Origin of the sequence: Bremerella cremea, from assembly GCF_039541315.1 — a bacterium.
GTDB classification, from domain to species: domain Bacteria; phylum Planctomycetota; class Planctomycetia; order Pirellulales; family Pirellulaceae; genus Bremerella; species Bremerella cremea.
On sequence record NZ_BAABFZ010000003.1, the window covers coordinates 2,419,522 to 2,880,894 of the forward strand.

Sequence of the window (461,373 nt, forward strand, 5' to 3'; positions counted from 1 at the left end):
CAGCCACGAGCATCGGACGACGATTCTCGACCGCTCGGAACCGGGCACACGCCAGGTGCAGATCGAGGATGCTGGAACCCCAGAACCAGCCATCGTTGGTCAGCGTGACCAGGGCATCGACCGGGATTCCGGCTTGGTCCATCTGCCGGACCTGATCTGCCACCAGGTGGGGGACCGTGTTCTCGAAACAGATACAAGGCACCAGGTTTACTCCATCGACATCGATGGCGACCGGTCCTTTTCCTGGTGTCAGCCCACCGCCAATCGGTAATAGGTCGTAAACCCAAGGCACATAGTCTCCTCCAGGGACATACTCGCCAAACATGACCGGATGGACCTTTTCGTACCGGGCGTCGATCGTTCCCCTTGGGCCGACATGGATGGCGGCGTTGGCGTGTTCGATCCGCTTGTGGCCGTAACGCATCACCGACGTGCCCAGCAGCAAGGGAGCCTTCCAACGATTGACCGATAGGTCGTGCACAAACCCTGCGAACTTGTCGCCAACCTTGGGTACCTGTTCGCGATAGGCGTCGGTCTGGTCTGCCTTGTCATCTGGAAGTGCGAAATCGTCACCGATTTCGTGCAGGATGTAGTCTCCCATCGTGGTCTCTGGCCAGACGATCAAATCGAGGTTGCGGTGGTTCTGCACCAGGTGATCGGTCAGGGCGGTGTACTGCTCGAACGTCCGTTCCGATTGCGTCGGGTCGCCGAAGACCGTATCGATCGATCCTTGTACCAGGCCCACCTTCACCGGTTGGACCGGGTCGCGCTGGCCTCCCCGTGAATAGCCCCATTCAAGTTGGCCACTGAAATCCAGCAGTAGCCAGCCTCCCACGAAATAACCAACACCGACCATCACCGCCAAAGCCACCAAACCACCCCGGGTAAGCCCCAACGGAACCCTGCGGGTAAGTGGATGTCGCCGAGCCCCAGGCAAGGCAGTGGCTACCAACGCCAAGACCAGCATCATCACGAAGCTGACCCCATAAGCGCCGATGAATTCCGAGACCTGAATCAGCGGCAAGACCGAGACCTGGGTATGCCCCAGCTGGGCGATCGAGAAGCCGGTGGCGAAGTGGGCACGCACATATTCCAAAGCGGTCCAGACAATCGGTGCGGTAAGCGGAAGGGGCACCCGCGCGCCATGGACCATAATTCGCGACAGACCGACAAACAGCGGCAGGTAGACCGCCAGATAAGCACACAGCGCCGGCCAGCCGAGTAGCCGGGTGGCCCAGTGGGCATTGCCGACGCCATACAGGACGGTCATCCAGAACAGAAAGCCGCTGAAGTAAATCCACCAATAGCTGCGTCTGGGAAGCGTATCGACCCGAATCAACATCAGCCAGCCAATCGGAGCGACCCAGCCCAGTGGCCAGAGATTTAAAGGGGGAAAGGCGGCCGCCAGCAGCAAAGCACTGGCGCAGCTTAAAAAGGCGACGCAGCGCCAGCTGAAGGAGAAAGAAGTCGGCTGGTCGCCGTCTGATGCAACTTGGGAATCAGGTGGGTGCACAAGGAGTCTCGATCGGTACCGCAGGGAAGAGTGACGCCCTAATCTACGAGTTTTTCGGCAACCTGTCAGTGCGGATTAGCTGTCCGAGGGATCTTCGAAACTCTTGTGTCTTGGCTTGGTAGCCCCCACCAGGATCTGGAGCATCCGCCCCTGATTCCAGCAGTCCCACCCTTCGGCCAGTTTGTTGTGCTCGTCGACCCGAAACCAGGTCATTCCGCGCAGCGTAACGCGGGAATTCGTGGGAGTGAATCCGAAGCCAGTGCCGGTATGCGTTCCGGTCAAAAACCAGCGGACCACGACGTGTGGCGGCTGTTCGATACTGTCTTCCACATCGATGCGTACATCGGGCATCGCTTGCAGCACGTTGTCGCGAAACTCTTTGAAGGTTTCCATGCTGAAATAGCGAACGTCCGACTCGGCATACCCCACGGCGTTCTCCGCAGAGAGATCGAAGATGGCGTTGTCGTTACGTTGGTTCCAAACCTCTTCGAACCAGGTTTCGGCAAGCTGGGTGAGTTGGCTCACTTTCTGTTCCGACTATGAATGCCCCACGGATGCCGGCGGTACTCCCTGCGCTGAGTCCCCCGACTGCTCGGAGGAGTGTAACCCACCAGCAGTAAATGACCAACGCCCTAAAAGAAGTAGTTAGACCATCACTGCAGAGATAAATTGGCCAGCTTCATACTGGCTATTGGCGTCGAAACAGGCCAGTGCGTTGGCCTTAGCCAATGTTGCCAGGTCGGCCGAGCCCTTCCAGTTGAGTGGCGCGATTGTCGCACCGGCGCCTTCTTTTCGACATGCGTACGCCGGAAAGAAGACCGGGCGGTCACCAGGGTTGGCAAAGTCGCGCGTCAGCAGGAAGCCCGGAACGAACGGAGAAACAGCGGTTCGGCCCATCATGGCATTCAATGCCGAACGCACAAACAAGTGAAAACAAACGAGGCTGCTCACCGGATTGCCAGGCAGGCCAAACACGAGCGTCGGCGTGCCACTTCCTTCGCGCTTGCCGAACCAGAGCGGCTTGCCCGGCTTGAGATTGACTTTGTGGAACACCTTCTCGACGCCATGTTCGGCCAGAATGCCAGGCCCTAAATCTTTGACGCCGACCGACATTCCACCAGAAATTAACAGAATGTCTGCTTCCAAACCTTCCTGGATCGCGGCGTAAAGGTGTTCGCGGTTGTCGCGGACGATGCCCAGGCGCTTCGCTTCAGCTCCGGCTTCGGTGACCATGGCAGCCAACATCGGACCGTTGGTATTGCGGATTTGGCCCGGGCCAGGCTCTTCGTGGGCTTCGACCAGTTCGTCGCCGGTGGAAATGATGGCGACCGTCGGCTTGCGCCGGACGGTGACGCGTCCGCCTGCCAGGTCGGCCAGAATACCGACTTCGATTGGGCGAATGATCGACCCGGCCGACAGAACGACCTGACCTTTCTCGAGCAAGCCACCACGTTTCAAGACGTGGCTGCCGGTTGGAACTTCATCCAGGATCTGCACGCGGTCGACGTTTTCGGAATCGATCTGGGTGTGTTCGACCATCACCACCGAGTCGGCACCCTTGGGCATGGGGGCGCCAGTCATGATCCGGGCGGCCATTCCTTCCTGGATCGATTCGCTGGCCGTGTTGCCGGCGGTGATCTCTTCGACGATTTCCAGATTGGCCGAGCCACCGCAGGTGTCGGCCGAACGCAGAGCGAAGCCATCCATCATGGCTTTGTCGAACGCGGGCGATTCGACGGGACTTACAAGATCTTCCGCGAGTGCTGCGCCAAGTGCATCAAAAGCACTGCACTCGTGGGTTGAAAGCGGGTAGGAATGTTGCGATACCTGTTCGAGTGCCTGATTGACGGACAGCATGGTTAGACTCCTCTAGGAACTCGGGGCTGGCTGAATCTCCAGAAAACGACGCAACATGTCGGTCCCCGTTTCGCTCAGGAAACTCTCAGGATGGAATTGCAGTCCCATCAGAGGCAGCGTCTTGTGGCGGATCGACATGATCTCTTTCTCGCCATTTGGCATGATACTCCAAGCCGCAACTTCGAAATCTTCTGGGAGCGTGTCTGGTTTGATGACCAGGCTGTGATATCGAGTGGCGATAAACGGATTGGGCATTCCCTCGAACAGACCACGATTGTCGTGATAAATCTCGTCGGTCTTGCCGTGCATCAGACGTTCGGCGCGCACAATCGTTCCGCCGAAGGCCTGCCCCATCGATTGATGGCCCAGGCAAACGCCCAGGATCGGCAGCTTGTCGGCGAAATACTTGATGGCTTCGACCGAGATGCCCGCTTCATTCGGCGTGCAAGGACCGGGCGATACGATCAGATGGGTGGGGGCCATCTTTTCAATCGTCGCACAGTCGATCTGGTCGTTGCGATAGACCTGCAGATCGAGCGTAGGATCGATCTCACCTAGCCGTTGGACCAGGTTGTAAGTGAACGAGTCGTAGTTGTCGATCAGCAGAATCATGCGTCTTTTCGGCGGGGAATACTTCGGTTGAAGGGGTAAATCTATTCTTTATCAATCCGCCGGATGGGACAACATCGGTCCCGTCGCAGTTCGCCCACGCCGGAAGAATTTCTGGGGCGATTATTCAGACGAACGATCCTCAGAAGAGGGAGCGTCTGGATCGGCCTGATCAGGCTTCTTCTTCTGGCCGCGCGCCATCGCCAGAATGTCCGCCGTACTTGGCTTCTTAGGGGCAGGCGATTGATCCGCTTCGCTCGGCTCGGAAGGCTCGGCTTTCTTCTCGCCTCGCAGCAAGGCCAGCTTTTCCGCGGTGGTCAACTCTATAGATGGGGAAGTAGAACCCGCATCCTTTTTTTCTTCAGCGGCCTTCTTTCCTCGCGCCATCGCCAAAATATCAGCGGTGGTCGGCTTCGCCTTGGCAGGTGCTGGATTGTCTTCTGCCGGCTTGGCTTCAGGCTTTTTCTCGCCACGCAGCATGGCCAGCTTGTCGGCAGTGGAAAGAGCCTTGGTATCCGTCTTCTTGCCCTCGGCAGGCTTGTCGTCGGCCGCTTTCCCTTTGCCGCGTGCCATCGCCAGAATATCGGAGGTGCTGGGCTTCTTCTTCTCTGTAGGCTCTCCGTCAGCCTCTTTCTTTTTGCCTCGCGCTGCCGCCAAGATATCGGCGGTGCTTTGCTTGGCAGGCTTATCGGCCGTCGGCTTCTTTGCCCGGGCCATCGCCAGGATATCGGCCGTGCTGGAACCAGTCTTCGCCCCGCCCTTCTTCTCTGCGGCGGGCTTGGCTGCCGGCTTTTCCGCCGGGGTAGCAGATCGGGCAGGCTTCTTTTCTGGTTCCGGCTCAGGGGGTTTCTCGACGATCTTCAGGAAGTCGATGTCGATGTCGTACCAAGAGATGTCGCTGGTTCCGAGGAACTCGACCAGGGCCCGGCCGCTCATGTTGACGGTGCGGACGATCCCGGTTCGGCCTTCGAATCGCTTCAATTCCGGCACCATCCGCGCGATGGCGACGTACTTGTCGGTGAATTCCCGTTTGAGCTTTTCGATGTGTTCGAAGACCATTAGCGGCTCGCGCAGTGCGGCTTTTCCAGGCAGATCGAAGGGTGAACCAGCGTAGCACCCTTCAACTCATCATAAAGAATGGCCCGTGCCTCGGGAAGTGAACGCCGCTTCCGGTCTCGTTTAGCGAGAAACCGGACCACTGCCCAGCGTTTGCTGGATCTTCTTCGACGAAGCTGTGTAGGCGGCGCTCTTTTCCGAGTCGCCCATCTCGCGGTACATCTCGGCCAGGTTGTCGAGCGGAACGATCAGCTTCGGCTGCAAGCCGGCGTCCTGTGCGATTGCCGACTCGATCAGGCCTTTGCCCTTCTCGGTCAGCGAGATCCCTTGCTCGCGACGTCCAATCGACCAGTACGAAACGCCCATACTCACCAGCGATTCGCCGCGACGATCGAGCATGATGTTGTTCACCGAAGGATCGGTCAGGTGGCTCATTGCCAGATCGTACCACTGCACGGCGCTATCATGCTTCTGTTTCTGCACGGCACAGATCGCACCGGCACGGAAGTAAAGGTTGCCCAGCAGCAAGTGATCGGCAATGGTGATCTCGCGACCGACCTGGCCACCCTTCAAGAAAGTTTGGGCCTGTTCGGCCAGCTTTAAGGCTTCGTCATGTTGCTGACGAGCATGCTGGATGAAGACTGCCTGCGAAAGGGCCTGCCCCGTTTCCCATTCCAACGCTCGGTGGAAGAAGGGATCGTCGGTCTGGCTGACCATCTCGCGGTATTGTCCCAAGATCTGGTCGACCGAATCGCCTGGATCGAACGGTGCACCATAGAAGCTGTGGGCCATCAGCGACTTGGTTAGCCAGGCCATGCGAAGTTCGCCGGTGCCATCTTCGTTGCTGACCATGTCGTCGATGTAGACCTTCGACCGCTGTAGCCATTGGTTGACGACTTCTTCTTTCCGTTCCCAGTCGCCGGTTGCGATGTCGATCGCCAGTGACAAGTGGGCATCGACCAGAACACGCTTGGCGGCGCGACGGGTCTGCTGGTTGGTATCGTTCACCAGGGGCGAGGCCAGTTCGATCGCTTTGACGTGATGCTGAACCGCTTCACGATTCTTTTGCGGGCCAGCCAACTGCAGGAAGTCGCCCCATTGGCAATGTGCCTTGGCACGAATCTGCGGGTCGACGGTCGAGTCTTCAGCAATCTGCTGCGTGCTATGAATCCCGCTGGCCAGCTTGCCTTGGGCTGCCGACAGCAAGGTGCGGTACAAACGATACTCAGGCAGCGAACCGACGCCGGCAGTTGCCTTGCGGGCCGCCTCGAAGGCTTCCTGTTCGCGGCCAAGACGATGCAAGATCGTCGACATCTGGTACCAGGCATCCGCGTAGTGCGGTTCCTGATCGATCGCCAACTGGCAATCGGCCAGACGATCTCGGAAGGCAAGCGGCGAACGGCCATGGGCTCGCAGCATGAAGGCTTCCGCCGAGGGAGCTTGAATGATGATCCGCTCGACCTGGATGGTGTCGGCTGACATCGGCAGCATCACACCTTTTTCCGGGTAGATAATCCCAAGGCGGCGTCCACTGGTGTCTTGTACCTGAGCCGGATCGAGATCGACCAGGGCCAGTCGTTGTTCGAGCGAAGTACGCGGCATCGGCTTTTCGAGGATCATGTAGACCGAGATGATCTCATCCCCTTCGATGGCGATTTCAACCTTGGCACATTCATCGCGCTGATCGTATTGGCGGACGCGTTTGTCCTCGTCGATGCGACGCTGCTGTGAAGGTTCGCCCCAGGCCGCATTGATCTGGGCCAGGGTCGTTTGCCGCGGAATGATTTCCCAGGCGGTCAATGGTTTGGGGGTAGCAACCGGCTGCGGTTCTGGCTCAGGGGTCTGAACCGGCGTTATCGGAGCGGCAGGTTCTTCTTTCGGAACGGGGCTTGGCTGCGGTGCCAACTGCACCGCAGGCTTCGATCCAGGAGTCGGGACGACGCGTGGTCGAGCGTAACGATAGTTCGGGAACGGTCCCGCTGGGTTGTCGGTCGTGGCGGTGGATGGCTCGGCCGAAGGAGTCTCTGGCTGCGTCGCTTCCGCTGGGGCTGGCTTGGTTTCCTGCGCTGGAGCGACCGGCGCAGACTGTTCCGAGTAGACCGAGGTTCCGCTAGGGGCGGCTGGGTTTTGAATGGGTTCTTCGTGGATGCGGAAGATGCGTAGCGGTCCGTCGCTTTCCGGCAGAACGACTTTGGCACCATCCGGAGTGCGCACCGAGACATCGGTACCATCTTGCGGCTGCGGTGGCATCTCGGCCGAGACTTGGCGCACCGAAGGGATCTCAGGCGGTTCGCCATCGGCGGTCAACGACAGCGAGAACGGCCGATAAGGGACCGGCTGTGCAGTTTCGGTGTAAGGAAATTGGGACGGGACCTGGTGCTGAATCGGCTGATCCGACTCGCTCAGGTTCAAGCGGATCGGTTCCGCACTGATCTGTCCGACGGCGATCCAACAGCAGGTAGCGACAACAATCGATTGCAGAATGGTGGAATAACGCATGGTTTCCTCGGCCAAGCTTTTCTGTCCCCTTTGTGCATCCGTGCTTCGATAGAGACAGCCCGCAGGCGGGCGAGAGTATAGCGATACCCTCGCTTGGACCAAGACCAATTTTCGCTAGCAAGCGTGAAGATGTCGCGAGTTATGTCACGAGGGCGGCATCTTCTTGCCGTAAGATCTCGAGCAACCGGCGCTGCGGCGGGGTCGAGGTGCGATGACGATTCCAGGCCGCGGCAATCGTTCGGAACGGCTGAATCTTGCGAATCGGCCGATAAACGCACGACGTATCGTCAGGATCGATCGCCATTTCTGGCAGCAGCGAGATCCCCACCCCCAAGCGAATCATTTCCTGGATCGTCGAGATCTGGGCACTTTCACACACGACGTGTGGCTGAAACTCTTGCTGCCGACAGAATCCCAGGATCTGCTCTCCAAGACAATGGATTTCGTGCAGCAGCACAAACGGTTCCTGGCGAACCTGGCTGAACGAGACCGCCGGCTTGTCTGCTAGCGGATGGTCTGGGGGCATCGCCACCATCAGCGGTTCGCGGAAGAGTGGCTCGACTTGCAGCCGGGCATCTTCGATCGGCAGGGCCAGGATCGCCACGTCCAGCGTCCCCTTCAGCAGGCGATCGAGAAGATGATCGGTGTAGTCTTCGACCAGGGTTAGCGAGACCTTCGGCATCTCTTGGCGGAAGTGCTGCACGATGGTCGGAAGCTTGAATGGAGCGATCGTCGGCAATGCCCCGACCCGCAAGCTGACCACTTCCGGCCCCTCAGGCTGCTTGAACCAACCTTCGGCGGCGTCGACTTCTTTCAAGATGCGACGTGCCCGGGGGAGTAGTTCTTTGCCGGAATCGGTCAGAACGACCGTGCGTCCCAAGCGATCCAACAGCCGCGTATCGAGCTCGCGCTCGAGTTTGGCGATCTGCTGGCTCAAGGAAGGCTGCGTTACGTGGCACTGCTCGGCGGCTCGGGTAAAGTTCTCGAGCTCGGCGACCGCCACGAAGTAGCGTAGCTGGTGAATTTCCATAGGTAGCACTTATCGTTCAGATAGGAATAACGTATTTCCGTTATAACTCGGCGATGGCTATTCTGGAAGCGAGAGCGAAAAGCTTTCTTCACTGGAAAGACGCGACGGTCGGTAATGTCGATGTGTGGGAACGGTGACTTTGCGTCGGCCGTCGCGTTTTTCTGCTTCTTTGAAATCCCCAGCGGACGGAAGCTATTTGCGGTCGAGCATCCAGACGGGATGGTCCGAGGCGACTTGCCGTGGATTTTGCAGCAAGGTCAGGGCTCGGTCTCGCAGGCACTTCGTCGGCCCGTCGAAATGGAATTCCTTCTCACGTGTGATCAAATCGAGCGTGTTGAGTGCTTCCAGGAAGTTACGCTGCGTGAACTGCTGATAGGCAGCTTCGTACAGCGATTGAAGCTGAGGCCAGTTGGAAGAAGGATTCGCGGCGATCTCGTGCACGCGGATCGGCTTGGGAATGTTGATTGCCCGGATCGAGCCCAGGTAACGCGAAGGCAACTCGTACATCAACGCGACGCGGGTCGCTTCGGTAATCAGAATGGTCGGCGGAGTGAACCTGGCCGGGGTGTCGTCGTCGATCGGCTTGGGGCTGAACTGCTTGGTGGCGCCTTGAACGCGACTGGCGATATTCACCGTCGGTCCCAGCGGCCCCCACATATATTTGAAGTCGGTCCCCTTCCGGCCCACCACGCAGTCGCCGGTGTTGATCCCGATGGTCAGCCCGAACGGCAACATCTCGGCCGGAATCCGATCGGCCCAGCTTTCATTCAAGGCTTCGAGTTTGGCGACCATTTGAACGGCTGCCTGGCAAGCAAGATCGGCGTGGTTTCGCTGCTCATCCGGGGCACCCCACATGGCAACAAGCTCGTCGCCGACGTACTCGAGAAGAACGCCATCGTTGCGGATGACACATTCCGAGAGCTCGCCCAGAACTTCGCGCAGCCACTTCATCGTCTGCAGAGCGCCGAGCTCGGAACTGATGGCACTGAATCCGCGGATATCGCAGAACAAGACCGAGATGTTCTCTTCTCGAGTTTCCAGCAATGCCGGGTCGTTCAGAATGCGATCGGCAATTCCCGGCGGAAAGAACTGGGCCAGGCAAATCTGTTGCTTGGCAACCTCGCGTTCCTTTCGCAGTCGTTCGAGCCCGACCGCTAAACAATCGCGGATCACTTCGACAAACTTCACTTCGCAGTCGACCAGCATCTGATCGCTGACCGGCTGGCGTTTCTTCGAGGCGTACAACGCCCCGACAACGCTGTCGCGCGACAGGACCGGGGTGACCACCACGTGATGGTCGTCGGTGTGTTCTTCCAGACTGGTTGGCGTCGACCAGGTCTGGCGATTGTTCCAGATGAAGTCGAGTGCCTTACTGTCGAAGCGTGGCGTCACTTCCGCTTCGTGATGGGGTGCCGGCCAGGTCACTTCGCACTGCCACTGGTTGGCCATCTGATCGAGCCCCAAGTACGAGCACGAATCGAAGTTGCCGAGCTTGCAGACATTCTCGGCGGCCGAACTGTAGAAGTCAGGCGAGTTGGCCGCTTTCTCCAAAACGGCGCTCACGGCATTCAAGATCCGCTGGACATCGTCGGTCGATGGGCTGTCGGGCGCCGGTGCGCCTTCACTGGCCCGGCTTTGACTCAACATCCGGGTGACGTCGGCGACGCTTTGCGAAAGCATCCCTTGAGCTGGCTCGTTGAATTCGGCTTCGGGGTTCGAGCGACTGGTGCTCAACTGCAGGGCGATGTTCGACCCCACCATCAAGCGAATCGGTTGCTGGGTCAGGTTCTGCGTGACGAACGTCTTGACCTGCTTATGGGCGATCCGGCCTTCCGTGGCGGGCGAGACCGGAACCTCATGGTTGCCGATGTTCCCTACGCGGAGGTAAGCACCCCCACGGTCTGGAGCCACTTCCAGCAACTGTCGAGAGACCTCGCGCTGGTGGTAGGAAGTGATGATCAGCTTGCGGCGGTCGGTGAAGCTGATCGTACGAAAGGGGCCCGGTTCGCCTTTGGCGACATCCTGGCGACCAATCACGAAGCGATCACGAACCTTGATTTCGTGGACTTCTTTGCCAAGCTGGTCGTCGAAGATCGGTTGTCGCTGCCCATGCACGTAGATGCTTAACAGAATCTCGGGAGGGTTCTGCGAGTCATAGGATCTGGGATGAGAATCGTGCATAAGAGGCTGACAGAGCTAGGCAAAGTGTCAAACGAAGAATCCGCCGTGAAGATTCGTTGGCCTTGGTCCCTTGCGGGATTGCCCCATACAGACGTTATCGACGAAAAACTGGGCCCGAGTTCGTCAAGAATACCTGAAAGGTGGACAATATAGCAACGTCCTAAGCGGTTATGTTGCTACGGAAAACCTCATTCAGAACGGAACTTCTCAGAGCGATTTCGATTGGTTCTGCCGTTGCCAGGCGATAGAATAGACGGCGGATCTCCATCGCACCGCATCGAACCAACTCTCTCGCGGTATGTGTTATGGACTTACTTAAGTACATCTTCGGGCCATCCAAACGCGACCAGTTCGCTCAGCGACTTCTCCAAAAGGTGAAGGACGCCGGAGAGCAACGAGAGATCCGATACGAGCCAGACGCTTACCAGTTCTGCTTTTACGATCAGGGCGAACTCGCAGGCGTAGCCAATCTGGGCAACATCTTCAGCGAATACAGCCGCCTGCCAGCCGATCGCCGCGACGACTACATCGGCCAGATCACACGGGCCATTCTATCGCATCACAAGTCGATTCCCGAGGCCTTCGAGGACGCCGAGCCCGATATCTTGCCGATGGTTCGCAGCCGAGCCTACCTTGAAATCACCTCGCTCGAATATCGACTGACCGGCAAAGAAAATTTGGGTGTTACTTACGTACCAATCGGAAGTCACTTATTGGCGATGCCGATTTTCGACCTGCCTGAAGCGATGCGTAGTATCGACGTCGATCGGATGCAGCAGTGGAATCGATCGCTCTACGAACTGATGGAAGTTGCGCTCGACAACCTTGCCGGAATGGGGGCCACGGTCACGACGCTTGATGACCGGGTCTTTCTATTTCGCAACCAAGATCATTACGACGCTTCGCGGATGTTGTTGCACGATCGGATCCGCCAGTTGGAAGTACTTGGCTTGCCGGTGGCCATGGCACCGACGCGCGACTGCTTGATTGTAACCGGCGACGAAGACGAAGTCGGTCTGGGCTTGATGAGCGAGTTGGCCTGGCAGAAGAAGGACGACCCGCGACCTTTAAGTATGACGCCATGCCGTCTGACCTCGGACGGATGGGAGACATGGCTCCCACCGGACAACCATCCACAGCAGGAAGCCTTGCTGGAATTGCATCTGCATGGACTCGCGCAAGAATATCGCGATCAACGAGAGGCGATTGAGTTGGGATTTTCCCAATCGGGGCAAGAAGGTTTTGTAGCGAACTATTACCTGATTCGCGATTTGAAGACCCGTCAGTTGCAATCTTATTGCGTGTGGCCTGAGTGCGATCACGCACTTCTGCCGCAAACCGACGTGGTGGTTTTTATGGATTCGACGCACATGAAACCGTTGGCCAGTGGTACCTGGGAGACGGTGCGATCGGTCCTTGGTTCTCAGTTGGAAGACCTGGAAACATACCCGGCGCGCTACCGGGCCCTCGGTTTTCCGCAAGCGGACGAGTTGAGGCAAATCGGTTCTATTCCTCGCTTTCACCAGTGATTTAGCGGAAAACCCGCTCCCGATTGCGCTTTGATTTTCGGCGTTATGCCGATTCGCGTACTAGGCTTTAACTGCCTTTCGCGCCCGGCTCGGATAGCTCGTCTCTTCTGAATCTCTGACCGAATAAGCCATCAACCTGATAGCCTGATCCATGAATGCGCATTGTGATCTCGGGAACTTGTCGGCTGAAGAACTTCGCGAACTGTATCACGTTACCGCGGAGGATATTGAACTCATCCTCGAATACGCCAAGATCGTAACGCCTCGGATGGACGACTTCATCCGCGAATTTTACGACTGGCTGAAAACGCAACCCGACTACGAGATGTACTTCTCGGACCCGGCGACGTTGCAGCGGGTGAAGATGCTTCAGGTCCGCTATTGGCAAGATTTCTTCTCAGCAGAAATCACCGATGTCTATGTTCAAAAACGTAAATCGGTCGGCGCGAATCATGCCCGTATCGGTTTGCCATTGCCGGTCTACGTGTCGGGCATGTATCGCTCGCTACGAATCTGGACCGATGTACTGTACGACCGCAGCCTGGCCGACGATCGTTACGCCAAGGCAATCAAAGCCGTGACCAAGCTGATCATGCTCGACACGGCCATCGTGGTCGATACCTTCATGCGGCAGACCAACTGCATCATTGCCGAGCAGCACGACTCGTTGATGCAGATGTCGACGCCGGTGACGGAAGTGTGGAACGACGTGTTGATGTTACCGATCGTTGGGATCATCGATTCTAAACGAGCCCAAGACATCATGACGGCCGTGCTGCACAAGATTGCCGACACCCACTCGCGAACGCTCATCCTCGACATCAGCGGGGTGGCGGTCGTCGATACGGCGGTCGCCAATCACTTGATCAAAATCACGAAGGCGACGCGGCTAATGGGATGCACGTGCACCATCAGCGGCGTGTCGCCAGCGATCGCGCAGACGATTGTCGAACTTGGTATCAACGTCGGCGACATCCGCACGACGGCGACCTTGAAAGACGCGCTGCGTGGCACTTTTGAAGCGATGAAACTTGTCTTGCGGGAAGATGGGACACGCACATGAACCATGACTCCGCGCATGTTCCGCGGATTCCAATGCAACTCACGGGCGGCTGCCTGGTGGCATCGATCCAGATTGACTTGAACGATTCGGTCCTGTTTCGTTTTAAACGCGATCTGCTCGAAAAGATCCAACAGACACAAACCCGCGTGGTGTTGTTGGACGTATCGGGCGTCGACGTGATCGATTGCGTCGAGTTCGAGTCGATTCGCGAGATCATGCGGATGTCGCGATTGATGGGCGCGCGTTCGATGCTGGTTGGGGTGAAGCCTGAGATCGCTTGTTCGTTAATGGACTACGATCTCGACTTCAGCGGCTTGGAAACCGCGTTGACCTTGGACCAGGCATTCGACCTGCTTCAACCGCAGATGGGCAGCCAAGGGAGGTGCGACGGGGCAATCGGATGAACCTGCCGGAACTGAGGATCTGGGTTAGTACCGAGGCCAGCCTGGCCCGGTCCATCATGGCAACTCGCAAGATGGCCCAGTCCGTTGGCATGCAGGGAACCCAGGTCGCACTCGTCGCGACGGCAGTATCCGAGTTGGCGCGCAACATCCTGAAGTATGCCGACCACGGAGAGATCATCCTGCGGCAGATCACGTGGGGAACAAAGCAAGGGATCGAGGTGGTTGCCTGGGACCATGGGCCCGGGATCGAATCGATCGAGGCAGCCATGCAAGATCATCACAGCACCGGTGGCACGCTGGGCCTGGGTTTGCCAGGCGTCAAGCGATTGATGGACGAGTTTGCGATTCAATCGAACGTGGGCGAAGGGACCAGGATAACGGTGAGGAAATGGAAGTGATGACAACCACCCAACTGCAAACCGGTCGCTTTGTTCGTAACGCGGTCGGCCATTGCGTCGGTGGTGACCTGGCGATTGTCGAGATCGAACCAGAGTTTGTCTTTCTGGCTTTGGTCGATGTGCTTGGTCACGGCCCGCAAGCGTATTCCACCGCGATCGAAATCGAAGAAGCGATTCGCGGCTGGACCCCGAAATGGGATCTGCTGTCGCTGATGCGATACTTGCAAGAGCATCAAGCGAAAGGGCGCGGCGCCGTCGTCGGGCTGGTGACGATCGAGCCTTCCACGGGCGCCGTTCGTTACGTCGGGATCGGCAACACCGTCTGTCGTACGCTCGGCACCCATCCACGTCATATGCTGACCCGCGAAGGCGTGGTCGGACAGACCATGCGCACCCCTTCCCTCGAAACGCAAACGCTGCAGGAAGATGAATTGCTGTTACTGCACAGCGATGGCGTGTCAGGTCGATTTGAACTCGATCAGTGCCCCCAACTTCGATGCGATACCAGTCAACGAGCAGCCCAGAGAGTCGTCGAAACGTTCGGGCAGCCGCACGACGACGCCTCTTGCATCGTGGCGAGGTTCCAATGAAAACCCAACTCGGAGATATCCGCCTGTTCGACGAGTCGGCGATTGTCGAAGTGCGTCGCAAGATTCTAGGACTCGGTGCGGCATTCGGATTCAGTTCGGCCATGGCGACGCGCATGGCGACGTCGTTGTCCGATCTTGTCCGGCAATTGCTCACACACCCGGTGCCTGGCTGCTTGTTCGTGCATGTCGAAGAAGCCCACGCCGACTTGGTTCTAGGCCTGCAGTTCTTAACGTCGAAGCATACGCGTCTGTCGACCGCGCTATACGAGATCTTCGATGAAGTGCATCAGTACGCCAGTGGCGAGGAAGCGCAAGAGATTGTCTTTCGTAAGCAGGTGACCAATTTCAGCGGTTCGTTATCGAGTCAATTTCTCGACCGCCAGCGTGAAGCAATCAACATGCGATCGCGGGCCGCGCTACTGGAAGAACTTCGGGAGAAGAACCAGCAGCTCGAACGTTATAACGCTCACCTCGAAGAGCTTGTTCGCGAACGTACCCAAGAGCTGGAACGCACCAACGAGCGAATGCAACGCGATCTCGACGCAGGTGCTGACTACGTGGCAAGATTGATCCCGGAGCCAGCGTCGGGGCCGATTGCGATCGACTGGCGGTATGTTCCGTCGGAAGACCTCGGCGGCGATGCGATGGGTTATCACTGGATCGACGACGATCACATGGCGATCTATCTGCTCGACGTGACCGGTCACGGGATCGATTCCGCTTTGCTTGCGGTCAGTATCGTGAACGTGGTTCGTGGTGCCTCGCTGCCTGGCGCAGACTTCCGCAACCCAAGCGAAGTGCTGCAAGGTTTGAACGAATCGTTCACCATGGACCGGCACGGCAACAAGCTGTTCACCATGTGGTATGGCGTCTTTCATCGACCGACGCAAACATTGCACTGGGGTGGCGGTGGTCATCCGTCAGTGCTGCTTTACGAAAGCGATTCGTGCAAGCCGATTCGCCTGGCGTCGGATGGGCCGCTGATGGGGATGATCGATTGGCCTCATTTCGAGACCCACTGCATCGAGGTTCCCTCCCCTTCCCGGCTGTTTCTATTTAGCGATGGGGTGTTCGAGATCCACAAGAAAGATGGAGAAGAATGGACGTTCGACGAGTTCGTGACCTTCATGAACCAGCCGGTCGAACCTGGGCGATCGAAGATGGACGAACTTTATCGGCACGTGCGGCATCTGACCGGCAGCAACAAACTTGCCGATGACTTCTCGATCCTTGAGGTCCGCTTCGATTTGCCGAAGGTGATGGCCAACGCCGGCGACGATGTTCGCTGGACTACTTGAGCAAGTGGTCGAGATACGCCCTGATCAGGAGGTCTTCTTCCTGGATGCCAAGTCGCTGCATCAGGTCGTTCGCGACGGCGGTCCCTTCCTCCTCGGTCTGATCGTCGTTGAGCACGACTTCGAGTTCCAGATAGCTTCCGAGGATCTCGACTTCGTCCAGATGAATTCGCGTCTGACCGACCAGGTACAACGTTCGCTCTTTCACGACGGTACCCAGCGGGGTCAGAATGTCGCCAAGCAGTGCCGTGAGGTCTTCGGGATGAATGATCGGCACCCGGCGATAGCTCGACGTCTTCGGACCAGCCGAGTCGGATCGATGGTATGAGATCAGCTCGGCATGTTCGCCATTGATTTGCCGCAGTTTCAATCGCCCGTCTGGCACGCGAAAGAAGTGGTCGACTTGATGCAACGTGATTGGACCTGAGTCGATCAGCGGTATCAGTCGGTCTTCCACTTCCGCACGATTGGCGAGACGAGCCTTGATTTCGATGTTCCGCGGCACGGTGGTCTCCGTGAGAGTTAGACCATTTCGTCAGCGATGTAGCTCTCGAACGTCTGACGACGACGGATCGTTCGGGCTTCGCCGTTTTCGATCAGCACTTCGGCAGCCATTGGCTTCGAGTTGTAGTTCGAGCTCATGCAGTAACCGTAGGCACCGGCACACTCGATCACCAGCAAGTCACCAACGGTGGCGGGTGGAAGCTTCCGGGCACTTACGAAGCCACCTTCTTCCTGGGTGAAGATATCGCCCGATTCGCAGAGCGGACCACCGACGATCACGTCGTGCTCGGCTCCGATCTGCTGACCATCGAGGCGAGCGACCGAAATCGGATGATAGGCGCCGTACATGATCGGACGAGCCAGGTTATTGAAGCCAGCATCGGCGACGTAGAAGAGGTTGTCACCCATTTGCTTGACGGCACGGATCTCGGTGATCAGGTAGCCTGCTTCGGCCGACAGGTAACGACCTGGTTCGATTTCAAGCGAGATCTTGTGATCGAACGCCTTCTCAAGGTTCTTACGCGTGGCGTCCCACAGTTCGAAGTACTTGTCCAGATCGACGTACGACTGCGAGCTGTTGTAAGGAACCGGCAGACCACCACCAGCGCTGATGGTCTTGATGCTGCGGCCCACTTCCAGAGCGGCCTTCTCCATCGAATCGCAAACTTGCGACAAGTGTTCCAGGTCGGTGCCGCTGCCGATGTGCATGTGCAGGCCGGTGATCTGCAAACCGTTGGCATCGGCCAACAGCAAGCAGTCGTTCAGCTGTTCGTGCCAGATACCATGCTTCGACTGCTGACCGCCGGTGTTCGTCTTTTGGCTGTGACCATGACCGAAGCCAGGATTGATTCGGAGGGTGATCTCGCGACCCGGGGCCATTTCGCCGAGTTGGCGAATCATATCAGGCGAGCCGCAGTTGACGTGCAGGCCATGCTCGATGCACAGCTCGAGGGCTTCGCGATCGAAGATGTCGGCGGTGTAGACGATCGGGGCTGGTTCGCCATGGGTACCGTAACCAGCGGCCAGGGCCCGGCGAATTTCCCAGGCGCTCACGGCGTCGACCATCACGTTGTTGTCGCGAACCAGCTTCAGGATCGCCAGGTTCGAGCAGGCCTTCTGGGCGTAACGCACCACGTCAAACGAAGCCAGGTCCTTCACGCGCTCGATAATTTTAGCGGCGTCGTAGACATAGGTCGGGGTGCCGAACTGCTGGGCCAACTGCTTGACGGAAACTCCGGCGATTTCCTGGCGCGACGTCGAGAACGTGGGGACTTGTGGCATGTCGTTTACCAAACCGTGAAAGAGGGCATGAGATCAGAACTTTATTGTAGTGAGACACGCGTTTTCGCCCACCCGGCGCAAAAAAAGAGACCTTTCCAGGAAAGGTCTCTTTCAGGTTGATTTAACGGCTGATCCGTCGACCTTAGAAGGCCGGGGCGTCGTCTTCGAAGTCACCACCGGCTGGGCCAGCAGCGTTGGCAGCGGCAACGCCGGCGCCAATCGCCTTGATCAGGCCTTCCTGCATCATGATACGGATGCGGACGACGCGATCGGTGATGTCACCCGAGACGATGAACTTATCGTTGCCACCCGAGAGGGCTTCGATTGCTTCGTCGATGCCTGGCATTGGCCGTGGGCTGTTTTCCTTCGTGATTTTCAGGATTGGCAGAGCGGCCAGGTGCATGGCGAAGATCGACGACTTGGCGTCGGTTGCGGCCATCGAATCATCGATACCCTTCTTGATGCGAGCCATGGCGTCGTAGCCACCGACGATGTAAACGCTCTTTTCGCCAACACCCAGAACGACTTCTGGAGCATCGCCGAGGATCTTCTTGGCTTCTGGTGGAGCGTCGTCCATTGGAACCTTCAGCACGTGCAGACGAACGGTCTGGTGCGTGCCGGCGTTCCACTCAACCGGTGGCAGGCCATCTTCAGCAGCCAACTTGACCAGTTCCTTGAAGCCGTCTTCCACACGCTGGCCATCGGCAACGTGAGCGGCAGCCAGGAAGACACCCTTGCCGTCGGCCAGATCGACCGACATCACGCCGTCGATGCGACCCGTCTTGGCGGTTTCGATCAGGGTATCGATCGCGAGGTCGATCACCTTCTTGGCCGATTCCAGGTCTTCGCCATCCAGTTCGCCATCGGCAACCAATTGGCGGACAGCCTGATCTCGCAGATCGTTCATCTGCTTACCAACACGCTGCATGTCAGCTTCGGTCAGCTTTTCGGTGACCTGGAAGCTGAAAGCGGAAGCAGGGTTGGTGAACCCGGCGAACTCTGTGGCGAGGTCGCTGTTCAGAGCAAGCGACTTGGCGAATTCGCTGCCTTCACCGGCGGTGTAAGCGATGTCGAAGTAAGTACCCTGCTGGGTCGCGTCGACGTTCCAGCCAACGGTGATGTCTTCCAGTTCGGTGAAGATTCGATCGATGTCGGCCAACTGGTTGTTCAACTGCTCCTTACGAGCGGCGAACTCTTCGTCGGTTTCATCTGGTTCCTGTTGCAGCGACAGTTCGATACCGGTCTTCAACTGTTCGATGAAAACGGTGCGGTACAGTTCTGGAATGTTGCCTGGGAAAATCTTCAGAGCCAGATCGTAGTCGGCTGGCAAGGTCATCAGCAGTGCGGTTGGGTCCGCCAGCGGGTTGGCCAGCTTTTCCTGATCCATCGCAACTACGGCCCACTGACCGATCTGCTTGACGAAGACCGGCATTTGGCCCGGGGTGAACATCTTAACCCCTTCACCAACATCGGTTGGTGGACCGATTTGTTCGGTTCCGGTGGCAACCAGCTTGTCGAAGTCTTCGACAGGCAGGTAAGCGGTCGGAGCGAAGTCTTGACCGTTGGTCATCACCACCACGGCGACTGGTCGCGACTTGTCGATGCCGCCTGTGAAGGGAGCGGCCATGAAGGCTGCCATGCGACCGGCATCGGTCTGCTGAGCAGCGTCGGCCAGATACTGAACGTCGCCAAGAATCTTCTTCAGTGGAGCGACCGATACGACCGCTACGGGCTTCGATTCGGCGTCCTGGGCATGAAGGGCGACCATCGGCATGGCGGCAAGCAACAAGCCTGCGATAGCCATGCGACAATGTTGGATCAATTTGCTCACTGCATCCGTCTCCTGAGAGGGGTTGATTAATAAGATTGGCCTTCCCCCATCAAAAGCGCGGGAAGGGAAGTCGGCTGGTAGCCCAACCTCCGGGGGAATCTGTCCAAATGTACCGCAGACCGAGCGGCCGTTAAAGCCAAGGAGCCGAGGCCCAAAGAAGTTCGGCGCGTACATTTCCAGCAAGCTTACCACCGTTTTTCCGCGGAAGTTTCAACGGTGGGGCAAGATTCTTGGCGCAACGGGAAGTTGCGTCGCCGGAAATGGCTGGATGGACCCTCTGCCGTGGTAAGGCAGGTAATTTTCCCCAGAAAACCAAGGGTGCTACCGGAACAGACCCAGCCCTCGGGCAGGATTCGAGGGGAATCAAGCGAGAGTACAGAAGCTTCTCGCCGGGCGAGCTATTAACGCTCTCGGAAGACGATGCGTCCCTTGGTCATGTCGTAGGGAGACAGTTCGACGCGAACACGGTCGCCAGGAACGATACGGATGAAATGCTTGCGCATTTTGCCGGCAACGTGCGCCATGACCGTCGGACCGACGTCCAACTGGACACGAAAGCGGGTGTTGGCCAGTGCCTGGGTCACCGTGCCTTCGACTTCAAGAGCCTCTTCTTTCTTAGACATAACACTCCTTGGGGTTACTACTTAATGGACGATGCGCGGGAACAATGACAATCATTCCATCCTTAGTATATCGGGAAGCGTTGGGAAAGCAAACGCAGATCGCGTACCGGGAGCGTCCCCGCGGCACGCGATGTCAGACGAAAACCATGTTTTCGAGGCCGATTATTCGGACGTTTTCTCGGCTGGGGCGTAGTCGTACATGCGATAAGTCTTCGACTTTTTCGCCCCGCCCCGCTCCAAGGAAGCACGCGAGAGGTGGTTGCTTTCCAGCACCCACGAAAATTCGACTTCCTTCACGCCCCATTTTTTGATGTCCGGAACGAGTCGCTCCAGGATCACCAGGCCAATCCCCCAACGCTGATACTCGGGGACCACATTGGTCGAAATCAGACGCATGTTCTTGATCGCCTGCTTGTTCCATAGCAGCCGCATGAAGCCGAAGGGAAACAGCTTACCGTTGATCTTCTTAATACGCGGGTTGTAGTCGAGCATGCCGAACATCGAACCGATTACCTGGCCGTCGACTTCGCAGACCGAAGTCAGTTCGGGGACCAGCAGGTGTTTGAGGTCGGCCGCCATCTTATCGACTTCCGACTTATCGATAGGCACAAACCCCCACGTTCCGACCAACGATCGGTTGTAGATGTCGAGAAACGTGTAAACGTCTTCTTTGAAACGCTTCCGATCCATCCGCCGCAGCTTCAAGTTGAAGCGGCTTTTGGCTTCGTCGACAATGAACTGCAATTTGGGGTCGAGCCCCTCCAGCATGTCGATATGACCCCAAAACGCATACATGTCCTGTGTTTTGGTATAGCCGTAGTCTTCGATCAGGCGTTCGTAGTAGGGTGGGTTGTAGGTCATCATGAACGCGGGCGACGTATCGAACCCTTCGACTAGGGTCCCGACCTCGTGATTGAGCGAAGGGTTTGCGGGTCCCCGCATCTTGGAGATCCCTTTCTCCGCGAACCAGGCTTTCACCGCATCGAAAAGGGCACCACTGACTTCGGTATCGTCAACCGATTCCAAGAAGCCCCAGAAGCCTCGCTTCTCTTTGTAACGTTCATTGTGACCAACATTTAAAATCGCGGCGATTCGGCCGACGACTTCCCCGTCGCGACGGGCCAGAAAGCACTGGATTTCGTTCTGGTTATAGAACGGATGGGGAGCAAAGTTGACCAACTCTTTGAGGTTCTGACGCAGGGGCGGAATCCAAAGTGGATCGTCTTGGTACAGCTTCCACGGAAACTCTACGAACTCGCTTTGCTGCCGTTTCGTAGTAACTGGCTCAGTGCTGATTACTGACATTCGTCTCCGCTTTACGGAAGATGGTTCGGCGGTGATCACCGACCACAGTTGAGGGGGGCGTCTGAAATGGTTGTCCGCCAGCATCCCAAGCTGGCTTTCCGGTAGTGCCACGATACTTGCTGGGGCTACCTGTCGCAAACCCAGTCTGTAGCTGGCTATCGCTTAGTCCGATAGGGATTTTGTGTGGACGTTGAACCGCAAAAAACTGTGAATTTTGAAAGAACGTGCTGTTTACGTTCTCGAATTCTGCAATAATCTGAAGTTCGTGAGAACGACTAGGAACCAAGAAGTAATTACGCAATCATTCCTGGACTCTTTTTAAAAGGGTGTAGAATGATGCGTATCACATAGACGTACACTTTGAGATGAAGCTGAGGGCGCTCGCGTCCTTAGCATCGGCCCCACAGGCTCTGCCCCGTCTGTGGGGTTTTTTATGCGCCTTCTTCTGGGGCACCAACTTGCACTGGCGTAATGGCTGCTCCGACGGTCAGCGATGCTTCGGGCGAAATCAAAACATGCTCGCCAGGTTCGATTCCTTCGAGGACTTCGACTTCCAGATCATTCATCAGGCCGAGTTGCAGATCGCGACGTTCCAGCCGACCCGCTTTCGCGACGAATGCCTGCCAACTTCCCGACACATTACGGAAGATGGCAGATCGGGGAATGACGAGTGCTTGAGGCTTCTCGTCGGTGTAGATCCGGGTTTGAACGCGGTAGTCGACGCCCAGCCCCTGTTGCTCCAGTGCTTCGACGGTGATGCCTGAATCAAACCGCAAGATCACCAGCACGCGCTGCTGTTCGACCCCCAACGAGCTGACTTTGGTGAACCCAGCCGGGTAGACCCGTTCGACTTTCATGGCGATTCCCTCGCCCGCTTTTTTGCCAAGCGAAGGGCCATAAATCTCTGCCCGATCGCCTGCCTTGATATGGGTAGCATCCTGACTCAATACTTCCGCTTCGACTTCCAGTTGGTCTAACTGTCCAATCTCAAGCAACTTTGTTCCCCCGGCAACTTGCTGCTCGCTTGTGAGGTCTTTGGCCAGGATCACACCGTCGACTGGACTGGTCATCGTCGATCGTTCCAGGCGAAGCTGAGCCGTACGCAGCCGGGCTTCTGCTTCCGCTTTTTGTTGCTGTAGCACAGCGACCGAGAGGTCTTTGCGATCGATGTACTGCCCTACCATGCTAGGAAGTAGTCGCGTGGCGGCGTCGATGGAAAGGATCGCCTGGTAAGTGAGAACGTCGGTCTGGTATTCCGTTTCACTTTCCACCTTCTGTAGGTTCGCTCGATCGAGATCGTCTTCGGTCTTGGCCCCCTTTTCGATGAGCCGTTGAACCCGTCCGAGAAAGGTGCTGGCGTACTCGTAGCGAGAACGACTGGCGGTCATCTGTGTCTTGGCGGCTTCGACGGTGTTGACCATCGACTGCACGAAGTACTCGGCCTGTTGACGGGTCGTCTCTTCGACCGACTTGTCACCCGTTTCGCGGATCGAAGCTGCCAAACGCTCGACGGCCGCTTTCGCTTCGGCGAACTCTGCTTCGACGTCCTCTTGCACGATGCGTGCGACTTGCTGACCTTGGGCGACATGGTCTCCCTCTTCCAAAGAGATCTCGCCGATTCGGGCATCGAACGGCATCGAGATCACGTAGGTTCGCGGCAGCCGGGTCTTGCCTTGTTCGTCGATGTACTCTTCGATTGGCCGATGGGCCGCGACGACAACATCGACCGGCGGTCCGCCTGACTGGGTCAGGTACCAGACGCCGCCGACAACCAGCAGCAGGCCGACGACAATTGCAATCGTTTTGAACATGGTCTTTTCTCTCTTTGCGAAAACGTGCCGGTGGAAGGCACTCACTCGCGAACTTTCAACGACTCAAGCCAATTCATGCCCTGAATCCGCCATTGAACGACTCCATGGGCCAGCAGTGTGAAGGCCAACGCCGTGATCAGCGCACTGATCCAAATCCAATGGGCCATCACGATCGGAAAACGCACCAGATCTTGATCAATCATCTGCGTCATCAAACCAATCAACACATATCCCAGCGGCAACCCAAACAGGGCTCCGATTAAGTTCAGCACCAGGCTTTCTCGCAGAAACAGCAGCCCGATCTCCCAAAGGGTGTAACCCATCGCTCCCATCGTGGCGACTTCGCGCTGGCGTTCAGATAGGTTCACCAGCGAGGCGTTCAGCACGTTGCCGAAGAAGATCGTTCCGGCAAACAGAACGATCATGCCAATCGCCACGTTTTGATTCTGCACGATCGTCTCGCGCATGTTCTTGATTAGTTCCAATCGCGAGTTGATCGCTTCCATCGCCGGCATCTGCTTAAGCGAACGATACAGTTCGCGCTGAACGCTCTCGGCTGGATTGATCTTCAACTGGGCACCACTCATTGCGAACGACTCGCCCCGCAAGCGGCAGAGGTACTCGAGATCGGCATACACATTCAAGCCAAACTGGCTATCACTGATGGCGGTCAGTGGGATCGAAAGAGGATCGCGACGCCCTGCCTTTGGGTTCACTTCGACCAGGTCGCCCACCTTCAAATGCAGATGTTCGGCCAGCCGGCGTTCCATCACCAGGCCGACGCTCGGGATCAATATCCGTCGATCGTTTTGGTCGGTCGGCACGGTCAATTGAGCATCGCGCAAGATCCCCTGGATCGCTCCTTGACGCTGGTACGGACCATGCACAAAGTCGCAAGCGACGTTGAACAACGGTTCAGCGCGATCGACGCCGTGCAGGTGCGATAGGTCGTACCAGGCCTGCCGGTCCAAGGCATCCTTGAAGGTCAGATCGATGTCGCTGCGATTGCGACGCTCGAATTCGTCGCGGATGAAATACTCGGTGGCTTCCATCATCATCAAACCACTGACGAGGATCCCTGCCCCGACAGTTCCAGCGAACAGAGCAATCGCAGAGCGCGTTCGATGACGGACCATCGACCGCAGCGTCACACGCCAGCCCGGCGAAAGTTGATCCCAGAAGAGCGTGAACCGCTCGAGCAGAATGCGACCACCTTTGGCAGGCGGCTCGGGACGCATCGCTTCCGCCGGCCGCAACAGCAGCATCTGCCGGGCACCATGCACACTGCCAAGCATCGCGCAGACCACGCTCACGCTCCAACCGATCAGATGCGTCTGCGGATAGAAATCGTTTCGCAGGTCAGGGAACTGAAAGAAGTTCTGATACTGGGCCAGCATCCCCATCGTTACCAACGTTCCCAGCAAACTCGCCAACAGCCCGGCGATCAGCCCGACCGCCGCTCCAAACTGCAGAAAGTGCAGAAAGATCGTCGCATCGCTGTAGCCAAGTGCCTTCAGCGTACCGACGGTGGTTCGCTGCTGTTTAGCAAGTCGCGTCATCAGCACATTTAAAATCAATGCCGCCACAATCAAGAACATTGTGGGCATGAACGCCGACATGCTGCTGAGCTGGTTGATTTCGTTGCTGACGAAGTAATTCGAGGTGAAGTCTTTCAGCAGCGTCGAACTAATGAAGCCAGATGATTCGAGTCTCCGCTTGGCGAGTTCCATCGCTTCATCGGCCTGCCTGCCGATTTGCGGAGTGAAGTGGCCGACGACCTGGTTCGCGGCTCCTTCAAAGTCGAACAGCTCTTCCATCTGCTTCTGCGGCAAATAGAAGACGCCGAAATTCTCTGGGTCGGGCGTCAGGCTGCCGGGACCGATCAGGTACGTGAACTCGGCACTGATCGCGGTCCCCACAATCAGGAACTGCTCGCGGCGATTGTTCAGCAGCAGATGCAGCTTCTGTCCTGGATGGAGACGGTTCGCCTCGGCGAACTTGTCGTTGACAATGACTTCGGGTTCCCCCTTGTCGGTGAAGTAGTCGCCTCGAACCAGCACGATGTCGTTGGTGACTGCTCGTCTTTGGTTCGGCATCGAGATCACCGTGCCGTTCAGCGGACGAACGCGGTCCTCTAAATCGACGGTCACGGGAAACTGGATGCGAGGTTCCCAGTTCCGAATGCCATCGATCGAGTTCAAAACATCGAGTTCGGCCAGGGGGGCTTTCTTCAGGTCGATCCAGAAGTCGGCCATCTTGCAGTGGCGATAATAGCGATCCTTCGCGGCACGCATGTTGTAGAACGTCGACTGCATGCCGATCAGCAAGGCGGAGCCAAGCATCATGATGCTGATGATCGCGATCAACAAACCGCGGGCAGCGAGCAGGTCGCGGAGCAGTTTCCGATTCAGGATGCTCACCAGACCACCTCGGACGGTGGCAGAGGTTGAGCGTTCTCATCGATCTTCACGATCTCGCCACTGCGCAAATGAATCACGCGGCTGGCGACATCGGCCAGTGCGGTGTTATGCGTGATGATCAGTACCGTGGTTCCCAGGTCACGATTGAACTCGAGCAGCAGTTCCAAGGCACTGATGCCGGTTTCGAAATCGAGGGCACCGGTTGGTTCGTCGCATAGAAGAAGCTTGGGATTCTTGACCACGGCCCGAGCGATCGCGACGCGTTGTTGTTCCCCACCCGAAAGCTGCGAAGGAAAGTGGTCCATGCGATCTTTCAAGCCAACCTTTGCCAACATCTCTTCGGCATCGAGAGGATGGTCGGCCAGTTCCGCGGCGGAAAGAACGTTCTCGAGTGCGGTGAGGTTCGGCACGAGGTTATAGAACTGAAAGACGAATCCGACATGCTTCCGCCGGTAACGCGTCAGGGCTCGCGACGAGACCTTCGCCAGATCGATGTCGTCGAAGAGGACGCTGCCATGGTTGGGCTGATCGAGTCCGCCGATCAGGTTCAAGATGGTCGACTTGCCAGAACCACTGGGGCCGACCATCGCCAGGACTTCGCCGTCGTAAACATCGAACGATAAGTCCTTGAGCACCTCGACCTTCACCTCGCCCATGGTGAAGGTGCGCTCGACGTTGCGGACCGTCAGCAGAGACGGTCGAGACGGAGGTTCCTCTTCGACAGGATTATCGCTCATTCCACCATGTGGGGCTGTGGATGCGTTGCGTGTTCGCTTGCCCAGATTCGCGGGGCAATGCCTACCTTCCTTAAGGATATTCCATAACGAAGGAGGGTTCATCCAGAAATTGCCCGCCGCGAAAGATTAACCTTTGTTCAGGCTAAATCGGGTGTTTCTGGTGCAAATCGATCCGAAAAAGACGCAATCGCTGCGGTTTGCCAGGTCCGGTTCAGCCGAGCGGTGGTTCATCCTCCGGCGGCTGTATCGGAGGAGAACTCCAATTCGGGAACGGCACAAAAGAGCTTCCCAGGCAGCGCAGGAAGTAGTCGAGTGAGTAAACGGTCGCTCCAAATACAAGGGCGAAGCCAGGGCCGAGAGTCAACGCGGATAGGGCTCCGATCGCAAGGCTTAGGCCCGTCGAAAGGAACAGGGCACAAGCAAATATCAGCGGCCACATGCCCCAGGTATGCCCATATTTGCGATACAGAAGCGGGAGCGTGACCGTCAGGCAGATGCCGCTCATAAAAACAATTCGAGCCAACGGCACCGCAGGCGTGAAGGGCTTATCCACCGCCAAGCTCCAGGCAACGCCCGCCACGATGATGCCGATGGCAAGCAAGAGCCAGTGGGCGGTCGACATGCGGACCGTGTAGCGCGAGCGTGACGTTTGCAGCGACAAGAACAAGTCGGCAGTCAATGTCATGATGAAGGCAATCATCACGCTTGCTGCGAAGGAGTCTACTTCGGTCTGATGCAGTCCTCTGGTCTGGTAGGCGGCGAAGTAGATATACGGGACCAACGCAGAACTGAAGAGCAATCGCTGCCCGAGGGGCGCGTTGCCGCAGCCAAGCCAGACGCCAAAGACAATCGCTTGGATCATCAAGACATCGCGCAGCAGCGCCGCTGATAGGGTCAGCGCCAAGAGGGAAAAGATCACGGCCGCCAACAAAAACACCGACGAGAGAACCCCCGGCGGCGAATTGATCTGCCCTGGCGGAGGCGGCGGCAGAAGCTCAGGCCCAACACGAACGGTCGAGGAACCGGAGTTCGACCCCTCGACCGTCGCTGGAGATGCAAAAGGATTCGGTTCGTTCATGCGAAGTACCATAGAAGATATGGAAGTACTTCGATAAGTGTAGTCGAACGTTACCGACGCGGTTCTACCCCGTGCAGCTTTCGCACAAAGAAATCGCGCGTTCGACGCATGCCGTAAGCACTGCTGCCGCTGCCATGGCCACCGCCAGGAACGACCAACAGGTCGAAGTCCTTATCAGCTTTGACCAGGGCGTCGACCACTTGCATGGTGCTGGCCGGATCGACGTTGGTATCCATCTCGCCAACGATCAGGAACAAGTCCCCTTTCAGCTTATGGGCATTGACCACGTTCGAGCTTTCTTCGTACGACTTGTCGATGGGCCAACCCATCCACTGTTCGTTCCACCAGATCTTGTCCATGCGGTTGTCATGGCAACCACAGTCCGAGACCGCGGCATCGTAGAAGTCGCCATGGAACAGCACGGCGGCCGTGGCATTCTGACCACCGGCCGAACCACCGTAGATGCCGACCTTATCGAGATCCATGCTGGGGAACTTCTTCGCGGCGGCTTGCATCCACAGAATGCGGTCGGGGAAACCAGCGTCCTTCAAATTCTTGAAGCAAACGTCGTGGAACGCCTTGCTGCGATAGTTGGTTCCCATGCCGTCGATCTGCACGACGATGAAGCCCAGCTCGGCCATCTCGCGTAGTTGGCTGCCGGTGCTGAACTGCTTCGGCACAAATGCCCCTTGCGGCCCAGCATAGATGTACTCGATCACCGGATACTTCTTAGCCGGATCGTGGTTGGTGGGGAAGTAGATGACACCATAAATATCGGTCTCGCCATCGCGAGCTTTCGCCACGAATCGTTCGGTTGGCTTCCAGCCGGTTTCGATCAGCTTCGAGCAATCCCCCTTTTCCAGTTCGCACACCAGCGAGCCATCGTCCGCTTTACGCAGCGTGTGGACCGCGGGCATGTCGACCCGCGAGTACTCGTCGATCAGGTAGCGTCCGTCAGGCGAGTACTGGATTCGGTGGGTTCCGTCCCCTTCGGTCAGCATCGTGAGCTCGGTACCGTCGAAATTGACGCGGCAATGGTGGATGTAGTAAGGGTCCTGGCCTGGCACGATGCCGCCTGCCTTGAAGAAGATCTGACGTTTCTCGGGATCGACCTTCTCGACTTCGCGCACAACCCAATCCCCTTCGGTGATCGGGTTCTTCACCTCGCCCGACTTGGCGTCGACCAGGTAAAGATGGTTCCAGCCGCTGCGTTCCGACATCCAAATCAGTTCGTTCGACTCTGGCAGTTCTTCCAGGAAGACCTTGTTCGTCCAGTCGATGAAGGTTGGTGACGTTTCGTCGATCAGCGTCCGAACCGTGCCGTCCGCTTGAATCGCCAGGTAACGCATCACCTGGTGACCGCGTTGGTTGTACAGCAGGCGGATTTCGCTGCTGTCCTCTTCCCATTTCACACGATCGATGGCCCAGGGATTATCCATCAAGCTGTTGTCGACGGCGATCTCTTCCATCTTTTCGATGTCGAACAAACGTGGCCGACGAAGTCGGATGGCATCGCCTGGCTTGGCGTACGACAGCGTATGAACCTTCGGTTGAAGTTGATCTTTCGGAGAGGACTCGACGATGGTGATCTCGCGCTGATCGCCCGGCGTGGTTTCCATCACCAAAAGTCGCTTCGAGTCAGGCGACCAGTAGGCGTTGCCTTCGATGAACTTCTTATCGGTGCCACCCTCGGTCAGTTGCACGCGTTCGCTGCCACCCTGCTTTTGCAGCACGAGGTTGTGGTCTTCGATCGCGACGTTCCACTCGCGATTGGGCGAGAGGCGACGCGAACCTTCGCCCGAGGGGCGACCACGGCGGCGGCGTGGCATGTCCCACGCATTCTTGCCGTCGAGGACCAACTGATTGTCGCCGTCGGTTGCTTCATAGATCGAAAGGGCCTGGCCTTTGGCATTCAAAACCATCCAGACATGCCCTAGAAACGTGCGCTGAGTGAACTCGCCGCCTGCTTTCAAATCGTCGTAAAGCTGCGGGCGACCTTCGCGATTGATCCAGAACACTTTGATCGGTTCAGCCGAGGAGTTGACGATCTTCATGCTGACTTCGCCACCCTTATCGACCGAAGGGTAAGGACGAGTCTGCGACGGTCCGGCCGGCTTGGCGGCATCTTTGTCGGAAGGATCGACCGTGCTCAGTGTGTTGCTTTCCAGTTCAAAGCGGTATAGGGTCTTCTCGACGTAGAAGAGGATCGACTGTTGATCTTCCGCGAAGGTGATCGTGCGGAACGGAAGCTTCAGCGGTTCGATCTCTTTGCCCAGCTTTTCGCCCAATTGCTGAGCGAGCTTGGCCGAATCGAAGGCCGCTTTCCGTGTAGAGGTTGTGGCGTCGACCAGGATGAACTCGTTCTGGTTGTCACCCAGATCGACGCGATACCAGAAGCGATCGCCGTCGGGCAGCCAATGTGGTTCGACCCGCGTCTGGGTTACTTTGCCCTGAGCGGCCCGGTAAAGACCTGCCATCCGCTCGTAATCGGCAGCGGTACCTTGAGCAAAAACAGTCGTCGAAAAAACAAGCAGACAAACACCAGCCAGCAGGCTGCGAGAAGGTGCGAACATCGGAAACCATCGTGTTGAAGGATACGGTGGGGGCCGTCCGGGGTTGTTTTCATCATAGATCGATTCAGAGCAACCACAACAGAAAACAGCGCTCCCGAAACACCCTTTACGGCGACTACGCACAATTTGCACTGACGACTGGAATTTGCGCATAGCATCGTGCAAGCTATGGACGGGACGAATGGTTCCCGATGGCACTTACCCTGGAAGTTTCAATGGCCGACGACCAGCAAGACGATTGGCAGATGGAAGAAGCGGCGCCTCAGCCGGTCAAGCGGGAAGAGGACGACCGGGCGAGAATCACCCTGATCGACATCATGGCCTGCGTGACGATCGGAGCGGTGAATGCTGCCTTGTGGCTGCAAGACTTCGCCGACAGCAACCTCCCATCACTCTATGTTGTTGTGGAGTGCTGCTTGTTCATCAGCTTCACGCTGGGGGTCACCGGGTTGTTCTTGTTCGCTCGGCGCTGGTTCCAGGGAAAGAAGACCGACTTTCAGCCAGGGCATTGGATTTTGTGCCTGGTAGGTAGCGCACTTGTACTCCAGACGGTGATGTCGCTGATTCGACGGGTGTTTCGGGAAGCTTTAGAATTCGACATCGACGGAGTGAATACGCTGCTGCTCTTGATTCTGGCGGTGCAAGTTATGGTCGAGGTGTTGTTGTCGATCGGGGTAGGGATTCTATTGCCGGTGCGGAGGCATTGGCGGTGGTGGCTTGTGTTCGTGGTGCTTGCCGGGTGCATACAAGTGCTAGTTCTGTTTTCGTACATCCTCCAACTTTACAACTACAGCCCTATTTTCAGCAGCCTGTCGTTTGCCAATACGATCGTTGCGATTGGCGTGCTGGTGGGGCTGGCGATCTGGGATTACGCGACGAAGGAAGGTCCGCGTAACGAACTGCACTGGGTCGGCATATTCGTCGGCATAATCGACATGGTGCCGACGATCCTGATCTATTTCATGAACATGATGTAAGTCGCTGGCGGTCGCTACGGCACCAGTTCCGCTGCCATCCGGGCTGTGCTGTTGGGATGGTCGTTCAAGAGAACGGCGCTGGCTTTCCGCGTTTGCTCGGCCCATGCGTTGTATTGATCGGCATTGGCAGGAACGCGTTTCGCCAGTTGCTTCAGGTTACTGACCGCCATCGCGTTGCCACTCGGCAACGCCCCATCGGTGAACAGCTTGCCGCGGACGATCAAGTCCGAGTGATCGTCCGGCGTGAAGTAATAACCGCCCCCGGTTTCGTCCCAGTAGTGGGCTTGTTGAGTCGCTTGCAGCTTGACGGCTTCGTCCAGCCAACGCTGTTCTTCGGTGGCTTTATGCAAAGCAAGTAGCCCGTCGATCAGCATGGCATAGTCATCAAGATAAGCGGTCGGTTGATTCCCCTTCGTTTCCGGCGTGCGCCGCAGTCGGCCATCGTTGTTGGTGGCAGTCTTCAGCAAATGATCGGCTGCCTTGGCGGCGGCTGCGGTGTAGCGCGGTTCGTTTAGAATTCGGCCGGCATCGGCGAGGCCGCGGATCATTTGCCCGTTCCAACTGGTGATCACCTTCTGATCGAGAAACGGTTTCTCACGCTGGTTGCGAAGTTCGAGCAGCCGTTCTTTCAATGCGACTAGCTTGTCCGCTTCCGGAGCACCATGGAACTGCGGCACGAAGTACTTCTGCTCGAAGTTGGGTTTGCCCGTCATGCCAAACGCTTGTTCCGCCAAACGTAGCTGATCGGCCGAGAGATCTTGCTGCAACTGCTGCGGCGTGAAGCGATAGAAGGCGCCTTCTTCTCCTTCCGAGTCGGCGTCCATGGCGCTATAGAACGTCCCTTCAGGGCTGGTCATCTCGGCCAAGACGAAGTCGGCGATGCCGCGTGCGGTGTTGGCGAACTGCGGTTCCTCGAGCGTTTCCGAAGCAGCGGCATAAATCGAAAGGAGTTGTGCGTTGTCGTACAGCATCTTCTCGAAGTGTGGAATCTTCCAGTGGCGATCGGTGCTGTAACGATGGAAGCCTCCGCCGACCTGATCGTAGATTCCCCCTGCCGCCATTCGCGTGAGCGTTAAGCGAAGCATATTGGCCGAGGTAGCGTGCCCGGCCTCGGCTCGCTTTAGCAAGTAATAGAGGTACGAAGGCTGCGGAAACTTCGGTAGCTTGTCGTTCGCTTCGTCAAACTCGAATCCACCAAAGCGAGGATCGAATTCCTTCTCCAGGGTTCGATCGAAGGTCCGTACAATCGCGTCCGACTCGGCGAGGTCTGGCGGAAGGAGCGGACGGCCGAGCACCTGCTTCAGTGCCCGGGTCACGTTGTCCCCCACTTCGCGAAGTTGATCAGGCTGTTCGATCCAAACCAGTGCAACCCGTTTGAGCAATGTCGAAAAGCCTGGCTGCACGGCGACTGCCTGGCCGTCGGCAACGGGGACTTCGCGATCGTTGGGTGGCAGATAGGTTGTGCCGATAAACGGTTTGCCTTCCGGCGTCAGAAACACATTCAGCGGCCAGCCGCCTCCGCCTGACATGATCTGTGTGGCCAGCATGTAAACGGCGTCGACGTCGGGACGTTCTTCGCGATCGACTTTGATGCAAACGAAATGCTTGTTGAGCAACTCGGCGATCTCTTGGTCCGAGAAGCTTTCTTTCTCCATCACATGGCACCAGTGGCAACTGGCATAGCCAATCGACAGGAAGATCGGTTTGTTCTCTTGTTTGGCCTTGGCCAGCGCTTCGTCTCCCCAGGGATACCAGTCGACCGGATTCTCGGCGTGCATCTGCAGATAGGCACTCGTTTCCAGTCGCAGACGATTCCCCTTGGCAGGCTCTTCGGCGTAAGTGAATTGTGCGAAGACTATCGCCAAGAATGGAGCCGCAAGAACGAAGTATCTCATGAGAGGTGGCCTTAAGGTGGGGAGCCAATCGGAAGCATTTCCCCCGAGGATAGGCGATCCGAACCAGGAAAGCGAGCGATGAGAGAGGTGATTTGCCACGATTGCGATGTCGCGATGTCGAAAGGCTTTATGCCAGAACATGTCACAGGACTGCTCCAGCAGCAAACGCGCTGGTATGACGGCGAGCCGACCGCAAGGCGAATGGGGACGGCGATCTTCAGCAACCAGGGAGTTTATCTGTTGACGACGTACCGCTGTCGCGATTGCGGGCAGTTGAAGTCGTACGCCGACCCGGAAGAATAACTCGCGTTGTGGTGAAACGAGAGGCCATGCTATGTTGCCAATCTAGCTCGACTGGTCTTCTGTTATCTGGAGAACGCGATGCGACGTTTTGGATGGTTCGCCCTTTTGATGATTGGCTTTGCAACGACGACCGCAGCTGCCGAGCCGCCAACCGAAGGTGTGCCGGTCTTTGTTCGCGGAAGTCATGGTCCGGAAGTTCAATACATCTCCGGGACCGCGCGACGTGCGTTGCCACTGTACTGCCGGATGATCAACGGATCTCTCCCTCTATGGGAGCTTCGCGCTGGCCGACCACTTGGTGTGCCGCTGCGCAGCGTCTCGGTCTCGCCCATGATTGTGGAAGAAGAAAACCTACTCGGCTTTGCCCCGTAAGCTCTCGATGACGATCGATTGTGGTGCGATTGACGCGGTATCGCAGCCAGCATGCGATTCATCGCGGTCTTTTAAAATTCGCGTTGCCCTGATTCTTAATCTGGTGCTACCTTTCCCCTTCACCATGATTGCAGCACGTATCTCAGAAGGTTGAAAGAATGGCAAAACTGAAGAATCTGCTAGCAGGCTGTGTCTTTTGTGCACTGGCTTCCACCGGCTTCGCAGAAGAAAAGTCGAAGGTCGCAACGCCTAGTCAGGATACTTTGTCAATGTATCACAAGGCCCTGACGGATCGACATTATCACACGGCCGAATTGCTAGCTCGGGGTGTGCTCGACAAGTATGGTGAGGAGAATGAGTTTGGACAGGCGATGCTTTCCGAACTCGACGCTTACCGCGAAGTGACCGAAGGACCACGGATAATGTCCACGTATGTTCGCACGATCGAGGCCTATGACTTGTCCTCGTACGAAGGCTTCGCCACGACCGATCAGCGTGTCTTCAAGACTAACCTAAAGACGTTGGTCGAAGCGATCCGCCAGGAAGTCGGTCCCCGTTGGGATCTGTTCGAAGTTCAGGCTGACCCATTTACTACGAATTTGAGCGTACTCGTTTCAGCACCGCAGTTTGTGCACGAAGCGTTCGCCAAGCATCTGGCTGAAATGCGGTCCGCTCGGCAAGAGGAAGTGGCGAACTAACCGGTTCGCTTCCAAGAATCAAGTTCCGTGGCAAGCGGCCTGAGTTTCCTCTGGCCGCTTCTTTTTTGCCGCGGCTGAATTAGTAAGCGTCGCCTGGAACGACTTCGCCGCCGGAACGTGTGGCCAAGGCCTGGTAGACGTTCAGGTCGATCGTTTCGGTGATCAGGTGAGCCGAACCGTCCGCAAAGACAAAGTTGGTCCCGGCTGGGTGACGGCTGCCGAAGTCGTCGAGGTGGTGATGTTCTTCGCCATGGTCGTGGTCGTCATGCTCTTCTTCGTACTGGCTGTTGGGAGCATGGTCGGCGATGCCGAGAATTCGAGCCATCGCTTCTTCGCCGCCACTGACCGAACCGACCCACGTGCTGAACAATGGTTCGGAACCACCGCTGATCGAGGTCGCACGTTCGCCGACCATCATCGTGTGGCTGGTACCGTCGGTGATGTCTGCCATGCGGCGCTTGGCATTGTGGCCGAGCATACCGTTGCCATCGCAGCGCTGACCGGAAGCCAGGCCTTCGCAGGCATCGAGTTCGGTCGTACCGAAGCAGCCAATGTAGTTGGCCGAGGCGAGGTCGGTTAGATGGCTTTCACTTTCGTCGTGCAGCTCGAACACTTCCGGCGAACGATCGCTCGGGCAGGCATAGGCCATGATGATCGTTTCGCGAGCGGCCTGGTTGCTTGGGTCGGTGATGTTCAAGTTGTAGTTGATCAGGCTGTCGGCGATGTTGCCTTGTTCCATCTGCGGCAGAATCAGCGAAGCCCAGCCCCAGCCTGGTTGGCCTTCGGCGAGCGGCGTTTTGTGATCGCTATCGGTCGCGATGTAACCGCTGGGGAAGGTCAGGAAGGTGTCGTGATAGTTGTGCATTGCCAGGCCCAACTGCTTCAAGTTGTTGAAGCACGAGGTACGACGGGCAGCTTCGCGGGCTTGTTGTACGGCCGGCAGAAGCAAGGCAATTAAAACACCAATGATGGCGATCACGACCAGCAGTTCGACGAGCGTGAAACCTTTGCGTTCGGACATATCTCGAATTCTCTTTGTATGGGCAACCGAAGATGCCATGGCGGCATCCCGGGATATTGTTGGGACAGATATGGATAGCGTCGCGCGGCAACCCGCCTGGTAGTCAGGGCAAGTCGGCACACTGATTGGCAATTGGGTGAACCGATGCCTATGCGGAATCAAGGTTTCCCAAGAATCACGATCGAGCAGGAGACCTGTTCGATCGTTAGACACGCGCATGTAGACGCGTGGCGCGAAGAACTACGCTACCGGCGGAGCCCGGGGAGAATTCGGACCGAGCCACTTCTGCGTGGCGATCCGCTGCGAGTAAGGAACCAACTGATCGAGAACAACGGCCTGAACGACCGTATCTGAAGAGGCCGGAGCAATTTGCCCCAGGGCCAAGTGTTGGCAAAGCAAACAGCCATCGACCACAATGCCATGCTGGTGGTCGGTATCGTTCCAGCCAGGACCGGCCGGAGCTTCCGACGAGTCCGCATTGTGATGGTGGTGATGATGCGAATGATCGTGCGTGTGGTCGTCGTGATCGACTGCGGCGACCGAGTGAAAATGCCCCGGCAGGTGCGCGTGCTCACAGCCCGACCAGGCATGGATTACCTGACCGAAAAGCTGCACCACCATATAGGTGGCAATCAGAGCGTAACTACCGAAACGTCGCATCAGACCTCGAATCAATTCGTAGAGTGACGGGCGAGCCGTCCACAGCGAGAGTCTATTCTAACTACGAAACCCCGTAGAACTCAACGCATTCACGAACACTTCATGGCGAGTTTGCGGAATATACCCACCAACTCAGGTGGGTGGAAATTGCTTGACACCCCTGGGGATTGCGGTACGCTGCCAGCTTTCCCACCCCGAGAATCTCTGCACAAGGGCATGAAGCAATGCAAGCACACCTGAGGACACTTTGGCGAGGATTGGCCGTTGTCGCCCTGCTAGCCACCGGCATTCCGGTCCAGGCCCAAGACACCGGGCAGAAGGCTCCGGCGATCGAATCGGTCGATCAGGCGGTTGCCAAGCTGGTCGAGGAAGACGTCGTTTCCGGGGCGGTGATTCTCGTTTCTGAAGATGGCAAAGTGGTTCATTTGAGCGCCATCGGTGATGCCAACATCGACGCCCACAAGCCGATGACGCCCGACACGATGTTCGCGATTGCCTCGATGACCAAACCGATCACTGCGACGGCGCTGATGACGCTGGTTGAAGAAGGGAAGGTGAACCTCGACGATCCGGTCTCGAAGTACATCCCTGAGTTCGCCAACGTCAAGCTCGATGGCAAGCCGCTCGACAAGCCAATCACCCTTCGCCAGGTCCTTACGCATACGTCGGGGCTGGGTGGCGATCAACGCGTGGTTAAGTCGCTGGAAAACACCGGCAAGGTTCTCGCCGAACGACCGCTGCGAAGCGTCCCGGGAACCAAGTGGGAATACAGCCCAGGTTTGAACGTGGCAGGTCGCGTGATCGAAGTCGCTTCGGGCAAGCCGTACGCCGAGTACCTGCAAGAGACGATCTTCACCCCGTTGAAGATGAATGACACCACCTTTAAACCGACCGACGAGCAAAAGCCACGCATCGCCACCTTGTACGCCAAAGACAAAGATAGTGGCGAGCTGAAGGAAAACAGCAGTTGGATCGGCAACGTCGAAACCGATCCCTATCCGAACCCAAGTGCCGGACTGTATTCGACGGCCCGTGACCTGCAACGGTTCTACCAGATGATGCTCAACGGTGGCTTTCTGGGGGACGCCAAGATCTTGTCGCGAGACTCGGTCAAAGAGCTGACCCGTCTGCAAACCGGCGATATCGTGACCGGCTTCACCCCAGGCAATGGCTGGGGACTTGGCTACTGCATCGTGCAGCAGCCCCAAGGCGTGACCGCGGCACTCAGCCCCGGCAGTTTCGGCCATGGTGGCGCGTTCGGAACACAAAGCTGGGCCGACCCAGTTAAGGGCCGCATCTTCCTGCTCCTCGTTCAGCGATCGAACCTGGGTAATAGCGATGGCAGCGATCTACGCAAGGAATTCCAGAACGCCGCTGCCGCCGCGTTGAACGAATAAGGTGCAGAACGCATCTTCCATCTGAACTAAACTAGACATGCCATCGTTGGCCCTGCCGGCGGTGGCATGCTGTTTTTTCCGAGAGTTGCTTGCCGAAAGGCGGGATCCAAAATAGTCATGTTTCGCGATCGATTTGCCTTTCTGCTGTTGCTGCTGGCATTGCTGCCGGCCGGTGCGATCCTGGCACAGGCCGAGCCTGATCCACCGCTGGTCGACCCATTTCGCGAGTGGCGAGATGTCGAAAAAAATTCTCTGACAAAATCACGATTCGCGTACGTCGACGGCGATCAGGCCTGTTTGTGGCCGGAAACTGGGCAAAGGATGCTTATTCCGGTGGCACGGTTATCCGAAGAAGATCGCGAGTGGATCGCTGATCATCCGCTGCGGATTCTGCGGGGAAAAGTGGTTTTCGTGGCGGATGGCGACACGATCGGTGTGCTCGACGCCGACAACCAGCAGCGGCGTGTGCGGCTGGAAGGAATCGACGCACCCGAGAGCAACCAGGCCTTCGGCAACAAGTCGAAGCGAATTCTTTCCGACGCCTGTCACGGCAAAGAGGTTCTAGTGGTTTACACCTCGGAAGATCAGTACGGACGGATCCTTGGGCAGATTTACGTCGATGATCGCTGGTTGAATCACGACCAAATTGAATCGGGCATGGCCTGGCACTACCGCCATTTCAGCGGCGACGCTCACCTGGCGGAGCTTCAAAAACAGAGCCAGAAGGCCCAGAAGGGTATCTGGAGCGATCCGAATCCGCAGCAACCTTGGCGGTTTCGGCTCGACGAAAGACGACGTCGAGAAGCGGAAGAAGAGAAAGCCAAGGCGGCCGAGATGACGGCTCCGACCGGGTTCTGGCTGAATAGTTCGAGCGGCGTTCGGCACAACGCCCAGTGCGACCACTACGGTAAAACAAGCCGTGGTCGCTACTGCACGGCGGAAGAGGGAAAGCCGTGCGGTATCTGCGGCGGGTGATTAATCTCACCAACGCCGTTTCTAATTCGCCTCGCTAATCTTAGGTAGCGGGCGTTGCTTTCTTGTTCTGCTGGTTGTTCCAGAATCGCGTCCAAAGACCAATTCGGCGAACCATTGGCAGGATGGTGGCGGCAATTTGATCTGGGCGAATGGTCTCTTCGTGATGAAGGAACAGTGCCCGAGCGAGCTGTGGAATGTGCTCGCCCTTCTTGGCCTTGGTCATCCGACGATGCCATGGACCGAGAAGATCGTTCTTGTATTCCGATGGATTCCAAAGGTCGATATCGGTCAGTCGGCCGACTTCAGTCGGACGCTTGGCGATCACGGTACCGAGAAACATAAACCCTTTCGGGAGTGGGCTTTCGGCGTTGTGAATGGCCTCGATCGGCGTAGGTTCCAGGAAGTTAAGATTCGGTAGCGATTCTGGTTGAAGTGCATCGGCGACTTCTCGCAGAAGATACGCTCCGCCAGCCATTTGTTCGTCTAAAGAGACGACAACAACGGCTTTGTGGCCCATTGTTTGGGTTCCTGATTCATAAGAGTGTTTAGGAGAGTTACTCATAATTAACGCTTAAATTGGCCCTTCTCCGCAAGGTGAGATGGTGGAAGTTTTTCGCTTCTTTACCATTCCCTCGGAAATTCTTTCGAAGCCGCTTTCGCGTCATCCTCGGCGAGGCCGGGTATGCAGACTAGTTAGGGTGCAAACGGCGTGCCTCTTAACTGTTAATATTGCTAGCCGTTATGCTGTCAAACACACTTCGCCCATCTCCTATTTTTGACGTCGGCAATCGTCGAATGGGAGAAACAGCAAAAACCAATAAATAAAACTTTCTATTGCTCGGGTCCCGCGATAAGATGGCCAGCTCCTGCCAAAGATCTTCAGCGTTATTGAGCTGAATGACTCTTATCCATCTCTCCCTCTCCTTGCTTCGCCCCGGAGGTCCCCATGGCCCGTGCAAAAGGGTTTACCCTCGTTGAGTTATTGGTTGTGATTGCCATTATTGGCGTCCTGATCGCCTTATTGCTTCCTGCTGTCCAGCAGGCGCGCGAAGCGGCTCGACGTATGCAATGCTCGAACAATCTCAAGCAGATTGGCCTGGCCATCCACAACTATCACGACACCTACGGCAAGTTCCCCAGTGCGATGATGCTCGACAAGGCTCGCCTGGACGTGAGTAGCTGTCCGGAAGGGAAGTGTGGAACCTGGGCCTGGACGGCGTTCCTGCTTCCACAAGTCGAACAAAGCAACCTGTACGATCTGCTGCAGGTCGGCAAGCTTCCGGGCGAGGTCTCGCTGAACGATGCCACTCGCCTGGCGGCTGCCAAAGAAGGCTTCGACGGCTACCGATGTCCTTCCTCGGCCAGTCCCGATCTGAACACGGCTCGCAAGGTGCCGGCGGGTAGTGGCGACGGAAGTGCCGACTGCACCGGAAGCGGCTGCGTCGAGATTGCCTTAGCCAACTATATCGGGGCGAACGACAGCAACACGCTCGATCGCGATACCTGGAATGGGTTCATGGCGAAAGACACCAACGGCATCGTCTTCAAGTTCGCCGACTTCACCGACGGAACGAGCAACACCATTGCCATCGGCGAACGAACCTGGCGACTGGCCGATCGTAACTTGCGAGCTGCCACACAGCTTGTGGCCAACGGCGACACGGCCAACCATAGCCTGCAAGGCAATTCGTATGTCGTGGGGGGCGGACGCTGGCCGTTGAACTGCACCAACTCGCAAGATTGCGATCGTGGTTTCAGCAGTAATCATCCGGGCGGCGCTCAGTTCTTGTTCCTCGATGGTTCGACCCACTTCCTGGCGGAAACGATCGATCACGACACCGACTCGGCCGTCGACAGCGTTTACGAATACCTCATCTGCCGCAATGACGGAAATCCGATCGGCGAGTACTAATCGCCAGTCACAGTTTTCCTTCTTCTCGCTACGGCATCGAAAGTTGAGGTCGCTATGGTACTGCGTTCATTCGCATTGGTTTTGCTTGGTTTCATGTTGGCGGGTTGTGGTTCTTCGGGACCGCAACTGGGGACGGTCGATGGCACGGTCACACTGGACGGCAGCCCCCTGCCCCAGGCCGTCGTCGCGCTGGTTCCGGTCGAAGGTGGCCGGACAGCGGAAGGGATCACCGACGACTCAGGTCACTTTGTGATCGAGTTCGCCGCCGGCTCGAAGGGAGCATTGCTGGGGGATCACGAGGTCCGCGTGACGACGTTTCGCGAGAAAGTGATCGGCGACAATGGCCGAGTCGAAGATCCTGGCGTGCCTGAAAAGGTGCCGGCGAAATTCAATCGCGAATCGGAGCTGATCCGCACGGTGGAAGCTGGCTCGAATCATTTCGACCTCGAACTGACCAGCAAATAGCAGGCGTTTGCATTTGCCGACAGAGCGGGTTATTTTCAGCCAAGAGCATTTGCACTATTCCCTGCCCCATTTCCTCCTCGAGATACTGCATCCCATGAAAGTTCTGTCGTTCTCTTTAGCCTTGGTGTTGGTTTCGTTGGTGCTGCCTCTTTCGGCCGCCGAACCGGTCGCTCTCGATCTTTGGCCCGAGGGCAAAGTTCCTGGCCTCGCTGCTGGCGAAAAGGAAGAGATCGTCGAAGAGATGGACGAACGCATCGGCAGCCGCGTCACCAAGGTGACCAAGCCGAAGATCACCGTCTACAAGCCTGATCCGAGCATCGATACCGGCGCCGCCATCGTGATCTGTCCTGGCGGTGGTTACAACATTTTGGCCTACGATCTGGAAGGGGTCGAAGTGGCGAAGTGGTTGAATGAGATCGGCGTGACCGGTGTCGTCTTGCACTATCGTGTTCCTCGGGCAAAAGATGGCGAAGCCTACGTCAATCCATTGAAGGACGCCCAGCGAGCCATTCGCGTGACGCGTGCTCATGCCGAAGAGTGGAAGATTGATCCGAACAAGATTGGGATCCTCGGTTTCTCGGCGGGCGGCAATCTGGCTGCCGTCGCTTCCAACGCCGACGAGAAGACCTACGAAGCAGTCGATGAAGCGGACCAGTTGAACGCTCGTCCTAACTTCAGCGTGCTGATCTACCCGGCCTATTTGAATCCGAAAGACAAAGACACCGAGCTAACCGAAGAAGTCGCCGTGGATGAATCGACGCCGCCCGCCTTCATGATTCATACCAGCGACGACCGCATCAGCTCGACCGGCAGCATTGCCTATTACCTGGGCCTGAAGCGTCTGGGTATTCCGGCGGAACTGCACATCTTCCCGCAAGGTGGACATGGCTATGGCCTGCGTCCAACCGACAAGCGAGTTACCGGCTGGCCAGAACTGGCGACCGGTTGGTTGAAGACTGAGATCCTGGCCGAAGGCAAATAACCGTTCGGTTTACAGGCTTCGCAGAAAGCTGAGCAGGTCATTCAGTTGTTGGTCGGTCAAATCGCTCGACAACTGATGGCCGTGGATCTCGAAGACATCTCGCAACGACGTCGCCCGGGCATCGTGGAAGAACGTATCACGATGTCCGATCCCCCGGAGCGACGGTGGATTGAACTCGCGGTTCCCTTCTTTGTCGTGCATGCCGACGTCGTACGATTCTCGCGAAGTATACAGTGGCGGGGCGTGGCACTTGATGCAGTTGTTCTGCAGGAAGATCTGCCGGCCATGGGCTACGGCCGCTTCGTCCCGGGTTTGCTGCAATTGATCGATCGGTGGTGGCAGCGGAAGGCTGTTCACATAGGCTGCCAGGGCCGAAGTCTCTTCGTCGGAGAGCGTCCGGCCATGCATCGTGTTCTTCACCGACTTATGGATCTGAGCCTCCATCGTGTCGCTGACTGCCAGCCAGCCGAATGGCGCCGTGTCGGCCTTGCCCAGCAGCGAGAGTATCCGCTTCGGGGCGCCGTACGAATTGTCGCCGAGGTTGTCGCTGCTCAGCCCGTTGGTATGACCATCGGTATGGCAGCTATGACAAGACATCCAGCCTTCCATCGACAGCCGAGCATTGTGAAAGAGCTGTTCACCTTGATCGACCAGCTCTGGCTTTCGCGTCGCCCCGAGCGAGATCTTGCCGATCGTCTCGGCCTTCTCGACATCGACCAGCGAGATGGTATCGTCGAAGCCATTAGTCACGTATGCCAGGTCTTTCTCAGGGGAAACAACGACCGAGGTCGGATGCTGCCCGACCGATACGCGAAACAAACCAAACGCTTCGTACTTGCCGATGCCAACTTGGCTGGTACCGCCCATGGTGACGATCGCTTGAAGGTCGTCGATCACGGCGATGTCAGTTGGGTCGCCGCCACCTCGGCCGGGCTCGCCGATCGGGTGCATGAAACCGTTACCGTAGAAGTCCCCTTCCGGGTCGAGCACCATGTCCAACGGCACCCACCGCAGCTCGTTGCTCATCAGCAAGCCCCAGTGGATGTCGTTCTCGTTGGTAACCGCCAGGCTGTTAAGAAGCTGGTGTGCCAGGAGCAATTTCGTGCCATCGGGCGAAAGGGTCATCGCGCGGATGTTGTGCGCAGGGAACTCGCGAATGTATCGGACTTCGAGTGTCTGCGGATCGACGTTGGCCAGCTTGCCGCCGAAGTTGTCGCCGAGCAGAACCGTTTGGCCATCCGGCACGAACAACACGACCCGGGGAGCAAACGGCAGGACGCGCTCTTGGGCAACGACCAGTTGGTCGCTTGCCACATTCAGCGAAACCAGTTTGCGAGGCCAAAGGCAACTGACCACAATCTGCTGCCCGTCTGGGCTGACATCGGCTTTGACTGGGGAGTGTGGGAGCTTGGCCTTCGACTGAATCGCCAACTGCCCGTCGACGTGCGACAGCAGAATGGCTTCGTGCGATTGGCCATCGAGTGCGACGTAGCGGTTGTTCGGCAAAGGCTGCAGTTCCACGATCGATTGGCCCACTTGCCATTCGCCAAGCAGTTTCCGCTCGGCCCGGTCGACGATCGAAACCGTTCCGGTGCCACGGTTGGCGGTCAAAAGAAACTGTCCATCATGGCTAAGGACCAAAGCCTCAGGCTTTCGTAGCGCCGGCTGCGACGGATCGATGACCTGGGCAGGTGCGGCCTGGCAAAGGCTCGCAAGCAATAGCGTGGCCGAGAATGCAGCGAATCGAATCATGAGCCCAGTCGTGCGGGAAGGATCGGCGGGTGGGAATCGTTTAATTTTCCCATAGCAGCCGATCTGGGACAAGACAAAACAAGCCGCTTCACCTTGGGTGAGATGCGTGCTTTGTCCCAAAGGGGGAAGTACAATAGATCGTTCCTACCCCAAATCTGGAGATTCACCCAATGCTAACTCGACGTACAACGCTGGCTTTTCTGACGCTTGCGGCGGCTGCGCTGGTCCCTCAGGGCCTGTTTGCCCAGCAACATTCCAAGGTAATCGACCTGACCAAGCCCAATGCCCCGCTGCTGCGGTTCTACATTGGGACTTACACCAAAGGGGATAGCAAAGGGATTTACGCCAGTGATTTGAATCTGCACGATGGGACCCTGTTGCCCCCTCGCCTGGTGGCCGAGATCGAGAACCCCTCGTTCCTGGTAACGACCCCCGATCGCAAGAATCTGTACGCGGTTGGCGAGATCTCGAACTTCGCCGATCTAGACACGGGTGCCGTTTCGGCCTTCGCGATCGAGGAAGATGGTTCGCTGAGGTTGATCAACCAGGAAGCGTCCGGCGGTCGTGGCCCTTGCCATGTCTCGCTGCCACGCAGTAAGAACTTCCTGATGGTCTCAAATTACGGTGGCGGCTCGTTCGCGACGCTACCTCTGGGGGAAGAAGGGCAGCTTGCTCCGGCAACGTCGCTCTTCCTGCATGAAGGATCGAGCATCAACGAAGGTCGCCAGAAGGGACCGCATGGCCATGGCATGTACCTGGTGCCGGGCTCGCTGTTGGCACTTTCGGTTGATCTTGGTCTCGACAAGGTGATGATTTACCGCGTCGTCGATCCTAAGACGGGCGAAATGAAGCTGAACGATCCTCCGTTCATCCCTGTGAAGCCCGGCTCGGGCCCGCGTCACTTGGCGATGAATGATTTGGGAACGCGTGTCTATCTGCTGAATGAAATCGACTCGACGCTGGACGTTTATGCATTCGATCCGTCGACAGGTGCCAGCGAACACCTGCAACGTGTCGCGACGCTGCCGGAAGACTTTGTAGGAAACAACACCACAGCGGAAGTTTACATTCACCCCCGCGGCCAATGGTTGTACTGTTCGAACCGTGGCGACGACAGTATCGTGACCTTCCGGATCGATCACGAAACCGGCCTGGTGCTACCGATCGATCGGACGAGCACCTTCGGCAAGACTCCGCGTCATTTCCAGATCACTCCCGATGGTCGCTACTTGTTGGTGGCGAACCAAGACACCAGCAACATTGTCGTGCTGGAGATCGATCAGAAGATTGGTACCCTGAAGCCAACCGGCAATCAGATTCTGGTTCCCAACCCTTGCTGTATCGAGTTCCTGCCGTAAAGAAGTTGCCGTCCGCTAGGACGCCGCATAGAGACAGTAAAGGATCACCGTTGCGTAATCTGGCGATAGGCGACGTGCATGGTTGCCTGACCGCACTCGAAACCGTTTTGACGATCGTCCAGCCTCATAAGGACGATCGTCTTTTCTTTCTCGGCGACTATGTCGATCGGGGCCCCGACTCTCGTGGAGTGATCGATCGAATCTTGCAGCTTCGTGAGCAGCACGAGGTGACCTGCCTGATCGGCAATCACGAGATCATGATGCTGACCGCTCGCGAAGACCAAGGGATGTATCTTTCGTGGCTAGGCTATGGCGGCGAAGAAACACTTGCATCCTATGTCGAAGACGACGCCGCGGATGGGAGCCTCGACCTTGTCCCCGAGCGGCATTGGCAGTTCCTGAAATCGATTTGCCAGCCTTACTTCGAAACCGACGACACCATCTTCGTGCATGCGAACGTCTTGCCCGAGGTCCCGCTCGATCGCCAGGACGAGACGACTTTGTTCTGGAACCGCTTCACCAACCGCGGGCCGCATCGAAGTGGCAAGAAGGTGATTTGTGGGCATACCTCGCAGAAATCAGGCCTGCCGCTAGATGTTGGCCACTCGATCGTGATCGATACGTGGGTCTACGGCGACGGTTGGCTGACCTGCCTGGATGTCGACAGTGGTCATTTCTGCCAGGGGAATCAGGAAGGGAAGCATCGACTGGGAGTGCTAGCATAGGGAGTGATTTATCCACTTTCTGTGTGGCAAAACCGCGATATCAGCGAGTGTTCAGCCTTACTTATCTGAACCCCGTCGGTTCCTGCGGCTTGACCTTGACCCTTAATGCCAATCCTCCTATCGTTTTCGCTGACCGTGCCGGCACAAATAGGCAGGAAGCCACCTAAGTGCCGCGTGGACCACGATTGAATAATTCAAGGATGTCAGGGATGACGACAGCAAAGAATGGCATGGACGCGACCGGTGTTTCTCAGGTTCCACTGCTCGATATCAGTCGTGGCAATGCACCGCTGAAAGAAGAATTCATGGCGGCCTTTGAGTCGGTTCTCGACTCAGGTCGATTTCTGTTTGGCCCGGATGTCTTCCAGTTGGAAGAAACCTGTGCGGCCGCTTCGCAAGCCAAGTTCGGTATTGGCTGCGCTTCGGGTAGCGATGCCCTGTTGTTGACGATGATGGCGTTGGACATCGGTCCTGGCGATGAAGTCCTCGTTCCGAGCTTCACGTTCTTCGCCACCGCCAGTTGCGTTTGGCGACTGGGCGCTAAGCCAGTGTTCGTCGACATCGAACCAACCTCGTTCAACATCGATCCTGCCCGGATCCAGGAACAAATCACGCCGAACACCAAGGCGATTATTCCGGTTCACTTGTTCGGCCAATGTGCCAACATGACCGAGATCAACAAGATCGCCGCGATGCATGGCATTCCGGTCATCGAAGACGCTGCTCAGGCCATCCTGGCGGAACACAACGGTCAGCGAGCCGGCAGCATGAGCCTGGCTGGCTGCATCAGCTTCTACCCGACCAAGAACCTTGGCGGGATGGGTGACGGCGGCATGCTGGTCACCAGTGACGAAGATTTCGCTGCCAAGCTGAAGCTGCTGCGAGGTCACGGCATGGAACCTCGTTACTATCATCAAGTGGTTGGCATCAACAGCCGCCTCGATACGCTTCAGGCGGCTGCCTTGAACGTGAAGATGAAGCACATGGTCAAGTGGACCGACATGCGTCGCGAGAACGCTCAGCGTTATCACGAACTGTTCAGCCAGTGTGGTCTCGACCTGGTGTTGAAGCTTCCGACCGAAGAAGCAGGCAACACGCACGTCTGGAATCAGTACACCATTCGCGTACCACGCGGCGGACGCGATTCGCTTCGCAAGCATCTGGCCGATCTGAAGATCGGTAGTGAAATCTACTACCCGGTTCCACTGCATCAGCAGCAGTGCTTTGCCGGCCTGAAAGAAGAACTGTCACCGCTGCCAGAGACCGAAAAGGCTGCCGAAGAAGTGTTGGCGCTGCCGATCTTCCCGGAACTGACCGCTGTCGAACAGCGCCACGTGGTTTCGTCGATCGCGCGATTCTACGGCATCGAAGCGAGCCTCGAGACAACCGCTCGTCGCAAGTCGGCCTAGGCCACAACCGCACAGGTTTAACGAAAAGGCGACGCTTGCAAGAGTGTCGCCTTTTTTGTTTTCGAATGGCAATGCTACTTAGTATTCGCCGACGATCAGGCCATCGTCACGCAGTAGCAAGTTCAGAAACGTTCCGAGCTCGACCCCTTCGGTCAACGACTGGCCGGAACCATCGCACAAGGCAATATTCACAATGCCTGGATGGAAGCTGTAAGGCTGGCTCTTGTTCGTGTGGCCAATGAACTTGTAGATGCCCGGCTGCTCGTCGATGGTCGCTTCCCAGGCCGCTTCGGCGCTTGGGTCGTACGCATTGGTCGGCGTCGATGGATTCGACTCGGTGCCGATGCCACGGTTCGTGCTGCTGGTGCTCGCGGTCAAGTTGTCGTCGCGATAGGCTCGCATCTTCACGCCATCGCCACCGCCGGCCCAGGCCTGATTGATACCGGTATCGGCGACCACTTTTCCTTTGACCCAAAGCTGCGGGGCTCCACCACATTCATAGAACATCAACGTGTTGCTGAAGCCGTCGGTGATCTCGCCTGCTTTGGCACCCTTGTTCCGAGGATCGGTGTTACGCGAGCCGGCTGGGGTCATGGCCGTGTTCATGTTCATCTGCGGCTGGCCCGGCTGATAATACAGCGGGTGCCCAATCGGACGCATCGAAGGAATCCGAGGCGTCGTGTAATCGGTCGCTTGAACCGGGAAGTCACCAGCACTGTCGCTGGCGATGATCGTTCGATCGCCTGGCGAGCTAGGGCACTGAAAGACCGACAGCGCCGTGTTGAACAAGGCCTTCGCTTCGGGCGGCCAACCGGCACCGAGGCTGCCGTTGTACCCGTAAGGCTGACCTGGGTAGACCAATGCATTGAGCTCGTCCGCCAGGCGAGGCTGTTCGACGTACGCCAAGATGCGCCACAGCGAACCCGTTCGGGAATAGGGATAGTAGCCGTAGGTGTGCTCGAAGTTGGTCATCCCGAGCGAGATCTGACGGAGATTGTTTTTGCACTGCATCCGCCGAGCAGCTTCGCGTGCCTGCTGGACGGCCGGCAGCAGCAAGGCAATCAGAATGCCGATGATGGCGATGACGACAAGCAGCTCGACCAAAGTGAACGCGCGCAGTCGTCCCTGGGACCGACTCATTTTTCGGAGCATAGTTGAAGTCTCACTCTTCTAAGTTCGTGGGGTTTGAGTCGAGACGGCCGAGGTGGGGTTTTGGCTCGTCTATGTGAGACTGGCTGCCGACAGATACTCGATCTCAATAACGGGTTGGCGGACGCAATCCTAGCCCAATCAAGGCATCCCACAAGAGGCGAATCGCGCAATGCAGAACGATTTCTTGCAAATCGTAAGTGCCGTTATGCCAACGAGTAATATCTATAGAAAGAACATTGTGGCTCCCATAGAGTTTCTCTTGGGATCATGCCATGGAGCTGTTGGCGTGTAGCCTGAAAAAGTGGTGTCGTTTCAGGCGAGAAGCTTAACGAAACGGCTTCCAGAGTGGCTTTTTAAACAGGCCAGGGCGTTCGGTCTGTTGGGCATCGTCGGCGGCTTCTTCCGGTTTGGAAGCGGTCCGTGGATTCGGAAGCGGTGCGGATGCCGGGGTCCAGCGAGCCGAGTCTTTGCCTCGCAGATCGATCTGGATGTTTTTCTTCTCTTGCAGCACTTCGCCCCGATCGTTGGTGTACCGAACGTGGAGCTGCAGCGATTCGTGCTCTGGCTTCCCTTCTGACCACGGAATCTTCAGATGAATCCCTTTGCCCAGCAGCGTTCGTTTGAGGTACTTGGCCGAGTCGGTGGTGTCGTAGTCCCAGCGCCCGACGAAGGCTTCTTCGCCCGAGTAAGCCGGATCCAGCAGCACAACCGAAACCGGGCCTGGCGAATCGACGTACTGGCCTGCCTCGTTTTGCGGTTCGATGACCACCATCACCCCTTCATCCCCAGGCACGCCGTCGACATCGTAGCCGCCGGTCAGCTTCGGGTTGAGTACCATCTGGGTGATCACGCGGTCGGTAACGACTTCTTCGTTGGGATCAAACTGTTGTAGCACCGGGCCATCGAGGAACTCTGGCCCTGGGGCGACCCCTTCTAGGTCTGGCAGGTCGCTTGATTCTCCCAGTTCGATGACTGGGCCTGAAAGATCGTCGACCCCCGGACGAGACGAACTCGAACGTCGATTGAACGATGGAGATGGCAGCGAGTCGGTCGCGGCACTGGCCGTTCCTTGCGGAAGGCCCAACTGGCGACGGAGGGTTTCGTTTTCGCGGCGGACCGATTCGATCTGCGATTCCTTTTGCTGCACCACATCCTGCAAGGCATAAACCTTGTCTTCCAGATAGCGCAGCTCCGACTCGAGAAGCTGCACCGACGAATCGGTCGTGCGGCAGCCACCAAACATGGCAATCGCGGCGAGGGCAACCAGTGCGAGTCGAATTGGGGTGAAACGTGATAGCACGTCGACGAAACTTTCCCAGGAATTTGGCCGGTTGAGGTGTGGAAAAATTAAAGTTCCGGCCACGCGTGCGGCATAGGTACGAAATATCAGAATCCAGGTCAAACCCAATGCGCCAGTTTGGTTCCCATGATGTCGATGGAATTTGTTTGACTTGGCATCCCGACCGGATAGCCTGATAAGCGAATCCCTCCTTGGCAGGGACATCGCTAGCATCTTGTCCGAGGTCTCTTCTTATGTCGACGCGTACCTTTGTTCTCTCGGTTCCCTCGCTCGATCCGATCCGCGAAGCGATTGCTTCCGGCGATCAGCAACTAGTCGACGCCTTGGTCGAGGTCACGCGTCTGGAATTGGAAGAAGAGTATGGCGAGGAGCCGGACGAAGACGAGCAGGAAGAGATCGACGAGCAACTTGAAGAAGCCCGCGAATCGCTGCAGGAAATGATCCTTTGCGAAACGCCACCCGACAAAGAACCAGGCGAATGGAATTACCTGGTAACCGCGATGATCGATCACCTGAAGTTGGAGAAATTCTGGAAGTACCCGATCAACGAAGACTGGAAGCACTATTACATTTGGGACCCCTACCGAGCCGAAGTCGAAGAGCAGATCGCAGACGATGCCCAGAAACTGCTGCAGTACCTGGACGAAGGCCGCCCGCTGCGTGGCAAAGCGATCGAGCACGATGGCTGCGTGTTCGCGTGGTTGTCGCTAGCCGAGGTCGAGACATTGCTGGCCGCACTCGAGCCGGTCGATCCGTCGAAGTTCAGTGATGAATTCTTTCCTGACTTTCACGAGCAACTGCTCGGAACGCTACGAGGGATCTCGAAGCGGAAGCACGAGCTGTTTCTGAAAGCTCACTAGTCGCTCTAGCAATTGAGAAGAGTCTATCGTGAATGCGCTGCTAGCCTTGCAGTGCATCGTGGGCGAATGCAGGAAGGAAGCCCTTTGTTTTGCTGGGTTCTCTTTCGCCAGCACAACAATGATTGAAACCAGCGTTTCGCCACGCCGATTCTATACTGCATCCCCACTGAGAATTCGTTCAGTTGAAGGAATTATGAAACTAGCGAGTTTCAGATGAAAATGCATAGGTCTCTCCAGTGGCTAACGACGCTGGCTATCCTTGTCGTTACGCAGCCACTTTTCGGGCAGGATATTGTGCCCGATTCCGATGTCGAATTGCGCTTGTCGCAACTCGAAGCGGAAATACAAATGCTTCGCAACCAAGTGAACACCCCTTCCACCGGCACTGTCCCGGCGCAAGAGGCAGGCTGGGTCGTAAACGCCGACAATATTCTGGTCCCTTGTGTCGACTGCGCACCGGCCGACAAAAAGAAGTATCCAACCGTCCAGCTGACCGGCTTCTTCCATCTCGACTCGGTCTGGTTCGGGCAAAGCGGCAACAACCTGGCAACGGTTGGCGACCTGCAAGATGGTTGGGACTTTCGCCGCGCTCGTTTGGCGGGCAAAGGCAATCTGGCCGAAGACTGGTCGTACATCATGGAGTTCGACTTCGCTGCCAGCCAGGCAACGTTTGTCGATTTGTGGGTCACTTACTCGAACGCTCCCCTGCTCCAGAACATCCGCATCGGTCGTTGGCGTCAGCCTTATGGCATGGATGAATTGACGAGTATCCGCGAAATTCCTTTCCTCGAACGCTCGTCGAGCTTCTCGATGGCGCCGTTCCGGCAAACGGGCATCGGGTTCTTTGGGAACAACGAAGCCGAGTCGGTGACCTGGGCGAGCTCGGTGTTCCGGTACCCGAGCGATGGCTTCGGCGACAATGCCGGCGACGATGGTGGTTATGCCGGCGCTGGTCGTATTACGGCATTGCCGTTCTATGCGTGCGAAGGGGAACAACTGATTCACGTCGGTGCCGACTACTACTATGCGAACCCCTCGCGAAACTCGGTTCGGTTTGCTTCGCAGCCTGAAATCCAGGTAGTCGATACCGCCCCGAATCCAAACATCAGCGTGCCACCATTTGTCGATACCGGCAACGTGCCGGTCGATTACGTCGACTCGTTCAACGTTGAGCTTGCCGCCAAGTATGGTCGCCTTGTGATGCAGTCGGAAGCGCGCTGGACGACGCTCAATCAGCGTGGTGGCGGACCGACGCAAACGATCGAAGGTGCCTATGCCCAAGTTCGCTATAGCCTGACTGGTGAAAGCCTGCAGTACAACAAGAAGAGTGCCGTGTTTGGTCGCGTCGTACCTTTCCACGACTTCGATCCTTACTGCGGCTACTGGGGTGCCTGGGAACTGGCGGCACGCTATTCGTTTGTCGACTTCAACGGCGATTGGCTTTCGGCCAACACGCCACCTAGCCCAGGGCCAGGTCGTCAGATGAACGACGCTACGCTGGGCTTGAACTGGTATGTGAACGCGCACACCAAGTTCCAGTTCAACTACATCAACTCACGTTTGAATGATCCGACGCTCGGCGTCAGCTCGGCCGATATTTACGCCATGCGTTGCCAGATCGACTTCTAATCCGCGAGGATGGAACGCACGCTTACCGACATCAGGTCGCCACTTGGGGCGGCCTGATTTTGTTTCGAGGCGGCTGTTAAGCAACACCTCTCATGGATGGTAGTTTGGCGAATTCGTTTGACACGCCCTCGGAAAAGGGTATTTTCGGGACAACCCCCATGTGGATGTTCTGCCCCCTTTCTAAAGCGTGGACATGTCAACGCGAACCGAACTTATCTCTTTGCCTTCGATACAACCGCTTAAGGTGGCCGTCGCCTCGGGCGATGAAGATCTGGCCGATCACCTGACGCGGCTCATCCAGGACGATCTTGCTGCGCTCTATGGCGAAGACGATGTCGACGCCGAAGAACACGACGAGTTTCAGGCGATGGTTCAAGAGATGATCTTGAGCAAGTCACCACCTACCGAAGAGCCAGGCACCTGGCAGGCACTCATTCGGCGGCTGGCAGTGCTCTGGAAGCTGGACGTTAAATCCGACTACTCGTTCAACCAACGTGGCTGGCATCATTACGGTTGCTGGGGACCGTATCGCAAGATGCTGACCGGCTGTATCACGGTCGATTCGTTAAAGTTGCTCGAGTACCTCGACCTGGGGCGGCCACTCCGGGGCAATACGGTAGAAGACGATGGATGCCTGTTCGCGTGGCTCGATCCAGACGAAGTGATTCGCCTCGAGGAAGAGCTTTCGAGCCTGGAGGAATCGGCGATCGTGATGGAAGAACTGCAAGACTTTCACGAGTTGCTGACCGAGTGCTTGGATGAAGTCGCCCAGCAGCAGCACGCTTTGCTGCTCTTGGCAAACTAAACGAACCGGAACGAGAGATTTACATGGCCTCCGAGTTTCAACGTGTCGCCAGCTTTGGCAACCCAGCGGAAGCACATCAATTGAAGGCTGTGCTCGAGGAGCAAGGGATCCGCGCCTTTGTGGAAGGAGACGAAATCAAAACAGCTCTCAGCTACATTGGTGCCATTGGTGATGTCAATGTGATCGTCTCTTCGGCCGACATTACCGCTGCGGCGGAAGTACTGGAGCAACTGCGACAGGAAGCGGACCATCCTCCTGGAGAAGCCTGGTTTTGCGGCGAATGCCAAGAGGTCGTCGACGCTGGGTTCGATGTGTGTTGGAAGTGTGGCGAGAGTCGCGATGAAGTCGAAGCAGAGATGCCAGTGACCGCCGGCCATCACGTCGCTTCCGACGGTAGCGAATTAGACCAAAACGTTCCCCGGCCTGGTTTCTCGGCGAGCATCGACGCGGCCAATCCGTTTGCTTCGCCGCGAGAGAACAATCGGGGAGCCTTGATGCCCGGCAAGCTCGACGAGGTCCAAGACGAAGCAGAAGCAATGTTGAAGCGAGCCTGGCGGGCTTCGATTTTCGGACTGTGTGGTCTGCCGATATTCGCCAATCTGTATTCGATGTATCTGCTAGTTCTCGCACTTCAGCAGACGCAGCAATTCACGCCGGAAGGGAACACCCGCTTCTATCGAGCGTTTGCATTGAATATCGTGGGAGGAGCGTTCTGGGGCGTGATTCTCATGGTTCTGTTCTTACGATGGTGACAACCGCCTGGCGAAGCATGTCGCGATGCAAACCTTTTTACCATCCCGTTGCCTGCGCCCGTTCATTCGGCACTATTGGCTGAGCCATAACAGTCCGGCGACGACGCATTGCATTCTGCCAGATGGTTCGATCGACCTCGTGGTTCAGTGGAACGGAAACGAAGTCGCGAGTTGGTTGTTTGGTACCTCGACCGAAGCGACCGACATCTCGCTGGGGACTGGTAACCATTATTTGGGCATTCGCTTTCGCCCAGGACAGGCTCGGCACTTCATCGACATCGGAGCCCAGGCACTGACCGACAACGCGGAAGAGGCCACTCCCCTGCTCCGCTTTTCCCTGGAACCATTATGGGACGCGCTCGACGACGGCTCGCATGGGAAGCTGCTCGATGGCATGTTGCAGCAACACCTACATCACAGCTCGCCGGTTGAGAAGCCAATTGACGCCGTGGTCGATTGGATCGAACGCTCGCGAGGGTCGGTCTCGATCGCCGAGGCCGCAGGCATGTATGGCAAGAGTCGTCGCCAGTTGGAGCGTGACTTCCTTGACCTGGTGGGCGTGTCGCCGAAGCTGTTTGCTTCGATCGTGCGGTTCGAGCAGGTCACCCAGCTACTGCGTCAGCCGCAGCTTGCTTTGGCGAGTGTGGCTTTGAACTGCGGCTTCACCGACCAAAGCCACATGACCAACGAGTTTCGCCGCCTGGCAGGCTGCACGCCAAAGCGATACCGCCAGCAGCATGTCGCATTCTTCCAAGACGGTGCTGACGCGTCTGCCCAAAATGACTCCTTTCACCAGTAAGTTGGTTCAGGAGATTCCCAATGAAGCTTTGGTGCGGAGTCGTTACGGAAAAGATCGCCGAATCGAAGGCGTTTTACACACAGCTCTTTGGCTGTGAGATCTTGTTTGATGAAGACTGGTTCGTCCTATTGAAGCTAGGCACGAGTGAGCTTGGCTTTCTGTTGCCGGGCATGGAAGGCCAGCACCCGCTCTTTCAGCGCGCTTATGCCGGCGAAGGGATGTGGATCACCATCGATGTCACCGACGCCCAGGCCGAACTGGCCCGGATTACGTCCCTGGGACAAGCGATCGAGCAATCGCTGCGAGACGAACCGTGGGGTGACCGGCACTTTGTATTGCGAGATCCGAACGGGATTGGAGTCGACATTGTGCAGCGGATTACGAGCCCAACGGAATGACGCCGACGGGCGGTTGTGATACGATTCGGCGAACTGGTTGCGTTTCGCTTTCCTGCTAATGGCTTCTCGATGTCACGCCCCCCTGTCTATCGCCCGATCTCCTGGTTGGGAACGATTCCTCAGATCGTCGTTTACAGCGTCGTCTGCGGAACGGTTTATGCGATCACCGGCAGCGTCGATTGGGCGATCTTGATCGGGATGCCGATCATGTTGATCTATTCGATCACCAGCCGTTACGTGGTGCCGTACCATCACCGCCAAGGCGTTCACCTGATGAGCCAGTTTCAGTTTGAAGAAGCCCTGGTCGAGCATCAGAAGAGCCTCGAGTTTTTCGAGAAGTATCCTTGGATCGACAACTTTCGAGCGGTCGTGCTGATGTCGCCTTCACCGATGAGCTACCGCGAGATGGCCCTGTGCAACCTGGGGAATTGTTACCTCCAGTTGAGCCGTTGGCCTGAAGCGCAGTCGCACTACGAACAGGCCCTGAAGATGGGTCCGAAGAATCGCCTCGCTCAACAAGGCTTGCGATTGGTCGAGAGCCAGATGGACGGCGATGCGGCCGAAGGCGAGCCGGAAGAAACGCCTTAGCGAATGAAAAAAGCCCACACCAAAGTGCGGGCTTTTCTATTCAATTCGCCGAAACGAAAGCAACGCTTACTTGCTTTCCATGTGCTCGACGACCTGATCGATCAAGCCGTAGTCGGCAGCTTCGGCGGCGCTCAGGAAGCGGTCGCGATCGGTGTCGGCTTCGATCTGTTCGATCGGCTTGCCGGTGTGCTTCAGCAAGATCTCGTTCATACGCTGCTTGATGCGCTTGAACTCGGTTGCGTGAATCAGGATGTCTTCGGCGGTACCCTGCATACCGGCCAGCGGCTGGTGGATCATGACGCGGGCATTTGGCAACGCGTAACGCTTGCCGGCGGCACCGGCGGTCAGCAGAACGGCACCCATCGAAGCGGCCTGACCGATGCAGTAGGTCGCCACGTCGCAGGTCACAAACTGCATGGTGTCGTAGATCGCCATACCGGCGCTGACGCTACCACCAGGGCTGTTGATGTACAGGTTGATGTCGGCCTTCGGATCTTCCGACTGCAGGAACAGCATCTGAGCGACGATCAGGTTGGCAACTTCGTCGTTCACGCCGGTTCCCAGAAAGACGATGCGGTCTTTCAGCAGGCGAGAGTAGATATCGAAAACGCGTTCTTCACGACCGCTTTTTTCCACCACGTAAGGGATCAGAGGCATGGTATAGACTCCAGTTTCTGGATGTTGGATTCGGAATATCAGATCAAATCAGGAATGATGTTGGTGTGGGCCTGGGTGCCGTTGGCAGTGGTCCGCTCGCCTGGCTGACGAGAGTACCCGTTCCCATGCCCAGTCGACTTAGTCCTCTTCACCGGCCTGATCTGCAGGCGGCTTGGTGAGGATCTCGTCGACAATCCGATATTCCTTGGCCTCGGTGGCGTTCATGTAGTAGTCGCGATTGACGTCTTTGGCGATCTTGTCGATTGGCTGCGAGCAGTGATCGGCCAGGATCTTGTTCAGCTCTTCACGAGTCTTGATGATCTCGTTGGCTTGAATTTCGATGTCGCTCACCTGGCCACCGACACCGCCGTGTGGCTGGTGAATCATGACCTTGGCGTGTGGCAGGATGAATCGCTTGCCAGCGGCACCGCCGGCCAGCAGGATCGCACCACCACTGGCGGCCAGACCGACGCAGTAGGTTGCCACTGGGCACGACAGCATGTGCATGGTGTCGTAGATGGCCATGGTCGCGGTGACGCTACCGCCAGGGCTGTTGATGTAGAAGTGGATCGGCTTGCGGCGATTCTCACTTTGCAGGTAAAGCAACTGCATGACCAGCTGGTTGGCGTTACCGTCGTAGATCTCTCCTTGCAGGAAGATGATCCGGTTTTCCAACAGCAGATCGTTGATCGTCATCTGACGCTGCCGCTGGTATTCAGAGGCCATCGCCATAGGCTCGGCAGAGGCATGAGGAAAATGAGAAAACATGGTCGTCGATCCTTCCATTACAACGTGCCGTCAAGGACGCCGCGGCACAGGACTAGTCCCCCTGCCTGCCCGGTCCGCTTCGGCGAAGCAAACTACGAGAAGTACCCTGATACACGGTTATTGTCTCTAGTTACCAGGGGAAGACAACCGTAGAAGACACTTGGGGTTGGGGGCGGCGAAATTTTTGTACCTTTGCTAATCGGTATCAGCCGGAATATTTTAACATCGCTAAAGATTCCAGGGCTCCGCCGTGCGATTTGACGGGGCTTTGGCCTCTGCGTGCGGCGACCCGCGATGCCCCTCAAGAAACAAAAAAAGCCCCGATGCTGGCATCGGGGCTTCTGTTTTGATTCGCGTGCCGAACTATTCGGCAGCTTCTTCGGCGGCAGCCGGAGCGGCGTCTTCGCCTTCACCACAGATCAGGATGTTGACGGCAGCGGTGTTGCTCTGCTGCAGGTCGGCATCCGTTTCGGTGTGGGTGGCTTCGCCGTTGATCAGGTCGATGACCTTGCGTTCGATGATCTGGTTCCGCAGAACGTCCATCATGCCGCCCTTTTCCAGTTGGGCACGGATGCGACGTGGCGATTCACCACGCTGCATGGCGATCTGCATGACTTCGATATCGTAGTCTTGCGGCGTGTCTTCGATGTTTTCTTCTTCCGCAATGCGTTCCAGGATGAAGTGTTCCTTCAGGGCCTTGCGGGTCGAAGCCATGCTGTTCTGACGCAGTTCGTTCTCGTGAGCACGAATGTCTTCTTCACCGAAGCCAGCCGAACGGAGTTCCAGGATGGCACGTTCCAGTTCGCGGCGGGCCTGACGCTTCAGCAGTTCTGGTGGCAGTTCCCAGTTGGCGTCCTTGGTCAGCTGCTCGGTGATCTGCTGACGCAGACGCTGCTGCTGGTGGTAAGCCATCTGGCGTTCCATGTCCTGCTTCACGTAGTCACGCAGGTCGCCTTCGCTTTCAAAGCCGCCGATCTGCTTCAGGAACGCTTCGTCCATTTCAGGCAGTTCGGTACGCTTGACTTCGAGGACTTCGATTTCCATTTCGACCTGCTTGCCACGCATTTGTTCGTTGGCAGCTTCGTCCGAGATGGTCAGCGTGACGGTCTTCTTATCGCCAGCCTTGGCACCGGCCATTTCCTTGCCGAAGTCTTCCCACTTGGCGTCCTGGAAGCTCAGCTTTTCACGCAGACGAATGGTTTCTTCTTCGGCGTGTGCCAGCTTCTGACCGTCGTGCTTGAAGGTCAGATTGCAGACCAGGTAGTCGTCGGTTTCGGCGGCACCTTCGTGTGGAACCAGCGAAGCATAACGACCCAGAACCTGTTTCAGGTGCTTGTCGATGTCTTCCTTGCCAAATTCCTTGCTTGGCTTTTCAAGCTGCAGGCCCTTCCACTTCGGCAGATCGAATTCTGGACGAACTTCGATGTCGAATTCAAAGGTCAGCGAGCCTTCTTCAGGCAACTCGATAGCCGAGTAGTTGAAGTCTGGTTCGCTAATGGCCGAGAACGATTGTTCTTCGGTCGCTTGGGTCATGCTGTCCATCAACAGCGTACCTTTGACCTGATCCTTCACTTCACTGCGGAAGCGCTTTTCGACCAGCTTCTTCGGAGCATTGCCCTTACGGAAACCTGGCACGGCCGCGTTGGGGATCATGTCTTCGATGGCTACGTCGAAGTAGCGATCGATATCTTCACGGGAAACAGTCACCGTGACGTGACGCTGGCAGGAGCTCGGAGCATCAACCTTAACGTCCAAGGTCAACTTCTTGGGGGCTTCTGCTTCGGCGACCGCACCTTCGGTGTTTTCGGTTTCAGGCGAACTCATGCAACGATTCCGCAAAATCTGGGGTGAAAAACAAGAAACCCCGCGACTGGCAGGGGTTTGTCAGGCAAATGACTTCATTGCAGAATGGGTGGGCTTCTCCTCACCCACGCCGCGAGACTCGTCATTGCGTCTCAAATGAAACGTGGCGATGTGGCAAAGCGTTTGCCAAGAGCCACATCCACCAGATGTTCTTCTGCGGTAAGCGTCACGATCGATTTGACTCGCCGGACGCTGCAGAAAAAAAGGAAGAGCGGGTGAACGGATTCGAACCGTCGACAACAACGTTGGCAACGTTGTGCTCTACCAACTGAGCTACACCCGCAAACAGGAACCGAAATTCCCAAATCTACATAGGGAACGTCGTTCCCTCATCTAGGAAAGACCCAGTTTACCGAAAAATCGGGACCGGTCTACCCGGGGCAAACAAATTTTTGCTTGCCAGAGAAAGAAGTATGCCCCATGGCCTGGGTGTTGTCAATTTGGGGTAGCTCTTTCTCTGCCAAGATCTTCAGATTTCGGCATTTTGGATCGCTAGCGTTTCGTGGTCAGGCCTTTGGTTTCCGACATGAAACGAACGAAGCCGACCTGCGAGGGTCGGCTTCTGGTGGATCGATGCGGGATGAAGGGTGAGGCCTTACTCCAGGTCCTTAGTCGAGGACATTTGGCTTGGGCCCGGCCGGCTTGGGTGGCGGCTTAGGGGCGTTTGGATCGGGCGGAGGTGGTTCGGGACCGAACTTCACTTTGCCACCCACCCAGGTCGTATAGGTCCATTTGGCATCGACGGGAGTCCAACCTGCCAGGTAACCCATCTCGTCGGTGACGTGACGGGTTTCGACATAGGCTTCGTAACTGTCGGGCAGGACGATGAACTTGAAGTAGAACTTGGTTGGATCGACCTGGCTCAGCAAGCGGCGAAAACGAGAACGCGGGTTTTGAATCTCCGCGATCTTGAAGCCCTGGTCTTCTTTCGGTTCCAGGCGAAGTCGTGGATCACGACCAGCCGCGTACATCGAGATCCGAAAGTAATCGTCGGTCATGGGACGATCGTTGAAGTCTTTCACAAACTTCTCGGCGTCGATCCCCTGCTTCGGATCGGAAACGTACTTTCGCATGCCACGTTCGGCCTGGTACTCGGTTCGTTTGCGAGCGGCGTCACGTAATGGTTCGTCGATAATCGGATAGACCTGGTTACCAACGCACAAGAACGTCGCTTCCTTGATCCCTTCCGGTGCAGGTCGTGGGTCAGGAAGATTTACGATCTTGGCCGGCTTCTGAGCCCGGGGTGGCGTGTCGTCGAGGGTTGCTTCCAGCTTGGCGATCTGATCGATCATGCTGTTCAGCTCGCTCGACAGTTTCTCACGCTGTTCTTTGTTGGCCTCGGCCTTCTTGGCCATTTCCAACGCGTCTTTCTGGGCGATCAAAGCTTTGTCGAGCGCACCTTGTTGCGATTTAAGGATCGCTTCTTTGGCAATCGATTCCGATTGCAGACGCTTGATTAACGCTTCAAGATCTTGTTCGTCCGGGTTCAGTTCCTTGAGGTCGGACTCAACCTTCAGTTTTTCTTTCTGGGCTTCTTCCAGGTCCTTGATCAGTTGTTCCAAGGCCAATGGATCGACCCGCATGCTGTTCGCGATCTGTTTGACCGACTCTTGCATACCTAGCTGCACCACAACCAACACGATGATGAGAATACCCACCACGTTGAACATGGTATCGAGCAGCGAGTCGAGCCCTTCGTCTTCTTCGGCGCCTTTTCGCTTAGCCATGGTCTTCGATTCTGCTTATAGGTTTCCGCTTGGGACTGGCGGCAAGCATCAGTCCCCCTCGGTTACGAGTTCTTGGCTTGTTTGGTGAAGTAGCTCAGGTCGACGCGACCATCACCGATGACCGGCAACTTACCGTTTTTCACTCCCTTGGAGTTGGCAAAGTTGCGAGCCGTGTTGTAAGTGGAAAGGCCGTCGTCGCGAATCAAAAAGACGAGTGTGCCATCTTTCTGATTCTTGACCTTCTCCAGCATCTTGGCAAAGTCCGGATTGGTATTCAATTCAGCCGTACGAACTGGGATCGTCTTGCCATCCTCGTGGATCACAATTCGACCGTCGTCGCATTCGATGAACGAAGGCTTGAATCCGACACCGCTACCGCCAGGCAGAATCGAAACTTCCGACTCCTTCGGGGGCAGCTTGCGTTCGTCAATCTGCTTTTGAAGCTGGGCGATTTTCTCGCGACGGGACTTGGCCTCTTCCTCCATTTTCGAGATCTCTTCGGTCTGGGCCGCCACGTTCACCTTGGGGCCTTCGATCGAGATGTTCTGGAGTTGCGACTCGGTCTTTTCCAGCTTCGCCAGAAGTTCTGCCAGACGCTTCTTGGCGTCTTCCAGTTTCTTCTGTTCGCTCGACTGCTCGCGTTTGAGTTCGGCTTCCTTCTTCTTCAGCTCGTTGCGGAGCTTTTCGAGTTCGGCAGTATCGGTGGCGAGCTGCTCTTCCTTCTTCTGATATTCGATCGCCTGATCGACGGCGTCATTGTCCAACGACTGCACGGCGATTGCGGCGATGATCATCGTCAGCGTGCCGATCACACAAGCCAGCACACTGAGGAAGGGGAAGAGCGAGATGTCTTCCCCGGTGTCCTTGTTGCGCTTGGCCATTTATCGTCTCCCGTTGCGGCGAGTCTTGGCTTTGCTGCCACCACCGAATCCGAACCAACCGCCGCCGCCACCATTGGCACCAGCCGTTTCGACCTGCTGTACGACGACCGTTTCGTTACCCAACTTATTGAGCACTTCGGCCAGACCACTGAGGCCCTGTTCGACGCCGCCGAGATACTTCTCGAGACGATCCGATGTGTCGGTCATTGTTTCGTTGACCTTGATGTGCGAATCGACCGCGGCGCTGGCCAATTGGCCAAGCGTGTTCTGCAACTGAGCGGCCACTTCCTGCATCTGGTTCAACTGATCCTGCATCAGCGTCTGTTGTTCTTCCTGACGCTTCTGCATGTCGACTGTCTTGGCGCTAACCACTTCCATCAGCTTGTTGGTGGTCTCTTCCTGGCTGTTGAGGATTTTGCCGTTGATTTCGTCCCAGCCCTTCGAGGTCTGTTCGGTAATCGTTTGGCCGACTAACTCCAGCTTCTTCACCCAAGACTCAAGCTCGGCTTGTTGGGTGGCCATCGCCTCTTCGACCGCACGGCGGAAGATCTTCGTATCGTAAGGCGAGTTCGGCTTGTCTTCGACCTTTTCACGGCCGTCGACCAGGCGACGCAAGAGGTTTTCGTTGCAGTATTCGTCGACCCAGTTCAGCACCCCTTCTTCGCTCTTCTGCAGCGAGGACATTGGGAACTTGATGATCATGCTCATCACCAGAGCGACCAGCGTGGTGTTAAACGCCGTACCCAGACCGCTGAACATTTCACGCAGCGAGGCGAGCAGTTGTTTAGGATCGTCGCCCGACAAGGCACCGGCAAGCGAGGCCACCGCGAGACTGATACCGAGCACCGTCCCGATAAAACCCATCGTCGGGATGGCCCAGATCAGCACCTTCAATGGCGTGTAGCTCGAGGCCACGTTGTTCGAGTCGATTTCCGACTGCGAAGCCATCATGGTTGCGGTGTCCGAAGCACTTTGACGCACGCGGAAGTGCTGCAAACCTCGCAGCACGCGGTTGATCAAAAAGCTTTCGCCATGTTCGCCTGGCAGGCCGCGGATGTTTTCGACGTAGCGGTCGAGCGTGTCGACGCGGATTTCATTCGAGATATCGGTCGGCAGAACGTCCATCAGCAGATAGTCTCGCTGACGAGCGATCTTGCGATGCTTCTTCCACAGAATGGCGATCGCCCAGAAGAACAGGAACGTACTGAGGGCCTGAATAATCACCCCCTGCATCCCGCCTTCCCAGAAGAGGCCGCCAATGTAGGTCCCTTTGGACGGATACATCAGGCCCATGAAGACCAGCATCGAGACAAAGCCGATCAGGCCGGTGCTCAGCAGGCCGACGTCGCTGGGGTCGGTGAACTCGCCACTTTCGGCCGAGGTATTGCTGGCCGCGGCTTGCTTCTTAGCGGCAGGAGGGGAGGCTGGCTTTTTGCCGGCATTACCCTTTGCTGGGGCGTTACGGGTCGAAATCGATTCGGTCTGCAGATTGCCCAGATCGAGACCACCCAGACCCCCACCCCCACCACTGGAGAGCGGGTCGTTGGCTAGGTCGGGCAGCGAGGGGGAATCAAGCGACGGCAATTCTTCCGGAACATCTTCAACGCGAGGAATATGGACCGTCTTCTTGCAGTAAGGGCAATTTCGCTTCTGACCAGCCAACTCTTGACGGACCTTGAGCGACTGGCCGCACTCAGGACACTTGAACTTGAAATACATCTGGACCTCGAGGGAAACGAAGCGCGACGACAGGTCGCAGGCGAGATTAGGGGGCGGAAATTAGCCAGGGCGATCCCGAGAGAACCTCGATCGATCGTTATCGGTGCGGATAGGAAATGATTCCGGGGTGAGATCGTTTCACGCACTACTGGCCTTTATTCGAGTTCTTATTGTGATAAGCAAATTATTCCCGATTAGGAGGGTTTGGGGAAAAATTTGGTCAAAACTTGAAATCCTTTACTTCGATTATCGATTGTTCCGTGTGTAACGGAGGAAATCCAGCCACACGCATTGGGTAAACGGGGAAACGAGCCGATCGCAAAAAACGGAAAAGAACGCGACTTATTGCTTTTCAGCCCTTTTTTCTAAAACCACACCCCGATGGTGGATCGTCTTACCTGAGACCGAGAGTACGTTCGCGTTGGTTGCCTTCCCCATATCGGAGTTCGCCTATGTTTCGCCTGGCTGCGTTGGTTGCTTTGATTTTGGTTACGCTGACGGTTGGCTGCGATGTCGATTCGATCCAATTTCGGCGGACCTCGCCCGACCTCTACTACCAGAACAATCCGGTGGGTGAAGACTACTTCCGAGAGCATGGAACCTACCCCCGCCAATACACCGCCTCGTTGCGGCATCTGAACTCGGGAGGTGTCCGACTTCCGAATCCTCTTCAGAAAGTCGAACAGCTATCCATCCACCAAATGCCAGGCGATGACGAGTACCTGCTAACGCACTACCTCGGGCGAGAATTCGACGGCGACGATCTTTGCTACGCCGAAGAAGGTCAGCGAAGGACCATCAAAAATGGTGATTGGTTTCCCTATTACGGACACGTCTTCGAGGTCCAGATCGAACGAAACCGTTCGTTCAATATGGTCGACCGGACGACCGATCTGTCGAGCGACTGGCGACCATCGGAAGATTGTCGGACGTTGGTCCGGGGAGAAGTTGCCGAACTGTTCGGCAACGAGGAGTTTTTCCGCCAGCCACGACAGCGACTGGAAACGACTCGTGAGCAGGTCACTTTGCTCTCTATTGCCGCCGATGGATCGGAAGCCCAGATCGGTCGCTGCACACAAACGCTGCGTCGCGACGATAGATTTGTTCCTCAATCGGAAGATGGGCCAACCACGGAATTGACGATCCGCCCAGGCGATCAACTTGACATCCTGGGACACCAAGTCCGAATCAAGCAGATCGTTCCACCTGCCGATGCCGACAGCGACGTGAAAGTAGTCGGCTGGATCGAACTTGAGAAGGTTGGCGGAACGTCCGCTCCGCTGAGTCACCAGGCACGCACCCCATAGGTACGTGCGGAATTGCCAACAGCCTGGCTAGAACAGTCCCAACGCGACCAGGCTGTAGCGGACGACAAAACCAGCGACCACCACGCTGACCATGCTCATCAGCTTGATCAAGATATTCAAGCTTGGTCCGCTGGTGTCTTTGAATGGATCGCCGACGGTGTCACCCACCACCGCGGCTTTGTGGGCGTCGCTCCCCTTCCCTCCGTGATGTCCTGCCTCGATGTACTTCTTCGCGTTGTCCCAGCTTCCACCGCTGTTAGCCATGAAGATCGCCAGGCAGAAGCCAGTCGTCAGTGCTCCGACCAATAGGCCAAGGACACCACCCACGCCCAGGATCCAACCGATCGCCAACGGTGTAATCAATCCTAAGAGAGAAGGCACGATCATTTCGAGCTGGGCGGCTTTCGTGCTGATCTCGACTGGCGCGGCATAGTCGGGCAATTCGGTGTTGTTCATGATGCCAGGCTTCTCGCGGAACTGTCGGCGGACTTCTTCAACCATCCCCTTCGCGGCCCGGCCGACCGCTTTCATCGTCATCGCGCAGAAGACAAACGTTGCCATCGCCCCGACAAAGATCCCCACCAGAACCTTCGGGTTCATCACGTTCGCCTCGTAGTAGGTCGTGAAATCGTTAAGGCTTGCCTGGTGGATATGAACCAGCGAAGCCCCTGTTTCGGCGAACTCCAACTTCGGTTCGGCACCTGGTTCGGCGATACGAACCAGATCGGTGGCCAACGCAGCCGGCTTGCCATCCTCCCCTGCTTTCTTCCAGAGTGCCTGGACTTTCTCGTGCCGTAAATCGCCCGGCATCGTCAGGTATCCGTTCACCACGTCGACGCCATCTTCCTGATGTTTCAACACGACAAAACCAGGGGCAATCTTGGTCGGCAGGTCGTACTCGACTTCCGCCGCCACGCTGTCACCCCAGCGGCGAAAGCCTTCGCGGACCACTTCCACGTAAGCAGCCATCAACGCCAAAGCGGTCAGCGCCGCCGAGCCGATCGCAAAGCCCTTGCCCGTCGCGGCGGTGGTGTTGCCAAGGCTATCGAGCGCGTCGGTTCGTTCTCGCACGACCGGTTCCAGATGCGACATCTCGGCGTTGCCACCAGCGTTGTCGGCGATCGGGCCGTACGCATCGGTCGCGAGGGTGATGCCCAGCGTACTCAGCATTCCGACCGCGGCGATACCGACGCCATACAGACCCAACGAGAACAAATTAGGATCGTCAAAGTGAAAGCCATTCGCGAAACCGAACGATAAGATCGTCGCGATGCTGATCACCAGCACCGGAGGCCAGACACTCAGCATGCCATCGGCGATACCACCAATGATGATCGTGGCAGGGCCGGTTTCGGATTGCTCGGCAAGCTTCTTCGTCGGAGTGAATTCGTCGCTGGTGGCGTACTCGGTCCATTTGCCGATCAACCAGCCAGCGGCAAGACCGACCAGGATGCTGAAGGCGACGCCTGGGATCGTGAGACCCAGCGAATACGAAGCGACCGGAACGGCAGGCATCATCGCGCAGCAAACCAGGATCGAAATGATCGCGACCGCAGCTGTCGCCGCGTTGATCCCGCGCGACAGCGCAGCCAGCAGATTCTTTTGCGTGGCATCTTCGCCAGTCCGAACCAGGTAGACGCCGGCGATGGAAAGCAACATGCCGAACGCCGCGATCACCATCGGTAAGAACAACGCCCGGAGCTGCGCATCGGCGACGTTTTCGTAACCAGCGGCTTCGGCCATGCCAGGCGAAGCGAATGCGGCGACCCCAAGAGCTGCGGTCGCGAGAATACTGCCGCAATAGCTTTCGTAGAGGTCGGCACCCATGCCGGCGACATCGCCGACGTTGTCACCCACGTTGTCGGCAATCGAAGCTGGATTGCGCGGGTCGTCTTCCGGAATACCCTGCTCGACTTTCCCCACCAGGTCCGCGCCGACGTCGGCCGCCTTCGTAAAGATGCCGCCACCGACGCGGGCAAACAATGCCTGGCAGCTTGCTCCCATGCCGAAGCAAAGCATCGTCACGGTGATCTCGAAGAGCGAGAGCTGGAAGATCCAATACAACACGCCGAACCAGATGACCACATCCAACAGCCCCAGCCCGACCACGGTCAGTCCCATCACGGCGCCACTGCGGAAGGCGACCTGCAGGCCTTGATTCAACGAACGCTGTGCCCCAGCGGCTGTGCGGCTGCTGGCCAGCGTAGCGGTTTTCATCCCGATCCACCCCGCCAGGCCTGAGAACAATCCGCCGGTCATGAAGGCGAAGGGAACCCAGTGACTTTGCACCTCGAACACAAATGCCAGGATCGCCAGAACGACCGCGATGGCGACGAAGAAAATCGAGACCACGATGTACTGCTGGGTCAGATAGGCGTTGGCTCCCTGCCGGACGTACCCGGCGATCTCTTGCATGCGTGAGGTCCCGGGATCGGACTTCACCATGCCAAGAAAGAAGAAGTAGGCCTGCACTAAAGAGGTGATCGCGGCCAGCAGAACAAACAACCAGATGCCGAAGTCGAGAAACATGGTGCCACTCCTTTGTAGACCGACGGCAGGTTCCAAGGTGTCGAACTCAAGTGGTGTCCCACAATCGGTCATCCATCGGCAACCGAGTGGAGCTACCGCCATTATCCACATTATCGGGGTGCTTAAAACCGAAAAGCGTGGGATAAGAGGGGGAATTCTCCATTATGAACCGCATTAATGCCCGTTTTGCGGAAGGTGAATTTCCATTAGGATGGCTAATGGTGGGTTCCGATCGAAACGATCGACTTCTGGTTTGAATGGATAAACAGTGCCCCAGGAGCTCGGAGGGGGTGAAATTACCCTGTTTGCCCAGCTTGTGGTGGATTCCCCTATTTCAGGTGGATTTCGAACCCGCGCGCAAAATTGTTGGCTTACTGCCAAACAGCAATTAAGCTTAAGGTGTTGTGTATCCTGCGTATTGGGTAGGAAAAGCATCCACAGTTCCCGGTATCAGACCGGTGGAGCTGATCGGTTCTTGTCTCGAAATCATCTCAAATTGGATTTGTTGATTCGCCGGCGGTCGCCTCAGAGGAGCGAATCATAGGAGCAGTTTTCTCATGAAATGGCACATGGTTGGGCGATTGTTTGGGTGCGTGGCCGTGCTGGGCTGCTTGGCCTCGATGGCTGTGGCGGATGACAGCAAGGCATCGGATTCGGCCAACGAAGTCGAAACGGTTGAACTGTTCCAGGCAATGGATAACGGTGACATCGAGGTGAAGTTCATTCCGATGAACTCGGAAAAGGGAACGATCATCGTTACCAACAAGACCAAGAAGAAAATGCGTGTCGCGATGCCGGCAGCGTTTGCTGGTGTTCCTCTCGCCCAGTTCGGCAACCAAGGTGGCGGCGGCGGTTTTGGTAACCAAGGCGGCGGCGGCTTCGGTAACAACGGCGGCGGCGGCGGTGGTAACCAAGGCTTCGGCGGCGGCGGTGGCGGCGGTGGCTTTGGTAACGGTGGCGGCGGCGGCGGTTTCGGCAACAACGGCGGCGGTGGCGGCGGTGGTTTCTTCAACGTCATGCCAGAGAAGGTCGCTCGCGTGAAGGTCAAAGGCGTTTGCCTGGACCATGGCCTGGAAGATCCAGATCCGCAGATCCCTTACGAACTGAAGCCAATTGAAGCTTACACCACCAAGCCAGGCGTCGCAGACATCTGCCAGATGCTGGGCAGTGGCGAACTGAACCAGCGTAGTGCCCAGGCAGCCGCATGGCACCTGAACAATGGCATGAGCTGGGAAGAACTAGCCAACAAGCAGGTCGAACACCTGATCGGCGGCCCAACCCCTTACTTCAGCCGTGCAGAACTGGAAGTCGCTTACAAGGCAGCCGAAGTTGCCAAGAAGCGTGAAGCAGAACGCACCAAGAATCAGTCGAGCAGCAGCTCGAGTGCTTCGCTCAGCGATAGCTAATCGCGAACGATTCCAAACGAATCAGCACGATTCGGGGGGTGTTCTTGGGAACGCCCCCTTTTTCATGCGCTGGTCGGATGGACGAACCGCTACGCAGCCTTCGAGGCAATCTCGCGGCTTAGCTCTTGGTAGCGATCTTTGAGAATCTCGAGCTTCGCGTCATTCAACGACTCGTATTCCCGACGCAGTTCGGCAAGCTGAGCACGGACGAGCGTTTCGCGATCGGCCAGATCTTTCCGGGCACGTCGCATCTCGGCCTCTTGCTGCTGCGAGTAGTCTTCCAGTTGGACCTGGCTTTCCTGGATCTCGAGCTTCACCAGTTCCAACTGCTGCAGCAAGTTGCGGATCTCACTGCGGGTCGCCTGATTGCGAGCGTAGGTGGCGGTATCGAATCGCTCGACCGCCTTCTCGGTTTGCTGATCGAGTCGGCGTCGCAGGGACGAAGGAATCCGCACACGGATCTCGGCCCATGCCAGTTCCAGTTCGTCGCGAATGACTCGTAGATCTTCGAAGGCCATTTCCAGTTCGTGCTGAACCTTGGCCAGTTCCGATTCGCGATAGACCAGATCGTCGCGCTGCTGGGCAAGCTGGCTTTGTTCTTGATCGAGCCACTGCTGCTGCTGAGTTCGACTCTGTTCGATCTCGCGCTCGAGCTTCTGGGCATAGCCAGCAAACTCTTTCTCGCGAAGCGAATGCAGAGACCGAGCATTTTTCAGCAGCGCCCATTGCTGGGCGAGTTGCGATTCCGCTTCGGAAAGCTTTTCCAGTCGCACGGTGACGCTGTCGGTGACTTCGGCTTCGTCCACTTGCAGCGTCGCGGCCTGGCCTCGCCATTTGCGACGCCACGCGCGGATGGTCTCTTCGATGGTTCGCAGCGGGCTGGAAGATCGCACCGGAGCGGGTTCCGGGGGGGCGGCCGGCTTTGCCATGTGAGGCAACTCTTCCGACATCGCCAGAGCGGCACTGCGCTGCTGACTTTCGAAGTTCGCCATCCGAGCGTTCAGCTCTGCCTCGCGCCGATCGAGCTCCATCTGGCGATCACGCATCAGACGAGCCAGCTGATTGATCTGGCGGCGCTGCCAATCAGGCAGCATATCGAGGTCGCCGGCCGAGAGATCGACGCCATGGTCGTCTTCGTACGACTCGGGCGAATTCGATTCGATGTTAGCAGTGTGCGCACCATCTATTCGCAAATCTGGACCGACGTGCCCAGAGAGCTCGGCGGGTGGATTCGAGATGTTCGAGTTGCGAGTGGTCGGCTTCATGGCGAATAATCGAAAGGAGCGGCGGATCGGTTCTGATACTCAGCCATCCTTTCGCATCGGCATGATGTGCCTGAAAAGTTGAGTTTAACGGCTAGGCTGGTTGAAATGCCGGGACGCTAGCAGCAAAAAAGACGGAGACCAATGGGCCTCCGTCTTCGCTAGCTGGTTTCCGCATCCACATGCTGGACGCTTGGGGCCTGGGCGGCTTCGCCTTAGCCCTTGGCAGCGTCGAGCGCTTGCTGCAAGTTGGCCTTTGGCTGGTTGCCGAGCATCTGATTCACGACTTCGCCATTCTTAAAGATCATGACGGTCGGGATGCTCTGGATACCGAACTTCACGGCCAGGTTAGGATTCTGATCGGTGTCGACCTTACCGACTTTGACCGAACCTTCGTATTCGGTAGCCAGCTGATCGATAACCGGTGCCAACTGACGGCACGGACCGCACCAAGGAGCCCAAAAGTCGACCAGGACTGGCTCGCTCGACTGCAGCACTTCAGCGTCAAAGTTGTCTTCGTTAAATACTTGGGCCATGGTGGCTACTCCCGATCAAATTGGTACGTGTTGGTTTTGTGTCGTCTTGATTGTCTCATGAGATCAAGCAGAGCCCGAAGGTGCCGCAGGCCGGTATCCCGAGCGTAACCCAATAGAATTGCGGATTCCAGGCAGGTTCACAACCCGGGGGGCTTGCTTTTATTATGGAGGGAAGCCGGTCCGGGACAACCTTCCGGATCCCCTCCCTCGGTGCTCTGATACTAGGATGCCGGGGAGGCAGAAGGGTTACCTGTGGGTTGCCCTCGGTTTCCCGAATCTCCTAAAACCTCATTGCCTTGCGGCAGCGATCGGAACTATGACCGTCACCATCTATCACAACCCACGCTGCACCAAGAGCCGAGAGACCTTAGCCCGGCTGAAGGACCAGGGAATCGAGCCGAAGGTCGAACTTTATCTGGATAACCCCCCTGACGAGAAGATCCTGAAGCAACTGCTGAAAAAACTGGGCCTTAAGCCCGAGCAGTTGGTCCGAAAGAAGGACCACAAAGCATTGGGGTTGCCGGTTGCTACCACCGATGCGGAATGGATTGCCCAGATGGTGGCTAATCCTAAGATCATTGAACGGCCGATCGTAGTGGTGGGTAGCCAGGCCCGGCTAGGACGTCCGCCAGAAAGCGTCGACGAAATCCTGCCGTAGCGTTCCCAATTTCAGTGGAGGCCGTTATCAGGTTATACTGCGAAGGTTTCCTTAACCTTTACGGTGCCCCCTGACCCGCGGAAAGCCCGCAACCCAAGGCATCTTCCACGTCGAAACCTTCCCCACTGGGCATCGACGGAATAAAGACTACCAGTATGGCGAAATACATCATTCGCTACGGGGCAATGCGTTTCATCGGCGTGTTCTCGGCCCGTGCCAAGGATGAATATGTCCGCGACGATAAGGTCATCATTCGCACCAAGCGAGGCTTGGAAGTGGGTGAAGTTTTGTGCGAAGCGACCGACGAAGCGGTGGCTCAGCTGAACGATCCTGCCTTTGGCAGCATCATGCGAGCAATGTCTGCCGAAGACGAGAAGCAGATGCTGCACATGCTGGGGGACACCCAGCGCGAGGTCGAAACGGTACGCCGCGTGATTGGTGAGATGAATCTGCCAATGCAGTTGGTCGACGTCGAGCATCTGTTCGGTGGCGAACGCGTCGTGGTGTACTACCTCGCCGAATCACGGGTCGACTTCCGCGATTTAGTCAAAGCACTCGCATCGGAACTGCAAACGCGAATCGAGATGCGTCAGATTGGTGTTCGCGACGAAGCCAAGCTGCTGGCCGATTACGGCGATTGCGGTAAGCCCGTCTGCTGCAACACGCACCTCAGCGAGATGCCCCCCGTTTCGATGCGGATGGCCAAGTTACAGAAGGCAACGCTCGACCCGACTAAGATTTCAGGTCGCTGTGGAAGACTCAAATGTTGCCTGCGGTACGAGTATGATACCTACGAAGAGCTGCAGCGTGATCTGCCTCCGATTGGTAGCGATATCGTGACCGGCAGTGGCCGAGGCCGCGTGCTGAACCACGAGATCCTGGCCGGACAATTGTTGGTGCGGATGGAAGACAACCGCAATATCATGATCGATGCCAGCGAGGTGCTGACAGTCCTCAAGCGAGGCAACGGCAGTACCGGGGGATCGTCGCGACGTGGCAAACGCCGCGATAAGAAAGATGCCCCGGACGAAGGCGGCAACCCAAATCAAAGCAACCCAGAAGCCACCGAGGATTAACCGCATGTCCGAAGACACTTATTCGGCCTTCATGCAACTGCTGAAAGACGACCCGCGCTACCGCATGGAAGCGTACCAGTTCGTGCGCGAAGCCCTTTCTTTCGGACAACGTTTTCACGAAGAGCAGATCGAACTGGACGAGGAAGAGGAAGAAGACCTCGACCTGGAATGCTTCGACGAAGATGAAGACGATTTCGATGAAGAACTCGAAAGCTGGGACGAAGATGAAGACGTCGAACGCCATCTGACCGGCCAGATTCTTTGCCAGGCGATTCGTACCTATGCCCTGCAGCAGTACGGGTTGTTGGCCAAGGTGGTGCTCAACTCGTGGGGACTCCACACGACCGGCGACTTTGGCGAGATCGTGTACAACCTGATCGGTATCGGCATGATGCGAAAGTCGAAATCTGATCGCCGCGAAGACTTCGATGATCAGTACGACTTCGAGGAAGCGTTCGTGAACGACTTCGAGTTTGAAACCTCCGAGGAATCGGGGCAGTCGTAAGAAGCGACCCCCACGCGCGAAAGCAACCAAGCATGGCCGGGAAGAAGAAGCAGGAAACCGCGAAGGAGCCAGCTCCGGCCGCCGTTCCACGCAAAGCCCCGATGTATCTGCCCACGGCGAATCCGCCTCAGCGGAATCGCATCTTTCTGGTGATCATGGCCGTCATCACATTACTGTGGTTTGTCGGGCTGGCGTTTCTCGCCTTACAACAAGCAGGCATCGCTTAACGATCTTTGGCCACGCTCGATGGTGACTGCGTCGGCTTGAGGGAGTGGCTCTCGGCCTCAGGCTGCGTCCCTTCCTTTTCCTCTGCCTCGGTGTTTGCCTTCGGATCGATCTCGCGTGGCGCTGGCACGCGATAGATGAACACGATCCCCACGATCACCAGTACGGCCATCAAGATCAACGCCCAGACCGGAATCGGAAAGAGCAGGATCGAGATCCCCCAGCCCAGCACGACCGTGCCGATCGCCTGCAGTTTGACGATCGGGCGAATCCCTTTGCGAACTTCCCAGTCGTACAAAATTGGACCGAAGTACGGCGTATCGAGCAGCAGGTCGTTCAGCTTCGGGAACGAACGCACCAGGAAGTAGCTGGTCACCAGCAGAAAAGGGGTCGCCGGGACGATGGGCAAAATCATCCCGATAATCGCCAGCGTGAAAAAGAAGATCGCACAGGCAAGGTAGATCAGGCGTTTCGACCAGTTAATCGGTGGGACCGGAGGATGATTCATCGCGTGTCGCCGGTCCCCTTCTCTCGAATGAGCAGCGGACGTTCAGGGAGCTTATTCGCCCAGATCGGAATAGAACGTCAGCAGGTTGCCATCAGGATCGAAGAAGCCAAACTCGCGCGTACCGAAAGCGGTGTCGCGAAGCGTAGTATCGGACGCAAAGATCCCTAGTGGCTGAAATACGCTGTACAAATGCTCGACATCGCAAACAGCAATCCGAATGTTCGGCCGTTCGACGCGATCCCAGCTCGAAGCATCGTGCCAGCGCAGATGGATTTCGACACGATCGCGAATGACCGACGCATAACGTGGATCGTCTGCATCCTGGTACGAAACCGAGAAGCCGAGCTTCTCGACATAGAACTGGATGGCGGCCTTCACATCGCGGGAAGGCAGGACGGGGTTCACGGCTTCAAGCAGGAGGTCGGGCATGGGGGTGGGAGGCCTTGTTAAAGGGAACGCAGGCACGCGAGGCCGTCGTCACGACTGGCGGCGACTTCAATGGGACCCGGTTGATGAATATCGTCTGATATTAGGCTACAAACGAATAGAACTCCCCGCAACTCTCCATGCAGACCACAAGCCACGATTCGGCCTTGAACTTCGCAGACTTCTCGCAACAAGGTTGCCAGCACACGGACGCCCACGCTCGACATAAAGCGAACCTGGCTCAGATCTATTAAGACCCTTTCCAACCGATGGGTTCGGGCGAAGTCGATGACCTGCTCGCGAATACTCAGGCAGATGTTCGCGTCCCGCATATTTTGGACGCGAGGTGTTACGACGTAGATATCGTCGATCGTTTCGAACGTAACCAGGGGAGAATCGGTCTTGGCCTTCATGCCGCCTTGCTCCGCCGAAGAGGTAAATGGTTCCATCTCAGCCGACATCCGAGTGCCTTGATGCCGGCCTGCCGATCGGTTTCGTCTGCTGCCAGTACTAGCTGAAGCTGGCAGTCAGTGCCGATTCGAGAGTGTCTACGGACGAGAACGGCGTTGGATCGTCAGGGTTTTCCGAGATTAATTTGCAGATCTTGAACATTCCGGCCAGCGCGGAAGATAGATTGCAGAAGATCACCTTCTCGTCGGTTTCCGAGAGGGCGCGGCGGAGGTTCAAAAAGGCGAGGATCCCGGTGCTGCTGACGAAGTTTACTTTCTGCATGTCGATCACCACACGGCGATGTTCGATCTGCTGAACGTAGTCGGTCATCTCGTCGCGGATCGAATAGCAGACATCCGTGTCGCGCATTTGATCGACCCTAGGCGTCAGGACAAGAACATCATTGGCGAGGTCGTGCTGCACTAGATCAGAAGTTGCGTCGTTCATGGCTGGACCTATGGAAAAATGCGGAATGCCTCGAAGAGGCTCTCCTGGAATAGAGAGACCAAAATGGGGCGCGCCTCACCGATTTAGCATCTCACTCCCTCTCGTGAAGGTCAACTGTTTATGCTGGAAACGGGGAGGTTTCTTCCCACGCAATCCGGGGTGCGCTCCGGCGGAAATCCGTTAAGATAGAAAGTAGTTGCATCTGAATTGCGCCCTCCGCTTCTCGACGATAGATTGTTGGATAGCGCACACATAATTTTCTGACGAGTTACTTTGCCAAGGAGGGCCGCCGTGGCGACGCCGCTTGAACTACCCGCCACTGGTCTGACTACCGGCGATTGCATTGCCGAGATGAAGAAGCTGCCCGATGGCTGCATCGATCTCGCCTTCGCCGATCCTCCGTTCAACATTGGTTACAAATACGACGTCTACGACGACCGCCGCTCGGTCGACGAATATCTCGATTGGAGCGAGGCCTGGATGGCGGAAGTCCAGCGCGTGCTCAAACCAACCGGGGCTTTCTGGCTGGCAATCGGCGACGAGTTCGCGGCCGAGCTGAAGGTCTTGGCGACGCGGACGCTGGGGCTACATTGCCGTAACTGGGTCGTGTGGTATTACACCTTCGGCGTGCATTGCAAAAGCAAGTTCACCCGCAGCCACGCGCACATCTTCTACTTCACCAAAGACGCCAAAAAATTCACCTTCAACGACGAACCAATCCGCGTACCAAGCGCTCGCATGCTGGTTTATGGTGACAAGCGAGCCAACCCGAAGGGACGCGTGCCGGATGATACGTGGATTCTGCGTCCACAGGATGTGCCGGAGAGCTTCAGCAGCGAAGAAGATACGTGGTACTTCCCTCGCGTCGCTGGGACCTTCAAAGAGCGAGCCGGGTTCCATGGCTGCCAGATGCCAGAGCAACTGCTTGGGCGGATTATCAAAAGCTGCTCGAACGAAGGAGAGATCGTGATGGATCCCTTCGCCGGCAGTGGCTCGACGCTGGTCACGGCCAAGAAGCTGGGACGCCAGTTTCTCGGTTACGAACTGTCGGAAGAGTACTCGCGGCAGATTGGCCAGCGGCTGGAAAAGACAAGCGTTGGTGACGCGCTTGTCGGTGCCGAGAACCCAACGACCAGTGCCCCGAGCACGGCCAAGGGACGCCGCTTGAAACCGAGCACGCCGTCTACCTAGTTGGCTAAGCCGATGGCAACCGATCCCAGATCTCGTAGTGGGTCGGATAGTCGTTCTTCTCGTCGGCCGGAATCTCTTCGGCCGATTCGCACTTCCACTCGTCGAAGTTGAGGATTGGGAAGTGGGTGTCGCCATCGGGAATCGTGGCATGTACCCGGGTCAGATGCAGACGCATGGCCCACGGGAGAAATGCCTGATAGATCTCGGCACCACCGACAACGAACGCCTCTTCGGCACCTTCGCAGGCCGCAATTGCTTCGTTGACGCTATGAGCAATCACGGCACCTTCAACGGCATAGGTTGCGTCGCGTGTGACGATGATCGTCGTTCGCCCTGGCAGCAGTCGACCGATCGATTCGTACGTCTTGCGACCCATGATGATCGAGTGCCCCATCGTGACACTCTTGAATCGCTTCAGGTCGCTCGACAATCGCCAAGGCATGTCGCCATCGCGGCCGATCACCCAATCTTCGCTCGCCGCGACCACCATCGAGAGTCTCATACGGCCACCGGTGCAGAGATATGTGGGTGGGGGTCGTAGTTCACCAGTTCGAAGTCTTCGAACTTGAACGCGAACAGGTCCTTCACCTCGGGATTGATCTTCATCGTCGGCAACGGGCGAAGATCGCGTGAAAGCTGAAGTTTCGTTTGCTCGAGATGGTTCAGGTAAAGGTGCGCGTCGCCAAACGTGTGGACGAAGTCGCCTGGCTGCAGATCGCAGACCTGGGCAATCATCATGGTCATCAGTGCGTACGAAGCGATGTTGAACGGAACACCCAGAAAGACGTCGGCACTACGCTGATACAACTGGCACGAGAGCTTGCCTTCGGCCACGTAGAACTGAAACAGCAGATGGCACGGCGGCAATGCCATGTTCGGGACGTCGGCCACATTCCAGGCCGAAACAATCAAACGCCGCGAGTCGGGATTGGTTTTGATCTGCTCGACCAACTGCGTGATCTGGTCGATCGTTTCGCCGCTGGGGGTCTGCCAGCTCCGCCACTGCTTGCCGTAGACCGGCCCGAGGTTGCCCTCTTCGTCGGCCCACTCGTCCCAGATGCTGACCTTGTTGTCGCGGAGATACTTGATGTTGGTATCTCCCTGGAGGAACCACAGCAGTTCGTGGATGATCGAACGCAGGTGCAGCTTCTTGGTGGTGACCGCCGGAAAGCCTTCCGACAGATCGAACCGCATTTGATGGCCGAAGACGCTCAGCGTTCCGGTCCCGGTGCGGTCGTGCTTTTCGACCCCGTCGTCGAGAATTCGCTGCATCAGGTCGAGATACTGCTTCATGGCTTTCGTGTCCCCACAACGGGTCGTGCTGCAATGGGCGGACTAGATCAGGGCCGCTTCGCATTTGTGCATATAGGCAATGCTGTCTTTGACCAGCGACTCGATGCCAGGTTCGTAATCAAAGACTTCCACCGATACCCAGCCATTGTAGCGAACTTCTTTGAGGGCCTGGAAAATCGGCACGAAGTTCACGTCTCCCATGCCTGGACCCCGCTTGTTGGGGTCGTTGGCGTGGAAGTGGGCGATGTGCGGGGCGGTCTCGCGGATGATCTGCGGGATCGGCTTTTCTTCGGCCGACATCGCCTTCACGTCGAGGTGAATCTTGCAGTTGGGGGAGTCGATCATGTCCATCAGTTCCATCCCCTTCTCGGCCGTGTTCAGGAAGTCCCCTTCGGCAGGTCCGAGTGGTTCCAGCGCCAACGTCACATCGTACTGTTCGAGCGTCGGCATCGCCTTCCGCAGGCAGTCGGCCGCCAGACGCATCGCTTCCGATTCGCTCACGCCGGGAAGCAGGTTCCGCTGCTGAGGACTTCCCAGAACCATGATCTTGCCGCCCAGGTCGTGGCACAGCCGTGCCAGTTCGCAGAAGTAATCGCTCGTCTTCTGACGGACGGCATCGTCGGGCGTAGTAAGGTAAAAGCCTTCGGTCTTCGCCAACAGCCAGTGCAGGCCAATCACTTCCAGTTCGGCGTCTTCGATCTGATTACGGATCTGCCCGCGCTGCTTGGCGTCGAGATCGTACGCGGTTGCCGCCAGGGTGAAAGGCGCGATTTCGATGGCGTCGTAACCTGCTTCCTTGGCGTGGGCCAAAGCGGTTTCCAGCGTCCAGTCCTGGTAAGTTTCGTTGCAGATGGCGTAGCGGAACATGGCTTCTCGTTTCACGCATCCGAGTCGAACGCGAGGTGGGTTGAAGAAGTGGAGCGTCGTTGGCAATCCCAACGAGAACAGTACGTTCTATGCCAATCGGCGCTAAGCAGCAACCGGATAGCTATAACGCTTCGGTGAGAATTTCGAGCAGATCGTCACGCGATGGCGTGCGTGGATTGATGGTCATTAGCCGTGTGATCGCGAACGATTTGTCGGCGAACTCGGGGAGCATCTCTTTCGTGACCCCCAGGGCACTCAGCTTCTCGGGAATGCCGATCAGGCTCTTGAGTTGTTCGACCAGGCGAATGGCCTGCATCGCCCCTTCCATATCGCTTCCGTAGTCGACGATCGGATCCATCAACTGGGCGATCCGCGAGAGCTTGGTTTCTCGCTCGCCCAGGTTGTATCGCATGACGTACGGCAGAAGCAAACCGTTGCCGCCGCCATGGCTACAGTGGACGCGGCCGCCGATCGGGTATTCCAGTGCGTGAACGACTGCCACGCCGCAGTTCGAAAACGCAAGCCCGGCCAGGGTCGCTGCCAGCGACATCTTTTCGCGTGCTTCGCGATTTTTCGGATCATGAACGGCCGCGACGAGATAGCGTCCGACCAGAGCGATCGCTTCTTCGGCGAACAGTTCGCCAATGGGCGTACAGCCACTGTAAGGAACTGGTTCGCCCGGTTCGGCGGGAATCTTGGATGCGTCCTTCGAGAGGTAAGCCTCGATGGCGTGCGTCAGCGCGTCGATGCCACTGTCGGCGGTGACCTGTTTCGGACAGGTATAGGTCAGTTCCGGATCGACAATCGCCAGGGCGGGACGCATGAACTGGCTGAGCATGCTCACCTTCATGCTGGCCGCACGATCGGTCAGCACGGCCGACTGCGAAACTTCGCTGCCGGTTCCTGCTGTGGTCGGCATGGCAATCACCGGGATGATGGGACCCGGCACGTTGTTCCAGCCAAAATAATCCTGAGCTTCGCCGCCATGGGTGGCCAACACCGACGTGATCTTCGCCAGGTCGATGTTGCTTCCGCCACCCAGCCCGATAATCGCATCGGGCTGGAAGGTGGTCGCGGCAAGCGTGGCGTTCTTCGCGATCTCGAGATCAGGCTCGGCGACGCTTCCATCGAACAGTTCGACTTGCAGGCCATGCTGCATCAAGTCGCTGATCAATGGCTGCACCAGGCCGAGTCCTTCGAGCGTGGCATCGGTAACGATCAGCACTTTGCGAAAGCGTCGTCCGGCGGCAAGCTTGCCAAGTTCGTGACGAGATCCGCAACCGAACGTTAGTTGGCCGGCCGAGAAGAAGCTCCAGGAGTGTGCCATGGTCTTATGCTGCCTGAACTAGGCCTGCTTGGCCATGATGCGTTCCAGGTACTTGGCCACCAGGGTGGCGTCGTCCGATTGAACCAGGTGATCGATCTGAGCCTTCGGCACTTCCAGCTTTTCAAGGTGGCCGATGATTCGCTTCCAGACGGTGGCTCGTTTCTTGCCTTCGGCCAGGTAAAGCTCGGTGATGTTCTCCTGCAGCTTTTGCGTGGCGATGGCATCCTTGTTGTCGTAGTACCGCTTGATGATGTTCTGCTGATGTTTTGTGTAGGACTTGGCCATCCGGGGCATCCTTTTTTCAAGCAAGAAAGCAAATAAGACCGCTACGCGGAGCGGCCGAAAGTTCATGGTGACAGAGTCGCCCAAACCTGTAAAGCGATCGGCTTTCCAGGGGCTCGAATTCCAACAAATTTCCCCCATGGTATCAGTGCTGGCACCCCGACTAGCGGGCCCCGCGGCCCGCTAGTGGATTGAATGACGAAGCTATCCACCGAAGTCATCCCTCATTCGGCTTCTTCTGTGCTTTCAGCCTGGCGGACAATCTGTGCAGCCACGGCGCGTTGCTCAGGGGTGTAACGGGCAAGAGGTTCTTCCCAGCCAAATTCTTCGGGCGAAGCCAAGGCCCCCTGAATCTTCTCCAAGGTGTATTGCCGCACCGGTTTGGGAAGTGAGCGGAATAGCTGTGATTCGATCGTATAGCTACATGGATACTTGAACATGCGTGTCTTCAGATCGAACTCGCGCAGTGAATGTCCGTTCGCAGATAAGTTGCCACGCTGCGAGAACTCGTTCGCGAAGTTACTGGTTCCTTGAACTGGATAGGGAAGCTTCGCTTCGGAAAGCAGCAGCAAGTGCTCGACCAGAGCATCCGCTTCCTTCTTCCATTGGGCGGTCACGGCTTCCGACTCGCCTCGATGTAGATCGATTTGGTAGGCGTAGTTGGCCCGGACCATCCAGTTGTGGGCATCCATCTGATGCTCAAAGACCATTAAAGCCACGAGATCGCTATCGGCTGTCAGGTTTTTGCTTAGATCCGTGAACTTGGCCAAGTCGGTCACGTTCGTGCCGGACGTGTTAACCACCTTTTGTCGCGGCCGTTTTTTGTTGGGCAACTGCATATTGCCGAGATGCTCGACTTCGCCATGAGTGCCGGAAACAAACCAGCCTCCCCAGCGTGTCTCCAGGGGCGAGGAATGATCCGTGCGGAAACTGCCGGCAGACAGCACCGGCTCGCCGCTGGGATCGGTGTACATCGATCGGATCTGCAGGCCAGGAATATTCTTGGTTCGTGAAGAAGCATGACAAGTCATACAGCGCGAAACCTGCCGCTGAATTCGCGGGGCTCCATCGTGATCGTCCAGGGTATAGAAAACCATCCCTAGGCGTGGATCGGGTACGATCAGCTCGATGATTCCCCCGGGAACATAGCCGACATAGGCATCATCCCCGAAGTAAAGTGCTCGGGGATTTTGCGGTTCTATCAATGGTCGCTGCAGGCTGCTTTTGAGGAAAGTAAGCATCTGCGATGATTCCGGAACGTCCAAGTACTGGAGCAGTGCTTTCAAGTAACCTTGCTCTCCCTCGGCTGGCAACACATGGTTGCCAGCCTCGATCTCTTTCTGGAGACGTGAAATCACCGTGTCGGGAGTCGCATCGGAATACTGAATGGGCGCTTCTTCGTAGTCGAGCGGCGCCGCGGTTCCCGTGGCGATTGGCGGACAAGCGACTAGCAGCAAGAGAAGAAAAGTTCTCATGGTTTCTCCCCAGACTGGTTCGCTTTCGATGGATTCCGCAGGCAATGCACCACGCTGCCGGTACGAATGACCAGCGATCCGTCGACGGCCGCATAACCATATTGAACCTGCTCGGCGAAGATCAATCCGTCGCGAGTCGTAGGACGTTCCGAGTCCCCCTCTTCACCTCCAGAGGAACCTCCACGGCGACCGGAAGAACCTTCTCCTTCCGAACCAGAACCATGCTGGTGCCGCTGTTCACGACGTTTGATGTCGGCTTCCCCGACTTCGGTGGCTCCATCAAACAATTCGTTTTTGGCCAGTACTTTGAACTCTCGACCAGCGGCGACTACGGTTGTCAGGCCATCTTTCCCAAACAGATAAATGCGATCTCCCAGTCCAAGCGGGGTGGCCCAGCAAGGTTGTCCGGCACGTTTGACGTAAAGCTGTTCGCCCGTCTCGGCATCGAAGCAATAGAGTACGCCCGAAGCAGTAACCCAATAGGCAAGCCCTTGATGAACCATCGGCGAACCGAAAGTTGGCATTGCTTTGTTGGTTCGCCACAGCACCGAAGGCTCGAACTCGCCTTCCTTTTTTTGAATGCTCATAGCGAAGTTCGACTGCTGGGCGTCGTCGAGATGTTCGTCGTGCATGCCCGGCGAGGCACCAATCAGGAAACGGCCATCGGCGAGTGCCAGGGGAGTACATGCCCGGTTGCCTCCGACTTCCTCGTAGGTCCAGAGCATTTCGCCTGTTTCGGGATCGTAGCCATCGATACTGCCGGCCGAACTGCAGACCAACTGCGGCTTGCCTCCAATGGAAAGGATTGTCGGAGAGGCATAGCTCTGACGACTAAAACGCTCGGTCTTCCATTGAGTCTTACCCGACTTCTTGTCGACTGCCAGCAGGTAAGAAGGTCCTTCGTGGTCGACCAAGACGAAGGCCGTTTTGTCATTCTGGGCGAGCGAGGCAGCCAGGCCGATGCGGACTTCAAACTCGCCGTATTCCTCGCTGAGATTACGTGTCCAGAGTTCTTTGCCGTCGTGCGATAGTGCGACGAGCTTGCCGGTTTCAAAAAAAGCAATGACGCTTTCCGCATCCACGATGGGCGTGGGAGCCGATCGGCTTTGGAAATAGTTACTTCGTACCGGTTGAGCGGATGGAGTTTGATAGGTCCAGAGGATCTGACCATCGTCTAACGAAAGGCAGGTGACCAGGCATTCGTTCTTCATCGACCCTTCAATCGAGGTCACGAAGACTTGGTTTCCCCAGATCACCGGACTCGATTGGCCGGTGCCAGTGAGCTTGGTGTGCCAGGCAATGTTGCTGGTCGGGCTCCACTCTAGCGGTAAACTCTCTGGAGAAAGCTGCGTGGCACCTTGGCCTAAAAAAGCGGGCCACTTCGACGGGGCCTCCGTCGACGCGTCGTTGGCCCACACGCTTGTGGCCAGTATTCCGAGCATAAGAATTGCCCAGGCAATTAGCGATCTAGTTAGTATCGGGCTTGGGGTCGGTATGGATGTGTTCATGTGATTCACTTAAATAGACGGCACCCGAAGGTTCTCGTCCCCTTAAGAGGACGGGAACCGGGGGCCGTGAAAATGAAATAAGAAGAGGCGAACCGCTATTAGAAATCGCCGAGGACTTCGCCTCCCCCTTTGGTGCCCAGGGCATGCCATGTGCCCAGGTTGATCGTCTCGGTAACGAATCTCACCGAGCCATCAGCTAAGCCAACTTGAACCCCGCCCGGATGTTGGCTGCGAGGTGCAAACCATCCAAAACCGTTGCGATGAATATCAGGGGCTGAATTATTGGGGGTCATATAGGTATTGAACGAAGTGAGGTGTTCGCGACCCCAAAGCCACGTACTTCGCCCGCGACCATCGATGTTGCCGGCTGCAGAAGCAGCGGTATTCATATCGGGGTTGTGCCCCGGAGCCCCGGTGAACCCTTCACCATTGCCTCCCATGCCGCCACCGCCATAGCGTGCCATTTGACGCTTGGGATCGGTTACTGTTCCAGATGTGTACGACTTATCGCCTAGCAGTGACTCGGAGAGTATCGCCGTATTGGAGGTTCCGTCAGTAATATCGCGGAACTGTGCTTGTGACCCCTGCCAGAACATTCCGTTTGTTTCGGCCCGGGTGTCGTAGTTCGTATCGGTGCCGTCGCCGGTGCAGACCACGTAGTTCGTTCCGGCAAACATAAAGCTGCCGCTATTGCTGGTCTCGAACATCGGATCTTGGCCATCGCTGGGGCAAAGAAAGAGTTCCACAACGGTTTCGGCAACGGGACCGTGGACCGGGTTAATCGTTTGGCTTCCTCCAGAACCTGTCATCAAGGGAACGTCGAAATCGATCAGCTCCTGCAGGTTCCCTTGTTCTACGAAGGGAAGGATTTTGGCCTGCACACTGAAGCCATACTGACTGATAAAAGGAAGCCCGGGGAATTTCCGGAAAGTACTTTCATAGTTATGCATCGCCAGCACCAACTGCTTTTGCTGATTGGTGCATTGCATTCGCCGCGCGGCCTCGCGGGCCTGCTGCACCGCGGGAAGAAGTAACGCGATCAAAATGCCGATGATGGCAATCACCACCAGCAATTCGACCAATGTGAAGCCAGAATAGTTGCGCATTGTATTTTGAAAATTGGTATAGGTAACTGAAAAAGTAGGATAAAAAAGATGCGGAAAGGATTAGGACTTATCCCATCCGATCTGCGGGACATAGAAGACCATCGTGGCCGAATAGGCCGTCTGGTCGTAGTCGTCCCCTTTTTGTTCAGGGGCGCGGTGATGGACAACTGCCATGTAGTAGTTGCCCTCTTGCGGAGTGAATGTGGCTCGGCCATCGGCGTCGGTCAAACGTTCGAAGTTCTCGTCAAAGCCTTCCGCCAAATCTTGGCCCCGGGGAATAAAGGTGATGCGCGCCTCCGGAAGCGGTTTGCCTTCGTACAGCAGTTCGACATCAATCGGCTGTCCAGGGGCGATGCCACCGATGGGATTGGTTTTCAGAACTAATTCCAGCGGGTGCCCCAGAGGCTTGTCGACTGGTTGGCTGAATGAACTCAACTGGTCCAGCGAGTCGATGGCGGCAAAGAAGGTTTTGCTGCTCTTGATGGCACGCGTTGTCTTGTGAAGCGTGTCGAGGGTATGGGCAACAGTGTGAATACCAGATTTCTCAGGTACAAAACGCGCCGACCAAAAGCCTTCTTTCGGGGCACTGCCCAGATCGACCACTTTCGGTTTCAGGTCAGTAATACTGCCGTCGGGGGCAACGACGGTCAATGTGCAAGGATCAAGGCTGATTTTGCTGGCAAGTTTAAAATCGCGATGTTCGTTTCCATGGTTGCCAAGCATCAAGTCAACGTGAGCGACGTCGCCGACACGCAGTACATTGGTATTGGTCTGGACCCAGGTGTCGTGGGCGGAAGCAAGGGATGCAAAGCTTGCTACTAATAGCATTGCGGAAAATATTCGAGTCATGTGATTCACTTATGAATTGAGAGGTTATAGAGCGTTTAGAAACTGCCGACTACTTCGCCGCCACCGCGCGTGGCAATCGCCCGCCAGATGGTGAGGTCGATCGTTTCGGAAGCGAACCGGGCACTGCCATCAGCCATGGCGACCTGAACTCCGCCAGGATGCTGGCTGCGGGCGCTGGTGATGGCGAAGTTGTGATACCCGTTGTGGCAGTCAGGGTTCTTCGAGTTCGGACCGTACCAATGGTTGTACATGGTGTCGGCCAGATGCCCGTTGATCCATTTCGCACCACGTTGCCCGGACCAGGCCGGAGCACCACTGGCTGTGCAGGCCGACTCGGTTGTTTGCGTCGAGGTCGTAAGCTCGATGACGCGGTGGCGATAGTCCGAGTTCGTTGGCGCGGAAGTGTTTCCATCGCCGAGCAAATGCTCGGAGAAGACCACCGTGTTACTCGTTCCATCGGTGATGTCGCGGAAACTGATCTTCGACAGCGAGAAGATCACGCCATCGGCATTGGAGTTGGATCCGTCGTCGGAACTGTCGCCAACTTTGTTGATGCCGCTACCCAGACAAGCCGGATAGCTGATTCCGCCGTACTCGGACCCTGGCACGCTATCCTTGTCGCTCGGACAAAGAAACATCGCGATCTTGGTCTTGGCGGCGTTCTCGTTTTGCAGCGGACCGCCGAACGAAGCCATCGGTGGCTGCGTGAAATCGAGCAGGTCTTGCAGGTTGCCCTGTTCGACGTAGGGAAGCAGTTGTGCTTGCGCCGACCAGACCATCGGATAACCGAGACCTCCTGGCGGAAAGCTACGCAAGGCCGAGTCGTAATTGTGCAGGGCCAGCGTCATTTGCTTGAGGTTATTGGTGCATTGCATGCGTCGTGCAGCTTCGCGAGCTTGTTGCACGGCAGGCAGAAGTAACGCGATCAAAATGCCGATGATGGCAATCACCACCAGCAGTTCGACCAGCGTAAACGCTTGTCGTCTGTTCATAGTTAGGTTGAGTACTTAATAACGTGTTCGTAAGAAGTCCTCGCCATGCCAATGGACGCTCGATACGCACATGCGCAGCGACACCATCCACAAGGCGATGACTGAAAGAATTTCTCGAACGCTACCAGTTCACCACGCGACCAGCGCGCAGCATTCCCTGGAAGAGGTTCAAGAAGGACGAAACACGTTAGACCCGCGGCGGTGGCGGATCGGGAGCAGCCAGGAAAGAATCAGGCCGCAAGATGCCCGGGTTCGACATGGCTTCGTCGTTCAGCACGACTAGTTCGCCATTGCCGAGATCGAGTTCCAGTACCGGGCAATAAACCAGAGTCACGTTGCCAATGGCATGGCAACGCATGTCATTCGAGAGCGAGACCGGGCGAAACGGTGGCGGTTCAGCCGGGTCAGCAGCGGCCACCTCGCACGATCCACCAGAGCACGAGCTTGCTTTCGCAGGCTTCGACTTGAACCCTCGGAGCGAGCAAAGGGCTTCCAGCACGTTCGGTTGCAGTTCCGCAGGCTTGGTGCCGCAGAACTCGGAGGAAGTGTCCGTCTCGCGAGCAACTTCTGCCAGGAAGGTTTCAGGGGGAGCGACGTTCTGTTTCTGGGCCCAGGCGATCTTCTCGCCCCGGCTGAAACAGCAACAGTGATTCCAGCAGTTGCCAGCGTTTCGGCACGAGCAGGCATGATCCTGGCACATGAACGGAACGCTGGTGTCTTTGAAATTCGGCAGAGGTACCGAGATCCCTGAGCCCCAACCCACCATCGTTGCCAACAGAATAAACGTGATAACACGTTTACCGAGCGAGGCTTTCGCATTGGAATGCCGCGGCGTCATCGACTGCGTAGAGCTTTCGGGGGGAATCTCAGGGGGGAGGCTTACCCAACGTATGGGAAGCATCGATTGTAGTGCCCCGGGGCGAGGAGGACAAGTTTCTAACGATCCCTAGCGTTCTCGCCCCCTGACGGTTTACCATAAGATGAAGCAGGATCGGTCGTTGCATGCGGCCGCCGGCGGCTTGGATTTCGTTCCGATCGCGAAAGAATTCAGTCACGTGAAGCAGATCATCGCCATTGTTAAGCCTTACCTGGCCGAGAAAGTGCTCGACACGCTCAGCCGTGCCCCGCTGGAAGCATTGAATGTCCGCGAGGTCAAAGGGTTTGGTCGGCAGAAGAATTACCTGGACGAGTACAGCGAGAGTGAGTACTCGAAGACCTTTCTGCCGAAGATCGAAATCAGCATGTGGCTCGATGACTCGCGCGTGGAAGAAACGGTGCGAAAGATCGTCGCGGTCGCGCGAAGCGGGCGAATGGGTGACGGTAAGATCTTTGTGCTGCCCATGACCTTCCATGCCGATATGATTGACTTCGCCGAATACGAAGCCCGTCAGAACCAAAAAGAAAACTGACCCAGGCCTGACTGCCATCAGGCCTGATTCGCAGAGGAGTCTAAGCAATGCGACACCTGCTGATCGGTCTGATTGCCGGAAGCGTTCTCTTCACCACCGGCATGGCCCCGACCCGTGAAGCTTGCGGGGACGAACCCGCCTACGTACCCAAGCCGACGCTCCCTTACTACATGCGTCGTGATCCTTCGCCACGAACGCGTGTGCTCGATACGCTCTACAATGGTCGCTCGCGGCGAAGTCCGGTCGAGCAACAATTGCTGCGGCAAAACTACGATGTCGCTGGCAAGCTGCCGATTCTTCCGGCGAAGCGTGATGTCCGTGTGCGGGATGCGGCCGACAACGTGTTGCCTTCGGTGAAGCCGATTCGCAACTATTCGACGCCGCTGCTCGGCACTCAAAGAACAACACGAGACCCGCTCGTCCGGAATCGACTCAGCGCGACCGAGCGGACCGAGCAGCAGCTTTATCGCGGGCCATCGCGACCAGGCATGATCGCTCCGAGAGCCCAGCAAGAACGCACCGCACCCTCGGGACGTGAACTCGGACGACGGAATAACTAGCGACGGCTTCGCTGGCAAATGGCCCGTTACAGAATTACGTGGCGCGTGCGCTGCCGAACCGAAGTTCGACAGCGCACCTGCCCCACGTAACCTATTTCTTTTCCAGATCGAAATCGATGACGTTCTCGCCGAGTTCGACGGTGTGTTGCAGTTCCGTCCGCGTGTTGTAGCGCGGCGGCAGCGTTTCTTTGAAGATCTTTCGCTCTTCGCTTGGAGGTGGAACCGTGGTGATCATCACAGTATGATCCCCAGGCAAAGCACCGCGCGTCGTGCGGATGTAGATCAGTTCGTACTTGCCCGATTCGTCGGTAATGCCACGGGAAGGCCTGCCGCCAGCAGTCGGCGTGAACAATACCATCGCGTTGGGATAAGGTTGTCCCTCGTAGGTAACGGTGCCGGTTACCAGCCCCAGGTCCCCGTACGGAGATGGCGTGCAGCCACCTCCGACGAGCACGACCAGCAAGGCAACCGAGAGCCAGGCAAGGCTCGACTTGGCTTGATGCATGGTGCCGGGCTCCTTAGTATTCGCCAACGACGGCACCATCCTGCCGGTCGGCCAGGGCAGTCAGAATCGCGAAGTCGGTCGTTTCCGAGAAGAAGCGAACCGAGCCATCGCCCAGGCCTGTGAGCACACCGCCCGGATGAGCCGACAACAGAGGAATGTTCTCGTGATAGTCAGCTTCATTGCCGGTGCCTCCGGTGGTGGCGATGGCATAACGAATGGTCGTCACGTTGGCTGACCAACCTGGCGTGTCGCTACCACCACACCATGCCGCACCACGATACCGACCACTACGGCGGTTGATCTTGTCGCCACTGGCATTCAGGAAGAAGTCGCTCTGTTCGCTCAGCAGCATTGTGTTGCTCGTGCCATCGGTCACCGAAGCAAAGCTGATCGAACCAGGGCCGCTGTCGCAAGGGACGATCATTCCGTTATGCACCGACTGGCCCCAACCGAAGTCGTTCGACTTGCCAGAGAAGTTGCTGACGGTCGACGTGGTGCCACCTTGCCAATACGAACCACCAATGCCGACGTAGTTGGCAACTTGCAGTTCGACTGGGTCGCTACTGCCGTAAGCTGCCAGTTCGCGAGTGACAGGGAGTGGGCTGGATGGACAGTTTAAGCCTGGCAGCACGAGGCCATCGATGATGTTTTGATTCGGACTCGGACCATCCTGCATGCTCCAATCGCCCGCGAAGACGATCTGATCGTAGACGGCGCGCTGTTCGATGTATGGCCAGATCCGAACGAACCACGAAGGACCACGTTCCAGATCCCCTGCCCCGCCAATCTGTGGCTGCTGATTGTGCGGCAGCTTGTTGTAGGTGTCGTGGTAGTTGTGCAGTGCCAGCGAAAGTTGTTTCTGCTGGTTGGTGCATTGCATCCGGCGGGCAGCTTCACGTGCCTGTTGAACGGCGGGAAGAAGCAAAGCAATCAAGACGCCGATGATTGCGATAACCACCAGCAATTCGACCAGCGTAAAACCGGTCCGGTTGGAATGGGATGACTTCACAGCGCGGGACTCCCAGGGGAAAAGGTGGGAAGCAGAATTAGGAGAGAATTGCGATTGCATATCCGTAGATTCAAATCGCGTTCCATTGTTCTGGGTGGTGAGCTCCAGATCTCCAAAAGCAGCCCAAAATGATATCGCGTTCCATCTGCTACGACGGATTCGAGGATCGATATGGGGCGGTAAAGGAAGAATATTGATTCTTAGAATTATGTGAGCAATCTTTACCTGCCAACCCTAGCTCGGTGGGGATTCCCTCCGATAGGCGGGGCTGCACTGCTAAACGAAGTAGCAGTTGCCGGTAAAATCGCGCAGACATAAAATCGGATGCTGCCTGACAGAGCATTGCGTTAAATGGGCGATTAGCCCTGAGCGGCAGCGGCGAAGATCTGATCGAAGCGTCGACGGGTTTCGCGGGTGAGTTGACGACACTCTTTCAGCAGCGTCGCAGGATCGCTGTAGTCGAGCAGGTAAGCCAGCTTGGCAACTTCAAGCCGTTCTTCCGGCAAGTCGTGCCTTGCGGTTGTGTTCATTAACCGCAAACGTGCTTCCACCATCCGCAGGAATTCGTACGCCTTGTGGAAGAGCTCGTGATCTTCGGTCGAGAGATAGCCCTTCTCGTGCAGCAGTTTAAGGGCGTCGAGCGTGTTGGGGACCAGGATCTCGGGGCTTTGCTCCAGATACTTCATCTGCAACATCTGGACGACAAATTCGATATCGACCGTGCCGCCAGGACCACGCTTGATGTTGTTTCGGGAAGCGCTTTCTTCCAGACGGGCCCGCATCTGGCGGATTTCAACTGCATCCGATGGTTTCCAAGGACGACAGGTGATCGCCTTGCGAATCGTCTTGGTCGCTTCGGCACAGCCTTCTTCCGAACCGAAGATCGGCCGCGCTTTGGTCAGGGCCTGGCGCTCCCAAAGTTCGCCCTGGCCCTTTTCGTGATAGGCCAGAACATCGTCCAGCGTGACCGCCATCGGGCCACTCTTGCCGGTCGGTCGGAGTCGTGGATCGAGTTCGTACAGTCGACCATACGGGCCCAGTTCGTTGACGCTCTTAATGATGCGTTGTCCGAGCTGGCCGAAGAAGTGCTGGTTGGTGGTCGAGCTGGCGCCACGATGGCGAGCGTCGACAACCGTGTTTCCATCTCCTTCGTAAACGAAGATGATGTCGAGATCGCTGTGATAGTTGGGCTCGGCGCCACCGATCTTACCCAGGCCCAGAATGATCAGATCGCAAGGCTTGCCATTGGGTAAACGAGGTTCACCAAAGCGAGCCACCAGCTGGCGATACTCGCGGAAGACGATCTGATGCAAACAAACCTCGGCCACATCCGAAAGCGTTTGCAGTCGGGCGTTCAGGTCTTTGCGTCGCAGAATGTCGAGCACGCCAACCCGCAAGTGCATCAGGTTCTTGAAGCTGTGCAGGATCGGCATGATGTCTTCGGCACCACGGCAGAGCTCGAGCAACATCTGTTCCAGCACGCGGCGGCTGGGAAGTCGATCGAGCATCAACGAGTCCATCAACTCGTCGATCATCCCAGGGTTGCTAATCAAGACGTTCGACAAGTATTGGCTACCGGCACACAGCCGCACGTACAAGTGCAGCGTCGGCAAGTTGGCACTGAACAATTCCCACAGCACTTCTTTGCCGCCGAGCGAATCGCTGACCTGGGAAAGGTTCATCAGCGTCGAGTCAGGATCAGGCGTCTGCGAGATCGCTTCGAGCAACTGCGGAGCGATCGCCGCCAGGAAGTGGCGACAACGACGGGTCGACAAAAAGCGAACTCGTTCGCGCGTCAGCGCCATCAGGTTTTCGTACGCTGCCTTTGGATCGTGAAAGCCAAAGTCGGAAAGGACTTCGTCGATCGCATCGGCTGTTGGTTCAGGGTCCAGCACCAGATCGACTACTGGCGCGGTGACTTCGTCATCCGGGAAAGCGTCGTGCAGCAAGTGATCGAGGATACGACGATTGAGCTCGGTCTTTTCCTGGAAGTCGCTTTCGAACTTGGCGAGTGCTTTGCCTTCGTGATCATCGACATAGCCCATCCGCAGCGCCAGTTTGTTGCGTTCGCGCTGATCGCCTGGCAGCGAGTGCGTTTGCAGGTCGAACATGATCTGCAAACGATGTTCGAGTTTTCGCAGGAAGCTGTAGTGATCTTTCAGGATCGTGCGTTCCTGCAGCGTTAAACAGCCCACTTCTTCCAGGGTGCGAATTCCTTCGAGCGTGTTCTGTGTCCGAATCTGCGGAAGGTCGCCGCCGTTAAGAAGCTGCAGGAACTGAATCACGAACTCGACATCACGAATCCCGCCATGCCCGGTCTTTACGTCGGCATCCGGAGCACCGGCGCCGGTGGCTCGTTTTTCGATCCGTCGCTTGAGTGCCTTGATGCCGGTGATGTCGGCTCGGCTGAGGTAGCGCTGATAGATCCACGGTTCGAGCTTCTGCAGGAAATCTTCCCCCAGGCTCATGTCGCCGGCACATGCACGAGCTTTGACAAAGGCCTGGCGTTCCCAGGTTCGCCCCATGATGTCGTAATAGTGCAACGCCCCTTCCAGATGGTTGATCAGCGGACCCCGACTACCTTCCGGCCGAAGTCGCAGATCGATGCGGTACGGCGTTCCCAGTTCGGTCGGTTCGGTCAGAAGCTTGACCAGACGCTGCCCGACGCGTTCAAAGTATTCTTTGTTGGTGATGCTCCGTTCGCCGTCGGTGTTGCCTTCGCCGTCGTAAAGGAACATCAAATCGATGTCGCTGGAATAATTCAGTTCCGAGCCGCCCAGCTTGCCGAGGGCCAGCACACTGAAGCGTGGCGATGCCGGGCGACCGTTGCGACTCCCTCGTGCCATCGGACTGCCAAACCGCAACGATACCAACGTGCATGCGGCCTGGTAGGCGGCTTCGATCAGGGCGTCGGCCAGAAACGAAATCTGCCGGGTGACGGTCTCGATGTTTTGATTACAGATCAAGTCGCCATAGGCAATGCGAAGTGTCTCGCGGCGTTTGAATCGCCGGAGCGCTTTCATGATGGCTGCTTCTTCGTGCAGCTGAGCGATCTCGGCCACGATCTCGTCGACCAGGTACTGCCGTGCTGCCGGTTGCCCATCGGTGATACGAACCAGTTCGAAGCTTTCCGGATCGGTGATGATTTGATCGGAAAGATTTTGGCTGGAGCTGAAGATGCGGATCAACGTATGCAGTGACGCCGCGTCACGCTCGAACATCGCCGCCAGGCTCAACGGGCTGCGACTGCGGCTGAACAAACGCTCGAGGTTGTTCAACGCCATGTCAGGGTCGCTGCAGGTCGGAAGCGACTCGGCCAACTGTTGGCACAAGAAGGTTTGCAGGTCGATGGGCAGGTTCAAGCGAACGAAGCTATTCAGGTTTTCGCGCCCGCGCGCCGCGTCGACAATCTTCAGTTGCGAAAGCCACTGACTTGCATCCTTCGAATTGTCGGCAAGCTTCGTGAAGTCGGATACGGTCATAGTCGATCGAAAGTGCCGCTCGAGTTAATCACTTGCGGGCTCGTTCGGTGGAGGCTGCCAGGGGCGCGACAGGCAGCGCAACTCCAAGAGAGCACGCGTTATTAGTGGAATTCGTAAACCATTATTCTAAGTCGAAATCGGGCGTTCCGATAGCAAGCAAGCAGGTGCCAGCAACGCAAAAAACTTGACATTCCCGGACCTCGGGATTTCGGTCACACTGATCCATTCCCCAGCCGCACCCGATCGCCGACGACCGCCTCGGGAATGTCCAAAGTCAAGTCCTTGCGAAAAAAAAGGTGCGGTAAATAATCAATTTCAGACACGCCCAAAAACAGTATTCCTCGTAATTTTGTGGCCCGTTTATAATGAAGCTCGCCAAAGCGAACTAAGCTGGATTGAAACCCCGCACCCATTCGCCGCGAGTTGTTTCCGAGATCAGGATGATCTCGCCGTCCTGTTACCGAGAAGGAGTGTTCGTTGCTATCCATCCGTCCCCGCGTTGCCGAGCTGGCCTTCCAGTTGTACACAAGGCCGCTCCACCCAGAGCTGTTCGAGTCGTTTCAAACGCGAACAGTCGAGCGCGGAGGCTATACACTGAAGATGGATATCACCAATTGCGGGCACGTGCTGACCTGGCGTCACGAAGGGCTAACGCTGACCGAAGTGTGTACCTCGGCCCATCAGTCGCTGCCGACCAAACGCCGCATCATGGCGTATCAAATCAAAGGTCGACGGAGTGATCAATTCGAATGCCATGGTGGTATTCGCTATCACACCACCTTCCAGTTGGAAGCGGTTTCTACGAAGCTGTTTCGCATGTGTCAGCGCGAACTGTGCAACGACGAACGCAAAGTCGGCCTCGTGCACGAATTCGATTCGAGCGGCCGCATGACCATGGGCGCGGTCAGCTACATGAATGCCGAGACACGCAATCGAAGTGTCTTCATTCAAGCGTTCCACACCTTCCCCGACGACAACGCGATCGTCAAAACGGAAACCTATTTCCGTTTGCCAGGTTAAGCGGGCAGGCCTTGGCAAAAGGCCAGAATCGCATCACTGGTGGCCGCTGGGTTCTCGACCGGCGGCATATGCCCAGCCGCAGGGATCACCACGAATTGTCCTTCCGGAAGCTGATTGGCGAAGCCTTGCATCTCGGCCACTGGGCTGATGGAATCGGCTTCCCCGCACAACACCAGGACCGGCAAATCGATTTCCGCAAGCCATCCGGTGACATCGGCACGTTGGGCCATGCCACGCTGAGCCGCGGCAACGCCGCGCGGATCTTGCCGCAAGATGATTTCAGTCAGCATGGCGACCACATCGGGACGATGCTCACGCGTCGCCTCGCTGAGCAGCTTGGGTAACATGGCGGCAGGGACACCGCTCATCCCGTTGGCCAACACGCCTTCCGCATTCACGCGACGTGCCCGGGCTTGGATTTCGTCGTCACCAGCGGCCCGTGTATCGAGCAAGATCAAGCGTGCCAGTCGATCAGCGTGTCGCTTCCACATTTGCCAACCGATGTACCCGCCCATGCTCAGTCCGGCGAAAGTGATCGGCTCGGTAATGTCCATCTGGTCGAGGATAGCAATCAAGTCGTCCGCGAAGCGTTCCATCGGAGCGATTTCGCAGAAGCCGCCACTTCCTCCAAAACCTCGTAGGTCTGGGGTAATGACGGTGTGCTGTTGGGCAAGCATCGGAACGACACTGTCCCACATGTGATGGTCCATCGGAAATCCATGCACCAAAACCAGCGGGCTGCCGGCACCATCGGTGTGAACTTGAAACGCCGTGTCGTTGACCTTGATGGTGTGTTGCATCGCTGAAGGATCCGATCCAGGAAGCTAGGAAGTGCATGCATCGATGCATGCAAGGTGAAAAAGAATCTCGAGGCTCGTTAAACGAACTTAGCGCCCCACTGCACCATGACCACGACCGCAATCACGCCCCAATACCAATAGCAAACCACGGTCAGGTTCCAGGGCTTCAGACCACGAGCCAATCGCCAGATCTGGGCGACGCGATAAGGGATCTGAAAAGCAATCATGGCGAACATCAGGATGCCCGCGGGATTGAAGGCCAGCGAAGCACTCAAGTCGCCATCGGCCAGCGAGATAAAGCTGCGCGTCAAACCGCAGCCAGGGCAATCGATGCCTGTTGTACGCTGCATCGCGCATGTCGGGGGAAGTGGAATGTTTAGCCAAGGCAGGACGACATTCGTTGGGCCGTCGATGGTCAGCAGAAACGACGCGGTCGTGATGCTAAGGCCGACGGCCAGCATCATCACATGAAACGTCCACTTCGACCGCTCGTTCGCCTTGGGCAGCGGAACTGCTACCGATGAACTCACAGCTTGCCCTTCTGATCGTATTCCGGGAAATGCGTGTCAGGACTCGGCGGCAATTCGATCGGTTCATAGTCGATGCCGTTCTCTTCGCACTTCTTGGCGAACTCGAGGTACTTGTCGCGAATCATGCCTGAGTGAGGCATCTTGAGCGCTGCCAGTCGTTGGTATTTGACAGCCGAGCCCCAGTCTTTTTTCGCTTCGAAGCAGTGGGCCAAGGTATCGAGATATGCCCCGTTGCCCGGGTCCATTTCGAGCGAAAGCTGGCTTGCCTCAACAGCATGGTCGAAGTCGCCGTACGTATTGCAGACCAGCCACGAGTACTGATTGCAGTACTGAGCCATCTGGGTTCCCTGCGTTCCCATGAAGTCGTCGCCGCGACTGTTCTGCTTGAAGATCTCGTACTGCTTCTGAAACTTCTCGACGAAAGGCTTGTAGAACTCGATCGTGTGATCGATGTGCTCTTTGGCCTTGGCCTTCCACATGTCGTCTTGCTGGCCGATACGATATGCGGCGATCAATACGTCCGCTTCGTCTTCGTAATATTTCAGCGCCTTGTCGATGTCTTTCTTCGCGGCGGCCAGGTCCCCTTTGCGTTCGGCGGCGGTGGCTCGGAACAAGTAACTTCGAGCGAGGAAACGCGAGGCCCGTTCGTCGCGGTCGGCGTCGATCGGATTCTTAGGACCGAACTGTTTTTCCGCTTGTTCCACCCATGGCCACATCACATCTGCGGCGGCCTGAGGATCGCCCAAATCGTTCTCGAGTTCCGCCAATTGCATTCGCGAAAGCATCGAACTGATGTCCATCACATCGAGACGATCGAGCAGCGTGCGATATTCCTTGCGGCTCCAGCGGAACGTTCCGCGATCGGCCAGCGATTGAGCGGTGAGGTAATGGCTGTCGTCCGAGTCCGGGTCAAGCTGCAGCGCGGCGTCGGCGTACTTGTTGGCCAGCTCGATGTTGTCTTGCACCAGCTCCGATTCCGCGAGCAGATAAAGAAGCGAAGCATTGCGGCCGAAGACGCCACCAATCGGAACATCGTCCGCAGCGGCCATGTTCTTCGCATGGAACTGGGCCAGTTCGCCCACCACCGATGGACCTTTGCGATCGAGGAACCAGGTCGTCAGGTCGAGCAGTTCGCTCTCCGAGAATTTGACGCTGATGCGGATCACGTCCTGCATCGCTGCCAAGGCTTCTTCCTGCTTCCCTTGCTGACGCAATTGATCGACTTGCCATCGCACCAGTTCGAGCACAACTTGCTGGCTGGTCAGCGCCGGACGGGTGGTGAAAAGTTCGATCTCGTCCGAGACCTGTTTCTCCCACTGGGCAACCGCTTGCTGAGGATTGGTGAGGCTCAACTGAAAGACCTTCAGCCAGCGTGGCCCGACGCGGGGGCTCTCGCCGACACGTTCGGTGATGATCTCTGAGATTTGCTTCTTCTCGGTGTCGGAAGTGCTTTGAAACTGGATCGAAGCTGCCAGGGCTGCTTCTTTCGATAAGACTTCGGAAACATCGTAGCGGGCAATGCGGCAGAGCGCGCTCAAGGCATCCAGTGAATGGAGTCGGCCCAGCTCGCCGATCCGACTGCGGCGGTTCTCGACATTCAAGGTTCCGTAGCGATTGAGATACGAATTGACCTCGTCCGTGAATTCGGGGCGGGTCCATTCGATTTCGACGCTGCGAATCAAATACTGAGCGCGGCCGGCGATTTCGAGGTCGGGGTCACGCATCGCGCCGAACAACTGGTCAAACGCCGTGATCCCCATGCGAGCAAGTTCCGATTGAGCACGCTCGCGCACGACAAAGTGACGATCGCCCAGTTGCGCGATCAACTCACGCACCTTCTCCGGAGCCGGCGCGTTGGTGGCTTGTGCGTGCGTCTCTTGGGTTGCCCACGGTCCGAAGAGCGACAAACCGAGCGCGACGGTCAAAAGACCCAACCGAAAATTCCAAGGCATTGAATATTCCTCGCCAAGATGAAGGGGACCTTCTTTAGGATACCCCTCCAGGCAAGCGCGAAACAAGGCAAGAGTTCGAACACGCAGCGGATCGACGGTCATTCTGCGCGAATTCATACGCGATGATTGCCACAGAGGACGCCGCCCGTGCGAGGGGGAAGTGACTGATTTGGCCCAGAGGTGTCCAGGGCTCTCGATCGGCCCGGACACGTTGCATTCGGCGAGAAAACCACTGGCAGCGCTTAGCCGCGGCTGTTTTCCATCTGTTCGATGTATTGGCGAAGACGTTCGTTTTCGTTCTCGACATTCTTCAGACGCAGCATGTTTTCGACACGCTTGGTCAGTTCGATCCGATTAACCGGCTTCGACAGGAAGTCGTCGGTCCCAGCGGCCACGGCTCGTTCGATGTCGCCCAGCTCGTTCAATGCCGTAACCATAAGGATCATAATACCTTTGGTCGCGGGGTCAGCCTTCAACTGCTTGCAGACTTCAAAGCCGCTCAGCTTGGGCATCATGACGTCCAGCAGGATCAAATCGGGCTGGAAACTGGCCACTTTGTCGAGCGTATCTTGCCCGTTCACTGCGATTTCCGTATCGCAATCGATATTAGCCAGATAGGCCTCTAGCAGTTCGATGTTCGACTGGTTGTCGTCGGCAATCAAGATTTTGTAGCTGTCCGACATGGCACTCCTCAGCAAGTCCCCAGGGGGCAATTCAATTCCGTGATTATAGAAGGCAATCCGATCGGCGGAAACGGCGTATCGCCAGTTGGTTACGTAATCTGGTTGAGGTTTCCTCGGGCGTAATTAGGCTGGAATGTAGACCTTAGCCCCAGTATTTGAGGATCCCTCGCCGTGGACTACCGCCTTCTGATTCGCATCCCGACTGCCCTGATCGTATTGTCGAAGATGCTGTTCGTATTTTGTATCGTCGCCCAGGCCCAAAGTCCTTCGCCCGTTTCGTCGGCGATCGAGGCGGCCCGGCTGCGGATCAAGCTGTACGAAGGGCAGGAATATCCGCTGGCTCGTCGACTGCTGAACTCGAAGATCACCGTCGCCAAAGCTCAGGCCGATTCGCTGCAGCGTCAACGTGACGAATACGAGCAGTTCACCAAGTTCAAATACTCGGCCCCTCTCTTCGGTCAGCTCGAACATGTGAAAGTGGCACAAGTCGAAGCAGCCGAATCGCTCAAGAATTTGAACGAGGAAAAGGCTCTCCTCGAACGTTTCCATCAGGATCGTATGCGGTTGCTGGAGTTGGAGCTCAAGGTGCTGGAATTGAGCGTGGCCCCTTAGAACGCAGCGATCGCGTTCTAGCTTTCTTCAATCGGTTCCAGCAGAGCGACACTTGCCGTGAAGCCATGCAGGAAATTCTTCCCACCCACCGGGCCGATCTCGCCGGCAGCAAAAAAGCCTGCGTTCGGAATCTGGCCGAAGGCGTTGGACAAGCAGGTCGCGTCATGATGCGGTTCGCTAAACAAACGCGTTCCGCGACCATTGCAGGTAAAGGTCAGCACCGACTTCGGACTCGATCCGCTCTTCTTCATCTCGGCGGAAAGTTGCTTCAATTCGGCCGAGGCGGAAAACTCGTCGCGAACATGGAACTGGACCGTCTGGCCCGGCTTCACGTAGTCGCCAATCATCAGCGAGCCGGTCTCGCGTTCGATGCCAACCACGTTTCGCACGATGAAATCGCCCTGGCTGCGATCGGACTGGTATTCGTCGACGACGCGGCCGATGTGCAGGCCACGGCTGACCAGTTGCTGATCGGTCACGGGCAGTGTTTTGTAGATCGCTTCGAGCTGCTTCAGAGCTGGGTGGCCACCTAGTTCTTCGATCACATTGCGTTCCGCCTTGGTGATTACAAATGGATCGCCAATCGGTCGGCAGCCTTGCGAGACAATCGTGCGGACACGAACGTTGCCATGCAGGTAGACCAGCACGCAGCCACTTTCCAGCACCTTGTCTCCCAGGATCAAACGATTCTCGCCTGGTTGATAGCTGCCACTGGCGATGCCCCCGATCACCGGGACACCTTGTTGGTCCTCGTTGACGCGTTCCAACAGCAGGTCAGCCGGAAAGCTGAATGGTTCCGACAACGCAATTGTCGCGGCATCGGCAGGCCACTGAGCCGGCAGTTCATCCGACCAACCGACAATCGAACCACCATCAGGCGTGCGTTGGAATTCGAGATGCATCGGCAGAATGGTTGTGCCCGGCAAGTGCGCCAGCCACAAGCTGATGGCCGGGGTATCTTCCGCTTCGCGTCCTTCGCCGACGATCGACTCGGCCGTGCAGCCCAGCAGGTTGTTGGTACCCAGCAGTCGCGTCAGTTCTTTGGCGACCGTTTCAATGTGCGGGGCGTGATGGGGCGAAACGAATACGAATGCCAGGTCGACCGGAGCTGCCAATTGGTCGAGGGCCTGACGAACGGCTTCTGCCAAGGCTTCTTCCGTCGTATCGTGGACCGACAAGGCCGCGGCAAACTTGGGTTGCGGCTGCTGCATGATAGATATCTAAGCTCGGTTGGAGTGGGGCGATTACTGGTGGCGAGTGCGGCCGATCACGCCGTCTTCAGGGCTGCTCGCCGAAGCGTACAAGCGGCGTGGAATGCGTCCCGACTGGAACGCCAGGCGACCGGCTTCGGTGGCATGACGCATGGAGTGAGCCATCCGGACTGGATCCTTGGCATGGGCGATGGCGGTGTTCAGCAGCACACCATCGACTCCCAGTTCCATCGCAAACGCAACGTCGCTGGCCGTGCCAACACCGGCGTCGACAATCACCGGGTAGTCGGGGTCTTCCCCTTTGAGGTATTCGAGACAGATGCGAATGTTGTTCGGGTTCAAGATGCCCTGGCCCGAGCCGATCGGACTTCCGGCAGGCATCACGGCGGTGGCGCCGACTTCTTTCAATCGCTTGGCGATCACGGGATCGTCGGTCGTGTAGCAAAGGACCTGAAAACCAAGTTCGACCAACTGCTCGCACGCCAACACGGTTTCAACCGGGTCTGGCAGCAGCGTCTTGGTATCGGCCAGGACTTCCAGCTTCACCCAGTCGGCGCCAGGGTTCTCGAGCCCGAGTAAGATCTCACGGCCAAGCTTGGCGGTTCGGACCGCATCGCGGGCGTTGTAACAGCCGGCCGTGTTGGGCAGCAGCGTGTAGCGATGGAAATCGATGTAATCCAAAAGGTTACGACCGGTCGGATCGTAAAGACGTTCGCGACGAACGGCGACCGTCACGCATTCGCTTCCGGAAGCTTCCAGCGACTGCTGCATCAGCTCCAGCGTGTCGTACTTGCCGGTCCCGACGATCAGCCGGCTGCTAAGCGTGTGGGTACCCAGGACCAAAGGCGCATCGTAGGCATTGGTTTCCGCGAGACTCATTAACCACCTCCTACGAGCGTGACGACTTCCAACTGATCCCCATCGGTAAGTTGATGGCTGGCGTGCTCATCACGTGGGATCAGTTCCAGGTTGACTTCCACGGCGATGAACTTGGGGTTGAGGGACAGCGTTTCGATGACGTCGGCGATGGTCGAACCAGCCGGAACGTCGCGTTCCTCTTCATTAATGCGTATTTTCATGGGGCTCTCAGTCGGGCGATCGGCCTTGCCTGCAAAGAAAACCGACCTTCTCGGGCGGATGGCAAGCCTTTTTTCAGTTTACGACGGGAGGCTTTCTCCCGACAACCGGCTGGCACGTGACGCGATCGGTTTTCCCGCAGGAATTCAGTGGCAAACCCAAAACAAAGGAAGCCCGCTTCGGTGGGGAAGCGGGCTTCTGTGAAGTGCATCGGTCGCGGATCGATCCAACTAGTTACGGATCATCACGTTACGAGCCGTGCCGGTATCCAGCAGAATCAGCGATCCTTGCTGAGCCGAGCCACGAGCGGCCACGCTACGCTGCCATGGCACACCGTAAACCGCGATACGACCGGTAGTTGAGTCGATGACGTACACCACGCAGTCGCCCGGTCTGGTGTTGCCGGCTTGACCTGGGAACGAGGCGGCACCGGTCAGAAGCATGAAGTTTGGCTTCTTAGTGGCGTCGACACCGAGATCGTTCAGGATGTTGTTACGAAACAAGCCCGCGAACTTGGTTGTGCGGCCGTTGAGCACGGCACACTGCAAATCGCCGGTCAGGGTATCCAGCGTAAACAGGCCTTCCATTTCCTCGTCGATTCGGCCAGTCGCGGCACACATGGTTTCGCTCCAGGTGCTGGCGGTGGCGTTGACGGGGATTTCAATGCCAGGGCTTCGCAGCTGAAGGCCCACGGTCAAACCAGCGATAACGAGCGTCGTCATGACGCTTCCCACCGCGAAACTTGCTAGCCAGAAACGAGTTGTCGAATCAAGCTTCATGAATTGAGTCCTCTAAGGGGTCCGGCAAATGGGAGGAAAGGTTGGCCCGAAGTTGGCTTTGCGTCACGATCTGGGAAAGATCGGCAAGCGACGTAACCAAAGCCCAAAATCGCCTAACGCTGGCGTCAGTGCCCTAACTAACCGACATCGTACGTGCTTTCTCCCTAATGTGCCATAGATAAGTTGTCCCTTGTCCGCAGTCGATCGCTGGTCTTGGGGTGAAGAGGGTAGGCAATCGGCAGGCTGGTGTTTGGCGGACTCTTTCGGTCCTTGTGTTTTTGCCGGAAATGCGTAATCTTCTTGAGGTTACGAACGCCCAGTGGCTCCCGGAAACTTCTTGCTTTTCCTGGGAAACTCGACCTCGCTTGGGCTTGGAATCGGGCATTGAATTGGTTGATAATAGTAGCTGCCAATTCAAGCTCGGGCCGAGACTATCCGTTTCGGCCTCGCGACGCGAACCTTAACCTACGTCGATCACCAACCCAATCGCCTAATGCGCGAGATTCTCTTTCAATACGAAAGCGTCAACCCGACGACTTGGGCTTACCTGTCGTCGCTGCTGGTGATCGGCCTATTCTTCAAATTCAACCGCGTCTGGAGCGTTCGCAATCTGGACGTTCTGTTGATTATCGGCCTGGCACCCGGGCTGCTGATGACCTACTTCGGTCAGCAAAGCATCAACCGGGCCACCAGTATTCCGGCTGTCGCCGCGGAAACCGCGCCTTTGATACCGAAGCTCGACGCCGACCCACCTGCCGTAGGACCGGTGGCCGTCGCCGAGCCTGACGAAGAGGATGATGAAAAGCCGTCTCGCCAGGAACTGCTCCAGATCGGAAAGACCCTGGAGAAAGCAGGTTACATCTGGCTCTTCGGTCTCAGTGGACTGATTGTGATCCGGCTGTTTGTCGATCCGACGATGGTCCGGCGACCGATGCTCGAGCCCAATCTGACGATCGGCGGGATGGTGTTCATCACCTGCGCGCTGTTCATCTTCTTGATGACCAATATCATCGTGGGTCGCCCGTCGGATGCCGACATGCGCGGCGTACGCGAGGCATCGAAAAGCAGCCCGAAGGAAGTGGAAGAGTCGCTTCGTCATTTCGGGCCTGGCTATCGCATGCTACTGCTGGTGCCGCGAATTCCGACCTATCAGTTGGCCCAGCAAGGCGAGCCGACCGATTTGGAGACGAACGAGAAAATCACCATCATCGTGACCAAAACGGTGGCGATTCTGGCGAATATGGCCCTGATCGCTGGCATCGTACTGGTGGGCTACCGTCACTTCGACAACATTAAGATGGGTGTCGGGGCGGCGATGTTCTACTTCCTGCTGCCTTACGCCGCGGTCTATACCGGGCGAATCGATCACGTCATGCCGGCGGCGCTGCTGGTGTGGGCGATCTTCTTCTATCGCACGCCGTTGGTCTCTGGGATTTTCATGGGATTGGCGATCGGAACGTTGTATTACCCGCTGTTTCTGCTGCCGCTGTGGTTCAGCTATTATTGGGAACGTGGTCGTGCTCGCTTCCTGATTGGCGTGGTGTCGACGCTGTTGGTGCTGACGTTGTCGCTCGCATTGACGTCATCCGACTTCGATATGTTCCTCAACCAGTTCCGGGCGATGTTCGGTTTGTGGTTGCCACGTGACGAAGGTTACACGGGCTTCTGGAACTATTACTTCAACTCGAATGCCTACCGAATTCCGGTTCTCGCGGCGTTTGGTGTCGTGTCGATTGCCTTTGCAATTTGGCCGGCCCAGAAGAATCTTGGCACGCTGCTAAGCTGCACGGCTGGCTTGATGTTGGCCGCCCAGTTCTGGCATGCCAACGACGGTACGACCTACATCGCCTGGTATATGCCGCTGATGCTGCTAACGATCTTCCGACCGAATCTGGAAGATCGCGTCGCCCTCCGAGTGATTGGCGAAGGTTGGCTGAAGCGGCCAGGTTCCGGCACCGCCGCCGGTGGCGAAGAGAAGCAGGCCGCTTAGTCCCCTGCCCTGATTTCGCCAAGAGTTCCCCTCGAAATGCAAAATGGCCACGTTATTCAACGTGGCCACTTCTGTTGAACGGTTCTGCTTTCGCAACCGCTACTCGAATGCGGTCGGCGTGACGCCTACGTCAACGATGCTGCAGGCCTGAATCGGTGTGATTCCCCGTTCGCGAGCCGCTTGCAGAAGCTCGTTGCTTTCGCTGCCAGGATTGAAAAACACTTCCTTGGCTGGCTTCGAGGCGATATCCGAAACCATCTTCATTCCCACCGCTGGCGGCACATAAATGCTAATACGATCCAACTGCTCGACAGGGATGTCTCTCAAAGACTTGTAAACCTTCAGGCCTTCGATCTCACCACCCTTGGGATTGACGGGGTAAACATCGTACCCGCGCTGCAAGTGCGCCCGTACGGATTTGTTACCGTACTTGGAACGCTCAGAGCTTGCACCCAGGATCGCCACAGTTGGCTTCGAAATCATTTGCGTTCTCCTTAGAGATTGGGGGGAGGAAAGAGAAATGAACCAGAAGCGTCTGGTCAGCGACCGCCCTAGAATTCCATTAATAACGGCAAACCACATGGCGTCAAACGTGATTTTTAGCCTGAATTCCGGGGCCCATTTGTCGGAGAGCAAAACCCCACAAAGAGTTGCGCAGATCGATCAAAGGCTGATCATCATTAAAAGAGTAGACAAAAAAGTGCCAAAGTTTTGGCGCGTGATTTCAGCCGGTCGCGAGGCGTATTGTGCCTGATGTTTTCGAGGCAAACGCATGCCTCCGCTCAATGGAAGGCATGCGGTCTTTACGACGCGATTAGAGGAGCGATTGTTGACCGGACGATTTTTCTCGCTCGTAGTGTTCCGACAGAAATGCTCGGAGGTCTCCCTTTTTCAGGTCGGTCTCGTTGCGAAAGTGCAACCGGACGACTTCTTCGCCACCGCGAGCCTGGTCAACGTCGGGCTCGTGGCCTAATTCGGCAATTCTTCCCTGCGTAGTGGACGCTTGGGCGGTCTTCAATTCCAAGCGAACATGTTCGGGTTTCTTCGTCGAAACTACGGCCCAAGCAGTGCGTTTGCCAGGGATCATCATGTTGATAAGCATCTGGTTGTTCCACAAGATCTCGCCCTGCGGAGCAATGTCTTTCAGAAGTTCGATCACTTCCTCAAGCACGGTCTGATCCCACGCCACCGACTTACCTGGCGGGAAGCCCTTCCGCGACAAGTGCCACTTTTCACCCAGCTTCTTCCAGGGCATATGGCTTTCGACATCCTGACCGACGGTCGCTTCGTACTTCTGGAAGCCGACGATCGCGTCGTCGATAAACTTCCAGAACGAAGGCTTGTTGATCTCGTGCCAGCTATGGGCTCGGACTTCGATCTCTTGGAACGGGCCACGCAGGTTCTTCACCTTCACGCGTGGATCGTTGCTGTAGATCGGCAAGTCGTCCATCTGGTTGAGCGTCGGCAGGTCGAGTTCCTGCGGCAGTTCGTACTTGTTAAAGGTCCCCTTCATCACGCGGAACTTCATCTTCAGCAGCCAGGTCTCGCCGGTGATGGCATGGAAGAACCAGCCGTCTGACTTGCGTTTGGCGGCAATCTCGACGATCGTCCGCGAGTTCCAGTTCGGATCGCTGAACAGATCGGTCGATTGAATCCGTTCGACCACTTCGGCCAGGACTTTGCCTTCCCAGTTGCATGGCTGACCATCGCGACCGACGCGATCTTTGGTGTGCCACTTCTGCCCGTCCAGTTCCCAAGGCATTTGAATCTGGGCACCTACATCGTCGATATCGAGGTCCCCTTCTCGTTCCGCATCGGTCGCGTTGGGATCGTACAGGGGACGCTCTTGTCGCGGGGCGGCTGCCAGAACCGGAGCGAGGGCTTCGCCGGTGTGACTTCGCAGCCAGGTCATGCCGCGGTCGTCGGTCAGCGTCGAGGCCTCGCTCTTCTGCTTCTTGGCAACCTTCTGGAACGATTCAGAGTAAGCGACCACATCTTCCGGCGTGCCGACCGTCACTACCTGGCCGCCAGACTGGCCTGCTTCCGGCCCCATCTCGATCATCCAGTCGGCCTGCTTCAAGATGTCGAGATTGTGTTCGATCACGATCACCGTGTTGCCCATGTCGACCAGACGGTGGAACACGTCGAGCAACTTCTTCAGGTCTTCAAAGTGTAAGCCGGTCGAAGGTTCGTCCAGCAGATACAGGGTGCGTCCGGTGTCGGGGCGAGCCAACTCGCTGGCCAGCTTCACACGCTGGGCTTCACCGCCCGAAAGCGTCGCGGCCGATTGGCCGAGGGTGACGTATTCGAGGCCCACATCGCATAGCGTCTGCAAGATGCGGCGGATTTTAGGAATGTTCTCGAAGAGCTGCACGGCCTGACCACACGACATTTCGAGCACTTCCGAAACCGATCGACCGTGGAACTTGACGGCCAAGGTCTCTTCGTTGTAGCGGCGACCATCGCACGTTTCGCACGTGACCCAAACGTCAGGCAGGAAGTGCATCTCGATACACTTTTGGCCCATGCCTTGGCAGTCTTCGCAGCGTCCCCCTTCGACATTGAAGCTGAAGCGGCGAGCCGTGTAGCCACGCACTTTGGCGTCGGGAAGTTGCGCGAACAGTTCGCGAATCAAGTCGAACACGCCGGTATAAGTTGCCGGGTTCGAGCTCGGACTGTTGCCGATTGGCTGCTGGTCAACGCGGATCACCTTGTTGATGTTTTCGACCCCGCGCAGGGCGTCGTGAGCGCCTGGGATCGTCGATGCACGGTGCAGTCGCCGGGCGAGCGTGTTGTAAAGGATGTCTTGGACGAGTGTGCTCTTACCGCTACCGCTCGGGCCGCCAATCGCCACGAAGGCACCCAGCGGAATCTGTACGTTCACGTCGCGCAGATTACGGTGGTTCGCACCGACGATCTCGAGCCATTCGCCCGAAGGACTGCTGAAGTCGGAGATGACATCTTCGTCGGTGTTGTCCGAGATCGACATCATGCGTCGATTGGTCGGAGCATAGATGGCGGTCTTGCCGGAGATGTAAGGACCGGTGACCGAATTTGCGTTCTTCGCGATCTGCTTCGGGGTTCCTTCGGCGACGACCATACCACCGTTGCGGCCAGCCCGAGGACCGAAGTCGATCAGGCGATCACAGCCTTCAATCACTTCCTGATCGTGTTCGACCACCAGCAGCGTGTTGCCGAGGTCACGGAGGCGGTGCAGTGCCTTGAGCAACCGCAAGTTGTCGCGAGGATGCAGACCGATCGTCGGTTCGTCCAGCACATACAGCACACCGCAGAGGCCGCTACCTAACTGGCTGGCCAGGCGAATACGTTGCGCTTCACCGGCCGACAACGTCGGAGCCGTGCGGCGGAGCGTCAGGTATTCCAGACCAACGTCCAGCAGGAACTGTACGCGACCATCGATCTCGCGAAGGATCTCGCCAGCGATCTTTTGTTCGCGTTTTTTCAGTTTGGCCGAACGAACGAAGTCGAGCAGTTCCGATAGCGGCATGCTGGTGATGTCGCGCATCGACTTCTTGCGGAAGCGAACCGACGAAGCATCGTCACGCAGCCGCGAACCGTCGCATGTCGTGCACTCCACTTCGGCGACCAGCGATTCCAATTGACCACGGAACGCCGGGCTCAAACGCGAGGCATCTTCGAGCGCGGGATAAAGCCCCTTGAACTGGAAGCGGAAGTCGAGCTTCTCTTTCTTCGCGTCCGAGTAGACATCGTACGTCGTGTCGCCGGTGCCATGCAGGATGATACGACGCTGACGGGCACCAAGCTGCTCGAACGGTACGTCGAGCGGAATCTTGTTCTTCTGGCAGATCGCCTCGAGCATCTGCATCGCCATTGGCGATTTCAAATCGGGCCACAGCCGCAAGGCACCTTCGGCCAGGCTTCGCTTCGGATCGCTCAGCAGTGCGGTTGGGTCGGCGCCGGTTTGGGTTCCCAGACCTTCGCAGTCAGGACACCAGCCAAGGTAGCTGTTGAACGAGAAGTTGTGTGGCGAAAGAGGCTCGAAGCTGCGATCGCACTGCTCGCACGAAAGCTTCTGGCTCAAACGCTTGGTCCGCCAATGAGCTTCTGGAACGCCTTCTTCCGCGTAGGCCAACACCAGCACGCCGCCGGATTGGCTGAGCGCGATTTCCACACTGTCAGCGATACGCGGACGAGCGTCCTGGCGAACCGAAATACGGTCGACGACGACTTCGACATCATGTTTGCGGCGGCGGTCGATCTTCGGAGGACGATCGAGCGTGTGGACCACGCCATCAACGCGAATACGTTGATAGCCGGCCGCTTTCAGTTCTTCCCACAGGTCGGAATACTGCTGCCCGGTGTCGAGGGTGCGCGGAGCCAGCAAAAAGAGCTTGGTTCCCTCTTCTTCCTGCAGAACCTTGTCAGTGATCTGTGTCGACGTTTGCGTCTTGATAGGGACATCGCAGTCGGGGCAATGCGGCACTCCCAGACGGCTCATCAGCACACGCAGGTAGTCGTAAATCTCGGTCACCGTACCGACGGTCGAACGTGGAGACTTGCCGAGGTTCTTTTGTTCGATCGCGATTGCTGGCGAAAGGCCTTCGATGTGATCGACCTTCGGCTTCTGCATCTGGCCAACAAACTGCCGAGCGTACGCGCTCAAGCTTTCGACGTAGCGGCGTTGACCTTCGGCGTAGATGGTGTCCATCGCCAGCGAGCTTTTACCGCTACCGCTCGGACCGCAGAAGACCGTCATCTTGTCACGATCGATGCTGACGCTGACGTCCTTCAAGTTGTGCATTTTGGCACCACGGACGTCGATCCGTTTGGCCTGGACCTTGGCGGTCTGCTGCGAAAGCTTGGCGGCACGTTTGATCTCGGCGACGGCTCGGCTGGTCTCGCCCTTGAGAAGCGGCTTGAGCGCCTGGCCGGTGAACGAAGCTTCGACGGCGGCGACATCTTCCGGCGTTCCCTCGGCGACGATTGTCCCCCCGTTCACACCACCATCCGGACCAAGGTCGACAACCCAGTCGGCCGTTTTGATCACGTCCAGATTGTGTTCGACCACCAGCACCGTGTTGCCGGCGTCGGCGAAGTTGTGCAGCACTTTCAGCAGCATCTTGGTATCGGCGAAGTGCAAACCGGTGGTCGGTTCGTCCAGCAGGTAAAGAGTCTTGCCGGTGCTTCGCTTCGAAAGCTCTTTGGCGAGCTTGATACGCTGAGCTTCACCGCCAGACAGGGTCGGTGATGGCTGACCAAGCTTAATGTAATCGAGCCCGACGTCATGCAACGTTTGCAGCTTCTGGGCGATCTTAGGGACGTTTTCAAATGTCTTGAGTGCTTCTTGGACATCCATCTCCAGGATGTCGGCGATCGACTTGTCTTTGAACAAGATCTCGAGCGTTTCGCGATTGAAGCGATGCCCTTCGCACACGGGACAGGTCACCCAGATGTCGGCCAGGAAGTCCATTTCCAGTTTGTTGGCACCGTTCCCTTCGCAAGCACTACAGCGGCCGCCATCCACGTTGAAACTGAAGCGGCCAGGCTTGTAGCCCCGTTTGCGGGACTCGGGCAGTTGCGCGAACAGATCACGAATTTCGTCGAAGACCTTGATGTAGGTCGCCGGGTTACTGCGCGGCGTGCGGCCGATGGGGCTTTGATCGATGGCGATCATCTTGTCGAGATGCTCAATGCCTTCGATCCGTTCATGTTCGCCTGGCTCGCCAAGGCCGCCGTTCAAGTCGCGGCGGAGGGCTTCGACCAGAATGCCATTGATCAGCGAGCTCTTCCCGCTACCGCTCGCCCCGGTGATACAGACGAAGCCACCCAGCGGGATTTCGGCCGTGATGTTCTTCAGGTTGTTCTGGGCGGCGCCGATGATGCGGATCTTCTTCTCGCCGATCTTCCGCCGCGTCTCAGGGATCTCGATCTTTTCTTTGCCGGAGAGGAATCGCCCTGTGACGCTTTCTTCGACGTCTTCCAGTTGTTTGGCGGAACCCTGGGCGACCACATAGCCACCCCGGACCCCTGCTCCGGGACCGAAGTCGATGATATGGTCGGCGACGCGCATGGTGTCTTCGTCGTGTTCGACCACCAGGACGGTGTTCCCCAGGTCGCGAAGATCGTTCAGCGTTGCCAGCAAACGGTCGTTATCGCGCGGATGCAAACCAATCGAAGGTTCGTCCAGAATGTACGTGACGCCAACCAGGCCGCAGCCGATCTGGCCTGCCAGGCGGATACGCTGCGACTCACCACCGCTAAGCGTGGGGGCCGTTCGATCGAGCGTCAGGTACTCGAGACCAACATTCTGCAGGAAGCCGAGGCGTCCGCGAATTTCTTTCGTCGCTTCTTCCGCGATCTTCGCCGACAAAGAATCGAGTTGAAGGGCTTCGAAGAAGTCGGATGCTTCCTGAATCGAAAGCTGGCAGATCTGAGGCAGCGACTTCGAGTTCTCTTTCCCAAAGACTTTGCTGGCCGTCGAAATCTTGACGCTCCGAGCCTGAGGATTCAAGCGATCCCCATGACACTGCGGGCAGATGACGGTAGCCATGTACTTTTCGAGCTGCCGCTGCTGTGGCTTCGAGTTCGTATTGCGATACTTCTCGAGCAGGTCAGGGACAATACCACCGTAGGTGCCGCCGTACATCTGTGGGCTATTACCGCCTCGCCAGGTGAACGTGATGTGCTCGTCGCCGGTGCCCCACAGCAGGTAGTCGTGGTGCTCTTTCTGCATGTCGCGCCAGGCCGTTTCCAGCAAGGCACCTTTGCCCAGGTCGTACTTGCGCTCCATCGTGTCGGCGACACCCTGATAGATGTGTCGCTTCCAGCGGCCGAGCTCTTTCCATTTGCCCAGCAGTTCGATGGCACCCTGCTTGAACGACAGCGTCACGTCCGGAACAAGCAGTTCAGGATCGAACGTGTAGACCTTCCCCAGACCGTCGCAGGTCGGGCACATCCCCTGGGGCGAGTTGAAGCTGAACAATTGCGGCGTGGGGGGAACGTACGAGATGCCACAGTCGACGCACGCATAGTCGACCGAAAACATCATGTCGCCGGCGACGGCCGTCTTGCTCCGTTTGCTTTTGGCTCGCTTCGGCTTGGGGGCTTCCTCAGCACCTTCGGCGGCTTCTTCGTCGCGCGGGGCAATGATCAAGCTGCCTTCGCCCATCTTCAAGGCCAGCTCGACCGCTTCGGCCAGACGGCCGCGGATGTTTTCTTTGATCGTGATACGGTCGATCACCAGCTCGATGTTATGCCGCATCTGGCGATCGAGCTGAAGTTCATCGTTCAGCTGAATCACTTCGCCATCGACACGGGCCCGGACGAACCCCTGCTTTAGCAGGTCGATGAAGAGATCTTTGAACTCACCTTTCTGGCCACGAACCAGCGGAGCCAATACTGAGAACGCCGAACCTTCCGGCTGTTCGAGAATCCGCTCGAGGATCTGTTCGCGGGTTTGGGCGGTCAGCTTCTTACCGCACTCGCTACAGAAGCCTTGGCCAACACGCGAGAAGATCACGCGCAGGTAGTCGTAGATCTCGGTGATCGTGCCGACCGTACTGCGAGGATTGTTGCTCGTGGTCTTCTGCGAAATCGAGATGCTAGGGGTCAAGCCGCCGATGAAGTCGACATCAGGCTTGGGCATCTGCCCCATGAATTGGCGCGCATAGCTAGACAAGCTCTCGACGTAACGCCGCTGCCCTTCCGCATAGATCGTGTCAAACGCGAGCGAGCTCTTTCCACTTCCACTCACGCCTGTCAGGCAGATCAGCTTATTGCGAGGCAGCGTCAGAGTGACGTCACGCAGATTGTGTTCGCGGGCCCCTTTGACTTCGATATCGGAAACCGGCATAGATGCTCGTCCGTGGGTTCACTTCGCGGCTTGGTTCGGTCGAATCCATCGATTTTAGGGGACGTGCCAGTGGCGGAGAAGGGTATACGGCATTGTCGACAAGGGGAAACCTTGCTCTCGAAACGCGACATTTGGTCCCCCTACCAGCCGAAATGACGCCCAGAGCGGTCTTGTCAGAGGGTTCACCCAGCGGATCGAGACCAGTATTATGGGGCTTTTCGCCGCCCCGCGATCCTTCCACGTCAAACCCCCACAAGTACCCAAGATGGCCAAATACCACGTTCTGCTGACTGACTACGCCTGGGAAGAACTCGAAATCGAAAAGAAAGTTCTTGCTGACAACGATGTCGAGTTGATCGTCTCGCCTTCTAAAGACGAGCAAACGCTGGTCGAACTAGCCCAAAAGCACCAGGTCGACGCCATCATGACCAACTGGGCCCTGGTGACCGAAAAGGTAATTTCCGCCTCGCCAAAGGTGAAGATCGTCGCTCGGCTAGGGATCGGCCTGGATAACATCGATATCGATTACTGCACTTCCAAGGGGATCCTGGTCACCAACACGCCGGACTACTGCCTGACCGAAGTCGCCGAGCATACGCTGGCCCTGATGTTCGCTTGTGCTCGTAAAGTGGCGATGTACCACCACGACACGATGTCGGGCAAATACGACCTGACGGCTGGCCCGATCATGCGTCGGATGGAAGGTCAAACACTGGGGATCGTTGGTTTGGGCAACATTGGGATGCTGCTTGCCCAAAAAGCGAAGTGCCTCGGCCTGAACGTTCTGGCCACCAGCCGGAGTGGGAAGAGTATGGACGGCGTCAAAACGGTCGAAATGGACGAGTTGCTGGCTGAGTCTGATTACGTCGCGCTGCTGATTCCAGCGACACCGGACACTAAGAAGTCGATCGGTGCCGAGCAGTTCAAGAAGATGAAGCCGACGGCTTACCTGATCAATACCGCTCGCGGGGCGATCGTCGATCACGATGCCCTGGCCGCCGCCTTGGATGCTGGCGAACTGGCAGGTGCGGCGCTCGACGTCCAAGATCCAGAGCCATGCGACTTGAGCGTGGCCCCTTACAACGATCCCCGCGTGATCATTACGCCTCACGCGGCTTTTGTTAGTGTCGAATCGCTGGAAAACATGCGGAGCCGCGTCTCGCGTCAGGTGGTCGATTGCCTGCATGGCAAGACTCCTGAGAACGTCCGCAACGGTTTGACCGCCGGTTAAAGCTCGACGTTGTCTGGCAGCGGCTTGATGGTCAGACCGCCGCTGCTGCGGATTTCCAGTTCGTACGATTTGCCCGGACGAACTTTCATCCCTTGCGATTCTTCGTTGGCCGCTCGAACACCATACTCGGCGGCCTTGGTGGGATCGTTGGCGATGTCCCAGAAGTTGTTCCAGATCTTCTGTTCGTATTCCGACGGCTCGTCCCGTACGCCATAAACTTCAGGACGCTCGCCGACCTGGTCGATCGCGAAACCATCGATCGGCTTTTGATGCTCGCCGTAGATCTTCTGCAACAGGTAGATCGAAGCGGAACGGAGCGGGTCGTTGGTCTCGACCAGTTCGTCATCGAACTTCACCACTTTGCCGTTCACATAGACCATGTCGCCGTCGATCTTGAATCGCTGCGGCTCGGTGAGCGGCGTGCCATGCTGGTCGACCTCGACGAACTCGATGGTCGATTCAACGCGTTCGGCCCCTTCCGGCTTCTCTTGGCTCACCACTTTCAGACGAGCCACCCGGCGATCGATCTTTAGCAACTTGATCCGGAGCGAGAGTTGGTCGATCGCTTCTTCCAACTCGCCGATCTTCGCGACGTGCTCTTGAAGCTCTTTCTCTTTGGCGGCCAACTGCAGTTCTTTTTCGTTGTAGACCGACCACGCGTAGTACGAAACGCTCGAAAACGCGATCAGCAGCAACAAAATCAGAAGTGTCCGGACCGAGTCGTTGAATCGGTCGATACTTTCACCCACCTTGGGCATACGCTTGCTCCTGGAGCCCGGAAATTCGGGAATTGATGTCTCGTCAATGAATGTCAATAGATTCGGGCCGCCTGATACTATCGTACCTCGTTCCGGGCAGGCGAACCAATCCCAGCTTGGTGGTCCCCATTGGATCGAGGCCGCCAGTTGTCGGGCCGCAACGATTTTCCTGGCAGAAAGGGCTCTGCCGGGCTGTTAAGATAGATGAGACACCTTCCCTCATCGAATCTATCCGTTCCGGAGCCCAACATGGATCGTCGACAGTTTCTTACGACCGCCGCCGCGGTGACCACGATTGCTACGCTGCCTCGCTCGACCTGGGCGGAAGATCTACTCGATATCAAACCGAAGCGGGTTGGGCTGATTGGTTGCGGCTGGTATGGCAAGTGCGACCTGATGCGGCTGATCCAGGTCGCCCCGGTCGAGGTCGTTTCGATCTGCGATGTCGACAGCCAGATGCGAACCGGCGCGGCCGAATTGATCGCTTCTCGCCAGAAATCAGGCCAGCAGCCTCGACAGTTTGGCGACTATCGTAAGATGCTCGCCGAGAAAGATCTCGATATCTGCTTGATTGGCACTCCCGACCATTGGCATGCGTTGACCATGATCGAAGCCTGTCGCGCCGGGGCCGATGTCTACGTGCAAAAGCCGATCAGCCGCGATATCGTCGAAGGTCAGGCGATGCTGGCCGCGGCTCGCAAGTACGACCGCGTTGTGCAAGTTGGTACGCAGCGCCGCAGTACGGCTCACTTGATCGAAGCCCGAGATAAGGTGGTCCGCGAAGGCTTGCTCGGCACGATCGGGCACGCCGAAGTCTGCTGTTACTATGGCATGGGACGCGATCGGAAAGCCGAGAACTGCCCGCCGCCTGAGTATCTCGATTACGAGATGTGGACCGGGCCGGCTCCCAAGCTTCCCTTCAACCCGGTGATGCACCCACGCAGTTGGCGAATGTTCGATGAATTCGGCAACGGCATCATGGGCGACATGTGCATCCACATGCTGGATACGGTCCGCTGGATGCTGAACCTCGGCTGGCCGAACTCCGTCAACAGCCGTGGCGGAACGTACGTCTACCAAGACGCCACTGGCAATGTTCCCGACACCCAGGTCGCGACGTTTGATTTCGACGAACTGGATGTCGTCTGGACGCATCGAACCTACGGAGATGCCCCTGACCGCGACTACCCTTGGGCGTTGTTCCTTTATGGCGACAAGGGAACGCTGAAAGCGAGCGTCAACAAGTACGAGTACTTCCCGAAGGGCACGAGAAAGGCGACCCTAACAGGCAGTCCCAAGACCGAGTGGGACAAGTATCCAGAAGATCAGCACGAGAAAGATCTGGAGCAGCATGTCGCTGCCGCGAACCGGGCCCATCAACGGAACTTCCTGCAAGCGATCGAGAATCGCAGCCGACCTGTGGCCGACATTGAACAGGGACACATCTCGACCGCCAGTTGTATTCTGGCGAACTTGTCGCTCAAGCTCGGGCGAAGCCTGACGTGGGATGCCGAGCAGCAGCAGGTCGCCGGCGACGACGAGGCCAACAAGCTGCTCGCCCGAACCTATCGAGGCGAGTGGACTCATCCGACGCCTGACAATGTCTAACGAAAAAAGCCTGACATCGTACACGACGCCAGGCCTTTCTCGGTTCCGTCTGGAGGCACGCAGGCTATTTACCCTGCGTGCTTAGCTGGATATCGAACACGTTGGATCCGTCGGTGATGGTGACTTCGCCAATCTGTTCGTAATAGTTGCGAGGCAGCTTGTCGAACGGTGTCGGAGCTGGCTTTTCGCCTGGCTTTGGCATCGCTCGGGTAATCTCGCTCGGCAGCAGCTTGATCATGTGCGTACCGGGCAAAATGCCTTTCCGCGTCGCGGTGAACTCAGCAACATAGTTGCCGTCGGCATCGGTTCGAGCATACGAAGGGGATGCTCCTGGGCCGGTTGGCTGAAACTGCAGCGAAAGTCCTTCCGGGGCAGGCTGACCATCGATGGTTACCGCGCCGGTCAACGACGACGAAAGGTTGCCTGGCCCACAACCGACCAGGGCTGCGAGCACTACGGCAAACAAGCTAAGCGAAGAAATCGAAATCTTGGTCACGAGAACTTCTCCGGATCGGTGGGGATTAATATTCGCCAAGGGTCACGCCGTCGTCCGACATGCCTAGCCGCTGATAAACACCAACGGTGTTCTTGTCGAGATTCGAGAACGAAGTGTAGTAGGCTGCCTGACCACCGCTGGTCGTCAGACCTTCGCTCGATTCGATCGTGTCGCTGATGAAGTGCACGCTGCCGTCGGCGAACAGGAAGTTCGCACCGCCTGGGTGCATGCTGGCAAATGCCGAGTAATAACGACCGGTCAGTGGCGTGTTCAACTTGTTCGAAAACGTACGTCCCAAGACCTTCGGAGCCGACCAATAGGTTTCGCTGTACGAATTACCAACGCCAACCCAGTAGCCTGCCTGGTGGAGGTAATCGCGCTCGCCGATGGCAAACGTATTGCTGGTTCCGTCGGTGATGCGAGCCATGTTGATCCCATCTTGAACGTTCATCACGCCGTGCCAGTCTGGGACCTGGGCCGAAGGCGAGCCGTTCCAGTTGTAGGTGTAGTGACCCATGCAAGCGACGTAGTTGCTGATGGCAGGCTTGGTCGATTCTGGACCGCTGGAGTGAATGAAGTCGACGGTCGTGTTGATCTCGCCGTTGCTCGCATCGCTAGGACAAAGGTAGCCACTGATGGGCGTGCGGATGGCGGCCACTTCCAGGGCTGGCCAGTTCGACGAGTTGGTGGTTGGCAACGCTTCGTTGAGTTCTCGCGAAGTCACGCCCAGCGTGTCATGCAGGGCCGACTGTTCGATGAATGGCAACAAGCGAGCGCCCCAGCCCCACTGAGGATTCGTGCCGGCAATCTTTGTCTTGTCGGTGGCCCCATAGCTGGCTGGGAAGTGGCCAAACGTATCGTGGAAGTTGTGTAGCGCAATGCCGATTTGCTTCAGATTGTTATTGCACTGCATGCGACGCGCTGCTTCGCGAGCTTGCTGCACAGCCGGCAGTAACAAAGCGATCAACACACCAATGATGGCAATCACCACCAGCAATTCGACAAGCGTAAAGCCTCGAGCTTTCATCCGGGAACCTCTGGGAACTTAGGCGATAATGAAATAAGAAGACACCTAATATCCCGTGATATTATTCGGGGGTCGTTCCGTCAATGAAGATTTCACGAATTCGCGGGAATCAGGTAGAAACGAGCGTTTTCTGCCGGCAGAATCGCCCAAGAGTGGCTATGGTTCTACATCGATAGCGGGGTGGCATGGACAAGAAATAACCACACCGTTCCCCTTCGCCGAAGCGACTGACAACGGTGTGGAATCTGCCATGAACGAGTTCGTCGGATGCGGTCGAACTTATTTCGACTTGAGGGCAATATCGTGGCGGTTGCTGCCCGACTCGACGACGATGACCTCGATTTCTTCCCAATAGCCGCGTGGAAGGTCGGCCATCGGATTCTTCGGAAGCGGTCCGACCGGGCGACCATCGGGGCCAATCTCGGGCATCGGTGTCTCGACCGAACCTGGGATCAACTTCACGGAGTGTTCTCCGATTTGAATGCCAGGCTTGTTGAACGAGAACTGGGCGACGTAATGACCGCTGTGGTCGGTCTGAGCGTACGAAGGAGAACCGCCGTCGGTCGTGGGAGAGAACTGCAGCGCCACGCCGGCCGGGGCTGGCTTGCCGTCGATGGTCACCACACCGGAGAGCGAAGGAAGACCTCCTCCGCCGCAGCCGGTTACGACCAACAGCACCAACAGAAACAAGCAGCGAGCGAGATTGCCCGCTGCGTTCGTTAAAAATCGCATCGGTTTGATCTCCGCTAGGTTTAGTACTGTCCGACCGACTGGCCATCGTCACGTAAACCGAGCTTCTGATAAACACCGACAGTCGACGTATCGAGATCGCTGTACGAGGTGTACCACGCGGCTGGATTTCCGTCGTTCTTCAGACCTTCCTTCGACTCGATCGTTTCGGCGATAAAGTGGACGCTGCCGTCAGCGAACAGGAAGTTGGCTCCGCCTGGGTGAAGGCTCGAAAAAGCGAGGTAGAACCGTCCGACCAACGGCTGGTTCACCTTCTGGCCGAACGTGCGTCCGATCGCCTTCGGCGAAGACCACGACGATTCTGAATTCACGTTGCCTGGGCCAACCCAGTAAGCCGCATGATGGATCGAGTCCCGTTCGCCGATGGCAAAGGTGTTACTCGTTCCGTCGGTGATGTCGGCCATGCGAGCCCCTTCCTGCGGATTCATCACGCCATGTTGGTTGGGGATGCTGGCCGAAGGAGAAGCGTACCAGTTCGTCGTGTAGTGTCCCATCACACCGGCATAGTTGCTCTTAGCAGGCTTGGTGCTGTCGGGGCCTCCGGTGTGGCAGAAGTCGACCGAGGTATTGATGTCGTCGCCAGGATCGCTGGGGCAAATGAATGCGTCGAGTGGCGTTCGCATCGCAGCGACTTCAACCGCTGGCCAGCTCGAAGAGTTATTGCCTGGCAACGCGTTGTTGAATTCGCGACGTGAAACACCCAACAGGTCGTGCAGGGCAGACTGTTCGAGGAACGGAAGGATCCGCGATCCCCAGCCCCAAGCTTTCACCCAACTGCCGGCGTTGGCCTGGTTGTTGAAGCCGTAGCTCGCCGGAAATCGGCCGTATGTGTCGTGGAAATTATGAAGTCCAAGGCCGATTTGTTTTAGGTTGTTGTTGCATTGCATCCGCCGAGCGGCTTCGCGGGCTTGTTGAACGGCCGGAAGCAGCAGGGCGATCAAAACACCGATAATGGCGATCACCACAAGCAGCTCGACGAGCGTGAAGGCTCGCTTTTTCATGGGAAAATCCTTCCACCGAAATAAGGGATCTAGATGAGACAGGAGGAGGTGGGCTGTGATATATCCCGTGATATATGGCTTTCGCTGGGGTGTCAATTGGAAAAATATACAAAATAAAAAAGTGTGGAGCGTCAGGGGTGCTGTTCCCTTCTGGCTAGGGCAATGCCTGCCCGCAAGACGAAGGGGATCCTGGGAGAAGCTTGCTAACAGATCGCCGTTTCACCGTATACGAGGACGAGTGTATAGCAGGTGCTTACATGGTACTGAGAATGGTTGCGGTGGTTGGAAGGTGGCCGAGTGAAACGCGACAGCGCATCAAAAAGCCTCCATCAGATTGGCTCTGACAGAGGCTTCCGTGTAAATCGAAATACGGAAAGAAGCAGGTTGATTACTCCTCGTCTCCTTCGTCTTCGTCCGCATCGAACAGTTCGTTCTGGGCATCGTCTGAACTGCCCGTCGATGCCGTTTCGGCGGGACGATTGAGCATTTCGGCCAGCATCTCTTCTTCGTCCTTCTGGACAATCAAGACGCCGCCGCCGTAATCGGCTTGAGCCGGGTCGACTGCCTTGCCACTTTCGTCCAAGACCATATCCGCTTCGGCCGTCTTCTTCTTGGCGACCTGAAGCAGTTTTTCGTAGATGTCGTCTTTCTCGACACCGTTGATGTCGCTGACGGCCTGGGCCACTTCGCCGAGGTAACGTCGGAAGATGCTTCGGCGATCGGCCTGCTGCTTCACCTTCATGCGGCGACGCAGGAACATGCCGAGCTTGCGACCGACCGTTTGCAGGGCGAGTCGCATTTCCTTCTGGATCTCGTCGTAGCTGGCAACCGCTTCTTTGGCCTGGTTGGTGAACGGTACCCAGACACTGGCGATGTGAACCATGATCGTGACCGGACCGCTTGGCAAATTGCCACGCGATTGCGACAAGCCATACGACCGCCAGTTGGTGCCGGCGATGGTCTTGGTGATCGCACAGTCGCCATGCTGAAACTGCAGCGGAACGCGGTTGGCATAGCGATAAACGTTCATCGACTGCCCCTCGTTCACGTTCACGTTTTGCATCGCGTCGAAGAGAATGTCGACCTCTTTCGGCTTCATCTTGTTGGGGCTCTTACGCGTGCCCAGCTTCGACGTCTTCAAGATCTTGTCGGCGGCATCGGGCCCCAAGCCATTGAACGTCAGAATCAAAAATTGACGGACCGTTCGGGCATCGGTTTCGTACAGCAACTCTTTCAGCAGATCCTTGGTAATCTTCTGCGTTTCGACATTGCCGCCGTAGGCCAACGCCACTTCGATCTGGAAAGGATTACCGCGATAGACGGCAGGCGGACGCGTGGCAGCCGCATAAAACTCGGCCGGAACGACACTGTGCAGCCCTTTGAGCAACTGCTCCTCCCCGATCGGGACGATGCAATCGGTAGTCGGATTGCTGATCTTGGTATCCTGGATTGCCGAGTACAGTTGTTCGGCATGGTCGCGATCGATTCGCTTCAACCGCATCCGCGTGCTCAGCTTAGCCTTGTCGCAGATCTGCTTCGCGATCGTGGGACTAACGCGCGAGAACGAGTTGGTCAGAAAACCAGAGAGGCTCGACTCGTTGCTCTCTTTGCACATCGAGACCAGTCGACCAAGTTCAACCCCGTAAGGATGCGGCTTGATTTCGGTCGCTTCCGGCGGAAGGATATCGGTCGCCCGGCGATAGGTTCGCTGCACGCCGCTCGGATCGGTGTAGTGTAACGTGACGTGCGGGTTGGCGATTGCCGTTTGTTCGAGGTACTCGTCGACGCTCCCTTTGCCACGCTGATACTTGGCTTCCAGTTCCAGCGAGACGCGGGTGCCGTGGGTCAATGGCTTGGGAGTTTGGTCGGGGGACTCGGGATGGAGATGGGTTTCCCACTCAATGCCGTTTTCTTGAATGTACTTTTCGCCCTTCTCGCCGGGCGGGATGTCTTCGCCGTCCCCCTTACCGTTGAGGATCTCGGGCTTGTTCACCTTGGTATCGATACGAAGTTCGTAGTAGTGAGCCGACTTGGTCTTGCCCGTTTTACTGACGATCTTGATCGGCTTGCCGGTAGTGAGGATGGCATACATGCCGGCGGCACTGATCCCGATACCTTGCTGACCGCGGCTCATGCGCAGACGGTGGAACTTCGAGCCATACAGCAGCTTGCCGAAGATCAACGGAATCTGCTTCTTCAGAATGCCGGGGCCGTTATCCTGGACGGCAGCCTTGTAGCGGCTTTCGCCGGTCTGTTCGACATGCACCCAGATCTCCGGCAGGATGCCCGCTTCTTCACAAGCATCCAGCGAGTTGTCGACCGCTTCCTTGATGGTGGTCAACAACGCCTTCCGCGGATTGTCGAAGCCAAGCATGTGGCGGTTCTTGGCAAAGAACTCGCTAACCGAGATCTCGCGCTGCTTCTTGGCCATCGATTCGGCGGTGGCACGGCGCGGGGCTGACTTCTTGTTTGCGGATCCATTCGCAGTGGTAGTGGCGCCTTCCGACAACGTGAAAACTCCTCAGCAACGGTTGGGCATCATTCGACGCGGGCCAGAACCCCAAAATAGGGAGAGATTCCGGCCGGAAACTGGCTTCCCTTTGCCTCCACCCTATAGCCACTCTTCGACTTGGGCGAGGGGGCAGATGAATGTCGAATCGCCGATTGTAGTAAAGTTTGCCGATTGCGGGGATAGTGGCAGTCTCTGGAACTTAGGGGCGACTGTTACAGTCGGAAGAATAGGGGCTTTTGGAACGATAGGCTCAGAAAGACTCAGAGCTGCGATCGGAATAGCCGATCTAACCAAGGACGGAAGGTCTGGACTTATCTGACCCGCGCAGATTGCCGAAATACCCAAAGGCGGCGGATTGGACCAGGTTCCCATAACAGGTAGAGCCAACCCAAACACTGCCACGGACTCGTGGTTATCCAGTTGCCGTTAAATGGCAGGAGCTATCAATCGGATGAAACGCATCGTTACCACTTGCTTGTTCGCACTGGCTGCGACCGCGGCCGCGCTGACTATTGGCACGCCGGCCCAGGCGAACGAATACGCCAGCCCTTCGGTCGAAGGTGGCATGATGAACCAGTACTACGTTGCCGACCCGTACTACGGATATCCGGCTGCGATGTACACCGCTCCGATCACGACTCCACCGTACGTTCCGCAAACGTACATCACCTATCCGCCGCTGAATCCGCACGAATTCTTGTACAAGCATCACCGCACGTACTACCACTACTACAACGGTGGCCAGGGATTCAACCGCACGAAGGTCCACTGGTACGGCGGTCGTACGCTGCTGAACCCTTACAACCCATTCTTTTAATCGAACCTAATTCGAGCCGGACAGCGTCCCCTCGCTTCACGTAGGAAAACCAGACGATGACCCAGACACGACTGTTTCTCGCTCTCCTCGTCGGCCTGACGTTTGCCGGCAGCGTGCAAACCGCTGAAGCCGGTTGGCTGTGGGGACGTGGATATAGCAACGAAGCCAACGCCCAGCATGCTTCCGAGCTGCCGTGGCACGGTGGCTATGCTTACCAGAACTATCAGACGCCTGTCGCGATGGTTGTTCCGCCGAACGCGAACATGCAGACCAATTACTCGTGGGGCGTGCCGAGCAGCCGCATGACGCCGATCTATCACCAGTTTGGTGTCACGCCAGTCGGTGGAATCACGGGCAGCCCAAGCAGCCTGGGAATCACTCCTTACCACCCAAGCGACACCCGTCAGTTCGGCGTTTACAACGTTCGTGGTCCTTGGACCTGGAATGCCGCCAACCTGAACTATGGCTGGCACATGGGCTTCCACCATCGCCCACACTGGAACGACAAAATCGGTAGCTGCCCGAACGGTAACTGTGGCAACGGTTACTACGGCGGTGGCCAAGGCCACGTCATCACCGAAGAAGGCTACGTTCCTGGTAGCTACAGCGAACAGCCAGTCGCTCCAGCAACCGCTGCTCCGACCCCAGCAGCCAAGCCAGAAGCTTAGTCTTCTCGGCCTCGGCATCTCGAATATCTCGAAGCGAAGCTCTCACCATTGAGGGCTTCGCTTTTTTCATGCGCCTTGCCAGCGGACCAACTTTGACGTTCGCTCCCCTGCTCTGCTACCTTCAGCCTGGCATCGCTGACAGCAGCGAACGTGCTATCGCCGAGGATGCTTCTTCCTACAAAATCGCGTCGCGGCCCTTGCCTGGACATCTCAAGTCGCGAAGGATGTTATCGTCTCGACAACAAGCATGGTCTCCTCCTTCCGGTGCTTGCGTGAGAGCCTGTCGGTTAGGCCCGGTAATGCGGGCATATTTGCCGAATTTCGAGATTCGGAAAGTGTCTCGAATCTTTTGGCACACCGAGTGAATTACTAGGCTCTCAACGAAGCCCACCCCAGGAAAATTTTTCGTAAGAGACCAGACCCATGCTCGAGTTTGAAACCGCTTTGATCTTCTTCGGTGCCTTGACCGCGATCGTCCTCGGCCTGCATGTTTGCCGCCCGATCAAGGCCACCAACCCTTTTGGTGCCTAATGCCTCGAGCTGGGAACATTCGCCCGGCAGAAGGCCAGAGGCTTTATGAAACGAATGGAGCCGTATTAAGGATTCGAGATTTGTTGCATCAATTGCACGAAACGAGATTTCATTTCGGGACCGCCCATATCGGGATAAAGTGTTTGCAGGTAGCGAACCACCTGCTTCGCTTCTTCGGGATCCCCGAGCTTCACATGACACCGGGCAATTTCCAGTTTGGCTTCGTACCAGGCTGGCGACTTTGTCCGGCTCTTGCGACTGATCGTTCGCCAATGCGTCAGCGCTTGCTCTTGGAGCGGCTTCGTCGTTCCTCGCGATAACATCCGAGCCAGGCCAAGCTGAACCTCTTCTTCGTTCGGATGATCGGCCACCAGTTGCTGATAGACCTGAATCGCCTCGTCCAGCTTGCCGCTGGCGGCCAAGGCTTCCGCTTCACGAAGGTGAATCACCATCTGCATTGCGGCATCTAGCTGGCCGAGATTGGGCTTCAACATGCCGATCACGGTCAGCTCGATTTCCGCAATCTGGGGTCGAACCATCGGCGAGGCGGTGCCGGACATCTGCCCCAGCGCCTGCAGGACCTCGAACAAGTGTGTCGGGCTGTCGTCGCGGGCCTGCTGCAGTTTGGCCTTCGCTTCGTTAAGGTTGCCCAGGCCGGCCAACGCAATCACCTGTAACGACTCCAACCGACTTCGCCAACCTTCCGGTGCGTTCGGATTGGCTTGCAGGGCAACATCCAGCAGTGCCTTCGCGCTGCCGTATCCTTGGTTGGTGTAATTCAACCACAACTGGGCCGCGCTCTCGGCGGCCAGTCGCATCGTAGGTGTCCACTCGGGACCCTCGGGCGAACTTTGCAGGATGACTTTCTCGAAGTAGTCGATCACCTTCTTCACATCCATAGGAACCAACTGACCATTGCTGGCCGAAGTTTGGAACCATTTCAAGGATGCCTGACGAACGCCTTCGACCGCCGAGGCGAAGTGCGTCGATGTCGGCGGGATCTGCAGATAGGCCTCGGTCGCTTGTCGCCAATGCCCTTGCGAAAACTCGATCTGAGCCAGCCACATGGCGGCCTGAGCGGCTGGCTCTCCTTCGGGCCAATGGCTGAGGTTCTCGCGCAGCAAGGCGATGTACGGTTCGAGCTGCGGGGGATTGGACTGTCGGGCAATTTGCGACTGGTAATAAGCCGCCGTCAGATGCCGGAGCGACGCATCCTTCTGGGCAGGAAATTCCAACGCCGTTTCTCGCAAACGTCGAACGGCATCGGGCAGATCGTTCGCTTTCAATGCGACGGCAGCGGCCGCCAACCTCATCTCATATTCGCCACTTCCCTGGTTCGAGCGACGAGCGGCCGCGGCTCCCAGGTCATAGTTCTTAAGTGCCTCGGCCCACTGCTGCTGCCGAACGTAACCTTCCGCCGTGCGACGAATCAGATCGAGGTTTTCCGTTCCGCCAGTCGAGGCGGTGCCAGTCAGCTGCTGTTCGGCTCGCCGGGCCCAGTACGAGCCATGCAGTTGATCGAGTTGCTTGACGACCGCGGCCGAGCGATTTTGCCATTTCTGAACGTCCGCCGCGTTCTTTGCTTCTTCGGCTTGTTTCCATAACGCCAGAAAAGTCTCGAAGCAGGCGAAGTCGAACTCAGGCGAAATCTGCCCGTCCAGTTCGCGTCCCTGGTTAATGATCTCCGTCGCGGCTTCCAGGTCGTTGCGAGCCAGTGCCACGCGAATCCGCTCGGCGTTGGCGGCCAGGGCAACTTGAGCCGGGGGTTGCTGCTGCAGGAGGAAGGCGGCCCGAGCGTCCGCTTCATCCAACCGGCCCAGCCAACGCAGCGCACGCATCTCGAGCAGGCGGGAAGGCCACAGCACGCCTGTGTCGGGGCGAAGCTTGGTGAGCGGTTCGACCGTTTGAATGGCCTGGCTCATGCCGCTGGTTCGATCGAGCGAATCGAGCGGATACGACAACCCTTGTTCCTCGAATGCCTCGGCCTGGCTCAGTGTCACGCGGCGGGAAAGAGCCAGCAACTGATCTGGCGTGAAAGGCCCTGGCTGGCGAGCGTTGTGCGAGAGTCGCAACATTTCGTCGACCGACTTTTGCAGTTGTTCGTATTGCTGCACAACTTCTGCGGCGAGTGACTGGGCTTCGGCTAGTTTGGCGTCGTCGTTGAAGACTTCCCCTTCCTGCCGCAGCAGTCGAAGGCGAGCCAACATGCTGTTGGCCGACTGCACCTGAATGATGATCAACGCGGCTGAGTCAGGAAACTGCGTCTGAAATTGGGGCAAGACCGAGGCGGCCGCGTTCCACCAGCGATCGCGTTCGTAAGGCGAGCTGCTCATGGCGTGCAGCGTGTAAGCACGTACCAGTTCCGCTCCCATTTCGGCGCGATCGGTTGGTGAGACCGCATCGGAAACAATTCGTTCGGCGGCGTATCGTTCTGCTAGGACAAATAGCTGACGCTGCAATAAACCGTCGATCATCCGACGATCATCGTCCAAACCAGAGTCCGCCCAGGCCACGGAGAAACCAGCCTGGCAGAAGAGCAGCGCGATGGCGAGACGAATGTACACGCAGGTCCCCTTCCCTATTCCAGCTCGACGGCAAACTGAATCTCTTGGAAGTTCAGCAGCCGGCTAACGTCGTACACGTCGATCACTCGGCCGACAGGAACGAGGTCATCAGGATCGATGATCAGCGGAACGTCACTGCGGATCGACGCGAGCGCGGCCAGCACTTCGCGAACCTCGGCGACCGACTGCGAACGATTGTCGTTCACCACGTAGGTGTACTTGCCGCCGTTTTCAGTAATACGGACGACGATCTGATCGAAGTCCTCGACTTCCAGTTCTTTCTCTGCTTCGGTCCCGACTGCTTGTGGCTGCGACACGCTGCTAGGCAAAGCGTACTCGACGATCTGAAAGCTGGCGGTCCACAGGAAGAAGATCAACAGCAGGAACACGACGTCGATCATCGGCGTCATGGCGACCTGGAGCGTCTGGCGATCGCGATAAGGGCTGGGGCGTTTCATCAGGGGGCATCCTCCGGACGAATGACGGAGAAGGCAATGCTCCAGATACCAGCTTCTGTGGCGGCCAGCATCACGGGCTTCACGTTCGCGTAGGGTGTGGCCCGATCGCAGCGGATGCGGACTTCAATCGAGTCGCCCGATCGTTCTCGTTCGGCGGCGAAACGCTCGACCAGTTGTTCAGCCGGAACGCGACGCCCTGCGAGGATCAGCGTGCCGTCCGCTTCAATATTGATCACGACGCGGGCCATCTGATCGTCGACGATCTCGTGCCCGCTTTCGGCCGCCGGTAGAGGCAGCGGCATCTGCGCTTCCTGCTTCGCCAGATGACTGGAAACCAGGAAGAAGATGATCAATAGGAACACGACGTCGATCATCGGCGTCATGTTGAACTCGGCCTCGCCTCGTTTCAGGTTGGTCGGCACACGCATGACGACTTAGCTCCTGGTGGCCTGAGCGGCTCGCTTGCGACGCTTTAGCGGTGTGAAGACCTGCTGGGCCACGTAAGCGGCTTCGGCGACGAGCTCGTCGACCCAGTTGCGGAAGATCGCGAAGGCACCCAGCGAAGGAATCGCCACCAACAGACCACCGACGGTTGTGACCAGAGCCTGATAAATGCCTTCCGCCAGATCGCCGGCGCCGGCAGCGCCTTGCGTCGCGGCGACTTGCTGGAAGGCGAAGATCATACCGGTGACCGTACCAAGCAGCCCGACCATCGGAGCGATGTTGCCAATCACCGAAAGGTATTCGATCTTGCGGAACAAGCGCGCCGATTGTTCGGCGGTGGCATCTTCCAAGGCTTTTTCAACGGCCGACCAGCCGCCATCCAGCTCGGCAATTCCGCTGAGCAGCACGAACGAAAGGAAGCTCGGACGCTCGCGACAAGTCCGCTCGGCGTCTTGTACCTTGCCAGCCAATAGCAGATCGCGAACCGTATCACCCAGCTCGGCTGGCATGATCTCGGTCTTGCGGATGGTCATCGCATGTTCAAAGACGAGATAAGCCGCCGTCATCGACAACGCCAGCAGGAAGATCAGGATCAAGCCGCCGACGATGCCGCCGCTGAGAATGATCTGCACGATGCCTGTCTTCTGCGGAGGTGCCGCGGCGGCTGCTTCCGGAACTGGATCAGCCGGTCCGGCGTCTTGGGCCGCGGCGACTTGCGGGCCAGCGGCTGGAAACAGCGACGAACCGGAGCCGAGCATTCCGAGAAGCAGCACGATCAGGCATGCGGACCAAATTCCAATTCGAGTCAGATTCGCCAAGGTCGTCTCCTAGTTGCTTCCTGCACCAGCTAGTCGTTTGATAAAGATGTCTGCTTCCTGCCGAGCTGGCTGGTCGCCATATTTTTCGAGTACTTCTCGCAACACGCGAATGGCTTCGCCTTTTTGGCCAGCGCGTTCGAGCGATCGTCCCGCTTGCAGCAAGCTCTCAGCGGCAACCGGGCGATGGGTGGGATAAAGGATCGGCGGCCGCATCAAAGCCAGTGCGGCCTGGGTGTCGTTATCGAGTTGACGCCATGCCTTCCCGACCACCAGGTAAGGTCCCGCAAGCGCGGCTTCGCGAAGGACGCCTGCTTCGAGCTGCTTTTCCCATTGCTTCACGTCGGGCGCGGTGGCAGTCACCACTTTGGTTTGCCACAACTGCGCTTCGGCCAGCATGGCAATTTGCGGCGAAGGATTGCGGCGCAGCGTGTTCAAGACGTTCGTTGCCTGCGAACGATCGGACGTGCTTAGCAGCCAACTCGCTCCGAGCAGTTGTGCTTGAGGGACTGTCGATTGCTGGAGCCATTGCCGCGCGACCCGGTCTCGATCGAAGTCCGGCGCAAGGCTGAACCACGAGAGAGGCATCGCTGCGATCCATTGCGTCTGGGGATCTTCCGCCACGATCTGGAGGTAGGTATTCCCGGCTTCGACAATGCGGCCGGCGTTATGCATCGCAATGGCGGTATCGGCGAGGATCTGCCGTCGAACCCATGCCCGTGTTTCGGTCGTGGCGGCTTGCTGTAGTAGGCGAATTGCTTCGTTCGACTGCCCGGCCACCAGCAGCTTCTTCGCTTCCAGATAATCGGGGCGATAGTCGGTCTCGACGAAGTCAATCTTGTCGCTGGCGATCGAAGTCGGACCGGTCGGTGTCTGCAGCGTGAGCTCTTGGCCGGTGTAATCGAGGACGTTGCCGCGCACCTTGGTGGCAGGCGAACCTGGGCTGGTAGGGCGAAGCGTCACGACATCTTCCCCCGCGCAGATCGAAGGACTCAGCTTGGCGAAGCAAGCTAAGGCCAGAATCAAAAGCGTGGGTCGGATCGCACGACGTCGCAACGGAGGTCCTTGTCAGCAAACGTGGTTCAATAGGAAGGCTTGCGGCCGAGCGTCGATATGTCGACATAGACATGGCTGCCGTCGTTGCCTTCGGCCAATTTTACCAGAAAGTTCCGTCGCCCATCGTAGGGGCCATACCCAAATTCAATGGCATGAATCGAGACCCCTCGATTGAGCTTGCGAATCCGTTCCAGGTCGGCCGGAAACAACTGCGGCTGATCAGCGTCGGTCAGAAAGAAGATCACGTCGGGATTCATCTTCAAGGCCAACGCCAACGCGTCGACGTGCGACGTACTGCCGCTGGCGATCACCCCACGTACGAAACGCTCGGCCAGGTTGATCCCTTGTTCATCGGCGAAGACCAGCTGAGGGCGATCCCCGCGCGGGCTGAAGACTTCAGGGTTCTCGTTATAGAAGATGATCGCGAACTGATGCAGCTTATCGAGGTCGTGCAGACTCTTGATTAACTCTTGTTTGGCCGCGGCAAGTGGTTGTCCGTACATACTGGCACTGCGATCGAAGACGTAAACAAACTTCGACCCTTGTCCTTCGGCACCAAAGACTGATGTCTTGCCCTCTTTGCCGAGACCACCTTTGGAGGGCGCGCCCCCCTGCGTCATCCCGCCGGCCGTGGGGAGCCCGGTCGCATCTTGGCCGGTGAGCGCTTCGTCGCCGCGCGGAAGTAGATCTCCCATCGTGCTGGGAGGAAGGTCGAGTGCTGGCATCGCCTGTTCAACTGCTCGCTGTGCTTGCTCCGAGTCGCTGGTTGCCTGGCCATTGGCAGCCTGGCTCGAATCGCCATCGAAGTATTCGGTCGAATTCTCGGAGCGGTTTGCCAAGGTAATGCTCCCCTGACGAGCGGGCTCTTCCCCGATTCCCTTACTAACGGTTTGAACCGTCAGAATCAAAAGCGTTCCGATCGCCGCATGAACCAGTAGCGACATCAACCATGCTGGCATCGTCCGACGCGACTTCACCCACTCCGTTTGTTCGGCGGGCTGGATCGAATCGGGATGGGAATGGGAAGGCGACATACTTCTTTTATGGCGATAGTTGGAAGAACGAGCGATATGAAATTGGTTTGTAGCCAGCCACACCCGTTGCGACAAGCGTGATTTCGGATCAGCCTGACTCGGAATCAGCCAGCCAGCAGGGGGACTCTTAAAACGTATAAGGGAGCGTTCTTCCCCATTTTACCTGCGTCTTGGGGGCCTGACTTCGATTTGGCTTCGAAATTCGAGCGTTCTCGCTGTTTTGGCACAGGCAATGCATTTTAGGGCCGGGCAGTTGTGAAAGAACGTGGGAGCAAAGATTGGCCTACTAAGGATTTTTCCTCCTTCCGCGGTTGTTTTCGCAACTTTTGTAAGTCTGTGAAAAATTCCAGAAAGCAGGCAAGTGGCCCGTGGTCAGTCGGCTTGGAGACCCCCGATTTCGAGTCGGCCTCCACGGCGCCCTTTTTTTCTCTCTGCATGACCTCTTTGCCAGCAGAAATATCGTCGGAACGCCATCGCAACGGTCGCCGTTGCGAGAAGGCAGAGACGTTTCACCTATCAACCACTAACAGGAACAACCACCATGGCAACCGTATCCGGTTCGTCGTCTGCAACATCTCCGGTCCACTTGGGCATGGGACCGATCCCGCATGAGTCTGGCGTCGCATTTCGTCTTTGGGCACCTCACGCGGACCAAGTCAGTATCGTTGGAACCTTCAACGACTGGGATGCGTCGGCGATGCCGATGCAGCAGGAAGAAAATGGAAATTGGTATATCGATGTCGCCGAAGCCAAGGCCGGCGACGAATACCGCTACGTACTGAAGTGTGGCGATCAGGAAGCGAGCCGCATGGATCCTCGCGCGCGCGAAGTGACCAACTCCGTTGGAAACAGCGTAATCCATCGAACCGATTTCGACTGGGGCGACGACAACTATCAGTTGCCCCCTTGGAATGAAGTCGTCCTGTACGAGATGCACCTTGGGACCTTCAACCGGACCGATGAAGACACCGTCGGCACGTTTCGTGACGCGATCCGTCGACTCGATCACCTTGTGAAAATGGGCGTGAACGTCGTCCAGTTGATGCCGCTGTGCGAGTTCGCCGGCAACATCAGTTGGGGGTATAACCCGGCCCAGATCTTCGCGGTGGAAAGCAGCTACGGCGGGCCACGCGGTTTCAAGCACTTCGTGAAAGCCGCCCACGAACGTGGGATCGGCGTGATCCAAGACGTGGTTTACAACCACTTCGGTCCGAGCGATCTCGATATCTGGCAGTTCGATCTGTGGAACGAGAACGAAAAGGGTGGCATCTATTTCTACAACGACTGGCGGAGCAAGACTCCGTGGGGCGACACGCGGCCTGACTATGGTCGTGGCGAAGTCCGTCAGTTCATCTACGACAACGCCATGATGTGGGTGAACGACTACCATGTCGACGGTTTGCGTTACGACATGACGCTTTACATGCGAAGTGTCGACGGGAGCGACGAACTGCCAGAAGGTTGGAGTTTGACGCAGTGGATCAACAAAGATTTGAGCGAACTAAAGCCAGGCATCATGTTGATCGCCGAAGACCTGCAGACCAACAGCTATCTGACCAAGACGGCTGCGGAAGGTGGGGCAAATTTCTCGAGCCAGTGGGACGCCGAGTTCGTCCATCCGGTCCGAGATGTTGCCATGCAGCCGAGTGACGATGGTCGCGATTTGAACAAATTGATTCGCGCAATCACCTTCCGCTATAACCTCGATGCCTTCGAACGCGTGGTCTATACCGAGTCGCACGACGAAGTTGCCAACGGAAAGCAGCGGTTGCCTTCCGAGATTGCTCCGGAAGATCCAACCGATGGCTATGCCCGGCACCGCTCGACGCTAGCAGCGGGCATTATGCTGACCACGCCTGGCGTTCCGATGCTATTCCAGGGACAAGAAATGCTGCAGGATGGCTGGTTTCAAGATACCGAGCCTCTCGATTGGGATCGTAAGCAAGAGTTCCCCGGGGTTGGCTTGTTGTATCGCGATATGATCCATGCCCGCCGCAATCTGGCAGGCGTCACCCGTGGTTTGCAGGGACAGCATGTATCGGTATTCCATCGCAACGATGAAAAGAAGTTGATTGCGTATCAGCGCTGGGCCGACCATGGCAAGGGTGACGATGTGATCGTCGTGGTGAACTTCTCCAGCGAAGCGATCGAAGAGTACGAGATCGGCTTTCCTTGTGGAGGAAACTGGAAGCTGCGACTCAATTCGGCCGCGTCGGTTTATAACGCGACGTTCGTTTCGTCCACGGTGGCAGAACTGACGCCAGAAGAGAAAGCGTACGACGGCATGACCCACGCCGGTACGCTTTCGATCAGTCCTTATAGCCTGCTGATCTATTCGCAGGATCCTGACTGTTAAGCTTTCCCGACTGCCCTGGACTGCTCGCTGACGGATTGGCGAGCAGTCTGTTCGGGAAACGATCAGACCATCTATACCAGACTTCGACGAATATCTTCATGTCGATGGATAAATAGGGCTGCGAGGTGAAGAACTCGCCTCAATCTTCGAAGAAATCACCATCTCGCACTTTTTTTTCTGCAGTCACGGAAAGCCGGTATGGCAGTTGCGATGTTACTCCTGCAACCCTGAACAAAATTCAGTTTCTATTTGGAGATGATGCAATGTTAGTGACTCGTATTTTAGGACTTTTCCTCGTGCTCGGTCTGGTCGCCCCGGTTGTTGCCGATGACGCCAAGACGGAAGAGAACAAGTCTGAAACTTCGACCACCAAGGTCGAGAAGTCTGGTGATCAGCGTATCGCTGCCAGTCGTGTGATCGGCGCGAGCGTTTACGGATCGAACCAAGAAGATACCATCGGTTCGGTCAACGACATCGTGACCACCAAGGACGGTAAAGTGGTTTACTTGGTGATCGGCAGCGGCGGTCTCGCTGGTGTTGGTGAAACCAACCACGGTGTTCCGGCCAAAGCTGTTGACCTGAAGTGGGTCAAAGATGGCGACGAAAAGACTCTGAAAGTAAGCCTGCCAATGACTGCTGAAGACCTGGAAAACGCTCCAGCTCTGTCGCTCGAGCATGCTGCTGACCTGACCGTTGATTCGTTCCAGGAACGAAACAGCAAGTACTTCAAGGCGCAGAACGCCGAAAAGGTGAAAGCCGACAACATGTTCCTGGTCTCGGAAATGATGGACCTGGACGTGAAGGGTAATGGCGGCGAATCGGTTGGTGCGATTGAAGACATCGTGTTCAATCACAAGGAAGTTTGTGAAGCTGCTTACTTCATCATGGGTTCGGGTGGAACGCTCGGGATCGGTGAAAGCTACACCGCAATTCCAGCTAAGAAGCTGAAGGTCACCAAGACCAAGGACGACCAGTACACCGCGATGATCGACGCCGACAAGAAGGTCATCGGTGCTGCTCCGAAGGTTACCTCGGACAAGTACTACGCCGAACTGGAAAACGAAGAAACTCGCTCGAACGTCGACAAGGCTTTCGCTGAAGCCGGTTCGACTGACAAAGAGTAATTAGGCCGATCGTCGCTACTCGAAATGGCGACGCTTGAGTCCACGCAAACCGCGGAAGCGGGAGGACGCACTCTGCCCTTGGAGTGCGTCCTTTTTTTGTTCGAACTTCGCTAGGCTCCCCGGCCGCTGGAAGTTCGCGTCTTAGGCAGCTTCAGATCGCCTGGCACGACGATATCTTGCTTCGATGCAGTTTCAGGAAGCTCGATTTCCATCTCGTAGTCGGGAAACAACATCTGACCCTTGGGGGAAAGATCACCATCCCCATTGCCATCCAGTCCGACCACGCGGGCAATGTGCGGCCCGCCGACATGCCCTCGCTGTGACGAGGAAGAATCGAACCTGCCGTCGATAATCTCAATCGAAACAGCGGCTCCGCTGTTCCCTTTCTGAGCGTCTGGGATCAAGGTAATCGAGCCGCGTGGAATCGGCTTTTCGCCGTAGCTTGCGGTGCCCGAGATCGGATACGTTTGCAGGCCATTGCCGGAACTACATCCGACGGCCATGCCCATCAAGGCGATGCCGAGAAGGGCGAGGTAACGAAAACGTGGGGAGTTCATCGAATCGTTCCTTTCCCAAAGTTGAAGTGCATGAACGAGCTGAGAAGGATTACTGCGAGCTGATCGCTTCGCCTCCTGCCTTGCTGGCTCCTGCGAGGAACGCGTCGAAATTCATGGTCTCGGCCACGAATGCCACCGAGCCGTCGCCACGCGAGAACATCGCGCCGCCTGGGTGCATGCTGCCAAAGGCAACCGTATTCCACTTATCGCTGTTGCCGCTGTTGATCGGGTACTGAACGTTCTTGGTCAACAAGTACAGCGTGCCACGGGTAGCGTCTTCCAGTTTGGCACGCATCCACCAGCGACGGTAAGGCATCTCGCGCCACGAGTTTTCGCCCAGCAAATAGGTGTTCGACAGGCCGTCGGTGACGTCTCGCATCTTCGAGCCCCACTGCCACAAGATCCCTTCGGTGCACTCGCCGCCGAACTCTTCCGACATGTCTTTGCAGACATAGTTGCCGCCAGTGGCTGGATTGGTGCCGACAGGACCGAGGATCCCGAAGTAATGGGCGACGTACGACTGCTCGCCGTTGTACATCTCGTCGGTACGAGGCGAATAGATATCGGTGCCAGGGGCGCTGGGGCACTGGTAGGCATCGATCTTCACCGGGCCGAACTTCATCCGGCTGGCAATGTTGTGCTTGCCCTCGTTGTAGTTGAGTTGGTCGGCGATCGAGCTTTGTTCCAACTGCGGAAGAATCGACGCAGTCCAACCGATCTCGTTGGCCTTCATACCAGGCAGCGGAAATTGACCATGCACATCGTGATAGTTGTGCATTGCCAAGGCGGTTTGCTTGAGGTTGTTCGAGCACTGCATACGGCGCGCGGCCTCGCGTGCCTGTTGAACGGCAGGCAGCAGCAGGGCAATCAAAACTCCAATGATAGCGATCACCACCAGAAGTTCGACGAGGGTGAATCCGCGCTGAGCGCGGACGATATTGGGCTGCGACATTGGTGTTTCTCTTGCAAAAGAAAGGATGAAAAAAGATCGAAAACCGACCAAGTGAGAAAAACCGCGGTTCGTAACTATATCGCGTGACTAGTAAATCAACTAGATCTCAAAACCGTTGAAAATACGCATTGCGGAAGATACTTCGCCCACGCATTAAAACAGTGGAAGTGAAGCTTCCTTAAGGTAGTCCGTTCGGGCTGGTTGATGGTGTATCGAAGGTGGTGGTGGGCTCGATTTGCTCACTTTGACAAACGCAGTCTTGGTGGTTGGTCACGACTGGTCAGATTGCGGGAGAATCGATTCGATTGGTGGTCGCCCGTTGGCATCGGCCCGGGGACCCAGAAGTCCGCGATCGCATCGCTAGCAGAGGATCATCCGGATTCCCATGAAGAGTCACAGCCCCCCAGGTCGAACCAAAAGAATAAGAACGAACCGGAGATTGCTTATCTGGCACGAGATTGGCAGACACGGTCTCGTCGGCTTGTGGCCGTCGTCAGAGGACAAAAGGCCACAAACTATGTCAATTTGGTTTGGCTTGAAACACAATCAAACTAGAACTACACACCGCTGATTGACGTCTGGGGAGAGATACAGTGTTGGCACTCGTAACTGGGGCAACCGGATTAGTCGGGAATAATGTGACCCGCATGCTGCTAGAACAAGGGCACCAGGTTCGAGTGATGGTGCGTGATCCTCGGGCCGATCGTTCGTTGGCAGGTCTCGATGTCGAGATCGTTCCAGGCGATGTACGGGACGAAGAAACGGTGATGACTGCCGCGCGTGGCGTCGACGCGATCATCCATGCGGCGGCGATGGTTCACATCGGTTGGACCAAGGGCAAGGCCATGCGGCAGGTGAACGTCGAGGGCTCGAAAGCGGTTGGCCGAGCCGCGATTAAGAACGGCGTCCGCATGGTCCATGTTTCGTCGGTCGATGCCCTGGGCGTTGGCAAAGAAGACGAGCCTGCCACGGAAGAGTCGCCGCGCGAAGGAAAGATTCCATGTCCTTACGTGCTGACCAAGCGCGAAGCGGAAGATGAGCTGCGGGGAATGATGTCGGAAGGTCTCGACGTTGTCTTCATGAACCCGGCCTTGATGTTCGGGCCATGGGACTGGAAACCATCGTCCGGTCGGATGCTGGTTTCAGTTGTGCAAAAGCAGCCACCAATGGCACCACGTGGTGGTGGCAGTACTTGCGATGTTCGGGACGTGTCAGCGGCAATCATTCAAGGTATGACCAAGGGAAGGAGTGGTGAGAATTACATTCTCGCCGGCGAGAACCTGCGTTACTTTGAGTTATGGAAGCGAATGGCGAAGATCACCGGTCGACGACCTCCGTGGGGACGACTCGGCCCGGTGATTGCGATGCTCGTCGGACTTGGCGGCGATGCGTATTCGCAAATGGATGGTACGGAATCGGAAGTCAACTCGGCCGCCATCAAGATCGCCAGCCAGTTCCATTACTACCTGAGCGACAAGGCGAAAGCGGAATTGGGCTATCAAAACCGTCCGCTCGATCAGACGCTGGAAGATACCTGGCTCTGGTTCCGCAAATTTGGCTATTTGCCTGAGTAAAGGGAAGACTGCCTGATGGTGGATCGACAATCACGACGAACCTGGCTGCTTCAATCGACTTCGGCTGCGGTTGTGGCATTGCTTGGAAGCAAGATCGCTCGGGCAGACGAGGACGCGGAAGCCATCGTTTCGACGGGGCATAGCCTGAAAGATCCTTCCACGTTTGACGCAGTCATGGAAACGTTCTTTCGCGAGAACCAACCGCTGGGTGCTTCGCTGGCGGTCGGCTATCGCGGCAAGCTGGTCTACGCGAAAGGATTCGGCTACGCCGACCAGGCTCGAACGAAGCCAGTCGAACCCGAGTCTTTATTTCGCATCGCCAGTATCAGCAAATCGATCACCGCCACTGCGGTAATGAAGCTGGTCGATCAACAGAAAGTCACGCTCGATCAACCGATCATGCCGTTGCTAAAAACGCCGTACTTGCCGGACGATGTGAGGCAATGGGTGGACCCGCGTCTGGCAACGGTAACCGTGCGGAATTGTCTCCAGCATACCGCTGGCTTCGATACGCCTGCCTCAGGCGATCCATTCGCCATGAGCCATCAGATCAAGGCGAAACTGGGGAAGTCTTTCCCGTTGTCTCCCGAAGACCTGCTGCAGTTCGCGTTCACACGTCCGCTCGACTTCGCTCCGGGCGAGAAGTTTTCGTACTCTAACGTTGGTTATTTGATGCTGGGGCAGATGATCGAGCAGGTCAGCGGACAACCTTATGACCAGTTCGTGAAGCAAGAAGTATTGCAGCCGCTAGGAGTCGAGGGGATGCGTTTGGCGCGAACGCTGCCTGAGGATCGTGCCTCGGGCGAGGTCGAGTATCGCGACGGCCAAGAGCGGACTGGACGCTATGTTCTCGCCGACGAAGGGCCGGCGAAGGTTCCCTTTCCTTACGGCGCCGAGCGTATCGAGAACCTCGCACCGGTAGGCGGTTGGTTGGCATCCGCCAGCGATCTGGTGCAGTTCACGTCGGGTTTGTTCTTCCCGGCTGAAGAGCCGCTTTTGTCTTCGCAGAGCATGGGGGCGATGTTCGCACCGCCGAAGCTCAACGGGAAGCAGTCGCCACCGACAGCGTACTACGGTTGCGGCTGGATGGTGCGACCGGCGAAAGAGAGTCTGCTGCCATGGACTTGCTGGCACAACGGAAGTCTGTCGGGCGTTTCGACGTTGCTCGTTTCCCGCGCGGATGGCGTGACGTGGGCGGTGCTGTTCAATCAAGACACTGCCCCAGATGGTCAGCCATTGGCTTCGAAGATCGATCCGCTGCTGCACGCTCCGGCCTCCACCGTGAAAGGCTGGCCGGAGGGTGATTTGCGGAGTAGCAAGCCCTAGACGGCTGCTTTCTTCGATTCGATCAACTGCAGCAGGTTCTTCTGTGGATCGGCAAACTTGGCGATCCCTTCTTCCATCAGAACCTTTTCCAGATCGGCGTAGTCGACCTTGGCTTCCAGTTCGTCGAGGACGGCCTGGGATGGCATCTTGTCAATTTCTTTCTCGAATGCCTTACCGCTCTCTTGAACCAGTTCGTTCGTCTTGGGCGGGTTGGTTTCGATGCCGTCGCCAGCGAATGCCGCGACGTACTTCCATGGTGGATCGGAAGGAAGCTTGGTACCGGTCGATGCGAAGATCAACTCTTGCTGCAGCTTCAAACCTTTTGACTTCCAGAAGTCGTCGTTGTCTTTCCAGATGTTCTTCGCATTGACGATCCCCAACTGGCCCTGGGCCTCGTCACTCAGATCAGGGATATGCTTTTCGGTGTAAACGTCGACGCGGGAAACGAAGATCGAGTAGACACTCTTAAAACCGTCGAGCGATTCGCGACGCTGAGCACCACGCCAGACCGCTTCACGGGCCGCATGATACTGACGCATCGTGAAGCAAAGTGTCACGTTCAAGGTGATGCCAGCGGCACACAATTCTTCCAACGCATCAATCCCTGCTGGTGTCGCAGGAACTTTGATCATGCGGTTCTTATGGCCGATGCCCCAGTGCTTGCCGAGCTCGATGTATTTAGCGACTCGTTCTTCGTGCGGCATGTTGCGCTCAGGATCTTCCAGCAGCGGATCGAGCTCGAAGCTGACGTAGCCGTCGTTGCCTTCGGTCTTTTCCCATACCGGCAGAAAGACATCTTGCGCGTTCTGCACAAGTCGATTGGTAATCGACCAGGCAATTTCGCCCGATTCTTTTCCTTGCGAGGTCAGTTCTTCGATCCAGCTGTCGAATTTGCCCGATTTGATCAAATCGGAAACGATAACCGGGTTCGAGGTCGCCCCCGAGACACCGAGCTTGTAATTGCTATCGACCAGCTGCGGATCGATCGAATCGAGCCAAACTTTGGTGCCTGCTTGAATGAGTGTCTCGAGTGGCGTCGTCATCGGAGGCCTCCTTGTCGAGGTTAGTGGTGCAAGAACATGTCGAGTCTGCCGTATTCTACCGGAGTCAATGGAGGGATTCTCGATTTTCTGGGGACCGAAGGTTCAGGAATCGTCCTCAATCACCGTCTGGCGTAATTACGTAAAATGGGGTGACTGCGCCTGCCATAGACTCAAGTTGTAGAAAACTGTAGCTTTAAACGCTTAAGCGCGTGAAATTTAGACCGGATTGAACTGATTTTACGCAGGCAGCTTACGGCAGAAGAACTTTTGATGAAGGGGCTGGCAGCAAGGGCCCTAACATCGATGCCGTACCTACCGTCCGATTCGGTGGGATTCGATTCTTGGTACCAGCAACCAACTAACCCCTAATCGAAGCTGTCCCAGGATTCTCAAAGAGCGGATTTTGATGCAGATGCGTCGACCTACATTCTTCGAGCGATACGCCCTCTTCGTTTTAATGGCGATTTTCTTTCTTGTGCCCTTCGCGCTGCGCGGTGCACGACTGTCGCTAGAACGGATGAAGAATGATGTGAAGGACTGGCTGCCCGACGACTTCGCCGAGACGTCGGAGTTGGATTGGTTCCGCGATCATTTTCTGGGCGAACAATTCGTACTGGTCAGTTGGGACGGATGCACGGCCGAAGACCAGCGACTGGAATTGCTAGCGCGTTTGCTGGTTCCACCACCAGCTGTTGAAGGTGAAGAAGCCAAGGAACCGGTCGACCATCGGATGCCTGACTTCATCGGTGACGAACTAGGACTCTATTATCCTGGTGAAGATCACACCAACTGGGCTGGCGAGAACGAGAAGTGGCTGCTGGGGAATCAATCGACCTGGTACTACATTCTCGAAAACGGCGAGATCTATAAGTGGAACGGCCAGAACACTGTCTTGGGTGCGCTGGGCCGCGCGAGCGAACGCTTGTTCACAGGAGGTAACTCGATCGGTGGCGAGTACGTCAAAAAGGTCGATACCTTCTATTACGAAAAACCAAAACGCCTCCAGGCACGCCTCTTCAAGTCGGTAACCACCGGTCCTGATGTGTTGGCCAGTTTGTCGGCCCCTGGCGGTACTCTGCTGCGATCCGACAATCCGTCTCCGCAAGAATTAGAAGAAGCCCGTAAGAAGGCTCTCGAGCGTTTGACCGGAACGTTGTTCGGACCGGACGGCAAGCAAACCTGTTTGATCGTTACGTTGACCGACGCAGGCAAGGTCGACCTTCGCCGCACGATGGGACATGGCGTCCTGGGACGTCCGCGAGGTCAACTCGAAGAACTGGCCGACCAGGCCGGCATTACAACCGAAGAGCTTCGTCTGGGCGGTCCACCGGTCGATAACGTTTCGATCGACGAAGAAGGCGAACGCACGCTGGCCCGCCTGGTGACCTTCGCGGTGATCATTGGGCTGGGACTTTCGTATCTCTGCTTGCGAAGTATCAAGCTGACGATCATGGTCTTCTTCGTCGGTGGTATCAGCGCCGTGGCGAGTTTGTCGCTGGTATGGTGGACGGCCGGAACGTTCATCTGGTGGCTCGATCCCACGACCGACGCGGTGATGATGTCGATGCCGGCGGTGGTGTACGTGCTCGGTCTTTCGGGCGCGATCCATATCGTGAACTACTATCGCGATGTCGTGCAGGAAACTGGAACGCTCCGCAATGCACCGGAACTGACCGTCGCCCATGGTTGGTATCCATGTACAATCGCCGCCGTGACGACCGCGGTTGGTCTCGGTTCGCTCGCGACCAGTAGCATCATGCCGATTCATAAGTTCGGCATCTTCTCGGCACTGGGTGTGTTGGCAACGTTAGTGTTGCTGTTCACCTACCTACCGGCCGCGCTGCAGATGTGGCCGCCAAGTCCTGCTGGCAAGAAGGGGGAGTTCACGCCGAAAGAACCTTCGCCAACCGGACAATGGATTCGCAATATGGGCGACCGTATTGGCGACTTTATCATCGCCAATAACGTGAAGGTCGCTCTCAGTTGTATGGCGATCTTCCTCTTCTTCGCGTTCGGCCTGCAGTATCTGAAGACTTCGGTCCAGTTGCTGAAGATGTTCGACAACGATGCCCGCATCATCAAAGACTATGCGTGGCTGGAAGGTCACCTCGGCAAGCTAGTTCCGATGGAACTGGTCATCCGTGTCGAGCCAGAAATGCTCTATTACGGCGAGACCGATCCCGACAAGGCCTACAACCCAAAGGCCCTGGAAAGCGAAAAGAAGCTCGACTCGAAGTTCCAGTACAAGTTCCTGGAACGAATGGAAATGGCCCAGCGAGTCGCCGGTGTGGTGGAAGAATACCTCGGCCCAGAGGGGTCGAAGTTGGTCGGTCCGCCAATGTCGGCGTTGACCTTCGCTCCAGAGCTTCCCGATGCCGGTAGCAGCACCGCGTCACTATCGGAACGTTATGCCTACAGCACGCAGTTGGAAGCTTCGTTCAACGAGTTCGTGCGGTCCGACTATTTGCGCGTCGACAAGCAGAACGGCGCCGAGTTGTGGCGCGTCAGTTTGCGACTGGGTGCCCTCGAGAACATCGACTACGGAAACTTCGTCAACGAGCTGAAGCGAGTTACGGAGCCGGTCATGGATGCCTATGCGGCCCGCGACCAGATCTTGAAGGCGATTGATAAAGACCGGGATGGCAACGGTTACGTGAATGCCAAGGTTGCGCTGCTGGGCGTGAATTACGAAACCGCCAAGGCTCGTGAAGAAGCGGGTGAGAAAACGGATCACGACCTCTACGACCATATCGATGCCACCAAGGTCTTCGCGGAAACGCTGCGTGACCTGCTGGTGAATGCCCGTATCAAGGTGCTGGATCACGATCCGGGTGCGCACAGCGAAAAGCGTCTGGAGTACATCCTGAACGACAATCGCGGGCACGCAGAATATGCCGTGCTGATCGAACCGAACGCCGCCTACAACATGTCGGCGATTGGCGAGAACGCGAACATCAAGCAGACGTTCGACATGACGCAGCACGAGTACAACGGGCAGCAGATTGCTCGGATGTACAGCGACGAACGCCCGCCGATTTCGATGGTTTACACTGGGGTGGTTCCAGTCGTTTACAAAGCGGCTCGTACGCTGCTGTCGAACCTGATTGAAAGTACCGTCTGGGCGTTTGTTCTGATCGCCCTGGTGATGTCGCTGGTGCTCAAGAGCTTGCGTGCCGGTTTGATCTCGATGTTGCCAAACGTCTTTCCGATCTGCGTGGTCTTCGGCTTTATGTCTTGGACCGGGATGGAAGTCGATATCGGTACGATGATGACCGCCAGCGTGGCGATGGGGGTGGCTGTGGACGATACGGTCCACTTCCTGACCTGGTTCCGCTGGGGGCTCGATGAAGGATATACCCGCGCTCGCGCGATTAAAGAAGCCTACAGCCGCTGTGCCATGGCCATGTTCCAGACAACCATCATCGGTGGTCTTGGTCTGGCAGTCTTCGGCCTGAGCACCTTCACTCCGACGCAGCGGTTTGGTTACCTGATGGTTTCGCTGCTGGCGGTGGCCCTGGTGGGCGACTTGATCTTCCTGCCGGCGTTGCTGGCAGGTCCGCTGGGGCGCGTGTTCCGCCCGGATCACAAGGCTCGCGAAAAGAAGTCGGACGGCGACGATTCGACGTCCGAAGAGGTCAAGGAAGAGCCCCCTGAGTCGTCGGCTCCTGTCGTCTCGGAAGGGGAAGAAGCGGACGAACCGCGTGTCTACCCGGTTCATGGCCGGAGTCGGCCGGCATAGCGTCGGCCTGTCGACCAGCCCCCAATTCTTCCTATAATGGATCGTTTCGCCGCCTCTTTCTCTCGCAAACAGGGAGGCGGCAAGAGCTGTTGGGGCGCTGGCACTTAGGACCGATACGTTGCAGATTATCCACTTCCCTCACCCGACCCTGCGTTACAAGTCGAAGCCTGTCAAAAAGGTCGATGCCGAACTTCGCGCCATGATTGGCGAGATGTTCGATCTGATGTACCAGGCCCGCGGGATCGGCCTGGCCGCTAATCAGGTGGGTATTCCGCTGCGGTTCTTCATCATGAATCTGGCCGGCGAAAAGGGTGAAGGGGAAGAACTGGTCTTCATCAATCCGACCATCGGTCGCACGACCGGCACCGATGAAGCGGAAGAAGGCTGTCTCAGCCTGCCGGGCGTCTATGGCCCAGTGCTTCGCCCGGCCGAGATTCTGTTTAGTGCCTACATGCTCAACGGCCAGAAGTTCGAGCAGAAGGTCGACGGCATGTTCGCTCGCTGCGTCCAACACGAGACCGACCATCTCGATGGCATCATGTTCACCGATCGCATGGACGACGAATCGCTCTACGAGATTCAACCGCAAGTCGATCAGTTCGAGCTGACCTTCGAACGGCTTCGCAGCGAAGGCAAGCTGCCGACTGACGAAGAGATCGTGAAGTTCCAGAACGAACTCGAAGCGAAATACGCCTAGTCTGCCGCACGCAGCGTGTTGGAAGGATCTGTCATGCGAATCGTAATGATGGGAACCGGGCCGTTCGCGGTCCCAACGTTTCAGGCCCTGATCGAGAGCGACCACGATGTGGTCTGTCTGTTCACGCAGCCGGTTCGCACGGTGCATCGCCGCAAGTCGTCGGTCCCAACGCCGATGCGCGACGTCGCCACCGCGCATGGTTTGCCGATCTACGATCCGGAAAGCATCAACACCGACGAGTCGCGCGTGCTGCTCCAGCAGCTTCAGCCGGAATTGCTGGTGGTATGCGACTACGGTCAGATCTTGTCGCGCGAGACCTTGGCGACGTCGAAGTTCGGCGGAATCAATCTGCATGGCTCGATCTTGCCGAAGTATCGCGGCGCCGCACCGGTCAACTGGGCGATCCTCAGCGGCGACCAAGAGACCGGCATCACGGTCATTCACATGACCCCCAAGCTCGATGGTGGCCCTTGCCTGAAGATCGTTCGGACTCCGATCGGCCCCACTGAAACGGCGGTCGATCTCGAACCTCGTTTGGCTCAGCTTGGCGTGGCCGCGGTGGTCGAGTCGATCGAACTGCTGCTGACGCACGACCCGGAAACGCTCGTGGGTGAGCCTCAAGATCCGGCCCTGGTCTCGAAAGCACCGCGACTGAAGAAGTCGGACGCCGACATTAACTGGAGCGACCCGGCCGAGCTGATCTACAACAAGTTCCGCGCTTACCAGCCCTGGCCTGGCTGTTACACCCACTGGGTACGAGAGGGCAAGCCGCCGATGCGACTGCTGCTGTCGAAGGTGAGCCTGGTTCGTGAGCCAGCCGCAGCCGAGTTTCCGCCCGGGACGATCTGCGTGGCGGAAGGAGACCAACTAAGCTTCGCCGCCGAAGGTGGCCAGATTGTCGTCGAGATGATCCAGCCAGCCGGAAAGAAGCCGATGGCCGTGGCCGAGTTCGTACGCGGAAACCATCCGAGCCCCGGCGATCGGTTGATGTCGGAAGGCGATCTTCCCCAATCTTCCTGAGTTGGACCGGCGACAGCACCCCAGGAGGGGGCCGACGATGCGAAAAGGCTTGTTTTCGGCCTGAATTGCCCAGCTTGCCGTGGAAATCCCTCTCGCCCCGAAAGGGGGTCGTTGTTTAAGATACACCGTTGGTTTTCTGCACGGACGCGGGAATATATGCTGTGAGTCGCTGGGACATCGTTCTATTCGCCGGAGCTTGTTACGTCGCCATCATTGGGTTGGTGCGGCTAATGCGGGTACGTCGTATCCGTCTTGAACGGCAATTCCAAGAGGAATTCCGCAAGCAACGCGAGATCGCCCTGAAGCAACAAGAGGAAGACGATCGCGTCGCCCGCGAGCGTGCTCAACAGCAGCAGTTCGAAGAATTCATCAAGCAGAAACAGAAAGAAGTAGCCTAGTCACCGGGCCATCAGTCGGCTCGATCGTTCGACTCGCTACCTTTGAATCTCTCTTAGCCCAAGTTCGTCCGCATGGAAAAACGTCTCTATATTGAAACCGTCGGTTGTCAGATGAACATGCTCGACAGCGAGCTGGTCGTGGCCACGCTGCGAAAGCAAGGCTACGTGCTGACGAACTCTCCTGAAGACGCCGATACGTTGCTGTTCAATACATGCAGCGTCCGCGAACAGGCCGAGAATAAAACCTACAGCCACTTGGGCGTGCTGCGCGATCTTAAGCAGCAGAACCCAGAGAAGATCATTGGCGTGATGGGCTGCATGGCTCAGAACCATCAGCACAAGATCTTCACGCGTGCACCTTACGTCGACCTGATTGTCGGCCCTGGCCAACTACACCAGATCCCTTCGATGATCAACAAGATCGAAGCAGGCGAAGGGAAGCAGATCGAAGTGAGCCTTGGTCGTCGGGATGGTACCCGTGATCAGATCACCCGCAGCCACGAAAGCTTCGATCCGCTGCGTGATCCCGAGATGCGTCCGACGCCGTTTCAGGCTTACGTTCGGATTCAGATCGGCTGCGACAAGTTCTGCACCTATTGCATCGTGCCGAGCGTTCGTGGGCCAGAACAAGGTCGTTCGCCGGAAGACATCATTCGCGAATGTCGTCACCTGGCCGAGCATGGCACGGTCGAGATCACGCTCGTCGGTCAGACGGTCAACAGCTACAAGGCGACAGACGCCAGCGGCAAGCAGTGGCGACTGGCAGACCTGCTGCTGGAACTTCAAGCGATCGAAGGCTTGCAGCGAATTAAGTTCGTGACCAACTATCCGAAGGACATGACTCGCGAACTGTTGGAAGCGGTTCGTGATCTGAGCAAGGTATCGCCGTACCTGCATGTGCCGCTGCAAAGTGGCTCGGACGAAGTCCTCAAGCGGATGAAGCGTGGCTACACCGTGGCCGACTACCGCGACATGATGGGCCGCATTCGCGAGATCGTTCCTGGTTACGCGGTCAGCAGCGACTTCATCGTCGGCTTCTGCGGCGAGACCGATGAAGACTTCCAGAAGACGGTCGAACTGGTCGAAGAGTGTCGCTTCAAGAACAGCTTCATCTTCAAGTACAGCGAACGCGAAGGTACCCGCGGTGCTGAACTGTTCATCGACGACATCCCGTATCACGTCAAGCAGCAGCGTAACAACGACCTGCTGGCGATCCAGAATCGCATCAGCCTGGAAGACAACCAGAAGATGGTTGGCGACACCGTCCACGTGCTGGTCGAAGGCCCGAGCAAGACGGCGATCAAGAAGGCAGACGAGCCAGACAATCCACATGCGATGCAGTTGATCGGCCGCACGCACTGCGATCGAATTGTCGTGTTCGATGGCAATCCACGTCAGATCGGTCAGATCTTGCCGGTCGTCGTTTACGACTGCCATGCCCATACGCTGTTCGGCGAAGTGGTCACGCAGGAATGCGGACCGGAACTGTTTGCTCTCGGCTAAGCCTTTGTTGCGACCTTCTCCCCGCCCTCTGAGCGGGGATGGCTTTCCGCTGTAGTTTTGCCTGATAGGATGAAAGTCTCTTGGGACTTTCCATTCTACTCGGAGCAATTCAGCCATGAGCCAAACGAAGATTCTCGCCTTTGCCGGTAGCGCCCGTCGCGATTCGTATAACAAGAAGCTAGTCGCGATCGCTGCCAAAGGGGCCGAAGAAGCAGGCGCCGAGGTGACGCTTGTCGACCTGGCCGACTTCCCCATGCCAATCTACGACGGCGACCTGGAAGAATCGCAAGGCATTCCCGAGAACGCGCAGGTGCTGAAGGAACTCTTCCTCGCACACCAAGGGCTGTTGATTGCTTGCCCTGAATACAACAGCTCGATTACACCGCTGCTGAAGAATACGATTGACTGGGTGTCGCGCCCTGCTCCGGGGGAGGGCCCTCTGGCGGCCTATCAAGGAAAAGTGTGCTCGATCATGAGCGCCTCGCCGGGCGGTTTAGGAGGGCTTCGCGGATTAGTATCCGTGCGTATGATTCTGGGGAATATCGGAGTTGTCGTGCTGCCAAAGCAGATGGCTATTTCGCAGGCTAATAATGCGTTCGCTGATGATGGTTCGCTCAAGGATGCGAAACAGCAAGAAACTGTGCTAAGTCTCGGAAAAACATTATCCGAGTTCCTCAATAAGATGCGATAATTTTAATAGTGTCGCGCTAATCCACATTGTGGTTTCGCACAATACTATCCCGATTCGCAACCTAGAAGTTTCAAGCCAACATGGGCGCCGATGGAAGGCTGAGAATGTCGAACGAACGCTTCGACATGGTCGAACACGAGGAGTATCTCGAGTACGCCATCTCGGGGGATCCATCGGAACAGGAATGGATGGATTTGCTAGACCTACAGGTCCTGCATATCCAACAGACCGGTAAGACAAAGATCTACGTCGATGCCTCTGGTCTGACGGCTCCTCCAGTGTCCATGGTGCGTTATCGCATGGGGATTCGTACTGGGGAGCAATTCGGGGTTCACGCCCGCGTGGCGGTGCTTAGGCCCACGTGGGAACACGACAACTTTTGGGAAACTGTCGCGACCAATCGCGGAGCGATTGCAAAATCAGGAAACGATCGCGACGAGTTAATCCAATGGTTGCTAGGGGACAACTGAGCAGAGCAAACGGACTTCTCGACTCTCAAGGGCAGGTGAGACTCATGAATGTTTACGAACATAGTTTGATCGAGGAACTAGAGATCCTCGAATTTGTGATGACGGAAGCGGACCAGGATGAAGAAGGCTGGGATGCCATGCTTCAGGCAATGGCCAACGCGACCCGAAAGACGGGCATCCGTCGTATTCTGTTAGACCGTAGCCGTCTCGGCGAAGAGTGTCCACGCCAACCAATGTTTGCCTATCGAACGGCACTGCGGACCGCGGAAGTCTTTGGAGCCTCCGTGCGAATCGCGGCCCAGGCTACCGGCAACGACGACGACAACTTCTGGGAAACGGTCGCCTCAAACCGAGGAGCGATTGTCAAAGTCGGAACGCAGCGCGCTCCGCTGATCGACTGGCTGATGCAAGAAACCTAAGCCAGCACGAACGATCTGGTTCGTTGCCGAAAGAAAACAACCGAACTGGTTGCTTCGGGTGAAGATGGAAATCGAATGGCCGACCTGAATCAGAAGGTCGCCAGGTTGATTACCACTTCGGGATATGCAGTTTGCGATTCATCAGCACGGCCCAGATGGTCATGCCAATCAAGATGATGCCGGCTGCCATCGGCAGTGCCATATCGAGATAAACGGTCATACCGAGCAGCGCAGCGAATACGACGAGATAGGACATAAATCAGCTTCCACAAAAATGACGAGACTTTGTGGAAGCCTTGGTCGAAAATTGCCTGGTGGCAAGCAGTTGTCGGTGGTGTGGCGGCAAGTTGCCGCGGCTGCCTTATGAAAGCCCCGTAAAACCAGGGTAATCGCCATATCCGGCCAGCCGAGATTCTTGGTATCGTCGCTGCCGCCAATGCGCAACAAAAAAGGCTACGCGGGGGAACTCGCATAGCCTTTTGAGAAATCCAAGCTGGGGATCAGGCAGCTCTAGAACGGGGACGAACCCTCTTCTTTTTCTTCATCCGCAGGACGTTTCGGCTTGGGTGTTTCGCCACTAGGAGCGTTGACCAGGACCTTCAACGACTCGAGGCAGCTGATCATGTCGTCCTGGCTGAACTCGTCCCAGCCGGCGGCTCGATGGCGAATGATCGCCAGTTTGAACGCCTCGAAGGCATCGAGCACGTCGTCGGGCATTGCACCGATTTCCGCGAATGGCTTGATCAGCGATGGTGGCTCGGTCGAGTCCCCCACTTCACCTTCGGCCAGTTGGCTTGCTTCGCGGGCCTGAGCGTTCTGCTCTTCGTCGCCGAAGTCTGGGCCTTCATGCAGGGGACCGGTTGGTCCGTCCATTTCGCCAATGCTGCCATGGACTTCGCCATCTTTGCCTTGCGCAGGGTCGAAGTCTTCGTCGATTTCGCCGGAGATGATGTCTTTCTCGTCGGGACGTTCCGAGTCGAGTTTGCCCATCGTTTCCCAACGCTGGTTCCGCATCGAAGCGACCGACCAGCTATTCTCGGCGGCACCTTCCAGCCACATCTCGGCATCTTCCCACTCGATCGCGGCCTGGAAATGACTCCAGAACAGACCGTTGTAGGTTGGATAGTTGTCGCCGAAACGTTCGAATACGCGACGCAGGCGGCCTACGTGTTGGCCGGTAACACCACCCACGCGGCGAGCCCAGGCTTCGTCGGCATACTCCGACGTCGGAGCGCCCGCTTCCTGTAGCGACGTACGCCACTTGTGGATGATCATCCCCTTGTCCCAGTTGGTCGTGCTGATCAGCTTGTTCCACTGGCCCAGGTAAGGAGCCGAAGCTTCTTCCAACTTGGCCAGCAGTTCGTCGCTCAATGGGAAATCGGACGCGGCCACATCTTCGCGAGTGGCGGTCGGCTCGACGGGGGCCGAAGTTTCGTTGATCGGGGTTGTGTCGTTCGATTCGTTGGCGGCGAGATCGACAGTTGGTTCTTCCATGCGGACTTGGCTTCCTATCCTCTCGAGACGTGATCCAGGGTGAGCCCCAGTCAGGCCGCAGCTCTTCTTGCGGAACGGGGCAACTTCAAAGCGGCACGAATTCTACGCACAGCCCGCGGAGTGGTTCCACCGACTGACAGCACCTGCAGGCAAAATTCCCCCGCCCTGCCCTGGCAACTGAAGCCCAGCCAACGACTTAGCCCTTCACAAATTCTCCACATCCGATGGTTCGAAATGGGGATAACTTGTCGGAGGCATGTCGATGTTAACGAGCGATTTACCCAACGACGTTCCCCGCGGAATTCAGGCTGGAAAGAGATTTGAAATGTGCTGTTTTCCCGGGAAATTTCGCATTCCTGGATTGCGAAAAGTGCGCTATCTCATGTGATTGGCTTATGGCGATATTGTCGAGTTAAGGACGCTCAACCAAACCTTGCGGTGATTCGCTACGAGAATCCGCACCAGGCCGACAAGCCAGTCGTCGGGCGGGGCTAGTGAGGTCTAATGCGGCATAAACCGATATTCAACTAGCTACCCCTAATGGAACCGCACCTTACCAGTGGTATTCGCCGTAGTTGCCACTGCCAACTGCGTGCGGCTGGCGTAAGTGTGCTCGATATCGGGGTTTTTGACGACTTCGTTGAGATGTCTGAATGAATGGTTCAAGCAGACTTGTTGCCCGACCAATAAAACTCCTGGGGGGAGTAACAAGTCAGGTTGAATCGTTTAAATATTATGCAGAAGACATTGCTGGGCTTCGGGATGGTCTTGCTGCTGATGGTGATTTCCAGTGGCGTGGCGTGGAACGGTCTGAGTGGGGCCACGACAGGCTTTCAAGAGTATCACCAGCGATCCCAAGTTCGTCACGCAGTTCCAACAATCGCGAGCAGATCTCGAGCTGTTGCTCGCCGTAGCAGACGAACGGATCTCGGCTCCAGAGCAGCAGGCGTTGGTGAATGACATCCGCCAGTTGGTCGGACAGTACGAAGTAGCCTTCAAGGACATGGGGGTTGCTCGTGACCTTTGGGTGAAGACTCAGCGCGAAGTTCTGGATACCGAAGGCCCGAAGATGGAAAGCAATTTGCTGCAGGTCATGCAAACGACCAAGGCAGACGACAATGTCGAAGCCGCGGCAACAGCTGGCGTCGCCCTGAGCACTGTGATGCAGTTGCGATTGGCCGCCAACAAGTTCCTGCAGAACCCGAACGCCGACAGCCTGCAAGGTACGTTGACCGTTGGTGACAAGCTTGAATCGGAACTCGAGGGCCTGAAGGCAACGCTGGTGATGGTGGCTGCCGTTTGCGTGGTGGCATTAGTTTTGGGCGTTCTGGTCGCGGTCCTGCAGAGTCGGTCCATTGTCTTGCCAATTCGGATGGGGATCTTGGGTGCCGTCTCGACCGGCGGTCTTCGCCAGCGAGATCGGTGGTGTCGTCGAGCTTATTCAAGACATTGCCGAGCAAACCAATCTGCTTGCCTTGAACGCCACCATTGAAGCGGCCCGTGCCGGGGAATCGGGTAAGGGTTTCGCGGTGGTCGCAGAAGAAGTGAAAGAGCTCGCTCGCCAGACCGCCAAGGCCACCGAAGATATCGAGCGCCGTGTGCTGGGGATTCAAGATGCCTCGGGCGAGTCGCTCAGTTCGATCGATGCGATTCGTGAGGTCGTGATGAAAATGAATCATATCTCGCAAGAGGTTGCCGCCGCGATCGAAGAGCAATCGGCAACCACGCAGGAAATCGCCGGTAGTGTGGCCCAAACCAACTCGGCCGTTCGGATGGTGACTCAGTCCGTTTCGGAATCGGCAACCGCCGGCGAAAAGATCGCTCGCTCGGTGACTTCGGTGGACAAGAGTGCCTACGAAGTTTCGCAAGGAGCTGGCCAGACCAAGAACTGCAGCGGAGTCCTTTCCGGAATCTCGAGCGATCTGCAAACGCTGGTGGCACAGTTCCAGATTTAAGCGAATCGTGAAATCGGAAAGCAGGCAGCGCGAAGCTTGCTTTCTTCCGCCATCTACGAACAAGCGGCCTGAGCACCAAGTTGGTCTTCAGGCCGCTCGACGTTCGTGGCAGGTGATTGCGGCGACTGCTGTGGCTGACTAGCCGTTCGTGGCGCGGTCTTCCGAGGCGAAGCCGCAATGCTTGTGCTTGCCGTCGCAGAATGGTTTGTTATCCGATGCACCACAGCGGCACAGGGCGATCGATGGTTTATCGATCGTGTAGGAGTTCCCTTCCGAGTCCTCCAGGGTGACAGGGCCTTCGACGAGAAATGGGCCGTTGTCACGGATGCGAATCTTGGTTTCAGACATCTTCCGATCCTTCACTTCATGGTTGGCTACGCGGACCTTACCCCTTCATTGTAGAGGGGTATCCCAGACAAGTCAGCCCGCCCATTGGGCAACGCCACCTAAAGCTAACGGAAGGGAAATGCAATTAAGAGTCGTCGGAGTTCGTCCGGCGATTGCGATTCCAGAGCAAGGCTCCCCAGAAAAGGAGGAAGCCGCCCATACATGCGATCACCATCAGACCCCGACGGATATCGTACGCACGGGTGCCTTCTCCCATGCCAAGATACGAGCCGATTGCCAGGTAGATGCCCCACACGGCCAAAGCAGCGATAATGCCGCCCAACAGGTAAAGCGTTTGTTTGGAGTGAGTGGCCATGCTTAGTAGTCCGAACTGCCGTAATAAACTTCTGCCGTCAGCCCGGTGCGGTCTCGCACGGTCTGAGCGATCGTGTCGACTTCGGAATCGTCGAGCGGCGCCACAATCGATTCGGCTGGCTTACGGGCCACGGTGTAGACCTGAACCAGTTTAATCTGGCCCCCTTCCGAAACGATAGTATTCAGGCGATCACAGAACGCGGCGATCTCTTCAGCGGTCGGCGATTGGCCCAGCAACCGCAGGAACATCGATTGAATCACAATCGGGCGAACCTGGGCGGCCAGCAGCAGATTGTCCAGCACCCGCTGAAACGGGATCTTGGTTCGTTCGATCGTCCGGTAGTACGACTCGGTCCCGGCGTCGAGTTTGGCCCAGATTTCCCCCTGGTTCGCGTCCAGGATCTCGAGGCCTCGCTGCACGTGCGGACGATGGAACATCGTTGCGTTGGTAATCAGAACCATCTTCACCTGATCGAGACCATGCTTCCGTTTGATCTCGGCACTCCGATCGATCAGCTCGTCGAAGTTACGATAGGTGGTCGGTTCGCCATCGCCGCTGAAGGCAATGTCGTTTACCCGGCGAAGATGTTCCGGCGTTTCGGTGAACTTGGTCGTTTGAAAGATCTCGCCAGACGCACACAGGTCGAGCATTTCTTCCAACTCGGAATAGTAGCGTTCCCCTTCGACAAAGCGGACTTCGCTTTCGGTCCGGCGGTCGACCTGGCAATAGATGCAATCAAAGTTGCAGATTTTGTCTGGGTTCAGATTCACCCCGATCGACAAGCCTTTGCTGCGGCGCGAAAGGACCGGATAGACAAACCGATTCCCTTCGAAGGTTCGCTGATGCTGGGTGTGAAGTCGATGCGTGGTCATCTTCGGTCATCAAACAGGGATAGGCCCGATCGATTTCAAAAATCGATGGGCCCTTATTGGCATGCGAAGCGGACCATTTCCGCTCGGCTGGTCAGAGGCCAGGCGTGTTAGCTATTCGTGGCGGCCTGCGAGGCTCGCTTCTGCCCGATAGGCTCTGCAGGGATATTATGTCCCGGAAGTTCCGAAAGCAAATTGCCCCGAATGGTTGTGAGCGTGGCTTTCACCTTTTGAACTTCTTCCGATTCGAGGCCGCGCAGAGCCTTCGAGCGGACGCTGGCGGCACATGCCACCATTTGTTCCCACATCGGTTCGACCTTTTCGGTCGCCCGGATGATCTTTTTACGGCGATCGGTCGGGTCGGTTTCGCGGACGATCCAGCCGTCGCGTTCCATGCGGTCGATCACCCCCACGAGCGTCGGTGCTTCGATTCGCATCTGGTCGGCCAGCTCGCTCTGGGTGATTTCCCCCATGTACGAAAGCCAGCACAAGACTTCCCATTGGCGATACGTGATCCCCAGTTTCCCAAGTTCATCGTTCATCGCGCGAGTCATCAGATGCGCCACGCTGAACACCCAATAGCCCAAACTGTCTTCGAAGTCGTAGCGGAGCATTCTGTTCTCTTCAGGTTAAAGGCTGCAGGAAAATAGATAAGAAAAAATGACGAGTCAGCCTCTTCTTTCCTCTGGCATCGGTCATCCGCGAACTAAAAGGCCCGCGAATAACCGTATTCAAACAACGTTTCCCATTCGGCACGGGCGATACGTTGCAAAAGTTCCTTATTTGCGCAACGGTTGCGGGCAACCGCTTCGCAAGCATCGACCATCGCATAGGGATCCCACGTGCGATTCGCGAGAAATTGAGTCGCGGAATCAAGCTTCGCTTCGCTCGCCAATTGATTGGCTCGCTCGGCCAAGGCTTCCATCGCTGGGTGGTCCCCCGTTCGGCGGAACCAGTACTTGGCGTTACCGTAGTCTGGTTCTCGACGATGCATGATGCCGTGCCAGTAGCTGCCCGTGGGGCTTGGCAGATCTTGGCTAATGGTGTGGGACTGGTCGAGGTAATTCCAAAGTAGCCATAGTCCACTAATACATGCCCGAGCCATCTCCCGATCTTTCACGGGTTTTTCGCTCAGCGAACTGGAATCGATCGACTGAAGTCGGTCGTAAATGGAACGATCTGGCGAACCTGGCCCAAGTGGGCAAATCGGGGCGGATTGGATAAGATCCGCAATTTCGGAAGGATAAGCGTCGAAATTCATGCGAACAGGGGGTACAGCTCTGTGGAAAGACTATATGGTAATTCAGCCATGGAGAATAGCTTAACAGGTTTTCCCTAGCTAGCGTGCTTACTTCCTAAAATTAGGCTCCCACGGCCGATGGTCGCTTCATTCCCTGTTCATGCTGTTTTTTCGTGGTTAAACTCAGTTACTTCGCCCTCTCACTAACTTGTGTCCTAGAGGGCGCTAATGGTTACACCTCCTTTAGATTTTCTGATTTCTCGTCCGAGGCATTCCCATGTCGACTGATCCGCAGCAGGATCCCGCTTCCGCGGAACCAACCCCTCCAAGTCCAGAAGCTTCGGCCCCTGAATCCTCGGCTGCCGATACCGGCGACGCAAGCCAGAAGAAGGTTCTGATCGGATCGCAGCGCGATGCTCCGGCACCGGCCCCGGCTGCCAAGAAGCCGAAGCCAGCTCCGCAGCGTCCCAAGCCGCCCAAGGCGGAAGCTGACAGCGACGATCCGACCAAGATTCCTGACGACCTGAGCTCGACCCTGGCCGAAGCCTCGGAAGAAGATGGGGAACCAGACTATCGTCTGCCTGTCGAAGGTGGACGTGTTCAGGTCCCTAATCGTCGTCAGCAGATGGACGACATCGAAGCTGAAATTGAAGCCGCGTTTGGCGAGCAGTCGCTCGACGACATGATGAGCGGGCAGACGCCGGCTCCGGCTGCGGTTCGTTTGGATGAAGGCGATCGCGTGACGGCCACCGTCATTCGTATCCATCGCGAAGACGTCTTCTTCGATCTGCCGCAGGGCAATCAAGGGATCGCTTCGATTCGCAACTTCATCGCCGTCCCTTCCGTGGGGGACAAGATGGAAGTTTCGATCGGCAGCTTCCAGTCGAGCCAGCGTTTGTACGAAGTTGGTATCCCCGGTGCTTCGACCAGCGTTCAAGACTGGGGCGACATCAAGGAAGGGATCGTGGTCGACGCCGTGGTCGATGGCGTGAACAAGGGTGGTCTCGAGTGTGCCGTTGGTGCGGCTCGCGGTTTCATCCCGGCCAGCCAGGTTGCCACCTACCATGTGAAAGACCTGGAAGAATTCAAAGGCCGCAAACTGCAATGCCTCGTGACGGAAGCGAATCCAGAAAAGCGTAACCTGGTGCTGAGTGCTCGCGCTGTGGCTGAAAAGCTGCAGGAAGACGGCAAAAAGGAACTGATGGGCAGCTTGACCATCGGTCAGATCCGTGAAGGCACTGTTACCCGCATCCAAGACTTCGGTGCATTCGTCGACCTGGGCGGCGTCGATGGCCTGGTGCATGTCAGCCAGATCAGCTGGGATCGTGTGAGCCATCCTTCCAATGTCCTGGCCGAAGGTCAGGTCGTGAAGGTGAAGGTTACCAAGATGGATCCTGAGACCGGCAAGATCGGCCTCTCGATTCGCGACACCATGGAAAACCCATGGCAGAAGGTTGCCAGCGAGTTCGCGGTCGGCAAGGTGGTTCCTGGTAAGGTCACCAAGCTGATGGACTTCGGTGCGTTCGTCGAGATCGCCCCTGGTATCGAAGGGCTCGTGCATGTCAGCGAAGTGAGCTACAGCCGCATCAGCCGCGTTTCGAGCGTCCTGAAAACGGGCGAAGACGTCGAAGTGAAGGTGCTGAGCATCGATCAGGCCAAGCGTCGCATCAGCTTGTCGATCAAGGCAACCCAGCCGCCACCGGCCGACGCCCGACAAGGTGGTCGCCGCAAGGACGAGCCTGAAGTCGACATCGACCGCGAACTGTCGGTCAAGAAGAAGTCGGATCAGCCGCTCAAGGGTGGTATCTCGAACGACCAGAGCGAAGGCGCCAAGTTCGGTCTGAAATGGTAAGCCCGAGACGGCAATCGAAGACAGAAGAAGCCATCACGAGCAATTCGTGATGGCTTTTTTCATGGGCTCATCTTCTCAGCGGCGGCATCGGCTAGCGCTCGTCTCGCGGCGAAGTAGGATCGCACCAAGGCGTAAAACAGCACCGGAACCGAGAGGATCGGGATCAACACTAGCAAGGCCATGATCATTGGTCCGCCATCGTTATCCCAGCAATAGCAGAGCCGGAAGACGCCGACCGTGCCGAGGACCTGGGCGGCTAAGATAACGCCCACAAGCAATGGGAAGAGAATCTTCGTGGCACTTGTCGAGCCGTACTGAGGGGGCTCGCGATGGATCTGGAGCAGTTCATGGTGGATGCCGTTGGCATACATCACCGCCAGAATGCCCGCGATCAGATGCAACACGACAGCCACGATGACCAGCCATCGCCGCGAGGCAATTCGGTCGGCCTCGGGGCAATTGATTGTCATTTGCGAGACAGCTCGCGGCGATTGAAACGGAGACTCGATCGGACGGCTCCTTCGAGCGATGGACTACGGAGTGGCAGGTTCCTACTTCAAGCCTACCACGTGGCCATCGAGTTCCCACTGATTGTCGATGTCGATTCCCAGGTACGAAAGCAACGTCGGAACCGCATCAACGATATAAACCTGTTGGTCGAACTTGCCTTGCTCGGCGCCGGCTCCGCTGACAATCAGAAAGCTGTGCATGATATCGGGATTGGTGTGACCACCGCCGTGCCCTTTGCCCGCTCCGCCATGATCGCTGGTAACGACGATCAGCCACTCTTCATCGGTTCGCTTTTCGATCGCTTCGAGCACTTTGCCAACGCGCTGATCGACCTTTTCAATCGCCGAGATGTACTCCGGAACGGTCGGATGAAAGCCGAACGTGTGCCCCGATTCGTCGACGATTCCCTGGTACAGCATCAAGGCTGTTGGATGCACATCGTCGAGGAGGCGAATCGCATCGTTCACTCCTTTTTCGTCCGCGATGTCGTACTGATCGACCACCGACTTCTTGTACTCGGTCGTGTCAATCGAGACGTCAGCTGACGAGACGATGTACTTCTTGATCGGTGTCCAGTCGACGATCGAAACGGTCTTGGCTTCTGGCAGAGCCAGCTTCACGTAGTGGAAGAAGTGAGGGTACTTCTCGAAGTTGGGTTTGCCAAAGCCATTGTCGATCACGCCATGCTTGTCGGCCCAGACGCCCGTGTTGATGCTGGACCAGCCAGGTCCGCTGACGGTGTCGCTCTTGCGGTAGCGGTCACCCTGGATCAGCGCCGTTGGCGAATAGATGCCTCGGGAAATCAACTTGTCCAGATTGGGTGTGTTGGCCTTGGTCAGCGCATCGAAGCGACAACCATCGATGCCCAACAGCAGGACATGCTTCGATTTCTCGGCGGCCGACAAGGTGCTTGTCGCGCACAGCGAAAGTAGGGTGACAACGGTCAGCAGAAAACGCATGACAATCAACTCCACGCTGGGTAGCGTCGTGGGTAGGGGAGAAACAAACTTGCGGAGGTTCGATTGTATTTTCCTGGAAGATGTACGTCCACGCGCAGCCCTGCTTTCACCAGACTTTCATACAAAAGTAAGATGCCCGCTCAACGAAACCCGCGAGAATGAGGGGCTTCTAGTCGTACATTGCTGAGATCGCCGCGACGACCGGATCGATCGTTTCCGTCAATTGGCTGGCGGTCGGGTGCTGTGTCAACTCGCTCCACGGCTGTTCGATGACGCGAGTTCCATGCGTGGTGATCAACGTCAGGCGAGCCGCCGGCACCGCCGGAGGAATCGGTCGAGGGAAGTCGTACGGTGTGATTCGCTCGATCCACTGCGTCGCGATATCGAACATGCGATCGACCGCCGCGCGAAGCTCGGCACTCGGGATCGGTTCGACGTAGTACTCATTCGACTCGTCGATCAAGATCGCCATGCCGTTGTCGTAACAAGCCAGCAGGAACATGCAATTGTCGAGCGGAATGTCCCAGATGATGGCCAGGATCTGCTCGTCGGAATCATGCGTCGCTTCTTTCAGCCAGCGAGCCAAATAGATTCGGACGCGAGGATCGATTTGCCGATCGTGCACCTTCGCGACGGCATCTTTACCCAAGGTTTGGAAGTCCGGAGGCTCGGGCCACTGAAACAGGTTTTCGCCTCGGCTCGATATGCGAGCTAGTTCGATATCGTCGCAGAAGGTGAGATTGTAAAGCTGATTTAGTTCTGGAATGTCCGAGGGCTCTTGGTACAACGAGCCGAAGATCTGCATCAGCGTTCCCTTAAGCGTGACCCAGTCGACACCGTTCGCCAGCAGCGGAATCTGATGCTTCGCCATCACGCCGCGTGTCTTATCAATCACGATGAACAGACTCAGCAGCGCCAGAAAAGGAACCAAGCTGCAAATTGCCAGGAAGAAACGCATCGGCGGCGAGTACTCGAGGCGACTGGCCAGCCGAATGACCGCCCACGCGGTGAGACCGGTAATTGCCAGCAGCGCGATCGCCACCGTCGCTCCGAGAAACATCCGCATATCGGGCGCCCAGAGCGAACGATTCCAGATGAAGATCATCGTGACGAACATCATGGTGGCCTGGGCTTGGAAGGCGAGGCCGGCCCAGCCTAGGTACTGGCCCAGATGCCACAGGTGTTCTCCCATGATCGGGCGAACCAGGTCCTGATGATCGTCTTGGGCGTCAGGAGACTGATAAGGAGAAGCGAGATCTGAGCCTGAAGTTTCGATGGTCATCGATCGAAGCGTTCTCCTAGGGTTGCTGTTCCGTCGAGGCCCGCAATTGTTGCCGGACCATCTCTTCGCTCGCACCCATGAAGCCAACTTTGACGTGATGCTCTTTCAGGTAACTGGTCGCCTTGCGGCTGATTAACAACAAGACAATCAGCGAAACGCAGGGCACCAATTGCAGCAGTGTCAGGATGACGGCAATCGTGGTGCCTCCCAGTTGCTTCGCCAGCAGAAACGTCGAAGCCATGCCGAAGACGAGCAGCAGCACTGTGACCACCATTACGCCGATTGAAAGTACCAACAGCATCGCCGGATTGCCCCGCCCTTCCCGCACGGCCGCGGTCATCGGCACCAGGATCGGATTGATGACCGAGATGTTGGCCAGATATAGGCCGATGTAACTCAAGCAGGCCCAATTGATCCAACGCTGAAACTTGGCGACCCGCAAAACGTTGGTCAGCAAGTCGGTCTCAGGCAGGGTTGGCTCCGGGACCGGAGATTGAAACGGAGAGTCGCTCATCGCAGTGCTTTGTTGATTCGATCGCAGGGAAGATATCCAAGCCAGAGCATCGATTATAGCGAGCAGATCTCTGAAGTGGGGTAGGAATTCCCCTCGAGTTTCGCGGCCGGCTCGGCGTCTGCTTTCTGCTTCGTGTTTTGCATGGCCAGATAGACCCCGCCATGTAAAAGGGCCAACACAATCAACGCTCCGATGGCGTTGGCCAGCATCTTGGTTCGTAGTTGGCCTTCGACCTTCTCAGGCGTTCCAGGTCGCAAGCGATTGGCGTACATGCTTCCTTTGGGAGGCATCAATCCACGGCGAGCTTCGTCGTAGATTCCAAACACGACAACCTGAGTCCCTGGTTCGACCAGCTTCTCGACAAGTCGGGGCAGTTCGTGCCCGAGACGTTCTCCGCCGGTCAGTTGCTCGTAGTCGTCCTCGTCTTCATCGTCGTCGAAGTTGTGGTCCGATGTTTCGAGCTCGGCCTGCGACATCAACCGACTTTCGGCATCAGCCGGAATCAACTTGTCGTCTGGGATAGTCGTCAGCCGCATGTTCTTCGTCACGCTGCCATCGTCGTCTGACCAGAGTTCGGTAAACACCGACAAGACCGACACAATCTTCATCCCGCTGCGATCTTCGAATTGGGTAGTAGCCAGAAAGGTGCGTGCGTTCTGCACGGCATCGGAAGTGATGAGCACGTTGTCGCTGATCTCTTCCAACATGGGATAGCCGAGCAGGCGAACCTCGCCGAAAGGGGTTTCAATCTTGCAAGGTGTCATTAGGAAGCCGGCGTAGTCGGAGCCGGTGTTTTCATGCTTGCTGGTCGTGGGGCCTCGCCCGCGAGCGAGATCGTATTCGCAGATCAAACAAGGCTTACCAGAGAAGGGCGCCGTGATCGGCTCGCTAATCGCCTTCAAGCGACCAGCGACGGCTACTTTCGAGCCACCATTGAGTTGCAGACCGAACTGGGCCTTCGAGATCAACGACCAATCGCTGTGGGCCTGCCAGGCATTGGAGAGAGCTCCAATGCAGAAGAACGTGATCAGGCCGGCAATCCCGCCAAAGATCAAGCCTTCCGGGCGAGGAAAGACCTGGTCGAACCCAAACATGTAGCCACCGACCAGCGCTGCCAGAATCAACAGCGAGAGACCGCACCCTTTAAGCATGGAAGGCGTTCCTAGCGAGCCCCAGACGGAAGAACTTTGGCATTTCAAGAGAAATGCAGTTTAGACCGGCCGGTGCCGGAACGCTATCGTCCGACGATCAGCCCCGAAACCTGACCACGGCGGGTGTAACCCAGGATCAGAATCGCTTGTTTGTCGGTCTTCAACGCTTCGCCATGAACGATCGGCAGATCGCAGGTTGGGTCTGGCGTGTCGTAGTTGAGCGTCGCAGGAATCTGGCCATGTTTCAGCGAGAGAACCGCGACCGCGGCATCCAACGCACCACAAGCCGCACCCGTGTGGCCGTAGTAGCTTTTCAGCGCCGTAACCGGAACCCCAGGCAGTGCCGCTTGGATTGCTTGAGCTTCCAAAGTGTCGTCTGAAGGGATGCCAGATCCGTGAGCGAAGACGCACGCCAGGTCTTCTTGGGCGAGGCCAGCATCTTTCAGTGTGTTGGCGATACAGCTTTCGATGGCCGAGACCGAAACAGGAGCATCTTCCGAAGTACGACCAAATGTCGATGCCGCTCCGAGAACTTTTCCAAGAATCTTGGCACCGCGTGCTTCGGCTTTGTCGCGAGGTTCCAGGACGAGTGCAGCCGCCCCTTCGCTGTTGACCATGCCATCGCGATCTTTCTCGAACGGGCGTGAGGCTTTCTCGGGGGCATCGTTGCGGTGCGATAGCAGCGAGTCGCCGCGATAGAGCAGCACATTCAAGTTCAAACGCGAACCGGTTGCGCCGGTGATCATGCAGTCCATCGTGCCACGTCGCAGGTGCGATAGTGCTTCCGAGATTGCATTGAGCGCGCTGGCTTCTTCCAGGCAGATGGTATTGTTGTGACCGCGACCGTCGTAGTAGATGCCGACATGGCAGGCTGGCATGTTGGGCAGATACTTCAGCATCCAGAGGGGATTGGTCTCGCTCATGGCGGAAGGACCCCAGCGATCGTGCTGATACCAACCCTCTTCAATACATTGTTTGTAAGCCGCTCGCAGGTCTTCGAAGTCGCTGTACATCATCTCGCTGCCGTACACGACACCTAGCCGGTCCGGTTCGATGCTGCCAGGTTCGAGTCTCGCTTCTTCCATGGCCAGGGCAGCCGCCGAGAAGCCAGTCTGGATCTCGCGGCACATCACCTTCAAGGCTTTGCGCGGCTTGACGTACTTCTTGCCGTCGAAGCCCTTGAGCTCGCCGCCAAACTCGACAGGGTAGTCGGGCATGGCGAACTCCTGGAGGGGCGCAATGCCAGACTTGCCTTGCATAAGGCTTTCCCAAACGGCCTCATTGCCTACTCCGATGGGGGAAACTACCCCAATTCCGGTAATTACGACTTCGACTAGGGACTGCATCCGTTGGCTTGGCTTTCCTGAAGCATGGGCGAAAGATTGATAAATGTTATATCGGTAGGCCCTTCCGTTCCCTAGATCGGCCTCGCGACTTGGTTCTCGCCAATTGCGAAAATAAGCGGCAATATCGATAATTTAGAAAGAAAATACCGTCTTGGAAGGGTGGGCAAGTATATTTCCGTTGATTACTTTTACCCAATAAGGGTGAAGTTGTTTGGTTGACTTAATCGTCATTTCTTACCCGTCTTCCGCCGGAAAGTTCACTTAGGCTGAACAATTGGCGGAACCCGACTCATCACCACAGCCGATTTTGATGCTTAGGATGTGATCTCAAATCATGGACGGTGTATCCGACATAGCGAACACGGCAAAGACGCGAATAAGCCATGAGCCATACTCCCGCCGATCGAAAGCAGGCCCCCCTGCATTGCAACAAGTCAGATGATTTCTCGATGGCTGAGGCCCGCAAGACCATCGGCGACTTGTTTAAACCCAACCCGTGGATCTATTGGACCGATCTTCTTCTTAGTTTTTCGGTCGCAATCTTCTGCTTTCGAATGGTTCGTCAGTGCGAACTATTCAGTTGGCAGCAGATTGCTTTCTTCGTGGTGAGCAGCCTACTGTTTTATCGGTTGGCGATGTTCATCCATGAATTGGTCCACCTCCGCACTGGAACGTTTACCGCGTTCCGCGTGGCCTGGAACCTGTTGGTTGGCATTCCGTTCCTGATGCCATCGTTTGTGTATTACACGCATCTCGACCATCATCGCCGCAAGCATTACGGCACCGATATGGATGGCGAGTATCTGCCAATCGAATATGAAGGCCGCTGGCAAATCTTCGCTTTCGTGGGTGCGAGCTTTGTCGTCCCATTCCTGGCGGTATTTCGCTTCCTGATCCTGACGCCGCTGACTTGGGTCAGTCCGGCCGTGCGTGACTGGGCGTTCAAACATGCCTCGTCGATGGTGATCGATCCGAAGTACATTCGACCTCTGCCAACCAAGCAGGCCATGCGTCTGATTCGTTTGCAGGAAGGGCTTTGTTTTCTGTGGTGCCTGGGTGTTCTCGTCGGAGCAGTCACGGTGGGAGGTTATCCCTATCCATTCTTGATCCAAGGTTACTGCACTGGGGTGTTTATCTTAACGATCAATTCCCTACGAACGCTGGTCGCTCACCGATGGCACAATCACGAGTCAGAAATGACCTTCCTCGAACAACTGCTCGATTCGGTCAACTTCCCAGAGAACATGTGGATCACGCAGTTGTGGGCTCCTATCGGAACTCGTTTCCACGCGTTGCATCACATGTTCCCTTCCCTTCCCTATCATCAAATGCCCGAGGCACATCGTCGTCTGATGGAAGTGCTGCCGGAAGGTTCGCCCTATCATCAAACGAACGAGTCGACCTTCACACATGCGTTTCTCGACTTGTGGCGTCGCTGTGGGATTCGGAAAGCGGAGCGCAATGCAGAAGCTTTCGAAACCCAATCGGCCGAATCGTCGCAAGTTGGTAACGAAATGGCATAGTCGGCCTAGGTATCTATGACCGATCAGTCGGATCCACGCGTCTTCTTTGCCGCCGAGCGAACCATGCTCGCGTGGCTGCGGACAGGGCTCGCCATTATCGGGGTGGGCTTTCTGGTGGCTCGCTTTGGCTTGTTCTTGCGAATGCTCCGCCATCCTGGCACCGATATCACGCCGCCGCTGGCATCGTCGCTGATTGGAATTGGTTTCGTGCTGCTCGGTGCCACCTTGATTGGACTCTCCGCCTGGCAGCACAAGAGCTTCATCCGGCAGATGACCTTCGACCAGCGGCCGAGCAACTACAGCATGCATCTGGCAACTTGGATTTCTGCCCTGGTGGCCGTGCTCGGACTTTCACTGGCCATCTATCTGCTGGTGAGCGTCTTCATCGCCGATGCTGCCCCGGCGGCTGCGTAACGGCTCTCTGCCCTGATTTCCGCCGTTTCTCCCCCACGGACCGCGGGAAAACGGGGAATTATCTCAGCCGGCTGCGAAATCCCATGGCCCAAACAGGTGCCGCTGGGAAGGGTTTGAACTATAGTGAATACGGACCCTCACCCCATTTCCTGCCAGCCAAATTTTCCCTCGCTATAGGTTTTTCTGGATGACGATCCCCCGCAGATTTATGGCCCTCGCCCTCGGTATGTTGACGCTTGGCCTGGCCGCGGCTCCCCTGACGGCCGCCGATGCTCCTAAGCCCATCAAAGCACTTCTGGTCACCGGCGGTTGTTGCCACGACTACGAGTCGCAAAAGAACATCATCAAGGAAGGCCTCGAAGCTCGAGCCAACATCGAAGTGACCGTGGTTCACGAAGGTGGCTCGACAACCGATACCAAGATTCCGCTCTACCAGAATCCCAACTGGGCCGACGGCTACGACATCGTCTTGCACAATGAATGCTTTGCCGCCGTGAAAGATCCGGCTTGGACCGAGCGCGTGCTGAAGCCGCATCAAGAAGGCTTGCCCGGCGTGGTCATCCACTGCGCGATGCATTGCTACCGCGATGGAACCGACCAGTGGTTCAAGTTCTGCGGTGTGACCTCGCATCGTCATGGTGCCCAGTACCCACACGCGGTATACAACTACGACCCTGAGCATCCGATCATGCAAGACTTCGGTCCTGCGTGGACCAACCCACAAGGCGAGCTCTATCACATCGCCAAGGTGTGGGACACCGCTCACGTGCTGGGTGCTTCCAAAGAAAAGAACGACGGCGTCGAACATGCGTGCGTGTGGACCAACCAGTATGGCAAGACGCGCGTTTTCGGTACGACGCTGGGTCACCACAACGAAACGATGGAAGCGGACGCGTTTCTCAACATGCTGACCCGCGGCACGTTGTGGGCCTGCGACAAGCTGAACGACGATTACCTGAAAGAAGTCGACACCACGACGCCGAAGCTGGTTCCTGTTAACCTGGCCCTCAACAAGCCAGCCACCGCTTCCAGCGAAGAAACCGGCAAAAATAACTTCGCTAAGCTCGCCTTCGATGGCAAAGAGTCGACGCGCTGGTGTGCCAACAGTGCGGACTATCCGCAGTGGTTGCAAGTCGACCTGGGCGAACCGAAGGAACTGCGTGGTGCCCAGATCAATTGGGAATCGGAAGGTGGCGTTTACCAGTACACGATCGAGGGGAGTGCGGACGGCGAGAAGTGGATGACTATCGTCGATCAGTCCGACAAGAAAGATAACAAGCACGACTTTGAATTCGTCGCTGGCGGTTTCCGTTATGTCCGCATCAATGCTTTGAAGAGCAAGCATGGGGGCTGGGCTTCGATTCGTGAAGTCCGTCTGCTCGGCTCGGAACTGGTGGAAGTCGCTCCGGCTCAAGCCAAGGAAGATGCCGACGCCAAACTGTTGGCCGACGTGAAGGTTCCCGAAGGGTTCGATGCGACGCTGTTCGCAGCGCCGCCAGCGGTCAATTACCCGGTCTTTGTGGCGAGCAGTCCGGAAGGGGACGTGTACGTTTCGGTCGATAAGAATGGTTCGCTCGATCGCGAAAAGCGACGTGGTGCCATCCATCGCCTGCGCGACACCAATGGCGACGGTCAGGCCGACGAAGTGAAGCTGTTTGTGCCCGACGTCGACTCGCCACGCGGCATCGTGTGGGATCGTGATCGATTGTACGTGCTACATCCGCCGCACCTCAGCGCCTTCATCGACGACGATGGCGATGGCCGTAGCGATCGCCAAGAGATCTTGATCAAGAACCTCGCGTTCACCTTCAAAGATCGCCCTGCCGACCATACCTCGAACGGCGTCACGCTGGGTGTCGACGGTTGGTTATACCTGGCCATTGGCGACTTTGGTTTCATGGAAGCCGAAGGAGCCGACGGTCGTAAGCTGCAGATGCGTGGCGGTGGTGTGCTGCGGGTTCGTCCTGATGGCTCGCACATGGAAGTCTATAGCAACGGTACGCGTAACATCCTGGAAGTCGCGGTCGATCCGCTGATGAATGCCTTCACTCGCGACAACACCAACGATGGTGGCGGCTGGGACATTCGTCTGCATCACTTCAGCGGGATGGAAGACCACGGCTATCCTCGCTTGTATATGAACTTCGGCGATGAAATCATTCAGCCGCTGGCCGACTACGGTGGTGGATCTGGCTGTGGTGCGTTGTACATGGATGAACCAGGTTTTCCCGAAGGCTACGGCAATGCTTTGTACACGGCCGACTGGGGACGAAGCTGGATCTATCGCCATAACCCGAAACGAACTGGTGCCACGTTCGAGGTCAATCAGGAAGAGTTCCTCGGGATTCCTCGCGTGACCGATCTCGATGTCGACGGCAGCAGCAATATCTACGCAGCGAGTTGGAAAGGTGCCACGTTCACCTACAACGGCGAAGACGTGGGTTACCTCGTTCGCGTGACGCCGAAGGGATACCAGGCCGAAGCAATGCCTGTCCTGGCGAAGGCGACCGAAGCCGAACTCTTCCAGTTGATGAACTCCGACAGTCATCGACGTCGCCTGGCCGCTCAGCGTGAACTGCTGGCTCGGGCCATGGTGAAGAGCGAATCAGGAGAACCGGCTGCGAATTCAATTTTGAAGCAGGCCGGCAATCTGATGATGGGGCAAGAGACCAACGGCAAGCTCCCTTCCACGGAAGCACGCGTTGCTGCGATCTACCTTGGAAATCAGATCATTACCGAACAGGCTCCGAATTGGGAACGCCTTTACGATAGCTGGTTCGACCGATTGAATATGGCCGCCCAGCGTCAGGCCGAGATCGCTCCTTTGGCGATTCGTGCGATGTCGGACCTCGCCTTGTTGAATCAAGACCTGCGGGCTGCTCCCAAGTTCCGTCAAATGATGGAAGTGGCTGCCAACCGCGGACTGGCGAGCGACGATCCACGTTTGCAATTGGAATCGATTATCGCCTTGGGACGTCTGACCAAGACAGGCGTTATGCCTAGCATGGCAGGTGCGAATCCGGAAGGATTGGTCACGTTCCTTGGGAGCGATGATCCAGTGATCCGCCACACGGCTTTCCAGGCCTTGGCGAATCTGGAAGCTTACGAGCCGTTGTTCTTTGTCCTCGACGGTCGCACCGCCAGCGAACGCAAGCGTCAGTTTACCTTGTTCGCCTTGCAGCGGATGCACAAGCCAGAGGTGGTCGAAGGTTTAATTGAACGTCTGCCGAAGGAAGAAAGCCTTTACCGTCGTCAGGGCCTGCTGACTGCCTTGTGCCGTCTGTACTACGTCGACGGCGAGTGGAAGGGGAATAGCTGGGGTACGCGACCTGATACGCGTGGTCCTTACTATCAGCCCGAGAAATGGGAGATGTCCGACAAGATTGGTGGCACGCTTCGTTCGGCGTTGGCTTCGGCTGGCAACGAAGAATCGGCCTTCCTTCTCGAGCAGCTTCAGCGTCACCGAATCGAACTGGACGGCACGCTGCGACTCGCGATGCAGAAAGCGGCCAACGATCCGAAGTTCGTTGCGGCAGCGATCTCGATCATCGCCCAGTCGAACGAACTCCCTGGCGAAGCGATCGGCCTCCTCGAAAAAGCAGCGACTGATTCCGACACCGCTGCGGAAGTGCGAGCCCAGGCCATCACCGCCCTGCTCCGCAGCACGGAAGCCAGCGTGGTCGAAACCGCCCTGGTCGGTCTCGGCAAGTTGTACGCCAGCGAACCAGGGGGTGCCGCTTTCAAGCAGACCCTCAGTGCTTTCCAGAATAAGGATGCCTTGAGCCGTCAGATCGGCGTGATCGATAGCCTTGCCAAGGCGCCGACCTCACCTGCTTCCTTGTGGGCCGAGGCTGGTTTGCTGACGCTGTCGACACAGCAGAAGCTTTCGCCAGAAGTGGCCAGTACGGTGAAGTCGTCGCTGGAAGCAGGCTGGAGCGATCCGGCTCGTCAGCCACAACTGCTGGGGGCGGCCATCATCGTGAACGATCGGAATCTGGAAGATAAGGTTCTGGGCCTCTTGGCCAGTAGCAATGCCGATGTCGCCGCGGCTGCCGGCAAGGTTGCCGATGCCTGGAAGCTGAAGGCGCAGATGAACAAGCCGACCGGTCCGAAGGTTTCAACCATCGATCCGGCAGAGGTCATCAAGCAGGTCGTGGGGATGAAGGGTGACACCTCGCGAGGCGAACAGCTCTTCGCGAAGCTGACCTGTAACAAGTGCCACACGGTCGATCCAAACGAAACGCCTCGTGGTCCTTACCTGCCACAGGTCGCCAAGACCTACAAGCGGGATCAATTGACCGAAGCGATCGTGCTGCCAAGTAAGTCGCTGGCTCAAGGGTTCGTGACCAACATCTTCCAGATGGAAGATGGTCGTGTCTTGTCAGGCTTCATCACGTTTGAAGGTCCGGAAAAGATCGTCATCCGCGATGCCCAAGGCACCGAGATCACCTTGAACCCAGACGAGATCGAAGGTCAAAAGAAAGACACGGTCTCGATCATGCCAGTTGGTTTGGCCAACGATGTGACCGTTCAGGAACTGGCCGACCTGGTTAGCTACCTGGAAAGCCTGGCCTCGAAGGCGGACTCGAAGTAGTCCGACCGGCATCAAGCCGCTGAAGCTTAATCAACTCGATCCCGGCAATGTCACTCAATGGCATCGTCGGGATTTTTTGTGGACCCAGCGGACTTCGCCGAATGCAATGTACTTCGTATGGGGCGCTTCTTTGTCCCGTTTTGTTGAACTCTTTCCCGATCTTCAGTAGCGTAACGTTATGGCGTCGTTTCATACGAGGCAGACAATACGTCTTTTTTCAGCCAGTCGGTGATGGGGCTATGCGAACGCTAACTTGTTTTCTGCTTCTGGGTGTCGTGAACTTTGCCGGCGCCCAAGAGCCAGAACCGAAATTGGATCAGGTCAAGCCGACGCCTCGGCCTGAAGTGCTTGAAAGGGTTTGGCAAAATAAAGCCTCGCTTGAGAGCGTTTTGAAGGCGAAGGTCTCGCTGAATGTGGTCGACAAGCCGTTGAAAGAGGTCGCCCAGCAATTTGCCGACCAGTTGGGCCTACCGGTCCGTGTCGACGAACTCCAATTGGAGCGAGTGGGACTCTCGGGAGAGTTTCCGGTCACTTTCCGTGCAGAACGTTGGCATGCTTATACGGCGTTAAAGTGGGCGTTGCACGATTTGAATCTAACCTTCATCCCAGATGGCGACGGGTTGTTAATCACGGACGGAGATCTTCCGAAACAACAGCGGATCACTCATTACTATCCGATTCCGGACTTGCTAGGCGAGCCTGTCGATTTCAAGCCGATTGAAGATGTGATCAAGTCCATCATCACTCCGGAGCAGTGGATCGGAGAGAAGCAGGCCGAGATGTGGCAGATTGAAGATGGCTTGCTCATATCGCATTCGGTCGAAGGGCATCTGCTGGTGCAGCGGCTGCTGGAATCCCTGCGGGCGATGAGGGACGCCACGAACGATCCGTTCGATACCATGCCTTTGCTCGTCACCGTCTATCCGAAGGAAGAGGCGGAAACGGCACTCACGCTGCACAGTGTCGGGGCTGGCCTGGACGTGGACGAGGTTCCTTTCGAAGAGGTAATCGCCGATCTAAGCAAGGTTTCTCTGCTTCCCTTCCACATCGATAAAAGAGCCTTGGACGACGTAGGTTTGGCGGCCGATTTCCCGATCTCGGTTCGGACGCCGCCGATTCCGGTGGATGAGCTTCTGGATATGATCCTCTTACGGCACGAGTTGGATTGGTTTATCGATGGTCAAGTGGTCGTGATTACCTCGGGCGATGAACGGGAGGCAGAGTCACTGATCCGAGCCTACCCGGCACGCGATCTGTTTTGGCACGGACTTTATAGTGCCGACCCTGACATACGTCTGGCGGCGCTCGACTATCTTCGTGAAGTTGAAGGTATTCCGCCTCCTCCGAAAACGACGGGCTTCGGCGGCTTTGTCGATCCGAAACGGGAAGTCGACTACCGAGGCCTGCGCGACGCCTTAATGCATTCGATTGAGGCAGAAAGCTGGCTGGAAAGCCGGCAAGGAGAGGGCCGGATCTGTCACTTTCCGATGGGGGCAGAGTGTCTGATCGTGGCTCAAACGCATACCGTCCATCGAAAGTTGGAAGTGGCACTGGAAGAGATTCGTCAGCAGCGGAAGCTGCCGGATCGAGATGAAGTGCTGCGGAAAGTTCAGCAGCGGGAAGATGAGAATATCTTTCAGTCGCACTACTTCAGTGCGATTCTGGGACCGGGCAAAACGATTCCGCTGGATGCCGCACAAGACATCGCCGACAAGATCCGCCAGTCGGTCGCCCCGGAAAGTTGGGGCAACGAAGATACGTTCATCAAGGCGGAAGAATCAGGCCTTGTGGTTCGCAATCAGCGGCACGTCCAGCGAAAGGTGGAAGCCTATCTCAAGAAGGTCGGACTGCAAGATCCTGACCGTCAGCTTCGCACCCCAGGCGGCTTCTTCTAGCGAAGCAGCCTCTAGGTTTCGACCGTTTCGTTTTGCATCGGTGGCGGTGGGTTGCCGTCACGCATGTTCGGTCGTGGGCCTTCAGGTCGAGGTCCTCGCCCATCACGCATTCCCGGAGGCCCTCCGGGGCCACGACCGTCAGGACCGCGTTCGCCAGGACCACGATCCCCGGGGCCACCACCTCGTCGCCCCCCTTCACGATCCTCTCCACGACGACCATCACGATCCCAAGGAGGAGGATTGCCGGGACGATTTCCACCGAAGTAACGACCGCTATTTGCCCGCATGTAATCGCCCCGAAGTTCTTTATCAAAGCTCTCGGGTGGTAAGCCAGCCAACTCGGCCTGGCGTCTTTCGGGAAGTTGACGATAGAACTGCTGAAGCTCTTCGTCGCTGACCCGTTCGTGCATGTGCGACATGAAGGCGTTCTTCATCAACGCATTCAACAAGCCCATGCGACGGTCGGAAGGTTCTTTGTTCAAACGGGACTGCGTGTCTTTGTCGAGACGCGTGGCGAGTTCGTTTAGTTCTTCTTCGGTTGGCGTCAGTCGATTGATCCCAGGGGCGTCAGAGCGGAACGACATAGCCCAGATGCCGGAAAGCTTATTGCGATCGGGAGGCAAGTCGGACATCCGCTTCTCGAGCCAGGGGAACTTAGCGTACAGCTTCGGTTCGTTGGCGAGGATCTCTTCCTGATGCTTTACCAGCCATTCGTCGAACCAACTACGGATCGCGGCGAAGTCTTCGGGGCGCGGTTTGATGTCTTGCCAGGCGGCACGGGTCAGTTCGTCGAACCGCTGACGTTCCTGGAAACCGATGATCTTCTTGATTTCGACGATGCGCTGATCGACCGGCATGCCTTGCAGCTTGATGCGGTCGGATTGGTCGACCGTTTTCAGCCAGTCGTAATAGCGGTCCATCACCTCGCGAAGCTGCTCTCCTTCCGGATGCGACTCGAGCGCGTCGTTCAGTTCGATCCGGCGATTGCGTTCGTCGGAAGGAAGCCGCTCGAAGCGTTCCAGTTTCACGCGCAGTTCCGCCTTGTCGGTCGCCGACATCGCGGCGATCCGTTCGGATCGTTCCGAGAGCGTTTCCTGGCTGACGCCAATCAGGGCGGTGACTAGCACGACCGCGATGATGGTGGCAGCCGTGATGAAGCTACGATTCATCGCTGGCTTCTCCGGTGAAGAGACCTTCTTTTCGTAGCGCCTCGAGGAACTCGATGTTGTCGACACGCTCGAATTCGTCGACCCGTTCGATGACCGGCAGGTATTCAACCAGAATTCGGTCGGGGCGGCTCAGGCGATATTGCGTCAGCATATAGCCGATGCCGATCAAGGCGACGATAGCCAAGGCGATGCCCGCCTGGCGAGCGAAGGCGCTTCGCTTTTGCTGTTGCTTGTATTGTTGAATCTCTTGCGAGGCAGCGACCGTGATCATCTCGACTGTCGTGCGGACGAACTTCTCGTCGTCGAGGTCGGCCTTGGGAAGCGCCTCGAGCATGTCCCAGGCGCGATCAAGCTCGTCGAGCCGATTGCGGAACGAGTCGTCCTCGGCCAGGCGCGTTTCGACCAGCGATCTTTCCGTTTCGGAAAGCTCGTTATCGAGATAGGCGGCAAGCAGCTCGTCCACCTCGGTCGTTTCGTCGGGATGTGCGGTCGGATCGGTCATGGCTACGTCGATGGGTAAACGGAGAGTGGTCCGCTTGGTCCGTTAAGGAACGGTTCCTTCCTGGAGGTATGGTTGCAAGGCATCCTTCAAATTCGCGCGTGCTCGTGAGAGCAGCGACTTGATGGCCTGGACCGACATCCCCATCGTTTCGGCGATGTCGTTGTAGCTCATCTCTTCAAACTTGGCGAGCAACACAGCCATTCGCTGCCGCTCGTTCAAGGACTGGACCGCCTGGCGTACGATCGAGCCCATTTCGGACTTATCTAACTGACGGGTCGGCATCAAACCGCTGGCAGCGGTGGCGATGCGTTCCAGCGGATCGGCGGGCTGGCTTCCGGACTGATCGGCTGAATTGGTAACTTGCACTTCCTTGCGTCGGGCCAGGCTTCGTCGGGCATTGCTGGCAACGTTGTTCACAATGGTGAACAACCAGGTCGAGAACCGCGAACCTGGGACATAGGTCTTCCGCGAGCGATAAACGCGCATGAAGACGTCCTGGGCCAGATCCTCGGCGAGGTCCCGCTTGCTGACCAGGTGCTCGAGTACGGTGACCACACGGCGTTGATAGCGGAGCATCAGCTCCTCGAACGCCGAGGCATCATCGTCGCGCACCAACAGCATGAGCCGGACATCCGGATCTTGCAGTTCGTATCTTCGGGCAGTCGATTCCGAAATCGACAAAATAACTTCTCCGCGAGCCGACATGACAAGGAATGAATAGGGCCTGCAGACCCTTGGAATTCAGTCTAGGGACTGTGGTCGGCAAAAACCAGAAGCCATGTCCCGTGAAGACCTCTGGTCGTCGCGTCCGCCATCGAGTTGTCTCGGTCCGACGACAACTTATTGGGGCACATGGTTAAGAACCCCGGACCTAGGCCAAGGTTTCTGCCCGTTTGATGCGCCGCAGCGGCCCGCAGAGTGGGCTCCCCATCAGTGGTGACGCTAGCAGAAGGAAAGATGTCACCAATCTGGTCCCAACGAATGATTTTCGAGGTGATCAGCGGCGATTCAGCGTCAGGAAATTCTTTTGGCACACCTTATGCATATATATCTAGCATCCTAACGGAACTGAGACAGGGTCGGAACAGAGAAGAGGATCCTGGATAACAGGGGCCGGTATTAAGAAGAGGCACACCGGTTTGTGGCCTTAATCCTTTAGAGGCATTGGGTTAAGGTCGTTCCAAAAGGATGATAAGAGGCTTGAGTTGGAGGGATCTCCCCCTTCCATCCCGAATAGAACAGGCGAGTCCGTTTCTTTGAAGCGACTCGCCTGTTTTATTTTGCACGTAGCAAAATCGAACAATGTACAATTCTGATACGCCCCGCATGGGGGTGCATGTGCTGCGAAACGCGATACCAAATAGAAAAATGAAAATTGGCTCCAAAAAACCCACTTTTGGAGATTCGCAATAATCGAAGACCCTGCCGTAGAATAGATTAGTAGGGTTGTCGTCTTTCCGTCGTCTGAAAAAAGTGGCAGAAATCGGGCGGATCCAGGAAAATCGACGAGTACATTCCAAGTACAGGGTCGTTTATCCAGGTGAGTTACGGCATTTTCACAATGTCTCGTCAGGAAAGTAACTCGCAATGGACAACCTAACTCGTGCAATACGAGGGCTTTTCGCCGTCCATTTTTTGTTGCAGAAGAGGTAATCCCCATGTCGCGCTGGCAAATCCTTCCCCTAGCAATCTGCCTAGTGTTTGCGGTCTCGGCCGGATCGCAGGCTGCTGATAAGTCGGATGATTTCGGTATCCCTCAGGTTGCTGAGATCAACGAGAAGATCCGTCTGGGCTGGGAAGATTACGGAATCTCGCCTTCGCCAGAAGAAATCGATACCGTCTGGGCTCGTCGTTTGTTTCTGGACGTGCTGGGTCGCGTTCCTTCGGTGGAAGAGTTGAGCGAATACGCTCGGGACCGCTCGAAGGACAAGCGTAAGAACCTGGTCGACAAGATTCTGTACGACGAACGCTACACCGAAGAGTACGCTCGGAACTGGACCACCATCTGGACCAACATCTTGATTGGCCGCAACGGTGGTACCGACAACAATTCGCAGATCAGCCGCCCTGGCATGCAGAAGTATCTGCGTGACAGCTTTGCCCGCAACAAGCCATATGACCAACTGGTGAAGGAATTGGTCACCGCGACCGGTGCCAATCACCCAGGCATGCCGGAATTCAACGGTGCGGTCAACTTCTATATGGACAAGCTGGACGAAAACGGCGTCCAGGCAACCGCCAAGACGGCTCAGATCTTCCTTGGTATGCAGGTGCAGTGCACCCAGTGCCACAACCATCCGTTCAACGAATGGAAGCAGGAAAAGTTCTGGAACCTGAACGCCTTCTTCCGTCAAACCCGTGCTCGCCGTGGCGAAATGCCAGCTGGTGACGACGGTGCGATGCGAGCCATGGTGCTCAGCGATGGCGACTTCATGGGTGAAGGCCGCAACATCGAGAACGCCGAAATCTATTACGAACTACGTAACGGCCTGTTGAAGGTCGCTTACCCAGAGTTCCTCGATGGTCAGAAGATCCCAACCAGCGGTCGCGTGGCGGAAGTCAATCGCCGCGAAGAACTGGCCAAGTTCATCGTCGATTCGGGCAGCCTGCCAGAAGCAGTCGCCAACCGTTACTGGGGTCACTTCATGGGCTATGGCTTCACCAAGCCTGTCGATGACATGGGACCTCACAACCGTCCAACGCATCCAGAACTGGTCACCTACCTGGGCGAAGAAGTTCGTAAGAACAGCTTCAACCTGAAGGACCTGATTCGTTGGATCACCTTGAGCGAAGCTTACGGGCTCTCCAGTCGCATCACCAAGTCGAATGCCCTGGACGATCCAACCGTCGGCGAGCCACCTAAGTTCAGCCACTTCTACCTGCGTCAGATGCAGGCCGAACAGTTGTACGAATCGCTGTTGGTTGCCACCCAGGCCCACAAGACTCGTGGCAACTACGAAGACCAGGAAAAGAAGAAGAGTGAATGGATGCGTCAGTTCGTCACTGCCTTCGGTACCGACGAAGGTGACGAAGCCACCACGTTCAACGGAACCATCCCACAAGCCTTGATGATGTTCAACGGCGACCTGGTGATGGATGCCGTCAGCACCAAGCCAGGCAGCTTCATCCACACGATGGCTGCGGAAGGTCGCGACGGTAAAGAGGCGATCAACGACCTCTATATGGCAACGATTGCTCGTCGTCCAACTCGCAACGAGTTGCAAGCGGCGAATTACCTGATTGGTGTTCACAAGGGCGATATGGCGAAGGCACTACAAGATGTCTTCTGGGCCCTGCTGAACAGCAACGAATTCATCTTGAATCACTAAACCCTCGACGTACTCCTACCCAGTACTGCACCACTGGCCCGAGTCGTCGGGCATCAAAACAAGGAAACTTTGCTATGACTCAGACTCCAAGCGGGATGACCCGACGTCATTTCATGTCGCACATGGCTGGTGCTTCTGCCATGGTCGCTCCATCGCTGATGATGGGCAACGCGATTCAGGCCAATGCACAAGAGCTGAAGAAGCGTGGCAAGAGCTGCATCATGTTGTGGATGGGTGGTGGTCCGAGCACCATGGACCTGTGGGACCTGAAGCCAGGTACCAACACCGGTGGTCCATTCCAGGCGATCAGCACCAAGGGTGACATGCAGATTTCGGAACATCTTCCGAAGGTCGCCCAGGTCATGGATAACCTCTCGATCGTTCGCTCGATGAGCACCCGCGAAGCGGATCACGGTCGTGGACGTTACTACATGCACACCGGCTACGTTCCAAATCCGAACATCGAACACCCAAGCTACGGTTCGGTGATCGCCCACGAACTGGCCAGCGACCATAACGAACTGGAAATTCCACCGTTCGTTTCGGTTGGCGGCGGTAGCGTCGGTCCAGGCTTCCTCGGCATGTCGTGGGCTCCATTCACCGTCAGCAGCAGCGGCCAGGTTCGTAACCTTGGCATGAAGGGCTGGGGCGATGAAACCCTGCAAAGCCGTTTGAGCATGCTGCAACTGATCGAAGGTGGCTTCGTCAGCCAGAACCGCGGTCCAGCCGCCATGGATCACGCCAAGATCCTGGACAAGACCGTCAAGCTGATGACCAGCGATCAGATGAAGGCCTTCCGCGTCAACGAAGAGCCAGAAGAGATGAAGGAAATGTACGGTAACGATGGCTTCGGCCGTGGTTGCTTGCTGGCTCGCCGTCTGGTCGAAGCTGGCGTTCCATTCGTCGAAGTTGACCTGGGTGGCTGGGACAATCACCAGAACATCTTCAACACGCTGAAGGACAACAAGCTGCCGGTTATGGATCAGGCCATGAGCGCCCTGGTCACCGACCTGAAGCAGCGTGGCCTGCTGGAAAGCACCACGATTGTCTGGATGGGTGAGTTCAGCCGTACGCCTCGTATCAACGGTAACACCGGTCGCGACCACTGGGCTCGTAGCTGGAGCACGGTTGTTGGTGGTGGCGGTATCAAGGGTGGTCTGGCTGTCGGTGCTACCAGCTCCGATGGTACCCGCGTCGAAACCGAACCATACAGCTCGGAAGACCTGATGGCGACCGTTTGCCGTGCGATGGGTATATCGCTCGACACGACCTTCACCAGCAAGAGCGGTCGTCCGATGAAGATCGCCAACGGTGGTAAGGTGATCAAGGAATTGGTCGCCTAAGAAAAAGGCGAAAAAGTTTTCGTGGGCGGGAACAATTTTGATACCTGCCTGCGAATCAACTAGTAACCAAGCATCAAACACCCTGGTAAAGCTTTGCTTCTCTCAGGGTTTGGCCCGGAAAACTAAGACCGGGCCCATAAGAACCAACGAAGCGCGACGGTCGAAAGCCCCTGATTACCTCGTGGTAGTAAAGACTTTCGGCCGTGTTTCGTTTCTTGAGAGAGTCATTCGCAGACTCGATTGTTCACTGCGGAATGATTACGCGGCAAACTATCTTCGCGTGCCATGTTCTTAGATTCTTCTACCCACTTCTGGCATGCGATCAATTTCCCAAACATGTCGCATCTACGTCTGCGGTTTAGCTAGATTCGGGTAACCGCAGAGAGCAATTCCGCACGCTAGGAAGTCGCCTTGCCTTCGAGTGCCGTACGCAAACGCCCCGATTTCCGATCGAGACGCGATTGCCACCAATGTTTCAGACGCAGGATCTGAGCGCGAGGCGCATTCAGCGGATAGTGCGTCATGCGTCCCACGGTCGCGATGCGAGTCATCCAACGGCGTTTCGCTTCAAACGATCCGGGGCCCATGTCGAGCGTTGTGTCGCCGCGATCGAAGCTATCGCGAATCAGCATCGCAGTGAGTAGCGTGCCCAGACCATGCTCACGAGCCTCCGGCGTATCGCCCCTTCGCAGGCCAAAGACCTGACCTTTGAAGGTGTAGTTGTAGCAGAAGCCGATCGGACGTTCCTCGAGATAGAGAATCGCGAGGTCGAGCATGCCCAGCTGCGTTGCCGCCACATGGCAGTCTTTAATGTAACTACGGATGTTGCGGTGCGAGATGGTCGTGCCGGTCGTCGAATGCCCCTGCCAGCTTCGTTCAGCGATCTGAGTGGCAGTGCGGTAGAGATCCCAGCGAGGGTCGCAGTCGTTGGCCTCTTTGCCCAGCGGTCGATAACGCTGCAGTTGAATGCGGCCGGTCGCATCAAACTTCTTCAGCTTGCGTCGCACTTCTGCCCGAAGCTTGGGACTGCGCGAGCGCAGATAGTCTTCCCACGTTCCTTCAAAGTCGATCAGAGCCGTTTCTTTCCACACGCCTGGGTTGGGGCTGAAACCGGCGTCGCTCATCGCGTCGAAAGTGGTGCTGCGTTCTAAATCGTTTTCATCAAGCCAACGCAGGTCCATCAGGTCCCAATTGCGTGGCGTGTTATTGATGTGCTGCAGTGCGCGGCACAGGGTCGCCTTAGGGTCTTCCGCCAGAACGCCGAAATGGGTTCCCCAGTCGGAGAGCGGATAAGTCAGCACACGCACTCGGCCAAGACGCGTGGATTCATGGACGACGACTAAAGGAACGACACCGACCAGGCGATGATCGTCTAAAACCAAAAGAACCCGGAGCTGTTTTCCTTCGCCGAAGTGCTTCCAGTAAATCTGCAGCCACTCCAGCGTTTGGAAGAACGTAGCGCTGGGAGTCGAGTCCCACAATCGCTGCCAATTGCAACGAACATGCGAGAGGTCTTCCAGCTGGTTAATTTCCAAGACGCGAAGCATAGAGAAAGGAGTTCCTGGTAGGGGGCGAATACCGGCGAGCCGGGGAGGGACCGGCAATTCGCGCGACTCACTACAAACCTATGCCGGAAAACCGCGGATACCCGGTCGGGGATGCACTAATCCCCAGTCCGATTATGGATCTAAATCCGGATAATCGTCACAGCCTGCACCAATAAGAAAGGCCTGTCGAACGTTTGCTCGACAGGCCTTCATCTGGGAATGGGTAGTTAGTGCGGGTACTCGTGGCTCGGTTTAGAACTCGCTCCCGATTGGGAACAGAGGAGCTCGTTTGACCGGGGCTTCTTCCTGTGTGCCAGCTTCTGGGGTTCCAGCTTCGGGAGCGGCCGCTTCGGTGACATCGATCTCTTCGGTCGTTTCCTCGGTTGGCATCGGCTGAGGAGTCGTCGCTTCGTCGGTTGCTGGCGATTCAGCCGGCGACGCGTCTTCGGTCAGCTCCGGCTTGCGGACTTCCTGAGCCGTTTCGTCCTCAGAGGCAACTTTGATTGGTCGAGCCGAAGCGTTACTCTTGGCGGCCGCCATCGAGTAGGGCTTGGCCAATTCGTTCTTGGAAAGCTCGACGGCACTACCTGCTTCAGGATTCTCTTGATACAGCGAGATAATCCGGCGGAAGATCTCGCGACCTTCACGCACGTTGCCCGACAGGATCATCTCTTCCGCCTGCAGCACGAAATCGCTGATGGTCGACTTCTGGATGCTGTCGCGAACCCGCAACGATTGCAGCCGAACGATCTCACGCTTGGCAATCAGCTTGTAAGGACGGTTGTCTGGCGACTCGGGCAAATCTTCTACCATCCGGTCATATTGGTACCAGGCCCCCAGATGGTTGCCAGAGTCTTCCAGGCCGCGGGCATTGGCCAGTTGGCGCTCGGCATCGCTGCGGAAATCTCGCGACATCCGCAGACTGTGCACCAGACGAGCTTCGGCACGTTCCATTTGGATCATGTCGAGCCAGTTCTGAGCATCCTCGGCATATTCGCTCTCGGGATAGCGATCGAGCAGCGGCTGCAGATAGTTCGATTCAGCATCACGCCATTTGGTCGTGTCGTCGGTCAGCATCAACGCTTCGGCCCGAGCGTGCAGCTCGGAATCGTTCAGTGGTCGGAGTAGCCAAACCAGGGCCCCCACCACCACAATCAACGCCAGACCCAGGAAGATGCGGCTGTTGAAGAACGAGCCTCGATCCTGGAAGCGTGGTTTGTGCAGCAGCTTTTCTGCTTCGCTGCGATCGATACCGATGTCGATAATGCTCTCGCGACCGTTGTTGCCGACCAGGGCATGCTCGATCGCACTCATACCGCGAGCCACAGCATCTTGCGATTCGCGAAGACCTGAGGCGACCGAGTCGATGTCGGCCGGACGCTTATCCGGCATGATCTCGATCATTCGCATCACAACACGGTCGAGCCAGACTGGGCAATCGAGCACCAGCGAGGCAGGCCGGTCTGGTTGCTTCCACCGTTCGTCACCGCTGGCAAGCGGATCAAACGGCAATTTGCCGGTAATCATCTCGTATAGGACGCATCCCAACGAGAAGATGTCGGTTGCGTCGTCGACGTATTGTGGATCTTCAAACTGCTCTGGCGAGAGATACTGTTGTCGATCTTTCGGGAAGAGCAACAAGGAAGAACGCCGCCAACGCGGATCAGCCCAGAAGCTTGTGATCTGTACTTTCAGCGGTTTGCGAGGGTCTTTCAAACCTTCGCCCGACAGCAGAATATGAGCTGGCCGAACATCAAGGTGATGGATGTTCATGTGGTGAGCAGCGGCCAGGGCGGCACATACCTGGAGGCCGATCTCGACAACCGTTTCCCACGGCAGTGGACCATGCTGGTCGAGGTATTGCTGCAGACTGATCCCGTCGACGAAGTCGAGTGCGAAGAACGGAATCCCCTGATCGATCCCGGCACCATGGTACCGGACGATGTTGGGATGGTTCATCTTCATCAGCTGCCGGCTGCGTTTTTCCAGGCGTCGTCGAGCTCGAGGATTCTCAGCGTATCGTTCGGGCAAGATGCAAACGACCGCTTGGCGTTTTTGTTTCAGATGGAAGCCATGAAATACATGGCTGGACGGGTCGTTCCCGAGGCGGTTCTCCAGGGCAAACGGACCTAACTTGGATAGCTCTATCATCGATCGTTCCCTCAAATCGTTTAGGCATGCGAGGGTTTCGCAATCATTTTCGACGCGCGCGTATGGTAAGGAGTTCGCCTCTTCTGCCAAATAGTTAAACCGAGCAAACTACAAGCCAGATTCGAAGAAAATGCCCCTACGATCGCGTTTCTCGATATAAGCTGTTGCTGTCACTATACTTCTTATCGAAGAATTTTTCATATCAAACTTGACGAATCTATTTGGTGTGCTGTCGATCTGAGACTTTTGTCTCAAAATGAGTCAATATTGTTCAGCTTGGTTTCTGTTGAGGCAAATCGCGAAAACTCGTAGAATCGCCCCGCTCGAGATCCGAGGAGATCCGTCCCGTCTTAGTTACCAATGACCAAGTCAAGGAAGACCGGCGTCATGAGTTCCCCAATTCGACAGCAAGATATTGTCTCTCCCAGGCTGGCCTGGATCGAGCAAGGTCAAGCGACGATTCGCCATGAAGCGGAAGTCATGCTGCGCGTGGCCGACTCGCTCGACGAGCGTTTCGCGGCGGCGGTCGACATGATTCAGAACTGTCAGGGGGACATCATTCTCAGCGGCATCGGCAAAGCGGGGCATGTCGCCACCAAGCTGGCCGCCACCTTCGCGTCGACCGGTACCCGAGCACATTTCCTCCACCCAGCTGAAGCCATTCATGGAGACCTGGGACGTGTCGGCGATCGCGACATCGTGCTGATGCTGTCCCAAAGTGGCGAAACGGAAGAGATCGTGCGGCTATTGCCCATGATTCGTGGCCTGGGCGCAACGATCATCGCGATTACCTCTTCCCCCAGAAACACGCTGGGTAAAGCGGCCTCAATCGTTTTGGAACTGGGCGGCATTGTCGAAGCATGTCCATTGAACCTCGCCCCAACGGCCAGCACTGCTGCGATGTTGGCGATGGGAGATGCCTTGGCGATGACGGTCAGTCAGCATCGTGGTTTCCGCCAGGAAGACTTTGCCCGATATCATCCCGGCGGAAGTCTTGGTCGGAAGCTGGCCTTTGTCGAAGAGAAGATGCGACCGCTGGCCGAATGCCGCGTCGCTTCTGATCAGTTGTCGCTGCGGGAAGTGTTCCGCAAGGTTCGTGTCAGTGGCCGACGCACCGGCGCGGTGATGTTGACCGATGGAGATGGCCGCCTGTCAGGCATCTTCACCGATAGCGATCTGGCGCGGCTGTTTGAACGAGACGAGCCGCTCGACATCGATTGCCCGATCGCTAGCGTGATGACGCGGCACCCCAAGGCAACCTTCGCCGGAACCCGTTTCCAGGCCGCACTGCATCGCCTGGCCGACGACAAGATCAGCGAACTTCCGGTCATCGATGCCGATGGCCGTCCGCTTGGTATGCTGGATGTGACCGATATGGTCGGGCAGTTACCACCAGGGGAACCGGAAGATGACGTGGCCGAACCCCCTGCCCTGACGATTCGATTTCCGAACCAAGACCAGCGAGAAGCGTAGATGAATCTCGAGCAGCGATGCCAATCGATCGAGCTGCTGTTGACCGATGTCGACGGCGTGCTGACCGATGGCGGAGTCATCCTCAACAACGAAGGAGTCGAGTCGAAGCAGTTCCACATTCGGGACGGGCTCGGCTTTCGACTTTGGCGACAAGCCGGTTTTAAATGCGGCTTAATCACCGGCCGCAATTCCCAGGTCGTGCGTCTGCGGGCTCAAGAGCTCAGCATGGATGTCGTCCGTCAGGGGATTCACGACAAAGCGACCGTCGCGGAAGAAGTGCTGAAGCAATACGGCCTTCAGCCAGAACAGTTGGCCTACGTTGGTGACGACTTGATCGACCTCGGCGTTATTCGCCTGGCTGGTCTAGGCATTGCCGTGGCCGACGCGGCGGACGAAGTCAAATCGGCGGCTGATTACGTGACCAAGACACCCGGAGGTCGAGGCGCGATTCGCGAAGTGATCGAGGTGATCCTGAAAGCGAAAAAAGTCTGGAACGACATCATTCAAACCTTCTAAGCTCGGATGCAAACGTTGACGACCGCCAAACAGGAAGTTGCCTGGCGCCCACCCACATTCACCGGACAAGCGGTGCGTGTTGGGGTCGTGTTTGGTGTGATGATCGCCATCACCGTCGCCTACGAGTCGATCGTCATTCCGATGATCGAGCCCACCATCAAAGAGAACGAAAACAAAGCCAGCACGTTCACCTCGGCCGAGTTTCTCGGTCAGCAAAAGCAGAAGTTGGCCCAGTTCTTCCCACCTCGCGGATGGCAACTTGGCCCAACCAAGGTTCTGGAAAGCAACAACGTGATGCTCCTGATGAAGGACTTTCACGAGGTTGAAAACCAAATCGACCCCAGTCAGAAATCAAATCTGCTGAAGCTGAAGCCGCTGACGATCATCGCCTTCGAGAGCGAAGAGGAATCGGAGAAGTGGGATCGCCCGGTCATTATCTTGAACGCCGACGAAGCGTTGCTGCAGTTCTCGGAATTGAACCTGGCGTTCGGCAAGATTGGTGATCTGGTCGGCGGTCAACTGCTGGGCAACGTGACGATCACCCGTAAAAGCTTGAACGGCCAGCACGAGCCACTCGACGTGATCACCTCGGACGTGACACTCGCTTCAGATCGTATCGAAACGAAGAAAGACGTGCAGTTCCTGATGGGCAAACATCAGGGGCAAGGCCGGCATCTGATCGCCCAGTTCGAGGAAGGCCCGAAGCAGGCCCAGAAGAAAGGCCCGAATATCTCGGCCTTGTCGGTGCTCGAACTGGTCGAGGTCGATCGAATCATCCTCTCGACAGAAGGTCGCGGCTTGCTGGGGGATGCGGCCGAAATGCCAGGCGTGCAACACAAACCGAACAACAAAATGTATGCTTCGGCCCCCGTCGAGATCATGTGTCGTGGACCGTTCCAGTTTGACGGCAAGCATCGTGTCGCTACGTTCCGCGATAAAGTCCAGGTTCGCCGCCTGGTAGCCGCGGGCGTGAACGATCAACTCGATGCCGACCTTTTGGAGGTCTATTTCCAACGTGACGAATCGGCGCCGCAAGCCGAGGCTCCCCAAGATCCTGCGGCGGAGCCTGCCGCTGCGAAGCTAAAGATGCAGCGTCTGGTGGCGGTTGGCAATCCCTTCAAGTTAAACGCGACCAGTGTGAACGCCGCGGCGGAAGGGAAGCAGCTGATCTACGACCTGACAAAGAGGCGGATCGAAGTAGTCGGTAATCCGGTCGCCGTGCTTTCCAAAGATCAATACCGCTGCGAATCGCCTCACTTGATGTACGAACTGGCCGAGAAGACCAGCCACCTGGGACGTGTCTGGTCAGCAGGACCAGGCTTCTTCACTGGCCAGATGAACGACAACGATCCCAGCGAAGTCAGCCGCCTCTCTTGGCAAAAGCAGTTTCGCCTCGAGCCGCAGAATAGCGAGTATGCCGTCGCGGTCGAAGGCAACGCCCAGGTTTCAATGAATGGCAAAGGGCAGATCGAAGGGGATCAGCTTTTCGTCTACCTGCAGGATGTCACCCCAGCCGGAACCAATCGTCAGAAACTGTTGCCGAGCCGCCTGCATGGGATTGGTCGGATTTCGATCGATACACCGCAGCTTGTCGGACGAACGAACGAAATCAAAACCTGGTTTGAATTCGACGATCCGCAAGCGGCCCCGGCCAACGAGCCTGGGCGATTCCAGGCCGACGCGACCTCCCCTTCCCTTTCCGGAACGATGGGACCGCCTGCTTCAATGCAGCGGCCAGCCGCGCCGGGGCAAAGCAAACCGAACGAGAATCCTTCGCGCTATCGCCTCGCCGGCGAAGTTATCCAGCTGGTGGTCCGCTTCGACGGAAAGAAGTCGCACCTCGACTCGGCTCAGATCACCGGTCAGGTGCAACTGGCGGAAATGCCGGAAGGGGAAGAACTCATCGATCCATTCATGGTGCGTGGCAATGTCGTTCAGCTGCTACATGCTTCTGACGAGAACGCCGAGATCCACGTCACCGGCGAACCTGCGACGGTCTCAGGCCGCGGGCTGGTGCTGCGTAGCGGCCAACTGCGGGTGAATCAACTGCAAGGTCGTGTCTGGTCGGAAGGCCCTGGCGATCTGGTATTCCCGCTCGATCGCGACTTCCAGGGACGCAAGCTGGCGGTGCCAGAGTACTTCAACGTTCAGTGGCAGGGTGGTCTCGAAGCGGTTCACGACCAAATCACGTTCGACCGAGCCGTGAAGATCCAGGGACGTCAAAGTCACCTGACGACCGCTCGCCTGGCGATCACGCTGAGTCATCCGATTAGCTTCACCGACACTTCCAGGAACAAGACCCTCAGTGCCAAACGGGTCGACTGCACCGGCGGTGTGAAGGTTTACAGCCGGAACGTCGAGGCAGGAATCGTGAAGTCGGTCGACCAGTTTGAAGGCAAGACGCTGACCGTCGATCAGGTCAACGGAAACATCCATGCTCAAGGCCCTGGCACGGCCAAGTCGGTGATGGTGGGCTCGTTCTCAGGGCAAGTTCCTGGGCAGCCAACTCCGATTCAGCCGGCCAACGAAAAGGCTTTGACCTTCCTGCGAGTCGACTTCGTCAGCCACATCAGCGGCAACACCCATCGCAAAGAGGCGACCTTCCACAAAGTCGATCGAGCCTACTATGGCCCGGTCAAATCGTGGGACGAAGAGATCGAAGCAAAGACCCTGGCGAACATGAACCCCAACGACGTGACCCTTCGCTGCGATCAATTGACGGTCGTCCAGCATCCGGATGCTTCCGAACTGGGTGGTGCCGAGATCTTGGCAATGGGCAACAGCGAAGTGCAAGGGAAGATGTTCAGTGCCTGGGCAGATCGCATCAGCTATGCCACTGCTAAGCACTTGCTGACACTCAGTGGCAATGGTCGCAACGCGGCCCAGCTGATTCACCAGCAACGGATCGGCGGATCTCGCCAGACGCTGACTGCCGGTAAGATCCAGTACTGGCCTGAGACACGCAAGTTCCAGATTGACGACGGCAAGTCGATCGATGTTTCAGGCATCAAGCCAAGCGACGCCAACATTCCGAAGATCCCTGGGCTGCGTTAACGACTGGGATTCTCGTACCAGATCACGCCCAGGTTGGCGCGTTCTTCGCACGTCAGCACGTCCAGGTCACCATCCTGGTCGAGATCGACCAGTTGCAGCAGATCGAACTTGATGCCTTCCGTCAGGCCGCTGATATCGCTCAGGCTCCAACGTGCGGTGGCCAGATCTTGTCGGCTTTTGCTGGGTGTCGTCAGCCAGCCGATGCCACGCTTGCCGTTGGCGTTCTCGCAACTGAAAACCAGGTCGGCCTGACCGTCTCCGTCCATGTCGCCAACTTTGACCGACTTGCCGGTCCCACTGCGACCTGGAAGCGGGATCTCGATCGGCTCGAATGCAACGGCATCGCCTGTCCGGTGAAGCAGTAGCAAACCGGCATCATGCGTTGCGGCGACAATGTCGCGGTGCCCATCCTGATCGATGTCGGCGATGTCGAGGAACATCACTTCGTGGTCGGCGCCACCCAGAAGTTGCGGCTTGCCTGGCTGATTGGGATCGGCCATGTCGACCCAATAGATGCCACGTTCTTTCCCTTTGCGATCGCTGTAGACGAGGTCCGGCTTGCCATCGCCTTGAATGTCTTCTGAAACGAGCGACATGATCCACGCGGCCGGCGCAATCGGTTGCCACTTCCAGGCAAGCTCTGGCATTTGTTGCGCAAAGATGCCGACCTCGGCGCCTCGTCCCTTCGATCCAGCGACCAGGTCGACGCCACCGTTGGTGTTGGGCCATGGCAACGTGAACATCCACATCAAACGCTTCGGATTTCCAGGGAATACTTCCGTTCGCCAGGCTTCTGGTTTCAAAAGATCATCAACGTTTGTGGGAGCCCAATGTACGAATAAATTGCGTTCTTTTCCCTCGCATGCCGAGATCACATCGACCGCTCCATCCTGATTTAAGTCAAGAAAGACGGCATCTTCCGGGCTGGACACCTTGCTGATGGTAGCCGCAGGCCATGGCTTGCGGACCTGCGGCTTTCCGGGGTGGAGATAGATCCGCACGATCCCGCCTTCCTCCCAACCAACGCAAAGGTCGAGCAGACCATCCTGGTTGATGTCGTGCAGCCGAACGCCGTCGGCGCCTTGAGATGTGTTGTCGATCGTGTGTCGTCGCCACTGCGCGTTGGCGGTGGGAACGACCACGAGGAGGCATAGTAGCAACTGAGGTAGATAAAGGGTTAAACGCATGGTGGGCCTGGCAGGGAACGAGGAAGGTTCCCTCCGAAGGTATCGCGATTGATAGCCTACCGCCAACGTTTTGTGACCGCGCATGAAAAACCCTGCTGGACAGAGGTCGAGCAGGGTTTTCGATTTTGGAACGAAGCGTTGCTAGGTGGGGAGATTCTGAAGCGGGCCTAGACCAAGCCTTGACGGACAGCCCAGACAGCGGCCTGGGTGCGGTCAGTGACGTCGATCTTGCGAAGGATGTTCTGCACGTGTTCCTTGACCGTTTCGATGCTGATGCTCAGCGAACGACCAATTTCACGATTGCTGAGACCCAGAGCCAGGTGACGCAGAACCTGCATTTCCCGATTAGTAAGCGGGAATTCGCTGTTCTTGGCGTCGTGGCGTTTGGCCATGGTGCCCTTCACGCGGGACATGATGCCCCCTTCAGGCTGCTTGCCGCCGGTGGCTGCATTCTGGATTGCTTCGACGATCAGTTCCCGGGGCGAACCCTTCAGAACGTAATCGACCGCACCCAGGGCAACGCCGCGAGCAACATAGGTCGGGTTGTCATAGGTGCTGAGCATGACGACCGGGGTACCCGGGGCGTCCGACTGCAGCTTTTCGAGCGCTGCCAAGCCGTCCATTTCCGGCATGCGGATATCCATCAGGACGACGTCAGGCTTGTGCTGGAGTGTTTTTTCGACGGCTTCATTTCCGTCGACAGCTTCGCCAACCACTTGGATATCGGTGCCGCGGAACAGGCTTGCTAGACCGCTGCGCACGACTTCGTGGTCGTCGACAACCAACACGTTAATGGACATAGAGACCTCTCAAATCAATCAGGCATGGATGTTGTCAGTGGTCATTCAGGTGCAGTATCCCCCACCCAATCATGAGTACGGCGTACTTTTTAGGAAACGCCGAAAATCTCACTAACTGCCTATCCTTGATGACCTTGCGTCAATAGGTGCCGCTTTAAAGCCATATTAACCCCCTGAGGGACCATTTCCAGTGTGGTAACCCACCAAGGTCCCCGTTTTTGCGATGTTCCGCACCCGCTACTGGTAGTATTTTCCGGGGTTTGGGCCTTCTTTAGGGGGAATTCTGCTGCCCAACCGAAGTTGCGGGTTCCCGTGATTCGGCTGGGTGGGCTCGCGTGAGGGTGTGGACAAAACACCACATTGCGTTGACTTGGGTAAATACGTGACCTAGATAAACCTGTAGATGCGGACAATTAGCCACATCGACGATGCCGTGGGTGGACCGCCCGCGCAAATTGAGAGAACTGTCGCCAAGAATCCCTGGATATCCCAGCCATGAACCAAGCCCAACTGCTACTAATCGACGACGACCGCCACGTACTGGAATCGATGGGAAGTTGGCTGCGAGAAATCGGTTACAACGTCGATCAGGCCGCGAACCTGAATCAGGCCTACGCCCTGCTCGATAGCCGCTCGTACGATCTGGTGTTGGCCGATGTTCGCCTGGGAGATGAAGATGGCTTCGATGTATTGCGTCGCTGCCGTATGAGTCATCCTGGCACCACCGTGATCATGGTCACCGGTTACGCCACGGTCGAGACTGGAATCGAAGCGCTCCGAGCAGGCGCCTTTGATCTGTTGACCAAGCCATTGATCGACGAAGAGCTGGAGATGGCCATAGAACGAGCCCTCTCGCAGCGCAAGGTTATGCAGGAGAATCAGCAATTAAAGCAGCAGCTCGATCTGCGATTCGGCCTGGAAAATATTATTGGCCATGACCATCGCATGTTGCGCATTTTCGACATGGTGGACAGTGTTGCCGACACACGTGCGACCGTTTTGATCACCGGTGAAAGTGGTACTGGTAAGTCACTTCTGGCTCGTGCCATTCATCGTCGCAGCAATCGCCGCGACCAACCCTTTATTGAAGTCGCTTGCGGTGCCCTGCCTGAAAACCTGCTGGAAAGCGAACTATTCGGTCACGTTGCTGGCTCGTTCACCGGTGCCACGGGCAACAAAGCTGGCAAGTTCAAAGCAGCCGATCGCGGCACGATCTTCCTCGACGAAATTGGTACCGCGCCGCTGAGCATGCAAGTCAAACTGCTTCGCGTGCTGCAAGAGCTGCAGTTCGAGCCGGTCGGTGGAACCGAGACCGAAACGGTCGATACCCGTGTGGTGCTTGCCACCAACGAAGACCTGGCCCAGCTGGTCGATCGCGGCGATTTCCGCCAGGACCTGTACTACCGCGTGAATGTGATCAACCTGGAACTGCCTCCGCTGCGTGAACGTATCTCGGACATTCCACGTTTGGCCGATCACTTTTTGGCCGAAGTTTGTCAGGACACTGGTCGTCGCGTGCATGGCTTCTCGACCGAAGCAGTCGCCGCCCTGCAGCGTTATCGCTGGCCTGGCAATGTGCGAGAGCTGCAGAACGTGATCGAACGTGCGGTCCTGCTCAGCAAGAACGATGAGATCACCCCAGACGATCTTCCGACATCGATTGCGTCCGGAGCCCCGGTTTCGGTCAGCCATCGTACCGGCACGACGTTGAAAGAAGCCCTGGAAGGTCCGGAACGTCAGATTATCCGCGAAGTCCTGGAGTCGAATGGTTGGAATCGCAATGAAACCGCCGATCAGCTCGGGATCAATCGCACCACGCTCTATAAAAAGATGAAGCGTCTGGGGCTGGAAGAACTGGCCGGGCAACGAGGCCTCGTTTAAACCAGACGCCCGCCCATAGCCGTGTTGCCAAGAATTTTTGGCGATTTAGGTAAATGGGTTTACGGCTAGACCCCTCATAGGTATGCTGAACCGAAAGGCTGGACGATCATTGTCCAGCTTTTTTTGTGCGCGGCAGTCCCTCCTGATTCACCCATCCCCCATCTCGACCCGAGAAGGTCAGCGCTTGCGCCAGCCCGCCTAGGGAACTGGGCACGCGGCAGGAACAGATTCTATGTCTATCGCTCGCTCGCCACGTGGTTTCACATTGGTGGAACTGTTAGTGGTCATTGCCATCATTGGGGTTTTGATCGCGCTTCTTTTGCCCGCCGTCCAGCAAGCACGCGAAGCGGCCCGTCGCCTGCAGTGTCGTAACAACATCAAGCAGTTGGGCCTGGCGCTGCACAACTATCACGACACGTTCCTTGTGTTTCCATCGGGCAATCTGACGACTGACACGCAGTATCCACCTCGTTCGGCGAACGATCCGGAAGGAACGATGGCGCCGTGGACCGTCTTGGTGCTTCCCTACCTGGAACAAGACAACCTGCACAATCAGTTTGATTTCGAGAGCCCTTTTACTTCGCACATTAGCCAGACGACCCCCAACGCCACGATCCAGCGAACGCCCAACAAGGCATTTCAGTGCCCCAGCTTTCCCCGCAACGGCAACGAAGAGTTGAAGAACAACTACTTCGGCGTGATGGGTGGCGTCGACGTGAACGACGCGCCACCGCGTTGGGAACAGACCGGAAGTGTGAACTATCGGGTCTTCGATAATGGAGTGTTGTTCCAAAACTCTAAGATCAGCTTCCGCGACATCACCGATGGGACGACCAATACCTTTATGATTGGCGAGTCGGTCGATCAGAAGACGGCCTACGGAAGTGGAAGCCCAACGCATCATGGCTGGGCCCAAGGTGCCCGGACGCATAACGGCAACAACGGTTATCTGAACAACGTCGCCGCCACCGAGAACCCCATCAACCGCGCGGCCGACTTACTGGCAGCCGGCTGGCACGATCACGCGGTGTGGCAATCGACCTTTGGCAGTCAGCACCCAGGCGGCGCGCAGTTTCTGTATGCCGATGGCTCGGTGCCGTGGGTGAGTGAAACGATGAACCTTCCGATCTATCAGCAGTGTGGCGTCCGCAATGACGGAGCTCCCCTGGGCGGCTTGAATTAGTAAACGATCGAAAGGAATTCCTCGTGGCTACGAAACGATTGGGGACTGCCATGGTCCTGCTGTTGATTGCCGCAGCCGCCTCTTTGCCGGGCTGTGGTTCGCACGATGCATTCTCGCGCGTCATCGTCGAAGGAAGCGTGCAGTACAACGGACAACCGGTTCCTAAAGGAGCCATCTGGTTCGTGCCGCAGGCCTCGATGGGGATCGAAGCTCCGACCGGCTTTGCCTTGATCCGGGACGGAAAGTACCAGACCGAGCGTCTGAAGGCACCCATTGCCGGCAGCTATTCGATCAAGATCACCGGTTTCGATACGGTGCCTCCGACCGCAGCGGAACAAGCCGAGTGGGGCGATCGCGAGTTCCCAGGGCATCCCCTCTTTCCTGAATACGTGGTCACCGAAACGATCTCGGCGGAGACGACCACGCTCGACTTCGAGGTGCCAGTCAGCAAGAAGTCGAAACGACGCTAGTCCGCCACGACCGACCTATCACCAAGAGGCCGTACACTCGATTGGGGCATGAGGTCGGCACGATTTGCAAACCGCTTAACGAAACGCGAACCAAGTCAGAACGTTCGCGTTTTAGGCGATCTTTGGCTCGATTGGCAAATATCGCGAAGTGCATGCACTTCACCCCGTTTTTCCGAGTGAAATTAGGGTGTCTTCATGCACAAGTGTGACGATTTGGCAATCCCCCTCTGGTTGACCCTCATTTTCTATGAGGCGTATAATCCGGCTTTTCCCGCTCGACGTATGCCATTCCTGTTGGAAGAAGTCGATGAAGATTCATGAGTTCCAAGCGAAGGAAATCCTTCGCCAAGCCGGGGTCAACGTGCCCCGCAGTATCGTTGCCAAGACCCCCGAAGAAGCGAGCGCCGCTTACACGGAATTGGGTGGCAGCATTGCCGTCGTCAAAGCACAAATCCACGCTGGTGGTCGCGGTAAAGGAACCGTGAAAGACAACGCCGATCAGCGCGGTGTCCAATTGGTGAAATCGGCGGACGAAGCCGCTGCGGTTGCCAAGGGATTGCTGGGCAAGGAACTGGTCACCATCCAGACCGGTCCGGAAGGCAAGCAAGTCAACCAGGTGCTGGTCGAAGAAGGCTGCGACATCAAACGCGAACTGTACCTCGGTATCGTTCTCGATCGTGCCGCCAAGCTGCCAGTTCTGATGATGTCGAGCGAAGGTGGTACGGAGATCGAAGAGGTCGCCGCTCACACGCCTGAGAAGATCTTCAAAGAACACTTCAATCCGGCTCTGGGCCCACAAAGCTTCCAGATCCGCAAGCTGTGCAAGAAGCTGGGCATCGATGGCCCGGCCGCTCGCAGTGCCGAGAAGTTCATCAAGGGTCTGTGCAAGGTCTATGTCGACACGGACTGTGCCTTGGCCGAAATCAACCCACTGGTCATCACCGGCGACGGTGGCATGATCGCTCTCGACTGTAAGATGACCTTCGACGAGAACGCCATGTTCCGTCACAAGGATCTGGCCGAGCTGCGTGACCTGTCGGAAGAAGAACCAGCCGAAGTGCGTGCCGGCAACACCGGTCTCAGCTACGTCAAGCTCGACGGCAACATCGGCTGCCTGGTCAACGGTGCTGGTCTGGCCATGAGCACGATGGACATCATCAAGCTGCACGGCGGCGAACCAGCCAACTTCCTGGACGTCGGTGGCGGTGCCAACGTCGACCAGGTGACCGAAGCCTTCAGCATTCTGCTGGACGACAAGAACGTGAAGGCCGTGCTGGTCAACATCTTCGGCGGCATCATGCGATGCACGACGATCGCCGGCGCTTTGCTGGAAGCTTACAAGAAGCTCGACTTCAACGTGCCCCTGGTGGTTCGTCTGGAAGGAACCGAAGTCGAAGAAGGTCGTAAGATGCTGGCCGACTCGGGCATCGACATCATCATTGGTGATGGTCTGACCGACGCCGCCAAGAAGGTTGTCGCTACGGTGGCCTAAGCGGGCCGCTGTTGTTGCGACCGCAATCCATGGCTCTTTGTCCGATATCGGCCAGAGCCATAGGTAACGGATCAAGATTTCAAACTCGCAGGGGCCCAAGACCCAAACACTTTGCCCCTGCCCTAACCTTCGCTCTTTTTACCGGCGAGGGTCAGAGAAGAGAGAACGTCACTGACTTCGCTCTCTTCCTTACTGAACATGGAAATCCGAACACTGAAAATAAAACCATGAGTATCCTCGTCAACAAAGACACCAAAGTCATTTGTCAGGGCATCACCGGCAAGGTCGGCGAGTTCCACACCAAGGGTTGCAAGGAATACGGCACCAAGATGGTCGGCGGTGTTACGCCGGGCAAAGCTGGTCAAACCGTCGAAGGCCTGCCGGTGTTCGACACGGTCGAGGAAGCGGTCAAAGAAACGGGTGCCAACGCCACGATGATCTTCGTGCCGCCACCGTTCACGGCCGATGCCATTCTGGAAGCGGTCGATGCCGGCATCGAAGTGATCTGTGCGATCACCGAAGGTGTGCCAGTTCTCGACATGGTTCCTGTCTACGAAACCGTGAAGAAGAGCAAGTCGGTCCTGATCGGTCCTAACTGCCCTGGCGTGATCACGCCGGAAGAATGCAAGATCGGCATCATGCCGGGCTACATTCACAAGAAGGGTCCTGTCGGCGTGATGAGCCGTAGCGGTACGTTGACCTACGAAGCTGTCTGGCAGCTCACCAACCTCGGCCTCGGCCAGTCGACCTGTGTCGGTCTGGGTGGTGACCCGATCGTGGGTACGTCGTTCATCGATCTGCTGGCCATGTTCCAGGCCGACGACGCAACCGAAGCGATCATGATGATGGGCGAAATCGGTGGTACCGCCGAAGAAGAAGCTGCTGCGTTCATCAAAGAAAACGTGACCAAGCCAGTCGCTGCCTTCATCGCGGGTCGTACGGCCCCTCCTGGCAAGCGAATGGGTCACGCCGGTGCGATCATCAGTGGTGGCAAGGGAACCGCGGACGAAAAGTTTGCCGCCCTCCGAGCCGCTGGTGTCGAAATCGCCGAAAGCCCAGCCGACATGGGCACCGCACTGAAGCGTGCGATCGAGAACCACAAGTAAGCGAACCTTCGCTACAAGTTCAAACGAAGAATGGTCACTGGAAACAGTGGCCATTTTTTTTGCAGTTATGGGCTGCGAATGCTCACACTCAATCTTTGGGGGTGGCTCTCCGCAATGAAACTCAGCACCCCGAAGGAAAGCCGCAGCAGCGACCGGCGCGTTTGCGTAGTACGTTTGTCGGGGCATCCGTCGCAGAGCGTTTGCCGCGGGAAAAATTCGTTCATACCGAATTAAATGCCCGCGCAATCACGCCAATTCGCATGGCCACGCCCCAATGGGATGTGACACAATGTCACACAACTCATATGAGGATGGATGCGTAATAGATAATAGGTACTCGTGCGCGTCTACGGGTTCAGTAGCGGACTGGGCTCCATTATCGACCGTTTAGCTGCGGTGAAGCCGCATCTGAAGGTCTCGACTGCTATAATGCGTAATTAGGCGGACCTTCCCTCGGGCTTTACCAATAGAGAGACCATCGTGTCGGGAATGGAAAAAGGACTAGCAGTATCCCCGGGCATCTCGATCGGGGTGGCGTACTGCATTCTTGAGATCTTCGTGAATCCCGATCGCAAGCGATTGGAGAAGCACGAAGTTCAGAAAGAGCTTGCGCGCTACGAACAAGCCCGCGAACGAACGGCGGTCGATCTTGCTGCGTTGCAGGCCAAGGTCGAAAAGCAGATCGGGAAGAACGAGGCGGCGATCTTCGCCGTCCACCAGGCAATTCTTCGCGACCCTGCGTTCACAAACAAGGTTCGTCACTGGATCGTTCAAGAACACGTCACGGCATCGGCCTCGCTGCATCGCCTGATGGAAGAGTACACCGCGATGTTCGCCAAGATGGGCGACGAATATCTTCAGGAACGGCTGAACGATATTCGCGACGTGGTCGTGCGATTAAGTGCCTACCTTTCCGACGTCCTTAACGATGCCGAAGAGTCCGGGCTGAGTGGTCCGTTGATTGTCGTCGCCGATGAACTGTTGCCATCGCAAGCGGTTGCTCTGGGCGAAGCCGACGTGCGCGGCATCGTCACCCAAGCTGGAAGCCAGACCAGTCACGCGGCGTTGATCGCGCGTAGCCGTGGTATCCCGGCGGTCAGTGGAGTTTCGGGGATCCTTCGCAAAGTGAAGACAGGCGATACGATCGTCGTCAACGGCAGCGAAGGTGTTGTCTCGATCAATCCCGAAGCGGAAGAATTAGCGGCCTATCGCAAGCTCGAGCGCGAGTTCTTCCATCTCAAAGATCAGCTCGCCGCCAATCGCCATCACCCTGCCGTAACCCGCGATGGCACGCCGCTCAAGTTGCTGGCCAACATCAACAACGTGAAAGATGTCGAAGCGGCCGAAGCGATGGGGGCTTGGGGTGTCGGTTTGTACCGCACCGAATACTTGTACCTGACGCACGACAACGTGCCGGACGAAGACGAACAGTTCGACGTCTATCGCGAGATCTTGACCAAGTCGCCCCATCATTACGTCACGATTCGCACGCTTGATATTGGCGGCGATAAGACGGTGGCCTACCTCGGGCACAATCACAATGAAGCGAACCCGTTCATGGGCTGGCGCAGCATTCGATTGTCGTTCGAGCATCCCGAGTTCTTCCTTTCGCAGTTGCGAGCCATCATGCGATGCGCGGCGGAACTGGGCGAGGATGGCGAGGGAGAAGTGAACATGCTTTTCCCGATGGTCACCAACGTCGAGGAAATGCGAAAAGCCAATCACCTGGTTCGCAAGGCCGAGAAGTCGCTCGACCAGCGCGGCGTTCCGCGTGGCAAGGTAAAGATTGGCATGATGCTCGAAGTGCCAGCCGCCGCGGTTTGCATCCATCATCTGCTGGAACTGGTCGACTTCGTTTCGATTGGATCGAACGACCTGGTGCAGTACCTGACCGCTGCCGACCGCGATAACCCGAAGGTCAGCGGATTGTGCCAGCCTCTTTCGCCCGCCGTGGTGATGACGCTGAAGCACGTGATCGAAGCTTGCAACACGGCTAACAAGCCGGTCACGCTCTGCGGCGAGATGGCAGGTCAGCCACGCGCCTTTCTGCTGCTGCTGGGCATGGGGCTGCGATCGTTCAGCATGAGCCCCGCCTTTATCCCCACCATCAAGGAGTTAGCAATTCTAACGACGGTCGAACACGCCGAAAGGGTGGTCGAGAAGGTGATGGAGATGAAGACAACCAACCAGGTGAAGCGTTTCTTACGCATGGAATTGGAAGCTATCTCACCAGACATTGCCCGTTTAGACACCGAATAGGTGGTTTTGGGTGGTTTGGTATCGTGTTTGCTGATTGGGTGGTCTAGCGTGTCTGGCGATTTCTGGGAAATTGCAGAGGACCCACCGGCATAGCGCGATTGTAAAGCTATACTTTCGCGTCCTTCGACAAGATAGCTAGAGATAGAAAGGTTTCAGATGGTTCCTTCCAACCGTAAAAGCATTATCTGCAGCATGGCTATGGTGGCCGCTTTGTGGTTTGGTTTTCAAGCAAATTCGGTCAACGGTATGAACCGTGTCGAGTACCGCACGCAAGTTCGCTCGATGCCGTTGCTCGAACGTCCAAACCGCCCCGGACATTTCTATGGCAATAATGTCCGCCGCGTTCACCACTGGCGCCATGGCCGCTAATCGCGAGCCTACCCAGACTGCTGCCTGAATCAATAAAGAGGGCTCCATGAGACAACATGGAGCCCTCTTATGCGTTCTTGGTTTCTGCTTTGGCTTTAGAACTGGCGAGGATTGCCTCGCACCCGGATCACTTCACCTGGCGAGCTCACCACCGGGGCGGTGACTGATTCGACCGTCGTTCGCGAGTACGACCACGATGGTCGCTCGGGGTGCAGCACCCGCATCGGAATTTGCGGCTGCACCGGAACGGCCGCAAAATCGGGATGACGCCCGAAGTATGGGTCGAGAAGGTCGTATCCGTACAGATCGAGGTAAGCCTGATCGAAGGCGGTCTGCACGTTCCGCCATTCTTGCATGCGTGGATTGCCCTGCTGCCAGTCCGAGGCGGAATTGATCGTGTATTCCACCACCTTATAACGCCGGATCACCGGATCAAACGCATGTTGCAGGGCGTAATAACTCCCCTGCCGTTGGGCGAGCTGCGTAAACTTCTGCGACTCGTTAGCCAGGTCTTTCAGGGCCGCATTGAGTGTTTCCATGTTGGTATCGTGCGAGGCGAGCTTCTTGACCGCATGCTCGAGCGCCAAGGCATCGGCGCTCATGTTACCCCGGCGGATAAACACATTCTGGGCGGAAAGATCGGCCGCAAGCAGCCCAACAACCACAAGGGTGGCGAGTGGTAGAGTAATGTGACGCATTCGATTTCCTTCCGGCAACATGGCCTGCGCTCAAGTTCTTCTTGCATTCTAGGAGCGATTTCAATCGAGTGCCAAGAAAAAAGAAAAGCGTGCGATAGGCGATCGCACGCTTTCCCGTCGAGTACACCCTCGACTATTTCATGGCAGCCTTCAGGATGTGTGCCCAGCCGGGAGCATTGCCTCCGACGTGAACCTGAACTTTGCCGTTCTTCACTCCGAATTGGACCCCCTGCTTAGGCTGGTAGTAGCCTGGGCCGTGACCGTGGTGGCCATGTCCGTGGCCATGACCTGGTGCGACTGGGATCACGCAGTGGTACTGGATGAAGCCGCAGTGGTTTTCGTACAGGTCGAAGTAGACTCGGTCGAACGAACGCTCGACGTCAGCCCATGCACTGAGGATATGATCGTCGCCGTGATGATGGTGGAAGCGGTGCCACAAAGTGCGAAGTTCTCGCTGCACGTGACGCATTTCGTCAGAGACTTCACGGAAGTCTGCTTTCAGGTGGCTCAAGCTGCCATAACGCTGAGCCGTTTCGCAGAAGTGATCGACTTCGCGAAGCAAAGCCTTGGCCTCGAAAGCCAGCGGACCGAACGACCTGTGATGACGTACTTCGCGATACAAGTCTTCGACGTCGTGATGCAGACGTTCGATGTCGTTCACCAGGCGGCCACGATGAACAAAGTGATCCGCCTGAGCGGTCGAAGTCATCGAAACCAAAGCCACCGACAGGACACCGCTCCAAACCAAAGTTTTCAGCAACATCTCTTTCTCCCCCAAAATTCAATTCAATTTAAAAGCTCGTTTGTGTTTCCCGTTGCCACCGTTGATTCGCTGGCAACGCTAGTACTAAAGGCAGCAGGGGTGCCAAAACGAGAGTGAATCGAGGGAATGATAGCGCAAGTGATTGTGAAACAAGAGCTTGCGGAATATTCAGAAAATGCCGCAGAGGTAAGAGATTCGTGTCAGCAGCCCATTTGTTATCACTATGACAACAGGTTGTCTCAAGATCTCAAGCCAGATCTCGCGTGACCCAGCTCAAAAGGCCCCCAACAATCGCTGCCAGGCCAAGGGGAATGCCGAATTCGCCCAGCAGGTCGGATGAAACGACCGGGCGAGAGAGTAGATGGGCGTAGCTTTGCCAAAGCGGGACCGACCGAATGCCAGTCTCGGTCTGAATATAGACCTGAAAGAAGAACAGCAGGCCGACGTATGTCACGCCGAAGCCTGCCCAGAACCAGAGCCAGCGATGGGTTCGCTGGCGTGGCGAACCCTCACTAGGAGAATCGAACGGACTAAAGCCGTCTTTATCCGCCGAGTTGTTCATGGCTCACTCGAACGTCGATCCCCTGATTTACTTGCGGGGCTTCTTCAGCACGATCACCGGGCAGTTGGCCAGGCGAACAACGCGATCGGCAACCGAACCGACCAGCACTCGCATGATCGACGAGCGACCGTGCGACGGAATCAAGATCGCGTTGGCCTTTAGTTCGTCAGCGAAGTGACAGATCTGTTCTCCAGGATCGCCGAAGGCAACCGAGATCTTCAGGGCCTGGTACTTTTCGTCGCCCAGGCTTTTGCGGATCGAGGTCGTCGCGTGATGCGTCCGGGTATTCTCGTCGACGGTGTGCCAGACCTCGCCAGGTTCGGCGGGAGAAAGCTCGCCGAGGACATGAATCAGGTGAACCCCTTCACTGCCACCCAGCATGGAAATTGCCATGTCGACGGCTCCCTTGGCATCTTCCGAGAAGTCGTAAGGAACCACAACGGGAGGTTTCGTAATCCAAGACATTGGCAATCTCCTTTGCTAACTCTCGTCAGGCAGTCTCTTATGGGGCATCGCGTCCTATGTTAGCGAACGACAACTGGGCATAACAGCCAGGGCTATTCTTCGCTCAGTTCCAGCCCGCGACGGACGAACGCTTTCTCTTCTTCCTCGTGCTCCTTCATTGCCGTGACGAACTTGTCAAACTGTTCTTTCCAGTTTTCGCTGATTTTGTCTGCCTCCAGGGTATCGATCAGCGAGTCGATTTGTTGCATCAAGTTTCGATGCGTCGTTTCCATCTTGCGAGTCGCCGGGCACATGTGCGGATGCTGGGCACAGATCTCGTCGAAGCATCCTTCTTCTTCTTCCCGGAAGTGTTTGGTCATCAACTCGTGGAGTTGTACCAGACGCAAGGAAAGTTGAGGTGTGGTCAGCCCCTTGGTTGGGCCGCGAAGGCTTCGTTGCAGATCGTGGATCGCACAATCGAGTCCTTCATGTTCAAAAGCGAAATGCAGGTAGAAGGATTTGTTTCCTCCCGTGAGATACGTATTGTCGGACATCGCACACCTCCTTCCCTTTTCAGGGACGTTCAAGATGGGGTAAGGAATCAGGTGGAGTCAGGCGGCTGCTTGAACGTCAGCACGGGACACTTGGCATGACGTACGATCGATTCCGCCGTACTTCCAATCAACATATGTAGCAGGCCCGTTCGGCCGTGTGTTCCTAGAACAATGAGGTCCACATTCTCTTCCGCTGCCAGACGGCAAATCGCGGTCGAGGGATCGCCAGTGACCAGGCGGTATTCCACCGGAACCTCGGGCGAGCTTGGTTTGATTTCGTGGAGCATGCGTTTCAGATCGTCCGGAGACGGATCGAGCATGCCGTAATACATTTCGCCGGTGCCGTAGACCGTGGGCGGTTCTTCGACGTGGGCGATGATGATCGTTCCGCCACTATCACGTGCCAGTGCGGTTGCTAGGTGCATCGCAGCATCGCCGCAGTGGGAAAAGTCGGTCGGAAAGAGAATTCGTTGAAAGTTCATGGCGCGACTCCTTCTCCATGGGTGTGTCGGTTTGAGCTTCTCTCAAACCTTCAGCTCTCTGTTATTTGTTACGAATTTCACAAGAGCGGAGTTCTCAAGAATCGATGCAAATCGCAGCGGAAATTCGTCTCTATTTAGGCTTACCTTGGGGCGAGAGAGGCGACCCGGATAACCGGAACTGGGAAGAGGCGGAGGGGGTGTCGTCGCACTGCATTCCAAGGCGAAGTGTTAACTTCTATTCTCCACCTTTCGGCCTGCAGGGGCAAACGTTTCTCGACCATTTCGCCGAAGGGCATGCGCGGGAAACGAGTGACAGCATCCTCCCCCGTCCGACTGGGGTTAGGTTTGCAGGAATCGATCCAGCAACACCCCCACTCCAAAGGCAATCGCTGCTGCCGAGCCGCCGGTGATCACCGTTTCAGAAACGGAAGAGGCGATGCCTTCCTGAACGACCTTGGCGCGGAAGATACCAATCAGCACAAACGCGACGCCGGTCAAAAGGGCGCTGGTAAGAAAGATGTGCGTCGGATCGAATCCTAAATGCGCGAATGGTAGAGGGATCAACGGAATCGATCCGGCAAGGACGAATCCGCTGAAGGTCACCAGACCCGACTTCCAGGGCGTTGGTGGTTGGAGACGTAAGCCCCACTCTTCGACCAGCATCGTATCGACCCAGCGATGTTGGTCCTGGCAGATGGTCTCGACAACTTGTTCCAGCAGTTCCCCCTCGAACCCTTTGGCAGCGAAGATCTGGCGGATCTCTTCCCGTTCGCGATCAGGTAGCTTCTGGATGTGAAGGTTCTCGAGCGAACGATACTTCTGAAGCTGCATTTGATCGCTGCGAGCTTTCAGATAATTGCTGATCGCCATGCTGAAACCATCGGCCAGCAAGTTCGCGATTCCCAGAATGATGGCGACCGTCACGCCGAAGTTGGCACCGGCCGTGCCGGCAACAATGGCGAAAGTGGTCACAGCTCCATCGACGCCCCCCAGGACGAAGTCTCCTGCGAAGCCATCCACACCCGGGCCAGCAATGCGTGCGGCAATCGCTTCGTCGGTGTGCTGCTCGGCGAGCTCTTGGAGGGTGGGTTTTATCATCGGACGGCCTGGCGGAAAGGTGTGGCTGGGCAGACCTCAGTATACGATCGATCAGGCCTTCCAGGTTATCGCTTGTTGGCGATCAGCATCCCGCCATGCACGGAAAGGACAGCACCAGCGCTCAAAGCTGCCCAGGCAACCCAGCCGGGTGGCGTGATCGTTTCGCGAACGCCGGTATTCGAGTTCACCATGAAGTGATTGATCGCGCCCTGAGCCGTTTCGGGGCCTGGCCCCACATTGTGAGCCAGAAACTTCGTAGCGGATGGCGTGAGCTGATACGATTCAACGGCATACATTTGACCGCCAGCGAGAAGTAAGATCACGCCAGCGTAAATGAAATGAATCGACCAAGCCTTATGATTCATGAACGACACCTCGAGGATAAAGAGCTAGCAGCATTGCCCTGCTCTATTCATCGAGTCGTTAGTTGTGGTCCGATGAACCGGAGGCTGGTTGTGCCGATTTTGCCGGGCGATGAAGAACTCGCTTGGCATGTTGCTTGGCCAGATCGACCATCGAGCGGAATCGATAGCGGGCCTGAGCTCGGAACTTCGGTGGAACCAGTTCGACGTTGATCATCGCGACTGGCTGGCCACGCCAGTGACTCTTGTAGCCTTCGTCGCCGCGGAGGAAGTCGAAATTGGTGCGGCCTGATTCAATGGCATATCGAATCGCCGCCGTCACGCCGAGCCAACCTGGACGCGCGTGTTCGCAGTCGATGGCCATGCCCGAGCAGTAATGCAGATAATTATCGCCCTCCATCAAGTCGAGTTCCGCCGCGACTGGCTTCCCTTCGAGCTCGATCCACTGCAGACGAAGTTGGCCCGCTTTCAGGTGTTCGACTGCGGCCTGCTTCAAGAAGTCGTGAAACCGCGTCGAGGCAAAGCAGCCGGCCTGACCGAGTTGATTGCGACGGTGCTGATGCAGGTCGACCAGGATCGCGAACCCTTCGTCGAGCGTCGTTTCGTCAGCAACGTGAATTTTGGCGACGCCGGTATCGAACTGATTTCGCCACAGTTGGCGTACGCGGTTGCGTCTCGATTTGGAAAGCTGCGAGAGCCATCCTTCCCACTCGGTGGGTAGTTCCAAACGATACCCTTCCAGGCATTCGCGTTGGCTGACATCGAACTGAAGCGATTGCATGGCCGCGACGAACTGGCGCATCACGGCGTCGTCCGCTTCGATCCCTTCGAGGTAGAATCGGTCGATGCCGAGCATCGCCTCTTCGACGAAGTTGGATACCGCGCGTACGACGGTGGTTTCTTCGCCAGCCTTGGCCAAAATCGAAAGGTAATCGCTACAGACTTCGCCCGAGCCAAGGAACTGGATCTCGTTTCCGCCCCACCAGGTTTGGCGGCGATACCACGGAGCCAGGCCAATCAGCCAGCCATCGGGATCGCGGACGGTGACAATGTGCAATTGATCGCCAGGCTGGCGGAAATGATCCCACCAACTCAGCAGCCAGCGTGGTCCCAGAAACAGGCGCGCTCCGGCAAGGCGTTCCCATTCGATCAGCAGAGATGAAGAGCGATCGATATCGGAAACGACAACGGTATTGGCCAGAGGCTGTCCGCTCGTCAGCGACATCGCGTCGCTCGACGGGCAATCGGTAGACATAGCAATTTCAATCGACTGAAGATGGAGCGCGACCCTCCCGATGTTCCTCCAGGAACATCACCCAGGTTAGATCACGTAACCACGCACTACGAAATTCATCGTAGGTGGGCGTAAGCCCAGACGTGGGAGACAACTCGCTAGAATTGCCACAACATTTGCCAGCCGATTGGTCAAGTTGCCGGATGTAGCGGTTATGCCGGCTTTCGTGCCGCCCAGGTCCAATGACGGTCGGTCGTCTGCTGGACCGTTTCCGGATCGAATCCGAGCGCCGAAACCAGGCCTCGAATTTCGTCCAAAGAGAGGGCTGCGTGAAGCGACTCGGAGAACATCTTCTTGGCCGAATCGGTCTCGCCGCTGCAATAGGTTTCGACCAGGTGGTTCAACTGCTCGTCGGTTTCTGGCCGCAATAGATCGCGGAAGAAAAGCCATCCGCCGGGGACAACCACACGAACGCTCTCGGCGAGGACGGCTTGCGGTTCCGGGATATGGTGCACGATGCTGTTGGACATCACACCGGTGAAGAACTCGTCTTCGTAGTCGATCTGCTTGGCGTCAAGCTTCACCAGTTGCACGCGATCGGTGACGCAGGCAATGTCGATGTTGATCTTCGCCACGTCCAGCATCGCGATCGAGGCATCGGCCCCCATGATTCGGCACTGCGGAATGCGGTCGGCCAGGACGATCGGAATGCGAGCGGTACCGGTCCCCAGATCGAGGATGTCGATCATCTCGGCCGCCTCGGGATCAGGCGTCACTCCCAAGTAAGTCAGCAGATCGGTCACGAACGCTTCGTTGACCGTTTCGTGGTCCATGTCGTCGTAGTCCATGGCCTCTTGTGGCGAGTCCATGTATTCAGGTTCGAGAATGCGCTCGAGCATGGGAGGTGCTTTCCGTGTGGGAAGTAGGTGCGAAGCTCGCAGGATCGCTTAGGCTGATTCGTGTTCCGGATGCTCGGGCGGGCTCGACTCTTTGGCCAAGGCCGCACACACCATCAGAACGACCGCCATGCACAAGTAGGCCCCCATCATATACAGAGGTCCCTGACCGGCGGCGGAAACTGGCATGTCAGGGACATCCCAGCCCAGTACCAGTTTACCACTGGGAAACGGAGAGTGAATGAGCCCGAAGAGGCTGAAGATCGCACACGCGCCCGCAAAGGCTGCCGCCATCATCAATCGGCGATCGATGATGTACGCCAGGATCGCGGCCCACAGCATACCGGTCAGCACGAACCCGCCAGAAAGTGTCCGCAGGGTTTGCATCTTCACGGCAGTTTCGGAGGGATGCGAATGGCCATGTTCGTCGGGAGCCGACTGGATATCGCCTTGGCTGTAGTTGAACAGCTTGTCCGATAACGCCGTCATCTGCTTGGCCCCTTCGTCGTCGAGGTGACCTGCTTCGACCATCGCGGAGATCTGTCCTTTCATCTCGAACGACATGCTGGTGTATTGGCCTTGAAGGTCCCCCATGAAGATCAGCACCATCGCGGCAAGTGCCGGAATACAAGCAATCGAAACCGCCGGGTAATGCCGTCTGGGAGTCGCCAGGAAGCTTTGCGAAGTGATCTCAAGCCCGATGAAAACGAGGATCGGAAAGACGGTCGGCTTGGGGATCGCCCAGTAGAGATACCCGAAGTAGCCAAGCACCCCTGCCCCGCCGACAAAAAAGGCGGTCGCCAGCGTATAGGCGGCCCGGCCACCCATTGCTTTATAAGCGGGATGCCCAATGTAAGGTGTCGTTTGAATCACGCCCCCGCACAAGCCGGCGATCAGCGTCGCGAGTGCTTCGACGCCAACGATGTGATTGGTGTTGTACTCATCGCCAGATGCCGCAGCGCTTTCGACACAGTCGATCCCGCCAATCACGGTACCCAAGGCAAACGGAAGGACGATCGGCAAGTAAGCGGCGGCTTCCATGAAGGAAGTCCAGTTGAGCCATTGGAAGTGAAACGCCGAGAGCCAGCCGGTCGGCATCAAGGCATCTTCCGGACGGAAGTTCATCCCTTCCGGCGTCGCCCCAAGCATGCCCAGGCCATACATCACGTAATAGATGGTTCCGGAAACGGCCAGCGCGGCGAACGCTCCGGGGATGTTCCAGGGCAAATGAATCCGGGCAACCAAGGTCACCAGGATGATCGACAGGGCCGTCATGCCGACCAGCGGAAAGTGCATCGCCTCGACAAACGGGAGGAAGCTAATCAGCACCAACGCAATCGCGGCTAGCGATCCTAGCAAGCCAGCGCGAGGAATGATGCTACGAATGGAGCTCGCGCAGAAAGAACAGCCGACTTTGAAAATTCCGGACAGAACAATGGACCAAATGCCAATGTGCCACGTACGGATAGCAGCCTCTTCTGCTGTCAGTTGTAAATCCTGGATTCCAAACAGGAACGACGGCCCCAAAACGAAAAAGACCATGCCGAATGTGCTCGGGGTATCAAGCCCTAAAGGCATGGCAGTTATGTCGTTACGACGACTTCTCTTAGCCAGGGACAGGGCCATCCAGAAGAATATCAGGTCCCCTACAAGCACGCCTATGGCCGTTCCCGGAACCATGTGTTCAATCGCGAACGTTGTAGGAAAGTTAAAGACTGTTGCTAGCAATCCGATTGTCAGCAATAGGTCGGCGATATTATCTAACATCAAGCCAAAGAAGGCGTTAACGTCGCCTGCAACGGCCCATTTGTATTTGGTGTCACTCATTTGTGGTCCTTCGGCACGGGCGTTGCATAAGGGGTATGACGAGTTTAGGAGCCTGTCATGGGGCTGTCAATTCTCGACCATCTGCCCACGCAAAACTCCGGTTGGGGTTCACGCGTGTTAGAATATGGATCACGGCAATGGTCGAAAGGCACCTTCGCCAAGCCTTTTTCAAGGTTTGCATGAAGATTGCTCCCTTCAGGAAACGGATTTCGAACCATTGCTGGGAACCTTCGTAGAAATGACAACTGCCACACTTGAAATGACGTCAAGTTACTCCGACCCATCGCTAGTTCAACCCAAGTCCGACGAGGACTTGCTGCTGGCGTATCGGGATTCGGGGAACCGGAGTTACTTCCAGAAGTTGGTGCAGCGCTACGAGCGAGAGCTGTACAACTACCTGCGACGCTACCTCGGCGACCCCGAAATGGCGGAGGATGTGTTTCAGGCTGCCTTCCTGCAAGTGCACCTGAAATGCGACACCTTTGAGGTGGGACGTCGTTTCCGTCCTTGGCTATACACGATTGCCACGAATCAGGCGATCGATGCTCAGCGTAAAACCAAGCGCCATAAGATGGTTAGCTTGGATCGCGCTGGCAGCTCGGGCGAGCAGCAAGAGACCGGTTCGCTGGTCGATTTGCTGGTTAGCTCAGAGCCAGGGCCGATGTCGCAGATGGATGATCAGGAACGACAACGTGTTATGCGTGATGCCGTTCAGGACCTTCCGGAGTCGTTGAAGACCGCGATCGTGCTGGTCTACTACCAAGGTTTGAAGTACCGCGAAGCGGCCGACATCTTGGGTATTCCGGTCGGGACGGTCAAAAGTCGCCTGCACACCGCTGTGCAGAAACTTACCGAAGCATGGAACGAAGTTTATACACCCGATGACGATGACGCGTGAGCATTGGTTGGGCTACCTCATGGGTGCCCTGGACGAACACGAGCAAGCCTCGGTCGAACGGCATATCGCCAGCGACCCTCGCGCTGCTGCTGAAATCGAACAACTCCGATCGCATCTCCATCTCATGGCCGATGGTCTCGACGAGGCCGCCCCGCCGGCCGGACTCGCCTCGCGAACATGTGCCTTGCTGGACAACCCAGGACTGTTCGCGGAGATTCTTGATCCCAATGTCCCAAAAAGCCCCACCGCACCAGAACGCCCCAATCGCGCGGCGTTCGAGTCGCTGGGTGGTGGAGGGCGCCCGACATTTACTTTGATGGATATGGTGGTCGCCGTCGGCGCATGTATTGCCGCGGTTGCGATATTCTTCCCGGCTCTGGCCAGTTCAAGAATGCTGGCGGCCCGGCTCCAGTGTGAAAACAACCTTCACCAGGTCGGCATGGCCCTGCACGAGTTCGCCACCGGCAACGCTGAAAAGCGTTATCCGGCCATCGCCGCTAAAGGCCCCCTGTCGATCGCCGGCTCGTACGCACCACGGCTGATCGATAACGGAATCATCCGCCATCCTGAAACGGTCCGCTGTGCCGAGATGAATCGTCCCGGCATCGACCAGGAACTGCCAACCGTCGAGCAGCTCCTCAAAGCTCCGGCCGACGATGTCGAACGTTTGCAGAAACGTTTGGCCGCCGTTTACAGCTATAACCTGGGCAATCTCGAAAATGGCAAGCTTCAAGCACCTCTGATGAAGGGGGACGCTCGCTATCCGGTCGCCTCAGACGTGGTGGTGGTGAAAGATGGCCAGATCACGCCGCAAGCCCACGAAGATGGACGCTTCAACATCTTGTTTGATGACGGCCATGTCGAATTTATCAGTCTCGAAGACTTACCAGGTCCGATGAAGGATTACTTCTTCAACGACAAGGGCGAAGTCGCTGCTGGTCTCGACGAAGACGACGCGGTGATCGCCAATGGCATTGCTCATCCGCTGACCGAAGACAACCTGCATCTGGTTCCCTAGGTTCACCCGCAAGCGTGGTGGCAACCGCTCGAAGCCATTCGATACTCAAGAAAAAAAGTAAGGCGTAATGAAGATTTCATGTCGCCTTTTTAATTCGGGTTTGCTCTACCCTGGCCGAATTGCTATCTTTCGGAGAAGATAAAGCCTTCTCCCCGGAACAGAACTAATTTTCAGGCAGTACGTCGCAAGTGATCGACTCGCGCTCTTCTTCCACCACTGCACCGCAGGATACGGTTAAGCAGGCAGTCCAGCTCGGTTTTTACATCGGCTCGGGACTCGGGTTGGCCACCGGATCGGCCATCGCCACCTTGTTGGGAAGCAACCTGCTCTGGCAAACAGGCGGATTAGTTGCTGGTGCCTTCATGGGCATTTGCTGTGGTGCCGGTATCGTCTGGCTGCAGCGTCGCCTGAAGCCGGTCACCGCCCCGGTCTATCGGCCTACGAGCGGCTAGAAGCTCTCCGCATCCTTCTTGGCCAAGATAGTCGAACCGCCACGTTGCGGCCCACTAAGCACTCGCTCTGCGCTTACTGAGCGTGGCAATGTTGGCAGCGCCCAATCAACGCGAGCATCTGAGGCTGCTTCAGGGTGACCACCGGAGAGTCGGCGTCGTCATGCGAGCCGGCATGATGGCATTGGCTACAGCAATGAGCCGCCGTGAATGCTTCCGTCGGGGCCTCGCTCACCGTGAAGTCGATAGCCGCCAACGAACAAGGAGCCTGGCCGACGGCCAGCTCTGGCAGGTTCGGCACGACCACCGCGTGCGAAGATCCGAAGCGATTGACCGGCGGAACGAAGCCACCTTGGCCAGAAACTTCCCCACGCCAGTTGCTGTCGATCGCCAGGATTAACATCAAGCACAACGCTAGCGCGATCAGCGGTCCAGTAATTGTCGCCAGAATGTCGGTCTTTGGTCGCTCAGGCTGGTCGGCAACGCAGCGGTCGGATTGGATGCTATCAACTGTCAGAAAGGCAGGCAGCGATGATTCTTCTTCGGCTGCGTCTGGCTTGCCTTCGGCTAGCATTTCTGTCGCTGGGCGCAATGCTTCTGCCAGCTCACGACAGCTATGGCAAACGGTCAAATGCCGCTGAACGGGGAAGTCGACTTCGTGCTGGCCGGTTGGAAAAGGACCTTGGGTCAGCACTTCAAACACGTCGTCGCAGGTCGGAAGATGGTGCGATTGAATCATCGGACGTGTTCCTCGGAAAGCTCTTGGCACGTGTTCTGAATGAGTTTGGCTAGTTGCAACAATCCATTGCGAACCCGTGCCTTGGCGGCCGGCAAGCCGATATCCTGAGCGTCGGCGATCTCTTGGAATTTCATCTCACCGAAGAACCGCAAGCGAATGGCTTCCGCTTGGATGGGTGTCAGTTGATCGAGCAGTCGCAAGACTTGATCGCGGCGTTCGCCATCGATCAAACGCGATAGCGCCTGACAAGGAACTTCGGTTTCCAAAATGGACGTCTGCTCGCGATCGTCACTGCCGCCGGTCAGCGTGGTCGTGTTGACCGGCTGTCGCTTCGACTTCTCTCGCAGCCGATGGCATACGTTTAGAAGGATTCGCCACAGCCACGTTCGGAAGCTGTATCGCGAGTCGTAGGTGTGCAACCATTTGAAGCTGTTAAGAAAAGCTTCCTGGACGGCGTCTTCCGCCAACTGCGCATCGCCCAGATAACTGTAAGCCAGGTTCAACAGAGCCCGGCGGTAACGCTTCACGATCGTTGCATACTGATCGGCATCGCCCGCCAGAACGGCCGCGAGGATCTCGCCATCGGTCAGCTCTTCAGGTGCCGAGTTATTAGGTGCCATCAGTGGTGAAGGTGGGAAGCGATACTTGGGAAGGTTGCAACGTTCCCCTCATTATAGCGCTGCCGCAGCCCAGGAGATACATTTCGCGGACATTCCGCCCCCGGGGGGCGCTTAAAACGCCATCGATGCTGCCTAAGTCACTGGCAAATAGCAGTTTAGGCGAGATGTCTATTCGCCACGGTCAGGCTGCCGTTCTTAAGGCGGGTTTGCCTGAGTCAAGAAACGTTGAAAGTCCGTCTCTCTTACCAAGAGCGGGAAGCCAAGCAAGAAAGGGCCATCAGAACTTAGCCCCAGTCCAGAGGAGAAGCTTTCCCTGGAATCTTGCCGTGCTATCACCTTTGGTAAGAGAGCCGGACTTTCAACTGAACTATCGTGCGTGAACGTGCGTCTTGTTCACTCGCGATGTTCGCAAACCTTTAACCACCCAGGAAGATCCCCACCTTGCCCAGGTGATAGACTTATCGAATCGTGAGCGGTCGGATGTGATTGATACTGCTTTGCTAATTAGATTTCTTATCGCAGTCGGTCGAGTCGTGGCGAGTGTGCCGGTTGTAACGCCGGATGACCGCTACAGCTTGTAAGTCGACGCCTCGGACGCCGCTCATCTCTCTTCGTCGGCCGAATGGCGCACGACCAATTTCTAGGAGCTCGTTCTGATGGGGGCTATGATGGCAGTTCTGGCAAGTCTCGCTCGCATGGCGGTTGCTGGCATCTTGTCAAACACCTCCGACCGGAAGGACTCAGGGCAATGAAGATTCGTTTGCTCGTGCTGATCACGATGGCTTTGGTGTTCTTGCTATGGGCCTTCCTGCCGAACATCGAGATGGGAAGAAACGAAGCCCGCCAGGTGCAAGAAAGATTGAATCTGATCAGCCTGGCAAAGGCGATCACGCAGCATCGCTCGCAGGACCACACTCCCCGGCCCCAAGGGGTGACCGATAACGATGGCAATACGCTTCTTTCCTGGCGGGTGTTGCTTTTGCCGGAACTTGGTCACGAAGATCTCTTCGCCCAGTTCGACTTAAACCAGCCTTGGGACGCACCGGTGAACCAGAACCTGATCTCGCAAATGCCGGGGGTCTTTGACTCGCCATTTCATGACGACCAACAACGAGCCAACGGCGTAACAACCTATCGGATCGTGGCCACCGACGTGTCACAGGAAAGCGAGGAGGCGATCGTCGTGTCACTGCCCGGTGCCCCGGTGATTTGGACGAAGCCTGAGGTGCTTTCTCCGAAACAGCTCTGGCAACAGCTTAGTCGCTATCCCGAGGCTGACTTGCCGCTGCGTTTCATCACTTCGGCTGGCAAAGTCATGGAACTCGACCAGCCAACCTCGCAGCAACTTTCCACGCACTTCGTTGCGGTCGAAGGGAAGTCGCCATGAGTGACCAGCACGAGACTAACCCTTACAAGTCACCGACCAAAGACGCGAAAGAGTCACCAGCGACCGGTCGTTTTCCTACTAAGATCGAATTGTTGGTGATCGTGGCGATCATCTGCGTGTTGATTGGGCTCCTTTTGCCTAGCAGTACAATTAGTTGCAATCTTGGCTTTCGCGGGGCAATCGCCAGCAGCCTGAAGCAGATCGGGCTTGCCATGCACGATTACCACGACGCTCACGGCTCGCTTCCGCCTGCCATGGTAACTGACAACGAGGGACGCCCTTTGTACTCGTGGCGCGTTCTCATACTGCCTTACATGGGGGAAGGTAATCTTTATCAGCAGTTCGCACTCGATGAACCTTGGGATAGCGAGACGAACCTCCCTCTCGTTCAGCAGATGCCCGACTGGTTTGCCGATCCAACGCAACGTTCCTCGGCCAATCTGGGTGAGACGTGCTGCCTGGCAATCGTCGATCCGAAGTCCGATCGAACTATGATGCAGTCGACCGTGGGGCGTCGATTTTCTGACGTAGCCGACGGGCTCGATCTTACGGGGATGGTGGTCTTCGAGCCGCGGCGAAGAGAAGTCTGGACAAAACCTATCGACATTCACCCGAAAGAACTGGTGGGACGTCCCCCGCTGCGTAACAATGAGATTTGTGGTGGTCTGCTGCTGAAGGGAGATGCGAGTTCCCAGTGGTTTGGCTATGTCGACTCCCCTTCGATTCGTTCGTATGTCTACTGCGACGATGATTCGACCAACTAATCTTTTCGGTATCGCTAAAGGATCCATTGCATGATTCGTCGTCGTGGAAATGCCAAGGTCATTGTGCTGGTCGTGCTCGCCGTGATCGGGACGATGATGCTGTCCTGTGCCGGCCTCGTCGCATTGGTGGTGTTCCCTGCCCTGGGACAGGCACGTCTCGCTGCCCAACGCATGCAGTCGAGCAACAACATGAAGATGATCGCCCTGGCACTGCACAACTATCAAGACACCTACGGCACGCTTCCACCTGCGTACATTCCCGATGAAGATGGCAAGCCGATGCATTCGTGGCGGACGCTGCTCTTGCCCTTCGTCGAAGAGAACTATCTCTACGACCAATACGATTTCGACCAGCCATGGAACAGCCCTGCCAACCTGCAGCTTGCCTCGACAACGCCTTGGGCTTACACCAATCCTGCGATGAAAGAGCTTGAGGATCAGGGTTTGACGACCTATGTCGCCTTGGCAGGTCCCAAGACGGCGATCAATACCGGGCGAGGGGTTAAGTTGAGTGAAGTCATGCGTGGCGCGCCGAACCGAGTTATGGTGGTCGAAGACACCAGCAACCCGGTCCCGTGGTCCCAGCCGACCGATATCTCGCCAGAAGCGTTCCTGGCGAAGGATTTCAGCCAACAGGTTTTCCATGGGGTGTTGGTTGGTAATGTGGATGGTTCAGTCCGTTTCGTTGCCGAGGATCAGAAGGGGGAACTGCAGGGCCTGGTCACTACGGATGACTTAGCCCAGTAACTTCAGCGATCAAGAAGCGGGGGCTCGCTGATGCGGGGCCCCTCTTCAACTTTCTGGCCGTAACAAGGAAAATGACACGGAACCACCATGTTTATCACCTTGGGCCGGAAGCGACATGAGCGACACCTTTCCCCTGATCAAATTTCGCGGCCAGCTTCGACCATCGCAGCTTCAGGTTCGTGATGTCGCCCAGCAGCAACTCTCGCGGGGCGAGCATCAACTGCACATCGTGGCCCCGCCCGGCTCGGGCAAAACGGTCCTGGGCCTTTATCTGTGGGCGGAACTGATCAAACGCCCTGCCCTGGTGCTCAGTCCGAACTCGGCTATCCAGTCGCAATGGGCGGCGAGGACCGATCTGTTCGAGACCGACCGGCCGATGCCGATGCTGGTTAGCACCAACCCGGAAGAACCGCAGCTTCTGACCTCGCTCACCTACCAAGCGGTCACGTTGCCACGTCGCGGCGACGATGGACTCGATCATGCCGCGATGTCGTTGTGGGAAGATCGCCTGATTGAAAAAGGTCAGGCCCAAGATCCAGCCGAAGCGAAGGTCTGGATTCGCGACTTGAAAAAGCACAATCGCGACTACTACGACGAACGCCTGTCCGCCTATCGCAAGAGTGTACGGGACGAAGCAGGCCTGGCGGGGCAATCGTTCGAGATGCTGCATCAGTCTTGCTTGAAGACCTGGCAGCGACTGCGCGATGTCGGGGTCGGGCTATTGATCCTCGACGAATGCCATCACCTGGTGGGGCATTGGGGCCGCGTGCTTTCGGATGCTCGACAGTATCTCGATAACCCGATCGTGATCGGCCTCACGGCAACTCCGCCCGATGGCGACGGCAAGGTGCCGGCCGACTTTCAGCGGTATCAAGAGTTCCTCGGACCAATCGATCACGATGTGCCGGTACCGGCCGTGGTTCGCGATGGATTCCTGGCACCTTACCAGGACCTGGCGTACTTCGTTCGCCCTTCCGAGGCCGAACTACGCTTCGTGGCCCAGGCAGACGATCACCTGCAAGAGATCCTGGAGCAAGTTTGCACCAAGCCATTCGACGATGGCGAAGCCGAGCCAGCGACACCCACCTCCGAGATCGTCGAAGGGAAAGAGGACGAGCCGCTGTCCGAAGAACCGTTGATGCTGCAGCACGTGGGTGGAACCGAAGCGGTCTATCACGAAGAGAACCCGTTCGACGATCTGATCCCTGAAAACGAACCCGTCGCCGAATTGCCGCTTGAAGTTCCTGTGATAGTCGAGCCAGATACGGTCGACGAAGCACCACGCATCAAAGCCTTGGTACCGTGGCTGCTGCAAACGCTCGAAACACGACGGCATGCGACCAGTACGTTCAAGACCTGGGCGTCGTTTCATCGCCGCGATCCGGAGTTCGCCGACGCGGCACGCGTCTTTCTTCAGGTCCGCGAAGTCAAATTGCCGGAAGAGGTCCCGCCGGTCGTCATCGAAGTACCACTCGACGAAGTCCCTCAGATTCCGGTCGTGATTCCGGTGCTCGATCGCTACGTACGGCATGCCCTGCGGCGGTCACCCAACGCGGAAGATCGCGCTCTGGCGGAACGGGTAATCTCTGGCTTGCGGATGCTCGGCGTGCAAATCACCGAAACGGGTTGCCAGGCATGTGCTTCGCCCGTTGGCCGGGTGCTTGCGTATTCCAGCGAGAAAGCCAACGCGTTGGTCCCGATTTTGACCGCCGAGATGGCAGCGATGGGAGAGGCCATCCGCGCGGTGGTCGTGACCGATTTCGAGAAAACTTCCGCTACCATTTCAGAAGTGGAAGACCTGCTCAGCAGCGAAGCAGGCGGAGCGATCGCCGCCTTTCGTGTACTGGTGAGCGATCCGCAGCTCGATCAATTGAATCCGATTCTCGTTACCGGTTCCAGCGTTCTCGTGGATGACGACTTGTCGCCTCGCTTCGAGGAAGCCGCCAAGCTGTGGCTATCCAATGCGGGCTACGAGGCGACGCTGACCTTCCAGGTGGAAACCGGCTTTCACGTCGTTTCGGGAAGTGGTCGCGATTGGTGCCCTCGCGTTTATGTCGAGATGATCACCGATCTGTTTCAACGCGGTTTGACGAAGTGCCTGGTCGGAACGCGTGGCTTGCTGGGAGAAGGCTGGGACGCCAACAAGATCAATGTGCTGATCGATTTGACTACCGTCACCACCAGCATGACAGTGCGTCAGCTGCGCGGCCGATCGTTCCGGCTCGATCCGCAAGAGCCGGAGAAACTGGCCGACAACTGGGACGTGGTGTGCCTCGCTCCGGAATTCAGCAAAGGCCTGGATGACTATGCCCGGTTCATCAAGAAGCATCAAAATATCTTTGGTGTAACCGACGACGCCGTAATCGAGAAAGGTGTCGGTCACGTTCACCCCGCGCTCACCGAACTGCGACCGGAACTGTTGGAAGGCTCGGTCCGTGATCTGAATCGCGATATGCTGCAGCGCGTGACGCGACGCCGAGAGACGCGTGGCTTGTGGAAGATCGGCACGCCTTACGAAGGCAATCCGAATCATACGCTCGAAATGCGAATTAACGAAGCACCTCGCGAGCAAGGTGGCTTTCCTCCTTTCCCCGGGGCGAAGGAGCCTTGGTCGAGCGAGTCGCTGGTGCAAGCGATCGGCGAAGCGATTGCCCGCACGATGGTGCAGCTCGAGATGCTCAAGTCGGCTCCGCACGTCCTCGCCAAGCCACGTGCCGGTGGCTATGTTCGTGTCCTGCTGGAAGATGCCAACGACGAAGATAGTCGTGTTTTTGTTACGGCGCTGCACGAGGCACTCGGCCCGCTCAATCGACCACGCTACATCATCCCGCGGAAGCTGAAGTTCGTGAAAGGCAACTGGTTCTCGCAGATGCTTCCCAAGGTCTTGGGACAGTATTTCGAGAAGTCGGTCGACAGGACGGTGACCGTCCACGCGGTGCCCAACGTGCTGGCGAGAAATAAAGAGACAGTCGAAGTCTATCAGCAGTACTGGAACGAGTACGTCAGTCCTGGCTTCCCCGTATTTGCCCTGCGAGGCGACGGCGAGGACCTGCTACGCGAGGCGCTCAAGAAGGGGATGAGCCCCCAGGGAGACTTCCACGAGAAAGAGATCTTCCGCTAAGCGAACCGGCTTAGCTGTTGAACAACGCGGCGATGTCGTCTTGATCGAGCGGTTTGTCCTCGAAGTCTTCTTCCGCCTCTTCCGCTTTGGCCTCGGCGGCCTCTTCTGGTTCGGTTTCTTCAGACTCTTCGGCAGCAGCTTCCGCTTCGGCTTTCGCAGCCGTTGTCTTCTTGGCTTCGTCTTCTTTCGGCTCGGCAGAGGCCTGGGTCGAAGCGAACATCGAAGCGATATCGTCTGCCGATGCGATCTCGGACGCTTCTTCGTTGGAAGGCTCTTGGTTCTTGGGTTCTTCGCGGCGGCCGGCCAGGAAGTCTTCCAGTTCGTGCTCTTCGTCGTCAGCAGCTTCCGCGGCAGCTGGTTCAGGAGCAGAGGCCTTGGGCGCTTCTTTCACTTCGGCAACCGGCTCTTTGGCTTCTTCTTCGACGGCTACTGGTTCTGGCTCGGCGGCGGCAACCACGTCTTCAATCGGAGGTGGTTCCGGGGCTGGTTCAGGTTCTGGAGCGGCGTCTTCCGGTTCGTTCATCTCTGGGAACGGATGGCTCACGACCGGTGGCTTCTTGGCTTCCACCTTCGGAGCTGGGGGCTCTTCGGCAGGAGCTTCCGCCTCTGCCTTTTCAGCCGACTCACCTTCTAGTGCATCGATCTGCACGACCTCGTCGCCACCGGATGGCAGGAACAAGGCGTACCATGGTCGAGGGCCATAGCCCAACAGGACTGCGGCACCGAAACCCACGCACAGATTGACAACGGAGAACAGAAGGAAAACTAACACGGCCCAACCATCAGCGGAAACGTATTTAGAACGAAGGAGGGGAATGTCCACCTACCACAAAAGCATACGTTTCAACCAACTATCGCGTGGACCGGCATTCGGAATGCCGTAGTAAGATTTCGCCTTGGAAACTATCAATCGTTACAAAGCGACTATCCAGTAAATATTTTCCCACTAATGGAAGGACGACTCCCGCTATCGGAGTAGTCCTAGCGGCTTTGGCCTCGCATGATCGGCCCAGGACGCCCATCATTTTGCGAAGCTTGGCGCAGAAATTCCTGCGACGGTTGCCCAGGAAGCGTAAAGACAGCCGGCTGAGCCGTGGGGTTATCCTTCGATCGAAGGACCACAGTCACCTCGGCACCACCCTTCTGCCCGCGCAGATAGTGCAGCATCTCGCGTTCGACCTGGCTGAGGCCCTGCATCGCATCGATGTTGCCGCCACCGTTGGGGATGGCGTTGATGGGGGCCGATGCTGCAACCGAAGGGCTGCTAGGGATCGCACGAGCAGCCGGATTGCCGGGGAAGTTGGATGGCGGAGTCATTGGCATCGAGCGAGGTTCTGGCGAAGCCAAAGGAGCCGACGCCGAAGCAAGTTGAACCGGGTTAGGCTTGCCGAACAAGTGAGCCAGGTTTGCTTTATGCAGTACGGCATAAATCGTAGGTATTGCCGCGTAAATCCCTTCGTTATCTTCGTCGTCGGCGGCATTGCAAACGCCAACCAGTTGCCCATCCGGAGTAAAGAGTCCACCACCGCTGCGGCCGACAGTAGGTGCTCCGGCGGCTTGCACGTTGGCGTGACCGACATAGCGGTTCAAGCTGTTGATCCGCGACTGATAGAGATTGCGTGGACCGCCGTTATCGCAGCCAACGCTGAAGGCTTGTTGGCCGACTTGTAGTTGATGATTCTCGCCGGCGATCTGCATCGGAGTGATCGGCGACTGCGTGCGAATCGCCACCAGGGCGACGTCACGGTCGAGGTCGTAAACCAGGACCTTACCTGGCACGCTGCTGCCCGCTTCCGAGTCCTGGAAGGTCAGTACTTCGAGTGGGCCTTGGCCCTGGGAATCGCGGAACAAGTGAGCACAGGTCAGCACCAGGCATTCGTTACCTTGGCTATGAACTACGGTACCGCTGCCGTACGAGTGGCCGTCCGGGTCCGAAACTTTCAGTTTCACGCTGGCCTGCATCGCCAACGCTTGAACGTTGCCTGGGTTGGCGGCTGCTTGGGGAGCGACCGGCTGACCATAGACAGCGGGCTGAACGGCTCCGACTTGAGGCGATTGGCCGCGAGCCAAAGCGGTTGGCGAACCTAGTGGAGCGGCCGCTTGAGCAGGAAGCGATTGGGGAGGTGCCGGGACTTCTGGCTTTGTCGCGCGGAACATGCGGGCCAGACGGTCGTACGAGGTGGCACCTTCGACCGAATCAATGATTTGGTTATTCGAGACCAGGACGAAGTAAGGCAGTCCGCGAACGCCCATTTGCTGAGCCATCTGCGGTTGCTGGTCCCGATCGATCACTTGAACCGGATGGCCAGACTGTTGCAGTCGACCGATGACCGGCTTCATTTGATGGCAATAGACGCACCAGTCGGCGGTGAAACAGTACAGAATGGTGTCGGCCGCCGCGACCGGAGTCGCGAGCAGGAAGAGTAGTAGTAGCGAGCTTGCCGCCTTCATCGCATCCCTCCTTGGAGCGAGAACTGTCGTTGCCTTTATGGGGCAGTCTTGAATCGATTGGACCTGCGGGTGTTGGTCCTGGCTTTTCGCTTCTGGCCGTCCTGACCAGGTGGGGCGGAAAAGCGCCGGGACAATGTCGTTGGATGGCTGATTTCCAACAAGGGCAATCTCTGACGAATCGGACCTAATTTACGAAGATCCGCCAAAAATCCTCAAGTTGGACCCTGCTATCAGTCGCAGGCATCCCTTCGCTGGCAATCCATGATGGTGGCGATGCCCCCTTCAACTGAGGGAGAATGCGATCTTTTCGCGCGATTTCGAGATAGACTGGAACAGTTACCCGCCAGCGGTGCGAATCTTGTTTACTGACATGGCTTTCTGAGTACTTTTCCCCGCCAGACGACGTTATTTCTTAATGAAAGACCTTCCGCAACACGAAACGCCTGCGGTTGATATCGCGCAACTTGTTGCCGAACATCAACTTAGCGTGTGGCGCTATTTGCGATCTTGGGGATGTTCACCTCAAGAAGCGGAAGACTTGACCCAGGAAACTTTTTTGAAGGTCCTGGAAAAGCCGTTCGAGCAGCTGACGGATGCCGCCACGAGGGGGTTTCTTAGGACTGTTGCCCGAAACCTGCTGATTGATCGGCGTCGTCGTGAAGGACGGCAAACCAATATCCAGGCGGTGGAAAACATCGACCAGTTCTGGGTCGCGAGTGACGATCGCAAGCCGGAAGAGTTGTTAGAGTTTTTAGCCGACTGCCTGGAAGGGCTGACAGAACGGGCCCGGATGGCCCTGCAGATGCGTTTTCAAGATCATAAATCGCGAAGCGAAATCGCCGACGCCTTAGAAATTGGCGAGCACGGCGCAAAGAACCTGATGCAGCGTGCCAAGCAACAATTGCGGGACTGCATCGAGTTCAAACTTAAAGAAGAATCATGAACGACCAAGATCCGATTATCGATCCTCTGCTTGAGGAACTGCTGGGCCAGCAGCAGATGCCGGATCTTACTGCGCGCATTCTCAAGGCGCACCAGCAGCGGCAAACCGGCAGCCAGCCTGCCAAGACCAACGGTCACGCGAAGGCCCCGCTTTCGATGGTGACCGCCGCGACCACTTCGGCAGGAACGAATGCCGCCGACGTGGAACTTCCACCTTCCAAGTCGAGCACCGCGAAGCGACGGCTTCAGCGGCGTCGATTGATCACTTCGATCGGTTCGCTCGCCTTGAGTTTGTGTTTGCTGGTGATGCTGGGTGGAGTCGCCTACTACAGCTATCAATACGTTTTGCCAGGGCAAGGCATTCCGCTCGCCGCCGACGGGACCAAGACACCGTCTGGCGGCGCCCGCGAAAACGATGCGAAGGTGGAGCCTGCTCCGCAGATCGCTTCTCATACCGATCCTCATGATTTGGGTACCAAGGATCTGCCCACCACGCCTGATATGAAACCGCAGATGCCGATTGAGGTCGAAGCGGTCGATCCGAAGTCGTTGGCCAAGTCGAATGAGCCTGCGCCGCGGTTCGTCGCTCCGCGTGTGCGTGGCAGCTTGAAGCTTTCCGACCGGCAAGTTGTGGACGAGATTAACGAATCGATCGCCTCGGTCTGGCAAGCTGAAAACGTGAAGCCTTCGCCGCAAGCGACCGATCTCGAATTTTGCCGTCGTACTTACCTGCAACTTCTCGGCCGAATTCCGACGGTCGATGAGATCGAACATTTCGTCAGCCAACGACGCGATAACAAGCGGGAGTGGCTGGTCGACCAGATTCTAGGTACTGAGAAGTATCAGGCCGAATTCGCTTCGTTCTGGAGTGCTCGCTTCGCGAACCTGCTTGTAGGACGTGCTGGCGGGATGACCAATGATAGCCCGATCGACCGCGCCGCGCTGGAAGGCTATCTGTCGAAGGCATTCCAAAAGAACGAACCTTACAACCAGGTGGTCCAGCAACTGTTGACCGCCACCGGGACCACCAGTCCTGGCAGCGAGAACTTCAACCCGGCGACCAACTTCCTGGTCAGCATGATCGATGGAGACGCGAAGCTGGCGACCGCCAAGACTTGCTCGGCATTCCTGGGGCAGCAACTGCAATGTGCAGAGTGCCATAACCATCCAACGACTGGCTGGAGTCAGCAGCAATTCTGGGGCCTGAACGCCTTCTTCCGGCAAACCAAGCTGGCGAAGGAAAGCAACAGTGGCCAGCTGGCGATCGTCAACCAAGACTTCTCGAAGACCCGTCAGTCGGACTCGGGCGAAGTTTACTATGAACAACCCAATGGCCTCTTGAAGGTCGCCTACCCAGAGTTCGTCGATGGCACCACGATCCCACGCTCTGGGAATGTCTCCGAAGTTGATCGGCGGCAAGAGCTGGCCCAGTTGATCGTCAACTCCGATCAGTTCCCGAAGGCGACCGTCAATCGAATGTGGCAGCACTTCTTCGGTGTTGGCTTCACTCAGCCGGTCGACGACATGGGACCGCACAATCCTGCTTCGCATCCAGAACTGTTGGATCGTTTGTCGGAACACTTTGCCGAATCGAACTTTGATCTCCGCCGGCTGATGCGATGGATCACCTTGTCGCAGCCGTATGGGCTCAGCAGCCGTCAGATCGACGAAAACCTGGCCGATAACCCAGACAGCGGCCGCCAACTGTTCACGCGGTACTACTCGCGTCAGATGGAAGCAGAGCAGTTGTTCCACTCGCTGCAGATGCTGGCTAAGAGCTCGCCGACAGAGGGAAGCCCGATCATCGCTTCGCTGGACGATCGCCACTCGTGGCTCGGCCAGGTCAATCAGAAGATGGGCGACGACGAGGACAGCGAGACGTCGTCGCTTGATGGTGGCATTACGCAATCGCTGCTGTTGATGAATGGTGGCCTGATGAAGCAAGCCACCGACGCCCAAGCTGCCGTGCTGAAGAAGGTGACCGCCTCGAAGATGTCGGCCCAGGAAAAGATCGATCACTTGTTCCTGGCGGCCCTATCCCGTCGTCCGACGAAGAAGGAATCGGTCGCCATTAAAGAGATCCTCAGCAATCGCCAGAACGAGACGACCGCCCTGCAAGACATCTGGTGGGCGCTGCTCAATAGCAACGAGTTCATTCTCGATCATTGATCGCAGACGCCGTTTCTACGGGCCTGGCTGGTCCCAGTATTTGCATTTCGTGCTGATTTGCACCAGACTCCAATCAATGGGCAATCGTTGATTGGAGGGGGCACCATGGATCGAGACCAGCAGCGTGACTTGATGCTGTCGCAATTGCAACAGCGCGGCATCACCTCTCCACGCGTCCTTGCGGCCATGCGAGATGTCCCGCGCGAATCGTTCGTCCTGCCTGACTTCCGCGAAGATGCCTACGCCGACTCGGCCTTGCCACTGACGCACAAGCAAACGATCTCGCAGCCACTGATCGTTGCGTTAATGGCTCAAGTGCTTGAGCTGAAACCAGGGGATCGCGTGCTCGAAGTAGGGACCGGCAGCGGGTATGCCGCCACGGTGCTCGGCAATCTCTGCGCCGAGGTCTTCACCGTCGAGCGAATCACCGACCTGGCGATCACGGCCGCCGAGACCATTCGCCAACTAGACATCCAGAATGTTCACGTTCGTTTCGGAGACGGAACCAAAGGCTGGCCAGCTGAATCACTCTACGACGCGATCAGCGTTGCCGCCGGCGGCGATCACGTGCCCAGTGCCCTGCTTGATCAACTGGCGATCGGTGGCCGATTGGTCATACCGCTCGGTTCCAAACCAGATGCTCTGGCTTTGGTGCGAATACGCAAGATAGATAAGGATCGCTACGAGCAGGAAAACTTCGGGCGTGTGTATTTCGTTCCCCTATTGCCCGACACGACTTAAGCCACCAAGGCGTTCTTTTCCCAGGGCGATCGATCCCCCTCGCGGCATATGACTTGCGGCGATTTCTAGTCTACGACATTCGCACATCACTTTCTTCTGATGAAAGGGAGCCAGACATGATCGTCCCCGCCTCCTCTGACCAACAAACTCAGATCGCGTCGAACATTCGTAAGTGGATTTTGAACTCCACGCACCGGGCCGGTTCTGGACACCCAACCTCTTCTCTGTCGGCAGTGGAATTGATGGTCGCGTTGTTCTTCGATGGGAACTTCCGCTACGACATCGACCACCCTCAGTACGCCAACAACGATCGCTTGATCTTCTCGAAAGGTCACGCCTCACCCCTCTTTTACGCGTTGTGGTGTGCGGCAGACGCGGTCGACGAAGACGATCTGATGACTTATCGACAATTCGACAGCGTATTGGAAGGGCATCCCACTTCACGGTTTGCCTACACGGAAGCGGCGACTGGCTCGCTTGGTCAGGGGCTTTCTATCGGTGCCGGCATGGCGTTGGCCGCGAAGTATCTCGATCAGCTTCCTTATCGCACCTATGTGCTGATCGGCGACAGTGAACTGGCGGAGGGATCGCAGTGGGAAGCAATCGAGATCGCCGCGCACTACCGACTGAACAACCTCATCGGCATTCTTGATGTCAATCGGCTTGGGCAGCGGGGAGAAACGATGGAAGGCTATCACCTCGATGTCTACCGTCGCCGCTTGGATGCATTCGGCTGGAATACCATTGTGATTCCAAACGGTCATGATATCGGCGAAGTGAGCAAAGCCTATCGCCAGGCAGCCGAATTGACGGATCGCCCAACGATGATCATCGCCCGCACGGTGAAGGGAAAGGGAGTGTCCTTTCTGGAGAATGAAAACGGCTGGCATGGAAAGACACTCAACGACGAGCAACTGGTGGAAGCATTGCGGGAACTCGGCGAGGTCCCTGATGTGCGAGGCCAGTTGAAGGAACCCCAGCACGCCGAATTTCCAGAGTTTCAAGCTAGTGATCCACCGCCGTTTCATTACGAAAGAGGAGACCATGTGGCGACCCGGACCGCGTATGGCAATGCCCTGGCGAGATTAGGGGACAGCCGAATGGATCTTGTCGCTCTCGATGGCGAGGTTTCGAATTCGACGCGGGCCGAGTTTTTTCAAGAGAAGTACCCTGAGCGATACTTCGAGATGTTTATCGCCGAGCAGAACATGGTGGGGACCGCACTAGGGATGGCACTCCGGGGAAAAGTTCCCTTCGTCTCTACTTTCGCCGCATTTCTGACACGCGCCTTTGATCAGATTCGGATGGCACGATACTCGAATCCGAACTTGAAGTTTGTCGGATCGCATGCCGGTGTCGAGATTGGACCAGACGGCCCTTCCCAAATGGGTCTCGAAGATCTGGCGATGTTCCGTACGGTCATGGATGCCGCGATCCTTTACCCTTGCGATGCGGTCGCGACAGAACGCTGCGTCGAGCAGCTGGCTAACCACGAGGGCATCGGATATCTCCGGACAACGCGTGGTAAGTTGCCGGTGATCTACGACGACAAGGAACAGTTCCTGATCGGTGGCAGCAAAACCTTGCGGGAATCGGACGACGACGAAGTGACCTTGATCTCGGCAGGAGCGACATTACATCAATGCCTGGCCGCCGAGGAAGAATTGCGTGCCGAAGGCCTGGCAGTGCGAGTGATTGATTTGTACTCGATCCAGCCACTCGATTTAGACACGTTGCGTGTGGCTTCCGAAGAGACCTCGTTGCTTATAACCGTGGAAGATCATTTCGCCGCCGGTGGAATCGGAGAGGCGGTCGCGGCGGCGTTGTCGGACCAACCAACTCCGATTCGCTCTTTGGCGGTTACCGTTCGTCCTCGGAGTGGAAAGACGGACGAACTGTTCGAGCTGGAGGGAATCTCGAAAGCTAATATTGTCAAGGTGGTCCGCGAGGCCTTGGCGACGCAGACCGAAGTCAAAGTTGGATAGCGTATGATCCCGGCAGAAAGCTCGTGACTGTGATCCGAACTAAGCGGCTCGCAGTTCGTGCTCCATGTTGGATAGAGCCATCATCAGTTGGCTCCATTCGCTCACGATGTTCAAGGTTTCGTATTCGACGGTATCCTGGTTTTCGAAGCCACGTTCGCTCAAGCGAATGACGTCTCCCAGCACCATAGATCCTGCAGGTTCCACTTCAGGCAGATTATCCACATCCAACTCCTCTTCTTCGTTTGGCAGAATATGTTCCAGGGACCGATGCACGGCCCACAACGCGGCACGGCGAGCATCCGCAGCATCGACGATCAAACGCAGGGTTCCCGATTCAACGTAGAACTTGGCCATGATTAGTATCCTTCCGTGTATTGTTTTAGGGTTCTCGATAACTTGATTGCCTCTTGGGCAGTAGTAGTTATCGCGGGCCTGATGACACGTCAGGTCAAAGCCAGAAGAAATTCCGCCGAGGCGCTGAAAATGGCTGAGATTGCCGAGAAAACGGGTGATAGCATCGGCCAGCGATGCGCGCATAAAAAAGGAGACGGACTAACGTTCTGCCCCAAACTACATGCTCCGAAGAGCATCGCTGGTACGTTATTCCGTCTCCTGGACTTTCGTCAGCGCTCACCAGGAAGCAAGTTGCGACGTCTTGTCGCGGAACGGATGCATCCTGCGTCCTTTGCCTCCTCTTGCCGATCGCGGAATCGGCATTGTGTTCTGAATGTGAGCAAGTCGTTCGATCGTTTTCTGCCCCCAGCAACGATCGACGAAGTTACTTTTGCTCATTTGCGGTTGCGCTGCAATAGATAACCGTCCCCCTCCTGGCATAATGCGGACACCCGACTAGCAGATGGGGAAAACAACGGGTCCACGAAAAAACGCAGTTGTTAAGGAAGTCGGATCTGTTTCCTCCTTAGCGAAGGCTGCCCCAGACCACATTTCCACTTCCACAAACAACTGCGTTTTCGGATTCCTTCGAAAAGGAAATCCTATTGATCAACCAGGATTGGCCACGAGACTCGTGGTTTGAATGGCTCCGGATCGTTGCCGATCGGAAAGCTCTGCCTTTTGTACTTTAGAAGATCGGGTGCCTAGCGTGATGACGTCCACTGTCAAAACGCGCAGCTTCAAAATAGTACGGATAACCACAGAAAAATCGCGGTCAGATAGAAGAATTCATCGAGGCCGATTCGACGATGCAGTCGGTCATTTGATTCGACTCGTCGACCAAGATTACACGGGGCTGATGTCCCTGGATTTCGGCGTCAGTGTACTGGGCATAGCACACGATGATCACCAAGTCGCCCGGGTTCACCAGGTGGGCCGCTGCCCCGTTGATACCAATCACACCTGAGCCCGCTTCCCCCGGAATGGCGTACGTCGTCAGCCGCTGCCCGTTGGTGACATTCAGAACATCCACCTGCTCGTGGGGCAAAATCTGAGCGGCCTCCAGTAGATTGGAGTCGATGGTGATACTGCCAACGTAATTCAGGTCGGCCTGAGTCACGGTAGCGCGGTGAATTTTGGATCGGAGGAAAGTACGGAGCATCCCAAATGCTTTCGTAGATTCAAACCTGTCGCGGCGAGGGTGCCGGTTCCAGGCTCGGGGAAGCCACTATCAGCATGGCTAACATCAGCCAAGCCTTAGATTATATCGGATAATGGCAAGAATGGAAAAAGCCCCCAGATGGAAACCTGGGGGCTTTTTTGAGTTTGGATTAGCTGGGATATCGGTCAAAAAATAAAATACAAGGCAGATAGGTTTTGCTATTCCAAACAAGTGTCTGCATCTGCTTCCACGCAAATTGGCGAGGAATAGTGCATTTGAGCAATCTTCCAACCGCAGTGATCTTGGATCATGACGGCTGTAATTCGCAAAGGTAACTCCGCTTTACGGTAGCCAGCTTGGACATAGAGATAGCAGTCGGTAGCGAGCCAGGCAACCTGACCCATGGTCGACACGCTTCTCCAGCCAAATCGCATCCGTAAGGTGTCTGTTTGCTCCCAATCTCGACGCACTTGTCCCCAGATGGCAGCTGCACCGACGTTACGTTCGTCACTGCCACTACCGAGAACTACAGCATCTCGATCTGAACAAAACAGGCCCAGGAGTCTCCCCTTGTCGCGGCATGCGTAGGCGTCTGCGAACTGGCGCAGCACACTCATCACATCCGCTTCTACCGAAGCAGTTGCGTACACGACAATCTCCCTGTCATGCGCGAGCACGTTTTGACCAAACGTGGCCTGAGAGAAGAAGCAAGTTGAATAAGACAGTTTCGAGGAGAGGTCAGATATAAGGAAGAGACAAAAACGACTCTGAATTGACCTTGCAGGAACCGCTTGAAACTAGCTCGATCGCCGAGGCATCTGGCTGAAACGCACTCCCTAAGGAACCCTTTCTCTACCCACAATATCGAGGCGGACATCGCAGATAAAGATTTGCAGAAAAGGATAAGGCACAGACAGGATTTTAATGTTCCCATCTTGTCTTCTCCAAGAACAATCGATCGGCTTGCGCGGATTAAATCAGAAAGATTTCTCTGGAAATCCGTTGCGCACAATTTAGTGGCGTGCAAAGTTTCATTAGACGGCGACGTTTATCGCCTATGTGGGGTATAAGTATTACCACGCGCAAACTAGGGTTTTCTGTGACCTACACTTCTACGCAGGATTGCGCACTTGGGCATGGGTGAGCGCGCTGCGCACTGGCTGACAATCATTTCCAGTCTTATGTGTGGGAAGGCCCGCCGTGGCGAGCGAGAAGAACTCATTGGTCCAAACTTGGCTTTTGCCTTTGGCTGTCCTGTGGAGCGCGTTTTTGCTGTTTCAGGTCCAGCCTCTGATCAGCAAAACCATCTTGCCCTGGTTTGGGGGCAGTCCGACCGTTTGGACGACCTGTATGCTCTTTTTTCAGGTCTTCCTCTTCGCGGGTTACCTTTATGCGCATTTGTTAGCAACGTGGTGTCCCCGTCGCTGGCAAGGTTTAGTTCATGCCGGATTGATGCTAGCAGCCTTGCTGTTGATGCCGATTTCCCCAAGTGAAGAATGGAAGCCGCCAGCAGATGCCTGGCCGGCGGGCTATATCTTGCTGCTTCTGGTCTCGCACCTGGGGCTACCTTACTTCTTGCTCTCGGCCAACGGACCGCTGCTGCAACATTGGTTCAGCGAGATCGCCCCCGGCAAAGTGCCTTACCGACTGTATGCCTTGTCGAACATCGGGTCGCTGGCCGCTCTGCTGACCTATCCGTTTGTTGTCGAACCGAACTGGACGTTGCCGATTCAGTCTGGGGCTTGGAGCTGGGGCTACTTCGGTTTCGCCCTGATCCTGCTGCCGATTGCCTATAAGATCTCACGCCTTCCGATCGAAACGATGTCGACGGAATCGAGCGAATCGACGACGGAAGGTGCCGACGAAGCCGCCCCAAGTTGGAAGACGATGGCGGCCTGGGTTGCGCTGCCGGCGTTTGCCTGCATCATGCTGTTGGCAACGACCAATCACGTTTGCCAAGACATGGCGGTGGTCCCTTTTTTGTGGGTGGTGCCATTGAGTCTTTACCTGCTGACGTTCATCTTCTGCTTCGATGGTGATGGCTGGTATCGCCGGGGATGGCTCGGCTGGATGACCATTGGCAGCATTGTGCTGATCAGCGCCTTGCAGCTTCTGGGCGGAATGCTCGACATTGCCTGGGTTGCGGTATCGTACTTCGGAGCGATGTTCTTCGTCTGCATGATCTGCCACGGCGAACTGGTTCGCTTGAAGCCTTCGCCACGTCATCTGACATTGTTCTATCTCACGATTTCCGCCGGTGGAGCAATCGGTGGTTTGTTCGTGTCGCTCGTTTGCCCGATGATCTTCTCGCAGTATTACGAGATGCCGTTGAGCTTGATCGTTGCGTTCGGGCTGGCGATGTATGTCACCGTGACCTCGGTCGAGAAGCAGTTTGGCTCGGTCCCTCTTTGGTCGATGGGGCTGATGTTTCTGGGCATGTTGGCGATGTTGTCTGGCCAGCTTCGCGGTTTTCAGTCGGACTACCTCGAGTCGCGGAGAAATTTCTACGGAGTGCTGAACCTCGGTCAGGTTCCGACCGCCAATGGCGAGTCGATCTTGGCGATGTACCATGGCCGGATCATGCATGGGTTTCAGTACCAGTCGCCGGAGAAGCGTCGCAAGCCAACGTCCTACTATGCGGAAGACACCGGCGTCGGCCTGACGATGGCTCGCGTACCGCAGGCAGAAGGCAAACGGGTAGGCGTGGTCGGACTAGGAGCCGGAACGCTGGCCGCGTACGGCAAGCCGGGCGACTACTTCCGCTTTTACGAAATCAACGACGATGTGATCGAGATGGCGGAGGAGTCGTTCACTTACTTGAGCGATTGCCTCGCCGAAACCGACATCGTGCTGGGCGATGCCCGGCTTTCTCTGGAGCAAGAGCCCGACCAGAAGTTCGATGTGCTGGTGCTGGATGCCTTCAGCGGCGATGCGATTCCGACGCACCTGCTCACTCAGGAAGCATTCGAGATCTATCAGCGTCACCTGGCCGATGACGGCGTGCTGGCGATTCATGTCAGCAACAAGCACCTCGACCTGCGGCCGGTCGTGTTGGGAACGTGCGATCAATTCGACTTCGAGACGCTTTACATCACCACGGCTCCCGATGCCGCCACCCAGGCCACCGGTTCGCAGTGGATCATCGCGTCGAAGAACTCGCAGTTTCTCTCGGACGACGCCATGCAATCGGCGACGACGAAGCTAGGTCCGAAGATGGTTTATGCCAAGCCTTGGACCGACAACTTCAGCAACTTGTTGGAAGTGCTGAAGTAGGTCTACAGAATCTTGATGATCACCGCCGTTAAATCATCTTGAGGCTGCGGCGCGGAAGAGAACGCGATGACTTCGCTGTCGAGCGTTTGCACAATTTGGCTGGCCGATTGCTGACGATGATCGGCGATGAGATCGCCCAGTCGCTGCATGCCAAACTGGCTGCCATCTTGTCCGACCGTTTCGTGAATGCCATCGGTGCACAGCACGAGAACCTGGCCGGAACGAAGTTCTTCCACATTTGGTTCCGGGAATTGGAAGGTTGGTAGAACGCCCAGCGGGGGGCCGCTTCGTTCCAGTTCGTGGTGGCTGCCATCGACGTCGATCAGCAGGCCATTCTGCCCTGCCCCGAGATACGCGAGTCGATGCTTTTGCAGGTCGAGCTCCACGACGATCGCCGTCATGAAGTCGCCAGTCTCGATGTCGTCACTGATCACCTTGTTCCAGGTATTCAAGATCGGCTGACATTCTTTTCGCGTGTGCGAGATACCGCGAAAATAAGACCGCGACGTCGTCATCAGCAGGGCCGGCCCAAGACCATGCCCACAAACGTCGGCGACCGTTACCAGCAGACGATGGTCGTTGATCTGAACGAAGTCGAAGTAGTCGCCACTGGTCCATTCGGCTGGCCGGGTCAGAAAAGCGATCTCCAGCCCTTCCATCGAAGGCGCACGATGCGGCAGTAGGTTCGCTTGCACTTTCTGGGCGAGTTGTAGTTCTTCGCGACTATGCTGCACTTCGCGATTGAGTAACGCGTTTTCGCTTGCTAGTAAGGCCCTGGCAGCTTCGTTCTCTTTAAACAGTGGCTCGATCGTGCCAATGCCGGCAAAGAACAAGATCGAGGTCAGCAGCGTCGCCAAAGTTTGCACCCAGAGGGTGGGCTCCCAGACGATCGTCTCTGGCGGGTTCCGGTAGGTGTCGATCAAGCTGGCACCGATCCAGAAGGTCATCAAGATGCCGGCACCCGAGATAAACAGCCAGGCATAGCGACGACGATAGATCGCATTGAGCCGCAGTGCCATGACGACTGCGACCAATTGAAACAGAGCGGCGAGTGCCAGAACGAGGGTGAATGCCATGTTGCTGCCGTTTCCGATTCCTTCCGGCGAAGGGATGAGGCCAGTTCCCCACGATTGTCAAGGATCGTTAGGCGGTCGGCAACTTGGCAGAACGGACGATTCGCGAATCTTCGCGCGGAAATCGATTTCACCTGCTTTCGGCTACTTGGCAGTGATCGGCAGTCGGAGCGTGATTTCACTTCCTTTGCCTGGGGCACTTTCGATCTTGATCTCACCGCTCAGAAGATCTGCCTTCTGCTGCAGGCTTCGCATTCCGTAGCCTACTAGCTTCACCGTTTCCAGGTCGAAGCCGATCCCGTTGTCGATCACTTTGCCGACGAGCTGGTCATCTTGTTGATGCAGTGCGACGACGATCTTCGAGGCCTCGCTATGCTTGCGTGCGTTGGTGATGCACTCTTGCAGGAAGCGGAACAGCGTGGTCCGTTGCCAGGGAGATAGCGAAGGAAGCTCGGTATCGACTTCCAACTCGACCGTGGCCAGTGACGTCGACGGCAGCTTGAGGAACTCGGCCAAGGCCGCTTCGATGCCCTCGTCATCGAGCTTCTTGGGGCTGAGGCCTTGGATCAGGCGTCGCGATTCGGCCAGGGCTTCTTCCAGGATCGCCCGGCAACGTTCAAGTGCCGTCGGATCGGGCTGCTCGTGCTGGTACGACTCGAGGAACAGCAGTGCGGCCGTTATTTGCTGGGTCAGCCCGTCGTGGATTTCAAATCCAATCGATTGCCGCCACCGCTCTAAATGGTCGATGTAACGCCAGAGGTTGGCCTGGGCCTCGCGGCTTAGTGGCGGCGTCCCACCGGTTTCGATATCTTGAGAGCCGGAGGGGCTGGCCTCTTCGGCACTGTCCGAAAAAGGCATCGGGTTATTCACGAAATGGGGATTCATAATCTCACGTTGGCGCTAAGCTAGGTGCGGTCATAGATCCAAGAGTTGCAGCCCGTCGCCGGTCTGCCAATGCCCCTCATCCGACATGGTACCCCCATGTGGGTGGATCGTTTAGCGCAATTCTGCTCAATGAGCTGAGAATTTGCGAATTGGGCAGAAAACTCCGACTCAACTTTGTTTCTAGAAAGCAACTGTATGGAGCCATCGATCGCAATCCAAGCTTTGGAAAGCAGTAACGTCGACGAGAGGCGGCAAGCCGCGGAGGCTTGTGCCAAAAATACCGACTTGGCCCAGGCCGCTGTGATTCCTCTTTGTCGATGCTGTGCCGACGACGACGAACAAGTCAGCGAGTGGGCGAACGGTGCCCTTGAAGAGTTGGGACCGCCTGCCAAAGAAGAACTGCCCGCGTTGATCGATCTCTTAACTGCCGCAGCGCCAACGGCTTATTGGGCGGTGACCCTGGTTGGCCGGCTCGAAGAAGCTGGCTCCCCTGCCCTGCCCCAGTTGGTGGCTGCGATCAATCAACCGGAAACCCCGACCGAAGTCCGCGATCGTGCGATCTGGGCGATCGGCAAGATCGGTTCGGGCGATGCGTCGGTACACGAGGCCTTACAGAAGGCAGCGGCCAGCGACAATCCTCGAACGGCCCGGCTTGCTGCAAGTACGCTCGAAAAGCTGTAAGTCTTTGACTTGCAGCTGATCTCTTACGGCGCGACCGCATCGACCTCTCAGCCGCTGCTAGCGGTTCGCGCCGGGTGCCTTCTGAAAAAGAACCATGCGGCAACGCTTTTCCTGCTTTCAACGCAGTGACTGACCTGGAAGCGTTCTACACGTTCCGCTAAGGTTGCCCCGCATTTGTTGGGGAATAGGCCGAAGGATGGCCTGCTTTCCATCACGGATCGACACCGCACATAGCAAGGAGGCTTCTGGTGCGTGCTCTTATTTTTTCGTCGCTGGCGTTTCTCGTAGGTCTATTTGCCGCTACTGGCTGCAATGTCGAGCAGATGCTGGAGCAATTGCCCCAGACGCCTGCTGGTGGGACCACCGTGGCCGCGCAGCCGGGCGAGTCGATTCGGATTGCCAGCTTCAATATCCAGGTCTTCGGACAATCGAAGATGGATAAGCCCGAGGTGATGCAAGTCTTGACCCAGGTGGTCAAGTCGTTTGATGTCGTCGCGGTGCAAGAGCTACGCAGCAAAGAACAAGACGTCATTCCACGTTGGCTGGAAATGATCAACGCCGATGGTTCGCACTGGGCCTCGCTGGTTGGGCCTCGAATCGGTCGAACGGTGAGCAAAGAGCAGTACGTCTTCTTGTACAACACCGCCAAGATCGAGTTCGTCGAGAAGAGCGATTTCACGCTCAACGATCCGCTCGACCTGCTGCACCGCGAACCGTATGTCGCTTCGTTCCGTGCCCGCGTTCCTGAAGGCGTACAGCCGTTCAGCTTTACATTGATCAACATCCATACCGACCCGGACGAAACCGACCAGGAATTGGACGCGTTGGCAGAAGTCTATGAAGTGGTCCGTCAGGCGAACCCGAACGAAGACGACGTGATCTTGCTGGGCGACTTGAATGTCGACTACACCAAGCTCGGAATGCTCGGCAAGATCCCAGGTATCTTTGCTACGGTCCAAGGTACGCCAACCAATACGCTGCAAACCAAGAGTTACGACAACATCGTCTTCGATCGACGACTGACGACCGAATTCACCGGCGACGTGGGCGTGCTCGATCTGATGACCGCTTTCAAGCTGACCCAGGAACAAGCCAGCGACGTTTCGGATCACTTGCCGATCTGGGCTACCTTCACCGCGGCCGAAACAGGCTCGGGCTCGGTGGCTTCCGCCGCGGCTGGCACCACGCGTTAAGCAAGCAATCGACGAGGTTTAGTCCTCGTAGGTATGCATCGCATGAAATTCCTTCGGCGGCTCGTACGGTTTTAAATCTTTGGCCAGATAAGCGTTCTGGCTCTTGAGATCACCGCGAATCAAATAGTAATGAGGTTCGCGGTGGTAGTCGCTCCAGCGGATCGCATAGATTCGGCCAGTCGACATCTTGTCGCCATCGACCTGGTTGGCCAATTCGACGATCTCACCCATCTTGTACTTCGGCTCCGGCAATTCTTCCACCATGACAGGGCGGGCCCTTAGCGTCACATCGCCGTAGCTTAGCTCGTACCAATCGTCATTGGTTGCTTCGCGACGAAAGATGACATCGCTCGGAATCAGCCCCTCGGCCTTATGACGATCTTCAGGATGAATCCAGTCGTCGCCATCTTCCGGCCAATGTGGGAACATCACCCAGCTAACCGGCGGTTTGACAGGAAAGGTCTCGCTGTGTTGGATGGAATTTGAATCGTCCATGGTCGGCAATCAGAAGAGGTGGTGTCGTCGTTAGAATGCTTCCTTCATTCTAACGAACCAATTGCCAGACAAGAAATAACACAAGGTGGTTGCCCCGAGTCGAGACTTCAAAGGCAACCACCTTGCTGGACACGTCGTGGTGTATGTCGGAGTTTGGCTTATTCCTGGGCCTGGGTCAGGTCGTAGACCAATTGCGGTGGTGGAACCTTGGCCGCGATCTGCTGGAAGGCTTCCAACATCTGGGCTTCCAGTTCGGCAATGGTCGAACCCCCTGGCACTGCGATATGAATCCCGCCGCACGCACCGGCGATGGCGGTCATCAGTTGTCGGTCAGCCGAAGCACCCACGCTCATCGTATGCACGGTCACTCCTCGCTTGTGGGCTTGGACCGCTTCATACAAGGCATACTGCTTCGAGCGGTCGCCGGTTGTGTAGTCGGCCCGGCCGTCGCCGTCGTAGTCGGTGACTTCATTCCAGTTCCAGTTTCCGGGCAGGCTCCAGCCGTTTGGGTATTGGTTGGCGTTACCGTCAGTCATCACCACCATCGTCGGACGAGCCCCGTGACGCGAGTGATCCAGCAGAAGCTGATTCGCTTCCTTCACACCGTAACCCATCGCCGTGTAGCTACCGTAGTGTCCGGCTTGCTTATGACGCTGAATGGTATCGAGTGTGTCGTACTCGTCCGAAATCCAGTTGCCATTTAAACTGGCGTAGGTGTCGCCATCGTTCAGCGTATGTTCCACTCGCGACGATTCGTCGTAGGAAACGATACCGACTTCATCGCCAAAATCGAGTTCTTCCAGGAAGTCGAGGAACAGCGAGAAGCCGTTCTTAATCGCGTGAAATGGATAGTGTGGCGACTTCCACAAGTCCTGCGTTTCGTAGTTGTGATAACGGTTGGTCAGCAGGTAGTCGACAAAGTTCAACTTGCCATACTTCTGCCGGTTTCCGCTGCTACTGGAAACGTTGTTGCGGCAATAGTTGATGAACTCGTCCCAGCTACCACGCGAGTACGGATAGTTCAAGTTCGAGAGACCGAAGGCATCTTTGACCGCGCTGTTGGTATCGCGGAATTCTTCGCCGTTGCCGGTCGCGTTGCCGGCCCGGACGTAGACCCGATCGATCTTACGACCATTGTAGCTGCCGGTTCCCTTGAAGGTTCCACTGGTGCCACTGGCGTTGAAGGTCTGGGTACGGCCGTTATCGAAGTAAAGGATCACGCGTTTGAGCGTCTTGGTCGATTTGACAAAGACTTCGCGATCTTTGAAAGTCACGGTGTTTCGAGGTGCGCCACTGTTGGTCGGAGGAGCACCCACAATGGTCAGGTAATCTTGTTCAAAGGTCAGGCTACCAACGTTCGGGTTCATCGAGTTGAAGATGTCGACCATGTTGTTCTCGATGCTGTCCTGACCAAGACGCCCGATCGAGGAGTAACGGCTGTCGTCATTCATCGAGCCCGAGAAGTCGAGCACCACGACCATGTCGCGTGCTTCGACGAAGGCGATTGCTTCCGCTTTCAAGTCGATCGTGGGCTTGCCGACGGCCCAGCCGAAGGCGAGGGCCAGCGAACTATCACGGGCCGCCATATCAGGCTGATCGCGGTGAGCGACCACTTTCACGACGTTGTATGGCCCTTCGTTCCAGTTGATGTCCCACTTGCCGGTGCCTTCGTTGTAAGTTCGTTTGCCAAAGATCACATCGCGGGAAGGGTCAATGTAAACGCCATTACGTTCCGCCACGTCGACTGCCATCTCGCGAGCATATTCAAGCGAGATGGAATTGGGATCGCCTCCCTGAGGAGCATCCTGAACGGCGGACGTAATTTCCTGCGAAGCCGCCAATGCCGCCGCGTCGACCGCGTTTTGCAAGCGGGTTTGTTCCATCGCGATCAAGCCCGAGTCGATCCCGAGCGAAAGGAATGCGAACAGAACGATCATCACGAAGGCCGCGAGCACGATGAACACACCACGCCGAGGTTGTGCTGGCTTCAGCCGGAAGTGTCGTTTACTGGCCATGACTCTTATCTCTCTGTACCTGCGGGGGAGTTCAGTCGGCGTTGCCAACTGGTTTTGATTGGGGGCGGAACGGACACGCAAGAGAACTGATGACTATTGAACAATCGTCGACCGCGTGTTGCGGAAGATTACGGCCGTAGACAGGTCGTAATCTACTCCGTCAGGTACAGGCATTGCGGCTACCTCCGAAAACGGAAGGGCAATGCGTACCTGAAATAAGTCGAGATCGTTATTGGGATCATCCAGGTCGAAGGATTCGCCCGGCTTGTTGGCCGGTTCGATCGAGATCTCAAGCTTGTCGGGGTTGTACCCGGCAGCTTCGAGACTGCTTCGAATGTCTGCGATGATCTTGTCGTTCGAGCGTAGTCCGCTGGAAACCCAATCGGCGCGATCCATGGCGCCAAGTCGAGCCCCGTCGCGAGCAGCCTGGGCTAGTTGCGAGTAAGTATCGAACAGCCGGCTGGCTTCCAACATTCCCAGAATGAGCGTCAAGAAGACCGGAGCGATCACGGCAAATTCGACCGTCGCTGTAGCCCGTCGGTTATTGAGTGCTCGTCTTCGCTTGAATAGGTTCATGGCACTGGGTAGTGGAAAAGAAGAATTAGATAAAGCACTAAAGTGCGTAAGTTGCTTGTCTGAAAAAGCGTCGTCAGTTCCTGTCTGGGATTCGTCAGCCAGAGATTATTCGTGACGAGTAAAGGTCTGGCCGCTGAGCGTGACACCGCCCAGCCAGGGTTGAGGGATCAGCGAAACCTCGCCGTAAGGGATCGAGGCGCGGACCATGAACATCTGTCGTGGTTCCGCGTTTTCGAGTTCGATATCAGGCATTGCCTGGAAATCTGCGTTGGTTTTCGGAGCATCTCCACCGGTGTCGAACATGCTCGCGTCTTTAATCTGGATGTTGACCATCGCAGGATTAACGGCACCGCCCATGCGGTCGCGGGCATATTGTTCGACCTGAGCGGTTGTCGCTCCGGTCGCGGAACCCCAGCGAGCAGCCGTTCGGCAGGCATTCTTCAGCACGTTGTTAATCATCGTGGCATGGCCAAACTCGATGATCGCGAACACAAACATGAAAAAAACCGGCATCACGAGTGCAGTTTCCACAATCGTAGCGCCGGTTCGCTTGCCCTTTTTGTCATGCGAAAAGCAGGATACCCGACGTGAATGCGGACGCGGTCGCCACATGGCGAGAGCCTCTTCAATGGTGTGCGGCAACGCCGCGGTTTCGTGTTAAGAGAATTGGTTCCGTAACAACCGCACTTGACCCCCTGAGCAGACGCATCAGAGGATCGGGATTGGTTGCTATTGAAAACCTAGGTCACGAATCTATCTTGTGCGGAAAGAAATTCTGGGGATTCAGCGCAATCGCTCGTCCCGGCGCACTAACGTGAGATATGCCAACCGCTTTCCAAAGCCGTTGCGGTTGGCCGCGTACGTCCTACGAAGATAAAAGCGTTACGGGCCTTCTTCCTGGGCGACCGTATCGACCAGCACCAGGATCGTGCCGGTATCTTCGTTGTAAGCGTAAATTTCGTACCAGCGAAGCTTCGCCAGTTGGATCCGGTTGTCCTGCAGCATCTGCTTGAACTCAGCATAGGTCGGCGACTTGCCGTTCACAGCTTTGTACTGCTGCAGTTGATGCTTCAGCCCCAGCGTGCTCGCCTGGGCGGCCAGGGTGAAGTAGCCCGAAGCGGCCTGGCTCAATGGATCGGTGCCTTCGATTTTGCCATCTTTCACCTCGATCCCTTCTTTCATCAACCACTCTTTGGCGTTGACGATCTCGTCGGTAGTCTGGTGGATGACACCCTTCTTGGGCTTCGATTCGGCCGGCGGCTGTGCGGTTGGCGATACGCCCGGAGGAATCATCGTCTCAGGAGTGAGAGCCGGTGGGGCGCCTCCGGAGGCTGGTTCGTTGGTCGGTGTCGAATCCCCAGAAGCTGACCCTTGGGCCGGTGCCGACTGGCCGGAGGGTGGGAGATCGACCAGCGGTTCGCCTTCGCAACCAACCAATGCCAACAACGCAACGCAGAGAAAGATTCGAGTCATGGAGAAAGAGCCAATCCAATGAAGAGGAATCGTCGAAAACCATGGGCTCTATTTTCCCCCCGAAAGCCAAGCGATGCAAGCAACTAGGACGAGGAAGACCGGGCCGCCTGGGAAGCACAGTAGCCCCCCACAAAGATACCCAGCAGACAGCCCAGAAATGCCACCGCCCCGATTCCCAGCAGAATGAAGCTGCCCAGCGCGATCCCCATCAAGGCGATAATTGCCGCCAGGTTGCCTATCGCCACGCAGTAAATCTGCCGCCGACGCCACTTTTCGATCGTTAATCGCTGCTCTTCGTTCATCTCTTCGGACCATGTGGGGTGCGCACCAGAGGGGAGCATGTTACTATAGACGCTTCTCAACAGTGCGTCTTTCCCTACTCCCTTGCTTGGACTTGCATGGCCAAACGTCGCCCCACCAATAAGAAGCCCAATCGTGGATCCGGCCCGCAATCGCAGCCGATGGTGGACACGCCGATGCGCATCATCGGTGGCCAACTGAAGAACAAGCGAATCGAGTACTCCGGCGACACGCGTACCCGTCCGATGAAGGAACGGGTCCGCGAGGCGGTTTTCAACCTGGTCGGCCCTTCAATCAAAGGAAAGATCGCCGTAGACCTGTTCGCTGGTACCGGAGCCCTCGGGCTGGAAGCAATCAGCCGCGGCGCGATCCACGCTCACCTGATTGAACGCCACGTTCCGACGTCTAAGCTGATCCGGGCCAACGCCGAAGAGCTGGAAGTAGTCGACCAGGTTTCGATCTACGCCCATAACTCGTTTATCTGGGTGAAGAAGGAACTGGATAATCTGCCGCGGACCCCTTGGGCTGTGTTTATCTGTCCTCCGTACGAGTTCTTTGTGTCGCGTATCGAAGAGATGGACAAGCAAATCAACACCCTGCTCGAGAGTGCTCCGGACGGAAGCGTGTTGATTGTGGAGTTCGATCAGCAGTACGACGGCGCGAAACTTCCCGACGCCGAGAACTGGGACGTCCGTGTCTACTCGCCGGCGCATGTGGGTATCTATCGAGTTACGGAAGAAGACGCGACCGACGAGCCAGCCGAATAAACGCCGGCAGCTTTGCTGGCAATCTCCCACCGAATGTGGTTTCTGACGCTATCTGCCTGCGCGTTTCGGTAGGCTCTCGCACGCTGTTTTCTGCTAGCAGTGCATCTTTCCAGGCAAGGTTTCAGATCCGCTCGGTCTGTGACCGATGTAGGGAGAAGACGGCTTAGTCCGAATTCACCGAGTGACGATGACCCCCCGGCGTATTCTCTTGAGCGTGAAGATTAAAAGGCGGATGAAATCCAAACGGCAATACCGCGTGTGGCTGGTATCAATACTGTTGCCCATGATCGGCCTGTCCGGTTGGGCAGTTGCTGCGCCCGTCGAAGAATCGATGCCATCGGTTCTCGAAGAGCCGGCAACGATGGCGCTGGAACCTCCGGTGCAGAAGCAGTTCCAGCCACTTTCTAAGGTTCCTACCGAACCAGCCCCGGCCAACCAAAGCCAGACCGTTCCGTCGGTCGCTCCGGGGATGGGGTTACCGGACCTGCGATATCTTCATCAGCAGCTACCCAAAGCGGTCGATAAGATCCGCGACATGTTGCTGCCGGTCGAAGCGCCTGCCGAGGCAGACCCGAACGACATCACCCAGCCGATGGACAAGCCGGTCGAGACGCTGAACACACCTGGCCTGGACGAGATGTTGCCTCCGGTCGAAGTCAGCCCCTGGCGAGACCCGACGATCGAAATCCCGCTGTCGCTGTCGCACAACCTGCCTAGCCTCGAGCGGATGCCACTTATCTCGTACAAGCCCGATACCCGCCAAGATGGCAACTTGTACCGCATCACCGACGATCCTGATAACGCGAGTGCCTCGTTCCCGTCGCTTGATCCACCTAAGGTTCTGCCGCAAGTCGATATGGCTCGGCCGCTGTCGTATCGTTGGCCTAAGACGCCACAGATCGACCAGATGCTCGGTCGCCTGGACGAGTACACTTCGGCCCGCAAATGGTCGAAGGAGCTTCGCAGCGCTCTCCGCCAATTGCGGGAAGAGTCGTCCATCGGTACCCCGCAAGCCACGCAGTATCTGCGAACCCTGTCGGACGTGGTGAGCCATGCCGTCCCGTTGGCCGAAGGGCTGGAATTGGGTTGGGAGCGAACCGATGTCTCGCAGACGTATTACGCCATGCTGCGTCGGCTTGATTTGTGGAACCAGGCCCATGCCATCATCTTAAGTGGCACGGAACTTCATGGTTCGCCAACCACGCTGGGCGATCTGCAGCAGCGATTGGAAGCGGCCGAAGCTGTGCTGCGTGATGGTGGCCAGCTATTGAGCTGGAGCGATTACCTTCGTTTCAAGCAGCTTCGTCAGGCGATGGATAATCCGACGCCGCAGCGGATGCAGGAAGTCGCCAGCCAGGTTCTTTCACGTCTGGAGAGCACCGATTTCGACGAGTCGCAACGGCAGTTGCTGTCGCAGCCACCGTTTGTGAACCTCGCCCACTCGCTCCGCCCTTGGTTGGGTATTTCGTTCAATCCTGAAACCACCTTGGCCACGATTGAACGATACGAGCTGGATCAATCGGCCGACGATGCCAAGCAAATCGCCATAGAAGCGAACTTGCTGCAGCATCACGGCCAGGAACCGATCATCGCTTATGGCCGCCTGATCGATCACACCTACCGCAACGCCAACGCCCGGTTCGAGGTCAGCCAGCAACTGATGCAGTCCTTCATGCCGGAATTGAAGCCAGACGAATCTGACGTCGACGATTTCATCCTGGGGGCACGCGTCCTGGGCCGAAGTCGGGCTGAGATGCACTTGAACGTTCGCCCAGTGCCTGACAATCAGCAGTGGCGAGTCCAATTAGAAGTGCTTGGTAACGTTGATAGTCGCACCCGTAGTTACTCGGGCCCAGTCACCATTTTCAACCGTGGTCGGTCCCGCTATCACGCGGCCAAGCAGGTCGTGGTGAACTCGAAGGGCTTCTGGGTTTCGCCTGCGGTCGCTAGGGCCGAAACGAGCACGAGCGTTGACAACCTGGAAAGCGATTACGATGGCATCCCGCTGATCGGCTCGATCGTCCGCAACGTGGCTCGCGGCCAGACCGAAGACAAGAAGTACGCCGCCGAGCAAGAAGTCGAGCGCAAGGTTCGTAGCAAAGCTGAAACGCAGTTGAACGATCAGCTCAATGGCAAAGTTCAGCAGTGGCAAGACAAGCTATACGTCAACGTGGTGGAACCGCTGAGTCGTTTGGGGCTCGAACCATCCGTGGTCGACCTGAACACCAGCAGTCGTTCGATCAGTGGTCGCTTCCGTGGTGCCGGCTCGAAACAGTTGGCTGCCCACACGCCGCGACCTAGCAGCCCGATCGGCAGTGTGATGAGTGTTCAACTGCATCAGTCAGGCTTGAACAATATGATCCGCCAGTTGCGACTGGGTGGACGCGAACTGACACCGCACGAGTTTCTGTATGAGATCAGCGCCCGCTTCCCGGCGATCCAGGGCGAAACTGAAGAACTGCCTGCCGAGGTGAAATTTACCTTCGCCATGGAAGATCCGATCCGGGTCGAGTTCAAAGATGGTCAGGCTCAGTTGACCCTTCGTATCGACGAGCTGAAGGTCGACGACAACCGCTGGGAAAACCTGGAAGTGTCGGCCCTTTATAGCCCGACCAGTGTCGACTACGACGCTAAGCTGGTTCGCGATAGTACCGTCTTCTTGACCGGCAAGCGGCTTGGATTCCGCGATCAGATCGCTTTGCGAGCTGTCTTCCTGAAGGTGCTCTCGAAGAAACACGAGATCCCACTCTTCCCGGAAGGTGCCAGTGTCGATCCACGATTGGCCGACTTCAAAGTCGATCAATTGGCACTGCACGAAGGTTGGCTGGCTTTGTCGCTGGGAACGAAGACGAAGAACCTGCAGCCCAACAAGCTGTACCGAGTGGCTGACGAGCCAGCTCGTTTGTTTCGCTAAGCCGAACTAGGCATCGACCCATTCGCGATGCCACAGCTCGAGAACCAACAGTGCCCAAAGCCGGGCACTGTGATCGAACTGGTTCTGGTCGTGCTCTTTCAGCAACGTCTCGACCGTATCACGTCGGAAATAACCGCGGCTCATCGCGGTTTCTGAGAGCAGCGTATCGTGCAGCAAACCACGAAGCTGATTGCGGAACCAGGTGTTCAGCGGCACACCAAAGCCCATCTTGCGTCGCTTCCAGATATTCGGCGGCAACTGATCGCCGAAGGCATGCTTCAGCAGGAACTTGCCGCGACCCATCCGCCACTTCCATTTCGATGGCAACCGGATCGCAAACTCGGCGAGTCGATAGTCGAGAAACGGTTGGCGACACTCCAAGGCATGCGCCATTGATGCGATGTCGACCTTCGTGTTCAAGTCGCATGGTAAATAGGTCGTCAGGTCGGCCAGCGAGGCCGCCGTCATCACGTCACGTTTGCCAACGCGTTTCCAGGCCGAGTTTAAGAACGCATACGGATCGACATCGGGTAGGGTTTCGACGAACTCGTCGGCGTAGAGCTCGCTACGACGCGTCTCGTTGAAGATGCTGATCCAGTCGAGGTAGCGTCGCCCTGGCGTCATTGCGATCGCTTCGGCGAAACGGCGAGCGCGCCTCAGTCGCGACTTTTGTGGGCCTCCGGCCGGAAGGAACTTCATACCGACCTTCGAGCCAAAGCGACCCACCGGGCCGAGCATGTCGACCAACGCCGCCAGACGAACGGCTCGGTAGCGATCGTATCCGGCGAACAGCTCGTCGCCACCATCGCCACTAAGTGCGACGGTGACATGTTCGCGGGTCATCTGGGCGACGTACCAGGTCGGGATCGCCGAGCTATCGGCGAATGGTTCGTCGTAGTGATGAATCAGCTTCGGCAGCATCTCGAGGGCATCAGGCGTGACTTGAAACTCGTGATGTTCGGTCCCCAGGTGAATGGCGACCTGGCGAGCATAGCTGGTTTCGTCGTATTCCTTTTGAGGGAAACCAATCGAGAAGGTCTTCACCTTCTGATCGGTCAGCTTCTTCATGGTCGCCACGACCAGCGACGAATCGATCCCGCCAGAAAGAAACGCCCCCAGCGGAACGTCGGCCTGAAGTCGCAATCGAACCGAATCGGTGAACAATCGAATCAGTTCCTGCTTGGCGTCCTCTAGCGAAATGTTGATCTCGTTCGAGAAGTCAGGCTTCCAGTAGTTCGTGACGGTGAGCTGCTTGCCATCGAAGGTCAGGTAATGCCCCGGAGGCAGTTTGTGGATGCCACGGAAGATGCATTGGGGATGCGGAACGTATTGATACGTCAGGTAGGCATCGATCGCGCCAGGATCGATCTCACGCGAGACACCAGGTACCTGGAGGATTGCTTTCAGTTCGCTGCCGAACAGCAAGCGGTCGCCTTGGATGGTGTAGTACAGCGGCTTCTGCCCGAGGCGATCGCGTCCCAGCACGATTCGGCGATGCCGTGCGTCCCAGATCGCGATGGCGAACATGCCATTGAAGTGCGAGAACAGTTCCGGCCCTTCATCTTCGTACAGATGAACGATCGCTTCGGTATCGCTGTGGGTTTGAAAGGTGTGTCCGGCACCTTCCAGGCGGGCTCGCAATGATTTGTAGTTGAAGATCTCGCCATTGAAGACGGTCCACACCGACTGATCTTCGTTGGCCAGCGGTTGATGACCGCCGCTGAGGTCGATAATCGAAAGCCGACGATGCCCGAGTCCGATCCCTGGCACCAGACCGTAAGGCTGAAGATCTCTCGGCGAGCGGTGATATACGCCGGAGTCGTCCGGACCGCGATGCGACAAGCTGTCGGTCATCCGCCGGAGAACTTCTTCGCTCACCTCGTTTTCAGGAGAAACCCAGAACGCGCCCGCGATGCCACACATAGATGGTCTATTCAGATCCGTCGCAAAGAGGTGTGGCTTCCGCTCGCATACGGGCCTTCACCAGCAACTGGTTCAACTGGATGAGTTCTTCTTCGGTCATATGACCAAGGTTCTGCTTGTGGATTTCAAGCAATGGACTGCGGATCGTTTCGACCAGTTGGCGCCCCTTGGGGGTGATCGAAATCATGACCACGCGGCGATCGCTTTCGCTGCGATTGCGCTCGACCAGTTGGGCCTCGGCCAGACGGTCGACCAGTCGCGTAATATCGGGAACGCGGGTGACCATTTGCTGAACGATCTCCAGGCATGGCAGCCCTTCGCCATGATGCGAATCGAGGATCTTCAGAATGTTGTACTGGGCACTGGAAAGACCATGCCGCTTCATCAAACGGCCAGGAGCGGCCGCGATCATGTTGTGCGAACGAAGCAGGTTCAGAAAGGTTTCCAGCTCGATCGACTCGAACGGCTGGTCCTTTTTCAGCTGCTTCTGCAGAATCGATTCGGGCAAAACGAAAAAACCTTCCAGCGAGAAGAATATTACGAGCGACTGTTTCTATTATTATCAGAAACCCAAGGGCATGGGGGCCCAGTAACAAAAAAGCCGCCGACATTCGCCAGCGGCTTTTTCTGTTGATCGCAAGGAAGTGATCCCAGGCGTCTCGCCCGAGAGCACTAGTCCTTCTTCAATTGCGTTTCGATCGCTTCCACCACCTTGGCGTCGTCTGGTTCGACTGGGGTCCGGAAACGGGCAACCACTTTGCCATCTTTGCCGATCAGGAACTTCTCGAAGTTCCACTTCACGTCGCCAGGATCGCTGTCGAAGCTCTTCAGCTTGGTGTACAGCGGCAGGGTGTCGTCGCCGTTGACTTCGACCTTTTCAAACATTGGGAAGGTCACATTGTACTTTTCGGTGCAGAAAGCACGGATGTCGGCGGCGCTACCTGGTTCCTGACCGCGGAACTGATTGCAAGGGAAGCCGAGGACCGTGAAGCCCTGGTCACCATACTTTTCGTACAGAGCTTGCAGCGGTTCGTACTGGGGAGTCTTGCCGCACTTGCTGGCGACATTCACGATCATGACCACCTTCCCTTTGTACTTGGAAAGATCGACCTTTTCGCCTTCCAGCGACTTCACTTCACCAGTCAAAACTTCATCGGCAGCCATGGCCGAGACCGAAAACGCAGCCAACAGGGCCAACGACGCAAAGACGGATAGAACCGACTTCATAAGAGGGACTCCTAACATATGCAGGGGGGAATTCTGGTTCTAGGCAGGACTTTGGCAACCAATAGTTGTGCCAACAGCCATGTCTTAGTGTACCGGTCGCGCAGGTGTCGAGGCAACAAACTTCTTAGGCAGGCCCTGCGAGATCCGGCAGGAAAGTGGCAGGAGAAAAAAAGCGTGGCAACGCAATTGCTCCCGCCTGGGTCTTGCATTGCCACGCTTGAGGTAGGCTCGATGGGGGGTGTTTCTAACCGGGGGGATTAGATGTCTTCGTCGTTGCCGTTGGAGTCGGCTTTGTACTGATCGCGTTCGCGACGAGTCGCTTCCAGGTCAAACATCAGGTACTTCATGTCCAACCGCAGTTGGCTGAGGGCTTCCTGGACCAGGGTATAGATCCGGCGACGACGACGGCTGTTTTCGATGACCTTGTTCACCGCTGGTTCCAACACTTCGCGATGTTCGGTTGGCAACTTGGCAATCATGATGGCCAGCTCAACCAAGTCCTTTGGCAATTCGTCTTGGGTGGTGGCTTGGTCTTCGATGCGTTCGTTGGCTTGGCTCATGATGATTCTCCGCAATTGAGTTGTTCGCTTCTGACACGATTATTTGCAGCCCTCGTGCCACGAACGTGCAAGCATCCAGTCTATGCGACCTAAACCACCAGTGGCAAACAACTTGTGGAAATTGCCAAAAAGTGGAAGCATTTCGACATGTGGTTTTTTTGCCTCGTGATTGATCTGGAATCCATTTCTAAATCTAGGTACAAGCACGACTTACGGCCAAAGAAACATCTTGTTGAATCCAGGAAACATTGGGCGTGAAATCACGTCACGCGGCAACCCCATTTCTGATCCTTCTGCTGGGCATGATGCTTGTTAGCAACATGACCGGCGTCCGCTGCGCGCACGGCGAAGTGATCGAGGACTTTGAATCTGCCGTCACGACCTGGCGTCCTTCCTCCGCCGACGCTCCGATCAGCCAGATCGAACATCAACGTAAGGTGGGCGACTCGCACATGGGGGCCAGCAGCGAACAGATTGTCGTTCGGCTGGGACAAGGTTCGTATGTTTACTATGGCCATACGGTCGCGCCAGCTCGCGTGGTGCCCGACCTGCAGTATTCGGTCTGGGTGAAGACCGATCGGCCAGGCATTCAGATCGCGGCCCGGGTTGTCTTTCCTCGGAGCCTCGATCCACGGACTCGACGTCCGATCACGACACGAATCTTGGGCGATCGCTGTAACCATCCGGACCGCTGGACACAGCTGGGCATTCGCCAGATCGACCGAATGGTTCACGAGCAAGTCACGGCACTCCGGCGCGAATACGGAGCCAAGTTCGATCCGCGCGAGGCGTATGTCGATCTGATCGAGTTGAATCTCTACTCGCAACCCGGCCTGATGCGGGTGCAGATCGACGACCTGGAAGGGGAAGGCCTACTCAACGTTCCTCAAACGCAAACCACCTCGCAGCATGTCGCCATGTCGGGAGGCATCCGTGGGATGTCTGGCACCACCGGGGCCAACGTGCAACTGGCACCGCCAAGGGCCGAGTCCGCCTCCAACGGTCAGGTCATCGAACTGAACGATCACCCCGCCGTGCCACGTATCATCGACTACAACGGCGAGCCGCTCGCGTTCCTGAAAGGACTTGGCTTCACGGCTATTCGAACCAGTCAGGCTCCTTCGCCGCGGCTTCAGCAGGAACTGCTGCGATACAACATGTGGAGCGTCAGTTCGCCGCCCGAAGGACGCGAGCCGAAAGATCAATCAGGCGTTCTCGCATGGGAACTACCCATTACTGACGGGGAAGATGGTTTCTCTGACTTTGCGATTCGCGCGGCTGACTTGCGACTGCTGGATGGTCGGAAGCCAAGGCCGGTCCTGGCGATCGCTCCGGGACGGGTACACGACTTCAGCCAGCACAGCGAGATCATCGCGTCGCGGCATCCGGTGCTCGGAACCTCGCAGACGCTGTCAGACTATGCCCGCTGGATGCAGTCCTGGAGTCTGTTCGCTTCTCCAAGTGTGACTCGCTGGGCAGTTGTGCCAACGCAATTTAGCCCGAACACGCAGCGGCAGGTTTCGTTGCTTTCTCAAGAGTCACAAGTTCCGATGGCGTTCCAGCCACAGCAGCTCGAGAAAGAAGTTTTCCTGGCACTGTCCAACGGTGTGCGTGGCATCGTGTTCGAGAGCAACACGCCGCTGAACTCGGATCACCCGGTCGACCTATCCCGGAGGACGGCACTCGACATCATCAATCGCCGGATGGAGTTGATCTATCCCTGGGTCGCTCAGGGAACACCACGTGACGGTGCGTTCTCGGAAGATCCGAATGTTCATGTATCGATGTTGGCGACCGATACGGCCATACTGTTGATCGCCGTGCGAACTAATCCGGACGATCACTTTGTCGTGAAGCCGCTGCCCGATCGAAAGGTGACGGTTCATGTGCGCGGCGTGCCGATGGCCGCTGAAGCTCATCGTATTGGTGACTCCGGGATTCATCCGGTCGATCACACACGCGGGCTGGGGGACATGCAGGTCAAACTTGAACCGGGTGAGCATGTCTCGTTGATCTTGCTGACGCAAGACCCACGCGTCGTTTCAGCGATCCGCGCTCGCAGCGAACGGCATCGTGTCGAGATCGTCCGCTTGCGAATGGAAGCAATCAGCCAAGAGTTTGAATTGGCTCGCAACGTTCAACAGCAACTAGAGTCCCCTTCCGATTCGCCGGCGATCAGTCGCGGGATCGATCAGGCCTGGGCCGACATTCGTCAGGCTCGCACGCTATTCGCCGACTACAACCTGCAAACAGCCTACGACTATATCCAAAAGGCGGAACGCAAGGTGGCCACCGTGCAGCGATTGCAGTGGGAACAGCTCGCGCAGCAGTACCGCTTCGCGTTGACCAATCCCACGCTCATTTCGTACGACCTGGTCCCGTTCGCTTCACGACTGCAAGGTAACCTGCAGTACCTTCGCCCTGGCGCCAATCACCTGCCAGGGGGCGACATGGAAGATCCGACCTTCGTGCTTTCCAGTGGCTGGATTCAGCAGATCATGCCCCAGCCAGGCTTCGACTCGGCCGTCGAGTTCTCGCCTCAGCAACCCCACGGCGGGAACTACTCCGTCTCGATGCGGGTCGCACCTGATGCCGATGGACTTTATGCCCGGCCGGAACAGGCACCCATCGCGGTACGAAGTGCCAAGGTCAAGCTGGAGCCAGATCGTCTGGTATTGGTGCGTGGATGGATCCGGATTCCTCAGGCTCTCTCCAAAGAGTCCGGCGGTGTGCTGATTCACGACTCGCTGGGGGGACGCGAACTCGGTTTGCATTTGACCGAGGCGACCGACTGGACCGAGTTCAGTTTGATCCGCGCGACCGGCGACGCCGACACGATGTATCTCACGTTCGAGCTCAACGATGTCGGTCAGGTCTTTCTTGACGACGTGACCGTATCGACCTATGAAGCAGGTCGCGGGCCCGAGATCGCTCCTGGTTTCCAAGAGACCGACGACGACCGATTCCAAACGCTTCAACCGTAGTTGCTGCTCGCACCATTGGCCAGGTTGCGGTAACATCGATGCTTTCCAGGTGTCGTCCACTTCATCGATAGAGCAGCGTCGTGATCTTTCCGATCTTCCTCGGAGAAATACCTATCCCCAACCCCTTGCTGGGCGGCCTGGTACTGGGCCTGATTGCCGTGGGGGTGCTGGCTTACTGGTTCGTCTGGCCTAAGAAAGACGAGCCGCCGGAGGTAACCCCAGTCGACATCGCCATCGACCCGATGGTTCCCTCGGGACCGAAGTCGCTACTGGGACCCGCCGTACGGGTCTACAACGTACCGGTGAGGATTGTCGCAATCGTCGTTGCGCCAGCAGGACGCGGTCATGACATCCTTAGCGAAGAGACTTTGCGAGGGCTGATGGAGAGCTTCTTGCCCCAGATGATGGATGTCGTACGAGCCCATCGACCCGACGTCTATCGCTGGCCTGGACAGATGAGCACGCGTGGTTTCAGCCAACGTTTCTTCGCCCAAGCCAATCTGCCAGGAGAGCATGGCGAAGGGACCCCTTGGTCGGCGATCGCTGGCCGTTTCGACTACCAGGGAACCGGCTATCTTGTCGGCCTGGTTGGTTGTGCCGACGAAGACAATCCCCTAGGGCATATCCTGGTCGAACAGAAGCAGCAATGGACTGACATCGTCCGCATTTCTTAAACGAATCAAACAGAACGCGAAACGACCATGAAACGTACTCCGGAACAACTGGCCGAAGATGTCCAAGCGATCTGGCAGGCGGGCGTCGACGCCGTTCGTAGCGACCAGTTGGTGTACGACGCGGTCGAAGTCGCCGGCGATACGCTGTACGTGGGCGATTCCGAATTTCATTTGCCGGCGATCAAACGCATCTTCGTGGTTGGTGGCGGCAAGGCGGGGGCCGGTATGGCGGCCGGCCTGCAGCGGTCGCTGGGGGAACAGGTTTTAGAGTCAAAGCACGTGCAAGGAATCTTGTCGGTGCCGGCCGACTGCGTGCAAGAGTTGTCGCACGTTCAGCTCAAAGCGGGACGCCCTGCTGGACAAAACTCGCCGACGGTCGAAGGAGTCGAGATCACGCGGCAGATCTTGCAGTTTTGCCAATCGATGACAGTGCACGATCTTTGCATCTGTTTGATCTCTGGCGGAGGTTCGGCCCTGCTCCCTTCGCCGATTGATGGAATCAGCCTGAGCGAGAAGCAAGACCTGACCCGGTTTCTCAGTTCCAATGGGGCGAACATCGAACAGCTTAACACGGTTCGTAAGCAGCTCAGTCGTTTTAAAGGGCATGGCCTGGCAATGCAGTGTCAGGCTGGCAATCTGGTCAGCTTGATCATCTCGGATGTGCTGGGCGATCCGCTCGACGTGATTGCGTCGGGGCCGACGGTGCCGAACTCAACGACCGCGGAAGATGCGTTGAACGTGTTACGATCATTCGGTGTCGATTCGATCGAGCGATTCAAGAACGTGATGAGCGTGCTCGAGTTGAAAGCGGAGCGTCATCCGCGTAACGATTCACGGACGACCTGTGGGGTGGCGAACTATGTCATCGGCAACAATGCCGTCGCGGTCGATGCCGCTGGGATCGAAGCCGAGAAGCGAGGCTACTCGCACGTGATGCATTGTTCGACCGGCATGGAAGGCGAAGCCGAGGAAGTCGGGCAGCATTTGATTCGCATGGGAATGAAGATGCGAAGCGAAGCTGGTCCCGATTGTCTGATCACCGGTGGCGAACCTGTCGTGCGACTGGCCGACGAAGCGGAACGTGGCGTGGGTGGTCGCAACCAACAGCTCGTTTTGGCTGCCCTGCAAGAGGCGATCGAGAAGCAACCGGCAAATCCGCTCGAGGGGATGGCGATCTTGAGTGGCGGGACCGATGGCGAAGATGGTCCGACTGATGCCGCGGGAGCCTGGATGGATGCCAGTTCGGTCGAGGCGATGCGGCAGCAAGGGCTCGATCCAGAGGCGTTCCTCAAGCGAAACGACGCGTACCATTTCTTTCAGCCGCTCGACCGCCTGGTGAAGACCGGGCCAACCCATACCAACGTGTGCGATGTGCGCGTGGTGGTGGTCGATCGGATTCAGCCGCAGCCGAAGTAGCGTTCATAAAAAAAGGCGACCTCAACATGTGAGGCCGCCTTCTTGTTTGGACGGAGACGAAAGGCTGGTGACTAGCCTTCGGTGACGGTCACTTTTTCCATCTTGTCGCCTTGTTCGATCGCATCGACGATATCCTGACCTTCGGTGACTTTACCGAAGACGGAGTGCTTGTTGTCGAGCCAAGGGGTTTCGGTGTGAGTGATGAAGAACTGCGATCCGTTAGTGTTCGGACCGGCGTTAGCCATCGACAGGATGCCAGGGCCGTCGTGCTTCAGGTCTGGATGGAATTCGTCGGCGAACTTGTAGCCAGGACCGCCGGTGCCGGTGCCTTGTGGGCATCCGGTCTGGATCATGAAGTCAGGAATCACGCGATGAAACTTCAGCCCATCGTAGAAGCCTTCGCCGGCGAGCTTTTCAAAGTTGGCGACCGTCTTGGGGACTTTGTCGTCAAACAGTTCCAGCTTGATGGTGCCCTTGTTGGTTTCGATGGTGGCGACTTTCATCGTCTTTCCCTTAATTGCGTTGGGGGTTCGTTTTGAGATTCGGCCTTCATTATAGCGCGTTCCTTTCAGGCCGATAACCGGGCATCTGACCGGAGTGGGGGATGGGGCGACCCAAGAAACGACCAAGGCCGAATCGTTTGATTCGGCCTTGGCTTGATTTCAACTCGCTGGGCGAGGGAGGGTAACTAGTCCCACCACCACTGACCAGCGGCCAGGTTATCGAGGTTGATATCCTTCTGCGTTTCGGCCAGTTCACCCTTTTCGTCCTTCTGGACATTTTCAGGGGTGAGGGCTTCTTTGGCTCGGATTTCGACACCACCGCCGATTGGGGTCAGCAGGCGATTGCCCTTCCAGATCGCGTTGACGGCCGTTTCGACCGTTTCTGGAGCGGCCAGGTTTTCGACTGGGAACGAATCTTCATCAGCGAAGACACCCAGGTCGAAACCGCTTTCCTGGTAGTAATCTTGTTCCTGGATGTAAGCGGCAGCGATCAGCATGTCGATCAGGTCTCGCAGTTGAGCGAAGACCGCTTCACGTTCGGCCAGCTCGCCATACTTCTTGGTGAAGGTCGAGGTGAACATGTAGCTCGAACGATCGACGGCATTCGTCTGCTGACGACCACCCTGCATGGTGACCATTTCGCTGGCACCGATCAGCTTGACCCCTTCGCCCATCAGTTCCATCGCCAGGCCATCTTCCGAAACCTTGACGCAGTCGTAGTTCGGGACGAAGTACCAACGCTGCATCGCGTTCGAGGCGATCGAGCCTGGTCGGGCCTTTTCGACGTAGCTAGGAATGTTGACGGGTGGCTGTTCCAGGCCAATACCAATCAGCTTCATGCGATAGTCGGCTTCGACCATCACGCGAGCGAAGTGCGTGTTTGGCGAGACGCCACGAACCGAAACGACCTGCAGGCCGAGGGCGTTCTTCATCGCACTAACGATGGCCTGGGTGTCGCCAGGACGAACGCTGGTTTGTGGGATCGAAGCGATCACCTGATTCAGCTTGGCCAGGCCTTCCTGAGTCGGGTCGATCGAAACACCGACGTCGTTGGTCCCCTTCGAGTAAGGAGCAAACGCACGCAGAGCGACGACCAGGTCGTCCAACTGCAGCGTGGCCTTACCGGAGTAAGTACCGACGTTCACGCCGTTCAGATCGCGAACATAGCCTTCGGCCGTACCGGCGATGACAATGTCTTTCGTGTCTGGGTAATAGAAGACGTACTGGATCTCGTTCAGACCAGCCAGGTTCTTCATTTCGTCTGGGATACCGCCACCCTTGGCAACCGCTTCCGCGACTGCTTTCTCGAGGCGATTGAGCGAGACTTTACGAAGCTTGCTCGGACGATTCAGTTCTGGTGGAAGAACCGAAGCGGCTTGCTGCACGCGACGACGCATCAGTTGACCCGTCGGATCGAGTGCGCGACGCATCTTCAGCACACCTTGGGCATCGACGAAGATACCAGCGGCAACGGTCGTGGTGTCATCGTCGTCGTCGTCGGTGGTCTGAGCGAAGGCGGTGTTTGCACTCAGCGTCAACATGAGAGCGACCGCGAGCAACGACCACAGCTTGATGAGTCGCAAGTCCATAGTAGATCCCTGGATGTGTTCTTAACTTGAGAAGGTGAAAAGACGGACGTACGTCCGGAGCACGGCCTGTTAGTAGTCTCCCACATAACTGGCATGCTGTCGTCGGTTTGTCGGTGGAAACTGGGTAAGTTTATCAGTGATCATAATTTGAGGAGATAGGAAAGGCAAGTAAACAGCGGAAAGACTGACAAAACCCTCCCCTCCTCTTCCATATCGAGCCGCACAACCGAAACGTTCTGATCTTTTGCAGCTCGAAAGCCCCGTCTCTGGGGGCTTTGTAAGGGGTAATCCTAATCCCTCAGCTTAAAAGTGTAGCACACGACTGCGCGGGAACTGCGCAGGATCATACAGGGGGTGAGTTGAGAATATCACCTCACAGATTGGCGACTACAAGATACCGTGAAAAATAGCGGTCTCGCCGTTACTTCTTACCAGCAAGTCAGTTCGAATGAATAGCGGCGGTTGGATGGCTTCACTTGTATTTGTATGAAACTGCGTGACTGCGTGAAATAATACATTGGAACTGCTTTTGCCCCGTCGCAGGTTCTTTTTTTGAAAGCCTTTGAGACGATCAGGCCGAAGTTCGCATCCCGCCTTTGGCGGGACGTCTGAGCAAGAGCTCGAAGTTGCCATCTCCTAGCAGTTCATCGATACGGGTACGCATCTCTGGCGAGAGGTCGACCCCCTTCTGGCTTTTCATTGCCACCTGGCGACCATCCCCCAGTACCAGGATCAAACGCAGCTCGCAGTTGCCAGGATAGCCGCGGACGATTTCCACGAGCGTTCGCAGCTTGTCTTCGCCATGCACGTGTTCGTCGACGCGAACAGCAACGCCGCGAGCATAACGGGTTTCGACATCTTCGATCGGAATCAATTCGTTCACGATCAGGTTCGCTTCTTCGTCATCGCCGCCACGTCGGTCGATTCGTCCGGAAACGATGTACACGCCGTCAGGGCGAAGCGTTTCGCCGACCTTAGCGTAGTCTTCCGGCCACAAGATGCAGCGGATACCGCCGTCGACATCTTCCAGGTCGAAGTTGGCGTACTTGGTGTGCGTGCTTCCGGCCCGAGCTTTTCGCGTGTGGGCTAACTTGATCGAACCGACCATGCCGCCCAGGGTGACTTCGGTTTTGTCTTTCACGCCGGTCAAGCTCGACGTGCGGTGCGAGCAGCACATCTCGAACTTGCGCGAGTACTCTGCCAGTGGATGGCTTGACCAGTAAAAGCCAAGGCACTCCTTCTCGAAAACCAGCAGTTCTTTGTCTGGCCATGGTGGGACATCGGGCAAGGTGACCGACTTCGCTTCTTCGACCGGATCTTCGACCGCGGCGAACAGATTCTTCTGGCCAGCCTTGCGGTCGGCGATTGCGGAAGCACCTGACTGGATCGCCTTGTCGAGGGCGGCGACATATTGAGCGCGATGCCCTCCCAGATTGTCGAAGGCCCCTGCCTTGATCAAGGTTTCGATGGCACTCTTGCCGCACTGTGAAGGATCGACACGCTCGCAGAAGTCGTAGATGTCGGTGAATGGCCCATCTTTCTCGCGAGCCGCAACGATCGCTTCCGCCGCACCACCGCCGCAGCCTTTGATCGCGCTCAAGGCGAACACGATCTTGCCATCTTTGACGGTGAACTCTTCCTCCGAGAAGTTCACGTCGGGTGGAGCAACTTCGATGTTCATGCGCTCGGCGTCTTCCATGTGTTCGACGAGCGAGTCTTTGGTTTTGAAGTTACGACCCGAGATGTCGCCTGAAAGAAGAGCCGCCATGAACTCGATCGGGTAGTGAGCCTTCAGGTACGCCGTTTGATAGGCAACCAGGGCGTAGGCCGTCGAGTGGCTTTTGTTAAAGCCGTAACCGGCGAACTTCACGATCATGTCCCAGAAATCGGTCGCTTCCTGCTTGGTCAGACCTTTTTCCTGGGAGCCGACGAGAAACTGCTCGCGGTTGGCCTGGATGATCGATTCTTTTTTCTTACTGATCGCCTTAATACAGGTATACGCTTTGGCGAGCGGGATCCCACCGAGCCGGTTCAGAATCCGCATCACCTGTTCCTGGTAGACCATCACGCCGTTGGTCTCTTCCAGAACGTCTTTCAGCACCTGGTGCTTGTACACAGCCTCTTTGCGGCCATGCTTCACTTCGATGTAGTCATCAACCATCCCGCCTTCCAGCGGGCCTGGTCGGTACAAAGCGTTGGTCGCGATGATGTCGAGGAAGCTGTCGGGCCGCATTCGCTTGAGCAGATCGCGAATACCACCACTTTCCAGCTGAAACACACCCTTCGTTTCGCCACGACGCAGCAGGTCGAACGTCTCGCGGTCTTCCAGCGGGAGTCGCAGAATGTCGAGGTCTTCGCCCCGAACGTTTTTGATCAGGTCGACCGCGTTACGAAGGATGGTCAAGTTCCTCAGCCCGAGGAAGTCCATTTTCAGCAAGCCGGCTGCTTCGACGTCGTTCATCGACCACTGGGTGATGATGTCGTCTTTGCCGGAAACGCGGCAAAGCGGAACGTATTCTTCCAGCGGCTCGTCGGCGATCACAACCGCCGCGGCATGGGTCCCGACGTTACGGGCCAGGCCCTCGATCTTCATCGCCAGATCGAGCAGCTCTTTGATGTCGGGGTTCGAGTTGTAAGCGGCCTGCATGTCGGCGCTTTGCTCGAGTGCCGCCTTCAGCTTGATGCCCAACTGGTCAGGGACCATGCCGGTCACTTCGTTGACCATATCGAGCGGCAGGCCCATCGCCCGGCCGACGTCTTTAATCGCAGCACGTGCGGCTAGTGTACCGAACGTACCAATCTGGGCCACGTTCGCTTCGCCGTACTTGTCTTTAACGTACTTGATGACCATCCCGCGACGTTCTTTATCGAAGTCGATATCGATATCGGGGGCTTCCAAGCGGTTTTCGTCGAGGAATCGCTCGAACAGCAAGTCGTACTTGATCGGACAGACGTGACTCATATAGAGCGCGTAACAAACCAATGCCCCCACACCACTACCACGAGCCGTGGCTGGGATGTTTTGGCGTCGCGCTTCCACGACGAAGTCCCACACGATCAAGAAGTAGTTTGGGAAGCCGAGCTTGCTGATCACACCCAGTTCGCGATCGAGACGGGCCATCACGACTTCGCTCAGCTCGCCATTGGGCAGCATCTCTTCGTTGCCTTCATACCGCTCGTGCAGGCCTTGAATACAAAGCTCGCGGAGGTAATCGTCGGCGGTCTTGTTGTCCGGAATCTTGAATGAAGGAAAGTGACGTTTGCCCAGTTCCAGGTCGATGTCGACCGTATCGGCGATCTCTTGGCTGCGGGCACAAGCATCTTCCAGCCCTGGGAAGCTGGAGTACATGTCGTCCGGCGTACGAAGATAGAACTGATCGTTCTCCATCTTCATACGGCTGGCGTCGGTGCGGAACTTGCCGGTGTTCACGCAGAGCAGGATATCCTGAGCCTCGGCGTCGCTTTGATCGACGTAGTGGGTGTCGCTCGTGGCGACCAAAGGCATACCCAGCTTCTTGGCGATGTCGACGGCACCATCGAGTTGCAGCTTCTGGATATCGAGGCCATTGTTCATGATCTCGACGAAGTAACGGTTGCCGAACACATTGTGGAACCAGCCGGCCGTTTCTTCCGCTTCTTTGATCACTTCGGCCGTATCGGTTCCGCGCATCACGATCTTCGAGAACTCGCTCGACACGCAACCGCTGAGACAGATGATCCCTTCGCTGAACTTCTCGAGCAGCTCTTTGTCGATACGGGGCTTAAAGTAGAAGCCTTCCAGGTAAGCAGCCGATGCCAGCTTCACCAGATTCTTGAAGCCGGTCTTGTTTTGGGCCAGCAGCGTCAAGTGATAGTTCGAGCCGCGCATACCGCCCGACTTTTCCAGGCGACTGCCGGGGGCGATGTAGGCTTCGTACCCGATGATCGGGTTGATCTCGTTCTCTTTGCACTTGTTATAGAACTGGAGTGCCCCGTGCAGATTACCGTGATCGGTCAGGGCCAGGGCGTTCATGCCGTGCTCTTTGGCACGCGTGACGAGCTTGGGAATCGGGCCCGCTCCGTCCAGAAGGCTGTAATGCGAATGGCAATGCAAATGGACGAACGGTTGGCTCATTCGGACTCCGCTCCGTGGACTAGGCCGCACGATGTTGAGAGAGGGGCGGCAAGAAGATGGATCAACAGCGTGATTCTATCAGGTTAACGCCGAATGAAAACCGAATGGCGTAACTTCCAGGCGGTTTGAACCGCCGGTGGTGGGCCTGTCAGTCGGTGAATTTCGAAGTTATTCCGGCTCGCCGATATTTCGCAAAAGCATCGACAGCCGAGACTGCAGATCGAGCAGGTTTTGCCACTCCCGCATCGAGAGGGTGACGCTCTCGGTGCGCTCGTTCATTTCGACACTGACCAGCAGATGGCGGATCCGAATGTGTACGTAGTCCATCAGTTCGGCAAGCTGTGCGGCTTGGGCCGGGCTGAGGCGTTCCGGCAACTCGGGTGGCTGCAGCGTGTAGATGGCAGCTTGCAGATCGTCTTGCTGGGCGTTCCAGTTCAGCTCGAACTCGAGCGAAGACTCGATATCAGGGCTATCGTCGGGACCGACGGTACGATCGTCGTCGGGTAGATCGTTGTTCTTTTCTTCCTGCTGTCGCCGCAAAGCCGCCAGTCGAACCGCAATTTGCTTTTCCGAGCCATAGATAATGACCGATCGGCCAACCTGGATCATGTCGCCATGACGCAGGATCCGCAGATGGATGTCCTCGCCATTGACTCGCGTTCCATTGGTACTTTCCAGATCGGTCAGAACGACCTTGTTATGGTCTTCCTGGATTTTCAGATGAAAGCGGCTGACGCGGTCGTCCTTCAGCTGGAGCGTGTTTCCCTCTTCGCGTCCGATGGAAACTGGCGTCTCAAGTCCTTCGTAAACCGCTCCCCGGTCGGCGCCGTCGATGATCCGCAACGTGATGTAGGCCATAAACTTGTGGAATTTCATTCGGGAAGCGATAAGGTTTACCGGCAGCTGGCTGCCATTTAACATTATGCCCCACAAACGGGCACTTCGCGAGTAGTGCGCAAGCGAGTCGGAAAAGTGGCGCTAAACCGAACCTGAAACGCGTAAGAACTGTCCGACCCCATAGTTGCGTCCAAGTGCTAAAATGGTATTATCATTCGATTACCGCAACAGCGAGCGGGAGTAGCTCAATGGATAGAGCATTGGTCTTCGGAACCAAGGGTTGGGGGTTCGAGTCCCTCCTCCCGTGCTTCGCATAAAAAAGCCACGTCATCTCGACGTGGCTTTTTTCATGGACGGATCGAAGCAGACGGCATCAGGCCGAGGTCTCTTCGGAAGCCGGTTCGTTTGCTTCGCGGTCTGTCTTCGCATTCTGCGGCTGGGCCCTGCTCTTCTCGGACAGGGACTGCGCTTTCCATAAAATGAAAGCCATGATCGGAAAGACCATCGCGCTGACCAGCAAGGCCCGCAAGACGTCGCCTGACGTGTAAATCAAATAGCCAAACGCCAGCACCGAAGCGACCGCGGCACTAACCAGCGGCGACATGTGCTTGTTGACGAGAAGTGTCGGGTTCGAGGAATCGTCAGGTTGGTTCATCGTAAGATCGCTTCAGGACGAGTTGCCGCATGCCGGCAAGCTTCACGGCCGAAACCTTGGCCGGGACTCGCCGCGGCTAGTTATACCGGTGCCGGCAGATCGCGTCGACAAAATACCCAGGTCCCGGTCGCGAATCCGAGCAGACCGGTTCCGCCGAGCAGGGTCAAGTAGCCAAGTCCACCCAGTCGCCAATCACCGGCAGTCTTCTCGAACAAGAAACTCCAGGCCGCATCCTGGCTATGCACGGCATAGCTGACCAGCACTTCCGGTTCGTACAGCGAGAAGATCGTCGTGTACTTCAGCCACGCAACATCTTCCATCGAAAGCGAGAGCACCCGCAGCATCAGTTGGATGATGAGGAATCCGGCCGCGATCGCGATCGTCCGCCAGCGATATTGATCCCAGGCCGACATCAGCGTCGTGAACCCGCCAAAGAACAAACCCAAGCCCATCAGGTTCAAGGCGGACGGAATCATGTCTTGCCGGTCGACGAAGTCCGACAGTGGCATTCGCGTCGGGGCGTTCGGATCTTTGGTAAACGGAATCTCGACTTCGATTTTGACCAGCGGAATCTGCATTTTGATCGGTGGCGATTCCTTCTTCACTGATGTGTAGGTGATGCTGCCGGCGATGCCTGCGTAGGCGCTGGCGGCGATCAGCAGCGTGCCAAAGATGCAGACCAGGTTCTTGCTCATCAAGTACTGAAAGCGACTGACCGGCTGCGAAAGCATCATCTCCATCGTGCCACGCCCCAGCGGGCCACTGACCGAATCGCTTCCCCGGGCAATCGCCCAGACCACCACCAGGATGATGACCATCGGTTCGGTGAAGGTGAACGCCACGCGGCCAGGGTAGGTCAACGCATGCTCGAAGTCGACGGCCGAGAAGTTCTCGAACTCTGGCCGCAAGATCTCCAAGATTCCCTGGAAGCGGCTCATATCGATGCGACCGACAATCCACACGCGAATCCAGCAGAAGGCGAACAATGCGATCGAACACCCCAGCATCAGTAGACGTGACTCGCGCCAGACTTGCCTTAACATCGCCAGGTTCATGCGGCATGCTCGCTAACAGGGGCATGGAATCGATCGTAGACTTCTCGCAGCCCCATCCGATTCGCCTTCAGGTTGGTGATCGGAAGCTGCGTGACCCATGCCATCACATCGCGAAGTTCGCCTTCCGTTTCGAGGCGGACCGAGGTGTCGGTCTGACGAGCAGCCAGCACGCGGGGACGAATTTCATCCGGAATCCGGGGCAGTGATTGGTTGAGCTCGAACACGACCGAATGCCTGCGAGCCAGATCTTGCAGGCACTGGTCGTGCACCACTTTTCCTTGTCGCATGATGATCGCTCGATCGCAGATGTCTTCGATTTCGGACAGGACATGCGAGCAGATCAACACGGTTCGCCCCGACTTGTGGGCCTCGCCGATCATGCGAATCACTTCGCCACGGACGTTCGGATCGAGGCTGGTGGTCGGCTCGTCCATAATCAGCACTGGGGCATCGGTCGCCAGGGCAATCGAAAGGCCCAGCTTCTGCCGCATGCCGGTGCTCATATAGCCGACGCGGCGACTGATATCCAGATCCAGGCGTTTGGCCGTGGCGAAAGATCGCTCTCGATTACCGCGCGGATGAATATCGGCAAAGAACTCGAGGACCTGCTTCCCTTTCATCTCATCGAAGAGACGAACGTCGCCTGGCAAGTAAGAAACCAGGCTATGGACTTCAGTCTTTTCGCGTTGGCAGTCTTTCCCGCCGATATGCGCCGTACCATCGGTCGGCTGGAGGAAGCCCATCAAAAGGCGAAAGAGTGTCGACTTCCCGGCACCATTGGGGCCAAGAACGCCGCAACACTCTCCCTCGGCAACCACGATTTGAGCGTGGTCCAGAGCGAGAAAACTGCCGTATCGTTTTGTCAGGTTGTGCGTCTTCAGCATGTTCGCGAATGGGGCTGTACATCTACAGTACCGCTCGAAACCGAAAAAGGTTTCCCCCAATTAACCGCGATGATTTTGGCAGACCGCAAGACACATTCAAAGAGGTGGGCTACCGAAATCGAGTCGATAGCCCACTTTATGGGGTTTGCCGCTTGCTAGCGATTGAACAGAAACGCAGGGCTGTTGATCAAAGCCCACGCCAGGTCCTGCAGGCCTGAAAGCCGCCGATTCTGGTCGATCGCTTGGGCCTGGCTGAGCCTGGTTTCCAGGTCTTTGAGAAGCGTATCGCCCGAAAGGAACAGCGTGACTAGCTTCTGCTGCTCTTCTGGCGTCCGTTGATCGGTTGGCTTGGCGACGATCTGTCGGATATCGGCTGGCAAATTATTTTCGAGCCGAACCGGTCGTTCGCTGCTGGTAGCCGACAGGCGGAATCTTCCTAGCAGGTGATGGCTGTCCTGGTACTGCTGGACCAGGCGAATCACCAGCTTGGCACCTGCGGGAACCTCGACGTCGCCATCCACCTCGAACAAGGCCGTATGGGCTTCACCCAGCCGAGGACTGACCGCCCAGCCGCTGCCGAGGTTGCCGTCGATCGCGCCTCGGACGTCCCAGCCTGATTGCGAGAACGTCGCTTCAGCCCGATGGAAGCTCACATCCGGGCCGTCGCTTCCGTCAGGCATCCGGACCATCGCCTTCAATTCGTTCAACACGAAGTTACCATTCTGGGCTCGGCCAGGTCCTTTGGCGGGAAGCGAGTCGTCTGGCAGGGCTTCCAGTCGCAGACCGGTCAACAAACCGACCGGGATATCGAAGACCAGTTGATACTCGTCTTTCGTGATTGGGCCGGTTGTCAGCAGCGATTGATCTTCTTTCTTCTCGAACGAGACCCCTGCGGTGGAAGTTCCTTCCTGCATGGCAAGCGGCGTCCAACTAGCTATGCGCTGGAGCGAAGCTTCCCAAGCGGGCATTTTTGTCAGCAGTTGTTCGCGATGCTGTTGCAGTGCCTTCTGGGCGATTTCCAAGTCAGGCGTTGGCTCGTTCAGAAGTTCGACGCTCATGCTCACTTCTTCTTCGCTCGGATGGCGACCGAGGAAGCGCAGAAAGACTTCGTTGATCAGTTCGCGATCGTCGGTCATCTGCGAAGCGAGGTGCGTCAATTCGTTGTTGGGGTCGGCGATGGCGTTGCTGATGACCGGGCCATTGACCAGTTTCATCACGGGGCCCAGCATCACGCCGGTGGCCCGTTCGCATTCGCACGAGCTCTCGCGAGCTGGTCGACCGAAGTCATCCAGGAACGGAATCCGGACGTCGGTGCCTGGCAGCTGAGCCGCTCGGAAGCCCCCGGGAAGCTGCGGAAGGTTGTACTTGCTGCCGGTCACCTGGTGGATCGAGTCGAACAGCACTTCCGCCGGAAGTCGCCGCGGAACGGCATGCGAGAAGTTGATTCCGTCGTCTTCATTCCAGCGCGTGGTGGCGATCGATTGCTGATAGACCCGCGACTTACAGATCTCACGCACGATATGACGCGTGTCGAAGCCGCTGTCGACGAAGCTCTTCGTCAATGCTTCCAGCAGTTCTGGGTTCGTCGGCGGGTTGCCGGCGCGGATGTCGTCGATCGGCTCGATGATTCCGCGACCCATCAAATAGCCCCACATGCGATTGACGTAGCTCGAGGCGAAGTACTGGTTCGAAGGATCGGTCAGCCAGTCGGCCAGTTCTTCACGCCTGGTCGACTGATCGTCGGCCAGATCGCCTTGGTAAGGGAACTCCGGCGGAGTCACCTTGCCAGTCAACTGGTGCGTCACTTCGCCGCTGCCGGTGTCGTAGATCACTTCCACCAGCGGCGTGGCACCTTCCACCGCCGAGCCACCAATCTTCTGGCCGGCGAAACGCTTGTCTTCTTTTCGACCGACCTGGGCGAAGTAGGCCGACAAGTTGTAGTACTGGTTTTGGGTCCAACGCTCGAAAGGATGGTCGTGGCATTTATTGCAGTTGAAGCGAACCGCCAGGAACAACTGCGTGGTGTTCTCCATCGTGTCTTCTGGCGTCCGCAGGATCTTATAGTACGCACTGGCTGGGTGATCGAGCGTCGAGCCAGAGGCGGTCAAGATCTCGTAGACCATCTCGTCGTAAGGCTTGTTGGCGGCGACCGAGTCCATCACCCAGTTTCGCAGAGCATGCACGCCAGGATCGCCCAGAAACTTTTGATTGACCTGTAGTAGATCGCACCACTTGTTGGTCCAGAACTCGACATAAGCACCGCTGCCGACCAGTTGGTCGATCAGGGCATCTCGTTTCTCTTTCGACGGGCGCTTGTCCTCGAGGAACGTTCGCACTTCGTCCGCGGTGGGCGGAAGGCCGGTCAGGTCGAGGTAGATGCGACGCACGAACTGGTCATCAGTGCAGAGCCCGGAAGATTGCACTTTCACACGTTGCAGCTTTTCGTCGACCAGTTGATCTATGTAGTTGAACTGCGGCTGCTGCGTCCACTCGAACCCGGTACGGTCGCCCATCACGGTAACCGTCGTGGCGACGTAAGCACCATCGAAGCGAGCCAACACCGGGGCTTCACCGCGACGCAGCAGGTTTAGCACGCCTTGGTCGTCGGCGGTGGCGATTTCAATATCGCCGCTCGAGATAAACGCATCGGCGGTCACATCACGGACTTCGCCGTTGGTCAACGTGGCATAGATCGCAAACTGCTGCGTCATGCCTGGCAGCGGCACGGTTGGGTTCTCAGGGAAGATCGCGATCTTCTCGACTTTCGGGGCATCGAGATCCAACTGCACCCCACCGGCGATCCAGTTCTTCAGGATCTCGTAGCGACGCTCGCCGGGCTCGGTCAGTTGACCACCCACGTGCGGAACGCCCCCCACCGCTTTCAGTAGCATGAGGCTTTGCTCTGGCACAGCTCGGTTGAACCGGCGACCAGCGACGTCGTCGACCAACGCCCGGTGATCGTAGACCGGGTCATAACCACGGAGCGAAAGCTTGAAGCCGTTCTTGCCATCTTTGGCCCCGTGACAGGTTCCCTGATTGCAACCCATCTTGCTCATTGCCGGGGTCACATCGCGGACGAAGTCGGCATGATACTCGGCCGTGGTTCCTTTCACTGCCAGTGGAATCTTGACCTGTTGATCGGCAACCTCGAAGACCAACTCGCCTTGAAAGTCATGCTTGGCGCTGACCAGGCCGTTGGGCGTGATCGAGACGGCATCGACCTGGTCGATCCGTTTCGCTGTGCGTGTCAGGTCGACCTGTTCGCCCGTATCGAGATGGGCGGTGATCAAGATCTGGGCGTAGCCGAAGGGACCTTCCAGCGTGACCTTTTCCGGAAAGGCCGAGATCTTCTCGACATGTTTGCCGGCTGGAATGGTGTTCGGCGCTGAATCCGCAAAGGCCACGCCGGTGATACCGATCAGCAGAAGGCTGGCAAGTGAGGTTCTCAGGAACATATTTCAAATCCCAAACGATGGATGCTTGAAGGCGATTTAGTGGGCGGCCGCAGTCTGCGGGGAAATCGGCACGGCAGGGAACGTTTGTAGCTTCTTGCCTGTTTCCAGGTCGTGCAGCAGGACGTCACCGGAGAAACCAACCGAGGCGACTCGCTTGTTGTCGGGGCTGATACTTACCGAGTAGATCGCTTGCAGCGGACCTTCCAGGTCAACCAGCTTCTTTCCTTCACCGACATCCAGAACCTGAATGAAGCCGGCCCCATCCAGGCTGCTGCAAACCACCGCTTTGCTGCCGTCGGAAGTGAATGCCACGTCGTAGATACGGCCAGGCATCTCTGGGAAGTCTTTGATCTTGTTGAAGTCGTCGCCAATCTTGCGAGCCTTCTCGCGGAACAAGCGATAGATCTTCGGCACGCCATCGGCGCCGCCGATCAACACCTGATCTTGTCCCGGCTGAAGGGCAACCGCATTGATGCCACCCTTCAAGGCACCGGGCGTGATGCTGGTGACGTTGTCGACGAATCGCTGCGTCTTCACTTCGTACAACTTCACCGCCATGTCGCGACTCACCGAAACCAGGTGGCTGCCATCTTTCGAGAAGACGGTATCGAGGGCCCAGTCTTCGTGAGCACCATTGAAGAACGATTGCTGGCCGTTCTCGGCATCGAAGGCCCGGACTGAGTTGTCGCCGCAGCCAATGGCCACCAGTTTGCCGTCCGGGGACCAACTCGCCCCATAGACGTTGTCGTAGGAAACAGGGACTGAATAGAGAAGCTTACGCTCGGCCACGTCCCACATTTGCAGTTCACCTAGTCTTCCCGGCGAACCACCTGCCACCGCCAGACGCTTACCATCGGGCGAGAAGGCAACCGATTCGATTCGTTCGGACATGCCCACCAGTCGTCCAGCGACTCCGCTTCCGTCCGCCTTCTGCAGCAGCACTTCGTGATAGCCCGAAACGGCAATGAGTTGACCATCGGGCGAGAACGCAACGCAGGTCAGCACGGGAGCACGCACGTAGGTCGGCGGATGTGCGGCGTCGAAGGTTACCTTGGCGGACTCTGGCGTGTCGTCCTGGGCACCTTGCAAGATCCAGTTCAAGATCGTCTTGCGATCGGTCTCGGAAAGAGGCGTCTTCCCTTTGGGCATCTTGGCTTTGCCGTCGACCGGCGTGATCAAATCGATCAGGTAACTAGCCGCCGGATCGCCAGCGACAACCGAGGTCGAGCCAGATTCGCCAGCGGTCATCAGCGACTTGTGATCGGTCATCAGGTAGTCGCCACCCCGTTTCGCCGGTTGGTGACATCCCTGGCAGTTCGCTTGCAAGACCGGTCGAACATCGCGGTAATAGCTGACCTGGCCTGCCTGATCGGCCGCAGCATCTTCAGCCGTGGCGATCGCAGGGCATGCGACCAGCAGAACCAGGAACAAAGAGGAAGCACGCATGGATGAACCCTTTGCGGGATAACTCGACAGGAAAAGGAAGGGAGGTGACAAGCCAAAGGCATGTCGAGAAGGGAAGGCTCGCAGGAAGATGCAGGTCAGTGTAACGAAAGATTCGCCCGATTTGCAAGTTTTTTCAGGCGGGGCAACCTCGATTCGCTGGTTCTCGATCGCAGCCAACTGCGCTAGACTGGATTTGATTCAAATCTGGATATCTACGGAGCTGCAAATGGCGAAGGTTGTCGCGGTGGTGTCGGGCGGAATGGATTCGGCAACGCTGCTTTATCACATTCTGGACGAAGGTCACGAGGCCTGGGCCATCTCGGTCGATTACGGCCAGCGCCACGTGAAAGAGCTCGACTTTGCCCGGCAGCTTTGCGAAGGGGTCGGCGTTCCGCACCAGGTCGCCGATCTGTCGGCCATCAACCCGCTCTTCGGCAACAACAGTCTTTCCGGCCGTGAGATGGAAGTCCCAGAAGGGCATTACGCGGAAGAGAGCATGAAGCAGACCGTCGTCCCAAATCGAAACATGATCCTGCTTTCGGTGGCGATTGCCTGGGCGGCCAGCAATAAGTGTCAGGCTGTCGCCTATGGTGCCCATAGCGGCGACCATGCGATCTATCCCGACTGCCGGCCTGAATTCGCCGATGCCATGGACAACGCGGCCCGGCTGTGCGACTGGAATCCGATCGAGCTATGGCGGCCTTTTGTTCACATGGACAAAGGCGAGATCGCCAAGCGAGGCTTCGATCTGGGTGTCCCGTTCGAAAAGACTTGGACCTGCTACAAAGGTCTCGAGCTGCATTGTGGAAAGTGCGGAGCCTGTGTCGAACGAAAAGAAGCGTTCTCGGCTCAAGGGCTGCCCGACCCCACCCGGTATGACGGGTAAGAAGACTTGGCAATGTAAAAGTTGCGTCTCAAACGAGTTGTCGCGCGAAATCTGGCGAAAATCAGCTCAACCTTTCGATCGGTTTTGCGATAATCTTCTCGCAACGTCAGTGCTAGCCTGAGCGGCTCTTTCAGGGGGATCGCTCGTTGGTGGGGATTGGCGCCGCTTGCCTGGAGACGGAATATTTGGTCTAGTTCGCCTAGCCTTCCCTCCTGCTCCAGTCGGTTTAGGTCCTATTCGGAGCGACGTGAATCTGGGAGATCGAGTGAATTCAGCGTAATTTCCACCACTGCGATGGGTGTGAAGTATCCTTTGGCTGCGATCGCGCGAAGCTATTGGGGTTCTGCTGATTACGCTTCTCGACCTGGAAACAATGGCCGCAGACCCAGCATTTCGCCGAATTCGACCATATTGCGGATGAATGTCCGATCATGGCACCCCCCCGAACGGGCCCACCACCGATGATTCAACTTTCCACCAAGCCGTTTCCTTTGCCGCTTCCTGCTCGGCAATTGGAAATAGGAACCAACGATCTGCACCTGTGGCGGGTCTCGCTTGAAGACGGCTTGGCCGACGTCGACCAGCTTCATAAAAGCCTCTCCGACGCCGAGCAACTTCGGGCATCGAAGTTCTTCACGGAAAACCTCGCCCAGCAGTACGTTGTCTATCACGCGGCTTTGCGTGACATCTTGTCGCGTTACTTGGGTGTAACACCTTCCAAAATCGCTTACCAGGCAAGTGGTTACGGCAAGCCAAACGTCATCACCGGGCAGGCTGGTCCGCTCCAGTTCAATCTGACGCATTCCAGCGAGCTGGCTGTCGTCGCCGTAACCCGTGATGCTGAAGTCGGCGTCGATATCGAACGCATCCGCGAGGTACGCAGCTTCGCCAGTATGCTCGAACGATGTCTCTCCGACGCGGAACGCAAAGATATCTGTGCCCACCAGGAAACCGAGCAGCATCGCCATTTCCTGCGGTTTTGGACCCACAAAGAAGCCTATTTGAAGACAATTGGCGTCGGGCTACGGGCCCCGCTCGACCGAGTCACCCTCGATCTGCTGGCTCCGGACGCACGGAAGGTGGTCAATCATTTTCATGTGTTCCCCAATACGCCCTCAGTGCGATTGATGGAACTTGTTCCGTGCGAAGGGTTTGTGGGTGCTGTCGGTACCACCCATGTCGATTCCCCAGAGATCAAAACGTTCGGTTGGGTCAGTGGTCGATCGAGTGAATAACGGGTAAACTGGCGTGTTACCCTTTAGTCACGAGGTGATCAATGACAGCCGATCAGTCCGCAACTTCCGGCGATGCGCCTAAGACCGCGGAAGAAATCCAAGATTGGATTATCGATTATCTAGCCAAGCTGTTGGAAACGAATCCCAACACCATTGACCCTAGCGCTACCTTCGATTCCTTCGCTCTCGATTCGGCCACTGCCATTGGGATGACGGGCGATTTGGAAACCTGGCTCGGTAAACGCATCGATCCCACGATCGTTTACGATTACCCAACGATCGAAGAGTTCTCGAACTATCTGGCGGGCCAGAAATAGCCAACTGACCCGATGTCTGCTGTTGGCGTGCCTGCTCCTATCCACCTGCGACGGAAGCCTTTTCGATGCAGCCAAAACATGAACCGATTGCCGTTATCGGAATCGGTTGTCGTTTGCCCGGTGCCGACGGCCCGGATGCCTTCTGGAATCTGCTAATCGAAGGTCGCGACGCCATCGTCGAAGTCCCGCCAGATCGGTGGGATGTCGATCGTCTGTACGACCCCGAACCAGCCACACCCGGCAAGATGTATACGCGTCGCGGTGGCTTTCTGGGTAACGTCAGCGATTTCGATCCGACCCTCTTCGGTATCAGCGGACGCGAAGCCGAGAAAATGGATCCCCAGCAGCGACTGCTGTTGGAAGTGACCTGGGAAGCGTTCGAGAACGCCGGCATCCCTGTCAAGTCGCTAGGTGACAGCGCTACCGGTGTCTACGTCGGTATCAGCAACAGCGACTACGCGCGGCTGATGTTTCGCGGGCTCGATTCGCTGAATGCCTATAGCGCGACCGGCACCAGCTTGTCGATCGCCGCCAATCGACTGAGCTATCTCTACAATTTCCGCGGACCAAGCATCGCCGTCGATACCGCTTGCAGTTCATCGCTGGTCGCGGCGCACTTGGCTTGCCAGGCGCTCGAAGCTGGCGAGACCGATCTGGCCGTCGCCGCCGGCGTGAACTTGATTCTGACGCCAGAAGGCACGATTACCTTCTGCCAGGCACGTATGATGGCTCCGGATGGTCGTTGCAAGACCTTCGATGCCAAGGCCGATGGCTACGTCCGTGGCGAAGGCTGCGGTGCCGTCATTCTGAAGCGACTGAGCGATGCTGAACGCGATGGCGATCGCATCCTCGCCGTCATCCATGGTACCGCGGTAAACCAGGATGGTCTCACCAACGGGCTGACGGCGCCGAACGGCCCTTCGCAGCAAGAGGTCCTTCAAGCAGCATTAGCCGACGCCGGTGTCGAACCGCAATCGATCGAACTGATCGAGGCACACGGTACCGGGACTTCGCTGGGCGATCCGATCGAAGTACGGAGCCTGAAGAATGTCCTCGGGATGCAGCGCGACGCCAAGCAGCCACTTCGCTTGGGAAGCGTGAAAACGAATATTGGTCACTTGGAATCAGCCGCCGGTGTTGCTGGTTTGTTGAAGCTGATCCTGGCGGTCAGCAAGGGCAAGATCCCTCCGCATCTCAATTTCGAGACGCTGAATCCTTACATTGATTTAAGCGACGCCAACGTCGAAATCGTCACCGAGCCAACGGAGTGGAACGCCGCACCAGGCAATCGATTGGCTGGCGTCAGTGCCTTCGGTTTTGGTGGTACCAATTGCCATGTGATCGTCGGCGACTATGTCTCGAAGCCGGCCAAGACGGTCGAGGCCCCCAAGGCCGAACGACCGCGTCACTTGATCCCGGTCTCGACGCAAACCACCGATGCTTTGCCGCTATTGGCCGAGCGTTACTTGGAAACGCTGCAAAACGATGCCGTCTCGCTGGCCGATCTGGCTCATAGCGCGACCACCGGCCGTTCGACGCTGGAAGTGCGTGCCGCGATCAATGCCGCAACGAAAGAAGATGCGATCGCCGGCTTGAACAAGCTGGTCGAGAAGGGCTCGAAGGCATCGTCCGCCAGCGAACCCGTTCGTCGCCGCAACAAGGTGGTATTCCTGTTCACCGGTCAAGGCTCGCAGTACGTCGGCATGGGACGGAAGCTGTACGATACGCAGCCGGTCTATCGCGATGCAATCGATCGCTGCGCCAGCGAACTTGCCAAGTACGATGTTCCGCTGCTGGACGTTTTGTTTGGCGAAGCTGGCGACGAAACGATTCATCAAACGGCCATGTCGCAGCCGACGTTGTTCGCGACTGAATATGCCTTGGCCCAGTTGTGGTTGTCGTGGGGTGTTTCCCCCAGCATGGCCATCGGTCACAGCGTCGGCGAATATGTCGCGGCGTGTGTCGCTGGTGTCTTCACGTTGGAAGACGCTTTGAAGCTGATCGCCTTGCGAGGCAAGCTGATGCAAAGCTTGCCGGCCGGCGGTGCGATGCTGGCCGTGTCGGCTGCTTCCGATCGGGTCGAGACATTGCTCAATGGTTTGTCGAAGAAGGTTAGCGTCGCGGCGGTGAATAGCCCACAGCAGACCGTGCTGAGCGGTGGGGCGGAAGCGATCGACGAAGTGGCGACCCTTTGCCAGAACGAAGGAATTCGCGCCACGCGTTTGACTGTTTCGCACGCGTTCCATTCGCAGTTGATGGAGCCGATTCTGGAAGAATTCCAGCAAGCCGTTTCCGCGATTGCTATGAAACCGGCTGCCTTCCCGATCGCGGCGAACCTGACCGGTCAGTTGAGCAAAGATGCGTTCACCAAGCCGGAGTACTGGCGTCAGCATCTGCGCGAAGCGGTCCGTTTCGCCGATGGTATCCAGGCCATCGCCGCCAAGGGTGGCAACGTCTTCGTGGAAGTCGGTCCGCAGCCCGTTCTTTCAAGTCTCGGCCGCGTGAGCGTGCCAGGCAAAGAGAACGCCTGGCTCCCGAGCGTTCGCAGTGGCCGCGACGACTGGCAGATCTTGCTCGATTCGGTCGGCGAGTTGTACCAGTTGGGCGTGGCGATCGATTGGAAGTCATTCGATGCACCGTACCAGTTCGGTCGCGTCGAGCTGCCAACCTATCCGTTCGTGCGGAGCCGCTATTGGGCTCCCGACACCATGCCGGTCTCTAGTGGCGATGACTTCGGTACCGGGGTTGGTTTGATGCCAACGCGGACGTCGCATCCGCTGCTGGGCGTTAAGATTCCGACCGCGACCGACGAGGTCTTGTTCCAGACGAACCTGGCCCCCGGCTTCCCGGCCTATCTGAACGATCATCAACTGTTCGGCAATCCGGTCTTCCCGGCAACGGGCTACGTGGAACTGGCGTTGGCGGCTGCCAAAGCTCAGTTCGAGTCAGGCCTGTTCGCCGTCGAGCAGATGACCGTTCAGCAGCCACTGGTCTTCGAGCAACAGCATTCGAAGACAATCCAAGTCATCTTGTTGCCAGAAGAGTTCGGTTACGCTTCGTTCCGTATCCTCAGTGCGGAAACGTCCGACGACAACGACACCATCTGGAAGCTGCATGCCGCCGGCAAGATCGCTCCGGCCACGGCTCGTCCTGAAAAGGCCGAACTGCAAGATGTCTTCTTCCGCATGGAGAAGCAGGTCGAAGTCGACGAGTTTTATGTCGGCGCGAAGCAAAGTGGTTTGCAGTATGGTCACGCCTTCCAGGGCATCAAACGCCTGGGCAATGGCGATGGCGAATCGCTGGCGGAAGTCGCGTTGCCGTCCGACCTGCAAAGCGACGCTCGCAACTACAGCCTCCACCCTGCCCTGCTGGATGCTTGCTTCCAGACGGTAGGCAGCCTGCTGGCTGATGACCTCACGCCTGGCACGACGTTTATTCCGATCGGTGTGCAAAGCATCACCTGCTTTGAAGAACATTCGCCACAGCGTGTTGCCTGCTGGTCGAAGATCACCGGCCGGAAGCCAGGGCGGATGCCTCAGGTTGAAGCCGACATCATTCTCGCCAATGAAGAAGGGGAAGTGCTCGCCGAAGTTCGCGGCTTGAAGCTGGCCCGGTTGGCGAAGATCGATCTGCAGAAGCGATTGGTCGCTGATGTCGATCGTTGGTATCACGAAGTGCAATGGCTCGAAACGCATCGCATCGGCAAGCCGTTGACGGTTGATGAAACGGACGAATCGGTCTGGCTCGTTTTCGGCGATGGCCGACCGATGGCCGAATACCTGGTCGACCAGTTGCGGCAGCGCAAGCAGCACGTGATGGAAGTCGCCCCAGGCACGGAACTGGAATTCGGGCCACAAGACGCCACGCTCGATCCGGCCGAACCTTCGCAGTTCGCCGATCTGCTGGAGTCGCTCAAACTGGGTGGTAATCGCAAACTACGCGGCGTTATCTATCTGTGGGCTCAGCAAGATTTGTCAGGCAAGGCCGACGAATCGATGGTCGATCATGCCCTTGGTTGCCAGGGGCTGCTGCACGTTGCCCAGGCGTTGGGTGCGTTGGAAGACCAGGCGCCACGCTTGTATGTCGTGACATTGTCAGGACAGCAGGTCTTTGCGGGCGACAAGATTGGTCACCCGCTGGAAGCCGCGACTTGGGGTCTGGCCGGCGTGATCGCCAACGAGATGCCGAAGCTACAGTGTACCCGTGTCGATGTCGACGCCGCCGATCGCGAGTCGGCCGGACGTTTGTTCGGCGAAGTCTGGGTTCCCGATGCCGAAACCGAGATTGCCTTGCGAGGCGAGCGACGTTTCTCGGCACGCTTGATGCCAATGCGTTTGGCAGACGATGGCGAGCTGACCGTGCCAGAGCAGTCGTATCAGCTCGGCCTGAAGAAGTTCGGCATGCTGACCAATCTGGAACTGGTCCCCAAGCCGCGAACCGCTCCCGGCGAAACCGAAGTCGAGATCGCCGTGAAGGCGTCCGGCTTGAACTTCCGTGATGTGCTGCGTGCCTTGGGCATGCTGCAGGAATACGAAAAAGAGATCGGCATTCTCAGCGAAGCTGACGTGACGTTTGGCTTCGAAGGTAGCGGCGTCATCACGGCTGTTGGCAGCAAGGTGAAGAATCTGAAGGTAGGTGATGAAGTCATCGCCCTTTCGACCGCCAGCATGACGAGCCATTTGCTGGTCGATCAGAACTACGTCGCCAAGAAGCCGAGCACTCAGAGCTTCGACGAAGCCGCGACCATCCCGCTGGCATTCCTCACGGCTCACTACGGTTTGGTGCGTCTGGCGAAGCTTCGCAAGGGAGAACGCGTTCTCATCCACGCCGCCGCAGGTGGTGTTGGTCAGGCTGCCGTGGCAATCGCCCAGTCAGTCGGCGCCGAGATCTATGCGACCGCAAGCCAAGGCAAGTGGGACTTCCTCCGCTCGCTGGGCATCAAGCACATTTACGACTCGCGAACGACGCTGTTCAGTCAGCAGATTCTGGACGATACCGATGGCCAAGGTGTCGACGTCGTACTGAATAGCTTGAACCAAGAGTTCATTCCGAAGAGCTTTGGATGTCTGTCCGCCAAGGGACGATTCGTCGAGATCGGCAAGATCGGGATCTGGACCGCCGAGCAGGTCGCCGAGTTGCGGCCGAAGGCAGAGTACTTCCCGTTTGATCTGGGCGACGAAGAACGCAAGGCACCAGGGCTGATCGCCGAGATGCTGACCGAACTGCTGCCGCAATTCGAAGGGCATCAACTGGCACCGCTTCCGCTGCAAGCTTATCGCATTGAAGACGCCGTCGAGGCGTTCCGCTTCATGCAGCAAGCGAAACACCTGGGCAAGGTGGTGCTGCAGATGACGCCGCCAACCAGCGAACGTCCCCTGGTGCGTGGTGATGTTTCGTACCTGATCACTGGTGGCACCGGTGCCATTGGTCTGGAGGTCACGCAGTGGCTGGTCGACCAGGGCGCGAAGAGCGTGGTGCTGACCAGTCGCAGCGGCAAGGCCAACGAAGAAGCCGCCGAGCGGATCGCCCAGTGGGAAAGCGAAGGGGCGAAGATCTCGGTACTGACCATGGATGCTGCGCAAAGCGATCAGGTCGCCGCGGCGTTGGGCTATGTACAAACCGAACTGCCGCCCCTGGCAGGCGTGTTCCACGCGGCCGGTGTGCTGGACGATGCCACGATTCCGCAGCAATCGTGGGAGCGTTTCTCGAAGGTGTTGCCAGCGAAGGTTGATGGTTCGTGGTATCTGCATCAGCAGACCCGCGAGTTGCCGCTGGACTACTTCGTCTGTTTCTCGTCGATCGCCGCCATGATTGGCTCGCCCGGTCAGGCCAACTATGCCGCGGCCAATGCGTTCATGGATGCCCTGTGTGCTGGCCGTCGGGCTGAAGGTCTGACCGGCCTCAGCATCAACTGGGGGCCATGGAGCGGTGGTGGCATGGCTAAGGGAACCGATGCCCGTCGGTTCGCGGGGATTGGCCTGGGCATGATTGCTCCGCCACAAGGTTTGTTGGCAATGGAAGAGCTCCTTCCGACCCGGCATGCCAATGTGGGTGTGTTCCCGGTCGAGTGGAACAAGTTCCTAAAGCAGTTCGGCCGCAACAAGCATCCACGACTGCTCGACGAACTGGCCAAGATTCATCGTCAGGAACGAACCGCCGCGACTGCCGTTGGTGGTTCGCTTCGCGACCGACTGCAGTCGGCCGACGAAGAGAAGCGAGCCTCGATGATCTCGGATTACGTCGCCGATCAAGCCGCCAAGACGCTAGGTATTGCCGCGTCGCAGATCGATCGCGCCAAGCCATTGGCCGAGATGGGGCTCGACTCGCTGATGGGGATCGAGCTGAAGAACGCGATCGAAGCCGAGCTCGATGTCGACATCCCGGTCGAAGAGTTCTCGCAAGACACCACCGTCACCAGCTTGGCTACGGCCGTGGCAGGACTGATCGGTGTCGAAGGGGACTTCACTGCTTCGTCCGGTGAAGCATCGTCCGCTCCGGCTGCGAAAGAAAAGCCAGCTCGGGCAATTGAGGACATTCCCGATTCGGATTTCCAAACCGATCAGTTCCCGGAAGTGGTCGCTCTGCAAGATCGTATCGCGACGTTCGCCCGCATGGGGATGGATAGTCCGTACTTCGATGTTCACGAAGGGACGACCCGCGACACGGCTATGATCGACGGTCGCGAGTTCATCTGCTTCAGCAGCTACAACTACCTGGGCAGCAGTGGTGATCCGGAAGTCACCGCCGCGGCCAAAGCTGCGGTCGATACGTTTGGTACCAGCGTCTCGGCCAGCCGCGTGGTCTCAGGTGAAAAGACGATCCACGGCGAGCTGGAACGCAAAATCGCCGAGTTCCTGGGAGTTGAGTCTTCGGTCTGTTTCGTTGGCGGTCACTCGACCAATGAAACGACGATCGGGCACCTGATGAGCCCCGGCGACTTGATTCTGCATGACGAGCTGGCCCATAACAGCCTGGTGCAAGGCTGTATTTTGTCGGGTGCCCAGCGACGTGCCTTCCCGCACAACGACACGGCCGCGTGCGAACGCATGTTGGCGGAAGCGCGTGGCAAGTATCGCCGCGCGGTGATCGTCGTCGAAGGCGTTTACAGCATGGACGGCGACTACTGCGATCTGCCGAAACTGGTCGAGATCAAAGAGAAGTACAAGGCGATGCTGTTCGTCGACGAAGCCCACTCGATCGGAACGATGGGCAAGACGGGCCGCGGGATCTGCGAACACTACGGCATTCCTGGTTCGCGAATCGACTTCCTGATGGCGACCCTCAGCAAGTCGCTGGGTAGTTGTGGTGGTTACATCGCCGGTAAGAAGACGATGATCGAGTACCTCAAGTACACGGCTCCTGGCTTCGTGTTCAGCGTTGGTATGCCGCCGTCGAACGCCGCCGCCGCCTTGGCTTCGTTCAAGCGGATTGAAAAGCATCCGGAAGTGGTCGCCAAGTGCATGAGCAACTCGAAGCTCTTCTTGAAGCTGGCCAAAGAAAAGGGGCTGGATACCGGCCTCAGTAACAATACGCCAGTGGTGCCAGTGATCACGGGCAACTCGCTGTTGGCACTGAAGTTGTCGCGGGCTCTGTACGCTCGCGGTTACAACGTGCAGCCGATCATGTATCCGGCGGTTGAAGAAAAAGCGGCTCGTCTGCGATTCTTCATTACCAGCTGCCACAGTGAAGAACAGATTCGGCAAACGGTCGATGCGACGGCAGAAGAGCTGGCAAAACTGCGAGCGGAAGAGGCTGGCGGCTAAGGGGCATCGGCCATGTTTAAGATGGGCGGCTAGTGGCGATCTCGATCGCGCATTGCCTTTTCCCACAAACGCATCAGTTCGCGGCCGATGCTTAAGACGGTGAGCAGCAAGACCGGGGTTGCCAGCGTTAGAAACAGAAACGGAAAGTTGTGCGTGTTGTCTTTCTCGTTTCCAGTGTTCAGCATGTAGTGACCCATGACGAACAACATGCTGAACAGAAACATCATCAGCATGATCGCCCCCATCCCAAACTGAGGGCGCCAAGGGCGTCTCGAAGCTGGCTCCATTTCGCTAGTGGAGTCGTCTTCAAAGAGTGGATCGTTTCCCATCTTAGGAAATGGTCTCCAGGACCGGAGCATGCAGGGAATGGATCCGGTTGAGCAGATCGTCTTGAGTCAGTTCGTCGGCCATCGGAATCATCAAGTACTTGCCAAGCCGGCTACAACAGTCGAGGACGATCTGTCGCGAGTTCGGCGAAGAGAAACCATACTGGCAAGGTTCGTGACCGGTGATGAACAGATCGATGCCCAACTGCTGGGCGAGGTAATCGACGTTCTCTTGACGGAAGTCGCGGCCCCACACCAGGCGATGCAGCGATCCACCACAGGCCCGATCGTGAGCGTTGATTTCGCGGTCGAAGATCGTGATATCAAAAGGATCGGCATCACAGCCCTTAGGCAGGCTGTGGGTAACCATCAGGCGCTCGCCAATGCGGATTGCGATGGGAAGGCTACCTAGAAATTCGAGTTGGGCCGCGCGAATCATCGGGACGGCATCGCCATACATCTGCCCCATACCGCAGCGGAACATTAAGTTCAGCATCTTGCCCGCTTTCATGATCGGAAAGTCGGTCAGCTCGGCGAGCTCGTGGTTCGAGATCAGAAAGTGGACCTGGTTGGGGAACTGGATCACCAGCTTGGCGATGTCTTCCAGCATCAGGTGCGACATGCAGCCGCCAGCCTTGGGATAGGTGGGACCCCCATGGCAGACTTCCTGGAAGACCAGATGCCGCCGGGGATGGTTCTCGAGATCGGCGATTTCCAGGATCCGACGAAAGTTCGTCCGGTTGCCGTGCAAATCGGCCGTAACCATGACGTCGTCAGAATTATCGCGGTCCAGGCAGACAACGTTTCCGTTCCGGAGCGAAGATCCTCGCAAGATCTGTCCGGCTTTGCGGTAACAGTCGACCGTCATCTGGGCCACGCTGGGGGCAACACTCATAAGCTTTTATGGGATCAGCAGCTAGGGACGAGAACGGACTGGCAACAATTTATTGTTGTCAGTTAACCCCGACGAGGCAAACCAGAAAAAGTTTGTGCCGGTTGTATCGATTACTCACTGCGTTTCGGCTTCGGGGGCAGCGGTCAAGCAGATTCTATTGCATTTGCCTAATTTTGATTCGGCAGACCAGGCATTTTCAAATCTATACTTCGGATAACTTTTCGCCTTTTCTCCTGCATGTGTAGTCCGATGAAAGCCGACCGTCGAAACTCAATGCGCTTTTCAGTAGCCCCCACCAGGGTCAAAGCCCAGCTTCGCGTGGGACGAGACACCTTCAAGGCCGAGCTGCTGGACGAGTCGATGTCGGGATTTGCCGTCGCGGTGGAAATTCCACGCCGCAAACTAGGTGAACAAGGTTTCACCTGCGAATCGGAATGCATGCTCTTTGGCGAGATCGCAAGGCTCTGCATCGTTGGGCATAGCGATTACGAAGTACAAATCATCAGCATCGTCCCCCGCGAGGACGATTCGGCCTCGGCGACACGCTCTCGGGTGTGCCTCCGCCTGGGGACCCGAGTGGTTCGCGAGCTCTACGAGGACGACCGCAATTCGCTGGGCCGTAACCTCCGGCTAATCGGGGCGATGGTCCTGGCCATGGTCTTCTCGCTTTATTGTACGGCCCATTCGTTCTCGGGTCAGGTCGCAGGACTGATGCCGCAAGTTGAAGTGGTCTGGAGCGATCTGGTAGCACAGTTTTCCAGTTCCCAGGGACCTGAACGAGTCTGGCGAAAAGAGATCGCCCACGCCAAGACACATGGCTACGTGGTCCCGAATACGCCAGAAATGACCGAGCTGATTGCTTTCACCCAGACACTGCCCACACTGCATCGTGTTCAGAAGCTGATGCTCTTCCAGCAAGACACTCCGCTGCTGGCTCAATTGGACCTGACACCCCACCAGGTGCTATCGGTCCGCAAGATCGCATTGGAGGCAAGTGCCGAGATGGAGCACTTGTGGATGCAATTGAAGCACGACGCCGAGGCCTTCCAAGCCAAGCTGGCCGAAGTGCTGATCGAGACCGAAACGCGCATCCTGGCGAACCTCACCACAAGCCAGGCCCAGATGTGGGTCAACGCTCAGCTGCAGTAATTGCCTGCTAGCATCTTTACGCTTTCGACCGCTTCTGTGCGGAAATCAGGCTGCCTCAGGTGGGATTGCCCTGAATTGTTCAATTTTCCCGGATCTGACGCCGATCAAACGTACTGGACTCGCATGTCAGAGACACGTGGCGAGTGCCCAGTTCCTGTTGTGGATCCGCAATCCACCATGTGACAGGAACTTCAGGACCCAAATGACCCAACGCCGTGCCCGTTTCCGCGCGAGGAAAGACAACATGAATCGTTTGTTCTTCATTCTGGCAACCGTTTGCCTTCTGGCGGGCAGTGGCTGCTGCCATCGGATCGGGGCGAACCCGTGCAACAACCCGACCAGCGTTAGCGCCCCACCACCAGCCGTTCAGGGTGGGAATGGTTCGGCCCAGATCACTTACCCCTACTACACGACGCGTGGTCCTCGAGACTTCCTGGACCCAGCACCGATGGATATCGGTTACTAAACGATCGTCGCAGATTGGAACACGAAGACGCGAGTGCCGTCGCTCCTTAGGGAAGGCGGCACTTTTTTTGCGCGCTCAGGATTGTTACCGCCGGTATGGTGGTATCTCTTGTGCAGATCCTCGACATCCCCTGATTTGTGACCAAAAGGCACCTACGGAAGGTGGCCAAGACCAAAAGGTGCGAAACGTCGGTTAAATATGGGGCGTGATCTCTCCCCTAATCCTTGACAAGCGGCACCGCTGCCCCTATGTTGCCGTGCTGGTATCATCGGGTTCCCGATATCGCTTTAGTCAAACAGCATCTGCGTTTACGTCGACTCTTCGACACGCAAGTTTGCGACAGCTCCCACCAGGCTTCCACATGGATACGACAATCGTCACGGACCTTCAAATCGTTGCCCGTGAAGTTGGTATTCCTCTCGACAAAGTTCAACGCACGGTCGAACTGCTCGACGATGGGAACACAGTCCCATTTATTACTCGTTACCGTAAGGACGAGACGGGCGGGCTCGATGAAGAGCAGATCCGTGCGATCCAAAGCAGCAACACCAAGCTGCGTCAGCTCAACGAGCGCAAACGGACGATCCTCAAGTCGATCCAGTCGCAGGAAAAGCTGACCGAAGAACTCGCCGAACAAATCAAAAAGGCCCAGACGCAGAAGCTGCTGGAAGACCTTTACCTTCCCTTCAAGCCCAAGAAGCAGACCCTCGCGACCCAGGCACGCGAACGTGGTCTGGAGCCACTCGCTCAGGAAGTGCTCGATGACGCCGAAACCGCCAAAGAGCTGCGTGCTCGGGCCGAGGCCTTCGTCGATGCCGAGAAGTCGCTCGCCGATGTCGACGCCGTGCTGCAGGGCGTAGGCTGTATCGTGGCCGAAGTGTTCTCGGAACATGCCATGCTGCGAGGTCGCTTGCGGAAACTGTTCTGGAAGACCGGACAGTTGACCAGCACCCGGATCGAAAACTCGGGCCAGTCCGATAACGACGACGATTATCACGACGACTCGGAAGAAACCAACGGCGACGAAGTGGAAACCACTTCGGACGTGACCGAAGTGGCTGCCGACGATGCTGCCGCGCCTGCGGAATCGACCGAAACCAAGGCCGAAGAAAAGAAGGATGGTAAGAAGAAGCCAACCATCCAAGAGATCCGCCGCGAGAAGCGTAAGCGTCAGAAAGAAAAGGAACGTGCCAAGAAGGACAAGGCGTTCCGCGACTATTACGACTACCACGAACCCGTTTCCAAGATCCCGCCGCACCGCGTGCTGGCGATCAATCGTGGCGACCGCACCCGATTCTTGAAGGTGCGAATCGAAGTCGATTTCGACAAGATCGTGAAGACGGCCGAAGATGCAGTCATCCCGGAAGGTCACACGCACGCCGAGTTCCTGAAGCAGTCGCTCCGCGATAGCCTCAATCGTTTGATCATTCCAAGCATCGAACGCGAAATTCGCCGCGAGCTGACCGAAAAGGCCGAGACGCACGCGATCGAAGTGTTTGCCTGCAACTTGCGAAAGCTGTTGCTGCAGCCTCCGGTTCGTGGCAAGCGCGTTCTGGCCATCGACCCTGGCTTTCGCAGTGGCTGTAAGCTGGTCGCCATCGATCCCTTCGGCAACGTGATGGGAACCGGGGTGATTCACCTGATCGGTCCTCAGGATCGCGTGGAAAAGAGCCGCTCGCGCATTGTCGAGATGATCAAGCAGTTCGATGCTCAGATCGTAGCGATCGGCAATGGCACCGCTTGTCGCGAGACCGAGCAGATCGTGGCGAGTGCGATCGCCGACGAGTTGAAAGATCGCGACATCTGCTACCTGATCGTCAACGAAGCCGGTGCGAGTGTTTACTCAACCAGCGAACTGGGCCGTGAAGAGTTCCCGAAGTTCGACGCCACGATCCGCGGTACCATCAGCATCGGCCGTCGCCTGCTTGATCCGCTGTCGGAACTGGTGAAGATCAATCCGTCCAACATCGGTGTGGGCTTGTACCAGCACGATGTCAAAGCAAAGCACCTGCGTGACTCGCTGGACGACGTGGTCGAGTCGTGCGTGAACTATGTCGGCGTCGACGTGAACACCGCCAGCCCTGCCCTGCTGAGCTATGTCTCGGGCTTGAATCAGCTGACGGCTCGTCGCATTTATGAACATCGCCAGGCCAAGGGCCCATTCCGATCGCGTGAAGAAATTCGCGAAGTCGCCGGCATTGGTGAAGCGACCTTCGTTCAGGCCGCTGGCTTCTTGAAAGTGGTCCCTGCCGAGAATCCGCTCGATGCGACTTGGATTCACCCCGAAAGTTACGAAGTCGCAACGCAACTGCTCGAGAAGTTGGGCTGCTCGCTAACCGAAGTGTTGGCGACCGTCCCTTCGCCTCCACCCATCGCAGCCAAGCCAACAGGATTTGGCGTACTGGATGAAGACGCCGCGGCACCTGCTGCGGAAGAAGCGACCGAAGCGGAAGCACCGATTGCCGAACCGGTCGCCACGGAAGAGCCGGCAGCGGAAGCTGCTCCGGCAGAAGCCGTCGAAGCAACTGAAGTGGCTACGGAAGAAGCACCAGCCGAAGTTTCGCAAGCGGAAACCGATTCGGCGGTCGAGACGATCGACCCTGCCGACGTTCCGGCCCCGCAGCCTGCTCCGGTCGAGATTGGCGTTTCGGACGAAAAGCATAAGCAATTGCTGGCCAAGATTGCTTCGGCCAACGTCGATCAGCTGGCAGAAGAGCTTAGTATCGGTGTTCACCTCGCTCGCGACATCATGGGTGCCCTTTCGCGTCCCGGTCGTGACCCGCGTGCCGACTTCCCACCACCCCTGTTCCGTCGGGGCGTGCTGAAGCTCGAAGACCTCGAGCCAGGCATGGAAATGATGGGCACCGTGCTGAACGTGGTCGACTTCGGTGCGTTCGTCGACATTGGTTTGCACGACAGCGGCATGGTTCATATCAGCCGCCTCGCCGATCGATACGTGGGCGATCCTCACGAAGTGGTCAGTGTTGGCGATGTGATTCGCGTCTGGGTTATCGAGATCGACCGTGAACGTCGTCGTGTCTCGCTGACGGCCATCGATCCTGCGATCGAGACCGAAAAGAAGGGCAAGCCGGAGCGTCCACAAGGCAATCGTCCGCCACGTCAGGATCGGCCACAACGCCCCAAGAATAAGGCTGGGCATAAGCTACAAGGTGGCGGTGGCAAGGGGAAGCATGGGGGCAAGCCTCATCACGCCGAGCGTCGCTCGAAGCCAAAACCGAAGCCTGTCAAACCGCTGACCGACGCCATGAAGGAAGGGAAAGAGCCGCTTCGTTCGTTTGGCGATCTGGCGCAGTTCTTTGACATGCAGCGCGACGAACCGAAGAAGAAGCCGAAGGGCAAGTAGTCTTTCACCTCGTCGTGCCTCGGTTCGTCCCGGAAGGTACGGACGCCTGCTGCGAAAACGGTGGTTTTGTCCATCCGCCGCAGGCGTCATAATAGGGGCATCTTGTATCTCTGTCTTTCGCTCCAGGAAAGATGTTCTCATGACAGACTTCGAAGACCGACTCAAACGCGCCATTGAACGTGGTGAAAAGCGTAGCGAAGCCAAGCGGCACGCCGAGCAAGCCGCGGCGATGACGGAAGAAGAATGTCGTGAACTGCATAGTCGGCTTCGTCTGAAGGTTTCGGACTATATCGAAACCTGTTTGCAGAAGCTGCCCAACCACTTTCCAGGCTTTCAGTACGAAACGCTGTTCGGGGATCAAGGCTGGGGGGGCGCTTGCGTGCGCGACGACCTCGACTTGACGGGTGGTAAGCGGCGAAGTCTTTACAGCCGACTGGAACTTGCTATCCGTCCTTACTCGTCGGTTCATGTCCTGGAGCTGACGGGCAAAGGAACCATCCAGAACAAGGAGCTGTTCCACCGAAACCACTTCGAGAAACTGGCTGAAGTCGACGAACATGACTTCCGCGAGTTGATCGATCTGTGGATCGTGGAATACGCCGAGCAGTTCTCGGCCGTCTAAACGCTTGCCTGGCGATGCTTTGTGGTCTCTTTTTGCCAAAGGGACTATTCCCTCGGTTTTGCCGTTGGTCGAGAATGGAACTACCCTTAGGTAGACTTCCTTCTCGTTGCTTCACGGAGAAAACCTATGCATTGGATCGTGGCGTTGTCGCTGTTGTTGGGGGCAGAGGCTTCTGAAGAGAAGGTGCCGACCCCGGACCCTTTGTCGGCCTATCATCAAACAAACATCCGCGGCTGGGATGTCTATGTCCATAAATCGTTGATGCGGGAAGACAAAGAGACCGGCGATGCCGCGCTCGAACTGATCGACCATCAGCTCTACGACATCCAGCGGCGACTTCCCAAGGACGCCGTTGTTCAGATCCAGAAGATTCCGATCTGGCTGGAGCAAGACAACACGCACGCGAATCCTTGTGCCTGCTATCACGTGTCGGAAGACTGGCTGGGTAAGAATGGCTTCCTCCGCGAGAAAGCGAAGGCGGTCGAGATCTCTAGCGCGAAGACGTTCTTGCAGTGGTGTATCGCTCAGCCTTATATGCTGATGCACGAGATGGCCCATGGCTATCACGATCGTTTTCTGGGCTATGACGATGCCCGCGTGGTCGCTGCCTTCGAGCAAGCGAAGAAGTCAGGCACCTACGACGAAGTGCTGCATATCAATGGCACGAAAAAGTCCCATTATGCAATCGAGAACGAACGCGAGTATTTTGCGGAAGGGACCGAGGCGATGTTCGGGACGAACGATTTCTATCCGTTCGTGAAGTCGGAATTCAAGCAGCACGACCCTGAAGGATTTCGCGTCATTGAAATGCTGTGGAACCAAAGCAAGGGCGAAGAATCGAAGCCGCAGGAAGATGCCCAAAAGGAAGAGTCGGACGACTGAGCGTTGCCCGTTCTTAGTCGAGCTTCGAGGCGTTGCGTCGCGATAGATACCATGCCACGCAACGACGGGCTGCCTGAAAGATCGGTTCACGAAAGAAACCGATCACGCAGCCGAGCACGGCTCCGGTAATCAGCAGGCCAAGCTGGCGATGGAACAAGACGATGGTCAGGGTCCACGCGGCCAATGCAATCGTCCACCACCATGGCGGACTTTTAATGTAGATAGCTGCCAGCAGCGTGGCCGTTCCGAGGAATGTACCAGCGAGCAAGGGGAACAGCAGCGATCCCAGAACTGCCGCTTGATCCAAGGCGACTCCTAGAATTGGAATCACCAGCATCAGTCCAAGCAGCGTCAACCAGCCCCACGCGGCCCAAGAGACCTGCTTATCGGCCATTGGCATTCTCCGCGTCGATGGGATGCAGCAAAAAGGTTCCTTCAAGCGAGGACACTTGGAAGGAGTCCGGTCCGAAAGATCGTGGCGGAGGATCTTAACCGAACTTCATCGTGCGAGCTTCTCGCACGGCACGAGCCGCATTGTCCGCGAAGTTATCGATCTGATTCAAGCCACGCAGCAGCATCGCATGCCCGTCGATGACGACTTCGTCGATTTCGGCATCATCCAGGGTACGTGCGAGTTGAGAGAGACGTCCTGCTTGTTCTCGGAGGCGTTCGACCACGTTGCTCATACGGTCGCTGTCGTACGGTTCCTTTCGCGGGACGCGGTCTTTGGCGTCCGCCGCCGCTGGTTTCGCCTTCTTCTTGGCCATAGTTCTTCTTTGCAAATGCTTGAGGGGATAAACAAGCGGAGGTTATCAGAGCCTCAGCAACTTGTAAAGTATTTAGTACCAATTAGTCAACGCAAGGTCAATATTCACTCGGGAAAACTAGGTGATATCGCGGATATATCCATCGTTGTAAGTTCAATGAAATAACAACATATAGGTACCAATCGCAATCAATGGATTAATCAGTAGATCCGGGACAATGCGACGTAAAATGGCCTGTAATCAACGCAGAACTGGGAGGAATTGGCGACGAAACCATTTTCCGAAATGGAAGTGAGCTAGAGTTTCACGCACCCCAAATACTACGGGGTAGAAGCGCTAATAGAGACAGGGCAGAGCTATGGCAACCTCGAATCTTAGCAAGACTTCGATCCGCGTCCCAATGGCGGGAATCGTCGCATCTGCGTCGCCGAATGTGCTGGAAACGCTGCTGGGAAGCTGTGTGGGGATCGCGCTATGGTGCAAAGAGACTCAGCACGGTGCGTTGGCCCATGTCATGTTGAGCGATAGCCAGGGATGTCAGAAGCAGCCAGGCCGCTTCGTAGACACCGCGATCCTTGAAATGTTGAAGCAACTGGCCGCCAATGGAGCCCGTCGACGAGCGATCGTGGCCAAAGTATGCGGCGGCGCGAACATGTTCAAGATCTCCTCTCCGGGCCAGGAAGTGGGACGTAAGAATATCGATAAGTCGCTCGAGTTGCTCAAGGCGAACAACATCCCCGTTATCTCGAAACATGTCGGGGGAACCTCAGGTCGCGTGATCTACTTCGATCTCGAGACCAGCCTCATTCAAGTAAAAATCGGTCACGAGTTCGTCGCCACCGTCTAACATCCACAGCCTTTGATTCTCGGCAGTGAGCCTCAAGCCAATCACGAGCGCTAGAGGAACGCTGTATTTTGGGTTGTCAAAAAAATAGTTTTGGCCGTTGACTTGGCAATTTCTTTTGCCTTAGTATTTTGATTATTCAAAATCAAATGCTTGGAAGGGCAAATTAATGCGATCCAATGGCTTTGCGTTCACGAAGGTCGGTGCAAGAACTAGTCCTCTCCGTGGATTCACTTTAGTTGAACTGCTCGTTGTCATCGCGATCATCGGTGTGTTGATTGCCCTCTTGTTGCCGGCCGTGCAGCAGGCCCGGGAAGCAGCCCGGCGAATGCAATGCACCAACAACCTGAAGCAGATCGGCCTGGCGATTCATAACTATGCGTCGACGCACGGCGTGTTTCCGTCGGGATATATCAGTCACGCAACACGGGAGGGCAGCGGCCCCGGTTCGGCAGCGATTGATGGCGATACGTGGGACGCCGCACCAGGCTGGGGCTGGGGAGCACTCTTGTTGCCCTTCCTGGAGCAAGGCAACGTAGCCGATGCGATCGACTGGCAAAGTCCCATTTGGAACGCGACCAATCGCGCGGCCATCGCCACGCCACTGACCGGTTTCCTCTGCCCTTCCGTCAGTGGAGAAACGGAACCGTTCACTCTTCGCGATGAAGCCGCCGGAGCGTTGACTCGCTATGGCGATCCAATCGTCGTCGGTCGCTCACACTACATTGCCAGTCACGGGCAAGAGTCGTGCTGGGGCGAATGTGGGGCCTCGGCCAGCGGACTGGTCTTCACCGATATCTATGCCGGAACCACCAAGACCGTCGCGATTCATGGCGATGCGTCGAAGGTCGCCGATGGCCCGTTCTATCGCAACTCACGCGTCCGTTTTCGCGACATCACCGACGGCACGACCAACACGCTGTTCATTAGCGAGCACTCTTCGAAGCTAAGCGACAAGACCTGGGTCGGCGTCGTGCCAGGAGCGTTCACCCATCCTCGGTTTTTAACGCCAGAGAACGGTCCTGATGCGGCTGCCACGCTAGTGATGATGCACGTCGGCCCTTCGGGAGGCGAGCTCGATATCACCGGCAGCCCGATCATTCATCCGATGAACTATCCGACGCTTCACGTTGGCCAGATGTATTCCGAGCATCCTGGTGGGGGCAACCTGCTGTATGGCGATGGCTCGGTCGGCTTTCAGCCAGAAACGATCGACCTAATCTTGGCGGCCGAGTTGGCCAGTATGAACGAAGGCGAAGTCATCCAGTCGCGAGGGTTTTAGCCATGCCAGCGAATGCATCTCAATGGATCGTATTGGGATCGGTAGTCCTGATTTTGGTGGTCGCGGTTGGCTATTGGCTGCAGCAGCCAGCTTACGGCGAGATTAGCCGGAAGGGCTACGACTATGCGATGGCCCTTAGCTCCGCATGTAGCGGCCGAAGCTCGGCTCGCGTGGCAAAGATTTCGCAGATGATCACGCAATCGAAGGAAGCTGGCGAGTTGAATGCTGCGGAATCGAACTGGCTTCAGCAGATCGTTCAACAGGCCAACACTGGCAACTGGGATACGGCCTACGAGAGCGTGCGATTGCTGATGCAGTGCCAGACCGAAAGAGCCAATCCCCTGCCGCTTATCGATTAGGGCTTACGGGCACGTGTCGCGATGAAGGTGTCGATGTAGCGCGAGATCAAATCGGTCTCGTCAAAGCGGTCTTCCAGGAAGTCAATCAGATGGAAGCCTGCTTGAAGTTGGCCACCGATCTGGTCGGCCAGCGTGTGACCAAATTCCAGCGGTCGGGACTGCATCGCTTGGTCACGCTCTGCCTCGGTCAGGCTGGTCAGATCAGAATATGGGAGTGCGTGACGGACCACCAGTTCCTGCTTTTCGTCCTGGGCACGCTCGTCGAAGAGGAAGCGGAGCGGATTGCAGAAGCCCGCGAGCAACTCGCCACCAGGCTTCAGCACGCGAAACGCTTCTCGCCAGACGGGTAGGATGTTCTCGGCAAAGCAGTTCGAGCAGGGGTGAAAGATCAAGTCGAACATCTCGTCGTCAAACGCGCTCAGGTCGGCCATGTCTCCCTCGACTGTTGCCAGGCTCAAGCTATCCCGCTCGGCAACCAGTCGGTCCTGGGCGAGTTGCTTGGGGGAGTTGTCCAGCACAGTGACTTCCGCGCCGGTTGCCGCCAGGATCGGTCCCTGCTGACCACCGCCTGAGGCAAGGCATAAAATTTTCACGCCAAACATGGTCGCCGGAAACCACGCCCGCGGAACCTGCTTGGTCGGAGTCAGAATCAGCGACCACTCCCCTGCCCTGGCTTGGGCGATCTCTTCGGAGCTGACGGGGATCGTCCAGCGATCGTTCGATTCGACCTGGCGGTTCCACGCATCGCGATTGAAGTGACGAACGTCCATGGGGAACTCCGTGGGTAACCAGGCGAACGGAAATGGAAAGATAGATGCCGGTAGAAACCGACCGGACAACAAAACTACCACAAAGGTTCGCCATTTTGGCGATGTGAGTCGAACCAGTCGGGAAACTGATTGAGATACGCAAGCCGCCTGTTTAAACTGACCAGCATTCTATCCTTCCTCCCCGAAAGAGTCGCAGGCCGTTCCATGCTTCGCTGGGTCGCCGTCTTCATTGCCATCGTCTTGATTTCGCCTTCGCTCTATGCCCAGTCGCCGGATGTGCTGCAAGATCCAACGGCTGAAGGCTTTTACGATGCGTGGGTCGAAAAGCTGGCCGATTTGCCTCCGCTGGTTATCCCTGGCGTCCCGAAGGCTCCGCCCGCGTTCTCTGGGAAAGAAGACCCCGGCGCCAAGCAACCGGACGAGTTGATCAATGCGATCAACGATAGCCTCGGAACGAAGGATGCCGTGAAAGCCCTCGGGCGTGGGCTGCTGAGGTTTCCTCAGGCCGAGGTTCGCAAGGAAGCGGCCAATGCGATTTGGCTGGTCGACAAGAAGTCGCAGCCGCTGGCGATCTTGGCTCTGCGGGCAGCGCTTTCCGATCCAGATCCCGGCGTTCGGGAGCGTGCTGCGATGTCGCTCTCCAACTTGCGAGATGATGGTGCTGAGGTTGCCTTGGGGGAACTGGTAAATCAACTCGACGTCGAAACCAATCGAGAAGCCAACCATTCGATGGCCATGGTCATTCAAGCTTTCGGTCCGAAGGCTGCACCTGCGGTGCCTTATCTGACGCGTCGACATTTGCGACTTATGCAGCAGGAAAAGGACCTGTTTTACAGCGAGGATATTTCAACATTTGCCAAGATTGGCGAAGCATCGCTGCCAGTCGTTCCGGTGATTGTCTTCGACGCACTGAACGATCAGGAATACTACGCCTGCGAAACGCTCGGACGGCTTGGCTGTGAGAAAGAACTGATCATGCTCATGTCGCGCGACAAGCCAGATCGTCTGGCCGAAATGGCGGTCCACGGGGCAGGCTTCTTGCCGAAGTATTCGCCAGAAGTGATCGAACGAATGATCGCAGTAACCGAAAACGCAAATAGCGAGTTCCTCCGCGGTGTCTGCCTGGAAGCCCTGGGCAAGGCGCGGCCGACCAATGAGAAGATCGTCAAAATGATGATTGATAGTCTGTTGAACTCCGATACGAACTCGCTTCGTCGCAGCGCGGCCGAAGCCCTCGGCAATTGCGAACCGAAGTTTCCGATCGCGATCGATCCTTTGAAGAAGTCGGTGGCTGAAGATGGTGATCGCGACGTCCGACAAGCGGCGGCGACCGCGCTGGCCAAGTATCCGGTCGAAGCAGAATCGGTGTATCTGGCCCTGGTTGATGAAGCAATCCGCAGCGAATCGATCCAGGTCGCCGGTTTGCGTCAGTTGCAACTCGACTCGGTTCCAGCAATTCTCAGCACGATCAACGACGCGAAGCTGACCGATGCCCAGCGTGAGATTGCTGTTCTCTCGCTGCAATGGGTCGACAAGCTTCGCGAGGACTCTGATGGTAAAAAGAACTGGGAGCCGCTGGTTGCTCCGATCAAAACGATCGCAAGTGACAAGCAGTTGGCACCAGGCATTCGTGCCGCCGCGATGTTTGTCTTGCGATACTGGGGCATGCCTGTTGAACCGATGGAACCGGTCATGCTTGCTTCGATTAATGGGGCTCATTTCTCAGGCACCCGGATCGACTCGATGCGTTGGGTGGAAAGCAACGCCGATCAGCTTGCCAGTCCCGATCAAGCCATCGCTCAGTTGATCAAAGCGACCGAAGACGAAAAGGCCTATTCCCAGCGTTGGGCGGCAAATGCTCTGGCTCAGATGGGACAGAAGGCCAAGCCCGCAATTCCGCAACTGCTCAAGCTGGTCCAGTCCGAGAACGACTATGTCAGCCGAGAAGCAATCAATGCGGTCGCCAAGATCAACTGCGAGCCAAAGCTTTGCATCGCGACGCTCTTGAAGGTGGAAGATTCCGAAGCGGTCAAAGCCGCCGCGACCCTGGCCGCTGCGGACAATGTGGATGCCAAGCCAGTCATCGCCGAACTACGGAAGCGACTAGAAGAAGGAGACGACGACCTGACGCTGATGGAAGCGATCCAGCAGTTGGGCCCGAAGTCGATCCCGCTCATCAAGTTGGTGATCGCCCAGATCGAAGGGCCAGAAGCGACACACTACACCGCGGATGCCTTACTGAAGATGGGGCCGACGGTCGAAGACCAGGTGGTAGAGCCTCTGATTGGATTCGCCCTCAAGCAACCAGAAGTCGCTTCCAGCGTGCTCAAGGGCTTAGGCGACATGAAGTCGGCCGGGCCCGCTTTAGCCAAGGCGGCACCAAAGCTTCTGGCCGACGGAGACGCCCGGCAAGCCACGCTTGAGGCTCTTGGCAAGTTGGCACCCTCGTCCAAGGCTGCCTTGCCAGCCATGGCACCTCTGCTCATGTCCGATGACAGCTTCATTCGTCACACGGCCCTGGACGCAATCATCAAATTCGGTCCTGATGCCAAGCCATATCTGCCGCAGATGAAGAAGATGGCCGAGAACGAACCTGCCGGTTTTCAGCGAGGCGTTGAACAAAAAGTGAAAGACTTCGAAGCGTCACTGAAGTAGGCAGGCCTCAGGAAAGCACTGGCCAAGATAATTTCGCCAAGGCGGCCAGCAGGTGATCAACGCTCGCGAACCGTTCGTCTGGAGCAAACGCGAGGCAGGTCTGCAGGAATCGAAGCACGTCCGGCGGAATGGTTTCGCCTGAAGAGGTCGTTTGGGGCCAAGTCAGAGGCTGGGATGATTTCAGTTGCTGAGTGATCTCGGCGGTGGTACCCACGCGAGGTGGTCTTCCGGTCAGAAGCGTGAAGAGCAGCCCGCCTATTCCATAAATGTCGGCACAAAAGTCGAGCGGGGCATCGTCAAGTTGTTCTGGTGCAAGATAAGCCAGCGTTCCGCCACGCGGCAAGATCGCGTGTGAGCCTTGGCTTCGAAGCGTAGCCAGTCCGAAGTCGGTGATGTGAATTCCACCGCTCCGAGAAACCAGCGCGTTGCTAGGTTTCAAGTCGGCATGAATGATCTGGGCCTGATGTGCCGCGCGAACTGCGATGGCGACCTGGCGAACGATACGCAAGGCATCGCGCTCCAGGGATTCATCGCAGTTCAGCTTTTGTTGAAGGTCTTCTCCATCGATCCAATCGAGAACGAGAAAGTAGCCACCGCCAGGATATTGCCCCAGGCCATGCACGCCGACAACGTTTGGGTGATGGATCTTGGCCAGCAGGTTCGCCTCTTGAATAAAAGACGCGACAGCCGCCTGGTCGTGCTGCAGTCGTTTGTGGAGTGACTTGATTGCGACGGTGCGTCGCCTCTTTTTTTCGACCGCACGATACACCTTGCCAAACCCACCACTGCCCACGTGCTGCTTCAAGAGGTAGTCTTCCCAGGCAAGCGTGGTGCTCGGTCGCCGAATGGGCAAAGCGACATCGATCAACGAATGCTCGAGCGATTCTCGAAATTGTTGCACCCAGCGGCGGAGTGTTCGGGCTGGTATGTCACTTCTCTGGGCGATGTTGGCCAGCGGCTCTCCTGCGAGATACCAGGTCAGCACGTCAATCTGTTCGGGCGGTAGTTTCGTCAGTTGCTGATGGACAATCTCTTCGATGGCTACCATTTGGCTTGGCGTTGCTGTTTCGCTGAACTGTCGTGACAACTCCGTTGGGTTTGCGATCACTTCCTGCATGATGCTGCGTTTCGCTGCGGTGTGCTTTTGTGCTTGCTTTCTCACTTTGTTAACGGAGATGGCGGCCAGTAGTCGCCAAAGATCTCCTTCGCGGTCAAGGCGAAATTGCCGTTCGCGGGCCCGGACGAAGAAGCTTTGCAGAGACGACTGGGCCACGTCTTCCGCATCGACACGCCGCCGCAGTCGAGCCGACAGGTTCTGGCGAATCAACGGCAGAAGCCTGGGCCAATAGCGATGAAAGATTTCACTCGCAGCGCCAGCGACCTGATTTTCCACCAGGCCCATGAGATCGATTGAATTCAGTTGATCAAAGCTACGGAGCGAGGACATGAACGGTTTCTTCCAAAAAAGTTCCCTGGGCGTGGCCGCACAGCGAGGGAATCGGAATGTACCCACAGTCAGGGAAGTGATGGGCTTCCTGAATGGTAGACACCCAAGAGAAAGGAAGGTTCTGATGGCGTTCGTGGTTACCTCACCGTGCGACGGCTGCAAATATACCGACTGTGTGACGGTCTGCCCCTGCGAGTGCTTTCGGGAAGGGGAAACGATGCTCTATATCGATCCAGAAACCTGCATCGACTGCGGGGCCTGCGAACCGGAATGCCCTGTGGAGGCGATCTTCCCGGAAGAGGATGTGCCTGAAAAGTGGCAGCATTACATCGAACTGAACGCCGCAATGGCACTCGAGAAGCCGCCGATCGTGGTCAAGAAGGCCCCGCTTTCGAGTGAGGGGGGCTAATGACGATTTTCGATGAGTTTGAGACCCTTCCGCCTGATCGGCTTTGAGGAAATGAGGTCCGTATTAACAAAATAGGGCTGGCAGTAATCACTGCCAGCCCTATTGTTTTCAGAGCTTATCCAGAGCCTTAAGGCTAGTGAAGTTTTAGGTCGTCTGGTGGATGTGGACTGCTTTGAAGCGGTCTTGCAGCGACTCGACGTCCATCCCTTCTTCTCGCAGGGCTTCCATCGCCTTGGTGGCGGCTTCAGCGGCTTGGATGGTCGTGATACATGGAATGCCGTGCTGGACGGCGGCGGCACGAATGCGGCCTTCGTCGGTTCGGGCACCCTTTCCGCTTGGCGTATTCATCACCAGGGAGACTGCCCCATCGATCATCAGGTCGAGCAGGTTCGGATGTCCTTCGGCCAGCTTCTTGATCCGCTGGGCGGGGACGCCTGCTTCTTCGAGGCGACGCGCGGTGCCATCGGTGGCCAGCAGTTCGTAGCCAAGGTCTTTCAGGCGACGCGAGATGTCGGCGATCTGGTCTTTGTGACGACCGGAGACGCTGACAAAGATCTTGCCATCTTCTGGCTTCGGCAGCACCACGCCGGCGGCCAGTTGGCACTTGGCGAATGCCATCGAGAACCGTTCGCTGATCCCCATCACTTCGCCCGTCGATCGCATTTCCGGGCCGAGCACAATGTCGACACCAGGGAACTTGCGGAACGGGAAGACCGATTCTTTGATCGAGACGTGCGCCGGGATCGGTTCGCCAGTGATGCCAAGTTCGGCCAGCGTGCAGCCAGCCATCACCTTGGCGGCAATCTTGGCGACCGGCATGCCGGTCGCTTTGGCGACGAAAGGAACGGTACGGCTGGCACGTGGGTTCACTTCCAGAACGTAGACGTTCATCTTGCCGTCTTCCGCCTTGACCGCGAACTGAACGTTCATCAGGCCGACCACCTTCAGGTACTTGGCCATGGCGATGGTCGCTTCGCGAATCTCTTGAACGACCGGGCCTGGCAAGCTGTAAGGTGGAATCACGCAAGCCGAGTCACCGCTGTGCACGCCTGCTTCTTCGATGTGTTCCATGACACCGGCAACGACGACCGTTTCGCCGTCGCTGATGCAGTCGACATCGACTTCGGTGGCGTCTTCCAGGAAGCGGTCGATCAGCACTGGCTGACCTTGAGCGACCAGGAACGCTTCGGCCACGAATCGCTCGAACTGCTTATCGTCGTAGCAGATTTCCATCGCACGGCCACCCAGCACGAAGCTTGGGCGAACCAGGGCGGGATAACCAACCTTCGCGGCTTCAGCGCGGGCCTGGCTCATGTTGCGAGCGATCGCGTTGGCTGGCTGCTTCAGGTTCAAGCGGTTGAGCAGTTGCTGGAACTGTTCGCGGTCTTCGGCGGCATCGATGGTGTCGACGCTAGTGCCGATGATTGGAACGCCAGCCGTTGCCAGGCCGCGTGCCAGGTTTAAAGGCGTTTGACCGCCGAACTGCACGATCACGCCATCGGGTTGAACGCGGTCGCAGATGTTCAGCACGTCTTCGGTGGTCAGCGGCTCGAAGAACAGCAGGTCCGACGTGTCGTAGTCGGTACTGACCGTTTCTGGGTTGCTGTTGACCATCACCGACTGGATGCCCATTTCGCGGAGGGCGAACGAGGCATGGCAGCAGCAGTAGTCGAACTCGATCCCCTGGCCGATGCGGTTCGGACCGCCACCCAGGATCATGATTCGCTTCTGGCCTTCTGCTTTGACCGGAACTTCGTCTTCGATTTCGTAGGTCGAGTAGTAGTAAGGCGTGTACGCCTCGAACTCGGCGGCACACGTATCGACCGACTTGAAGGTCGCGACGATGCCACGCTTTTTGCGTTCACTACGAATTTCCAGCTCACTGCTTCGCAGCAGCGTGGCTAGTTGGCGATCGGCGAAGCCCCAGCGTTTGGCTTGCAGCAACTGTTCGTTGCTCAGCTTCGAGATGTCGCCGACAGCGGCCAGTTCGTCTTCACATTCGACCAACTGCTTCATCTGGTCACAGAACCATGGGTCGATGCCGGTGATGTCGTAGAGCTGTTCCACCGACATGCCCGACTTCAAGGCGTAGCGAAGGTACCAGGGACGTTCAGCGTTTGGCTTGGCCAGCTTCGCGCGAATTTCGTCTTCGGAGGGCTGTTCGTCGGTGCCCCATAAGTCTTTGCCGTCGCAGCCAAAGCCGAAGCGTCCGACTTCCAGGCCACGCAAAGCCTTCTGGAACGATTCCTTGAAGGTTCGTCCGATCGCCATCGTTTCGCCGACGCTCTTCATCTGGGTCGTCAGCGTGCTGTCCGCTTCCGGGAACTTCTCGAACGCGAACCGAGGAATCTTGGTGACGACGTAATCGATCGAAGGCTCGAAGCAGGCGAGCGTTTCTCGGGTGATGTCGTTCGGCAATTCGTGCAGGCGATAGCCAACGGCCAGCTTGGCCGCGATCTTGGCGATCGGGAAGCCGGTGGCCTTCGACGCGAGAGCCGAACTGCGGCTCACACGCGGGTTCATTTCAATGACGATCATGCGATCCGACTTCGGATCGGTGGCGAACTGAATGTTCGAGCCGCCCGTTTCGACACCGATCTCGCGGATGACTGCCAGCGAGGCGTCACGCATGCGCTGATATTCTTTGTCGGTCAGCGTCTGGGCCGGAGCAACGGTGATCGAGTCGCCGGTGTGGACCCCCATCGGGTCGAAGTTTTCGATAGAGCAGATGATCACGACGTTGTCGTCTTTGTCGCGCATCACCTCCATTTCGTATTCTTTCCAGCCGATGATCGACTCTTCGATCAGCACTTCCGTCACGGGAGACTGATCGAGGCCGTTGCGGACCAGGCTGTCAAATTCTTCGCGGTTGTAGGCGATGCTCGAGCCTGAGCCACCCAGCGTGAAGCTTGGGCGAACGACGGCTGGCAAACCGACTTCTTCCAGAACGGCTCGGGCTTCCTGGACCGTGTGGACGGTGGCACCACGACAGACTTCCAGGCCGATCTTACCCATCGCCTGCTTGAACTGTTCGCGTTCTTCCGCCTTGGCAATCACATCGGCGCGGGCACCGATCATTTCGACGCCGTATTTGTCGAGGATCCCGGCCTTGGAAAGATCCATTGCCAGGTTCAAGCCGGTCTGGCCGCCCAGCGTTGGCAGCAGCGCGCAAGGACGTTCCTTGGCGATGACCTTTTCCAGAATGTCAGGTGTTAGCGGTTCGATATACGTCGCATCGGCCGTATCGGGATCGGTCATGATGGTGGCTGGGTTGGAATTCACCAGCACCACCTCGTACCCCTCTTCTCGAAGCGCTTTGCAGGCCTGAGTACCCGAATAGTCGAACTCGCAAGCCTGGCCGATCACGATGGGACCGGAACCAATGATCAAGATCTTTTTGATATCGTCGCGTCGCGGCACTGGGGGCTCAGTCCTTAGCTTAAGTTAAGGGGCAGCACAGGCGTATTTCTACCCTTGTCTGCATCGGATCAAGGTGCAAAATCCCACCAATTTAACCCCACGTTCGAAGCGATAACAAGGGGCAGAAAGCTTCCGAAAGGGATGGAATCTCGGATGCTGCGGAGAAACCGCAATCCATTGAGGCAGAAAAACAGGAGTGCGAAACTAGAAATGCCAAGCGAAGGTGGCCAAAGCAAGGTGTTTGGCGAAACTAGTAAAGAAACCTCAAAATTCTCTGGCAGGCCTCCGCGGCGCGCTCTTTAGGCGGGAGGCCCCAGAACTGACCGGCTGCCGGTCGATTGCGCGCATCATTCCGGCTGTATCAATCAATGCCCGTTAATAACTTCCGTTCAATGCTTAATTACTGCGCAGCCGCTCGTCTGGCGCGTTGACAGTCCCCACCGATCCACTTAGCATTTAAAGTGTTTTACGGTTCTGACCGCACTCCCAACCTTGCATAATTCTGAGGCACCCTTGTCCCGGAACAGCCCCTCTCAAAGCGGCGTTTTTAGCTCCGCAGTCGACGCTCGGGTCGAAAAGTTCACCGAAAGCATCAGCTTCGACCACCGGCTGTACGCCCAGGACATCCGTGGATCGATTGCGCACGCGGAAATGCTGGCCGATGTCGGTGTATTGACTCAAGACGAGGCAACTCAAATTACTACCGCCCTGGCGCTAATTAAGGGCGAGATTGAAAATGGCGAGTTCCAGTTCGACGAGAAACTGGAAGACGTCCACATGAACATCGAAAGCGCTCTGGTCGCTCGTTTGGGTGACGTGGGGCGTAAATTGCATACCGGACGAAGCCGAAACGATCAGGTTTCGACCGATGCCCGGCTCTGGGTTCGCGATGCAATCGACCAGACCGACAAGCTGCTGGAAGGTTTGCAGAAGGCATTTGTCGGGCGATGCGAAGCCGACATGGACGTGATCCTGCCCGCTTATACGCACATGCAGCGAGCCCAGCCGGTTTTGGCACCTCACTATTGGCTGGCTTATACCGAGAAGTTTCAGCGTGACCGCGAACGTCTGGCCGATTGTCGGCGTCGTGTGAATGTCTGCAGCTTGGGCACCGCTGCCCTGGCGGGGACAACAATTCCGATCGATCGCGACAATGTCGCACGCCGTCTCGAGTTTGAAGCGGTGGCTGCCAACAGTATCGACGTTTCGAGTGACCGTGATTTTCTGGTGGAATATGCGTTCTGCCTGACAATGATCGCGGAGCACTTGAGTGTTTGGGCCGATGAATGGGTTTTGTGGTCCAGTGTCGAATTCAAGTTCATCAAGATTCCGCAGCAATTCTGCACCGGCAGTTCGATCATGCCGCAGAAGATTAATCCGGATGTCTGTGAATTGATTCGTGGCAAGTCGGCTCGCGTGATTGGGAACCTGCAGGCCTTGTTGGTTCTGATTAAAGGTCTGCCGCTGGCTTACAACCGCGACCTGCAGGAAGACAAAGAACGGCTGTTCGATTCGGTCGACACCGTCCATCGATCGCTCGACCTGGCGGCTTCGATTGTCGAAGGTGCCCAGTTGAATGTCGAATCGATCAACTCGCGTCTGGAAGATGGCTTCCTCGATGCGACCACGTTGATGGAGTATTTGATCGGCAAAGGAACCCCCCAACGGACCGCCCATCATCAGATTGGTAGTCTGGTCGCCACGGCGATGGACAAGGGTTGTCGTTTGGCCGATTTGCCATTGGACGAATTTACGGCTGTTAACGAATCGCTCGATAAATCTGTTTATGACGTCTTGGGGGTCGCCAAAGCGGTCGCTGCATTCCGTAGCTACGGTTCGACTTCCCCGGGCGAAGTGAAAAAGCAAGTGGTTCGCTGGAAGGAGCAATTAGAATTGAGCTGACCGCTCAGGACTTTTCCCGTGCCAAGGACCAGGCATTTTTAGTTGAGATGCCATCCTACTAACCTTGCGAAAACTCAGATGCAACGTTTCTTCCAGATTGCTTTGATTCTTGCGGCCCTTCTGGGATTGTCCGTCGTGCGCGATGGGGCAGCTCAGCAGACGGAACAGCCCGCGGCACAGCCTCCGGTCGATACGGCGGCCATCCAAGCAATTAAAGAGTCGAACCCGACAACCGTTGCCGATCTGGTCCGAGCGGCTCTCGTGACCGCCGATCTCGATCGAACTGATCTGAGCAAGGCGTATCTGCAAAAGCTGATCGACAACGATCCCACTGGCGAAGAAGTCTGGTCTGCCCAGCGCAAGCTCGGCAGTGCTCAGTTCGTTCGCCTGCAAACGCTCGATACCATTCAGCCGGAAGGTGGCAAAGCTTCGACGCTGTTGCTCGATAAACTGCAAGCCTATCTGCACGATCCAACGCGTCTCAAGATGGCGGTGGATCAGTTGGCCAGTTCCGATATCACGGCGAAGTCGAAGGCGGCACGTCAATTGATCGATGCTGGCACTACGGCCGCGAATCCCTTATTCGCAGTGTTGGCCGACCCTGCCCGCAAAGCGGAATACCCAGCGGTCAAGAAGGTGCTCGTCCACTTCGGTCGGGTCATGCATCCGCCAGTATTGGCGGCGCTCGATAGTGACGACCCGCACCTGGTTGCCGAGTTGGCCGACGTTGCTCGTCAGATGCAATTGAAGTCCGCGATGCCGTTCCTGGTGGGCAGCTTCGTGACGACCGACAATGCCGAGTTGAAAGAAGCGATCGGTTTGTATCTCGATGACGTGGTCGCCCACCGACCTGATACGGCCGAAGCGAAGGCCTACCTCGCCAAGCGAGTCAACGCTTATCTCGACGGCGCGCCGATGTTCCCGCTCAACGCGGAAGGTGAGGTCGATCTTTGGAGTTGGAATCCTGATTCCAAGCAGGTTGAAGTCCATCAACTGCCGGCGACCGATGCCAACGTGGTCGTGGCAGGTCAGCTCTTACACGATCTGTATGCGATCGATGGCGACAACCCAGAAGTTCAAATGCTAAGCACCCTGGCTGCAATGCAGCGGATTGGCGTGCTGCAAGAATCGGACGAGTTGCTGAAGCAGTTGGTCGCCACCCACGGCATCGAAGTGGTCGAGGCCGCGCTCAAGCGTTCGCTCGAAGGTCGCAAGTATGCCCATGCCTCGGTAATTGCCTGCGAACAACTGGGCGCAACCAAGAATGCGGATCTGCTGCTGGCAGTCGATGGGAATCTTAGTCAACTGGCGCGTGCCCTCCAGTCGCCCGTCTATCGTGTGCGACGCGCTGCCGCGAAGGCGATCCTCGAGATCGATCCTAAGACACCGTATGCCGGCTCAGCCGAGTTGCTCGACGCGCTGGGTTTCATGGCGAACTCGCAAGGCAAGCGTTTGATTGTGATCGGTGAGCTACAGCAGCAACGCGCCCAGGAAATGGGGTCGCTGTTGGCGGAACTTCGTCTAGAACCGATGGTCACCGCAGGTGGTGCCGAGTTGTTCAAGGCTGCTTACTCGTCGCCCGATGTCGAAGCCATTTTCATCAGCAAACCTCTGGCACGTCCTTCGGTGATGGAAACCGTTCAAGTCCTGCGAAAGGATCGTCGAACCGGCGACCTTCCGATCGGTTTGATCTCGCCAATCGAAGAGGTCATCCAATTCGAAACCCGTACTGAAAACGATCCGCTGACGCATGTGATGATTCGCCCGAACGATACCGAGGGCTTCATCTTCCAGCTGCAGCATCTTTATCGTTCACAGGGACGCTTGCTCGTTTCGGCGGAAGAACGGGAAGCCGACGCCGAGTTTGCCGTTTCGCAGATCACGCGAATGCTCGACTCGGAAGAAGATTACAACTACTACAACTTCCTGAAACTGGAAGAGATCGCCATTCGTCGTTTGGTCGACGATAGCGTCGCTTTAGACGTGGCAAAGCTGTTGGGCAAGTTGGCGACGCCAGCCGCCCAGGTCGCTTTGATTGACTACGCCAGCGACCCGTTCCATCCCCTTGCGATTCGTCAGGCCTCGGTCGAAGCGTTGAAAGACGCGATTTCGCGACGAGGTATTTTGTTGTCGAAAGATCAGATTATCACTCAGTACGACCGATACAATGCTTCGGAGAAATTGGACTCCGACACGCAGGCCGTCCTGGGACAAATTCTGGACATCATCGAGGCGCCGACCCAAGACGTTCGTTTCGACCAACCGGCCAAGATCGGCCCGTAGGTTAGCAATGGGACTGTATTCCGAAACGACATCCAGTTACACCCAGGACTATTCACCCCTGGGTTACGAACCACCTATCCCGGGCCTGATCGGTTCGAGCAAGGCGATGGGGGATGTCTATCGTCTTACCCGGAAAGTCGCTCAGACCAACGCTTCGGTTCTGCTGCTGGGGGAAACGGGTACCGGTAAAGAAATGATCGCCTCGGCCGTCCACCGCCTGAGTGGTCGTGCGTCGGGACCGTTCGTGAAGGTGAACTGTGGTGCGTTGAGCGAAAGCCTGCTGGAAAGCGAACTGTTCGGCCACGTACGGGGCGCGTTTACCGGAGCCATCGGCAATCGAACCGGTCGTTTTGAAGCAGCTCATGGCGGTACGATCTTCCTCGACGAAATCAACTCGACATCGCTGCACCTGCAAGTGAAGCTGCTGCGGGTGCTGCAAGAACGCGAGTTTGAGCGCGTCGGCGATACCGCCACGATTCGTGTCGATACCCGCGTGATCGCCGCGAGTAACCGTTTGCTGCTGGAAGAAGTGGGCGAAGGCAAGTTCCGTGAAGACTTGTACTGGCGTCTAAACGTCGTCCCGATTCGTATCCCGCCACTCCGCGAACGTCGCGAAGACATCCCTGAACTGGTCGCTCACTTCCTGAATGTTTACAGCGAAGTCAACGATCGGCATGTAGTCCACATTCAGCGCGAAGCGATGGAAGCCCTGCAAGATCACAACTGGCCGGGGAACGTGCGTGAACTGCAAAACTACGTCGAGCGAGCCGTCGTATTGGCGGAAGGGGACGAACTGACGCTCGATCTGTTGCCGCCTGAAATTCGCACCGGCGACAACCGCTCGGCCATGAGCCTGGGACGCGGTGTCGCGGACTTCGACACGCTGGCCTTCGAGGTTGTCCAGCAAGGTTTGCAGGACGCCGATACGGATGCCGAGGATCTGCATAACCGCGTTGTGAATCGCGTCGAAAAAGAGCTGATCGTGCAGGTGATGTCGGCTTGTGCCAACGTGCAAACGAAGGCCGCCACGCGATTGGGGATCAATCGCAACACGCTGCATAAGAAGCTGAAAGAGTACGAGATCGAGTCGTAATAGGCTTGATGATGAACGACGCCCCTCCCGCTTCATTCTGGAAAGACGCGATCTTGCGTCGCGGTTGGGCTTATTCGACGCTCGTCATTGTATTGTTGGCCGCGGCAACGTTGGTCACCGGGTTTGCCCGCGAACATTGGATCGCCGACATCCTGGCCAATCTTCGTGTCCAACAACAGCTGGCCGCACTCCTGCTGGTATTGATCTGTGGTGCTTTTCGGCGGTGGCTCTGGATGCTGGTGCCGTTGGCCTGCCTGATGATTCATCTGCCTTGGTTTCTACCGGCGGCACCGCGACCAAGTGTATCTGAGAACTTTCCCATGATCACGGTTGCCTGCTGCAACGTGAAATCGTCGAACGCCAACTACCAGCAGGCCATCAACAGCGTGCTCGAGAAAGACCCGGACGTCTTCGTGATGCTCGAGATCACCTCGCACTGGGCGGATGAAATACGCCATGCAACTGAGAGCGAATATCCGTACCGAATCGTCCGTCCGAGCGATACGGGGAACTTTGGAATTGCGGTGTACTCGAAGTCCCCGATCGAGCAGTCGGACATCTTTCAGCTCAACGAAGCAATCTACTCGATCGAAGTGGTGATCAAGGTCGAAGAGAGAGCCTACCGAGTGATCGGCACGCATCCTTTGCCACCGGTCGGCAAAACGAACGCTCGGTCGCGGAACGAGCATTTACGACGGTTGGCGGAACGTATTCGGCAGCCGCAGCTTGAAATGGGTGACCACTCGGCCATCGTAATAGGTGACTTCAATTTAACGCCCTGGTCGCCGTACTATCGCGACTTTGAACTGGCCAGCGGGCTCTATCGTGATCGGCGAGGAATCGATTTGACGCCGACCTGGTACGTGCTGCCAACCTTCCCGTTTGGGTTGGCACTCGATCATTCGTTTTCCAGTGGCGATCTCTCGCCAGGATACGTTCACGTGGGCAATTCGATCGGGTCGGACCATCGCTGCATCTCGACCCTTTATTGGGGAAATCACCCTGGGGTCGAAGACTAGCTGGTCTCGTGACGCTGGTGCGACCAGCTACCGTCGGGGAACAGTTTCAGTTCGATCCAGCTATTCGGATAGCCGAGGTAGCCTCCCTCGGTCCACCAGTTTCCACTGACCGCACCACCGCAGATGTAGGTCGTGTCGTCGACGTCGACGCGATCGACTGTGTGCATGTGGCCGCTCAGGCAAAGCTGGACGCGAGGATGCTTTCGAAAAAGCAGCCGCAGGTCGTTCAACCGCTGCGGCGACCAGCCGGACGGAATCGCGTAGCCGTTACCGATTCCTTTGTCGGTCGACGCTTCGTAGAAATGAGTGACCGACATCAGCGGAGCGTGCGTCACCACCACCGCCGGCAAGTCGCTTTTGGCGAGTTCGTCTTCCAGCCACTTCCACTGGGCTTCATCGATTTCGCAGCCTTGGTATTGGAAGGTGTCGAGCAGAAAGAACTGCCAGCCGCCATGCTCCGCCGAATAGTAGCGGGCCGGCATACCATAGGTCTTGGTCGCTCGGTCTTTTTCGCGATAAGTCTCGGGGTTCTCTTTGTCGTGATCTTTCCAGCGGATGTCGTGGTTGCCGATGCAGCTTAGGCTGGGGACTTTTAGGCGATCGTTGACGTTCTCTTGCCACTGCTGAAACTGGATGTCGGCCTGTTCGTCCGATTGTCGGCCATCGACCGCCATCACATTGTCGCCACCGAAGACGAACAACTCGGGCGCGGCTTCGCGGGCCTGGATGCCGTCGATCAGCGAACCAACCTTCTGCATCACGTCCTGGTTGCCAGCAGGCTGATGGGTATCGGTTAAGAAGGCGACGGTGAACGGCTTGGTGGTTTCAGGCGAAGCTTCCGGTTCGGCGGCAGCCAGCAAACGCTGTCCACCCAAGACAAAGCTGCTACCCAAGAGAGTCTGTAGAAAAGAACGACGGGCGAGCGACATGGGGATCTCCGATCGTATCTGGAGGCGAGAGCTAGAGGCGATCAAACAAGCCGCCGAAGCGGCCCTTGGGAAGCGCGATTCTAGTCCCGTCAGGCGAAGGTTTCACGGACGTCCTTTCATTTTGCGGACATCGAGTGCCGTTCTTGCCCGTTGCGCACGATTATTAAGCAATTTCTGGGAAATTGTCCTAGGCTTTGGGCCAATGTGGATGTCCGTCTTGGACTCAAGCAAGTCTTCTTCGGCATCCCCCGATGCCTGGCAACTCGTTAGAATGTGCCGCTTCCAATTTGGTTCTTGGTTTGTGTGGGTGACTCGATGGAGTGGCTTTCGGAACTGCCGCCTTGGCTGTTGGCACTGCTGATCTTTTGTGTGCGGATGGTCGACGTTTCGCTGGGAACGTTGCGAACCATATGCGTGGTACAAGGCCGCATGGCCCTATCGGTCGCGCTGGGTTTCTTTGAAGTGCTGATCTGGATCGCGGCCCTTTCGCAGGTAATTATCGGCGTGCAGAACAGTCCGATCCTGATGGTGGCCTACGCCGGCGGTTTTGCCGTGGGAAATGCGGTCGGCATCGGCCTAGAGCGGCTTCTGGCGTTGGGGTCGGTCGTGGTCCGAATCATTTCGCCGCAGCAGAATCACGATCTGGTCGATGCCCTGAGGAGCAAGGGTTTCCGGGCCACGGTCTTCGAGGGAGAAGGAGTCGAAGGCCCGGTCGACTTGATCTACGTCCGCTGCAATCGCCGCAAAGTGGCTGCCTTGCTGAAGGTGGCCCGGTCGCACCGTCCCAACGTCTTCTATACGGTCGAACCGGTCCAAGAACAGAGCGAACGGATCGCTGAAGCTCTCCCTCATGCGACTGGGTGGCGGTCCGTATTTAAGATGAAGTAAGCCGAGAAGCGGTGCGATTTCCGTGCATGCCGCTTGACCGGGGGCCCCGGGTGTTAAAGAATCTGGACACACGACCAACCCTAAAGGTAAACCCAGCCCGGGTTTGCTATGCACTGAGGAGTTCCTTTCCGATGTCTATGCGGCTTCAATGGATCGCGATTCTGGCGATTGTCTTTGTTCCTACCTCCCTCTTGGCTCAGGCCCCAGGCGAGCCGGCAGCCACCCCTCCGTCTGCAGCAGTCCCTCAAGATCAATTTGAAAAGCTGATGGTGGAATGGAAGGCGGTTATCACCGAACTTCGCAGCATTCAGCAGCAATATCGTCTCGCTCCCGAGGCCGACCTGCCAAAGCTTCGCCAGGAATACACGAAGGTCCTGGAAGGTGGGATGGAGCTTTTGCCAAAGATCGAAGAGGCCGCCATCGAGCGTTTAAATGCGAATCCTGATGACGCGGATGCCCGCATGTTCCTGACGAAGGTCCTTTCTGACTCGGTCGAAAAGGATGCATACGAGCATGCCTACAAGATGGTCCACATGCTGCTGGATAAAGGTTTCGACGAGAACCAACTTCTGGGCGACCAGGTTGTTGCCGCCTTTGGCACGGATCACTTCGCCGAAGCAGAAGAAGCCTTCAACAAGATGAAGGAAAAGAAGCTCGAGATCAGCGAACGTGTTGGCCAGTGCGGTGTCATGGCTTCGCAGTTGAAAGACAAATGGACTCGGGAAGAAGAGTTCCGCAAGAAAGAAGCGGAAGCAGACGACCTGCCACGCGTGAAGATGACGACCACCAAGGGGGACCTGGTGATCGAACTGTACGAGAACGAAGCGCCGGATACGGTGGGTAACTTCGTCAGTCTGGTCGAGAAGAAGTTTTACGACGGACTGTCGTTTCACCGGGTTTTGCCGCACTTTATGGCCCAAGGTGGCGATCCTAAGGGGGACGGCAGCGGTGGTCCCGGTTACGAGATCTACTGCGAATGCTACGAGAAGGATGCCCGCGATCACTTTGCTGGCACGCTCAGCATGGCCCACGCTGGTAAGAACACCGGTGGTTCGCAGTTCTTCCTCACCTTTCAGTCGACACCTCACCTCGACGGTCGCCATACAGTGTTCGGTCGTGTGATTGAAGGGAAAGAAATCCTGTCGAAGATCAATCGTCGTGAACCTGGGGCGCTGTCAGGTCCGCCTGCCGATCGCATCTTGAAAGCGGAAGTGATTCGCAAGCGTGATCACGAGTACGTGCCGAACAAGACGCCGTAAAAACACAGTCGGCGCGAATTCATACGTGTGGTGTGGCTGCGCGATTTTCTATGGAAAGAGATGATTTTCCTGACGACCGGCTGTCCCCGTTGATGAATGTTTGATAATTCGCCGTCGTAATTCAACTGTCACTAATATCAGGCACGTGCTAGCACGTGCCTTTTTCATGCGCTATGGCGACCTGACCATCGATCTCGCGCAAAAGCGTAAAGGAAAACAAGGCGCAGTTATCGTCGTAAGAGGGCGTCGAATAGGACACATTCGCGAAGGTTAATTTGTGATAGCAAAACGACTTAGGGAAATCGAGATTTCAAGGACCCGCCAAACTTAGGGAATTTAAACCTCGACATGCTTGACGCTGCGTGTCTAGGTCAATAACCTTACATTTCGGTTTTTAATCTTGGATTTCGTCAGTATCTAAATTCTGCATAGTTCCCCCTTCGCGTCCTGTAGTCGTTCATGCACGTAAAGTCCCTCAAGGTGTTCTGCGACGTTGTCGGCCAACGCAGCTTCTCAAGAGCTGCGGACGAGAACGGCATTTCGCAATCTGGCGCAAGCCAGGTCGTGCACCAATTAGAGGAACGACTCGGGGTGAAGCTTATTGATCGTTCCAAGCGACCTTTGGTGCCAACCGCTGAAGGCGAACTTTACTATCAAGGGTGTCGTCAGCTGGTTCAGCGATACTACGCCCTCGAAGAAGACGTTCGCACGTTCCACAAGGAACTCGCCGGTCAGGTCACCATCGCTTCGATTTACTCGGTCGGCCTCAGCCACATGAATGCGTGCGTCCAGGAATTCCTGGCCAAGCATCCCAAGGCGAATGTTCGTCTGCAGTATCACCATCCCGACACGGTGGTGCAGTTGGTCGAGACGGATCAGGTCGATTTCGGTTTGGTCAGCTATCCGAAAGCCTCTAAGACGATCAAGGTCGATATGTGGCGCGAGGAACCGATGTTCCTCATCTGCGCACCCGGTAGCGAACTGGCCGAACGCGAGTCGGTCTGGCTGGACGAACTCGACGGTCGACGAATGGTCGGCTTCGATACGCGTCTGCAGATCCGCCGCGAAATCGATTTCGTTCTCTCATCCGCCGGGGCCGACGTTCAAGTTGTCATGGAATTTGACAACATCGAAACCATCAAGCGGGCCGTCGAAATCGACGCCGGTTTCGGGCTGCTGCCGATCGATACGGTAACGCGTGAAGTCGAAACCGGGTCGCTGGTCGCAGTGCCCATTGACGGAGCCCCCCTTTCTCGCCCGCTGGGAATTGTCACCCGGCAAGGCAAGGAACTGGGGAAAACGGCTCGCCGTTTCATTCAATTGCTGCATGAAAAAGCAGACAACTCGGAAGCACATGCCGACGAGTCGGAAGTCAAACAAGTGGCGGCCACTTTCGCTGAAGGCGAAGCTGCGGACGCCGAAAGCGACCTTGAAAACGGAGTTTCGGCACGCTCTTAATCGTTCCCCGGTCGAAGACTCGATCTCCACGGGGAACAAGCCTGCGGAGATTGTGTCTACCGACATGATCCAACACCCCCATGAAGACATCCGGGCGCGTGCCCGACGTACTAGCTAGAAGAAGGTAGAACCATGATCCAGCCAAACCAGCCGGCCCCGAAAACTTATCGGATCGAGCGCCCCGGTAAGGAAGGTTTGTACGATCCGGCGATGGAGAGAGAGAACTGCGGTGTCGGTTTCGTTGCCCATATCAAGGGCAAGCGAACTCATCAGTTGGTCCTCGATGCCGAAGCGATGAACGTCAACATGGACCACCGCGGTGGATGTGGCTGCGAAGCCAACACCGGGGATGGTGCCGGTATGTTGACGGCACTGCCGCTGGAATTCCTTGCCCGCGTTGCCAAGCAAGACCTTGGTAAAGAACTGCCTGAACCAGGTCAGTTTGCCGCTGGGATCGTATTCCTGCCACGCGATGCCAAGGCGCGTCAGCACTGCAAAGACACGGTCGAAGCCCTCGTCGCCGAACATGGCCAGGTGCTGGTCGGTTGGCGCAAGGTGCCGATCAATCCGGAAGGTGCCGACATCGGCCCGACCGCGTTGGCTTGTATGCCAGAAATCGAAATGCTGATCGTCTCGGCCGGTGAAGGTCTCGAAGGCGATGCATTCGAACGTCAGCTCTACCTGATCCGCAAGCGTGCCAGCCACGCCCTTCGCGGTGATAAAGAACTCGTGCAGCGCACGCTGTTCTACATCTGCAGCTTGTCGACGAAGGTGATCATCTACAAGGGGATGCTCACGCCAGCCCAGTTGGTGCCGTTCTATCGCGACCTGCAGTGCGAAGATTACACCACGCACCTGGCGATGGTTCACTCGCGATTCAGCACCAACACGTTCCCTTCGTGGGACCGCGCTCAGCCGAATCGTTTTATGTCGCACAACGGCGAAATCAACACGGTTCGTGGTAACGCGAACTGGATGAAGGCTCGTGAAGGTGTGGCCAAGAGCGATCTGTTTGGCGACGACCTGAAGAAGCTGTTTCCAATCGTCGAGCCAGATTGCTCCGACTCAGGCACCTTCGACAACGTGCTGGAATTCCTGCTGATGGGCGGTCGTACCCTGCAGGAAGCCGTCATGATGATGGTTCCAGAAGCGTGGCAGAAGCACGAAACCATGTCGGAAGACAAGCGTGCCTTCTACGAATTCAATTCCAGCTTGATGGAACCATGGGACGGTCCAGCCTCGATCGCCTTTACCGATGGTCACTACATCGGTGCTGTGCTCGATCGTAATGGTCTGCGTCCAAGCCGTTACTACGTCACGTCGGACGATCGCGTGATCATGGCCAGCGAAGTGGGCGTGATTCCTGTCGATCCAAGCATCGTGATCGAAAAGGGACGTCTGCAGCCAGGTCGTATGTTCCTCATCGACTTCGAAGAAGGACGTATGATCCCGGATGCCGAGCTGAAGAGCAGCTTCGCTCGCAAGCGTCCTTACGCCCAATGGCTGCGTGAACAGCGGATCGAGCTGGCCGAACTGAGCCCGAACAAAGAGCCTCACGGCTTCGATCCTGAAACCCTGCTCAACCGCATGCAGGCCTTCGGTTTCACGACCGAAACGCTCAACTTCATGCTGTTGCCGCTGATCGAACAGAAGCGTGACCCTATCGGTTCGATGGGTAACGACTCGGCCCTGGCATGTTTGAGCGACAAGCCTCGCATGTTGTACGACTACTTCAAGCAGTTGTTCGCTCAGGTCACCAACCCGGCGATCGACTCGATCCGCGAAGAAGTCGTGATGTCGCTGGAATGCTACATCGGCCCAGAAAACAACCTGTTGGAAACGACTCCGGAACATGCTCACCGTTTGCTGGTGCCGCATCCGATTCTGACCAACGAAGAACTGGCCGCCTTCAAGCACATGGATCACCGTGGTTGGAAGACTAAGGTGATCGACGTGACCTTTGCTCGCAGCGAAGGAACGGAAGGCCTGGTCAAGGCGCTCGATCGTATCTGTGCCGAAGCCGAATCGGCGATCGACGAAGGTTTCAGTAACATCGTGCTGAGCGATCGTAAGATCAGTGCCGAACGCGTTCCGGTCAGCATGCTGCTGGCTTGCGGTGCCGTCCACCATCACCTGGTGAACGCCGCCAAGCGTACTCAGATCGGTATCATCCTGGAAACGGGCGAAGCTCGCGAAGTGCATCATCACTGCTTGCTGGTGGGTTACGGTGCCGACGCGATCAACCCTTACCTCGCGTTCGAGGCCCTCTGGAAGGCTCGAGCGGAAGGCCTGGTGAAGATTACCGATTACCCAGACGACGACTCGATCGTTGCCGCTTACCGCAAGGGTGTTGCCAAGGGCATCCTGAAGGTGATGGGCAAGATGGGGATCAGCACGCTGCAGTCGTACAAGGGTGCCCAGATCTTCGAAGCACTCGGTCTGCAGGAAGAAGTGATCAAGCGCTGCTTCGCCGGCACTTCGAGCCGCGTTCAAGGTGTCAACTTCAAGGTGTTGGCCGAAGAACTGCTGCGTCGTCACGAACTGGGTTACCCACTTCGCGAAGATGGCCGTTTGCCGGTTTTGCCAAACCATGGCGAATACCACTGGCGAGCCGAAGGGGAACGCCATGCCTGGAGCCCTGACGCGATTGCCAACATTCAAGTCGCTGCACGCACCAACAGCCGTGACGCTTACAAGCAGTTCGCCAAGATCGTCAACGAAGACGCTCGCAACCGCTGCATGCTGCGTGGTCTGTTGACCTTCAAGGAAGAAACGACTTCGATTCCGATCGAAGAAGTGATGCCAACCAGCGAAATCGTCAAGCGTTTCTGCACTGGGGCGATGAGCTACGGTTCGATCTCGGGCGAAGCGCACGAATCGCTCGCCATCGCGATGAATCGTATCGGCGGTAAGAGCAACACCGGTGAAGGTGGCGAAGACTCGGTTCGTTTCCAGCCGCTGGAAAACGGCGACTCGAAGCGTTCGGCGATCAAGCAGGTGGCCTCGGGACGGTTCGGCGTCACGATCAATTACCTGACCAACGCCGACGAGCTGCAGATCAAGATCTCACAAGGTGCCAAGCCGGGCGAAGGTGGTGAACTGCCAGGTAAGAAGGTCGACGAGTATATCGCTCGCCTTCGTTACTCGACCCCAGGCGTCGGTCTGATCAGTCCTCCGCCGCACCACGATATCTACTCGATTGAAGACCTTTCGCAGCTGATTCACGACCTGAAGAATGCCAATCCCGCGGCACGTATCAGCGTGAAGTTGGTGTCGGAAATCGGTGTCGGTACGATTGCTGCCGGTGTGGCCAAAGCCAAGGCGGATCATATCCTGATCGCCGGCGACAACGGCGGTACCGGTGCTTCGCCACTGACCAGTATCAAGCATGCCGGTCTGCCATGGGAACTCGGCATTGTCGAAGCCCACCAGACCCTGGTGATGAACGACCTCCGCAGCCGCGTGGTTCTGCAGACCGATGGCGGTTTGAAGACCGGTCGCGACGTGGTGATCGCTGCGATTCTGGGAGCCGAAGAAATGGGCTTCTCGACCGCTCCGCTGATCACGCTGGGCTGCATCATGATGCGTAAGTGCCATCTCAACACTTGCCCGGTCGGTATCGCCACGCAAGACCCAGAGCTGCGTAAGAAGTTCAAGGGTCAACCAGAACACGTCGTCAACTACTTGTTCATGGTCGCCGAGGAAGCTCGCGAACTGATGGCCAAGTTGGGCGTGAAGACGATGGACGAGTTGATCGGCCGCGTCGACCTGTTGGAAACCAACAAGGCAATTCAGCACTGGAAGGCAGATGGTCTCGATCTGTCGGCCTTGCTGAAGCCAGCGGAAAACAAGAATCCGAATTCGCCACAATACAACGTGATGAAGCAGGATCACCGCCTGGAATTGGCCTTGGACAACACCCTGATCGAGAAGGCTCAGCCAGCCCTCGAGAAGAAGGAAAAGGTCAAGATCGAAACGCCGATCATCAATATCAACCGTACCGTGGGCACAACGCTCAGCCATGAAATTGCCAAACGGTACGGCGAAAACGGTCTGCCAGACGAAACGATCAAGGTCAACTTGACCGGTTCGGCAGGTCAAAGCTTTGGTGCCTTCCTGGCTGCCGGGGTGACCCTGGAGCTGGAAGGGGATGCGAACGACTACGTCGGCAAGGGCCTGTCGGGCGGTCGCGTCATCATTTATCCGCCGAAAGTAAGTTCCTTCAAGGCCGAAGAGAACATGCTGGTGGGCAACGTTTGCCTGTATGGGGCGACGCGGGGCCAGGCCTTCTTCCGAGGTCGGGCAGCCGAGCGATTCTGTGTCCGGAACAGCGGTGCGCACACTGTTGTCGAGGGAGTCGGAGATCACGGATGTGAGTATATGACCGGCGGCCGTGTGGTCGTCCTGGGCTCGACGGGTCGCAATTTCGCGGCCGGTATGAGTGGCGGTATCGCCTACATTTGGGATTACGATGGCAACTTCCTACAAAACTGCAACCTGGGAATGGTCGAGCTCGAGCGGTTGGACACCCCCAGTGACATCGTGGAAGTCAAAGGCCTGATCGAGATGCACGCGAAGTACACGAAGTCCGCTGTCGCCGAGAAGATTCTCGCCGACTGGGACAACGCAGTCACGCAGTTCGTCAAGGTCATGCCGGTCGACTACAAACGCGTCCTCATGGAACGCATGCAGCACGATGAAGAAGAAGACGTTCAACTAAGCGGAGCCGAAAGCAATGGGTAAGCCAACTGGGTTTATGGAATTTCAGCGGAACACGATTCCATATCGCGACCCGCTGGTTCGAATCAACGACTACAACGAGTTTCAGATTGAAGTCACCGACAGCCACCTGCAAACGCAGGGAGCCCGGTGCATGGACTGCGGCGTGCCTTTCTGCCAAAGCACGACTGGCTGCCCTGTCGACAATCTGATTCCGGAATGGAACGACCTCGTCTACCGCGGACGTTGGCGCGAAGCGCTCGATCGTTTGCACAAGACCAACAACTTCCCAGAGTTCACCGGTCGGGTTTGCCCGGCTCCTTGCGAAAACGCTTGCGTGCTTGGCATCACCAATCCTCCGGTCTCGATCAAGAACATCGAATGTTCGATCATCGATCGTGGCTTTGAAGAAGGCTGGGTGACCGCTCTGGTGCCGGAACATCGCACCGGTAAGAAGGTCGCTGTAATCGGTTCTGGCCCAGCCGGTCTGGCCGCGGCAGAGCAGTTGAACAAAGCGGGTCACAACGTCACTGTTTACGAACGTGACGACCGGATCGGCGGCTTGCTCATGTACGGCATTCCGAACATGAAGCTCGACAAAGATACCGTTCAGCGTCGTGTCGATTTGATGGAAGCTGCCGGCGTTAAGTTTGTCACCAACGCCCACGTTGGCCAGAACATTGACGTCGCCGAGCTGAAAGAAAAGAACGACGCGATCATCCTCGCCACCGGTGCCACCAAGCCTCGCGATCTGCCAATCCCAGGCCGCGAGCTGAAGGGTGTGCACTTCGCCATGGACTTCCTGCGAGCCAACACCAAGAGCTTGCTCGATTCCAAGCTGGCCGACGGCAAATACATCTCGGCCGAGGGCAAAGATGTGATCGTCATCGGTGGTGGTGATACGGGTACCGACTGTATCGGCACTTCGATTCGTCACGGCTGCAACAGCGTCGTGAACTTCGAGTTGCTGCCGCAGCCGCCAGCCGAACGTGCACCTGACAACCCATGGCCGCAATGGGCTCGTATCTTCCGCGTCGACTACGGTCACCAGGAAGCCGAAGCCAAATTCGGCAACGATCCACGCGAATACTGCATCCTGTCGAAGGAATTCGTCGACGACGGTAACGGCAACTTGGCCGGTATCAAGACGGTGAATGTGCAGTGGACCAAAGACGACAGCGGTCGCTGGAACATGGCCGAAGTTCCTGGCAGCGAGAAGGTCTTCAAGGCTGACATCGTGATGCTGGCGATGGGCTTCCTCGGTCCAGAAGCGACCCTGGTCGAAAAGCTGGGGCTGGAAACCGATCAGCGTTCCAACTTCAAGGCGGAATATGGTCGATTCGCGACTTCGATCGACGGTGTCTTCGCTGCGGGCGACTGCCGCCGCGGTCAAAGCCTCGTGGTTTGGGCCATAAACGAAGGCCGTGCCGCCGCTCGCGAATGTGATAAGTACCTCATGGGAGCTACCACGCTCCCGTAAGCAAGGTGTTTTAATTCGCCTGATATCTCCTAAGCTAGGGTGAGTCGCCATTTGTCGACTCACCCTTTTTTTGTGAGCGCTCCCATGAATCCGTTGGCTCGGAAGATCATCAACAATCCGATCGACTGCTACCCCCAAGCCACCGTGGCCTGTTTCGATCCGACCTGCGGCGACCTGCCGCGGCGAAAGCTCGACGAAGATCGCCTGGTGCACTATCTCGAGGAGTTGGCAGCCGCCGGAGCCGAGGCCGTGCTATTGGCTGCCTCGACCGGGCATGGGCATCTGCGAACGGTCGAAGAACTACAACGCTGGTTCGAGGTCGCCGCCCAGGCCAATGCTCCTGACCTCGTACGTATGGCGCTGCTGCGTCCGGAGGATGGCGAAGAAGCCAACGCGAAGTTGATTGAAGTGCTTCGCGAGTATGGCTATCCGGTTGTCTTCATCCGACCAGGAACCAATCTGCCTCCCTTCGCGACCGATGCCCAGATTGTCGAGAACATGCGACCTTTGGTCGAACAGATTGCCAAGGCTGGCATGGCGGTCGGTGTCTACTCGATTCCGGATGTCAGCGGCGTTCCGCTGCCGGTCAGTGCGACGGAAAAGCTGGTCGATCTGCCAGGGGGCGATGCGATCGTGGCGGCGAAGATCACCGAGGCCGATTACCTGAGCAGCACGCGTGAATATCTGTTGAGCCCCCGCCTGGCTCGCTTGAAGATCGTTCAAGGTTGGGACCCGCACCTTGCCCAGGCTCTCAGCGAAGGGCCGCGTTCCAACATCGAGAACAAGCAGCGTGTCGGCATCACGTCAGGTCCGATGTCGTTTGCCGTCTACCAATACTTGTACATGCTGGAAGCCGCGCAAGAGCATGACTGGAGCGAGCTGGAACTGTCCCAGAAAGCGGTCACGGCGTTGTTCGAGGCGATGCAGGACGACCCTGAGAAGTTCGCCGACTTGCAGCGAGCCAAGTTCATCATGGGGCTCGGGCTTCCCTTCACGGCGAGCGTCGAAACCGATCAGATCGAACGTGTCCTCCGCGCTCTCGAGCACTTGCCTCGCAAGTCAGATCAGCGCCGACTCGCGAAGAGTTTGGATCTGATGGGGGATGGTCCCTATCACGATCGCCTGGTGAAGCTGTACGACGCGGGGCGAGCTTAGATCTCGTAGAGAGTCTCGCTACAGGCCACTTCCAGATTTGGAAGGTTGAGCTGCTGAAGCTCTTCAATCAATTCATCGTGATGCCCTGGCTTCAAGTGCATCGCGATGACGCGGACATTGGCAGGAACTTGTTCGACCATCCGGCCGAATTGGCTGGGCGTGGTGTGCTGACTCTTCTCGGCCAGCCAGCCAAGCTTGTTGGGGAAGCTCGCGTCGAGAAAGATCGCTTTTAGGTTCGAGATCGAATCGATCATCTTCACGAACTCAGGGAACGGCGCCGTATCCCAGGCGAACAGCACGCTGCCGGTTTCATCTTCCAGCAAATAACCGAGTGTCGGAACGATGTGTTCCATTGGAATCGGCGTGACCTGATACTTGCCGACGGTAAAGGAGCGATGCGCGTCGACCACATGTTTGCGATAGAACGGCGCTTCAGTTCCGCCAATGCGATCGAGATTCGGCCAGATCAGATCGTTGAAGATATGTTTCTCGAGACTGTCCCACGTCGCCGATCCGGCGTAGATCTCCGGACACTGCGGGGTCGGTTGGTAGGTGTTGTCGATGAAGATCGGCAGCCCCCCGATATGGTCGATGTGGGAATGCGTCAGCAAGATGTGATCGACCTGCCGCTGCTCTTCGACCGTTCTCAGGTAGGCAAGTCCCCCGGTATCGATCGCAATATGGCCGTCGATCAAAACCGATGTCGTATAGTGGAGTCGACAGGGTGTGTCGACCGATGGCATAAGCACGCGGATTTTCATTCGATGCATGGCCAAGGTGTGACAAAACCTGGCCTCTTTCCCGATAGATAGGTGGTTTGCGCGAAAGGTCCTGCGCTAAACCTTAAGCATTTTTTTACTGTAAAAAGGGTCTCGCCAGGAAGCAAGCGTTGTTAATCGATTGCCTTCCTCAAAACCGCTACAATAGCGACCCAAGGGCGGATTCCTTACTCGGCAGATCCCTACTGGCAATGGACGACTCGATGGAAAAGCAACGGATCGTGATTCTAGGTGGTGGGTTCGGTGGCGTTTATACGGCCAGCGAACTGATGCGACGTCTGACGCGTTACCACAAAGCCAAAGCCGATTTGGAAGTCATTCTGGTCAGTGAAGAAAACTATATCACGTTCCAGCCGTTGCTTTCGGAAGTGGTGTCGGGTTCGGTCGAACAGTTGCACGTGATCAGTCCGATTCGTCGGATTGCACCGGGCGTTCAGCTTTACGTTCGTCGAGTCGAAAAGATCGACGTCGAAAACAAAACCGTTCAGCTTGCTCCTGGGCTGACTCCACGTTCGGAAACGATCTCGTACGATCATCTGGTGATTGCACTGGGAAACCAGTTGGCCCATCACATGGTGCCAGGACTTTACGAGCACGCGATTCCATTCAAGTATCTGGGCGATGCCCTTCGCCTTCGAAATCATATCGTGCAAATGCTGGAAGAGGCCAGCGTTTGTCCAGATCCGGAAGAACGACAGCGCCTTTTGACGTTCACCGTCGCGGGTGGCGGGTTCTCAGGAGTCGAGTGTATCGCAGAAATGGATGACTTCCTGAAGAAGGCGGTCCGGGCTTTTCCCAACATCGGGCCAGGCGATCTGCGGATGGTGCTGATCCAAAGTGCCGACCGCATTCTGCCTGAAATGAAAGAGAACCTGGCCAGTTATGCGGATAAATTGCTTCGCAAGCGAGGCATCGAGATTCTCATCGGTCAGCGATTGCATGAAGTGTCGGCCGATCGTGCGATCATGCTTGACAAGCAAACCAAGGTCGCACAAACGATCATGACACGCACGGTGGTTGCCACGGTGCCAGTCGAGCCGCATCCGGTGATCCTCGACACGCCGCTCGAAAAAGAAAAAGGCCGCGTGCTGGTCAGCGACGAGATGGAATCGACCAGCCACCCTGGTGTTTGGAGTCTGGGAGACTGTGCCGCCGTGCCGAGTGGCGAAGGCTACTTCAGCCCGCCCACCGCACAATATGCCGTGCGCCAGGCGACCCTCTGCGCCGAGAACATCTTGGGCACGGTACTTGGCAAGCCGCGTCGTCAGTTCAAGTTCGCAGGCCTCGGCAAGCTTGCCTCATTGGGTGCCCGTAGTGCGGTCGCTGAAGTGTTCGGCTTCACGTTCTCCGGCTTCTTTGCCTGGGTCATGTGGCGAGCGATCTATGTCGGCAAGATGCCGGGGCTCGATCGCAAGGTACGCGTCTTCATCGATTGGCTGAAAGACTTCTTCTTGCCGCGTGACATTACGCAGCTCAACGTGCATAACGAACAAAACGTTCGCCGAGAACATCTGGCCGCTGGTCAGACGTTGTTTCATCAAGGCGACTTTGGCGATCGGCTTTACTTCGTGGTGAGCGGCAAGCTCGAGATCGAAGTTGACGGCAAGGTCGTCGGTACGACTGGCGAAGGGGATGTGATTGGCGAGTTGGCACTTCTATCGCACATCGCACGAACCGCGACCGTCCGTGCGGTCGATCCGACCGACCTGGTCAGCCTGCCGAAGGATGCCTTCGACTCGATCATCAAATACGTTCCCGGTGCCGCCGATGCCATGGCCGAGATTCATCAAGAGCGGCTTAAGAAGCTTCAGGTCGAACAGCCAACGGCCGACAACTAAGCGGCTACACTTCGATGCGTGTCCAGGTACCGTCCCAGTATCGGACACAGATCAGCAGCATGCGGACGATGTTGTCCAGCAGCATTGCGATCCAAGCGCCGGTCAGGCCCCAGCCTAGGCCAGTGACTTCGATGCCGACCAACGGGAGTTCGCAGTGCTCCCACACCATCCAATAGGTGAACGGCATGCGAACGCCGATGAAGCCGATGAAGGTGATCAGCAGCGGCCAGGTCGTATCCCCTGCCCCGCGCAGCGAACCGCTGAGCACCGAGAAGACCGAGTAAAACGGCAAGCAGACCGCCATGATCCACAAAATGCGGAGCACGGCCTCGCTGGTGTCGAATGCTCGGCTTCCTTCTTCTGGAAAGCCCAGGAATACGCCAGTCAGCCAGTTGCCACCGAAGATGATGATCAACGAATAGGCCGACAACATGGCGAAGCAGATCGACAGCGAAACGTAAGTCGCTCGTTTCGCTCGGGCCGGGTTGTTGGCGCCCAGGTGTTGCCCGGTTAGCGACGATGCCGCCACGGCGAACGCCCAAGCTGACAGAAAGCCGGGCGACTCTAAACGGATGGCTAACCCATGGGCGGCGGCCTGGGTGGTGCCGAGGCTGTTGATGATTCCGAGATACCAAAGGTGCGCCGACAACACGATGGCGTCGTTGATTCCGCCTGGCAGGCCAACCCGCAGCAGTCTTCGCATGCGAACCGGATCAGGCCACATGCCACGCCATTCCACCTTCAAGTGAGCGCGGCCTTGGAACAAGATCGCCAGCAGCAGGATGCCACCGATCACGTGCGAAACCGCCGTGCCGATGGCGATGCCGCTCCAGCCGAGAGTTGGAATCGGACCGATGCCAATCGCCAACGCCGCACTGATGGCGATGTTCAATACGTTGACGATCGTCATGACAATCAAGCCGGTGACGGTGTCCCCTGCCCCGTGCAAACAGGCGGTTGTCACGGCGATCAGCATGAAGCCAGGGATCGACGGTATCAGAATGTAAAGGTACTGCAGCGCAAGCTCGTAGGCGCGGTCTTCTAGCTGCATCGCGGCGACGTAGTCATCGGCCAAAAACCAAAGCACCACGGTCGTGATCACTGAGAGAATCACACCGAGCGAGATCGCTTGTTCCGTGGCGAGTTCGGCATCTTTCCAGTTGCCGGCACCGATCTGCCGAGCCACAACCGCCGTCGCACCGATCCCGACCGAAGCACAGATGACGAAGATCATCCAGCAGGTGTAGGCCATCAGTCCAACCGCCGCGACCGCTGGGACCGAGTTTTCGGCTGACAAGCAGTTGCCCGCCAGCCAGGTGTCGGTCGTCCCCACGCAGAATTCGAGGAACTGCTCGGCGAGCGCCGGCGTCGCGATGATCATCACCGCGCTCAGATCTCCCCTCGACGTCATAGACGTCTTCGGCGCAGTTTGTTCAGCCTGCGTCATCGACATAGGGAGATCATCCGTACGAAAGGGCGCAACTTGGGAGAGGGTGGATTATAAGCCGACTCAAAGGCTTTTGGGGCTGGGGACACCCAAACTAGTGGACTCAGCACAAGTCGACCCATTGAAGCGAAAGAGCGTCCGCCGTTCTGTTGGCTTGGCTACCATCGGCGTAGGTATTTCGCGGAACGCTCGATCAGGCGTCCGCGATCGGCGAGAGCGTATCGGCCGCAACCAGAATCTCGTCGATGTTGGGGAACTCCACCGACGTTGCAGGTCGGAAGTCCCACACGATCAGCCCATTGGTGTCGATCAGATAGGTCCCCGAAAGCTGCATCAGATCTCCCTTCGGAACACCGATGCCGCTACGTGTTAATGCCTTGAGCCCTTCCCACCAGAGATGCGGGCCGGCGACTTGCCAAACGTTGCCTCGGGGGACGTCGAAAGCTCGGTAGACACTTTGGTCTGGGTCGGCATAGACCGGGAAGGTCAGCTTCAAGGCTTCGCGGAACTTGCGAGCCTCTTCCGCCTCGCCCATGATCACTAGGGCGACGTCGATCTTGTGCCGCTGGAATGTTTCGTAGTTCTTCAGCAACTGCTTGGCATGATCGACGCAGAAGACACAGCCCAGATGACGCGAGAATTGCAGCAAAAGTGGCCGCTGCCCATACATTTGCGACAACGGAATCGACTCTCCCTGGGCGTTGATCAGCGAAACACGTGGGGCAGGTACGAACGGGGCGTAGTGCGACATGGGATTACCGCTTGGGGTTTGTCGACGGTCGTTCGGCTTCCTTGCTGAAGGTTTCGAACTCCGTTTGCATCATCTTCCCTAATTCTACGCGATCGACACCAAACCAAGTCGCGTTCGGGGAGTCGGCATCAAGCTGCTTTCGCTTGGCATACAGCTCGGAGAGTTCGGCCAGCATCTCGCGCTTCTCGGCCGGATTCGGCGTCGCTTTGACCTGGGCTTCGATGTAGATCGCTTGGGCGTTGAGGAAAATCCCTTCCGGAACGGCCTTCTTCTCAACACGCTCGGCCAGGTAGGTAGTGAAGAGCTTCAGCGATTGAAGCTGTTGCTGCTGCAGAAACGCGAGGTACTCTGGCAGACCTTCCTGCAAAGGAGGCACGCCAGGATAGGTGCGGACCTCTTGAGCCAAGACGGGCGATGGTAATGCCAGAAATAGAAGAAGGATTGCAACGTTTCGCATGCTAGCACCCTGGGTGGAATTCGTATCAGGCCTCCTATGGTAGCGAGGGGGGCGAGCTTGGACCTAGAGCAATGTGGCAGCTCAGGTGAATAGGTGAAGCAAGAAAAAAGTTGTGGTTATTGAAAATAGCCGATAGGCTAACCTTCGACGTTCGTCCCAATGGGTGGATTCCTTTCCCTGAAACTGTGGGGAAGGTGCCACCAGCGCGGTTCCTTCCTCTCATCCTCAGGAACTCGAACATGCGATCCTCCCTGCCTCGTGCCGGCCGTGGTTTTACCTTGGTGGAACTGCTGGTCGTGATTGCCATCATCGGCGTTCTGATCGCCTTGCTGTTGCCGGCTGTCCAGCAAGCTCGGGAAGCTGCTCGGCGGATGCAATGCAGCAACCAACTTAAACAGTTGGCGTTGTCGATGCACAATTATCACGACACCTACAAGCTATTCCCGCCAGGTAGTGTGAACCTGAGTGCGACCGCCGCAGCGAATCAGAACCTGACCAACTGGGCGATCGCGATCTTACCGTACCTCGAACAGCCGGCACTCTTCGAGCAGTACGATGCCACCGTATTTAACTCGCACGCCAACAATTTGGATGTGCTAAAGACCACACTGCCAGCAATGATGTGTCCTTCCGATGTGGCGACCGATGTGCTGGTGACGCCTAGCCAGTTAGTGGCTACCGATATCGCCCCGGGTTCTTACAAAGGGAACATGGGGCGGCGATTCCGGGGCGCGAACGGTTACTTCGACTACCCGCCCTACGCAGGGACCTACACCGCGGCCGAGAAGGCTTCAATTGGTCCGCTGCATGTGACCGGCGTGAATGGCCTGACGTGCGAGCGATTCGCGTCGATCTCGGATGGTTCGACCAACACGCTGTTGATCGGGGAATATCACACCAAGACGCGGCCTGACTGTAAGACGTTCTGGGCGAGCTCGCAGAACTTCCATAACCTGGGTGCGGCTCAGCCAGAGTCATACACGCGTATTCCTGACTGGGAGGCGTGTTACATCGCGACCGGCAGCAGTCAGCATTGGAAGTGTTATCGCGCGTTCGCCTCCCTGCATGCGGCCGGCACCATTAACTTCGCGATGTGCGACGGTTCGGTGACCTTGCTTCCGCAAACGATCGATAGCGTGGTGTTCGAGGCTCTCTCGACGATTGGTCGCAGCGAAGTCGCTACGCTCCCCTAAACCAAGCCGGGCGAGCCTTGCGATCGCCGCCAGAAGGATAGTCCCATGATGCGATCTTGGGGGATGCTGTTGCCGCTGCTGGTTCTTTCAGGCTGTTTTTCGTCTGAGAAAATTGTCCCCGTATCAGGGGTCGTGACCCTCGATGGAGAACCGCTCGCCGATGCTGTCATCGGGTTCGAGCCCATTGCGGCGGCCGGCCAGTTGGAAGCAGGCCAGGGTTCGTATGCTCGATCGAACGCAGAAGGCCGATTTGTGCTTGTTTCTCTGTACGATGGCGCGGGAGCGTTGGTCGGGCCGCATCGCGTTTCTGTCAGCACTGTTGTGGGAAAAGAAGGCCCCAATGGGGAGATCCTGGGCCTTACGAAAGAACGAGTTCCCTCGCGTTACAATAATGACACCGAGCTAACCTTCGACGTGCCACCCGGAGGCACGGCAGAGGCCAATTTGGAACTCAAACGGAAGTAATTTCCTATCTTCTCTCGAACTTCATTGCCCGGCCTCCAAATCCCGGGGCTTGTTAGGGAAACTGGGCAGTCTTACGTTGACACACTGATTTCACACACCCTAAAATGTTGGGTTTTCCCGGACAGAGGGTGTCTTGACAGGGGAATTGCGTCTTCCCGATCTGTCGTCATTTGGCCCGTCTTGTTCGACAGCGTTCGAACCTCGGAGCTCGCTCCACTCCACGAAGAGATCCATCATTGAAAGAAGCCATCGAAAAAGCGGACGTCCTAATTGAAGCCTTGGGATGGATCCGCCGCTTCCGCAACAAAGTCACGGTCATCAAGTTGGGCGGAAGCGTTATGGAAAATCCAGACGCACTTCGTCACTGTCTGATTGATATCGTCTTCATGGAAACCGTCGGTATGCGTCCGGTCGTTATCCACGGAGGTGGTGCCGCCATCAGCCGCGCGATGGCCGAAGCGAAGATCGAGCCCCACTTCATCCAAGGACGTCGTTACACCGACGACGCCACGCTGAAGATCGTCGAAGAGATTCTGGCTGGCAAAGTCTGTCGCAACATCACGCAAGAGGTCGAAGACATCGGCGGTCGCGCGATGAGCTTGAACCTCGATCCACAGTGCGTGCTGTTTGGCGAACGCATGACGCTGCCTGGCAAAGATGGCGAAGAGATCGATCTGGGGCATGTTGGCGACGTGACTGAAGTCGACCGTGCGACGATCGAGAACCTTTGCTACGCCGGCCAGGTGCCGATCATCCCGAGCATGTGCATCGACAAGAAGACCGGCCAGAAGCTGAACGTCAACGCCGACACAGCCGCCAATGCCGTTGCCGAAGCACTGGGCGCCGAGAAGCTGGTCTTCCTGTCCGACGTCAATGGTGTACGTACCGACAAAGACAATCCCGACACGCTCGTTCATTCGCTCAACCGCGAGAAGGCGTTGAACATGATCGAGTCCGGCCAGATCGCCTCCGGCATGATCCCCAAGGTCGAAGCATGTCTCGAGACGCTCGAACGTGGCGTCGGTAAGGTCCACATCATCGATGGCCGTCTGCGGCACTCGCTGCTGCTGGAAATTTACACCAACACTGGCGTGGGGACTGAAATCGTCCTGTAATCAGGCGACGGGTATCCTCCCGGCAATTAATGCTCTCTGACTTCCGCTTGCGAATCAGGGAGCCAGACTCAAGACAACACCGCGGCACGACGATTCGCCATTGGCCACTCGCGTGCAACCGCCTCGAGCGATTTCGCTCACTACCACGAACTTATTACGTCCGACCGATGTCCTTTGACTTTCCTAGTTAAAGATTCCCGGTCTTGGAGAACCAACCATGTCGACCACCGATCAAGAGCACCTCAGCTCTGCGGACACCGTTCAGCTTTTTGAAAAGTACGTGGTGCCCAACTATGTGCGCTATCCGGTGAACCTGGTGCGTGGCGAAGGTTCCAAGGTGTGGGACGCGGAAGGGAAAGAGTATCTCGACTTCTTTCCTGGTTGGGGCTGTAACCTGCTGGGGCACTGCCCCGACATGGTTGTCGCTGCCGTTCAAGAACAGGTCGCCACGCTGATCCATGTTCCTAATACGTGGCACATGGATGTCCAAGGCGAATGGGCGAAGATGCTTTCCGACCGCAGCTTTGGCGGCAAGGCGTTCTTCTGTAACAGCGGTGCGGAAGCGAACGAAGCTGCGATCAAGCTGGCTCGTCTGCACACGCCGGACGAAAAGTACAAGATCATCACCTTCCTCGGTGGTTTTCATGGTCGAACCTATGGTGCCGTCACCGCGACCGCGCAGCCGAAGTACCATCAAGGGATCGGCCCGATGATGGCTGGTTTCACGTATGCTCCTCACGGCGATCTGGAAGCGGTCCGAGATCTGGTCGACGAGCATACTTGTGCCATCATGATCGAACCGATCCAAGGCGAAGGGGGCGTGAAGCTTCCACCAGAAGGTTTCCTGGCAGGTCTGCGCAAGATCGCCGACGAGAACAACCTGCTGCTGATCTTCGACGAAGTGCAAACCGGTTGTGGTCGAACGGGCGAATGGTTTGGCTATCAGCACTTTGGTGTTCAGCCAGATATTCTGACCCTGGCCAAGAGCTTGTGTGGCGGTGTCGCTGGCGGTGCCATGCTGACCACGCCTGAAATTGCCGCCAGCTTGAAGCCTGGCATGCATGCCGCCACGTTCGGTGGCAATCCGTTGGCTGCCCGGGCGGGTATCGCGGCGATCCAGCAGATTGAACGTGATAACCTGCTTGAGAAAGCCAAGCAGATCAGCGAAATCTTCCGCGAGCGACTCACCGCTTTGAAGGAAGAGTGCGATCTGATTCAAGAGGTTCGCGTCGCAGGTCTAATGATCGGCGTCGAACTCTCGGTCGATGGTGCTCCTGCCGTGAAGGCGTGCCTCGAAAAGCAACTGCTGATCAACTGCACCCAAGGTCGCGTGATCCGCTTGTTGCCAGCCATGAATGTCAGCGAGGAAGAAGTCCATCGCGGCTGTGATATTCTGGCCGAAGTTCTGAAGAATCTGCCCACCACGGCAGAGTAATCCTTTTCGATTTTTTGGGGCAACGTACGCCTCCTTACCTTCGTGAGATCGTTTCCATGCGACATTTCTTGAGCCTATTTGACGTTTCCGACGACGAACTAAAGCGAATTTTCGAGCTCGGGCATCAGCTCAAAGCACGCTTGAAGTCGGGCGTCCGCGAGCCAATCCTGCAAGGTAAAGTGGCCGGGCTATTGTTCGAGAAGCCGTCGCTGCGTACGCGTGTCAGCTTTGAAGCCGGCATGGCTCAGCTTGGCGGAAGCAGTCTCTTCCTCGGCGAAGATGTCGGTTGGGGAAAGCGTGAAGCTCCGCAAGATTTCAGCCGCGTGATTGGTCAGTACCTGGACGTGATCGTCTGTCGTGCGAAAGGGCACGAGAAGGTCGAAACGTTGGCCAAGTACGCCGACACCATCATCATCAACGGCCTGACCGACCTGTGCCATCCGTGCCAGGCCCTGGCCGACCTGATGACCATTCATGAAGAGTTCGGCAAGCTGGAAGGCCAGAAGCTGACGTTCGTCGGCGATGGCAACAACGTTTCGCGCAGTCTGGCGTTGGCATGTGCCAAGACCGGCATGACCTTTTCGATCGCCGCGCCCAAGGGCTACGAAATCGAGCAAGAGTTCATCGATCGCGTTTTGAAGCATGCCCCCGGTGCGAAGATCGAACAGACCAGCGACCCAATCGAAGCGGTCACCGGTGCCTGTGCGGTTTACACCGACGTCTGGGCCAGCATGGGGCAGGAAGCCGAACAAGCCAAGCGCGAGAAAGACTTTGCCGACTTCCAGGTAAATGGCAAGCTGATGGCTGCCGCCGAAAAGGATGCGATCTTCCTGCACTGCTTGCCGGCCAAGCGAGGTCAGGAAGTGACCGACGAAGTGATGGATTGCCCGACCAGCCGCATCGTCGAACAGGCCGGCAACCGTATGCATGCTCAGAAGGGGCTGCTGGTATGGTTGCTGACCGAAGCCGTCGACAAGATTCACGTCGACTAGAACCAATTTGCAGCCAAGCCCTCGTTGGCAAATCACCTAGCCAGGAGCAACCACTCCTGGCTTTTTTATGTTGGCCCCTAGGGGCTTCAGAAGGAAAACCTCATGCCCCGTCACGATGGCCGATCTGCTTCCGATCTTCGCTCGATCAAAATCAAGCGTCGCTACACCAAGAATGCTGCGGGCAGTGTCTTGATTCAAGCCGGCACCACGACCGTTCTTTGCACCGCGAGTGTCGAGTCGTCGGTTCCACCTTGGTTGAAGGGAAGCGAAAAGGGTTGGGTCACCGCCGAGTACAACATGCTGCCAGGCAGTACGCCGACGCGTAAAGCTCGTAAGGTCGATGGCCGCACCACCGAGATCCAGCGGTTGATCGGTCGTAGTTTGCGAGCCGTCGTCGATCTGGAAGCGTTGGGCGAGCAGATGATCACGGTCGACTGCGACGTGCTGGATGCCGACGGCGGCACGCGAACCGCCAGCATTACCGGCGCGTTCATCGCCTTGGCCGACGCCATTAGCACGATCGAACTGCCAGACCCGAAGCGACCGGTATTCAAAGACAGCCTGGCCGCGGTCAGCGTCGGGATCGTCAACGGTGCCCCAGTGCTCGACCTCGACTACGTCGAAGACTTTGCCGCCACGGTCGACATGAATGTCGTGATGACCGGCAGCGGCAAGTTCATCGAGATCCAAGGAACCGGCGAAGAAGCCACCTTCAGCGAAGAAGAGCTGGCCAAGCTCTTGAAGCTGGCGAAGGGGGGCATCAAGCAGCTTACCGAGATGCAACAAAAGGCTCTCGGTAAGAAGTGGCCAGTCTAAGATCTTTAGAGATCAAACTGCAGATCGTCGAGGCCCTCGGGCGGGACCTCGACGGTCATGCTGCCGTCAGTCGCCTTGGCAGGCAATCTAACCGACGACGACTTCTCTGGGACCATCGCATCTTCTGCCCCCAGCACAATGCGGTTACGAATCCGCACCTGATGGGGACCAATCATGGCTCCTTCGGTCCCTTCCGCGCCCGACGTCTTCAGGGTGAAGTTCCCTTCGTCGTCAGTCAGACCTGAAGAGGCAACGACCGCCTCTTCGCCATCGGCAACCGGAAGAAAGCTGACAATCAGGTTCGCTTGCGGCTTTCCTTTGACGGTCACCTTGCCGGAGACGGGAACGAACTCGCCTTGCGATTGGCCGCAGCCGGTCAGAAGGGCAACGGCCAGACCGCACACCGCGAACGTAATGGGGTGGCAACTTCTCATGATGGATCCTTGATTTTCTAAGCTAGAGAGAGCAATGCGATGATACGAAAGCGGACTAGTTGATCCGCTCGACTTCGCCATTGCCCATCGTCGCTTGAGCGCCGAAGACACGCAGGTCGATCGTTTCTGGCAGGAAAAACGTCGACGCATCGGCACGCAGGAAGTTCATACCACCGGGATGATGCGATGCCCACGCACGTCGGCAAACGTTGGTGCTGGTGTTGGCCGTGCAGGTGTTGTATTCGTTGCCGAAGATGTACGGATCGAGAATCACGTACCCGACACCATAGCCCCACTTGGAATGTGCCCAGAAGGCGCCACGGCCGGCGTCGTCCTTCGGCTGATGGAATTCACCCACCATTAACGTGTTGGAGGTACCATCGGTGACCGAGGCCATCCTCTCGAAGTTCAGTTTGTCGTTGTTGTAGTTGCCGACGCTGTGGAAGATGCCTTTCCACTTCTGCGTCGTCATGTCGACTTCTTTGATGTGGTCCCAGTTATACGCTTCGTTTTCGACGTATCCGCTCATCCCTTTGTAAGACATGGCATGGGCGTCGCGAGCGAACCCGGACGAAGGCTGGCGAATTGGCGTCGGCATCGTGTCGCTAGGACAAATGAACGCTTCCAGGCGCATCTTCACTTCGTCGGCGTTGTTGGCATGGTCGCAGGTCACCGTGTGGTCGTACGATTCGTACAGAGCATTCTGTTCGATGAATGGCAGGATCGCGATGCACCAGTTGCCCCAATAAGGTTCGCCCGATTGAACCCGGCCTGGTGGGAAGTAGCGATAGGTGTCGTGATAGTTGTGGATCGCGATCCCCATCTGTTTCATGTTGTTGCCGCAATGCATGCGACGAGCCGCTTCGCGGGCTTGCTGTACCGCCGGCAGCAGAAGAGCGATCAAAACACCAATGATGGCAATCACCACCAACAATTCGACCAGGGTAAAGCCGTGCCGAGAGCGTCCGGCGAGTCCAACGACGCGCATGATGAGCGTTCCTCATGTTGAGAAGATGAGATAAGAGGCTTGGCCTAGATCGAGAAGCGAATCGATCTGGCCTGAGTGACAAGTCGCGACGGGGAGGCTGTCGAATCGAAATTCGGCCCGTCCGATGCAATTAGAATTGTGCCGAAAAAGATTTATTTTGTAATGGCACATCGGGCGGAAATTGTTAAGGAAGATAGGCATCCTTAAACTCGCCCATGCGACTCGTTAGTGGCGGCATTCCTCCGTGTGGAACGTGCACTATCACGCGAGAGTGCCCCGAATTGCCTAATCGGTCATCGCAAACAGGGGCATTATCTCGGCGGTTTGCGGAGCGTCGGCGTGCCGCTGTGCCCAGTATGGCAACCGGTGCAGAAGTGCGTAAATCCAGGCCGGGCACCGCTGTAGTGGTCGCCGGCAAAGGCGAAAAATCGCGGCATCTCGCCATCCTCGTTCAGGCCCCTGCCCTGCCAACTGGCGATCTGCCCCTTGGGATCGATTCCGGCGAGCACTGTTGGCGAACCGGGCGGAATGCGGAACTCGAACCCATCCTGATTGATCGGAACTTCAAGTACCAGCTCGAATCCGCCGGGCACGCGAGGTGTTTCAGCGACATCGAATCGATCGCGATGCGAAGCGTAGATGTGGATCTTCTCGATCAGGTCACGTGGCGGAGCGCTGAAGATTGGAGCGTCTCCGTTGGCTGCCGTTTGGCCTGGGGCGTCACGATTGTTTTCGAGGAAGATGGCTGAGTTGTTGACTCGTGCTGTTGGCCCGACATGTGTCTCGCCATTGACCATCGCGACGGTTGCCATCCCCTGGTCGACTTCCAGCGTTTGATAGTTGTAATGAATCGGTCGCGGCATCACCGCGACCGGCTCGGCATCGACCAGGTGAGGATCGTCGAACAGTTGAGTCAGCTTCATCGCTTCGGCCGAGTTACCGCGATCCCAGTTGTCGTCCGCCATATAGATGCCGAAGCGGTCGGGGTTCCACTCGCCTGCGTCGCTGGCCACATTGCCCGCCAGCAAGATCTTGTGCCCAGGTCCCATGGAAGGCGTTGCCAGTTGCAAAGCATGCCCTGCTTGATCTTGCGTTGGTCCAGCAATCACCGGCGAATCGCTGGAAGCAGGGAGCTTCGAGTCGGCCGCCAGCGAGCTTGGCGAATTGGCGATGGTGCCAGCCTTGGCTTGAACCACGGTCAGCGTTCCATCTTCGGTTGGCGTCATGAAGGCGAAGTTGTTGTTCTCAAGTCGACGTGCACGCCAGACTGGCTCTCGCGTTTTAAGCACGCTGCCGAAGTAGTCGCCGTTGGGTTCGATATGGGCCCCCAGCCACTGATCGGTCGGAAGCGTCGCCGAGCTTTCGACAGTGCTGATCGGCACGATTGAACGTTGATCCGCCGAGACCACTTCCCGGTTGCGGCTCCAGAGACTGAAGACGATGTAGCCGTTGTCCGCGATCCAGGGCCAGCGGTCGTTGTTACGATTGGCCGACAAAGGCTTCTTGTCGCTGCCATCCTCATTCATGATCCACAGTGTTGTGCTTCTTCGTGCGTGGTCACGCCCGAGGTCTGGGGTGCGGCTCGAGGCGAAGACGATGTGCCCACCGGGGGCATAGGTCGGATCGACGTCGTCATAGTCAACCTTTTGACGTTCGTCGTCGCTGAGCATCTCGGTGCCATGCTCGGCATATCGCATCGGTGGAACTTGCGTGCAGCCGGCATCGTCTGGGCCGCCGGTCAATTGCCGAAGTCCTTCGCCATCGACATTGATCTCGTATAAGCGGAAGTGCCCGGCATCGGCTGCCGCCTTGCGACCGGCGAAGATGATCTTACGTCCATCGGGCGAGATGCTGGGGCTCATCACGTCAATCAGCGTCGAGCCATCGGGCAGCTTCTTGCCCCAAGTTAGTTCGCTGACCTGACCGCCGGGCAGCAGCATCCGCAGCCGTCCTTCGCTGGCCTGCCATAGCGACTGACCAGGATAGCTGAACTGCTCTCCTTCGTCGGCTGCCGCACGCAGACTGGCATCGCTGCTGCGCGAGGTGAAGACAATCGGGAATGGCACACGGGCTTGAACCATTCCAGAAAGATCAGGATTCGGGCGAGGCCAACGTGGCCGGGTAATAAACCAGGCCACCGATGCGACGAGAAGAAGAGTGATTGCCAGGGCGAGATATTTACTGGCGTTACTTTTCATAGCTGCTGAGGTCGATTTCCAGTTTGTCGCCAGGTTGGATGGATTGCTTGATCGGGGTCTTGTTCTGACTGAACTTCCCCTTCAGCTTATCGACGTTCGGGTAAGGATCCAACTGCTGCACCGCGATCCGATATTCGCCCGCAGGAACTTCCGCCTCGAAATGGCCACTCGAATCAACACTGGTCATGAAAGTCTGACCGGTCAACGTGCCACCTTGCTCTTGGATGAAGTGAATCTGCAGGTCTCCTTGGTCACTGACTTGCAGCGACTCACCGCCGTTAGAGAGCGTGCCAGAGACTTTCGAGCCGGCTTCACCACAGCCGCTGGCGAATAGAAACGTACAAGCACCAAGTAAAAGAAACAGGCGAGAAGCAGTCACGTTCGAGGACCTTTTCAATCGAGAGACTGGATGAAAGTACCCACGACCACAGACGTTGGGCCAATGCCCCTTTGGCCAAACGACTGCGCCGTGGGATCAAGCGAGAAAACGATCCGCAACGGAGGAGATACGCCGCGGACCGTCCTGGTGTCGACGAAGCAGGGACTACGGCTTCTGGTAAGGCACACCGTCGCGAATAGCGTGCATGAAGGCCCATGTTGGCTGGTCGATCGTTTCGGCCACGCTGCGAACACTTCCGTCGATCATCACCACGTTGACGATACCAGGGTGCAGCGAGCGAGCCACGGCCTGGGTGTTGGTGCAACCTTCCCAGCAGCCGCCAGTGCCGTCGGCGAAGTCCTGGCAATCGTAGACGTCGTCCGAGTTGCCATTCTTGTCGTTCGGACCATGACAGTCGCCACGCGAGAAGTTGTTGACGATGCTCGAGCCTGAAACACCCATCGCCCACACACCGCGCTGGTCGGTATCGACTTCACCGATACGGACTTCAGCGACCAGAACCGAGTTCGAGGTACCGTCGGTCACGGCGGCCATGTTGCGGCCCTTGTTCACCGTGAAACAGCCGTCGGAGTTCACCGAGCTGCTGTAGCCGTTGGGCGTGTACGATTCGCCATCGTTCCACCACGAACCGAAGCCGCCGTTGGCAGCGTAGTTACCACGGCCCCAGTTGCCGCCAACACCGCTGTAAGGCGTCTTCGATGCCGCGTCGGATGGGCACATGTAAGCAGGGATCTCTTGGGCACGAGCGTACTGACCATTGGGCAGAGTCACATCGCGCTGCCACTTGTCGACCGTGTTGGCGTTGTTCTCATTCACCTCGAAGATGTCGTACAGGGCCGATTGTTCGACGAAAGGCAACAGCTTAACGGCCCAGTTCGGACCAATCTGATCGGATTCGTTGTTGGGAGCATAGCCGTTGTTGTGGTTGTACAACGCGGCTGGGAATTTCAGGAACGTGTCGTGGTGGTTGTGCGCCGCCAAGCCGATCTGCTTCAGGTTGTTAATGCACTGCGAGCGACGAGCGGCTTCACGCGCCTGTTGGACGGCAGGTAGCAGAAGGGCAATTAAAACGCCAATAATGGCAATGACGACCAGCAGCTCGACCAGAGTAAAAGCTCTAGGGTGTCGACGCATCAAAACAGACGAATGCGGCATGGATGAGGCTCCTGCAGTGAGGACGGGAACGAAGATATCGCGAGAATGATAAGTGGCGCGATGGAGAGACCCTGGATAGATAATTTCACAGAGTGCTACTTTGCACGCCGTAAACAGATCAAGAGCGGGCTCTAAATCGCTACGGCTTTTATCGTTCTTCCCTGGATGACCTGCAATCGTAAATAGTGCAAAAAACGAAAAAATACGGAAAACTCTTGACGCAAAATCAACAGAAGTGACTTGGCGTGTAAAAAAACTCAAGGCGATTGTGCAGCGATGCGTCAGTAGACGTGTTTGATGCTAACCCATAAGGGTAGGTATTGAGTTTTTAGGCATTCCCCAAAAGTGGGGAATGCCGTTCGGTTTCGAGCGAGGTTAGTTCGTCACCGGCTCAAAAGTAACGCTGTCGAGGTTCATCAGGCCTCCGCGGCGTTTTTCATTGACAAACACGACGAAGATATCGTGACGTCCGCTCTGCGGTTCAAGCTTCGACGTGACGTCGTGGAAGGCATCCCAGCTGCCATTCACTTCGACATTGGCCGAACCAATGACCGGGCCATCCAGCGCGTCGAGACGTGCTTCGATCCGACCGCCAGAGCCTGCCGAGGTGACGCGGAACGTCAGCCCGCCGACATGGTCCATCGGAATCTGATCGAAACGAGCGTAGGTGTCGTGATCGATCGATCCGAGGAACTTGCCGCCGGATGCGGTGTGTCCACCCAGGACTCGTGGACCATGCACTTCATCGGCATCTTCCGCTTCGACCTTGCGCTGTCGGAGATAGATCTTGGCGGTACCCACCAGTGGTGGAATCTCGCCGTTGCCGAGATCACGGTAGCTTGCTTCGAGTTGAACGTAGCCTGCCTTTTCGACTTCTGCTGGCGTCAGTTCGATATTGCCGACAAACCCGTCGAACACTTTGACGGCGTTGTCTTTCTCAAGCGTGTAGACCCAACTCACCATGTCGCGAATCTCTTCAACCGAGTGCTGCGAGTGAGGCAGCATCGGGACTTTGCCCCAGACGCCCGCCGATCCTTCGCGAACGCGTTTGACCGAGGCTTCCAAAGCTTCCGCGTTGCCACGGTACTTTTCGGCGACTTTCAAAAATGGAGGACCGACTCGCAGGCTGTCGACTGCGTGGCAGTTGAAGCAGTCGCTCTTCTTCATCAAGCGAAGCCCGATCGGATCGTTGTCGTCGATCGCTCCGCCAGGACCGCGTGGAATGCTGCCGGTTCCCAGGCTCAAATTCAGCGCCGTACGACGAGGGGCTTCCAGGTCGATCTCGTCGGCACCTGTCTCGTCCGCTTCCTCAAAATCGGAGGTGCCATCTTCGATGTCGTTGACCTTCAGTTCGTAGCGAATCGCCGCGATTGAATCGAAGAATTCGCCATCGACCGGCGAGACAAACGAAACCTGCGGCCGAGCATTGCCGACAATCACCGGGACCGAAGCGACCGCTTCCGCGCCGGATGGATCGGTCACTTTCAACTCGACGTTGAAGACGCCTGGCTCGGTGAAGTCGATTTCCGGGTTGGCTTCCTTCGAGATCAGAACGGGCTTCGGGTTCTGTTCGCCGGCGCGATACTGGTACCAGTCATAGCTCAACGCGTCGCCATCTTTGTCGAGCGTTCCTTCGCTGGAAAGCTTGACCTTCAAGGGCTCTTTGCCGGTGTTGTTCTCGGCAGCGGCGATGGCAGCAGGCGGTCGGTTGCCGCGAACATAGTCGACTCGAACCAACTTGGCGTCGTCGTTAACGCCCCAGGTTTCACCATATTCGACGACATACAAAGCACCATCGGGGCCAAATTGCATGTCGATCGGACGCGTGAACTTGTGATCCGGCATGAATGGTTCGATCTTCGCGATGTCCGAGTCTTCGGTCAGATGAACCGCCAGAATCCAGTGCCGGGTCCATTCATAGATGAACACGCAGCGGCTGTAATGCGGCGGGAACTTCGTCTGGCTGGGGTTCGCTGGATCGAAGTCGTACGAAGGACCAGCGCACGCCGTGCGGCCGCCGGAACCAACTTCCGGGAACTTCTCGAAGGCGGAGCCAGGATAGTAGATGAACGCTTCGGTGGCCGGCGGAAGTTCACGAATGCCGGTGTTGTTCGGCGATTCGTTCACAGGATGAGCCGGGTCGAACTTGGCACCGATTTTTTCGGTGGTGAAGTCGACGTCGTGGTAAGGCTGATTGTCGGCGATGAAGTAAGGCCAACCGAAGTTGCCTGCCTTGCGGGCCTGATTCACTTCGTCATAACCACGTGGTCCACGCGGGCCATCGTTGCCGGCATCGGGACCGACCTCACCCCAGTACAGATATCCGGTCTTCTGATCGACACTGATTCGCCATGGATTGCGGCAGCCCATCACATAGATTTCAGGATGGCCTTGCGAACCATCTTTCGGGAACAAGTTGCCATCGGGGATCTCGTATGTGCCGTCGGCCATCGGACGGATACGAAGCACCTTGCCGTTGTAGCTCTTGGTATTGCTGGCCGACTTCTGAGCATCCCATGGGAACTTCTCTTCGCGCTCGTCGATCGGGGCGTAGCCATGCGAGTCGCCGTGAGGGTGCGTGTTGTCCCCGGTACCAATGAACAGGCACCCATCCGGACCGAACTCGAGCGAGCCGGCGTGGTGGCAACATTGCAGACGTTGTTCTTCGTACTTCAGCAGCAACTTTTCGCTGGCCATGTCAAGCTTGCCGTCAACGACGGTGAAGCGGCTGACATGCTGACCGGAAAAATCTGGTGGCGAGTACTGCAGGTAGAGCCAGTTGTTCTCGGCAAAGTTCGGATCGAGTGCGAGCCCGATCAGACCGTTCTCTTGCGCGGTGGTGACTTCCACTTCGCCGACCAGTGACGTTTGTCGCGACACCGGATCGTAGACCTTCAATTGGCCTTTGATTTCGATATAGAAGATCCGACCGTCCGGAGCGACGGCCAGTTCCATAGGCTGCTTCAATTGCGTGGCGAGCGTGGTGACTTCCAAACGCGAGGGATCGAAAGAAGTCTCTTCGGCTGGCAGTTGATGGCAGGTGGCAGTCAAAAGGCCCAACACCATGAGGGTGCGTACCATGGGCTTCGTCAGCAAGGCAGACGGCATAGCATGTTCCTGATAAGGCACAGATGGGAAAACCAGGGGAGGTCTGGAATGGGTGGGGTATGGGGTGGGTACTGCCGGAAGTCAAAGCGAATGGCAAATCCTTTTGACTTCCCTCAGCGTTCGCTTCAACATAGTTGGCGAGGAGGCTAGAGTCTACCTACTTCGAGTGGATAGCTGCGAAGCGTACGGATCAGGCAAGTACCTCACCTTACCTATAGCCCCAATCGTCCAAAGGTTACGAAATGAAATGCGTTTCACCCATCATTGCGCTCGTGATCGCCCTGCTGGCCGGCGTGACCCAGGCAGCCGACCGCCCCAATATCGTGATGCTGTTAGCGGATGACCTGGGATACCAGGACGTGGGATGCTACGGCGGCCCGGTCAAAACGCCTGCGATCGATGCCCTGGCAGCTGGTGGAACGCGATTCCATGACTTTTATGCCGGATGTGCGGTTTGTTCGCCGACGCGGGCCACCTTGTTAACAGGTCGCCATCACATTCGTGCCGGCGTTTACAGTTGGATCGAAGATGGTCCGCAGCGTTCGCATCTGCTGCTCCGCGAAAACACCTTGGCCGAGCTTCTCAAGAACGAAGGGTACGCGACCGCGCACATCGGTAAGTGGCACCTGGGGATGCCAACCCCAAAGCTCGATAAGCCGACGCCTGACGAACATGGATTCGACTATTGGTTTGCGACGGTGAAGAACGCGATTCCAAGTCATCGCAACCCGAACAACTTCATCCGCAATGGCAAACCGCTGGGCGAGCTTGAAGGGTACTCGTGCCAGATCGTCGTCGACGAGGCGATCGATTGGCTGGAAACCAGGCGCGATGCGAAGAAGCCCTTCTTCTTGAACGTCTGGTTCCATGAACCGCACGCACCGATTGCCGCGCCGGACGAAATCGTTTCGGACTACGGCGAATTAAAAGACAAGGGAGCGATCTACTCCGGCACGATCGACAACACCGACCGAGCGATCGCTCGCCTGGTGAAGAAACTGCACGAGATCGACAAGCCAGAGAACACGTTGATCATCTACGCCTCGGACAACGGCAGCTATCGCGACGATCGAACCGGCGGCCTGCGCGGCAAGAAGGGAGTGAATTGGGAAGGTGGAATTCGTGTTCCTGGAATCTTCTACTGGCCGGGCAACATCGAGTCAGGAAAAGAAATCTCAGGAAATATTCCGGCAGGAATCATTGATATTTTTCCGACGATTTGCGGCTTGCTTGCGATTACCCCGCCAGAGGGTCGCCACTTGGATGGTAGCGACCTGGCCCCATTACTGGTGCGTGGGCACGGCGAGTTCACTCGGCATCAACCGTTGTTCTGGCATCTTCAGCGGTCGCGTCCGATCGTGGCGATGCGGGACGGCAACTACAGCCTGGTCGCTGAGCGGGACTACGAAATGAGTAGTGACAACATGTTTCAGGAAGCCTGGATTCCTCGAATAAAAGCAGGGACATACAAAAACTTCCAGCTCTACGACCTTTCCGTTGATCCGCAACAAAAGCACAACCTGGCGTCTGAAAAGCCTCAACTGGTTGCGCAATTAAAGTCAAAGATGTTGGAGATTAATGACAGTGTCATGGCCGATGGTCCTGACTGGAGTCAGTCGGTCGGTGATCGATAAATCCAACGATTTACCACTAATGGGCTGTTTGGGATATTCCGTAGATAGCCTCGCCCCCCATCGAAGAATAGCTATTAAAAACTGTCCGAACTGTTTGCAAAGTCTTTGTGAATGGCGAATCTGTTTTGTTGAACTTCTTACCCGCATTGAGTAGTTGGACGCAAAATCGTATTTTGGTCCGCAAGACTTTCAATCTCGTATGGAGACGCAGCTTCGATGGGCGCTTGGGGACACGAAATCTTTGATAATGACGCGGCCTGTGATTGGCAGGATCGGTTGCTGCGCAGCGACGATCTCGCGTTGATTGAAGAATCGCTGTCGCGAGTTGCCCATGCTCCCGCAGGGGAGACCATCAATGCCAGCGACGGCTCGCAAATGTTGGCCGCATGCGAAGCACTCGCACACTTGCGAGGTCGCCCAGGTCTGCACGAAGCTTCAATCGATGCCTTGGCCAGTTGGGCTCAATCACATTCCCACCTGGCAACCGACTCGCTGGTGCCGGTTGCTCAAGTCGCGCTCGAGAGAGTGGTATCGGACGACTCCGAACTGAAGCAGCTTTGGGCTGAAGGAAATCAGCTTTCGCTTTGGTTGGCTACGGTCGAAGATGTCTCACGCCGCATTGCTTAGCGGTTCTATCTAACGCCCCAGATGCTTCATTGCACTCGCCACTCCCTGGGCGACGTGCGTCATCGCCTCGAAGTCGAGCGTGTCAGGCGTATCGGTAGGTTGGTGATAGTTCGGATTCCGTAGGAAACTGGTGTCGGTCAGCATCAGCGCCGGGTAGCCTTGGTCCCAGAACGAACTGTTGTCGCTACGGCGAATCTCTTTGATTTTCTCCGGCAAGCAAATCGAAAATAGTCGCTGCGTGGTGCCACGTTTGAAACCGCGCCGAAACGCCCACGAGAGCTGCATCGAATTCAGATTGCCAACCGCTGCCAGGAAGTTGCCTCGCTTCGGGAACAGACCATGCAGAAACTTCGGAATCGTGACCGGCACTTGCTGCGAGTTCGGCTCTTCGCGGAAGTAGCCCACCATCTCCAGGCATAGCATCACGATCTTCTCGTTGCGTTTCTTCGCTTCGCGAGCGTGGTACTGACTACCCATTGAGTCGAGGCTCATGTAAGGAGCTTCTTCACAGGCAAACGCCACAAAGCGAAACGTCTTGCGCGGCGTATGTTCTTTCAGCAGACGACTCACTTCCAACAAGACCGCCACCGCCGAGGCATTGTCGTCTGCACCGGGGGTGGTGGCGACCGTATCGTAATGTGCCCCCAAGACCACAATCTCTTGCGAGGGCTCGCTTCCGGCGATCTCGACCACCAGGTTCATCGCCGGGCCGTCGACCGACTCGTAAGGTTCTTCGCGAACTTCGTGCCCCATCTCTTGCCACTGCGACTGGATGTATTCGAGGGTGGCCGCGATGGTCTCTGGCTTGGCAAGGATTCGTGGACCGATCTGGCCTGCCAGGCGGTCGACATGCTGTTCCAGTTTGGGGCGGATCGTTAGTTGATCGAAAGTCATGTGCATCCGTGGATGGGTGAGAAGGGAGTCCGCGCAATTATAGAAAAATCGAGTGCGCGGTTGGCAAGGTTTGAATTAGAATCGTCCCAAGGAAAAGACTCAGGGGCCCTCTTCTCAAGCTCAACCAGCCTGCCATGAAAGCCATTGTTCTACAAACACTCGATGGTGCCCAACACATCGGGTTCATTCTGTGTGCCATTCCGCCTGGGGATATCGAAGGGGACTGCATGTTCTCGATTGTCCCGGACGATGCCGAGTTGTTGGAAGATCCCAACGTGGTCGAACTGCTCGATCGTCGCGACCTGGGCGAAAGTCAGGTCGAACTGTCGGAAGATTCCCGATCGCTCCGCATTCATTCGCATCGGCTCGACGACATGTTCGTTCGCTTTGAAACCGATGGGGTGGGCGAGTGGGGCTACATTCGCCAAGGCGAACCGGTCGCCTGTGGTCAGGCCTCGACGATCAATTCGCAGCACTAAGCAAACCTGATTTAACTTATGTCCCTGCTGGCTGTTACGCGGCGGCCAGGCACTCTGCAGGGACGATCTCGAATCCATTTGGCCGATTTTAGAACTATCGGGCCGAAATGGCTTGTGGTACAATCGCTGCCATACGATCCACTAATGTGCCCCGTAATGGTAGTTTGACCGGTGTAGTGTAATTCTCTCAGCGTGAAGTTCGCCCCCTTCGTGAGCCCGTTTAGGTGAACGGCTGCCCCACAAGGCTGTGTGTGAGCATTCTTGAATCCGCTGTACTGCACTTTGTTTTTACCTGTTTAGCGGCACCAGAGCCGGAGCTATTTCGGCGAAGTCCCACCCTCTGCCTTGCTGGAAATTTCCCACGATGAAACCAATCGATACCCTGCGCAACCAATGGTTCGCCAACGTACCGAAAGACCTGCTGGCCGGCCTGGTCGTGGCCCTGGCCCTGATTCCCGAAGCGATCGCCTTTTCGATCATCGCTGGTGTTGATCCGAAGGTCGGGCTATATGCTTCGTTTTGTATCGCGACGATCTCAGCCATTGTCGGCGGTCGACCTGGCATGATCTCGGCGGCAACCGGGGCGATGGCCCTGGTGATGGTCACGCTGGTGAAAGAGCATGGCCTGCAGTACCTGCTGGCCGCCTCGATCCTGACCGGCATCCTGCAGATCGCTGCCGGTTATTTCCAGCTTGGCGTTCTGATGCGATTCGTCTCGAAGTCGGTGATCACCGGCTTTGTGAATGCGTTGGCCATCTTGATCTTCATGGCTCAGTTGCCGGAACTGATCAACGTGCCGTGGGTGGTCTATCCGATGGTGGCTGGCGGTCTGGCGATCATCTACCTGTTCCCTTACCTGACCAAAGCGGTTCCCTCCCCTTTGATTGCCATCAGCGTGCTGACGGCCATTTCGGTGGCGTTCGGTTTTCAGATCCGAACCGTTGGCGACATGGGGCACCTGCCGGACAGCTTACCGATCTTTATGATCCCCGAGATTCCTTGGACGTTTGAAACGCTGCAGATCATCTTCCCGGTTTCGGTCACCCTGGCCGTGGTCGGTTTGCTGGAATCGTTGATGACCGCTTCGATCGTCGACGAGATGACCGACACGCAGAGCAACAAGAACCAAGAGTGTGTCGGCCAAGGCTGCTCGAACATTGTCGCTGGTTTCCTCGGTGGTATGGCGGGCTGTGCCATGATTGGCCAGTCGGTCATCAATGTGAAGTCGGGCGGTCGAGGCCGATTGTCGACACTCTGTGCTGGCGTGTTCCTGCTGATCTTGATCGTGTTCCTCGGCAAATACGTTTCGATGATCCCGATGGCCGCACTCGTTTCGGTGATGATCATGGTCTCGATCGGCACCTTCAAATGGGAGTCGCTCAAGAACCTGGTGCTGCACCCGAAGAGCTCCAGCGCGGTGATGGTCAGCACGGTGCTGGTGGTGGTCCTGACGCACGACCTGGCCCAAGGGGTGCTGGTGGGCGTGCTGTTATCCGGCTTCTTCTTTGCCCACAAGGTCGGTCAGATTTTGGTGGTCGAAGGTGTGCCGCATGAAGAAGCAGACGGCAAGACTTACAGCGTGACTGGTCAGGTATTCTTCGCTTCGGCGGACCGCTTTATCCAGTCGTTCGACTATCAAGAGAAGCTGAAGAAAGTGAACATCGACGTGACCGATGCTCACTTCTGGGATATCACCGCGATTGGTGCGCTCGACCGCGTGATCGTGAAGTATCGCCAGCAGGAAGTTGAAGTCGAGTTGATCGGGCTGAACGAAGCTTCCGCCCACATGGTCAATCGCTTCGCCATCCATGACAAGCCAGATGCCGACAAGCAGATGATCGGGCACTAAGCCAGTCGCAGGCAATTGATGCAATCATGCCATGCCCGATGCCAATCACGGGCATGGCACCCAACGTGGGACGCTCTAGTCTTCGATCCCACTCAGCAGTCGGATCAACGATTCGATCTGCTCGTGAGCTAGGCGGTTTTGGCGCACCAGGATGAAGTTGCCAGAGGGAACAGCACGGATGCTACCTCCCTGCCGCGAGTCCGACCAGCTATCGGGTTGAATGGTGCCGGTGATCGCCAGCGTCAATTCGTCTTCATCCAAGATTCCGTCTGGGTTCGCATAGACCCGAACGGTCATGTGGGATGCTTCGGCCTGGGCCGAGGTGATGAAGATCATCTCGTTCTCGATATACCAGCCCAGCTTGTTTCGGGCACACAGAACATTCAGGCCATCTTCCAGGTCGACCCCTTCCACGTTCAAGGTGATCGGCAGGTCGATTTTCAGCTCGGCTTGCGCCAAGGCATGTTGGTCGATCTGAACTTCCGTGTGATGAAGCTGCTTCAGGTACTGCACGACCTCTTCCAGCGGCGTATCGATGAATTGAATCTTGGTTTCCTCGCTACGAATCCGCTTCAGCAGCTCTTGGTTCTTCTGTCCTGAATGGCCCAGTTCGAACGCGACTTTCATCGAAGCAGACGATTGCTCTTCCCCAGCGAAGACAAAATTTGGGGCACCAAGCAGAATCGCCAGCAGCGCTACGTATCGAGAAACGATGGAAGGCATGGGAGGTCTCCTGAAATCGGGGGATCGGGTCCACCGGCGTAGCCTATCGGCATTCCGAAAATGCCGCCATCGCAATGCCCATATTCCTGAGATTTGATTCGTTCAGGACCTTTGCGCGATGTGAGCGGTAGCATTGGCAGGCGGAGTGCATGACCTATATTTCGGGTAACAACCACACAACAACCCTGCTTTAGGAAGAAGCCAAGTGATGATTTCCAAACGCCTTACCTCTGCTGCCCTGGCCTTGCTGGTCGCTGTATCCGCATCGGGAATTAGTTCCGCCGAGGGGATTGGCGATCGCGAGAAGATGGCGGCTACCGTCGAAAAGTTGATGCAAGAGAACGCGATCCCTGGGGCGGTCGTGCTGATTCGCAAAGGGACTGACCAATGGCTTCAGGCGTTCGGCGTCGCCGACCTGAAGACCGGTCAGCCAGTGACGACCGACATGGCGTTTCGCATCGGATCGAACACCAAAACGATGACTGGCACGGTGGTGCTGCAACTGATTCAAGAAGGCAAGTTGAAGCTGACCGACACGGTCTCGAAGTTCTTCGACAATGTCCCGCAAGGCGATCAGATCACCATCGCCGATTTGCTTGCGATGCGAAGTGGAATCCCAACCTACAGCGACCTGAAGTCGGTGAATCGTCAACTCGATCAGCAGCCGCTGAAAGGTTACACCACGGCAGAGCTGATTCAACTTGGGATCGAACAGAAGCCCCTCTTCAAGCCAGGGGCCGAGTTCAACTACTCGAACACCAACTACATCATGCTCGGGGTGATTATCGAACGCCTGACGGGTAAGTCGCTGGAAGAAGCTTTCCAGCAGCGAATCTTCACGCCGCTTGCCATGAAGCATACGTCGATGCCAACGGCAACCGATTGGAAGATGCCGTCGCCGTATGCTCGTGGCTACCTGTTCGGGACCAACGAATCGACGCTGGACGATCTCGCCTTGCCGAAAGATCAACAGAAGCTGGCAATCGAAGGCAAGCTGCTGCCGACCGACGTGACCGATGGAAATCCTTCGTGGGCCTGGGCTGCGGGTGGAGCTGTTTCGACGGCGGAAGACCTGGCCACCTATGTCGAAGCGATGGTGGCTGGCGGCCTGCTGGACGAAGCCTGGCAAAACATTCGCCTCGACAGCTTCAAGCCGAACAACCCGATGCAGCCGGAAGCGACCGCCTATGGCCTGGGGATCGCCAAGTTCGGTCCGCTGCTGGGGCACGATGGTTCGCTGCCAGGGTATCAGTCGTTCATGGGATTCGATCCACAGACCGGAATAACCTTGATTGTGCTGACCAATCTGCAGAACACGCCCAGTGGCGAAGGTGCGGCCAACCTGCTGACCAAAGAGCTGTGCAAGCAGATCTATGGGGCACCAATCGACTAATTGAATCTCAAAGTAGTCGACTTCTTCGGCGACCTGGGTTACGCTCTGTAGTGGGGTGTGAAGCCGCCAAGGTCGCCGGCCATACCCCTGCTCGTCTTCGATCTTATCCAGAAGATTCTCAGGGATGCGGTACTCGGCCGCCTGGTTGTGAAGTCGCACACACGTCAAAGCCGATTTGCCAAACTGAAAACCGTCGCGATGATCGCCGTGGCGGTTTTGATGGCGAAGGTGTTGGTTTCGATGGTCACCGAGTATCGAAACTATTTCCCGCCGAACTTCGAGGCGGTGTTTCTGCTAGGGCGAGAAGCAACCTTTCAGGGAGCCTATCCGCCTGCCTTCTATACCCACATCATCGCCTCGCCGATCGCCCTACTGATCGCCACCTATCTGATGCTGAGCGGCAAGTGGCGAACGCACGCGACGCTCCATCGCCGGCTCGGCAAAGTGCAATTGGGTTTGGTCTTGGGGCTGGTCGTTCCCAGTGGCATTGTCATGTCGATCTGGTCCTTCTCCGGACCACTTGCCGGTTGGGGTTTCGCGACCCAAGCAGTTGCCACTGGCGTCACCATCGTAGTCGCTGCCCGCTACGCGATGCGAAGAGACTTCGCATCGCATCAGCGCTGGGCGACGTACTGCTTTATTTTGTTGATCGCTCCGTTGCTCTTTCGAATTGTGGCAGGGCTGACGATTGTGACCGACACCGAAACGATTGTCGGCTATCAAATCAATGCCTGGCTGAGCTGGGTTATTCCGTTGGCGCTCTTTGAACTACGAAGGTATCGCAAGGCCTCGCGCCTGGTGTCGGAACCGACAGCCGCCGAGGGATCGACATGAGAAACGATTCGCACGGATTCACAATCAAAGAGTTGTTCGCCGTGATGTTTATCATCATGGCCCTCTCCTTCTGCTTGCTTCCCTTCGGTAGAACCGGAGGTCGACCGACTACAAGACGCATGGCGTGTCAAATGCATCTCAAGCAATTGGGACTGGCGATGCACATCTATCACGATGCCCACGGTGTGCTTCCACAGGCGGTCGGAGGGACGGGAGCCGGCGGCAACGAGAATCGCCTGAACGGTCTCGTTGCCTTGCTACCCTATCTGGAAGAGACCAGGCTCTTCGATCAAATCATGCAAGGCGAGCCTCCCGGAGGTCCCGCACCGTGGGACTTGAATTATGCACCTTGGCAGGCCGAGGTGCAGTTGTTTCGTTGTCCGGCAGCAGGCGATACCGTAGTCGATCGTGACTATCGCTGGACAAGTTACGCGTTTTGCATTGGCGATGTCGCCAGCGATATCCACCACCTGCCACAAGCCCGAGGTGCCTTTGCACCAGGTCTTAGCACGCGTTTTGATGAGATCGGCGATGGTCTCTCGCAAACAATTTTCATGTCGGAGATCAGGCCGCCCGACGGTCGCCGCACGATCGGTCAGATCGCGGTGAATCTCCCTCGCAATGTCTTGGACGACGTTGGCATCTGTCAGCAGCTGGTCGATGCGAGCAATCGCTATTACCGCAATGACGTCTCGCTACATACCTATGGCCGCGGATACAACTGGGCCGATGGTGCGGCGGGACCTGGGCTGGTGAATACGATCTTGCCTCCGAACAGTCCCAGTTGCGCCGTCGGTGGAATAGAAGCAGTAGACGGCATTTACTCGGCGGGAAGTCATCACCCTGGAGGATGTCAGGTGCTGCTCGGGGATGCTTCGGTCCAAATGATTTCGGAACGGATCGATTGCGGAGACCTTGGGGCAGCACCGCTCAAGCTGGACAAGGCTGCCGCAGAGGTTGAGCGACGGGCGAGTCCTTACGGCGTGTGGGGTGCCCTTGGTACGGCCAACGGGAACGAGGAGATCGACGATGATTACTAATGCACCAAGAACATGCTTCCCTGGTCGTTCCCGATCGGGTTACTCGTGGGTCGAAGTCTTGGCGGTGATCGTTATTTTGCTGCTGCTCTTCGCCCTTCTGATGCCAGGATTAAGTCATCCTCGAGAAGCCAGCTATAGAATGAGATGCGTTAGTCACCTGAAGCAGCTAGGGCTCGCGCTGCACAACTATCACGACATGTACAGAACCTTTCCGCCGGCGATCATGGGGCACTCGATCGACCGCACGCTCGAAGAAGGGAACTTCGAGCGGATGAGTGGGCTGGTTCTCTTGTTGCCTTACCTGGAGCAAGCGAATCTCTATGAGCAGGTCATGGAAATGCAAAAGCAGGAGGATCGATTCCAGTTGTCTTGGCACAACTTAAAGGTCGAGCAACTGCGTTGCCCCACCGCAAGTCGATTTGTGCATAGAGGCAATCCCACGAGCTATGCGTTTTGTATCGGTGACTCGGTTCAGATTCTGCCAGAGCCTTCCCAGGCAACAGGAGCCTTTGGTGGCAGCCTCGCTCGAAAGTTTTCAGAGTTTACGGATGGCACGTCCAATACGATCGTGATGGGAGAAGTCGCCATCCCACGCGGACTGGCCCTTCAAGGGCAGATCGCGATCGATCAACCCAGGGCCATGTTGAACGATCCAAGACTCTGTTGGCAAACACGCGATTCCAAGACACCGTACTATTTACCGAAGGTCGCGTTGCATCCCCAGGGACGGGGCTGGCTGTGGGAAGACGGCATTGCTGGGATGCCGATGTTCAACACCCTCTTGCCCCCCAATGCACCTAGCTGCGCCGTCGGCGGTAGCGACGGAGTCGACGGGATCTATTCGGCCGGCAGTTACCATGTCGGAGGATCGCAGGTTCTATTCGCGGATGGTTCGTGCCGGTTCATTGCAGAGAACATCAATGCCAAACAGAAGTCGGACGGGGCGAGTCGAAATCGCAATCCGTACGGTGTCTGGGGAGCCCTGGGCACCGTTGCCGGAGAAGAGGAATTAGAAAATGCAGACTACTAATCGAGCTCAACTGCGAAGGCGCTCTCCCTCCGGTTTCACTTGGGTAGAGTTGCTGGTGGTCGTGGCGATCATTGCCGTCTTGTTTGCCTTGATGCTGCCTGCGGTCCGCCAGTCGCGGGAAGGGGCGCGCCGGATGCAGTGCCAAAACAATCTGAAGGAACTGGGACTCGCCCTGCACAACTATCACATGACACATGGCCATCTGCCCGATTGCTGCTTTGGAACCGAAGATAACCAGCGGCGAATCAGCGGAATGGTGGCGCTGCTGCCGTTTGTCGAGCAAGAGGCCTTCTATCAGCAAATTGCCCAGCCGATGGAGATCGGCGGTTCCGAGTATCCAGCTTGGGGACCAGAGCCTTGGAACGAAGACTACCCGCCCTGGCAAACGCAACTCGACCTGCTGCAGTGTCCTTCCGAGATTGGCTTGAGGCGATCCGACGATGAGGACCGCGTGGTGGTCAACTACATGTTTTCCGTTGGCGATACGACCGATATCTATGGCCAAGGTCAGCCGCCACGCGGGGCGTTCGCTCCCGGAAGAACGACCCGGTTTACAGACTTCCGCGATGGAACCGCCGCGACGGTGATGTTAGCGGAGGCACAGGTCGGCAAGATCACCGTCGATCATCCAGCCGAGTTTCTCGCCAGTCCGATCCTCTGCGATCAGTTGCCGCAAGATCGGCCCTGGTCGGATCACCCTCAGACGCGTGGCTATCGCTGGGCTGATGGTGCGGCGGGACCGGCGATGGTCAATACGATTCTGGCACCCAACAAAGTAAGCTGTGCCGTCGAAGGGAACGCGGCCGTCGATGGGCTGTATACCGTCGGCAGTGTTCATGGAGGGATAAGCTATCTCTTGATGGCCGATGGATCGAGCAATGCGGTGAACGACGACATCGATACCGGCAACCTCTCGCAGGGGCCGATTGTGACGGATATGCCAGGCGTAAGCCCTTATGGCGTGTGGGGAGCGATGGGAAGCATCGCTGGCGAGTCGCCGGTGGTGGAATAATCGGAACTTCAGCTTCCAGGGCGATTGCGGACTATATTTGAGCTGGGGCAGTTGGTTGAAGTTCTCTCTACGAGACTGCCTGTGATGAAACGCTTAATTTCGAAGTTCGTTGCCAGCGTATCGTTTCTGGCCGTTGCCTGGTGGGTAGCGGTACGCGTCGTATGTGTAGCACTGTCCGGGGTCGCATTGACCTGGCTCTCCGGCATCAGTTGGGCCTTCGTCGTACCCGTATGTGTCGCGATCGGTATGCTGACATTGCTTCTCGAAGATGGCTTTCGCCAGGCCTCTCTTGCTCGACGCCGCCACGACCCGACCACCTAAGGGCTCACCTTCTCCGGCGGCATCATCTCTTGAAGTGCGATCATCGCCATAGACGTCGCCACCAAAGGATCATCTTCTCGCATCGTCGCGATTGCATTCTTCCAGGAACCCTCGTCCTGCTGCTTCGTTAGAAGCTGCCCTCGAAGTTCTTCCCGCTTCTGCGAAAGCTTCGGGAGCGATATTCTTGTCGCAACTTCGCTTGCTCTTGCCGCGTGGTAGAACCACAGACCAGCTAATTGCTGCCCGGCCCGCGATGCTCTTTCCGGAAGATCTTCCGCCACCGAGGGAAGTGGCATCGCCAGGTACTGCTCGAGCACCTGGTGAAGTTCAGTTGACGAATAAAGCCCAGTGGCCTGCATCGCCAGCCAGCCATCGCATGTGGCCGAAGGGTAACCCGCCGCGACGTCTGGCTCGCCGTCGGACTTCACCATGCCTGCTTTGTTGAGTGGGGAATCTGCTACCGGCACGAACCCAAATCCGTCGCGGCCTCGGCAACGATTGATAAACGTGCGCGCCCTAGCGTTGGTCTCTTCTGGCAAGGCATCGTATTGCCTCAGCACCGACAACACGTGAGCGGTCACCGCGATATTCGCGCTGTCGCCTGGCAGACGGGCCGATTGTTCCGGCGGCAAGGGACCCCAGCCACCGAACTCTTCGTCCTTCGGCTGACAGCCAGCGGCTGGGCCAAACTGGGCCTCCCGCAAAGCTGCCAGAAGCTTCTCACGCAGTGACTCCGAAAGCTCCCACTCCGGTACGATCGCCGCGGCTTGAAGAAGCAGTGCCGTGGCATAGATCGGCTGATCGGTTTCTCCGTTGGGGCCGCAGACCAAGCCATGCAAATCTTGGCGACGCGTCAGAAAGTTCACGCCGCGCTGGCCTGTGGCAAGGGCCGCTTGCCACGCATCGTCCGGGACGTTTGACCTGGTGGATGCGAGTGCCTTCAGGACGAGAGATGTCAGCCCGATCCCTTCGCGTAAGTTTCCATAGGTCTGCGAGTGCCAGCCGCCACTGCCGGCTTGTTGCGAAAGCAGCCAGGCCAGACCTTGCGATCGGGCAGCCTTGATGGTGGTTTCTGTCGGTGCGGAATGCAGCCGTACGGCGGGAAGTAGCAGCGAACTTAGCAGCCCGCCCACGAAGCGACGACGGGCGATCATAGGTCAGAGATCGAAAGCTGGTGGTTCGTGCTTTGCAGGGTCAGCAGGGCGGCCGCCGTGCAGAAGGTTCGGTCGGTGATGCAATGATGCCCGGTCCAACTGCCATCGGCGTTTTGTGTTCGCAGAAGTTCCTTGCGAACCGTTGGGGACCACTGCTTCCAACTCGGCTGAAGTTCCGTCAGCATGCACTGCGTGACGAGGTAGAACGACAGGTATTCTTCGCCGCCGGCATACTGAAACGCCCGACGATCGGTCGTGATCAGCTTCAACAACTTGTCGGCGGACGACAGGAAGTGACGATCGTCGCGATAACCCATCGAGTAAAGCACCCGCAGGCTCGAGGCTTCTTTGTAGAAGTGATGCATCCAGCCATCCTCTTCTTTCGGCCGTTTGCGAAGATCTTTGATTAGCGACTCGCCGACCCGCTCGGCGGAGGCGCGAATCGGAAAGCCGGCCGAGCTTGCCGAACGGAGGCTTTCCCAGCCAAGAACCGTTCCCAGGATCGGTGCCCAGCTCTCCGTGCCCCACGTGCCATCTTTCAGCTGGCTGCGACCAATGTGGTCGACTAGCTTGGCGAGGGCTGTATGGATCACGTCGATCTCTTCGTTCGCCTCGAAGTAGACCTCGCTAAGGAACAGCGTCGCAAAGAAGACGTCGGCATTCATTCCGATCTTCCTCTGCACCAGTGTTCGTTCGCGGACCTTGGTGCCAGCGAGTGGACGATGCTCGATCTGATCGAGCACGCCATGTAGAACCCGCCGGGCATACTTGGCGTACTCGCCCCCGTACGGTGTGCTTCCTTGCGACAGGAACATCAAGCCAGTGATCGCGGAGCAAGAGAGGTCCGGTCCATACAGGCGATCGGTGCCCACCGTGCCATCTCGCTGAATGGCCGAGATCATCCAGGCTATTCCCTTATGGATCGCCTTCTGCGTTTCGGGCTCGTTGTGAATAGGATTGTCGGCAGACCAGACCGATTCCGGACGGCCAGAAACCAGGAGCCCAGCCCCAATTCCACTTCCCAGGAATTGGGACAGCCATTGTCGTCGATGCATGCGTGACTTTCGTTTTGCAGCCCCCCGTTCATACCTGAAGGGGACGTCTCGGTGCCTCTTCCTGATGACTTGCCCACGTGAGAGAACCGCGGGCCAATCGTCACTTTGTGGCATTTGCAAACGATGTACCGGGCAACGATATCGACCTCTTTCGGCCCCATTTCCCGCCCGAGTGTCGATCGAGTCGCCTGGCATGTCGGCTCGGTCGACATCGTCGCGTCGAGCCGTAGGAGAGGGGGCCTGAAAGCTCTGTGCCACGTCTGGGGTGGCGGCTAAAAACCGGGAAAACGGATTGCCCTGCCACTGGGACATCGCTAGAATGAATGTAACTGAGACTCAGTATCTATAGCAAGCTGCCGCGGTTTGGTACCGTTCGCTAGCCACCGGGACGTGACGGAGAGGCTTCTTTCGCCTTGGTCGTCCGCCCCAGTCTCTTGGCTGCGTGTTCTTCTTTTGGGCTGCCTGGCAGCGGGAACGAACCGCTTTCCCTTTCGATACTCCATTCAGGCGAGAACGAAATGGTCCCGACCGAAAGTGCCTATCATCAGGCTTTATTTTATTACTACCAGGGAAGTTACGTAGAGGCCGTCGACACGTTGGCCCTCCATTTAAAGACCCAGCCCGACGATCCATCTGGCTGGGAATTGAAAGGAGTGCTGTGCCATGCACTGTGCGACTTCGCCCCCGGGAAAGAGGCTCTTGAGTACGCGTTGTCGCTGCAAGGCCTTTCAATCTCGGGCCAGTTGGCCCTGGCCGATTGCTATGCCCAGGTCGATCAGCCCGAGCTGGCGATCGATGTCTATTGCCACCTGGCCCAGTTGCCGATTCTCGATGGCGAAGTCCTCGCACGGCTTGCTCGCGGCTTGGGGATAGTGGGGCAGTATGCCTTGGCGGCCGATGTCTGTCAGCGAGCTTGCCATGCCGAGCCTGACTCGCACAACGCCCGGTATGGGGTCGCGTTCTATATGTCGAAGGCTGGTTACCCGGCCGAGCTGATCGAACCGATCCTGGTGGGCGTGATCGCGATGGCTCCGCAGATCTTCTTTTACCGTGTCGCGCTGGTGACCGTGTTGACGCGGCAGAACAAGACGCAGCAGGCTTACCTGGCGGTGGCCGATGCGAGCCTTGATGAGCTGACGTCGCTCAAGTGTGCGTGTTGCCTCAAGCGACTCGCTCAGATCTTCCACGATGCCGGAGACACTCGTCGGGCGTCGGTTTGTCGCGAGCGTCTTGGGGCGTCGCAACCATCGCGCGATGTTTAGTCCCCTGCCCTGCCCTTCCCTTTGATCAAGAGACAAGAGAAATAACCATGGATATCTCGATGGCAATCTTCTACGGCTCGACCACCGGTAACACCGAAGGGGCCGCGAATAAGATGAAAGAACTACTGGGCGACTGCGTGGCAGACGTGGTCGATGTTTACAAAGCGAACCCGCAAGATCTGCTGAAACACGATCTGTTGTTGTTCGGCGTTTCGACCTGGAACGTCGGCGAAATGCAGGATGACTGGGCCAGCTTTCTGCCGAAGCTTGAAGGCCTGGACCTGACTGGTAAAAAGGTTGCCTTCTTCGGCATGGGAGACGCCGTTGGCTATCCCGACAACTACCTCGACGCGATGGGGGAACTTTGGCAGACGATTCGTCGGTTGGGTTCGCCGGAACTGATTGGGGTTTGGTCGAACGCCGGCTACGAGTTCGACGACTCCCAGGCCCTTTACGACGATACCCATTTCATCGGACTTGGCTTGGACGATGACAACCAGTGGGATCTGACTGATGAACGTATCGAGCAATGGTTGGCCCAGGTCGTGCAAGAGGCCGGAATCGTCGAGTCTGCCTAGCCATCGAATCAGGTTATCGCCGTTCTGGGCTGGGTCGTGACCCGAGCATTCCACGACCAAGCTCAGGCGGCGAGCTACCTGGTGGCTTCGTTCGATTCAAGAAACAAAAAACGGCACGTCATCCAGCGATGGCGTGCCGTTTTACTGATTGGCAATTGAAGGCGATTACATCGCGCTGTTCAGCTTGCCGAGCATTTCTTTGGCGGCATTCTGAATGATGGGGTTGTCCGACTTCATGGCGTCCTTCAGCACTGGCAGGACTGCTTCGCGGGTCGAAGCCGAATCGCTGTCGACCTTCAGCAAGGCCCATGCACACGAAAGCTGCATGGCAGGATCGGAGTGATTCTGCATGACCTTCAGCAGGGTGGCTTTCGCTTCGGCGGCATCAGGACCGATACGTCCCAGGGCCAAGGCCGAGTTGTGAGCGATCGAACCTTCGCCCGATTCAAGCGACTTCGTCAGCTCTGGTGTGGCAGCCTTGGCGGCAGGACCGATGTTACCCAGAGCCACGACTGCCTGGTTGGCGACGCGTGGATTTTCGTCGTTGATCAAGGCGATCAGGTTCGAGGTTGCCGGAGCACCTTCTTTGCCTAGGCTGCCCAGGATGGCGATCGCATCGAAACGCGTGCTCGGGTGCTTCAAAGCAGCGATCAAGTAATCGATCGCCGAAGGACCCATCGTCGAGAGCAAGCCCATGGCATTGCTGACGACCGGTTCGCCGGCGTCGTTCAGGGGATCTTGCAGTTCGGCCTTCAGCGTTTCTGGCTTGGCCTGCAGAGAAATCAGCCCCTGGGCCGACATGGCACGAATGATCGCGTTGGACGAACCGACCCCTTGGGCCAGACGATGAACGGCGTCTTGCTTGAAGGCTTCGTTGTCGGGATGGGTGAAGGCCAGAGCCCAGGCACTCATCGTGCCCAGCAGCTTGTCTTTGCTTTCGACATTGGCTTTGATCTTCGCTTCGACTTCTGGCGACATGGTGCCCATGCGACCCAAGGCGTAAGTAGCCGAAACGGCCAGCGTTGGATCGTCCAGGCATTTGACGATCGCATCGGTAAAGGCGGTGGCGGCCTTTGGCATCGTGGCCAGGGCCAGCAACGCTTCACGCTTCAACGCACCCTTGCCGGTGGTCAGCACCTTGGCGAGTTCCGGAGCGGCGTCCGAAGCCTCTGGGCCAAGTTCACGCAGGATCAAGCAAGCCCACAAGGCACCCTTCTCGCTCTTCAGAGCAGCGATCAGTTCAGGGACGGCTGGCTTGCCGGTTTCGGTCAGGGCGTTCATCACACGCAAGCGAACGGCTGGATCGGCATCGCCCAGCAATTTGGCGAAGATCGGTAGCATCTTTTCGTGGCCAGGATGCAGAGCATACAGAGCCGAGATCGCTTCGCGGCGAACTTGTGGATCTTGCGAACCGGTCAGGGCCAACAAGCCTTCCAGGGTGGTGTCGTCGGCGACGCCAATCTGGCCGAGGGCATGGGCGGCCTGAGCGGCAACTTGCGGCGAAGTATCTTGCAGCAGCGAAGTCAGCGGAGTGACGGCCGAAGCTGCCTTGTCGCCGAGCGAGCCGAGCTCTTGAATCGCCGCGATGCGGGTCGCTTCGTCAGTCGACTTCAGGTTTTCAATGGATTGTTCAACAGTCGCTGCCGAGACCGAGCCAAACGACACGGCTACCAGCAGCAGAGCAAAGGCAAAAAATGAGCGTTTCACGACGCGTTATCTCCAAGTGTGGCTGAGTGTGCGGGATGCTTACGGCAGTTGGTTCTGCGTGGTCGAATAGAGAAGGCTCTTCAGGAAGTCGTACGACTCCATGTACTTCTGAGGCGGAACCTTCGAGATGCCACGCTTCAGGATCACGGCCATGTCTTCGACCGCCTGCGTGAACTGTGCCGACTGCTGGGCTCCGAGCGAGCCATGTTCGGTTTTGAGTTTCAGCATGGTTTCGATCTGCTTGCGATCGTCGGCGAACTCTGGATATTGCAGCAGTTCTGGCCAGTTGACCGTGCCGGCAACTTGATCGAGGCTGCCCGAAGGAAGTGGCTTCGGAATGCCTTCCCGGGCGAGGTGGACCAGTTGCTCTTCGGTCGGACGCGGATGCTTCTTGGCTTCGTACGCGTCGTGCTCGGCACGCATCTGATAGTAGGTGTCGGCGTAGATCTGTTGGTTTTGGATCGACAGCCGGTTGGCCTCTTGCTGGTTGATGTTGGCTTCCGAGGTTTGAAGGTTGTACGACCCGGCAGCGCTGGCGACGTCGGCCATCCCTTCCAAAGCACCTTGAGCCGCGGTGGCGGTGTTGGTGAACATGCCATACCCGGGATAAACGGGAGCAACCGGAGCGGTGTACTGAGGGGTTGGATATTGCGGGGCGGAATTTTGCGGAGCAGGCGTACCTTGGCCAAAGACCGGCGAGGCAACCAACAGCAAAGCGAACGACAGTAGCGGAAATCTCATGGAAATACCTTCTAAGTGGACGAGCCTTGCGCAAGTTGCAGGCAAGGTGACAGGGCACTCTCAGCAAGCCTAGCTTACAACTTGGCCTGCGAGGGGGTGGCGAAACAAGCAATACGGCTGCTTTAGCCCGCGAAATTCTCCCAACTATCACAATGCCGACCCCGCCGGCCAAAGACGAGGGGCCAGAGGCGAGAAAACCGAGAAAAATGGAGAATGTTGCCTTGCGCTAAGCGGTTTTACTGGGGCCAGCCCCCGTTGGGAGTGCATTGAACCGGCAGTCTGCCCACACGTAAAATGTGTCGCATGAGCCATCTGCTGACACCATCTGACAATGCCTCGTTCCTGAAACCGGAAGAAATCGCTAAGCGATTTCAGGAAGCATTCCCCCATTGTGAGATCGACCGGGAAGGTGGCGCCGATGCCGTGGGGGAAACGATCGTGGCCCTGTTGCGGATGAATGCCCCAGCCGAACTGATCGAGCAGCAGCGTGCCTTGCAGGAAGAATCGATCGCGGTCGTCCTGGCCGACGACCCCTCAAGCGAGCACGATCTGAACCTGGTGCTCAAGCCGGGCGAAGGGATCCTGGTTCCCTATTATTCGGCCCAACATCAAGAGGCTGTTCGTCGGCTGGTCGAGCGATGTGCCGAAGTGCTGGGCTATGAAATTGGCTGGCCGTAGGGTGGCCAGCCGGGTCGAGGCTGCCGGAAGGTGAACGCCCTGCCAGGCGGCTTTCTACACCTGCCCTTGCTCCCAAAACGCTCCGTTTGCTAACATCCCCGCGCTGCCGGGCTGGTCGGCATTTCGATGCTGGAACTTGAGCCCTGATTTATTCGAATTTCACGCGGGTTTTGATCACCATGAGTGTTTCCGTTGTTGTTCCGGTTTACAACGAAATCGAGACGATTCCTCTCCTGTATAGCAGCTTGCACCAGGTGCTAGCGAATCTGGGGCGGGATTACGAGATCTTGTTCGTCGATGACGGTTCGAGCGATGGATCGACCGCCAAGCTGAAGGAAGTCGCGGCGACCGACAAGCATGTGAAGGTGGTCGAGTTCCGTCGTAACTACGGACAAACGGCGGCCATGCATGCAGGGATCCAGCATGCTTCGATGGACGTGGTGATCACCCTGGATGGGGACATGCAAAACGATCCCGAAGACATCCCGATGATGCTGACGAAGATCGACGAAGGTTACGATCTGGTTCATGGCTGGCGGAAGAATCGTCAGGATGCCTGGGTTAATCGCAAGCTTCCTTCGAAGATCGCGAACTGGCTGATCAGCCGAGTTACCAAGTTCCCGATCCATGACCTGGGTTGCACGTTGAAGGCAATCCGTCGAGAGATCGCCGTCGAACTGGAACTGTACGGCGAAATGCACCGATTCATCCCGATTCTGGCCCATCAGCGTGGTGCCCGTTGCGTCGAAGTGGTGACCCGTCACCATGCTCGCCGTTTCGGACAAACCAAGTACGGCATCGGTCGAACGACCCGTGTGGTGCTCGACCTGCTGACGGTCACTTACATGCAGCAGTTCTTCACCAGCCCGATGAAGCTGTTTGGCCGGATGGGCTTTGGCTGCCTGGGTATTGCGATCCTAAGCGTGCTGACGACGATCGGCATGAAGGTCGCCGGCGGCGTTGATATGACTGGCAACCCACTGCTGCTGTTGGCCGTGTTGAGCACGATCCTCGGCTCGCAGATGTTTGGCATGGGGCTGCTAGGCGAAGTGAATGCTCGGATCTATTACGCCTCGAACGGCAACGATTCGTACGCCGTCCGCAGCTTGACCAACTTCGACGATGAAAGCTCGCACGCGTTGAAACTACGCCAAGCCGCTTAAAGCTCAGTCAGCTTTAACGACTGCCGGAGGCTTCCAGGTTCCTTGACCTGGAGGCAAGATCGAAGGAGCTTCCGTCTTCGGCCAATAGAGCCGCATCACCATATAGATCGGCCCATCTGGGGCCGGCAACCAGTTGGCCTTCAGCTCTTCGGCTGGAGGCTCGTTTTGTATGTAGATGGTCAGCGAACCATCTTCATTCTTGTTCAGCTCAGGCAGCATCGGCGAATTGATCAGGTACCGATTGATTGGATTCTTGATCAGCAATTGTGTCGTCCCATCGTACATGGTGATCGACCAAAAGGCATTCACCGGTGGCAACTGCTCGGCTGGGAAGGTGATAGTATAGCGGTTTTCTTTGCCATCTAGCGGGTTGCCTTCGCTGTCAATCCGAGCCAGCGGATAGGTGGCCTCAATCGAGTCGTTGGCATAGATCCCTGCCATCGCGACCGCTGCCCGCAGGAGCCAGTCTCCCTGGTACGATTCGCGATCGGCTTGAACGTTCATGACCCGCCAGCCGTTGATCGAACTTCCGACGCCATCCGCTTTTTCGCGGATCTCGGTGAGACCCTTCTCGGCACCAAGACGCAGGGCAACTTCCTGGGCACCGGTCAACTCGCAGCAAGGAAATGGCTTGCCACCCTCGACGCCCATTTTCTGCATGCGTGCCCGCAAGCCTTCCTCGGACTTGGCTTCCCCAATGGCGGGACAGAAGCGAAGGATAAACGCGAGGTAGGCATATGGATTGGCGGCTGCCAATTGCTTGTCGATTTTAGGCCAGTTAATCGACGGAGGCGATTCGGGCGAAGGCTTACCCAGGTACACCGAAAGAGGAACGATCTGATAGCCAGACTGAATCTTCTTGACGTTCTCGAGATCATCCGGTCCGAACAACTGCGTCCGGAAGATCGCCATCGAGAAGTCGGTTTCGCAGTGGAAGACCTTGTCGATCCCGGGCGGTGTTTCGCCTTCCCAGTTAGGGCCAGCGATCATGAATTTGCCAGCCTTATTGCCGGTGGCTCGGCTACCAACATAGCCATAGTTGAACGTGTAGAGATCAACCAACTGCACCGAGTAGTATCGCTCCGCTTCCATCTCCGGCACGGCGAAGACAATCGGTTCGGCCCGCAAATCTGCGCAGAAGAACGAGTAAGGCGTATCGCTGTTCGGAGTGACCACCGAAGTATCGGCAGGGGTGTAGACGTGAGCCGAGTTGTAGATCTGGTTCAGCGGACACTTGTATTGGTTTGACGTGCTGTCGATGAAATACTCGTAGATCGTCCCGTAGTTCATCACCATCGGGTAACCATACACGAAGGCCTCTTGGGCCATCGCCGTTTCGTCGGGGCTGGTGTCTTCCGCCTGGCAGAGCGAGGGGGGAACGAGGAAACTAAATGAAAGCAAGAATGCCGCGAGTATGTTCTTCATCACTTGTCCCCGATTCCAATGCGAAGTACCGCCTTGGGGACGCTGTCGGCCCCCGAACTACTGGTTATCATAGTCCGCATTCGTTGGGGTTTGCAAAGAAATGACGTTCGGTCGAGCATGTTTCGCTTAACTTCCCAATAGCCAGCGAGAAATCTTCAACAACGTGCGTCGCGGAACCCATGGCGTGACAAAGTTCAGCAGGAACCAGAGGCCCCACTGATCGATCACGACCAATCGTCCCTTCTTCATCGAACGATAGCCGAGTTCGGCCACTTTGCGAGCGCTGGCGCCCTTCTTAAACATGCCGACATCCTTGGCGTGGGCACGATCGAAGAACTCAGTCGCGACCGGCCCAGGGCAAAGGGCGGTGACGGTTACCCCGAACTCAGCGACCTCTTCGGCGATCGCTTGCGAAAAGCTGAGGACGTAAGCCTTCGACGCGTAATAGACCGCCATGGTGGGCCCTGGCAAAAAACCAGCAGTCGAACCGACATTCAAGATGTGTCCATGTTTCCGCTGCAGCATGTCAGGCAGAAAGCGATGCGTCATCTCGCTGAGCACGGTGACGTTCAAGTGGATCATGCCGCCATCGGTGCTCCAGTCATGTTTGTAGAACGGGCCATGGTTTCCGAAGCCAGCGTTGTTAATCAGAAAGTTGATTTCAATGCCGGCAGCGTCGACCTGGTCGTAGACCTTCTTCACCGCGCCGAGCTCGTTCAGGTCGATGGCGATGCACAGCACTTCGACCTTATGTTTCTCGACCAACTGTAGCTTGAGCTCTTCCAGAACTTCGCCACGACGGGCGATCAAAACCAGATCGCCTCCCGTCTCGGCATGTACCCATGCAAGTTCGCGGCCAATACCGCTGGAAGCTCCTGTAATGAGGGCGGTGTTCTTCATGATGCACGTTCCTTCCTGTAGTAGCGGGGTCTTCCTTCTATTGTGCACTAAGGCGAGCCAACGCACAGCCACGAATGCCGTTTGCCCAGCTTGTTTGTGGGTAGTCGCGGGCAGTACGATGAAAGTGGTCGACCAACGACAATCACCCCAACCGAGGAAGGGTTCGCGATGAAAGCGGCATACATTGAAGAAACTGGACCACCAGATGTCATCCAAGTTGGCGATTTGCCAACGCCTGAGCCGGGGCAAGGACAAGTCTTGGTGAAGGTCGGTACGGCTGCCCTCAATCCAATCGATACCTACCTTCGCAATGGGGCGAACTACTGGGAATTGCCCAAGCCGTTCGTCACCGGAAGCGACCTCGCCGGAACGATCGAAGCGGTCGGTCCCGGGGCCAGCAAGTTCGTCGTGGGGCAGCGTGTGTGGGGAACCAACCAGGGTCTGGTCGGTCGCCAAGGAACGTTCGCCGAGTATGCCGTCGTCGACGAGCACTGGCTCTACGCGACCCCGGACAGCGTTTCCGACGACGCGGCGGCTGCCTGTGCGCTGACCGGCGTCACGGCTCACATGGGACTGGGTGCCGACAACGCCCGACTGAAGGCTGGCGAAACGATCTTCGTCCATGGCGGCTCAGGCGGGGTTGGCTCGATGGTCGTTCAGATGGCCAAAGCCATCGGTGCGACGGTTCTCGCCACGGCCGGTAGTGAAGCCAAGGCGGAACTTTGCAAAGAACTGGGGGCCGACTACGTCTTCAATTACAAGACGCAGAACGTCACCGAAGAAGTCTTGAAGATTTGTCCCAACGGCGTGAACGTGATCTGGGAAACTGTTCGCGAGCCTGACTTCGACTTCCTGGTGAGCATCGCCGCCGAGCGTTGCCGCATGGTGTTAATGGCAGGCCGCGATGCCCGGCCAGAGTTCCCGGTGGGACCCTTCTATGTGAAGGGCTGTAGCCTGCATGGGTTCGTCATGTTCAAGGCAACCCCGGAAGAGATGGCGGTGTGTGGCGAAGAGATCAGTCGCTGGCTCGCCGAAGGAAAGCTGAAGCCGCAAATCGGCAAAGTGTTCCCACTTTCCGAGGCCGCCGCCGCCCATCAACTGCAGGAAGATAACACCCTGCGACAAGCAGGCACCCTGGCAGGGAAAATTCTGATTAAGCCGTGAAGCAAGGGTTCAGGGGGACTATAATGCGGGGCCAGTCGCAATGATTGTCAGCTAAATTGAAATCCCTCACTTGCGAGCCTACCTCATGCATTCCCCCCTTTGCTTGCTCTCGCTGCTAGTTAGTCTCGTTGCCGCGTCGGTTGTTCAAGCGACCGACTATGGCGACATCGTCACCGTTGCCGGAACCGGTCAGAAACAGGTTTCGGCCAACGCGGGCCCGGTCGATCAGGTCAACATCGGTCAAACCTTCGGTGTACTGATCGGCCCGGACGACGCCTTGTACGTCTGCGAAGTCGAGAACCACCGTGTGCTGCGCGTCGATCTGAAGACGAAGCAGGTCACCACGGTCGCCGGCAATGGAACCAAAGGCTACGCCGGCGATGGCGGCCCTGCCACCGAAGCGCAGTTGAATGAACCTTACGAGGTTCGCTTCGCCGATAACGGTGACATGTACTTTGTCGAAATGCGGAACCATGTCATCCGCAAAGTGGACGCCAAGACCGGCATCATCTCGACGGTCGGCGGAACGGGCAAAGCAGGCTACAGTGGCGATGGTGGTCCTGCCGCGAAGGCTCAGTTCAATCAGCCGCACAGCATCGATCTTTCTGCCGATAACCAAAAGCTGTTTGTGGCCGACATCGGCAATCATCGCATTCGCGCGATCGATCTGGCCAGCGGCACCGTGCAGTCAATTGCTGGCAATGGCGAGAAGAAGCTTCCCGTCGATGGCCAGACCATGGAAGGCAAGCCGATCCTCGGACCACGAGCCTTGTTCGTCGACGGCAACGATCTGTGGATCGCCCTCCGTGAAGGTCATAGTGTTTGGCGTTTGGATCTGAGCAGCGGCAAGATCGAGCATGTCGCGTGCAGCGGCAAGCAAGGCTACAGCGGCGATGGCGGCAGTGCGAAAGAAGCCACGATGAACGGCCCGAAGGGAATCGCGAAGGCACCCAACGGTAAGCTGTACGTCGTCGACACCGAGAACCAGGTCATTCGCGAGATCGACGTTCAGAACGATCGCATTCGTACGGTTGCCGGCGTTGGGCCGAAAGGCCGAGGCTTCTCTGGCGATGGTGGCCCCGCCACGCAAGCCAAGATGGATCGTCCGCACGGGATTGGCATCGGAGCGGACAACGCGCTTTACATTGGCGACACCAACAATCACCGGGTCCGTAAGGTGATCCCGGTTTCAAAATAAGGAATCGAACATGTTCGCGTTGAACCGTCGACAAATGTTGCAAACTTCGCTCGGCACGGCTGCGGCGATGGGACTGGGCAGCACGCTTTCCGCCGAAGAAGCCAAGCCGTCTCGCTGGAAGGTGATCACGTTCACCAAGTTCCTGCAGCCACTTTCCTACGACCAGATGGCCGACGCCATCGCCGAGATCGGTTTCGATGGCATCGAAGCCCCGATCCGTCGTCGCGGGCACATCGAGCCAGAACAAGTCGCTGACGAACTGCCGAAGTTTGTCGAAGCTTTAAAGAAACGCGACCTGACCATCGACGTGATGACGTCAAGCATCAACAGTGTCGATTCGCCCAACGCGGAAGAGACGTTGAAGGTTGCCAAAGAGTTGGGGATCCCGAGCTACCGGATGGATTACTACCGGTACGACTTGAAGAAGCCGATTCTGCCGCAGCTTCGCGAAGCAGGGGCCAAGCTGAAAGACCTTGCCGCGATGAACGAGGAAATCGGGATTCAGGCGGTCTACCAGAATCACTCCGGTGCCAACTTCATGGGGGCACCGATCTGGGACATGATGCAATTGGTTCGTCAGTACGATCCGAAGTACGTTGCCATGGCCTTCGATATCGGCCACGCTCGCTGCGAAGGGAACATGGCCTGGCCGATTCAGTGGAACCTGGTCCAGTCACATCTCGGCTCGGTCTACATCAAAGACTTCAAAGGCAACAACGGCCGGCCAGAGTGGTGCTCGGTAACCGAAGGGGAGATGCCGAAGCAGTTCTTCCAATTGCTGAAAGAAAGCAACTACCAAGGACCGATCTCGCTGCATGTCGAGTACTTACATGGCGACGAAGGGGCCGAGGTCTCGAACCATCTGGCCGCCATGAAACGCGACCTGGCGTGGCTGAAAGAGCAGCTTACCTAATCGGTTCGCGTTGATCAGGCAGTTCTGACGAAGGGGAACTGCCGAAACACGAGGGCTATTGGATACCGTTAGGTTGAATGCCGGCTGCGTAGTTCTCGCAGACGATGAACTGGACGGGTGAGTTATCGAGAACTTCAACCAACTGCGTCTTGACTTGTTCGGCGGTCAGCCCTCCAAGGCCAGCGCCGATCATCGGCAAGCAGACGGTTTCGATATTCTCCTGTTGGACCTTACGCAGTGCTTTCTGCAATGCACCTTCGATTGCTTCCAGCGTTGCTTTCGTACGCCAGGTCTTCTGCGTGCCAAGGTTCAAAATTAGACGGCCAGAATCAGGATCTTCCCAGGCAAATAGGTCACCAGTCTGAAATTCCCCAGACTGGCATTTCTCCTTGTAGAGTTTGTACATGGTCGGCCACCGTCGTTTGAACTCGACTGCGATCCCTTTGCCCATCGCCCCTGCGCAGTTGCAGCCATGGGCCAAAGCCACCTTTGGCGAGGTTTCGAAGATGTCTCCGTCGACAAATCGGACCGTCATCGATAAGAGCTCCTTAGGTGAATAAGTACGAAACCGCCATTATTGATCTTCGCTGACCAGCGGGCAACGTTCAGTAGCGTGCCTTCGGTCTGTGGACGGACTAGCTACCGGCGGCTGAGAGCTGACAGCAATCGGGCCAAAATCGCCGCAAATTGAACCTTTCGGCCCCCACTTCTGTCTAGGGGGAGCACCGGGGACCGCACTCCGCGCACATGGCGGTGTGCGGTACAATGCCCCGTTCTTGAAGACAAAACCCCTGCGATAGGACCTCACCCAAGAGGAATCCCCCATGGCACGACGCATTTTGGTCACCTCGGCCCTGCCCTACGCGAATGGGCCGATCCATATCGGGCATCTGGTGGAATATATCCAGACCGATATCTGGGTCCGTTTCCAGAACCTGTTTGGAAACGATTGCCGCTACTTCTGCGCGGACGATACGCATGGCACCGCCATCATGATCAGCGCTCAGAAGAACGGGGTGACTGAAGAAGAGTTCATCGCCAAGATGAGCGAAGAGCACCAGCAAGACTTTGCTGGCTTCGGGATCGAGTTCGACAATTACGGCTCGACCAACAGCGAAGAGAACCGTGTCCTCTGTCACGAGTTCTGGCAGTCGCTGCGCGATGCCGACCTGGTGGTCGAGAAGGATGTGCATCAGCTGTTCGACCCGGAAAAGAAAACGTTCCTCGCCGATCGTTTCGTCCGAGGAACCTGTCCGAACTGCAAGTCCGAAAACCAGCCTGGCGATAATTGCTCGAAGTGTGGCGCCGCGTACACGCCCGCCGAGTTGATCGATCCGAAGAGCACCCTTTCCGGAGCGACGCCGGAACTGAAGACCGCCAAGCACTTGTTCGTTCGCCTGGAACAACTGCACGAGTTCCTTAACGAGTGGACCCAGTGTGGCAAGCACCTGCAGGACGAAGTGGCCAATTACCTGAAGGGGCACTTTCTCGATAACCCGAAAGAGCCAGAGCTGAAGGACTGGGACATCTCGCGTCCAGGGCCTTACTTCGGTTTCGAGATCCCCGATAGTCCTGGCGACTATTGGTATGTCTGGTTCGATGCTCCGATTGGCTACATCGCGTCGACCTGGCAGTGGTGCAAGAAGAACGGCGAAGAACTGGCCGACTGGTGGAAAAATCCGGAAACGGAAGTCCATCACTTCATCGGCAAAGACATCACGTACTTCCACACGCTGTTCTGGCCAGGCATGCTCAAGACGGCGGGCTTCACACTGCCGACCAAAGTGCACATTCACGGCTTCTTGACTGTTGACGGTAAGAAGATGTCGAAGAGCGACGGGACGTTCGTGAAAGCGGCGACCTACCTGAAGCACTTGGACCCGGCCTATCTGCGGTACTACTACGCCACCAAGCTCGGCCCGAGACTGGACGACTTGGATCTGAACGTGAAAGAGTTCGTCGAGAAGGTCGACGCCGACCTGCGTGGCAAGATCGTGAACCTTGCTTCGCGAGCCGCCAAGTTCGTTGAGAAGACCGGCCTCTCGGAAGTCTATCCGGAAGATGGCGGCCTGTTTGAAAAGGGTGCCAAGGCAGGCGAAGAGATCGCCAAGGCGTACGAAGATTGCGACCTGAATAAGGCCATGCGTCTGATCCTCGAACTGGCCGACGCCGCCAATCCGTATATCGAATCGAACAAGCCGTGGGAGCTGCGGAAAGATCCGGAGAACGCCCAGAAGCTGCAAGGTGTTTGTACGGTCGGTATCAATCTGTTCCGTCAGATTGTGGTCTACCTGGCTCCGGTTCTGCCGAAGCTGGCAGTCGATACCGGCAATCTGCTGAACGATCCGATCGTCAGTTGGCAGCAATCGCAAACGCCGCTGACTGGTACGGCGGTCAACAAATTTGAACACTTGATCCAACGCGTCGAAATTGAAAAGGTACATGCCATGATTGAAGACAGCAAAGAAGAAGCCGCCGCCGAAGCTCCGGCCGGTGCCAGCCAGGCCGACGAAACGGCCACCAAGTTTGAAGACAGTGCCCAGCCAATGGTCGACGAGCCGATGGCCGAAGAGTGCACGATCGACGACTTCGTGAAAGTCGACCTGCGTGTTGCCCGAGTTCTGTCGGCAGAAGAAGTGCCTGACGCTCGTAAGCTGCTGAAGCTGACACTGGGCCTCGGTGGCGATCACCGCAAGCAGGTCTTCGCCGGTATCAAGGCTGCCTATAAGCCGGAAGAACTGGTCGGCCGACTGGTGATCATGGTCGCCAACCTCAAGCCGCGTCAGATGAAGTTCGGCCTCAGCGAAGGCATGGTCTGTGCCAGCGGCCCTGGTGGCGAAGAAGTCTTCCTGCTCAGCCCTGACGAAGGTGCCAAGCCAGGCCAACGCATTCACTAAGCGTCGGTTGAGAATCAAACAAAGCCCACGTCACGATCCCTGGACGTGGGCTTTGTTGTTTCTTGGCGAGTGTGATATGAAGCCAACCTGCAAAGTTGTGGCGATCGTGGCCTCGTTCTGGCAAACTGACGGTAACGAAGCCTTTCGTGCTTGATCCTAAAAACAACGCATGAACACCAAGCCGCTCTCTAACGAACCTCGTAGCCGAAGCTTTGCTTCACGCAGGGTCGTCTGGTCGGTTGTCATGGTCGGACTGGCGATGTTGAGCAACTGGCCAGTTCGATTTGGTTTGCCGGTTGGCTTTTGGACAACGATCGGGTTTCCGTTTCAAATTGCCCGCTGGCAGCGTGGCGAGCTGGAAACGTTTCGCTGGCACGCGTTGTGTCTGGATCTGCTGGTGTGGGGCCTGTTGATCTGGTTGGTGCCGATCTTGTTGCGTCCCAAGGCGACGACCTGAAGAATCAAGCTAGAGGCGAACGTCAGTTCTTTCTCAGCCGTAGCACGGTCTCCACGTGTTCGACTTCGATGTCCAACCGCTGGGCGATCTCTTCTGCATCGATGCCATTGTCGGCCAGGGTATAGATGTCGGCCAGTTTCTCGTCATCGCAGAGAAGCTCGGAGACAGACCGAAAGTTGGGGCTTCCTTTACGAACGATTTGTTCGCTCTCTTCCACGACTGGCCGCAACGTTTCACGCTCTTCCGCGGAAAGTTGGCTGGCGACTTGTTCCAGTTTCACAAGCGTTCGCTGCAAGATCAGCAGCTTCGTGTCGACCAGTCCCTGAAACTCGCGGGTCCGCTCGAGCATCTCGACTTGCCACTGGTTCAGTTCGTGTGGACCATCGGACATGGTCCACTGCGATTGAGCCGGTCGAGGGTTTCGAACCAGGTGCCCTTCTTTCTTACGGGCCTTGCGAACCTGGGCCTGGCTCTTCCAACTGCGACGCATCAGCAGCCAGATCAGCAGGATGACCCCGCCGAAGAACATCAGGTACGGTGCGTAACTGTCTTCTCCCATGACCGGCTTCCTTGCGGTTGGTACTGGTTAGTCTTACTGATCGAGAACCAGGTACTTGTCCAATAACGCGTCGACGCCGATGCAGTATTGCGAGCTGCTCTCGTTTTCTTCAAAGACAGGGTCCATCGCTACAGCCGAAACCGACTGGCGCAGGCCGAGCAAGATCTCGCGGACATGTTTCATGTTATGCAGCGTAATAACCTTGCCCGATTCTTCCTGCTTCTGGGCGTAAGCCTTCGCTTTTTCTTCCTCGGTGAACAGGTTGAGCAGCGTGATCGATGCTCCGTTCTCGTCGTTACCAGAGATACTGGAATAGCCTTCGTCGGTCTCTACCACGAAGACCGGATAGTTCCACGGAGAGTTATCAACGATCAAGAACTCTTCCAGCAATCGCTTGATCGACGAGACCCACTTGGCGTTGATGTCGAACTCGACCGGCTGCGGATCGTAGGCGACCTTGGTGACCGGCAGCTTCAAGCTTTTCAGGAACCAACGGAACTCGCGATCGTTATTCAATTGACGAGGTTCGCCAATGATCGCGAACTGCTGCATGAAGCCAAGGGCGACCGACTCGGTCGAGTGAGTCGTCAGAATGTGCTGTGGCTGTTCGTCGGTGTCTTGAGGGTCGACGATCGAGGTGTAACCACCTCCATGGGCAATCAGATAAACCGGATATTCCCACTGAATCGGTGCGGACATGTCCGTAGCTCCTCCTGGTGTTGAGTCCGATTAACGGTTGACGGCAGACTTCAATTGTTTGGCAATCTCGCGGTTCTCCCGCTGGATAAGCTGGCCACAGGCGGCAGCGATGTCGGCCCCCAGCGAGTAGCGAATCGTTACCGGAAAGCCGGCGGCTTTCAGCGTGTTGGCGAAAAGCTCGCGTGCTTCCTGACTACTCCCTTGAAGGTGGTCGGCACCGTCGATCGAATTGTAAGGGATCAAGTTGATATGGGCTTGGATGTTTTTGAGGAAAGCGATCAATTTTTCGGCATCCTCGGGGCGATCGGTTCGCTGATTAAGCATCAGGTACTCGATCATGATTCGACGTTTATCGGTAAGCTGAAGCTGCAAAAGTGTCTCACGCAGGCGATCAAGCGAGACACTTTTCGCCAGCGGAATCAAATCTTGCCGACCTGCTTCGTCCGCACTGTGGAGGCTGAGCGCCAGATTCACCGCTGGAAAGGTCTTATCGAGTCGCAGCATTTCATCCGGGATACCAACCGTCGAAACGAGCAGACGCTGCGGTGCGTAGTCGAACAGCAGCGGCGAGGTTAACGCTCTGATCACCTGGTGCAGGTTCTCAGCGTTGTGCAGAGGTTCTCCCATGCCCATGAAGACGATGTTCCGAACGCGGCGATCTTCGGCCCGGAGGAATTCATTCGCCTGAACGACCTGATCGAGAATCTGGGCAGGCGAGAGATTGCGGGCAATTCCCATCTGGCCGGTCGCACAAAAGCGACATGCTGCGGCGCAGCCAACCTGGGACGAGATGCAGAGTGAAGTTCGACCGGTTCCGGCTCGCAGGATGACCGTCTCGATCATCAGTCCTTCGCTGGTGCGGAAGAGAAGCTTGCTGGCCCCGTCCAGTTCCGAATCGAGTCGTTCGGCCAGTTGCAGCGGATGCGGATCGATCTCGGACTGCAGCGTTTCAGCCACGCTGGGAGCGACTTCGCCGAGCGATTCTTCGAACGACCAGCCCTGTTTCAACCACCGCGTGCGGAATCGGCGGAGGGAATGGACAGTCTGCGAATCGTTGCCGAATCGCTCGTTCCAGGCTGTAACGTCGTACCAGTGCGGCATATAGGATTTCTCTTCAGGGCTCGTTCAGTATATCAAGCGAGCCCCGGTTGCGGCGATTGGCGTCGGCATCGTCGTTGGAAAATCAGCGGAAAGAGGCGGGATGGACCATCGCCCAAAGGGTGGCGAGGCTGCATAATTCCGTTTTTGAAGGACCGCTTACCACGAAATGGGTTCACTCGCATATGCAAACCATCCTGACAACCGCCTTTCTGCTGACCCTCTCGAACATTTTCATGACGTTTGCCTGGTATGCCCACCTGAAAGATATGGGACACAAACCATGGATCATCGCGGTCCTGGCGAGTTGGGGGATCGCCTTCTTCGAGTACCTGATTCAGGTGCCAGCCAACCGTATCGGCTTCACGCAGATGGACTTAGGGCAGCTGAAGATCTTGCAGGAGGCGATCACGCTGACGGTCTTCATTCCGTTCGCCCTGTTCTACATGAAGCAGCCGCTGCGGCTCGATTTCCTATGGGCAGGCCTTTGCATTTGCGGGGCGGTCTATTTCATCTTCCGCGGGAACATCAGTCCCGCCGGCTAGACGAAGGAGCTGCCTGATGACGATTGCCGAGGAAGTTCTCACGCTCTTTCCACCGAGTGAACATGGCCTGATCGAGTGGCTTTGCCCGCAGATGAGCGACGCGATGCTTCAGGAAATTGCCATGGCAGATAACGGCTTCGGGCAGGCTGAGATGTTCGTGTTGCTGAAGCAGTTACGCAGCACCGGCACCTTCGCCAAGCCGATGGATGTCGATCTCCGGGAAGTGCTGAGCCTGACCTGTTGGGTTGATCCTGATCGACCCAATCCACCCCCCTTCCCGCCTGGTCCGACCTCCGAGGAAGGGCATCGAATCCGGCTCTTTGCATGTGCCGTACGTCTGCAAGATGAAGAGGATCCATGCGATGCGTACGACACTTGCCTGGCAATCGCATTGGAGAGTGCCGCCGTTGTCGGATCGGAAGCGGATCGGCATTTAGGTCGCTACCTGACCTGGCGGATTCCTTCGGAAGCTGCGCCACGATTTCGAGTACTTTGCCGACTTGGACTTCTCATTCTGTTGCTCCGAAGTCATTCGATGGCGACCGACCCGGCAATGCTCGAATCGCTCGCCGATCAGATCATGGATGAAGAGCATCTCGGACGCCGCCAGTGGCGTTACTGTCCGACCGATCCGGAGCCAAGCGACTACAGCGTCACGCATGGATTCTGGAAAAAGACGATCGCGGCGTTTCGGCAGCAGGCCAGCATGGTCGAATCGGCCGACCTTCGAGAGAAGCTGGAACTTTGCGCGCTATTGGTTACGCCTGCCTAGTGATCTTCGTTTGCCTATGCACCGACAGAGGCATGCCAGCCTGAGAAATACAGGCTATGCTTGATGTAGAGATTGAGGCAACCACTTAGACGTTTTTTAGTAAGTGAGGTTAGCCATGACTCCGACCACCTATCATCACTGGAAGTTGAATCAGATTGGTGGAGCCATCGCGGCTGTGGGCATCTTTTTGATCTATGGATCGGTACTGGAACATGGTGCCGCCCAGTCGATGCCTTCGATGTTTCCATCCGGCCTCTTTGCCGTGTTGGCAGGGATGGGAATGTTTGCGATGGGCGTGTCGATCTACCTAAAGCATTGGAACGAGCATCACGCGTAAACCTCAAGACACTGCGTGAAGCGATCGAAGTGCCTGGCGGGAACTTGTGAAGTCTCCTGCCCTGGCGATCTTATACCGACGCCACCGAGCTGAGGCGTTCTGCCCGGGCCTGTTTGCGTTCTTCCTGACGCTTGATGATGTGTTCCAGGTCGTCACGCGGCGTGGCGTTGATCAGCTTTCGCGTGTATTCCTCTTTCGGATTCGCGTAGATATCTTCGGCCGGACCGAACTCGACGATCTCGCCGGCGTTCATCACCGCCATCATGTCGGCCATAAACTTCACCACACTCAGATCGTGGCTGATGAAGATGTATGTCAGGCCGAGCTTCTCTTGCAGGTCTTTCAGCAGGTTCAGCACTTGAGCTTGAACCGACACGTCTAAAGCTGAGACCGATTCGTCGCAGACCAGGAAGTCTGGCTCGACGGCGAGTGCTCGGGCAATGCAGATACGTTGACGCTGTCCGCCAGAGAACTCGTGCGGGTAACGACGCAAATGGTCGGGGTTCATGCCGACTTCGTTCATCAGGTAAGCGGCACGATCACGTTGATCTTTCTTCGAACCACCGATTCCCTGGATCACCATCGGCTCGCAAACGGCCGACTCAATGGTCATACGTGGATTCAAGCTGCCGTACGGATCCTGGAAAATGATCTGGATCTTCTTCCGCATTTCACGAAGAGCTTTGCCTCGCAGCGAACGGACATCGATTCCTTCGAACTCAACAGTGCCGCTGGTCGGTTCGATCAATCGCAGGATGGCTCGGCCGGTGGTCGTCTTGCCGCAGCCAGACTCGCCGACGAGGCCCAGGGTTTGCCCGCGATAAACGTCGAAGCTGACGCCGTCGACCGCTTTCACGTGCCCTTGCACCCGCGAGAAAATTCCTTTGCGAATCGGGAAGTGAACCTTCAGATCGCGAACCGAAAGCAGCGGGTTCTCGTTGTCGGGAACGCACTTGGTGTCGGCCGAGTAGACGTCGTCACGCCACTTGTGCCCGATCGCTTCGAGCTGTGGCTTCGGGTGGAGAAGACGTCCGCGACCGGTGACCATCAACTGGTCGAACTTCTCGGGCGTCATTTCCTTTTCGGTGATCTCGATGCCGGTCGGCGTTTGCTTCGAGTCCATGAAGTCGCTCACCGTTGGCAGGCGGCGGAACTTCGTGTCGAGGCGGGGTCGGCAGGCGAGCAGCCCCTTGGTGTAAGGATGCTTGGGGTTCTCGAAGATCTGGTGAATGTCGCCATGTTCGACGATGTTACCGCGATACATGACCAGCACGTGGTCGGCGATTTCGGCGATCACACCCAGGTCGTGCGTGATGAACAAGATCGACATGCCGCGGCTGTCACGCAGGCGTCGAAGGATATCGAGAATCTGGGCCTGGATCGTCACGTCGAGCGCGGTGGTCGGTTCGTCAGCAATCAGCAGCTTCGGATTGCAGCTGAGCGCCATGGCGATCATCACACGCTGTTTCTGCCCTCCGGACATCTGGTGCGGGTAGTAATCGACACGCTTGTGCGGTTCCGGAATGCCGACTTCGTCGAACAGTTGAATCGTCTTTTCGCGGGCTTCCTTCTTGCTGACCTGCTGATGCAGTTGGATCGCTTCCATGACCTGGGAACCGACGGTGAAGACCGGGTTCAGCGAGGTCATCGGTTCCTGGAAGATCATGCTGATGTCTTTGCCGCGAATCTTCCGCATTGCGGGATCGGGCAGACGCACGAGATCGGTACCAAGGAACGAGATCGTGCCTCCTTCGATCTTGGCGTTGCGCGACAGCAGTTGCATGATCGACAGCGAGGTGACCGACTTGCCGGAACCCGATTCGCCGACGATACCGAGGGTTTCCCCTTCGTCGAGCGAGAACGAGATGCCGTCCACCGCTTTGACGGTTTCTTCGCCGTGGAAGTAGGTCTGAAGGTTGTCGACTTTAAGCAGTGTTTTGATCATCGTTTAGACGTCGCGGGTGCGAGGATCGGTGGCTTCCTGGATGCCTTCGCCAATCAAGTTGTAGGCCAAAACCGTGGTGAAAATCGCGAGACCAGGGAAGAAGCTCAGCCACCACATCGAACGAATGTGGTCCTGGCCTTCTTTCAAGACATCGCCCCAGGTCGGAGTTTGCGAGTCGGCCCCGATACCGAGAAAGCTCAGAGCACTCTCGGTGAAAATAGCCCCGGCGATCCCGAAGCTGATCGGCACCAGGATCGGAGCCAAGGCGTTTCGCAGAATATGTACGAACATAATTCGCAGTGGTCCGGCTCCCATTGCTTTGGCAGCGGCCACGTATTCAATCTGTTTCAGTTTCATGAACTCGGCACGCGTCAAGCGAGCGATCCCGGTCCAGCCGGTCAGGCCGATCACAAACACGACCTGCCAGATGCTGGGGCTGACCACCATCGCCAACAACGCGATCACCAAAATCAGCGTTGGCACGCACAAGATGATTTCAATGAACCGCGACAGGATGAAGTCGACCCAGCCACCGTAATAGCCTGAGACCGCTCCGATCACGATCCCGATGACCGAAGCAATCGCCATCGACACAAAGCCGACCAGAAGAGCGACGCGGGTACCATGGACCAACTGGGCGAAGACATCGACGCCGACGCTGCTGGTGCCAAAGTAGTGCTGGCCACTCGGGTTGCCCTCGATGCTAAGGGGATTCGCAGGTTGCCCTTCAAACCAATCGGCCTGAACGCGTTCGATCGGATCTTGGCGGATCAACGGCCAGATCGCCCAGCTATTGGGGTCGTTCTGTTTAAGGTTGGGTTCGTAGCGATTGTTGAAGTGATCGCCGGTGGTGAAGATCGCGTTTTCCCACGACGGATTGTAATAGCCCATCGCCGGGAAATAGATGTTGCCTTTGTAGTAGCAGACGATCGGCTTCGTGCCGACGATCGCTGGCGAGAAGATCGCGACCAGGCCCAGGAAGATCACGTAGATCAAGCCGGCCATGGCAAACTTACGCTTGCGGTAATGTCGCCAACTGGTAGCCCAGAAGCCGAGCGACTGCTGTGGCTTGATCGGTTGTTCGGCGAGTTCTTGAACGGCGCTCATGCTTAGGAATACGTGATCCGAGGGTCGACAACTGCGTAAAGCACGTCAGCCAACAGCTGGCCGATCAGAGTCATGACAGAGAACATGAGCACCAGGCCCATGATCACAGGGTAGTCGCGTTGCGAGATCTTCTCGATGAAGAGCCGTCCGATCCCGTCCCACTGGTAAATCGATTCCAGAATGACCGAGCCAGCCAACAGGGCCGGCAGCGTCAGACCGACTAGCGTGAGCAGTGGAATCAACGAGTTACGGAAGGCATGCACAACCAACGCTCGGCGAGGGCTCACCCCTTTGGCGAGCGCGGTGCGAATGTAATCTTGCTGAATCGTTTCCAGCATGTTCGCTTTGATGAAGCGGGTGTAGTACGCCAGCGAACCATACGTGAGGCAAGTAATCGGCAGGATCACGTGTTTCAGTACGTCCCATGTTTTTCCGAGCGTGCTGAGGCTGCTGTAGTTCTCGCTGGTCATCCCGCTTAGCGGTAACCAGTCGAGCTTCACCGCGAAGAATAAGTTCAAATAGATGGCCGCCACAAACGTCGGTAACGCATACAGAATGTATAGCGTGATCGCCAGCGTGCGTTCGCCTGGCGTGGCGTTCTTCGCCGTTGAGTAAAGCCCCATAGGAATGCAGAGCATATACGTCAACAGCAGCGAGGTGACGGTCAGCTTGAGCGTGTTGGGAAGTCGCGTGCCGATGATGGTGGTCACACGGCGGCGGTCCGAGAAGTTGATCCCGCGTCCGAGGTCTCCCTGGAATACGTTGCCCAGCCAATAGCCGTACCCGACGATCCAATGCTTATCGAGATGGTACTGCTTCATCAGCTCTTCCTGCTGACGTTCGTCCATCATCTGCCGCACGTTGGCGGTCTCGGTCATCTGCGTCAGTGGCGTGCCTGGCATGTTACGGATCAATCCGTAAACCAGGCACGTTACCGCCAGGATGGTAAAGACTCCAATAAATAAGCGGCGTGCAATATACGTCAGCATGCAGCCAGTGCTCCCTGGTTGTCTCGAAAGAGGGGCGAGGATCGCGTTACGCTAGGCCCAGTGGCTATTCCGACTGGGCTTTCCAAACCGAGAACGCGCCTGGTTCATAGAACCAAGGTCCGGTCGGGCTGAACTGGTATCCTCGCATGCGCTTATTGAAGCCATACAGGTCAGCGCGGTAATAGAGCCAAGTGTATGGCTGATCCTCGTAAAGGATCTTGGCGATGTCATGATAATGCTTGGCTCGCTTCTCGCGGTCAAGTTCGGCTAACCCCAATTTGTACAGCTTGTCCACTTCTGGATTCGAGTACTGACCATAATTTCGGGGAGCCCCGGTGCCGTAGATATTGTCGGTCGAGAAAGGGTCGCCACCGGCACCCCAGCCTGCCATCAAGGCATCGAAGTTGTGGCTGCGAGCCTTGTCTTGCAGGACGGTCCACTCGAACTGGCGAGGTTCCGCCTTGATGCCAAGCTTACCCAAGTCGTTGGAGACCTGGCGAGCAATCTGTTCCGAGACCGGGCTTCCGGCTGGGTGCATCAACTGGAACGAGAAGGCGACCTTCTTGCCGTCGATTTCCTTGTCGAGGATGCCGTCCGAGTCGGAGTCGGTCCAGCCAGCTTCGGTCAGCAGTTCACGCGACTTGGCCAGGTCGGTGTCGTACATCGGCAGCGAAGGCTGCGGAGCGAACCAGGCCGAAGGATGGAACGGGCCGTTGGCTTGCTCGTGGATGCCCTTCATGATGCCGTTGATGATCGCATCGTAATCGATCGCGTGGCTCATCGCGCGACGGGTGCGAGAATCGTTGAAGTAAGGCGTCTCGGTGTTCCAGGCGATATGCCCTTCCGACCAGGCAATGTGCTTGACCTTGATGTTCTTTTCGTAGAACTCGGCTGTGTTGGCTTCGGTGTCCCACTTGGTGGCCGAAATCTGCGAGTCGTCCAGCTTACCGGCGGTCATCGCCAACAATGCCTGATTCGGGTTCTCGATGATTTCCATACGGATCTCAGCGAAGTGTGGCTTGGCTTGGATCTGCTTGCCATCCTTCATGTAGAACGACTCGCGACGCTTTAGCACGATACGCTGATTGCGGTCGCGCTGTGTCACTTCGTAAGGACCACCAACGGTTGGGTGGATCTCTTGTTCCAGAAAGAAGTCGCTGTCAGTCAGGGTTGGGTCGACGGCGATTGCGGATTCGTACAAGTGCTTGGGAACGATCGGGAACTCCAACTTCATATCGTTCACCGGACTCGACATCTCGTGGAAGATCACGAAGGTGTGGTCGTCGTAGGCTTTGATCAGCTTCACCTTGTCGAGCGAGCTTGGCAGGGCCGGGAACATTACGCTCAGCTTTGGATGCAGCAGCACCTTGTAGGTGAACTCCCAGTCGTAGGCGGTGATCGGCGTGCCATCGCTCCAGGTCAGGTCGTCGCGAATGACCACCTTCTGGATCGTGTTGTCTTCGTTCCCCTCCCACGTCTTGATGAACCGGCCATCGCCAACCGATTCGAGATCGATGGTCGAAGTGGTGGCCGAAACGCCGCATATGTAAACGTAGAAGAAGTCACCCACCGAACTCATACGCAGTGGGTTCAAGCTGTTGACGTCACCATTTTCGTGGTGGACCCAACTGGCGTCTTGTTCGGCCGGATTCTCTTTGGATGGTTGGATCCGCATCGACTGAAGGATCTTCTTATAGTCGGCGTCATCCTTCGGTCGAATTTCGCAGGCTTCCGCCGGAGTCATTGGCGGTTTGAAATCTTTCAGCTCTTCGTCCAGATGGGGAAGCGGATCGACGACAGTCTTGTCGGACCACTTGTTGGCAGAGTCGAGCTCTTCCAGGGTGGCTGGCGGGGTGAAGTCGGGGAATGGCAAGCCTTCATCGAAGTTAAATTCCTCGATGGCCTGCTTGAGTTCTTCCGGAGAGAGATCGGAAGCTCCGCTGGTACAGCCGACCAGCGCGGTCAGCATCAACAAAGAGAAGAAAAGATGGATACCCAGGGCGCCACGGACAACTGTCATTACGCAACCTCTTACCAAGAACGCATCGATAAAAGGCCGGCGTCGGCTACTCCTTCGCCGCTAGCGGAGCTGTCTACTGACCCATTCGATGCATATTTCCTAAACAATCCCCTTCGAATCGTAAACGGATAAAAAAAGTGGGTCAATAACGGCCGCTCTGCGGATTCCCTCGGCTCAAGTGAATGAAGGGAGGTCGCGCTTTGCATATTTCGGGGGGAACGAAGTGATAGCAGGTCCACTTAGGCAATTTTTGCCAGTTGGTGCGATTTTGCTGATTTTATGGGAGGTGAGACCCGATCTTTCCAATGAAGGATGAGACTTGATTGCGCCGGGCGTGGGTTTTCGTACGCTACCCGCACCAAGCAAACGTTACGTCATTGGTATGAGATTGAAGATGTCCACCACCCACAAAACTCCTTGGTTGCTGCTGATCGTCGCCGCGGTGCTGACAACGGCAAGTCCCAGCATGGTCCATGCCCAGGCTACCGAGCCTCAATGGATCTGGGCGCCGCAACACCAAAAGGACCAGGTGCCATCGGCAACTTGTTACTTCCGAAAGAACATCCGCATCTCGCAGATGACCGGTGGTCAAATCATGATCACCGCCGACGACGAATTCGAGATGTGGATTAACGGAAAAAAAGTCGCGGAAGGAAGTAACTGGAAAACTCGTCGAAATTTCGACATTTCTCAGTATCTCGAGATCGGTACCAATGTCATCGCCGTCCAGGTGAGAAATACCACCGGCAACAGCGCAGGTCTGCTTTCCGAGATCACCATCTTCGGACCCAACAATCAGAAGGTGACCTTCCCATCGAACTCGACCTGGCGAACCGATCTGCGACCGTTCCCACTGTGGCAATCCAACTTCTATAGCGATACCCGTTGGTCCAAAGCCATGGAAATGGGACCGGCAAACACGACACCACCTTGGAATGTCGCGGCCCCGGCAGCCGAACCTGCGCAGACCGCGGCAGCCCCGACCGCACGTCCCAACGGACCACCCGTGCCGCCAGCGCCCACGTTTGCCGAAGTGCCCAAGCCTTCGCAGCGTCCGATCGAAGCCAAGCCGATCTCGACGGCCAAGAAGACCCCGGCCAAACAACCTGAAGTGGCTGCGACCCCAACCGAAGAAAAGGCGCCGACCGAAGAATCGCGTTTCCGCATTCTGCCAGGCTTTGCCATTCAGGAAGTGATCTCCGCTGAAAAGACCGGCGCGTTGATCTCGATGACCTTCAACGAATTCGGCAACATCATCGCCTCGAAAGAAGGTGGCCACCTGATGCTGCTGTATGACTCGAACGATGACGGCGTCGTCGACTCGATGCGAACCTACAACGACACGATCAAGAACGTCCAAGGTATCCTGCCCCTCAACGGCGACGTGTTCGTCGTCGGCGAAGGCTCGGAAGGGACCGGCTTGTATCGCTTGAGCGACACCGACGGAGACGGCGACGTCGAAGAAGTCGGCACGCTGGTCAAGTTCGATGGTGCCATCGGCGAACATGGCCCGCACGGTCTGGCCCTCGGTCCAGACGGCTTGATCTACATGGTCGCCGGTAACGATACCAAGCTCGACTCCGAAGTTTCCGAATCGAGCCCACACCGTCATTTCTACGAAGGGGACCTCGTTCCTCGCTTTGAAGATCCAGGCGGTCATGCCGTCGGTGTGAAGGCCCCAGGTGGGATGGTTCTGCGAACCGATATCGAAGGCCAGTCGCTGCAAATCGTGGCAGGCGGTATTCGTAACGCCTACGATCTGGCATTCAACCGCGATGGCGACTTGTTCATCCACGATAGCGACATGGAATGGGACGAAGGCCTGGTCTGGCATCGTCCGACCCGCATCTATCAAGTGATCCCTGGCAGCGACTTCGGCTGGCGAAGTGGTTGGGCAAAGTGGCCTAACTACTACCCAGACTGTGTGCCACCGATCCTGGAAACAGGTGCTGGTTCGCCGACCGGTCTGGTGGTCTACGATCACTTCAAGTATCCAGCCAAGTACCAGAATCGCTTGTTCGTGACCGACTGGGCCAATGGCCGCATCAACACGATCGACCTTAAGCGGGAAGGTGCCGGCTACACCGCCAAGAGCGAAGCGTTGCTCGAAGGCAAGCCGATGAACGTCACCGATATCGAAATTGGTCCGGATGGCTGGATCTACTTCACCACCGGTGGTCGTGGCACGGAAGGTGGCCTCTACCGAATTGTTTACAAGGGAGACACGCCGGAAGGTGTGGATAACCTGGGCGAAGGAATCGCGAAGGCGATTCGTCATCCGCAGCCGCAAAGCTCGTGGGGACGTCAACGGATTGCCGAGATCCAGTCGGAACTGGGCGACCTGTGGAATCCACAGATTCAAGGCGTCGCGATCGCCAAAGAGAATCCACCCTACTACCGAACTCGTGCACTCGACTTAATGCAGCTTTATGGTCCGACCCCAACGCAAAGCATGCTGTTGGACCTGACCAAGGATGATAACGACGAAGTTTGCCAGAAGGCCGTCTCGCTGCTGATCAACTATCCCGGTGAAGAATCGGTCGATCGTCTTCGTCAGTTGCTGGCCCACGACAGCTCGGCTGTTCGTCGGGAAGTTTGCGAAACGCTGGTCGAGATCAAGGGGGAAGCGAACCTCAGCGAACTGCGTCCGCTGCTGACCGCGGCGGACCGTCGTGAAGTGTACGCGGCTCGTCGACTGCTCGAGAATCAGCCAATTGACCAGTGGATCGAAGACGTCCTGGTGACCGACTCGGCCAGCTTGTTCAACACCGGTAGTGTGGCTGCCATGGTTGCTCAGCCCGATCACGACATCGCACTGCGAATCGCTCGTAAGGCTCAAATGCGGCTGGACGACTACCTCTCGGACGACGAGTTCATGTCGATGTTGCGTGTCATTCAGTTGGCCATCCATCGCGGCGACTTGAACGATAACGAACTGCCAGGTCTGGCCGATCGCATCGCGGTCGAGTTCCCTGCTGGTGACGACAAGATGAATCGCGAACTGATTCGCACCCTGGCTCACTTCCAGGTCTCCGACATCACCGATCGCTACATCGCTCATCTTGACAGTGATATCCCAGCGTCCGAACGTTTGAACCTCGCCATGCACATGTCGTTCATACGCGAAGGCTGGACGTCGGAGCAGAAGTTGAAGCTGCTGGGGCACCTCGAAAATGGTTTGAAGATCGAAGGTGGTGAAGGTCTACGTGGCTACATTGAAACGGCTACCAAAGAGTTCGTGCAGTGCCTCACGCCGCAGGAACAGTACGTTGCCTTGACGATGGGACATATGTGGCCCAACGCGGCCTTGGCTGTCCTGTTTGAGTTGCCGGAAAACCCTGATGAACAAACGTTGAACATCTTGCGGATGATCGACGAAGAACTGGTCGGTGACGACTCGGCCGTGGCAGCCCGGATGCGAAAAGGGATCGTGGCGATCCTGGCTGGTAACGGCACGCCCGAGAACATGGCTTACCTGCGAAACGCCTTCGAGCGAGAACCAGAACGGCGTGCCTCGATCGCGTTCGGATTGGCCCAACAGCCAGAGGGCCCGAACTTCCCACTGCTGGTGAAATCGCTGCCGGTGCTCGATGGTCCATTCGGAACCAATGTTATCGAAAAGCTGGCGACCAGCTCTGAAACGGAAAACGATCCTCAGGCCTTCCGTCAACTGATCTTGTTGGCCCTGCGGAACGACGCGACCTGCAAACAAGCAGTCAACCAACTGCTGATCAAATGGACGGGTGAAACCGTTGCTAACCCAGGCGATCCTTTCGACAAGCAGATTGCTGCCTGGCAAGACTGGTTCACCGAGACCTACCCAGACCTGCCGGAAGCCAAGCTGGTGGACTCGGAATCGAGCAACTGGAACCTGGACGAACTGCTGGAGTTCCTCACCTCGGAAGATTATCACGGTGGTGATATGACCTCAGGGGCGGCGATCTTCAAGAAGGCTCAGTGTGCTTCGTGCCATCGCATGGGCAGCCTGGGTGAAGCGATTGGTCCTGACCTGACCGAGATCTCGCGACGTTTCCAGAAGAAGCAGATTCTGGAATCGATCCTGTTCCCGTCGCATGTGATTTCGGACCAGTACGCGACCAAGCAAATCTTGACGGTCGACGGTAAGGTGATCTCTGGCCTGGTTTCGACCAGCCCCAGCGGTGGCTACGTCGTCATCGACAGCCAGGGTAACAAGACCACCGTGGCTGAGGCCGACGTCGAAGAACTGGCACCATCGAAGGTCAGCGTCATGCCAACGGGCTTGCTGGATCAGCTGACCGCCGAAGAGATCGGCGACCTGATGACCTACCTGAAGGCGAACAAGGAAGCACCTCGCGGCCGCATCGCCGACCGCTCGCGTCGCAATACCACGCGATAGTTCGCTCAGCCAATCATTCAGAGGTGGCGGGCCAAGGGGGGCACCGCTGCCGATGAAATAGCAAAGGCCGCCAGGCATATTACCTGGCGGCCTTTTTTCGTTGGGTTAATGGCGGGCGTCTGCCGTGGGCATCGCAGGCGTTAGGGGAACTTGCGGGAGGCAGGCTCGGTACTGCCGGCGTTGATGCAATCAACCAGCAGGCGGAGTCTTCCGAGGTTGCGTCGATTGAAGTTGAAGACGAGCCGTGGCATGTGCCGCAGATCGGACTCATCTTCTTCGCGTAGCGCCCGGCGGACCTCGAAGTCGCCACTGCTCAGGATATCGCGGAATTCCTCGCGGATTTCTTCCAGCAGCGAGTCGGCGATCGGAGTTTTGGTGCGGATCACCAATTGATGCCGAACGTACCGCATGCTGTGATACACCTTGTAGAACTGTTCGATCTCGGCGACCGCTTCGTCGACGCTATCGGTCACCTTGTACAAGGCGAAATCTTCTGGCGAGATCAATGCATCGTGGTGCAGCGACTCGCGGATGAAGTCGTCGAGCTTCCGCCAGTATTGCCCCCCTGGTGCGTCGAGAAGCACAATCGGATACAGGTCTCTTTTGCCGGTCTGCACTAGCGTCAGCACCTCGAAGGCCTCGTCGAGGGTGCCGAACCCCCCTGGCAGACAAACGACCGCATCGCATTCCTTCACGAACATTAGTTTGCGCGTGAAGAAGTATTTCATGTTCACCAGTTTGTCATCGCCCAGGATGACCGGGTTCGCTTCCTGCTCGAACGGCAGGACAATGTTCAAGCCCATCGCCGCTTCGCGACCAGCACCGCGGTGCCCAGCTTCCATAATGCCACTTCCGGCACCGGTGATGACCAGCCAACTATCGCGAGCCATCTGGGCGGCAAACTCTTGAGCCGCCAAGTACGTTGGATGATCTGGGGCAGTTCTTGCGGAACCAAAGATGGTGACTTTGCGTTTATCTCTGTAAGGCGTGAAGACCTTGAAGGCGTATCGCAGTTCTTTCAGCGATCTCGCTAGAAGCTTCAGGTCGCCTCGCGTCGCTGCATCGCGTTGCAGTTTATCCGCAGTTTGTCGGATCTGTTCCAGAAGGTTATTGATCTCAATCGTTCGACGCTTGTCATGAGCTGGCGAACGTTCGTCGGAGTCCGTTTCTTCGAATCGGTTCAACGCTCCATCTCCTCTCGCATGATTTCCTAGGCACGGCTATCCGAATGTCTGTGGAAAACCGTACAACCGAACCCACTTCAAGTAGGGCACCCAGGGGAATAATAGGGCATCCCTCTGCAGGCACGGATAGTTCAGGGTGGTACTCAAGTATACAATTGTTTCGAAATGACTTCGTAAATATTTAAAAAGTTGAGGGGTTGTTGTTACGGAGATAGAAAGATAAACTACCCGACAGACTGGTTTTTCTCTAATTGCCGGTTTTGTGCTTGACACTAGGGTGGCTCCTAACCTTCCCTGCGACTGTTTGACGCCTAGTCTGTCGGTTTGAACTAATCCCCACACCTTAGTTTTGCCTGCCAACATCGGCACCTATGTAATGGTCAACATTCTGCGCCAGAGAGACATCACCATTCTCGACTTTGGGCCAGAGTATCTGAGTCTGGATGAGTCGAACTTAAGTAAGGTCGTTCAACAGATCGTCGAGGTTGCGAAACACGCAACACCGCCGCTGGTGATCGTCGACCTTTCACACACCGAATCGTTCGGTTCGTTCTTCATTCAGTTTCTGATTCGGATCTGGAAGCTCATTAAGAAGCGAGGCGGTCAGTTGGTTCTGGCTGGCCTCAACGAGAACTGCCTGAACGTATTGAAACGGTCGAAGATTGAATCGCTCTGGCAGCGATATCCGACCCGAGAAGAGGCATTGGACGCTTTTAAGACGCCCGAGTAATAGCGCGTGGCGTCCTCTATTGCTCACGCTCTTTCTTGTCGCGAATATAAGCTGCGCGACTTTGCTGGTATTGTTCTGAGTCGGGAATCGGTTCGGCGTCCGCTTTCTGTTGATTGTCAAAGATCCTCTGCAGAAATGGTCGGCACCAGCCACAGCCGGTTCCGGCACCGCCACACTCCGATAGTTGAGATGCCCGGCGTGGCTTTTCGATTCGGCAAAAGTTCTGCACTTTGCGAAGGCTCACATGGAAGCACAAGCAGAGTTCATCTTCAGGCTTCATTCGGTGGCTCCTGCCCCTGAGGCGATCTGCAAGGCGACCTCGCAAGCGATGTAGAACTGCTCGATGTCGAGCATCTCGGTCACCATGTGCTGATTGTGTTGACCACACCCCAGTGTGACGGTCGGAATGCCGTGCCGGAACATCCAATTGGCATCGAGGCCACCATTAGCAATCGAAGCAAATGGTTTGTGTCCCAGGTCATTCAAAACGCGTTTAGCCAACTGGACACTTGGGGTTTCCTCCCCCATTTTGAATGCTTCGTAATTCAGGTTTCCGTTGAACTGAACCAACGCGTGTTGGCCTTCCGTATTGGTGACTTCCGTTGCGGCTTGCCGAAAGGCTTCCTCGAAGCGGCGTACGAAAAATTCAATGGAAGAAGTCACGTGACTGCGAACTTCCGCCCGAAGTTGCACACGATCCGCAACCACGTTAGTGGCATTCCCCCCTTCGATCACACCGATATTACTAGTTCCTTTCAGATCACCTTGATCGATCTTGCCCAGCAGTCCTGCAGCATGCAGTTTAGCGATGGCTAGTCCCGCGACGGTAATCGCGCTGACACCTTTCTCAGGAGCGACACCGGCGTGACTTGCATGGCCGCGGATGTCGATCGTCATCCGATACCCGCCGATTGCCCCCACGGTCAGTTTGGTGGGATCGCCTCCATCCCAATTGAAGGCCAACTCTGGCGAACCGAGCATTGCCGGATCGAGGTTCTTTGCGCCGTGCAGTCCGATCTCTTCTTGCACGGTAAACAGAAATGTCAGCGGACCATGCGTGGTCCCTTCTCGCAAGATCTCGGTCGCGGCGAATAGCACCGCTGCGACGCCGGCACGATCATCGGCACCCAGACCGGTATGATTATCCTGGGAAACAACCTGATTGCCTTGGACCACCGGACGAGCACCGACGCAGATCGGCACGGTATCCATGTGGGCCATCAGCATGCGACGTGGCAGAGGCCGCTCGCCATCCAGTTTCACGATCAGGTTGCCGGTCGTGCTTTCCGGAATCGGGCACTTCTGATGCGCGGTGTCGAACATTAGGGCGTCGGCAGAGAGGCCGGCCAGAGTGAGTTCCTGTTGAACCTTCGCCGCCACTTCGGCTTCCAGCCCGCTTTTGCCCGGGATCGCCATGAGGGCGAGAACCAGTTCGAGGGCACGTTCTTTTTGGGCGGCAGTCAGCATAGCGAACTTTCTGAAGTAGGACGAACTCCGGGGCAGACGGATTCATCCTACCACAAACGGTCGCTCTACTCTTAGTCGTCCTTCTTTTGGCGATCGACGAACTGAAGCTCTGGGTGAACCAAACCTTCGTTCACGGCAAAGATCAACATTTCGTTGATCGTTTGGACCTCGAGCTTGATCTTCAGGTCCCCCACCGTCTTGTTGACGGTACGTTCGCTGATATCGAGGGCATCGGCGATTTCCGATTGCGTTCGACCAAGAGAAAGCTCGCGGAGCACGCCGATCTCGCGATCGCTCAACGTTGCCAGTCGTGACGACGTGGCACCATCTTCTCGCTCGACCAGACGCTTGTCGAGTTCCGGCGAGAAGTACGTATTGCCGGCCGCCACGTGACGGATGGCAAACGCCAGATTGCGAAGCGACTCGGAATGCTTCGAGACGATGCCGGCGGCGCCGACTGCCAGGCAGCGGTCCAAATAGTTGTCTTTCGGGAAGCCTGTATAAAACAGTATCCGCGAATGACCGCCGGTGCTTTCGGTGATTTGTTTGCACGCCAGGAACGGATCGAGGCCGTGCATGTGGATGTCCATCAGGACCACGTCAGGCTTCAATGATGCTGCCATGGCAAGACCAGCTTGCGCATGCGTGGTGTGACCAACGATCTGAATCGATTCGTCGGAGCCGAGGACTCGCGAAACGGCACGCATGATCGCATCGTCGTCATCGACAACGAGCACGCGTGGGAATGGAGTCGGTGTGTTACTTTTCGCAAGCATCATCAGTCTGCCCCTGAATCTACAAGCTGGGACTTCATAAGCTGTCGCCGTAAATAGAGCGAAGCGGATTAAAAACTGGGCTATAGGGGCAACCCCTTGGGGAAGTATAGGTTGCAATTTTGGACATGCGGGAGAACCGCAAAATGTGTGGGAACGCGCAAAACTCCGGAGCCTCGGAACTTCGAATCCTATCTTGCACGAATCGTTTGACCGGACGCGTTTGTGATCTAAGTAACTGTATAGAGGTTACTGCCCCCAAGCGCGAACACGTGCTAATAACCTCTGCGATCCCATGGCTTGTCCCCGGACAATCGCTACGATCGTTATTGTTGTCTCGGTAAGCGCGTATCCAGAGATGTCCGAATTCACACTGCTTCACCTGCTTCTTTGCCTCATCTTCTTCAAAATTGGCTATGTTGCCGCAACCTGGTTGCGGTATCCTGCGGCAAAGCAGAAGCAAGCCACACTGGTAAATGATCAAGAACGAAAAGTCGTTCCATTGCCAGAAAGTCCCGTGACGCCTGATAGCACGGCCGTTAAGGCGGTCGCTGCGGAAGACCTGAGCGATGTCGTGGACGAAGTTCGCGACCTGGCCAAGGGGATGCGGACGGACGTTCAAGCCCATTCGCAATCAGTCGAACAAATCAATCACGACCTGGTCAGTATGACCAACATGTCGGACCCGGACGCCGTAACTCGCGTCATCTCGCGTTTGATGGAAGCGAACCGTCATCTCGATTCGCGTTTGAACGTGGCCGAAGCCCGCTTGCAGGAACAATCGCAACTGCTGCGTTCGCACCGCGTCGAAGCACGTACCGATGCGTTGACCGGCTTGCCGAACCGCCGTGTATTCGACGAAGAGATCTCGCGACTTTTCAGCGAGAACCGCGACTCGAAACGCCCTGCCTCGCTCATCATGATCGATATCGATCATTTCAAAACATTCAACGACCGCAACGGACATCAGGCCGGCGACTATTGTCTGCAGAAAGTGGGCGAAGTCATTCGCTCGGCCGTGAAAGGTGTCGGCGGAATTGCGATGCGATATGGTGGCGAAGAGTTCGCCGTGTTGCTGCCGGCAACCGAGTTGTTCGATGCCAAGCTGACCGCTCGACGTATTAACTCGCACATCGAACGCCTGCCTCTTGAATTCGAGGGACGTCCGCTGAAGGTTACGGCCAGCCTTGGTATCGCCGAGATCGTTCGTGATAGCGAACCTGCGGAATGGCTGGGGCGTGCCGACCGTGCGTTGTACGCGTCGAAGCGTCGTGGTCGTAATCGTGCGTGCTGGCACGATGGCAAGACCTGCCATGAAGTGGCTCATCGCAAGTCTGATCCTGCGGCGGAAACCTCGGAGGAGTCGTCGGCGCTCGGTCGCCGCGATGCCTTCATGCTGGACGTGAATCGACGCCTGGCGTTATTCCATCGTAAGCGTCAACCACTCGCGATGATCTTGGCGAGTGTCGATTCGGTTGATGGTCAGCCGCTTGAGACGCACCACGATTCGAAGAAAATTCAAAGCGCCGTACTGCAAGTCTTTCAAGCGATCTTGCGTGACATGGACCATATCTGCCAGATGGGCGACAACCAATTTGGAGCGATGCTACCTTCCGCCACCGGCGAAGAAGCGTCGACTGTCGCTGAGCGTGCACGTCAGGCAATCGGTCGCTTGGAATTGCAAACAACGACCGACACCATCAAGTTGACCATCTCGTGTGGTGTGTCGCAGGCCCTGGAAGGTGACGATGCAAAGCACATGGTTGCACGTTGTGAAGCCGGTCTGAAGCATGCTCAAGATAAGGGTGGCAACTCGGTCTATCTGGTTCGGAACGAATGCGATTGGGAGGCTCCTCGCCGCATGACTCGGGAGGCAGTGATAGCAAGCTGAAAGAAGTTCAGTTTTCTGTCCGATTCTTTTCAAGAAACGGGCTTGATCCGTTTTTGGAAAACCAATAACTTACCGCCTCACACGGACGACATGACTTCCTCGCGAAGTAAAAAACGTGTCGTTCGTGGGCAAAATCGATGAGATGTTTCCTGCATAGGGAAAGCTGCTTTTGGCGGTTTTCCGCGGATCGTGAGCCGGCCGTTTGACAAGGAAGTTGAACGTCTCGCTTGAAAACTCTCGATGGCGCAACCGAAAGAATCGGCTCATTTCGACAGGATGTCGATTCCCTGAACCGACCAATCGCTCCCGGAGAAGAACGGAATCCTTTGCCCCCCTGGGATCCGAACTTTCCGGGGGCCTTTTTTATTTCGAACCGAACGAATAGCATCGTTGGTCTCTAAAAAACTTCCCGCACTGATTCGCGGGGAAGGTACGTTAGCACGGCAGCGATCCATCTCCCTAACGTAGTTCGGTTTGACTTCCCCCATCATGGCCAGCAAATTGATTCGCGAACTGTTTGGCGGCATCGTGCTTTGCCTGCTGCTATTGGCAGCATCCGCCCATGCGCAGACGATTCCTGGCATCACCACCGGCGATGGAGCTGCGGCCGAGAAGCCAGCGGAGGCCCCGGCGGTCGATCCCAAGCTGCTCCTCAAGCAAGGCAACCCCCAGGTAACGGTCAAAACATTTCTCGAGGCGATCGAGAACGGTGATTACGATACGGCGATTGCATGTGTCGACTTCAGCGATCGGCCAGAAATTCAAAAGCTTTCGCAACGCGATCTCTGCTACGAATTGTTCCAATTGCTTTCCACGCTGTGGGATGTGAACCCCGACCTTGTTCCAGAGGAGACGGACAAGATCGAGGTTCCTGTTTTCGGCGATGGCGATGGCAGGGTTCCCGTCGATCAATTGGAAGATGCTTCCAAGATCACGCTGACCAAAGGCCCCCAGGGGCTGTGGCAGTTCAGCACGAAAGCTGTCGCCGCCGTTAGCGATCTGATGAAGAAGTACACGCCTGATATCGAGGCGCAAGATCTGCGTGACGAACAAAGTGGTGAATCCGAAACGAAGCCGAAGCCAACCTTTGCCCTTTGGCTCGAGTCGCAGGTTCCCCCTTTCTATCGCGAAGAACACTTTCTGCTACCGACCTATCAATGGATTTGTTTGCTGGCATTGATTGTGGCCGGCTACCTTGTCGATGTCGTCCTGCAGATGCTCTTGCGATTCATCCGCAGGATTCGCTTCGGACGAACGCCTAACGACGAAGACATTCGCCAGGCATTCGAGAAGGCGTGGACGCCGATCGGGCTCACGGCGATGGCGATCACTTGGTATTACGGGCTGTGGCTCTTCCGCCTGCCCGATCTGTTTCGCACGATTTTGTTTTACGGCGTGCAGCTGTTCGGGATCGTTTCGGCAATCTGGTTCTTCTTTCGGATGATCGATCTGGTTATCGTTCACCTGATCCATGCCGCCGCGCGAAATGGCAAGAAGTACGACGATCTGCTGTTGCCGGCCATCAGCAAAACATTGAAGACCTTTTCGGTCTGCATCGGCATTCTGGTGTTTGCCGAATCGTTTTCGTTGCCGATCGTGGGTTTGCTTGGTTCGCTCGGTATCGGTGGTATCGCGATTGCCTTGGCAGCGAAAGAGACGCTGAGCAATATCTTCGGCTCGCTAACCGTGATGGTGGATCGCCCGTTTGAAATTGGCGACTGGGTGATTACCGAAGGCGTTGAAGGTACCGTCGAAACGATGGGACTTCGCAGTACCAAGATCCGGACATTCAACAACAGCCTGGTGACGTTGCCGAACAGCTTGCTCATAACGGCCAAGGTCGACAACATGGGGAAGCGAACCTTTCGCCGGATTAAGACGGTGATTGGTGTGCAATACGATACGACCCCAGAACAAATCGATGCCTTCTGCGAAGGGATTCGCGAGCTGATTCGACGTCAGCCTTACACGCGAAAAGACTACTACCAGGTGTTCTTAAACGAGTTCAATTCAAGCTCGCTCGATATCCTGGTGAACTTGTACCTCGACTGCGCGGACTGGAATATCGAACTTCGCGAACGCCACAAGCTGTTTGTAGGGATCGTTCGTCTGGCCAAGCGTCTGGGAGTTCAATTCGCGTTTCCAACACAAACGATTCATCTACATCAGGAAGAGCCCCAGTCTTTCGCTGGTGCCGACGAATTGCCGGAAGAATCGGGACGCCGTGCCGCCGCCGAGATTGCAGGGCCATTGCCGCTGCCGAACGAACGTCGTGGCCTGGTCGATTTTCCAGGACCGTTCCACTACGACGACATCGATTCGCGACGTCGGAAAAAGTAGATGTTATCGAGGAACGGTTCGCGTTATTTCTCGCACAACGCGATCCAACCGCTCGCACGCCATCCGCCGAACAGCCACGCGTTGGAGAGCTCTGCCTGGCGATCCATCCGCAGCGGAATCTGCCGCACGACTTTGAAGCCGCTTTGCTTCAAAGCTCGGGCAAACTCTCCCTTGCTGAAGACGTGCAGAAAGAAATTGGGGATGCCGCGGTAGCGATAGTACTTATCGCCCCGTTCCATCCCTTTGGTCATCCGCGACTTCACCAGGTGCGATGCCAGCCAATACGCTCCGTTCGGTTCAAACAGGTTGAACCAGAAGTTATGCACGTGCACAACGAATCGCCCGCCTGGCTTGAGCATGCGATAGGTATGATCGAGGAACGTCCGACGATTGTCGGCCCCTTTGATCATGCCCAAGGTACTGAACATGCAGATCGCGTGATCGACCGATTGGTCCGCAATCATGTCGAGCTCGCACAGATTGGCTTCGACACACGCGATGTCGAGCTGCTCTTGCTTCGCTTTCTCGGCGACGATGCGTAGCATCTCTGGCGAAAGATCGACCGCGAGTCCCCGGTTGCCTCGGCGAACCAGCGGAATCAGTGCCCGAGCTGTGCCACAGCCGAGGTCCGCCACCAGGCCTTCCGGCGGAATGAAGTTGGCGATGGTCTCTTCGTCGAACTGGAAGTCGCTGCCGAACGCAAGATCTTCGTCGTAGCCATCCGCGATCGCGGCCGACTCGATGTAGTCGAGCGAACCACGGGTAACGCCAGTAGGAAGCTGCCACGAGGGGCGGGAGGAAGGCGAAGAATTCATTGCAGGCTGTTGGTCAAAACGAAGCGAGTAAGGTTTGCCGCTTGTTATACGCTGGTCGGCACGAGAAGACTACTCGTCGTCGAGCCCTTCGGCCAATTGATGCCAGAACGGTACTACCTTGGGACGCTGCTGCATCATGCGACGCTGTACGGCTGGCGGTGGCAACGGCGGTCGCTGACGAAGTTGTTCAACTTCCACACGCAGCGAGCGAACCTCTTGCTGGAGCTGCTTCAAGACTTCCAGCATCTCTTGGTCGTCTTGGCGAACATTATCGATCGCGTCGTCGTGGTGATGATGATGGTGTCCATGACGATGGAGGTCGGCATGGTGTTCTAAGCCGTGGTGGTGCGGCTCGAGATGGTCACGCATGGCAGGCTCAGGGGAAGCCGATGCTGGTGCGGCGTCCTCGAGTTCAGTATCTTTCAGTTCGACAATCGTGGACTGACGGTCTTTCGCCAACGCTTGCGGTGCCGAGTCAGGCCAAAAGATCGCCGACAGCATCCAAAGCCAAACCGGAATGGAAGCGAGCAATAAGCCTGCTGCCCAGCAACGCTCGCCTGACGGTGGAGTTGCCATGCCGAGAATATGACGCACGCGATCCAACAGCTTTTGCTGCGGCCCTCCCAGGAACGGAGTCGCCAGCGACGAAGCAGGCTGTTCCAATTGCCAGTGAGCGACCTCTTGCAACGATCGAGCATAATGCAATCGTTGGCCCAAAGCTTCGACAGCGAGTTCGTCACAACACGACTCTCGCGTTTGACGGATCTCGGACGACAGCCACCAGACGGCCGGATGATAGAAGAACAACGTTTCAGCCAGACGCTGCAGGAAATTGATCCACAGGTCTTGGCGACGAATGTGCGCCAGTTCATGGGCGAGGACGGCGTCGAGGATCTCTGGCGAGATCGAAGCCGCCCAAGCTGCCGGCAGCAGGACCATCGGACGTAGCAGGCCGACGGTCATCGCCTGGCCGATCCGCTTGGAGTAGGCAATCGGAGGCAACTGCAGCAGGTTCAAGCGTGTTGCCAGATTGGCAAAGCGTACGAGCAAGTCGGATTCAACAGGCGCTAATTGCGATCGTCGCAGCCAGATCGTGCCGATGTAGCCAAGGAACAGGCGCGTGCCCAGCATCAACACGCCTACGCTCCAGACCAGAATCAAGTACGGCTGCGAGCGGACGATCCAATCGCCAAGCGAAAGGGCTTCAACCGGGCTATCGCCGGCAAGCGAATAGGCAATGGAAAGTGCTTGTCCGGCGAGATCATCCGAGGAGGCTAACTCGGGCAAATCGATCGCGATCGGCGTCGCTGCGATTGCGGTTTGATCGATTGCTGTGGGAAGGCTCGTCGAGTCGATCAAGCAGAACGTTAACACAGGGCAGCAGATCATCAGCAGCAACGTCCCTAAGGCCCCGCTATAGCGTGCCTGAGGGGTACGGATGCAAAGCAGCGAGATGGCCAGCCGCCAGAAACCAAAGAGGAGAGTTGCTTGCCAGAGAAAATGAAGCAGGACAAGGGTGAGCTTCATTCCCAGCGGGCTTTGCAGGAGACTCCACATCAGGTCTCATTCTCCTCTTCGTACTGCTTTAATGCCTTACGAATTTCATCGAGTTCGACGGCGTTGGGTTTGGTTTCTTCCAGAAGATGGGCTACCAGTGTCGGTGCTGAGCCTTCGAAGACGCGTCCGAGCAAATCGCTGACGATTCCGCCGAGCGTCTTCTCTTGGGGCTTCTTGGCAGAGTACTGAAAAGCACGGCCGAGGGGCTCGCGTTCCAGCAAGGCTTTGTCGGCCATCACATTCATCAAGCTCATCACCGAAGTGTAAGCTCGCGTGCGGCCTTGTTGATTGAGTTCCTCAAGAACTTCGCGGACCGTACTGGGTCCGCGTTTCCAAAGGACTTTAAGTACCTCCAGTTCACCGGAGGTAGGAGTTTCCTGTTTGGGCCTGGCCATTGATATCGGAGTGGGTAGGGTACGAGATGGGAATTCGATCGAATGTCTTGCGGCCGTAGATACGGTACTAAGTTAAACCGTACTCCTGGCTGAAAGTTTCGCCCCCCGAAACGTTTAGAACAACGATACCAGAATTATCTTGCGTTGGGCACGAGGACAAATGTGCAAAATGCTATGTCCAAGGCAAATTCACGGCAAACGGTTCGGAACTAAGAATCGCCATCGGGGGGCACGATCTGAGTGACAAACTGACCACGAATGACCGGACGCGATAACTTCCATAGTGCCCATACCGAAGGAAAGAAAGACACGAGCACCAGAGGGAGGGGTAAGCATCCTGCCAACGAACCGATCACGCTAACCCAGTAGTTCTTGCGTTTGCGAATCGACCAGCCGGCATACACCAGCAAGCCACCCAGCACGGCATAAGCGATTTCGTAAACGATCGCTTTCAAGGCGCTTTCCAGGTAGAACGCCGGTTGACCGTAACTATCGGTATCGGAGGAAACCGTACGATACATCTGAATCGACAACGGCACTGCCACAATTGCCAGCAGCAGGTAAATCACGCCACAGGTCATGATCACCGTGGAGGCAACCCCCAGGCCGTAAGCAACCGAAGAGGTAGCCGGCGCAGCCGTTTCTTCTGGCGAGGGACTACGGAAAGGGTTCTGAGCACTTGGGGCAGATGGCATGACCGAAAAGCTTCCAGCGATGATCGGTGGCGCAAGAAAGTAACGCGTTGACCACACCGGTTGATCATATCGGGCCTGAGAATGTCAGGCAAACCAATGCGGTCGCTATGCGGCTTTGCGGCGTGAAACCTTGTCGACCAGCTTGCGATGGCTTGGTTCCGACATCGCGCTGATCCATTCGTGAAGATTGCGCTGCAGCTTCTTGCTGTTTCGCATGAACTTGTGCTTAAGATTGGTCATCCAGCTTTGACGAGCCTGGCTTTGCAGGATCTGCCAGGTGTGATCGAAGTTGCCCTCGATCAAGTAAGGCCAGCGGCGATCGACCGCCACTTCGGGCTTCTTCAAAATGGCCCACACCACGCTCAGCCGGTCGCAGGTATAGACCGTCACGACCTCGAATCCGCAGACGTTTGCCAATGCCGAAAGAGTCGCACAGTTGAAATGGAACAAGTGGCCAGGGTGCCACTTCTGCCGGAACTGCGCGTCGAGTGAGTCGACATTCGGCACTTCGATCACCAGGTGTCCGCCCGGCTTCAAAGCGGTAGCCAGCTTCTTCAATGCGGCGGTCGGATCGGCCAGGTGCTCTAGGACGTGGTAGATCGTGACGACATCGAAATGGGCTTCCGGCAATCGTGCTCTTTGCAGCGATTGATTGATGATCTTCACGCCATAGCTACGACGGCCAAACTGGGCATAGGCCTGATCGGCTTCGATGCCTTGCATCTCGAGGCCGGCGCGGCGACCCACGTAAAGCAGTTCGCCCGAGCCGGTGCCAACATCCAGGACGGTCGAGCCTTTGGTGGTCAGCGACTGGATGACATCCATCCGCTGCCCCGCGATCCGGGCGTTGCGGGCGGTATGCTTCCACTTCGGAACCGGGGCGGATTTGTAGAACCGGCGATAGCCATTGCGATAGAAGTCGTCGATGGCGTCGTCGGCGGGGCGGGGATCGGTGTAGACCAGGCCAGTTGCCTTCGAGATCACTGTCCGCATAGGGAACCCATAGCGATCGCGGTTGTAGACAACGACCCCGTCGTACGTGCCCGAGATGGGGCATGCCGATTGGGCGCTGATCTCCAATCCGATCTCACCGTCACAGCCATTCCAGCTTTGAAACACGCGGTGTGCCATCGGCGGTTCTCGATTGTGGTTGTCGGATTAGGCCGCTGCGTCCAGGTCGCCTCGGTCGCCAAAGTTGTTGCGAGACAGATTGCCGAAGTAGTACTTCACCGCTTCCGGATGACGGACGACTTCGTCGGGAGAACCATGGCAAAGGATGTTTCCCCGATGGACGACGTAGCAGCGGTCGACGATTTCCAACGTCTTTTCCGCCTGGTGGTCGGTGATCAGAATCGAGATGCCGCTTTCGCGTAGCTCGCGAATGACCAACTGAATGCTGTCGACGGTGACCGGGTCGATCCCGGTGAAAGGTTCGTCGAGCATGATGATCTCGGGGTCCGAGACCAAACAGCGAGCGATTTCCAGACGGCGACGTTCACCGCCCGAGAGGCTCTTGGCTTTCGACTTGCGAATGTGCGTGATATCAAACCGGTCCAGCAGTTCTTCGCAGCGCATCTTGCGATGGTACGAATCGATCCGCAGCAGTTCCATCACGCCCAGCAGGTTCTGTTCGACGGTCAGCTTCTGGAAGACGCTGCTGTCCTGAGCCAGGTACCCCATGCCGCCGTCACGGCAACGCTTGAACATCGGCCACAAGGTAACGTCTTTGCCATTCAGCTCGACGCGGCCTTCGTTCGGCGTGACCATGCCGCAGGTCATGCGGAAGCTGGTGGTCTTACCGGCACCGTTCGATCCGAGCAGACCGACGATTTCGCCTCGCTTCACTTCGTAGCTGACGCCATCGACAACGCGACGTCGTCCGTACGTTTTGACGAGGTTCTGAGCTGAAAGAATCGTTGATTCGTCCATGAATCCTGCGTTTCCTGCCGTTTACTGAATGAACTTCATCCGGGCGAAGTTAGGGAAAAACGGAACGGGCGTGTTCTTGGAATGTGGCCAATACACGAAAAGTGCCTTCCCGATCAACATGTGCTGTGGCACAAATTGCTGACCGAGCGGGAAGAGGCGACCATCCTGACTCTCGGCGCTGTTGTCCCCCAAGGGGAAATATTGCCCATCTTCCAGTGTGAAGACCGCTTCGCGACGCGAACGGAACAAGCTCGTCGTACTCCAGCGGGCCGGGTCGGTCATCACTTCCCGGATCTCGTCGTCCGACGGAGCATTCCAGCCTGGGTGGCTGTCACGCTGATAGTCGAGAAGCGTATTCGATTGGCGACCGAACTCGAACTGCTTGCCATCGGCGATGTAATAGACATCACGGAAGACACGCACGCTGCTCAGCTTGAACTCGACATCGGTGGTGCCGAAACCGACCGGCAGCAGGTCGCCAGGATCTTGCTCGCTCCACATCGGAACGACTTCCGCTTGAGGCGTGTAGGTTGCCGGTAACGAGAACGTGACCAGGCTGCCATCAACCCACAGGCGAAGTTCGTCGTCGGTGTTGGCGAAGCGAAGTTGATAGGTGCCAGGGCCTTTGATCGAAGTCTGGGCTTCAATCTTGCCTGGTTCGTCGAACTTGATCGAAGATTTATCGGCGTTCAACGTTGCCATGCCGGTGGCAACATCAATGTCGCAGCGGAAGTGCGTGCCCCCTTCGACCAGGTCGAGCGAGAACGTACCGGTTTCGCTGCGGATCTCAGCGTTGCATTCCAGCATTAAGTCGCCCACCCAGTGCATGCCTGAACTGGTGCGGCGATTGCGGAAATGGTTGGTCGTGTCGGTGTTGTAGGCGCTGAAGTCGGTGATCAGCTGGCTGCACTCTTCGCGAGCTTCCTGCGTGTTGACGCGCTGCCCGGTCTCGGCCAATGCCCAGTAGCTGACGTTCTTGCCGTTGTCGGCCAGGACATGCCGATAGCGAAGCCAGGTCGGGCTTCCTTTCGGATGGCAGACCCAAGCCCCGTTCTCTTCCTTGGTCCAGTTGGCTCGCGTGTCGGAAGGATAAACTTCCAGGCGATCAGGGAAGCCAGCCTTCTCCAGAATCGGACATGGGTAGTCGGTATCGTAAATCAGCCGATGCAGCGTCAGTTGTTTGGCAGGCGGCTTGCGGGCGATCTTGAACTCGGTCTCGCCCGGCTTCTTGATGTAGATGTCGCCATGGAAGATCCGGACGGTTTCGCCTGGCAGCCCGATCAATCGCTTGATGTAGTTCGTCTGCGGCTCGATCGGATACTTGAAGACGATGACATCCCAGCGCGCCGGATCGGCGAAGTCGTAAGCGAACTTGCTGACCAGAATGCGGTCGCCGCTGTAGGACGGATTATCGCTGACATCGGTCAGGCGGTGGTAAAGCGGATCGATCGCTTCGACCACGTTCTGAACTTGCTTGTTGGTGGAGCGGTCGACTTCGCCGCTAGAGCCGACGGTGTATTCGTAGCCGGTGTATTCGTCGACGACATCTTTATGGCGACCCAGAAGCGTGGTGGCCATCGAGCCGGTCGGAATCACGAACGCTTCGGCTTCAAACGCCCGGAACAGCAGTGCCAGAATCACGGCCACGACCAGCGACTCGACGAACTCGCGAGTCACGGCAAAGTGATCCGAATCACCCGCTTTACGCGACTTGGAATTGGTCGCATTCTTCGGCGCGATCGGCGACGAGGCACGCTTCTTCTTGGCCATTGAGGTCTCTGCTCCGTTCTCCGGTGGAAGGAGAATCGCGGGTGAATGGGAACCGACGCGAAGGCCTTTCTTCGAGGCGGTTCGGAAACAAGGCACCTCTCACTATAACTAATCGGCCAATCTGACGCAGCGCGGGTCGTGCAGGCGTAGTGCCGATGGAGGGTCAGTCCGCTAGCACTCGCAACACCTTGCCACGCAAACTCTTGCGAGCATCGACCGCCCCCAGCTTCCCGCGCGAGTCCGCAGAGATCGGGACGTTGTCACCCAGGACGAAGATTTCATGCTCGGTCAACTCGCGACCCAGCGACCAGTCCAGTTCGCTGCGGGGGGCTCCGAGCCAGACAATGTCGCGGAAGATTTTGGTCTCGCGAAGGACGGCCTGACCTCCTTCAATCTTCAGGGCGAAGGGCTCGCTGCCAATCGGTTCGACCGCCGCACCCAGAGGAAAGAAACGCTGCTTGCCGGGATCGGAAATCTCGACAAACCACTGCCCGTCGCAGCGGCCGGCCCGGATCGTTCGCTTCTCCAGCGAATCGACATCCAGTGGAAGCTCGACCGTCTGACGCCAACTGTGGGCGGTGACCGTGCGGGCCTGCGAGTCGATGGTGATCGTCGTGAAGTCGTCTCCTTGGGGCATCTTCAGAATCAAGCGATCGGCCATCCAGTGCCCGAAGGTCCATTCCAGCCACAGGTCATTCGCCGGAAAGAGTTCTCGCGAGACATTGTGGTTGTAGGCGTAGCTATCCAGCGGCGGAGCATCGTTACCGATAGGGCTCGGCGGAGGAAGGCAACGCTGATGGTGATAGATCAGCCAATCATCGTCGCTATCGGGTTGGTGACTGATCGGTGCAAAGCCGATTGAACCGCGACGGACGTTCCAACCGCTGCTGGTGGCTCGCTGGCTCAAGAACCGAGGATACTCGGGCGATTCGTAGCTTTGATCGTAGACCAACTGCTTCACGGCTTCGCGTTCCTGAGGCGACTTGCGGATCAGCCGGGTGCCGCGATACAGTTCGCCGGCTTCGATGCGAGGTGATTCGCCGGGGAGAAAGGCGACTCGTTTGACTTGCCAATCGTTCGCGTCGTCAGGGTTCTGTAGTAAGACGATGTCCCAGCGGCGAAGCTCGTCGAGGGTGATCGGTTCCCAGACGAGTTCGCTTCCTCGATGAATTTGGGAAGTATCGACGACATTGGCTTGAAAGCCGCAGTTCGGACAGGTCGTTAGTTCTGGAAGATTGCCGCCATCGAGGACGCTCTCGGCCTGGCAAGACTGGCAATGCTGATGGTAGTGCGGGCCGAGCAACGTCGGAGCCATCGAGCCGCTGGCAACGCGGTACTTGGGAGCCGGTGTTGCCGTTGCGATAGCGAAAGCCGCCATCGACGCAGTGAAGATCAGCAAGATCAACAACGGGCCAAGTCGCATGGAATCCTCCGGTTCGGGCAGGGATGTCAGGCGATGATCTGGGGAACCGTCGCCTTTTCCATTCTAGTTTGGCCTGATGGGGCGCGAGGCGTCTTTTTAGCGGTCCTCGCCAGTTTCGAGAACTGCCATGAAGGCCTTCTGCGGAATATCGACCGAACCGATCGACTTCATACGCTTCTTACCTTCCTTCTGCTTGGCCCACAGCTTTCGCTTACGCGAGATGTCACCACCATAACACTTGGCGGTCACGTTCTTGCGGAGGGCTTTGACCGTTTCGCGTGCGATCACGCGGCTGCCGATGGCGGCCTGAACGGCCACTTCAAACATATGACGATCGATTTCCTCTTTCAACTTCTTCACGACCGCCCGCCCACGACGATCGGCGTCGGCACGGTCGCAAATGATGCTGAGGGCGTCGACTCGCTTGCCGTTGACCAGGATGTCCATACGAACCAGGTCGGCCGTTTCGTAGCCGCGAATTTCGTAGTCCATCGTGCCGTAGCCGCGGGTGGCACTCTTTAGCTTGTCGTGCAGGTCGTAGATCACTTCCGCGAGAGGAATATCGTAGACCAACATCGAACGGGTCGGCGAAAGGTACTCGGTCCGAACGTGAATGCCACGACGCTCGTTGCAAAGCTGCATGACCGCACCGATGTAATCGGACGGCTGAATCAAGCTGACGCGGACGATCGGCTGCAGGAACTCTTCGATGTCGCCGGCATCAGGCACGTCTTGTGGCTTGTGGATGTCGACCTTTTCGCCCTGCGTATTGATGATCTGATAGGTCACGTTCGGTGCGGTCTGCACGAGGTCGATGTCGGCCTCTTGTTCCAGACGCTGCTGAACGATTTCCATGTGCAACAGGCCGAGGAAGCCACAGCGGAAACCGAAGCCCAACGCATCGCTCGTTTCCGGCTCGAACGTGAAACTGGGGTCGTTGATTCGCAGGCTCTTCAGGGCGTCGCGAAGTTGTTCGAAGTCTTGGCCATCGGATGGATAGAGGCCACAGAACACCATCCGCTTCGGTTCCTGGTAACCAGGCAATGCCGGGGCGCCTTTGTCCCCTTGGACGGTGATCGTATCGCCGATGTTGACCAGTTCGAGCGACTTGATATTGCAGATGACGTAACCGACCTGGCCGGCCGAGAGTTCGTCGCGAGCGACCGGGCGTGGCACGAACTGACCCACTTCCAGCACTTCGTGATTGGTGCCACCACGGACGAAGCGGATCTTGTCCCCCTTCTTCAAGCGGCCGTTCATCACGCGGACATAAGTGATCGCACCGCGGAACTTGTCGTAGTGCGAGTCGAACACCATTGCTTGCAGCGTCGATTCGCGATCACCGGTCGGGGCAGGAATACGTTCGATGATGCGGGTCAGCAGCGCGTCGACCCCCTGCCCTGTCTTGCCGCTGATACCGCAGATGTCGGTCGCATCGAGGGCGAGTGTTTGTTCGATTTCCTCAGCCACTTCCACCGGGCGAGCATGGTTGAGGTCGATCTTGCTGAGACATGGAACCACTTCCAGATCGTGTTCCATTGCCATGAAGGCGTTGGCAACCGTTTGGGCTTCGACCCCTTGGAAGGCATCGACCAGCAGCACGGCGCCTTCGCAGCAGGTCAGCGATCGGCCGACTTCGTATTGGAAGTCGACGTGGCCAGGCGTATCGATCAAGTTGATTTCGTACTCGCGACCTTCATGCTTGTAGCGCATGGCGACGGCGCGAGCCTTGATGGTGATACCACGCTCGCGTTCGACTTCCATGTCGTCCAGCAGTTGTTCTTTCATTTCGCGCGAGCTGACCGTGGCGGTCTTTTCCAGCAGACGGTCGGCCAACGTGCTTTTGCCGTGGTCGATGTGCGCGATGATGCAGAAATTACGAATGTACTTCTGGTCGATGATTGCCATCGTGATGAAGGTGCCCTGCGCTGGTTGGTGGTTCGACTGCTGAACCTTGGCGAGTATCCGAATGATTCGGGTAAACGCCCCATTATACTACAGGACTAGCCAGTCAGGGAATCGCGGTGAGCCACGACTCTGGCCTTGCCAGCAGCCCCCAAATAGCCGGCATCGCCCCCGAGACGGGCGAAATCGACCACCGTCTTCTGGGCCGGGACCGGAAATGCCCGAGCTTTGACCTCTTGGCGGACCCGATCCAGAAACTTGCAACCCAGTTCGGTATCGTGGCCGCCGAAGTTGATGGCCCCACCGAGAATGACTGCCCCAGGGTCAATCGTGTGCATCAGCGAGACGATGCCGATTCCGAGATAGCGGGCCGTTTCCATGACAATATGCAGCGATAACGAGTCATCTTTTTCCGCTTCTTCCGCCACCATCAAGGGGGTGAGCTTCTCGCCGGCGTCGATCCGGGCATGCAGCGAGCTCTCTTTCTGGAGGTCGCCTTGCAGGGCTTCAGCGGTCCGTTTGATGATCGCCGTGCCGCTAGCGTAGGCCTCGAGGTGCCCTCGTTGCCCGGTTGGAATGGTCCGGGCCGTTTCGCTGAAATCGATGATGATGTGACCCAACTCGCCGCCATGGCTATGTTCGCCATCGATCAGCAGATCTTCCACAATAATGCCGCCACCGACGCCAGTGCCCAGGGTCAGCAGGACGATGCTGCGGAATTCTTTGCCCGAGCCGAGCCAATATTCGCCGAATGCCGCCGCGTTGGCATCGTTAGCATAGATCACCGGCCGGCCGGTCAGCTTCGACAGGCAATCGCGGATCGGAAAGTTGTACGAGTTCGGCAGATTGTGGGGTTCCAGCAGCATCCCGCCGGCAATGTCCATCGTGCCAGGCGTGGCGAGACCGATGGCGGTGATGTCGTTCATTGGGCGATTGATCGCCTTCATCATCTCTTGGATGACTTCGGTCGATCGCTCCATGTACCGCTGAGGCCCTTCGGTTTCGTTGGTCGCGATCTTCTTGTACTGAACCGTGTTGCCGTGATCGTCGACCAGGCCGATCTTGATATTCGTGCCACCAACGTCCACACCACAGAAGAGCGGCAGAGTCTCTTTGCCTGGTTCGATATGGGGAGCGGTGGTCATGTTTCGGCCTTCATATTCAGGGGACATTGCGGCTAGTAGACGCCGAGCGACCTCAATCATAAGAAAGGGAGCTTACAGCCGCAATCGGCCCCATTGTTACGCGCATCTCGCGTGTAAGGTTGATTTGATCCAACTCCTACTGCCGGCGGTTGCCAACTGGCCCGGTGGCGAAGCGGCAGAATCGCTTGGTTGCCCGAGCTATCGGGATAGGGGGCGTGTGGAGTGTTGGTTTGATTGAGAAGCTTTGCGCTATTTGCCCCCACTACGAATCTCGGAAGAGGAGATATCCATCCGAAACTCGGAAGCAGGGACTGGCTGGCACAAATTGGCCAAAGCGGGCGGCAAGGTTAGGTCTTCGAAGGCCTGGAAGTCTTCATCGACGACCCGAGGGAAGACGAGGAAGCGGCAGTTTTGCTGGCGAAACTCTTCCAACGCGGCGTCTCGAAGCTGGGGCGAGTCGTCGTAGTAGCGTGGTTCGGCGATTCGCACGATCGTATCGGCACCCACGACAAACGTCGCTTCCGGGAAGATCTTTGACTTCTCAAGGAAGGTCGGAGCGCGAGTCAGCCAACAGCGTAGCGGGCCATCGAACTGCCGGGCACGCGACTGGATCGAGAAGAAGTCGAGCGGCGGCTTGTCGACGTTTTCGATCGAGATCTCGAAGTCGACTGGATGTCCGGTCAATTTTTCGGCGATCTCGGCCATGCGTACGTGGCCTTCGTGCAGCGGATTAAAAGCCCCAGGGAAGAGGACGCCCCGGAAGTCTCCGGTCGTGTTTTCTTCAAGTGCCCGCGGAACGCAGGCCGCATAACGTTGACCCAGCATCAACTCGGTCCACGAGGGCCATGCGACGGCAGCCGTCTCGTCGACGCGTTCTCCTGGAAGCAGGTCCAGCGGAATGCGATCGCTGATACCGGTCGCATCGGCCAGGCGATTGAGGAGCAGCGCCGCAACGACGTTCTCTTCTCGGCCGCGATCTCGGGTATCTTTCGTTAAGACCAGCGAGGCGATGCTGCTGCTGGTGGCGGTTTGCACGGCGATGTGAACGCGGTGCTCTCCTTTTTTGGGACGCAGACTCCGCAAACTGGCGCTGCAGCCAATCCCCACCAGGTGCATGTCATCAATATCTGTCGGAGAAATTCGAGATTGCAATTCGCGAGCCCTGAAAAAGGACCGCATGGCCATGGCCTGGGCTGTGGCTCGACTGCAATAATGGGTGGGCTTGAAGTGGAGAAAGTCTTCAAGGGAAGCCGCCGAGTACGGAATGATGGCTTCAAGCACGGTGTCCGACGCACCAGGCACGCTCAGCAGTTGGCTGAGGGCTTCGCTTCCCCCGCCGGTAACGACGGCTGTCATTCGCCACGGCGAGCGATGTAGTTGTCGAATCAGATGATGGGTAATTGTGTCATTCATGGCCATTCCCTGTCCCATACCCCCGACAGAATAGACCGTAGACCTGTGAATGTCGACCACAGATCTGCGGTAGCATGTGACCGATTTCCCTGGAACCGTATGACTGAGCGAACCTCAACGAGCGATTGGCTCGGCCTCTTTTGCGGCGTTTTAGCTGCGGTGGGGTACTCGCTGGCGAACGTTTGTTTGCGCTGGCTGACCGACCTTGATCCGATTTGGGTTTCGTTTCTGAAAGCGATTCCGACGGTCGCGATCTTTGGCCCGGTCGCTATCTGGCAAGTCTGGACCGGCCGATCCCCCTTCCCGAAGGTGTCGTCTCTGTTGATATTGATCGCTGCCGCGACTTCCAGCCAGCTTTTGGGGAATGCGACCCTGCAGTGGAGCTTCGGCGTGGTCGGAGTCGCGATGAGCGTTCCCCTTTGTCTGGGGACGATGATCGTGGTGGGGGTTGTCATCAGCAAGTTGCTGCTCCAGGAATCGCTGACTCGCTGGCAGGCCTGGGGAACGTTTTCGCTGGTATTAGCGCTTGTTTCGCTCAGTCTGGCAGGTCGAGGAGCAATTCAATCGGTCGTGAATCATCAGACCGGCTGGACGCTGATTATCGCGGGCATTTTCGCGCCGATGGTTGCCGGTATTTCTTATGCCTTCTTGAGTGTGGCTATCCGTCGAGGGGTCTCGCGTGAGGTCAGCATGGCCCTCAGTACGTCGCTGATCTGCTGCGTCGGCGTGCTGATTCTGGGACCGCTAGGTTATATCACCGCGGGATTTGATCAGATCGCCAGTACCACAATGCCCCAATATGGCGTGCTGCTTGTCGCCGGCCTGTTGAACGCAGCCGCGTTTGTCGCCCTGACGTTGTCGTTTCGCTATGCCCCCGTGAACATCGGGAACGCGGCGAACTCGCTCCAAAATCCGCTTTCGGCATTGGCTGGGGTGATGATCTTCCACGAAGCGTTCACCATCAACCTGGCTTTTGGCGTGGTGCTTACAGTGCTGGGTGTGGTTCTGATGGGTCTTAAAGAAAGACCGGTAACCCGGCAGGCTGAGAACTCAGCGAAGAGTGGTCCGGTAGTCGTGTCGGCCGCCCCAGAGGACGGCCGGTAATTAGGACTACGGTATAGTTTTTAGCCCGAGTCTATCGTTGGCTGACCAAGTTCTTGCGATTGGAAATAGGCGAGACGAACTTGGCGTTTTCTTCTTCCAGGATCTCTAGAGCGTGATCCATCCAATCCGACAACAAAGCCAGCGAATCTTCGGGGAGCGGCTGGTAGACCACAAAGTTCCCCTCAGGGTTCTTCGGTGGTTCGTGAACCAGTTTGAATGGCGTCGAGTGATCCATTGGAAATCTCCTAACCGATCGAGCCGTTTGCATGGTGATCAAACTGCTCGTTAAGTGGACGGCTTCAGGTCACAACATGACACCGCAACCATGGTGCCAAGTTCGCACAATTTCTAAATGGGGCTTCGCGATTCGTTCCTAAGGTGAAATTTTTCAATCAGTTGGGGCTTCTCGGCCCTTTTCATTTTGCGGCTGACCGCCGGCGGAACTGTGTGGTCTTGAGGCAACGACTGCCATTTTCATCAACACTTTTCTCACCAGCTGCCATCCTAACTGTCCCACCTTTTGAGGTCGAGCCAGCGTTTTACCGCAGCTTTCCGCTAGCACTAAGGGGCTTGGGAGGGGCATTATGCCCGATCGCTCCCAAAACGCCCCATCTGGGTGAAGCGTCGATTTTGGGCCTATTTCTGCTCTCGTCACCGGTCCCGCTGACAGCATGTCAAAAAACGGGAAAAAAATCCAAAGATCGGCAAATCGGCGGCGAACTCCTATCTATGCCTGCAAGTTAGCCGCTCGGTCACGCAGACCTTTGTGATCCAGAAAGGTATGCCGAGCAGGAAAAGTTCGAGGGTCATTCCGTTTATTTGATGAGAGGGTTGAGTCATGGTCAGAAAACTCGCATGCACTAGTGCCGGTGCCGCACTGCTCGTCGGGCTCCTGTTTGGAACCGACGCATTTAGCTACATCTCGACGTCGGCCAGCCGACTGAAAGACAGCGTTAAGAACAATGTTCCCGTCGAGTTCGAGCTCGATCGGGCCCGTAAGATGATTACGGATCTCACTCCAGAGATTCGTCGAAACATGCATTTGATTGCAAAGGAAGAAGTCGAAGTCGAACGTCTTGAAGGTCGACTGAACGACATGGAAGAAAAGCTGGCTTCCAGCAAGACCGACATCGTTCGTCTGAAGAACGACCTGGATAGTGGTAGTACCCACTTCACCTATGCCGGTCATTCGTACAGCCGAAACGCCGTCCAGACCGACCTGGTGGGTCGTTTTGAACGGTTCAAGACTCAGGATGCAACCCGCGTGAAGCTGGAAAGCATCTTGCGTGCTCGTCAGCAAGGTCTGGATGCCGCACGAGCCAAGCTCGATGGCATGCTGACTGCTCGTCGGCAGTTGGAAGTCGACGTCGAGAACCTGGAAGCTCGCCAGAAGATGGTGGAAGTCGCCCAGACCTCCAGCAAGTTTGCCTTCGACGACAGCCATCTGTCGAAGACCAAGCGTCTGATCGACGAGATCCGCACCCGGATCGACGTGGCCGAACGCATGGTCGATGTCGACGGTGAAATGGCTGGCGAAATCCAGCTGGATGAACAGGTCGACGCCGATATCAGCCAGGAAGTCGCCAGCTACTTCGGTCTCGAAATCGAGCTCGAAGTGGACGAAGAACTGGTCGAAATCGACACCAAGGCCAGCGAACAGCTGACCAAGCGAATCGAGCTGTCGCAGCTCAACTAGGGCACGGAACGACCCTTGAAGATCTCCAGCGAGAACGGGATGGCGACGACTTGGACTAAGTCGATCGCCATCTCGGCACGCGCAGGCCAATCGAGGGAACGCCCAAGGCCAAGGATCGAATCGCCGAAACCTGGGGAGCTGCCACCTGGTAATAATATCGACGCCAGCTTCCAATATTTCCCCGCCGGGGGCGAATAGTAATGCACTCGAGAGGACCGACCTTTTGATAAACTGTTGGCAGTTGGTACGAGTTGAGAGCGAATGTCCGTAGTAGAGCCCAATTTCGCGTATCGAAGGGGGAATGTGAGCGACCGCCTGCAAATGTGGATCGATGGAGTCGGCGGCTACATGCTGCTGCTGGCCGATCGGATTAATATTGGTCAGGCGATGGCTTCATCCCAGGTCGATATTCCGATCATGGGAGACATTAGCCGTCGCCATGCCGCCATCAAGCGAAGCGGTGACGAATACATCGTCGAACCGTTATCGGAAGTAAAGATCAACGATCAATCGATCCAGGGCCCGACCCTGCTCCGCAGTCGCGACATCATGACCCTGGGGCGTGGCGTGAAGGTCCAATTCACGCAGCCGCACCCGTTAAGTACGTCCGCCGTGCTGCACATCATCAGCCGGCATCGCACCGAGCCGGCCGCGGATGGCATTGTGCTGCTGGCCGATTCGCTGCTGATGGGGGCGAAATCGAACAATCATATTGTCTGCCCCAAATGGCAGCAGGATGTCGTTGTTTACCGGCACGGAAGCAAATTGCAGCTGAAGTCGAAATTGCCTTTATTTCAAAGTGATTCGACCCAGCCTGCCTCATCGATCAAGATAGGAGAGTCGGTCCAAGGAGAAGAAGTTTCTTTCTGCATCGAGCCGTTGGCTCGAGCATGAAGAGGGCGAGCGATTCGCGACTCGGCTGTTTCCCCCCTGGAAGTCAGCCCCGCGAAGTTTGCCTTAGCGCATCACTCAATCCATTGGCCAGGGACTAGACCATGAACCAGTCGGCAGCCGCCGTTACTCCGGACAACCAACCCGGGGACGATGAAGTCGGCCCTGCGAAATTCGTCAAACCGAAAGAAAGCCCTATGCGGTTTACTTACAAGAGCGGTTCCACTCCGTTAGATGGCTATACCATCAAACGTGGCATCGGGGCCGGAGGTTTTGGCGAAGTCTACTATGCGACCACCGATTCCGGCAAAGAAGTCGCACTAAAGCACATCCAGCGAAACCTGGAAATTGAAATGCGGGGCGCGAAGCATTGCTTGAATCTCAAGCACCCGCATCTCGTCGCGCTCTTCGACATCCGTTACGACAGCGAAGGCGAGGGCTGGATTGTCATGGAATATGTCCATGGCGACAGCCTGCAAGATTTCATCGAACGCCATCCCAACGGCATGCCGCGGGAAGATGCCTTGTCGTGGTTCAAGTCGATTGCTTCGGCGGTCAACTACCTACATGACCACGGTATTGTTCACCGCGACTTGAAGCCAGGCAACATCTTCAACGACCAAGGCACCGTCAAAATTGGTGACTATGGCCTGTCGAAGTTTATTTCGGTCAGCCGCCGTAGCGGACAGACGGAAAGCGTTGGCACCTTCCATTATATGGCCCCGGAAATTGGCCAGGGACGTTACGGTCGCGAGATCGACGTCTATGCCTTGGGGATCATTTTGTTCGAGATGCTGACCGGCCGCGTTCCCTTTGAAGGGGAAAGCAGCCAGGAAATCATCATGAAGCATCTGACCGCCAGCCCTGATTTGGGCGACCTGGCCGAGCCTTATCGATCGGTCGTCGCTGCCGCTCTGGAGAAAGACCCAGAGAAACGGACGAGCTCGGCGGAAGAGATGCTGGAACAACTTGGCTTGAAACAGTCGACAACCACGGCAGTCTCGACCGTCGACACGTCGGTACCGACTTCCGCGGCGAAAGCTGTTCAGTCGGCCGTGGCTTCGAAAGTCAAAGCAAAAATCGGCTATGTCGAAGCTCCGGCTCCGAAGAGTTCACTGGACGACGAACCGATCGCCATGGCGGTCGGAAGTTTGACGAGCAAGTTCAAGACCTGGTGGAATCACAACAACACCAGCTTGCCCATCAAAGTGGTCGTGCTGACCGCGATCGCATTCGGCCTGGTCGCCAATCTTTCGTACTTGGTTCCGGTCGCTTTGGTCGGCGGAGCGTTTTACATGGCTTACCTGATGGTTCGCCAGATGGTGAAGCTCTTCCAAGAGGAAGTCCCAGGGGGCGATGGCAAGCCGGCCAAGAAGGACTCGAGCGGACGTTATCATCCGGAAGCGATGAAGCGAAAGTATCGTGCCTCCCAAGATGCGATGTGGCATCCCAAGCGAAAAGATCGCGAACGGGCCGCCTTCGCCATCCGGACACCAAGGCAACGGATTCAAGAACTGCTGGGCTCGCTGATTGTCAGCGGCATCATGGCGGTGCTGGTTTCGTTCGTGCTGCTGTTGATTTCGGAAGGCGAAGCCGCGCTGACCAAATCGGCGATCGTAACGCTGGGACCTGCGTATGTCTTCTTCGCAGGCCTGACGATCGTGACAACCTGGTCGGTGTTGATCACCGCGAAGTTCTGGGAAGACAAACCTGGCGATCAGGCTGCCCGGCGCATCGTGATGATGTTGATCGGCATCTTGCTCGGCGTCGCGGCTTGGATCGGACTGTTGATCTTGCCAATGGAAACGCTCTCGATCGGAGCCGCCTCGAAAGGTTGGTTCGGATTGGGTGGGCTGAGTACTTCGGCGTCGATCGGCAGTTTAATGATGTACTTCGGACTGGTCTTCCTGGTGCCACGCTGGTGGAAACTGGCCGATCCGCTGCGAACCAATTGGCTGAGCATCTGGCACACCGGTGTGTTTGTGGCCTGGGCTGCGATCCTCTCGACGTTTTGGACGTTCCTCCAGCCTTGGGGGATCATGCTGGTCGGGGCCACCGTGGCGACCATTCAGCTGTCGGCGCCTTGGTTCAGCCAGGAACGCCGTGACCTGGAGCGTCGACGTTACGAACAAGAGTTGAAAGAAACCACGTCGGGCGACCACTAGTCGCCGACGTCGCATGCTTCGATTGCTTCGAGGAGGAATACCATCATGGCCATGAGTTGGATAATGATTCTGGCCGGACTCGCCGTCCTGGCTGTTGCCGCGGTGTCTGCCGTGATCGTGATCGCCGTAATCGCTTCGCGTGGTCGTCAATAATCTGCGAGTGTCGACGAACAACGTTTATCGACTTCCGTTTCCTTAAGTTCCGATGATGCAACAAACCATGACCGTCTCTTTGCTCTCCCCTGTCGCCGTCCTGCTGGTTGGATTGGTTGCAGTCGGATTGATTGCCGTGGTAATCGGTCTGGTTGCCATGGCTGGCAAGCATGGTGCGAAGATTGTCCTGGGAGTGGTCGCAGCCGGAATGGTGGGACTAGGTCTGCTGTGTGCCGGCTTGATGTTCATTTCCGTTCCTTCCCGAACGGTCATTAGCCGCCAGGAAGCGGTTTCCGTGATCAGCGATCGTCCGGTAACGCGATTCGGCTCCCAGTTTGAAACATCAGTGGCTCGAAGTAGCTCGGCCACCGCCGAGATCGAACACTTCCCCCACGATCTTCGTCAGGCCACCAGTGAACCCACCACTGAAGATGACGTGGCTGCAACTGGTAAATCGATTGGGCAGTTAGCCGGATCGATCTATCAAGAGTTTCGCAATCAACTGAAGTCAGGCGATCTTTCGGTTGATCCGTCGCGGATCATTCCCCCAGGACGCCCTGCCTGGGTCGAGCAGCCACCTCGCTGGGAGCAGGATGGTATCTATTTCGTCTCGGTGAGCTCGGGCCCGTACGATCGCGGCATGGAGTGCAGCAAGTCGCTTGATCGAGAAGTAACCGTGGCGTTACAGGCCTATGCCAACGACCTCCTCTCCAACAACCAGGCCGGCAGCATGCTGGCCGCCGAATTGGAAGAACTGAAGGAAGAGGTCGTCGCCGAGAACTATCAGGAACAGCTAACGCCCTCGTTCGGCGTCATGCATCAATGGCATGCCCTCCTGAAGTTCGATCCGGCGATTCAGCAGAAGATCCGCGATCTGTGGTCTGTTCAGAAACGGATCAGCCGGGTCATTTATATCGGCACAGGCTTCCTGTTCCTTATCGGGCTGATGTCGGTTGCTTACATCGGTCTGACGCTGACGCGTCGAGAAGCGAAGGTCTCTCCTTGGCTGGTCTCAGCAGGGACGGTTTTTGCCGTCAGCGGACTTTTGGTCGCAGGCGTGATTTTCGTCCGATCATTTCCCATGCTATAACTTGGGAATCCTGGCGGTTTCTGGCCGAATCGCCAACTCGTCGGTGTCTTGTTATCTGGCCTCGAAAGGGAACCTTTCGCTTTGCCACCTACACGTGTTTCTGAAACCGAATCCTTGCTGATTACCCGCATCCGCGACGGCGAAGAGGATGCCTGGCAAGATTTGATCGATCGATACGAAGGTCGCTTGTTGGCTTTCGTCGAAAGTCGTCTTCGTCGACGTGCCCATAGCGAAGATGTTGTTCAAGAGACCTTCATTGGTTTTTTAAACAGCCTGCCCAACTACGACGGCCGCCGTAGTCTGGAAAGTTATCTGTTCGCGATCTGTGCTTATAAGCTGACCGACCATCTTCGCCGCGAAGGTCGCCGCCCAACCTTGCCGCTTAGTTCGGCCGGGGCTGGCAAGTCGAGCAGCGATACCTGGGAACTGGAAGGCCCGGCCCGGCCTGCTTCGAGCCTGGTCCGCAGTGGCGAACGACGCCGCATGGAAGAAGAAGCCCTGGTCGCAGCGATTCAAGAACAAATCGAACGATGGCGCGAACGAGGCGACTGGGTGAAGATCCAGTGTATGGAGCTGCTGTTCGTCCGCGGTTGGGCGAACAAGGATGTCGCCGCGAAATTAGATATTTCGGAACAGCATGTAGCCAATTACAAGCACGACTTCACGAACAAGCTTCGTGGAAGTGTGAAGAATCAGCAGCTAAGTGAAGAGGTCTTTCCAGAACTCTATACCTAGTCGTGGTGGTCAAACTTATTATCCAGCAGGGCCGCAAGGCAAACGGCGGCTCGACTTCTTTTCTTTCTTATTAGTCGGGGGAATCTTAAGACATGTCTAGCGTTGACAACCGATACACACTTCGCGAATTCGTCGAACAAACCCAACAACGTGATCGCGGCGAAGGCTTCTTTGAAATGGAAAGCCCTCGCATCCTGGAAGTGAATCTCAACGGCAACTTTGTCTGGTCGAAGATGGGATCGATGATCTCGTACCTCGGCAACATGAAGTTCGAGCGCGAAGGCATGCTCGACAAAGGGCTGGGCGGCTTGTTCAAGAAAGCTCTCACCGGCGAAGGGGCTCGTCTGACCAAGGTTACTGGCAACGGCAAGGTTTACCTGGCGGACTACGGCAAGAAGATCCAGATCTTGCGCCTGGACAACCAGGAGATCGTGGTCAATGCGAACGACGTGCTGGCCTTCGAGCCGGCCGTGACCTGGGACATCAAGATGATGAAACGTGTCTCGTCGATGATGGCAGGCGGTTTGTTTCAGATGACCCTCAGCGGAACCGGCATGGTGGCCATCACCACGCATTACGAACCATTGACCCTGGTGGTCACGCCCAACCAGCCGGTCTACACCGATCCGAACGCGACGGTTGCCTGGAGCGGGACGTTGTCGCCGAATCTAAAGACTGATATCACGTTCCGCTCACTGCTGGGACGGTCCAGTGGCGAGTCATTCCAGATGGAGTTTATCGGCAACGGGTTTGTCGTCGTGCAACCTTACGAAGAAGTCTACCACTCGGAGGGCTAACCCCAATCAGGGAGCCTTGACTCCGTGTTCGTCGGGAACGCGGAGTCATCCATGAGGAAAAAGGAAGCGTGATGCGAACTCTCACCAATGCCGATCTGGAAGCTTACCTGAACGAAGAACTGGCGGTCGAAGAAGCAACGTCGGTGGAAGAGCAGATTCGGGAGCAGCCAGAATTGAAAGAACGGTTGCTAGAGATCCTGGCCCGTCGCGATGCCGGCGTGCATAGCCTGGGGGAAATCTGGCGACGACACCGGGTGACTTGTCCGACACGGCCGCAGCTTCAGCAATATTTACTAGGGGTGATTCCGTCGCCTGAAGAGTCAACTTACATCTCGTTCCATTTGGAACAGATCGGCTGTCGTCTATGTGCCGCCAACCTGGCGGATCTGATTGCCGCTTCCGAACAATCCGAAGAAGAAGCCAACTCGCAGCAGCAATCGACGCGACGTCGGAAATATTTCCAATCGAGCGTTGGTCGACTTCGCAAAGAAGACAAGTAGCAGTTCTGTACGTCCGACGTTCAGCTTGAGCGTCGAGAGACCGCCCACGGGGCGGCCAAATTCTCAAAAATGGGGCCTTTTCTTGCCCCCTAGGGCCGCTTGCCCGCCACTTAATGCATCGGAAGGACTCTTCCTTCCATTGGCACACAGCTTGCAACGTCAGCTTCGTCAAAAAACGCATAACCCCAATGATGCAAGGACTACCACCATGAACTGGCGAAGCTTCCCCACGGCTGTCTCGATGCTTGGATTGGCCGCAGTTGCTCTGGTGATTGGCAGCGGATGTCAACCTCCAGCAGAAACTCCGGCTCCCGAAGACACCCCTGCAACTACGCCTGGGGATGAAGTCGAGAACCCTTCCACCGTCATCGATACCGATCCAGATAACGAGCCGATGAACGTCATGGAGTAAGACGCTTCGGCAAAGCACCCCCAGTCCAATGCAAAAGCCTGATTCGAGTAGCGAAACGATGAACCGCCCAACTGACTCCGCCTGCCTGCACACGGGAACGATTCAGCCTCATATGCCCGATGGGACGTTGATGGTCCCGGTGAACGATCCAGTCGACGCGATTTATACCGAACGTCAACCGTCTGAGGCGGTCGACCGGCATTCCGAAGCGGTCATGCTGGATCGTTTGTTCTGGTTTTCCATCGCCGTTCTGATGGTCGTCGGTGTTGGCTTGCGGATCTGGGCCGTTCTGTAGATAAGACAACCGCCGGAAGGTGGCATCATCAACCACAACCAACAAACCTTTCTTTTCGCTGGGAAACTCACAATGACTACTATGGTTACCGAAACGATTGACACCGACCTGACTTCCCCAGAATCGACGACGTGCGAAATGCAAGAGAAGCGTCTGGAAGACCGCACGGTGAAAGAGCTTCGAGAACTGGCCAGCAAGCTGGGCATCCGTGGCCGCAGTAAATTGATGCACAAAGAAGAGTTGGTATGCGTGATTCGCCGCCGCGTTTGATGACTGCCTGAAAGCAAACACACGAAACGAGCGAAGCCTGGTTGTTCTGCGACCAGGCTTTTCTCGTTCGAAGGATGATCGACGCGCAGCGAGCGGTCGGCCCTGCACCACACGATTTATTTCTTCCTACGAAAACCGCGTGAAACGAAGGACTTAGCAGCAATCTCTGCATTTTTACTTCGTGTTGGAACGGGACATGCAATTAGTCCTTGGCAGATGCCGCTCGACGATGGAGGCGGTAACGCCTGCTTCCAAGCAGGCCCTCGTCGAGCGCAACCCAATCAGCCACGTTGCTCTCTGGTCGGCAGAACAGAGCAACGCGATTCCAAAGCCCTGCCGATTCCGTACAAGGAGAGGTTCTATGTCACGCAAAATTCCTGCAGTCGTTGCTGCTGCCTTAATGGCCGCTGGATGCGTCACGACCTACGTAAGTGCTGACGACACTCCCAAGGCTGATCCAGCCGTGGAGGTCGACACGCCACAAGTCGATGTGAAGGCCAACAAGCCTACCGTTCGCAACAACATCGATCGCACGCAACAACCAGCCAATCAAGTCTCGCAAGCGATGGTTGCCCATCGTGCCAGCAATATCCAAGGGATGGCTATTCAAAACGAAGCCGGTAAAGACCTTGGCAATGTCCGCGACATCGTGATCGACACCGATCGTGGTCGAGTGAAGTACGTCGCGGTCGCTTACGGCGGCTTCCTCGGACTAGGCACCAAGCTGTTCGCCGTTCCATTTGAAGCCTTCGACTACCGACCAGCTACCGACGATACCCAGGCCGTTCTGCTGCTCGATCTGAATGAAGAAACGATGCGAAAGGCACCTGGTTTCGACGCCGATAACTGGCCGAACATGGCTTCGGAAGAGTTCGCTGCTGCGATCGACAAGCATTACGCTGATCGCGATGGTGGCGTCAACGTCCAGGTCGGCCCGATTGGGGTCCGTGTTGACGGGAATCGTAACGATCGTCCCGCCGCAAGCCTCGAGAAGTCGGCTCACGTTCATCGTGCTGCGGACATCATTGGCATGTCGGTTGTAAACAATGCCAACGAATCGGTTGGTTCGATCAACGACCTGATGGTCGATATGAATAATGGTGATATCCGCTACGCTGCCCTTTCGGTTGGTGGCCTGGCCGGTATCGGTGATCACATGTTCGCCGTGTCGTGGAAGAACTTCGGTTGGAAGCACGGCGCACAGGACGATAAGGACATGTTGGTTCTGAACGTGAACCCAGAAACGCTGAACAAGGCGAAGGGTTTCGATCAGGATCACTGGCCGCAGCAGCCTACGACCACGCTGAATGGTCAGGCTCCGCAGCTCGATGACAGCCGTCCAGGTGTCAAAGCCGACATCAACGCCCCTGGCGTGAAGGTCGACGTGAACTAACACAGGAAGTTGACGATCCGATAACGGACTGTCGATTCATGGATGTTTAGTGATTGACCACACCTGAGATGGATTTGCGAAGTGGTTGTTGGGCCAACGCCTTGGGGGAGACTTCCCCTGGAAGCTCTCCCTCAAGGCTTGGCTTACATTTAACGAACTTCGCCTGACACGATAAGCACGCCCGCAATATTCCCGGCGTTTGTTTATATAGGGGAGTCCCCCTTCAGAAGCCCGAAGCCACCACGAGTGGTTTCGGGCTTTTGTCGTTAAAGTCGACCGAATTACCCCACTTCTAAGCGAGGGAATGAAACTGCGGGGCAGATGATTCCCTAAAGGCAGGCAGAAAAGATTCTTCGTCACTTTTAGATTGACGTTAGTTTCATTTTTTTCTTACACTCGACGGTCCCTGCCGGTCTCCTTCCTTTGGAGGCATCATCCCTCTCACCACTGTTGATGGGAAACCAGACCTATGCGGCTGCGAACTCGTCGTCACCGGACGTATTTGTCGAGTGTTGTCCTTTTGCTGATCGCCCCGACGCTGCTCTGTGCGGCCGACGCGATCGACACGAAGCAATTGCCAGGCATTCTGCTCGATAACACCGCTGCTGAATTGATGGGGCCATGGCAACCATCGATTCACACCAAGCCTTACATTGGCGAAGGCTACATCCATAGTGGTGTCCCAGGTCGAGATGAAGCGAGCGTACCGAAGACGCTCACCTTCCGCCACAAACTGCCCAAGTCGGGGAAGTATGGTGTCTACTTGGCGTACAACGCGAACAGCAATCGCGCCGCAGCCGCTCCGATCGAGATCCATCACGCCGGGGGCGATGCCAGCTTAAAGCTGAACCAGCGGGAAGCTCCCAAAGGTCCGGCACTGTTTCAGTCGTTGGGGCAGTTCGACTTCAATGCCGACGAAGAAGCGGTAATCGCGATTTCGGACAAAGATGCGAAAGGGATCGTCATCGTCGATGCCGTTCTCTTTGTTCCTCAAAATGAAATTGCCAAGCTCGACGCGGTTGCCAAGAAACTGGCCGAAGCGAAACCAGAGGCAAAGCAAAAGCCAACGAAAAAGAAAGCCGCCGAAGAAAAGGTGGCCCAGGTCGCCCCCGCTTTCGCCCGTCATCCGCGGACCGATGTGCAATTACTGACGCCAGAATCGCTCGATCAGTTGATCGCGGAAGAAGCCCACATCACCGACGCCACCGACCTGATCGATGACGAAACCTTCTTACGCCGTGTGACGATCGACGTTATCGGCCGCATCCCCACCGAACAAGAACGGGCCGATTTCCTCGCCGATACCAATCCTGCCAAGCGAGCGTTGATGATCGACCGCTTGCTCGACAGCCAAGAGTTCGGCGCCAACTGGGCGACCTATTGGAGCGACGTCTTCAGTTATCGAATCCCGCAGCCAGAGCTGACGTATCTCGACTATCAGGTCTTTCAGGATTGGCTTGCTCAGCAGTTGAACGAAGGAACCGGCTGGGACGAAGTGACCTACCGCATCCTGACCGCTACCGGCAAAGTAGGTGACAACCCGCCAGCGTTCTTTGTTGGCTTCCATCAGGCAAGCACTAGCCGGCTGGCTGGCGAAACGACGCGTATCTTCCTGGGAACGCAGATTCAATGTGCCGAGTGTCACGATCATCCATTCGTTGATATCCCCCAAGAGCGGTTTCATCAAATGGCAGCCTTCTTTGTGCGGACCAATGCCAAGCTGCCTTGGAACGACAGCAGCCAAATCGAAGTGGGCAGCAAAGAAAAAGGTGAGCATAAGATGCCTGACACGAACCAGGCGATGATGCCAGCGGTCTTCTCGGGCGATGCCATGTCGGAAGGTGCCAGCGATCTCGACCGCCGCGTGCTGCTGGCCAACTGGGTCATTCAGCCTGAAAACGCCTTGTTCGCCAAAGCCTATGCCAACCGCATTTGGGAACGCCTGATGGATCAGCCTTTCTGCGATCCGATTGACGAAATCACCGAAGAAGCAGGCTTCCCGAGCCTTCCTTCGGTTCACGATGCCGTCGCGGCGCACTTCATCGCCAGCGAGTACGACGCCAAACCGTTGATGCGCGTCATCTTAAATACCAAAGCCTACCAACGTCAGTTGGATGCGAAGGACGAATTGGCTGGTCAGTTGACTTCCGCCGAGCTGCGGAAGATGCGTGGCGACGTGGTATTCAATAGCCTGGTCACGGCGGTCGAACTTCCGAACGTCGAAGGAACGCCCATGAAGCCGACCGCTGAAATGCGATTCCCACCACCACCCAAGAGCACGCAAGACCTGGTGAACGAGGTCTTCGGCTACGATCCTTCCCTGGGCCGTGCATTCCGCCCGCAGACGATGCAACAGGCCATGTTCCTGATGAACAATCGTCAGCTTCAAAACCAGGTGAAAGCAGGCGATGACCAGCAGACCAAGCTGGCCCGCATGCTGAAAGAAACGCCTGACGATCGCCAGGCCATCCAGCGACTCTACGTCAATGTGCTGGGACGAGCTCCGCAAGAGAAGGAACTGGAGATCGCCTACGACTACGTTCAAGAAGTCGAGTCGCGCGGCGAAGCGTTTGAAGACCTGCTCTGGGCGTTGTTGAACACCGCCGAGTTCACTACCCGCAACTAATATCCGAGGAAGCTTCCATGATTCGCCCCTTTTGGAATTTAGTGGCAGGTCGCGACCATGTTTCGCATCGGCGTGGGTTCCTTAAGCAGTTGATGACTGCCTCCGCCGCAGGCGCCATGACCTTGTCGTGGCGCGACATGCTGGTGGCTCAAGCGGACGAACTGCGAAAGACCGGCAAGGCGATGATCTTGCTATGGATGGATGGCGGTCCCAGCCAGTTTGAAACGTTCAATCCCAAGATCGGATCGAAGTATCAAGGACCAGCCAAGGCGATTCCGACCTCGTTGCCAGGCGTGCACATCGCCGAGTATTTGCCCGAAACGGCGAAGATGATGCACAAGATCGCCTTGATCCGCTCGATGAAAAGCAGCGAGCGCGATCACTTCCGGGCAATCAAGCTGGTGCGAAGCGGCTACCCCATCAATCCTTCGATCCAGTATCCAACGTGGGGCAGCGTGGTTGCCCGCGATCGCTTCGATCCGACGTACGACCTGCCTGCGTTTGTGCGGATTGGCAAGCCACGGATCAAGACGCGTGACGTGAACAGCGGTGTGCTTGGTCCCCGCTACGAGTCGTTCAAGATCGATCAGGCTGGTACGCTGCCAGAAGATGTCTTGACCACCGTTCCCGAAGAACGCCTGCGTCGTCGACTTGATCTATCGGCCCGGCTCGATGCTCAGTTCGCCTCCAGCGGCGGGGCGAAACGCGTGCTTGAGAAGCAAGAGATCTATCAGCAGACCCAGCGGTTCGTGCTGAGCCCCAAACTCGAAGCCTTCCGTTTGGATAAAGAACCTGAAAGCCTGCGCGAAGCGTACGGCAAGACCGACTTCGGCCAGGGCTGTTTGCTGGCTCGCCGTCTGGTCGAAACTGGCGTCAGCTTCGTCGAAGTATTCAGCACCGGTAACGTCAGCGATCAAGGCTGGGACACACACAAAAAGGGCTGGGACGAAAATCCGAAGCTGGCCGAAGGGATCGACCGCGGTTACGCGACCCTGCTACGCGATCTCGATCAACGAGGCATGCTCGATAACACGCTGGTTGTCTGGATGGGCGAGTTTGGCCGCACGCCGAAGTTCAAGCCTGATGGCGGCCGCGAGCATTACTCTGATGGTTGGATTACCTGTCTTTCCGGTGGCGGCGTGAACATGGGCCAGGTCATTGGAGCGACCGATGACGAAGGTGTCTCGGTCTCCGATCGTCCGGTCGAAGTTCAAGACCTGTTCCGGAGCTTCTGCCATGTGCTGGGGATGAATCCTCACGACGAATATGTCACCGACCTCGATCAACCGTTGCAACTGGTCAAAGGTGGCGAACTGATTCACGAACTGTTCTAAGCGAACGGCCACTTCGCATCATCGCGATTCCTGCCTGAACTTCCTTCCTTGCTACCCACCGGTGTTTTATGCTGCGCGCGAATCTTTGCTTCGCGGTTCTTTTGGCGTTTAGTTTTCCATCTGTTTCAACTGCGGACGAGCCCTCTGATTTGACGAATGCCACAGCGGAAGAGGCTCGCCAGGTCGAGCTGGCCGCATTGCGTCAGGTCGCTGACCTCGCCCTGCTGCCGCCGACGTTGAATACAAAGCCAGGGCCAGAGTATCACGTCAAGAATGCGGACTACGGCATGACGATCGGCATCGAGAGAAGCCCGAAGGGGCGTTTGTTCGCCGCTTGGATCGGGGGCGAAGATGGGCCGAGTGCTTATATGCTGCTCGCCAAGAGCGACGACGACGGGCATACCTGGAGCGAGCCGGTCCTGGTGATCGATAGTCGGGCGAAGCACCTGCCGCTGCCTCGCAGTGTGATCGTGGGTAACCTGTGGACCGATCCCCAGGGACGCCTTTGGCTCTTCTTCGACCAGACGATGAATCACTTCGACGGACGAGGCGGACTCTGGGTTACCCGCTGCGACAATCCCGACGCCGACCAACTTGTTTGGAGCGAACCGAAACGCATCTGGCACGGCTCGATGCTGAACAAGCCGATCGTTCATTCCAACGGCGAATGGATTTTGTTCGCCCAGCTTCTGCAGAATCGCGGGCTGGGCCCCTACGGCGTGGGCGTGTTTCCGGAACTCGATCCGCTGCGAGGGGGCAACATTCTAGTCTCGAAAGATCAGGGCGAAACCTGGACGCGACGAGGTGCCGTGCAATTTCCGCAGCCAGACTGGATCGAGCATCGTGCACTGGAACGCAAAGATGGCTCGCTCTGGATGTTGGCCCGAACACGTCGCGGCGCGATGTTAACGACCTCCAACGATGTCGGAGCGACCTGGTCCGAGCCAGTCTTCCCGCCGCAGATCAAGCACCCGGCCGCGCGGTTCCATCTGCGTGAGTTGGCCTCCGGCAAGTGGCTGCTGGTTAAGCATGGCAAGCAGATCGACCAGAACGAAGGCCGCAGCCAATTGACCGCCTGGCTATCGGACGACGAAGGCAAGACGTGGCGTGGTGGTCTGATGTTGGACGAACGCAAAGGCGTGTCGTACCCCGACGGATTCCAGGCCCCGGATGGTTCGATCTACATTTCGTACGACTGGCAGCGAAGCAAAAAGGGGCACGTCCTCTTCGCCAAGTTCACCGAAGAAGACATCCTGGCCGGCAAACTAGTCAGCGAAGGCTCCCGCCTGCAGCAGCCGATCCTGAAACCAGGAAAGTTGAACGAGGACTAACAAGTTGACGATATGGGTGCCATGGCCACGGCCTTGCGTGGCCATGCCTACTCACGGTTCGTCAACTCCGCAGATATTCCGATCGGATATCGTCATCAGAATTCGAGAGTACGGGGACTTCGGATCGATCAATTGAGATCGGCGTATCAATCCCCGACTGCCATGCAGCGAAACTGGACCACGGCCAATCCGTTGCATGTTCAACCAGTCCGCGGCGGACCGGGTTTTGATGGACGTAACGAATCTTTTCGTGGACATCTCTCGCCGACCGTAGGTTGCGGTCGTACCCAGGCCCTCGCTGCCAGAAGCGAAAACATCGTTTCCCACTGGGCTGCAAGTCTTCTATCTGTGGCAAGAAACTTGGGGCATTCACTTTAAGCCAGAGTAATGCTCGTTTTGCAACGGATTGCTTGATAGTTGAAAGAATCGAAGAGACTTTGACATCACTGTGCGGTAACACAATTAAATGGACATGCTCGGGCATGATGACAAAGGCCCAGAGGTCAAATCGATTTCTTTCTCGACTCAGATTGACCGCATCTACAAAATACTGCCGCGTTCGATCGCGAGTAAGGAGAGGCAATCGTCGATAGCATGAGAAGGTCAGGAAATGGGCTTCTCCCTCAGCTTCAAAGCGTTGAATCGTTTTGCGATGAACAGTTGCCATACGTGAAGTATGTCGCTTCCAGATAGATTGAGCAACAAACTTTTGATCAAGACATGGCCACGCAAAGCCGTGACCATGGCACCCCAACTATCGCAAGCTTTGTTCGTCGCTGAATCCGGTGAAACCTTGCAGGCAGATCGTGTCGCCGAAGGTTCGTAGAGTGGTGCTTTGAAGCTGGAGGGCGTCTTCCATGTTCGTCAGGCCGTGGCCGCCGATGGGGCTGATGGCGTCGCTTCCGCCTGCGATCTTGGTGGCGACGAACGCGACGACTTCGTCAATTTGACGCTGATCCCACAGCAAGCCGAGCAGTTGGCTTCCCCCTTCGACCAATAAGTTCGTCATGCCACGCTCGCCAAGTTGTTGCAGAAGAGATTCGGCTCTGGCTGCGTGGTCCGTTCCTTCGCAAATGATCAGATCGCAGCCTGCGTGCCGTAAGCGTTCCAGTCGCTCTGGCCGGGCCGTCGACGAAACAGCCACGATCACCGGAGCCTGATCGAGGGTGGCGATCAGTTGGCTCGACTCGCTCAGCGATGCCTGGCTATCGAAAACAATCCGCGCTGCGGTGCGAGATCCTGGGGGACGCGTTGTAAGCAGTGGATCGTCGAGACGGGCCGTTGTGCTGCCGACCATGATGCCGTCGCAGTAGCCGCGAATGCGATGCACTTCCGCGCGGGCCTCGGGGCTGCTAATCCATTTGCTGCTGCCGTTGGCGGTTGCCAGTTTGCCGTCGAGTGTCATCGCCCACTTTGCGATGACCCACGGCTTGCCCGTTTTCTGGCGTTTGCGATAAGCGGCATTTAACTGCTTCGCTTCGTCACCACAAACACCCACCACCACTTCCATTCCTGCATCACGCAAGATCTTGATGCCGCCGCCTTGAACGCGTGGGAAAGGATCTTGCTGAGCGATCACGACCCTTGCCGGTCGAGCCTTCAGCAAGGCGTCGGTGCATGGGGGCGTTTTGCCGTGATGGCAACATGGTTCGAGGGTGACATAGAAAGTGCTTCCCTCCAGCGACGCGTCGCCGCAGTTGGCGATCGCGTTGACTTCTGCATGAGGTTGGCCGAATTGCTGATGATAGCCTTCACCAACAATCGTTCCGTTTTGCACGATGACGCAGCCAACCATTGGGTTGGGCTCGACATGCCCCAGCCCTTGGCGGGCGAGCTCGAGTGCTCGCCCCATGTAGTGTGCGTCGTCGGCAATGGCCATGGCTTAGTCCATTCCTGGCAGCCAGAGGCCCGACTTCTTTTCTTCGCCACCACCGGCTGGTGGAGCTTGCGGCGAAGGAGCTGCTGGTGGGGCAGCCGGAGCATCAGGCGTCCACAAACCGCCAGCCGCTTCCGGTGGAGGGCCACCCGCAGGCGGACCGCCAGCAGGCATGCCGCCCGCCATTCGGCCATCGGGAGTGATCAAACCGAATCGCTGCAGCACGCCGAAAAGTGCCTGGGCCGTTTGAGGTTCCTGGGCATGCTTCGACATCAGCGTTTGCATCAACTGCTGAGCTTCCATCATTTCGCGACGTTCGAATCGCATCGACAGCTCGGCAACCATCCACAGACCTGGCGATTGACCCTGTGCGATCGCTTCTGCCTGGGCCTTTTGCAGGTAATCCAAGGCTTCGTCGCTTTCGGTCGCGGTGCGAGCCAGCTCGCCATATAGCTGAGCTCGATCGATCTGATCCTTCAGCGATTCGCGGTTGAGCAGTTCGTGGGCGAAGTGCTCGACAGCCTTATTCAGCCCGCGAATGACGCTGCGACCGTAGGCCTGAACCAGGTCTTGATCGGAAAGTTGAGCCGCAGGCACGCGGTGCAGTCGCGTGATCGGCAGCGAAACGACATCCAGACCTTCCAGTGGCAATGGGCCGCCACCTGGCAGGTTGAGCTTTTCACGCAGCTTGCCGAAGTCGAACTTCCACTTCTCTTGCTGGCCGACCATTTCCAGCGTCAGCACTTCGGCTGCCAGCGGCAAACGGAGATCGGCATCCTTGGAAGCTTCCAGTGGCGACTTGCCATTGAGGGTCTTTAGCGGGAAGTTGACCCACTGTTCGAGGATGATTTCGCTTCGCTTCTCGGCCATCAAACGGCTGCGAGTCTCCGGCTTGATATCGTCCGGCAGCCGCCACTGCCAGTTCATCAGGTCTTGCAGGGCGAAGATGCGGCCTTGAACGTGTTCTTCAACGGTTGGCTCGATCGTATCGCCACAGATCTCTTTCAGCAGTTCGATCGCCTGATCGAAACGAGGACCCTTGGCCGAAGTGAATTCAACGCGTGCGGCGCGATCGGTCTCTTTACCGAAGACCAGCACTTCGCCCAGGACGCTCGAAATCGTGTCGAGGGTAAGGTCGGCGTCGGAGGCGGTACGGGCCTTGTCGAGCAACAGGTAAGCGGCACGTGGCGGTGGTGTGTCTTCGGTGCCAAGTTGCGAAAGGTCGATCGGCAGGTGTTCGGCCCGTTCCTCGACACGCAGCTTTTCGAGCAGTTGTTCCATTTCTTTAATCGGCATCGATGCGTTGACGACGTCGATCTGCTCTTCTTCCTGATCGGTCAGGGCCTTGGCGAGTGCTTCCGCTTCCGTGGCGGCCTCGAAATCGGCACGCTGCTCGGCAACGGCATAGGTGTGCAGCGTCTTGGCGGCGGTGTCGTCCTGGCCGAGGCTGAACTGCAGGCTGGCGATGTTTTCGAGAATTGCCGGATTGCGAGGTGCCCCAGCGCGAAGCTCTTCAAACTGGGCCAGACCGCGACGCCACAAACCTTGGGCGGCATCTTGCAGGGCCTTGTTGAATTCTTCCTTGCGAGGGAAGTCGGCGGGGCATTCGGCCAGCGACAGATCTTGCTTCAGGAAGATCGGAATTTCAGGAGCGTGATTCAGACGCATCAGCATCTGCATCGGCATGTTGTCGTCTTCAGGAGCCAGGTTCGACTGCAGCGTGAAGTGGCTGCGGGCACCGAGCACCTTGCCGGTCATCAGCAGCATCTGGCCGACGGCGCCGAAGGCATCGTACAGCGAAGGGTGCAGACGTTCTTCGGTCTTTTCGAGCGACGTTTGCAGCTCGTCGATGGCTGAATCGCCCTTGCCCAAAGCGGCTTCCAGCGTGGCCTTCAAGGCGTGGGCGGCGGGATTGTCTGGGTGATGTTCCAGGAACAAGTTGACCGCGGCTTCCGCGTGCTGTTCGTCCGACAGCTGCAGGTTCAGCACCGCGTTGTAGTACAGTGGAACCGAGTGGTTCGGGTACTTTTCCAGAAGCTTGCGAACGAATTCGAGACAGGCCACCCGCTGCTCTCCCTGGAGCATCCGTTCGATCTTCTCGATATCGGCGATCATGTCCGGGCAATAGAACTTGATCTTCTTGTTCGTGCCGCAAGGGGGATAGGAATAAGCGTCGATAGTCATGCCGACTTCCGTTCGTGAGAATATTGAATTGGCTTGCGAGGGGTCTTCGCGAGACACCCTGTCTGGCGGAGTGTGTCCGTGGGAAACTCGGATGGTAACAAATCTAAGGCCCGCTGACGAGAAGCTTTATGGCTGCCGGGGCCCCATCGGAAGGAGGTTCGTGCCCTCTATTTGTCGCATGGGATTCCGTTCGATTAAACTAGGTTTTCTCAGAAATTTCCTTCCTGAGCCCCCCTCCTTGCGTCCCGTCTTACGAGCAAACTCCATGCGAAGCCTTCTGATCCTGTTTCTGCTGGCCAGTCCAACCCTGGCGGACTTTCCCCAGCCCCACAACTCGGAACGCGACCAAGACGCCCAGCCGATGCCCCCAGACCAGGCGGCGGCCAGCTTCGAGGCGCCGGAAGGTTTTCAGGCGGAAGTGGTCTTCGCCGAACCCGACGTCCAAAATCCGATCGCGATGACCTGGGATGCTCAGGGACGTTTGTGGATCGCAGAGAACTATACGTACGATCAGCCCAGCATGAAGTTCGACCGCAGTTTGCGGGATCGGGTGCTTTTCTTCGAAGATACTAACGGCGACGGCAAACTCGACAAGCGAAACGTGTTTGTCGACGACGTTCAGCTGCTGACCAGTGTCGAAGTCGGCCTGGGTGGCGTCTGGCTGATGTGTCCGCCGAATGTCTTGTTCGTGCCTGACGCCGATCACGATGGCAAGCCTGATGGTCCGGCCGAAGTCGTTTTGGATGGGTTCACGGTCGCGAAAGACAACTATCACAACTTCGCCAACGGTCTTCGATTCGGTCCCGATGGCTGGCTTTACGGTCGCTGTGGACACTCGTGCCCTGGGCTGATCGGTGTGCCTGGAACGCCTGACGAGCAGCGGCATCATCTGGAAGGGGGCATGTGGAGGTACGATCCTCGGACAAAGCATGTCGAAGTGCTGACCTGCGGCACAACCAATCCCTGGGGACACGACTGGGACGAGTTCGGCGAACTGTTCTTTATCAACACGGTGAATGGCCATCTCTGGCACACCATCCCAGGGGCCCACTTCAAGCAGTCATTCACTTTGGACCCCAATCCGCACACGTACGAACTGATTGATCACCACGCCGACCATTGGCACTTCGATACGACCGGTCGCTGGCAAGACTCACGCGACGGGGCAGCCGACAAGTTTGGCGGCGGGCATGCCCATGTGGGGATGATGATCTATCAGGGAAACAACTGGCCGGAAGCGTATCGCGGCAACTTGTTCACCTTCAACATGCATGGCTACCGGGCCAATCAAGAGATCCTCGAGCGCGAGGGAAGCGGGTACGTCGGTAAGCATGGCAAAGACATTTTAAAAAGCGGCGATCCTTTTTTCCGGGGGATGGATCTGAGCACCGCCCCTGACGGAAGCGTCTACATCATCGACTGGAGCGACACCGGCGAATGCCACGACCATACCGGCGTGCATCGCACCAGCGGCCGGATCTATCGCGTTTCGTACGACAAAGCGAGTCGCTTTCAGCGGCCACCTTCCGGCGAGACCTATTTCCTGAATCCCATGGTGCAGCAGCTAGAAAACAATTGGGCCCCGCGCATGGCTCGGCTGGTTCTGCAGGAACAAGCGATGGCCGGTAACGACATGACGCCGCTGGCCGACTTATTGAAGTCGATGGTCGAGCAGACCACGCCGGACCAGGCCATGACGTCCGATGCCAAGCATGCTCGCAATCGGCTGCGGTATCTCTGGACGCTGAACGCCATCGGAGCGGCCGATCCGAAACTGCTGACATCGCTGCTGGAGAACGAGAACGAACACATCCGGGTTTGGGCCTTGCGATTGCTGACCGACCAGTGGCCGCTCGATGGGATTCACGGCCCTGTCCCTGGAAACGAAAAAGAATCCGCAAAGGTCGAAGCCGAAGCGAAGGCTTTGTTGCCAAAGCTCGTTGAAATGGCCAAGAGCGATCCATCGGGATTGGTGCTGCTGACGTTGACTTCGACCATGCATCGCCTGCCAATCGAGATGCGAACGGCGGTCGCGGTCGAATTGGTTAAGCATCCCCAGTACGCCGAAGATCACAATTTGCCACTGATGACCTGGTATGGTCTCATTCCAGTGGCAGAGCAGAAGCCAGAGCAGCTGGTGGAAGTGGTCGCCGCTTCAACCTGGCCAACGACCACGAAGCTGATTACGCGGCGGTTGACCGAAGAAATTGAAACGCATCCTGCGGCCATCAATGCCGTTGTCGCCCAGACGGCGAAGTTCGAGCCTGCCAAGGCGGATGCTGTTTTGGCGGGTATGAGCGAAGCACTCCGAGGCTGGTCGAAGGCTCGCAAGCCCGATGCCTGGGACGCGTCTTCAACCGAGCTCGCCAAGATCGACAACCCTGAGATCTCGCAGAAACTCCGCGAACTAGGGGCCGTGTTTGGCGACGGCCGGGCCCTCGACGAATTGCGGGCTTTGGCCATGAACAACGAGGCCGATACGCAGATTCGCTGCTCGGCACTGGCTTCGCTCATCGAAGCAAAGCCGGACGACTTGCGAAAGATTTGTGAGAAGTTGATCACCACCCCCAGCGTGAATGTGGTCGCTGCCCGAGGGATGGCATTATTCAACGATCCCGCCGCCGCCGAGCTGTTGGTGAAGAACTATCGTCGTTTCCGCGAGCCGCAACGGCCTGAGGTGTTGGCGATTCTGTTGTCACGATCCAGCTTCGCGAATGTCCTGCTGGATGCCTTGGCAAAGGGGCAAGTCCGCAAATCGGACGTGACGGCGTTCCATGTTCGTCAACTGCGAAACCTGGGTGACGATACGCTCTCGAAGCGTGTGAATGACGTCTGGGGCGAAGTTCGCGAGTCGAGCGAAGAAAAGCAGAAGGCGATGGCCTACTGGAAAGGTCGCCTCACGGAAGATGTCTTGGCCGGCGCCGACATGAGCAAGGGACGTGTCGTCTTCAGCGGCTTGTGTGCGAAGTGTCATCGCCTGTACGGCGATGGTAGTAACATCGGTCCTGACCTGACCGGCAGCAATCGCAGCAACCTCGACTATTTGCTGCAAAACATCATCGACCCGAGTGCGGTTGTCAGTGCCGACTACCGGATGACCGTGGTACAGATGGACGATGGCCGCGTGCTGAGTGGGATCGTGGCGGAAGAAACTGACCGGACGCTTACGCTGCAAACACCCACCGATCGCGTGACGGTCGAAAAGGAAGGGATCGAAGCGCAGAAGAAGACAAGTCTTTCGCCGATGCCCGATCTGCAGCTTGGTGCCGAGCCGAATCAGGAAGGTGGTTTGCTGACCGACGAGCAGTTCATCGATCTGATTTCCTACCTGCGAAACCCGGCCCAGGTCCCTCTGCCGGAAGGGGAATAGGCAAGCTGCTAGCGTCGCGAGAAACCTCGCTTGCGGCAGCTTGACGCTTTTCCTACTATCCAGCCGCCAAGTGCTACGCGCGCTTGGCGACGGCCTGCTTTTCCCACATCGAAGATTGCTTCTGGCATGGATGCTCGAAGGACAACCACACTGCTTCTGATGGCGTTGCTATTCGCCGGGGGCTGTCGTGCGCTTTGGGAACCAGAAGAACTCGGCGCTCCGAGTGAACTGCCAAGCCGGCCGCTATCGGAAGACACCGTGATGCTCGACATCGCACGGGTCTCTCTCACCAGTCTCGACGAGACCAAATGCCAGAGCATTTGGGAAGAGATCGACGAGCAAGCTTTGCCCCTCGATAAACGTCGCGAGCTGATGGCCAACGGGTTCCGAGTTGGAATCATCGATTTCCATCTGCCGGCTCCCATTCGCGAGATCATCGGCAGCAAAGAAGATGGCAACAAAGGTCTCAACGGCGAGCAGATGGTGCGTGTCGATGGGGATGAAAAGGTCGCCATCAATCGTCGCCGGTTCCCGCGAGGCAAACGCATTGAATATGTCATGGTGCCGACGCAGTCCGAGTTGTCGCTATTGGAAACGGTCGATGGGACGTTGCGGGGTCAGACCTATTACGATGCCGAATCGAAGTTCGTGCTGAAGGGTTACCCTCAGAATGATGGCCGCGTCCAGGTGGTAGTTACGCCTGAGATTCATCACGGCCAGCCGAAGAAGCATGTCGAAGCAGGCGATGGCATGTTCCGCATCGAGACACGCAAGGAATCGAAGGTCCTCGAGCAGATCGAGTTCTCGGCCATCCTCGAGCCGGGGCAGACCCTCATCATCAGTGGGACCACCGAGGCGAAGGGCCTGGGGAAGAGCTTCTTCGAACGTGAAAACGGCGGCAAAACGCGACGTCAGATCATGTTGCTTCGCCTGGCGGGCACCCAATTCGACGATCTTTTCCAGAGTCGCGATACTGTCAAGGAAAATTTCCCCCTTAACGAAGACTCTACGGACGGTGATATTCCCTCGCACTTTGACGAGTCTACAGGGGATTGACCCCACGCCGCAAACTCTCTGATAATAACGACTTTCTGAGAAATAGTCGGGCTGCCCTAGGGGGCTTTGTGATTCCTCACGCAGCCATGTTATCGCTTTGAACCAGGAGAGACCTCATGGCTTTGATTCCCCTTCGCGTGCTGTTGGATCACGCTGCTGAAAACTCGTACGGCGTGGCTGCTTTCAATGTGAACAACATGGAGCAGATCCAGTCGATCATGGAAGCCGCGCAGGAAACCGATTCGCCGGTTATCGTTCAGGCTTCGCGTGGTGCTCGTAAGTACTCGCAGGACAACTACCTGCGTCACCTGATGCTGGCCGCTTCGGAACTCTACCCGAACATTCCAATCGTCATGCACCAGGATCACGGCAACAGCCCTGAAACCTGCATGAGCGCCATCGAAAATGGTTTCACCTCGGTGATGATGGACGGTTCGCTGGAAGCGGACGGCAAGACACCAGCCAGCTACGAATACAACGTCGACGTCACCAAGAAGGTCGTCGAAATGGCCCACGCCAAGAACGTGAGCGTCGAAGGCGAACTGGGTTGCTTGGGTTCGCTGGAAAGCGGCATGGGCGAAGCAGAAGATGGTCACGGTGCTGAAGGCGAACTGAGCCACGACCAACTGCTGACCGACCCAGAAGAAGCCGAACGCTTCGTTGCTGAAACCGGCGTCGACGCTCTGGCCGTTGCCATCGGTACCAGCCACGGTGCTTACAAGTTCACCAAGGCTCCTACCGGTGACGTGCTGGCCATGGATCGTATCGAAGCGATTCACAAGCGTCTGCCAAACTGCCACCTGGTGATGCACGGTAGCTCGAGCGTTCCACAAGAACTGCAAGACATCATCAACCAGTACGGCGGCGAAATTAAGCAGACCTACGGCGTGCCAGTTGAAGAAATCCAACGCGGTATCAAGAGCGGCGTCCGTAAGATCAACGTCGACACTGACAACCGTATGGCCATCACCGGTGCCATCCGTAAGATCCTGATGGAAAAGCCATCGGAATTCGATCCACGTGCTTACCTGACTCCAGCTCGCGAAGCGATGAAGAAGGTTTGTATCGATCGCATGGTTGCCTTCGGTCAAGCTGGCCAGGCTTCCAAGATGCGTGCCGCGAACCTGGTCTAAATCACGACCTGGTTCCCTCGAACAAAGAAGGGCTGTGCATCTCGCGCAGCCCTTTTTTTGTAGGTGCCTTCGACCACAAGCTAAGCGTCCTCGTTCGCCGTTGCTGTCTTCTTTCCGTTAAGGAATTGCCCAGTGGCTGTTCAACCGAAAGTGTTTCACGACCCTGCCCTGCTCCGCGCCGAGATCCGCAAGGCTCAAGCCGCCGGTAAGCATGTGGGCCTCGTTCCAACGATGGGGGCTTTGCACGAAGGGCACTTGAGCCTGGTCGAAGCTTCGCAGAACGAATGCGACGTGACCGTCGTGACGATCTTCGTCAACCCGACGCAGTTCGCCCCCGGCGAGGACTTCGAAAAGTATCCCCGAACGCTCGATGCCGACCTGGAATTGCTTTCACAATTCGATCCGGTGTGGGTGCTGGTTCCGGAGGTGGAAGCGATGTACCCGACCGGCAGTTCGACCGTGGTTCAAGCTCCCAAGGTGTCGCTTCCATTGGAAGGGGCATTTCGGCCAGAGCATTTCGACGGCGTGGCGACCATCGTGCTGAAGCTGTTTCAAGCCGCCCCGGCCGACAAGGCCTACTTCGGGCAGAAAGACTTTCAGCAGGTCCGCGTCATTCAAGAGATGGTTCGCGATTTGATCGTGCCGATCGAGATCGTGCGTTGTCCGATCGTTCGCGAAGCGGATGGTTTGGCAATGAGCTCGCGGAATCGCTATCTGTCATCGGAAGAGCGTGAAATTGCGTTGAGCATTTCACGAAGTTTGACCGAGGCGGGCCAGCAAATCGCCGCCGGTCAGCGAGACGCCGCCGAACTGGTGCGTACAATGGAGCAAACGCTGGTGGCAGCCGGGATTAGTAAGCTGGATTACATTGCCGTGGCCGACCCAACGACCCTGGAATCGGTACAGACAATCGATGCCCAGGTCGTTATCCTGGTGGCTGCTCGGGTCGGAACGACACGTCTGATCGACAACATGTTGTTCAGCCCGGTGGATGTTCCTTAATCCTCTTTTCCCCGATACCGATCGTGCAACGCACCCTGTTATTGATCCCCGTTCCTGAGCAACTTTTTGGCCTGCCTGTGGTGGGCTGGGGATGGCTGTTAATCGTCTGGGGCATCATTGTTGCCATCTGGATCGGATTGCTGTCGCGAAAGCCCAAGTTCCAGCAAGAGCTGCTGGGGCATCTGCCGCTGTTCGTGGTGGTCTCGGCCGCGATAGTCTACGTGTTGCCGATGCTCCGAGTTGAAGAAGCGGGCCAGTGGGGCTTTCCGGTGCGTGGCTATGGCGTGCTGCTCGTTGCGGCGATTGTCTCGGCCGTCGGCCTGGCGGCGTATCGTGCCCAGCGGATGGGACTCAACCCGGAAGTTATCTATTCGCTGGCCATGGTGATCATCGTCTGCGGCGTGATCGGTGCACGCGTGTTTTTTGTGATTCAATATTGGGACAACTTCTATCGTCCCGGCAATTGGCGGGCAACGCTTGGCGAGATCTTCAAGGTGACCGAAGGCGGAATCGTGGTGTACGGTTCGCTGATCGGTGCGGCGGTTTCGTTTGCCGTGTTTTGTTATCGCAAGCAAATCCCCGCCCTCGCGTTGGCCGACTTGATCGCGCCAAGCTTGATGATTGGCATGTTCTTCGGGCGGCTTGGCTGTTTCATGAATGGCTGCTGCTACGGCGGCCTTTGCACCTTGCCGACCGCCGTGCAGTTTCCGCCAGACTCGCCGCCATTTCAGCGGCATATGGAGAATGGTTCGTTCTATGGACTGCTGTTCGCCCAGGACGACGAAGGGGAAGTGCGGATCGCGAACATCTTGCCAGACTCGGCCGCCAGTAAGAACGACAAGATCGAGATCGGAGACACGGTACTTAGCATCAACGGATATGCCTTGAAGGGGCAGCCGGTTCCAGCGATGGAAGTGCTGCGAAGTCGCTTGATGGCGACCTGGATGACGAAAGAAGCATCGCGCGGTTTGCTGGAGATGAAGCTCAAAGATAAGGGCTCGGTGCCGCTGCATGTCGATGGGTTGCCGGCGCGATCGTTGCCCGTTCATCCGACTCAGATTTACAGCAGCATTAATGGTTTGATTTTGTGTCTGCTGGTGTTGGCGTACTATCCATTTCGCAAAGTGGATGGGGAAGTCATCGCGTTGACTTTGGGGCTCTATTCGGTCGCTCGTTTCCTGCTGGAAGTAATCCGAACCGACGAGTACGCGATCGGTGGAACCGGTCTGACGATTTCGCAGAATGTAAGCGTGGTGATCTTCCTGCTGTCGGTCACGCTGTTTGTCTATGCTCGGCTTCGGAATGAGCCACTTGCCTGGCCGCGCGTTAGTGCATAAGAATGGGGCATCTTTTCTGGGAGTTTGCTCTCGTTTCAGGATGCCCCCTTCATGCCGACATTTATTCCTGCCCCTTCCATTATCGAGGCCGCCGGCAACAAGCCGAAGGTTATCCAAGAGTTTATCGGTCACGTAAACTCGCAAACTTCTGATGTGAGCATCGCTCGCATGATCAGCCCCAGTGGCTGGGTCGAACCGGGGCAGACGCCGCAGTTCGACGAATATACGCTGGTGCTCAAAGGCGAGCTGACCGTGGAATCGAAGGAAGGTGTCCAAGTGGTTTCGGCGGGTCAGGCAATAATTGCGAAAAAAGGAGAATGGATTCGCTACAGTAGTCCCCATTCCGAAGGTGCCGAATATATTGCCGTTTGTTTGCCGGCTTTCTCGCCCGATACGGTCCATCGCGATCCTTCCTAGCGGCAACCTCGGCTGGAACCTCGATAAAGCTCGATGTTTCAGCTACGATGAAGCTATCCTTTCCTCGTCCCCATTGAGCCACTCGTCGCGGTCCCCTTGAGGCTCGTTGGTCAGTTTCCTGGCAACAATCACTCCTCATCTCAACCTTCTTGGCTAGTTCTTCGTGTCCGACGACTCGTTTCTGATTCAGCGCATTCTTCAAGGCGATTCGGCTGCCTATGAAGAGATTGTGCGCTGTTACCAGCAGCGACTATTCAACACGATGGTGCATATCCTCGGTTCCAAAGAAGATGCTGAAGATGTTGTGCAAGAGTCGTTTGTCCAGGCCTATCTGAAGCTAGGGTCGTTCCAGGGGAACAGTGCCTTCTATACATGGCTCTATCGCATCTCGTTTAACATTGCGATCAGCCATCGTCGTCGACGCAAGAAGGTGCACTCGATCGATCAGGTGCGGGAAGACATCGGCAACGAGCCCGTCGATCGGGGCGAAGGACCTGGGCATCGCCTGGAACAGCAAGAGAGCGTTCGCCAGGTGCATGAAGCCATCGGCAAACTTACCGAAGAGCATCGCGACGTACTCGTCCTGCGCGAGCTGGAAGGGATGGACTACGATCGTATTGCCGACGTGCTGGAACTGCCCGTCGGAACGGTTCGCAGTCGACTGCATCGAGCACGAACCCATCTGAAAGAATGTCTCGAGGTGATGATCGCCCAGTCCGAGCGAGGCACCTCGTAGCCTCGCCCGCGACGTCTTCGCCACCGGCTCGATCTAGCTTTCGAGTTCCGGAATAGTAACCTCGGCTGCTTCTGCCGACGGAGGTGGAACCAGTGGGAAGATTACTTCTGGCTTCGCGAAGTAAATGTAGATGCTGCTTACCACAACGATCAGGCCAATGCCGACGGGCCAGGCCAATGGCCAACTGGTCATGTCGACGACGCCGGCATCTTCCTGAACGTAAGGCGTATCGCGTGGTGCGACGACGGCCATCAGCAACTGGAAGGCAACCAGGATAATGAAGACCAAACCCAGGAAGTGGAAGTCATAGAACGACTGGTTCAGGTCGAACGCATTTCCCTTGGTGAGTGGCTGAATGCCGAAGTAGAAGATCGCGATCACGGCAAAGCCAGTGATTAGGGCGATGTCAGCGGCGATCTTCGGAGCACGCTTCGAGATCATACCGACCAAAACGACCGAGAAAATCGGGATGAAGTACAAGCCATTCATCTTCTGCAGGTAACCAAAGATGCTCTCTTGGCCTGCCAGCAGGGGAGCGATGGTCATCGAGACGATCGCCAGGATCGTACCGAACACCTTGCCCGACCAGATCACGCGATCGTCGGTGGCATCGGGGTGCAGCATCTGCTTGTAAACGCCCAGGCTGAACAACGTAGCCGTACTGTTGAGTGCCGAGTTGAATGAACTGAGAATTGCCCCCACCATCACCGCGGCAAAGAAGCCAATCAGTGGTTTCGGCAGGACGTTCTTCACCAACTCGCCATAGGCCTGGTCGTTGGCAATCGTGTCGCCATACAAGTGGAAAGCAATCAGGCCCGGCACGACCAGGATCATCGGGGCCAGAACTTTCAAGCCGCCCGCCATCAGCACGCCCTTCTGACCTTCCTTCAAGCTGCTGGCGCCGAAGGTTCGCTGAATGATCTGCTGATTGGTGCACCAATAGAACAAGTTGAGCAGCAGCACACCGCTAAACAGCGTGGTGAAGGGGACCGACGAAGTCGAAGAGCCGAGCGAGTTGAACTTATCGGGGTTGGCTTCCTGCATGGTATTTAATGCCGAGAAGATGCCATCGCCACCGACCGCTTGCAGACCGAAGTAAACAATCAGAAAACCACCCACCAGCAAGCCGAAGCCGTTGATGGTATCGGAAACGGCAACCGTTCGCAGGCCACCGAAAATCGCGTAGACCGAACCGATGATGCCGATCAACCAAACGGTGCCCCACAAGATGCCATAGTCGGCACCGCTCATGCCGGCGTCGGGAGCACCGCTGGCGGTTGCGTCCTGGGTAATGCCCAGAATGCCTTTGATATCGAGGATACCGCTCAGCCCCATCGCACCGGTGTAAAGGATGATGGGCAGCAAGATTCCTGCGTAAGCGACGATAAAGATCAGCGACGTGATTGCACGGGTCGAGTCGCCGAAGCGGTTTTCGAGGTACTCCGGAATCGTCGCGATACCGCTCTTCAAGTAGCGTGGCAGAAAGAACAACGCCATGATCACCAGCGAAGCACCGGCCAGGACTTCCCAGGCCATCACGCAGATACCATCTTTGAAGGCCGCTCCATTGAGCCCAACCAATTGTTCGGTCGAGAGGTTGGTCAACATGAGCGAGCCAGCGATGTAGCCGCCAGTCAGCGAACGGCCGGCCAGAAAGTAACCAGCCGACGAGCTATGGTCGTCTTTTCGGGTGAGAACCCAGGTGATGGCACCGACTAACGCGGTGAAGAAGACGAACGAACCAAGCGTAATGATCGTTTCAAGCATTGGGGCTGCCTGTGAACTATTGCGGGAGCATGAGGAGCGGGCAAACCTTTGAGGTTAACCCGGACCGACGAGGTAGCAATGAGAAAACCTTAGGAGCTTTTGAGAAATGTTGCGAAATTTACTAGCGCCTGACAAGCCCCTCGCATGAATTCGTCAGGCAGAATCTCGCGGGAATCGCCAGCATTGTTGGGGTGAGATACGGTTCCATCGGCCCGCAGCGAAGGGGCGATTTCTTTCAGTTTTGGGCAATCATTCGCCCGCGAAACCGCCGATGGAACAAATAGAGCCGTACTCTCGTCTAAATTCGGCTAACCACAGCGAACCTGCTTGGGTTCTGCATAGAATGGTTATAGGAACAACGGTTTTTGAGAGAGGCGTAGCAATGTTTTTTATCGTATCGATTCTGAAGCAGCAGAAGAAACAGAAGTAGCTTTCGGCTGAACCAGCCTACTTCTGAGGCGACCCGTCACCGGCCTCGAACTTCGGTAGCGGGAGCGGTTCATCTTCCAGGGGAACGAGTCGCATCTCGATCATCGCGAACTCTCCCACCAGCGGGATTCCGGTCATCTCAACCACGACGCGATAGTCGGCCGGAGCATCCAGAGTGATTTCTCCCATTTGCGTCGTCATCACCGGCTGATCGTTTTTGCTCAGCATGATCTTCTCTTCAACGAATCGCCGCTCTCCGATGTGAATGCGCATCTGCGCTTCTTGTGTCGGGCTTAAGCAAACGGCGTCGACCTCGACCCGGTAGGTGCCGGGAACTGCCAAATGAACTTGCCAGCTCGCCTGGTCGGCTCGGGTACGGAAACCAGAAATCCGGTCGCGATCGTCAACTTCCAGCTGCTTTCCGGCCAGGGCGGCCATCAAAGGGGAAAGCCGAGCGGTCCGGTCCGAGTCTTGTTGAACGGTCGCCGGCGGATCGATCTTGGCGGTCGGCTCTGGGGTCTGGGCCGGGGAAATCGACTCGGTACGAATGGACGAAGGAGTCGGTTTCGGAGGTTCTTCCGGCTTCTGGCAGCCAACCACCAGGCACGCGAAGAGACATGTCAGGGGAAATTTGAGCGCAGACAAAGTAGCAGTTTTCTTCCTTCCAGGGGGATTGGTTGCTAGAATAGGACCGTTCGGCTTTCGATTCTTTTCTCTGGAAAGTGTGTGTGGCATCGTCTCGTCCATCATACCGTTTGGAAGATATTCTCGCCTTAAACGCCGAGATTATTTCCCTATCGCGGGTTGAATTGCCGCTCGACCCACACTTGGGAAGGATGAGCAAAGAACTCAACGGTCGACTGCGTCGATTGGGTGAGGATCTTGCTCAGCGAATTCACGCCGGACAATCGCTCGACGAAGCGATCGAGGAACTGGGCACTGGCTTCCCGCCCATGTACCGGGCAGTGGTGACGGCCGGGTTGAGAAGTGGTCGACTGACCTCTGCCTTAGAAGACATCGCAGCCACCGCCCGACGGATTCAAAAGGTGCGGATCTCGTACCTCACGGCCTCGGTTTATCCCGCCATCATTCTGATTTTGACCGGCGTCTTCGGCGCGACGATCGGGATGGAGCAGCTCCACCAGATGCGAACGGTCTGCGAGACCTCGTACATTCCGGCCGACTCGCACATTTATACCGCCATCGATTTCTTCCTGGCACTGCGACCGATGTTCCTCGCCTTGATCCCGATCGGCACGCTGATGCTACTGTTGATCGCTCTGCTTCAGGTTTGGCCTTCATCGCTGTTTCTGGGCGATGGTATCGTGCCCTGGTTATTACCCGGTGCACGGAAGATCGCTCGCAATTGTCAGTGGGCAATGGTGTTCGACCTGATGGGCCTGTTGCTGAAGCATCAATGTCCTTTGCCTGACGCGGTTCGTTTGGCGACCGCGGCGACCGGCAGTCGCAAGATGACCGCCAGCGGCAACGAGTGGGCGGACCGAATTGAAAAAGGGGACGTGCATTCCGCTCCAGCCGAGTTGACGCCAATCAGTCGTTGGTTGTTGGCGTCGAAGCTCGAACCCGATGCCTTAGCCGAGAGCCTGTCTTTGGCTGGGCAGAGATATTTCGCCCAGGCCCGGCGCCAGAGCCTTTGGATCCAGAACCAGTTGCCGATCTACGCGACGCTGGGCATTGGAGGCATCGTGGTGGTGTTGTATGCCTCGATGCTCTTCATTCCTTGGATTTCTATTCTTCGCTACGTGTTGATTCCCGCTTAACCTAATCCCCTTCCCCGCGTTTCGTTCATGCAATCACCTTTGGAAGATTCGAACCACGATTCCGATCGGAATCGCGCGCCGTCCGGCATGGACGAGTCGACCGGAGGTTCTTCCGTGGCGACTTCTCCGCCGCAGAAGATCGAACTGAACGAAGAGGAATCGGCCGAACTGTTACGTTGTATCAGCGAGTTGTCGAAGGCGGGCTTGCCGCTGGACGAAGGATTGGATGCGTTCGCGGAAGAGGCCTCGCGCCGAAAGCTGAAGCAGGCCTTCCGTCAACTGGCCGCCGAGGTACGTGCTGGGGGCAATCCCCTGGTCGATCACGACCTTAGCTTCGTGCGTCTGCCGAAGTACCATCAAAAGCTATTGGTTGCCGGCATCCAGTCGAATCGCCTCGGAGACACGCTCTTCGATCTGCTGGAAGAAGAGAGCTGGCGAAAAGAATATTGGCGAGACCTATGGGCTGCCCTCTCGTATCCGATGCTGCTGGCGATTGTCACTCTGGTGCTGATCGACCTGTTGAACGTGTTCATCATGCCGATGATCCAATCGCAGTTCATGTCGATCTACGAAGAGTTTGAACTCGACCTGCCATTCGACCCGGCCATTTTCCAGTCGACCACCATTTCCTGGACCAGTTTCTTCTGTCTGGGCATGGTAGGCATGCTGCTGATTCCGGCTTGTCTAACCCCTGCCCAGGCCGCCATGCTGCGTCGCAGTTTGCCGATCCTGGGCAAGGTGCATTGGTGGTACGAAGTGCTCGACTTGTTGGTGAAGCTACGAATCTTAATTCGTCAGGGGCTGCCAATCTCGGAAGCGTTGCCGTTGCTGAAAGATGCTGTTTCCAGTCGACGCTATTCCGAACTGGTCGTCATCTGGGGCGAACAACTGGAACAAGGCAAGTCACTCGCCGAGGTTTGGCAAAATTCGTTCGATGTCCCTTCGTCGATTTTGCCGTTGATTCGCTGGGGCGAGCAAAGTGGCCAATTGGACGAAGCCCTCGAAAGCGCCGAACTGCTGTTGAAAGAACGCCTCGCGCTGCGGCGTGAGTTGATTCGAAAGATTGGACCTCCGTTTATCACCACCATCGTGCTGGCGGCGCTGTTCTGGGCGGCCATTCGTTTGGCGGTGTTGATTTCGCCGATGATCGATCTCATTCAAGCGTTGAGCTAAATGGACGTATTTTATCACCTTCAGAATCTGTGGATGGCTGTCCTGCTTGGGATGGTCCTGCTGGTTCTGGCTACCCAGTGGGATAGCACCACGCACGAGCAGCCGACGATGATGCGTCGCTCGCTGCGACTGTTGGCGTGGCTATTCATCTGCATCGGCGGCATGGGCTGGTGGGTTGGTGTGTCGGGCTTCGTGGCGATCATCCTGATTCCGTTTGTCTGCCTGGTGCTGTTTGGCTTCGGGATTCAGCGGTATCGCGTGATGGAGAATCGCGGGCTGATGTCGGTTGTTCTGGCAGGGCTCGAAAAAGGGATCCCGCCGATCGCCAGCGTGGTGGCCTATCGGCAGGAAGCAACCGGGCTTCAAGAACGCCGGGCAGGTCAGTTGGCCAAGTCCATGGGTGCCGGTATGCCAATGGTCGACGCGGCCCGCAAGTCGAAGGTATTCCTGCCGGCGGAAACGTTAATGACCCTGGAACTGGGAAGTGCCCTGGGAAGCGTTCCGGAAGTGAATCGACATTCCAAGCGATTCACCGGTGACGACACCGTGAACTATGGCAACCTCGACATCTTCCTCGGCGGCTTGATCACTGTGGTGATGGTTGGCTTCTTTCAGGTCGCGTTACTCACGTTCATGGAAGCGAAGATCAAGCCGGTCTTGGCGATGATTCTGAATGATTTCGATATTGGTTCGAGCACGTTCCCGGCGATCTGGGGCTGGAGCGAATGGTCGACCGACGTGATCTTGTGGTGCTTGTATTTTGTGATTCCGATTGCCTTCCTACTATTTTTGATGGTGGTGATGGTGCAGTTCGGTTGGTTCAGCGAGCTCCCCTGGGGCCTGCGTTGGGTGCATGGTCCGCTGAACGAATGTCGCTTGCTGAACGTACTATCGGTAGTGGTCGCGGCCGACTTGCCGCTACAAAGTGCCTTGGAAGTGATTAAGACCAAGTTCCCGGCCGACCGGGTACGGCGGATTGCCCGGCATGTGCACGCCCAGCAAAGGGCCGGCGGCAACTGGATTGAAGCCCTGCGGATGGAAGGCGTTTTGAATCGGGGGGAAGCGGCCCTGGTCACTTCGGCTCAAGAGGCTGGCAACCTGGCGTGGGCGCTCAAAGAGGTCTCCGTCGGAAAGCGTCGTCGGCATCTGCTGCGGATGGCGCCGGCGATAAAAATACTTCTCCCAATTCTGGTTTTGTTGGCCGCAACTTCGGTTCTTTTTGGTGCCATCGGAATCTTCCTGCCTATCATAAATCTGGTGACCAATCTTTCGTTGTCCACGGCGGGGTGGAACTAACATGCAGCACAAGGCTCAAAAATCGGGACTTTCCGTACTCGAGTGCGTCGTCGCACTGTCGGTATTGGCCGCGATGCTGACGACTGTGTTGTCGATTCAGGTGCTGCAGTCGACACGCATCGGCCTGGCCAAGCATCGCCTGGCAGCCGAGCAAACCCTGAACAATCTCGCCCAACGGATCCTCGCGGCGGAAAGCGGTGCATCCGTTTCGCCAGACGTCGTCCAGCAGTGGGCAACCAGCATGGAACAGGCACAAAACCTGCCGCCAAAGACCTTGCAAATTGCGATCAACCAGGTCGACGAGCCAGTCGCCGGACAACGGTTTGAACTGTCGTGGGTGCCTGCCTCGAAAAAGCTCCCCAGTTACTCGCTGGTGACCTGGCGATTCTCAGGCGAGGAACCTGCCACCGCCGACACTCCTGCCGAGGAGGCCCAGCCATGATGCGGTTACGAAAACGCGGGTCAAGTCTGGTCGAATGTATTGTTGTGATGGCGGTGGGAAGCGTGATTGCGACGTTGTCGATCAAGCTGGTGCATCAATCGCAGATCGAGGCTAGAAATGCGTTCAGTTGGATCGATCTGCAGCAAGGCGTCGTGCGACTTGAGCGACAGTTGCGGCAAGACTTGCGGTCCGCCGAGTCCGCCACGTTGCCTGAAGCGAACCGGCTGGAACTGAAGTTGCCGGAGTCGTCGATTCAATACGAATGGAAAGAAGGGCTCGTCGAACGAATCGAGCAGTTCGGCGGGGACGAGTCCGCCGGCAAGCGGCACGAAGGGTATCGCCTGCGTGGCTGTCTGTTCGAGATGTCGCAGCCTTCCGACAACCTGATTCAGTTGGTGGTGAAGCCGAACGTTGGCAAACCTTCAGCCGAAACCTATCGCATCGAGCAAGCCGTCGGGAGGCAACCATGAATCGTTCCCTTCAGCAACGACGTGGCTTTGTGTCGGTGATTGTGCTGGTGGCCATGGTCGCCGCGGTGTTGATCGCGACTGCTTCGTTGTCGCGTGTCACCACGCAGACTTCCAGCCAACGCCGCAACATCGATCAATCGCAGGTCGATCTGCTGGCGGAAGCCGGCATCTCGCTTGCCCAAGTCCGACTGGCCAAGGATGCTGCCTATTCCGGAGAAACCTGGGATCTGGCGGCCGGTGCCCAGGGCATGAAGTACCCGGCCACGGTCACGATTAAAACCTCGGAGTCCGGCCAACCCAGCCAGCGGAAGGTCGAGGTCGACGTTCAATTGGGAGATAACCCCGCCCGAACGATCCGAGCGAAACGAACTATCAATCTTTCCCTCCCTGAGTCGGAGCAAGAATAAATGACGACACGAAACAAACGCGGATTCACGCTGGTGGAACTGTTGGTGGTGATCGCCATCATCGGTGTCTTGATCGCTCTCTTGTTGCCAGCCGTTCAACAGGCACGCGAGGCCGCTCGACGTTTGTCGTGCACCAATCGCCTCGCCCAGTTGATCCTGGCCGTGCACAACTACGAATCGGCCAACAGCGTCTTCCCTGCTGGCTCGATCAACGACACCGGTCCGATCAAGAACTCGCCGCACGGATACCATCACAACTGGATCTCGGCGACGCTTCCTTACCTGGGCGATGCGACGACGTACGATCACATCGATTTCACCAAGAGCGTTTACGACAAGGCGCAGAACGGCCCACGCGAGCTCTATTTGGAAGTGCTCGATTGTCCTTCCAGCCCGACTAGCCGAGCCAATAGTCGCGTCGGCCTGTCGCACTACGTTGGTTTTCATAACCACTGCGAGCTACCGATCAACACGACCAATACCGGCGCGTTCATTTTGAATAAGGCGCTCTCGGCCAACGACTTCCGCGATGGTCTCGCGTTCACACTGTTCCTCGGCGAAGCGGAAGTGACGCCTCCGAGCAATCTGGGATGGATGAGCGGTACCCGTGCCTCGCTACGAAACACAGGCTCGCAGCCAAACGCCAGCGGAGCCCCGATTCCGTTGCCGAACGTTTACACCGACAAGGAATGGCTTAATACGCTCGAAATGTCTCCACAGGATTCGATGGATATCCAGGGGGAATTCGGAGGGATCGAAGAGTTTACTTCGGAAGATGACGAAGAAGAGGCCGAAGAAGATACCCAGGCCAAAGAAGCGAACGCGAAAGCTCAGCTTTTAACCGAGAAGGACTTCATGAACTTCGACGGCAAAGGTATTCCGCTGCCTTCCAAGGCGGCTGGAATCTTTGGTGTGATACCGAACGATCCGCTGCTTTATGTCGGCGGTGTTGGTAGCCATCATCCAGGCGGTTTGAATGCCGCCCATGGCGACGGTAGTGTCCAGTTCATTGCCGAGAGCATCAACGGCGTGACCTATCGCCAGCTGGGGCATCGTGCGGATGGTCAACTGCGCGTTGGTGACTATTAATCGAGGCCGCGGATGTTTAAAGGTCAGTCCTTTCCACTTATCTTCCTGATGCTGCTGGTCGCTTTCTCGGCGATTCTGGCACGCATTGCCATGCCGATCGTGCAGTCGTTTCAAGCGACCGATGTCTATGGTTCGGCCGTGGCGACCGATCAATGGGTGATGTGGAGTGCCGGCATGGTCGGCGGAGGAGGCATGATTGGCTTCCTGGTTGGTTGGGTGCGCGAACGATTCTGGCCAGGTGCCGTGGTGGGCTACGTCTTGGGCAACATCGTCGGCGCCATGTGCACTCCGTTTTTAGCGGTACCAGCGGCTTTAACGGCTTTGTGTGACTTGGCTTGGATCTTTATCTCGTTGCTTTTGCTCGCATTCGGGACGATACTGATTGAAAGGAAGTTTGGTAGTCAACAATCCGACGACAAATACGTGAAAGCGTTGGAAGATCGTCACGATGGATGACGATTGAAACCAGGAAAGCTCGTCTTGCCTGGTTGATCACACTTGGGGGCAAATCGATGGTAACCGATGCAAGGCGTGTCTTGCTGGTAGAAGACAATCCCGCCCATGCCAAGCTGATGATGCGCACCCTTCGAGAATTCGGCGAAGCGTTGTACATCGACCATGTGACCGATGGTGAAGCCGCCCTGGCCTATCTCTGTCGCGATGGCAAAGGGCAAGAGCCCAAACCGCTACCCAACCTGATCCTGCTCGACTTACGAATCCCGAAATTCGACGGGCTGACCGTTTTGCAGCGAATCAAAGAAGATCCGCAGCTGAAACAGATTCCTGTGGTGATTCTCACCACGTCGGATGCCGAAGCGGACGTTAAAGGCGCAACCGATCGATTCGCCAATAGCTATCTGGTTAAGCCGATTGAATACATGCAGTTTGCCAACTTGATGCGGCACATCGGTACTTATTGGACGGAACTGAACCACGCGCCCCGCAGTAATAATTAAGCGGCGTACCTGATTGTTTCCCGGCAACACTCCTTTGGCGACGGATCGCGCCGGACATCCTCTCGCGGTAGAATGATGGCAAGAAAGCTACGACTACTGATTGTGGAAGACGACCCGGCCCACGCCCGTCTAATCGTGCGTGGCTTCCGAGCCGAAATGGAAGACTTCGAGCTCACCACGCAGTTCTCGTTGAAGGACGCGCGGAAGTCGATCGACGAATGTCTGCCAGACTTGGTGATCGTCGATCTTTCGCTCCCGGATGGATTGGGGGCGGAACTGATCGAGCCGCAAGGGAAAGGCTCGCGTTACCCGGTGATGATTATCACCAGCCAGGGTGACGAACAAACGGCGGTCGACGTGCTCAAACGAGGGGCGATCGATTACGTCGTGAAGTCGGACACTGGCTTCTCGGACTTGCCCCGGCTGTCCAAGCGATCCATTCGCGAATGGCGTCTGCAGCGGGAAAAGGTCGAAGCGGAAGAGGCCCTGCGTAACAGCGAGCAGCGTTATCGAGCGTTGATCGATCATTCGCCCACTTCGATTGTGGTGGCTTGCGAAGGGAAGATCGTTCTCGCCAATGGGATGGCGCTAAAGTGTCTCGGAGCCCAGACGACATCGGAACTAGTCGGCAAGGTGATCGCCGACTTTAAAATCCCTGACGCGCACGAAATGGAAAAGCTGACCGAGTCGGCGGTCAGCGAACGGGCCCCGATGCAGATGAACGAGTACGTTCTCCAACGCATCGATGGTCGACCTCTTGATGTAGAGCTGATGTCGACCTCCGTCGATTACTACGGCCAAGAGGCGACCCAGTATGTCTTCCAGGACATCACGCTTCGTAAAGAAGCCGAAACCGAGATGCGTATTCGCGACCGTGCGATTGCCTCAGCGAGCGATGGGATCTTTATCGTGCAACTGGTCGAAGGGGAGATGTGCGTTGTCGACTGCAACCATGCCTTTCTCGATATCGTCGGTTGTCCTCGAGAAGCCGTCCGCGAAAACGGTCTAAGTGTGATTCGCTGCGACTCGCGGTACGAGGCACGTTTTCGCGTGATTGTGGCCGGGATTCACTCGTGTCGGCCAGCCCGCGATACGTTGCGAATTCATGCCAATGAAGACGAGTTCCGTTGGGTTGAAATATCCATTTCGCCGGTGCATGTTTCCGGAAGCCAGTTCACGCATGTTGTCGGCGTGGTGCACGACATTACCGAGAAGGTGCACGCCGAAGAAGAGATCCGGCGTCGCAATGCCGAACTGGCTCACTTCTTGCGGCTGACAGCGATGGGGGAACTGGTCGCAGGCCTCGCCCATGAGGTGAATCAGCCGCTCTACGCGATCTCGAATTACGCCGGCACCTGCGAGAACCTGCTGAAGGCACCCGATGTGGTCGACAAGGCTAGTGTGCAGCAGTGTGTTTCCCGGATTGGACAGCAAGCCAGGCGAGCCGCCGAGATCATTCGACGACTCCGAAATTACGTGAGCCGAACGGCGCCACGCGTCGAAGAAGTCGACATGAGCGACTTGATGAACGATGCGATTGCCTTGCTCGCGCCGCTGTTGGAAGAACAAGCGATTGAAGTCTCGATCGCTATAGATCCTTCCACACCGCAGGTATTTGTCGATAAAATCCAAATTGAACAAGTATTGATCAATTTGATTAGCAACGCGACCGATGCGATCGATGATACCAACAGCGAACGAATCATCGAGATTCACACAAGCCTGGTACAGAACAAAGACGAGTCACTGGCTCAGGTTTCGGTTCGGGACTATGGTATTGGGGTCCCACCCAACTTCGATGTTTTTGAGGCATTTCAGTCGACCAAAGAGACCGGAATGGGCATGGGACTCTCGATCAGTCGTACCATCATCGAATCGCACGGCGGCAAAATTTGGGTTGAACCTGCTCCCTCGCGCGGTACGATCTTTTTCTTCACGCTTCCCACCTCCATTCAACAGGTAACTGGTGATGTCGACGAATCCGACCGTGTTTGTCATTGACGATGACCCTGCGGCACGGGAATCGATTGGAATGCTTATTCGCTCACTTGGTCTTCAAGTCGAGACGTTCGCATCGGCCGAGCAGTATCTGCAGTCGTTCGATCCCAATCGCCCTGGCTGTGTGATTACCGATATGCGGATGCTCGGACTGAGCGGGCTGGAGCTGCAAGAACAGTTGGTCGAGATGGGCGAGCGGATTCCGGTCATTCTGATTTCGGCCCACGCCAACATGCAGATCGCGGTCAAAGCGATGCGTAACGGCGCGATCACCTTCCTCGAGAAACCTTGCCAGCAGCAGGAAATTATCGACGCCGTGAATGAAGCGATCGCGCTCGACTCGCGTTGGCGATTGGAATCGCGGGAAGCGACCGAGGCTCGCGAGAACTACGAGAAGCTCAACTCGGGCGAACGCGACGTCATGAAGCTGATGATGATCGGCAAGGCGAACAAAGTGATCGCCAATCGCCTGGACGTCAGCCTGCGTACGGTCGAAGCACGCCGACACAACGTCTTTAAGAAGATGGGTGTCGATAACATTCCGGATCTGACCCGCTTGGCGTTGAAGATCGACGAGCTGAAGGCCGAAATCGAAGCCAATACCGACAGCGGCGACGACATGGAAGAAGAATAGAACCTGACCGATTGGCTATTGGTCTAGTATCTGATCACGACTTTCTTTCGGCTGCCCGATCAGGAGGGCGCCAATGCTCAGCGTGATAATCATCGGCAAAGCTGCCACGGGATAAAGTGGTGGCGTTGGCTCGCGATTGAGATGGTCGCGCGAGACGAGCCAACTTTCTGCCCGGATCCAACCACTCTCGGTCCTCCGCCAGATCACCAGCGAGTTCGCCTCGGCACCTTGTGGCGGTGCAGGAAGCTCCACGCTGGTCCCCAGCCACAGAGCGAAAAGGACGAGCAAAAAGATGAATAAGACGCGAGCCACGGGTTCTACGATTCTGCGAGATCTGACGAGCAAGGTTCTACTGGTCAGATTGATTTGCAGCGAGTGTGCCGCGACGCCTGTCGTTGAAGGGCGTTTCGTCTTAACTTCAATCAAGAGATAAGGTTGGAGCTTCTGCGCATTTGTCGCATTCTGATGATGTGTTTTCTTTTCGCATCACTGACTTCATCGCTTATGAGGCGAAAAATCATCGTCTGACTGCGTTACATCAAAGACTTTTTGCATAAAGCGAGCGGTTCGCGGTTGGAAAGTTGCCCCAAGGATCGGAGTGACCTATTTATTTCACGTGTAGTCTGCGTTCACCGACAGCGACCGGGGAACTTATCTGCTTTCAAGAATGACGGGATGCAATTCAAGATGACTCAAAACAACTCTCTGAAAGACCTGCTGGCCGGGGCACAGTTGCCAGCACTTCCACAAAGCGCTATTCGCCTGCTTGAACTGGCTCAAGATCCAGAAAATGGTCCTGCCGAATTCGCGGTACCAATCGAAGCCGATCCAGGTCTGACCGGCCAGGTATTGCGCTTCGTCAACTCTTCGTACTTTGGTTTCTCGCGCGAGATCTCGAACGTGAAGCTGGCCATCACCCTGGTCGGTATCCGTACGATCAAGAACTTCGCTCTGTGGAGCGCGGTCTTCAGCCTGATGCCCAACCCCAAGAGTGGTCCATTCGATCTGAAGAGTCTGTGGCAAGACTCGCTGCGTCGTGGCTTGTTTGCCCGCGCTGTTGGTAAGCACCTCGGCTTGAAGGATGCTGAAGATCTTTTCGCTGCCGCTCTGCTGCAAGACATGGCCGTGCCACTGCTGGCCAAAGAACTGGGCGACAAGTATCGCGGCCTGATCGAAGGTCGTAGCGAAGGTCAGGCTCGTATCTCCGACCTGGAACGCCAGACGTTCGGTTGGACTCATGCGGAAGCAGGTGGCGTGATCGCTCGCGGGTGGAGCCTGCCAGAAAGCTTCGCCGAGCTGATCGAATCGCACCTCGATCTGGAAGACTACGTTGAATCGCCTGATAAAGAACCTGGCAAAGTCGCTGTTGCCCTGTCGGCCCTGTTGCCGGCGACCGCCGACGAATCTTGGAACGAACTGGATCGATTCCAGGCCGCCTACGACAAGGTGATGAAGGGTGGCCCATCGGTTGCCGAGACCTTGGAAAAGGTCGACAAGGACTACGAAGAATTCGCTCCGGTTCTGAAGTTGAGCAATCCTTCGATCACGCTGGTCGAACTGCTCCACCGAGCCGAAGCCAAGGCCGCGACCTAACGCATTGCGTTAGGAACGCGATCGACCGCTCTTCCTACCCGTCGAGGAGCGGTTACGTCTGAATCAAGAACTAAAAAAAGCCGCTCCGGAAGGAACGGCTTTTTTCTGTTTGGCAAAACAGGTCGTGAACGTTTGGGCTTACCAGACGAACTGGCCACCGAAGTAAGCACCGTGCAGGATCACGTCGCTGGAAGCTTGGACGTGATTGATGATTGCATAGTCTTCAAAGTTCTGTGGAATCTGGTCGGCCGACAGAGCGACGCCGCTGACAGCGACCGCACGGTAACCGCCCGAGAGCGTGAAGCAATCGAATAGCTTGTAGTCCAAGCCCAGGTCCAATTCACCGAGGAACGACACGCGACCACGCGAGCTGCTCAGGTTGAATTCGCGACCATCGTTCGGGCTGGCTGGATCGTTGACGAAGGCGTAACCAGCGGCACCGAACATTTCCGAGTCCTGCGTCGCGATGTTGCCGTAGATACCCAGCTTGCTACCCAGGTGGACGTTCCAGCGACCGTGCGACAGGTTGCCGATGAAGCCGACCTGTGGACCGATCAGGTTATTCGAGACGTCAACGTTGTAGTTGATTTCGTTCACTTCGCCGGTGTAGGCATAGTCGATCGTGTCAGCCGAGTACGACATCGATTCCGAGAATCGGAAGTATCGGATACCGCCGAGCACGCCAACCGAGAAGCTGGTGCAGCCGGTGTTGCACGAGTACAGGGTTGGATCCTGGAACAGGTTCAGTTCCAAGTTGTAGAAGTCGGAAGTACGGCGAAGACGATGGCTCAACGCGTTGTTGAAGTACGAGCTGACGTTGGAAATACCACCGTTGTTGTACGACAGGCTATGGAAAGCGTCTTCCAGAACGGTGTTCAAACTGCCGGTGACTTCGTTGTTGGTAACGGTGAACTCGGTGGAGTCACGGACGGCCCAGAAAACACCTTCGACGGCCCAGTTGCTGGCACCAAGGTATTTGCCGAGACGAACTTCGTAACCACCGGACCAGTCCATACCGGCATCGTGCGAGCCCATCACCTGACGGCCGATGTCACCTGTGTCGTAGCTGAGCCAGACTTCTTTTTCGAGGTCACGGTTCATGATCAAGGCGCCACCGTAAGCGAACCAGCGCGAGCATGGTTGGCAGCAGTCGCCGTAAACAGCTCCCAGCGAGGGATATCCTGAATTGCAATCGCCGGTGAGGCAGTCGCTCGGCGAGTAAGGGGACGAAGCAGGGCCCATGCTGTCCATCACCGATGGAGCGGGCTGATGCTTGCCTTCCAGAGCGTCCATATAGGCCTTATCGCCTTGGACTGGTTCGAGCGCGGCTTCCGGCTTGTAGCTGACCGGTTGAGTTGGCTGCGACCACAACTTGGCGGGCGCGCTTGGTTCGGCATAGTAGGTCGCACCGGGGCGATACGCCGAAGGTTGATACGGATTGCCCGGGGCTTGGGCAAACAAAGCGCTGGCACTTAGCAATCCTGCCAAGGCACCAGGTACAATTAGAAACGTCTTCATGACAAATTGCTCCACGACTTTTGCCTTGGGTTGCCGAAAGGGACGGTCCTCAAGGCTGCCAAACAATGCGGAGATACTGGCATCCGTTCCACACTCTGGCTTCCTGCGTCACACGGCGACCATGCCATGCGTGACCACAACCGTGTGGCCGTTAGCATTCATCGACTGCTGCTAGCGGCGTTTATAGGTGGATTTCGAGTTCGCTGCCGTTTTTCGCTGGCACTGCTGTCATAGAACCCGACTAATCGCTAGCACCATATCGCTAGACCGGGAAATAGAGGCCCGGGTGGGCAGTTGGAAGGCGAACTTCGTCGCTCATTTTTAGAGATGGGAATAGATACCCTTCGAAATCGACGCTGTCAAAAACTGCGGACTAAGAAAACTGTTTCTTCTGGGCCATCCGTGGGGGCGTTTGATCCATAAACCGCTATTGGGTAAATCGTTGGGGCCCCGGTACCATGCGGCGGATCATCTTTCTTCATTCCTGGAAGAAAGGATCTTCGGCACGGTTAGACCAGTCCAGGGGAACGGATGCGCCTGACACTACGAACCTTGCTCGCTCACCAGCACGGTCTTCTCAACGAGCAGCAAGCGGCAATCATTTCGCAGAAAATCGAACAAAGCCCGTTCGTCGCGCAATTGCTTCGGCACTTGCAAGATCGCGTCGGCCGGCGCGAAATCGTTCCGTTGACGATCGAAGCACGTGGCTGCGCGAGTCTCGATAAAGTGATGCGTTACCTCGATCATGCCCTGCCAGCTGAAGAGGTGGTCAAGCTGGAAAACGAATGCTTCGCTTCCGATCGCTTGCTGGCCGAAGTCGCGGCGTGTCACGAAATCCTCTCGCAGTGGCTTTCGACCCCTGCCCCAGTCGAGCCAACCCTTCGTCAACGTTTGTATGCCGTTATCCCTGGCACTTCCGCGGCCGTCGCAGGAACCGACGACGAGATCGCCATCGAATTGCCTGCTCTGGCATTCAGCAGCGAAGCACCATCGCAGCCGCGCGCTGAACGAAAGCCACAAGCCGAACAGCCGGCCCGGAAAGGCTCGCTCATCGGAACGATGTTTAAGCTCACCACGCTGGCCGCGTGTGTCACCGCATTGGTAACCGCTGCCGTGATGAATCGCGAGAAGGTTCGCGAAATCGTGCTTCAACAATGGGAACAGCAGCTTGCTCCAGCCGACACTCCGCAGCCCACCGCGCCGGTAATCGCTCAGCAAACGCCTGCCCCAGAGGCATTCCTGGCTCAAGCCATGCCCATGGAAACAACTCCTGAGGAGCCAGTCACGAGTGAGCCTCCGCGTCGTCTGCCGGAAGTCGCCACGACTGCGTTCCATATGCCAGTTGCCAGCGGTAATTCTTTGCGGCCGCTGGACGAGCATGCCTATCAGATCAATTCCGCTGCCGGAACGCTGCTGCTCTCGAAGGGATCGGCCTCGTGGGTTTCACGAGACCTCGATCGCTTTGCGAACGGTCGAATGGTGATCACGCCTGGCGGGCAGTGCCTGCTGAAGCGGGATGACGTGGAAATCGAAGTCGCGGCGATCTCGGAGCTGAATTGGACAGGTGAAATTCTGACCGTTCGGTATGGCACGGTGGAAGTCGCTCTTGAGGCCGGAGCTAAGCTGAAGCTTCAGATTGCCGGCCAGGACCTGGAGATGGTCGCCAGTGATTTGCCGGTTCGGGCTCGCCTGCGAACCTCGGCCGTTACTGCCGCTGGGATCGACTTTGCCTCGGCCCAGGGAAATCAGGAAGTCCACATTGAAGGGCTCGCAGGAACCTCGGAACTGCGTCTATCGAGTTGCCGTGGGCCGTTCACGCTCAAGCCGGCCCAACGAATTGCCGCGCAATTGCATCAAGGTGTTCGCTCGGAAGAGCCTGCCGCGGAAGACGCGTCGGAGCTGAGCGTTCGCACCGGGACCCACTTCGCGGAAACGCTTCAAACGGTCGACGATCCCCTGCTCTACTTGCGTGGATTGAGCCAGCGAGCCGAGATTGGTCAGGCCAGTTTGGCCAAGGTGGCTTTGGCTCAGGTCGAAGACGCCCAGTCGCTCGCCGCGATCTGGAGCCAAGGTCCGTATGAACTTCAAGTTCATGGATTCGATCCCCGGCAGTTCGTTGGTCAAGATCCGCACCTGGCTCGTTGCGTCAAATATGCTCTGGAAAGTCACAGCCCCGAACATGGCCCGCTGATCTATCGTTTGCTGTGTGGTTTCTCGTCGGATCAAATGACCGAGCAAACCCGCTCGCAGTTGGAGACTCTTTGCCAGCATCCAGAAACGGCCATTCGCGGATGGGCCAGGACCTTGCTGGACGATACCGATCAGGTGGCCAGTCAGCCGGCAACGCTCTATCGCTAGAGACGCGGACCTTCTGAGCTCTCTTTCTGGCGAATGCTCCCATCGTTGTGGGGGAAATGTGGTTCGAGCCCACCCTAGAGACACCCCTTGGGGTGTATATGGTTGAATTGACGAGATTGCTCGCCTTGCGGGGGGAATGAGGTAGAGTGAATATGGGACCGAGGTGCCGCCTACAGGTCGTTCTCGATTTATCAAAAAACGTTGAAAAATTGAACCGAAACGGGTGGTGGCTCCATTTGTCAGCTCGTTGCGTTGCTTGTAGACTGGGATGTTTCCGCTATAGCATCGATGATGAAACAGTGGCTAGTCCTCCGTCGGCAACGTCGGTCCCCAACCGATTTCCCACGCTTTAGCCCCACTTAGTCGGATCATCCCCGTCAGGAGATTTCAGACGTGCAAGTCAACATTTCAACGCGTCATGGTCATTTGAGCCCCGCTTCGCAAGAGACGATCACCGAGAAAGTTTCGAAGCTGAATCGTTTGTTCGAACGGATCACTGGGGTGGAAGTTACGATCGACCTGGAACACACCGAAAAGCCAGAAGTCGAATTGCGCGTTACGGCCGAGAAGACCGAGGACTTCGTCGCGACCGATTCGGCGGAAAGCTTGCTCGCAGCACTCGACAGCACGATTCACAAGATGGAACAACAGCTGCGTAAGCATAAAGAAAAGCTGAAGGCTCACCGTGGAAAGGGGCAGCAGCCTGCTCCCGACGCGGAAACGAACTTCGAGGGATAAGATATCGACCACGCTGGCGAAACCACGCTGGACATCTGGCACCGAGTCTCTGCAGCGACTTGGACCGGCACGGTCCATCATGAAAAGGAACCTAGCTAATGAAGTTTGCCGATTTTATCAGTGTGAAGGCAATCAAGCCGGAACTGGCGTCGAAGGATAAGGAAGCCGTTATCCGCGAATTGGCCGGCAGTCTCGTTGCCTCGGGCGATATCATGGAAGATAGCGCCGAAAGCATCATCAAGGCGATCCTCAAGCGAGAAGAGCTAGGTAGCACCGGCATCGGCCGTGGCATCGCTGTTCCGCATACCAAGCATCCAAGCGTCGAAAAGCTGGTAGGCACCGTCGGTGTGAGCACCGAAGGGGTCGATTTCAACAGCCTCGACGGTGAATCCGTTCACCTGTTCTTCCTGCTGGTTTCCCCTCCGGATCGCCCTGGCGATCACCTGCGAGCGCTGGAAAACATCTCGCGTCAGTTGCGCGACGACATGTTCTGCAAGTTCCTCAAGCAGTCTAAGTCGGTCGAAGACATCAAGACGTTGCTGGACGAAGCGGACAACAACCAGTTCGGCAGCTAAACAGTCGCATTATTCCTGGCGGAGCTGTCGAATCGGTCGGTGTTGGGGTAACGCCGACAAGAGTCTCTCGACAGCTCCTTCATACGGGGCAATGGTTGGATGGGCGAGGAATCCATCATTCGAAAAGTCGTCGTGCCGAATCGGCAGGGACTACACGCACGTCCGGCGAACATGTTCGTCAAGGTCGCGCTACAGTATCAGTCCCAGGTCGAAATTGCTCGCGATGGCCTGACAGTCAGCGGTAAAAGCATCCTCGATGTGATGACGCTGGCTGCCGAGCAAGGTACCGAGTTAACGATCATCGTGACCGGTCCGGATGCCGAAACCGCCGCGAATGCTCTGGTCGAAGTTGTCCGTCGCTTCGTCGAAGAGGATGAAGAAGAGGGCGAGTAGTCGTTCGCTGAAAGCGGCAGCTCGTTTCTCCCTAATCAAGTGAGTCAATCATCAATGCGTGTTCTCCAAGGGATTGCTGTCTCTCCCGGCGTCGCTATCGCAAAAGCGATGGTGGTCGACGACCAGCAACCTCGCGTGACACGTCGATTCATCTCTCGGGCGAACGTCGACGCTGAACTGAAGCGTCTGTCTGGGGCCATGGATCTTGTTGCTGAACAGATCCAAGCCAGCCAGGATGAAGTCGCCGTCGAACTGGGTGACCAGTATGGCGCGATCTTCTCGGCTCACCTGCAAATGGTCCGTGACGAGAAACTGAACGAGTCGTTGATCGACTCGATTCGCTACCGTCATTACACTGCAGAATATGCCGTTTCGCAGTCTTTTGCCCGCTATATCCAGTTCTTTGAACGGGTTCCCAATCCATTTCTGCGGGAACGAGCCGGCGACTTTCGCGACATCGAACAGCGTCTGCTGAACGTTCTGTTCGGGGCGGATGCCAAGAAGAAGCTGGCGGCCAAGCAGCCTTCAATCGTGCTTGCCAACGATCTGACGCCCAGCGAGATGGCGAATCTCGATCGGGTAAACATTCGTGGCATCGTGACGGAAGTGGGCGGACCTGGTAGCCACTCCGCCATCGTTGCCGAAGCCCTCGAGTTGCCAGCTGTGGTTGGTGTCGGGGCGAACCTGCGAGATATCCAGACTGATACGATGCTCATTATCGATGGGCATCAAGGCCGTGTGATTGTCTCGCCAGACGAAGAGACGATCGCGCGCTACGAGAAGGAAGTCGAGCAACAGCGTCAAACCAAAATCCGACTTCGCGGCCTCCGTGATTTGCCGGCCATCACCACCGATGGCGAGACAATCACGTTGATGGCCAACATCGAATTCCCCCACGAAGCCGACGCGTGTATCGAACGTGGTGCCAGCGGCGTGGGGTTATACCGGACCGAGTTCCTGTATCTCGGTCAAGATTGCGAGCCCACCGAGGAAGACCATTACCAGGTCTACGCCAAGGTGATTCGCGACATGCAGGGCAGCCCGATCGTGATTCGGACGCTCGATCTGGGGGCGGATAAGATCTTCGGCGAAGATCACCCGCCAGAGCAGAACCCGTTTTTGGGTCTGCGAAGTATTCGCCTTTCGCTCCGAAATACCGACCAATTCCGTCGACAATTGCGGGCCATTTTACGGGCCAGCGTGTTGGGGGATGTCTCGGTGATGTTCCCGTTGGTCAGTACGCTGCACGAGTTGCGGCAGGCCAAGATGTTGCTTTCTGATCTGATGGAAGACCTGGAAGAGCAGTCGATTGCCTTCAACCGAGACCTCAAAGTCGGCATTATGGTTGAAGTCCCATCCAGCGTGGTAATGCTGGACCGATTCGCTCGGGAAATCGATTTCATCAGTATTGGAACCAACGATTTGGTCCAGTATACATTAGCTGTCGATCGCAATAATCCAGACGTGGCCGCACTTTACAATAGTTGCGACCCGGCTGTTTTACGACTTATCCAGATGGCGGCCGACTCGGCCCAAAAAGCAAAGATCGATGTCACGCTTTGCGGCCAGATGGGGGGGAATCCCGTTTACACCATGTTGCTAATTGGCATGGGTTTGCGTAGCTTGAGTGTTACGCCGAGCGCGATTCCAGAGATCAAGCAGATTTGCCGCACCGTTTCCACCGAGAAATGCCGGGAATTGGCCGCTCGCGTGCGAGATATGGACAACGCTTGGGAAATTAAGCGATTGCTACGAGAACACTTACGGCAATTGTTCCCCGACGAGGCCTAGACCACGCCCGCCCTAATGGGCAGAAGTGGCAGCGACATTGAAGGCAATGCCCAGGCACTGCCTGGCAGACAAATCACACAAATACTTGTCCGGCGAATCGAAATTCGCTGGATCCCTTGACACAGGTTCAAGACTCGAACGCTTTATCGAAATGAAAGGCAAGCGGATCGACGGCGGGGACTTTTAAAAAGCCTGCCACCGATCTGACCCGATTTCACGCGACCAGCGACATACCCGTGGCCCAGCTACGTTGCTGTTGATCGCCAGGTAAGAGGCCGCGATCCAGAAGCCGCCAACCGCCAGAGCCCAACTCCTCCGACTCGGAGGACCACACAATAACCAAAGGCTCTGCAGGTTCCTTAGGCGGAAATGAGACATCGCACGATCCCTATCTGGCGTCCTACGAAGATCGCTCGCCTTGAAATCGCTTGCCCAGCAAGGAACACACTGTTGGAAAACCGGACAACCCGCGACATACCACTACAGATTGCTCAACAGCTGCTGCAGTAGAAGAACCGGACCGGACTCGGCTGCGGGGCTTCTGCCTGGCTGAGACAACATCAGTTGATACCATCCCTTTCGAAAAAGCTTTTCGCGGTCATGGACCCCATGCACCAAAGCGAGCTTTTCATGAAAAAAGAGATGCTGATCAACGTCTCGCAGCCGGAAGAATGCCGGATTGCGATCGTTGAAGATGGGATTCTCGAAGAGTTTTATCTCGAGCGCACCAGCCAGGAAAACTTCGTCGGCAACATCTACAAAGGTGTCGTCGTCAATCTCGAGCCCAGCATTCAAGCTGCCTTTGTCGACTTCGGTGTCGGCAAGAATGGCTTTCTTCACATCAGCGACGTCGAGCCCCAGTACTTCCGTCAGGGTGGCTACGATCCAGCTGCCCAGTACGATCGCCCTGAAGACCTCGCCGCATCGCGCTTCGGCAGCGATTTCGGTGATGACGATGAAGAAGATGGCGACGACGACGTCGAAGACGATGCACCTTCCAGCGGTGGCACGAAGACTCAGCAGCGTCGTGGTCGCCGTCAGCGTCCAGGGGCCCGCCCTCGCGTGAAGCCTCCGATTCAAGAGATCTTCAAGCGTGGCGACGAAGTCCTCGTCCAGGTCATCAAAGAAGGGATCGGCAACAAAGGTCCAACGCTGTCGACCTACATCAGCATCCCAGGGCGTTACCTGGTGCTGATGCCAGCACTGGGCCGCGTGGGCGTATCGCGGAAGATCGAAGACGATCAGGTGCGTCGCCGTTTGCGTAGCACGCTGCTCGATCTCGATCCGCCGAAGGGACTTGGCTTCATCGTCCGCACCGCCGGTCAGGATCGAACCAAGAAGGATCTTTCGCGCGACATGGCTTACTTGCTGCGTCTGTGGCGATTGATCGTCCGACGCATCAAGAAGACCACCGGTCCTTGCGAGATCTACGAAGAAAGCGACATGATCATCCGCACGATTCGCGATATCTTCGCGGCGGATGTCGACGCCATTTACATCGACCGTAAAGAACAATACGAAGCGGCCAAAGAGTTCCTGCAACTGGTCATGCCGCGTTTCGTCGATCGTTTGCAGCGACACGACACCAAGGAAGCGTTGTTCCGCAAGTACAACCTTGACGAAGAGATCGCCAAGATCCACCAGCGTGAGGTTCCTTTGTCGCGCGGCGGTTCGATCGTGATCGATCAGACGGAAGCCCTGGTTGCTATCGACGTGAACAGCGGTAACTTCCGTTACGACGGCTCCTCGGAGGAAGCGGCCTATCAGTTGAACCTGATGGCAGCCAAGGAAATCGCTCGTCAGCTACGTCTGCGTGACTTGGGCGGCGTGATCGTCAACGACTTCATCGACATGCGTCGTGAAAAGCATCGTGCGAACGTCGAGCGAGCCCTGAAGGACGCCGTGAAGCGTGATCGGGCTCGGACCAAGATCTTGCGAACCAGCCCATTTGGCTTGGTCGAAATGACGCGTCAGCGCGTCCGACCGAGCCTCAAGCGAAGCATCTTCCGCGACTGCCCATGCTGCAGTGGCCGCGGTGTGGTGAAATCGTCGGAAAGCATGGCCATCGAGGTGACGCGTGTTCTGATTGCCGCAGCTCAGCAGCCAAAGGCTTCGCTGATCAACTGCCGCGTCAACGAAGAAGTGGCAGCCTATCTGAACAACAAGAAGCGTCGCGAAATCGCCCAGATTGAAGACGACAACAGCGTGGTGGTCCACATCATCGGCAGCGAATCGGTCTTCCCCGAGCATGTCGAAGTGGAATGCAAAGATGCCGAGGGACGCCGCATCTACATGGCCGACCCTCAGGAAACGGCCCGCAACGGCCGTCGGTAAGTCTTTGGCTTGCCGTGAGTTAGGTTAATACCCTCTGCCGCATGTTTTGCCACGGCAGAGGGGCCTGTGGCAGATTGCATCCGGCGGTCGCGGACGACCGCTGAAGTTGCAAGAAATCGCCGGGGAGCCCTCGACAGTTGCCGTGTTTGTCGGTAAATTGTGTGGTTTCCCCTGAACCCATTTGCCCCGCCTGGGGCCGTTCAAAATATAGAACCACGATTGGATTCAATCGGATGTACGCGATCATTCAAGAAGACGGTAAGCAAATCAAAGTCGAACAAGGCCAGGAACTCCGCATCGATTACCGTGTGGAAGCTTCCGCTGGCGACGCCCTCACGTTTGAAAACGTCCTGCTCGTGTCGGGCGAAGGCGGCGTGAAGATCGGCAAGCCAACCGTCGCTGGTGCTTCGGTCACCGCAGAAGTTCTGGGTGTCGTCCAGGGCGAAAAGCTGACCATTCAGAAGTTCCGTCGTCGTAAGAACAGCAAACGTAAGACGGGCCATCGTCAGGTCTACACCAAGGTGAAGATCAACGAGATCGTCGCTTAGTTCGACGTCGAACAACGCACAAAACAAAAGAGCCGCGAGCACATGTTGCTGGCGGCTTTTTTGCTGCGCTAATCGCAACTTCACAAGCCGATGAAATTCGCACGATCGGTATCGTGAAGAAAATCGAAAAAAGACTAGCCAAACCGTTCTGGGGTCGATAAGTTATTCCCCATGCGAGAGGGTACCACCTCTGGGGCGAGCAATCGAAAGCCCAAGGGAGACAAGCTTTCGAAGGTCAAGGCTGACCTGGTTTGCATTTGCCCATACGCTGCCATGCGACCGTGACAGGAGGTTGCCAAACGCATCGAGCCTGAACTTTGGGGGATGGATTCGGCTAAGCAAATTTCTTCAGCTCGACTGTGATGTTGACAGTACCCTGCAGTATTCACCCTACCGCAGGGTACTGTTGTTTCTTGATCGCTGCTTGGTCTTCGTTCTAAGACGCATACCACGCCCAGAATGGGTTCCAGAACAGCATCACTCCGACGACCGTCGCGAACATGCTGCTCGCCAGCACAGCTCCACTTCCGACGTCAAGCGCTCGTTTGAGGTGTACGTTGAACTCTTGGTCCACCGCCCGGGCCATCGATTCGAGCGCCGTGTTGAGAAGCTCGGCAACCAGAACCAGCCCGATCGTCAGCAAAAGGATCGCCCAACGAACCTGGTCGAACTGAAGCAGCCCTGCGGCCGCGATGGCGATCGCCGCCAAGGGGAGGTGAACGGAGAAGCTGGTCTCGGTGCGGATTGCCCAGAAGATGCCTGAGAAGGCGAGGCGGAACTTGCGAAGCCAGCCGCTGGGTGTCGGGTCGTTCTTCATCCGCTGCCGGTCCCCTGCTCCGAAGTTTATTCGAGCCCGTAAGCTCCCAGCGGCGGAATCGGTTCGCCGTTGATCTTGCTGTACTGGCCCGAGGCGAAGAAGCGTGGTTCGATATTGATGCCGATGCCGACATTGTTTCGGCTGTTGTCGACCGTGAAGTTCAGCGTTACGAGGCTCGACTCGCCGATCCGCGTCAGGAAGACGTTCTGGCCGAGGTTCGTGTTACCCGTCAGATCGTAAGCAGTACCCAGGCCGCCGAACCACTTGTCGCTCAAGCGATACTGCAGCGAAGCCAGGATCAACTGGCTCTGGAACGGCTGCACCGTGTTGGTGTAGCTGAGGTACAAGTTGCCGACCTGGGTGCGGTTGATCGCGCTGCCGATGGTGACCGTCTGCAGGCCGTCGTCGAACAGGTCCCAGAAACCATTCGAGAACACCGACAGGCGGTTGCCGACTTGCCAGTTGAACTGGTAGTTCAGCAGGCCGACCGTTTCGCCGAAGTTGTCGCGGTCGGCGTCCGGGAAGATCGTTCCGCCGACGTCGAGCTTGACCCAGTCGATGATCTTTTCGTTGCCTGGTCCACCACGCTTGGTCTGCCAGGTCTGTCGCAATTGAAGCTGAGCGGCGGTCATGTCGTCGGCGATTTCGCTGACCGACGAAGTGACCTGGCCTTGCTGGTTGGTACGGTACGCGTAGTTTCGCGGATCGACCTGCCATGGGACCGGCACCCCGGCTGGCAGGCCATACGTGTCGACGCCGAAACGTCGCTGGAATGCTTCCTGCGAGTCGTCATTCAGTTTGTTGTAGATGGCGACCCGCGAGAGGTCCTGGCTCGAGTCGGCATAGTACATGTCGCCATACAGCGTCACCTTGTGGGCGATGCCGTTGATGTTCAGCAGTTGGCTTTGAATCTGGCGGTTCACGCTCCAGGCCATGATGCTGCCACGGATACCCCCTTGGGCATAACCACGCAGCATATCGTCGCCGTTGATGTCTTGGGCCTGGTAGGTGACGTCACCCAGGGCATAGGGAACGACCTTCGAGCCGAACAGTTCCAGCGGCATGTCGATCTCGTGACGACTCGAACCAACGATCCCTTCCGAGTCTGTTTCGTACGGCAGGGCCGACCATTTCGCCAGTTCCGTTGGATCCTCAGGCGGCGAAGACGGACGAAGGCGGGCATAACCGATCGTTGAGTGCGAGAAATAGGTCAAGCGATCGAACGCCAACGGTTGGCCCAGCATGTAGTAGTCGAGCTTCGGCAGCCATTCGGTCTGCATAAAGAAGTCGTTGACCCGGTTGGCTCCCTGGATATTGAAGCTTTGGTTGCCGACCAGTCGTTTCAGCTCGAAACGGGTATCAAAGTCTTTCTGGGTGTCCCAGTCTTTTTCGTAATACGACTCGAGGAAGTTGCGGTCCGAGATCACCCCCAACTCGCCGGTGAACTGGAAGTCCCAGAACGTCATCTGGCGATGTCGGCCCCAGACGCGTCCACGGAAGTCAGTTTCTGGTGGAATGTCTCGACGATCGGCACCCAGGTTATCGGTGCCGGTATCGTAGATCGCCCACGCATCGAGGAAGCCGGTGGCTGGATTGTTGAAGTACGGGAAGAACGTGTTGTTGAAGTTGAATCGCGTTCCGACACCCATGCCGCGATCGGAGAGGTAGTCGAGATCGGTCAACCATTCGGTTCCTTCCCACGGATCCTCGATACCGAAGACCTCGTAGTTGTCGAACTCGGTCAGGACCTGGAAGCCGAAGACACCATCGTTCTTGAAGCTGATCTTGTTCAGGTAGAACACCGGATCGTTGATATCGGCCGACAAAACGGGCCAATAGAAGACCGGCGTGCCGCCCACATACAGCGTGTTGTTCCTTGAAGTCGCCAGCCGCTTGTGATCGATCTTGGGTTGGCCGGTGATCGGGTCGATCTGGGCTTCGCCGAGGCGATTGGTGACGACCGATTCCTGGTCGGTGTATTCAATTTGATTCGACTGGAACCAATACCTTGGCACGCCCATACGACTTGTGGTGATCGCCGCCCCAAAGGCCTGATACCGCGACGGATCGACTTGCTGCAGCACGTCCGCCTTCAAACGAACAAGCCCCTGGTACTCGGGCACCGGGGTGAGCAGTTCGGCTTTGAGGATCGTGCCATACTTCTGCGCGACGTTGTAATACATGCGCTCGGCATAGACGACTTTCTCTCCCTGGCGGAAGACGACGTTTCCTTCCAGGTAGACCTCGAACTCGCCATCGCCAACAATTCCGTCGGTCGTACCGAGCCCCTCGAGTCCTTGCTTCGACCAGATGATGGCTCGGTCGGCGAGGAGGCTTACCGAGTTCAGTTCGCCCAGGCCATCGATCATCAGGTTCATCCCTTGATCGAAACGGCCGATCGTTTCGCCCGTGTTCGGATCGGTTTCGACATCGACATGGAAGCCGGTCGAATAACGCTGTGACAAGCGAACACGGATCTGAGGCTGCGGGGCCGCGAATGCCGGTGGCATCGGATCGCCAGCTTCAAACTGGATCTGCTGGATCGGGGCCTCGATGGCCTGTTTGGGGGCGTAGTCTTCGTCGGAAGGCTGGGCGTTCTGTCCGCGATGGTAAATCGCCGGAGCGACCGCCGGCGGAGCCTTCGTCGTATCGACTGGCAACTGAATACGCGAGGTCGTGAAGAACTGACCGAGCCAGGTCGAGTCTTCCACCGAGGCTGGCCCTTTGGCGTCACGCCAGGTGACGTTCGCTTTGTTCTCGAGGTAGACCGTGACTTTGTGCGGCACCAGTCGGAATGGCTGGGCATACTCGATCCATAGCACGGCGTCTTTGGCTTTGGCGATCGTCTTGCCTTGGACGATTTCGCAGTCGCCATGCAAGATCCACACTTCTTTGTCGCCATCTTGCCAATGCCGGGCATCGTCGGCTCGGACATAAATCGGCCGGGTAACATCTTCGTAAGGAAGGTGAATTTCGGCGGAAGCAACTGCCGATAGAAGGGCCAACACCACCAGCGATGCGCACATCTTGAGCGCACGCGTGAAGCACGCGGAACCACGCATCGAAATCATCGAGTGCGTCTTCGGACTTTTCCTGCGAGGGGGGAACAGGGTCCTGGCTTCCTTGCCGCTTGACTCTGAATGTTGGTCATTCCCGACGTGCCGTTATGCTTGCGAGCGGCACCCCGAGACTTTAAAGCGGGGCGGATTATAGGGATGCGTCTTGACCAGGGCAAGCCAGCTTCAGGCCATTTAACGGGGCGAGCGGCGGCGAAGAATCAGCTCGATGCCAGCACATGCTAGCACCGCCAGGATTGGCACCAGCGGAGAACGCATCCGCATGTTACTCCAGAAGAAGAGATGAACCAGCGTGAAGCTGCCCATTAAGGTCAGTGCCGCAATCCAGCCCGGCCGTAGAAGCTGCTTGCCAAGTCCGATTAGCCCGGCAATTACGAGGGAAAATTGCACCAGATACCATGCCCCGATCGCGTAACGCATGGCAGCACGCTTGCTGCTTTCATCTACGCTCAACGCATTCGGAAGTGGTCGCCAGAACATCCCCAGTCGGACCAGCGAGCTGTAGGCTGCCATGCCCGGATCGGCCTGCATCGTCTCGATTGCCTCGGCATAAGCAGCCCGATCACGAGCTAATTCGCTAGCAGAAGTACCATCGTAAGGATGGCGTTTGGCGAATTTCTGGTGGAACTCGGTGTTGTCCCAGACCGGCGTGTCACCGGAACGAAGGTACTCGTAATACGACTCGTTGTTCCCCCACAACAGCGTGTGCCCCCCGTGACTGGTTCCCAGGACCGGAGCATCAAACACCATCCAGTTACGGACCACCCAGGGTGCCATCAAGAAGAGGATCGTCAAACCATACGCAGCAATCGATGTAAATCGCAGCTTCCAGCTAAACCGGCAGGCCAGCAGGGACAGCGGGATGAGGGCACCCCAAATCAGGAAGGTGGGCCGGCAGAAAATCGCCAGGGCCACCGCCCCGGCGACGTTCATCCCTTGGATGGTCAGATCTCGGCTGGTGGGAGCGGGCTCGGAGGTTTCCCCAGTCGAAGCCAGGGCTGAAACAGCAACGAGGGTCAAAATCGCCAGGCAGGTTGCCAGCGTTTCCGTCATGACCAGCGTCGATTGATTGAGCAAGATCGGATCGACCGCCACCAGCAGCGCCGCCAGGCTTCGCCAACGGCTAAGCCCCATCTGGATTGTCCAGAAGAACGTCAGGCCTACCGTGATCAGTCCGACAATCACGTGCAACCCCATGACTTCGCTCGGCAGAACATGCCGCGAAATACTCGTAATAGCCAACAGAAGGGGATACAGCGGCGGTCGAAATGCGGTCGGCTCGACCGGATCGGACGTGGTAAACGAGTGCAGCTGGATGATGTTATTGGCCAGCAAGCGGTAGCTGTCGGGGTCGTCGCGGAAGTTATCCATCTGGACGAGACCGATTCCCCCACGAATCAGCAGGGCCAGCACCAACACCAGGTACCACTGCCAGTCGAGCCACACACTTTCGCGGCAGGGCGTGGTGGGTGTGGGATCTGGGGTGGAATCCATCGTGCAGACCGATCAGAAGAAGCCGACTCGTATGAAAAGGGGGACTTCGTAGAATATACCAGACGTTTCACCCCGGTGACGACAACCGCCCTAGGTAAGGATTCGTAGTGAAAAGCTTGTTCGAGAAATGGATCGCTCTGCGTTGGCCCCTGTTATTGGTTGGTATTTTGCTGACCGTTGGGGCTGTGTTTCTCGGACACGACCTCTCATTTGATCGCTCGATCGAGAACATGTTCGCCGCCGACGATCCGCTGATCGAATCGCACAAGCGGTTCAATCGCATCTTCGGTGGTAACGAAGTGATCATGGGGGTCTATCAAGATCCGGAACTATTCAACGCCGATGGCAGCGGCCTCGATCGCGTTCACCAGGTTCGTCTGCAGATCGAAAAGCTCGACGGGATTCGCGAAGTTCTGTCGCTCGACCGAGAGCTGACCCGCGACTTTGTCATCGATCCCGACTCCGACGCCGGGGATCAATTGAAAAAGCTCTTCGCTGGCTATACCCACAACGACAATGGAACAATTGTCGCGTTGCCGATCCAATTGACCCCCAAAGATGAAACAGAGGTCGATCGAGCGGAACTGATTCGCAAGTTGCGAGCGATCTTCGCGGAACTTCCCGGTGGTATGGTTACCGGCGAGCCTGTGATGGTGGTCGATGGATTCCAATACGTCGAAGAAGATGGGGCACGACTCGGCTGGGCGACTTCGATATTGTTGGCATGCGTCATCCTGCTGGTGTTTCGTAGTCTTCGCTGGATGGTGATCGCAATCGTCGTCGTTCAGGTCACGCTGCAATGGACGCACGCCGCCCTGGCATTAAGTGGCATGCAGTTGAGCATGGTGAGCTCGATGCTGACGGCGATCGTCACCGTGATCGGCGTGGCGACGGTGGTGCATTACATCCTGCGGTTTCGCGAGTGCCGCGATGCGGGACAAGAGCCAAAAGAAGCCTTGGCCTCCGCTTCGCAGTATTTGTTGGCCCCGGTCTTTTGGGCATGTGCCACCGACGCGGTTGGCTTCTCGGCCCTGCTGATTACCAATGTTGGTCCGGTGCACGACTTTGGCATCATGATGGCCGTCGGTGCGATCCTGGTCTTGCCGGCAGTACTGGTCTTCTTGCCCGGCCTGGTGCTGGTGGGAAGTCCCTTGGGAGTCGATCCGGCGAAACCTTGGGGGGACGAGAAGTTGGGGAACGGACTGTCGCGAACGGTCGATTCGATCGTTAAACGCCCGGTCATGATCAGCGCGATCATTCTGGCAGCGTTCGCAATCTCGATGTGGGGTGGGACGCGGCTGAAGGTCGAAAGCGACTTCACCAAGAACTTCCGCGATACCACGCCAATCGTGCAGGCCTATGCTTTCGTCGAAGATCGCCTTGGCGGAGCCGGCGTCTGGGATGTCGCGGTGCCGGCGCCCAATCATCTGACCTGGGAGTACATCCAAGAGATCCGCGCATTGGAGAACAAGCTACGCGAGGAAGTGCCTGAACTGGAGAAGGTGCTGAGCCTGGCGGACGTCATCTCGGCAATGATCGAGTCATCCGACAAGAAGGGACTGAGCTTTATGCCGAAGTTCGCCCTGATGAATATCGGCATGAAGTCGTTGCGGTCGCAAATGCCTGAGACGCTCGACTCGTTGTACTCGGAAGATGAACAGAACCCGGACCAGTATTGGTTCCGGATCATGCTTCTGTCGAAAGAACGCCAGGACGCCGAGACCAAGAAGAAAGCGATCGACGCGGTCCACCGCATCGTCGAAGAGTATCACCAGAAAAAGCTGGCCGCGGCCGAGCCCGACGCGAAGTACGAAAACCATCCGCCGATTGTCAGTGGTTTCTTTGTGCTGCTGACCCACCTGATCGATAGCCTGATCCGGGATCAGTGGCGATCGTTTGGGCTGGCCATCGTGGGGATTGGGCTGACGATGTCCTTAGCCTTCCGCAGTTTGAAGCTTGCCTTGTTGGCGCTCATCCCCAATATCTTGCCCATCTTAATGGTGACCGGCGCGTTTGGGCTGCTGGGCTATCATATCAACATGGGTGCGGCGATGATCGCGGCGGTCTCGATGGGCCTCGGTGTCGATGCGTCGATTCACTATATCTATGGATTCCAGCGAAGTCTTGCCGCTGGCAACGCCCCTTCGGCTGCCCTGGTCGAGGTGCAGCAAAGCGTGGGCAAAGCGGTCATATTTGCCACCTTTGCCTTGATTGCCGGGTTTAGCATCCTGTGCGTTAGTGATTTCGTACCAACGATTTACTTCGGCGTGCTGGTGGGGCTGACCATGCTTGGGGCGTTGGCGGGCAACCTGATTATTCTGCCTTTGTTGATCAAACTATTCGTCCTGGGGAAAGACTCTGCCTAGATCGACCGCAAACCTCTGGATGGGTTCCTTGTCAATGATGGCGTCTCTCTGGTAGAATGCGACGTTTCCACCTGAATAGCTTTCCCCTTCAGGGGGATTTCAATATCAATTAGTACAGCGGAAGCGATACGGAGAATTTCGTGGGAACGAAGAAAACCGGTAAGGGTCGACGGAAGATTGGACGCAAAAAACGCCGTATGCGTGCTAAGATCCGTCACCGCAAGAAGTAATTGCGGCGAGCGGTCGTAAGATCGGCTCCCCTTGGTCTGCCCTCCTCAATCAGCGCCGCCGTCGCCTCTCGAAATGTCAGGCGACGGCATTTGCTTCTGCGCGCTGAAAATTACCGGCTAGTCTTTTAGCCCGGTGGTGGCGATACCCTTCAAAAACGTCTTCTGTGCGAAGAAGAACAGCACCACGATCGGCAGCGTGAATAGCGTTGCCGCCGCCAGCAATAGGTGCGTCTGGTCGGCATAGCTGCTGACGAACTGTTCCAGCCCATATGCAAGCGGGAACTTGTCTTTGTTGCTGAGAAACAGCAGCGGTCCGCTGAAATCGTTCCACGAGGCGACGAACTGGAACAAGCCGACAGTTACCAGGGCCGGAATCGACATCGGCAGAATCACTCGCCAATAAATTCCCCACTCGCCCAGGCCATCGATCCGGGCAGCCTCGCTGATATCTTCCGGGATCGTCCGGAAGAACTGCCGCAGCAGGAAGATCGAGAAAGCATCCCCCAGGAACGTCGGCAGGATCAACGCCCCGAGGCTGTTGTAGAGTCCTATCTCGCGAAGCAGCAGGAAACGGGGGATCATCGTCACGTGCCACGGCAGCAGCATCGTCCCGATCAGCACGGCAAACAGCCGGTCGCGTCCCCACCACTTCAGCTTGGCAAACGCGTATGCCGCCATCGAGCACGAGATAACGGTGCCGGCAACCGCCCCGACGCAAATCACCAGCGTATTTGAAAGGTACTGCCAGAACGGCATCGCCCCGATCGCGGCCACGTAGTTCTGCCACTGCCACGATTGCGGAATCAGCCCGTTCGGGTTCGCTTGAATCTCTGACGGCGACTTCAGTGAGCCCGACACCATCACCAGCAGGGGCATACTGTAGATCGCGACGAAGAAGATCAACAGGCAATAGATGGTCGACTTCTGCAGGCGATTCATTCGGAGTTCCTCGCGCGATCGATGTGCGATTGAATCCGCATCTGGGCGTCTTGCAGCATCTGGTTCAGGTCAGGTGGTGTCGGGCTGGCCATGGCGCTCTCGGCCACGTTCTTCACTTCGTTGTTGAAATAAGGTGCGCCTGGGATCACCGGCACTGGGTATTGCTGGTCGCTGCCGGCGAGTTCGATGAACGTCCGGAATAAAGGTTCGTCGTTCAGAAACGTCTGAAAATCAGGCTGGTCGACCACTTGCTGCGAAACAGGGATCCAACCGCCGGCAACGCAGGTTCGGGCCGCTTCCGCTTCGTGGCCGGCGAAACCACACCAGAACTGAATGAATGCCCACGCACCGCTTGCCGACTTCGCACCGCGGGGAATGACAAAGTTGTTACCGTTGACCCAGCCGGCGTTCTGCTTTCCGCCCGGAGGTGATGGCAACGCGATCGCTCCGAACTGCGTCACCGGCTCACCCTTCTCGGCTTGCGACTTCTGGAATGCACGGATGTCTCGCACGCGCCACTGACCATCCATCACCACAGCGTAACGCTCGGCGAAAAGCGGGAACGTTTTGCCTGGCAACGACTGATCGCCATGCCGAAAGCGAGCGATCTCGGACGGGCCATAACGATCTCGATAGCTGGCCATCCAGGCCAACGCCGATTCGATGGGGGGAGAAGTCAGAGTCACTTCGTTCGTCGAGGCATCGTAAAATTGCCCGCCGAACACCGGCCCCCAGGCCCAAATTCGCCGCGAATCTGGCAGGAATCCATGATGTTGGTACGGCTCGTTCTGGTCGGGCGGAGCGATCGTCGTGGCGATGTGATCGAGTTCTTCGATCGTGTGCGGGGGCGAAAGACCATAGCGATCGAGCATCGTTTGGTTGTAATACAACGCCCGGATATCGAGACCGTTGGGCACCCCATACAAGTGATCTTCGTAAGTGACCAAACGCCTTGCGGCGGGGAAAAGCCAAGCTTTCAGGGCGTCGATCTCCGCAGGCGAGGCAACTTCGTCGAGTGCTAAAATCGCCCCGCGATGCCCCCAGTCGGCGATCACGGGATCGTCGATGTTCAGCAGGTCTGGTGGATCTCCGCCGGTAACACTCAGGAAGAACTTCAGGTCGAGGTTATTCCCAGGCATCGCGATCGGCCGGACAAAGTACTTCGACTGCGACTGATTGAAACGCTGGGCGACGTCTTCGACGATGGCCCGGTCTGCCCCGCCCCAGAAATGCCAGAACACGACCTCTTCGCGATCGGCCGGGATCTCATGCCGGACGTTCGAGAGCAGTTGCTGAGTGACCAAAAGGCCAATCGCAAGGATCGCGGTTAAGAGCACCAATGCGATGGTGCGAAACGCGGCGCGACGATGCATCAGCGAATCCCCTCGTAAACCCAGCGTTTCGAGGTAGTAAAAAGGAACCAGGTTCCCACGCCCAGAAAAGCGAACAGCAGCCACGCCACCGCCGACGCATAGCCCATATTCAGATGCTGGAAAGCACTCAAGAACAAGTGCAGGCTGATCACCAGGGTCGAGTCGGCCGGAGCACCGCGTCCCTCGCTGACGATGTAGATCTGCGTGAACGCTTGCACCGATTGAATCAGCCCCATCACCAGATTGAAGAAGATGATCGGCGTCAGCAGCGGAAGCGTCACGTTCCAAAAGCGGCGCACCGGGCCAGCCCCATCGATGCGTGCGGCCTCGTACAGCGATTTCGGAATATCGCCGATCGCGGCCAGGTAGATCACCATGAAGTTGCCCATGCCCCAAAGGCTCATCAAGATCAGGGCATCTTTCGAACCGACCGGGGCCGAGCCGTTCTCCCAAGCGGAAGCCTGCAGCGACTGGGTTGAAACCAGTTCCGCCGGCGAGGCAAACCACTGCGGCTGCCATAACCCCAGCGAACCCAGGATCGTGTTCACCAGGCCATCGGCCGGATTGAGAAGCCACATCCATAAGATGCTGGTGGCGACAACCGGGATCACCGACGGCAAATAGAACAGCGTGCGGAAGATTGATTGTCCGCGGACATCGCACGAGAGGAGGGTTGCCAGGCCGACCCCCAATACAATCGACAGCGGTACCGAAAGCAGCGCGTAGTAGCCGGTGTTCCAAAGGGCCGTGGCGATACCGGTTCCTGTGGCGAACTCGTTGGCCAACTGCTGATAGTTCTGCATCCCGACAAACCGAGGCGGGTTAATCAGGTCGTATTCGCAGAAGCTCCAGTACAGCGATACCAGGAATGGATAAATGAACAGCGCGACCAGTCCCACCAGCCAAGGACTGGCGAAGCTAACGGCCGTTAGCCATGACCCCAGCCATCGCCGCCGATGCTGCGATGGCTTTGCCGTCGTATCCGTGCTGTTGAAACGCTGTTGCAAGTCGCGAATTGCCGTAAATTTCCGAGAGTGGGAAGCTGGTTTTCGCGCCGATCGGGTGGCAACGACTGGTGGATTATGCCGATGTTAACTGATAAACCGCCCTTTTGTGTCCCCTCGGTTCGCGAGAAGAGGGCTACCCGAAGGAATTTAACCTTCAAGGGAGCCAGACGCCCCCGTACGATTGCTTCTACGACGCTTCGTTGGTCGCATGGCGATAAAACAAGACCAGGAACAATGCTACGATGACAGTATGGTCCCTTGGGTTTCAACAACTTTGACGCGACGACAGACCTGGTCAGCCGACAGGACTTAACACCGTATGGAATTTCCCCGTCTTACGCGTGACATCACGATCCAGCGCGACGACGCTGGTGTTCCGCATATCAACGCCAAATCTCGCGACGATGCGCTCTATGGCCTCGGCTATATGCATGCGACCGATCGTCTGACGCAGATTCTATTCGCCCGGGCAGTTGCCTCGGGGCAAGCGGCCCAGGCGATTGCTCCCCGTGACGAACTTCTGGAAACGGATCGCTTCTTCCGCCGCGTCGGTTTGCATCGCAATCAGCCGCACGAGATGGAGTATTGGCCCGAAGACATCCAGCACGAAGTGCACCACTATTGCACCGGTGTGAACGACGGGATGAAGGCGATCGGGCACACCCTACCGATGTGGGCCACCGGTTTTGAAGCAACCCCCTGGGATCCGGTCTCGGTGTTGTACATCGGCAACCTGCTGAGCTTCGGTGGCCTGGCAGTCAGTCAGTTGGAAAACGAACGCATCGTGATCGAACTGATTCAAGCTGGCGGCGACGAAGACGCCCTGCGTGAACTCTTTCCGGGGCGGCTCGAGCATGTCGACTTCGATCTTGTTCGCCAAGTGCACAACGTGCGGCGGATGTCGGACGAAGCGTTGGAAGTGCTGATGGACCTGCCACGACTGGCCGGCAGCAATGCCTGGGTGGTGGGGCCAGCCAAGTCGAAGTCGGGGGCTCCGATCCTTTGCTCCGACCCGCATCTGGAAACAAACCGCCTGCCTGCCATCTGGTACGAGGCGGTCTTGCGGTGGGACGATAACTTCGCGATGGGAGCGACCCTGCCCGGGTGTCCATTGTTTGCCGTGGGGCGGACCAAAAAGATTAGCTGGGGTGTCACCTACATGAAGGGGGACACGACCGACTTTTTCATCGAGGATGTTCGCAAGTCGGAAGAAGGCAACTGGCAGTATCGCCGGGACGAAGATTGGTTCGACTATCACGTGCGCGAAGAAGCGATTGGCTGCAAAGGAAAGCCTGCGACGATGATGCGGGTGTTCGAGAATCCGCAAGGCGTTCTGGAAGTCGACC

391 protein-coding genes and 2 tRNA genes (2 of these 393 cut by a window edge) are annotated in these 461,373 nt (G+C 56.9%); 193 read left to right on the top strand and 200 right to left on the bottom strand.

Annotated elements, in window-relative coordinates; genetic code table 11:
- The 8 genes from lnt to ABD890_RS12115 form a co-directional block, all read right to left on the bottom strand.
- A protein-coding gene (gene lnt, locus ABD890_RS12080) for an apolipoprotein N-acyltransferase (protein ID WP_345089326.1) crosses the window boundary here: on the bottom strand, nucleotides 1-1,513 show its 5' portion. It extends 239 nt beyond the left edge of the window; 1,513 of the gene's 1,752 nt are visible here — the first part of the coding sequence; its start codon is at nucleotides 1,511-1,513; its stop codon lies off the left edge, out of view.
- 75 nt (nucleotides 1,514-1,588) lie between these two features.
- Nucleotides 1,589-2,038 carry an ester cyclase gene (locus ABD890_RS12085; RefSeq protein WP_345089329.1) on the bottom strand — a complete coding sequence of 150 codons (450 nt, stop codon included), beginning with the start codon at nucleotides 2,036-2,038 and terminating at the stop codon, nucleotides 1,589-1,591.
- A gap of 120 nt (nucleotides 2,039-2,158) precedes the next feature.
- Nucleotides 2,159-3,370, bottom strand: coding sequence for a molybdopterin molybdotransferase MoeA (locus ABD890_RS12090; RefSeq protein ID WP_345089332.1), 1,212 nt, complete (start codon nucleotides 3,368-3,370; stop codon nucleotides 2,159-2,161).
- A 12-nt stretch (nucleotides 3,371-3,382) separates the two neighbouring features.
- Nucleotides 3,383-3,982 (bottom strand): anthranilate synthase component II, encoded by a 600-nt coding sequence (locus ABD890_RS12095; protein WP_345089335.1) that lies wholly within the window; start codon nucleotides 3,980-3,982, stop codon nucleotides 3,383-3,385.
- Between the two features lie 120 nt (nucleotides 3,983-4,102).
- Nucleotides 4,103-5,038 (bottom strand): hypothetical protein, encoded by a 936-nt coding sequence (locus tag ABD890_RS12100; protein ID WP_345089338.1) that lies wholly within the window; start codon nucleotides 5,036-5,038, stop codon nucleotides 4,103-4,105.
- 120 nt (nucleotides 5,039-5,158) lie between these two features.
- Nucleotides 5,159-7,534, bottom strand: a complete 2,376-nt coding sequence (locus tag ABD890_RS12105; RefSeq protein WP_345089341.1) for a hypothetical protein — start codon at nucleotides 7,532-7,534, stop codon at nucleotides 5,159-5,161.
- Nucleotides 7,535-7,673: 139 nt separating this feature from the next.
- On the bottom strand, nucleotides 7,674-8,564 hold the full coding sequence (locus ABD890_RS12110) for a LysR family transcriptional regulator (RefSeq protein ID WP_345089344.1): 891 nt from the start codon (nucleotides 8,562-8,564) through the stop codon (nucleotides 7,674-7,676).
- Between the two features lie 192 nt (nucleotides 8,565-8,756).
- A complete protein-coding gene (locus tag ABD890_RS12115) occupies nucleotides 8,757-10,745 on the bottom strand; it encodes an adenylate/guanylate cyclase domain-containing protein (protein ID WP_345089347.1) in 1,989 nt (662 codons plus the stop codon).
- 305 nt (nucleotides 10,746-11,050) lie between these two features.
- Here ABD890_RS12115 and ABD890_RS12120 point away from each other — a divergent pair, with 305 nt between their 5' ends.
- From ABD890_RS12120 to ABD890_RS12145, 6 genes are all read left to right on the top strand, one after another.
- A complete protein-coding gene (locus ABD890_RS12120) occupies nucleotides 11,051-12,274 on the top strand; it encodes a DUF1444 family protein (RefSeq protein ID WP_345089350.1) in 1,224 nt (407 codons plus the stop codon).
- Between the two features lie 151 nt (nucleotides 12,275-12,425).
- The gene (locus tag ABD890_RS12125; protein WP_345089353.1) at nucleotides 12,426-13,337 is read left to right on the top strand and encodes a protoglobin domain-containing protein; all 912 of its coding nucleotides are present in this window, start codon (nucleotides 12,426-12,428) and stop codon (nucleotides 13,335-13,337) included.
- Nucleotides 13,334-13,741: an STAS domain-containing protein gene (locus tag ABD890_RS12130; protein WP_345089356.1), complete on the top strand. Its 408-nt coding sequence runs from the start codon at nucleotides 13,334-13,336 to the stop codon at nucleotides 13,739-13,741. The genes ABD890_RS12125 and ABD890_RS12130 overlap by 4 nt, the downstream gene beginning before the upstream one ends.
- Complete coding sequence (locus ABD890_RS12135) at nucleotides 13,738-14,139, top strand: ATP-binding protein (protein WP_345089359.1); 402 nt, start codon at nucleotides 13,738-13,740, stop codon at nucleotides 14,137-14,139. The genes ABD890_RS12130 and ABD890_RS12135 overlap by 4 nt, the downstream gene beginning before the upstream one ends.
- Entirely contained in the window at nucleotides 14,139-14,729 is a 591-nt protein-coding gene (locus ABD890_RS12140; RefSeq protein WP_345089362.1) for a SpoIIE family protein phosphatase, read from the top strand. The genes ABD890_RS12135 and ABD890_RS12140 overlap by 1 nt, the downstream gene beginning before the upstream one ends.
- Nucleotides 14,726-16,027: a PP2C family protein-serine/threonine phosphatase gene (locus tag ABD890_RS12145; protein WP_345089365.1), complete on the top strand. Its 1,302-nt coding sequence runs from the start codon at nucleotides 14,726-14,728 to the stop codon at nucleotides 16,025-16,027. The genes ABD890_RS12140 and ABD890_RS12145 overlap by 4 nt, the downstream gene beginning before the upstream one ends.
- Here ABD890_RS12145 and ABD890_RS12150 read toward each other — a convergent pair.
- The 10 genes from ABD890_RS12150 to ABD890_RS12195 form a co-directional block, all read right to left on the bottom strand.
- Complete coding sequence (locus ABD890_RS12150) at nucleotides 16,020-16,529, bottom strand: class IV adenylate cyclase (RefSeq protein ID WP_345089368.1); 510 nt, start codon at nucleotides 16,527-16,529, stop codon at nucleotides 16,020-16,022. The genes ABD890_RS12145 and ABD890_RS12150 overlap by 8 nt on opposite strands.
- 17 nt (nucleotides 16,530-16,546) lie before the next feature.
- Complete coding sequence (gene lysA, locus ABD890_RS12155) at nucleotides 16,547-17,809, bottom strand: diaminopimelate decarboxylase (RefSeq protein WP_345089371.1); 1,263 nt, start codon at nucleotides 17,807-17,809, stop codon at nucleotides 16,547-16,549.
- Nucleotides 17,810-17,951: 142 nt separating this feature from the next.
- Entirely contained in the window at nucleotides 17,952-19,640 is a 1,689-nt protein-coding gene (locus ABD890_RS12160; RefSeq protein ID WP_345089374.1) for a hypothetical protein, read from the bottom strand.
- 401 nt (nucleotides 19,641-20,041) lie between these two features.
- Nucleotides 20,042-20,263, bottom strand: coding sequence for a translation initiation factor IF-1 (infA, locus tag ABD890_RS12165; protein WP_105331308.1), 222 nt, complete (start codon nucleotides 20,261-20,263; stop codon nucleotides 20,042-20,044).
- Between the two features lie 162 nt (nucleotides 20,264-20,425).
- A complete protein-coding gene (locus ABD890_RS12170; RefSeq protein ID WP_345089386.1) occupies nucleotides 20,426-21,568 on the bottom strand; it encodes a GNAT family protein in 1,143 nt (380 codons plus the stop codon).
- A gap of 431 nt (nucleotides 21,569-21,999) precedes the next feature.
- Nucleotides 22,000-23,379, bottom strand: a complete 1,380-nt coding sequence (locus tag ABD890_RS12175) for an efflux RND transporter periplasmic adaptor subunit (RefSeq protein WP_345089389.1) — start codon at nucleotides 23,377-23,379, stop codon at nucleotides 22,000-22,002.
- A gap of 41 nt (nucleotides 23,380-23,420) precedes the next feature.
- Nucleotides 23,421-25,799: an ABC transporter permease gene (locus ABD890_RS12180; RefSeq protein WP_345089391.1), complete on the bottom strand. Its 2,379-nt coding sequence runs from the start codon at nucleotides 25,797-25,799 to the stop codon at nucleotides 23,421-23,423.
- Entirely contained in the window at nucleotides 25,796-26,536 is a 741-nt protein-coding gene (locus ABD890_RS12185; RefSeq protein WP_345089394.1) for an ABC transporter ATP-binding protein, read from the bottom strand. Before ABD890_RS12185 ends, ABD890_RS12180 begins: the two co-directional genes overlap by 4 nt.
- A gap of 211 nt (nucleotides 26,537-26,747) precedes the next feature.
- Nucleotides 26,748-27,614 (bottom strand): hypothetical protein, encoded by an 867-nt coding sequence (locus ABD890_RS12190; protein WP_345089397.1) that lies wholly within the window; start codon nucleotides 27,612-27,614, stop codon nucleotides 26,748-26,750.
- Nucleotides 27,615-27,664: 50 nt separating this feature from the next.
- Complete coding sequence (locus ABD890_RS12195; RefSeq protein WP_345089400.1) at nucleotides 27,665-30,187, bottom strand: prolyl oligopeptidase family serine peptidase; 2,523 nt, start codon at nucleotides 30,185-30,187, stop codon at nucleotides 27,665-27,667.
- 191 nt (nucleotides 30,188-30,378) lie between these two features.
- On the opposite strand from ABD890_RS12195, the gene ABD890_RS12200 reads away from it, so the two are divergent.
- The gene (locus ABD890_RS12200; RefSeq protein ID WP_345089402.1) at nucleotides 30,379-31,164 is read left to right on the top strand and encodes a hypothetical protein; all 786 of its coding nucleotides are present in this window, start codon (nucleotides 30,379-30,381) and stop codon (nucleotides 31,162-31,164) included.
- Between the two features lie 14 nt (nucleotides 31,165-31,178).
- Here the strand turns inward: ABD890_RS12200 and ABD890_RS12205 are convergent, their stop codons facing one another.
- Entirely contained in the window at nucleotides 31,179-33,059 is a 1,881-nt protein-coding gene (locus tag ABD890_RS12205) for a thioredoxin domain-containing protein (protein WP_345089405.1), read from the bottom strand.
- Between the two features lie 78 nt (nucleotides 33,060-33,137).
- Between ABD890_RS12205 and ABD890_RS12210 the strand changes: the two genes are divergently transcribed.
- The 3 genes from ABD890_RS12210 (at nucleotide 33,138) to ABD890_RS12220 (ending at nucleotide 34,432) form a co-directional block, all read left to right on the top strand.
- Complete coding sequence (locus tag ABD890_RS12210; protein WP_345089408.1) at nucleotides 33,138-33,362, top strand: hypothetical protein; 225 nt, start codon at nucleotides 33,138-33,140, stop codon at nucleotides 33,360-33,362.
- A 78-nt stretch (nucleotides 33,363-33,440) separates the two neighbouring features.
- Complete coding sequence (locus ABD890_RS12215; protein ID WP_345089411.1) at nucleotides 33,441-33,734, top strand: hypothetical protein; 294 nt, start codon at nucleotides 33,441-33,443, stop codon at nucleotides 33,732-33,734.
- Between the two features lie 269 nt (nucleotides 33,735-34,003).
- Nucleotides 34,004-34,432: a hypothetical protein gene (locus tag ABD890_RS12220; protein WP_345089413.1), complete on the top strand. Its 429-nt coding sequence runs from the start codon at nucleotides 34,004-34,006 to the stop codon at nucleotides 34,430-34,432.
- A gap of 79 nt (nucleotides 34,433-34,511) precedes the next feature.
- Here ABD890_RS12220 and ABD890_RS12225 read toward each other — a convergent pair whose 3' ends face one another.
- Both ABD890_RS12225 and ABD890_RS12230 read right to left on the bottom strand, forming a co-directional pair.
- Nucleotides 34,512-35,453: a DUF1559 family PulG-like putative transporter gene (locus ABD890_RS12225; protein WP_345089415.1), complete on the bottom strand. Its 942-nt coding sequence runs from the start codon at nucleotides 35,451-35,453 to the stop codon at nucleotides 34,512-34,514.
- A 240-nt stretch (nucleotides 35,454-35,693) separates the two neighbouring features.
- Nucleotides 35,694-36,113: a hypothetical protein gene (locus tag ABD890_RS12230; RefSeq protein WP_345089418.1), complete on the bottom strand. Its 420-nt coding sequence runs from the start codon at nucleotides 36,111-36,113 to the stop codon at nucleotides 35,694-35,696.
- A 224-nt stretch (nucleotides 36,114-36,337) separates the two neighbouring features.
- Here ABD890_RS12230 and ABD890_RS12235 point away from each other — a divergent pair, with 224 nt between their 5' ends.
- Nucleotides 36,338-37,510 carry a serine hydrolase domain-containing protein gene (locus ABD890_RS12235; protein ID WP_345089421.1) on the top strand — a complete coding sequence of 391 codons (1,173 nt, stop codon included), beginning with the start codon at nucleotides 36,338-36,340 and terminating at the stop codon, nucleotides 37,508-37,510.
- Nucleotides 37,511-37,627: 117 nt separating this feature from the next.
- Nucleotides 37,628-38,485, top strand: a complete 858-nt coding sequence (locus ABD890_RS12240; RefSeq protein ID WP_345089424.1) for a thermonuclease family protein — start codon at nucleotides 37,628-37,630, stop codon at nucleotides 38,483-38,485.
- 40 nt (nucleotides 38,486-38,525) lie between these two features.
- Here ABD890_RS12240 and ABD890_RS12245 read toward each other — a convergent pair whose 3' ends face one another.
- Nucleotides 38,526-39,002, bottom strand: coding sequence for a hypothetical protein (locus tag ABD890_RS12245; RefSeq protein WP_345089427.1), 477 nt, complete (start codon nucleotides 39,000-39,002; stop codon nucleotides 38,526-38,528).
- Nucleotides 39,003-39,431: 429 nt separating this feature from the next.
- Here ABD890_RS12245 and ABD890_RS12250 point away from each other — a divergent pair, with 429 nt between their 5' ends.
- From ABD890_RS12250 to ABD890_RS12260, 3 genes are all read left to right on the top strand, one after another.
- Nucleotides 39,432-40,397 (top strand): DUF1559 family PulG-like putative transporter, encoded by a 966-nt coding sequence (locus tag ABD890_RS12250; RefSeq protein ID WP_345089430.1) that lies wholly within the window; start codon nucleotides 39,432-39,434, stop codon nucleotides 40,395-40,397.
- 54 nt (nucleotides 40,398-40,451) lie between these two features.
- Complete coding sequence (locus ABD890_RS12255; protein WP_345089433.1) at nucleotides 40,452-40,862, top strand: carboxypeptidase-like regulatory domain-containing protein; 411 nt, start codon at nucleotides 40,452-40,454, stop codon at nucleotides 40,860-40,862.
- A gap of 94 nt (nucleotides 40,863-40,956) precedes the next feature.
- Complete coding sequence (locus tag ABD890_RS12260) at nucleotides 40,957-41,844, top strand: alpha/beta hydrolase (RefSeq protein WP_345089436.1); 888 nt, start codon at nucleotides 40,957-40,959, stop codon at nucleotides 41,842-41,844.
- A 9-nt stretch (nucleotides 41,845-41,853) separates the two neighbouring features.
- Here ABD890_RS12260 and ABD890_RS12265 read toward each other — a convergent pair whose 3' ends face one another.
- Nucleotides 41,854-43,596 (bottom strand): cytochrome c peroxidase, encoded by a 1,743-nt coding sequence (locus tag ABD890_RS12265; RefSeq protein WP_345089439.1) that lies wholly within the window; start codon nucleotides 43,594-43,596, stop codon nucleotides 41,854-41,856.
- A 170-nt stretch (nucleotides 43,597-43,766) separates the two neighbouring features.
- Between ABD890_RS12265 and ABD890_RS12270 the strand changes: the two genes are divergently transcribed.
- From ABD890_RS12270 to ABD890_RS12280, 3 genes are all read left to right on the top strand, one after another.
- Nucleotides 43,767-44,954 (top strand): lactonase family protein, encoded by a 1,188-nt coding sequence (locus ABD890_RS12270; RefSeq protein WP_345089442.1) that lies wholly within the window; start codon nucleotides 43,767-43,769, stop codon nucleotides 44,952-44,954.
- Between the two features lie 50 nt (nucleotides 44,955-45,004).
- Nucleotides 45,005-45,679, top strand: coding sequence for a metallophosphoesterase family protein (locus ABD890_RS12275; RefSeq protein WP_345089445.1), 675 nt, complete (start codon nucleotides 45,005-45,007; stop codon nucleotides 45,677-45,679).
- Nucleotides 45,680-45,888: 209 nt separating this feature from the next.
- Complete coding sequence (locus tag ABD890_RS12280; protein ID WP_345089448.1) at nucleotides 45,889-47,088, top strand: DegT/DnrJ/EryC1/StrS family aminotransferase; 1,200 nt, start codon at nucleotides 45,889-45,891, stop codon at nucleotides 47,086-47,088.
- Between the two features lie 78 nt (nucleotides 47,089-47,166).
- On the opposite strand, the gene ABD890_RS12285 is transcribed toward ABD890_RS12280, so the two are convergent.
- The gene (locus ABD890_RS12285) at nucleotides 47,167-48,240 is read right to left on the bottom strand and encodes a DUF1559 family PulG-like putative transporter (protein WP_345089450.1); all 1,074 of its coding nucleotides are present in this window, start codon (nucleotides 48,238-48,240) and stop codon (nucleotides 47,167-47,169) included.
- Nucleotides 48,241-48,565: 325 nt separating this feature from the next.
- A complete protein-coding gene (locus ABD890_RS12290) occupies nucleotides 48,566-49,540 on the bottom strand; it encodes a hypothetical protein (RefSeq protein ID WP_345089453.1) in 975 nt (324 codons plus the stop codon).
- A gap of 233 nt (nucleotides 49,541-49,773) precedes the next feature.
- Between ABD890_RS12290 and ABD890_RS12295 the strand changes: the two genes are divergently transcribed.
- The 7 genes from ABD890_RS12295 to ABD890_RS12325 all read left to right on the top strand — a co-directional run bounded on the left by ABD890_RS12295 (nucleotide 49,774) and on the right by ABD890_RS12325 (nucleotide 55,371).
- Nucleotides 49,774-50,400 (top strand): hypothetical protein, encoded by a 627-nt coding sequence (locus tag ABD890_RS12295; protein WP_345089456.1) that lies wholly within the window; start codon nucleotides 49,774-49,776, stop codon nucleotides 50,398-50,400.
- Nucleotides 50,401-50,748: 348 nt separating this feature from the next.
- Nucleotides 50,749-52,029 (top strand): OprO/OprP family phosphate-selective porin, encoded by a 1,281-nt coding sequence (locus ABD890_RS12300; RefSeq protein WP_345089459.1) that lies wholly within the window; start codon nucleotides 50,749-50,751, stop codon nucleotides 52,027-52,029.
- Nucleotides 52,030-52,249: 220 nt separating this feature from the next.
- Nucleotides 52,250-52,834: a hypothetical protein gene (locus tag ABD890_RS12305; protein ID WP_345089462.1), complete on the top strand. Its 585-nt coding sequence runs from the start codon at nucleotides 52,250-52,252 to the stop codon at nucleotides 52,832-52,834.
- 23 nt (nucleotides 52,835-52,857) lie between these two features.
- Nucleotides 52,858-53,586, top strand: a complete 729-nt coding sequence (locus ABD890_RS12310; protein ID WP_345089465.1) for a putative signal transducing protein — start codon at nucleotides 52,858-52,860, stop codon at nucleotides 53,584-53,586.
- A gap of 25 nt (nucleotides 53,587-53,611) precedes the next feature.
- Entirely contained in the window at nucleotides 53,612-54,385 is a 774-nt protein-coding gene (locus ABD890_RS12315) for a helix-turn-helix domain-containing protein (RefSeq protein WP_345089468.1), read from the top strand.
- Between the two features lie 20 nt (nucleotides 54,386-54,405).
- Nucleotides 54,406-54,783 (top strand): VOC family protein, encoded by a 378-nt coding sequence (locus tag ABD890_RS12320; protein ID WP_345089471.1) that lies wholly within the window; start codon nucleotides 54,406-54,408, stop codon nucleotides 54,781-54,783.
- 69 nt (nucleotides 54,784-54,852) lie between these two features.
- Complete coding sequence (locus tag ABD890_RS12325) at nucleotides 54,853-55,371, top strand: tetratricopeptide repeat protein (protein ID WP_345089474.1); 519 nt, start codon at nucleotides 54,853-54,855, stop codon at nucleotides 55,369-55,371.
- A 66-nt stretch (nucleotides 55,372-55,437) separates the two neighbouring features.
- Here ABD890_RS12325 and clpP read toward each other — a convergent pair whose 3' ends face one another.
- The 7 genes from clpP to ABD890_RS12360 all read right to left on the bottom strand — a co-directional run bounded on the left by clpP (nucleotide 55,438) and on the right by ABD890_RS12360 (nucleotide 62,986).
- Complete coding sequence (gene clpP, locus ABD890_RS12330) at nucleotides 55,438-56,028, bottom strand: ATP-dependent Clp endopeptidase proteolytic subunit ClpP (protein WP_345089477.1); 591 nt, start codon at nucleotides 56,026-56,028, stop codon at nucleotides 55,438-55,440.
- A gap of 138 nt (nucleotides 56,029-56,166) precedes the next feature.
- Nucleotides 56,167-56,796, bottom strand: a complete 630-nt coding sequence (locus ABD890_RS12335; RefSeq protein WP_345089480.1) for a ClpP family protease — start codon at nucleotides 56,794-56,796, stop codon at nucleotides 56,167-56,169.
- 363 nt (nucleotides 56,797-57,159) lie between these two features.
- Entirely contained in the window at nucleotides 57,160-58,620 is a 1,461-nt protein-coding gene (gene tig / locus ABD890_RS12340) for a trigger factor (protein WP_345089483.1), read from the bottom strand.
- Nucleotides 58,621-58,869: 249 nt separating this feature from the next.
- Nucleotides 58,870-58,942, bottom strand: a tRNA-Gly gene (locus ABD890_RS12345).
- A 325-nt stretch (nucleotides 58,943-59,267) separates the two neighbouring features.
- On the bottom strand, nucleotides 59,268-60,386 hold the full coding sequence (locus ABD890_RS12350) for a hypothetical protein (protein WP_345089486.1): 1,119 nt from the start codon (nucleotides 60,384-60,386) through the stop codon (nucleotides 59,268-59,270).
- A gap of 62 nt (nucleotides 60,387-60,448) precedes the next feature.
- Nucleotides 60,449-61,267 carry a hypothetical protein gene (locus ABD890_RS12355; RefSeq protein ID WP_345089489.1) on the bottom strand — a complete coding sequence of 273 codons (819 nt, stop codon included), beginning with the start codon at nucleotides 61,265-61,267 and terminating at the stop codon, nucleotides 60,449-60,451.
- A complete protein-coding gene (locus tag ABD890_RS12360) occupies nucleotides 61,268-62,986 on the bottom strand; it encodes a MotA/TolQ/ExbB proton channel family protein (protein ID WP_345089492.1) in 1,719 nt (572 codons plus the stop codon).
- 452 nt (nucleotides 62,987-63,438) lie between these two features.
- Here ABD890_RS12360 and ABD890_RS12365 point away from each other — a divergent pair, with 452 nt between their 5' ends.
- Nucleotides 63,439-64,293, top strand: coding sequence for a hypothetical protein (locus tag ABD890_RS12365; RefSeq protein WP_345089495.1), 855 nt, complete (start codon nucleotides 63,439-63,441; stop codon nucleotides 64,291-64,293).
- A 27-nt stretch (nucleotides 64,294-64,320) separates the two neighbouring features.
- Here ABD890_RS12365 and ABD890_RS12370 read toward each other — a convergent pair whose 3' ends face one another.
- Nucleotides 64,321-66,822, bottom strand: coding sequence for a sodium-translocating pyrophosphatase (locus ABD890_RS12370; RefSeq protein WP_345089498.1), 2,502 nt, complete (start codon nucleotides 66,820-66,822; stop codon nucleotides 64,321-64,323).
- A 557-nt stretch (nucleotides 66,823-67,379) separates the two neighbouring features.
- Between ABD890_RS12370 and ABD890_RS12375 the strand changes: the two genes are divergently transcribed.
- Complete coding sequence (locus tag ABD890_RS12375) at nucleotides 67,380-68,228, top strand: hypothetical protein (RefSeq protein ID WP_345089501.1); 849 nt, start codon at nucleotides 67,380-67,382, stop codon at nucleotides 68,226-68,228.
- Between the two features lie 89 nt (nucleotides 68,229-68,317).
- Here the strand turns inward: ABD890_RS12375 and ABD890_RS12380 are convergent, their stop codons facing one another.
- Together ABD890_RS12380 and trxA are read right to left on the bottom strand one after the other, a co-directional pair.
- The gene (locus tag ABD890_RS12380; protein ID WP_345089504.1) at nucleotides 68,318-69,493 is read right to left on the bottom strand and encodes a coiled-coil domain-containing protein; all 1,176 of its coding nucleotides are present in this window, start codon (nucleotides 69,491-69,493) and stop codon (nucleotides 68,318-68,320) included.
- A gap of 212 nt (nucleotides 69,494-69,705) precedes the next feature.
- A complete protein-coding gene (gene trxA / locus ABD890_RS12385) occupies nucleotides 69,706-70,026 on the bottom strand; it encodes a thioredoxin (protein ID WP_345089507.1) in 321 nt (106 codons plus the stop codon).
- A gap of 316 nt (nucleotides 70,027-70,342) precedes the next feature.
- Here trxA and arsC point away from each other — a divergent pair, with 316 nt between their 5' ends.
- The 4 genes from arsC to ABD890_RS12405 all read left to right on the top strand — a co-directional run bounded on the left by arsC (nucleotide 70,343) and on the right by ABD890_RS12405 (nucleotide 72,492).
- Nucleotides 70,343-70,684 carry an arsenate reductase (glutaredoxin) gene (gene arsC, locus ABD890_RS12390; RefSeq protein ID WP_345089510.1) on the top strand — a complete coding sequence of 114 codons (342 nt, stop codon included), beginning with the start codon at nucleotides 70,343-70,345 and terminating at the stop codon, nucleotides 70,682-70,684.
- 155 nt (nucleotides 70,685-70,839) lie between these two features.
- Nucleotides 70,840-71,760: a PSP1 domain-containing protein gene (locus ABD890_RS12395; protein WP_345089513.1), complete on the top strand. Its 921-nt coding sequence runs from the start codon at nucleotides 70,840-70,842 to the stop codon at nucleotides 71,758-71,760.
- 4 nt (nucleotides 71,761-71,764) lie between these two features.
- Nucleotides 71,765-72,265: a Minf_1886 family protein gene (locus tag ABD890_RS12400; protein WP_345089516.1), complete on the top strand. Its 501-nt coding sequence runs from the start codon at nucleotides 71,765-71,767 to the stop codon at nucleotides 72,263-72,265.
- Nucleotides 72,266-72,297: 32 nt separating this feature from the next.
- Nucleotides 72,298-72,492 carry a hypothetical protein gene (locus tag ABD890_RS12405; protein WP_345089519.1) on the top strand — a complete coding sequence of 65 codons (195 nt, stop codon included), beginning with the start codon at nucleotides 72,298-72,300 and terminating at the stop codon, nucleotides 72,490-72,492.
- Here ABD890_RS12405 and ABD890_RS12410 read toward each other — a convergent pair.
- Genes ABD890_RS12410 through ABD890_RS12425 form a run of 4 tightly spaced genes read right to left on the bottom strand, consistent with a single transcriptional unit; the run spans nucleotide 72,489 to nucleotide 74,243 of the window.
- On the bottom strand, nucleotides 72,489-72,998 hold the full coding sequence (locus ABD890_RS12410; RefSeq protein WP_345089522.1) for a YbaN family protein: 510 nt from the start codon (nucleotides 72,996-72,998) through the stop codon (nucleotides 72,489-72,491). The genes ABD890_RS12405 and ABD890_RS12410 overlap by 4 nt on opposite strands.
- Before the next feature lie 51 nt (nucleotides 72,999-73,049).
- Entirely contained in the window at nucleotides 73,050-73,427 is a 378-nt protein-coding gene (locus ABD890_RS12415; RefSeq protein ID WP_345089525.1) for a VOC family protein, read from the bottom strand.
- Between the two features lie 17 nt (nucleotides 73,428-73,444).
- Nucleotides 73,445-73,885, bottom strand: coding sequence for an STAS domain-containing protein (locus ABD890_RS12420; protein ID WP_345089528.1), 441 nt, complete (start codon nucleotides 73,883-73,885; stop codon nucleotides 73,445-73,447).
- Nucleotides 73,886-73,934: 49 nt separating this feature from the next.
- Complete coding sequence (locus ABD890_RS12425; RefSeq protein WP_345089531.1) at nucleotides 73,935-74,243, bottom strand: STAS domain-containing protein; 309 nt, start codon at nucleotides 74,241-74,243, stop codon at nucleotides 73,935-73,937.
- Between the two features lie 369 nt (nucleotides 74,244-74,612).
- Between ABD890_RS12425 and ABD890_RS12430 the strand changes: the two genes are divergently transcribed.
- Nucleotides 74,613-75,512, top strand: coding sequence for a DNA-methyltransferase (locus tag ABD890_RS12430; RefSeq protein WP_345089534.1), 900 nt, complete (start codon nucleotides 74,613-74,615; stop codon nucleotides 75,510-75,512).
- A 4-nt stretch (nucleotides 75,513-75,516) separates the two neighbouring features.
- Here the strand turns inward: ABD890_RS12430 and ABD890_RS12435 are convergent, their stop codons facing one another.
- From ABD890_RS12435 to ABD890_RS12485, 11 genes are all read right to left on the bottom strand, one after another.
- Nucleotides 75,517-76,014: a dihydrofolate reductase gene (locus tag ABD890_RS12435; protein ID WP_345089537.1), complete on the bottom strand. Its 498-nt coding sequence runs from the start codon at nucleotides 76,012-76,014 to the stop codon at nucleotides 75,517-75,519.
- A complete protein-coding gene (locus ABD890_RS12440) occupies nucleotides 76,011-76,805 on the bottom strand; it encodes a thymidylate synthase (protein WP_345089540.1) in 795 nt (264 codons plus the stop codon). The genes ABD890_RS12435 and ABD890_RS12440 overlap by 4 nt, the downstream gene beginning before the upstream one ends.
- A 42-nt stretch (nucleotides 76,806-76,847) precedes the next feature.
- Nucleotides 76,848-77,672, bottom strand: coding sequence for a sugar phosphate isomerase/epimerase family protein (locus ABD890_RS12445; RefSeq protein WP_345089543.1), 825 nt, complete (start codon nucleotides 77,670-77,672; stop codon nucleotides 76,848-76,850).
- Between the two features lie 121 nt (nucleotides 77,673-77,793).
- Complete coding sequence (locus tag ABD890_RS12450; protein ID WP_345089546.1) at nucleotides 77,794-78,999, bottom strand: iron-containing alcohol dehydrogenase; 1,206 nt, start codon at nucleotides 78,997-78,999, stop codon at nucleotides 77,794-77,796.
- Between the two features lie 18 nt (nucleotides 79,000-79,017).
- The gene (locus tag ABD890_RS12455; RefSeq protein WP_345089549.1) at nucleotides 79,018-79,284 is read right to left on the bottom strand and encodes a hypothetical protein; all 267 of its coding nucleotides are present in this window, start codon (nucleotides 79,282-79,284) and stop codon (nucleotides 79,018-79,020) included.
- A gap of 221 nt (nucleotides 79,285-79,505) precedes the next feature.
- Entirely contained in the window at nucleotides 79,506-80,756 is a 1,251-nt protein-coding gene (locus tag ABD890_RS12460; protein WP_345089552.1) for a hypothetical protein, read from the bottom strand.
- Nucleotides 80,753-82,198 (bottom strand): outer membrane protein assembly factor BamB family protein, encoded by a 1,446-nt coding sequence (locus tag ABD890_RS12465; protein ID WP_345089555.1) that lies wholly within the window; start codon nucleotides 82,196-82,198, stop codon nucleotides 80,753-80,755. The genes ABD890_RS12460 and ABD890_RS12465 overlap by 4 nt, the downstream gene beginning before the upstream one ends.
- Before the next feature lie 164 nt (nucleotides 82,199-82,362).
- Nucleotides 82,363-83,370 carry a DUF1559 domain-containing protein gene (locus ABD890_RS12470; RefSeq protein WP_345089558.1) on the bottom strand — a complete coding sequence of 336 codons (1,008 nt, stop codon included), beginning with the start codon at nucleotides 83,368-83,370 and terminating at the stop codon, nucleotides 82,363-82,365.
- A 60-nt stretch (nucleotides 83,371-83,430) separates the two neighbouring features.
- Nucleotides 83,431-84,219: a DUF4198 domain-containing protein gene (locus ABD890_RS12475; protein WP_345089561.1), complete on the bottom strand. Its 789-nt coding sequence runs from the start codon at nucleotides 84,217-84,219 to the stop codon at nucleotides 83,431-83,433.
- Between the two features lie 35 nt (nucleotides 84,220-84,254).
- Nucleotides 84,255-85,211, bottom strand: coding sequence for a DUF1559 domain-containing protein (locus tag ABD890_RS12480; RefSeq protein WP_345089564.1), 957 nt, complete (start codon nucleotides 85,209-85,211; stop codon nucleotides 84,255-84,257).
- Nucleotides 85,212-85,398: 187 nt separating this feature from the next.
- On the bottom strand, nucleotides 85,399-86,049 hold the full coding sequence (locus ABD890_RS12485) for a hypothetical protein (RefSeq protein ID WP_345089567.1): 651 nt from the start codon (nucleotides 86,047-86,049) through the stop codon (nucleotides 85,399-85,401).
- Between the two features lie 142 nt (nucleotides 86,050-86,191).
- Here ABD890_RS12485 and ABD890_RS12490 point away from each other — a divergent pair, with 142 nt between their 5' ends.
- Nucleotides 86,192-86,620 (top strand): P-II family nitrogen regulator, encoded by a 429-nt coding sequence (locus ABD890_RS12490; RefSeq protein ID WP_345089570.1) that lies wholly within the window; start codon nucleotides 86,192-86,194, stop codon nucleotides 86,618-86,620.
- A gap of 47 nt (nucleotides 86,621-86,667) precedes the next feature.
- The gene (locus ABD890_RS12495) at nucleotides 86,668-87,180 is read left to right on the top strand and encodes a hypothetical protein (protein ID WP_345089572.1); all 513 of its coding nucleotides are present in this window, start codon (nucleotides 86,668-86,670) and stop codon (nucleotides 87,178-87,180) included.
- 91 nt (nucleotides 87,181-87,271) lie between these two features.
- Here ABD890_RS12495 and ABD890_RS12500 read toward each other — a convergent pair whose 3' ends face one another.
- The 3 genes from ABD890_RS12500 to glnE form a co-directional block, all read right to left on the bottom strand.
- Complete coding sequence (locus ABD890_RS12500) at nucleotides 87,272-87,685, bottom strand: carboxypeptidase-like regulatory domain-containing protein (protein ID WP_345089575.1); 414 nt, start codon at nucleotides 87,683-87,685, stop codon at nucleotides 87,272-87,274.
- A 13-nt stretch (nucleotides 87,686-87,698) separates the two neighbouring features.
- Entirely contained in the window at nucleotides 87,699-88,694 is a 996-nt protein-coding gene (locus tag ABD890_RS12505) for a DUF1559 family PulG-like putative transporter (protein ID WP_345089578.1), read from the bottom strand.
- 359 nt (nucleotides 88,695-89,053) lie between these two features.
- Nucleotides 89,054-92,176, bottom strand: coding sequence for a bifunctional [glutamate--ammonia ligase]-adenylyl-L-tyrosine phosphorylase/[glutamate--ammonia-ligase] adenylyltransferase (glnE, locus tag ABD890_RS12510; protein WP_345089581.1), 3,123 nt, complete (start codon nucleotides 92,174-92,176; stop codon nucleotides 89,054-89,056).
- Nucleotides 92,177-92,653: 477 nt separating this feature from the next.
- Between glnE and ABD890_RS12515 the strand changes: the two genes are divergently transcribed.
- A complete protein-coding gene (locus ABD890_RS12515; protein WP_345089584.1) occupies nucleotides 92,654-93,196 on the top strand; it encodes a DUF2617 family protein in 543 nt (180 codons plus the stop codon).
- On the opposite strand, the gene ABD890_RS12520 is transcribed toward ABD890_RS12515, so the two are convergent.
- From ABD890_RS12520 to ABD890_RS12535, 4 genes are all read right to left on the bottom strand, one after another.
- A complete protein-coding gene (locus tag ABD890_RS12520; RefSeq protein ID WP_345089587.1) occupies nucleotides 93,193-93,996 on the bottom strand; it encodes an alpha/beta fold hydrolase in 804 nt (267 codons plus the stop codon). The genes ABD890_RS12515 and ABD890_RS12520 overlap by 4 nt on opposite strands.
- 77 nt (nucleotides 93,997-94,073) lie before the next feature.
- Entirely contained in the window at nucleotides 94,074-94,526 is a 453-nt protein-coding gene (locus ABD890_RS12525; protein ID WP_345089590.1) for a DUF2752 domain-containing protein, read from the bottom strand.
- Nucleotides 94,523-96,478 (bottom strand): tetratricopeptide repeat protein, encoded by a 1,956-nt coding sequence (locus ABD890_RS12530; protein WP_345089593.1) that lies wholly within the window; start codon nucleotides 96,476-96,478, stop codon nucleotides 94,523-94,525. Before ABD890_RS12530 ends, ABD890_RS12525 begins: the two co-directional genes overlap by 4 nt.
- 242 nt (nucleotides 96,479-96,720) lie before the next feature.
- Entirely contained in the window at nucleotides 96,721-97,161 is a 441-nt protein-coding gene (locus ABD890_RS12535; protein ID WP_345089595.1) for a response regulator, read from the bottom strand.
- Between the two features lie 171 nt (nucleotides 97,162-97,332).
- Between ABD890_RS12535 and ABD890_RS12540 the strand changes: the two genes are divergently transcribed.
- The gene (locus tag ABD890_RS12540; RefSeq protein WP_345089598.1) at nucleotides 97,333-97,773 is read left to right on the top strand and encodes a hypothetical protein; all 441 of its coding nucleotides are present in this window, start codon (nucleotides 97,333-97,335) and stop codon (nucleotides 97,771-97,773) included.
- 17 nt (nucleotides 97,774-97,790) lie between these two features.
- Here ABD890_RS12540 and ABD890_RS12545 read toward each other — a convergent pair whose 3' ends face one another.
- The 4 genes from ABD890_RS12545 to ABD890_RS12560 all read right to left on the bottom strand — a co-directional run bounded on the left by ABD890_RS12545 (nucleotide 97,791) and on the right by ABD890_RS12560 (nucleotide 100,783).
- A complete protein-coding gene (locus ABD890_RS12545) occupies nucleotides 97,791-98,984 on the bottom strand; it encodes an FIST signal transduction protein (RefSeq protein ID WP_345089601.1) in 1,194 nt (397 codons plus the stop codon).
- 33 nt (nucleotides 98,985-99,017) lie between these two features.
- A complete protein-coding gene (locus ABD890_RS12550) occupies nucleotides 99,018-99,863 on the bottom strand; it encodes a thiazole synthase (protein ID WP_345089604.1) in 846 nt (281 codons plus the stop codon).
- Nucleotides 99,863-100,063, bottom strand: coding sequence for a sulfur carrier protein ThiS (thiS, locus tag ABD890_RS12555; protein WP_345089607.1), 201 nt, complete (start codon nucleotides 100,061-100,063; stop codon nucleotides 99,863-99,865). Before thiS ends, ABD890_RS12550 begins: the two co-directional genes overlap by 1 nt.
- Nucleotides 100,064-100,291: 228 nt before the next feature.
- Complete coding sequence (locus ABD890_RS12560) at nucleotides 100,292-100,783, bottom strand: hypothetical protein (protein WP_345089611.1); 492 nt, start codon at nucleotides 100,781-100,783, stop codon at nucleotides 100,292-100,294.
- A 550-nt stretch (nucleotides 100,784-101,333) separates the two neighbouring features.
- On the opposite strand from ABD890_RS12560, the gene ABD890_RS12565 reads away from it, so the two are divergent.
- Nucleotides 101,334-102,830, top strand: coding sequence for a hypothetical protein (locus ABD890_RS12565; RefSeq protein ID WP_345089614.1), 1,497 nt, complete (start codon nucleotides 101,334-101,336; stop codon nucleotides 102,828-102,830).
- Between the two features lie 99 nt (nucleotides 102,831-102,929).
- Here ABD890_RS12565 and ABD890_RS12570 read toward each other — a convergent pair whose 3' ends face one another.
- Nucleotides 102,930-103,313, bottom strand: a complete 384-nt coding sequence (locus ABD890_RS12570) for a CoA-binding protein (protein WP_345089617.1) — start codon at nucleotides 103,311-103,313, stop codon at nucleotides 102,930-102,932.
- Between the two features lie 37 nt (nucleotides 103,314-103,350).
- Here ABD890_RS12570 and ABD890_RS12575 point away from each other — a divergent pair, with 37 nt between their 5' ends.
- Nucleotides 103,351-103,584, top strand: coding sequence for a hypothetical protein (locus tag ABD890_RS12575; protein ID WP_345089620.1), 234 nt, complete (start codon nucleotides 103,351-103,353; stop codon nucleotides 103,582-103,584).
- A 60-nt stretch (nucleotides 103,585-103,644) separates the two neighbouring features.
- On the opposite strand, the gene uvrA is transcribed toward ABD890_RS12575, so the two are convergent.
- Nucleotides 103,645-110,664: an excinuclease ABC subunit UvrA gene (gene uvrA / locus ABD890_RS12580; protein ID WP_345089623.1), complete on the bottom strand. Its 7,020-nt coding sequence runs from the start codon at nucleotides 110,662-110,664 to the stop codon at nucleotides 103,645-103,647.
- Between the two features lie 265 nt (nucleotides 110,665-110,929).
- Here uvrA and ABD890_RS12585 point away from each other — a divergent pair, with 265 nt between their 5' ends.
- A complete protein-coding gene (locus ABD890_RS12585) occupies nucleotides 110,930-111,895 on the top strand; it encodes a C-terminal binding protein (protein WP_345089626.1) in 966 nt (321 codons plus the stop codon).
- Here ABD890_RS12585 and ABD890_RS12590 read toward each other — a convergent pair.
- Nucleotides 111,892-112,653, bottom strand: coding sequence for a hypothetical protein (locus ABD890_RS12590; protein WP_345089629.1), 762 nt, complete (start codon nucleotides 112,651-112,653; stop codon nucleotides 111,892-111,894). The genes ABD890_RS12585 and ABD890_RS12590 overlap by 4 nt on opposite strands.
- A gap of 249 nt (nucleotides 112,654-112,902) precedes the next feature.
- On the opposite strand from ABD890_RS12590, the gene ABD890_RS12595 reads away from it, so the two are divergent.
- Entirely contained in the window at nucleotides 112,903-114,261 is a 1,359-nt protein-coding gene (locus ABD890_RS12595; protein ID WP_345089632.1) for a Gfo/Idh/MocA family protein, read from the top strand.
- Between the two features lie 64 nt (nucleotides 114,262-114,325).
- Here the strand turns inward: ABD890_RS12595 and ABD890_RS12600 are convergent, their stop codons facing one another.
- The 5 genes from ABD890_RS12600 to ABD890_RS12620 all read right to left on the bottom strand — a co-directional run bounded on the left by ABD890_RS12600 (nucleotide 114,326) and on the right by ABD890_RS12620 (nucleotide 120,044).
- Nucleotides 114,326-114,757, bottom strand: coding sequence for a hypothetical protein (locus ABD890_RS12600; protein ID WP_345089635.1), 432 nt, complete (start codon nucleotides 114,755-114,757; stop codon nucleotides 114,326-114,328).
- Between the two features lie 25 nt (nucleotides 114,758-114,782).
- Nucleotides 114,783-115,784, bottom strand: a complete 1,002-nt coding sequence (locus ABD890_RS12605; RefSeq protein ID WP_345089638.1) for a DUF1559 family PulG-like putative transporter — start codon at nucleotides 115,782-115,784, stop codon at nucleotides 114,783-114,785.
- A gap of 279 nt (nucleotides 115,785-116,063) precedes the next feature.
- Nucleotides 116,064-116,516: a hypothetical protein gene (locus ABD890_RS12610; protein WP_345089641.1), complete on the bottom strand. Its 453-nt coding sequence runs from the start codon at nucleotides 116,514-116,516 to the stop codon at nucleotides 116,064-116,066.
- Between the two features lie 20 nt (nucleotides 116,517-116,536).
- Nucleotides 116,537-117,535 carry a DUF1559 family PulG-like putative transporter gene (locus ABD890_RS12615; protein WP_345089643.1) on the bottom strand — a complete coding sequence of 333 codons (999 nt, stop codon included), beginning with the start codon at nucleotides 117,533-117,535 and terminating at the stop codon, nucleotides 116,537-116,539.
- A gap of 388 nt (nucleotides 117,536-117,923) precedes the next feature.
- Nucleotides 117,924-120,044, bottom strand: a complete 2,121-nt coding sequence (locus ABD890_RS12620) for a DNA topoisomerase VI subunit B (protein ID WP_345089646.1) — start codon at nucleotides 120,042-120,044, stop codon at nucleotides 117,924-117,926.
- Nucleotides 120,045-120,498: 454 nt separating this feature from the next.
- On the opposite strand from ABD890_RS12620, the gene ABD890_RS12625 reads away from it, so the two are divergent.
- Together ABD890_RS12625 and ABD890_RS12630 are read left to right on the top strand one after the other, a co-directional pair.
- The gene (locus tag ABD890_RS12625; RefSeq protein WP_345089649.1) at nucleotides 120,499-120,864 is read left to right on the top strand and encodes a hypothetical protein; all 366 of its coding nucleotides are present in this window, start codon (nucleotides 120,499-120,501) and stop codon (nucleotides 120,862-120,864) included.
- Between the two features lie 56 nt (nucleotides 120,865-120,920).
- Entirely contained in the window at nucleotides 120,921-121,532 is a 612-nt protein-coding gene (locus ABD890_RS12630; protein WP_345089652.1) for a hypothetical protein, read from the top strand.
- 596 nt (nucleotides 121,533-122,128) lie between these two features.
- Here the strand turns inward: ABD890_RS12630 and ABD890_RS12635 are convergent.
- The 6 genes from ABD890_RS12635 to ABD890_RS12660 are packed head-to-tail and all read right to left on the bottom strand — an operon-like array spanning nucleotide 122,129 to nucleotide 128,434.
- Nucleotides 122,129-124,627 carry a tetratricopeptide repeat protein gene (locus ABD890_RS12635; RefSeq protein WP_345089655.1) on the bottom strand — a complete coding sequence of 833 codons (2,499 nt, stop codon included), beginning with the start codon at nucleotides 124,625-124,627 and terminating at the stop codon, nucleotides 122,129-122,131.
- A gap of 14 nt (nucleotides 124,628-124,641) precedes the next feature.
- Nucleotides 124,642-125,085, bottom strand: coding sequence for an ExbD/TolR family protein (locus ABD890_RS12640; protein WP_345089658.1), 444 nt, complete (start codon nucleotides 125,083-125,085; stop codon nucleotides 124,642-124,644).
- On the bottom strand, nucleotides 125,085-125,513 hold the full coding sequence (locus ABD890_RS12645; protein ID WP_345089661.1) for an ExbD/TolR family protein: 429 nt from the start codon (nucleotides 125,511-125,513) through the stop codon (nucleotides 125,085-125,087). The genes ABD890_RS12640 and ABD890_RS12645 overlap by 1 nt, the downstream gene beginning before the upstream one ends.
- Before the next feature lie 6 nt (nucleotides 125,514-125,519).
- Nucleotides 125,520-126,347, bottom strand: coding sequence for a MotA/TolQ/ExbB proton channel family protein (locus ABD890_RS12650; RefSeq protein WP_345089664.1), 828 nt, complete (start codon nucleotides 126,345-126,347; stop codon nucleotides 125,520-125,522).
- A gap of 9 nt (nucleotides 126,348-126,356) precedes the next feature.
- Nucleotides 126,357-127,400: a tetratricopeptide repeat protein gene (locus ABD890_RS12655; RefSeq protein WP_345089667.1), complete on the bottom strand. Its 1,044-nt coding sequence runs from the start codon at nucleotides 127,398-127,400 to the stop codon at nucleotides 126,357-126,359.
- Nucleotides 127,401-127,426: 26 nt separating this feature from the next.
- Entirely contained in the window at nucleotides 127,427-128,434 is a 1,008-nt protein-coding gene (locus ABD890_RS12660) for a vWA domain-containing protein (RefSeq protein ID WP_345089670.1), read from the bottom strand.
- Nucleotides 128,435-128,975: 541 nt separating this feature from the next.
- Here ABD890_RS12660 and ABD890_RS12665 point away from each other — a divergent pair.
- Nucleotides 128,976-130,790, top strand: coding sequence for an alpha-amylase family glycosyl hydrolase (locus ABD890_RS12665; RefSeq protein WP_345089673.1), 1,815 nt, complete (start codon nucleotides 128,976-128,978; stop codon nucleotides 130,788-130,790).
- A 263-nt stretch (nucleotides 130,791-131,053) separates the two neighbouring features.
- Complete coding sequence (locus ABD890_RS12670; RefSeq protein ID WP_345089676.1) at nucleotides 131,054-131,914, top strand: PRC-barrel domain-containing protein; 861 nt, start codon at nucleotides 131,054-131,056, stop codon at nucleotides 131,912-131,914.
- A gap of 110 nt (nucleotides 131,915-132,024) precedes the next feature.
- Here ABD890_RS12670 and ABD890_RS12675 read toward each other — a convergent pair whose 3' ends face one another.
- Both ABD890_RS12675 and ABD890_RS12680 read right to left on the bottom strand, forming a co-directional pair.
- The gene (locus ABD890_RS12675) at nucleotides 132,025-132,471 is read right to left on the bottom strand and encodes a hypothetical protein (RefSeq protein ID WP_345089679.1); all 447 of its coding nucleotides are present in this window, start codon (nucleotides 132,469-132,471) and stop codon (nucleotides 132,025-132,027) included.
- 49 nt (nucleotides 132,472-132,520) lie between these two features.
- Complete coding sequence (locus ABD890_RS12680; protein WP_345089682.1) at nucleotides 132,521-133,423, bottom strand: DUF1559 domain-containing protein; 903 nt, start codon at nucleotides 133,421-133,423, stop codon at nucleotides 132,521-132,523.
- A gap of 593 nt (nucleotides 133,424-134,016) precedes the next feature.
- Here ABD890_RS12680 and ABD890_RS12685 point away from each other — a divergent pair.
- Nucleotides 134,017-134,997: an NAD-dependent epimerase/dehydratase family protein gene (locus ABD890_RS12685; protein ID WP_345089685.1), complete on the top strand. Its 981-nt coding sequence runs from the start codon at nucleotides 134,017-134,019 to the stop codon at nucleotides 134,995-134,997.
- A 15-nt stretch (nucleotides 134,998-135,012) separates the two neighbouring features.
- Nucleotides 135,013-136,323, top strand: a complete 1,311-nt coding sequence (locus ABD890_RS12690) for a serine hydrolase domain-containing protein (RefSeq protein WP_345089688.1) — start codon at nucleotides 135,013-135,015, stop codon at nucleotides 136,321-136,323.
- Here ABD890_RS12690 and ABD890_RS12695 read toward each other — a convergent pair.
- Complete coding sequence (locus ABD890_RS12695) at nucleotides 136,320-137,366, bottom strand: transaldolase family protein (RefSeq protein WP_345089691.1); 1,047 nt, start codon at nucleotides 137,364-137,366, stop codon at nucleotides 136,320-136,322. The two genes, ABD890_RS12690 and ABD890_RS12695, sit on opposite strands and share 4 nt — an antisense overlap.
- A 412-nt stretch (nucleotides 137,367-137,778) precedes the next feature.
- Here ABD890_RS12695 and ABD890_RS12700 point away from each other — a divergent pair, with 412 nt between their 5' ends.
- The 8 genes from ABD890_RS12700 (at nucleotide 137,779) to ABD890_RS12735 (ending at nucleotide 146,303) form a co-directional block, all read left to right on the top strand.
- Nucleotides 137,779-141,105, top strand: coding sequence for an efflux RND transporter permease subunit (locus tag ABD890_RS12700; RefSeq protein WP_345089694.1), 3,327 nt, complete (start codon nucleotides 137,779-137,781; stop codon nucleotides 141,103-141,105).
- 118 nt (nucleotides 141,106-141,223) lie between these two features.
- Complete coding sequence (def, locus tag ABD890_RS12705) at nucleotides 141,224-141,802, top strand: peptide deformylase (protein WP_345089697.1); 579 nt, start codon at nucleotides 141,224-141,226, stop codon at nucleotides 141,800-141,802.
- A 33-nt stretch (nucleotides 141,803-141,835) separates the two neighbouring features.
- Nucleotides 141,836-142,822: a methionyl-tRNA formyltransferase gene (gene fmt, locus ABD890_RS12710; protein WP_345089700.1), complete on the top strand. Its 987-nt coding sequence runs from the start codon at nucleotides 141,836-141,838 to the stop codon at nucleotides 142,820-142,822.
- A 161-nt stretch (nucleotides 142,823-142,983) separates the two neighbouring features.
- A complete protein-coding gene (locus tag ABD890_RS12715) occupies nucleotides 142,984-143,220 on the top strand; it encodes a hypothetical protein (protein ID WP_345089703.1) in 237 nt (78 codons plus the stop codon).
- A gap of 72 nt (nucleotides 143,221-143,292) precedes the next feature.
- On the top strand, nucleotides 143,293-144,723 hold the full coding sequence (miaB, locus tag ABD890_RS12720) for a tRNA (N6-isopentenyl adenosine(37)-C2)-methylthiotransferase MiaB (protein WP_345089706.1): 1,431 nt from the start codon (nucleotides 143,293-143,295) through the stop codon (nucleotides 144,721-144,723).
- Between the two features lie 115 nt (nucleotides 144,724-144,838).
- Nucleotides 144,839-145,414 (top strand): NADPH-dependent FMN reductase, encoded by a 576-nt coding sequence (locus ABD890_RS12725; RefSeq protein WP_345089708.1) that lies wholly within the window; start codon nucleotides 144,839-144,841, stop codon nucleotides 145,412-145,414.
- Between the two features lie 104 nt (nucleotides 145,415-145,518).
- On the top strand, nucleotides 145,519-145,884 hold the full coding sequence (locus tag ABD890_RS12730; protein ID WP_345089710.1) for a hypothetical protein: 366 nt from the start codon (nucleotides 145,519-145,521) through the stop codon (nucleotides 145,882-145,884).
- Between the two features lie 44 nt (nucleotides 145,885-145,928).
- Nucleotides 145,929-146,303, top strand: coding sequence for a hypothetical protein (locus tag ABD890_RS12735; RefSeq protein ID WP_345089712.1), 375 nt, complete (start codon nucleotides 145,929-145,931; stop codon nucleotides 146,301-146,303).
- Nucleotides 146,304-146,412: 109 nt separating this feature from the next.
- Here ABD890_RS12735 and ABD890_RS12740 read toward each other — a convergent pair whose 3' ends face one another.
- Nucleotides 146,413-146,559 (bottom strand): hypothetical protein, encoded by a 147-nt coding sequence (locus tag ABD890_RS12740; RefSeq protein ID WP_345089714.1) that lies wholly within the window; start codon nucleotides 146,557-146,559, stop codon nucleotides 146,413-146,415.
- Between the two features lie 254 nt (nucleotides 146,560-146,813).
- Nucleotides 146,814-147,797: a hypothetical protein gene (locus ABD890_RS12745; RefSeq protein WP_345089716.1), complete on the bottom strand. Its 984-nt coding sequence runs from the start codon at nucleotides 147,795-147,797 to the stop codon at nucleotides 146,814-146,816.
- A gap of 814 nt (nucleotides 147,798-148,611) precedes the next feature.
- Between ABD890_RS12745 and ABD890_RS12750 the strand changes: the two genes are divergently transcribed.
- Nucleotides 148,612-149,289 carry a hypothetical protein gene (locus tag ABD890_RS12750; RefSeq protein WP_345089719.1) on the top strand — a complete coding sequence of 226 codons (678 nt, stop codon included), beginning with the start codon at nucleotides 148,612-148,614 and terminating at the stop codon, nucleotides 149,287-149,289.
- On the top strand, nucleotides 149,183-149,752 hold the full coding sequence (locus ABD890_RS12755; protein WP_345089722.1) for a methyl-accepting chemotaxis protein: 570 nt from the start codon (nucleotides 149,183-149,185) through the stop codon (nucleotides 149,750-149,752). The genes ABD890_RS12750 and ABD890_RS12755 overlap by 107 nt, the downstream gene beginning before the upstream one ends.
- 138 nt (nucleotides 149,753-149,890) lie before the next feature.
- Here the strand turns inward: ABD890_RS12755 and ABD890_RS12760 are convergent, their stop codons facing one another.
- The 5 genes from ABD890_RS12760 to ABD890_RS12780 all read right to left on the bottom strand — a co-directional run bounded on the left by ABD890_RS12760 (nucleotide 149,891) and on the right by ABD890_RS12780 (nucleotide 152,444).
- Complete coding sequence (locus ABD890_RS12760; RefSeq protein WP_345089725.1) at nucleotides 149,891-150,100, bottom strand: CDGSH iron-sulfur domain-containing protein; 210 nt, start codon at nucleotides 150,098-150,100, stop codon at nucleotides 149,891-149,893.
- A gap of 124 nt (nucleotides 150,101-150,224) precedes the next feature.
- Nucleotides 150,225-150,455: a hypothetical protein gene (locus ABD890_RS12765; RefSeq protein ID WP_345089727.1), complete on the bottom strand. Its 231-nt coding sequence runs from the start codon at nucleotides 150,453-150,455 to the stop codon at nucleotides 150,225-150,227.
- Between the two features lie 2 nt (nucleotides 150,456-150,457).
- The gene (locus ABD890_RS12770) at nucleotides 150,458-151,327 is read right to left on the bottom strand and encodes a radical SAM protein (RefSeq protein WP_345089730.1); all 870 of its coding nucleotides are present in this window, start codon (nucleotides 151,325-151,327) and stop codon (nucleotides 150,458-150,460) included.
- Nucleotides 151,328-151,434: 107 nt separating this feature from the next.
- Nucleotides 151,435-151,938, bottom strand: coding sequence for a MarR family winged helix-turn-helix transcriptional regulator (locus ABD890_RS12775; protein ID WP_345089733.1), 504 nt, complete (start codon nucleotides 151,936-151,938; stop codon nucleotides 151,435-151,437).
- A gap of 92 nt (nucleotides 151,939-152,030) precedes the next feature.
- Nucleotides 152,031-152,444, bottom strand: coding sequence for a hypothetical protein (locus ABD890_RS12780; protein WP_345089736.1), 414 nt, complete (start codon nucleotides 152,442-152,444; stop codon nucleotides 152,031-152,033).
- A gap of 397 nt (nucleotides 152,445-152,841) precedes the next feature.
- Between ABD890_RS12780 and ABD890_RS12785 the strand changes: the two genes are divergently transcribed.
- Nucleotides 152,842-154,416 (top strand): 30S ribosomal protein S1, encoded by a 1,575-nt coding sequence (locus ABD890_RS12785; RefSeq protein ID WP_345089739.1) that lies wholly within the window; start codon nucleotides 152,842-152,844, stop codon nucleotides 154,414-154,416.
- A 59-nt stretch (nucleotides 154,417-154,475) separates the two neighbouring features.
- Here ABD890_RS12785 and ABD890_RS12790 read toward each other — a convergent pair whose 3' ends face one another.
- From ABD890_RS12790 to ABD890_RS12815, 6 genes are all read right to left on the bottom strand, one after another.
- Nucleotides 154,476-154,886 (bottom strand): hypothetical protein, encoded by a 411-nt coding sequence (locus ABD890_RS12790; RefSeq protein WP_345089742.1) that lies wholly within the window; start codon nucleotides 154,884-154,886, stop codon nucleotides 154,476-154,478.
- An 81-nt stretch (nucleotides 154,887-154,967) separates the two neighbouring features.
- Complete coding sequence (locus ABD890_RS12795) at nucleotides 154,968-155,885, bottom strand: alkaline phosphatase family protein (RefSeq protein WP_345089746.1); 918 nt, start codon at nucleotides 155,883-155,885, stop codon at nucleotides 154,968-154,970.
- A 169-nt stretch (nucleotides 155,886-156,054) separates the two neighbouring features.
- A complete protein-coding gene (locus ABD890_RS12800) occupies nucleotides 156,055-157,167 on the bottom strand; it encodes a hypothetical protein (RefSeq protein ID WP_345089749.1) in 1,113 nt (370 codons plus the stop codon).
- Nucleotides 157,168-157,183: 16 nt separating this feature from the next.
- Complete coding sequence (locus tag ABD890_RS12805; RefSeq protein WP_345089752.1) at nucleotides 157,184-157,681, bottom strand: hypothetical protein; 498 nt, start codon at nucleotides 157,679-157,681, stop codon at nucleotides 157,184-157,186.
- A gap of 53 nt (nucleotides 157,682-157,734) precedes the next feature.
- Complete coding sequence (locus ABD890_RS12810; RefSeq protein ID WP_345089755.1) at nucleotides 157,735-158,832, bottom strand: hypothetical protein; 1,098 nt, start codon at nucleotides 158,830-158,832, stop codon at nucleotides 157,735-157,737.
- 83 nt (nucleotides 158,833-158,915) lie between these two features.
- On the bottom strand, nucleotides 158,916-160,178 hold the full coding sequence (locus tag ABD890_RS12815) for a beta-ketoacyl-[acyl-carrier-protein] synthase family protein (protein ID WP_345089757.1): 1,263 nt from the start codon (nucleotides 160,176-160,178) through the stop codon (nucleotides 158,916-158,918).
- Between the two features lie 383 nt (nucleotides 160,179-160,561).
- Between ABD890_RS12815 and ABD890_RS12820 the strand changes: the two genes are divergently transcribed.
- The 4 genes from ABD890_RS12820 to ABD890_RS12835 all read left to right on the top strand — a co-directional run bounded on the left by ABD890_RS12820 (nucleotide 160,562) and on the right by ABD890_RS12835 (nucleotide 168,604).
- Nucleotides 160,562-161,701 carry a fatty acid desaturase family protein gene (locus tag ABD890_RS12820; RefSeq protein WP_345089760.1) on the top strand — a complete coding sequence of 380 codons (1,140 nt, stop codon included), beginning with the start codon at nucleotides 160,562-160,564 and terminating at the stop codon, nucleotides 161,699-161,701.
- Between the two features lie 15 nt (nucleotides 161,702-161,716).
- Nucleotides 161,717-162,115 (top strand): YidH family protein, encoded by a 399-nt coding sequence (locus ABD890_RS12825; protein WP_345089763.1) that lies wholly within the window; start codon nucleotides 161,717-161,719, stop codon nucleotides 162,113-162,115.
- Between the two features lie 187 nt (nucleotides 162,116-162,302).
- Nucleotides 162,303-166,709 carry a DUF7133 domain-containing protein gene (locus ABD890_RS12830; protein WP_345089766.1) on the top strand — a complete coding sequence of 1,469 codons (4,407 nt, stop codon included), beginning with the start codon at nucleotides 162,303-162,305 and terminating at the stop codon, nucleotides 166,707-166,709.
- Nucleotides 166,710-166,948: 239 nt separating this feature from the next.
- Complete coding sequence (locus tag ABD890_RS12835; protein WP_345089768.1) at nucleotides 166,949-168,604, top strand: hypothetical protein; 1,656 nt, start codon at nucleotides 166,949-166,951, stop codon at nucleotides 168,602-168,604.
- A gap of 11 nt (nucleotides 168,605-168,615) precedes the next feature.
- Here ABD890_RS12835 and ABD890_RS12840 read toward each other — a convergent pair whose 3' ends face one another.
- From ABD890_RS12840 to ABD890_RS12850, 3 genes are read right to left on the bottom strand one after another with little or no spacing between them, the layout of a single operon-like run.
- The gene (locus ABD890_RS12840) at nucleotides 168,616-169,773 is read right to left on the bottom strand and encodes a hypothetical protein (RefSeq protein WP_345089771.1); all 1,158 of its coding nucleotides are present in this window, start codon (nucleotides 169,771-169,773) and stop codon (nucleotides 168,616-168,618) included.
- Complete coding sequence (locus tag ABD890_RS12845; RefSeq protein WP_345089774.1) at nucleotides 169,763-170,275, bottom strand: anti-sigma factor family protein; 513 nt, start codon at nucleotides 170,273-170,275, stop codon at nucleotides 169,763-169,765. The genes ABD890_RS12840 and ABD890_RS12845 overlap by 11 nt, the downstream gene beginning before the upstream one ends.
- 42 nt (nucleotides 170,276-170,317) lie before the next feature.
- Entirely contained in the window at nucleotides 170,318-170,956 is a 639-nt protein-coding gene (locus tag ABD890_RS12850) for an RNA polymerase sigma factor (protein ID WP_345089777.1), read from the bottom strand.
- A gap of 977 nt (nucleotides 170,957-171,933) precedes the next feature.
- Between ABD890_RS12850 and ABD890_RS12855 the strand changes: the two genes are divergently transcribed.
- Complete coding sequence (locus ABD890_RS12855; RefSeq protein ID WP_345089780.1) at nucleotides 171,934-173,604, top strand: DUF1549 domain-containing protein; 1,671 nt, start codon at nucleotides 171,934-171,936, stop codon at nucleotides 173,602-173,604.
- 74 nt (nucleotides 173,605-173,678) lie between these two features.
- The gene (locus ABD890_RS12860; RefSeq protein WP_345089783.1) at nucleotides 173,679-174,947 is read left to right on the top strand and encodes a DUF1501 domain-containing protein; all 1,269 of its coding nucleotides are present in this window, start codon (nucleotides 173,679-173,681) and stop codon (nucleotides 174,945-174,947) included.
- A gap of 398 nt (nucleotides 174,948-175,345) precedes the next feature.
- On the opposite strand, the gene ABD890_RS12865 is transcribed toward ABD890_RS12860, so the two are convergent.
- Both ABD890_RS12865 and ABD890_RS12870 read right to left on the bottom strand, forming a co-directional pair.
- Entirely contained in the window at nucleotides 175,346-176,494 is a 1,149-nt protein-coding gene (locus ABD890_RS12865; protein ID WP_345089786.1) for a GNAT family N-acetyltransferase, read from the bottom strand.
- A 252-nt stretch (nucleotides 176,495-176,746) separates the two neighbouring features.
- Nucleotides 176,747-178,645 carry a protein kinase domain-containing protein gene (locus ABD890_RS12870; protein WP_345089789.1) on the bottom strand — a complete coding sequence of 633 codons (1,899 nt, stop codon included), beginning with the start codon at nucleotides 178,643-178,645 and terminating at the stop codon, nucleotides 176,747-176,749.
- Between the two features lie 387 nt (nucleotides 178,646-179,032).
- Between ABD890_RS12870 and ABD890_RS12875 the strand changes: the two genes are divergently transcribed.
- The 3 genes from ABD890_RS12875 to ABD890_RS12885 are packed head-to-tail and all read left to right on the top strand — an operon-like array spanning nucleotide 179,033 to nucleotide 183,688.
- Complete coding sequence (locus ABD890_RS12875; RefSeq protein WP_345089791.1) at nucleotides 179,033-180,118, top strand: KpsF/GutQ family sugar-phosphate isomerase; 1,086 nt, start codon at nucleotides 179,033-179,035, stop codon at nucleotides 180,116-180,118.
- Entirely contained in the window at nucleotides 180,119-180,634 is a 516-nt protein-coding gene (locus tag ABD890_RS12880) for a KdsC family phosphatase (RefSeq protein WP_345089793.1), read from the top strand.
- A gap of 15 nt (nucleotides 180,635-180,649) precedes the next feature.
- Nucleotides 180,650-183,688, top strand: coding sequence for a hypothetical protein (locus ABD890_RS12885; RefSeq protein ID WP_345089796.1), 3,039 nt, complete (start codon nucleotides 180,650-180,652; stop codon nucleotides 183,686-183,688).
- Here the strand turns inward: ABD890_RS12885 and ABD890_RS12890 are convergent.
- Both ABD890_RS12890 and ABD890_RS12895 read right to left on the bottom strand, forming a co-directional pair.
- On the bottom strand, nucleotides 183,685-184,875 hold the full coding sequence (locus ABD890_RS12890; RefSeq protein WP_345089799.1) for an FG-GAP repeat domain-containing protein: 1,191 nt from the start codon (nucleotides 184,873-184,875) through the stop codon (nucleotides 183,685-183,687). The genes ABD890_RS12885 and ABD890_RS12890 overlap by 4 nt on opposite strands.
- Nucleotides 184,876-185,042: 167 nt before the next feature.
- Nucleotides 185,043-185,675 (bottom strand): response regulator, encoded by a 633-nt coding sequence (locus tag ABD890_RS12895; protein ID WP_345089802.1) that lies wholly within the window; start codon nucleotides 185,673-185,675, stop codon nucleotides 185,043-185,045.
- Between the two features lie 495 nt (nucleotides 185,676-186,170).
- Between ABD890_RS12895 and ABD890_RS12900 the strand changes: the two genes are divergently transcribed.
- From ABD890_RS12900 to ABD890_RS12930, 7 genes are all read left to right on the top strand, one after another.
- On the top strand, nucleotides 186,171-187,556 hold the full coding sequence (locus ABD890_RS12900) for a sigma-54-dependent transcriptional regulator (protein WP_345089805.1): 1,386 nt from the start codon (nucleotides 186,171-186,173) through the stop codon (nucleotides 187,554-187,556).
- Between the two features lie 232 nt (nucleotides 187,557-187,788).
- On the top strand, nucleotides 187,789-188,739 hold the full coding sequence (locus ABD890_RS12905; protein WP_345089809.1) for a DUF1559 family PulG-like putative transporter: 951 nt from the start codon (nucleotides 187,789-187,791) through the stop codon (nucleotides 188,737-188,739).
- A gap of 23 nt (nucleotides 188,740-188,762) precedes the next feature.
- Nucleotides 188,763-189,209, top strand: coding sequence for a hypothetical protein (locus ABD890_RS12910; RefSeq protein ID WP_345089812.1), 447 nt, complete (start codon nucleotides 188,763-188,765; stop codon nucleotides 189,207-189,209).
- A gap of 307 nt (nucleotides 189,210-189,516) precedes the next feature.
- The gene (gene sucC, locus ABD890_RS12915; protein ID WP_345089814.1) at nucleotides 189,517-190,701 is read left to right on the top strand and encodes an ADP-forming succinate--CoA ligase subunit beta; all 1,185 of its coding nucleotides are present in this window, start codon (nucleotides 189,517-189,519) and stop codon (nucleotides 190,699-190,701) included.
- A gap of 227 nt (nucleotides 190,702-190,928) precedes the next feature.
- Nucleotides 190,929-191,807: a succinate--CoA ligase subunit alpha gene (sucD, locus tag ABD890_RS12920; RefSeq protein ID WP_345089817.1), complete on the top strand. Its 879-nt coding sequence runs from the start codon at nucleotides 190,929-190,931 to the stop codon at nucleotides 191,805-191,807.
- 489 nt (nucleotides 191,808-192,296) lie between these two features.
- Nucleotides 192,297-194,066, top strand: a complete 1,770-nt coding sequence (gene ptsP / locus ABD890_RS12925; RefSeq protein WP_345089820.1) for a phosphoenolpyruvate--protein phosphotransferase — start codon at nucleotides 192,297-192,299, stop codon at nucleotides 194,064-194,066.
- 156 nt (nucleotides 194,067-194,222) lie between these two features.
- Nucleotides 194,223-194,435: a hypothetical protein gene (locus ABD890_RS12930; protein WP_345089823.1), complete on the top strand. Its 213-nt coding sequence runs from the start codon at nucleotides 194,223-194,225 to the stop codon at nucleotides 194,433-194,435.
- A 95-nt stretch (nucleotides 194,436-194,530) separates the two neighbouring features.
- Here ABD890_RS12930 and ABD890_RS12935 read toward each other — a convergent pair whose 3' ends face one another.
- The 11 genes from ABD890_RS12935 to ABD890_RS12985 form a co-directional block, all read right to left on the bottom strand.
- Nucleotides 194,531-195,133, bottom strand: a complete 603-nt coding sequence (locus tag ABD890_RS12935; protein WP_345089826.1) for a hypothetical protein — start codon at nucleotides 195,131-195,133, stop codon at nucleotides 194,531-194,533.
- A gap of 133 nt (nucleotides 195,134-195,266) precedes the next feature.
- Nucleotides 195,267-195,896 carry a hypothetical protein gene (locus tag ABD890_RS12940; protein ID WP_345089829.1) on the bottom strand — a complete coding sequence of 210 codons (630 nt, stop codon included), beginning with the start codon at nucleotides 195,894-195,896 and terminating at the stop codon, nucleotides 195,267-195,269.
- 247 nt (nucleotides 195,897-196,143) lie between these two features.
- On the bottom strand, nucleotides 196,144-196,458 hold the full coding sequence (locus ABD890_RS12945) for a hypothetical protein (protein WP_345089832.1): 315 nt from the start codon (nucleotides 196,456-196,458) through the stop codon (nucleotides 196,144-196,146).
- A 27-nt stretch (nucleotides 196,459-196,485) separates the two neighbouring features.
- The gene (locus ABD890_RS12950; protein ID WP_345089836.1) at nucleotides 196,486-196,923 is read right to left on the bottom strand and encodes a universal stress protein; all 438 of its coding nucleotides are present in this window, start codon (nucleotides 196,921-196,923) and stop codon (nucleotides 196,486-196,488) included.
- 92 nt (nucleotides 196,924-197,015) lie between these two features.
- Nucleotides 197,016-197,456 carry a hemerythrin domain-containing protein gene (locus tag ABD890_RS12955; protein WP_345089838.1) on the bottom strand — a complete coding sequence of 147 codons (441 nt, stop codon included), beginning with the start codon at nucleotides 197,454-197,456 and terminating at the stop codon, nucleotides 197,016-197,018.
- Between the two features lie 47 nt (nucleotides 197,457-197,503).
- Nucleotides 197,504-197,938 (bottom strand): universal stress protein, encoded by a 435-nt coding sequence (locus ABD890_RS12960; protein ID WP_345089841.1) that lies wholly within the window; start codon nucleotides 197,936-197,938, stop codon nucleotides 197,504-197,506.
- A 339-nt stretch (nucleotides 197,939-198,277) separates the two neighbouring features.
- Complete coding sequence (locus ABD890_RS12965) at nucleotides 198,278-199,036, bottom strand: VIT1/CCC1 transporter family protein (RefSeq protein WP_345089844.1); 759 nt, start codon at nucleotides 199,034-199,036, stop codon at nucleotides 198,278-198,280.
- Between the two features lie 65 nt (nucleotides 199,037-199,101).
- On the bottom strand, nucleotides 199,102-199,401 hold the full coding sequence (locus ABD890_RS12970; protein ID WP_345089847.1) for a hypothetical protein: 300 nt from the start codon (nucleotides 199,399-199,401) through the stop codon (nucleotides 199,102-199,104).
- A 58-nt stretch (nucleotides 199,402-199,459) separates the two neighbouring features.
- Nucleotides 199,460-200,653 (bottom strand): GNAT family N-acetyltransferase, encoded by a 1,194-nt coding sequence (locus ABD890_RS12975; RefSeq protein WP_345089850.1) that lies wholly within the window; start codon nucleotides 200,651-200,653, stop codon nucleotides 199,460-199,462.
- 191 nt (nucleotides 200,654-200,844) lie between these two features.
- Complete coding sequence (locus tag ABD890_RS12980) at nucleotides 200,845-201,531, bottom strand: class I SAM-dependent methyltransferase (RefSeq protein ID WP_345089853.1); 687 nt, start codon at nucleotides 201,529-201,531, stop codon at nucleotides 200,845-200,847.
- Nucleotides 201,532-201,579: 48 nt separating this feature from the next.
- Nucleotides 201,580-202,887, bottom strand: a complete 1,308-nt coding sequence (locus ABD890_RS12985; protein WP_345089856.1) for a permease — start codon at nucleotides 202,885-202,887, stop codon at nucleotides 201,580-201,582.
- Nucleotides 202,888-203,593: 706 nt separating this feature from the next.
- Between ABD890_RS12985 and ABD890_RS12990 the strand changes: the two genes are divergently transcribed.
- From ABD890_RS12990 to ABD890_RS13000, 3 genes are all read left to right on the top strand, one after another.
- Nucleotides 203,594-204,253: an RNA polymerase sigma factor gene (locus ABD890_RS12990; RefSeq protein WP_345089859.1), complete on the top strand. Its 660-nt coding sequence runs from the start codon at nucleotides 203,594-203,596 to the stop codon at nucleotides 204,251-204,253.
- Complete coding sequence (locus ABD890_RS12995) at nucleotides 204,237-205,271, top strand: hypothetical protein (protein ID WP_345089862.1); 1,035 nt, start codon at nucleotides 204,237-204,239, stop codon at nucleotides 205,269-205,271. The genes ABD890_RS12990 and ABD890_RS12995 overlap by 17 nt, the downstream gene beginning before the upstream one ends.
- A 188-nt stretch (nucleotides 205,272-205,459) precedes the next feature.
- Complete coding sequence (locus ABD890_RS13000) at nucleotides 205,460-205,723, top strand: hypothetical protein (protein ID WP_345089865.1); 264 nt, start codon at nucleotides 205,460-205,462, stop codon at nucleotides 205,721-205,723.
- A gap of 73 nt (nucleotides 205,724-205,796) precedes the next feature.
- On the opposite strand, the gene ABD890_RS13005 is transcribed toward ABD890_RS13000, so the two are convergent.
- Together ABD890_RS13005 and ABD890_RS13010 are read right to left on the bottom strand one after the other, a co-directional pair.
- Nucleotides 205,797-206,459, bottom strand: a complete 663-nt coding sequence (locus ABD890_RS13005) for a hypothetical protein (protein WP_345089868.1) — start codon at nucleotides 206,457-206,459, stop codon at nucleotides 205,797-205,799.
- A complete protein-coding gene (locus tag ABD890_RS13010; protein WP_345089871.1) occupies nucleotides 206,456-207,079 on the bottom strand; it encodes an RNA polymerase sigma factor in 624 nt (207 codons plus the stop codon). The genes ABD890_RS13005 and ABD890_RS13010 overlap by 4 nt, the downstream gene beginning before the upstream one ends.
- Nucleotides 207,080-207,827: 748 nt before the next feature.
- On the opposite strand from ABD890_RS13010, the gene ABD890_RS13015 reads away from it, so the two are divergent.
- The 4 genes from ABD890_RS13015 (at nucleotide 207,828) to ABD890_RS13030 (ending at nucleotide 213,098) form a co-directional block, all read left to right on the top strand.
- Entirely contained in the window at nucleotides 207,828-208,466 is a 639-nt protein-coding gene (locus tag ABD890_RS13015) for a DUF1559 family PulG-like putative transporter (protein ID WP_345089874.1), read from the top strand.
- Nucleotides 208,463-209,230 carry a DUF1559 family PulG-like putative transporter gene (locus ABD890_RS13020; protein ID WP_345089876.1) on the top strand — a complete coding sequence of 256 codons (768 nt, stop codon included), beginning with the start codon at nucleotides 208,463-208,465 and terminating at the stop codon, nucleotides 209,228-209,230. Before ABD890_RS13015 ends, ABD890_RS13020 begins: the two co-directional genes overlap by 4 nt.
- A gap of 30 nt (nucleotides 209,231-209,260) precedes the next feature.
- Entirely contained in the window at nucleotides 209,261-209,977 is a 717-nt protein-coding gene (locus ABD890_RS13025; protein ID WP_345089879.1) for a DUF1559 family PulG-like putative transporter, read from the top strand.
- Between the two features lie 115 nt (nucleotides 209,978-210,092).
- Nucleotides 210,093-213,098: a DEAD/DEAH box helicase gene (locus ABD890_RS13030; protein WP_345089882.1), complete on the top strand. Its 3,006-nt coding sequence runs from the start codon at nucleotides 210,093-210,095 to the stop codon at nucleotides 213,096-213,098.
- 10 nt (nucleotides 213,099-213,108) lie between these two features.
- On the opposite strand, the gene ABD890_RS13035 is transcribed toward ABD890_RS13030, so the two are convergent.
- Entirely contained in the window at nucleotides 213,109-213,870 is a 762-nt protein-coding gene (locus ABD890_RS13035) for a hypothetical protein (RefSeq protein WP_345089885.1), read from the bottom strand.
- 209 nt (nucleotides 213,871-214,079) lie between these two features.
- The gene (locus ABD890_RS13040; RefSeq protein ID WP_345089888.1) at nucleotides 214,080-215,549 is read right to left on the bottom strand and encodes a trypsin-like peptidase domain-containing protein; all 1,470 of its coding nucleotides are present in this window, start codon (nucleotides 215,547-215,549) and stop codon (nucleotides 214,080-214,082) included.
- Between the two features lie 415 nt (nucleotides 215,550-215,964).
- On the opposite strand from ABD890_RS13040, the gene ABD890_RS13045 reads away from it, so the two are divergent.
- The 4 genes from ABD890_RS13045 (at nucleotide 215,965) to ABD890_RS13060 (ending at nucleotide 221,386) form a co-directional block, all read left to right on the top strand.
- A complete protein-coding gene (locus ABD890_RS13045; protein WP_345089891.1) occupies nucleotides 215,965-216,492 on the top strand; it encodes an RNA polymerase sigma factor in 528 nt (175 codons plus the stop codon).
- Nucleotides 216,489-218,660: a DUF1549 domain-containing protein gene (locus ABD890_RS13050; RefSeq protein ID WP_345089894.1), complete on the top strand. Its 2,172-nt coding sequence runs from the start codon at nucleotides 216,489-216,491 to the stop codon at nucleotides 218,658-218,660. The genes ABD890_RS13045 and ABD890_RS13050 overlap by 4 nt, the downstream gene beginning before the upstream one ends.
- Before the next feature lie 105 nt (nucleotides 218,661-218,765).
- Nucleotides 218,766-219,401, top strand: a complete 636-nt coding sequence (locus ABD890_RS13055; RefSeq protein WP_345089897.1) for a protein-L-isoaspartate(D-aspartate) O-methyltransferase — start codon at nucleotides 218,766-218,768, stop codon at nucleotides 219,399-219,401.
- Nucleotides 219,402-219,517: 116 nt separating this feature from the next.
- The gene (locus ABD890_RS13060; RefSeq protein WP_345089899.1) at nucleotides 219,518-221,386 is read left to right on the top strand and encodes a transketolase; all 1,869 of its coding nucleotides are present in this window, start codon (nucleotides 219,518-219,520) and stop codon (nucleotides 221,384-221,386) included.
- Between the two features lie 39 nt (nucleotides 221,387-221,425).
- Here ABD890_RS13060 and ABD890_RS13065 read toward each other — a convergent pair whose 3' ends face one another.
- The 3 genes from ABD890_RS13065 to ABD890_RS13075 all read right to left on the bottom strand — a co-directional run bounded on the left by ABD890_RS13065 (nucleotide 221,426) and on the right by ABD890_RS13075 (nucleotide 223,591).
- Nucleotides 221,426-221,740 (bottom strand): hypothetical protein, encoded by a 315-nt coding sequence (locus tag ABD890_RS13065; protein ID WP_345089902.1) that lies wholly within the window; start codon nucleotides 221,738-221,740, stop codon nucleotides 221,426-221,428.
- 814 nt (nucleotides 221,741-222,554) lie between these two features.
- Nucleotides 222,555-222,941 carry an aspartate 1-decarboxylase gene (gene panD, locus ABD890_RS13070; RefSeq protein WP_345089907.1) on the bottom strand — a complete coding sequence of 129 codons (387 nt, stop codon included), beginning with the start codon at nucleotides 222,939-222,941 and terminating at the stop codon, nucleotides 222,555-222,557.
- Nucleotides 222,942-223,159: 218 nt separating this feature from the next.
- Complete coding sequence (locus tag ABD890_RS13075; RefSeq protein WP_345089910.1) at nucleotides 223,160-223,591, bottom strand: nuclear transport factor 2 family protein; 432 nt, start codon at nucleotides 223,589-223,591, stop codon at nucleotides 223,160-223,162.
- An 823-nt stretch (nucleotides 223,592-224,414) separates the two neighbouring features.
- Between ABD890_RS13075 and ABD890_RS13080 the strand changes: the two genes are divergently transcribed.
- Entirely contained in the window at nucleotides 224,415-226,214 is a 1,800-nt protein-coding gene (locus ABD890_RS13080; RefSeq protein WP_345089913.1) for a spermidine synthase, read from the top strand.
- Nucleotides 226,215-226,216: 2 nt separating this feature from the next.
- On the opposite strand, the gene ABD890_RS13085 is transcribed toward ABD890_RS13080, so the two are convergent.
- Together ABD890_RS13085 and ABD890_RS13090 are read right to left on the bottom strand one after the other, a co-directional pair.
- Complete coding sequence (locus ABD890_RS13085) at nucleotides 226,217-227,290, bottom strand: PP2C family protein-serine/threonine phosphatase (protein WP_345089916.1); 1,074 nt, start codon at nucleotides 227,288-227,290, stop codon at nucleotides 226,217-226,219.
- Between the two features lie 141 nt (nucleotides 227,291-227,431).
- A complete protein-coding gene (locus ABD890_RS13090; RefSeq protein WP_345089919.1) occupies nucleotides 227,432-228,145 on the bottom strand; it encodes a sensor histidine kinase in 714 nt (237 codons plus the stop codon).
- 222 nt (nucleotides 228,146-228,367) lie between these two features.
- Between ABD890_RS13090 and ABD890_RS13095 the strand changes: the two genes are divergently transcribed.
- Complete coding sequence (locus tag ABD890_RS13095; protein WP_345089922.1) at nucleotides 228,368-228,853, top strand: HEAT repeat domain-containing protein; 486 nt, start codon at nucleotides 228,368-228,370, stop codon at nucleotides 228,851-228,853.
- A 248-nt stretch (nucleotides 228,854-229,101) separates the two neighbouring features.
- On the top strand, nucleotides 229,102-230,046 hold the full coding sequence (locus ABD890_RS13100; protein ID WP_345089925.1) for an endonuclease/exonuclease/phosphatase family protein: 945 nt from the start codon (nucleotides 229,102-229,104) through the stop codon (nucleotides 230,044-230,046).
- A gap of 18 nt (nucleotides 230,047-230,064) precedes the next feature.
- On the opposite strand, the gene ABD890_RS13105 is transcribed toward ABD890_RS13100, so the two are convergent.
- The 6 genes from ABD890_RS13105 to ABD890_RS13130 all read right to left on the bottom strand — a co-directional run bounded on the left by ABD890_RS13105 (nucleotide 230,065) and on the right by ABD890_RS13130 (nucleotide 234,907).
- Nucleotides 230,065-230,541 (bottom strand): DUF6960 family protein, encoded by a 477-nt coding sequence (locus tag ABD890_RS13105; protein ID WP_345089928.1) that lies wholly within the window; start codon nucleotides 230,539-230,541, stop codon nucleotides 230,065-230,067.
- A gap of 158 nt (nucleotides 230,542-230,699) precedes the next feature.
- The gene (locus tag ABD890_RS13110; protein WP_345089931.1) at nucleotides 230,700-232,556 is read right to left on the bottom strand and encodes a vWA domain-containing protein; all 1,857 of its coding nucleotides are present in this window, start codon (nucleotides 232,554-232,556) and stop codon (nucleotides 230,700-230,702) included.
- A gap of 93 nt (nucleotides 232,557-232,649) precedes the next feature.
- The gene (locus ABD890_RS13115) at nucleotides 232,650-233,132 is read right to left on the bottom strand and encodes a TadE family protein (RefSeq protein ID WP_345089934.1); all 483 of its coding nucleotides are present in this window, start codon (nucleotides 233,130-233,132) and stop codon (nucleotides 232,650-232,652) included.
- A gap of 105 nt (nucleotides 233,133-233,237) precedes the next feature.
- On the bottom strand, nucleotides 233,238-233,744 hold the full coding sequence (locus tag ABD890_RS13120) for a TadE/TadG family type IV pilus assembly protein (protein ID WP_345090899.1): 507 nt from the start codon (nucleotides 233,742-233,744) through the stop codon (nucleotides 233,238-233,240).
- A gap of 270 nt (nucleotides 233,745-234,014) precedes the next feature.
- A complete protein-coding gene (locus tag ABD890_RS13125; RefSeq protein ID WP_345089937.1) occupies nucleotides 234,015-234,605 on the bottom strand; it encodes a hypothetical protein in 591 nt (196 codons plus the stop codon).
- An 83-nt stretch (nucleotides 234,606-234,688) separates the two neighbouring features.
- Entirely contained in the window at nucleotides 234,689-234,907 is a 219-nt protein-coding gene (locus ABD890_RS13130) for a hypothetical protein (protein ID WP_345089940.1), read from the bottom strand.
- A 96-nt stretch (nucleotides 234,908-235,003) separates the two neighbouring features.
- Here ABD890_RS13130 and ABD890_RS13135 point away from each other — a divergent pair, with 96 nt between their 5' ends.
- Nucleotides 235,004-235,672, top strand: a complete 669-nt coding sequence (locus ABD890_RS13135) for an RsmD family RNA methyltransferase (protein ID WP_345089943.1) — start codon at nucleotides 235,004-235,006, stop codon at nucleotides 235,670-235,672.
- Nucleotides 235,673-235,904: 232 nt separating this feature from the next.
- Nucleotides 235,905-238,586, top strand: coding sequence for a hypothetical protein (locus tag ABD890_RS13140; protein ID WP_345089945.1), 2,682 nt, complete (start codon nucleotides 235,905-235,907; stop codon nucleotides 238,584-238,586).
- Nucleotides 238,587-238,592: 6 nt separating this feature from the next.
- Here the strand turns inward: ABD890_RS13140 and asnB are convergent, their stop codons facing one another.
- The 4 genes from asnB to ABD890_RS13160 form a co-directional block, all read right to left on the bottom strand.
- Nucleotides 238,593-240,509: an asparagine synthase (glutamine-hydrolyzing) gene (asnB, locus tag ABD890_RS13145; RefSeq protein ID WP_345089948.1), complete on the bottom strand. Its 1,917-nt coding sequence runs from the start codon at nucleotides 240,507-240,509 to the stop codon at nucleotides 238,593-238,595.
- Between the two features lie 7 nt (nucleotides 240,510-240,516).
- A complete protein-coding gene (locus ABD890_RS13150) occupies nucleotides 240,517-241,017 on the bottom strand; it encodes a MarR family winged helix-turn-helix transcriptional regulator (RefSeq protein WP_345089950.1) in 501 nt (166 codons plus the stop codon).
- Nucleotides 241,018-241,181: 164 nt separating this feature from the next.
- Nucleotides 241,182-241,736: a glutathione peroxidase gene (locus tag ABD890_RS13155; RefSeq protein WP_425548475.1), complete on the bottom strand. Its 555-nt coding sequence runs from the start codon at nucleotides 241,734-241,736 to the stop codon at nucleotides 241,182-241,184.
- A gap of 257 nt (nucleotides 241,737-241,993) precedes the next feature.
- A complete protein-coding gene (locus ABD890_RS13160) occupies nucleotides 241,994-242,296 on the bottom strand; it encodes a transcriptional regulator (protein ID WP_345089953.1) in 303 nt (100 codons plus the stop codon).
- A gap of 254 nt (nucleotides 242,297-242,550) precedes the next feature.
- Here ABD890_RS13160 and ABD890_RS13165 point away from each other — a divergent pair, with 254 nt between their 5' ends.
- From ABD890_RS13165 to ABD890_RS13175, 3 genes are all read left to right on the top strand, one after another.
- The gene (locus ABD890_RS13165; protein WP_345089956.1) at nucleotides 242,551-245,280 is read left to right on the top strand and encodes a hypothetical protein; all 2,730 of its coding nucleotides are present in this window, start codon (nucleotides 242,551-242,553) and stop codon (nucleotides 245,278-245,280) included.
- Between the two features lie 80 nt (nucleotides 245,281-245,360).
- On the top strand, nucleotides 245,361-245,954 hold the full coding sequence (locus ABD890_RS13170; protein ID WP_345089959.1) for a hypothetical protein: 594 nt from the start codon (nucleotides 245,361-245,363) through the stop codon (nucleotides 245,952-245,954).
- 27 nt (nucleotides 245,955-245,981) lie between these two features.
- Nucleotides 245,982-247,370 carry a glycerate kinase type-2 family protein gene (locus ABD890_RS13175; RefSeq protein WP_345089962.1) on the top strand — a complete coding sequence of 463 codons (1,389 nt, stop codon included), beginning with the start codon at nucleotides 245,982-245,984 and terminating at the stop codon, nucleotides 247,368-247,370.
- A gap of 71 nt (nucleotides 247,371-247,441) precedes the next feature.
- On the opposite strand, the gene ABD890_RS13180 is transcribed toward ABD890_RS13175, so the two are convergent.
- From ABD890_RS13180 to ABD890_RS13195, 4 genes are all read right to left on the bottom strand, one after another.
- On the bottom strand, nucleotides 247,442-247,873 hold the full coding sequence (locus tag ABD890_RS13180) for a peptidylprolyl isomerase (RefSeq protein WP_345089966.1): 432 nt from the start codon (nucleotides 247,871-247,873) through the stop codon (nucleotides 247,442-247,444).
- Nucleotides 247,874-248,058: 185 nt separating this feature from the next.
- The gene (locus ABD890_RS13185; RefSeq protein ID WP_345089968.1) at nucleotides 248,059-249,462 is read right to left on the bottom strand and encodes a DUF1598 domain-containing protein; all 1,404 of its coding nucleotides are present in this window, start codon (nucleotides 249,460-249,462) and stop codon (nucleotides 248,059-248,061) included.
- 571 nt (nucleotides 249,463-250,033) lie between these two features.
- On the bottom strand, nucleotides 250,034-253,576 hold the full coding sequence (dnaE, locus tag ABD890_RS13190) for a DNA polymerase III subunit alpha (RefSeq protein WP_345089971.1): 3,543 nt from the start codon (nucleotides 253,574-253,576) through the stop codon (nucleotides 250,034-250,036).
- Between the two features lie 168 nt (nucleotides 253,577-253,744).
- A complete protein-coding gene (locus ABD890_RS13195) occupies nucleotides 253,745-254,452 on the bottom strand; it encodes an FHA domain-containing protein (protein WP_345089974.1) in 708 nt (235 codons plus the stop codon).
- A 195-nt stretch (nucleotides 254,453-254,647) separates the two neighbouring features.
- Between ABD890_RS13195 and ABD890_RS13200 the strand changes: the two genes are divergently transcribed.
- A tRNA-Arg gene (locus tag ABD890_RS13200) sits at nucleotides 254,648-254,720 on the top strand.
- 66 nt (nucleotides 254,721-254,786) lie between these two features.
- Here the strand turns inward: ABD890_RS13200 and ABD890_RS13205 are convergent.
- From ABD890_RS13205 to ABD890_RS13225, 5 genes are all read right to left on the bottom strand, one after another.
- Nucleotides 254,787-255,068, bottom strand: coding sequence for a hypothetical protein (locus ABD890_RS13205; RefSeq protein WP_345089977.1), 282 nt, complete (start codon nucleotides 255,066-255,068; stop codon nucleotides 254,787-254,789).
- An 80-nt stretch (nucleotides 255,069-255,148) separates the two neighbouring features.
- Nucleotides 255,149-256,123, bottom strand: a complete 975-nt coding sequence (locus tag ABD890_RS13210) for an ABC transporter permease subunit (RefSeq protein ID WP_345089980.1) — start codon at nucleotides 256,121-256,123, stop codon at nucleotides 255,149-255,151.
- Nucleotides 256,120-257,007: an ABC transporter ATP-binding protein gene (locus ABD890_RS13215; RefSeq protein ID WP_345089982.1), complete on the bottom strand. Its 888-nt coding sequence runs from the start codon at nucleotides 257,005-257,007 to the stop codon at nucleotides 256,120-256,122. The genes ABD890_RS13210 and ABD890_RS13215 overlap by 4 nt, the downstream gene beginning before the upstream one ends.
- A gap of 155 nt (nucleotides 257,008-257,162) precedes the next feature.
- Entirely contained in the window at nucleotides 257,163-260,462 is a 3,300-nt protein-coding gene (locus ABD890_RS13220; RefSeq protein WP_345089985.1) for a DUF1549 and DUF1553 domain-containing protein, read from the bottom strand.
- Between the two features lie 36 nt (nucleotides 260,463-260,498).
- Nucleotides 260,499-261,908 (bottom strand): WD40 domain-containing protein, encoded by a 1,410-nt coding sequence (locus ABD890_RS13225; RefSeq protein WP_345089988.1) that lies wholly within the window; start codon nucleotides 261,906-261,908, stop codon nucleotides 260,499-260,501.
- A 226-nt stretch (nucleotides 261,909-262,134) separates the two neighbouring features.
- On the opposite strand from ABD890_RS13225, the gene queC reads away from it, so the two are divergent.
- The 4 genes from queC to ABD890_RS13245 all read left to right on the top strand — a co-directional run bounded on the left by queC (nucleotide 262,135) and on the right by ABD890_RS13245 (nucleotide 272,109).
- Nucleotides 262,135-262,794 carry a 7-cyano-7-deazaguanine synthase QueC gene (queC, locus tag ABD890_RS13230; RefSeq protein WP_345089991.1) on the top strand — a complete coding sequence of 220 codons (660 nt, stop codon included), beginning with the start codon at nucleotides 262,135-262,137 and terminating at the stop codon, nucleotides 262,792-262,794.
- Between the two features lie 431 nt (nucleotides 262,795-263,225).
- The gene (locus ABD890_RS13235; protein WP_345089996.1) at nucleotides 263,226-264,029 is read left to right on the top strand and encodes a 4'-phosphopantetheinyl transferase family protein; all 804 of its coding nucleotides are present in this window, start codon (nucleotides 263,226-263,228) and stop codon (nucleotides 264,027-264,029) included.
- 41 nt (nucleotides 264,030-264,070) lie between these two features.
- A complete protein-coding gene (locus ABD890_RS13240) occupies nucleotides 264,071-264,346 on the top strand; it encodes an acyl carrier protein (RefSeq protein ID WP_345089999.1) in 276 nt (91 codons plus the stop codon).
- Nucleotides 264,347-264,411: 65 nt separating this feature from the next.
- Complete coding sequence (locus ABD890_RS13245) at nucleotides 264,412-272,109, top strand: aminotransferase class I/II-fold pyridoxal phosphate-dependent enzyme (RefSeq protein WP_345090002.1); 7,698 nt, start codon at nucleotides 264,412-264,414, stop codon at nucleotides 272,107-272,109.
- 29 nt (nucleotides 272,110-272,138) lie between these two features.
- Here ABD890_RS13245 and ABD890_RS13250 read toward each other — a convergent pair whose 3' ends face one another.
- Both ABD890_RS13250 and ABD890_RS13255 read right to left on the bottom strand, forming a co-directional pair.
- Nucleotides 272,139-272,342, bottom strand: coding sequence for a hypothetical protein (locus ABD890_RS13250; RefSeq protein WP_345090005.1), 204 nt, complete (start codon nucleotides 272,340-272,342; stop codon nucleotides 272,139-272,141).
- A gap of 97 nt (nucleotides 272,343-272,439) precedes the next feature.
- A complete protein-coding gene (locus tag ABD890_RS13255; RefSeq protein ID WP_345090008.1) occupies nucleotides 272,440-273,330 on the bottom strand; it encodes a metallophosphoesterase in 891 nt (296 codons plus the stop codon).
- Between the two features lie 273 nt (nucleotides 273,331-273,603).
- Here ABD890_RS13255 and ABD890_RS13260 point away from each other — a divergent pair, with 273 nt between their 5' ends.
- The 5 genes from ABD890_RS13260 (at nucleotide 273,604) to ABD890_RS13280 (ending at nucleotide 279,813) form a co-directional block, all read left to right on the top strand.
- Nucleotides 273,604-274,479, top strand: a complete 876-nt coding sequence (locus tag ABD890_RS13260) for a hypothetical protein (protein ID WP_345090011.1) — start codon at nucleotides 273,604-273,606, stop codon at nucleotides 274,477-274,479.
- Between the two features lie 244 nt (nucleotides 274,480-274,723).
- On the top strand, nucleotides 274,724-274,945 hold the full coding sequence (locus ABD890_RS13265) for a hypothetical protein (protein WP_345090013.1): 222 nt from the start codon (nucleotides 274,724-274,726) through the stop codon (nucleotides 274,943-274,945).
- A gap of 361 nt (nucleotides 274,946-275,306) precedes the next feature.
- Nucleotides 275,307-278,309 (top strand): Tex-like N-terminal domain-containing protein, encoded by a 3,003-nt coding sequence (locus ABD890_RS13270; RefSeq protein WP_345090015.1) that lies wholly within the window; start codon nucleotides 275,307-275,309, stop codon nucleotides 278,307-278,309.
- Nucleotides 278,310-278,448: 139 nt separating this feature from the next.
- Entirely contained in the window at nucleotides 278,449-278,931 is a 483-nt protein-coding gene (locus tag ABD890_RS13275) for a hypothetical protein (RefSeq protein WP_345090018.1), read from the top strand.
- 126 nt (nucleotides 278,932-279,057) lie between these two features.
- A complete protein-coding gene (locus tag ABD890_RS13280; protein ID WP_345090021.1) occupies nucleotides 279,058-279,813 on the top strand; it encodes a hypothetical protein in 756 nt (251 codons plus the stop codon).
- A gap of 13 nt (nucleotides 279,814-279,826) precedes the next feature.
- Here the strand turns inward: ABD890_RS13280 and ABD890_RS13285 are convergent, their stop codons facing one another.
- Both ABD890_RS13285 and ABD890_RS13290 read right to left on the bottom strand, forming a co-directional pair.
- Entirely contained in the window at nucleotides 279,827-280,207 is a 381-nt protein-coding gene (locus tag ABD890_RS13285; protein WP_345090024.1) for a hypothetical protein, read from the bottom strand.
- 94 nt (nucleotides 280,208-280,301) lie between these two features.
- Nucleotides 280,302-280,580: a hypothetical protein gene (locus ABD890_RS13290; RefSeq protein ID WP_345090027.1), complete on the bottom strand. Its 279-nt coding sequence runs from the start codon at nucleotides 280,578-280,580 to the stop codon at nucleotides 280,302-280,304.
- Nucleotides 280,581-280,938: 358 nt separating this feature from the next.
- Between ABD890_RS13290 and ABD890_RS13295 the strand changes: the two genes are divergently transcribed.
- From ABD890_RS13295 to ABD890_RS13305, 3 genes are all read left to right on the top strand, one after another.
- A complete protein-coding gene (locus tag ABD890_RS13295; RefSeq protein ID WP_345090030.1) occupies nucleotides 280,939-281,427 on the top strand; it encodes a chemotaxis protein CheD in 489 nt (162 codons plus the stop codon).
- 166 nt (nucleotides 281,428-281,593) lie between these two features.
- Nucleotides 281,594-282,706 carry a DUF1559 family PulG-like putative transporter gene (locus tag ABD890_RS13300; RefSeq protein WP_345090033.1) on the top strand — a complete coding sequence of 371 codons (1,113 nt, stop codon included), beginning with the start codon at nucleotides 281,594-281,596 and terminating at the stop codon, nucleotides 282,704-282,706.
- A gap of 2 nt (nucleotides 282,707-282,708) precedes the next feature.
- Nucleotides 282,709-283,065, top strand: coding sequence for a hypothetical protein (locus tag ABD890_RS13305; RefSeq protein WP_345090036.1), 357 nt, complete (start codon nucleotides 282,709-282,711; stop codon nucleotides 283,063-283,065).
- On the opposite strand, the gene ABD890_RS13310 is transcribed toward ABD890_RS13305, so the two are convergent.
- Complete coding sequence (locus ABD890_RS13310) at nucleotides 283,062-283,835, bottom strand: class I SAM-dependent methyltransferase (RefSeq protein WP_345090039.1); 774 nt, start codon at nucleotides 283,833-283,835, stop codon at nucleotides 283,062-283,064. The genes ABD890_RS13305 and ABD890_RS13310 overlap by 4 nt on opposite strands.
- A 204-nt stretch (nucleotides 283,836-284,039) precedes the next feature.
- Here ABD890_RS13310 and ABD890_RS13315 point away from each other — a divergent pair, with 204 nt between their 5' ends.
- Nucleotides 284,040-286,490, top strand: a complete 2,451-nt coding sequence (locus ABD890_RS13315) for a HEAT repeat domain-containing protein (RefSeq protein WP_345090042.1) — start codon at nucleotides 284,040-284,042, stop codon at nucleotides 286,488-286,490.
- Between the two features lie 7 nt (nucleotides 286,491-286,497).
- On the opposite strand, the gene ABD890_RS13320 is transcribed toward ABD890_RS13315, so the two are convergent.
- Nucleotides 286,498-287,937, bottom strand: coding sequence for a protein kinase domain-containing protein (locus tag ABD890_RS13320; protein ID WP_345090045.1), 1,440 nt, complete (start codon nucleotides 287,935-287,937; stop codon nucleotides 286,498-286,500).
- Nucleotides 287,938-288,061: 124 nt separating this feature from the next.
- Here ABD890_RS13320 and ABD890_RS13325 point away from each other — a divergent pair, with 124 nt between their 5' ends.
- Nucleotides 288,062-288,346, top strand: coding sequence for a ferredoxin family protein (locus tag ABD890_RS13325; protein ID WP_345090048.1), 285 nt, complete (start codon nucleotides 288,062-288,064; stop codon nucleotides 288,344-288,346).
- Nucleotides 288,347-288,490: 144 nt separating this feature from the next.
- Here ABD890_RS13325 and carB read toward each other — a convergent pair whose 3' ends face one another.
- Entirely contained in the window at nucleotides 288,491-291,766 is a 3,276-nt protein-coding gene (carB, locus tag ABD890_RS13330; protein WP_345090051.1) for a carbamoyl-phosphate synthase large subunit, read from the bottom strand.
- 513 nt (nucleotides 291,767-292,279) lie between these two features.
- On the opposite strand from carB, the gene argH reads away from it, so the two are divergent.
- The 4 genes from argH to ABD890_RS13350 all read left to right on the top strand — a co-directional run bounded on the left by argH (nucleotide 292,280) and on the right by ABD890_RS13350 (nucleotide 298,063).
- Nucleotides 292,280-293,668, top strand: a complete 1,389-nt coding sequence (gene argH, locus ABD890_RS13335; protein WP_345090054.1) for an argininosuccinate lyase — start codon at nucleotides 292,280-292,282, stop codon at nucleotides 293,666-293,668.
- A 78-nt stretch (nucleotides 293,669-293,746) separates the two neighbouring features.
- Nucleotides 293,747-295,951: a hypothetical protein gene (locus ABD890_RS13340; protein WP_345090057.1), complete on the top strand. Its 2,205-nt coding sequence runs from the start codon at nucleotides 293,747-293,749 to the stop codon at nucleotides 295,949-295,951.
- A 106-nt stretch (nucleotides 295,952-296,057) separates the two neighbouring features.
- Entirely contained in the window at nucleotides 296,058-297,044 is a 987-nt protein-coding gene (locus ABD890_RS13345) for a sigma-54 interaction domain-containing protein (RefSeq protein WP_373356116.1), read from the top strand.
- Nucleotides 297,045-297,052: 8 nt separating this feature from the next.
- A complete protein-coding gene (locus ABD890_RS13350) occupies nucleotides 297,053-298,063 on the top strand; it encodes an endonuclease/exonuclease/phosphatase family protein (RefSeq protein ID WP_345090062.1) in 1,011 nt (336 codons plus the stop codon).
- On the opposite strand, the gene ABD890_RS13355 is transcribed toward ABD890_RS13350, so the two are convergent.
- Nucleotides 298,060-298,992, bottom strand: coding sequence for a metallophosphoesterase family protein (locus ABD890_RS13355; RefSeq protein WP_345090064.1), 933 nt, complete (start codon nucleotides 298,990-298,992; stop codon nucleotides 298,060-298,062). The two genes, ABD890_RS13350 and ABD890_RS13355, sit on opposite strands and share 4 nt — an antisense overlap.
- A gap of 315 nt (nucleotides 298,993-299,307) precedes the next feature.
- Between ABD890_RS13355 and ABD890_RS13360 the strand changes: the two genes are divergently transcribed.
- From ABD890_RS13360 to ABD890_RS13385, 6 genes are all read left to right on the top strand, one after another.
- Nucleotides 299,308-299,880, top strand: a complete 573-nt coding sequence (locus ABD890_RS13360; RefSeq protein ID WP_345090066.1) for a DUF2179 domain-containing protein — start codon at nucleotides 299,308-299,310, stop codon at nucleotides 299,878-299,880.
- A 131-nt stretch (nucleotides 299,881-300,011) separates the two neighbouring features.
- Nucleotides 300,012-301,139, top strand: coding sequence for a peptidylprolyl isomerase (locus ABD890_RS13365; RefSeq protein WP_345090068.1), 1,128 nt, complete (start codon nucleotides 300,012-300,014; stop codon nucleotides 301,137-301,139).
- A gap of 459 nt (nucleotides 301,140-301,598) precedes the next feature.
- Complete coding sequence (locus tag ABD890_RS13370) at nucleotides 301,599-302,597, top strand: LysR family transcriptional regulator (RefSeq protein WP_345090070.1); 999 nt, start codon at nucleotides 301,599-301,601, stop codon at nucleotides 302,595-302,597.
- A gap of 132 nt (nucleotides 302,598-302,729) precedes the next feature.
- Nucleotides 302,730-307,340, top strand: coding sequence for a glutamate synthase large subunit (gltB, locus tag ABD890_RS13375; protein WP_345090073.1), 4,611 nt, complete (start codon nucleotides 302,730-302,732; stop codon nucleotides 307,338-307,340).
- Nucleotides 307,333-308,796, top strand: a complete 1,464-nt coding sequence (locus tag ABD890_RS13380; protein ID WP_345090076.1) for a glutamate synthase subunit beta — start codon at nucleotides 307,333-307,335, stop codon at nucleotides 308,794-308,796. Before gltB ends, ABD890_RS13380 begins: the two co-directional genes overlap by 8 nt.
- A gap of 84 nt (nucleotides 308,797-308,880) precedes the next feature.
- Nucleotides 308,881-309,951: a hypothetical protein gene (locus ABD890_RS13385; RefSeq protein WP_345090079.1), complete on the top strand. Its 1,071-nt coding sequence runs from the start codon at nucleotides 308,881-308,883 to the stop codon at nucleotides 309,949-309,951.
- Here ABD890_RS13385 and ABD890_RS13390 read toward each other — a convergent pair.
- A complete protein-coding gene (locus ABD890_RS13390; RefSeq protein WP_345090903.1) occupies nucleotides 309,948-310,694 on the bottom strand; it encodes an MBL fold metallo-hydrolase in 747 nt (248 codons plus the stop codon). The two genes, ABD890_RS13385 and ABD890_RS13390, sit on opposite strands and share 4 nt — an antisense overlap.
- Nucleotides 310,695-310,933: 239 nt before the next feature.
- Between ABD890_RS13390 and ABD890_RS13395 the strand changes: the two genes are divergently transcribed.
- Complete coding sequence (locus tag ABD890_RS13395) at nucleotides 310,934-312,568, top strand: FAD-dependent oxidoreductase (RefSeq protein ID WP_345090082.1); 1,635 nt, start codon at nucleotides 310,934-310,936, stop codon at nucleotides 312,566-312,568.
- A gap of 4 nt (nucleotides 312,569-312,572) precedes the next feature.
- Here the strand turns inward: ABD890_RS13395 and ABD890_RS13400 are convergent, their stop codons facing one another.
- From ABD890_RS13400 to ABD890_RS13410, 3 genes are all read right to left on the bottom strand, one after another.
- On the bottom strand, nucleotides 312,573-313,979 hold the full coding sequence (locus ABD890_RS13400) for an MATE family efflux transporter (protein WP_345090085.1): 1,407 nt from the start codon (nucleotides 313,977-313,979) through the stop codon (nucleotides 312,573-312,575).
- Between the two features lie 229 nt (nucleotides 313,980-314,208).
- Nucleotides 314,209-314,766: a SelL-related redox protein gene (locus ABD890_RS13405; RefSeq protein ID WP_345090088.1), complete on the bottom strand. Its 558-nt coding sequence runs from the start codon at nucleotides 314,764-314,766 to the stop codon at nucleotides 314,209-314,211.
- Nucleotides 314,767-314,770: 4 nt separating this feature from the next.
- On the bottom strand, nucleotides 314,771-315,223 hold the full coding sequence (locus ABD890_RS13410) for a hypothetical protein (RefSeq protein WP_345090091.1): 453 nt from the start codon (nucleotides 315,221-315,223) through the stop codon (nucleotides 314,771-314,773).
- Nucleotides 315,224-315,462: 239 nt separating this feature from the next.
- Between ABD890_RS13410 and ABD890_RS13415 the strand changes: the two genes are divergently transcribed.
- The 6 genes from ABD890_RS13415 (at nucleotide 315,463) to rph (ending at nucleotide 321,239) form a co-directional block, all read left to right on the top strand.
- A complete protein-coding gene (locus tag ABD890_RS13415; protein ID WP_345090094.1) occupies nucleotides 315,463-316,416 on the top strand; it encodes a DUF1559 family PulG-like putative transporter in 954 nt (317 codons plus the stop codon).
- Nucleotides 316,417-316,479: 63 nt separating this feature from the next.
- Nucleotides 316,480-316,881, top strand: coding sequence for a hypothetical protein (locus ABD890_RS13420; protein WP_345090097.1), 402 nt, complete (start codon nucleotides 316,480-316,482; stop codon nucleotides 316,879-316,881).
- Nucleotides 316,882-317,117: 236 nt separating this feature from the next.
- Complete coding sequence (gene argB / locus ABD890_RS13425) at nucleotides 317,118-317,996, top strand: acetylglutamate kinase (protein ID WP_345090099.1); 879 nt, start codon at nucleotides 317,118-317,120, stop codon at nucleotides 317,994-317,996.
- A 217-nt stretch (nucleotides 317,997-318,213) separates the two neighbouring features.
- Nucleotides 318,214-319,431 carry an aspartate aminotransferase family protein gene (locus ABD890_RS13430; protein ID WP_345090101.1) on the top strand — a complete coding sequence of 406 codons (1,218 nt, stop codon included), beginning with the start codon at nucleotides 318,214-318,216 and terminating at the stop codon, nucleotides 319,429-319,431.
- A gap of 56 nt (nucleotides 319,432-319,487) precedes the next feature.
- Nucleotides 319,488-320,423 (top strand): ornithine carbamoyltransferase, encoded by a 936-nt coding sequence (argF, locus tag ABD890_RS13435; RefSeq protein ID WP_345090104.1) that lies wholly within the window; start codon nucleotides 319,488-319,490, stop codon nucleotides 320,421-320,423.
- A gap of 102 nt (nucleotides 320,424-320,525) precedes the next feature.
- On the top strand, nucleotides 320,526-321,239 hold the full coding sequence (gene rph, locus ABD890_RS13440; RefSeq protein ID WP_345090107.1) for a ribonuclease PH: 714 nt from the start codon (nucleotides 320,526-320,528) through the stop codon (nucleotides 321,237-321,239).
- Nucleotides 321,240-321,244: 5 nt separating this feature from the next.
- Here the strand turns inward: rph and ABD890_RS13445 are convergent, their stop codons facing one another.
- The 6 genes from ABD890_RS13445 to ABD890_RS13470 all read right to left on the bottom strand — a co-directional run bounded on the left by ABD890_RS13445 (nucleotide 321,245) and on the right by ABD890_RS13470 (nucleotide 329,495).
- Nucleotides 321,245-321,673 (bottom strand): hypothetical protein, encoded by a 429-nt coding sequence (locus ABD890_RS13445; RefSeq protein WP_345090110.1) that lies wholly within the window; start codon nucleotides 321,671-321,673, stop codon nucleotides 321,245-321,247.
- Between the two features lie 55 nt (nucleotides 321,674-321,728).
- Nucleotides 321,729-322,661 (bottom strand): DUF1559 family PulG-like putative transporter, encoded by a 933-nt coding sequence (locus ABD890_RS13450; protein ID WP_345090113.1) that lies wholly within the window; start codon nucleotides 322,659-322,661, stop codon nucleotides 321,729-321,731.
- Between the two features lie 311 nt (nucleotides 322,662-322,972).
- Entirely contained in the window at nucleotides 322,973-324,859 is a 1,887-nt protein-coding gene (locus ABD890_RS13455) for a TolB family protein (RefSeq protein WP_345090115.1), read from the bottom strand.
- On the bottom strand, nucleotides 324,849-325,238 hold the full coding sequence (locus ABD890_RS13460) for a hypothetical protein (RefSeq protein ID WP_345090118.1): 390 nt from the start codon (nucleotides 325,236-325,238) through the stop codon (nucleotides 324,849-324,851). The genes ABD890_RS13455 and ABD890_RS13460 overlap by 11 nt, the downstream gene beginning before the upstream one ends.
- Nucleotides 325,239-325,403: 165 nt before the next feature.
- Nucleotides 325,404-326,414 (bottom strand): DUF1559 family PulG-like putative transporter, encoded by a 1,011-nt coding sequence (locus ABD890_RS13465; protein WP_345090121.1) that lies wholly within the window; start codon nucleotides 326,412-326,414, stop codon nucleotides 325,404-325,406.
- 375 nt (nucleotides 326,415-326,789) lie between these two features.
- Nucleotides 326,790-329,495 (bottom strand): PQQ-dependent sugar dehydrogenase, encoded by a 2,706-nt coding sequence (locus ABD890_RS13470; RefSeq protein WP_345090124.1) that lies wholly within the window; start codon nucleotides 329,493-329,495, stop codon nucleotides 326,790-326,792.
- A gap of 269 nt (nucleotides 329,496-329,764) precedes the next feature.
- On the opposite strand from ABD890_RS13470, the gene ABD890_RS13475 reads away from it, so the two are divergent.
- Complete coding sequence (locus ABD890_RS13475) at nucleotides 329,765-331,156, top strand: sulfatase family protein (RefSeq protein ID WP_345090127.1); 1,392 nt, start codon at nucleotides 329,765-329,767, stop codon at nucleotides 331,154-331,156.
- A 216-nt stretch (nucleotides 331,157-331,372) separates the two neighbouring features.
- On the top strand, nucleotides 331,373-331,783 hold the full coding sequence (locus tag ABD890_RS13480) for a DUF4259 domain-containing protein (RefSeq protein WP_345090130.1): 411 nt from the start codon (nucleotides 331,373-331,375) through the stop codon (nucleotides 331,781-331,783).
- Between the two features lie 9 nt (nucleotides 331,784-331,792).
- Here ABD890_RS13480 and ABD890_RS13485 read toward each other — a convergent pair whose 3' ends face one another.
- Entirely contained in the window at nucleotides 331,793-332,677 is an 885-nt protein-coding gene (locus ABD890_RS13485) for a M28 family peptidase (RefSeq protein WP_345090133.1), read from the bottom strand.
- Between the two features lie 134 nt (nucleotides 332,678-332,811).
- On the opposite strand from ABD890_RS13485, the gene ABD890_RS13490 reads away from it, so the two are divergent.
- Nucleotides 332,812-333,156 carry a hypothetical protein gene (locus ABD890_RS13490; RefSeq protein ID WP_345090136.1) on the top strand — a complete coding sequence of 115 codons (345 nt, stop codon included), beginning with the start codon at nucleotides 332,812-332,814 and terminating at the stop codon, nucleotides 333,154-333,156.
- A gap of 364 nt (nucleotides 333,157-333,520) precedes the next feature.
- Nucleotides 333,521-335,005, top strand: coding sequence for a SulP family inorganic anion transporter (locus tag ABD890_RS13495; RefSeq protein WP_345090139.1), 1,485 nt, complete (start codon nucleotides 333,521-333,523; stop codon nucleotides 335,003-335,005).
- A gap of 75 nt (nucleotides 335,006-335,080) precedes the next feature.
- On the opposite strand, the gene ABD890_RS13500 is transcribed toward ABD890_RS13495, so the two are convergent.
- Nucleotides 335,081-335,728 carry a hypothetical protein gene (locus tag ABD890_RS13500; protein WP_345090142.1) on the bottom strand — a complete coding sequence of 216 codons (648 nt, stop codon included), beginning with the start codon at nucleotides 335,726-335,728 and terminating at the stop codon, nucleotides 335,081-335,083.
- A gap of 208 nt (nucleotides 335,729-335,936) precedes the next feature.
- Here ABD890_RS13500 and ABD890_RS13505 point away from each other — a divergent pair, with 208 nt between their 5' ends.
- The 6 genes from ABD890_RS13505 (at nucleotide 335,937) to ABD890_RS13530 (ending at nucleotide 341,358) form a co-directional block, all read left to right on the top strand.
- A complete protein-coding gene (locus tag ABD890_RS13505; protein ID WP_345090144.1) occupies nucleotides 335,937-337,121 on the top strand; it encodes a serine hydrolase domain-containing protein in 1,185 nt (394 codons plus the stop codon).
- Nucleotides 337,122-337,268: 147 nt separating this feature from the next.
- Nucleotides 337,269-337,955 (top strand): DUF2306 domain-containing protein, encoded by a 687-nt coding sequence (locus ABD890_RS13510; protein ID WP_345090147.1) that lies wholly within the window; start codon nucleotides 337,269-337,271, stop codon nucleotides 337,953-337,955.
- A 56-nt stretch (nucleotides 337,956-338,011) separates the two neighbouring features.
- Nucleotides 338,012-338,995, top strand: a complete 984-nt coding sequence (locus ABD890_RS13515; RefSeq protein WP_345090906.1) for a DUF1559 domain-containing protein — start codon at nucleotides 338,012-338,014, stop codon at nucleotides 338,993-338,995.
- Between the two features lie 100 nt (nucleotides 338,996-339,095).
- Nucleotides 339,096-340,025, top strand: coding sequence for a DUF1559 domain-containing protein (locus ABD890_RS13520; protein WP_345090909.1), 930 nt, complete (start codon nucleotides 339,096-339,098; stop codon nucleotides 340,023-340,025).
- Nucleotides 340,012-341,037: a DUF1559 domain-containing protein gene (locus ABD890_RS13525; protein ID WP_345090150.1), complete on the top strand. Its 1,026-nt coding sequence runs from the start codon at nucleotides 340,012-340,014 to the stop codon at nucleotides 341,035-341,037. The genes ABD890_RS13520 and ABD890_RS13525 overlap by 14 nt, the downstream gene beginning before the upstream one ends.
- Nucleotides 341,038-341,121: 84 nt before the next feature.
- Complete coding sequence (locus ABD890_RS13530) at nucleotides 341,122-341,358, top strand: hypothetical protein (RefSeq protein WP_345090153.1); 237 nt, start codon at nucleotides 341,122-341,124, stop codon at nucleotides 341,356-341,358.
- On the opposite strand, the gene ABD890_RS13535 is transcribed toward ABD890_RS13530, so the two are convergent.
- The gene (locus ABD890_RS13535; RefSeq protein ID WP_345090156.1) at nucleotides 341,355-342,512 is read right to left on the bottom strand and encodes a prenyltransferase/squalene oxidase repeat-containing protein; all 1,158 of its coding nucleotides are present in this window, start codon (nucleotides 342,510-342,512) and stop codon (nucleotides 341,355-341,357) included. The two genes, ABD890_RS13530 and ABD890_RS13535, sit on opposite strands and share 4 nt — an antisense overlap.
- Nucleotides 342,509-343,567 (bottom strand): prenyltransferase/squalene oxidase repeat-containing protein, encoded by a 1,059-nt coding sequence (locus ABD890_RS13540; RefSeq protein WP_345090159.1) that lies wholly within the window; start codon nucleotides 343,565-343,567, stop codon nucleotides 342,509-342,511. The genes ABD890_RS13535 and ABD890_RS13540 overlap by 4 nt, the downstream gene beginning before the upstream one ends.
- A 518-nt stretch (nucleotides 343,568-344,085) precedes the next feature.
- Here ABD890_RS13540 and ABD890_RS13545 point away from each other — a divergent pair.
- Both ABD890_RS13545 and ABD890_RS13550 read left to right on the top strand, forming a co-directional pair.
- A complete protein-coding gene (locus ABD890_RS13545) occupies nucleotides 344,086-344,829 on the top strand; it encodes a tetratricopeptide repeat protein (RefSeq protein WP_345090162.1) in 744 nt (247 codons plus the stop codon).
- Between the two features lie 47 nt (nucleotides 344,830-344,876).
- A complete protein-coding gene (locus ABD890_RS13550) occupies nucleotides 344,877-345,407 on the top strand; it encodes a flavodoxin (protein WP_345090165.1) in 531 nt (176 codons plus the stop codon).
- Nucleotides 345,408-345,572: 165 nt separating this feature from the next.
- On the opposite strand, the gene ABD890_RS13555 is transcribed toward ABD890_RS13550, so the two are convergent.
- A complete protein-coding gene (locus tag ABD890_RS13555; protein ID WP_345090168.1) occupies nucleotides 345,573-347,114 on the bottom strand; it encodes a HEAT repeat domain-containing protein in 1,542 nt (513 codons plus the stop codon).
- Nucleotides 347,115-347,153: 39 nt separating this feature from the next.
- Nucleotides 347,154-347,855, bottom strand: coding sequence for a hypothetical protein (locus ABD890_RS13560; protein WP_345090171.1), 702 nt, complete (start codon nucleotides 347,853-347,855; stop codon nucleotides 347,154-347,156).
- Nucleotides 347,856-348,158: 303 nt separating this feature from the next.
- Here ABD890_RS13560 and ABD890_RS13565 point away from each other — a divergent pair, with 303 nt between their 5' ends.
- Together ABD890_RS13565 and ABD890_RS13570 are read left to right on the top strand one after the other, a co-directional pair.
- Entirely contained in the window at nucleotides 348,159-348,533 is a 375-nt protein-coding gene (locus ABD890_RS13565) for a hypothetical protein (protein WP_345090173.1), read from the top strand.
- 179 nt (nucleotides 348,534-348,712) lie between these two features.
- Nucleotides 348,713-349,696, top strand: a complete 984-nt coding sequence (locus ABD890_RS13570; protein ID WP_345090175.1) for a glycosyltransferase family 2 protein — start codon at nucleotides 348,713-348,715, stop codon at nucleotides 349,694-349,696.
- Between the two features lie 3 nt (nucleotides 349,697-349,699).
- On the opposite strand, the gene ABD890_RS13575 is transcribed toward ABD890_RS13570, so the two are convergent.
- Both ABD890_RS13575 and ABD890_RS13580 read right to left on the bottom strand, forming a co-directional pair.
- Nucleotides 349,700-351,121 (bottom strand): DUF1254 domain-containing protein, encoded by a 1,422-nt coding sequence (locus ABD890_RS13575; RefSeq protein WP_345090178.1) that lies wholly within the window; start codon nucleotides 351,119-351,121, stop codon nucleotides 349,700-349,702.
- Between the two features lie 126 nt (nucleotides 351,122-351,247).
- On the bottom strand, nucleotides 351,248-352,021 hold the full coding sequence (locus ABD890_RS13580; protein WP_345090181.1) for an SDR family NAD(P)-dependent oxidoreductase: 774 nt from the start codon (nucleotides 352,019-352,021) through the stop codon (nucleotides 351,248-351,250).
- A gap of 168 nt (nucleotides 352,022-352,189) precedes the next feature.
- On the opposite strand from ABD890_RS13580, the gene ABD890_RS13585 reads away from it, so the two are divergent.
- From ABD890_RS13585 to ABD890_RS13595, 3 genes are all read left to right on the top strand, one after another.
- Nucleotides 352,190-353,185 (top strand): NADPH:quinone reductase, encoded by a 996-nt coding sequence (locus tag ABD890_RS13585; protein WP_345090184.1) that lies wholly within the window; start codon nucleotides 352,190-352,192, stop codon nucleotides 353,183-353,185.
- Nucleotides 353,186-353,270: 85 nt separating this feature from the next.
- On the top strand, nucleotides 353,271-354,383 hold the full coding sequence (locus ABD890_RS13590) for an NHL domain-containing protein (RefSeq protein ID WP_345090187.1): 1,113 nt from the start codon (nucleotides 353,271-353,273) through the stop codon (nucleotides 354,381-354,383).
- A 10-nt stretch (nucleotides 354,384-354,393) separates the two neighbouring features.
- The gene (locus tag ABD890_RS13595) at nucleotides 354,394-355,296 is read left to right on the top strand and encodes a TIM barrel protein (RefSeq protein ID WP_345090190.1); all 903 of its coding nucleotides are present in this window, start codon (nucleotides 354,394-354,396) and stop codon (nucleotides 355,294-355,296) included.
- A 55-nt stretch (nucleotides 355,297-355,351) separates the two neighbouring features.
- On the opposite strand, the gene ABD890_RS13600 is transcribed toward ABD890_RS13595, so the two are convergent.
- Nucleotides 355,352-355,831 (bottom strand): macro domain-containing protein, encoded by a 480-nt coding sequence (locus ABD890_RS13600; RefSeq protein WP_345090193.1) that lies wholly within the window; start codon nucleotides 355,829-355,831, stop codon nucleotides 355,352-355,354.
- A gap of 289 nt (nucleotides 355,832-356,120) precedes the next feature.
- On the opposite strand from ABD890_RS13600, the gene metG reads away from it, so the two are divergent.
- Nucleotides 356,121-358,193 carry a methionine--tRNA ligase gene (gene metG / locus ABD890_RS13605; protein WP_345090196.1) on the top strand — a complete coding sequence of 691 codons (2,073 nt, stop codon included), beginning with the start codon at nucleotides 356,121-356,123 and terminating at the stop codon, nucleotides 358,191-358,193.
- A gap of 169 nt (nucleotides 358,194-358,362) precedes the next feature.
- A complete protein-coding gene (locus tag ABD890_RS13610; protein ID WP_345090199.1) occupies nucleotides 358,363-358,650 on the top strand; it encodes a hypothetical protein in 288 nt (95 codons plus the stop codon).
- A gap of 22 nt (nucleotides 358,651-358,672) precedes the next feature.
- Here the strand turns inward: ABD890_RS13610 and ABD890_RS13615 are convergent, their stop codons facing one another.
- The 3 genes from ABD890_RS13615 to rlmN are packed head-to-tail and all read right to left on the bottom strand — an operon-like array spanning nucleotide 358,673 to nucleotide 361,009.
- Nucleotides 358,673-359,209: a hypothetical protein gene (locus tag ABD890_RS13615; protein WP_345090201.1), complete on the bottom strand. Its 537-nt coding sequence runs from the start codon at nucleotides 359,207-359,209 to the stop codon at nucleotides 358,673-358,675.
- Nucleotides 359,210-359,242: 33 nt separating this feature from the next.
- The gene (locus ABD890_RS13620; protein WP_345090204.1) at nucleotides 359,243-359,908 is read right to left on the bottom strand and encodes a hypothetical protein; all 666 of its coding nucleotides are present in this window, start codon (nucleotides 359,906-359,908) and stop codon (nucleotides 359,243-359,245) included.
- A 30-nt stretch (nucleotides 359,909-359,938) separates the two neighbouring features.
- The gene (gene rlmN / locus ABD890_RS13625; protein ID WP_345090207.1) at nucleotides 359,939-361,009 is read right to left on the bottom strand and encodes a 23S rRNA (adenine(2503)-C(2))-methyltransferase RlmN; all 1,071 of its coding nucleotides are present in this window, start codon (nucleotides 361,007-361,009) and stop codon (nucleotides 359,939-359,941) included.
- Nucleotides 361,010-361,191: 182 nt separating this feature from the next.
- Here rlmN and ABD890_RS13630 point away from each other — a divergent pair, with 182 nt between their 5' ends.
- The 3 genes from ABD890_RS13630 to ABD890_RS13640 all read left to right on the top strand — a co-directional run bounded on the left by ABD890_RS13630 (nucleotide 361,192) and on the right by ABD890_RS13640 (nucleotide 362,660).
- Complete coding sequence (locus tag ABD890_RS13630) at nucleotides 361,192-361,551, top strand: DMT family protein (RefSeq protein WP_345090210.1); 360 nt, start codon at nucleotides 361,192-361,194, stop codon at nucleotides 361,549-361,551.
- A 16-nt stretch (nucleotides 361,552-361,567) separates the two neighbouring features.
- Nucleotides 361,568-362,323, top strand: a complete 756-nt coding sequence (locus ABD890_RS13635; RefSeq protein WP_345090213.1) for a hypothetical protein — start codon at nucleotides 361,568-361,570, stop codon at nucleotides 362,321-362,323.
- A 115-nt stretch (nucleotides 362,324-362,438) separates the two neighbouring features.
- Nucleotides 362,439-362,660 (top strand): hypothetical protein, encoded by a 222-nt coding sequence (locus ABD890_RS13640; protein WP_345090216.1) that lies wholly within the window; start codon nucleotides 362,439-362,441, stop codon nucleotides 362,658-362,660.
- Between the two features lie 70 nt (nucleotides 362,661-362,730).
- On the opposite strand, the gene ABD890_RS13645 is transcribed toward ABD890_RS13640, so the two are convergent.
- The 4 genes from ABD890_RS13645 to ABD890_RS13660 all read right to left on the bottom strand — a co-directional run bounded on the left by ABD890_RS13645 (nucleotide 362,731) and on the right by ABD890_RS13660 (nucleotide 368,721).
- Nucleotides 362,731-364,605: an ABC transporter ATP-binding protein gene (locus ABD890_RS13645; protein WP_345090219.1), complete on the bottom strand. Its 1,875-nt coding sequence runs from the start codon at nucleotides 364,603-364,605 to the stop codon at nucleotides 362,731-362,733.
- 3 nt (nucleotides 364,606-364,608) lie between these two features.
- Nucleotides 364,609-365,712, bottom strand: coding sequence for an ABC transporter permease (locus ABD890_RS13650; protein ID WP_345090222.1), 1,104 nt, complete (start codon nucleotides 365,710-365,712; stop codon nucleotides 364,609-364,611).
- A 2-nt stretch (nucleotides 365,713-365,714) separates the two neighbouring features.
- Nucleotides 365,715-366,701: an ABC transporter permease gene (locus ABD890_RS13655; RefSeq protein WP_345090225.1), complete on the bottom strand. Its 987-nt coding sequence runs from the start codon at nucleotides 366,699-366,701 to the stop codon at nucleotides 365,715-365,717.
- A 64-nt stretch (nucleotides 366,702-366,765) separates the two neighbouring features.
- Nucleotides 366,766-368,721 carry an ABC transporter substrate-binding protein gene (locus ABD890_RS13660; protein ID WP_345090228.1) on the bottom strand — a complete coding sequence of 652 codons (1,956 nt, stop codon included), beginning with the start codon at nucleotides 368,719-368,721 and terminating at the stop codon, nucleotides 366,766-366,768.
- Between the two features lie 394 nt (nucleotides 368,722-369,115).
- On the opposite strand from ABD890_RS13660, the gene ABD890_RS13665 reads away from it, so the two are divergent.
- Nucleotides 369,116-373,099 (top strand): DUF7133 domain-containing protein, encoded by a 3,984-nt coding sequence (locus ABD890_RS13665; protein WP_345090231.1) that lies wholly within the window; start codon nucleotides 369,116-369,118, stop codon nucleotides 373,097-373,099.
- A gap of 140 nt (nucleotides 373,100-373,239) precedes the next feature.
- Here ABD890_RS13665 and ABD890_RS13670 read toward each other — a convergent pair whose 3' ends face one another.
- Complete coding sequence (locus tag ABD890_RS13670; protein WP_345090234.1) at nucleotides 373,240-374,283, bottom strand: LOG family protein; 1,044 nt, start codon at nucleotides 374,281-374,283, stop codon at nucleotides 373,240-373,242.
- 376 nt (nucleotides 374,284-374,659) lie between these two features.
- Between ABD890_RS13670 and ABD890_RS13675 the strand changes: the two genes are divergently transcribed.
- Nucleotides 374,660-375,013, top strand: coding sequence for an STAS domain-containing protein (locus tag ABD890_RS13675; protein WP_345090236.1), 354 nt, complete (start codon nucleotides 374,660-374,662; stop codon nucleotides 375,011-375,013).
- Between the two features lie 16 nt (nucleotides 375,014-375,029).
- On the opposite strand, the gene ABD890_RS13680 is transcribed toward ABD890_RS13675, so the two are convergent.
- From ABD890_RS13680 to ABD890_RS13690, 3 genes are all read right to left on the bottom strand, one after another.
- Nucleotides 375,030-375,293 carry a (2Fe-2S)-binding protein gene (locus ABD890_RS13680; protein ID WP_345090239.1) on the bottom strand — a complete coding sequence of 88 codons (264 nt, stop codon included), beginning with the start codon at nucleotides 375,291-375,293 and terminating at the stop codon, nucleotides 375,030-375,032.
- Complete coding sequence (locus tag ABD890_RS13685) at nucleotides 375,290-376,480, bottom strand: M20/M25/M40 family metallo-hydrolase (protein ID WP_345090242.1); 1,191 nt, start codon at nucleotides 376,478-376,480, stop codon at nucleotides 375,290-375,292. The genes ABD890_RS13680 and ABD890_RS13685 overlap by 4 nt, the downstream gene beginning before the upstream one ends.
- A gap of 71 nt (nucleotides 376,481-376,551) precedes the next feature.
- The gene (locus tag ABD890_RS13690; protein ID WP_345090245.1) at nucleotides 376,552-377,259 is read right to left on the bottom strand and encodes a response regulator transcription factor; all 708 of its coding nucleotides are present in this window, start codon (nucleotides 377,257-377,259) and stop codon (nucleotides 376,552-376,554) included.
- A 352-nt stretch (nucleotides 377,260-377,611) separates the two neighbouring features.
- On the opposite strand from ABD890_RS13690, the gene ABD890_RS13695 reads away from it, so the two are divergent.
- Nucleotides 377,612-379,144 (top strand): diguanylate cyclase domain-containing protein, encoded by a 1,533-nt coding sequence (locus ABD890_RS13695; RefSeq protein ID WP_345090248.1) that lies wholly within the window; start codon nucleotides 377,612-377,614, stop codon nucleotides 379,142-379,144.
- Nucleotides 379,145-379,633: 489 nt separating this feature from the next.
- Nucleotides 379,634-381,484 carry a mechanosensitive ion channel family protein gene (locus ABD890_RS13700; protein ID WP_345090251.1) on the top strand — a complete coding sequence of 617 codons (1,851 nt, stop codon included), beginning with the start codon at nucleotides 379,634-379,636 and terminating at the stop codon, nucleotides 381,482-381,484.
- A gap of 23 nt (nucleotides 381,485-381,507) precedes the next feature.
- Here the strand turns inward: ABD890_RS13700 and ABD890_RS13705 are convergent, their stop codons facing one another.
- From ABD890_RS13705 to ABD890_RS13755, 11 genes are all read right to left on the bottom strand, one after another.
- On the bottom strand, nucleotides 381,508-382,299 hold the full coding sequence (locus ABD890_RS13705) for a class I SAM-dependent methyltransferase (protein WP_345090254.1): 792 nt from the start codon (nucleotides 382,297-382,299) through the stop codon (nucleotides 381,508-381,510).
- A 69-nt stretch (nucleotides 382,300-382,368) separates the two neighbouring features.
- Nucleotides 382,369-383,856 carry a M56 family metallopeptidase gene (locus ABD890_RS13710; RefSeq protein ID WP_345090257.1) on the bottom strand — a complete coding sequence of 496 codons (1,488 nt, stop codon included), beginning with the start codon at nucleotides 383,854-383,856 and terminating at the stop codon, nucleotides 382,369-382,371.
- Nucleotides 383,856-384,251, bottom strand: coding sequence for a BlaI/MecI/CopY family transcriptional regulator (locus tag ABD890_RS13715; RefSeq protein WP_345090260.1), 396 nt, complete (start codon nucleotides 384,249-384,251; stop codon nucleotides 383,856-383,858). The genes ABD890_RS13710 and ABD890_RS13715 overlap by 1 nt, the downstream gene beginning before the upstream one ends.
- Before the next feature lie 209 nt (nucleotides 384,252-384,460).
- The gene (locus tag ABD890_RS13720; protein WP_345090263.1) at nucleotides 384,461-384,946 is read right to left on the bottom strand and encodes a hypothetical protein; all 486 of its coding nucleotides are present in this window, start codon (nucleotides 384,944-384,946) and stop codon (nucleotides 384,461-384,463) included.
- Between the two features lie 105 nt (nucleotides 384,947-385,051).
- Nucleotides 385,052-386,077, bottom strand: a complete 1,026-nt coding sequence (locus ABD890_RS13725) for a class I SAM-dependent methyltransferase (RefSeq protein ID WP_345090266.1) — start codon at nucleotides 386,075-386,077, stop codon at nucleotides 385,052-385,054.
- A gap of 27 nt (nucleotides 386,078-386,104) precedes the next feature.
- A complete protein-coding gene (lptB, locus tag ABD890_RS13730; RefSeq protein ID WP_345090269.1) occupies nucleotides 386,105-386,875 on the bottom strand; it encodes an LPS export ABC transporter ATP-binding protein in 771 nt (256 codons plus the stop codon).
- Between the two features lie 21 nt (nucleotides 386,876-386,896).
- A complete protein-coding gene (lepB, locus tag ABD890_RS13735; protein ID WP_345090272.1) occupies nucleotides 386,897-388,645 on the bottom strand; it encodes a signal peptidase I in 1,749 nt (582 codons plus the stop codon).
- A 163-nt stretch (nucleotides 388,646-388,808) separates the two neighbouring features.
- Complete coding sequence (locus tag ABD890_RS13740) at nucleotides 388,809-390,068, bottom strand: S26 family signal peptidase (protein WP_345090275.1); 1,260 nt, start codon at nucleotides 390,066-390,068, stop codon at nucleotides 388,809-388,811.
- A 96-nt stretch (nucleotides 390,069-390,164) separates the two neighbouring features.
- The gene (gene lepA / locus ABD890_RS13745) at nucleotides 390,165-391,976 is read right to left on the bottom strand and encodes a translation elongation factor 4 (protein WP_345090278.1); all 1,812 of its coding nucleotides are present in this window, start codon (nucleotides 391,974-391,976) and stop codon (nucleotides 390,165-390,167) included.
- Nucleotides 391,977-392,071: 95 nt separating this feature from the next.
- Nucleotides 392,072-393,118 (bottom strand): ROK family protein, encoded by a 1,047-nt coding sequence (locus tag ABD890_RS13750; protein WP_345090281.1) that lies wholly within the window; start codon nucleotides 393,116-393,118, stop codon nucleotides 392,072-392,074.
- Nucleotides 393,119-393,367: 249 nt separating this feature from the next.
- Nucleotides 393,368-394,531: a hypothetical protein gene (locus ABD890_RS13755; protein WP_345090284.1), complete on the bottom strand. Its 1,164-nt coding sequence runs from the start codon at nucleotides 394,529-394,531 to the stop codon at nucleotides 393,368-393,370.
- Between the two features lie 99 nt (nucleotides 394,532-394,630).
- Here ABD890_RS13755 and ABD890_RS13760 point away from each other — a divergent pair, with 99 nt between their 5' ends.
- Nucleotides 394,631-395,635, top strand: a complete 1,005-nt coding sequence (locus ABD890_RS13760; protein ID WP_345090287.1) for an EamA family transporter — start codon at nucleotides 394,631-394,633, stop codon at nucleotides 395,633-395,635.
- Nucleotides 395,636-395,666: 31 nt separating this feature from the next.
- On the opposite strand, the gene ABD890_RS13765 is transcribed toward ABD890_RS13760, so the two are convergent.
- Nucleotides 395,667-395,870 carry a hypothetical protein gene (locus ABD890_RS13765; RefSeq protein ID WP_345090290.1) on the bottom strand — a complete coding sequence of 68 codons (204 nt, stop codon included), beginning with the start codon at nucleotides 395,868-395,870 and terminating at the stop codon, nucleotides 395,667-395,669.
- Between the two features lie 603 nt (nucleotides 395,871-396,473).
- On the opposite strand from ABD890_RS13765, the gene ABD890_RS13770 reads away from it, so the two are divergent.
- From ABD890_RS13770 to ABD890_RS13835, 14 genes are all read left to right on the top strand, one after another.
- Entirely contained in the window at nucleotides 396,474-397,331 is an 858-nt protein-coding gene (locus ABD890_RS13770; RefSeq protein ID WP_345090293.1) for a PspA/IM30 family protein, read from the top strand.
- Nucleotides 397,332-397,634: 303 nt separating this feature from the next.
- Nucleotides 397,635-398,225, top strand: a complete 591-nt coding sequence (locus ABD890_RS13775; protein WP_345090295.1) for an FHA domain-containing protein — start codon at nucleotides 397,635-397,637, stop codon at nucleotides 398,223-398,225.
- Nucleotides 398,226-398,326: 101 nt separating this feature from the next.
- Entirely contained in the window at nucleotides 398,327-400,387 is a 2,061-nt protein-coding gene (locus tag ABD890_RS13780) for a serine/threonine-protein kinase (protein WP_345090298.1), read from the top strand.
- Between the two features lie 220 nt (nucleotides 400,388-400,607).
- Nucleotides 400,608-401,630 carry a Rossmann-fold NAD(P)-binding domain-containing protein gene (locus tag ABD890_RS13785; protein ID WP_345090301.1) on the top strand — a complete coding sequence of 341 codons (1,023 nt, stop codon included), beginning with the start codon at nucleotides 400,608-400,610 and terminating at the stop codon, nucleotides 401,628-401,630.
- Nucleotides 401,631-401,711: 81 nt separating this feature from the next.
- Entirely contained in the window at nucleotides 401,712-402,365 is a 654-nt protein-coding gene (locus tag ABD890_RS13790) for an RNA polymerase sigma factor (protein ID WP_345090305.1), read from the top strand.
- Between the two features lie 92 nt (nucleotides 402,366-402,457).
- Nucleotides 402,458-403,162 (top strand): AIM24 family protein, encoded by a 705-nt coding sequence (locus ABD890_RS13795; RefSeq protein ID WP_345090308.1) that lies wholly within the window; start codon nucleotides 402,458-402,460, stop codon nucleotides 403,160-403,162.
- A gap of 71 nt (nucleotides 403,163-403,233) precedes the next feature.
- Nucleotides 403,234-403,662, top strand: a complete 429-nt coding sequence (locus tag ABD890_RS13800) for a hypothetical protein (protein WP_345090310.1) — start codon at nucleotides 403,234-403,236, stop codon at nucleotides 403,660-403,662.
- 208 nt (nucleotides 403,663-403,870) lie between these two features.
- A complete protein-coding gene (locus ABD890_RS13805) occupies nucleotides 403,871-404,074 on the top strand; it encodes a hypothetical protein (RefSeq protein ID WP_345090313.1) in 204 nt (67 codons plus the stop codon).
- A gap of 58 nt (nucleotides 404,075-404,132) precedes the next feature.
- A complete protein-coding gene (locus tag ABD890_RS13810) occupies nucleotides 404,133-404,369 on the top strand; it encodes a hypothetical protein (RefSeq protein WP_345090316.1) in 237 nt (78 codons plus the stop codon).
- A gap of 72 nt (nucleotides 404,370-404,441) precedes the next feature.
- Nucleotides 404,442-404,639, top strand: coding sequence for a Rho termination factor N-terminal domain-containing protein (locus ABD890_RS13815; RefSeq protein WP_345090318.1), 198 nt, complete (start codon nucleotides 404,442-404,444; stop codon nucleotides 404,637-404,639).
- Between the two features lie 361 nt (nucleotides 404,640-405,000).
- Nucleotides 405,001-406,032, top strand: a complete 1,032-nt coding sequence (locus tag ABD890_RS13820; RefSeq protein ID WP_345090321.1) for a PRC-barrel domain-containing protein — start codon at nucleotides 405,001-405,003, stop codon at nucleotides 406,030-406,032.
- A gap of 469 nt (nucleotides 406,033-406,501) precedes the next feature.
- Nucleotides 406,502-408,658: a DUF1549 domain-containing protein gene (locus ABD890_RS13825; protein WP_345090324.1), complete on the top strand. Its 2,157-nt coding sequence runs from the start codon at nucleotides 406,502-406,504 to the stop codon at nucleotides 408,656-408,658.
- A gap of 17 nt (nucleotides 408,659-408,675) precedes the next feature.
- Nucleotides 408,676-409,992 carry a DUF1501 domain-containing protein gene (locus tag ABD890_RS13830; protein WP_345090327.1) on the top strand — a complete coding sequence of 439 codons (1,317 nt, stop codon included), beginning with the start codon at nucleotides 408,676-408,678 and terminating at the stop codon, nucleotides 409,990-409,992.
- Between the two features lie 149 nt (nucleotides 409,993-410,141).
- Nucleotides 410,142-411,323: a sialidase family protein gene (locus tag ABD890_RS13835; RefSeq protein WP_345090330.1), complete on the top strand. Its 1,182-nt coding sequence runs from the start codon at nucleotides 410,142-410,144 to the stop codon at nucleotides 411,321-411,323.
- A gap of 61 nt (nucleotides 411,324-411,384) precedes the next feature.
- Here ABD890_RS13835 and ABD890_RS25520 read toward each other — a convergent pair whose 3' ends face one another.
- From ABD890_RS25520 to ABD890_RS13845, 3 genes are all read right to left on the bottom strand, one after another.
- Nucleotides 411,385-411,990, bottom strand: a complete 606-nt coding sequence (locus ABD890_RS25520; RefSeq protein WP_373355548.1) for an REP-associated tyrosine transposase — start codon at nucleotides 411,988-411,990, stop codon at nucleotides 411,385-411,387.
- A gap of 87 nt (nucleotides 411,991-412,077) precedes the next feature.
- A complete protein-coding gene (gene ribD, locus ABD890_RS13840; protein ID WP_345090333.1) occupies nucleotides 412,078-413,202 on the bottom strand; it encodes a bifunctional diaminohydroxyphosphoribosylaminopyrimidine deaminase/5-amino-6-(5-phosphoribosylamino)uracil reductase RibD in 1,125 nt (374 codons plus the stop codon).
- Between the two features lie 3 nt (nucleotides 413,203-413,205).
- Nucleotides 413,206-415,383 (bottom strand): tetratricopeptide repeat protein, encoded by a 2,178-nt coding sequence (locus ABD890_RS13845; protein ID WP_345090336.1) that lies wholly within the window; start codon nucleotides 415,381-415,383, stop codon nucleotides 413,206-413,208.
- Nucleotides 415,384-415,648: 265 nt separating this feature from the next.
- Here ABD890_RS13845 and ABD890_RS13850 point away from each other — a divergent pair, with 265 nt between their 5' ends.
- The 7 genes from ABD890_RS13850 (at nucleotide 415,649) to ABD890_RS13880 (ending at nucleotide 424,434) form a co-directional block, all read left to right on the top strand.
- Nucleotides 415,649-418,753, top strand: coding sequence for a PVC-type heme-binding CxxCH protein (locus tag ABD890_RS13850; protein ID WP_345090339.1), 3,105 nt, complete (start codon nucleotides 415,649-415,651; stop codon nucleotides 418,751-418,753).
- A 126-nt stretch (nucleotides 418,754-418,879) separates the two neighbouring features.
- A complete protein-coding gene (locus ABD890_RS13855; protein ID WP_345090342.1) occupies nucleotides 418,880-419,809 on the top strand; it encodes a hypothetical protein in 930 nt (309 codons plus the stop codon).
- Between the two features lie 116 nt (nucleotides 419,810-419,925).
- Nucleotides 419,926-420,942, top strand: a complete 1,017-nt coding sequence (fba, locus tag ABD890_RS13860; protein WP_345090345.1) for a class II fructose-bisphosphate aldolase — start codon at nucleotides 419,926-419,928, stop codon at nucleotides 420,940-420,942.
- 132 nt (nucleotides 420,943-421,074) lie between these two features.
- Nucleotides 421,075-421,944, top strand: a complete 870-nt coding sequence (panC, locus tag ABD890_RS13865) for a pantoate--beta-alanine ligase (protein ID WP_345090348.1) — start codon at nucleotides 421,075-421,077, stop codon at nucleotides 421,942-421,944.
- Nucleotides 421,945-421,967: 23 nt separating this feature from the next.
- On the top strand, nucleotides 421,968-423,281 hold the full coding sequence (locus ABD890_RS13870; RefSeq protein ID WP_345090351.1) for a prolipoprotein diacylglyceryl transferase family protein: 1,314 nt from the start codon (nucleotides 421,968-421,970) through the stop codon (nucleotides 423,279-423,281).
- A gap of 51 nt (nucleotides 423,282-423,332) precedes the next feature.
- Nucleotides 423,333-423,698: a cupin domain-containing protein gene (locus ABD890_RS13875; RefSeq protein WP_345090354.1), complete on the top strand. Its 366-nt coding sequence runs from the start codon at nucleotides 423,333-423,335 to the stop codon at nucleotides 423,696-423,698.
- Between the two features lie 163 nt (nucleotides 423,699-423,861).
- Entirely contained in the window at nucleotides 423,862-424,434 is a 573-nt protein-coding gene (locus tag ABD890_RS13880; protein ID WP_345090357.1) for an RNA polymerase sigma factor, read from the top strand.
- 33 nt (nucleotides 424,435-424,467) lie between these two features.
- On the opposite strand, the gene ABD890_RS13885 is transcribed toward ABD890_RS13880, so the two are convergent.
- Together ABD890_RS13885 and ABD890_RS13890 are read right to left on the bottom strand one after the other, a co-directional pair.
- Nucleotides 424,468-426,201: a solute:sodium symporter family transporter gene (locus ABD890_RS13885; RefSeq protein ID WP_345090360.1), complete on the bottom strand. Its 1,734-nt coding sequence runs from the start codon at nucleotides 426,199-426,201 to the stop codon at nucleotides 424,468-424,470.
- A 447-nt stretch (nucleotides 426,202-426,648) separates the two neighbouring features.
- On the bottom strand, nucleotides 426,649-427,275 hold the full coding sequence (locus ABD890_RS13890; protein ID WP_345090363.1) for a hypothetical protein: 627 nt from the start codon (nucleotides 427,273-427,275) through the stop codon (nucleotides 426,649-426,651).
- 83 nt (nucleotides 427,276-427,358) lie between these two features.
- Here ABD890_RS13890 and ABD890_RS13895 point away from each other — a divergent pair, with 83 nt between their 5' ends.
- The 11 genes from ABD890_RS13895 to ABD890_RS13945 all read left to right on the top strand — a co-directional run bounded on the left by ABD890_RS13895 (nucleotide 427,359) and on the right by ABD890_RS13945 (nucleotide 436,876).
- Nucleotides 427,359-428,411 carry a type II secretion system F family protein gene (locus ABD890_RS13895; protein ID WP_345090367.1) on the top strand — a complete coding sequence of 351 codons (1,053 nt, stop codon included), beginning with the start codon at nucleotides 427,359-427,361 and terminating at the stop codon, nucleotides 428,409-428,411.
- Nucleotides 428,412-428,525: 114 nt separating this feature from the next.
- On the top strand, nucleotides 428,526-429,584 hold the full coding sequence (locus tag ABD890_RS13900) for a type II secretion system F family protein (protein ID WP_345090369.1): 1,059 nt from the start codon (nucleotides 428,526-428,528) through the stop codon (nucleotides 429,582-429,584).
- Between the two features lie 33 nt (nucleotides 429,585-429,617).
- Entirely contained in the window at nucleotides 429,618-430,880 is a 1,263-nt protein-coding gene (locus tag ABD890_RS13905; protein ID WP_345090373.1) for a type II secretion system F family protein, read from the top strand.
- Between the two features lies 1 nt (nucleotide 430,881).
- On the top strand, nucleotides 430,882-431,322 hold the full coding sequence (locus tag ABD890_RS13910; RefSeq protein ID WP_345090376.1) for a hypothetical protein: 441 nt from the start codon (nucleotides 430,882-430,884) through the stop codon (nucleotides 431,320-431,322).
- Entirely contained in the window at nucleotides 431,319-431,792 is a 474-nt protein-coding gene (locus tag ABD890_RS13915; protein WP_345090378.1) for a PulJ/GspJ family protein, read from the top strand. Before ABD890_RS13910 ends, ABD890_RS13915 begins: the two co-directional genes overlap by 4 nt.
- Nucleotides 431,789-432,199 (top strand): hypothetical protein, encoded by a 411-nt coding sequence (locus tag ABD890_RS13920; protein WP_345090381.1) that lies wholly within the window; start codon nucleotides 431,789-431,791, stop codon nucleotides 432,197-432,199. The genes ABD890_RS13915 and ABD890_RS13920 overlap by 4 nt, the downstream gene beginning before the upstream one ends.
- Nucleotides 432,200-433,288 carry a DUF1559 family PulG-like putative transporter gene (locus ABD890_RS13925; RefSeq protein WP_345090384.1) on the top strand — a complete coding sequence of 363 codons (1,089 nt, stop codon included), beginning with the start codon at nucleotides 432,200-432,202 and terminating at the stop codon, nucleotides 433,286-433,288. It begins immediately after the preceding gene.
- Nucleotides 433,289-433,300: 12 nt separating this feature from the next.
- Nucleotides 433,301-433,744, top strand: coding sequence for a hypothetical protein (locus ABD890_RS13930; protein WP_345090387.1), 444 nt, complete (start codon nucleotides 433,301-433,303; stop codon nucleotides 433,742-433,744).
- Nucleotides 433,741-434,244 (top strand): response regulator, encoded by a 504-nt coding sequence (locus ABD890_RS13935; RefSeq protein WP_345090390.1) that lies wholly within the window; start codon nucleotides 433,741-433,743, stop codon nucleotides 434,242-434,244. Before ABD890_RS13930 ends, ABD890_RS13935 begins: the two co-directional genes overlap by 4 nt.
- A 72-nt stretch (nucleotides 434,245-434,316) precedes the next feature.
- Entirely contained in the window at nucleotides 434,317-436,245 is a 1,929-nt protein-coding gene (locus ABD890_RS13940; RefSeq protein WP_345090393.1) for a PAS domain S-box protein, read from the top strand.
- Nucleotides 436,246-436,276: 31 nt separating this feature from the next.
- A complete protein-coding gene (locus tag ABD890_RS13945; RefSeq protein WP_345090400.1) occupies nucleotides 436,277-436,876 on the top strand; it encodes a response regulator transcription factor in 600 nt (199 codons plus the stop codon).
- A gap of 15 nt (nucleotides 436,877-436,891) precedes the next feature.
- Here the strand turns inward: ABD890_RS13945 and ABD890_RS13950 are convergent, their stop codons facing one another.
- Nucleotides 436,892-437,188 (bottom strand): hypothetical protein, encoded by a 297-nt coding sequence (locus tag ABD890_RS13950; RefSeq protein ID WP_345090403.1) that lies wholly within the window; start codon nucleotides 437,186-437,188, stop codon nucleotides 436,892-436,894.
- A gap of 375 nt (nucleotides 437,189-437,563) precedes the next feature.
- On the opposite strand from ABD890_RS13950, the gene ABD890_RS13955 reads away from it, so the two are divergent.
- A complete protein-coding gene (locus tag ABD890_RS13955; RefSeq protein WP_345090406.1) occupies nucleotides 437,564-438,469 on the top strand; it encodes an HDOD domain-containing protein in 906 nt (301 codons plus the stop codon).
- Between the two features lie 138 nt (nucleotides 438,470-438,607).
- Here ABD890_RS13955 and ABD890_RS13960 read toward each other — a convergent pair whose 3' ends face one another.
- On the bottom strand, nucleotides 438,608-439,987 hold the full coding sequence (locus ABD890_RS13960) for a BBP7 family outer membrane beta-barrel protein (protein WP_345090409.1): 1,380 nt from the start codon (nucleotides 439,985-439,987) through the stop codon (nucleotides 438,608-438,610).
- 531 nt (nucleotides 439,988-440,518) lie between these two features.
- Between ABD890_RS13960 and ABD890_RS13965 the strand changes: the two genes are divergently transcribed.
- From ABD890_RS13965 to rplU, 7 genes are all read left to right on the top strand, one after another.
- Nucleotides 440,519-442,345, top strand: coding sequence for a hypothetical protein (locus tag ABD890_RS13965; RefSeq protein ID WP_345090412.1), 1,827 nt, complete (start codon nucleotides 440,519-440,521; stop codon nucleotides 442,343-442,345).
- A 393-nt stretch (nucleotides 442,346-442,738) separates the two neighbouring features.
- The gene (gene hpf / locus ABD890_RS13970) at nucleotides 442,739-443,083 is read left to right on the top strand and encodes a ribosome hibernation-promoting factor, HPF/YfiA family (protein ID WP_345090415.1); all 345 of its coding nucleotides are present in this window, start codon (nucleotides 442,739-442,741) and stop codon (nucleotides 443,081-443,083) included.
- 98 nt (nucleotides 443,084-443,181) lie between these two features.
- Nucleotides 443,182-443,658 (top strand): PTS sugar transporter subunit IIA, encoded by a 477-nt coding sequence (locus ABD890_RS13975; RefSeq protein WP_345090417.1) that lies wholly within the window; start codon nucleotides 443,182-443,184, stop codon nucleotides 443,656-443,658.
- A 99-nt stretch (nucleotides 443,659-443,757) separates the two neighbouring features.
- The gene (locus tag ABD890_RS13980; RefSeq protein WP_345090420.1) at nucleotides 443,758-444,051 is read left to right on the top strand and encodes an HPr family phosphocarrier protein; all 294 of its coding nucleotides are present in this window, start codon (nucleotides 443,758-443,760) and stop codon (nucleotides 444,049-444,051) included.
- A 54-nt stretch (nucleotides 444,052-444,105) separates the two neighbouring features.
- Nucleotides 444,106-445,842: a phosphoenolpyruvate--protein phosphotransferase gene (gene ptsP / locus ABD890_RS13985; RefSeq protein ID WP_345090422.1), complete on the top strand. Its 1,737-nt coding sequence runs from the start codon at nucleotides 444,106-444,108 to the stop codon at nucleotides 445,840-445,842.
- A 630-nt stretch (nucleotides 445,843-446,472) separates the two neighbouring features.
- Entirely contained in the window at nucleotides 446,473-448,176 is a 1,704-nt protein-coding gene (locus ABD890_RS13990; protein ID WP_345090425.1) for an Rne/Rng family ribonuclease, read from the top strand.
- 233 nt (nucleotides 448,177-448,409) lie between these two features.
- Nucleotides 448,410-448,724 (top strand): 50S ribosomal protein L21, encoded by a 315-nt coding sequence (rplU, locus tag ABD890_RS13995; RefSeq protein ID WP_345090428.1) that lies wholly within the window; start codon nucleotides 448,410-448,412, stop codon nucleotides 448,722-448,724.
- Between the two features lie 436 nt (nucleotides 448,725-449,160).
- On the opposite strand, the gene ABD890_RS14000 is transcribed toward rplU, so the two are convergent.
- From ABD890_RS14000 to ABD890_RS14010, 3 genes are all read right to left on the bottom strand, one after another.
- Nucleotides 449,161-449,541 (bottom strand): diacylglycerol kinase, encoded by a 381-nt coding sequence (locus ABD890_RS14000; RefSeq protein WP_345090431.1) that lies wholly within the window; start codon nucleotides 449,539-449,541, stop codon nucleotides 449,161-449,163.
- Nucleotides 449,542-449,567: 26 nt separating this feature from the next.
- Nucleotides 449,568-452,603, bottom strand: coding sequence for an LPS-assembly protein LptD (locus ABD890_RS14005; protein ID WP_345090434.1), 3,036 nt, complete (start codon nucleotides 452,601-452,603; stop codon nucleotides 449,568-449,570).
- Nucleotides 452,604-452,792: 189 nt separating this feature from the next.
- The gene (locus tag ABD890_RS14010; RefSeq protein WP_345090437.1) at nucleotides 452,793-454,112 is read right to left on the bottom strand and encodes a hypothetical protein; all 1,320 of its coding nucleotides are present in this window, start codon (nucleotides 454,110-454,112) and stop codon (nucleotides 452,793-452,795) included.
- Nucleotides 454,113-454,219: 107 nt separating this feature from the next.
- On the opposite strand from ABD890_RS14010, the gene ABD890_RS14015 reads away from it, so the two are divergent.
- A complete protein-coding gene (locus ABD890_RS14015) occupies nucleotides 454,220-456,478 on the top strand; it encodes an efflux RND transporter permease subunit (protein WP_345090440.1) in 2,259 nt (752 codons plus the stop codon).
- A 347-nt stretch (nucleotides 456,479-456,825) separates the two neighbouring features.
- On the opposite strand, the gene ABD890_RS14020 is transcribed toward ABD890_RS14015, so the two are convergent.
- Genes ABD890_RS14020 through ABD890_RS14030 form a run of 3 tightly spaced genes read right to left on the bottom strand, consistent with a single transcriptional unit; the run spans nucleotide 456,826 to nucleotide 460,027 of the window.
- Complete coding sequence (locus tag ABD890_RS14020; RefSeq protein WP_345090443.1) at nucleotides 456,826-457,647, bottom strand: carbohydrate ABC transporter permease; 822 nt, start codon at nucleotides 457,645-457,647, stop codon at nucleotides 456,826-456,828.
- Nucleotides 457,644-459,020 carry an extracellular solute-binding protein gene (locus tag ABD890_RS14025; RefSeq protein ID WP_345090446.1) on the bottom strand — a complete coding sequence of 459 codons (1,377 nt, stop codon included), beginning with the start codon at nucleotides 459,018-459,020 and terminating at the stop codon, nucleotides 457,644-457,646. The genes ABD890_RS14020 and ABD890_RS14025 overlap by 4 nt, the downstream gene beginning before the upstream one ends.
- Nucleotides 459,020-460,027 (bottom strand): carbohydrate ABC transporter permease, encoded by a 1,008-nt coding sequence (locus tag ABD890_RS14030; RefSeq protein WP_345090450.1) that lies wholly within the window; start codon nucleotides 460,025-460,027, stop codon nucleotides 459,020-459,022. The genes ABD890_RS14025 and ABD890_RS14030 overlap by 1 nt, the downstream gene beginning before the upstream one ends.
- Before the next feature lie 319 nt (nucleotides 460,028-460,346).
- On the opposite strand from ABD890_RS14030, the gene ABD890_RS14035 reads away from it, so the two are divergent.
- Nucleotides 460,347-461,373: the beginning of a penicillin acylase family protein gene (locus ABD890_RS14035; protein ID WP_345090454.1), read on the top strand. 1,208 nt of this gene lie beyond the right edge of the window; only the first 1,027 of its 2,235 coding nucleotides appear in the window; its start codon is at nucleotides 460,347-460,349; the stop codon falls past the right edge of the window.

Bases quoted from the DNA above. Each gene is read 5' to 3' on its own strand.
- ABD890_RS12135 (WP_345089359.1), top strand. From the start codon at position 13,738: ATGAACCTGCCGGAACTGAGGATCTGGGTTAGTACCGAGGCCAGCCTG.
- ABD890_RS12365 (WP_345089495.1), top strand. From the start codon at position 63,439: ATGTTTCGCCTGGCTGCGTTGGTTGCTTTGATTTTGGTTACGCTGACG.
- ABD890_RS12955 (WP_345089838.1), bottom strand. From the start codon at position 197,456: ATGTCCGACAATACGTATCTCACGGGAGGAAACAAATCCTTCTACCTG.
- ABD890_RS13455 (WP_345090115.1), bottom strand. From the start codon at position 324,859: ATGAAAAGTAACGCCAGTAAATATCTCGCCCTGGCAATCACTCTTCTT.
- ABD890_RS12900 (WP_345089805.1), top strand. From the start codon at position 186,171: ATGAACCAAGCCCAACTGCTACTAATCGACGACGACCGCCACGTACTG.
- fmt (WP_345089700.1), top strand. From the start codon at position 141,836: ATGCGAATCGTAATGATGGGAACCGGGCCGTTCGCGGTCCCAACGTTT.
- ABD890_RS13400 (WP_345090085.1), bottom strand. From the start codon at position 313,979: ATGACGTCGAGGGGAGATCTGAGCGCGGTGATGATCATCGCGACGCCG.
- ABD890_RS13320 (WP_345090045.1), bottom strand. From the start codon at position 287,937: ATGTCCTCGCTCCGTAGCTTTGATCAACTGAATTCAATCGATCTCATG.
- ABD890_RS13430 (WP_345090101.1), top strand. From the start codon at position 318,214: ATGTCGACCACCGATCAAGAGCACCTCAGCTCTGCGGACACCGTTCAG.
- ABD890_RS13590 (WP_345090187.1), top strand. From the start codon at position 353,271: ATGCATTCCCCCCTTTGCTTGCTCTCGCTGCTAGTTAGTCTCGTTGCC.
- ABD890_RS13600 (WP_345090193.1), bottom strand. From the start codon at position 355,831: ATGACGGTCCGATTTGTCGACGGAGACATCTTCGAAACCTCGCCAAAG.
- ABD890_RS12170 (WP_345089386.1), bottom strand. From the start codon at position 21,568: ATGTCAGTAATCAGCACTGAGCCAGTTACTACGAAACGGCAGCAAAGC.
- ABD890_RS13340 (WP_345090057.1), top strand. From the start codon at position 293,747: ATGCAACGTTTCTTCCAGATTGCTTTGATTCTTGCGGCCCTTCTGGGA.
- ABD890_RS13800 (WP_345090310.1), top strand. From the start codon at position 403,234: ATGCGAACTCTCACCAATGCCGATCTGGAAGCTTACCTGAACGAAGAA.
- ABD890_RS13130 (WP_345089940.1), bottom strand. From the start codon at position 234,907: ATGAACGAAGAGCAGCGATTAACGATCGAAAAGTGGCGTCGGCGGCAG.
- ABD890_RS13515 (WP_345090906.1), top strand. From the start codon at position 338,012: ATGGCCCTCTCCTTCTGCTTGCTTCCCTTCGGTAGAACCGGAGGTCGA.
- ABD890_RS13480 (WP_345090130.1), top strand. From the start codon at position 331,373: ATGGGCGCTTGGGGACACGAAATCTTTGATAATGACGCGGCCTGTGAT.
- argF (WP_345090104.1), top strand. From the start codon at position 319,488: ATGCGACATTTCTTGAGCCTATTTGACGTTTCCGACGACGAACTAAAG.
- ABD890_RS12630 (WP_345089652.1), top strand. From the start codon at position 120,921: ATGACCCAGACACGACTGTTTCTCGCTCTCCTCGTCGGCCTGACGTTT.
- ABD890_RS13135 (WP_345089943.1), top strand. From the start codon at position 235,004: ATGGCCAAACGTCGCCCCACCAATAAGAAGCCCAATCGTGGATCCGGC.
- ABD890_RS12490 (WP_345089570.1), top strand. From the start codon at position 86,192: ATGAAGCAGGATCGGTCGTTGCATGCGGCCGCCGGCGGCTTGGATTTC.
- ABD890_RS12690 (WP_345089688.1), top strand. From the start codon at position 135,013: ATGGTGGATCGACAATCACGACGAACCTGGCTGCTTCAATCGACTTCG.
- ABD890_RS13765 (WP_345090290.1), bottom strand. From the start codon at position 395,870: ATGGATCACTCGACGCCATTCAAACTGGTTCACGAACCACCGAAGAAC.
- ABD890_RS12220 (WP_345089413.1), top strand. From the start codon at position 34,004: ATGTATCACAAGGCCCTGACGGATCGACATTATCACACGGCCGAATTG.
- ABD890_RS12700 (WP_345089694.1), top strand. From the start codon at position 137,779: ATGCGTCGACCTACATTCTTCGAGCGATACGCCCTCTTCGTTTTAATG.
- ABD890_RS13485 (WP_345090133.1), bottom strand. From the start codon at position 332,677: ATGACTTTCGATCAACTAACGATCCGCCCCAAACTGGAACAGCATGTC.
- ABD890_RS12465 (WP_345089555.1), bottom strand. From the start codon at position 82,198: ATGCTCGGAATACTGGCCACAAGCGTGTGGGCCAACGACGCGTCGACG.
- ptsP (WP_345090422.1), top strand. From the start codon at position 444,106: ATGCGTGTTCTCCAAGGGATTGCTGTCTCTCCCGGCGTCGCTATCGCA.
- sucC (WP_345089814.1), top strand. From the start codon at position 189,517: ATGAAGATTCATGAGTTCCAAGCGAAGGAAATCCTTCGCCAAGCCGGG.
- ABD890_RS12100 (WP_345089338.1), bottom strand. From the start codon at position 5,038: ATGGTCTTCGAACACATCGAAAAGCTCAAACGGGAATTCACCGACAAG.
- ABD890_RS12520 (WP_345089587.1), bottom strand. From the start codon at position 93,996: ATGCAACACACCATCAAGGTCAACGACACGGCGTTTCAAGTTCACACC.
- ABD890_RS13545 (WP_345090162.1), top strand. From the start codon at position 344,086: ATGGTCCCGACCGAAAGTGCCTATCATCAGGCTTTATTTTATTACTAC.
- ABD890_RS13500 (WP_345090142.1), bottom strand. From the start codon at position 335,728: ATGCCTTCCATCGTTTCTCGATACGTAGCGCTGCTGGCGATTCTGCTT.
- ABD890_RS13855 (WP_345090342.1), top strand. From the start codon at position 418,880: ATGGATGCTCGAAGGACAACCACACTGCTTCTGATGGCGTTGCTATTC.
- ABD890_RS13490 (WP_345090136.1), top strand. From the start codon at position 332,812: ATGAAAGCCATTGTTCTACAAACACTCGATGGTGCCCAACACATCGGG.
- ABD890_RS12420 (WP_345089528.1), bottom strand. From the start codon at position 73,885: ATGTCGGCTGAGATGGAACCATTTACCTCTTCGGCGGAGCAAGGCGGC.
- ABD890_RS13020 (WP_345089876.1), top strand. From the start codon at position 208,463: ATGAGTGACCAGCACGAGACTAACCCTTACAAGTCACCGACCAAAGAC.
- ABD890_RS13225 (WP_345089988.1), bottom strand. From the start codon at position 261,908: ATGCGTGCTTCCTCTTTGTTCCTGGTTCTGCTGGTCGCATGCCCTGCG.
- queC (WP_345089991.1), top strand. From the start codon at position 262,135: ATGGCGAAGGTTGTCGCGGTGGTGTCGGGCGGAATGGATTCGGCAACG.
- lysA (WP_345089371.1), bottom strand. From the start codon at position 17,809: ATGCCACAAGTCCCCACGTTCTCGACGTCGCGCCAGGAAATCGCCGGA.
- ABD890_RS13105 (WP_345089928.1), bottom strand. From the start codon at position 230,541: ATGGACGATTCAAATTCCATCCAACACAGCGAGACCTTTCCTGTCAAA.
- ABD890_RS13370 (WP_345090070.1), top strand. From the start codon at position 301,599: ATGCACGTAAAGTCCCTCAAGGTGTTCTGCGACGTTGTCGGCCAACGC.
- ABD890_RS13185 (WP_345089968.1), bottom strand. From the start codon at position 249,462: ATGGACTTGCGACTCATCAAGCTGTGGTCGTTGCTCGCGGTCGCTCTC.
- ABD890_RS13905 (WP_345090373.1), top strand. From the start codon at position 429,618: ATGGCTGTCCTGCTTGGGATGGTCCTGCTGGTTCTGGCTACCCAGTGG.
- ABD890_RS13540 (WP_345090159.1), bottom strand. From the start codon at position 343,567: ATGCATCGACGACAATGGCTGTCCCAATTCCTGGGAAGTGGAATTGGG.
- ABD890_RS12995 (WP_345089862.1), top strand. From the start codon at position 204,237: ATGACGATGACGCGTGAGCATTGGTTGGGCTACCTCATGGGTGCCCTG.
- lepA (WP_345090278.1), bottom strand. From the start codon at position 391,976: ATGGCAATCATCGACCAGAAGTACATTCGTAATTTCTGCATCATCGCG.
- ABD890_RS13365 (WP_345090068.1), top strand. From the start codon at position 300,012: ATGTCTATGCGGCTTCAATGGATCGCGATTCTGGCGATTGTCTTTGTT.
- ABD890_RS13260 (WP_345090011.1), top strand. From the start codon at position 273,604: ATGCGCTTTTCAGTAGCCCCCACCAGGGTCAAAGCCCAGCTTCGCGTG.
- ABD890_RS12370 (WP_345089498.1), bottom strand. From the start codon at position 66,822: ATGTTTCTCGACTTCGGCATCTGGTTGTTTGTTCTGCTGGCCGCGATC.
- ABD890_RS13715 (WP_345090260.1), bottom strand. From the start codon at position 384,251: ATGGCCAGGCCCAAACAGGAAACTCCTACCTCCGGTGAACTGGAGGTA.
- ABD890_RS13120 (WP_345090899.1), bottom strand. From the start codon at position 233,744: ATGTGGCGACCGCGTCCGCATTCACGTCGGGTATCCTGCTTTTCGCAT.
- ABD890_RS13210 (WP_345089980.1), bottom strand. From the start codon at position 256,123: ATGAACCTGGCGATGTTAAGGCAAGTCTGGCGCGAGTCACGTCTACTG.
- ABD890_RS13025 (WP_345089879.1), top strand. From the start codon at position 209,261: ATGATTCGTCGTCGTGGAAATGCCAAGGTCATTGTGCTGGTCGTGCTC.
- ABD890_RS13695 (WP_345090248.1), top strand. From the start codon at position 377,612: ATGTCCGAATTCACACTGCTTCACCTGCTTCTTTGCCTCATCTTCTTC.
- ABD890_RS13240 (WP_345089999.1), top strand. From the start codon at position 264,071: ATGACAGCCGATCAGTCCGCAACTTCCGGCGATGCGCCTAAGACCGCG.
- ABD890_RS13620 (WP_345090204.1), bottom strand. From the start codon at position 359,908: ATGTCCGCACCGATTCAGTGGGAATATCCGGTTTATCTGATTGCCCAT.
- ABD890_RS13275 (WP_345090018.1), top strand. From the start codon at position 278,449: ATGACAGACTTCGAAGACCGACTCAAACGCGCCATTGAACGTGGTGAA.
- ptsP (WP_345089820.1), top strand. From the start codon at position 192,297: ATGGAAAAAGGACTAGCAGTATCCCCGGGCATCTCGATCGGGGTGGCG.
- ABD890_RS12235 (WP_345089421.1), top strand. From the start codon at position 36,338: ATGCAAGCACACCTGAGGACACTTTGGCGAGGATTGGCCGTTGTCGCC.
- ABD890_RS12355 (WP_345089489.1), bottom strand. From the start codon at position 61,267: ATGGCCAAGCGCAACAAGGACACCGGGGAAGACATCTCGCTCTTCCCC.
- ABD890_RS13295 (WP_345090030.1), top strand. From the start codon at position 280,939: ATGGCAACCTCGAATCTTAGCAAGACTTCGATCCGCGTCCCAATGGCG.
- ABD890_RS13990 (WP_345090425.1), top strand. From the start codon at position 446,473: ATGAAAAAAGAGATGCTGATCAACGTCTCGCAGCCGGAAGAATGCCGG.
- ABD890_RS12765 (WP_345089727.1), bottom strand. From the start codon at position 150,455: ATGGCCACTCACTCCAAACAAACGCTTTACCTGTTGGGCGGCATTATC.
- lptB (WP_345090269.1), bottom strand. From the start codon at position 386,875: ATGGACGAATCAACGATTCTTTCAGCTCAGAACCTCGTCAAAACGTAC.
- ABD890_RS13505 (WP_345090144.1), top strand. From the start codon at position 335,937: ATGATTTCCAAACGCCTTACCTCTGCTGCCCTGGCCTTGCTGGTCGCT.
- ABD890_RS14010 (WP_345090437.1), bottom strand. From the start codon at position 454,112: ATGGATTCCACCCCAGATCCCACACCCACCACGCCCTGCCGCGAAAGT.
- ABD890_RS13255 (WP_345090008.1), bottom strand. From the start codon at position 273,330: ATGAGTGTTGCCCCCAGCGTGGCCCAGATGACGGTCGACTGTTACCGC.
- ABD890_RS13575 (WP_345090178.1), bottom strand. From the start codon at position 351,121: ATGAAGAACATACTCGCGGCATTCTTGCTTTCATTTAGTTTCCTCGTT.
- ABD890_RS12545 (WP_345089601.1), bottom strand. From the start codon at position 98,984: ATGCAGCAGCCGCAACCCAAGTTTGCCGCGGCCTTGTCGGTCCACGAT.
- ABD890_RS13815 (WP_345090318.1), top strand. From the start codon at position 404,442: ATGACTACTATGGTTACCGAAACGATTGACACCGACCTGACTTCCCCA.
- ABD890_RS12820 (WP_345089760.1), top strand. From the start codon at position 160,562: ATGAGCCATACTCCCGCCGATCGAAAGCAGGCCCCCCTGCATTGCAAC.
- ABD890_RS12310 (WP_345089465.1), top strand. From the start codon at position 52,858: ATGGCCTCCGAGTTTCAACGTGTCGCCAGCTTTGGCAACCCAGCGGAA.
- ABD890_RS13960 (WP_345090409.1), bottom strand. From the start codon at position 439,987: ATGAAGACGTTTCTAATTGTACCTGGTGCCTTGGCAGGATTGCTAAGT.
- ABD890_RS13955 (WP_345090406.1), top strand. From the start codon at position 437,564: ATGACTCAAAACAACTCTCTGAAAGACCTGCTGGCCGGGGCACAGTTG.
- ABD890_RS13740 (WP_345090275.1), bottom strand. From the start codon at position 390,068: ATGCGACTTGGCCCGTTGTTGATCTTGCTGATCTTCACTGCGTCGATG.
- ABD890_RS12960 (WP_345089841.1), bottom strand. From the start codon at position 197,938: ATGAACTTTCAACGAATTCTCTTTCCGACCGACTTTTCCCACTGCGGC.
- ABD890_RS13065 (WP_345089902.1), bottom strand. From the start codon at position 221,740: ATGGCCAAGTTCTACGTTGAATCGGGAACCCTGCGTTTGATCGTCGAT.
- ABD890_RS13660 (WP_345090228.1), bottom strand. From the start codon at position 368,721: ATGACAGTTGTCCGTGGCGCCCTGGGTATCCATCTTTTCTTCTCTTTG.
- ABD890_RS13650 (WP_345090222.1), bottom strand. From the start codon at position 365,712: ATGAGCGCCGTTCAAGAACTCGCCGAACAACCGATCAAGCCACAGCAG.
- ABD890_RS12295 (WP_345089456.1), top strand. From the start codon at position 49,774: ATGTCGACGCGTACCTTTGTTCTCTCGGTTCCCTCGCTCGATCCGATC.
- ABD890_RS12825 (WP_345089763.1), top strand. From the start codon at position 161,717: ATGACCGATCAGTCGGATCCACGCGTCTTCTTTGCCGCCGAGCGAACC.
- ABD890_RS12230 (WP_345089418.1), bottom strand. From the start codon at position 36,113: ATGCGACGTTTCGGTAGTTACGCTCTGATTGCCACCTATATGGTGGTG.
- ABD890_RS13920 (WP_345090381.1), top strand. From the start codon at position 431,789: ATGAATCGTTCCCTTCAGCAACGACGTGGCTTTGTGTCGGTGATTGTG.
- ABD890_RS12610 (WP_345089641.1), bottom strand. From the start codon at position 116,516: ATGCGATTTTTAACGAACGCAGCGGGCAATCTCGCTCGCTGCTTGTTT.
- ABD890_RS13975 (WP_345090417.1), top strand. From the start codon at position 443,182: ATGAAGTTTGCCGATTTTATCAGTGTGAAGGCAATCAAGCCGGAACTG.
- ABD890_RS12105 (WP_345089341.1), bottom strand. From the start codon at position 7,534: ATGCGTTATTCCACCATTCTGCAATCGATTGTTGTCGCTACCTGCTGT.
- ABD890_RS12400 (WP_345089516.1), top strand. From the start codon at position 71,765: ATGTCCGAAGACACTTATTCGGCCTTCATGCAACTGCTGAAAGACGAC.
- ABD890_RS12680 (WP_345089682.1), bottom strand. From the start codon at position 133,423: ATGTCGCAGCCCAATATCGTCCGCGCTCAGCGCGGATTCACCCTCGTC.
- ABD890_RS13470 (WP_345090124.1), bottom strand. From the start codon at position 329,495: ATGGTACGCACCCTCATGGTGTTGGGCCTTTTGACTGCCACCTGCCAT.
- ABD890_RS12830 (WP_345089766.1), top strand. From the start codon at position 162,303: ATGACGATCCCCCGCAGATTTATGGCCCTCGCCCTCGGTATGTTGACG.
- ABD890_RS13045 (WP_345089891.1), top strand. From the start codon at position 215,965: ATGAAAGACCTTCCGCAACACGAAACGCCTGCGGTTGATATCGCGCAA.
- ABD890_RS13615 (WP_345090201.1), bottom strand. From the start codon at position 359,209: ATGGGAGAAGACAGTTACGCACCGTACCTGATGTTCTTCGGCGGGGTC.
- ABD890_RS12740 (WP_345089714.1), bottom strand. From the start codon at position 146,559: ATGTCCTATCTCGTCGTATTCGCTGCGCTGCTCGGTATGACCGTTTAT.
- ABD890_RS13215 (WP_345089982.1), bottom strand. From the start codon at position 257,007: ATGCTGAAGACGCACAACCTGACAAAACGATACGGCAGTTTTCTCGCT.
- ABD890_RS12375 (WP_345089501.1), top strand. From the start codon at position 67,380: ATGAAATGGCACATGGTTGGGCGATTGTTTGGGTGCGTGGCCGTGCTG.
- ABD890_RS13705 (WP_345090254.1), bottom strand. From the start codon at position 382,299: ATGAATTCTTCGCCTTCCTCCCGCCCCTCGTGGCAGCTTCCTACTGGC.
- ABD890_RS13720 (WP_345090263.1), bottom strand. From the start codon at position 384,946: ATGCCATCTGCCCCAAGTGCTCAGAACCCTTTCCGTAGTCCCTCGCCA.
- ABD890_RS12300 (WP_345089459.1), top strand. From the start codon at position 50,749: ATGCTTCGCAACCAAGTGAACACCCCTTCCACCGGCACTGTCCCGGCG.
- ABD890_RS13355 (WP_345090064.1), bottom strand. From the start codon at position 298,992: ATGTCGCTCGCCCGTCGTTCTTTTCTACAGACTCTCTTGGGTAGCAGC.
- ABD890_RS13850 (WP_345090339.1), top strand. From the start codon at position 415,649: ATGCGAAGCCTTCTGATCCTGTTTCTGCTGGCCAGTCCAACCCTGGCG.
- ABD890_RS13825 (WP_345090324.1), top strand. From the start codon at position 406,502: ATGCGGCTGCGAACTCGTCGTCACCGGACGTATTTGTCGAGTGTTGTC.
- ABD890_RS12315 (WP_345089468.1), top strand. From the start codon at position 53,612: ATGCAAACCTTTTTACCATCCCGTTGCCTGCGCCCGTTCATTCGGCAC.
- ABD890_RS12875 (WP_345089791.1), top strand. From the start codon at position 179,033: ATGAGTTCCCCAATTCGACAGCAAGATATTGTCTCTCCCAGGCTGGCC.
- ABD890_RS13550 (WP_345090165.1), top strand. From the start codon at position 344,877: ATGGATATCTCGATGGCAATCTTCTACGGCTCGACCACCGGTAACACC.
- ABD890_RS13315 (WP_345090042.1), top strand. From the start codon at position 284,040: ATGCTTCGCTGGGTCGCCGTCTTCATTGCCATCGTCTTGATTTCGCCT.
- ABD890_RS13875 (WP_345090354.1), top strand. From the start codon at position 423,333: ATGCCGACATTTATTCCTGCCCCTTCCATTATCGAGGCCGCCGGCAAC.
- ABD890_RS13535 (WP_345090156.1), bottom strand. From the start codon at position 342,512: ATGATCGCCCGTCGTCGCTTCGTGGGCGGGCTGCTAAGTTCGCTGCTA.
- ABD890_RS13360 (WP_345090066.1), top strand. From the start codon at position 299,308: ATGGAGTGGCTTTCGGAACTGCCGCCTTGGCTGTTGGCACTGCTGATC.
- uvrA (WP_345089623.1), bottom strand. From the start codon at position 110,664: ATGCCGGTTTCCGATATCGAAGTCAAAGGGGCCCGCGAACACAATCTG.
- ABD890_RS12760 (WP_345089725.1), bottom strand. From the start codon at position 150,100: ATGTCTGAAACCAAGATTCGCATCCGTGACAACGGCCCATTTCTCGTC.
- ABD890_RS12565 (WP_345089614.1), top strand. From the start codon at position 101,334: ATGCGCGAGATTCTCTTTCAATACGAAAGCGTCAACCCGACGACTTGG.
- arsC (WP_345089510.1), top strand. From the start codon at position 70,343: ATGACCGTCACCATCTATCACAACCCACGCTGCACCAAGAGCCGAGAG.
- ABD890_RS12805 (WP_345089752.1), bottom strand. From the start codon at position 157,681: ATGAGCGACTCTCCGTTTCAATCTCCGGTCCCGGAGCCAACCCTGCCT.
- ABD890_RS13410 (WP_345090091.1), bottom strand. From the start codon at position 315,223: ATGCGAAACGTTGCAATCCTTCTTCTATTTCTGGCATTACCATCGCCC.
- ABD890_RS13030 (WP_345089882.1), top strand. From the start codon at position 210,093: ATGAGCGACACCTTTCCCCTGATCAAATTTCGCGGCCAGCTTCGACCA.
- ribD (WP_345090333.1), bottom strand. From the start codon at position 413,202: ATGGCCATTGCCGACGACGCACACTACATGGGGCGAGCACTCGAGCTC.
- ABD890_RS12485 (WP_345089567.1), bottom strand. From the start codon at position 86,049: ATGACGCCGCGGCATTCCAATGCGAAAGCCTCGCTCGGTAAACGTGTT.
- sucD (WP_345089817.1), top strand. From the start codon at position 190,929: ATGAGTATCCTCGTCAACAAAGACACCAAAGTCATTTGTCAGGGCATC.
- ABD890_RS13405 (WP_345090088.1), bottom strand. From the start codon at position 314,766: ATGTCGCACTACGCCCCGTTCGTACCTGCCCCACGTGTTTCGCTGATC.
- ABD890_RS12185 (WP_345089394.1), bottom strand. From the start codon at position 26,536: ATGAGCGATAATCCTGTCGAAGAGGAACCTCCGTCTCGACCGTCTCTG.
- ABD890_RS12245 (WP_345089427.1), bottom strand. From the start codon at position 39,002: ATGGGCCACAAAGCCGTTGTTGTCGTCTCTTTAGACGAACAAATGGCT.
- ABD890_RS12110 (WP_345089344.1), bottom strand. From the start codon at position 8,564: ATGGAAATTCACCAGCTACGCTACTTCGTGGCGGTCGCCGAGCTCGAG.
- ABD890_RS13265 (WP_345090013.1), top strand. From the start codon at position 274,724: ATGAATCGTTTGTTCTTCATTCTGGCAACCGTTTGCCTTCTGGCGGGC.
- fba (WP_345090345.1), top strand. From the start codon at position 419,926: ATGGCTTTGATTCCCCTTCGCGTGCTGTTGGATCACGCTGCTGAAAAC.
- ABD890_RS12645 (WP_345089661.1), bottom strand. From the start codon at position 125,513: ATGCGTGTGCCGACCAACCTGAAACGAGGCGAGGCCGAGTTCAACATG.
- ABD890_RS12940 (WP_345089829.1), bottom strand. From the start codon at position 195,896: ATGTTGCTGAAAACTTTGGTTTGGAGCGGTGTCCTGTCGGTGGCTTTG.
- ABD890_RS13395 (WP_345090082.1), top strand. From the start codon at position 310,934: ATGGAAAAGCAACGGATCGTGATTCTAGGTGGTGGGTTCGGTGGCGTT.
- ABD890_RS12125 (WP_345089353.1), top strand. From the start codon at position 12,426: ATGAATGCGCATTGTGATCTCGGGAACTTGTCGGCTGAAGAACTTCGC.
- ABD890_RS12730 (WP_345089710.1), top strand. From the start codon at position 145,519: ATGTCGAACGAACGCTTCGACATGGTCGAACACGAGGAGTATCTCGAG.
- ABD890_RS13640 (WP_345090216.1), top strand. From the start codon at position 362,439: ATGACTCCGACCACCTATCATCACTGGAAGTTGAATCAGATTGGTGGA.
- ABD890_RS12205 (WP_345089405.1), bottom strand. From the start codon at position 33,059: ATGAGATACTTCGTTCTTGCGGCTCCATTCTTGGCGATAGTCTTCGCA.
- ABD890_RS12980 (WP_345089853.1), bottom strand. From the start codon at position 201,531: ATGCTCGAGCGCATTCTCGAACCTGAATACATGGACTCGCCACAAGAG.
- lepB (WP_345090272.1), bottom strand. From the start codon at position 388,645: ATGGCCAAGAAGAAGCGTGCCTCGTCGCCGATCGCGCCGAAGAATGCG.
- ABD890_RS12360 (WP_345089492.1), bottom strand. From the start codon at position 62,986: ATGTATTTCAAGTTCAAGTGTCCTGAGTGCGGCCAGTCGCTCAAGGTC.
- ABD890_RS13040 (WP_345089888.1), bottom strand. From the start codon at position 215,549: ATGAAGGCGGCAAGCTCGCTACTACTACTCTTCCTGCTCGCGACTCCG.
- ABD890_RS12195 (WP_345089400.1), bottom strand. From the start codon at position 30,187: ATGTTCGCACCTTCTCGCAGCCTGCTGGCTGGTGTTTGTCTGCTTGTT.
- ABD890_RS12840 (WP_345089771.1), bottom strand. From the start codon at position 169,773: ATGAATCGTAGCTTCATCACGGCTGCCACCATCATCGCGGTCGTGCTA.
- ABD890_RS12845 (WP_345089774.1), bottom strand. From the start codon at position 170,275: ATGACCGATCCGACCGCACATCCCGACGAAACGACCGAGGTGGACGAG.
- ABD890_RS12550 (WP_345089604.1), bottom strand. From the start codon at position 99,863: ATGAGTCTCGCGGAAACCAATGCCTACGATGCGCCTTTGGTCCTGGGT.
- ABD890_RS13445 (WP_345090110.1), bottom strand. From the start codon at position 321,673: ATGAGAAGTTGCCACCCCATTACGTTCGCGGTGTGCGGTCTGGCCGTT.
- ABD890_RS13585 (WP_345090184.1), top strand. From the start codon at position 352,190: ATGAAAGCGGCATACATTGAAGAAACTGGACCACCAGATGTCATCCAA.
- ABD890_RS12660 (WP_345089670.1), bottom strand. From the start codon at position 128,434: ATGTCGCCTTCCCATTCCCATCCCGATTCGATCCAGCCCGCCGAACAA.
- ABD890_RS12280 (WP_345089448.1), top strand. From the start codon at position 45,889: ATGACGACAGCAAAGAATGGCATGGACGCGACCGGTGTTTCTCAGGTT.
- ABD890_RS12175 (WP_345089389.1), bottom strand. From the start codon at position 23,379: ATGTTCAAAACGATTGCAATTGTCGTCGGCCTGCTGCTGGTTGTCGGC.
- ABD890_RS13530 (WP_345090153.1), top strand. From the start codon at position 341,122: ATGAAACGCTTAATTTCGAAGTTCGTTGCCAGCGTATCGTTTCTGGCC.
- ABD890_RS12260 (WP_345089436.1), top strand. From the start codon at position 40,957: ATGAAAGTTCTGTCGTTCTCTTTAGCCTTGGTGTTGGTTTCGTTGGTG.
- ABD890_RS13580 (WP_345090181.1), bottom strand. From the start codon at position 352,021: ATGAAGAACACCGCCCTCATTACAGGAGCTTCCAGCGGTATTGGCCGC.
- ABD890_RS13665 (WP_345090231.1), top strand. From the start codon at position 369,116: ATGTCCACCACCCACAAAACTCCTTGGTTGCTGCTGATCGTCGCCGCG.
- ABD890_RS12285 (WP_345089450.1), bottom strand. From the start codon at position 48,240: ATGCTCCGAAAAATGAGTCGGTCCCAGGGACGACTGCGCGCGTTCACT.
- ABD890_RS12725 (WP_345089708.1), top strand. From the start codon at position 144,839: ATGAGCCAAACGAAGATTCTCGCCTTTGCCGGTAGCGCCCGTCGCGAT.
- ABD890_RS12425 (WP_345089531.1), bottom strand. From the start codon at position 74,243: ATGCGCGACACGGATGTCTGCTATTCGATCCGCGACGAGATGACCGAC.
- ABD890_RS12855 (WP_345089780.1), top strand. From the start codon at position 171,934: ATGTCGCGCTGGCAAATCCTTCCCCTAGCAATCTGCCTAGTGTTTGCG.
- ABD890_RS12530 (WP_345089593.1), bottom strand. From the start codon at position 96,478: ATGCCTTGGAATTTTCGGTTGGGTCTTTTGACCGTCGCGCTCGGTTTG.
- ABD890_RS13845 (WP_345090336.1), bottom strand. From the start codon at position 415,383: ATGACTATCGACGCTTATTCCTATCCCCCTTGCGGCACGAACAAGAAG.
- ABD890_RS13755 (WP_345090284.1), bottom strand. From the start codon at position 394,531: ATGAATGACACAATTACCCATCATCTGATTCGACAACTACATCGCTCG.
- ABD890_RS13310 (WP_345090039.1), bottom strand. From the start codon at position 283,835: ATGGACGTTCGTCACTTCAATCGCGATGCGTGGAACCGCCAGGTCGAA.
- ABD890_RS13195 (WP_345089974.1), bottom strand. From the start codon at position 254,452: ATGAAATTCCACAAGTTTATGGCCTACATCACGTTGCGGATCATCGAC.
- ABD890_RS13245 (WP_345090002.1), top strand. From the start codon at position 264,412: ATGCAGCCAAAACATGAACCGATTGCCGTTATCGGAATCGGTTGTCGT.
- ABD890_RS12325 (WP_345089474.1), top strand. From the start codon at position 54,853: ATGTCACGCCCCCCTGTCTATCGCCCGATCTCCTGGTTGGGAACGATT.
- ABD890_RS12790 (WP_345089742.1), bottom strand. From the start codon at position 154,886: ATGACAATCAATTGCCCCGAGGCCGACCGAATTGCCTCGCGGCGATGG.
- ABD890_RS12880 (WP_345089793.1), top strand. From the start codon at position 180,119: ATGAATCTCGAGCAGCGATGCCAATCGATCGAGCTGCTGTTGACCGAT.
- infA (WP_105331308.1), bottom strand. From the start codon at position 20,263: ATGTCTAAGAAAGAAGAGGCTCTTGAAGTCGAAGGCACGGTGACCCAG.
- ABD890_RS12270 (WP_345089442.1), top strand. From the start codon at position 43,767: ATGCTAACTCGACGTACAACGCTGGCTTTTCTGACGCTTGCGGCGGCT.
- ABD890_RS13925 (WP_345090384.1), top strand. From the start codon at position 432,200: ATGACGACACGAAACAAACGCGGATTCACGCTGGTGGAACTGTTGGTG.
- ABD890_RS12770 (WP_345089730.1), bottom strand. From the start codon at position 151,327: ATGACCACGCATCGACTTCACACCCAGCATCAGCGAACCTTCGAAGGG.
- ABD890_RS12835 (WP_345089768.1), top strand. From the start codon at position 166,949: ATGCGAACGCTAACTTGTTTTCTGCTTCTGGGTGTCGTGAACTTTGCC.
- ABD890_RS12795 (WP_345089746.1), bottom strand. From the start codon at position 155,885: ATGCGTTTTCTGCTGACCGTTGTCACCCTACTTTCGCTGTGCGCGACA.
- ABD890_RS13350 (WP_345090062.1), top strand. From the start codon at position 297,053: ATGATGAACGACGCCCCTCCCGCTTCATTCTGGAAAGACGCGATCTTG.
- ABD890_RS13945 (WP_345090400.1), top strand. From the start codon at position 436,277: ATGCTTATTCGCTCACTTGGTCTTCAAGTCGAGACGTTCGCATCGGCC.
- ABD890_RS13475 (WP_345090127.1), top strand. From the start codon at position 329,765: ATGAAATGCGTTTCACCCATCATTGCGCTCGTGATCGCCCTGCTGGCC.
- dnaE (WP_345089971.1), bottom strand. From the start codon at position 253,576: ATGAGCCAACCGTTCGTCCATTTGCATTGCCATTCGCATTACAGCCTT.
- ABD890_RS12240 (WP_345089424.1), top strand. From the start codon at position 37,628: ATGTTTCGCGATCGATTTGCCTTTCTGCTGTTGCTGCTGGCATTGCTG.
- ABD890_RS13635 (WP_345090213.1), top strand. From the start codon at position 361,568: ATGACGATTGCCGAGGAAGTTCTCACGCTCTTTCCACCGAGTGAACAT.
- trxA (WP_345089507.1), bottom strand. From the start codon at position 70,026: ATGGCCCAAGTATTTAACGAAGACAACTTTGACGCTGAAGTGCTGCAG.
- ABD890_RS13935 (WP_345090390.1), top strand. From the start codon at position 433,741: ATGACGATTGAAACCAGGAAAGCTCGTCTTGCCTGGTTGATCACACTT.
- ABD890_RS13465 (WP_345090121.1), bottom strand. From the start codon at position 326,414: ATGCCGCATTCGTCTGTTTTGATGCGTCGACACCCTAGAGCTTTTACT.
- ABD890_RS12785 (WP_345089739.1), top strand. From the start codon at position 152,842: ATGTCGACTGATCCGCAGCAGGATCCCGCTTCCGCGGAACCAACCCCT.
- ABD890_RS12800 (WP_345089749.1), bottom strand. From the start codon at position 157,167: ATGACCATCGAAACTTCAGGCTCAGATCTCGCTTCTCCTTATCAGTCT.
- ABD890_RS12625 (WP_345089649.1), top strand. From the start codon at position 120,499: ATGAAACGCATCGTTACCACTTGCTTGTTCGCACTGGCTGCGACCGCG.
- ABD890_RS12930 (WP_345089823.1), top strand. From the start codon at position 194,223: ATGGTTCCTTCCAACCGTAAAAGCATTATCTGCAGCATGGCTATGGTG.
- ABD890_RS13795 (WP_345090308.1), top strand. From the start codon at position 402,458: ATGTCTAGCGTTGACAACCGATACACACTTCGCGAATTCGTCGAACAA.
- ABD890_RS13690 (WP_345090245.1), bottom strand. From the start codon at position 377,259: ATGATGCTTGCGAAAAGTAACACACCGACTCCATTCCCACGCGTGCTC.
- ABD890_RS13390 (WP_345090903.1), bottom strand. From the start codon at position 310,694: ATGCCATCGGTCGACACACCCTGTCGACTCCACTATACGACATCGGTT.
- ABD890_RS12670 (WP_345089676.1), top strand. From the start codon at position 131,054: ATGTTAGTGACTCGTATTTTAGGACTTTTCCTCGTGCTCGGTCTGGTC.
- ABD890_RS12810 (WP_345089755.1), bottom strand. From the start codon at position 158,832: ATGCTTAAAGGGTGCGGTCTCTCGCTGTTGATTCTGGCAGCGCTGGTC.
- metG (WP_345090196.1), top strand. From the start codon at position 356,121: ATGGCACGACGCATTTTGGTCACCTCGGCCCTGCCCTACGCGAATGGG.
- ABD890_RS13450 (WP_345090113.1), bottom strand. From the start codon at position 322,661: ATGCGCGTCGTTGGACTCGCCGGACGCTCTCGGCACGGCTTTACCCTG.
- ABD890_RS12500 (WP_345089575.1), bottom strand. From the start codon at position 87,685: ATGCATCAAGCCAAGTCGAGCCTTGCCTGGCTCTCGGTTGCCTTGCTG.
- ABD890_RS12255 (WP_345089433.1), top strand. From the start codon at position 40,452: ATGGTACTGCGTTCATTCGCATTGGTTTTGCTTGGTTTCATGTTGGCG.
- ABD890_RS12965 (WP_345089844.1), bottom strand. From the start codon at position 199,036: ATGATAAAACCCACCCTCCAAGAGCTCGCCGAGCAGCACACCGACGAA.
- ABD890_RS13270 (WP_345090015.1), top strand. From the start codon at position 275,307: ATGGATACGACAATCGTCACGGACCTTCAAATCGTTGCCCGTGAAGTT.
- ABD890_RS12935 (WP_345089826.1), bottom strand. From the start codon at position 195,133: ATGCGTCACATTACTCTACCACTCGCCACCCTTGTGGTTGTTGGGCTG.
- ABD890_RS12335 (WP_345089480.1), bottom strand. From the start codon at position 56,796: ATGTTTTCTCATTTTCCTCATGCCTCTGCCGAGCCTATGGCGATGGCC.
- ABD890_RS13750 (WP_345090281.1), bottom strand. From the start codon at position 393,118: ATGACCACCGCTCCCCATATCGAACCAGGCAAAGAGACTCTGCCGCTC.
- ABD890_RS14020 (WP_345090443.1), bottom strand. From the start codon at position 457,647: ATGAATCGCCTGCAGAAGTCGACCATCTATTGCCTGTTGATCTTCTTC.
- ABD890_RS13980 (WP_345090420.1), top strand. From the start codon at position 443,758: ATGGGCGAGGAATCCATCATTCGAAAAGTCGTCGTGCCGAATCGGCAG.
- ABD890_RS12895 (WP_345089802.1), bottom strand. From the start codon at position 185,675: ATGTCCATTAACGTGTTGGTTGTCGACGACCACGAAGTCGTGCGCAGC.
- ABD890_RS12815 (WP_345089757.1), bottom strand. From the start codon at position 160,178: ATGCAGTCCCTAGTCGAAGTCGTAATTACCGGAATTGGGGTAGTTTCC.
- ABD890_RS13805 (WP_345090313.1), top strand. From the start codon at position 403,871: ATGAACTGGCGAAGCTTCCCCACGGCTGTCTCGATGCTTGGATTGGCC.
- ABD890_RS13285 (WP_345090024.1), bottom strand. From the start codon at position 280,207: ATGGCCGATAAGCAGGTCTCTTGGGCCGCGTGGGGCTGGTTGACGCTG.
- ABD890_RS12120 (WP_345089350.1), top strand. From the start codon at position 11,051: ATGGACTTACTTAAGTACATCTTCGGGCCATCCAAACGCGACCAGTTC.
- ABD890_RS12675 (WP_345089679.1), bottom strand. From the start codon at position 132,471: ATGAACTCCCCACGTTTTCGTTACCTCGCCCTTCTCGGCATCGCCTTG.
- ABD890_RS12460 (WP_345089552.1), bottom strand. From the start codon at position 80,756: ATGAGAACTTTTCTTCTCTTGCTGCTAGTCGCTTGTCCGCCAATCGCC.
- ABD890_RS13115 (WP_345089934.1), bottom strand. From the start codon at position 233,132: ATGAACCTATTCAAGCGAAGACGAGCACTCAATAACCGACGGGCTACA.
- clpP (WP_345089477.1), bottom strand. From the start codon at position 56,028: ATGCCTCTGATCCCTTACGTGGTGGAAAAAAGCGGTCGTGAAGAACGC.
- ABD890_RS12870 (WP_345089789.1), bottom strand. From the start codon at position 178,645: ATGATAGAGCTATCCAAGTTAGGTCCGTTTGCCCTGGAGAACCGCCTC.
- ABD890_RS12190 (WP_345089397.1), bottom strand. From the start codon at position 27,614: ATGAACGAACCGAATCCTTTTGCATCTCCAGCGACGGTCGAGGGGTCG.
- ABD890_RS12975 (WP_345089850.1), bottom strand. From the start codon at position 200,653: ATGTCTACCGATTGCCCGTCGAGCGACGCGATGTCGCTGACGAGCGGA.
- ABD890_RS12590 (WP_345089629.1), bottom strand. From the start codon at position 112,653: ATGCCCAAGGTGGGTGAAAGTATCGACCGATTCAACGACTCGGTCCGG.
- ABD890_RS13005 (WP_345089868.1), bottom strand. From the start codon at position 206,459: ATGATTCAATCGCACCATCTTCCGACCTGCGACGACGTGTTTGAAGTG.
- ABD890_RS12250 (WP_345089430.1), top strand. From the start codon at position 39,432: ATGGCCCGTGCAAAAGGGTTTACCCTCGTTGAGTTATTGGTTGTGATT.
- ABD890_RS13565 (WP_345090173.1), top strand. From the start codon at position 348,159: ATGAGCCATCTGCTGACACCATCTGACAATGCCTCGTTCCTGAAACCG.
- ABD890_RS13680 (WP_345090239.1), bottom strand. From the start codon at position 375,293: ATGAAGCCTGAAGATGAACTCTGCTTGTGCTTCCATGTGAGCCTTCGC.
- ABD890_RS13280 (WP_345090021.1), top strand. From the start codon at position 279,058: ATGCATTGGATCGTGGCGTTGTCGCTGTTGTTGGGGGCAGAGGCTTCT.
- ABD890_RS13345 (WP_373356116.1), top strand. From the start codon at position 296,058: ATGGGGGATGTCTATCGTCTTACCCGGAAAGTCGCTCAGACCAACGCT.
- ABD890_RS12435 (WP_345089537.1), bottom strand. From the start codon at position 76,014: ATGAGACTCTCGATGGTGGTCGCGGCGAGCGAAGATTGGGTGATCGGC.
- ABD890_RS12570 (WP_345089617.1), bottom strand. From the start codon at position 103,313: ATGATTTCGAAGCCAACTGTGGCGATCCTGGGTGCAAGCTCTGAGCGT.
- ABD890_RS12640 (WP_345089658.1), bottom strand. From the start codon at position 125,085: ATGAAACGCCCCAGCCCTTATCGCGATCGCCAGACGCTCCAGGTCGCC.
- ABD890_RS12415 (WP_345089525.1), bottom strand. From the start codon at position 73,427: ATGCCCGACCTCCTGCTTGAAGCCGTGAACCCCGTCCTGCCTTCCCGC.
- ABD890_RS13520 (WP_345090909.1), top strand. From the start codon at position 339,096: ATGCCAGGATTAAGTCATCCTCGAGAAGCCAGCTATAGAATGAGATGC.
- ABD890_RS12950 (WP_345089836.1), bottom strand. From the start codon at position 196,923: ATGTCTTGGATTACGAAACCTCCCGTTGTGGTTCCTTACGACTTCTCG.
- ABD890_RS13965 (WP_345090412.1), top strand. From the start codon at position 440,519: ATGCGCCTGACACTACGAACCTTGCTCGCTCACCAGCACGGTCTTCTC.
- ABD890_RS12775 (WP_345089733.1), bottom strand. From the start codon at position 151,938: ATGCTCCGCTACGACTTCGAAGACAGTTTGGGCTATTGGGTGTTCAGC.
- ABD890_RS13915 (WP_345090378.1), top strand. From the start codon at position 431,319: ATGATGCGGTTACGAAAACGCGGGTCAAGTCTGGTCGAATGTATTGTT.
- ABD890_RS13630 (WP_345090210.1), top strand. From the start codon at position 361,192: ATGCAAACCATCCTGACAACCGCCTTTCTGCTGACCCTCTCGAACATT.
- glnE (WP_345089581.1), bottom strand. From the start codon at position 92,176: ATGACCGTATCCGACTTCACGAAGCTTGCCGACAATTCGAAGGATGCA.
- ABD890_RS13595 (WP_345090190.1), top strand. From the start codon at position 354,394: ATGTTCGCGTTGAACCGTCGACAAATGTTGCAAACTTCGCTCGGCACG.
- ABD890_RS12595 (WP_345089632.1), top strand. From the start codon at position 112,903: ATGGATCGTCGACAGTTTCTTACGACCGCCGCCGCGGTGACCACGATT.
- ABD890_RS12320 (WP_345089471.1), top strand. From the start codon at position 54,406: ATGAAGCTTTGGTGCGGAGTCGTTACGGAAAAGATCGCCGAATCGAAG.
- ABD890_RS13760 (WP_345090287.1), top strand. From the start codon at position 394,631: ATGACTGAGCGAACCTCAACGAGCGATTGGCTCGGCCTCTTTTGCGGC.
- ABD890_RS12605 (WP_345089638.1), bottom strand. From the start codon at position 115,784: ATGAAAGCTCGAGGCTTTACGCTTGTCGAATTGCTGGTGGTGATTGCC.
- gltB (WP_345090073.1), top strand. From the start codon at position 302,730: ATGATCCAGCCAAACCAGCCGGCCCCGAAAACTTATCGGATCGAGCGC.
- ABD890_RS13090 (WP_345089919.1), bottom strand. From the start codon at position 228,145: ATGCCTTTTTCGGACAGTGCCGAAGAGGCCAGCCCCTCCGGCTCTCAA.
- ABD890_RS13060 (WP_345089899.1), top strand. From the start codon at position 219,518: ATGATCGTCCCCGCCTCCTCTGACCAACAAACTCAGATCGCGTCGAAC.
- ABD890_RS13710 (WP_345090257.1), bottom strand. From the start codon at position 383,856: ATGTGGAGTCTCCTGCAAAGCCCGCTGGGAATGAAGCTCACCCTTGTC.
- ABD890_RS12495 (WP_345089572.1), top strand. From the start codon at position 86,668: ATGCGACACCTGCTGATCGGTCTGATTGCCGGAAGCGTTCTCTTCACC.
- ABD890_RS13175 (WP_345089962.1), top strand. From the start codon at position 245,982: ATGAAACGTACTCCGGAACAACTGGCCGAAGATGTCCAAGCGATCTGG.
- ABD890_RS12890 (WP_345089799.1), bottom strand. From the start codon at position 184,875: ATGCGTTTAACCCTTTATCTACCTCAGTTGCTACTATGCCTCCTCGTG.
- tig (WP_345089483.1), bottom strand. From the start codon at position 58,620: ATGAGTTCGCCTGAAACCGAAAACACCGAAGGTGCGGTCGCCGAAGCA.
- ABD890_RS13930 (WP_345090387.1), top strand. From the start codon at position 433,301: ATGTTTAAAGGTCAGTCCTTTCCACTTATCTTCCTGATGCTGCTGGTC.
- asnB (WP_345089948.1), bottom strand. From the start codon at position 240,509: ATGTGTGGCATCGCGGGCGCGTTCTGGGTTTCTCCTGAAAACGAGGTG.
- ABD890_RS13610 (WP_345090199.1), top strand. From the start codon at position 358,363: ATGAACACCAAGCCGCTCTCTAACGAACCTCGTAGCCGAAGCTTTGCT.
- ABD890_RS13110 (WP_345089931.1), bottom strand. From the start codon at position 232,556: ATGGCCAGTAAACGACACTTCCGGCTGAAGCCAGCACAACCTCGGCGT.
- ABD890_RS12440 (WP_345089540.1), bottom strand. From the start codon at position 76,805: ATGAAGCAGTATCTCGACCTGATGCAGCGAATTCTCGACGACGGGGTC.
- ABD890_RS13675 (WP_345090236.1), top strand. From the start codon at position 374,660: ATGGTCAACATTCTGCGCCAGAGAGACATCACCATTCTCGACTTTGGG.
- ABD890_RS12735 (WP_345089712.1), top strand. From the start codon at position 145,929: ATGAATGTTTACGAACATAGTTTGATCGAGGAACTAGAGATCCTCGAA.
- ABD890_RS13250 (WP_345090005.1), bottom strand. From the start codon at position 272,342: ATGCTGATGATGTTTCTGTTCAGCATGTTGTTCGTCATGGGTCACTAC.
- ABD890_RS13095 (WP_345089922.1), top strand. From the start codon at position 228,368: ATGGAGCCATCGATCGCAATCCAAGCTTTGGAAAGCAGTAACGTCGAC.
- panD (WP_345089907.1), bottom strand. From the start codon at position 222,941: ATGCTCCGTACTTTCCTCCGATCCAAAATTCACCGCGCTACCGTGACT.
- miaB (WP_345089706.1), top strand. From the start codon at position 143,293: ATGGAAAAACGTCTCTATATTGAAACCGTCGGTTGTCAGATGAACATG.
- ABD890_RS12560 (WP_345089611.1), bottom strand. From the start codon at position 100,783: ATGACGACGCTCGTTATCGCTGGTTTGACCGTGGGCCTTCAGCTGCGA.
- ABD890_RS12905 (WP_345089809.1), top strand. From the start codon at position 187,789: ATGTCTATCGCTCGCTCGCCACGTGGTTTCACATTGGTGGAACTGTTA.
- ABD890_RS13160 (WP_345089953.1), bottom strand. From the start codon at position 242,296: ATGAGCCAAGCCAACGAACGCATCGAAGACCAAGCCACCACCCAAGAC.
- ABD890_RS12410 (WP_345089522.1), bottom strand. From the start codon at position 72,998: ATGAATCATCCTCCGGTCCCACCGATTAACTGGTCGAAACGCCTGATC.
- rph (WP_345090107.1), top strand. From the start codon at position 320,526: ATGCCCCGTCACGATGGCCGATCTGCTTCCGATCTTCGCTCGATCAAA.
- ABD890_RS13010 (WP_345089871.1), bottom strand. From the start codon at position 207,079: ATGGCACCTAATAACTCGGCACCTGAAGAGCTGACCGATGGCGAGATC.
- ABD890_RS13305 (WP_345090036.1), top strand. From the start codon at position 282,709: ATGCCAGCGAATGCATCTCAATGGATCGTATTGGGATCGGTAGTCCTG.
- ABD890_RS14000 (WP_345090431.1), bottom strand. From the start codon at position 449,541: ATGAAGAACGACCCGACACCCAGCGGCTGGCTTCGCAAGTTCCGCCTC.
- thiS (WP_345089607.1), bottom strand. From the start codon at position 100,063: ATGAAAATACGCATTAATGAAGAGGAACGCGACGTTCCGGCTGGTTCG.
- ABD890_RS12470 (WP_345089558.1), bottom strand. From the start codon at position 83,370: ATGCGCAACTATTCTGGCTTCACATTGGTCGAATTGCTGGTGGTGATT.
- ABD890_RS12115 (WP_345089347.1), bottom strand. From the start codon at position 10,745: ATGCACGATTCTCATCCCAGATCCTATGACTCGCAGAACCCTCCCGAG.
- ABD890_RS14025 (WP_345090446.1), bottom strand. From the start codon at position 459,020: ATGCATCGTCGCGCCGCGTTTCGCACCATCGCATTGGTGCTCTTAACC.
- ABD890_RS12475 (WP_345089561.1), bottom strand. From the start codon at position 84,219: ATGACTCGAATATTTTCCGCAATGCTATTAGTAGCAAGCTTTGCATCC.
- ABD890_RS13300 (WP_345090033.1), top strand. From the start codon at position 281,594: ATGCGATCCAATGGCTTTGCGTTCACGAAGGTCGGTGCAAGAACTAGT.
- ABD890_RS13125 (WP_345089937.1), bottom strand. From the start codon at position 234,605: ATGACTCGAATCTTTCTCTGCGTTGCGTTGTTGGCATTGGTTGGTTGC.
- ABD890_RS12210 (WP_345089408.1), top strand. From the start codon at position 33,138: ATGAGAGAGGTGATTTGCCACGATTGCGATGTCGCGATGTCGAAAGGC.
- ABD890_RS13685 (WP_345090242.1), bottom strand. From the start codon at position 376,480: ATGCTGACTGCCGCCCAAAAAGAACGTGCCCTCGAACTGGTTCTCGCC.
- ABD890_RS13780 (WP_345090298.1), top strand. From the start codon at position 398,327: ATGAACCAGTCGGCAGCCGCCGTTACTCCGGACAACCAACCCGGGGAC.
- ABD890_RS12450 (WP_345089546.1), bottom strand. From the start codon at position 78,999: ATGGCACACTCCTGGAGCTTCTTCTCGGCCGGCCAACTAACGTTCGGT.
- ABD890_RS13655 (WP_345090225.1), bottom strand. From the start codon at position 366,701: ATGCTGACGTATATTGCACGCCGCTTATTTATTGGAGTCTTTACCATC.
- ABD890_RS13220 (WP_345089985.1), bottom strand. From the start codon at position 260,462: ATGTTCCTGAGAACCTCACTTGCCAGCCTTCTGCTGATCGGTATCACC.
- ABD890_RS13820 (WP_345090321.1), top strand. From the start codon at position 405,001: ATGTCACGCAAAATTCCTGCAGTCGTTGCTGCTGCCTTAATGGCCGCT.
- ABD890_RS12395 (WP_345089513.1), top strand. From the start codon at position 70,840: ATGGCGAAATACATCATTCGCTACGGGGCAATGCGTTTCATCGGCGTG.
- ABD890_RS12405 (WP_345089519.1), top strand. From the start codon at position 72,298: ATGGCCGGGAAGAAGAAGCAGGAAACCGCGAAGGAGCCAGCTCCGGCC.
- ABD890_RS12265 (WP_345089439.1), bottom strand. From the start codon at position 43,596: ATGATTCGATTCGCTGCATTCTCGGCCACGCTATTGCTTGCGAGCCTT.
- ABD890_RS13525 (WP_345090150.1), top strand. From the start codon at position 340,012: ATGCAGACTACTAATCGAGCTCAACTGCGAAGGCGCTCTCCCTCCGGT.
- ABD890_RS13085 (WP_345089916.1), bottom strand. From the start codon at position 227,290: ATGGCATTCACCCTCGTTCTGGCACTCGCCGCTCTGTTTCAATTGGTC.
- ABD890_RS13385 (WP_345090079.1), top strand. From the start codon at position 308,881: ATGAATCCGTTGGCTCGGAAGATCATCAACAATCCGATCGACTGCTAC.
- ABD890_RS12130 (WP_345089356.1), top strand. From the start codon at position 13,334: ATGAACCATGACTCCGCGCATGTTCCGCGGATTCCAATGCAACTCACG.
- ABD890_RS12695 (WP_345089691.1), bottom strand. From the start codon at position 137,366: ATGACGACGCCACTCGAGACACTCATTCAAGCAGGCACCAAAGTTTGG.
- ABD890_RS13560 (WP_345090171.1), bottom strand. From the start codon at position 347,855: ATGAGATTTCCGCTACTGTCGTTCGCTTTGCTGTTGGTTGCCTCGCCG.
- ABD890_RS12535 (WP_345089595.1), bottom strand. From the start codon at position 97,161: ATGTCGGACAGCTACAAAATCTTGATTGCCGACGACAACCAGTCGAAC.
- ABD890_RS13325 (WP_345090048.1), top strand. From the start codon at position 288,062: ATGGCGTTCGTGGTTACCTCACCGTGCGACGGCTGCAAATATACCGAC.
- ABD890_RS13940 (WP_345090393.1), top strand. From the start codon at position 434,317: ATGATGGCAAGAAAGCTACGACTACTGATTGTGGAAGACGACCCGGCC.
- ABD890_RS13380 (WP_345090076.1), top strand. From the start codon at position 307,333: ATGGGTAAGCCAACTGGGTTTATGGAATTTCAGCGGAACACGATTCCA.
- ABD890_RS13830 (WP_345090327.1), top strand. From the start codon at position 408,676: ATGATTCGCCCCTTTTGGAATTTAGTGGCAGGTCGCGACCATGTTTCG.
- ABD890_RS13785 (WP_345090301.1), top strand. From the start codon at position 400,608: ATGACCGTCTCTTTGCTCTCCCCTGTCGCCGTCCTGCTGGTTGGATTG.
- ABD890_RS12455 (WP_345089549.1), bottom strand. From the start codon at position 79,284: ATGGCCAAGTCCTACACAAAACATCAGCAGAACATCATCAAGCGGTAC.
- ABD890_RS13700 (WP_345090251.1), top strand. From the start codon at position 379,634: ATGGCCAGCAAATTGATTCGCGAACTGTTTGGCGGCATCGTGCTTTGC.
- ABD890_RS12865 (WP_345089786.1), bottom strand. From the start codon at position 176,494: ATGCTTCGCGTCTTGGAAATTAACCAGCTGGAAGACCTCTCGCATGTT.
- rlmN (WP_345090207.1), bottom strand. From the start codon at position 361,009: ATGCCGCACTGGTACGACGTTACAGCCTGGAACGAGCGATTCGGCAAC.
- ABD890_RS12200 (WP_345089402.1), top strand. From the start codon at position 30,379: ATGGCACTTACCCTGGAAGTTTCAATGGCCGACGACCAGCAAGACGAT.
- ABD890_RS12145 (WP_345089365.1), top strand. From the start codon at position 14,726: ATGAAAACCCAACTCGGAGATATCCGCCTGTTCGACGAGTCGGCGATT.
- ABD890_RS12350 (WP_345089486.1), bottom strand. From the start codon at position 60,386: ATGGCTAAGCGAAAAGGCGCCGAAGAAGACGAAGGGCTCGACTCGCTG.
- ABD890_RS12575 (WP_345089620.1), top strand. From the start codon at position 103,351: ATGAACCAGAAGCGTCTGGTCAGCGACCGCCCTAGAATTCCATTAATA.
- ABD890_RS12615 (WP_345089643.1), bottom strand. From the start codon at position 117,535: ATGAAAAAGCGAGCCTTCACGCTCGTCGAGCTGCTTGTGGTGATCGCC.
- ABD890_RS25520 (WP_373355548.1), bottom strand. From the start codon at position 411,990: ATGGCAACTGTTCATCGCAAAACGATTCAACGCTTTGAAGCTGAGGGA.
- ABD890_RS13570 (WP_345090175.1), top strand. From the start codon at position 348,713: ATGAGTGTTTCCGTTGTTGTTCCGGTTTACAACGAAATCGAGACGATT.
- ABD890_RS13885 (WP_345090360.1), bottom strand. From the start codon at position 426,201: ATGCTTGAAACGATCATTACGCTTGGTTCGTTCGTCTTCTTCACCGCG.
- ABD890_RS13910 (WP_345090376.1), top strand. From the start codon at position 430,882: ATGCAGCACAAGGCTCAAAAATCGGGACTTTCCGTACTCGAGTGCGTC.
- ABD890_RS14005 (WP_345090434.1), bottom strand. From the start codon at position 452,603: ATGCGTGGTTCCGCGTGCTTCACGCGTGCGCTCAAGATGTGCGCATCG.
- ABD890_RS12215 (WP_345089411.1), top strand. From the start codon at position 33,441: ATGCGACGTTTTGGATGGTTCGCCCTTTTGATGATTGGCTTTGCAACG.
- ABD890_RS13810 (WP_345090316.1), top strand. From the start codon at position 404,133: ATGAACCGCCCAACTGACTCCGCCTGCCTGCACACGGGAACGATTCAG.
- ABD890_RS13015 (WP_345089874.1), top strand. From the start codon at position 207,828: ATGAAGATTCGTTTGCTCGTGCTGATCACGATGGCTTTGGTGTTCTTG.
- ABD890_RS12585 (WP_345089626.1), top strand. From the start codon at position 110,930: ATGGCCAAATACCACGTTCTGCTGACTGACTACGCCTGGGAAGAACTC.
- ABD890_RS13770 (WP_345090293.1), top strand. From the start codon at position 396,474: ATGGTCAGAAAACTCGCATGCACTAGTGCCGGTGCCGCACTGCTCGTC.
- ABD890_RS13420 (WP_345090097.1), top strand. From the start codon at position 316,480: ATGCTGTTGCCGCTGCTGGTTCTTTCAGGCTGTTTTTCGTCTGAGAAA.
- ABD890_RS13725 (WP_345090266.1), bottom strand. From the start codon at position 386,077: ATGGCACACCGCGTGTTTCAAAGCTGGAATGGCTGTGACGGTGAGATC.
- ABD890_RS12095 (WP_345089335.1), bottom strand. From the start codon at position 3,982: ATGATTCTGCTGATCGACAACTACGACTCGTTCACTTACAACCTGGTC.
- ABD890_RS12090 (WP_345089332.1), bottom strand. From the start codon at position 3,370: ATGCTGTCCGTCAATCAGGCACTCGAACAGGTATCGCAACATTCCTAC.
- ABD890_RS12970 (WP_345089847.1), bottom strand. From the start codon at position 199,401: ATGAATCATAAGGCTTGGTCGATTCATTTCATTTACGCTGGCGTGATC.
- ABD890_RS12860 (WP_345089783.1), top strand. From the start codon at position 173,679: ATGACTCAGACTCCAAGCGGGATGACCCGACGTCATTTCATGTCGCAC.
- ABD890_RS12990 (WP_345089859.1), top strand. From the start codon at position 203,594: ATGACAACTGCCACACTTGAAATGACGTCAAGTTACTCCGACCCATCG.
- ABD890_RS13415 (WP_345090094.1), top strand. From the start codon at position 315,463: ATGCGATCCTCCCTGCCTCGTGCCGGCCGTGGTTTTACCTTGGTGGAA.
- ABD890_RS13140 (WP_345089945.1), top strand. From the start codon at position 235,905: ATGAAATCCAAACGGCAATACCGCGTGTGGCTGGTATCAATACTGTTG.
- ABD890_RS13205 (WP_345089977.1), bottom strand. From the start codon at position 255,068: ATGAACCAACCTGACGATTCCTCGAACCCGACACTTCTCGTCAACAAG.
- rplU (WP_345090428.1), top strand. From the start codon at position 448,410: ATGTACGCGATCATTCAAGAAGACGGTAAGCAAATCAAAGTCGAACAA.
- ABD890_RS13290 (WP_345090027.1), bottom strand. From the start codon at position 280,580: ATGGCCAAGAAGAAGGCGAAACCAGCGGCGGCGGACGCCAAAGACCGC.
- ABD890_RS12945 (WP_345089832.1), bottom strand. From the start codon at position 196,458: ATGAACAACTCGGCGGATAAAGACGGCTTTAGTCCGTTCGATTCTCCT.
- ABD890_RS13055 (WP_345089897.1), top strand. From the start codon at position 218,766: ATGGATCGAGACCAGCAGCGTGACTTGATGCTGTCGCAATTGCAACAG.
- ABD890_RS12380 (WP_345089504.1), bottom strand. From the start codon at position 69,493: ATGAAGCCGACCACTCGCAACTCGAACATCTCGAATCCACCCGCCGAG.
- ABD890_RS13180 (WP_345089966.1), bottom strand. From the start codon at position 247,873: ATGAAAGTCGCCACCATCGAAACCAACAAGGGCACCATCAAGCTGGAA.
- ABD890_RS13050 (WP_345089894.1), top strand. From the start codon at position 216,489: ATGAACGACCAAGATCCGATTATCGATCCTCTGCTTGAGGAACTGCTG.
- ABD890_RS12140 (WP_345089362.1), top strand. From the start codon at position 14,139: ATGACAACCACCCAACTGCAAACCGGTCGCTTTGTTCGTAACGCGGTC.
- ABD890_RS12745 (WP_345089716.1), bottom strand. From the start codon at position 147,797: ATGGAAGAACCAACTGTCGATCTCGCCGCCAACGAATCGAACGACACA.
- ABD890_RS13495 (WP_345090139.1), top strand. From the start codon at position 333,521: ATGAAACCAATCGATACCCTGCGCAACCAATGGTTCGCCAACGTACCG.
- ABD890_RS13080 (WP_345089913.1), top strand. From the start codon at position 224,415: ATGCCGATTTCCCCAAGTGAAGAATGGAAGCCGCCAGCAGATGCCTGG.
- ABD890_RS12665 (WP_345089673.1), top strand. From the start codon at position 128,976: ATGGCAACCGTATCCGGTTCGTCGTCTGCAACATCTCCGGTCCACTTG.
- ABD890_RS12445 (WP_345089543.1), bottom strand. From the start codon at position 77,672: ATGTTCCGCTACGCCATCTGCAACGAAACTTACCAGGACTGGACGCTG.
- ABD890_RS13645 (WP_345090219.1), bottom strand. From the start codon at position 364,605: ATGATCAAAACACTGCTTAAAGTCGACAACCTTCAGACCTACTTCCAC.
- ABD890_RS13235 (WP_345089996.1), top strand. From the start codon at position 263,226: ATGGCACCCCCCCGAACGGGCCCACCACCGATGATTCAACTTTCCACC.
- ABD890_RS12480 (WP_345089564.1), bottom strand. From the start codon at position 85,211: ATGAACAGACGACAAGCGTTTACGCTGGTCGAACTGCTGGTGGTGATT.
- ABD890_RS13155 (WP_425548475.1), bottom strand. From the start codon at position 241,736: ATGAAGTCGGTTCTATCCGTCTTTGCGTCGTTGGCCCTGTTGGCTGCG.
- ABD890_RS12225 (WP_345089415.1), bottom strand. From the start codon at position 35,453: ATGTCCGAACGCAAAGGTTTCACGCTCGTCGAACTGCTGGTCGTGATC.